The organism is Pseudomonas sp. H3_A02, from assembly GCF_054671965.1.
Map to the genome: position 1 here is coordinate 918,418 of NZ_CP162807.1, position 461,373 is coordinate 1,379,790.

The 461,373-nt window shown below is 60.8% G+C and carries 367 protein-coding genes, 3 tRNA genes, 4 rRNA genes and 4 pseudogenes (1 of these 378 only partly in view); 190 read left to right on the top strand and 188 right to left on the bottom strand.

Annotated elements, in window-relative coordinates:
- A protein-coding gene (rpiA, locus tag AB4N80_RS03920) for a ribose-5-phosphate isomerase RpiA (protein WP_122565160.1) crosses the window boundary here: on the bottom strand, positions 1–325 show its start. Its footprint begins 350 nt before the window's first position; 325 of the gene's 675 nt are visible here — the first part of the coding sequence; the start codon lies at positions 323–325; its stop codon lies off the left edge, out of view.
- Between the two features lie 302 nt (positions 326–627).
- Here rpiA and ilvA point away from each other — a divergent pair, with 302 nt between their 5' ends.
- Both ilvA and AB4N80_RS03930 read left to right on the top strand, forming a co-directional pair.
- Positions 628–2,142, top strand: coding sequence for a threonine ammonia-lyase, biosynthetic (gene ilvA, locus AB4N80_RS03925; RefSeq protein ID WP_122565159.1), 1,515 nt, complete (start codon positions 628–630; stop codon positions 2,140–2,142).
- A 163-nt stretch (positions 2,143–2,305) separates the two neighbouring features.
- Positions 2,306–2,734, top strand: a complete 429-nt coding sequence (locus AB4N80_RS03930; RefSeq protein WP_122565158.1) for a DUF2269 family protein — start codon at positions 2,306–2,308, stop codon at positions 2,732–2,734.
- Between the two features lie 92 nt (positions 2,735–2,826).
- Here AB4N80_RS03930 and AB4N80_RS03935 read toward each other — a convergent pair whose 3' ends face one another.
- Complete coding sequence (locus AB4N80_RS03935; RefSeq protein WP_460080779.1) at positions 2,827–3,483, bottom strand: histidinol-phosphatase; 657 nt, start codon at positions 3,481–3,483, stop codon at positions 2,827–2,829.
- A 143-nt stretch (positions 3,484–3,626) separates the two neighbouring features.
- Between AB4N80_RS03935 and AB4N80_RS03940 the strand changes: the two genes are divergently transcribed.
- Entirely contained in the window at positions 3,627–4,106 is a 480-nt protein-coding gene (locus AB4N80_RS03940) for an RNA pyrophosphohydrolase (RefSeq protein WP_003186867.1), read from the top strand.
- Positions 4,107–4,128: 22 nt separating this feature from the next.
- Positions 4,129–6,408, top strand: a complete 2,280-nt coding sequence (ptsP, locus tag AB4N80_RS03945) for a phosphoenolpyruvate--protein phosphotransferase (RefSeq protein ID WP_122565156.1) — start codon at positions 4,129–4,131, stop codon at positions 6,406–6,408.
- Between the two features lie 133 nt (positions 6,409–6,541).
- Here the strand turns inward: ptsP and AB4N80_RS03950 are convergent, their stop codons facing one another.
- Positions 6,542–7,288 (bottom strand): NRDE family protein, encoded by a 747-nt coding sequence (locus AB4N80_RS03950; protein ID WP_460080781.1) that lies wholly within the window; start codon positions 7,286–7,288, stop codon positions 6,542–6,544.
- A gap of 321 nt (positions 7,289–7,609) precedes the next feature.
- Between AB4N80_RS03950 and AB4N80_RS03955 the strand changes: the two genes are divergently transcribed.
- The 3 genes from AB4N80_RS03955 to AB4N80_RS03965 all read left to right on the top strand — a co-directional run bounded on the left by AB4N80_RS03955 (position 7,610) and on the right by AB4N80_RS03965 (position 10,291).
- A complete protein-coding gene (locus AB4N80_RS03955) occupies positions 7,610–8,392 on the top strand; it encodes a sulfite exporter TauE/SafE family protein (protein ID WP_122565154.1) in 783 nt (260 codons plus the stop codon).
- 68 nt (positions 8,393–8,460) lie between these two features.
- Positions 8,461–9,270 carry a prolipoprotein diacylglyceryl transferase gene (gene lgt / locus AB4N80_RS03960; protein ID WP_046065244.1) on the top strand — a complete coding sequence of 270 codons (810 nt, stop codon included), beginning with the start codon at positions 8,461–8,463 and terminating at the stop codon, positions 9,268–9,270.
- A gap of 49 nt (positions 9,271–9,319) precedes the next feature.
- Positions 9,320–10,291, top strand: a complete 972-nt coding sequence (locus AB4N80_RS03965) for a thymidylate synthase (RefSeq protein ID WP_460080785.1) — start codon at positions 9,320–9,322, stop codon at positions 10,289–10,291.
- A 135-nt stretch (positions 10,292–10,426) separates the two neighbouring features.
- Here AB4N80_RS03965 and cadR read toward each other — a convergent pair whose 3' ends face one another.
- The gene (gene cadR / locus AB4N80_RS03970; RefSeq protein ID WP_122565152.1) at positions 10,427–10,873 is read right to left on the bottom strand and encodes a Cd(II)/Pb(II)-responsive transcriptional regulator; all 447 of its coding nucleotides are present in this window, start codon (positions 10,871–10,873) and stop codon (positions 10,427–10,429) included.
- An 86-nt stretch (positions 10,874–10,959) separates the two neighbouring features.
- On the opposite strand from cadR, the gene AB4N80_RS03975 reads away from it, so the two are divergent.
- Positions 10,960–13,179 carry a heavy metal translocating P-type ATPase gene (locus AB4N80_RS03975; RefSeq protein WP_460080789.1) on the top strand — a complete coding sequence of 740 codons (2,220 nt, stop codon included), beginning with the start codon at positions 10,960–10,962 and terminating at the stop codon, positions 13,177–13,179.
- A gap of 192 nt (positions 13,180–13,371) precedes the next feature.
- Here the strand turns inward: AB4N80_RS03975 and AB4N80_RS03980 are convergent, their stop codons facing one another.
- Genes AB4N80_RS03980 through AB4N80_RS03990 form a run of 3 tightly spaced genes read right to left on the bottom strand, consistent with a single transcriptional unit; the run spans position 13,372 to position 18,580 of the window.
- On the bottom strand, positions 13,372–16,419 hold the full coding sequence (locus AB4N80_RS03980) for an efflux RND transporter permease subunit (RefSeq protein ID WP_354337961.1): 3,048 nt from the start codon (positions 16,417–16,419) through the stop codon (positions 13,372–13,374).
- On the bottom strand, positions 16,416–17,480 hold the full coding sequence (locus AB4N80_RS03985; RefSeq protein WP_122565149.1) for an efflux RND transporter periplasmic adaptor subunit: 1,065 nt from the start codon (positions 17,478–17,480) through the stop codon (positions 16,416–16,418). The genes AB4N80_RS03980 and AB4N80_RS03985 overlap by 4 nt, the downstream gene beginning before the upstream one ends.
- Positions 17,477–18,580, bottom strand: coding sequence for an efflux RND transporter periplasmic adaptor subunit (locus AB4N80_RS03990; RefSeq protein WP_122565148.1), 1,104 nt, complete (start codon positions 18,578–18,580; stop codon positions 17,477–17,479). The genes AB4N80_RS03985 and AB4N80_RS03990 overlap by 4 nt, the downstream gene beginning before the upstream one ends.
- A 123-nt stretch (positions 18,581–18,703) precedes the next feature.
- Between AB4N80_RS03990 and AB4N80_RS03995 the strand changes: the two genes are divergently transcribed.
- Entirely contained in the window at positions 18,704–19,864 is a 1,161-nt protein-coding gene (locus AB4N80_RS03995) for an AAA family ATPase (protein WP_122565147.1), read from the top strand.
- A 419-nt stretch (positions 19,865–20,283) separates the two neighbouring features.
- Here AB4N80_RS03995 and AB4N80_RS04000 read toward each other — a convergent pair whose 3' ends face one another.
- From AB4N80_RS04000 to AB4N80_RS04040, 9 genes are all read right to left on the bottom strand, one after another.
- Positions 20,284–21,066 carry a MetQ/NlpA family ABC transporter substrate-binding protein gene (locus AB4N80_RS04000; protein WP_122565146.1) on the bottom strand — a complete coding sequence of 261 codons (783 nt, stop codon included), beginning with the start codon at positions 21,064–21,066 and terminating at the stop codon, positions 20,284–20,286.
- 190 nt (positions 21,067–21,256) lie between these two features.
- The gene (locus AB4N80_RS04005) at positions 21,257–22,192 is read right to left on the bottom strand and encodes a sigma 54-interacting transcriptional regulator (RefSeq protein ID WP_460080794.1); all 936 of its coding nucleotides are present in this window, start codon (positions 22,190–22,192) and stop codon (positions 21,257–21,259) included.
- A gap of 46 nt (positions 22,193–22,238) precedes the next feature.
- The gene (locus AB4N80_RS04010; protein WP_122565144.1) at positions 22,239–22,820 is read right to left on the bottom strand and encodes an alpha/beta hydrolase; all 582 of its coding nucleotides are present in this window, start codon (positions 22,818–22,820) and stop codon (positions 22,239–22,241) included.
- A gap of 209 nt (positions 22,821–23,029) precedes the next feature.
- On the bottom strand, positions 23,030–23,275 hold the full coding sequence (locus tag AB4N80_RS04015) for a DUF2789 domain-containing protein (protein ID WP_122565143.1): 246 nt from the start codon (positions 23,273–23,275) through the stop codon (positions 23,030–23,032).
- 182 nt (positions 23,276–23,457) lie between these two features.
- The gene (locus AB4N80_RS04020) at positions 23,458–24,399 is read right to left on the bottom strand and encodes a sulfotransferase family protein (RefSeq protein WP_460080798.1); all 942 of its coding nucleotides are present in this window, start codon (positions 24,397–24,399) and stop codon (positions 23,458–23,460) included.
- A complete protein-coding gene (locus AB4N80_RS04025; protein WP_354337278.1) occupies positions 24,387–25,172 on the bottom strand; it encodes an aspartyl/asparaginyl beta-hydroxylase domain-containing protein in 786 nt (261 codons plus the stop codon). Before AB4N80_RS04025 ends, AB4N80_RS04020 begins: the two co-directional genes overlap by 13 nt.
- A 12-nt stretch (positions 25,173–25,184) precedes the next feature.
- Positions 25,185–26,699, bottom strand: coding sequence for a TolC family protein (locus AB4N80_RS04030; protein ID WP_460080802.1), 1,515 nt, complete (start codon positions 26,697–26,699; stop codon positions 25,185–25,187).
- 39 nt (positions 26,700–26,738) lie between these two features.
- Entirely contained in the window at positions 26,739–33,977 is a 7,239-nt protein-coding gene (locus tag AB4N80_RS04035) for an Ig-like domain-containing protein (RefSeq protein ID WP_354337275.1), read from the bottom strand.
- Between the two features lie 51 nt (positions 33,978–34,028).
- The gene (locus AB4N80_RS04040) at positions 34,029–34,874 is read right to left on the bottom strand and encodes a sulfotransferase family protein (RefSeq protein ID WP_354337273.1); all 846 of its coding nucleotides are present in this window, start codon (positions 34,872–34,874) and stop codon (positions 34,029–34,031) included.
- Between the two features lie 303 nt (positions 34,875–35,177).
- On the opposite strand from AB4N80_RS04040, the gene AB4N80_RS04045 reads away from it, so the two are divergent.
- Together AB4N80_RS04045 and AB4N80_RS04050 are read left to right on the top strand one after the other, a co-directional pair.
- The gene (locus AB4N80_RS04045; RefSeq protein WP_122565137.1) at positions 35,178–35,765 is read left to right on the top strand and encodes a phage tail protein; all 588 of its coding nucleotides are present in this window, start codon (positions 35,178–35,180) and stop codon (positions 35,763–35,765) included.
- 46 nt (positions 35,766–35,811) lie between these two features.
- Positions 35,812–36,123, top strand: coding sequence for a DUF6916 family protein (locus AB4N80_RS04050; RefSeq protein ID WP_460080805.1), 312 nt, complete (start codon positions 35,812–35,814; stop codon positions 36,121–36,123).
- Between the two features lie 147 nt (positions 36,124–36,270).
- Here the strand turns inward: AB4N80_RS04050 and AB4N80_RS04055 are convergent, their stop codons facing one another.
- The 7 genes from AB4N80_RS04055 to AB4N80_RS04085 all read right to left on the bottom strand — a co-directional run bounded on the left by AB4N80_RS04055 (position 36,271) and on the right by AB4N80_RS04085 (position 45,599).
- Positions 36,271–36,762 carry a GNAT family N-acetyltransferase gene (locus tag AB4N80_RS04055; RefSeq protein WP_122565135.1) on the bottom strand — a complete coding sequence of 164 codons (492 nt, stop codon included), beginning with the start codon at positions 36,760–36,762 and terminating at the stop codon, positions 36,271–36,273.
- Positions 36,763–36,777: 15 nt separating this feature from the next.
- A complete protein-coding gene (locus AB4N80_RS04060; protein ID WP_354337269.1) occupies positions 36,778–38,874 on the bottom strand; it encodes a biotin/lipoyl-binding protein in 2,097 nt (698 codons plus the stop codon).
- Position 38,875: 1 nt separating this feature from the next.
- Positions 38,876–40,195 carry an efflux RND transporter periplasmic adaptor subunit gene (locus AB4N80_RS04065; protein WP_354337267.1) on the bottom strand — a complete coding sequence of 440 codons (1,320 nt, stop codon included), beginning with the start codon at positions 40,193–40,195 and terminating at the stop codon, positions 38,876–38,878.
- Positions 40,192–40,968, bottom strand: a complete 777-nt coding sequence (locus tag AB4N80_RS04070) for an efflux RND transporter periplasmic adaptor subunit (RefSeq protein ID WP_354337265.1) — start codon at positions 40,966–40,968, stop codon at positions 40,192–40,194. Before AB4N80_RS04070 ends, AB4N80_RS04065 begins: the two co-directional genes overlap by 4 nt.
- A gap of 262 nt (positions 40,969–41,230) precedes the next feature.
- A complete protein-coding gene (locus AB4N80_RS04075) occupies positions 41,231–43,666 on the bottom strand; it encodes an alpha/beta hydrolase (protein WP_122565131.1) in 2,436 nt (811 codons plus the stop codon).
- A gap of 9 nt (positions 43,667–43,675) precedes the next feature.
- A complete protein-coding gene (locus AB4N80_RS04080; RefSeq protein WP_122565130.1) occupies positions 43,676–45,118 on the bottom strand; it encodes a TIGR01777 family oxidoreductase in 1,443 nt (480 codons plus the stop codon).
- On the bottom strand, positions 45,111–45,599 hold the full coding sequence (locus tag AB4N80_RS04085; protein ID WP_122565129.1) for a cell division protein: 489 nt from the start codon (positions 45,597–45,599) through the stop codon (positions 45,111–45,113). The genes AB4N80_RS04080 and AB4N80_RS04085 overlap by 8 nt, the downstream gene beginning before the upstream one ends.
- 614 nt (positions 45,600–46,213) lie before the next feature.
- Here AB4N80_RS04085 and AB4N80_RS04090 point away from each other — a divergent pair.
- A pseudogene (locus tag AB4N80_RS04090) lies at positions 46,214–46,584 on the top strand (DUF6124 family protein).
- A 147-nt stretch (positions 46,585–46,731) separates the two neighbouring features.
- On the opposite strand, the gene AB4N80_RS04095 reads toward AB4N80_RS04090, so the two are convergent.
- The 7 genes from AB4N80_RS04095 to AB4N80_RS04125 all read right to left on the bottom strand — a co-directional run bounded on the left by AB4N80_RS04095 (position 46,732) and on the right by AB4N80_RS04125 (position 55,753).
- A complete protein-coding gene (locus tag AB4N80_RS04095; RefSeq protein WP_122565127.1) occupies positions 46,732–47,598 on the bottom strand; it encodes an ABC transporter permease in 867 nt (288 codons plus the stop codon).
- A 12-nt stretch (positions 47,599–47,610) separates the two neighbouring features.
- Complete coding sequence (locus AB4N80_RS04100) at positions 47,611–48,471, bottom strand: ABC transporter ATP-binding protein (protein WP_122565126.1); 861 nt, start codon at positions 48,469–48,471, stop codon at positions 47,611–47,613.
- A 5-nt stretch (positions 48,472–48,476) separates the two neighbouring features.
- Positions 48,477–49,502 (bottom strand): ABC transporter substrate-binding protein, encoded by a 1,026-nt coding sequence (locus tag AB4N80_RS04105; protein WP_460080813.1) that lies wholly within the window; start codon positions 49,500–49,502, stop codon positions 48,477–48,479.
- Between the two features lie 37 nt (positions 49,503–49,539).
- Complete coding sequence (locus tag AB4N80_RS04110) at positions 49,540–50,442, bottom strand: TauD/TfdA dioxygenase family protein (protein ID WP_122565124.1); 903 nt, start codon at positions 50,440–50,442, stop codon at positions 49,540–49,542.
- 411 nt (positions 50,443–50,853) lie between these two features.
- A complete protein-coding gene (locus AB4N80_RS04115) occupies positions 50,854–52,221 on the bottom strand; it encodes an HlyD family type I secretion periplasmic adaptor subunit (RefSeq protein WP_109751853.1) in 1,368 nt (455 codons plus the stop codon).
- A complete protein-coding gene (locus AB4N80_RS04120) occupies positions 52,211–54,367 on the bottom strand; it encodes a type I secretion system permease/ATPase (protein WP_354337259.1) in 2,157 nt (718 codons plus the stop codon). The genes AB4N80_RS04115 and AB4N80_RS04120 overlap by 11 nt, the downstream gene beginning before the upstream one ends.
- Before the next feature lie 36 nt (positions 54,368–54,403).
- Positions 54,404–55,753 carry a TolC family outer membrane protein gene (locus AB4N80_RS04125; RefSeq protein ID WP_122565123.1) on the bottom strand — a complete coding sequence of 450 codons (1,350 nt, stop codon included), beginning with the start codon at positions 55,751–55,753 and terminating at the stop codon, positions 54,404–54,406.
- 357 nt (positions 55,754–56,110) lie between these two features.
- Between AB4N80_RS04125 and AB4N80_RS04130 the strand changes: the two genes are divergently transcribed.
- On the top strand, positions 56,111–68,512 hold the full coding sequence (locus AB4N80_RS04130) for a retention module-containing protein (RefSeq protein ID WP_460090551.1): 12,402 nt from the start codon (positions 56,111–56,113) through the stop codon (positions 68,510–68,512).
- A 259-nt stretch (positions 68,513–68,771) separates the two neighbouring features.
- Positions 68,772–69,110 (top strand): tryptophan synthase subunit beta, encoded by a 339-nt coding sequence (locus AB4N80_RS04135; RefSeq protein WP_122566718.1) that lies wholly within the window; start codon positions 68,772–68,774, stop codon positions 69,108–69,110.
- Between the two features lie 321 nt (positions 69,111–69,431).
- On the opposite strand, the gene AB4N80_RS04140 is transcribed toward AB4N80_RS04135, so the two are convergent.
- Complete coding sequence (locus tag AB4N80_RS04140; protein WP_122566719.1) at positions 69,432–69,803, bottom strand: DUF6124 family protein; 372 nt, start codon at positions 69,801–69,803, stop codon at positions 69,432–69,434.
- 461 nt (positions 69,804–70,264) lie between these two features.
- Here AB4N80_RS04140 and AB4N80_RS04145 point away from each other — a divergent pair, with 461 nt between their 5' ends.
- Positions 70,265–70,429, top strand: a complete 165-nt coding sequence (locus AB4N80_RS04145; protein WP_163006769.1) for a hypothetical protein — start codon at positions 70,265–70,267, stop codon at positions 70,427–70,429.
- Positions 70,430–70,972: 543 nt separating this feature from the next.
- On the opposite strand, the gene lapD is transcribed toward AB4N80_RS04145, so the two are convergent.
- Together lapD and lapG are read right to left on the bottom strand one after the other, a co-directional pair.
- Positions 70,973–72,919, bottom strand: coding sequence for a cyclic di-GMP receptor LapD (gene lapD / locus AB4N80_RS04150; RefSeq protein WP_460080821.1), 1,947 nt, complete (start codon positions 72,917–72,919; stop codon positions 70,973–70,975).
- A gap of 14 nt (positions 72,920–72,933) precedes the next feature.
- Positions 72,934–73,557, bottom strand: a complete 624-nt coding sequence (gene lapG, locus AB4N80_RS04155) for a cysteine protease LapG (protein WP_436278757.1) — start codon at positions 73,555–73,557, stop codon at positions 72,934–72,936.
- A gap of 271 nt (positions 73,558–73,828) precedes the next feature.
- On the opposite strand from lapG, the gene AB4N80_RS04160 reads away from it, so the two are divergent.
- The 5 genes from AB4N80_RS04160 to AB4N80_RS04180 all read left to right on the top strand — a co-directional run bounded on the left by AB4N80_RS04160 (position 73,829) and on the right by AB4N80_RS04180 (position 80,949).
- On the top strand, positions 73,829–74,521 hold the full coding sequence (locus AB4N80_RS04160; protein WP_122566722.1) for a GntR family transcriptional regulator: 693 nt from the start codon (positions 73,829–73,831) through the stop codon (positions 74,519–74,521).
- 684 nt (positions 74,522–75,205) lie between these two features.
- Entirely contained in the window at positions 75,206–75,982 is a 777-nt protein-coding gene (locus AB4N80_RS04165) for a DUF3050 domain-containing protein (protein WP_122566723.1), read from the top strand.
- A complete protein-coding gene (locus tag AB4N80_RS04170; RefSeq protein ID WP_122566724.1) occupies positions 75,979–76,911 on the top strand; it encodes a diiron oxygenase in 933 nt (310 codons plus the stop codon). The genes AB4N80_RS04165 and AB4N80_RS04170 overlap by 4 nt, the downstream gene beginning before the upstream one ends.
- Positions 76,912–76,921: 10 nt before the next feature.
- Positions 76,922–80,452 (top strand): amino acid adenylation domain-containing protein, encoded by a 3,531-nt coding sequence (locus tag AB4N80_RS04175; RefSeq protein ID WP_460080824.1) that lies wholly within the window; start codon positions 76,922–76,924, stop codon positions 80,450–80,452.
- A gap of 32 nt (positions 80,453–80,484) precedes the next feature.
- Positions 80,485–80,949: an SRPBCC family protein gene (locus tag AB4N80_RS04180; protein ID WP_305482387.1), complete on the top strand. Its 465-nt coding sequence runs from the start codon at positions 80,485–80,487 to the stop codon at positions 80,947–80,949.
- Between the two features lie 392 nt (positions 80,950–81,341).
- Here AB4N80_RS04180 and AB4N80_RS04185 read toward each other — a convergent pair whose 3' ends face one another.
- A complete protein-coding gene (locus AB4N80_RS04185; RefSeq protein WP_122566727.1) occupies positions 81,342–83,222 on the bottom strand; it encodes a methyl-accepting chemotaxis protein in 1,881 nt (626 codons plus the stop codon).
- A 278-nt stretch (positions 83,223–83,500) separates the two neighbouring features.
- Between AB4N80_RS04185 and AB4N80_RS04190 the strand changes: the two genes are divergently transcribed.
- From AB4N80_RS04190 to AB4N80_RS04200, 3 genes are all read left to right on the top strand, one after another.
- Positions 83,501–84,001 (top strand): sigma-70 family RNA polymerase sigma factor, encoded by a 501-nt coding sequence (locus tag AB4N80_RS04190; RefSeq protein WP_122566728.1) that lies wholly within the window; start codon positions 83,501–83,503, stop codon positions 83,999–84,001.
- Positions 83,991–84,992 (top strand): FecR domain-containing protein, encoded by a 1,002-nt coding sequence (locus AB4N80_RS04195; RefSeq protein WP_122566729.1) that lies wholly within the window; start codon positions 83,991–83,993, stop codon positions 84,990–84,992. The genes AB4N80_RS04190 and AB4N80_RS04195 overlap by 11 nt, the downstream gene beginning before the upstream one ends.
- An 85-nt stretch (positions 84,993–85,077) precedes the next feature.
- Positions 85,078–87,582 (top strand): TonB-dependent siderophore receptor, encoded by a 2,505-nt coding sequence (locus tag AB4N80_RS04200; RefSeq protein WP_122566730.1) that lies wholly within the window; start codon positions 85,078–85,080, stop codon positions 87,580–87,582.
- 89 nt (positions 87,583–87,671) lie between these two features.
- Here the strand turns inward: AB4N80_RS04200 and AB4N80_RS04205 are convergent, their stop codons facing one another.
- Positions 87,672–88,745, bottom strand: coding sequence for a fatty acid desaturase (locus tag AB4N80_RS04205; protein ID WP_122566731.1), 1,074 nt, complete (start codon positions 88,743–88,745; stop codon positions 87,672–87,674).
- A 100-nt stretch (positions 88,746–88,845) separates the two neighbouring features.
- Here AB4N80_RS04205 and AB4N80_RS04210 point away from each other — a divergent pair, with 100 nt between their 5' ends.
- On the top strand, positions 88,846–89,850 hold the full coding sequence (locus AB4N80_RS04210) for an AraC family transcriptional regulator (RefSeq protein ID WP_122566732.1): 1,005 nt from the start codon (positions 88,846–88,848) through the stop codon (positions 89,848–89,850).
- A gap of 54 nt (positions 89,851–89,904) precedes the next feature.
- On the opposite strand, the gene AB4N80_RS04215 is transcribed toward AB4N80_RS04210, so the two are convergent.
- Positions 89,905–90,591, bottom strand: a complete 687-nt coding sequence (locus AB4N80_RS04215) for a Crp/Fnr family transcriptional regulator (protein WP_122566733.1) — start codon at positions 90,589–90,591, stop codon at positions 89,905–89,907.
- Positions 90,592–90,678: 87 nt separating this feature from the next.
- Between AB4N80_RS04215 and AB4N80_RS04220 the strand changes: the two genes are divergently transcribed.
- Positions 90,679–91,203, top strand: a complete 525-nt coding sequence (locus AB4N80_RS04220; RefSeq protein WP_122566734.1) for an Mpo1-like protein — start codon at positions 90,679–90,681, stop codon at positions 91,201–91,203.
- A 168-nt stretch (positions 91,204–91,371) separates the two neighbouring features.
- Here AB4N80_RS04220 and AB4N80_RS04225 read toward each other — a convergent pair whose 3' ends face one another.
- The 8 genes from AB4N80_RS04225 to oscA all read right to left on the bottom strand — a co-directional run bounded on the left by AB4N80_RS04225 (position 91,372) and on the right by oscA (position 100,073).
- Entirely contained in the window at positions 91,372–93,549 is a 2,178-nt protein-coding gene (locus AB4N80_RS04225) for a GMC family oxidoreductase (RefSeq protein ID WP_122566735.1), read from the bottom strand.
- Positions 93,546–94,058: a sorbitol dehydrogenase gene (locus tag AB4N80_RS04230; protein ID WP_122566736.1), complete on the bottom strand. Its 513-nt coding sequence runs from the start codon at positions 94,056–94,058 to the stop codon at positions 93,546–93,548. Before AB4N80_RS04230 ends, AB4N80_RS04225 begins: the two co-directional genes overlap by 4 nt.
- The gene (locus AB4N80_RS04235) at positions 94,055–95,419 is read right to left on the bottom strand and encodes a cytochrome C (protein ID WP_122566737.1); all 1,365 of its coding nucleotides are present in this window, start codon (positions 95,417–95,419) and stop codon (positions 94,055–94,057) included. Before AB4N80_RS04235 ends, AB4N80_RS04230 begins: the two co-directional genes overlap by 4 nt.
- A 422-nt stretch (positions 95,420–95,841) precedes the next feature.
- Positions 95,842–96,831, bottom strand: coding sequence for a sulfate/molybdate ABC transporter ATP-binding protein (locus AB4N80_RS04240; protein ID WP_092204966.1), 990 nt, complete (start codon positions 96,829–96,831; stop codon positions 95,842–95,844).
- 3 nt (positions 96,832–96,834) lie between these two features.
- Positions 96,835–97,704 carry a sulfate ABC transporter permease subunit CysW gene (gene cysW, locus AB4N80_RS04245; RefSeq protein WP_024618577.1) on the bottom strand — a complete coding sequence of 290 codons (870 nt, stop codon included), beginning with the start codon at positions 97,702–97,704 and terminating at the stop codon, positions 96,835–96,837.
- Between the two features lie 12 nt (positions 97,705–97,716).
- Positions 97,717–98,535, bottom strand: a complete 819-nt coding sequence (gene cysT / locus AB4N80_RS04250) for a sulfate ABC transporter permease subunit CysT (RefSeq protein ID WP_013692011.1) — start codon at positions 98,533–98,535, stop codon at positions 97,717–97,719.
- A gap of 204 nt (positions 98,536–98,739) precedes the next feature.
- A complete protein-coding gene (locus AB4N80_RS04255) occupies positions 98,740–99,753 on the bottom strand; it encodes a sulfate ABC transporter substrate-binding protein (RefSeq protein WP_305469113.1) in 1,014 nt (337 codons plus the stop codon).
- A gap of 137 nt (positions 99,754–99,890) precedes the next feature.
- Entirely contained in the window at positions 99,891–100,073 is a 183-nt protein-coding gene (oscA, locus tag AB4N80_RS04260) for a sulfur starvation response protein OscA (RefSeq protein ID WP_003186967.1), read from the bottom strand.
- A 481-nt stretch (positions 100,074–100,554) separates the two neighbouring features.
- Between oscA and AB4N80_RS04265 the strand changes: the two genes are divergently transcribed.
- Entirely contained in the window at positions 100,555–100,962 is a 408-nt protein-coding gene (locus tag AB4N80_RS04265) for a DUF6124 family protein (protein WP_305482384.1), read from the top strand.
- Between the two features lie 612 nt (positions 100,963–101,574).
- On the opposite strand, the gene dibA is transcribed toward AB4N80_RS04265, so the two are convergent.
- Positions 101,575–103,482, bottom strand: a complete 1,908-nt coding sequence (gene dibA, locus AB4N80_RS04270) for a phosphodiesterase DibA (RefSeq protein ID WP_122566740.1) — start codon at positions 103,480–103,482, stop codon at positions 101,575–101,577.
- Positions 103,483–103,626: 144 nt separating this feature from the next.
- On the opposite strand from dibA, the gene desA reads away from it, so the two are divergent.
- Both desA and AB4N80_RS04280 read left to right on the top strand, forming a co-directional pair.
- Positions 103,627–104,811, top strand: a complete 1,185-nt coding sequence (gene desA / locus AB4N80_RS04275) for a delta-9 fatty acid desaturase DesA (protein ID WP_122566741.1) — start codon at positions 103,627–103,629, stop codon at positions 104,809–104,811.
- Positions 104,812–105,141: 330 nt separating this feature from the next.
- A complete protein-coding gene (locus AB4N80_RS04280; protein ID WP_122566742.1) occupies positions 105,142–106,131 on the top strand; it encodes a GGDEF domain-containing protein in 990 nt (329 codons plus the stop codon).
- Positions 106,132–106,277: 146 nt separating this feature from the next.
- Here AB4N80_RS04280 and AB4N80_RS04285 read toward each other — a convergent pair whose 3' ends face one another.
- The 3 genes from AB4N80_RS04285 to gabD form a co-directional block, all read right to left on the bottom strand.
- On the bottom strand, positions 106,278–107,495 hold the full coding sequence (locus AB4N80_RS04285; RefSeq protein ID WP_122566743.1) for an HDOD domain-containing protein: 1,218 nt from the start codon (positions 107,493–107,495) through the stop codon (positions 106,278–106,280).
- A 144-nt stretch (positions 107,496–107,639) separates the two neighbouring features.
- Positions 107,640–108,917 carry a 4-aminobutyrate--2-oxoglutarate transaminase gene (gene gabT, locus AB4N80_RS04290; protein ID WP_122566744.1) on the bottom strand — a complete coding sequence of 426 codons (1,278 nt, stop codon included), beginning with the start codon at positions 108,915–108,917 and terminating at the stop codon, positions 107,640–107,642.
- 173 nt (positions 108,918–109,090) lie between these two features.
- Complete coding sequence (gene gabD, locus AB4N80_RS04295) at positions 109,091–110,533, bottom strand: NADP-dependent succinate-semialdehyde dehydrogenase (protein ID WP_122566745.1); 1,443 nt, start codon at positions 110,531–110,533, stop codon at positions 109,091–109,093.
- A gap of 349 nt (positions 110,534–110,882) precedes the next feature.
- Here gabD and AB4N80_RS04300 point away from each other — a divergent pair.
- Positions 110,883–110,959 (top strand) — tRNA-Arg (locus tag AB4N80_RS04300).
- Between the two features lie 62 nt (positions 110,960–111,021).
- Here the strand turns inward: AB4N80_RS04300 and AB4N80_RS04305 are convergent.
- From AB4N80_RS04305 to AB4N80_RS04315, 3 genes are all read right to left on the bottom strand, one after another.
- On the bottom strand, positions 111,022–111,639 hold the full coding sequence (locus AB4N80_RS04305) for a hypothetical protein (RefSeq protein WP_122566746.1): 618 nt from the start codon (positions 111,637–111,639) through the stop codon (positions 111,022–111,024).
- Positions 111,636–112,208: an RNA polymerase sigma factor gene (locus AB4N80_RS04310; protein WP_122566761.1), complete on the bottom strand. Its 573-nt coding sequence runs from the start codon at positions 112,206–112,208 to the stop codon at positions 111,636–111,638. The genes AB4N80_RS04305 and AB4N80_RS04310 overlap by 4 nt, the downstream gene beginning before the upstream one ends.
- A gap of 174 nt (positions 112,209–112,382) precedes the next feature.
- Complete coding sequence (locus AB4N80_RS04315) at positions 112,383–114,059, bottom strand: vWA domain-containing protein (protein WP_122566747.1); 1,677 nt, start codon at positions 114,057–114,059, stop codon at positions 112,383–112,385.
- A gap of 209 nt (positions 114,060–114,268) precedes the next feature.
- On the opposite strand from AB4N80_RS04315, the gene AB4N80_RS04320 reads away from it, so the two are divergent.
- Entirely contained in the window at positions 114,269–114,880 is a 612-nt protein-coding gene (locus AB4N80_RS04320; RefSeq protein WP_122566748.1) for a hypothetical protein, read from the top strand.
- Positions 114,881–114,890: 10 nt separating this feature from the next.
- Positions 114,891–115,478 carry a hypothetical protein gene (locus tag AB4N80_RS04325; protein ID WP_305469095.1) on the top strand — a complete coding sequence of 196 codons (588 nt, stop codon included), beginning with the start codon at positions 114,891–114,893 and terminating at the stop codon, positions 115,476–115,478.
- An 87-nt stretch (positions 115,479–115,565) separates the two neighbouring features.
- Here AB4N80_RS04325 and AB4N80_RS04330 read toward each other — a convergent pair whose 3' ends face one another.
- Positions 115,566–116,567, bottom strand: coding sequence for a zinc-dependent alcohol dehydrogenase family protein (locus AB4N80_RS04330; RefSeq protein ID WP_305469093.1), 1,002 nt, complete (start codon positions 116,565–116,567; stop codon positions 115,566–115,568).
- Positions 116,568–116,675: 108 nt separating this feature from the next.
- Between AB4N80_RS04330 and AB4N80_RS04335 the strand changes: the two genes are divergently transcribed.
- On the top strand, positions 116,676–117,554 hold the full coding sequence (locus AB4N80_RS04335) for a LysR family transcriptional regulator (RefSeq protein WP_122566751.1): 879 nt from the start codon (positions 116,676–116,678) through the stop codon (positions 117,552–117,554).
- 9 nt (positions 117,555–117,563) lie between these two features.
- Here AB4N80_RS04335 and AB4N80_RS04340 read toward each other — a convergent pair whose 3' ends face one another.
- The 3 genes from AB4N80_RS04340 to AB4N80_RS04350 form a co-directional block, all read right to left on the bottom strand.
- Complete coding sequence (locus AB4N80_RS04340) at positions 117,564–118,877, bottom strand: MFS transporter (protein ID WP_122566752.1); 1,314 nt, start codon at positions 118,875–118,877, stop codon at positions 117,564–117,566.
- Positions 118,878–118,915: 38 nt separating this feature from the next.
- Positions 118,916–119,089: a hypothetical protein gene (locus AB4N80_RS04345; RefSeq protein ID WP_163006770.1), complete on the bottom strand. Its 174-nt coding sequence runs from the start codon at positions 119,087–119,089 to the stop codon at positions 118,916–118,918.
- A gap of 156 nt (positions 119,090–119,245) precedes the next feature.
- The gene (locus tag AB4N80_RS04350) at positions 119,246–119,806 is read right to left on the bottom strand and encodes a YbhB/YbcL family Raf kinase inhibitor-like protein (protein WP_122566753.1); all 561 of its coding nucleotides are present in this window, start codon (positions 119,804–119,806) and stop codon (positions 119,246–119,248) included.
- 139 nt (positions 119,807–119,945) lie between these two features.
- Here AB4N80_RS04350 and AB4N80_RS04355 point away from each other — a divergent pair, with 139 nt between their 5' ends.
- Entirely contained in the window at positions 119,946–121,478 is a 1,533-nt protein-coding gene (locus tag AB4N80_RS04355; RefSeq protein ID WP_122566754.1) for an FAD-dependent oxidoreductase, read from the top strand.
- 200 nt (positions 121,479–121,678) lie between these two features.
- Here the strand turns inward: AB4N80_RS04355 and pgaD are convergent, their stop codons facing one another.
- The 14 genes from pgaD to AB4N80_RS04425 form a co-directional block, all read right to left on the bottom strand.
- On the bottom strand, positions 121,679–122,185 hold the full coding sequence (gene pgaD / locus AB4N80_RS04360) for a poly-beta-1,6-N-acetyl-D-glucosamine biosynthesis protein PgaD (RefSeq protein WP_122566755.1): 507 nt from the start codon (positions 122,183–122,185) through the stop codon (positions 121,679–121,681).
- On the bottom strand, positions 122,182–123,537 hold the full coding sequence (pgaC, locus tag AB4N80_RS04365) for a poly-beta-1,6-N-acetyl-D-glucosamine synthase (RefSeq protein ID WP_122566756.1): 1,356 nt from the start codon (positions 123,535–123,537) through the stop codon (positions 122,182–122,184). The genes pgaD and pgaC overlap by 4 nt, the downstream gene beginning before the upstream one ends.
- Before the next feature lies 1 nt (position 123,538).
- The gene (gene pgaB / locus AB4N80_RS04370) at positions 123,539–125,536 is read right to left on the bottom strand and encodes a poly-beta-1,6-N-acetyl-D-glucosamine N-deacetylase PgaB (protein WP_122566757.1); all 1,998 of its coding nucleotides are present in this window, start codon (positions 125,534–125,536) and stop codon (positions 123,539–123,541) included.
- 12 nt (positions 125,537–125,548) lie between these two features.
- Positions 125,549–128,029 (bottom strand): poly-beta-1,6 N-acetyl-D-glucosamine export porin PgaA, encoded by a 2,481-nt coding sequence (gene pgaA, locus AB4N80_RS04375; RefSeq protein WP_460080844.1) that lies wholly within the window; start codon positions 128,027–128,029, stop codon positions 125,549–125,551.
- A 245-nt stretch (positions 128,030–128,274) separates the two neighbouring features.
- Positions 128,275–129,780, bottom strand: coding sequence for a YdgA family protein (locus AB4N80_RS04380; RefSeq protein ID WP_305469079.1), 1,506 nt, complete (start codon positions 129,778–129,780; stop codon positions 128,275–128,277).
- Positions 129,781–129,937: 157 nt separating this feature from the next.
- The gene (locus AB4N80_RS04385) at positions 129,938–130,573 is read right to left on the bottom strand and encodes an NADH:ubiquinone oxidoreductase subunit N (RefSeq protein ID WP_122566760.1); all 636 of its coding nucleotides are present in this window, start codon (positions 130,571–130,573) and stop codon (positions 129,938–129,940) included.
- A 174-nt stretch (positions 130,574–130,747) separates the two neighbouring features.
- Positions 130,748–130,863 (bottom strand): 5S ribosomal RNA (gene rrf, locus AB4N80_RS04390).
- Between the two features lie 107 nt (positions 130,864–130,970).
- A 5S ribosomal RNA gene (rrf, locus tag AB4N80_RS04395) occupies positions 130,971–131,086 on the bottom strand.
- Positions 131,087–131,254: 168 nt separating this feature from the next.
- Positions 131,255–134,146 (bottom strand): 23S ribosomal RNA (locus tag AB4N80_RS04400).
- Positions 134,147–134,391: 245 nt separating this feature from the next.
- Positions 134,392–134,467: transfer RNA gene (locus tag AB4N80_RS04405), tRNA-Ala, on the bottom strand.
- Positions 134,468–134,497: 30 nt separating this feature from the next.
- A tRNA-Ile gene (locus AB4N80_RS04410) sits at positions 134,498–134,574 on the bottom strand.
- An 81-nt stretch (positions 134,575–134,655) separates the two neighbouring features.
- Positions 134,656–136,192 (bottom strand): 16S ribosomal RNA (locus tag AB4N80_RS04415).
- Together the 16S, 23S and 5S rRNA genes with 2 tRNA genes alongside form the textbook arrangement of a ribosomal RNA operon.
- 618 nt (positions 136,193–136,810) lie before the next feature.
- Positions 136,811–138,031 (bottom strand): CaiB/BaiF CoA transferase family protein, encoded by a 1,221-nt coding sequence (locus AB4N80_RS04420; RefSeq protein WP_460080847.1) that lies wholly within the window; start codon positions 138,029–138,031, stop codon positions 136,811–136,813.
- 13 nt (positions 138,032–138,044) lie between these two features.
- Complete coding sequence (locus AB4N80_RS04425; RefSeq protein ID WP_014335919.1) at positions 138,045–139,226, bottom strand: acyl-CoA dehydrogenase; 1,182 nt, start codon at positions 139,224–139,226, stop codon at positions 138,045–138,047.
- 156 nt (positions 139,227–139,382) lie between these two features.
- On the opposite strand from AB4N80_RS04425, the gene AB4N80_RS04430 reads away from it, so the two are divergent.
- The 10 genes from AB4N80_RS04430 to AB4N80_RS04475 all read left to right on the top strand — a co-directional run bounded on the left by AB4N80_RS04430 (position 139,383) and on the right by AB4N80_RS04475 (position 149,220).
- Positions 139,383–140,279, top strand: a complete 897-nt coding sequence (locus tag AB4N80_RS04430; RefSeq protein WP_122567809.1) for a LysR family transcriptional regulator — start codon at positions 139,383–139,385, stop codon at positions 140,277–140,279.
- Positions 140,280–140,713: 434 nt separating this feature from the next.
- Complete coding sequence (locus AB4N80_RS04435; protein ID WP_053127087.1) at positions 140,714–141,835, top strand: Re/Si-specific NAD(P)(+) transhydrogenase subunit alpha; 1,122 nt, start codon at positions 140,714–140,716, stop codon at positions 141,833–141,835.
- Positions 141,836–141,850: 15 nt separating this feature from the next.
- On the top strand, positions 141,851–142,174 hold the full coding sequence (locus tag AB4N80_RS04440) for an NAD(P) transhydrogenase subunit alpha part 2 (protein ID WP_003187010.1): 324 nt from the start codon (positions 141,851–141,853) through the stop codon (positions 142,172–142,174).
- Positions 142,174–143,610, top strand: coding sequence for an NAD(P)(+) transhydrogenase (Re/Si-specific) subunit beta (locus tag AB4N80_RS04445; protein ID WP_053127085.1), 1,437 nt, complete (start codon positions 142,174–142,176; stop codon positions 143,608–143,610). The genes AB4N80_RS04440 and AB4N80_RS04445 overlap by 1 nt, the downstream gene beginning before the upstream one ends.
- A 200-nt stretch (positions 143,611–143,810) precedes the next feature.
- On the top strand, positions 143,811–145,304 hold the full coding sequence (locus AB4N80_RS04450; RefSeq protein ID WP_460080852.1) for an acetyl-CoA hydrolase/transferase family protein: 1,494 nt from the start codon (positions 143,811–143,813) through the stop codon (positions 145,302–145,304).
- 319 nt (positions 145,305–145,623) lie between these two features.
- Entirely contained in the window at positions 145,624–145,839 is a 216-nt protein-coding gene (locus AB4N80_RS04455; RefSeq protein ID WP_003187014.1) for a DUF1127 domain-containing protein, read from the top strand.
- A gap of 342 nt (positions 145,840–146,181) precedes the next feature.
- On the top strand, positions 146,182–146,499 hold the full coding sequence (locus tag AB4N80_RS04460) for a DUF2388 domain-containing protein (RefSeq protein WP_053127081.1): 318 nt from the start codon (positions 146,182–146,184) through the stop codon (positions 146,497–146,499).
- Between the two features lie 106 nt (positions 146,500–146,605).
- On the top strand, positions 146,606–146,914 hold the full coding sequence (locus AB4N80_RS04465) for a DUF2388 domain-containing protein (protein ID WP_207967104.1): 309 nt from the start codon (positions 146,606–146,608) through the stop codon (positions 146,912–146,914).
- Between the two features lie 27 nt (positions 146,915–146,941).
- Positions 146,942–147,262, top strand: a complete 321-nt coding sequence (locus AB4N80_RS04470; protein WP_003187020.1) for a DUF2388 domain-containing protein — start codon at positions 146,942–146,944, stop codon at positions 147,260–147,262.
- On the top strand, positions 147,259–149,220 hold the full coding sequence (locus AB4N80_RS04475; protein WP_122567806.1) for a DUF7844 domain-containing protein: 1,962 nt from the start codon (positions 147,259–147,261) through the stop codon (positions 149,218–149,220). The genes AB4N80_RS04470 and AB4N80_RS04475 overlap by 4 nt, the downstream gene beginning before the upstream one ends.
- A 230-nt stretch (positions 149,221–149,450) precedes the next feature.
- On the opposite strand, the gene trpA is transcribed toward AB4N80_RS04475, so the two are convergent.
- Both trpA and trpB read right to left on the bottom strand, forming a co-directional pair.
- A complete protein-coding gene (gene trpA, locus AB4N80_RS04480) occupies positions 149,451–150,263 on the bottom strand; it encodes a tryptophan synthase subunit alpha (protein ID WP_122567805.1) in 813 nt (270 codons plus the stop codon).
- The gene (trpB, locus tag AB4N80_RS04485) at positions 150,263–151,495 is read right to left on the bottom strand and encodes a tryptophan synthase subunit beta (protein ID WP_053127073.1); all 1,233 of its coding nucleotides are present in this window, start codon (positions 151,493–151,495) and stop codon (positions 150,263–150,265) included. Before trpB ends, trpA begins: the two co-directional genes overlap by 1 nt.
- 112 nt (positions 151,496–151,607) lie before the next feature.
- Between trpB and AB4N80_RS04490 the strand changes: the two genes are divergently transcribed.
- Complete coding sequence (locus AB4N80_RS04490) at positions 151,608–152,525, top strand: LysR family transcriptional regulator (RefSeq protein WP_122567804.1); 918 nt, start codon at positions 151,608–151,610, stop codon at positions 152,523–152,525.
- Here the strand turns inward: AB4N80_RS04490 and AB4N80_RS04495 are convergent.
- Entirely contained in the window at positions 152,498–152,824 is a 327-nt protein-coding gene (locus AB4N80_RS04495; protein ID WP_003196426.1) for an ElaB/YgaM/YqjD family protein, read from the bottom strand. The genes AB4N80_RS04490 and AB4N80_RS04495 overlap by 28 nt on opposite strands.
- Before the next feature lie 156 nt (positions 152,825–152,980).
- On the opposite strand from AB4N80_RS04495, the gene AB4N80_RS04500 reads away from it, so the two are divergent.
- Positions 152,981–153,196 (top strand): dodecin, encoded by a 216-nt coding sequence (locus AB4N80_RS04500; protein WP_305469064.1) that lies wholly within the window; start codon positions 152,981–152,983, stop codon positions 153,194–153,196.
- 115 nt (positions 153,197–153,311) lie between these two features.
- Positions 153,312–153,536, top strand: a complete 225-nt coding sequence (locus AB4N80_RS04505) for a DUF1161 domain-containing protein (RefSeq protein ID WP_305482140.1) — start codon at positions 153,312–153,314, stop codon at positions 153,534–153,536.
- 54 nt (positions 153,537–153,590) lie between these two features.
- On the opposite strand, the gene AB4N80_RS04510 is transcribed toward AB4N80_RS04505, so the two are convergent.
- A complete protein-coding gene (locus AB4N80_RS04510; RefSeq protein ID WP_460080860.1) occupies positions 153,591–154,592 on the bottom strand; it encodes an LLM class flavin-dependent oxidoreductase in 1,002 nt (333 codons plus the stop codon).
- 237 nt (positions 154,593–154,829) lie between these two features.
- On the opposite strand from AB4N80_RS04510, the gene AB4N80_RS04515 reads away from it, so the two are divergent.
- Complete coding sequence (locus AB4N80_RS04515; protein ID WP_122567801.1) at positions 154,830–155,261, top strand: OsmC family protein; 432 nt, start codon at positions 154,830–154,832, stop codon at positions 155,259–155,261.
- Between the two features lie 150 nt (positions 155,262–155,411).
- Positions 155,412–155,645, top strand: a complete 234-nt coding sequence (locus AB4N80_RS04520; RefSeq protein WP_122567800.1) for a DUF1161 domain-containing protein — start codon at positions 155,412–155,414, stop codon at positions 155,643–155,645.
- 6 nt (positions 155,646–155,651) lie between these two features.
- On the opposite strand, the gene AB4N80_RS04525 is transcribed toward AB4N80_RS04520, so the two are convergent.
- Together AB4N80_RS04525 and AB4N80_RS04530 are read right to left on the bottom strand one after the other, a co-directional pair.
- Positions 155,652–156,077 carry a PA0061/PA0062 family lipoprotein gene (locus tag AB4N80_RS04525; protein WP_122567799.1) on the bottom strand — a complete coding sequence of 142 codons (426 nt, stop codon included), beginning with the start codon at positions 156,075–156,077 and terminating at the stop codon, positions 155,652–155,654.
- A 40-nt stretch (positions 156,078–156,117) separates the two neighbouring features.
- Entirely contained in the window at positions 156,118–156,531 is a 414-nt protein-coding gene (locus AB4N80_RS04530) for a PA0061/PA0062 family lipoprotein (RefSeq protein ID WP_122567798.1), read from the bottom strand.
- A 58-nt stretch (positions 156,532–156,589) separates the two neighbouring features.
- Here AB4N80_RS04530 and AB4N80_RS04535 point away from each other — a divergent pair, with 58 nt between their 5' ends.
- Positions 156,590–157,681 (top strand): aminopeptidase, encoded by a 1,092-nt coding sequence (locus tag AB4N80_RS04535; RefSeq protein ID WP_460080864.1) that lies wholly within the window; start codon positions 156,590–156,592, stop codon positions 157,679–157,681.
- A gap of 281 nt (positions 157,682–157,962) precedes the next feature.
- Here the strand turns inward: AB4N80_RS04535 and AB4N80_RS04540 are convergent, their stop codons facing one another.
- The 3 genes from AB4N80_RS04540 to AB4N80_RS04550 all read right to left on the bottom strand — a co-directional run bounded on the left by AB4N80_RS04540 (position 157,963) and on the right by AB4N80_RS04550 (position 159,770).
- Positions 157,963–158,238, bottom strand: a complete 276-nt coding sequence (locus tag AB4N80_RS04540; protein ID WP_003177201.1) for an HU family DNA-binding protein — start codon at positions 158,236–158,238, stop codon at positions 157,963–157,965.
- 191 nt (positions 158,239–158,429) lie between these two features.
- Positions 158,430–159,578 carry an NAD(P)/FAD-dependent oxidoreductase gene (locus AB4N80_RS04545; protein ID WP_354335930.1) on the bottom strand — a complete coding sequence of 383 codons (1,149 nt, stop codon included), beginning with the start codon at positions 159,576–159,578 and terminating at the stop codon, positions 158,430–158,432.
- Positions 159,579–159,602: 24 nt separating this feature from the next.
- Positions 159,603–159,770: a rubredoxin gene (locus AB4N80_RS04550; protein WP_003177199.1), complete on the bottom strand. Its 168-nt coding sequence runs from the start codon at positions 159,768–159,770 to the stop codon at positions 159,603–159,605.
- Between the two features lie 176 nt (positions 159,771–159,946).
- On the opposite strand from AB4N80_RS04550, the gene AB4N80_RS04555 reads away from it, so the two are divergent.
- The gene (locus AB4N80_RS04555) at positions 159,947–160,510 is read left to right on the top strand and encodes a chorismate--pyruvate lyase family protein (protein ID WP_163006814.1); all 564 of its coding nucleotides are present in this window, start codon (positions 159,947–159,949) and stop codon (positions 160,508–160,510) included.
- A complete protein-coding gene (gene ubiA / locus AB4N80_RS04560; protein ID WP_122567794.1) occupies positions 160,510–161,400 on the top strand; it encodes a 4-hydroxybenzoate octaprenyltransferase in 891 nt (296 codons plus the stop codon). The genes AB4N80_RS04555 and ubiA overlap by 1 nt, the downstream gene beginning before the upstream one ends.
- A gap of 194 nt (positions 161,401–161,594) precedes the next feature.
- On the opposite strand, the gene AB4N80_RS04565 is transcribed toward ubiA, so the two are convergent.
- Complete coding sequence (locus AB4N80_RS04565; RefSeq protein WP_354335932.1) at positions 161,595–161,972, bottom strand: COG4315 family predicted lipoprotein; 378 nt, start codon at positions 161,970–161,972, stop codon at positions 161,595–161,597.
- A 152-nt stretch (positions 161,973–162,124) separates the two neighbouring features.
- On the opposite strand from AB4N80_RS04565, the gene phoB reads away from it, so the two are divergent.
- The 3 genes from phoB to AB4N80_RS04580 all read left to right on the top strand — a co-directional run bounded on the left by phoB (position 162,125) and on the right by AB4N80_RS04580 (position 165,635).
- Positions 162,125–162,814 carry a phosphate regulon transcriptional regulator PhoB gene (phoB, locus tag AB4N80_RS04570; RefSeq protein ID WP_003177195.1) on the top strand — a complete coding sequence of 230 codons (690 nt, stop codon included), beginning with the start codon at positions 162,125–162,127 and terminating at the stop codon, positions 162,812–162,814.
- 80 nt (positions 162,815–162,894) lie between these two features.
- The gene (phoR, locus tag AB4N80_RS04575) at positions 162,895–164,181 is read left to right on the top strand and encodes a phosphate regulon sensor histidine kinase PhoR (RefSeq protein WP_240998500.1); all 1,287 of its coding nucleotides are present in this window, start codon (positions 162,895–162,897) and stop codon (positions 164,179–164,181) included.
- A gap of 113 nt (positions 164,182–164,294) precedes the next feature.
- Positions 164,295–165,635 carry a hemolysin family protein gene (locus AB4N80_RS04580; protein ID WP_030138217.1) on the top strand — a complete coding sequence of 447 codons (1,341 nt, stop codon included), beginning with the start codon at positions 164,295–164,297 and terminating at the stop codon, positions 165,633–165,635.
- 184 nt (positions 165,636–165,819) lie between these two features.
- On the opposite strand, the gene AB4N80_RS04585 is transcribed toward AB4N80_RS04580, so the two are convergent.
- The 8 genes from AB4N80_RS04585 to AB4N80_RS04620 form a co-directional block, all read right to left on the bottom strand.
- A complete protein-coding gene (locus AB4N80_RS04585; RefSeq protein ID WP_122567791.1) occupies positions 165,820–166,716 on the bottom strand; it encodes a peptidoglycan DD-metalloendopeptidase family protein in 897 nt (298 codons plus the stop codon).
- Between the two features lie 234 nt (positions 166,717–166,950).
- Positions 166,951–167,904, bottom strand: a complete 954-nt coding sequence (locus AB4N80_RS04590) for a response regulator (RefSeq protein ID WP_122567790.1) — start codon at positions 167,902–167,904, stop codon at positions 166,951–166,953.
- 169 nt (positions 167,905–168,073) lie between these two features.
- A complete protein-coding gene (phoU, locus tag AB4N80_RS04595; protein ID WP_030139132.1) occupies positions 168,074–168,835 on the bottom strand; it encodes a phosphate signaling complex protein PhoU in 762 nt (253 codons plus the stop codon).
- Positions 168,836–168,932: 97 nt separating this feature from the next.
- The gene (gene pstB / locus AB4N80_RS04600) at positions 168,933–169,766 is read right to left on the bottom strand and encodes a phosphate ABC transporter ATP-binding protein PstB (RefSeq protein ID WP_122567789.1); all 834 of its coding nucleotides are present in this window, start codon (positions 169,764–169,766) and stop codon (positions 168,933–168,935) included.
- 157 nt (positions 169,767–169,923) lie between these two features.
- Positions 169,924–171,594: a phosphate ABC transporter permease PstA gene (pstA, locus tag AB4N80_RS04605; RefSeq protein ID WP_122567788.1), complete on the bottom strand. Its 1,671-nt coding sequence runs from the start codon at positions 171,592–171,594 to the stop codon at positions 169,924–169,926.
- A 15-nt stretch (positions 171,595–171,609) separates the two neighbouring features.
- Positions 171,610–173,643 (bottom strand): ABC transporter permease subunit, encoded by a 2,034-nt coding sequence (locus AB4N80_RS04610; RefSeq protein WP_205929646.1) that lies wholly within the window; start codon positions 173,641–173,643, stop codon positions 171,610–171,612.
- Positions 173,644–174,113: 470 nt separating this feature from the next.
- Positions 174,114–175,112, bottom strand: coding sequence for a phosphate ABC transporter substrate-binding protein PstS (locus AB4N80_RS04615; protein ID WP_122567785.1), 999 nt, complete (start codon positions 175,110–175,112; stop codon positions 174,114–174,116).
- Positions 175,113–175,380: 268 nt separating this feature from the next.
- On the bottom strand, positions 175,381–176,679 hold the full coding sequence (locus AB4N80_RS04620) for an MFS transporter (RefSeq protein WP_122567784.1): 1,299 nt from the start codon (positions 176,677–176,679) through the stop codon (positions 175,381–175,383).
- Between the two features lie 376 nt (positions 176,680–177,055).
- Between AB4N80_RS04620 and AB4N80_RS04625 the strand changes: the two genes are divergently transcribed.
- Positions 177,056–177,460, top strand: a complete 405-nt coding sequence (locus AB4N80_RS04625; RefSeq protein ID WP_003177184.1) for an acyl-CoA thioesterase — start codon at positions 177,056–177,058, stop codon at positions 177,458–177,460.
- Between the two features lie 57 nt (positions 177,461–177,517).
- Positions 177,518–178,417, top strand: a complete 900-nt coding sequence (locus AB4N80_RS04630; RefSeq protein ID WP_305491449.1) for a D-hexose-6-phosphate mutarotase — start codon at positions 177,518–177,520, stop codon at positions 178,415–178,417.
- Between the two features lie 131 nt (positions 178,418–178,548).
- On the opposite strand, the gene AB4N80_RS04635 is transcribed toward AB4N80_RS04630, so the two are convergent.
- From AB4N80_RS04635 to AB4N80_RS04655, 5 genes are all read right to left on the bottom strand, one after another.
- Positions 178,549–179,085, bottom strand: coding sequence for a DUF3299 domain-containing protein (locus tag AB4N80_RS04635; protein WP_122567782.1), 537 nt, complete (start codon positions 179,083–179,085; stop codon positions 178,549–178,551).
- Between the two features lie 89 nt (positions 179,086–179,174).
- Entirely contained in the window at positions 179,175–179,420 is a 246-nt protein-coding gene (locus tag AB4N80_RS04640; protein WP_003187057.1) for a GlsB/YeaQ/YmgE family stress response membrane protein, read from the bottom strand.
- A gap of 102 nt (positions 179,421–179,522) precedes the next feature.
- Complete coding sequence (locus AB4N80_RS04645; protein ID WP_122567780.1) at positions 179,523–180,608, bottom strand: 5-(carboxyamino)imidazole ribonucleotide synthase; 1,086 nt, start codon at positions 180,606–180,608, stop codon at positions 179,523–179,525.
- A 12-nt stretch (positions 180,609–180,620) separates the two neighbouring features.
- Positions 180,621–181,112 carry a 5-(carboxyamino)imidazole ribonucleotide mutase gene (gene purE / locus AB4N80_RS04650; RefSeq protein WP_003196369.1) on the bottom strand — a complete coding sequence of 164 codons (492 nt, stop codon included), beginning with the start codon at positions 181,110–181,112 and terminating at the stop codon, positions 180,621–180,623.
- A gap of 371 nt (positions 181,113–181,483) precedes the next feature.
- Positions 181,484–182,401 carry a LysR substrate-binding domain-containing protein gene (locus AB4N80_RS04655; protein WP_460080878.1) on the bottom strand — a complete coding sequence of 306 codons (918 nt, stop codon included), beginning with the start codon at positions 182,399–182,401 and terminating at the stop codon, positions 181,484–181,486.
- A 180-nt stretch (positions 182,402–182,581) separates the two neighbouring features.
- Between AB4N80_RS04655 and aspA the strand changes: the two genes are divergently transcribed.
- The 4 genes from aspA to AB4N80_RS04675 all read left to right on the top strand — a co-directional run bounded on the left by aspA (position 182,582) and on the right by AB4N80_RS04675 (position 188,298).
- Positions 182,582–184,006: an aspartate ammonia-lyase gene (gene aspA / locus AB4N80_RS04660; RefSeq protein ID WP_003196363.1), complete on the top strand. Its 1,425-nt coding sequence runs from the start codon at positions 182,582–182,584 to the stop codon at positions 184,004–184,006.
- A 488-nt stretch (positions 184,007–184,494) separates the two neighbouring features.
- The gene (locus AB4N80_RS04665; RefSeq protein ID WP_122567778.1) at positions 184,495–185,946 is read left to right on the top strand and encodes an alanine/glycine:cation symporter family protein; all 1,452 of its coding nucleotides are present in this window, start codon (positions 184,495–184,497) and stop codon (positions 185,944–185,946) included.
- Between the two features lie 135 nt (positions 185,947–186,081).
- The gene (locus AB4N80_RS04670) at positions 186,082–187,086 is read left to right on the top strand and encodes an asparaginase (RefSeq protein ID WP_305482134.1); all 1,005 of its coding nucleotides are present in this window, start codon (positions 186,082–186,084) and stop codon (positions 187,084–187,086) included.
- Between the two features lie 219 nt (positions 187,087–187,305).
- Positions 187,306–188,298, top strand: coding sequence for an AraC family transcriptional regulator (locus tag AB4N80_RS04675; RefSeq protein ID WP_460080882.1), 993 nt, complete (start codon positions 187,306–187,308; stop codon positions 188,296–188,298).
- A gap of 317 nt (positions 188,299–188,615) precedes the next feature.
- Here the strand turns inward: AB4N80_RS04675 and AB4N80_RS04680 are convergent, their stop codons facing one another.
- Both AB4N80_RS04680 and AB4N80_RS04685 read right to left on the bottom strand, forming a co-directional pair.
- On the bottom strand, positions 188,616–189,266 hold the full coding sequence (locus AB4N80_RS04680) for an HAD family hydrolase (RefSeq protein WP_460080884.1): 651 nt from the start codon (positions 189,264–189,266) through the stop codon (positions 188,616–188,618).
- Positions 189,267–189,463: 197 nt separating this feature from the next.
- Positions 189,464–190,021 carry a gamma carbonic anhydrase family protein gene (locus AB4N80_RS04685; RefSeq protein ID WP_460080886.1) on the bottom strand — a complete coding sequence of 186 codons (558 nt, stop codon included), beginning with the start codon at positions 190,019–190,021 and terminating at the stop codon, positions 189,464–189,466.
- Between the two features lie 72 nt (positions 190,022–190,093).
- On the opposite strand from AB4N80_RS04685, the gene prlC reads away from it, so the two are divergent.
- The 3 genes from prlC to AB4N80_RS04700 all read left to right on the top strand — a co-directional run bounded on the left by prlC (position 190,094) and on the right by AB4N80_RS04700 (position 194,551).
- Positions 190,094–192,172: an oligopeptidase A gene (gene prlC, locus AB4N80_RS04690; RefSeq protein ID WP_163006813.1), complete on the top strand. Its 2,079-nt coding sequence runs from the start codon at positions 190,094–190,096 to the stop codon at positions 192,170–192,172.
- On the top strand, positions 192,169–192,447 hold the full coding sequence (locus tag AB4N80_RS04695; protein WP_047230061.1) for a YheV family putative zinc ribbon protein: 279 nt from the start codon (positions 192,169–192,171) through the stop codon (positions 192,445–192,447). Before prlC ends, AB4N80_RS04695 begins: the two co-directional genes overlap by 4 nt.
- Positions 192,448–192,562: 115 nt before the next feature.
- Positions 192,563–194,551 (top strand): M3 family metallopeptidase, encoded by a 1,989-nt coding sequence (locus tag AB4N80_RS04700; RefSeq protein WP_460080890.1) that lies wholly within the window; start codon positions 192,563–192,565, stop codon positions 194,549–194,551.
- Between the two features lie 4 nt (positions 194,552–194,555).
- On the opposite strand, the gene AB4N80_RS04705 is transcribed toward AB4N80_RS04700, so the two are convergent.
- On the bottom strand, positions 194,556–195,236 hold the full coding sequence (locus AB4N80_RS04705; RefSeq protein WP_122567773.1) for a dual specificity protein phosphatase family protein: 681 nt from the start codon (positions 195,234–195,236) through the stop codon (positions 194,556–194,558).
- A gap of 182 nt (positions 195,237–195,418) precedes the next feature.
- Between AB4N80_RS04705 and AB4N80_RS04710 the strand changes: the two genes are divergently transcribed.
- From AB4N80_RS04710 to AB4N80_RS04720, 3 genes are all read left to right on the top strand, one after another.
- A complete protein-coding gene (locus AB4N80_RS04710) occupies positions 195,419–196,477 on the top strand; it encodes a PA0069 family radical SAM protein (protein WP_460080893.1) in 1,059 nt (352 codons plus the stop codon).
- Between the two features lie 204 nt (positions 196,478–196,681).
- The gene (locus AB4N80_RS04715) at positions 196,682–197,413 is read left to right on the top strand and encodes a carbonic anhydrase (protein ID WP_060739823.1); all 732 of its coding nucleotides are present in this window, start codon (positions 196,682–196,684) and stop codon (positions 197,411–197,413) included.
- Positions 197,414–197,501: 88 nt separating this feature from the next.
- Positions 197,502–199,031 carry a SulP family inorganic anion transporter gene (locus AB4N80_RS04720; protein WP_122567771.1) on the top strand — a complete coding sequence of 510 codons (1,530 nt, stop codon included), beginning with the start codon at positions 197,502–197,504 and terminating at the stop codon, positions 199,029–199,031.
- A 305-nt stretch (positions 199,032–199,336) separates the two neighbouring features.
- On the opposite strand, the gene AB4N80_RS04725 is transcribed toward AB4N80_RS04720, so the two are convergent.
- Positions 199,337–199,987 (bottom strand): hypothetical protein, encoded by a 651-nt coding sequence (locus tag AB4N80_RS04725; RefSeq protein ID WP_122567770.1) that lies wholly within the window; start codon positions 199,985–199,987, stop codon positions 199,337–199,339.
- A gap of 371 nt (positions 199,988–200,358) precedes the next feature.
- Here AB4N80_RS04725 and coxB point away from each other — a divergent pair, with 371 nt between their 5' ends.
- The 4 genes from coxB (at position 200,359) to AB4N80_RS04745 (ending at position 204,746) form a co-directional block, all read left to right on the top strand.
- A complete protein-coding gene (coxB, locus tag AB4N80_RS04730; protein ID WP_122567769.1) occupies positions 200,359–201,486 on the top strand; it encodes a cytochrome c oxidase subunit II in 1,128 nt (375 codons plus the stop codon).
- Positions 201,487–201,568: 82 nt separating this feature from the next.
- On the top strand, positions 201,569–203,161 hold the full coding sequence (gene ctaD, locus AB4N80_RS04735) for a cytochrome c oxidase subunit I (protein WP_460080897.1): 1,593 nt from the start codon (positions 201,569–201,571) through the stop codon (positions 203,159–203,161).
- Between the two features lie 121 nt (positions 203,162–203,282).
- A complete protein-coding gene (locus AB4N80_RS04740) occupies positions 203,283–203,834 on the top strand; it encodes a cytochrome c oxidase assembly protein (RefSeq protein WP_460080899.1) in 552 nt (183 codons plus the stop codon).
- Between the two features lie 24 nt (positions 203,835–203,858).
- On the top strand, positions 203,859–204,746 hold the full coding sequence (locus AB4N80_RS04745; protein ID WP_030139146.1) for a cytochrome c oxidase subunit 3: 888 nt from the start codon (positions 203,859–203,861) through the stop codon (positions 204,744–204,746).
- A gap of 8 nt (positions 204,747–204,754) precedes the next feature.
- On the opposite strand, the gene AB4N80_RS04750 is transcribed toward AB4N80_RS04745, so the two are convergent.
- Complete coding sequence (locus AB4N80_RS04750; protein ID WP_460080902.1) at positions 204,755–204,958, bottom strand: twin transmembrane helix small protein; 204 nt, start codon at positions 204,956–204,958, stop codon at positions 204,755–204,757.
- A gap of 70 nt (positions 204,959–205,028) precedes the next feature.
- Between AB4N80_RS04750 and AB4N80_RS04755 the strand changes: the two genes are divergently transcribed.
- The 6 genes from AB4N80_RS04755 to AB4N80_RS04780 all read left to right on the top strand — a co-directional run bounded on the left by AB4N80_RS04755 (position 205,029) and on the right by AB4N80_RS04780 (position 209,934).
- On the top strand, positions 205,029–205,766 hold the full coding sequence (locus tag AB4N80_RS04755) for an SURF1 family protein (RefSeq protein ID WP_460080905.1): 738 nt from the start codon (positions 205,029–205,031) through the stop codon (positions 205,764–205,766).
- Positions 205,732–206,325, top strand: a complete 594-nt coding sequence (locus AB4N80_RS04760) for a hypothetical protein (RefSeq protein WP_460080908.1) — start codon at positions 205,732–205,734, stop codon at positions 206,323–206,325. The genes AB4N80_RS04755 and AB4N80_RS04760 overlap by 35 nt, the downstream gene beginning before the upstream one ends.
- Positions 206,326–206,335: 10 nt before the next feature.
- Positions 206,336–207,415, top strand: coding sequence for a COX15/CtaA family protein (locus AB4N80_RS04765; RefSeq protein WP_460080910.1), 1,080 nt, complete (start codon positions 206,336–206,338; stop codon positions 207,413–207,415).
- Positions 207,403–208,302 carry a heme o synthase gene (gene cyoE, locus AB4N80_RS04770; RefSeq protein WP_003196318.1) on the top strand — a complete coding sequence of 300 codons (900 nt, stop codon included), beginning with the start codon at positions 207,403–207,405 and terminating at the stop codon, positions 208,300–208,302. The genes AB4N80_RS04765 and cyoE overlap by 13 nt, the downstream gene beginning before the upstream one ends.
- Positions 208,299–208,934 (top strand): SCO family protein, encoded by a 636-nt coding sequence (locus AB4N80_RS04775; RefSeq protein WP_460080913.1) that lies wholly within the window; start codon positions 208,299–208,301, stop codon positions 208,932–208,934. The genes cyoE and AB4N80_RS04775 overlap by 4 nt, the downstream gene beginning before the upstream one ends.
- A gap of 571 nt (positions 208,935–209,505) precedes the next feature.
- Positions 209,506–209,934 carry a hypothetical protein gene (locus tag AB4N80_RS04780; protein ID WP_460080915.1) on the top strand — a complete coding sequence of 143 codons (429 nt, stop codon included), beginning with the start codon at positions 209,506–209,508 and terminating at the stop codon, positions 209,932–209,934.
- Between the two features lie 44 nt (positions 209,935–209,978).
- On the opposite strand, the gene AB4N80_RS04785 is transcribed toward AB4N80_RS04780, so the two are convergent.
- The 5 genes from AB4N80_RS04785 to AB4N80_RS04805 all read right to left on the bottom strand — a co-directional run bounded on the left by AB4N80_RS04785 (position 209,979) and on the right by AB4N80_RS04805 (position 217,466).
- Positions 209,979–210,623: a DUF2459 domain-containing protein gene (locus AB4N80_RS04785; protein WP_460080918.1), complete on the bottom strand. Its 645-nt coding sequence runs from the start codon at positions 210,621–210,623 to the stop codon at positions 209,979–209,981.
- 196 nt (positions 210,624–210,819) lie between these two features.
- Positions 210,820–213,012 carry a TonB-dependent receptor gene (locus AB4N80_RS04790; protein ID WP_460083009.1) on the bottom strand — a complete coding sequence of 731 codons (2,193 nt, stop codon included), beginning with the start codon at positions 213,010–213,012 and terminating at the stop codon, positions 210,820–210,822.
- A gap of 318 nt (positions 213,013–213,330) precedes the next feature.
- Entirely contained in the window at positions 213,331–214,494 is a 1,164-nt protein-coding gene (locus tag AB4N80_RS04795; protein WP_460080920.1) for an ATP-binding protein, read from the bottom strand.
- A gap of 348 nt (positions 214,495–214,842) precedes the next feature.
- Complete coding sequence (locus AB4N80_RS04800; protein ID WP_460080923.1) at positions 214,843–216,831, bottom strand: M10 family metallopeptidase C-terminal domain-containing protein; 1,989 nt, start codon at positions 216,829–216,831, stop codon at positions 214,843–214,845.
- A 221-nt stretch (positions 216,832–217,052) separates the two neighbouring features.
- Positions 217,053–217,466: a hypothetical protein gene (locus AB4N80_RS04805; protein WP_460080925.1), complete on the bottom strand. Its 414-nt coding sequence runs from the start codon at positions 217,464–217,466 to the stop codon at positions 217,053–217,055.
- Between the two features lie 134 nt (positions 217,467–217,600).
- On the opposite strand from AB4N80_RS04805, the gene AB4N80_RS04810 reads away from it, so the two are divergent.
- The 7 genes from AB4N80_RS04810 to AB4N80_RS04840 all read left to right on the top strand — a co-directional run bounded on the left by AB4N80_RS04810 (position 217,601) and on the right by AB4N80_RS04840 (position 226,727).
- Positions 217,601–218,446, top strand: coding sequence for a deaminase (locus AB4N80_RS04810; RefSeq protein WP_240998496.1), 846 nt, complete (start codon positions 217,601–217,603; stop codon positions 218,444–218,446).
- Between the two features lie 89 nt (positions 218,447–218,535).
- Positions 218,536–219,147 carry a hypothetical protein gene (locus AB4N80_RS04815; protein WP_122567751.1) on the top strand — a complete coding sequence of 204 codons (612 nt, stop codon included), beginning with the start codon at positions 218,536–218,538 and terminating at the stop codon, positions 219,145–219,147.
- A gap of 349 nt (positions 219,148–219,496) precedes the next feature.
- Positions 219,497–220,618: an AAA family ATPase gene (locus tag AB4N80_RS04820; protein WP_043042332.1), complete on the top strand. Its 1,122-nt coding sequence runs from the start codon at positions 219,497–219,499 to the stop codon at positions 220,616–220,618.
- Positions 220,615–221,061 carry a bpX5 domain-containing protein gene (locus AB4N80_RS04825; protein ID WP_460080930.1) on the top strand — a complete coding sequence of 149 codons (447 nt, stop codon included), beginning with the start codon at positions 220,615–220,617 and terminating at the stop codon, positions 221,059–221,061. The genes AB4N80_RS04820 and AB4N80_RS04825 overlap by 4 nt, the downstream gene beginning before the upstream one ends.
- A complete protein-coding gene (locus tag AB4N80_RS04830; RefSeq protein ID WP_460080932.1) occupies positions 221,061–222,890 on the top strand; it encodes a hypothetical protein in 1,830 nt (609 codons plus the stop codon). The genes AB4N80_RS04825 and AB4N80_RS04830 overlap by 1 nt, the downstream gene beginning before the upstream one ends.
- Positions 222,877–225,837 (top strand): bpX6 domain-containing protein, encoded by a 2,961-nt coding sequence (locus AB4N80_RS04835; protein WP_122567748.1) that lies wholly within the window; start codon positions 222,877–222,879, stop codon positions 225,835–225,837. The genes AB4N80_RS04830 and AB4N80_RS04835 overlap by 14 nt, the downstream gene beginning before the upstream one ends.
- Before the next feature lie 527 nt (positions 225,838–226,364).
- Positions 226,365–226,727: a DUF6124 family protein gene (locus tag AB4N80_RS04840; RefSeq protein WP_122567747.1), complete on the top strand. Its 363-nt coding sequence runs from the start codon at positions 226,365–226,367 to the stop codon at positions 226,725–226,727.
- Positions 226,728–226,778: 51 nt separating this feature from the next.
- On the opposite strand, the gene AB4N80_RS04845 is transcribed toward AB4N80_RS04840, so the two are convergent.
- The 7 genes from AB4N80_RS04845 to def form a co-directional block, all read right to left on the bottom strand.
- Positions 226,779–227,192 carry a hypothetical protein gene (locus AB4N80_RS04845; RefSeq protein WP_163006806.1) on the bottom strand — a complete coding sequence of 138 codons (414 nt, stop codon included), beginning with the start codon at positions 227,190–227,192 and terminating at the stop codon, positions 226,779–226,781.
- Positions 227,193–227,247: 55 nt separating this feature from the next.
- Positions 227,248–228,189, bottom strand: a complete 942-nt coding sequence (locus AB4N80_RS04850) for a lipid II-degrading bacteriocin (RefSeq protein ID WP_354335942.1) — start codon at positions 228,187–228,189, stop codon at positions 227,248–227,250.
- A gap of 657 nt (positions 228,190–228,846) precedes the next feature.
- Positions 228,847–229,158: a tetratricopeptide repeat protein gene (locus AB4N80_RS04855; protein WP_354335943.1), complete on the bottom strand. Its 312-nt coding sequence runs from the start codon at positions 229,156–229,158 to the stop codon at positions 228,847–228,849.
- Between the two features lie 210 nt (positions 229,159–229,368).
- On the bottom strand, positions 229,369–230,742 hold the full coding sequence (gene trkA / locus AB4N80_RS04860; RefSeq protein ID WP_460080938.1) for a Trk system potassium transporter TrkA: 1,374 nt from the start codon (positions 230,740–230,742) through the stop codon (positions 229,369–229,371).
- Positions 230,743–230,766: 24 nt separating this feature from the next.
- The gene (rsmB, locus tag AB4N80_RS04865) at positions 230,767–232,077 is read right to left on the bottom strand and encodes a 16S rRNA (cytosine(967)-C(5))-methyltransferase RsmB (RefSeq protein WP_122567742.1); all 1,311 of its coding nucleotides are present in this window, start codon (positions 232,075–232,077) and stop codon (positions 230,767–230,769) included.
- Positions 232,074–233,033, bottom strand: coding sequence for a methionyl-tRNA formyltransferase (fmt, locus tag AB4N80_RS04870; RefSeq protein ID WP_122567741.1), 960 nt, complete (start codon positions 233,031–233,033; stop codon positions 232,074–232,076). Before fmt ends, rsmB begins: the two co-directional genes overlap by 4 nt.
- A 70-nt stretch (positions 233,034–233,103) precedes the next feature.
- Positions 233,104–233,610 carry a peptide deformylase gene (gene def / locus AB4N80_RS04875; protein ID WP_003196300.1) on the bottom strand — a complete coding sequence of 169 codons (507 nt, stop codon included), beginning with the start codon at positions 233,608–233,610 and terminating at the stop codon, positions 233,104–233,106.
- A gap of 169 nt (positions 233,611–233,779) precedes the next feature.
- On the opposite strand from def, the gene AB4N80_RS04880 reads away from it, so the two are divergent.
- The 3 genes from AB4N80_RS04880 to AB4N80_RS04890 all read left to right on the top strand — a co-directional run bounded on the left by AB4N80_RS04880 (position 233,780) and on the right by AB4N80_RS04890 (position 236,599).
- A complete protein-coding gene (locus AB4N80_RS04880; protein ID WP_122567740.1) occupies positions 233,780–234,805 on the top strand; it encodes a LysM peptidoglycan-binding domain-containing protein in 1,026 nt (341 codons plus the stop codon).
- 80 nt (positions 234,806–234,885) lie between these two features.
- Positions 234,886–235,980 (top strand): DNA-processing protein DprA, encoded by a 1,095-nt coding sequence (gene dprA, locus AB4N80_RS04885; RefSeq protein WP_305491429.1) that lies wholly within the window; start codon positions 234,886–234,888, stop codon positions 235,978–235,980.
- 61 nt (positions 235,981–236,041) lie between these two features.
- Positions 236,042–236,599 (top strand): L-threonylcarbamoyladenylate synthase, encoded by a 558-nt coding sequence (locus AB4N80_RS04890; protein ID WP_460080944.1) that lies wholly within the window; start codon positions 236,042–236,044, stop codon positions 236,597–236,599.
- Between the two features lie 321 nt (positions 236,600–236,920).
- Here AB4N80_RS04890 and AB4N80_RS04895 read toward each other — a convergent pair whose 3' ends face one another.
- A complete protein-coding gene (locus AB4N80_RS04895) occupies positions 236,921–237,898 on the bottom strand; it encodes an NADPH:quinone reductase (RefSeq protein WP_122567738.1) in 978 nt (325 codons plus the stop codon).
- Between the two features lie 164 nt (positions 237,899–238,062).
- Here AB4N80_RS04895 and hemF point away from each other — a divergent pair, with 164 nt between their 5' ends.
- Both hemF and aroE read left to right on the top strand, forming a co-directional pair.
- Positions 238,063–238,977, top strand: a complete 915-nt coding sequence (gene hemF, locus AB4N80_RS04900; protein ID WP_305469006.1) for an oxygen-dependent coproporphyrinogen oxidase — start codon at positions 238,063–238,065, stop codon at positions 238,975–238,977.
- Between the two features lie 13 nt (positions 238,978–238,990).
- Positions 238,991–239,812, top strand: a complete 822-nt coding sequence (aroE, locus tag AB4N80_RS04905; RefSeq protein ID WP_305469004.1) for a shikimate dehydrogenase — start codon at positions 238,991–238,993, stop codon at positions 239,810–239,812.
- Positions 239,813–239,953: 141 nt separating this feature from the next.
- Here the strand turns inward: aroE and AB4N80_RS04910 are convergent, their stop codons facing one another.
- The 3 genes from AB4N80_RS04910 to betC all read right to left on the bottom strand — a co-directional run bounded on the left by AB4N80_RS04910 (position 239,954) and on the right by betC (position 244,163).
- Positions 239,954–241,522: a SulP family inorganic anion transporter gene (locus tag AB4N80_RS04910; RefSeq protein ID WP_305469003.1), complete on the bottom strand. Its 1,569-nt coding sequence runs from the start codon at positions 241,520–241,522 to the stop codon at positions 239,954–239,956.
- A gap of 189 nt (positions 241,523–241,711) precedes the next feature.
- Positions 241,712–242,632, bottom strand: coding sequence for a choline ABC transporter substrate-binding protein (gene choX / locus AB4N80_RS04915; RefSeq protein ID WP_014335844.1), 921 nt, complete (start codon positions 242,630–242,632; stop codon positions 241,712–241,714).
- A 16-nt stretch (positions 242,633–242,648) separates the two neighbouring features.
- Complete coding sequence (gene betC / locus AB4N80_RS04920) at positions 242,649–244,163, bottom strand: choline-sulfatase (protein WP_354335947.1); 1,515 nt, start codon at positions 244,161–244,163, stop codon at positions 242,649–242,651.
- 114 nt (positions 244,164–244,277) lie between these two features.
- Here betC and AB4N80_RS04925 point away from each other — a divergent pair, with 114 nt between their 5' ends.
- The gene (locus AB4N80_RS04925; protein WP_460080950.1) at positions 244,278–245,228 is read left to right on the top strand and encodes a choline sulfate utilization transcriptional regulator; all 951 of its coding nucleotides are present in this window, start codon (positions 244,278–244,280) and stop codon (positions 245,226–245,228) included.
- Positions 245,229–245,311: 83 nt separating this feature from the next.
- Here AB4N80_RS04925 and AB4N80_RS04930 read toward each other — a convergent pair whose 3' ends face one another.
- Complete coding sequence (locus AB4N80_RS04930) at positions 245,312–245,977, bottom strand: NAD(P)-dependent oxidoreductase (RefSeq protein ID WP_460080953.1); 666 nt, start codon at positions 245,975–245,977, stop codon at positions 245,312–245,314.
- A gap of 83 nt (positions 245,978–246,060) precedes the next feature.
- Between AB4N80_RS04930 and AB4N80_RS04935 the strand changes: the two genes are divergently transcribed.
- The 10 genes from AB4N80_RS04935 (at position 246,061) to AB4N80_RS04980 (ending at position 257,319) form a co-directional block, all read left to right on the top strand.
- A complete protein-coding gene (locus AB4N80_RS04935) occupies positions 246,061–246,387 on the top strand; it encodes a DOPA 4,5-dioxygenase family protein (protein ID WP_305491425.1) in 327 nt (108 codons plus the stop codon).
- 389 nt (positions 246,388–246,776) lie between these two features.
- Complete coding sequence (locus AB4N80_RS04940; protein WP_060739862.1) at positions 246,777–248,084, top strand: CitMHS family transporter; 1,308 nt, start codon at positions 246,777–246,779, stop codon at positions 248,082–248,084.
- Positions 248,085–248,157: 73 nt separating this feature from the next.
- Positions 248,158–248,925, top strand: coding sequence for a TerC family protein (locus AB4N80_RS04945; RefSeq protein ID WP_122567730.1), 768 nt, complete (start codon positions 248,158–248,160; stop codon positions 248,923–248,925).
- Between the two features lie 334 nt (positions 248,926–249,259).
- A complete protein-coding gene (locus tag AB4N80_RS04950; RefSeq protein ID WP_354335949.1) occupies positions 249,260–250,918 on the top strand; it encodes a Na/Pi cotransporter family protein in 1,659 nt (552 codons plus the stop codon).
- Between the two features lie 186 nt (positions 250,919–251,104).
- Positions 251,105–252,496 carry a M16 family metallopeptidase gene (locus AB4N80_RS04955; protein WP_305491423.1) on the top strand — a complete coding sequence of 464 codons (1,392 nt, stop codon included), beginning with the start codon at positions 251,105–251,107 and terminating at the stop codon, positions 252,494–252,496.
- A gap of 224 nt (positions 252,497–252,720) precedes the next feature.
- Positions 252,721–253,746, top strand: a complete 1,026-nt coding sequence (locus AB4N80_RS04960; RefSeq protein ID WP_122567727.1) for a DUF5924 family protein — start codon at positions 252,721–252,723, stop codon at positions 253,744–253,746.
- A 52-nt stretch (positions 253,747–253,798) separates the two neighbouring features.
- The gene (locus tag AB4N80_RS04965) at positions 253,799–254,947 is read left to right on the top strand and encodes an MlaE family ABC transporter permease (RefSeq protein WP_122567726.1); all 1,149 of its coding nucleotides are present in this window, start codon (positions 253,799–253,801) and stop codon (positions 254,945–254,947) included.
- Entirely contained in the window at positions 254,944–255,747 is an 804-nt protein-coding gene (locus tag AB4N80_RS04970) for an ABC transporter ATP-binding protein (protein ID WP_122567725.1), read from the top strand. Before AB4N80_RS04965 ends, AB4N80_RS04970 begins: the two co-directional genes overlap by 4 nt.
- 1 nt (position 255,748) lies before the next feature.
- A complete protein-coding gene (locus tag AB4N80_RS04975; RefSeq protein ID WP_122567724.1) occupies positions 255,749–256,687 on the top strand; it encodes an MlaD family protein in 939 nt (312 codons plus the stop codon).
- Positions 256,684–257,319, top strand: coding sequence for an ABC-type transport auxiliary lipoprotein family protein (locus tag AB4N80_RS04980; RefSeq protein ID WP_122567723.1), 636 nt, complete (start codon positions 256,684–256,686; stop codon positions 257,317–257,319). The genes AB4N80_RS04975 and AB4N80_RS04980 overlap by 4 nt, the downstream gene beginning before the upstream one ends.
- A gap of 20 nt (positions 257,320–257,339) precedes the next feature.
- On the opposite strand, the gene AB4N80_RS04985 is transcribed toward AB4N80_RS04980, so the two are convergent.
- The 5 genes from AB4N80_RS04985 to AB4N80_RS05005 all read right to left on the bottom strand — a co-directional run bounded on the left by AB4N80_RS04985 (position 257,340) and on the right by AB4N80_RS05005 (position 262,614).
- Positions 257,340–258,569, bottom strand: coding sequence for a nucleoside recognition domain-containing protein (locus AB4N80_RS04985; RefSeq protein ID WP_122567722.1), 1,230 nt, complete (start codon positions 258,567–258,569; stop codon positions 257,340–257,342).
- A gap of 1,053 nt (positions 258,570–259,622) precedes the next feature.
- Positions 259,623–260,954 (bottom strand): glutamate/aspartate:proton symporter GltP, encoded by a 1,332-nt coding sequence (gltP, locus tag AB4N80_RS04990; RefSeq protein WP_122567720.1) that lies wholly within the window; start codon positions 260,952–260,954, stop codon positions 259,623–259,625.
- A gap of 663 nt (positions 260,955–261,617) precedes the next feature.
- The gene (locus AB4N80_RS04995; protein ID WP_122567719.1) at positions 261,618–262,082 is read right to left on the bottom strand and encodes an inhibitor of vertebrate lysozyme family protein; all 465 of its coding nucleotides are present in this window, start codon (positions 262,080–262,082) and stop codon (positions 261,618–261,620) included.
- A gap of 2 nt (positions 262,083–262,084) precedes the next feature.
- On the bottom strand, positions 262,085–262,249 hold the full coding sequence (locus AB4N80_RS05000) for a DUF1328 domain-containing protein (RefSeq protein WP_003177151.1): 165 nt from the start codon (positions 262,247–262,249) through the stop codon (positions 262,085–262,087).
- Between the two features lie 80 nt (positions 262,250–262,329).
- On the bottom strand, positions 262,330–262,614 hold the full coding sequence (locus AB4N80_RS05005; protein ID WP_122567718.1) for a hypothetical protein: 285 nt from the start codon (positions 262,612–262,614) through the stop codon (positions 262,330–262,332).
- Between the two features lie 437 nt (positions 262,615–263,051).
- Here AB4N80_RS05005 and algB point away from each other — a divergent pair, with 437 nt between their 5' ends.
- Entirely contained in the window at positions 263,052–264,398 is a 1,347-nt protein-coding gene (algB, locus tag AB4N80_RS05010; RefSeq protein ID WP_460080969.1) for a sigma-54-dependent response regulator transcription factor AlgB, read from the top strand.
- A 10-nt stretch (positions 264,399–264,408) separates the two neighbouring features.
- Positions 264,409–266,199: an ATP-binding protein gene (locus AB4N80_RS05015; RefSeq protein WP_460080971.1), complete on the top strand. Its 1,791-nt coding sequence runs from the start codon at positions 264,409–264,411 to the stop codon at positions 266,197–266,199.
- A gap of 19 nt (positions 266,200–266,218) precedes the next feature.
- On the opposite strand, the gene AB4N80_RS05020 is transcribed toward AB4N80_RS05015, so the two are convergent.
- The 7 genes from AB4N80_RS05020 to AB4N80_RS05050 form a co-directional block, all read right to left on the bottom strand.
- Positions 266,219–267,832: an EAL domain-containing protein gene (locus AB4N80_RS05020; protein WP_460083011.1), complete on the bottom strand. Its 1,614-nt coding sequence runs from the start codon at positions 267,830–267,832 to the stop codon at positions 266,219–266,221.
- A gap of 75 nt (positions 267,833–267,907) precedes the next feature.
- A complete protein-coding gene (locus AB4N80_RS05025) occupies positions 267,908–268,687 on the bottom strand; it encodes an N-acetylmuramoyl-L-alanine amidase (RefSeq protein WP_122567716.1) in 780 nt (259 codons plus the stop codon).
- 103 nt (positions 268,688–268,790) lie between these two features.
- On the bottom strand, positions 268,791–270,890 hold the full coding sequence (locus tag AB4N80_RS05030) for a GGDEF domain-containing protein (RefSeq protein WP_460080975.1): 2,100 nt from the start codon (positions 270,888–270,890) through the stop codon (positions 268,791–268,793).
- Entirely contained in the window at positions 270,887–271,765 is an 879-nt protein-coding gene (locus AB4N80_RS05035) for an endonuclease/exonuclease/phosphatase family protein (RefSeq protein WP_122567714.1), read from the bottom strand. The genes AB4N80_RS05030 and AB4N80_RS05035 overlap by 4 nt, the downstream gene beginning before the upstream one ends.
- A 15-nt stretch (positions 271,766–271,780) precedes the next feature.
- Positions 271,781–272,422 (bottom strand): thiol:disulfide interchange protein DsbA/DsbL, encoded by a 642-nt coding sequence (locus tag AB4N80_RS05040; RefSeq protein ID WP_305468986.1) that lies wholly within the window; start codon positions 272,420–272,422, stop codon positions 271,781–271,783.
- A 187-nt stretch (positions 272,423–272,609) separates the two neighbouring features.
- Entirely contained in the window at positions 272,610–273,221 is a 612-nt protein-coding gene (locus AB4N80_RS05045; protein WP_305468984.1) for a c-type cytochrome, read from the bottom strand.
- 46 nt (positions 273,222–273,267) lie between these two features.
- Positions 273,268–273,558: a c-type cytochrome gene (locus AB4N80_RS05050; protein ID WP_003196231.1), complete on the bottom strand. Its 291-nt coding sequence runs from the start codon at positions 273,556–273,558 to the stop codon at positions 273,268–273,270.
- Positions 273,559–273,749: 191 nt separating this feature from the next.
- On the opposite strand from AB4N80_RS05050, the gene yihA reads away from it, so the two are divergent.
- Positions 273,750–274,391 (top strand): ribosome biogenesis GTP-binding protein YihA/YsxC, encoded by a 642-nt coding sequence (yihA, locus tag AB4N80_RS05055; protein ID WP_122567711.1) that lies wholly within the window; start codon positions 273,750–273,752, stop codon positions 274,389–274,391.
- A 396-nt stretch (positions 274,392–274,787) separates the two neighbouring features.
- Here the strand turns inward: yihA and polA are convergent, their stop codons facing one another.
- Complete coding sequence (gene polA, locus AB4N80_RS05060) at positions 274,788–277,556, bottom strand: DNA polymerase I (protein WP_122567710.1); 2,769 nt, start codon at positions 277,554–277,556, stop codon at positions 274,788–274,790.
- 74 nt (positions 277,557–277,630) lie between these two features.
- Here polA and AB4N80_RS05065 point away from each other — a divergent pair, with 74 nt between their 5' ends.
- Together AB4N80_RS05065 and AB4N80_RS05070 are read left to right on the top strand one after the other, a co-directional pair.
- Complete coding sequence (locus AB4N80_RS05065; RefSeq protein WP_122567709.1) at positions 277,631–277,918, top strand: DUF2782 domain-containing protein; 288 nt, start codon at positions 277,631–277,633, stop codon at positions 277,916–277,918.
- A 59-nt stretch (positions 277,919–277,977) separates the two neighbouring features.
- A complete protein-coding gene (locus tag AB4N80_RS05070) occupies positions 277,978–278,928 on the top strand; it encodes a homoserine kinase (RefSeq protein WP_122567708.1) in 951 nt (316 codons plus the stop codon).
- 94 nt (positions 278,929–279,022) lie between these two features.
- On the opposite strand, the gene znuA is transcribed toward AB4N80_RS05070, so the two are convergent.
- Positions 279,023–279,952, bottom strand: a complete 930-nt coding sequence (gene znuA / locus AB4N80_RS05075; RefSeq protein WP_122567707.1) for a zinc ABC transporter substrate-binding protein ZnuA — start codon at positions 279,950–279,952, stop codon at positions 279,023–279,025.
- Between the two features lie 66 nt (positions 279,953–280,018).
- Here znuA and zur point away from each other — a divergent pair, with 66 nt between their 5' ends.
- The 4 genes from zur to AB4N80_RS05095 are packed head-to-tail and all read left to right on the top strand — an operon-like array spanning position 280,019 to position 282,815.
- Positions 280,019–280,501: a zinc uptake transcriptional repressor Zur gene (zur, locus tag AB4N80_RS05080; RefSeq protein WP_122567706.1), complete on the top strand. Its 483-nt coding sequence runs from the start codon at positions 280,019–280,021 to the stop codon at positions 280,499–280,501.
- Positions 280,501–281,283, top strand: a complete 783-nt coding sequence (gene znuC, locus AB4N80_RS05085; RefSeq protein WP_122567705.1) for a zinc ABC transporter ATP-binding protein ZnuC — start codon at positions 280,501–280,503, stop codon at positions 281,281–281,283. Before zur ends, znuC begins: the two co-directional genes overlap by 1 nt.
- Positions 281,276–282,064: a zinc ABC transporter permease subunit ZnuB gene (gene znuB, locus AB4N80_RS05090; RefSeq protein ID WP_122567704.1), complete on the top strand. Its 789-nt coding sequence runs from the start codon at positions 281,276–281,278 to the stop codon at positions 282,062–282,064. The genes znuC and znuB overlap by 8 nt, the downstream gene beginning before the upstream one ends.
- 37 nt (positions 282,065–282,101) lie before the next feature.
- Positions 282,102–282,815 carry a PA5502 family lipoprotein gene (locus tag AB4N80_RS05095; RefSeq protein ID WP_122567703.1) on the top strand — a complete coding sequence of 238 codons (714 nt, stop codon included), beginning with the start codon at positions 282,102–282,104 and terminating at the stop codon, positions 282,813–282,815.
- 102 nt (positions 282,816–282,917) lie between these two features.
- Here the strand turns inward: AB4N80_RS05095 and katE are convergent, their stop codons facing one another.
- Positions 282,918–285,056 (bottom strand): catalase HPII, encoded by a 2,139-nt coding sequence (gene katE / locus AB4N80_RS05100; protein WP_240998494.1) that lies wholly within the window; start codon positions 285,054–285,056, stop codon positions 282,918–282,920.
- A 264-nt stretch (positions 285,057–285,320) separates the two neighbouring features.
- Here katE and AB4N80_RS05105 point away from each other — a divergent pair, with 264 nt between their 5' ends.
- From AB4N80_RS05105 to AB4N80_RS05115, 3 genes are all read left to right on the top strand, one after another.
- Positions 285,321–286,328, top strand: a complete 1,008-nt coding sequence (locus AB4N80_RS05105) for a methionine ABC transporter ATP-binding protein (RefSeq protein ID WP_122567701.1) — start codon at positions 285,321–285,323, stop codon at positions 286,326–286,328.
- Entirely contained in the window at positions 286,328–287,002 is a 675-nt protein-coding gene (locus AB4N80_RS05110) for a methionine ABC transporter permease (RefSeq protein ID WP_003196204.1), read from the top strand. The genes AB4N80_RS05105 and AB4N80_RS05110 overlap by 1 nt, the downstream gene beginning before the upstream one ends.
- 79 nt (positions 287,003–287,081) lie before the next feature.
- The gene (locus AB4N80_RS05115) at positions 287,082–287,855 is read left to right on the top strand and encodes a MetQ/NlpA family ABC transporter substrate-binding protein (protein ID WP_116833818.1); all 774 of its coding nucleotides are present in this window, start codon (positions 287,082–287,084) and stop codon (positions 287,853–287,855) included.
- Positions 287,856–288,055: 200 nt separating this feature from the next.
- Here AB4N80_RS05115 and AB4N80_RS05120 read toward each other — a convergent pair whose 3' ends face one another.
- A complete protein-coding gene (locus AB4N80_RS05120) occupies positions 288,056–288,415 on the bottom strand; it encodes a DUF6124 family protein (protein WP_122567700.1) in 360 nt (119 codons plus the stop codon).
- A gap of 695 nt (positions 288,416–289,110) precedes the next feature.
- Between AB4N80_RS05120 and AB4N80_RS05125 the strand changes: the two genes are divergently transcribed.
- The 4 genes from AB4N80_RS05125 (at position 289,111) to AB4N80_RS05140 (ending at position 292,349) form a co-directional block, all read left to right on the top strand.
- Complete coding sequence (locus AB4N80_RS05125; RefSeq protein WP_122567698.1) at positions 289,111–289,485, top strand: lysozyme inhibitor LprI family protein; 375 nt, start codon at positions 289,111–289,113, stop codon at positions 289,483–289,485.
- A gap of 255 nt (positions 289,486–289,740) precedes the next feature.
- Positions 289,741–290,865 (top strand): GGDEF domain-containing protein, encoded by a 1,125-nt coding sequence (locus tag AB4N80_RS05130; RefSeq protein WP_122567697.1) that lies wholly within the window; start codon positions 289,741–289,743, stop codon positions 290,863–290,865.
- A 389-nt stretch (positions 290,866–291,254) separates the two neighbouring features.
- Positions 291,255–291,674, top strand: coding sequence for an organic hydroperoxide resistance protein (locus tag AB4N80_RS05135; protein WP_030139009.1), 420 nt, complete (start codon positions 291,255–291,257; stop codon positions 291,672–291,674).
- Between the two features lie 33 nt (positions 291,675–291,707).
- Positions 291,708–292,349, top strand: a complete 642-nt coding sequence (locus AB4N80_RS05140; protein ID WP_460080988.1) for a phage infection protein — start codon at positions 291,708–291,710, stop codon at positions 292,347–292,349.
- 116 nt (positions 292,350–292,465) lie between these two features.
- On the opposite strand, the gene AB4N80_RS05145 is transcribed toward AB4N80_RS05140, so the two are convergent.
- From AB4N80_RS05145 to AB4N80_RS05170, 6 genes are all read right to left on the bottom strand, one after another.
- Positions 292,466–293,254, bottom strand: a complete 789-nt coding sequence (locus AB4N80_RS05145) for an SDR family NAD(P)-dependent oxidoreductase (RefSeq protein WP_460080990.1) — start codon at positions 293,252–293,254, stop codon at positions 292,466–292,468.
- A 164-nt stretch (positions 293,255–293,418) separates the two neighbouring features.
- Complete coding sequence (locus AB4N80_RS05150; protein ID WP_122567694.1) at positions 293,419–293,772, bottom strand: VOC family protein; 354 nt, start codon at positions 293,770–293,772, stop codon at positions 293,419–293,421.
- 51 nt (positions 293,773–293,823) lie between these two features.
- Positions 293,824–294,873, bottom strand: coding sequence for an NAD(P)/FAD-dependent oxidoreductase (locus AB4N80_RS05155; protein WP_305468967.1), 1,050 nt, complete (start codon positions 294,871–294,873; stop codon positions 293,824–293,826).
- 145 nt (positions 294,874–295,018) lie between these two features.
- The gene (locus tag AB4N80_RS05160; RefSeq protein WP_122567692.1) at positions 295,019–295,744 is read right to left on the bottom strand and encodes a hypothetical protein; all 726 of its coding nucleotides are present in this window, start codon (positions 295,742–295,744) and stop codon (positions 295,019–295,021) included.
- A 376-nt stretch (positions 295,745–296,120) separates the two neighbouring features.
- Entirely contained in the window at positions 296,121–297,008 is an 888-nt protein-coding gene (locus tag AB4N80_RS05165) for a lysophospholipid acyltransferase (protein WP_122567691.1), read from the bottom strand.
- A 43-nt stretch (positions 297,009–297,051) separates the two neighbouring features.
- The gene (locus AB4N80_RS05170; RefSeq protein WP_122567690.1) at positions 297,052–297,609 is read right to left on the bottom strand and encodes a DNA-3-methyladenine glycosylase I; all 558 of its coding nucleotides are present in this window, start codon (positions 297,607–297,609) and stop codon (positions 297,052–297,054) included.
- An 81-nt stretch (positions 297,610–297,690) separates the two neighbouring features.
- Here AB4N80_RS05170 and glyQ point away from each other — a divergent pair, with 81 nt between their 5' ends.
- The 4 genes from glyQ to AB4N80_RS05190 all read left to right on the top strand — a co-directional run bounded on the left by glyQ (position 297,691) and on the right by AB4N80_RS05190 (position 302,092).
- A complete protein-coding gene (gene glyQ, locus AB4N80_RS05175; RefSeq protein WP_003177094.1) occupies positions 297,691–298,644 on the top strand; it encodes a glycine--tRNA ligase subunit alpha in 954 nt (317 codons plus the stop codon).
- Positions 298,641–300,695: a glycine--tRNA ligase subunit beta gene (gene glyS, locus AB4N80_RS05180; RefSeq protein WP_354335951.1), complete on the top strand. Its 2,055-nt coding sequence runs from the start codon at positions 298,641–298,643 to the stop codon at positions 300,693–300,695. The genes glyQ and glyS overlap by 4 nt, the downstream gene beginning before the upstream one ends.
- Before the next feature lie 3 nt (positions 300,696–300,698).
- Complete coding sequence (gene gmhB / locus AB4N80_RS05185) at positions 300,699–301,232, top strand: D-glycero-beta-D-manno-heptose 1,7-bisphosphate 7-phosphatase (protein WP_122567688.1); 534 nt, start codon at positions 300,699–300,701, stop codon at positions 301,230–301,232.
- 80 nt (positions 301,233–301,312) lie between these two features.
- Positions 301,313–302,092 carry a lysophospholipid acyltransferase family protein gene (locus AB4N80_RS05190; protein WP_305468964.1) on the top strand — a complete coding sequence of 260 codons (780 nt, stop codon included), beginning with the start codon at positions 301,313–301,315 and terminating at the stop codon, positions 302,090–302,092.
- Between the two features lie 201 nt (positions 302,093–302,293).
- Here the strand turns inward: AB4N80_RS05190 and AB4N80_RS05195 are convergent, their stop codons facing one another.
- Positions 302,294–303,811: a sensor histidine kinase gene (locus AB4N80_RS05195; RefSeq protein ID WP_122567686.1), complete on the bottom strand. Its 1,518-nt coding sequence runs from the start codon at positions 303,809–303,811 to the stop codon at positions 302,294–302,296.
- 239 nt (positions 303,812–304,050) lie between these two features.
- On the opposite strand from AB4N80_RS05195, the gene AB4N80_RS05200 reads away from it, so the two are divergent.
- Positions 304,051–304,785 (top strand): response regulator transcription factor, encoded by a 735-nt coding sequence (locus AB4N80_RS05200; RefSeq protein ID WP_014335791.1) that lies wholly within the window; start codon positions 304,051–304,053, stop codon positions 304,783–304,785.
- A 152-nt stretch (positions 304,786–304,937) separates the two neighbouring features.
- Here AB4N80_RS05200 and gabP read toward each other — a convergent pair whose 3' ends face one another.
- The 5 genes from gabP to dnaA all read right to left on the bottom strand — a co-directional run bounded on the left by gabP (position 304,938) and on the right by dnaA (position 312,854).
- Complete coding sequence (gene gabP / locus AB4N80_RS05205) at positions 304,938–306,332, bottom strand: GABA permease (RefSeq protein ID WP_122567685.1); 1,395 nt, start codon at positions 306,330–306,332, stop codon at positions 304,938–304,940.
- 302 nt (positions 306,333–306,634) lie between these two features.
- Complete coding sequence (gene gyrB, locus AB4N80_RS05210) at positions 306,635–309,052, bottom strand: DNA topoisomerase (ATP-hydrolyzing) subunit B (protein WP_122567830.1); 2,418 nt, start codon at positions 309,050–309,052, stop codon at positions 306,635–306,637.
- 5 nt (positions 309,053–309,057) lie between these two features.
- On the bottom strand, positions 309,058–310,161 hold the full coding sequence (recF, locus tag AB4N80_RS05215) for a DNA replication/repair protein RecF (protein ID WP_003196148.1): 1,104 nt from the start codon (positions 310,159–310,161) through the stop codon (positions 309,058–309,060).
- A gap of 23 nt (positions 310,162–310,184) precedes the next feature.
- On the bottom strand, positions 310,185–311,288 hold the full coding sequence (gene dnaN, locus AB4N80_RS05220) for a DNA polymerase III subunit beta (protein ID WP_003196145.1): 1,104 nt from the start codon (positions 311,286–311,288) through the stop codon (positions 310,185–310,187).
- Between the two features lie 39 nt (positions 311,289–311,327).
- Positions 311,328–312,854 carry a chromosomal replication initiator protein DnaA gene (dnaA, locus tag AB4N80_RS05225; RefSeq protein ID WP_339479822.1) on the bottom strand — a complete coding sequence of 509 codons (1,527 nt, stop codon included), beginning with the start codon at positions 312,852–312,854 and terminating at the stop codon, positions 311,328–311,330.
- A gap of 567 nt (positions 312,855–313,421) precedes the next feature.
- Here dnaA and rpmH point away from each other — a divergent pair.
- From rpmH to AB4N80_RS05355, 26 genes are all read left to right on the top strand, one after another.
- A complete protein-coding gene (gene rpmH / locus AB4N80_RS05230; protein ID WP_003213577.1) occupies positions 313,422–313,556 on the top strand; it encodes a 50S ribosomal protein L34 in 135 nt (44 codons plus the stop codon).
- 16 nt (positions 313,557–313,572) lie between these two features.
- Complete coding sequence (gene rnpA / locus AB4N80_RS05235; protein ID WP_003207107.1) at positions 313,573–313,974, top strand: ribonuclease P protein component; 402 nt, start codon at positions 313,573–313,575, stop codon at positions 313,972–313,974.
- Positions 313,967–314,212 carry a membrane protein insertion efficiency factor YidD gene (gene yidD / locus AB4N80_RS05240; RefSeq protein WP_010465488.1) on the top strand — a complete coding sequence of 82 codons (246 nt, stop codon included), beginning with the start codon at positions 313,967–313,969 and terminating at the stop codon, positions 314,210–314,212. Before rnpA ends, yidD begins: the two co-directional genes overlap by 8 nt.
- Positions 314,213–314,214: 2 nt before the next feature.
- Positions 314,215–315,897, top strand: coding sequence for a membrane protein insertase YidC (gene yidC, locus AB4N80_RS05245; RefSeq protein WP_122567683.1), 1,683 nt, complete (start codon positions 314,215–314,217; stop codon positions 315,895–315,897).
- 79 nt (positions 315,898–315,976) lie between these two features.
- The gene (gene mnmE, locus AB4N80_RS05250; RefSeq protein ID WP_122567682.1) at positions 315,977–317,347 is read left to right on the top strand and encodes a tRNA uridine-5-carboxymethylaminomethyl(34) synthesis GTPase MnmE; all 1,371 of its coding nucleotides are present in this window, start codon (positions 315,977–315,979) and stop codon (positions 317,345–317,347) included.
- 565 nt (positions 317,348–317,912) lie between these two features.
- Positions 317,913–319,811, top strand: a complete 1,899-nt coding sequence (mnmG, locus tag AB4N80_RS05255; RefSeq protein WP_460081002.1) for a tRNA uridine-5-carboxymethylaminomethyl(34) synthesis enzyme MnmG — start codon at positions 317,913–317,915, stop codon at positions 319,809–319,811.
- Positions 319,812–319,816: 5 nt separating this feature from the next.
- Positions 319,817–320,452 carry a 16S rRNA (guanine(527)-N(7))-methyltransferase RsmG gene (gene rsmG, locus AB4N80_RS05260; RefSeq protein WP_460083015.1) on the top strand — a complete coding sequence of 212 codons (636 nt, stop codon included), beginning with the start codon at positions 319,817–319,819 and terminating at the stop codon, positions 320,450–320,452.
- An 18-nt stretch (positions 320,453–320,470) separates the two neighbouring features.
- On the top strand, positions 320,471–321,268 hold the full coding sequence (locus AB4N80_RS05265) for a ParA family protein (RefSeq protein WP_003207100.1): 798 nt from the start codon (positions 320,471–320,473) through the stop codon (positions 321,266–321,268).
- Between the two features lie 9 nt (positions 321,269–321,277).
- On the top strand, positions 321,278–322,150 hold the full coding sequence (locus AB4N80_RS05270) for a ParB/RepB/Spo0J family partition protein (protein ID WP_060739912.1): 873 nt from the start codon (positions 321,278–321,280) through the stop codon (positions 322,148–322,150).
- Between the two features lie 148 nt (positions 322,151–322,298).
- Positions 322,299–322,706, top strand: coding sequence for a F0F1 ATP synthase subunit I (locus AB4N80_RS05275; RefSeq protein WP_122567680.1), 408 nt, complete (start codon positions 322,299–322,301; stop codon positions 322,704–322,706).
- A 16-nt stretch (positions 322,707–322,722) separates the two neighbouring features.
- The gene (gene atpB, locus AB4N80_RS05280; protein ID WP_039593180.1) at positions 322,723–323,592 is read left to right on the top strand and encodes a F0F1 ATP synthase subunit A; all 870 of its coding nucleotides are present in this window, start codon (positions 322,723–322,725) and stop codon (positions 323,590–323,592) included.
- Between the two features lie 130 nt (positions 323,593–323,722).
- The gene (gene atpE, locus AB4N80_RS05285; protein ID WP_003097235.1) at positions 323,723–323,980 is read left to right on the top strand and encodes a F0F1 ATP synthase subunit C; all 258 of its coding nucleotides are present in this window, start codon (positions 323,723–323,725) and stop codon (positions 323,978–323,980) included.
- Positions 323,981–324,038: 58 nt separating this feature from the next.
- Positions 324,039–324,509 (top strand): F0F1 ATP synthase subunit B, encoded by a 471-nt coding sequence (locus AB4N80_RS05290; RefSeq protein WP_122567679.1) that lies wholly within the window; start codon positions 324,039–324,041, stop codon positions 324,507–324,509.
- Positions 324,510–324,521: 12 nt separating this feature from the next.
- Positions 324,522–325,058: a F0F1 ATP synthase subunit delta gene (locus AB4N80_RS05295; RefSeq protein ID WP_122567678.1), complete on the top strand. Its 537-nt coding sequence runs from the start codon at positions 324,522–324,524 to the stop codon at positions 325,056–325,058.
- A 21-nt stretch (positions 325,059–325,079) separates the two neighbouring features.
- Complete coding sequence (gene atpA / locus AB4N80_RS05300; protein ID WP_053126819.1) at positions 325,080–326,624, top strand: F0F1 ATP synthase subunit alpha; 1,545 nt, start codon at positions 325,080–325,082, stop codon at positions 326,622–326,624.
- A gap of 50 nt (positions 326,625–326,674) precedes the next feature.
- Positions 326,675–327,535: a F0F1 ATP synthase subunit gamma gene (gene atpG, locus AB4N80_RS05305; protein ID WP_460081008.1), complete on the top strand. Its 861-nt coding sequence runs from the start codon at positions 326,675–326,677 to the stop codon at positions 327,533–327,535.
- 27 nt (positions 327,536–327,562) lie between these two features.
- On the top strand, positions 327,563–328,939 hold the full coding sequence (gene atpD / locus AB4N80_RS05310; RefSeq protein ID WP_003187186.1) for a F0F1 ATP synthase subunit beta: 1,377 nt from the start codon (positions 327,563–327,565) through the stop codon (positions 328,937–328,939).
- Positions 328,940–328,984: 45 nt separating this feature from the next.
- Entirely contained in the window at positions 328,985–329,410 is a 426-nt protein-coding gene (locus AB4N80_RS05315) for a F0F1 ATP synthase subunit epsilon (RefSeq protein ID WP_060739915.1), read from the top strand.
- Between the two features lie 115 nt (positions 329,411–329,525).
- Positions 329,526–330,893: a bifunctional UDP-N-acetylglucosamine diphosphorylase/glucosamine-1-phosphate N-acetyltransferase GlmU gene (gene glmU, locus AB4N80_RS05320; RefSeq protein ID WP_122567677.1), complete on the top strand. Its 1,368-nt coding sequence runs from the start codon at positions 329,526–329,528 to the stop codon at positions 330,891–330,893.
- Between the two features lie 211 nt (positions 330,894–331,104).
- Positions 331,105–331,881 (top strand): DeoR/GlpR family DNA-binding transcription regulator, encoded by a 777-nt coding sequence (locus tag AB4N80_RS05325; protein WP_060739917.1) that lies wholly within the window; start codon positions 331,105–331,107, stop codon positions 331,879–331,881.
- Position 331,882: 1 nt separating this feature from the next.
- Positions 331,883–333,715 carry a glutamine--fructose-6-phosphate transaminase (isomerizing) gene (glmS, locus tag AB4N80_RS05330; protein WP_122567675.1) on the top strand — a complete coding sequence of 611 codons (1,833 nt, stop codon included), beginning with the start codon at positions 331,883–331,885 and terminating at the stop codon, positions 333,713–333,715.
- 521 nt (positions 333,716–334,236) lie between these two features.
- Positions 334,237–335,208, top strand: coding sequence for a tripartite tricarboxylate transporter substrate binding protein (locus AB4N80_RS05335; RefSeq protein ID WP_122567674.1), 972 nt, complete (start codon positions 334,237–334,239; stop codon positions 335,206–335,208).
- A 76-nt stretch (positions 335,209–335,284) separates the two neighbouring features.
- Positions 335,285–335,758 (top strand): tripartite tricarboxylate transporter TctB family protein, encoded by a 474-nt coding sequence (locus AB4N80_RS05340; RefSeq protein ID WP_122567673.1) that lies wholly within the window; start codon positions 335,285–335,287, stop codon positions 335,756–335,758.
- A 9-nt stretch (positions 335,759–335,767) separates the two neighbouring features.
- The gene (locus tag AB4N80_RS05345) at positions 335,768–337,288 is read left to right on the top strand and encodes a tripartite tricarboxylate transporter permease (protein WP_014340981.1); all 1,521 of its coding nucleotides are present in this window, start codon (positions 335,768–335,770) and stop codon (positions 337,286–337,288) included.
- Between the two features lie 70 nt (positions 337,289–337,358).
- Positions 337,359–338,516: an L-talarate/galactarate dehydratase gene (locus tag AB4N80_RS05350; protein WP_122567672.1), complete on the top strand. Its 1,158-nt coding sequence runs from the start codon at positions 337,359–337,361 to the stop codon at positions 338,514–338,516.
- Between the two features lie 9 nt (positions 338,517–338,525).
- Positions 338,526–339,962: an FAD-binding oxidoreductase gene (locus AB4N80_RS05355; protein ID WP_460081015.1), complete on the top strand. Its 1,437-nt coding sequence runs from the start codon at positions 338,526–338,528 to the stop codon at positions 339,960–339,962.
- Between the two features lie 70 nt (positions 339,963–340,032).
- Here AB4N80_RS05355 and AB4N80_RS05360 read toward each other — a convergent pair whose 3' ends face one another.
- Positions 340,033–340,740 carry an NUDIX hydrolase gene (locus tag AB4N80_RS05360; protein WP_122567670.1) on the bottom strand — a complete coding sequence of 236 codons (708 nt, stop codon included), beginning with the start codon at positions 340,738–340,740 and terminating at the stop codon, positions 340,033–340,035.
- On the bottom strand, positions 340,730–341,287 hold the full coding sequence (locus AB4N80_RS05365; RefSeq protein WP_460081018.1) for an adenylyltransferase/cytidyltransferase family protein: 558 nt from the start codon (positions 341,285–341,287) through the stop codon (positions 340,730–340,732). Before AB4N80_RS05365 ends, AB4N80_RS05360 begins: the two co-directional genes overlap by 11 nt.
- Positions 341,288–341,470: 183 nt before the next feature.
- On the opposite strand from AB4N80_RS05365, the gene AB4N80_RS05370 reads away from it, so the two are divergent.
- The 4 genes from AB4N80_RS05370 to nudK are packed head-to-tail and all read left to right on the top strand — an operon-like array spanning position 341,471 to position 344,830.
- Positions 341,471–342,118, top strand: a complete 648-nt coding sequence (locus tag AB4N80_RS05370) for a nicotinamidase (RefSeq protein ID WP_305491401.1) — start codon at positions 341,471–341,473, stop codon at positions 342,116–342,118.
- Positions 342,119–342,127: 9 nt separating this feature from the next.
- Positions 342,128–343,357: a nicotinate phosphoribosyltransferase gene (pncB, locus tag AB4N80_RS05375; protein ID WP_460081021.1), complete on the top strand. Its 1,230-nt coding sequence runs from the start codon at positions 342,128–342,130 to the stop codon at positions 343,355–343,357.
- Position 343,358: 1 nt separating this feature from the next.
- Entirely contained in the window at positions 343,359–344,186 is an 828-nt protein-coding gene (nadE, locus tag AB4N80_RS05380) for an ammonia-dependent NAD(+) synthetase (RefSeq protein ID WP_122567666.1), read from the top strand.
- Between the two features lie 47 nt (positions 344,187–344,233).
- Positions 344,234–344,830 carry a GDP-mannose pyrophosphatase NudK gene (nudK, locus tag AB4N80_RS05385; RefSeq protein WP_122567665.1) on the top strand — a complete coding sequence of 199 codons (597 nt, stop codon included), beginning with the start codon at positions 344,234–344,236 and terminating at the stop codon, positions 344,828–344,830.
- Here nudK and ftrA read toward each other — a convergent pair.
- On the bottom strand, positions 344,827–345,813 hold the full coding sequence (gene ftrA / locus AB4N80_RS05390; protein ID WP_122567664.1) for a transcriptional regulator FtrA: 987 nt from the start codon (positions 345,811–345,813) through the stop codon (positions 344,827–344,829). The genes nudK and ftrA overlap by 4 nt on opposite strands.
- A gap of 131 nt (positions 345,814–345,944) precedes the next feature.
- Here ftrA and AB4N80_RS05395 point away from each other — a divergent pair, with 131 nt between their 5' ends.
- Entirely contained in the window at positions 345,945–346,934 is a 990-nt protein-coding gene (locus AB4N80_RS05395; protein WP_122567663.1) for an aspartate-semialdehyde dehydrogenase, read from the top strand.
- Positions 346,935–346,994: 60 nt separating this feature from the next.
- Here the strand turns inward: AB4N80_RS05395 and AB4N80_RS05400 are convergent, their stop codons facing one another.
- Positions 346,995–349,208, bottom strand: a complete 2,214-nt coding sequence (locus AB4N80_RS05400; protein ID WP_305468940.1) for an LTA synthase family protein — start codon at positions 349,206–349,208, stop codon at positions 346,995–346,997.
- 333 nt (positions 349,209–349,541) lie between these two features.
- Here AB4N80_RS05400 and AB4N80_RS05405 point away from each other — a divergent pair, with 333 nt between their 5' ends.
- The 4 genes from AB4N80_RS05405 (at position 349,542) to AB4N80_RS05420 (ending at position 354,731) form a co-directional block, all read left to right on the top strand.
- Entirely contained in the window at positions 349,542–350,444 is a 903-nt protein-coding gene (locus tag AB4N80_RS05405) for a LysR family transcriptional regulator (protein ID WP_122567661.1), read from the top strand.
- 125 nt (positions 350,445–350,569) lie between these two features.
- A complete protein-coding gene (locus tag AB4N80_RS05410) occupies positions 350,570–351,196 on the top strand; it encodes a glutathione S-transferase family protein (RefSeq protein WP_122567660.1) in 627 nt (208 codons plus the stop codon).
- A 210-nt stretch (positions 351,197–351,406) separates the two neighbouring features.
- The gene (locus AB4N80_RS05415; protein ID WP_460081028.1) at positions 351,407–352,594 is read left to right on the top strand and encodes a DUF3142 domain-containing protein; all 1,188 of its coding nucleotides are present in this window, start codon (positions 351,407–351,409) and stop codon (positions 352,592–352,594) included.
- On the top strand, positions 352,581–354,731 hold the full coding sequence (locus tag AB4N80_RS05420) for a hypothetical protein (protein ID WP_122567658.1): 2,151 nt from the start codon (positions 352,581–352,583) through the stop codon (positions 354,729–354,731). Before AB4N80_RS05415 ends, AB4N80_RS05420 begins: the two co-directional genes overlap by 14 nt.
- A gap of 134 nt (positions 354,732–354,865) precedes the next feature.
- Here AB4N80_RS05420 and lpdA read toward each other — a convergent pair whose 3' ends face one another.
- Entirely contained in the window at positions 354,866–356,266 is a 1,401-nt protein-coding gene (gene lpdA, locus AB4N80_RS05425) for a dihydrolipoyl dehydrogenase (RefSeq protein ID WP_122567657.1), read from the bottom strand.
- Between the two features lie 221 nt (positions 356,267–356,487).
- Between lpdA and AB4N80_RS05430 the strand changes: the two genes are divergently transcribed.
- The 5 genes from AB4N80_RS05430 (at position 356,488) to cfaB (ending at position 363,821) form a co-directional block, all read left to right on the top strand.
- Positions 356,488–358,449, top strand: a complete 1,962-nt coding sequence (locus AB4N80_RS05430; protein WP_122567656.1) for a protease modulator HflK — start codon at positions 356,488–356,490, stop codon at positions 358,447–358,449.
- A complete protein-coding gene (gene hflC / locus AB4N80_RS05435) occupies positions 358,446–359,486 on the top strand; it encodes a protease modulator HflC (protein WP_122567655.1) in 1,041 nt (346 codons plus the stop codon). The genes AB4N80_RS05430 and hflC overlap by 4 nt, the downstream gene beginning before the upstream one ends.
- Positions 359,483–360,535 (top strand): protease modulator HflK, encoded by a 1,053-nt coding sequence (hflK, locus tag AB4N80_RS05440; protein WP_122567654.1) that lies wholly within the window; start codon positions 359,483–359,485, stop codon positions 360,533–360,535. The genes hflC and hflK overlap by 4 nt, the downstream gene beginning before the upstream one ends.
- Positions 360,532–362,451 carry a heavy metal translocating P-type ATPase gene (locus tag AB4N80_RS05445; RefSeq protein WP_122567653.1) on the top strand — a complete coding sequence of 640 codons (1,920 nt, stop codon included), beginning with the start codon at positions 360,532–360,534 and terminating at the stop codon, positions 362,449–362,451. Before hflK ends, AB4N80_RS05445 begins: the two co-directional genes overlap by 4 nt.
- Positions 362,452–362,633: 182 nt before the next feature.
- Complete coding sequence (cfaB, locus tag AB4N80_RS05450) at positions 362,634–363,821, top strand: C17 cyclopropane fatty acid synthase CfaB (protein WP_122567652.1); 1,188 nt, start codon at positions 362,634–362,636, stop codon at positions 363,819–363,821.
- On the opposite strand, the gene cls is transcribed toward cfaB, so the two are convergent.
- Positions 363,818–365,257, bottom strand: coding sequence for a cardiolipin synthase (gene cls / locus AB4N80_RS05455; protein WP_460081035.1), 1,440 nt, complete (start codon positions 365,255–365,257; stop codon positions 363,818–363,820). The two genes, cfaB and cls, sit on opposite strands and share 4 nt — an antisense overlap.
- A gap of 141 nt (positions 365,258–365,398) precedes the next feature.
- On the opposite strand from cls, the gene AB4N80_RS05460 reads away from it, so the two are divergent.
- The gene (locus AB4N80_RS05460) at positions 365,399–365,920 is read left to right on the top strand and encodes a DUF3617 domain-containing protein (RefSeq protein WP_063323704.1); all 522 of its coding nucleotides are present in this window, start codon (positions 365,399–365,401) and stop codon (positions 365,918–365,920) included.
- A gap of 126 nt (positions 365,921–366,046) precedes the next feature.
- On the opposite strand, the gene AB4N80_RS05465 is transcribed toward AB4N80_RS05460, so the two are convergent.
- The 5 genes from AB4N80_RS05465 to AB4N80_RS05485 form a co-directional block, all read right to left on the bottom strand.
- A complete protein-coding gene (locus AB4N80_RS05465; RefSeq protein WP_122567650.1) occupies positions 366,047–366,922 on the bottom strand; it encodes a metal ABC transporter substrate-binding protein in 876 nt (291 codons plus the stop codon).
- Between the two features lie 11 nt (positions 366,923–366,933).
- Complete coding sequence (locus AB4N80_RS05470; RefSeq protein WP_122567649.1) at positions 366,934–367,800, bottom strand: metal ABC transporter permease; 867 nt, start codon at positions 367,798–367,800, stop codon at positions 366,934–366,936.
- Positions 367,800–368,468, bottom strand: a complete 669-nt coding sequence (locus tag AB4N80_RS05475) for a metal ABC transporter ATP-binding protein (RefSeq protein ID WP_122567648.1) — start codon at positions 368,466–368,468, stop codon at positions 367,800–367,802. Before AB4N80_RS05475 ends, AB4N80_RS05470 begins: the two co-directional genes overlap by 1 nt.
- Positions 368,465–369,361, bottom strand: coding sequence for a GTP cyclohydrolase FolE2 (gene folE2, locus AB4N80_RS05480; protein WP_305468916.1), 897 nt, complete (start codon positions 369,359–369,361; stop codon positions 368,465–368,467). The genes AB4N80_RS05475 and folE2 overlap by 4 nt, the downstream gene beginning before the upstream one ends.
- 118 nt (positions 369,362–369,479) lie before the next feature.
- The gene (locus AB4N80_RS05485; protein WP_122567646.1) at positions 369,480–369,872 is read right to left on the bottom strand and encodes a glutamine synthetase; all 393 of its coding nucleotides are present in this window, start codon (positions 369,870–369,872) and stop codon (positions 369,480–369,482) included.
- 146 nt (positions 369,873–370,018) lie between these two features.
- On the opposite strand from AB4N80_RS05485, the gene zigA reads away from it, so the two are divergent.
- Together zigA and AB4N80_RS05495 are read left to right on the top strand one after the other, a co-directional pair.
- Complete coding sequence (gene zigA / locus AB4N80_RS05490; protein WP_122567645.1) at positions 370,019–371,227, top strand: zinc metallochaperone GTPase ZigA; 1,209 nt, start codon at positions 370,019–370,021, stop codon at positions 371,225–371,227.
- Positions 371,227–371,877, top strand: a complete 651-nt coding sequence (locus AB4N80_RS05495) for a DUF1826 domain-containing protein (RefSeq protein WP_122567644.1) — start codon at positions 371,227–371,229, stop codon at positions 371,875–371,877. The genes zigA and AB4N80_RS05495 overlap by 1 nt, the downstream gene beginning before the upstream one ends.
- Here AB4N80_RS05495 and AB4N80_RS05500 read toward each other — a convergent pair.
- The gene (locus AB4N80_RS05500; protein WP_460081042.1) at positions 371,874–372,227 is read right to left on the bottom strand and encodes an NADH:ubiquinone oxidoreductase; all 354 of its coding nucleotides are present in this window, start codon (positions 372,225–372,227) and stop codon (positions 371,874–371,876) included. The genes AB4N80_RS05495 and AB4N80_RS05500 overlap by 4 nt on opposite strands.
- Before the next feature lie 27 nt (positions 372,228–372,254).
- Here AB4N80_RS05500 and AB4N80_RS05505 point away from each other — a divergent pair, with 27 nt between their 5' ends.
- A complete protein-coding gene (locus AB4N80_RS05505) occupies positions 372,255–373,220 on the top strand; it encodes a CobW family GTP-binding protein (RefSeq protein WP_460081044.1) in 966 nt (321 codons plus the stop codon).
- Positions 373,221–373,232: 12 nt separating this feature from the next.
- Here AB4N80_RS05505 and AB4N80_RS05510 read toward each other — a convergent pair whose 3' ends face one another.
- The gene (locus AB4N80_RS05510) at positions 373,233–373,655 is read right to left on the bottom strand and encodes a DUF3301 domain-containing protein (RefSeq protein ID WP_122567641.1); all 423 of its coding nucleotides are present in this window, start codon (positions 373,653–373,655) and stop codon (positions 373,233–373,235) included.
- Between the two features lie 119 nt (positions 373,656–373,774).
- On the opposite strand from AB4N80_RS05510, the gene pdxY reads away from it, so the two are divergent.
- Positions 373,775–374,647 (top strand): pyridoxal kinase PdxY, encoded by an 873-nt coding sequence (gene pdxY, locus AB4N80_RS05515; RefSeq protein ID WP_460081048.1) that lies wholly within the window; start codon positions 373,775–373,777, stop codon positions 374,645–374,647.
- A gap of 126 nt (positions 374,648–374,773) precedes the next feature.
- On the opposite strand, the gene AB4N80_RS05520 is transcribed toward pdxY, so the two are convergent.
- On the bottom strand, positions 374,774–375,259 hold the full coding sequence (locus AB4N80_RS05520; protein WP_047226692.1) for an acyl-CoA thioesterase: 486 nt from the start codon (positions 375,257–375,259) through the stop codon (positions 374,774–374,776).
- Positions 375,260–375,538: 279 nt separating this feature from the next.
- Here AB4N80_RS05520 and AB4N80_RS05525 point away from each other — a divergent pair, with 279 nt between their 5' ends.
- Complete coding sequence (locus AB4N80_RS05525) at positions 375,539–377,302, top strand: cation:proton antiporter (protein ID WP_122567639.1); 1,764 nt, start codon at positions 375,539–375,541, stop codon at positions 377,300–377,302.
- Positions 377,303–377,315: 13 nt separating this feature from the next.
- On the opposite strand, the gene AB4N80_RS05530 is transcribed toward AB4N80_RS05525, so the two are convergent.
- The 3 genes from AB4N80_RS05530 to uvrD all read right to left on the bottom strand — a co-directional run bounded on the left by AB4N80_RS05530 (position 377,316) and on the right by uvrD (position 381,230).
- Positions 377,316–377,723 (bottom strand): SMI1/KNR4 family protein, encoded by a 408-nt coding sequence (locus AB4N80_RS05530; RefSeq protein WP_003187120.1) that lies wholly within the window; start codon positions 377,721–377,723, stop codon positions 377,316–377,318.
- A 141-nt stretch (positions 377,724–377,864) separates the two neighbouring features.
- Positions 377,865–378,743: a Tim44 domain-containing protein gene (locus AB4N80_RS05535; protein ID WP_305468909.1), complete on the bottom strand. Its 879-nt coding sequence runs from the start codon at positions 378,741–378,743 to the stop codon at positions 377,865–377,867.
- A gap of 303 nt (positions 378,744–379,046) precedes the next feature.
- Positions 379,047–381,230, bottom strand: a complete 2,184-nt coding sequence (gene uvrD / locus AB4N80_RS05540) for a DNA helicase II (RefSeq protein ID WP_122567637.1) — start codon at positions 381,228–381,230, stop codon at positions 379,047–379,049.
- 261 nt (positions 381,231–381,491) lie between these two features.
- Here uvrD and AB4N80_RS05545 point away from each other — a divergent pair, with 261 nt between their 5' ends.
- A complete protein-coding gene (locus AB4N80_RS05545; protein ID WP_460081052.1) occupies positions 381,492–384,365 on the top strand; it encodes a putative bifunctional diguanylate cyclase/phosphodiesterase in 2,874 nt (957 codons plus the stop codon).
- 68 nt (positions 384,366–384,433) lie between these two features.
- Here AB4N80_RS05545 and AB4N80_RS05550 read toward each other — a convergent pair whose 3' ends face one another.
- A complete protein-coding gene (locus tag AB4N80_RS05550) occupies positions 384,434–384,748 on the bottom strand; it encodes a hypothetical protein (RefSeq protein WP_122567635.1) in 315 nt (104 codons plus the stop codon).
- A gap of 431 nt (positions 384,749–385,179) precedes the next feature.
- Between AB4N80_RS05550 and hexR the strand changes: the two genes are divergently transcribed.
- On the top strand, positions 385,180–386,046 hold the full coding sequence (gene hexR / locus AB4N80_RS05555) for a transcriptional regulator HexR (RefSeq protein WP_003187110.1): 867 nt from the start codon (positions 385,180–385,182) through the stop codon (positions 386,044–386,046).
- A 301-nt stretch (positions 386,047–386,347) separates the two neighbouring features.
- Positions 386,348–386,557 (top strand): PA3496 family putative envelope integrity protein, encoded by a 210-nt coding sequence (locus AB4N80_RS05560; RefSeq protein WP_018613928.1) that lies wholly within the window; start codon positions 386,348–386,350, stop codon positions 386,555–386,557.
- Here AB4N80_RS05560 and AB4N80_RS05565 read toward each other — a convergent pair.
- A complete protein-coding gene (locus tag AB4N80_RS05565; RefSeq protein WP_122567634.1) occupies positions 386,499–387,461 on the bottom strand; it encodes a LysR family transcriptional regulator in 963 nt (320 codons plus the stop codon). The two genes, AB4N80_RS05560 and AB4N80_RS05565, sit on opposite strands and share 59 nt — an antisense overlap.
- Positions 387,462–387,648: 187 nt before the next feature.
- On the opposite strand from AB4N80_RS05565, the gene AB4N80_RS05570 reads away from it, so the two are divergent.
- Both AB4N80_RS05570 and oadA read left to right on the top strand, forming a co-directional pair.
- Positions 387,649–389,064, top strand: a complete 1,416-nt coding sequence (locus AB4N80_RS05570) for an acetyl-CoA carboxylase biotin carboxylase subunit (RefSeq protein ID WP_025216234.1) — start codon at positions 387,649–387,651, stop codon at positions 389,062–389,064.
- Between the two features lie 12 nt (positions 389,065–389,076).
- Positions 389,077–390,885 (top strand): sodium-extruding oxaloacetate decarboxylase subunit alpha, encoded by a 1,809-nt coding sequence (gene oadA / locus AB4N80_RS05575; protein WP_122567633.1) that lies wholly within the window; start codon positions 389,077–389,079, stop codon positions 390,883–390,885.
- A gap of 71 nt (positions 390,886–390,956) precedes the next feature.
- Here oadA and AB4N80_RS05580 read toward each other — a convergent pair whose 3' ends face one another.
- The 3 genes from AB4N80_RS05580 to AB4N80_RS05590 all read right to left on the bottom strand — a co-directional run bounded on the left by AB4N80_RS05580 (position 390,957) and on the right by AB4N80_RS05590 (position 394,955).
- Positions 390,957–392,690, bottom strand: coding sequence for an autotransporter outer membrane beta-barrel domain-containing protein (locus tag AB4N80_RS05580; protein ID WP_460081058.1), 1,734 nt, complete (start codon positions 392,688–392,690; stop codon positions 390,957–390,959).
- A 613-nt stretch (positions 392,691–393,303) separates the two neighbouring features.
- On the bottom strand, positions 393,304–394,137 hold the full coding sequence (locus tag AB4N80_RS05585; RefSeq protein WP_024619059.1) for an amino acid ABC transporter permease: 834 nt from the start codon (positions 394,135–394,137) through the stop codon (positions 393,304–393,306).
- Complete coding sequence (locus AB4N80_RS05590; protein ID WP_460081061.1) at positions 394,134–394,955, bottom strand: ABC transporter substrate-binding protein; 822 nt, start codon at positions 394,953–394,955, stop codon at positions 394,134–394,136. The genes AB4N80_RS05585 and AB4N80_RS05590 overlap by 4 nt, the downstream gene beginning before the upstream one ends.
- 113 nt (positions 394,956–395,068) lie before the next feature.
- Here AB4N80_RS05590 and AB4N80_RS05595 point away from each other — a divergent pair, with 113 nt between their 5' ends.
- Both AB4N80_RS05595 and AB4N80_RS05600 read left to right on the top strand, forming a co-directional pair.
- Complete coding sequence (locus tag AB4N80_RS05595; protein WP_122567629.1) at positions 395,069–395,968, top strand: homocysteine S-methyltransferase family protein; 900 nt, start codon at positions 395,069–395,071, stop codon at positions 395,966–395,968.
- A 127-nt stretch (positions 395,969–396,095) separates the two neighbouring features.
- Positions 396,096–401,093, top strand: a complete 4,998-nt coding sequence (locus AB4N80_RS05600; protein WP_460081065.1) for a dermonecrotic toxin domain-containing protein — start codon at positions 396,096–396,098, stop codon at positions 401,091–401,093.
- Positions 401,094–401,211: 118 nt separating this feature from the next.
- On the opposite strand, the gene AB4N80_RS05605 is transcribed toward AB4N80_RS05600, so the two are convergent.
- Genes AB4N80_RS05605 through AB4N80_RS05615 form a run of 3 tightly spaced genes read right to left on the bottom strand, consistent with a single transcriptional unit; the run spans position 401,212 to position 402,984 of the window.
- Positions 401,212–401,883: a GNAT family N-acetyltransferase gene (locus AB4N80_RS05605; RefSeq protein WP_122567628.1), complete on the bottom strand. Its 672-nt coding sequence runs from the start codon at positions 401,881–401,883 to the stop codon at positions 401,212–401,214.
- A gap of 10 nt (positions 401,884–401,893) precedes the next feature.
- Entirely contained in the window at positions 401,894–402,340 is a 447-nt protein-coding gene (locus AB4N80_RS05610; RefSeq protein ID WP_122567627.1) for a GNAT family N-acetyltransferase, read from the bottom strand.
- Positions 402,341–402,342: 2 nt separating this feature from the next.
- A complete protein-coding gene (locus AB4N80_RS05615; RefSeq protein WP_460081069.1) occupies positions 402,343–402,984 on the bottom strand; it encodes an FMN-binding negative transcriptional regulator in 642 nt (213 codons plus the stop codon).
- Positions 402,985–403,084: 100 nt separating this feature from the next.
- Between AB4N80_RS05615 and pdxR the strand changes: the two genes are divergently transcribed.
- Positions 403,085–404,632 (top strand): MocR-like pyridoxine biosynthesis transcription factor PdxR, encoded by a 1,548-nt coding sequence (pdxR, locus tag AB4N80_RS05620; protein ID WP_354335964.1) that lies wholly within the window; start codon positions 403,085–403,087, stop codon positions 404,630–404,632.
- 43 nt (positions 404,633–404,675) lie between these two features.
- Here the strand turns inward: pdxR and AB4N80_RS05625 are convergent, their stop codons facing one another.
- From AB4N80_RS05625 to AB4N80_RS05685, 13 genes and pseudogenes are all read right to left on the bottom strand, one after another.
- Positions 404,676–409,277, bottom strand: a complete 4,602-nt coding sequence (locus AB4N80_RS05625; RefSeq protein WP_460090540.1) for a dermonecrotic toxin domain-containing protein — start codon at positions 409,275–409,277, stop codon at positions 404,676–404,678.
- A 123-nt stretch (positions 409,278–409,400) separates the two neighbouring features.
- Complete coding sequence (locus AB4N80_RS05630; RefSeq protein ID WP_460081078.1) at positions 409,401–414,029, bottom strand: dermonecrotic toxin domain-containing protein; 4,629 nt, start codon at positions 414,027–414,029, stop codon at positions 409,401–409,403.
- Between the two features lie 212 nt (positions 414,030–414,241).
- Positions 414,242–415,342 carry a polyamine ABC transporter substrate-binding protein gene (locus AB4N80_RS05635; RefSeq protein WP_460081080.1) on the bottom strand — a complete coding sequence of 367 codons (1,101 nt, stop codon included), beginning with the start codon at positions 415,340–415,342 and terminating at the stop codon, positions 414,242–414,244.
- A 12-nt stretch (positions 415,343–415,354) separates the two neighbouring features.
- On the bottom strand, positions 415,355–416,386 hold the full coding sequence (locus tag AB4N80_RS05640) for a histone deacetylase family protein (RefSeq protein WP_354335967.1): 1,032 nt from the start codon (positions 416,384–416,386) through the stop codon (positions 415,355–415,357).
- Between the two features lie 167 nt (positions 416,387–416,553).
- Complete coding sequence (locus AB4N80_RS05645) at positions 416,554–417,147, bottom strand: hypothetical protein (RefSeq protein WP_122567620.1); 594 nt, start codon at positions 417,145–417,147, stop codon at positions 416,554–416,556.
- Between the two features lie 64 nt (positions 417,148–417,211).
- Positions 417,212–418,231, bottom strand: coding sequence for a hypothetical protein (locus tag AB4N80_RS05650; protein WP_354335968.1), 1,020 nt, complete (start codon positions 418,229–418,231; stop codon positions 417,212–417,214).
- Between the two features lie 73 nt (positions 418,232–418,304).
- Positions 418,305–418,865 carry a hypothetical protein gene (locus AB4N80_RS05655; protein WP_122567618.1) on the bottom strand — a complete coding sequence of 187 codons (561 nt, stop codon included), beginning with the start codon at positions 418,863–418,865 and terminating at the stop codon, positions 418,305–418,307.
- Between the two features lie 455 nt (positions 418,866–419,320).
- Positions 419,321–419,679, bottom strand: a pseudogene (locus AB4N80_RS05660) (DUF6124 family protein).
- A gap of 616 nt (positions 419,680–420,295) precedes the next feature.
- Positions 420,296–420,874, bottom strand: a complete 579-nt coding sequence (locus AB4N80_RS05665; RefSeq protein WP_122567617.1) for a plasmid pRiA4b ORF-3 family protein — start codon at positions 420,872–420,874, stop codon at positions 420,296–420,298.
- Between the two features lie 257 nt (positions 420,875–421,131).
- Positions 421,132–423,309: a lipase family protein gene (locus tag AB4N80_RS05670; protein ID WP_122567616.1), complete on the bottom strand. Its 2,178-nt coding sequence runs from the start codon at positions 423,307–423,309 to the stop codon at positions 421,132–421,134.
- Positions 423,310–423,320: 11 nt separating this feature from the next.
- Positions 423,321–424,094, bottom strand: coding sequence for a hypothetical protein (locus AB4N80_RS05675; protein WP_122567615.1), 774 nt, complete (start codon positions 424,092–424,094; stop codon positions 423,321–423,323).
- On the bottom strand, positions 424,091–424,945 hold the full coding sequence (locus AB4N80_RS05680; protein WP_122567614.1) for a DUF4123 domain-containing protein: 855 nt from the start codon (positions 424,943–424,945) through the stop codon (positions 424,091–424,093). Before AB4N80_RS05680 ends, AB4N80_RS05675 begins: the two co-directional genes overlap by 4 nt.
- Entirely contained in the window at positions 424,942–427,002 is a 2,061-nt protein-coding gene (locus tag AB4N80_RS05685) for a type VI secretion system Vgr family protein (RefSeq protein WP_122567613.1), read from the bottom strand. The genes AB4N80_RS05680 and AB4N80_RS05685 overlap by 4 nt, the downstream gene beginning before the upstream one ends.
- A 446-nt stretch (positions 427,003–427,448) precedes the next feature.
- Here AB4N80_RS05685 and tssA point away from each other — a divergent pair, with 446 nt between their 5' ends.
- From tssA to AB4N80_RS05765, 16 genes and pseudogenes are all read left to right on the top strand, one after another.
- The gene (gene tssA, locus AB4N80_RS05690; protein WP_122567612.1) at positions 427,449–429,005 is read left to right on the top strand and encodes a type VI secretion system protein TssA; all 1,557 of its coding nucleotides are present in this window, start codon (positions 427,449–427,451) and stop codon (positions 429,003–429,005) included.
- A 32-nt stretch (positions 429,006–429,037) separates the two neighbouring features.
- Positions 429,038–429,541, top strand: a complete 504-nt coding sequence (gene tssB / locus AB4N80_RS05695; protein ID WP_122567611.1) for a type VI secretion system contractile sheath small subunit — start codon at positions 429,038–429,040, stop codon at positions 429,539–429,541.
- A gap of 25 nt (positions 429,542–429,566) precedes the next feature.
- Complete coding sequence (gene tssC / locus AB4N80_RS05700; RefSeq protein ID WP_122567610.1) at positions 429,567–431,042, top strand: type VI secretion system contractile sheath large subunit; 1,476 nt, start codon at positions 429,567–429,569, stop codon at positions 431,040–431,042.
- A gap of 6 nt (positions 431,043–431,048) precedes the next feature.
- A complete protein-coding gene (tssE, locus tag AB4N80_RS05705; protein WP_122567609.1) occupies positions 431,049–431,459 on the top strand; it encodes a type VI secretion system baseplate subunit TssE in 411 nt (136 codons plus the stop codon).
- 6 nt (positions 431,460–431,465) lie between these two features.
- On the top strand, positions 431,466–433,253 hold the full coding sequence (tssF, locus tag AB4N80_RS05710; RefSeq protein WP_122567608.1) for a type VI secretion system baseplate subunit TssF: 1,788 nt from the start codon (positions 431,466–431,468) through the stop codon (positions 433,251–433,253).
- Positions 433,217–434,221: a type VI secretion system baseplate subunit TssG gene (gene tssG, locus AB4N80_RS05715; RefSeq protein ID WP_122567607.1), complete on the top strand. Its 1,005-nt coding sequence runs from the start codon at positions 433,217–433,219 to the stop codon at positions 434,219–434,221. Before tssF ends, tssG begins: the two co-directional genes overlap by 37 nt.
- 11 nt (positions 434,222–434,232) lie before the next feature.
- The gene (tssH, locus tag AB4N80_RS05720; RefSeq protein ID WP_460081092.1) at positions 434,233–436,827 is read left to right on the top strand and encodes a type VI secretion system ATPase TssH; all 2,595 of its coding nucleotides are present in this window, start codon (positions 434,233–434,235) and stop codon (positions 436,825–436,827) included.
- Between the two features lie 10 nt (positions 436,828–436,837).
- Positions 436,838–438,348 (top strand): annotated as a pseudogene (locus tag AB4N80_RS05725) (sigma-54 interaction domain-containing protein).
- A 61-nt stretch (positions 438,349–438,409) separates the two neighbouring features.
- Positions 438,410–438,550: a type VI secretion protein gene (locus AB4N80_RS05730; RefSeq protein WP_122567606.1), complete on the top strand. Its 141-nt coding sequence runs from the start codon at positions 438,410–438,412 to the stop codon at positions 438,548–438,550.
- A gap of 20 nt (positions 438,551–438,570) precedes the next feature.
- Positions 438,571–439,362, top strand: a pseudogene (gene tagH, locus AB4N80_RS05735) (type VI secretion system-associated FHA domain protein TagH); the annotation flags it as partial.
- Between the two features lie 59 nt (positions 439,363–439,421).
- Positions 439,422–439,925 carry a type VI secretion system lipoprotein TssJ gene (tssJ, locus tag AB4N80_RS05740; protein WP_122567604.1) on the top strand — a complete coding sequence of 168 codons (504 nt, stop codon included), beginning with the start codon at positions 439,422–439,424 and terminating at the stop codon, positions 439,923–439,925.
- Positions 439,922–441,253 carry a type VI secretion system baseplate subunit TssK gene (gene tssK / locus AB4N80_RS05745; RefSeq protein ID WP_354335983.1) on the top strand — a complete coding sequence of 444 codons (1,332 nt, stop codon included), beginning with the start codon at positions 439,922–439,924 and terminating at the stop codon, positions 441,251–441,253. The genes tssJ and tssK overlap by 4 nt, the downstream gene beginning before the upstream one ends.
- Positions 441,254–441,258: 5 nt before the next feature.
- Entirely contained in the window at positions 441,259–442,122 is an 864-nt protein-coding gene (gene icmH / locus AB4N80_RS05750) for a type IVB secretion system protein IcmH/DotU (RefSeq protein WP_122567602.1), read from the top strand.
- Positions 442,123–442,135: 13 nt separating this feature from the next.
- The gene (tssM, locus tag AB4N80_RS05755) at positions 442,136–445,609 is read left to right on the top strand and encodes a type VI secretion system membrane subunit TssM (protein WP_460081097.1); all 3,474 of its coding nucleotides are present in this window, start codon (positions 442,136–442,138) and stop codon (positions 445,607–445,609) included.
- Complete coding sequence (locus AB4N80_RS05760; RefSeq protein WP_122567600.1) at positions 445,606–446,331, top strand: PP2C family protein-serine/threonine phosphatase; 726 nt, start codon at positions 445,606–445,608, stop codon at positions 446,329–446,331. The genes tssM and AB4N80_RS05760 overlap by 4 nt, the downstream gene beginning before the upstream one ends.
- On the top strand, positions 446,328–447,260 hold the full coding sequence (locus AB4N80_RS05765) for a serine/threonine-protein kinase (RefSeq protein ID WP_122567599.1): 933 nt from the start codon (positions 446,328–446,330) through the stop codon (positions 447,258–447,260). The genes AB4N80_RS05760 and AB4N80_RS05765 overlap by 4 nt, the downstream gene beginning before the upstream one ends.
- 406 nt (positions 447,261–447,666) lie before the next feature.
- Here the strand turns inward: AB4N80_RS05765 and AB4N80_RS05770 are convergent, their stop codons facing one another.
- From AB4N80_RS05770 to AB4N80_RS05805, 8 genes are all read right to left on the bottom strand, one after another.
- Positions 447,667–448,137 (bottom strand): hypothetical protein, encoded by a 471-nt coding sequence (locus tag AB4N80_RS05770; RefSeq protein ID WP_122567598.1) that lies wholly within the window; start codon positions 448,135–448,137, stop codon positions 447,667–447,669.
- A gap of 201 nt (positions 448,138–448,338) precedes the next feature.
- A complete protein-coding gene (locus tag AB4N80_RS05775; protein ID WP_460081103.1) occupies positions 448,339–448,962 on the bottom strand; it encodes a hypothetical protein in 624 nt (207 codons plus the stop codon).
- Positions 448,963–449,034: 72 nt separating this feature from the next.
- Positions 449,035–449,700 (bottom strand): hypothetical protein, encoded by a 666-nt coding sequence (locus AB4N80_RS05780; RefSeq protein WP_122567597.1) that lies wholly within the window; start codon positions 449,698–449,700, stop codon positions 449,035–449,037.
- Entirely contained in the window at positions 449,697–454,028 is a 4,332-nt protein-coding gene (locus AB4N80_RS05785; RefSeq protein ID WP_460081105.1) for an RHS repeat-associated core domain-containing protein, read from the bottom strand. The genes AB4N80_RS05780 and AB4N80_RS05785 overlap by 4 nt, the downstream gene beginning before the upstream one ends.
- Positions 454,029–454,103: 75 nt before the next feature.
- On the bottom strand, positions 454,104–454,382 hold the full coding sequence (locus AB4N80_RS05790; RefSeq protein ID WP_305468844.1) for a hypothetical protein: 279 nt from the start codon (positions 454,380–454,382) through the stop codon (positions 454,104–454,106).
- Between the two features lies 1 nt (position 454,383).
- The gene (locus AB4N80_RS05795) at positions 454,384–458,835 is read right to left on the bottom strand and encodes an RHS repeat-associated core domain-containing protein (protein WP_354335991.1); all 4,452 of its coding nucleotides are present in this window, start codon (positions 458,833–458,835) and stop codon (positions 454,384–454,386) included.
- A gap of 12 nt (positions 458,836–458,847) precedes the next feature.
- A complete protein-coding gene (locus tag AB4N80_RS05800) occupies positions 458,848–459,282 on the bottom strand; it encodes a DcrB-related protein (protein ID WP_460081110.1) in 435 nt (144 codons plus the stop codon).
- An 18-nt stretch (positions 459,283–459,300) separates the two neighbouring features.
- Positions 459,301–461,232, bottom strand: coding sequence for a type VI secretion system Vgr family protein (locus AB4N80_RS05805; protein WP_305482068.1), 1,932 nt, complete (start codon positions 461,230–461,232; stop codon positions 459,301–459,303).
- Positions 461,233–461,373: the final 141 nt, after the last annotated feature.

Sequence of the window (461,373 nt, forward strand, 5' to 3'; positions counted from 1 at the left end):
TCTTCTCGCGGGTCAGGGCCGCGCCGCCGCCCTTGATCAGGTTCAGGTGCTCGTCGCTTTCGTCGGCGCCGTCGATGTAGAACTCCAGGTCGCTGACGGTGTTGAGCTCGTACACCGGGATCCCGTGGCCCTTGAGCCGCGCGGCGGTCGCTTCGGAGCTGGCGACGGCGCCGTCGAACGCGCCCTTGTGTTGCGCCAGCGCATCGATGAAGCAATTGGCCGTGGAGCCGGTGCCGACCCCGACGACGCTCTTGTCATCCAGTTTCGGAAGGATGAGGTCGACGGCGGCCTGGGCCACGGCCTGTTTGAGTTGATCCTGGGTCATGCGGGCTCCGAAGGTGCCGAGAGGGAACGAAAGGCCGGCATTATAGGCGCCGAAAGGGTCCCGGTCATTGCCTGAATAGCACCGATCCAGTGTGGCAAGGGAGCTTGCTCCCGCTCGGCTGCGAAGCAGGCGTGATTGATCTCTCCCGTATATCGATGGGGGACCGCTTCGCGATCCAGCGGGAGCAAGCTCCCTCGCCACAGGGGTTCGGTGCCCTCAAACCACTTAAATCGTGTGGTCGCCCAGCCAAAAGCCGGGTTAGACTCCTTGGCCCTGCCCAACCCGCTCAGTGATGCTTTCCGATGCTTGAACAGTACGTCAAAAAGATCCTCACCTCGCGCGTTTACGACGTTGCCGTAGAAACCCCGCTGCAGACCGCTCGCCAGCTCTCCGAGCGGCTGGGCAACAGCATTTTGCTCAAGCGTGAAGACTTGCAGCCGGTGTTCTCGTTCAAGATTCGCGGGGCCTACAACAAGCTGACCCAGCTCAGCGACGAAGAGCGCGCCCGCGGCGTGGTCACGGCTTCGGCGGGCAACCACGCCCAAGGCCTGGCCCTGGCGGCCAAGGTGTTGGGGGTCAAGGCCACCATCGTGATGCCCAAGACCACCCCGGAAATCAAGGTCGAAGGCGTGCGCTCGCGCGGCGGCAAAGTGGTGCTGCACGGCGACTCGTTCCCCGAAGCCCTGGCCTATTCGCTGAAACTGGTGGACGAAAAGGGCTACGTCTACATCCACCCCTATGACGATCCCCACACCATTGCCGGGCAGGGCACGGTGGCGATGGAGATCCTGCGCCAGCACCCCGGGCGCCTGGATGCGATTTTCGTCCCGGTGGGCGGTGGCGGGCTGATCGCCGGGATCGCGGCCTACGTGAAATACCTGCGCCCGGACATCAAGATTATCGGCGTCGAACCAGACGACTCCAATTGCCTGCAAGCGGCCATGGCTGCGGGCGAGCGCGTGGTGCTGCCGACCGTGGGGCTGTTCGCCGACGGCGTTGCCGTGGCGCAGATCGGCCAGCACACCTTTGATATCTGCAAGCACCACGTGGACGAAGTGATCACCGTCAGCACCGACGAGATCTGCGCCGCCATCAAGGATATCTACGACGATACCCGCTCGATCACCGAACCTGCCGGCGCCTTGGGCGTGGCTGGGATCAAAAAGTATGTAGAGTCGCGGGGCGTCAGCGGCCAGACCCTGGTGGCCATCGACTCTGGCGCCAACGTCAACTTCGACCGCTTGCGCCACGTGGCCGAACGCGCCGAACTGGGCGAGGGCCGCGAAGCGATCATCGCCGTGACCATCCCTGAGAAGCCAGGCAGCTTCAAGGCGTTCTGCGAAGCCGTCGGCAAGCGCCAGATCACCGAATTCAACTATCGCTACAACACCGGCAGCGAAGCGCACATTTTCGTCGGCGTGCAGACCCACCCGGAAAACGACCCGCGCAGCGCGCTGATCGCCAGCCTCACCGAACAAGGCTTCCCGGTGCTGGACCTGACCGACAACGAACTGGCCAAGTTGCACATCCGCCACATGGTCGGCGGGCATGCGGCCCATGTCATCGACGAAGTGGTGCTGCGCTTCGAATTCCCGGAACGCCCGGGCGCGCTGTTCAACTTCCTCAACAAGCTGGGTGGGCGCTGGAACATCTCGATGTTCCACTACCGCAACCATGGCGCGGCGGACGGCCGCGTGGTCGCGGGGCTGCAAGTGCCTCACGATGAACGCCACCTGGTTCCCGCCGCCCTGGAAGAAATCGGCTATCCGTACTGGGATGAGAGTGACAACCCGGCGTATCAGCTGTTCCTGGGATGAACCCCATAGTCGCGCCCCGTGGCGAGGGGATTTATCCCCGTTGGGCTGCGTAGCAGCCCCAAAAAGGCTGAATGAGGTCTGCCTGAAACACCACAGGGCCAGGCTTCAGGGCCGCCTCGCCACAGGGGCTAAGCTGTAGCGCAAGTCATAAGGAAATCGAACAATGGAAACGTTAACCACGCTGAAAATCGCTCACGTCGTCGCCACGGTGTTGCTGTTGGCAGGCGCCCTGGGGCTGGCCATCTGGGTCTGGCGCACGCGCCGCAATGGCGATGCCACGGCGGCCGCACGCACGCTGCAACGTCCGCGGCTGTTCATCTGGCTGGTGATGATCCTGGCACTGGCGAGCCTGCCCTTCACCGGCTGGTGGATGGTTCATCAAGTCGGCTGGCCGCTGGGCCAGACCTGGCTGCTGGCTTCCAGCGTGCTCTACACCTTGGCGGCGCTGGCGGGGTTCTGGCTGGTGGTGCGGCTGAACAAACTGCGCAAGGCGCCAGCGGTGGGCGCCGGGAAGTTTACGTTTGCCTTGGCGCTGTTCAGTGTTGTCTGCTTTATCGCCATTGCGGGGTTGATGGGGGCCAAGCCGGTTTAATACACAGTCTGTGGGAGCAAGGCTTGCCCGCGATTGGCTTTACGCGATGCGAAGGTACGTATGCCAATCGCGAGCAAGCTTTGCTCCCACAGTCAATTGCGCAACGAAATCACCGGCCAACCACGCCTCTGGGCCTCGGCCCGAAGGTTCGGATCCGGATCCACCGCCACCGGATGCGTCACCACCTCCAGCAACGGCAAGTCGTTCATCGAGTCGCTATAGAAATAGCTGCCGTCGAGGGAATACCCGGTTTCTTCCAGCCAACGGTTCAAGCGAGTCACCTTGCCCTCGCGAAAACACGGAATATCGATGCTGCGCCCGCTGTAGCGCCCGTCGACCATCTCGCACTCGGTGGCAATCAGGGTCTCCACACCCAGGCGCTCGGCAATCGGCGCGGTGACGAAGCGGTTGGTGGCGGTAATGATCACCAGCTTGTCACCGGCGTCACGGTGTTTTTTCAGCAGTTCGATGGCCTGGGGCAATACGATCGGCTCGATGCAGTCGCGCATGTAATCCAAGTGCCACTGGGCCAGCACGTGCATTTCGGTACGGCCGAGGATTTCCAGGCAAAAATTCAGGTACTCGGCGTTGTCGAGCTTGCCGGCCAGGTAATCCTGGTAGAACGCGTCGTTACGCGCTTTATAGGTAACAGCATCCAGGAAACCGCGCTCGCACAGGTAATCGCCCCACGCGTGGTCGCTGTCGCCGCCCAGCAATGTGTTGTCCAAGTCGAATAAAGCCAGCCGCATTGCAGTTACTCGCTGAAAAATCTGAAGAAAGGCGTCCAGAATACGGACTTTTCACAAGAGTGCACATAAGCTAGGGGCGCTCGTTGCTGCTTTCACAACCTTTGTGGAACAATGCGGCGACATGCGTTTGCGAGGTTGTTGCCGTGATCGATCCCGATGGTTTCCGTCCCAATGTGGGGATCATTCTTACGAATGATGCTGGGCAGGTGCTATGGGCTCGCCGTATCAATCAAGACGCCTGGCAGTTTCCCCAGGGTGGGATCAACCCCCAGGAGACGCCGGAAGAGGCCTTGTACCGCGAGTTGAATGAAGAAGTGGGGCTTGAGCGAGAAGATGTCGAAATACTCGCCTGCACCCGAGGCTGGTTGCGCTATCGTTTGCCGCAACGCCTGGTCAGGACGCACAGCCAACCGCTGTGCATTGGCCAGAAGCAGAAATGGTTTCTCCTGCGCCTGATCTCCAACGAGCAGCGGGTGCGGATGGATTTGACCGGTAAACCGGAGTTCGATGGCTGGCGCTGGGTCAGCTATTGGTATCCGTTGGGCCAGGTGGTGACATTCAAGCGCGAAGTGTATCGACGCGCTCTCAAAGAGCTTGCCCCGCGCCTGCTGACGCGCGACTGACGACGGAGTTCGACCCCGAGCCATGCTCAATACGCTGCGCAAGATCGTCCAGGAAGTTAACTCCGCCAAGGATCTCAAGGCGGCGTTGGGGATTATTGTATTGCGCGTCAAAGAGGCCATGGGCAGCCAGGTCTGCTCGGTCTACCTGCTGGACCCCGAGACCAACCGTTTCGTGCTGATGGCCACCGAGGGCTTGAACAAGCGCTCGATCGGCAAGGTCAGCATGGCTCCCAATGAAGGCCTGGTCGGCCTGGTCGGCACGCGCGAAGAACCCCTGAACCTCGAAAACGCCGCGGATCACCCGCGCTACCGCTACTTTGCCGAAACGGGTGAAGAACGCTACGCCTCGTTCCTTGGCGCACCGATCATCCACCACCGCCGCGTCGTCGGCGTGTTGGTCATCCAGCAAAAAGAACGCCGCCAGTTCGACGAAGGTGAAGAAGCCTTCCTCGTGACCATGAGCGCGCAACTGGCGGGGGTGATCGCCCACGCCGAGGCCACCGGCTCGATCAGTGGCCTGGGTCGCCAGGGCAAGGGCATCCAGGAAGCCAAGTTCGTCGGTGTGCCGGGTTCGCCGGGCGCGGCGGTGGGCACGGCGGTGGTCATGTTGCCGCCCGCCGACCTCGATGTGGTGCCGGACAAGACCATCACCGACATCAATGCCGAGCTGGGCTTGTTCAAGACCGCCATCGAAGGCGTGCGGGCTGACATGCGGGCCCTGTCGGCCAAGCTGGCGACGCAGCTGCGCCCCGAAGAGCGCGCGCTGTTCGACGTTTACCTGATGATGCTCGACGATGCCTCCCTGGGCAGCGAAGTGACCACTGTCATCAAGACCGGCCAGTGGGCCCAGGGCGCGCTGCGTCAGGTGGTGACCGACCACGTCAACCGCTTCGAACTGATGGACGACGCCTACCTGCGCGAGCGCGCCTCGGACGTCAAGGACCTCGGCCGCCGCTTGCTGGCGTACTTGCAGCAGGAGCGCCAGCAGACCCTGGTCTACCCCGACAACACCATCCTGGTCAGCGAAGAACTGACCCCGGCCATGCTCGGCGAAGTGCCCGAAGGCAAGCTGGCGGGGCTGGTCTCGGTATTGGGCTCGGGCAACTCTCACGTGGCGATCCTGGCCCGGGCCATGGGCATCCCGACGGTGATGGGCCTGGTGGACCTGCCGTACTCCAAGGTCGACGGCATCCAGATGATCGTCGATGGCTACCACGGCGAGGTCTACACCAACCCCAGCGACGTGCTGCGCAAGCAGTTTGCCGATGTGGTGGAGGAAGAAAAACAACTGTCCCTGGGCCTGGATGCGCTGCGGGACCTGCCGTGCATAACCCTCGACGGCCACCGCATGCCGCTGTGGGTCAACACAGGCCTGCTGGCCGACGTCGCTCGGGCGCAGAAGCGTGGTGCCGAGGGTGTGGGCCTGTACCGCACCGAAGTGCCGTTCATGATCAACCAGCGCTTCCCCAGCGAAAAGGAACAGCTGGCGATCTACCGCGAACAACTGGCCGCGTTCCACCCGCAACCGGTGACCATGCGCAGCCTGGACATCGGCGGCGACAAGTCCCTGTCCTACTTCCCGATCAAGGAAGACAACCCGTTCCTCGGCTGGCGCGGCATCCGCGTGACGCTTGACCACCCGGAAATCTTCCTGGTCCAGGCCCGCGCCATGCTCAAGGCCAGCGAGGGCCTGAACAACCTGCGCATCCTGTTGCCGATGATCTCCGGCACCCATGAACTGGAAGAAGCCCTGCACCTGATCCACCGGGCCTGGGGCGAAGTCCGCGACGAAGGCACCGACGTGCCGATGCCGCCGGTGGGGGTGATGATCGAGATTCCGGCGGCGGTGTACCAGACCAAGGAACTGGCCCGGCAGGTGGACTTCCTGTCGGTGGGTTCCAACGACCTGACCCAGTACCTGCTGGCGGTGGACCGTAACAACCCACGGGTTGCCGATCTGTACGATTACCTGCACCCAGCGGTGCTGCAAGCTTTGCAGAACGTGGTGCGTGATGCCCATGCCGAAGGCAAGCCGGTGAGCATCTGCGGCGAAATGGCCGGCGACCCGGCCGCGGCAGTGCTGTTGATGGCGATGGGATTCGACAGCCTGTCGATGAACGCCACCAACCTGCCGAAAGTGAAGTGGATGCTGCGCCAGATCAACCTCAGCAAGGCCCAGGAGTTGCTGGCCGAGGTGATGACCATCGACAACCCGCAGGTGATCCACAGCTCCCTGCAACTGGCGCTGAAGAACCTTGGGTTGGCGCGGATGATCAATCCGGCTTCGAACAAGACGCTCTGAACCTGCGGCGCCCCAATCGCGAGCAAGCTCGCTCCCACAGTGGATCTGCGGTGAACACATATTTTGTGAACAACCGAGATCCCCTGTGGGAGCGAGCTTGCTCGCGATTGGGCCAGACCTGATACCACAAAAGCTAGATCCTGATCTCCACCTCCCCCAAATGCCCCCCATGCGGCCCGAAACTGCGCTCGACCATCTGCCGCGTCCCATCGGCATGGACAATCAACGCCGTACTCGCCCGTGTTCCATAAGCCGGGCTGGCAATGAACACACTCGATAGCAGCATCTCGGTCGCCAGGCCCACCCCCGTGTCCGGCAGTTCCGCCACCGGCGCGGGTTGTGGGTCGTTCAGCAGCGCCAACAAGGCCTCAGGCTGCGGATCGTCCAGCACCTCGCCCAGGGCCGCCCGAGCCTTGAGCAATTTGGGCCATGGCATGTTCAGCCCAGCGTTCGACACACCATAGACCCCTTCGGCCAGCCGCTGGGGCTGGGTATCGCGGGCGTTGTGGTGCCACAGCTCAGTGCCATCGCCGAGCAGCAGGTTGAAGCCACCGTACTCGCCGGCGCGGGGCACGACTTCGCTGAGGTAATCGGCAATCGACAGGTTCCCGGTCAGAAACCGCGCCACCAGCTCACCGCGCGACTTGAAGGCCGGCACCTGGCCCGGGTCGCGGATGTTGGTCAACGCGGCAAAGCGGCCCTCGGCGCCAACGCCGAGCCAGGTGCCGCCGGCCTCCAGGTCACGACCGGCATGGACATGGGGCGCGTCAGGCCATTGGGCCAGGGGCAAGGTCGGCCGAGCGTAGAACTCGTCGCGGTTGGCCGCCACGATCAGTGGCTGGGCGTGGCCGGGTCGCCAGGCAAATATGATCAGGCACATCAGGTAGTCCCGTTAGTAATGCCAATCCGCTGAAAGAATAAAGCCAGACAGTTTTTGTGGGAGGCACTGTGTGGGAGCAAAGCTTGCTCGCGAAACAGGCGCCTCGATTTCTGAAAGACCGTAGCGCCGCCATCGCGGGCAAGCCTTGCTCCCACAAAGCGGGGCGACATTTCGCTAAATCCCCTCGCCACAAGGTTTCGTGCCAAATGCTGTGATCACTCTACCCACACATCGCCCCCACATCCATCGCCTTCACTAGAGCCCAAGCCCCTCGATCCGTTACCATGCCGCTCTTATTTCGGGGATGGCGGGGAGAGGCTGGTGGAATTTGTGCTCTATCTGCTACTCGGCGCCTGCGCCGGCGTGCTGGCCGGGTTGTTCGGCGTGGGTGGCGGGATGATCATCGTCCCGGTGCTGGTGTTCAGTTTCACACTGCAGGGTTTCGATCCGCAGGTGTTGACGCACCTGGCCGTCGGCACGTCCCTGGCGTCGATCATCTTCACCTCGGTCAATGCCGTGCGCGAGCATCAGCGCAAAGGCGCGGTGCGCTGGCCGATATTCGCCTGGATGACCGTCGGCATCCTGATCGGTGCCGGTTTCGGCGCCGTCACCGCCGAAGCGATCTCCGGCCCGCACCTGCAAAAGATCATTGGTGTATTCGCCATGATCGTCTCCGTGCAACTGGCCCTGGATTTCAAGCCCAAGGCCAGCCGCACCGTACCGGGCAAGGCCGGGCTGACCGTGGCCGGCACGGTGATCGGCTGGGCCTCGGCGATTTTCGGCATTGGCGGCGGCTCGCTGACCGTGCCATTCCTGACCTGGCGCAGCGTGCCGATGCAGCAAGCGGTCGCGACCTCGTCGGCCTGCGGTTTGCCGATTGCCCTGGCCAGTGCACTCAGTTTCATGATTCTGGGCTGGCACGATCCGCTGCTGCCGGCCCATAGTCTCGGTTTTGTGTATTTGCCGGCGCTGCTGGGCATCGCCTTGACCAGCATGGTCTTCGCCCGTTTCGGCGCGCGGCTGGCCCATCGCCTGTCACCGCGCTTGCTCAAGCGGTTGTTTGCCGCCCTGCTATTCTGCGTGGGCTTGAGTTTTCTGTTCTGACGCAATCCTGGCTTAATCCTGAGGTGGCAGCGTCGCCCGGGTATTTTTGACGTTTACGAGGAATATCAATGCTGCCTTACCCGCAGATCGATCCGGTAGCCCTGGCCATCGGCCCGCTGAAAATCCACTGGTACGGCCTGATGTACCTGATCGGCATCGGCGGCGCCTGGTTGCTGGCGTCGCGCCGGCTCAACCGCTTCGACCCGACCTGGAACAAGGAAAAACTTTCCGACCTGGTGTTCTGGCTGTCCATGGGCGTGATCGTCGGCGGGCGCCTGGGCTATGTGCTGTTCTACGACCTGAGCGCCTATGTGGCCAACCCGACGCTGATCTTCGAAGTCTGGAAGGGCGGCATGTCGTTCCATGGTGGGTTCATCGGCGTGATGCTGGCGGCGTTGTGGTTCGGCAAGCGCAACAACAAGTCGTTTTTCGAGCTGATGGACTTCGTCGCGCCAATGGTGCCGATCGGCCTGGGCGCAGGTCGCATCGGCAATTTCATCAATGCCGAGTTGTGGGGCAAGCCGACCGACGTGCCGTGGGCGATGATCTTCCCGCCGTTCAGCGACCCCGCGCAGTTGCCGCGCCACCCGTCGCAGCTTTATCAGTTCGCCCTCGAAGGCGTGGCACTGTTCCTGATCCTCTGGCTGTTCTCGCGCAAGCCGCGGCCAACCATGGCGGTGTCGGGCATGTTCGCGCTGTTCTATGGCATCTTCCGTTTCATCGTTGAATTCGTCCGCGTCCCGGACGCCCAGCTCGGCTATCTGGCGTGGAACTGGCTGACCATGGGCCAGGTGCTGTGCCTGCCGATGATCATCGGTGGCCTGGCGCTGATCTGGCTGGCCTATCATCGCGCGCCGGCCGCGGCGGCCAAGGTTTAAAATTCGAACCCCGGGGCGCAGGCCCCGGATTCAAGGACACAGGTAACCCATGAAGCAATATCTCGATCTGGTGGCGCACGTCATCAAGAACGGCACCAAGCAAGCCAACCGCACCGGTGTGAACACCATCAGCTTCCCCGGCGCCATGCTGCGCTATGACTTGAAGGATGGTTTCCCGGCCATCACCACCCGCAAGATGGCCTTCAAATCGGCCATCGGCGAGATGTGCGGTTTCCTGCGTGGCGTGAACAACGCCGCCGAATTCCGTGCCCTGGGCTGCAAGGTCTGGGACCAGAACGCCAACGAAAACGCCCAGTGGCTGGCCAACCCGTTCCGCCAGGGCGAAGACGACCTGGGCGAGATCTACGGCGTGCAATGGCGCAAATGGCCGGCCTACAAACAGATCCCCCTGAGCAACCCGGCGGCCATCGAGCAGACGCTGGCCCAGGGTTACCGGCAGATCGCCGAAGGCGAAGAAAACGGCCAGGCCTACGTGGTGCTGTACAAGGCCATCGACCAGGTTCGCCAGTGCATCGACACCATCATCAAGGACCCGGGCAGCCGGCGCATCCTGTTCCACGGCTGGAACTGCGCCCAGCTCGATGAGATGGCCCTGCCGCCGTGCCATCTGCTCTACCAGTTCCACCCGAATGTCGAGACCAAGGAAATTTCCCTGACCCTCTACATCCGCTCCAACGACCTGGGCCTGGGCACGCCGTTCAACCTCACCGAAGGCGCCGCGCTGCTGAGCCTGATCGGACGCCTGACCGGCTACACGCCGCGCTGGTTCACCTATTTCATCGGTGATGCCCATGTCTACGAAAACCACTTGGACATGCTCAACGAACAGCTCACCCGCGAGCCGTTCCCGATGCCCAAGCTGGTGATTTCCGAACGTGTGCCGGAGTTCACCAAGACCGGTGTGTACCAGCCCGAGTGGCTGGAGTTGGTAGAGCCGAGCGACTTTTCCCTAGAAGGCTACCAGCACCATGCGCCGATGACCGCGCCGATGGCGGTCTGAGCCACACCACCTCTCCCCTGTGGGAGCGAGCTTGCTCGCGATAGCGTCCTCACATTCAATACTTATGTGACTGACCCACCGCTATCGCGAGCAAGCTCGCTCCCACATTGGATCTGCATGTGCTCCAAGATCGGCTCAATGCCCATGACTACGCCCCACATGCGAATGCTCCACCTCCGCCGCCACCGCCCCGCTCACCTCCAACCGCTGCAAGATCCCGCATTGATCCAAATCCGGCCCTTCGCCACAGCGATGGCGCAGGTCGATCAGTTGCGTCTGCAGGGCCAGCAGGCCATCGATGCGGGCCTTGACGTGCTGGATGTGTTCGTCGATCAGCGCATTGACGCTTTCGCACTGGTCCTGGGGGCTGTCGCGCAGGGCCAGGAGGCTGCGGATTTCTTCCAGGGTCATGTCCAGGGTGCGGCAGTTGCGGATGAACGTCAGCCGCTCGGCATGGGCCTGGGTGTAGACGCGGTAGTTGCCGTCGCTGCGGGCCGGCTCCGGCAGCAGGCCTTCGCGCTCGTAATAGCGGATGGTTTCGACCTGGCAGTCGGTGATTTTCGCCAGTTCTCCGATCTTCATGATACGGCCTCCCAAATAGGTGCTTGACCCTATAGTGGCTACAGGGTCTTTACTGCGCAACAGGCACTTTTCACGGACGTCACCCGATGAGCGATTCCCTTCACATCCACAAACCCGACCACGGCCATGACCACGGGCATTCCTGCTGCGCCTCGAAAGCGGCGCCGGCGGTGGTCAACCTCGGCAAGACGCCGACGGACGGTACGCGGCTGAGCAGTTTCCGCATCGAAGCCATGGACTGCCCCACCGAACAGACGCTGATCCAGAACAAGCTCGGCAAGCTCGAAGGCGTGCAGCGACTGGAGTTCAACCTGATTAACCGCGTGCTGGGCGTGACCCACGATTTGCCCAGCGACGCGTCGATCATCCAGGCCATCGAGTCCTTAGGCATGCAAGCCGACCCGCTGACTCCGGGCCAGAAATCAGAAACCAACGACCTGCCCGCCCCGGTCAAGCCCTGGTGGCCGTTGGCGCTGTCCGGTGTGACGGCCCTGGGCGCCGAGGTGATCCATTTCACCAATGCCGCGCCAAACTGGGTGGTTGCGCTGGTGGCGTTGGTGTCGATCCTCAGCGGCGGCTTGGGCACGTACAAGAAGGGTTGGATCGCCCTGAAGAACCGCAACCTGAACATCAATGCGCTGATGAGCATCGCCGTGACCGGTGCCGTACTGATCGGCCAATGGCCCGAGGCGGCGATGGTGATGTTCCTGTTCACCGTGGCCGAGCTGATCGAAGCCAAATCCCTCGACCGCGCGCGCAACGCCATCAGCGGCCTGATGCAGATGGCCCCGGAACAGGCCACCGTGCAGCAGGCCGATGGCACCTGGCAGGTCCAAGAGGTCAAGGCCATTGCCCTCGGCGTGCGGGTGCGGCTGCGTCCGGGCGAGCGCGTCGGCCTGGACGGTGAGGTGGTCGCCGGCCGCTCGACCGTCGACCAGGCGCCAATTACCGGCGAAAGCCTGCCGGTGGAAAAAACCATCGGCGACAAGGTGTTCGCCGGCACCATCAACCAGGCCGGTGAACTGGAATATCGGGTGACGGCGGCGGCCGATAACTCAACCCTGGCGCGCATCATCCACGCCGTGGAACAGGCCCAGGGCGCCCGGGCGCCAACCCAGCGCTTCGTCGACCGCTTCTCGACGATCTATACCCCGGCGGTGTTTGCTCTGGCCCTGGCGGTAGCGGTCATTCCGCCGCTGTTCATGGGCGCGCTGTGGTTCGACTGGATCTACCGGGCGCTGGTGCTGCTGGTGGTCGCCTGCCCGTGCGCACTGGTGATTTCCACCCCCGTGACCATCGTCAGCGGCCTTGCCGCCGCAGCGCGCAAAGGTATCCTGGTCAAGGGTGGCGTGTACCTGGAGGGCGGCTACAAGCTCGACTACCTGGCCTTGGACAAGACCGGCACGATCACCCACGGCAAACCGGTGCAAACCGACTACGTGGCCCTGGACCCGACTGTGGAAAGCACCGCTCCGGCCCTGGCCGCCAGCCTCGCCGCCCGTTCCGACCATCCCGTGTCCCGGGCGATTGCCAACGCGGCTGTGGATAAGCAACTGGCCCCGCAGGTTGTGGATAACTTCGAGGCGCTTGCCGGGCGCGGCGTGCGCGGCGACATCGGCGGCCAGACCTATCACTTGGGTAACCACCGCCTGGTGGAAGACCTCGGCCTGTGCTCCCCCGAACTGGAAGAGAAACTCTTCGCCCTGGAAAAACAAGGCAAGTCGGTGGTGCTGCTGCTCGACGCTACAGGCCCCTTAGCGCTGTTTGCCGTGGCCGACACCGTGAAGGACTCCAGCCGCGAAGCCATCCGGCAACTGCATGACCTGGGCATCAAGACCCTGATGCTCACCGGCGACAACGCCTACACCGCCGACGCGATTGCCGCGCAGGTGGGCATGGATCAGGCGCGGGGCGACTTGTTGCCGGAAGACAAGCTGCAAGCCATCGAAGCCTTGTACGCCCAGGGTCACCGCGTCGGCATGGTCGGCGACGGCATCAACGACGCCCCGGCCCTGGCCCGTTCGCAAATCGGTTTCGCCATGGCGGCGGCCGGCACCGACACGGCCATCGAGACCGCCGACGTCGCGCTGATGGACGATGACCTGCGCAAGATCCCAGCGTTCATTCGCCTGTCTCGGCAGACATCCAGCATCCTCAAGCAGAATATTGCCCTGGCGTTGGTGATCAAGGCGATTTTCCTTGGGGTCACCTTCGCCGGGCTTGCCACCATGTGGATGGCGGTGTTTGCCGACATGGGGGTGAGCTTGCTGGTGGTGTTCAATGGGTTGCGGTTGTTGCGCAAGTAAAAGGCCAGGGTAAATTCACCGGCCTCATCGCGAGCAAGCTTTGCTCCCACAGTTGGAGCTTTGTGAATACAGCGTTTTGAACTCACAGCAGATCTGCTGTGGGAGCAAAGCTTGCTCGCGATGGGCTGCACAGCAGCCCCAAAAAACAGGGCGCTTCGCGCCCCTGCGGGGATAAATCCCCTCGCCACAAGGTCACTCGCGCTTGGGCTCGCGGATCTTGTACCAGGCCACATACAGCGCCGGCAGGAACAGCAGCGTCAGCAGGGTGGCGATGATGATCCCGCCGATCATCGCGTAGGCCATCGGCCCCCAGAACACTTCCCGAGCAATCGGAATCATCCCCAGGCTCGCCGCAGCCGCCGTGAGCAGGATCGGCCGGCGCCGGTGTTCGGTGGCCTCCACCACCGCATCCCAGGGCTCGTAACCGTCACGTTCGTATTCATCGATCTGGGTCACCAGGATCACCGAGTTCCGGATAATGATGCCGATCAAGGCGAGGATCCCGAGGATCGCCACAAAGCCCATGGGCGTGCCCGTCGGCACCAGCGCCAGCACCACGCCGATCAACCCAAGCGGCGCGACGCTCGCCACCAGGAACAGTTTCTGCACGCTGTGCAGTTGGATCATCAGGAAGGTCGCCATCAGAAACAGCATCAGCGGCACGACGCTGGCGATCGGCCCTTGGGCCTTGCTGCTCTCTTCCACCGTACCGCCCGTGGCGACCTTGTAGCCCACCGGCAGGCCGGCGGCGAACTTGTCGATGGCCGGTTGCAGTTGCTTGACCAGGTCGGTGGGCTGGATCTCGTCGCGCACCGCAGCCTTGATGGTGATGGTCGGCTTACGGTCACGACGCCATACCAGCGGCTGCTCCAGCTCATAACGCACCGTGGCAAACGCCAGCAGCGGAATCGAAGTGCCGCTCGGCGTGACAATCTGCAGGTTCTGCAGGGTTTCCGGCGACCCGCGCTCGGCATCTTCAGCGCGGCCGACCACGTTGATCAGGTAAATATCGTCGTTGACCTGGGTCACCGGCGAGCCACTGACGATGCTGTTCATCAGCCTGGCCACGTCATCGGAAGACAAGCCCAATTGCCGCGCCTTGTCCTGGGCGATATCGATGCGCAGGACCTTGCCCGGTTCGTTCCAGTCGTAAATGATTTCGCCGATGTGGGAGTTCTTGTCCAGCTCGGTGGCCAGCTCGATGGCGTGCTTGCGCACTTGGTCGACGTCCTTGCCGCTGACCCGGTACTGGATCGGCCGACCCACCGGCGGGCCCATTTCCAGAGCCTGCACGTAGCTGCCAATGCCGACGAAATCCTCGCGCAAACGCTTTTGCAGGCGCTCGGTCAGGGCCGTGCGCGACTCCAGACCCTTGCTGACGATCACCAGTTGCGCGTAGTACGGGTTCTGCAATTGCTGGTCCAGCGGCAGATAGAAGCGAATCGCGCCTTCACCGATGTAGGTGCTCCAGCGCGCGATGTCCGGATCGTCCTTGAGCGTCGCTTCCAGGCGATCGACGGCTTTACGGGTCTCGTCCATCGAGGCGTTTTGCGGCAGGTTGAGGTCCACCAGGATTTCCGGCCGGTCCGACGATGGAAAGAACTGGTTCTGCACGAAGCGCATGCAAAACACCGCCAGCACGAACAGCAACACGGTGATGCCGATGGCCCACCAGCGATTGCGCATCGCCCACAACAGGCCGCCGTTGAACGCCCGGCCGATCCGCCCCGGTTCGGCGCTGTGGGGTTTGATGTTGGTGCTGAGGATGTGCACGCCGATCACCGGGGCAAACAGCACGGCGACGATCCACGACACCAGCATCGCCACGGCGATGACCGCGAACAGGGTGAAGGTGTATTCGCCGGCGGAACTGGCGTTCAGGCCGATGGGCACGAAACCGGCCACGGTCACCAGGGTCCCGGTGAGCATCGGAAACGCCGTCGAGGTATAGGCGAACGTCGCGGCCTGTTCCTTGCTGTCGCCTTTTTCCAGGCGCGTGACCATCATCTCCACGGTGATCATCGCGTCGTCCACCAGCAGGCCGAGGGCGATGATCAACGCGCCGAGGGAAATCCGCTGCATGGTGATGCCGCTGTATTCCATGAACAGGAAGACCATCGCCAGCACCAGCGGAATCGAACAGGCCACCACCAGCCCGGCGCGCACGCCAAGGCTGATGAAGCTGACGACCAGTACAATGATCACCGCCTCGAACAAGGCGCTGGTAAAGCCGCCGACCGCCTCTTCCACCACCTCGGCCTGGTCCGACACCGTGTGCACGCCAACGCCCACCGGCAGGTCGGCGGTCAGTTCGGTCATGCGCGCATGCAGCGCCTTGCCGAAGTCCTGGATGTTGCCGCCCTTTTTCATCGCGATGGCGAGGCCGATGGCCGGCGTACCGTTGAAGCGGAACATCGGTGTGGCGGGGTCGACGTAGCCGCGACGGATGTCGGCGATGTCGGCCAGACGATAGAAGCGGTCATTGAGCCGCAGGTTGACGTTGGCCAGGTCTTTTTCCGACTGGAACTGCCCGGACGTGCGCACGGAAATCCGCTCCGGCCCCGCGTCGATCACCCCGGCCGGCGTCACGGCATTCTGCGATTGCAGGCTCTGCACCACCTGGCGCTGGTCGATGCCCAGCGCGGCGAGTTTGCGCGTGGAGAAGTTCAGGTACAGCACTTCATCCTGCTCGCCGAGCATCTCCACCTTGCCCAGCCCGGGCACGTCGCGAATCTCGGCGCGCACCTGCTCCACGTAGTCGCGCAGCTGGCGCATCGACAGGCCGTCGCCGGTGAAGGCGTACACCGACCCGTACACGTCACCGAACTCGTCGTTGAAGCCCGGCCCTTGCAGCCCCTGGGGGAAGTCGCCACGGATGTCGTTGATCTTCTTGCGCACCTGGTACCAGATCTCGGGGATCTCTTTGGCCCCAGTGGTATCGAGCAAGTACACGAACACCGTCGACTCTCCCGGACGGGTGTAGCTTTTGACGTAGTCGAGTGAGTCGAGCTCTTCGAGTTTTTTCTCGATGCGGTCGGTGACCTGCCTGAGGGTTTCTTCCTGGGTCGCGCCCGGCCAGCGGGTCTGGATGATCATGGTCTTGATGGTGAACGACGGGTCTTCCTCCCGACCCAGGTTCATGTACGAAAACACGCCCATCAACAGCGCCACGAACATCAGGTACCAGACGAACGACTGATGCCGCAGGGCCCATTCGGATAAGTTGAAAGGCCCTTTCATCGTGCGTCCTCGTCGAGTTTCACTTTCTGCCCCGGCTGGAGACTGTTCACGCCGGCGCTGACCACACGGTCGCCGGCCTTGATGCCGTTGGCCACTAGCACCGAGTTGGCCGAACGTTCGAGAATCCGTACCTCACGGGGTGAGACCGTCTGGCTCTGCGGGTCGATGAGCCAGATGCGCGCCTTGCCGTCGATCTCTTGCAGGGCGCTGAGCGGCAGCTCGATGCGCGGTTCGATGGTCGAGCTCAGGGTCACGCTGATGGCCGTGCCCAGGCGAAAGCCTGGCGGTGTGTCGGTCAGCGTCAGGCGCGCGCGGCGAGTGCGGGTCGCGCTCTGGGCCTGGGGTTCGATCTCGCGCACGATGGCGCTGGTGTGGGTGCTCGGGTCCAATTGCGCGGCGACTTCGAATACCACGTCCGAGGGTAGGCGCTCAACCAGCCCGGCCGGCAGGTCGATCACCGCTTCCTTGATGTCCGGGCGGGCCAGGGTCACCACTTGCTGGCCGGCGGTGACCACCTGCCCGGCTTCGGCATTCCAGGCAGTGACGATTGCGTCGTGGTCGGTGCGCAACTCGCTGTAGTTGAGCTGATCGCGAGCCTGCTCCACCGAGGCCCGGGCCTGTTCGAGGGACGCGCCAGTGGTTTTCAAATCGGTCTGGGCGATGTCCAGTTGCGCCTGGGCCCCGACGCCACGGTCGAACAATTGCTGCTGGCGACGGGCATTGGCCTGGGCATTGATGTACTGCGCCTCGATCCGCGCCAGATCGCCCTGGGCGGCGCGCAACTGGTTCTGTTGATCGGTGGGGTCGAGCGTGGCGAGCAGGTCGCCCTTCTTCACCTCTGCGCCGACATCGACATTGCGACTGGCGATGCGTCCTGGCACGCGGAAACCCACGTTGCTTTCGTAGCGTGCCTGGATATTCCCGGCGAACCGCCCGAGTGCCTGCTGGTCGAGGGCCCGGACCTCAACGGACAACACCGGGCGCACCGGTTCGGGCGGCGCTTCCTCCTTGGAGCAGGCGGCCAGCAACAGACCGGCCGAGACCATCCACAAACGCTTCATGGCTGGGCTCCCGGCGCGGATTTTCCGTAGGTGTTTTCAGCGATCTCGACGCGTACGCCAGGGTGCAGCAACTGCCCGCCTGCGGTGACGATTTTCTCACCGCCCTTGAGGCCATCGCTGATAATGACCTTGCCGGTCAGGTAACGGCCGACCGTCACCGTTTGCAACCGGGCCTTGCCCTCGCCGTCCACCAGCCACACGGCCGGTTCACTGAGGTTCTTGGTCAGGGCCGACCAAGGCAGTTCGAAAGCGGTCTTGCCGGCGGACTTGGCGGTGGCGCTGACCACCGAGCCCAGGCGCATGCCTTCGGGCAAATCATTGAGGGTGACCTTGACCTGCACGGTGCCGGTCTGGGCAGACACCGCAGGGGTGATTTCGCGCACCGTGCCGGTGGTCTTGATGGCGGGGTTGTCCAGCAGACTGATGGTGATTGCCGGGTCCGACGGTGGTTCGCTCAACAGCGATTCGTAGATGTTGAACACCGCGTCGCGCTCGCCATCCCGGGCCAGGCTGAAGATCGGCTCCGTGGCCTGCACCACCTGGCCGACTTCAGCCTGGCGCGCGGTGATGATGCCCGGTGCCTCGGCGACCAGCGCGGTGTAGCTCAGTTGCTCACGGGCGTTGGCCAATTGGGCCTGGGCGGCGGTCAGCGCACTCTGGCTGCTGCGCAGTTGGGCCTGGGCTGCGTCGTATTCGCTCTGGCTGGTGTAGCCCTTGGGCAGGAGTTTCTGCTGGCGCACGAACGCCGCCGCGCTCTGCTTGACCCGCGCCTGCTCGGCGGCCACCTGGGCCTCGGCGGAGTCGACGTTGGTCTGCAGGTCCCGGGGATCGAGCCGGGCCAGCACTTGCCGGGCCGAGACCCGGTCACCGACATCGACCTTGCGCTCGATGATCTTGCCGCCCACACGAAACGACAGGTCAGCCTGCACCCGCGCCTGGACGTCGCCGGTCAGGGTCACCGAGGCCGCGTATTCACTGGGCACGGCTTGCTGCACGAAAACCCGTGGCAGGGCTTTTTCTTCGGGCTTCTTATCACCGCACCCCGTCAACAATGCACACACGCCCAAACCAACAACCCATTTGATTCCGGGACCAGCCATGCAGACTCCTTTGCGTTGTACGGACGTACCAGTGACGATACGACTGTGAGCTTAGAACAGGGTTCACTCAAAGCACAGCAATCAGGCAGACTTGCTCCCCACGCCCATGCAAAGGAAATCTGCATGCTCAAGACACTGGCGGTGGCCAACTACCGATCGATCAATAAATTGGTCATCCCCCTGGGCCGACTGAACCTGATCACCGGCCCCAACGGCAGCGGCAAATCCAATCTGTACCGTGCCCTGCGTCTGCTGGCCGAAACGGCCCAGGGTGGGGTGGTCAATGCCCTGGCCCGTGAAGGTGGGCTGGACTCGACCTTCTGGGCCGGCCCGGAGGAAATCAGCCGCCGCATGCGTAACGGCGAGGTACCGGTCCAGGCGGTTGTGCGCCAGGGCACCAAGCGCCTGCGCCTGGGTTTTGTCGGCGAAGACTTCAGCTATTCCATCGCCTTGGGCTTGCCGGAAACCAGTAGCTCAGCGTTTTCACTGGACCCTGAAATCAAGCGCGAATGCATCTGGGCCGGCCCGGTGTTTCGGCCGGCCAGCCTGCTGGTGGACCGCAAGGGGCCGATGATCCGGGCCCGCGAAGGCCGTTCCTGGGATGTGCTGGCCCAGCACACACCGACCTTCGACAGCCTGTTCGACCAGGTCGGCAGCCTGCGCACGTCGCCGGAGGTCCTGCAGATGCGCGAGTTCATTCGTCGCTGGCGCTTCTATGATCACTTTCGCAGCGACGCCGACGCCCCGGTGCGCCAACCGCAACTGGGCACCCGCACGCCGGTGCTGCACCACGACGGACGCGACCTGGCTGCCGCCCTGCAGACCATCCTTGAAATCGGCGACGACGAAGCCCTGCATGCCGCCATCGGCGACGCATTTCCCGGTGCCCACCTGCACATCGAGAAACTGCAAGGCGGACGTTTCGCCATCGCGTTCCAACAACATGGCCTGCTACGGCCGCTGTCCGCCGCCGAACTGTCGGACGGGACCCTGCGCTATCTGTTGCTGGTGGCCGCCCTGCTCACCCCACGCCCGCCCTCGCTGATGGTGCTCAACGAACCGGAAACCAGCCTGCACCCGGACCTGTTGCCGGCCCTGGCGCGGTTGATCATCCGCGCCTCGGCCAATTGCCAGGTCTGGGTCGTGTCCCATGCCACGCGCTTGATCGCCGCCCTGGAACAGGATGAGCAATGCAATTGCATCGTGCTGGAGAAAGACCTTGGACAGACCGGGATCGTCGGGCAGCGGGCGTTGGATGAACCGGCGTGGCATTGGCCGGATTAATCAGCGCCTGATAACGCGCTTTCGCGAGCAAGCTCGCTCCCACAGTGGCGCGGTGTTGAGTTCACGCTCTCTCACCACAGAATTTGCCGCGAAGGGTAAAGACGACTATTTTTCTTGCGCCGCAGGGAGAGTTTTTTCGCCATCTCCCTCACCATTACAAGGAAGAAAACATGGCTGACGTAAAAGTGCCGCAGCGACTGGAACCGCAGGACATAGTGAAATTGTTGGTGGCGTTGCGCAGGGCGTTGAAGAACGGGGAGGCCTGACAGTGCCTTGTGGCGAGGGGATTTGTCCCCTCGCCACAAGGACAGGTTCGACCAATCCGAAAGTAAACAACCTTACTACCCACAGGCACAAAAAAACGCCGACGCTGTATCAGCCGTCGGCGTTTGAAACCGTGACAAGGTTTACCGCGCGAATCAGAACGCCGGCAGTACCGCGCCGCTGTATTTCTTCTCGATGAACGCCTTCACTTCAGGGCTGGTCAGGGCCTTGGCCAGTTTCTGGATGGCCGGGCTGTCCTTGTTGTCCGGACGGGCCACCAGGAAGTTGACGTAAGGCGAATCCGAACCTTCGATCACCAAGGCATCCTTGGCCGGGTTAAGACCCGCTTCCAGGGCATAGTTGGTGTTGATCAGGTCCAGGTCAACCTGGTCCAGCACCCGCGGCAGCATGGCCGATTCCAGTTCTTTGAACTTGAAGTTCTTCGGGTTCTTGGCGATGTCTTTCGGCGTTGCCAAAGCGTTTTTCGGGTCTTTCAACTCGATCAGGCCAGCCTTCTGCAACAGGATCAGCGCACGGCCGCTGTTACTGCCTTCATTGGGCAGCGCGATGGTCGCGCCGTCTGGCAGATCAGCCAGTTTTTTGTACTTCTTCGAGTAGCCACCGAACGGTTCGACGTGAACACCGATCACGGTCACCAGATGGGTGCCTTTGCCTTCGTTGAAGTTAGTCAGGTACGGCAGGGTCTGGAAATAGTTGGCGTCCAGACGCTTCTGGTCAACCTGTACGTTGGGTTGGACGTAGTCGGTGAAGACCTTGATTTCCAGGTCCACGCCTTCCTTGGCCAGGGCTGGCTTGATCAGCTCGAGGATTTCAGCGTGGGGCACCGGCGTGGCCGCCACGACCAATTTTTCCGCGGCCTGGGCCAGGCCCGAAGCCAGGGCTGCCGCCAATGCGGTAAACAACAGAACCTTTTTCATGCAGTGTCCTTATCGAGAATCACGGTCGTCATCGACGACGGCTAAATGTGGTGTGCCAGTGAAGTGCTATCGCTGGCGTGATGCGGACAATACCGATATTTTTTATTCCTTAACAATATCTTTTATTCAAGTTCATATTCATTTCCCTCATATAGAAAAATCCGCTTTTTGTGGCGAGGGGATATCGGGTCTATAGGGCCTGGTTCAGTCGATTGAGCAGCGTCTTGAGCGCCGTGCGCTCAGCATCCGTGCCTTGAGCAACGACCTGCGCCACCTGACGGTCGATCAATTCCAGGGCTGAAGGCTGGGACGGCAGATTCAAGTGCTCCGGCAAAATCTCATCCCCCGTGCTCACCAGCAACGCGAAATGAATGACGTTTTCCAACTCGCGGGTATTACCCGGCCAGCTGTGCTGTTCGAGGGCTTGTTGCGCCGCTTCACTGATCAATGGCACCGAGAGGCCGAGTCGCTGGCTGTAGATGCCCAGGAAGTATTCGGCCAAGGACAGGATATCGCCCACCCGCTCGCGCAGGGCCGGCAGTTCCAGTTGGCCTTCGCCCAAGTAGTGGTAGAGCCGTTCATGGAATTTCCCAGCCGCCACCGCTTGCGCCAGGTCGATGCTGGTGGCCGCGACCAGGCGGACATCCACCGGGCTGGGCTGATGGGCACCCACTCGGGTGACTTCGTGGTTTTCCAGCGCAGCCAGCAATTTGATCTGGATCGGCAGCGGCAAATCGCCGATTTCATCCAGGTAGAGGGTGCCGCCGTTGGCCGAACCGAACCAACCGGCCCGGCTGCTGGCCGAGCCGCTGTAGCCGCCGGCGGCATAACCGAACAGTTCGGCGTCGGCATAGGTCGGGCTGATCGCGCCGCAGTTGACCGACACAAACAATCCGCCGCGCTCGCTTTCGCGATGGATATGCCGGGCCAGCAATTCCTTGCCGCTACCGGTTTCGCCGCGTATCAGCACCGAAACCGCCCGGGGTGCCAGTTGCTCCAATGCCTGGCGCAATTGCCGCGAACGGGGGTCGACGAACACCAGCGCCTTGGCGCGAATGCTCAGGGGGCTTTTTTCCGCATCGGGAAAGGTCAGCAAGGGCTGACCGAGGGCTTCATGCAAACTCATGGCAGGCTCCCGCCCCAGACCGCCGGAGACGGGGGGCGCTAAACATTCAGGCGCGACGCAGGGCGTGATGCTCCATGCGGTTTTGCAGACGATAGAGATAAGCGAAACCCTGCTCCCAACGCTGGTGACCGGACTTCACGTTGATATGCCCCGCCCCCGCCAGGATCCCGGCCTCGGCGCCCCAGTTGCGCGCCAGTTCCAAGGCGCGTGGGGCGCTCACGGCGGCGTCGTTGTCGGAGCTGACCACTTGGCTTGGGAACGGCAACAGATCGCTGGGAATCGGCGCGAAGTTGCGCAGCGCCGGGACGCAGGCTGGCCGCTCGACATCCGCCGGCGCCACCAGTAACGCCCCACGCACCTGCCGCAGGAACTGCACCGGCGCGGTAGCGGCCCAATGGGCCACCGTGATGCAGCCCAGGCTATGGGCAATCAGGATCACCGGCGTGCTGTCGGCGGCCACGGCCTCGGCCAGCGCCGCGACCCAGTCTTCACGCCGGGGCGTGACCCAGTCGGCCTGTTCGACTCGGGCGCTGTTGGGCAGGCTGTTCTGCCAGTGGGTTTGCCAATGATTTTCCGGCGATCCTTGCCAGCCCGGCACAATCAGGTAGCGAATCGATTCGTTGCGCATGGGTGCTCTCCTGCGTGTCTGTTCCCGGACGAGTATAGGGAGGAGAGCTATATTATTTAAGGAATAAGAAGATATTTATTAATGCTTAAAACGAATAAGGAGTTAACTCTGTGGGAGCGAGCTTGCTCGCGATAGGGGTATGTCTGTTACATCGATGGTGACTGATCGTTCGCTATCGCGAGCAAGCTCGCTCCCACAGGTTTTGTGCATCACTCGCTACGCCCCTTGCGCATCAACACATCCAACTGGTCTATCACTTCCGCCCAGTCCGCATCCTCGAGGATTTCCTCGCGCAGCATTTGCCGCTGGCCTTCATTCCAGAAAAACGCATCGGCAAGCCGCAGATCGGGTTTGAGCGGCGAATGGCTGGCGATGAATTGATCGATGCTGAGGGCATCGTCAGGCAGGCCGAGTTGTTTGAATAACGCGGGAAGCGTATGGATCGGGTTTTCCATGCGAGACTCCTGAGCATGAACGGATGGCTGGGTTCTATTCCTGCAGTCTAGCCCCTTGGAGCCGAGCACACCGTGGCGAGGGAGCATGCTCCCGCTGGGCTGAAGCGGCCCTACGATTTTGCGGTTGCTGCGCAACCGAGCGGGAGCAAGCTCCCTCGCCACAGAAGCGGGTTGGAATCTCGCTACAGGGGCAGTGACTTCAACGCCTGGTAAGGCCCCTGCGCCCAGTGCAACACCCGCTCACGCAACAACGCCGAAGCCTCCCGGCGTTTGTCCTCGCTATCGCCAACAAACGCCTGCGCCGGTTGCTTGGCATGCTGCCCCACTGCCGCGAACACTTGCCTGCCTTGCTCCTCATCGAGCCGGAAAAACGCCGCCAGCCGGCCCGCCATCGCCTCGGGCAGTTCGGTGTAGTTGACCGCCATTGCACCCAATACCTGACAGTGTTCCAAACCCGTCGCCAACAACCGCCCCACCCGGCGCGAGATGAAATCTTCCGGGCTAATGAAGGGCAAATCATCGTCCAGGACACTCGTCCCGATCATCCCCGGCACCATGTGCATGCCGGGACGGCGCAGGTGGGAGACGGCGATTTCCAAGGGGTTGCGGTACACGAACAGCCAGGGCGTGTCGGGAAAGCACTCACGCAGCAACGGCAGTTCACCGATGTTCCAGGCGTCGAGCTTGACCACCAGGCGTCGCTCCATGCCTCGGCGGCGCTGCCCGTAGGCCGACATCAAGCCCTTGAGTGCCACACATCGTTCGGCCGGTGGCAAATCACTGCGCAGCAGCGTATCCAGGGGTGGCGGTTCCGAGATGACGATATGGTCGTCCAACTGGGCAAGCATCTGGCTGATCAAGGTCGAGCCGCAACGGGAGGCATGGAAAATCAACGCACTGGGCTCAAGGCCCGGGCTTTGTCGCTGCCATTGATCGAGTGCGTCCAAGGGCGTCTGGCGGCGGAACGCCTGGTTGAAGGGCCGGCGCAAGGCGTCTTCCACGGAGTCGCCAAAGAACGGCTGTGACAGTCGCGCGTCGCCGAACCAGCACCAGTCGACCCGCCACTGCCCGGCCTCTTGCCATAGGCGGATCGGCAGCCAACCGTGCAGGTTCAGGTCTTCCACTGGGCTCTCCACTGCTGGCGACCGTTGCGCATGGCGGCCCGCACTTCTTCCTGGGTGAAATGAAGCCCTCGTTCGGCCCCCAACGCCAGGGTGGACGCCATGAAAGCGTCGAGGTCGTGCAGGCTCTGCAAGGTGCGGGCGAGGTCAGGATCGCTTTCCACGCGCAGCTGAAAAAGAGCGAAGTCGCTTTGCCTGACGCCCGCGTCGGGTGTGGTGGGCAGCCCATCGGCAATCTGCCGGACCAGCCACGGCCCGGGGCGACAGTCGAGCACCAGGTGAACCCGCGAATGCGCACTTCGGTTAACCACTCGATGGGGCCGCGCCAGGTCGAGAAACCAGCACTCACCGGCCGTCATCGGAATGATTTGTCCATCCAGGAAGAAGTCCACGCCAGGTGGGCTGAGCAACGGAACGTGCAGGCGCAGATCGGCGTCCGGCCCGCCCAGGTCATAGTCGCGATGCTCGTGGATGCACCCGCCGGGCCCCAGCCGCAGCAGCCGGGCCGAGACGATCTCCAGGGGCCAGTCGCGCAATGCCTCATGCCAGCGACCGTCCGCTGACCAAGGTGCACGCTGCCGTGGCTGACCGCGCCCGGGCGACAGCTCGGTGACGGCATCCGCCGCCGAAATCAGCGCCACGCCGCTCCAGTCGCCGCTGTGATAGGCGCTGTTGAAATGCCCCTGCCAGCGCGCGTCTTCAATGGCCGCCAGTGCCTGCAACAGCAGCGGCAGGTTCACCGTCACCGGCAGCCGGGAGAACGCCGGGCGCGTCATGGTTGCGCCCGGTTATTGCGTCACCGTGGCAGGCTTCGGCAACGCGATATCGCCCTGGGCCCAGGCCGCTTCGCGGTTGGCCAGCGCCGTGGCAATCGACTGGACTTCGGTCGATTGCACTTCGTTTGGCAGTGGGTCGAGGCCGGCGCTGGCAAAGATCTGCCCGTAGGCGTTGCGCAGGTCGGCGTAGGCCAGGTCCCGGCGCAGATCGGCCTGCAGGGTGTTCAGTTCACCTTGGATCAGGTCCAGCTCGCCGATACCGGCAGCCTGGTGACGGCTGCGCAGTTGACCGACAATCTGCCCGTCGATGTCCGACAGTTGCTGGCTGGTCTTGAACTGGCGCAGCGCTTCGCGATAGTTCGCGTTGGCGACGTACAGCTGCGCCAGCACGGCAATCGACATCGCCTGGCGCCGCGCCGACGCCACTTCTTCCCCGGCCTTGGCCACGTCGATGGCCGCCGGGGCGGAGATCACGTTGAACAGGTTCCAGGTGACTTTCACGCCATAGTCGGCCCAGCCCTGCTCCACCAGGAACGAGTTGCTGTCGTAATGCCCGCCGGCGGAAAACTCCAGCCCCGGCAGCAGGCGCAGCATGGCTTTGCGGGTTTCGGCGGCGGTGATACGGGTCTGGTAATCCTGCTCGCGCAGTTCCGGACGGCTGGCCAAGGCTTCCTGTTCGAGACGGGCCAGGTCGACCTTGAGTTCCGGGATGGTGTATTCATCCTGCGTCGCCAGGGTCAGCTCGGTACCCAAGGGCAGGTTGATCAAGGTCGCCAGTTCGGTCTTGGCCAGGGACAGCGCCCGGCGCTGCTCTTCCAGCTGGCGGGTGGCCTGGATCAGCGAACGCTGGTAACCCAGGGCCTGCACCGGGTCACCGATGCGCTGTTCGCTCATGCTCTGACTGTTGTCTCGCGCCGCCTCGACCCGAACCATCAGGCTGTCGATCTGTTTGAGCAGGCGCTCGGCGGCCATGGCGCGCCAGTAGGCCGAACGCACGTCCTGGACGATGGTGTTGATCACCTTGCGCCGACGTTCCTGCACGATCAGGCGCTGGTCCCCGGCCTGCTTGGCGCTGATGTAGCTCACGCCGAAATCGAGCACGTTCCAGACCATGGTCAGGTCCGCCACCTCACGGTCGCGGTCCTGGGAGGTCGACGGCTCCAGGGATTGGGTACCGGTTTCCACGCTCTGGCTGCTGGAAGCACTGACGTTGTTACGGCCCACGTAGCCGGCGTCCAAGGCCATGCGCGGCAGCATGTCGAAACTGGCCAGGTCCAGCTGACGCTTGGCCAGGGCTTCCTCCATGATCTTCAAGCGGCCTTCGAGGTTGTACTTCACTGCCCGGGCCATGGCCTGGTGCAGGGTCAGCGGGCCGCTGAGCGGCTCCTGATCCTTGTACATGTTCTGCAGGTCGGCTCGAGCGCGCTGTTCGCTGACGCTACGCTCGATCGGATCGCTGGTGACCGCACATCCACTCACCACCAACGCCAGCACACTCATACCGAATAACTTCTGACTTCTATTCATTCCCTGGACTGCCCCTGACTGCCCCAATATTTTTAGAATTCAGGCCTGCACTTGGCTGATGCCGACCTGTCGTAACGCGGTTGCCAGGCTGTCGACCTGATGTTGTTCAGTGTCCTTGAGCTGTTGCAGTTGCTGACCCAGGGTGGGCGCCCCGAACATCCCGCGCAGCCCTTGGGACACATCGCCGCCCTGCATCGACTGGCTGCCGAAGGCCTCCATCGATTCGCTCTCGGAAGCGGAGTCCTGGCTGAACAAGGTTGAAAGCGTGCTGCTGCCAAACACCCCGCCATCGCCCCCACCAAAGCCCAGGAACCCCTGGCCACTGCCATCGCCCGCAGCGTCAGTGCTGAAAACCTGGGCGATATAGCTCGGCGCCAGGGCACCATGGTTGATGAAAATGTCCCCAATCGGCCGCAGGCCCCCGCCCACGTCCCGTTGTTCGAACAGCGGCGGGAAGCCCAGCGGCGAACCCAGGTTGCCGGTCGGCGGCGTAAAGACGATCGGTTGCAGCGGCACCTCGGACGGTGGGATCACCGTGACCGGGTCGGACGTCAGGAACTCCGGTGGCGGCTTCACATCGTTGGGCACCACGGTGTCGATCGCATAGTTGTTGGACACCGCCACGCTGGCCCCGGCGTTGCCCGACAGGTCGCTGACGTTGCTGGCATCCAGGGCAATGAAGTTGCTTGGATCGGTGAGGTTCACCGTTGGCGTGAACGTGGCCGTCCAGGTCTTGCCACCGTCGCTGGTGGTCAGGTTGGTCAGTTCGCCGTTGGTGACGCTGAGGTCCGACAGGTCAAAATCCGTCACTGCTTCGCTAAAGGTGAAGGTCACCTGGGTCGTCTCGCCCACCGTCAGGTTCGGGTCGGCGACCACGATGGTCGCCGTCGGCCGGCTGGCGTCGAGTGCGTAGTTGCTGGAAATCGCGATGCCCACGCCGGCGTTGCCGGCCAGGTCCTGCACAGTGCCGGCGTCGAGCAGGATCAGGTTGGTGGCATCGTTGACGCCCGCGGTCGGCGTCAGAGTCGCCGTCCAGGTCAGGCCGCCGTCACTGCTGGCGAGGTTGGACAACACGCCATTGGCGACACTGAGGTCCGACAAGTCAAAACCGGACACCGCCTCGGTGAAGCTGATGGTCACCGTGGTGCTCTGGCCGATGCCCAACGTGGTATCGCCCACGGTGATGGTGGCGCCTGGGCGAACCGTGTCGATCGCGTAGTTGTTGGAGTTCACCACGCCGACGCCGCTGTTGCCCGAGGCGTTGACCACACCGCTGGTGTCCAGGCTGATCAGGTTGCTGGTGTCGGTGATGTTGGTCGTCGGGGTGAACGTGGCCGTCCAGGTGACGCCGCCGTCGGTGGACGACACATTGCTCAGCGTGCCGCTGCTGATGGTCAGGTCGCTGTTGTCGAAACCGCTTACCGCTTCCGAGAACGTAATAGTGACCTGCGAGGTTTCCCCTATCCGCAGCGCACTGTCGGCCACCACGATCGTGGCCGTCGGTACCTGCGTCTCGACCGCGTAGTTGGCCGAATCGGTGGTGCCTGCCCCGGTGTTGCCGGCCGCATCGCTGACCCCGGTGTTGTCCAGGGTGATCTGGTTAGTGGTGTCGGTCACGCCCAGGGTCGGCGTGAAGGTCGCGGTCCAGGTCAGGCCGCCATCGCTGCTGCTGACGGCACTCAGGGTGCCGTTGGCAACGCTCAGGTCCGCGTTGCTGAAACCGGTCACTGCCTCGCTGAAGGTGATGGTCACCTGGGCGGTTTCACCCGGTTTCAACACCGAATCGCTCAGCACGATGGTGGCCGTCGGACGCTGGCTGTCGACGCTGTAGTTGTTCGAATCGGTGGTGCCGCTGCCCGCGTTGCCCGCCAGGTCGGCGACGCCGCTGTTGGCAAGGGTAATGACGTTGCTGGTGTCAGTGATGCCAGCGGCAGGCGTGAAAATCGCGGTCCAAGTGATGCCGCCGTCGCTGCTGCTCAGCCCACTGAGGGTACCGTTGGCGACGCTCAGATCGGCGTCGGTGAAGCCCGTCACGGCCTCGTTGAAGGTGATGGTCACCAGCGAAGTTTCGCCGGCGGCAATGGCGGTATCGGCAACGACGATGGTCGCTGTCGGGCGCACGGTGTCGATGGCGTAGTTGTTCGAATCGGTGGTGCCGACGCCGGCGTTGCCTGAGACGTTGATGACACCGGTATTGTCCAGGGTGATCAGGTTGCTGGTATCGGCAATGCTCGCGCTCGGCGTGAACGTGGCGGTCCAGGTGACACCGCCATCGGAGGACGACAGGTTGCTCAGCGTGCCGTTGCTGACGGTCAGGTCGCTGTTGTCGAAACCGCTCACCGCTTCGTTGAAGGTGATGGTCACCTGGCTGGTTTCACCGATGCTCAGGGACGTATCGGCCACCACGATGGTCGCCGTTGGCACCTGCGTGTCGATGGCGTAGTTGGCCGAGTTGGTCGTGCCGGTGCCGGTGTTGCCCGCCGCGTCACTCACGCCGGTGTTGTTCAGGATGATCAGGTTGGTCGCGTCTCGAACGCCGAGGGTCGGTGTGAAGGTCGCAGTCCAGGTCAGGCCACCATCGCTGCTGCTGACAGCGCTGAGTGTGCCGTTGGCAACGCTCAGGTCCGAATTGTCAAAACCGCTGACCGCCTCGGAGAAGGTAATGGTCACCAGCGAGGTCTCACCGACACTGAGGTTGGAGTCGGCCAGCACGATCGTTGCGGTGGGCCGCTCCGTGTCCACCGCGTAGTTGTTGGAGTCGGTGCCGCCGACGTTGGCGTTGCCGGCCAGGTCGACGATGCCGCCACTGTTGAGGGAGATGAGGTTGCTGGTGTCCGTGACGCCAGCGGTCGGCGTAAAGGTCGCGGTCCAGGTGATGCCGCCGTCGCTGCTGCTCAGCCCCGAAATCACGCCATTGGCGACCGTCAGATCGGCACTGGTGAACGCCGTCACCGCCTCGCTGAAGGTGATGGTCACCAGCGAAGTCTCGCCGGCGGCAATGGCGGTGTCGGCCACGACGATGCTCGCCGTTGGGCGCACCGTGTCGACCGCGTAGTTGTTGGAGTCGGTGGTGCCCACGCCGGCATTGCCCGCGCCGTTGATCAAGCCGGTGTTGTCCAGGGTGATCACGTTGCTGGTATCGGAAATGCTGACGCTCGGCGTGAAGGTGGCCGTCCAGGTGACGCCACCGTCGGTGCTGCTCATGGTGCTGAGCGTACCGTTGCTGACGGTCAAGTCCGCGTTGTCGAACCCGCTGACCGCCGAGTTGAACGTCACGGTGACCAACGACGTCTCGCCGATGCTCAATGTGGTATCGGCAATCACGACGGTCGCCGTCGGCACGTTGGTGTCGACCTGGTAGTTGTTGGAGTTGGTGGTGCCGCTGCCAGTGTTGCCCGCCCCATCGTTGACCCCGGTGTTGTTCAGGACAATGAGGTTGGACGTGTCGCTGACCCCGAGGGCCGGGGTGAAGGTGGCGGTCCAGGTGAGGCCGCCATCGCTGCTGCTGACGGCGCTCAACGTGCCATTGGCCACGCTCAGGTCGGAATTGTCGAAACCTGTGACCGCCTCGGAGAACGTGATGGTCACTAGCGAGGTTTCGCCCACGCTCAGCGCCGTGTCGGCCACTACGATGGTGGCGGTCGGACGCAGGGTATCGACGGCATAGTTGTTGGAATCGGTGGTGCCGCTGCCGGTATTGCCCGCGCCGTCCACCACGCCCGTGTTATTGAGCGTGATCAGGTTGGTGGCATCGCTGACACCCGCGCTCGGCGTGAAGGTCGCGGTGTAGGTGATGTTGTCGCTGGTGCTCAGGCCGCTCAGGCTGCCGTTGGTGACGCTCAGGTCCGCCAGGGTAAAGCCGGTCACCGCCTCGCTGAAGGTGATCGTCACCACCGACGTTTCGCCAATGGCGATGGCCGTGTCGGCGACCACGATGGTGGCGGTCGGACGCGCGGTGTCGATGGCGTAGTTGTTGGAGTCGGTGGTGCCACTGCCGGCGTTGCCCGCCGCGTCGGTCACGCCGGTGTTATCCAGGGTGATGAGGTTGCTGGTGTCGCTGGTGCTGGCGCTTGGCGTGAGCGTTCCGGTCCAGGTGATGCCGCCGTCGCCGCTGCTCAGGCCGGTGACCGTGCCGTTGGCGACCGTCAGGTCGGCGGTGGTAAAGCCTGTCACCGCCTCGTTGAAGGTGATGGTCACCAGGGAGGTTTCGCCAACGCTCAGGGAGGTGTCGGCTACAACGATGCTAGCGGTTGGCCGCTGCGTGTCGATCGCGTAGTTGTTGGAGCTGGTGGTGCCGCTGCCGGTGTTGCCCGCCGCGTCCGCCACACCGGTATTGGCCAGGATGATCAGGTTGGTGGCATCGCTGACGCTGGCGCTCGGGGTGAGCGTCGCGGTCCAGGTGATACCGCCGTCGCTGCTGCTCAGCCCGCTCAAGGAGCCGTTGGCCACGGTCATGTCCGCCAGGGTGAAACCCGTGACGGCCTCGCTGAAGGTGATCGTGACCAGGGAGGTTTCACCGATGTTCAGTGCGGTATCGGTCACCACGATGGTGGCGGTCGGGCGTTGGGTATCAACGGCGTAGTTGTTGGAGTCGGTGGTGCCGCTACCCGCGTTGCCCGCCGAGTCCGCAATGCCGGTGTTATCCAGGGTAATCAGGTTGCTGGTATCGCTGACGCTGGCACTTGGTGTGAGCGTCCCGGTCCAGGTGATACCACCGTCGCTGCTGCTCAGGCCGGTGACCGTACCGTTGGCGACCGTCAGGTCGGCGGTGGTGAAACCGCTCACGGCCTCGGTGAAGGTGATGGTCACCAGGGAGGTTTCACCCACGCGCAGCGCGGTGTCGGCCACCACAATGGTGGCGGTGGGGCGTTGCGTGTCGATGGCGTAGTTGTTGGAGTTGGTCGTCCCCACGCCAGCGTTGCCATTGAGGTCCGCCACGCCCGTATTGTTCAGGACAATGAGATTGGAGGTATCGGTGACAGTCGCATCCGGCGTCAGCGTGGCCGTCCAAGTGATACCGCCGTCACTGCTGCTCAGGCCGCTGATCGAGCCGTTGGCGACGGTCAGGTCGGCGGCAGTGAAACCGCTCACCGCTTCGCTGAAGGTGATGGTGACCGTCGAGGTCTCGCCAATCCTGAGGGCGGTGTCGCTCACCACGATGGACGCCGTCGGCGCCACCGTGTCGTTGACGATGTAATTGTTCGAGTCGGTGGTGCCCACGCCGGCATTGCCGGCCAGGTCGGCCACGCCGGTGTTGTTAAGGGTGATGATGTTGGTGGTGTCGGCGATGTTGCTGGCCGCGGTCAACGTACCGGTCCAGGTGATGCCGCCGTCGCCACTGGTCAAGGTGCCGACACTGCCGTTCTGCACCGTCAGGTCCGCCGCGGTCAGGCCGGTCACGGCTTCGGAGAAGGTGATGGTCACCGTCGACGTGCCGCCGGAGTTCAGGTTGGTATTGGCCACCACGACGGTCGCGGTGGGCGGCGTTTCGTCCGGCACATAGTTGGTGTTGATGGTGCCGCCATCGCCGTAGACGTTGGCCACCGACGCCGGCGAAACACCGGCGGTGCCCGCACTCGTCCCGCCCACGCCACTGCCGCCGACGTTGCCGGCCAGGGCGGCGAAGTTGGCGGCGGTGATCAGGATCGAGCCTTTGTTCCAGATGGCGCCGACACCGACACCGCCCGCACCGCCCGCCTGGAGATAGCTACCGCCAGCCCCGCCGCCGCCACCACCACCGCCGGCACCGACGTTGTTGGAAATGGTCGAGTTGCCGATGATCCGCAGGGTCGCGCCGGTATCGTTGTAGATACCCCCCACCGCGCCGCCGCCAGCGCCGCCGATGTTGTCATAGCCATCGCCACCACCGCCACCGCCGATGGACAAGCCTCCGCTGGTGGCCGTGCCGCCGGCCGAACCGGTGCTGTAGCCTGGATACGCCGCACCGCCCGCACCCCCCGTGGTGGAACCGCCACGCCCGCCAATGTTGAAGAAGCCGCCGCCCGCACCGCCTTGTCCGGCCGTGCCGTTGGAACCCGTAGAGTTGAGCGTGTCACCGCCCTTGCCACCGGTGCCGCCGGTGATCGCACCACCGCCACCACCGCCACCACCGGCGTACTGCGGCGTCACGCCGCCGCCGCCACCACCGCCCGAAGCGGCGTTCGCGGTTACCGTGACGTTTCGCAAGGTCAAGGTGCCGGCGTTGTAGATGCCGCCGCCCTGGGACACCAGCGCATCGTCGCCGCCGTTACCACCGTTGCCTGCCACCATGCCCCGGGTAATCACCAGGCCATCGAGGGTGGCGGTGGTGCCGGACGTCACTTGCATGATCTGGGTGCGGTACTGGCCGTCGAGGGTCACGTCGGCGACGTTGTCGTTATTGAGGTCGCCATCGATGGTGATGTTCCTGTCGACCACCAGCACCTGGGTCAGGGCGACGGTCATGCTGGTATTGAACGTGACGATGTCGCCGTTCTGCGCCGAGCCCAGGGCAGCGCGCAAAGAACCGATACCCGAATTGAGGTTGTTGGTGGCGGTCCAGGTGGCCAGGCCCCATTGGTATTCGCTCATGGCGGAGTTCGAGAGCACGTTGGCGCTTTCGATATTGCCGGTGGCGATCTCAAGGTCCCAGTCGCCCCCCAGGCCGGTGCGGTCGTTGGACGCCGCCACGTCGCGGCCGGTCAACTGCGCCAGTGAATCGACAAAGTTCAGGCCACGCTCGCCTTCGGCGGTGTAGCAGCCATAGATCAGGATATCGCCACCGGCATTCATGTCCTGGCCGATCTGTGCCAGCACTTCGCTGCGGGCCTGGACGTTATCCGCCGACAGGTAGCTGTTGCCCAACCACAAATCACCGGCGTTACCGTGGGCGATGATCTGCACCGAGCTGACGCCCTGGTGGGTGTCCAGGTAATCGGCGATCTGCTGCAAGCCGTCCTGGGTGGCATCCAGTTGCACTACCTGGGTACCAGGCGCCAAGCCTTCGAGCAGGTTGGCGGAATCCTTGACCCGGGAATCGACAAACACCACGGCCTTGCCCGGCACGGCAGCCTGGGTGGCATCGACCTGGCCCTGGGGCGCATGGGTGTCGGTCGGCTGGTCCGCGGTCGGCGTCTTGGCCGCCTCGGCCGTCGGCTGGGCGTCCGGTTGCGCGGCATCGGCCACGGTGGCCGCCACCGCGCCGTCGAACAGCATTCGCGGCTCCAGGGACATGATCATTGGCGATGCCAGGGCTTGTGCGCCCTCGGTTACCCGCGATTTGCCTTTGCTCCACCACATGACGATCACCTGGACTCGAACTTTTTGAACGCAAATGAAAAAAAACCGCAGTCAGCTGACGGCGGCGTCGGTTTTCATACGAATGACATTGGCGGCGCTGGCGGACCCATCGCGCCAGAACGACAACTCGGCATACTTTTCAAACAGATCCGGCGGCAACAAGGTCCGCCGGGCTTGCGGCGCGACCTTGGGCTTGACCTTGTGCAGGCCGGCAACGCCCAGGGCCTGGTCGAAGGCCGGTGCGTCGTAGGTCAAGTGATTAAAATCGTGTTCGAACCAGGGTTCGCCGATGAACTCGTACACCAGGCGCATCACCCGCTCCGGGGCCTGGCTCAACAAATCGTAATCAACGATCAGCAGCGACTCGGCGTTCTCACCGTAGTAGGCCTCTTTGAGCGCGGTCCAGGCGAACCCCACCAGGCGGTTGCGCTGGGCCAGGGTTTCACAGCGGCTGTAGACGGTGTTGCGCTCGTCATCGTCGTTGAACAGCTTGGTGTTCTCGAACGGGTTGGCGCGGTAGAGCCGCTCCAGGCTGTCGAGCACCCAGGCGACGTTGCGCACACAGGCGATGGTCTTGGCTTGGGGAAACAGATCCTGCAGGGCAGGCAGGCGGGCGCACCATTGGCGGTTGGTGTCGAAAATGACCGGCTTATCGGCTTTGTCGGCGTAGTAGGAATCGAAGAGACCGCGCAGCAGGCGGCGGCGCAGGTCGGTGTCGATCACCGAACCGAACTCGCTGCCAGCGCTGCATTGCTGCAGGACGCTGCTGAACAGCGTGCCGACGGGACTGGTCATGCCGGCATGAAAGCGCGGGTTCTGCAACAAAATGGCAGAAAGCAGGGTCGAGCCTGAGCGCGGTAAACCGGAGATAAAGTGAAACTGCGGCAATCCCTTCACCTTTGTTTGTAGTCCCTTTGTACCGCCAAGCGTAGCCGAGGAAACAATCTTCGCCTAGTAGTACTTTGATATCAATTTCATCCCAAGCTATAAAAAAGATGGACGGTAGAGACGCTCGGGAACCTGAATCGATTAAGCCATGTCGCGACATTTTTCCGCCCGCTTCGCTCGGCAGAATCAAATATCCCGGTCTACGCTCAGCCGTGCGTGACCAGGCCAGGGAATGAAGGAGTCGGGCTGATCGCACCCTTGTTCTTCGCGTCCGGGCATTGCAAGACCAATCACCTGAAGGATGAGGAATCTATGGAAGTATTCATCGGCACTATCCAGTCATTCGCCTTTAACTTTGCACCCAGGGATTGGGCGCTGTGCAACGGGCAGACGCTTGCCCTTTCCCAGTACCAGACCTTGTTCGCCCTGATCGGCGTGACGTACGGAGGCAACGGCCAGACCACGTTCATGCTGCCCAACCTGCAAGGTCGCCTGCCGTTGGGCCAAGGCAATGGCCTGGGCTTGACCCCGCGCGTCATCGGTGAAATCTCCGGCACCGAAAACGTCACGGCTACGATCAACAACCTGCCCAACCACACCCATGCCCTCACCGGCATCACCGCCTCGACCACTTTGCAGTTGGCCAACCCGGCCAGCAATCCGGTGAATACGCCCACGGCCACCAACTCGTTCATCGGCACCTCGGGCACCGGGCCGGGCTCGGCGGCGATCTATTCCGATCAGATAGGCGCTTCGCCAGTGCCGCTGCAAGGCGTGACCACCACCGTCAACGGCACGGTCGCCCCCACCGGCGGTAACACGCCGATGACGGTCATGAACCCGTTCCTGGCCATCAACTTCAGCATCGCCCTTCAAGGCTACTTCCCGTCCCGTAACTGATGAACCGCCGGAGGGCTGCGGTCCTCCGGCCTTTTGGAGTGTCGACATGCTGCAACAGGTTCATAGCCGCCATTTCCAACCGCTGCTGGGCCAGACCGGCAGCCTGACCCTGCCCGACGGCAGTCGCCTGCCCGTGCGCTTCGAAACCCTTGACGAAACACCTCGGGCGAAGCTGCCGAACACCGCGCGCATGCCGTTCAGCGTGGAATTCAACAGCCTGGAAGCGACCGCATTCGTGGATGGGCTCTGCGAGCTGGAAGTGCCGGAACTGGGTAAGCTCGAAGGGGTGTTCGTGTCACGGATCCCGCCCATGGGACGGGATCCGGCGCTGGGGTATTTCTACATCGCGTTTAACTGATCGCACAAAACTTGAGTTCACAACAAACCTATTGTGGGAGCGGGCTTGCTCGCGAAGGCGGTGTATCAGTTGGCAATTTATTACTGACCCACCGCCTTCGCGAGCAAGCCCGCTCCCACAGGGATTTATGGCGTCTGCAAGATTGGGTCAGTTGCCTTTCGGATACCAGACCAGCCGCTCCGCCGCCGGGTTGCTTTCCTGCACCTCGAATCCCAGCGCCAGGTAGTGCCGGCGTGCATGGGGGTTGCTGGCCCAGACCACGGTCGCCACCGGGCAACGGATCTGTTGCGCGGCTTTCTGTACCCCTTGCAACACCGCCCGGCCATAGCCCTGCCCTCGGGCCTGGGGGATGAAGGCCAGATACAGCACGCGGATTTCATTGGGCCCGAAATCCGTGCTCAACGCGCCGATCGCGGTGCCGAGTTTTTCCACGACGTAATGCATGGCGTTGGGAAAGTTCTCGCCCAGCCCTTGCTCCTGCACCTGGAACTGCTGGGCAATCACCTGCTGCACTTGCTCGTGCTCGCCGTCGATCCATTGCAGATCCGGCCGTGCCGCCTGGTAAAGGCCCTGCAAGAACGGCCCATCGCTGACCCGCGATGGACGCACCACCAATCCCTCTGCCGCCACTGAATCCATGCTCGCTCCCTAGAACTAGAACCCGCTTTCCCTGACACCCAGCGCCGCCAACCGCCGCCAGGCCGCTCCCAACACCGACTCGCCCTTGCCCTGCAACACCGCCACGCCACGCAGCGGCTGCACCGGGGCGGACATGTCGTCCACTGCACTCAGGCGCACGCCGTATTGGGCCTGCACCGGCTCGGCCCGCTGCTGCGAATCGCGGCGCACCGCAATCGGCCCGTGATGGTCGGACGTCAACGCTTGCTGTTCGACCCAGGCAACGCCGTTGGTGTCGATTTCATTCAACTGCACGGCAATCGACGTGTGCATCGGATCGTCAGCGATGAACCGTCCCGTGGCACCCGGCTCGACCCGCCAAAGCTCGGCTTCGGTGAGGTACCCGCGCAAGCGTGAATCGGTCTGCACCACCCGCGCCAACGCCTGGGTCGGTGACAGCCAGCGACCTACCGACAGTTGCGGCAACAAGTCGCGCACCTGGCCGGCATGGGGCGCACGCAACAACAGCCGTTCACGCTGGGCCATCAGGCCCCGGTACTCGGCCACCGCTTCGGCCAGTTGCTGTTCGATGATGCCGGCATCGGCGGCGGTTTCACTGCGCCCGGCCTGACGGCGCATCTGCAACTGTTGGATCTGGATTTCCCGGCGCACGATGGCCAGGCGCGAGGCCATGTCTGGCGACTCAAGCTCGATCAACACGTCGCCCTGGGCCACGGTCTGGCCGTCGCGCACATTCACCTGCTTGACCCGTGCCGCCACCGGCGCATGCAAGGCACTGGCCCGCCCGGCTTCGAGCATCGCCGGCACTTCCACCGCGCTGCGCCAGGGCAACAGCAACGCCAACAGCAACGCCATCAACACCAGGCCGCTCAGGAGCATCCGCCCACCGTGGGCTTGCTCACGGCGGCTCCACCATTGCCGCCACTCATTCACGATGGGCATAAAAATGAACCACACCAATTCCACCATCATCAGAAAAATGCCCAACACCTTGAAGAACAGGTGATAGACCGCCAGGGCAATCCCGAAAAACAACAGCGCCCGCCACAGCCAGGAGCCGTATCCCCACACCAGCAAACGGCGGCGCATCTTCGGCGACCAGGGTTCCGGTGCCGCCGCGCCATAACCGAACAAGGCTTCGCGCAGGCGCCAGCGGCACAGGGCGAACGCACGCCCCTGAAGGTTATCCACCGCCCAGAAATCGCTGAGCAGGAAATACCCGTCAAAACGCATGAAGGGGTTCAGGTTGATGATCAACGTGGTGATCCAGGTGGCGCTGGCCAGCATGAACGCCGCGGTGCGTGCCGGCCCCTCGGGCAGCAGCGACCAGGCCAGCAGCGCGATGCACGCCAGCAGCAATTCGGCCAGGACTCCACCGGCACCAATCAACAACCGTGCGCGGCGATCGTTGATACGCCAGGCGTCGCTGACGTCGGTGTAGAACATCGGCAACAGCACCATGAACGCCACGCCCATGCTTTGCACACGACAACCGGCGCGCTTGGCCATGAAGGCATGGCCGAATTCGTGGCACAACTTGGCGAAGAGCAACGCCGCCCCGAACGCCAGCGCACCGCCCAGGCTGAACAGGTGCGGAAACGTCGCGATGAAGCGCTGCCAGTCCCGCGACACCAGGAAGATGCCGAGGCCCAGGGTCAGCGGCAGGCCATAGCGCAGAATCCTGGGGCCGAACCGCGCCAACCAGGGCCAGGCCCGGTTGAGAAAAGCGTCCGGGCGCCACAGCGGAATGCGAAAAAACAGGTATTGATGCAGCAGGATCTGCCACAGGCTCTGGCGCTGTGCGGCGGTCTTGAAGAGGTAACTGTCGCGCTGTTGCGGGTCCATCGCGCTGATCAGATCATGGCCGCGCAAGAAGCCCAGCAGTTGCTCCAGCGATTCACCGTTGAGTGGCAGGCCCGGCTCACGGTTCGCGGCCTGCAGCACCTGTTCCGGATCGCCCAGGGACCAATGCCGCAACATGCGCATCGCCGCCGCGCCAAGCTTGAAATAGCGCCCGCGCACCGGGTCGGCCAAGGTCCATTGCGGTGAACCGTCCGGGTCCGGTGCCGCCGGGGACAATTGCAGGTCTGGCCGCAGGCTCGGCAGGTCCATGCTACAGGCCGACGCTCTGGCGCAGCCCGGCCAGGGGCCGACGCAACAAGTACAACGCCAGCGGCGCGCGGTCGCCGAAGACCTTCGCCGTGCCCCGCAGGCCAATGCGCGGCGCCGTGGCATCGAAACGCGCATCCAACCGATACGCCAGTTGCCCGGCGGCGGTAGGCTGCGCTTCATAGGCCGAGCGCTCGAGCCAGGCCAGGTGCCGCTGCAACGGGTCGCTGTCGAGAAACAACGCCACCTGCGCGCCAGGCTCCAAGGCAATCGCGTCGCCCACCGCCAATTCAATGCGCAACTCGGCCTGGTTCGGATCGGCGATTTCCATCAATCGTTCGCCGGTCTGCACCGGCTTGCCGAGCCAACGCTCGGCGTCGGCGAACACTGCGATGCCGTCCCGCTCGGCGCGTACTTCGCTGCGCTTGAGCAGTTCAAGCGCGTAGTTGCGCTCGGCGCGTTTCTGTTCGACGCGGGCGGCCAGCAAATCGATCTTCGAACTGGATTCAGCGTCGGCAAACGAGCGCTGGGAATTCGCCTTGAGTTCGGCCTCGGCCACGCCCAACGCCCGCTCGGCCACATCGGCCTGGGCCTTGAGGCTGGTGCTTTCGAAACGCAGCAGCAGGTCGCCGTTCTTGACGGCCTGGTTGGGCTTGACCAGGAACTCGGCGATCACCCCATCCAACGGTGCCGCCACCACCTGCCCGCCCAACGGCACCACTTCGGCCGGGGCCAATACGGACTGGCGCACAGGGATCAGCAAGCCCAGCAGCAACACCGCCACCAGGGCGACCTGGCGCTTGCGCGTCCAGCGCAAGCGCCACGGCTTGCGCGGTTGCAGCGCCAGCCAGGCGTGGCTGTAGGTGTCGCCCAATTGCGACAGCAGCACTTGTTCGGGCGGGGTCCATGGCAGGTCGCGGGCCAACCACAACCCGCCGAACACCTGGCTCTGATGATCGATCAGCGGCAGCCAGAACACCTGCCCGGCCGACAGGCTGCGCCAGTCTGCCCGGATGGATTCGCTCACAAGATCGGCGGCAATCACCCGAGCTTGATTCAACAGGCCCTGCTTGAACAGTTGCGCCACCGCCTGCTCGACAAACGCCACGAACGGCGCATTCGGCTCCACGGTACTGACGCCGGTCACGGCCTGGACCTTGCCAGCAATCAACAACGCAGCGTGGCGAAACCCGAACAAGGCCTGGCCGTCGTTGACCAGGCTATAGCTCAATTGCGCCGGGGTTCGTGCGGCCCGAGTCTGGCGTTCAAGGTCGAGGAAGCGGGCAAACACCTGCTCGGCGCTGCCCGATATCGGCGCGTTCACTTGGACTCCGCGAAGCGCGCCGTGCCGCTCATACCGGATAGCAAGCCGCTGGCATCCGGCACGCTCGCCACCAGCAGCAGGGTCTGGCTACCCTCGTCGATGCGCGCCCCCAGGCGCTTGACCGTCGCTTGCAACGGCTTGCCGGTTTCATCGGGGACGAAGGTAAAGGGCTGGCCGGGCTTGAGCCTGTCCATCCAGCGTGAGGGCACCAGCAGGTGAATCTCCAGGGTGCGGTTGTCGACCACGTCCAGCAACGGCGCGCCGGCCGCCACGCTTTCATAACGCTGGACCTTGCGCGCCACCACCTGCCCGTCGAACGGGGCGATCACGCTGCAGCGCTTGACCTGAACCTGATACACCTGGGACTGCGCCTGGGCTTCGCTGAGCCGCGCCTCGGCCCGCGACACCTCGAAACGCCCAACGGATTTCAACGCCGCCAACTGCCGGTTATGGGCCAGCTCTTCACTGGCACCACGGCTGGCCGCCTGGGCCGCATTGAGCTGGGCCTGATAGGCCGAACAATCGAAACGCGCCAGGGTGTCGCCCTTCTTGAACGACTCGCCCTCACTGAACGGCAACTCGACAATCCGCCCGGCCAACTCGCTGGCCAACACGGCCTGATCCCGCGCCCGAAGCACCCCACGCGCCTCGCTGCCCGAGGCATTGGCCGAGATGTTGCTCTCCAGCAACGGATCGTCGGAAGCCGGCGTTTGCGCCTGAACTCCGCACGTGATGAAGGCCAATCCCACAACCCAACTACTCAAACGCCGCATGACCGTTACTCCCTGACGGATGGGCGGAGTCTACGACAGCGGTGGGGGGCGTCAAGGGAGTAGCGGTGAGAGGTATGAAATCTGCTGGTCATACACGCTCTGTGGCGAGGGGATTTATCCCCGCTGGGCTGCGCAGCAGACCCAAATGGCTGAAGACCCGAAGCCCGACACACCGAGTGACTGCTTTCAGGGCTGCTTCGCAACCCAGCGGGGATAAATCCCCTCGCCACAGGTTCTGTGATCGACGGATCATCGCGCAGGCCTACTCCACCAACGTCAACTCACCATCGCAATACACCACCTCACGCCCCAACCAAGCCACATCGACCTGAGGCAATACCGCCGAGGGTTTGCGCAGTTCACGCAATAGCGTCGAGCCGTGGGACAAACGCCCACCCATGCGTGCAATCACCGCCCGGGCGCTTTGATAGTGGGCGTGGCGGCCAGGGTCCAAGGTGTCTTCCAGCAGGATGTCCTCGCCCAAAATGCCTTGGGCCTGACCCGGATAGATCAGGAACCCGCTCGCCTGCTCGGTGCCTTCACGACCGTCCTGCCAGAAACTGCCGTCACGGCTGCGAATGTCCGGGTGCGGCGCGAACCACTGTGCCCGGTCCCCCGTCGGCATGGCGTGGTGCAGGCGAAAGAAAATCCGCATCAGGTTGTCGCGATACCATTCGCGCACTTGCAGGTAGTAACCGCGCAACCCCGGCAGACCGGCGCCATGGGCCAGGCGAATCGCCAACGGCCATTGAGGGAATGCCTGCAACGGCAACTCGGTCGGCGCCGGGCGTGGCGTCGCCGGGTCGGTTTCCCACGGCAGGCGATGAGGGCTGTGTTCAAGGTCGTCATAGGCGGTTGGAGGCCGCCCCAGCAGATCGCCGCCGCTGCTGGCCAACGCGGTCGCGATGCACAGGTTGCCCTGCACCACGAACACATAGAACCGGGTGAACCAGTCAGCCAATTGCTGGCCGCCAGCGCCCTCTGCGGTCAGTTCATGCAGCTCCCTATCGAAGCGTCGCAAACCGTTTTCCAGTGTTAGCAAATGACCCCGCGCAATGCGCTGCATGCGCAGGAACAACGGCAGCGAACGCACCAGGCGCAGGGGCCGCCAAGGTAGATGCGGGGTGGCGCCACCGACCTCACCGGCGTAGCTGCTGGCGCTGATGCCCCAGTCGGCCAATCGCGCGAGAAACAGATCGTTGTTGATGTACGAAGCGCCGCCAAACACCGCCGTGAAAGGCTCGTTATCCTGCAGCACCCGTGAATCCCAACGGGCCATGATCGCCGGAATGCTTGCCGCCGCACGGCGCTGGGCGTACTCCACCAGAACACTGGGTTGCGGCGGCAGGATCTCGGCGATGTTGGCGGCGGTCAGGTGCCGGCGCCAGCCGTAGTCGCTGATCGGCCGGTATTGCAGCAGCCAGAGTTGCGTGCCGTCCCAGGCCCATTCGACGTCGCCGGGCACATAGTGAAAGACCCGCAGTACGCCTTGGAGAAACCGCCACAGCGCCTCGGCGGTCAAGCCATGGGCTGGCTTGAATGCACCGCTGTTCCATGACGCGCCGAGACGGGAAATGATCGCCCGCTCGGGGCTCACCTTGCCATCGGCCAACGACTCCAGATGCCCTTCGACCCACTCCAGTTCGACTGACAGGTGACGCACGAAGGCGATCCCGGACAGCCGTGGCGTGATGAAACGCTGCACCACCACTTCCTCGACACCCGTCGCGCTCAACTCGGCAATGCGCGCCGGTACGTTGCCGGTCGGCTCACGCAGGAACGTGGTGCTCAAGCCCGCATTGGCCGCATCGGCCTGATCCTCGCCATAACTGGAGGAACGCACGGCCCAGAGAGCGTCCGGCTGGCTCTTCAGAAAGCTCGGCAAGCGCGGATCATCGCAATCGTTGAGCGACAACGCCGCAGGCACCGGCTGCCCGGCCAGTGCCGCCAGGCGCAAGCGCCCGCCCTTGGTATGCGCGACGAAGCCACGCTCGCCGGACTCCAGCCACGCCGCGAACTCGGCCGGTGCGTCGATCCATGGATAGTGACCCCAGCCGGGTTTCAGGCTGATGGTCAAATCGGCGCGGGCGAGAATGGCCGACCAGGCCGCCGCCTGCGCGACGCCCAACACCTTGTCCTGATCGCCCCACACCAGTTCGACCGGGTCGCTGATCCACTCCAGCAACGGCAACGCGGTGTCGGCACGCACCAGGTCCCAGTGCGGCACAAAGGCGCGGCAGCGGGCATAGCCGGCGCCCATGCGCTGGTACTGCGCGGGCGTCCAGGCCTGGCTGGAAAACTTGTGGGCAAACAACGTTGGTTTGTTCGCCAGCAGCCAGTGAATGGTCTTGCGAATCGGCAGCGGTGACATCAATGCCGGCAGTCGCCGCTGCCACAAAAATGCGCCCACCGGCGCCAGCAACACACTGCGGCAAAAGTGCCCCGGCTGACGTTGCAAGGCGTGCAGCACCAGCAAGGCGTTGACCCCGACCGCCATGATCGCGCTGCCCTTGTCCGTGACCGCCAACAACGCCTGGGCATAGGCCGCCAGGTCCTCGCAAGGAGCTTGGGGGTTGTTGCCGAAGCCGGGCAGCTCCAGCGGCACCACGTCATAGTGTTGAAAGTGCGGCAAGGCGTCGTCCCACCAATCGGCGGCGCTGCCGTTGCCAGCCAGCAGGTACATCCGGGGCTTACTCATGGGCGGTCCTCAGGCCAGGTCGCGCAGGGCAGCGTCGAGCGTCGGATAACGGAACGTATAGCCGGCCTCGACCAGACGATTGGGCACCACGCGTTGGCCGTCGAAAAACAGCTGGGCCATCTCACCTGCCAAGGCACGCATCGGCGCGGCAGGAATGTGGAACCACACCGGACGCTTGAGCACCTTGCCGACGCTTTCGGCGAACAGCGCCTGACTGACGGTTTCTGGCGCCACCAGGTTGTAGGTGCCGCTCAAGCGTTCGTCATCGAAAGCGCGGGCGATCACTTGGATGACATCGTCGCGGTGCACCCAACTCATGATTTGCCGACCATCGCCCATCCGCCCGCCGAACCCCAGGCGAAACGGAATCAACAACGGCAACAATGCGCCGCCCGGCCCGAACACCACGCCCAGGCGCATCACCACCTGGCGCACGCCCAGCTCGGTGGCAGGCAACGCTGAGGCTTCCCAGCGCGCGCAGAGTTCGGCCATGAAGCCATCGCCCCGGGTGGCGCCTTCATCGAGGCTTTCGCTGGCATCGCGCACGCCGTAAAAACCGACAGCCGAGGCCTGTATCCACAACGCCGGTTTGTGCCGGGCGTTTTTCAACCACGTCATCAAGGCTTCGGTGGTATTGACCCGGCTGGCGATGAGTTGCGCCTGGCGCTTGGGGCTCCAACGCGGCCCGGCCACTGGCGCGCCCGCCAGGTTGATCAACACATCAAAGGTTTCCTCATGCCCCAGCTTGCCCAGCGAACGCAAGCAGCGAGCGCGGCCGTCAAACAGATACGCCGCTTTCAACGGGTCACGGGCCAGCACGCTGACCGTGTGCCCGGCGTCGAGCAGTTGGTTGACCAGCGTCTCGCCGATAAACCCGGTGCCCCCCGTGACCAGCACGCGTTTGTAGGCGCCACCGGCAAACGGGTTGGCGGGCTTGCCCGCTCGCTGCATGCGCAAGGCCGCCAAGCCGTCGCGAATCCCCGAGGCCGTGACGCCAATGGCGAACAAGGTCAGCAGCCAGCCGCGCCAACCCAGGTCGATCCCGCTCAGGCCAGTGGGCAGACTCGCCCACTGCGCCAGTTGCACGCCGTACAGCGCGAAGAAGGCCCCGCCGTTGACCGCCAGCACCGTGTGCATGATGCGTTCGATGGCCGGCAGTTTGCGGCTGCGGTCCTCGACCACAAAGTCCCACAGCGTCAGGCCGATCTCCAAGGCGAACAGCAGCGCGATGACAATCGCCCACGTCCCCTCAAAGGCCAAATGCGCCATGCCGAGGAACAGAATCCCGTAGAAGCACGAGCGCAAGGCGTGGATCGACAGCTCCAGCCGCGCACTGTGGCGGTAGGGCAAGGCGACGGTGAGTTCGTGGTGATAGAGGGTATCCAGCGCACCGAGGATTGCCTGGGCAATCAACAACGTGATGGCCCAGTCCAGCAGTGAAAAATCAGCCATGGTTTGAATCACTCGACGCGTTGTCAGTCAGGGAGGTACGGCGGTCATGGCGATAGAGCCAGAACAGCGGCGGTAATAAAACGAGCAGGGCGATGCTGTCGAACCACAGGTGTGACCAGACCTGGGCCTGGGCGGAAATCAGCATGTCCTGGGGCGCCCACAGCAGGATGCCGGCGATTATCCAGCCCCAAGGCATGGCGCTTTTCAATCGATTGCCGATATGGACGAGGGCGAGCATGTACAGCGCATAGCTTTGCAACGTGGCGCCGAACAAGGCCAGCCACCAGACTTGTTGCGTGCGGGCCGTAGCGGGCACGACATTGGCGCCCCAGAACGCCTGCTCGATGGTGTTCAGATAAGCGTCGAGCAAGCCGGAGTGACCGGCCCAGGTCAGCGTGAGGCCGGCGAGCAAGTGCATCAGGGCCGCCGCGTACAACCAAATGACCAGGGCGTTGCGAAGGGTGCGGTTAGGGGTTGGCATTCCATGTCCTGAAGGCTTGCTTGAGGGCGGCCAGTCTAAAGGAAATGGGAGGGGCTTTACTTGGCTAATGGGCGGGACGGAGATAAATAAAATCCGCCGCCTGGAGCGCATGAAACCGGCACCGAATACCGTTGTGGCGAGGGGATTTATCCCCGCTGGGCTGCGCAGCAGCCCTAAAACCAGCCGCCTCGGTGTGTCAGGTTGTTGGTCTTCAGCCATTTGGGGGGCTGCTGCGCAGCCCAGCGGGGATAAATCCCCTCGCCACAGGTTCTGTGTACCGCTTACCTACAGCAGAGTCCTAGGAGATTTCCTTCAAGTTGCGGCGATGTTGGTGAACTTGTCCGCCTTCGGGCCCACCGCTAGTCTGGGTTTGTCACTGAAAAAACGGTGACACGGACGTGCAAGTCCGTTAAAAACACGCCCAATAAATGCCACCAGCCATTTATAGAGCATTCGTGCTCGTATTTTATGGCGGCTGTGTGGGGGGAGACCTTCGGGTCTGCCGAGTTTTTGGGCGTTCTTTACTCGGTCTTGCACACCCTCTCATAGCTGCCACCCTTACATCGCGTGCAAGCGAGCCAGGGCGGTTCTTAATTGAATAGGAAGCCCAAACTATGTTCAAGCCCACGCCCAATCCTCCACAATCCTCACCTGAAACCTGCGCTGAAACCCCAGCCTCAAAAAACTCGACGAAACCGCCCAACGCGTCCTCGACTACTACCTCAACCCCAAACCCACCGATGAAGCCCCGGGCAAAACCCAAACCGCCCAACTCTTCATGGTCGCCCCAGACATCGACACTGAAACCCTGCTAGCCAACGCCTCCGAAGACCTGCTGTCCATCAGCGCCATCGCCGCTGACCTGGCCGATGATGTGGATGGTTCGCGCCGCAGCGTCATCCTGGCGATCAGCCGAATGGCCGATGGGGTGCATTTGTTGGTGGAGCGGGCGATGGATCGGCTGGAGGTGTCAGCGGCGGGCTGATGTGCCTGTGGTGGATTGAAGACCGCCTTCGCGAGCAAGCCCGCTCCCACACTGGATCTATGTAGAACCGAAATATCGAGATCAACACCGATCAACTGTGGGAGCGGGCTTGCTCGCGAAGGCGTCAGGCCAGACAACCGGGAATGCTCAACGCTGCATCCCCCAACGCTTCACCGTCACCCGCTCCAGGGAATCAAACACCAAATTCTCCACCAACAACCCAATCAAAATCACCACCGCCAACCCGGCAAAGACCTTGTCGGTGTACAGCTCATTACGGTTCTGGAAGATGTACCAGCCCAAGCCGCCCTTGCCGCTGGTGGCGCCGAACACCAGTTCGGCGGCGATCAGAGTGCGCCAGGCGAAGGCCCAGCCGATCTTCAACCCGGCGAGGATCGACGGCAGCGCCGCCGGGATCAGGATGAACAGCACAAAGCGCAGGCCCTTGAGCCCGTAGTTGCGCCCGGCCATGCGCAGCGTTTCCGATACACCGAGAAACCCCGCATACATGTTCAACGCCAGCGCCCACAGCACCGAATGCACCAGCACGAAAATCAGGCTGTTCTGGCCCAGGCCAAACCACAGCAGCGCCAACGGCAACAGGGCGATGGCCGGCAACGGGTTGAACATCGAGGTCAGGGTGCTGAGCAAGTCGCGACCGAACTGCGTCGACACGGCCAGCGTGGTCAGGCCGAACGCCAAAACGATGCCCAGCAGATAGCCCTTGAGCAGCACCACCAAAGAAATCCACACCTTGCCCAGCAGCTCGCCGCTGAGCAAACCGTCATACAACGCGCTGGCGGTCTGCAAGAAGCTCGGCAGCAGCAGGTCGTTGCTCTGGTAACGCGCCACGCCCTCCCACACCAGCGCCAGCAATAACAGGATCAAACTTTTGCGCAGCCAACTCTGTTGCCAGAGGCGCTGACCCAGGGGCAACTCGCGTTCCAGCGGCACTTGGGTCAGGGGTTGCAGGTCGACTTCGTATTCTTCGCGCGCAGGCGATAACTGGCTCATGAAACGCTCCCCTTAATACGCAATACGGATGTCAGCGAAATCCAGCTCACGCTCGGTCTCCGGCGACGGGCCCTCATCGAACAGCAACCGATGGATACGCCGCGCCGTGTGCTGGAACCCCACGCCACCGAGGCTTTGCAAATCGTATTGATGGCTGTGGATTTCCGCCCGGACTCGCCCTGGATGCGGCGACAGCAACAGGATGCGATTGCCCACCACCAAGGCTTCTTCGATGGAGTGGGTGACGAACAGCAAGGTGAAACGCACCTCCTCCCAGAGCAGCAGCAATTCTTCCTGCATCTTGCGTCGGGTCAGGGCATCGAGGGCGGCGAAGGGTTCGTCCATCAAGAGGATTTTCGGCTGCATCGCCAACGCCCGGGCAATCGCGACCCGGGCTTTCATGCCACCGGACAACGTGTGGGGGTAGGCATCGGCAAACGCCGCCAGGCCAACTTTGTCGAGATAGTGCAGCGCCCGCTCCTCGGCCTCGCGACGCTTGAGCGTGCCGGACGCCAGCAGCGCGAACATCACGTTCTGCTTCACGGTCTTCCAGGGCGGCAGCTGGTCGAACTCCTGGAACACCACGATCCGATCCGGGCCCGGCGCGTTGACGGTTTGGCCTTGCAAGCGAATCTCGCCTTCGCACGGCGTGATGAAGCCGCCAATCGCCTTGAGCAAGGTGGACTTTCCGCAACCGGACGGGCCGAGCAGCACAAAACGATCCGCCGGGTCGACTTCAAAACTCACTTGGTGGGTGGCCCGTACCACCCGCTGCGGGGTGCGGTATTCCAGGCTGACGTTATCCACCGACAACAATGCCGTGTCGGTGCGGGTAGCGTTGCTGGCCACGTGGCCTTGCAAAAGCGCGTTCATGGCAATCAGCTCCCCTGCAACGGTTTGGCGTCCTGGAAGAAATAATCTTCCCACGACGCCGGCTTGTTCTTGATGGCGCCGACGCGGTAGAGGAATTCGGCCAGCGGGTAGATGTTTTTCGGGGTGACGGTGAATTCGATCTGCGGGTTGTCGATGATCTTCAGCAAGGTCGCCCGGTCGATCTTGGCCTTGGTCACCCGCAGGTAGGTGTCCGCCGCCGCGCCTTTATCCTTCTGGGCGAACTCGGCCGCTTCGGTCAGCGCCTCGACGAAGGCCTTGTAGGTCTTGGGGTTTTCATCGCGGAATTTCTCGGTGGCGAACAGCACCGTGGGTGAGTTCGGCCCGAGCACGTCATAGGAGTTGAGCACCACATGGACGTTGGGGTTTTGCAGCGCCTGGTCCTGGAACGGCGGGTTGGAAAAGTGCCCGGTCAACTCGGTGCCGCCGGCAATCAACGCCGCCGTGGCGTCCGGGTGCGGAACCGCCAGGGTGTACTTGTCGAGGCGATTGAAATCCTTGTCGCCCCACTGCTTGGCGGCGGCGTATTGCAAGATGCGCGACTGCACCGAAACACCCACCGCCGGCACCGCGATGCGGTCCTGCTCGGTGAAGTCAGCGATGGTCTTGACCTTCGGGTTGTTGCTCAGCAGGTAGTAGGGAAAGTTGCCCAGGGACGCCACGGCCTTGACGTTCTGCTTGCCACGGGTGCGGTCCCAGACCGTCAGCAACGGCCCGACACCGGCCCCGGCAATGTCGATGGAGCCCGACAGCAACGCATCGTTGACCGCCGCGCCGCCGGACAGTTGAGTCCAGTCGACCTTGATGTCGATGCCCTCCTCCTTGCCGTGCTTCTCGATCAATTGCTGGTCGCGGACCACGTTCAGCAACAGGTAAACGATGCCGAACTGCTCGGCGATCCGAATCTCGCCCTCGGCGTGGGCGCTGGCCGGCGCGACCAGACTGCCGGCCAGCAAACTGAAGCCCAGGCCGATGGCGGCGGCCAGCGGTGCAAAAGCAATGCGTGTGGACATGGTGATTCTCCGGGCTCTTTGCGCGCTGCGCAGCCGATCAGAAAGGGGCGTCGCCCTGGATGGTGGTGCGATACAGTTTGCGGCGCAGATGGCTCGGGCAACCGGCGGCCAGGTGGATCAGCGAGCGGTTGTCCCAGAACACCAGGTCATGGGGCTGCCATTGATGGCGATAGATGTTCTGGGGCAACACGCTGTGGGCATACAGCTCGGCCAGGATGGCTTTGCTCTCATCCTCCGGCAGGCCAACGATGCGGGTGGTGAACCCCTCGCTGACGAACAACGCCTTGCGCCCGGTTTCCGGGTGGGTGCGCACGATCGGGTGCACCACTTCAGCCACCTGGGCCAGTTGCTCAGGCGTCAACGTCGGGCGCCAGTTGCCTTCGAATTTGGTTTCGCTGTAGCGCGCGGTGTAGGAATGCGCCGCCGAACGGCCTTCCACCGCTTTACGCAGCGTTTCGGGCAGACCGTCCCAGGCCTTGTGCATGTCGGCGAACAGCGTGTCACCGCCTTCGCTCGGCAGCTCTTGGGCGTGAAGCATCGAGCCGAGGCTGGGCAGTTCTTTATAGGACAGGTCGGAATGCCAGAACTTGCCGGCATCGCCGAGGCCGATGGATTGGCCGTTTTCGATGATGTTGGAGACGATGAGAATTTCCGGGTGCCCGGTCAGCAGGAATTGCTTGAGGACATGGATCTGCAGCACGCCAAAGCGGCGACTGAAGGCGATCTGTTGTTCAGGGGTGATGCGTTGGTCGCGGAACACCACGACGTGATAGTCCAGGTGTGCGCGATGGATGCGGGCGAAATCCTGGTCGTTGATGGGCCGGGACAGGTCCAGCCCGACGATCTCGGCGCCGACGGCATCGGGGGACGGGCGGATTTCGAACGACTGCAGCGCACTGCTTGCGACGGTTGAATCTGGAGAATAAGAGACGGCTGGCATACATCACTCCCACGCACAGCGCGCTTGAACAGGCGCGCAATCGATCAAAACTCACGGCGTTACCGTGTTGGTTTGTGTCGTGCGGCGCGCCGATTGTTCGGCAGGTACGCAGGGGGATGACTTTAAAGGTATAAGAAAGTTAATTTAAATATTAAAAATGCATAACTATATGGCAGAACCTGTGGGAGCGAGCTTGCTCGCGATGACGGTGTGTCAGTGATAGATAAAAATCTGACCTGCCGCTATCGCGAGCAAGCTCGCTCCCACAAGGACTTCGAGAATGGCACGATTGTGGCGAGGGAGCTTGCTCCCGCTTGAGTGCGAAGCGCTCACTGTTTTTTGGGGCCGCTGCGCGCCCCAGCGGGAGCAAGCTCCCTCGCCACAAAAGCGGCAAGCCACGGTCCTGTGTGCCTAGCGCTCGTGCAATGCCTCGGACCGGGCCTTGATGATGGGCTTGAGCAGGTAGCTGAGCACGGTTTTCTTGCCGGTGATGATGTCCACCGACGCCACCATCCCCGGGATGATCAGCAAGGGCTTTTCAGGCGTGCCCAGGTGGCTGCGTTCGGTGCGCAGCTTGATGATGTAGTAGGTGGTTTTCTTGTCTTCATCGGTGATGGTGTCGGCACCGATTTGTTCCAGCTTGGCTTTCATCCCGCCGTAGATGGTGTAGTCGTAGGCGGTGAATTTCACCGTGGCGTCCTGGCCGGGGTGCAGGAAGGCGATGTCCTGGGGCCGGATTTTCGCTTCCACCAGGATGGTGTCGTCCAGCGGCACGATTTCCACCAGGTCGCTGCCGGGCTGAATCACCCCGCCGATGGTGTTCACCAGCAATTTGTTGACGATGCCACGCACCGGCGACGTCACCAGGGTCCGGCTCACCCTATCTTCCAGGGCTTTGCCGGTGGCCTGGGCCTTGTTCAGGTCGGTGCGTGCTTCGTTGAGTTGGGTCAGGGCTTCGCTGCGGAACTTGCCGCGGGTCTCGTCGATCTTGCGCTGCACTTCCTTGATCGCCGATTCGGCGCGAGGGATCGCCAGCGTCGTGGCGTCCAGTTGCCCACGGGTCTCGACCTCGGCGCGCTTGAGCCGCAGCACTTCCACGGGCGATACCGCGCCCTGAGCCACCAACGGCTCGGACATATTGATTTCCTGGCGTTGCAGCGCCAGGCCGGAGCGATACTGCGCCTGCTTGGAGACGAACTCGCGCAGTTCCTGCTGACGCTGGATCAACTGCTCCTGCAAGCCACCGATTTCATCGTGCAACTGCTGGCGGCGGCTGATGTACAGCGACTCTTCGCTGGCGGCCTGGCCCGGCACAGCCTTGAGTACATCGGCCGGGAAGTTCAGCGGGCGGTCATCGACCTCGGCACTCAGGCGCTCGACCCGTAACAACATGGACAGCCGATCAGCCTCGGTCTCGCCGACGTTGGAGACAAACCGCGTGTCATCCAGGCGAATCAGCGACGCGCCGGCGTCGACAATCTGCCCTTCCTTGACGAACAGCTCAGCGACGATGCCGCCTTCCAGGTTCTGGATCTTCTGGATCTTGGACGATGGGATCGCCTTGCCGTCGCCCTTGGTCACTTCGTCGATCTCGGCGAAGTTGGCCCACAGCACCAGGAACACAAAGAAGCCGATGATGCCCCAGATCGTCAACCGCACCACCCGCGGAGCGTCCTCGATCAGGGCTTTGTTGACCTCGGGCAGCGGTTGGCCGTGCAGCGAGTCGGAACCTTTGAAATAGCGGCCCACCGCGCCCTTTAAACCTGACTTAAGCAACACTGATCTGCCCCTTCTTCAACGCTTCCATGACAGCGGCTTTCGGGCCATCGGCGAGGATCTGTCCACGGTCGATCACCAGCAGGCGGTCCACCAGCGACAGCAAGGAGGCCCGGTGCGTCACCAACAGCACGGTCTTGTTTTCCACCACGGCGGCCAGGCGCTGTTTCAGGCGTTCTTCACCGGTGTTGTCCATGGCGCTGGTGGGTTCGTCCAGCAGCAGGATGGGCGGGTTGAGCAACAGCGCGCGGGCCAGGGCGACGTTCTGGCGCTGGCCACCGGACAGGTTCTGCCCGCGCTCGCCGACTTGCAGTTCATAGCCTTGCGGATGCAGGCGGGCGAATTCATGCACACCCGCCAGTTCCGCGGCCTGGAGCACCAGTTCGTCTTCGACGTAACGGGCGCCGGAGGTCAGGTTGTCCCGCAGGGTGCCGGCCAGCAACTGGATGTCCTGGGGCACGTAGCCAATGTTGTAGCGCAGCTCGCTGACGTCGATCTGGCGGATGTCCACGCCGTCCACCAGCAAGGCGCCGTCATCCGGCTGATACAGGCCCACCAGCAATTTGGCCAACGAGCTCTTGCCCGAGCCGCTGCGGCCGATGATGCCGATTTTCTCGCCCGGCTTGATCACCAGGTTGATGTTCTTCAGGGCAGCGTTCTGCTGGTTCGGGTAGGTGAAGTTCAACTGACGGCATTCAACGGCGCCCTGCAATACCTTGCGGCTCAGCGGACGCTCGTCGAAATTGCGCTCCTGAGGCAGTTCCATCATCTGGTCGACCGAGGTCATGGTCACCCGCGCCTGCTGATAACGGGTCAGCAGGCCCGACAGCGAGGCCAACGGGCTGAGGGCGCGGCCGCTGAGCATGTAGCAGGCCACCAGCCCACCCATGCTCAGGTTGCCGGCGATGATCAGGTAAACGCCGAAGACGATCATGATCACCCCGGCCAATTGCTGGATCAGCAAGGTGATGTTCATCGCCAGCCCGGACAGCATCTTCACCCGCAGTTCGAGGCGGCTGAGGGTGCCGATGGTCTGTTCCCACTGGTATTGACGCTCGCTCTCGGCGTTGTTGACCTTCACCGCGTCCAGGCCGGCCAGGGTCTCGATCAGGCTGGACTGGCGCTCGGCGCCCAGGGCCATGGTGCGCTCCATGGTTGCCACCAGGGGCTTCTGCAAGGCATAGCCGATCAGCAGGGCAATCGGGAACGCCAGCACCGGAATCCACACCAGGTGCCCGCCGATAATCGCGATGACCATGAAGATCAGCAGGGTGAACGGCAAGTCGATCAGGCTGGTGAGGGTCAGCGAGGCGAGGAAGTCCCGCAGGCTCTGGAACTCATGGATGTTCTGGGCAAAGCTGCCGACCCGCGCCGGGCGATACTTCATGGACATGCCGACGATGCGCTCGAACAGCGTCGCCGAAATGATCAGGTCGGTTTTCTTGCCCGCCAGGTCCAGGCACAGGCTGCGCAGCATCTTGAGGATCAGGTCGAACACATAGGCGCCAGTGATACCGACGGCCAGCACCCACAGGGTCGATTCGGCCTGGTTCGGCACCACGCGGTCGTAGACGTTCATCACGAACAGGGGCGCGGCCATGGCGATGATGTTGATCAGCAGGCTCGCGGCGATGGCATCGGCGTACAGCCAGCGGGACCGTTTGAGGGTGTCGCGAAACCACGAACGCGCCCGGGGAATGAGCGTGCCGTGGTTAACGTCAAATTTATGCTGCGGTTGGGCGAAGAACACCTTGCCGCTGTAATCATCGGCCAGCAGTTCACGGCTGATGGTCACCTCACCGCCGTCGCTTTCGCTGAGCAGCAGTCGCGCCTGGTCGTCACCGACCCAGCCCAGCAGCACGGCGCTGCGGCCGTCCTTGAGCAACAACAGCGCCGGCATGGCGATGGTCGGAATCTGCTCGAGCTTGCGTTGCAGCACCCGACCTTGCAGACCGGCACGGGCCGCCGCGCGCGACAATAATTCGACGCTCAGCCGTTGCTTGGACAGCGGCAGGCCGGTGGTGAGCATCGCCGCGCTGGCCGGCTTCTGATGCAGCATGCAAAGCGCCAGCAAACCGTCCAGCAACGGGTCGTCGTGCAGCGTGCGCGGGTCATGAACTAGTTCGACTGGACTGACTTCTGATTCCACGCTCGGCACTCTGACTGATTAAAACAGGTTGAAGACTCAATTCATCCCAGGCAACTGGACCTTGGGTTTCACGTCGTTCTGCACAACCGATGCCAACGGCGCGACCACACCCTGGCTTTTCAACAGCTGGCCCATGGTTGCCTTGATCCGGTACTGGGTGAACAGCTGCACATTCTTGATTTCCGCCAGGCGACGGGAGGCGCTGAACAGCTCGTTTTCGCTGTCGAGCAAGTCGAGCAGGGTTCGCTCGCCGAGGCTGAACTGCTTCTGGTAGGCGGTGCGCACGTTGGCGCTGCGATCCACGTATTGCTGGGCTACCGGCACCTGGGCGTTGGCGTTGTTCAAGGCGTTCCAGGCCAGGCCCAGTTCTTCGTTCAACTGGCGCAGCGCGTTGTTACGGATGTCCAGGGCCTGGTTGGACAGGTACGACTTGGATTCCAGGTCGGCCTTGTTGCTGCCACCGGCATACAGGTTGAAACGCATGCGCAGCATGGCCTGCCATTCATTGTTGTGGCCGTTCTGGCCGTCCAGGTCGTTGTCGGCGGTGCGACCCAACTCGGCGTCGAAGCGTGGGTAGAAGCTCGACTTGGCGGCTTCGTACTGTTGCTCGGCGGCGGCGATGTCGGCTTCGGCCGAACGCAGCACCGGGCTGTTTTCCAGCATCTGGGCGCGGGCTTCGGTCAGGTTGGCTGGCAGCAGTGCCAGAAAATCGGCTGGACGCTCCAGTTGATCAGGCAGTTGGCCGACGGCACTGAGGTAGTTGGTCTCGGCATCGGCAAGGTTGGTTTGCTCGGTGATCAGGTTGTTGCGGGCCTGGGCCATGCGCGCTTCGGCCTGGTCCAGGTCGGCGCCGCTGCCCACGCCACGGGAGGTGCGCAGCTTGATCTGGTCGAAGATGCGCTCGTGGCTCTTGAGGTTTTCCTCGGCCAGGCGCACGAACTCGCGACGGGTCAACACGTCCAGGTAGACCTGGGCCACCGTCAACCCGGTGCGCTCGGAAGCGTCCAGCAACGAGTAGGCACGGGCATTGACGGTGGCTTGTTGACGCCCGACTTCGCTGGACGTCGCAAAACCGTCAAACACCATTTGCGACAGGCGCAGGCTCGACTCGCTGCGGTTCAGAGTTTCCCAATGGTTATTGCCGCCCGACCGGGTGGTGACGCTGTCGGTGCCTTCACGGCCATACCCGGCTGCAAGGTCCACTCTAGGCAGGTAGCCGCCCTTGGCCGCCTTGAGTTGGTAATCCGCCGCGAGACGGCTGTTCACACCGGCCTGGATTTCAGGGTGGACATCCAAAGCCTGCTGCATGGCCTGCGGCAAGGTTTGTGCTTGTACGAAGCTAGCGGCGAGGGCGAAGGGTAAAGCCTTGAGCAGGTGCGAACGCATGGTTGGATTATTCCCAGAACTCTTGTCTTGAATCACAGCGAAACGTGGCGCTGCATCGGATGATGGCAACCGGAATGACCGTATGTCGGAAAGTTCAAAACAGGAGCTGGAACACGCACTGAAAGAACAGGTCGCCGCTTAAATATCAATGTGACATTACGGCGGCGATTGTTTAGGATGGCCGGCAGAAGGTCAATAGTTTGGCACAAACAAAATATTCGGAAAACGCAGCCAAAATATTGACATCAAAAAGCGTCAAATAACCTTACTTTGTGAACATAAACGTCCAGACCGCTGCTGCCTACAAGCCGCCGGGTCCATGGAAGTCTACTGAGCGTGGCACCCGGAGAGTCTTCAATGAGCAGTGTTATTGCCGTTGTCAAAAGCATTGTTGGTCAGGTTTTCGTCGTATCCCCAGAGGGCATCCGGCGCGTACTCATTGAAGGTGATCGCCTGAACGTAGGCGACCAGTTGGACACCGGCCCTGCCGGCGCCGTCACATTGGAACTGGCCGATGGCCGCACCCTGGACCTGGGTCGCGACACCCAGTGGAGCGCCAATGCCCCGGACTCGTCCACCGACCTGGCCCAAGCCACTGCCCAGGCCGCGCCGTCGGTAGAAGAGCTGCAACAAGCCATCGCCGCTGGCGTCGACCCGACGACCGCCCTGGAAGCCACCGCCGCCGGCGCCACTGCCGCGGGTACGGGTGGTGCCGCCGGTGGCGGTCACAGCTTTGTGGTGCTGGATGCCACCGCCGGCAGCGTCGACCCTACCGTCGGTTTCCCAACCGAAGGCCTCGCGGCGGCGGCCGCCACTGATGACAACATCCTGGGTGGCGATACCACGGATACGACCGCCAACGCCGTGCTCAATGCGACGATGACCCTGAGCGCCACGCCGACCCTGACCGAGGCCGGTGGCGTGCTGGTGTACACCGCGACGGTCACCCAGGCTCCGCAGACCAACCTGACCGTAACCTTGTCCAACGGCGCGGTCATCGTGATCCCGGCGGGTCAGCTGACCGGCAGCGTCAACGTTCCACTCGCACCGAATGACACGGTCTACAACGACCCAAGCCAGATCAGTGTGACCGTCACTGGCACCACCGGCGGTACCGGCATCGCCGTGACCGTACCCACCACGCCGGCCGTGACCCAGATCACCGACACCGTCGACACCACCACCGTCACCCTGAGCGCGGGCAATACCGTCACCGAAGGCGGCCAGATTACCTACACCGCGACACTGACCAACCCGGCTCAGACTCCGGTGACCGTGACCTTGAGCAATGGCTCGGTCATTACCATTGCTGCTGGCCAGACCACGGGCACCGTCAACGTCGATACCCCGGCCAATGACGTCTACAACAACGGCAGCACGGTCAGCACCACGATTACCGGCGCAACCGGCGGCAACTTCGAGAACCTGGTACCGAGCACTGCGCCTGCGGTCACCACGATTACCGATTCGGCGGATACCACTGGCCTGACACTGACGGCCAGCAATACCATCACCGAAGGCGGCCAGATTACCTACACCGCCACTCTGACCAACCCGGCCCAGACTCCGGTGACGGTGACCTTGAGCAACGGCTCGGTCATTACCATCGCTGCTGGCCAGACCACTGGCATCGTCAACGTCGATACTCCGGCCAATGACGTCTACAACAATGGCAGCACTGTCAGCACCACCATTACCGGTGCGACGGGTGGCAACTTTGAAAACCTGGTGCCGAGCACTACGCCTGCGGTCACCACGATTACTGATTCGGCGGATACCACTGGCCTGACTTTGACTGCCAGCAACACCATCACCGAAGGCGGCCAGATTACCTACACCGCCACTCTGACCAACCCGGCTCAGACTCCGGTGACCGTGACCTTGAGCAACGGCTCGGTCATCACCATTGCTGCTGGCCAGACGACCGGCACTGTTAACGTCGAGACGCCGGCGAATGACGTCTATAACAACGGCAGTACGGTCAGCACCACCATTACCGGTGCAACAAGTGGCAACTTTGAGAACCTGGTGCCGAGCACTGCACCTGCCGTTACTACGATTACCGATTCGGCCGACACCACCGGCCTGACACTGAGCGCCAGCGAAACCATCACCGAAGGCGGCCAGATCACCTACACCGCGACACTGACCAACCCGGCTCAGACTCCGGTGACCGTGACCTTGAGCAACGGCTCGGTCATCACCATTGCTGCTGGCCAGACGACCGGCACCGTTAACGTCGATACCCCGGCTAATGACGTCTACAACAACGGCAGCACGGTCAGCACCACGATTACCGGTGCAACCGGCGGCAACTTCGAGAACCTGGTGCCGAGCACTGCGCCTGCGGTCACTACGATTACTGATTCGGTAGACACCACTACCGTGACATTGACTGCTACGCCGACCGTGAATGAAAACGGTACGATCACTTACACTGCCACGCTGACCGATGCCGACGGCAAGCCTGTCACCGCGCAGAATGGTCCTGTAACGGTCACGCTCGATAGCGGCAAAACCATCACCATCGCTGCCGGCGCAAGCTCGGGTGTGCTCGATGTCGCTGTGGGTAACGACGTGTACCAAGGCCCAACCACCGTTACCGAGTCGATTGCCTCGGCATCGGGCGGTAACCTGGAAGCTATCGCCCCAAATACCGCTCCAGTCAGCACCGTGGTCAGCGACGTCAACGACACCACCACCGTGACGTTGACCGCTACGCCGACCGTGAACGAAAACGGCACGATCACCTACACCGCCACCCTGACCGGTGCCGACGGCAAGCCTGTCACCGCACAAAACGGTCCGGTGACCGTGACGTTGGAAAGCGGTAAAACCATTACTATCGCAGCGGGCGCAAGTTCGGGCGTGTTGGACGTGGCTGTTGGCAACGATGTGTACCAAGGTCCAACGACGGTTACTGAGTCGATCAAAGATGCATCCGGCGGCAATCTGGAAGCCATTGCTCCAAACACCGCTCCAGTCAGCACCGTGGTCAGCGACGTCAACGACACCACCACGGTGACATTGACCGCCAATCCGACCGTGAATGAAAACGGCACCATCACCTACACCGCGACCTTGACCGGTGCCGATGGCAAACCCGTCACCGCGCAAAACGGCCCGGTGACCGTGACGTTGGAAAGCGGCAAGACCATCACCATCGCCGCGGGTGCAAGCTCGGGCGTGTTGGATGTAGCCGTCGGCAACGACGTGTACCAAGGTCCCACCACCGTCACCGAATCGATCAAAGATGCATCCGGTGGCAACCTCGAAGCCATCGCGCCGAACACCGCTCCGGTCAGCACCATCGTCAGTGATGTCAACGACACCACCACCGTGACGTTGACCGCTACGCCGACCGTGAACGAAAACGGCACCATCACCTACACCGCCACCCTGACCGGTGCCGATGGCAAGCCTGTCACTGCGCAGAACGGTCCGGTGACCGTCACGTTGGACAGCGGCAAAACCATCACTATCGCAGCGGGCGCAAGTTCGGGCGTACTGGATGTGGCTGTCGGCAACGACGTGTATCAAGGTCCGACCACCGTCACCGAGTCGATCAAAGATGCATCCGGCGGCAACTTGGAAGCCATTGCTCCAAATACTGCCCCAGTCAGCACCGTGGTTAGCGACGTCAACGACACCACCACGGTGACATTGACCGCCAATCCGACCGTGAATGAAAACGGCACCATCACCTACACCGCGACCTTGACCGGTGCCGATGGCAAACCCGTCACCGCGCAAAACGGCCCGGTGACCGTGACGTTGGAAAGCGGCAAGACCATCACCATCGCCGCAGGTGCAAGCTCGGGCGTGCTCGATGTCGCTGTTGGTAACGATGTTTACCAAGGTCCAACGACGGTAACTGAGTCGATCAAAGATGCATCCGGTGGCAACCTCGAAGCCATCGCGCCGAACACCGCTCCGGTCAGCACAATCGTCAGTGATGTCAACGACACAACCACCGTGACGTTGACCGCTACGCCGACCGTGAATGAAAACGGCACCATCACTTACACCGCCACCCTGACCGGTGCCGACGGCAAGCCTGTCACTGCGCAGAACGGTCCGGTCACCGTCACGTTGGAAAGCGGCAAAACGATCACCATCGCCGCCGGCGCAAGTTCGGGCGTGTTGGACGTGGCTGTTGGCAACGATGTGTACAAAGGCCCGACCACCGTTACCGAATCGATTAAAGAAGCGACTGGCGGCAATCTCGAAGCCATCGCGCCGAACACCGCTCCGGTCAGCACCATCGTTAGCGATGTCAACGACACCATCACGGTGACATTGACCGCGACACCAACCGTGAATGAAAACAGCACCATCACCTACACCGCCACCCTGACCGATGCCGACGGCAAGCCTGTCACTGCGCAGAACGGTCCGGTGACCGTCACGTTGGAAAGCGGCAAGACCATCACCATCGCCGCGGGTGCAAGCTCGGGCGTGCTCGACGTAGCCGTCGGCAACGATGTGTACCAAGGTCCAACGACGGTTACTGAGTCGATCAAAGATGCATCCGGCGGCAACTTGGAAGCCATTGCTCCAAACACAGCGCCAGTCAGCACCGTCGTCAGCGATGTCAACGACACAACCACCGTGACGTTGACCGCGACACCGACCGTGAATGAAAACGGCACCATCACCTACACCGCCACCCTGACCGATGCTGATGGCAAACCCGTCACCGCGCAGAACGGTCCGGTCACTGTCACCCTCGACAGCGGCAAAACGATTACCATCGCCGCCGGCGCGAGCTCGGGCATGCTCGACGTAGCCGTCGGCAACGACGTGTATCAAGGTCCGACCACCGTCACCGAGTCGATCAAAGATGCATCCGGCGGCAACTTGGAAGCCATTGCTCCAAACACAGCGCCAGTAAGCACCGTGGTTAGCGATGTCAACGACACCACCACCGTGACGTTGACCGCCACGCCGACCGTGAACGAAAACGGCACCATCACCTACACCGCGACCCTGACCGGTCCCGACGGCAAACCCGTCACCGCACAAAACGGTCCAGTCACCGTCACCCTCGACAGCGGCAAAACAATCACCATCGCTGCCGGCACAAGCTCGGGCGTGCTCGATGTCGCTGTTGGTAACGATGTTTACCAAGGTCCAACGACGGTAACTGAGTCGATCAAAGGTGCATCCGGCGGCAACCTTGAAGCCATTGCTCCAAACACCGCGCCAGTCAGCACCATCGTCAGCGACGTCAACGACACCACCACCGTGACGTTGACCGCTACACCGACCGTGAATGAAAACGGCACGATCACCTACACTGCCACGCTGACCGATGCCGACGGCAAGCCTGTCACCGCGCAGAACGGTCCGGTCACCGTCACGTTGGAAAGCGGCAAAACGATCACCATCGCCGCCGGCGCAAGTTCGGGCGTGTTGGACGTGGCTGTTGGCAACGATGTGTACAAAGGCCCGACCACCGTTACCGAATCGATTAAAGAAGCGACTGGCGGCAATCTCGAAGCCATCGCGCCGAACACCGCTCCGGTCAGCACCATCGTTAGCGATGTCAACGACACCACCACGGTGACATTGACCGCGACACCAACCGTGAATGAAAACGGCACCATCACCTACACCGCCACCCTGACCGATGCCGACGGCAAGCCTGTCACTGCGCAGAACGGTCCGGTGACCGTCACGTTGGAAAGCGGCAAGACCATCACCATCGCCGCGGGTGCAAGCTCGGGCGTGCTCGACGTAGCCGTCGGCAACGATGTGTACCAAGGTCCAACGACGGTTACTGAGTCGATCAAAGATGCATCCGGTGGCAACCTCGAAGCCATCGCGCCGAACACCGCTCCGGTCAGCACAATCGTCAGTGATGTCAACGACACCACCACCGTGACGTTGACCGCTACGCCGACCGTGAATGAAAACGGCACCATCACTTACACCGCCACCCTGACCGGTGCCGACGGCAAGCCTGTCACTGCGCAGAACGGTCCGGTCACCGTCACGTTGGAAAGCGGCAAAACGATCACCATCGCCGCCGGCGCAAGTTCGGGCGTGTTGGACGTGGCTGTTGGCAACGATGTGTACCAAGGTCCAACGACGGTTACTGAGTCGATCAAAGATGCATCCGGCGGCAATCTGGAAGCCATTGCTCCAAACACAGCGCCAGTAAGCACCGTGGTTAGCGATGTCAACGACACCACCACCGTGACGTTGACCGCCACGCCGACCGTGAACGAAAACGGCACCATCACCTACACCGCGACCCTGACCGGTCCCGACGGCAAACCCGTCACCGCGCAGAACGGTCCGGTGACCGTGACGCTGGAAAGCGGCAAGACCATTACCATCGCAGCGGGCGCAAGCTCGGGCGTGCTCGATGTCGCTGTTGGTAACGATGTTTACCAAGGTCCGACCACCGTCACCGAGTCGATCAAAGATGCATCCGGCGGCAACCTTGAAGCCATTGCTCCAAATACTGCGCCAGTCAGCACCGTGGTTAGCGACATCAACGACACCACCACGGTGACATTGACCGCTAATCCGACCGTAAATGAAAACGGCACTATCACCTACACCGCCACCCTGACCGGTCCCGACGGCAAACCCGTCACCGCGCAAAACGGTCCGGTGACCGTCACGTTGGAAAGCGGCAAGACCATCACTATCGCAGCAGGTGCCAGCTCGGGCGTGCTCGATGTCGCGGTTGGCAACGACGTGTACCAAGGCCCAACCACCGTTACCGAGTCGATTGCCTCGGCATCGGGCGGTAACCTGGAGGCCATCGCGCCAAACACCGCGCCAGTCAGCACCATCGTCAGCGACGTCAACGACACCACCACGGTGACATTGACCGCTAATCCGACCGTAAATGAAAACGGCACTATCACCTACACCGCCACCCTGACCGGTGCCGACGGCAAGCCTGTCACCGCGCAAAACGGTCCGGTGACCGTCACCCTCGACAGCGGCAAAACAATCACCATCGCTGCCGGCGCAAGCTCGGGCGTGCTCGATGTCGCTGTTGGTAACGATGTTTACCAAGGTCCAACGACGGTAACTGAGTCGATCAAAGATGCATCCGGCGGCAATCTGGAAGCCATTGCTCCAAACACAGCGCCAGTAAGCACCGTGGTTAGCGACGTCAACGACACCACCACGGTGACATTGACCGCTAATCCGACGGTGAACGAAAACGGCACGATCACCTACACCGCGACCCTGACCGATGCCGACGGCAAACCCGTCACCGCACAAAATGGTCCGGTGACCGTCACCCTCGACAGCGGCAAAACAATCACCATCGCTGCCGGCGCAAGCTCGGGCGTGCTCGATGTCGCTGTTGGTAACGATGTTTACCAAGGTCCAACGACGGTAACTGAGTCGATCAAAGATGCATCCGGCGGCAATCTGGAAGCCATTGCTCCAAACACAGCGCCAGTAAGCACCGTGGTTAGCGACGTCAACGACACCACCACCGTGACGTTGACCGCTACACCGACCGTGAACGAAAACGGCACCATCACCTACACCGCCACCCTGACCGGTGCCGACGGCAAACCCGTCATTGCGCAAAACGGTCCGGTGACCGTGACGTTGGACAGCGGCAAGACCATCACCATCGCTGCGGGTGCAAGCTCGGGCGTGTTGGATGTAGCCGTCGGCAACGACGTTTACCAAGGTCCAACTACCGTCACCGAGTCGATCAAAGATGCATCCGGCGGCAACCTCGAAGCTATCGCTCCTAACACCGCTCCGGTCAGCACCGTCGTCAGCGATGTCAACGACACCACCACGGTGACATTGACCGCTACGCCGACCGTAAATGAAAACGGCACCATTACTTACACCGCCACCCTGACCGGTGCCGACGGCAAACCCGTCATTGCGCAAAATGGTCCAGTCACGGTTACCCTGGAAAGCGGCAAAACCATCACCATCGCCGCCGGCGCAAGCTCGGGCGTGTTGGACGTAGCCGTCGGCAACGACGTTTACCAAGGCCCAACGACGGTTACTGAGTCGATAAAAGATGCATCCGGCGGCAACCTGGAAGCCATTGCGCCAAACACCGCGCCAGTCAGCACCATCGTCAGCGACGTCAACGACACCACCACGGTGACATTGACCGCCAATCCGACCGTGAACGAAAACGGCACCATCACTTACACCGCCACCCTGACCGGTGCCGACGGCAAGCCTGTCACCGCGCAGAACGGTCCGGTGACCGTCACGCTGGAAAGCGGCAAGACCATTACCATCGCAGCGGGTGCAAGCTCGGGCGTGCTGGACGTAGCGGTTGGTAATGACGTCTATCAAGGTCCGACCACCGTCACCGAGTCGATCAAAGGTGCATCCGGCGGCAACCTTGAAGCCATTGCTCCAAACACCGCGCCAGTCAGCACCATCGTCAGCGACGTCAACGACACCACCACCGTGACGTTGACCGCTACACCGACCGTGAACGAAAACGGCACCATCACCTACACCGCCACCCTGACCGGTCCCGACGGCAAACCCGTCACCGCGCAAAACGGTCCTGTGACCGTGACGTTGGAAAGCGGTAAAACCATCACCATCGCTGCGGGCGCAAGTTCGGGCGTGTTGGACGTGGCTGTTGGCAACGATGTGTATCAAGGTCCGACCACCGTCACCGAGTCGATCAAAGGTGCATCCGGCGGCAACCTTGAAGCCATTGCGCCAAACACCGCGCCAGTCAGCACCATCGTCAGCGACGTCAACGACACCACCACCGTGACATTGACCGCGACACCGACGGTGAACGAAAACGGCACGATCACCTACACCGCGACCCTGACAGGTCCCGACGGCAAACCCGTCACCGCACAAAACGGTCCAGTCACCGTCACCCTCGACAGCGGCAAAACCATCACCATCGCCGCCGGGGCAAGCTCAGGCGTGTTGGACGTAGCCGTCGGCAACGATGTCTACACCGGTGCACCGTCCATCACCGAGACGATCAAATCGGCCTCCGGCGGCAACCTCGAAGCCATCGGTATCGATAAGACCGGCGCGTCGACGATCGTGGGCGACACTGTCGACAACACCACCGTCAGCATCACCGGCAGCACATCGGTCACCGAAGGCCAGGCGGCTACGTACACCGTCAGCCTGACGAACCCGGCACAAACCGAGGTGACGCTCAAGATCGTCTACAGCGGCACCGCCGCCGACGGCACGGACTTCACCGGTGTCTACACCGTGAAGATCCCGGCTAACGCCACCAGCGCGACCTTCAACGTGGCGACGCTGGACGACAAGATCACCGAAGGCACCGAAAACTTCGTGGTCAAGATCGATTCGGCCACCGGTGGCAACTTCGAGCACCTGGCCGTCAGCGGCACCAACGGCAGCGTCAGCACCTCGATCATCGACAACGATGCGCCGCCGGTCCTCGACCTGGACGCCAACAACTCCAGCGGCAAAGCTGGTGCCGACTACCAGGTGACCTTCACCGAAGGCACCGCCGGCCCCGGCGTGTCCATCGGCGACACCGACCTGAAAATCACCGACCCGGACAGCACGATGCTGACCGGCGCCACCATCGTGCTGACCAATCGTCAGCCTGGCGATGCCCTGAACCTGGGCAACAGCGTCAATGGCATCAGCATCAACGCCAACAGCACCGACGGCAAGGTCGTCCTGACGCTGACGGGCAATGCGACGCTGGCCGACTACATGCAGCAGATCAAGAACATCAGCTTCATCAACAACAGCGAAGACCCGAGCACCGTGCCGCGCATCATCACCGTGACGGTGACCGACGGCAGCAACTACTCGAACACAGCGACCACCACCGTGAACGTGGTTGGGGTCAACGATGCGCCGGTAGCCGTCGGTGGCGCGGTGACCGGTACCGAAGACACTTCGCTGGTCCTCGGCTGGTCGACGTTCGGCATCAGCGACGTGGACAGCGCCGCCGCCAGCCAGGGTGTGAAAATCACCGGGCTGCCGGGTGACGGCAAGTTGCAGTACCTGGACGGCGCAACCTGGAAGGACGTGGCCAACAACCAGACCTTCAGCAAGGCTGACATCGACGCCGGCAAGCTGCGCTTTACCCCCGATGCCAACGAGTCCGGCGCCAACGGCAACCCGGCCGGCGTGGGCAATCAAAAGGCCGATTACGCGCAAATCAGCTTCCAGCCAACCGACGGCCAGGCGCTGGGCAATACCGGCACCGTGAAGATCGACATCACCCCGGTCGCCGACGCACCGAGCCTCAACGTGGCCGGCAACAACGTGACCTCCACCGGTTTGATCAAGGAAGTCTGGACCGGCCTGTCCGGCCTGGGCACCGACGGCAGCGGCGCGCCGTCCGGCACACTCAAGTCGGTGATCGATGCCGCCGGCACGCCGAACAGCAGCACCAACGTGACCAACGTTCAGAACGACGGCAACGTCAATCCGGGCACCGCGTCGAAGACCTCAGGCCTGATCTTCCTCGAAGCCGGCAAGACCTATACCTTCAGCGGCGTAGGCGATGACAGTCTGCTGGTCACCATCGGTGGCAAGACCGCCGCGGCAACCACGTGGGGTGCGGGCGGTCAGTTGAACGGTTCGTTCACGCCGACCACCAGCGGCTACTACACCCTGGACATCTACCACCACAACCAGACCGGCCCGGGCAGCTACGACGTGAACCTGTCGGTCAACGGCAGCACGCCCGTGGACCTGAGCAGTGCCGGCGTGCCGCTCTACACCGGCGTGAACGACCTGGCGAACGCGGGCGTGACCGTCTCCGACCTGCACGGCACCAACGGCGAAGGCTACTACGACGGCTTCAAGCTCAACGAAGGCGCCGAAGGCACCAGCGTGCACCTGTCGAAGATCACCACCGCCCTGACCGACACCGACGGTTCCGAAAGCCTGAGCGTGAAGATCGGCGGCATACCCGAAGGCAGTGTGCTGACTGACGGCGCCGGCCATACCGCGACCGTGGGCAGCAACGGCGAAGCCTCGGTCACCGGCTGGAACCTGGGCAGCCTGACCCTGACCCCACCGACCTACTACAACGGCCAGTTCAACCTGACCGTGACCTCGACGTCCACCGAAGCCCTCGGCGGCTCGGCCGTCAGCACGGCGCACATCCCGGTCACGGTGTATCCCGCCACCTACAACGCCATCACCGCCACGTCGGGCAGCGACAACGTCACCGGCACCGACGGCAACGACATCGTCGTCGCCGACATCGGCGGGCTGACCGTGGTGCCAGGGGTCAACTACAACATCGCCTTCATGGTCGACAGCTCCGGCAGCATGAGCGACTCGTCCGTCACCGCCGCGAAGAACTCGTTGACCCAAGTGTTCAACACCCTCAAGCAGAGCCTGGGCAGCAACTCAGGGACTGTGAACATTTTCCTGGCGGACTTCGATAACCAGGTAAACAAGAACGTTGCGGTCAACCTCAACGATCCGAACGCGCTGACACGGCTCAAGAGCGTGCTCGACTCGATGGTGTCCGGCGGCAATACCAACTATGAAGACGTGTTCAAGACCACCGCAAACTTCTTCAACAGCACCCAGGCCCTGAGCAATACCGGCGCGAAGAACCTGACGTATTTCATCACCGACGGTGAGCCAACGCGCTACCAGTCCGGCGAAGAGACGAACCCAGTGTTGTACGGCACCGTCAAGCTCGACGACGTCCTGAGCGCGGCCAACTACACCGTTGGCAAGTACTACACCCAGACGATCGACAGCACACACAAATTCATCATCGAAGAAAATGGGGACATGTTCCTGTCGATCAAGAACGGCAAGAATTGGAATGAAAACTACGTCGGCACGGTGCATGCCGAGGGCAATGGCACGTTCGAGTTCTCCTACCAGGCCGGCGGCTGGTGGGGCGACTCCTCGGCAGCAGACGGCTCAACGGCCAGCTTCACCCTGCTCAAAGGTCTGAGCAACGTTGAAGCCATCGGCCTGAACAACGGCGTCACCCTGTCCGATCTCGCCCCCTACGACTCCGATGGCAAGCCACAAACCAACATCGACCCGAGCAACCTGGCCAACTCCATCATCGGCCACACCGAAGCGACTCTGCCGGGTGCCGATACGGTCAACGGCGGTGCAGGCAACGACATCCTGTTCGGCGACCTGGTGAGCTTCAACGGCGTTGCCGGCGAGGGCTACCAGGCCATCCAGGCCTTCGTCGCCCAACAGAGCGGCGTGGACGTCAGCAAGGTCACCACCAGCAACGTGCACCAGTACATCACCGAGCACTACACTGCGTTCGATGTGTCCGGTGCCCACGATGGCAACGACACCCTGCTGGGCGGCGCCGGCAACGACATCATTTTCGGCCAGGGCGGCAACGACACGCTCAACGGTGGCAAGGGCAATGACATCCTGCTGGGTGGCACGGGTAACGACACACTGATCGGCGGCCAGGGCAATGACACCCTGATCGGCGGCCTGGGGGGCGATACCTTTGTCTGGAAGTCCGGCGACACCGGCACCGACGTCATCAAGAACTTCAACGCCGGCGAAGGCGACCGGATCGACCTGCGGGACCTGTTGCAGGGTGAAACCGGCAGCACCATCGACCACTTCCTGAAAATCAGTACGGTCGATGGCGTGTCGTCGCTGCAAGTCAGCACTTCCGGCCAATTCAATGGGACCAACGGTGCCGCAGCGACACCGGACGTGACGATCAAGCTCGAAGGCAACAACTGGTCGAACGTGAACCTGAACTCGTTGATCGCCGGCAGCGACCCGACCATCAAGGTCGATCACAACAACAGCTGAACCTGACACAAAACCCGTGGCGAGGGAGCTTGCTCCCTCGCTGTAGGAGCTGCCGAAGGCTGCGATCTTTTGACCTTGGTCTCGATCTTCGCTTGAGACTCTACTGGCCTTGGAAAGATCGCAGCCTCGCTTCGCTCGGCAGCTCCTACAGCGCAGCCCAGCGGGAGCAAGCTCCCTCGCCACGGATAAGTGTTCATACTCCCCTGCAGTTGGCCTATGCTGCCCAGCATGACGCCGCTTCATACATGAGGGATGCCCGATGTTTTATGTGCAACGCGATGCACAAGGCCTGCTGGTGCGCGTAGAAGCCACCGCCTACGCCGACGCCACCGAGACCTTGCCGGCCGACAACCACGAGATCCAGGACTGGTTCGCCAACCAGGCGGTGGAAAACAGCCTCAAGCAACTCAAGCAGAGCGACCTGGAGATGATCCGGGTACTCGATGACTTGATCCAGGTGCTGACCAGCAAAGGCGTCATCCGCGTCACCGACCTGCCACCGGCGGCCCAGGCCAAGCTGATGGACCGCACCCAGGCCCGGGAAGCCCTGGGCGGGTTGAGCCGGTTGATCGATGATGATGAGAAGGGGTTGATCTAGGCTACCACTGGGCGGACACCCGCTTGAGCAGCACACCAAACCCTGTGGCGAGGGGATTTATCCCCGCTGGGCTGCGCAGCAGCCCTAAACACCAGCCACCTCGGTGTATCAGGCAGTTCACCTTTAAGCATCTGGGGCTGCTACGCAGCCCAGCGGGGATAAATCCCCTCGCCACAGGTTTTGGGTTGTCTGGGCTGACGCCTTCGCGAGCAGGCTCGCTCCCACAGTTGATTGGTGTTGATCTCGATATTCGGTTCGACACAGATCCAATGTGGGAGCGAGCCTGCTCGCGATGGCAATGGTCAATCCATCGCAGGCCTGTCAGCCCGCCGCTTGAACCTCCAGCCGATCCATCGCCCGCTCTACCAACAAATGCACCCCATCGGCCATTCGGCTGATCGCCAGGATCACGCTGCGGCGTGAGCCGTCGACGTCATCGGCCAGATCGGCGGCGATGGCGCTGATGGACAGCAGGTCTTCGGAGGCATTGGCCAGGAGGGTTTCGGTGTCGATGTCCGGGGAGACCATGAAGAGCTGGGCGGTCTGGTTTTTTCCCGAGGCTTCATCGGTGGGTTTGGGATTGAGGTAGTAGTCGAGGACGCGTTCGGCGGCTTCGTCGATTTTTTTGGATTTCGAGGATTTTTCAGAGCCGTTGCCAGGGCTTCCTGGCGGATTTGGTGTGACCTTGAACATGAGAAATACCCTAAACAGTAATTAGTTGGGAACCGTCACCGTTCGCTTGCACGCGAATTAGGGTGGCGGCCGTACGCAGGTGTGCAAGACCGGGCCTGTTTAGGACACCCAGCAGATCCAAGGATCTCCTGCGTGCAGCCGCCATAAAGCCAGTGGGCAGAAGAAAGCCCCTAAGCGATGTAGCGTCGCATCCTAAACAGTTTCTTCGGACTTGCACGTCCGTGTCACCGTTTTTTCAGTGACAAACCCAGACTAGCCACGAGGCTGACGCCGGACAAGTTCACCAAGTTCGCCACAACTCGAAGGAAATCTCCTAGGACGTTACTTTTAGAGGGGGTGTATATCCGTTTTTGCGGTAACGGCCACTTAGGGTTCCGCCCTGACGGCGGGTCACTTTCGAAAAGCGCGAAAGTAACCAAAGCGCTTCTGCCCCACCACTTGGTGCCTCGCTTAGGCTCGGCATGCCCTCACTCCGGCATTGCTCCGTGGGCCGCCGCGAAGGGCCATCCATGGCCCAGCGCGGCTACCTCGGCATCCATGCCGAGGTGCCCACTGCGCAATGCCTGCGTTCGGCCAGCGTGGTTAATGGGGCGTCCGAGATCAACGTCCTCCCCGAGGCGGCCTAATAGCCGACCTGGTTCTTTATGGGGACCGCGTTTCTTCTGTGGGAGCGGCCGATAAATCCAGCATCCATGTGACTGAACCACCGCTATCGCGAGCAAGCTCGCTCCCACAATGGGATCGGAGTACGACAGGGAGAGCCAGATCGGCTGTCAGGCCGCCTCGCGAGCAAGCTTTGCTCCCACAGGTCCTGCTCAAACATATCTGACGGGTGTACGACCGGGAGAGCCAGGTCGGCTATAAGGCCGCCTCGCTTTTGCTTTTGATCTGGAGGCCCCGTTAACCACGCTGGCCGAACGCAGGCATTGTGGAGTGGGCATCCCGGCATGGATGCCGGGATAGCCGCGCTGGGCCATGGATGGCCCTTCGCGGCGGGCCCACGGAGCAATGCCGGAGTGAGGGCATGCCGAGCCCTAGCGAGGCACCGAGTGGTGGGGCAAGCCTTTTTTGCTTACTTTTTTTGGCGTTTGAAAAAAAGTGAGCCGCCGTCAGGGCGGAACCCTAAGCAGCCGTTACCGCAGCAATGGATATGTACTCGATCAAAAGCCTCACCCCCAACGCTTAGGCTCTCCAACCAGTTGCCCCTGAACCCCAAACAACCCCATCTCCCGAATCACCGCCAACTCCCCCTCCGTCTCAACCCGCTCAGCAATCAACGGCAGGTCAATACTGTGAGCCGCCCGCTGAATCGCCTCGATGAACAGACGCTTATCGCTCTCCTGATCAATCGCACGGATATAACTGCCATCGATCTTCAGGTAAGCCAACCCCAACCGCGATAAGTTGCCAATCATGCTGAACCGCCCACCAAAACGCTGCAGGCTCAGGGAAAAACCAAGCTCACGCAGATGCCGAGTCAACTGCTCCAGTACCGCTTGCTCCGGCAGTTGCTCTTCACCAATCTCCAGGGTCAAGCGCGGCCCAAGGTTGGAATGCGCCCGCAGGATCTCAAAGACCTTATTCAGCGCCTGCGGATCGGCCAAGGTCGCCGAGGACAGGTTCAACGCCAGGGATTGTTCATGCCCGGCCATTTGCTTGAGCACCTGTTCGAGCATCAAGCGGTCCAGGCGCGCGGTCCAGCCAAAGCGTTCCAACCAAGGCAGGAAGCGCCCGGCGGGGATGGTCTGGCCCTGCTCGTCCAACAGCCGCGACAGCACTTTGTAATGCAGCACCACCTGGGTGTCCTGGGCAGCCACCACCGGCTGGAAGTACAACTCGAAGCGCTGATGACTCAAAGCCTGGTCGAGCAACGTGTGCCAGGCATGGTGATCGTCGCCGACGCTCGCCGAGGCACTGTGGTCCAGGCAGGCCCACCCCGGTTCGCCCTGGCTTTCGGCCTGGGCCAGGGCCTGGTCGCCGAGCTGGAGCACCGCTTGCGGCGAGTCGCCATGGACGAACGGCGCCAGCCCGATGGAGGCTACCGACGCCACGTCCGTCGCGCCGGTGGCGTGCAGGCTCGCCAACGCGGCTTCAAGGTTCTGCGCCAGTTGCAATGCTTCCTCACGCACCAGCCCGGGTGCCAACACCGCGAACTCGCCGCCGCGAATACGCGTGACCAGGTTGAGGGTTTCCGGATACCGCGCACATTCACGCTGCAATTGCTCGCCCACGGCCTTAAGCAACTGGTCGGTGCGCTGCCCACCCAGCCGCTGGTTCAACCCGGCCAGGTCCTTGACCCGCAACAACAGCAGATAACCGGAGCTGGCCTGCTCCGGGTTGCTCACCCGGGCATTGAGCTGCATTTCGAAATAACGCCGGTTGGCCAGGCCCGTGAGGTTGTCCTGGTAGGACTCGACCCGCAGTTTCTCGCTGCGTTCGGCCTGCTCCTGGAACAGCGCCTTGAGCTTCTCGACCATCTGGTTCATCGCCTGCACCACGCGACGCAATTCAGGGGTACGCGGCAATTCCGGCAGGCTCAAGAACTCACGACGGGCAATAGCATGGGATTGGTGCACCATGTAATCCAGCGGCTTGAGCTGGCGACGCAGCAGCAAGGCCCCCAGCACCGCGCTCACGGCGCCACACAGCAACAGCCAGCCCAGGCTGCCCAAGGCGCTCTGCCACAGCTTGGCGAGGGCGAACATCGGGTGGCTGATCACCTCGACCCGCGCCGCCTGCTCCCAGCCGCGGCTGACGATGGCATCGCCACCGGCCGGTTCCAGGCCGATCAGCTTGACGAACCATTGCGGCACGCTGCCGGCGTCCGGCGTGCCGGTGCGCTCGACCAGGGTCTTGTCGGTGGCCACGTCGACCACGCGGATGGTCGCGTAGTAGCCGCTGTCGAAGATCGAGCTGACCATCAACTCCACCATCGCCGGGTCGTCGATGTTCGGTGTCAACGACAGCGCCAGCGCCGTGGCCGCGTCCTGGGCGTGGGAGCGCAACTGGTTGACGTACTGGGCCCGCGAGCTCTCCAGGCTGACCATGAAGCTGCCGCTGAAGGCAACCACCAGGAACAGACAGATAGCGATCAACAGCTGTTTGAACAAGGACATCTGAGCGCGCGCTCCTAGTTAGTCGTCTCGACCGGGAAACCTTCGGCCTGCATTTTTTTCAACACATCCTGCCACCGGGACAGGCGCTTGGTGTCACCCACTTTCTTGTTGCCCTTGGCGCCCGGCAGCCACAGCCCTTCGGCATTGAAAGAGTAGACCGGGAGCAAGTCGGTTCGCTGGCTGGCCGGCTGGATACCGTCGATCAGGCTGTCGAGTACCAGTGGCATCGCCTCGGGCGTGGCGTAATAGGTGAGCACCATGTGCGCACGGTTCTGCCGCAAGGCCTTGACGTAGGTGATGCGCAGCTTGTCACTGGACACCCCGAGATGGCGCAGGCTGAAATACTTGGCGATGGCGTAGTCTTCGCAATCGCCGGCGCCCTTCCATAAAGCCTGGATCGGCGTTTCCCAATAATCGACTTCACGCCACAGGTCGATATCTTCCACGTAGCGCACCTGTTTGTTGAAAAACAGGTTCACCACCTTGAGCTGTTCCAGTTCCGGGATCTGTTTCTGGGTCGCCAGCAATTGCTGCCACGCGTCGATCCGTTGCTGCCCTTCGCCCAAGGGGCCATATAACGCTTGCGCCCGCCGGCTGATCTGCGCAAAGTCCCAGTCGGCCCGCAGACCGCCCAGCATCAGGCCGGCCAGCAACAATGCCGAACACAGCCAGCGCAAGGACCTGAGGACAGGGAACGGTGCAGCCAAGGGAAATACGTCCGATAAGGGTCGTTGGAAATTCGTTGGATGGTGACGCCTGGCCCACTAAAAGACAATGGCAAGGTGCAATCACCGCAGGCAGACTAAACTTTAGTTCAGGAACCTCCGGTCGAGAGACTTTGACGGTTCACCAACCTGTAACTACCGTGTGCCTGGATCCAATTTTTACTACCAATCAGGGTGCGTTGTCGTGACACAGAAGCCCAAACCGCTCAGCACTATCCAGATCAACGGTCCCATTCCCGCTGACCAGGCACGCTCGATCATTGAAGAATCTCTGCGCGAGGCCATCCTCGATGGACGCCTGCCGTGCGGGACCGCCCTGCGCCAGCAGGAACTGGCCGACCTGTTCGGCGTGAGCCGCATGCCGGTACGCGAGGCGTTGCGCCAGCTCGAAGCGCAGTCGCTGCTCAATGTGGTTCAGCACAAGGGCGCCGTCGTGGCGCCATTGATCACCAACAATGCGGTAGAAACCTACGCCCTGCGTTCGGTCCTGGAGTCTTTCGCCTTGCGCCTGTCCATCCCGCTGCTCGATGACAGCGACCTGGCACTGGCCGCCCAGTACATCGAACAGCTGGAAACGGAAACCAATCACGCCGAGATCGGCAAGCTCAACCGGCTGTTCCACATGTCGCTGTATCACAAGGCGCCCAACGGCAAGCTGCTGGACCTGATCGAGCGCGAGCTCAATGAAGAAGAGCGCTTCCTGCGCTTTCATCTGTCGTCCATGGGACTGGGCAAGTTGAGCCAGGACGATCATCGCGCGCTGCTCGACGCCGCGCGGGCCAAAGACATCGATAAAGCGATCGTATTGCTGGAACTGCACCTGGAAAAAGCCTCTGTCACCATGCGCAGGTACCTGGAACAGCCGTCGAAGCCTTGATCTCACGTCGGCGCTCGGTCCGGCGTAAAAATTTCTTACATATCCTTCCGATTCACTTGCCGCCAGCGCGGCACGGCCTCGCCGTGGCCGCGACTCGTCGCCCCATCAGTTCAATGGCACTGCCATCGATTTGGGCTCACTCTTGCGCTTGTCGATTCAAAACAGACCTGAAGAAGTCAACGCCTGGCTAAGGCCAGACGAATCGAAGCCAATACGCAAGGAGCGTCGTCCAACCGGCGGGATGATCGGAAGTCCGACCGACGTCCTGCCCATAACATAAAACCTCTTAACTCCCCGATCCCTGAAGTGCTCCGAGTGAGGCATTCACTCGAACTATTCGATTCTGATCTCGCTAAATCGGAAGGAGCCTCTTCGCGCCAATAAAACTTATATAAAAAGTTTTAAAGAGCCTCTTCACGCCCAATAAAAAGCCAACTTTAAATAATTAAAAAAACACTTGCCGCCTACTTGTTACCTGTATTAATTTTTTATTCGCCGCGTTACTGGCGGCCCTTTCGACTTGCACCAAGCTCAGCAAATACAGGCATAAGAAGCCGACATAACGATTAAAAGAGAATACTTAAGCCACTTTGGCAATTCATGGATTCCGGTTCAGGCACCCGCTCGCCCTAATTAAATAACGAGCCGCCTTCCGGACAAAACATCATTGATGAGGACGTTCCAATGCAGCCATCCAAAGAACAACTATCTCTGAAAAAGCAGGAACTTGGTCAACACCCGGTTTTTTCCGAGATTACATCAATCGATCTGTTACGCCGTTTTATGGAAAGCCATGTCTTTGCCGTCTGGGACTTCATGTCGCTGACCAAGCGACTGCAACGCGAACTCACCTGTGTCCAGTTGCCTTGGCTGCCGCCAGCCGATCCCCACGCGGCCCGCTTGATCAATGAGATCGTGCTGGGGGAGGAGTCGGATGACCGCCCTGGCGCCGGCTATTGCAGCCATTTCGAACTGTACCTGGACGCCATGCGGGAAATCGGCGCCGATACCCGCGCAATCGAGCAGTTCATCACCCTGCAGCAGGAAGGCGTCAGCCCAGAGACCGCGCTGGACAGTGTCGAAGTCGAGCCGGCGGCGGCGCGGTTCGTCCGCCAGACCCTGCACACCGCCCTGCACGCCCCGGCCCACAGCGTGGCCGCCGCGTTTGTACATGGTCGCGAGAGTGTCATCCCGCAGATGTTCCAGCGCATGCTCGACGCCTGGGGCATTGGCCTGGACCAGGCACCGACCTTTCGTTACTACCTGCAACGGCACATCGAAGTCGATTCCGAAGACCACGGGCCGGCGGCAGAAAAACTCTTGGCGCGGCTGATCGATGGCGACCCGCAGCGCGAAACCGAGGTCCTGGCCGCCGCGCTCGCCGCCGTCCACAGCCGCGCGGCCTTGTGGGACGGCCTGCGCCAGAGCATGGCCCAACCGGTTGCACAGGTGACGCCATGAACGCCGTCGAATACCAATCCTTCGCCGACGCCTGGGAAAGCCGCGCCACCATCCGTACCCGGCCACGGCGCCGGGTCGAAGACGACGACAAACTGATCTTCCCCATGAGCCGCCAGCCGCTGGTGCACAGCCAGACCTTCCTCAGCCACTGCCCGCAGTTGCGCGACTTTGTGCTGGTGCAAAGCCTCTACAAGTTCATCAACGACGTGGTGATTTTCGAGACCGAACTGGTGGACCACACCGCCCGGCGCATCGCCAAGAACCGCTTCGGCATCGAATTCCCGTTCGCCTGCCGCTACGACGCGATGACCGTGGTGGTGGACGAGGATTACCACGCACTGGTGGCGATGGACTTCATGCAACAGACCATCGACATGACCGGCATCGATCCCATCCCGTTGCCTGGGCAGATCGAACTCAGCCGCGCCATACCGGCGACCCTGGCCCAGGCGCCGGAGCATTTGCTCAGCGCCGTGGAGCTGATCTGCATCGCCATTGCCGAGAACACCGTGACCAACGAAGTGGCCGCCTTCGCCCGGGACGATTCGGTCAAGGCCTCGATCAAGGGACTGATGGCCGATCACTTGCTCGACGAGGGCCGGCACTCCGGTTTCTGGACGCGACTGGTGCAGATCTACTGGCGCACCGCCCCCGAAGAGGACCGCTCGGCGATCGCGTGCCTGATGCCCGGTTTCATCGCCCAGTACCTGGCGAGCGACCTGCAGCAAGCGTTCGATTTCGAGCTGATCGCGCACCTGCCCGTCGACGAATCGGTACGCCAATCACTGCGTGAAGACGCCAGTGCGCTGGCGTATCCGATCAATCGTTTTCACCCGTTGGTGGGCAATATCACGCGTTTTTTCCGCGGCAGCTCGATGCTCGCGTCCCCCTGCGTACGCGACGCCCTCGCTGATTACCTGACCCCATGAGGACCTTTCGATGAGACGCCTCGACATTGCAGTGCCTGGCACCAGCCAGGCCATGACCGAACTGGCCCGGGAACTGGAACTGCACGGCCACGGTGTAGTGGACCTCCAATCGCCGGTCGACCTGTTGATCGACGACGGGACGACACCGCGAGCCATTGAAGCCCGTTCATACCTCCAGATCCGCGTGGCGCTACGCACGCTGCCCGGCGAGGCATTGCCGCAACCGGTGCTGGTCTTTCGCGACGGCGCGCAGCGGCTGTTGTGCCAGGACGTGATCGCGCCGCAACGCGATGGCAATGGTCAGTCCTTGCGCCTGCGTACGTTGGCAACAGTGGTCGAAACCGGCGCACGGCTGGTCAGCCAGTTCTCCCGGGACGAAAACTGCTTCGATCACTGGCCGACACTACACGCTGACGCTATCGACCAGCCCCAGCTCGGGCTCGATGCGCTGGAGCCACTGGCTTTCGAGCACGGCCTCAATCGGCCGCCGGTGCCCTGGCTGCTGGCCGCCGCCGACGTACCGGTGATGCACAGCATCGAACAGCGTCTGCTCGATGACGCGACGCAACCCGCCCTGTGGGTCGATGGGCAATTGATCGACTACAAATCCTTGCGCCGCCTGGCGCTGAGGTTGCAGCAACCGATGCTGGAAATACTGCACCGAGCAGAACATGGGAAAGGAGCTGTTGGAGAACCTGTGGGAGCAAGGCTTGCCCGCGATGAAGACACCGATGCTCTCAAACAAACCGCGTCATCGTTCATCGGGGGCAAGCCTTCCTCCCACAGGCCTTCCTCCCACAAGGTGATCGGTGTGTGCCTGCCCAAGTCCGCACACCTGTACGCGGCGATCCTGGCGGTGCTGGGTTGCGGGGCGGTGTACCTGCCGCTGGACCCGCAGCACCCGGCGCAACGTCGGCGCTTTATCCTGGAAAATGCCCAGGCGGACCTGTTGCTGCACGACGGCGACAGCGACCTCGGCGACCTCTCGGTGCCAACGCTGAATGTCCACCAACTGCCAGCGCCCAAGCCCGGCATCCCGGCTTCGCTGATCCGTCGTACGCTGGACGGCGACGAACCGGCCGTGGCGATCTACACCTCCGGCACCACCGGCCAGCCCAAAGGCGTGTTGCTCAGCCATCGCAACCTCAGCCATTTCTGTGCCTGGTACGGCGACTACGTCGGGCTGCGGCGCGACAGCCGGGCGTTGCAGTTTTCCACCATCAACTTTGACGCGTCACTCCTGGATATCCTGCCGACCTTCATCCACGGCGCCTTGCTGGTGGTGCCCAGCGAAGACCAACGCCGTGATCCGCAGCAATTGGTCGCGTTGATTCACCAGCAGCACGTCAGCCACGCCTTTCTGCCGCCTGCGCTGCTGAGCGTCATGCCCCTGGATGCACCGCTGGGCCTGGCGCACCTGATCACCGGGGGCGATGTCTGCGAGCCGTTCGTGATCGAACAGCTCGCGCCGCAATGCCGGTTCCACAACATCTACGGCCCGACTGAAACTACGGTGCTGGCGACTACGCGGCAATTCGGCGTCGGCGACAACAACCGCAACCTCGGCGTGCCCATCGCCAATGGCCGGGTGCTGATCCTGGACGAACAGTTGCAACCGGTGCCCCAAGGTGTCCCCGGCGAGTTATACATCGCCGGGCCGGGCGTCGGCCTGGGCTATCTGAACGATCCGACGCTGACCGCGACGCGTTACCTCGACCTGACGCTGCCCACCGGGCAAACGCTGCGGGCCTATCGCACCGGCGACATCGGCCAGTGGACCGACAGCGGCATCGAACTGTGTGGCCGCCGCGATAACCAGGTGAAGATCCGCGGTTTTCGGGTCGAACCCGAGGAGATCGAGCACTGCCTGCGCGATAGCCAGTTGTTTCGCCAGGTAGCGGTGGGAGTCGATGAACGGCGGCGGATCCTGGCGTTCCTGGTTCACCCCGAACAAACGCACCCCGGCGCCGCCCTCCAGGCGTTGCGCGAGCATGTGCAAAACAGCTTGCCCAGCTACATGCACCCGGCGGCCTATGTCGAATTGCCCAGCCTGCCCTACACCAGCAACGGCAAGGTCGATCGCCGGGCATTGCTCGCCATGGCGGTGCAGGTGCACGTGGACGACCAACGCCGGCAGCCGCAAAATGCCCTGGAGACACAGCTGCAGCAACTGTGGGCCGAGCTGCTTGAACTGCCGGTCAACGATATCGCCACCGACGAAAGCTTCTTCAACCTCGGCGGGCACTCGATCCTGCTGTCGCGACTGTTGCTGAGCATCCGCCAGGCGTTCGGCCGCAGCCTGTCGATCAACCGCTTCATCGAGGCGCCGACGCTGATGACCTTGGCGAAGTTGCTCGACGACCCGGAGCACAGCGGCGCATCGGTCCTCAGCCCCCAGGCGTTCATCGATGCCGAGGCGGAGCTCAACCTCGATCCGCTGCCCATCAGCCAATGCGGCGATGTGCACAAGGTGCTGGTGACCGGCGCCAACAGCTTTCTCGGCGTGCACATCGTCGAGGCGCTGCTGGCCTGGGGCGCCACCGAAGTCGCGTGCCTGGTGCGCGCCAGCGCTGAGCACAGCGCGGCCGAGCGTTTCTCCCAGGCCCTGCGGGACAATCACCTGACCCACCTGGACCTGGACCGCGTCAGCGTCTATGCCGCCGACATCACCCAACCGCAATTGGGTTTGCCCGACGACGTCTACGCCCGCATCGACCGCACCTTCGGCGCGCTGGTGCACAACGCGGCCCACGTCAACCATGTGCTCGACTACGAGTCCCTGGCGCGGGACAACGTGGAGCCGATTTTCGAGTGCCTGCGCCTGTGTGAAGGACGTAGCAAGAAAATCTTCAACTTCGTCTCCACGTTGTCCGCCTCCAGTGCCCTGGATGCCGATGGCCAGGTGCTGGAACAGCCTGCCGCCGAGACGCCGCCGATCTACATCAAGAACGGCTACAACCTGTCCAAATGGGTCGGCGAACGGATCCTGCAACGGGCCCGTGATCGCGGGGTTTGGGTCAATCTGTTCCGCCCCGGCAACATCAGCTTCAACAGCCTGACCGGGGTCTGCCAGCCCCATAAAAATCGGCTGATGCTGATGCTCAAGGGCTCGATCCAGCTCGGCCAGGTGCCGGACCTGTCCCTCAATTTCGACCTGATGCCGGTGGATTTCCTGGCCCGCTTTATCGCCTTCCACGCCAGCCGCTACCAGCCCACCCAAGCGGTGTTCAACCTGCACAACCCGCAGCCGTTGAGCTGGGACGCTTATGTGGCGTCGTTCCGCGACAGCGGCCGGGAGTTTTCCCTGGTGAGCGTCGCCGAGTGGCAACGGCAACTGGCTCGGGTCGATGCCGACAATGCGTTGTTTGGCGTGCTGGGTTTCTACCTCAACGGCTTCGAGGAAGACATCGGCGACATCTCGCTGATCAGCCACGACAACGCCCGCGCCGGCGTGCGGCAGATGGGCGCCAGCTACCCGGAAAAATCCCCGGCCCTGCTGCGGCGCGGCGCCGATTACCTCAAGGCCATCGACTTCATCTGAAACACCCTCAACCCAAAGCAAGGAGCAAGACCATGAGTGCATTTCAACCCGACACCCTGATCAAGAACCCCCACGCCTGCCAGGTCGAAACCTCGGTGGAGGTCGCGGCTGATGCGGCACGCGTCTGGAACATCGTGGGTAATTTTGGCGGCTTCGATCAATTCATCCCGGCACTGGAGCACATCGAAATGACCGGCAAGGGCGTGAGGTCCCTGCGCAAGAAATTCTTCCGCGATGGGCAGAACCTGGTGGTGGAACAGCTCAACAGCCGTGACGACCAGGCCATGCACATGACCTGGACGCTGATCTACAACACCCTGGGCATCGACAACCTGTGGGCGGCCATGCGCGTCGAACCCCTGGCGGACAACCGCTGCCGCGCCACCTGGACCATCATCGCCGACCACACCGACGCCCATACGCCATTGGGCTTCAGGGATTTCCTCCAGGGCTTCGCCGATGAGGCGATGGGGAATGTGCAGGGGATGTTCAAGTAAGCGGCAATGCCCTGTGGGAGCGGGCTTGCTCGCGAAAGCGGTGGGTCAGTTTGCAGTAATTTGACTGGACTGCCGCCATCGCGAGCAAGCTCGCTCCCACACTGAGCTGGAGTGAACCCAAGATTCAGGCTCACCAACCATCCCCTGTGGAAGCAGAGGTGGATGCGAACCCCAGGTCCACCGCCAGTCCCCTGTGGGAGCAAGCTTGCTCGCGATGGCGGTGGACCATTCAACCCAGCATCCGTGGCGAGGGAACTTGCTCCCGCTGGCCTGCGCAGCAGGCCCCAGCATGCTTGCAGGCGGACCGCGTTGGTTGGCTTTACGACTGCTGCGCAGCCGAGCGGGAGCAAGCTCCCTCGCCACAGGGGAATGGGTCGGCTTGCGACTGGGGGTCAGATCTTGAAGCTGTCCACCAGTTGTTTCAGTCGATTGGCCTGCTGGGACAAGGCATCGCAATCCTTCAGGGTTTCATTGAGGTTGGCCACGCTTTGCTGGTTCAGCAGGTTGATGTGGCTGACGTCCATGTTGAGGGTTTCGACCACGGCGGTCTGTTCTTCGGTCGCCGCGGCCACCGACTGGTTCATGCCGTCGATCTCACCGATGCGCTGCGTCACGCTGACCAGGCGCAGGCCGGCCTGGTTGGCCACTTCCACGCTTTCTTCGCTGGAGGTCTGGCTGGCGTTCATCGTGGTCACCGCTTCACGGGAGCCGACTTGCAGCGAGGTGATCATCTTGTGGATTTCTTCCGCCGACTCCTGGGTGCGGTGCGCCAGGTTGCGCACTTCATCGGCCACCACCGCAAACCCGCGGCCGGCTTCACCGGCACGGGCCGCTTCGATGGCCGCGTTCAGGGCCAGCAAGTTGGTTTGCTGGGAGATGCCTTTGATCACGTCCAGGATATGGCCGATGTTGTCGGTGCTGGCGTTCAGGGTTTCGATCTGGGTGCACGAGAGGCTGATCTTCTGCGACAACTCGGTCATGGCCTGGATGGTTTTTTCCACCACCTGGCGACCGTCATCGGCCTGTTCGCTGGCACCGCTGGCCTGTTGCGAGGCATCGGCGGCATTACGAGCGATTTCCTGGGTCGCGGCGCCCAACTGATTGATGGCCGCGGCCACACTGTTGGTGCGGGCGCTTTGTTCATCTGAGCCGACGAGCGAAGCGTTGGACGAGGTCATCACCCGCTGCGACAGGTCATGCACTTGGCGGGTGGCGGAAGACACTTCCGAGATCGACGCGTGAATCCGCTCTACGAACTGGTTGAACGAACCGCCCAACACGGCGAATTCGTCCTTGCCCTGTACGACCAGGCGCCGGGTCAGGTCACCTTCGCCCTGGGCGATGTCCTGCATGGCGCGGCCCATGGTGGTCAATGGACGCATCAACACCTGGATCAGCATGCTCAGCAGCAAGGCAATGGCCGCCACCGCGACGAACATCGCAATCAGCGCAGACGTACGGAACTGGCTCAGCGGCGCGTAGGCTTTTGCCTTGTCGATCGACAGACCGATGTACCACTCGGCGTTCGGCAGGCCGGTAACCGGGGTGAACGAAAGAATACGATCCTGCCCGTTCAGCTCAACCTCCTGGATCCCCTTGCCAATGCGCACCGGGGTGCCGGGGTAGATGTCCTTGAGGTTCTTCATCACGTGGTCTTTATCCGGGCTGACGATCACCTGACCGTCGCCGCTGACCAGAAACGCATGGCCGATACCACCGAAGTCCACGGAGTTGATGATTTTCACCAGGGTTTCCAGGCTCAGGTCGCCGCCCACCACGCCGAGCAGTTCGCCGTTGTGCTTCACCGGCAGGGCAACGGTCACCACCAGGCCACCCACCGCCGCGAGGTAAGGCGGAGTCAGCATGGTTTTATCGGCGGTCACCGCCTGTTTGTACCAGGGGCGCTGACGCGGGTCGTAGCCGTCAGGCATTTTGGCGTCAGGGCGTTGGGTGAAGACACCGTTGGCCTGGCCCACATAAGTGAACTGGAAGTTCGACGTCAGCGCCGGCTGATCGACCAGCCCCGGCAGATCGGCAGCTGCACCCTGATGCGCGATGTTTTGCGCCAGGTTTTCCAACACCAGTATCCGCCCACTCATCCAGTTCTGGATGCTGCTGGCCGTCAGGTCGCCGGATTGCTCGATGGACGACTCAAGGCTGCTGCCAATGGTGTTGCGCTGTAAATAATCGTTGTAGAGCGTGAACAGGGCAAAAGCCAGGACCACTACACCAGAGGCGGCCAGAAGGATTTTGTGGCTGAACTTTAGATTCATCGATGGGCTTCTTATGCAAAGAGTGGGGTTGCATTCCAGTTGCAATATTTTCATGTAAAAACAGGAGCAGGCTTTTTGCCATGCTCCAGTTTGGTGCACGCTTATCACTCTGTCGGCAAGGGCTTGGAAAAAATGAGGGGTTACAGGGAATTGGCCGACAGGGGGTAGAAGTACGGGCGCGGGAACCTTCAGTGGGCGGTGAACGGTGGTTGCAAATTCCCCGGGTGATGATGACAATGCGACCTATTATCATTTGTAACATCCAGGCCGTCGCGTCCATGTCATCTCCCGAGTTTGCAGTACAGGCGCTCTACAGCCAGCATCACGGCTGGCTCAATACGTGGCTGCGCACCCGGCTGGGCAATGCCGCTGATGCGGCGGACCTGGCCCAGGACACCTTCATGCGCCTGTTGCAGCGTAGCGAACGCCTGGAGCTTCGGGCCCCACGCGCCTTTTTGCGCACCATTGCCCAAGGCCTGGTGATCGACCATTGGCGGCGAGCGGAAATCGAACACGCCTACCTCCAAACCATAGCTCACCTGCCAGAAGCCGAAACCCCGGGGGCCGAAGCCCAGGCGTTGATCCTCGAACTGCTCGAAGCCATTGCCAGAATGCTCGAAGGCCTCAAGCCGAAAGTGCGCCGGGCCTTTCTGTTAGCCCAGTGCGAAGGCCTGACGTACAAGCAGATTGCCGAGCAGATGGGCATCTCGTTGCGCTCGGTGGAGCGCTACGTCGCCGATGCGTTGTATCACTGCTATGTATTGCGCTATGAAAGTTGAGTCGGTGGAACACTTGCAGAGCCGCCGCAACGGCCCGTCGCAACAGGTGGTCAGGCAGGCGATCAACTGGCTGCTGCGCCTGCGCAACCACACCACCCACCCCACACTGCGCCAACAGTGCGACACCTGGCGCGCCGCCCACCCTGAACACGAACTGGCCTGGCAACGGGTGCAATCGCTGCACAGCGAATTGACCTCGAACCTGCGGGCCGTGCCCGGTGCCCACATCGCCCTGGACACCCTGGAAAACAGTGCCCAGCGCCTCAGTCGTCGCCAGGCCCTGAAGTTGCTCTCGGGCGTTGCCGTGGTGGGCGGCGCGGCATGGCTGGGCAAGGACCTGGGCTGGCAGGCGTGGAATGCCGATTTCGCCACCGCCACCGGTGAACGTCGGGGGTTCCAGTTGCCGGACGGCACGCGGCTCGAGCTCAATACCCACAGCGCGGCCGACTTGGACTTCAGTCCCCGGCAGCGCCTGATTACCCTGGCCCGCGGCGAAATCATGGTCACCTGTGGCCGCGACCCGGGGCGGCCGCTGCTGGTGAAAAGCAGGCATGGTCTGTTCGAGGGGCTGGAGGGGCGCTTCGTCGTGCGCCAGCACAGCGACTGCACGCGCTTGAGCGTCACCAGCGGCCGAGTCGTCATCCGTTCGCACCCCAACAGCGATGGCTCGCCCATCCAGGTCGAGGCCGGGCAAAGCTACCTGGTCAGCTCATCGACAGCGACCCTGGCGCCGCCCCTGGACATGGACGCAGGCGCCTGGGCCGACGGCTTGATCGTCACCCGCAACATGCGCCTGGAAGATTTCCTCAATGAAGTAGGCCGCTACCGCCCGGGCTATCTGCACTGCGCGGCGTCGATTGCCGACCTGCGCTTGTCGGGGGTGTTCCGCTTGGAGGACACCGACAAATTGCTCGCCGTCCTGCCCCGCACGCTCCCGGTCCAGCTGCGCTATCGAACCCGTTGGTGGATCACGGTGGAACGCCTGGCTTGATTTTTTTTGGCGGGTTTCAGGCCGGCGTCCGGCTAGGACAGTAAGCAACCCTTATCTGCCTTCAGCGACTCCAACGGAACCTACAATGACTGAGCGCGTACTTCTCAAGAACCCCTTCGGCTTCTCTTCGCAACCAGGCCTGTTACGCCAGGCGATTCATGCCGCGCTGTTCTCCACGGCGCTGGGGGTCAGCGTCGCGCCGATGCTCGCGGTGGCCGCGCAAAACGTCGTGACCGCCAGCCGGCAGAGCTACAACATCCCCCCCGGTCCATTGAGCGATGTGCTGAACCAGTTCGCCCGCCAGGCCGGGATCACCCTGGCCAGCACGCCGGCGCAAACCGGCGGCGTCCAGTCCCCGGGGCTCAAGGGTGAGTATTCGCCCGACCAGGCCCTGAACCAGTTGCTCAGCGGGTCGGGAATGGTCGCCGTCAGCCAGGATGGCAGCAGCTACGTGCTGCACACCGAGACCGCTGGCAGCACGCTGGAATTACCGACCACCGACATCAAGGGCTTCGCCCTGGGTAACGCCTTGGGCAGCATGGAAGGCTACAACGCCACCCACAGCCAGGTCGCCACCAAGACCAGTACCGCCCTGCGCGAAACCTCCCAGAGCGTGTCGGTGGTGACCCGCGAACAAATGGACGACCAGGGCGCGCAGACCGTGTCCCAGGCCATGCGCTACACCCCCGGCGTGCTGACCAACCCCTACGGCGCCACCCACCGCTACGACTACGTGGCGATGCGCGGTTTCAACGACGGCTCGGTGGATAACATCTACCTCGACGGCCTCAAGTCCATGGGCGACAGCGGCACCTACAGCTCCATGCAGGTCGATCCGTATTTCCTGGAGCGGGTCGATATCCTCAAGGGCCCGTCCTCGGTGCTCTACGGTCGCAGCTCGCCCGGCGGCCTGGTGGCGCTAACCAGCAAGAAGCCGCTGTACGAGGCCTATCATCAGATCCAGGCCACGGTCGGTACCCAAGGCCAACGCGGCATGGGCTTCGACTTCAGCGGCCCGGTGGATGACGACAAACGCATCACCTATCGCCTGATCGGCCTGGCGGACAGCTCCGACACCCAGTTCGACCACAACAAGGAAAAGCGCTTCGCCCTCGCGCCCACGGTGAACATCGACCTCAGCGAAGACACCTCGCTGACGCTCCAGGCCTACCTGCAGCATGACCCCGACGGCGGCTACCACGGCGGCATGCCGGCCGCCGGCACCTTGCACCAGCGCAACGGCCGACGAATTTCCGAGCACTTTTTCGAAGGCGAGCCTGGCGTCGACGGTTATGAACGCGACCAGCAGTCGTTCGGCTACCAGTTCGAACACCGTTTCAACGACGTCTTCACCGCCCGGCAGAACTTCCGTTACCTGGACTCCAAGGTCAGCAACGATCAGGTCTATGCCTATGACTGGACCACACCCACCAGCAACGAGCTGAACCGCTACTACACCGGCGCCGAGGAAAAGCTCCATTCCTTCATCGTCGACAACATGCTGCAAGCCGAATTCTTCACCGGCGCGACCAAGCACACCGTCCTGATGGGCGCCGACTACCAGCGGCGCAAAACCGTGGTCGACTGGACCAGCGGCAGCCTGGCGCCGATCAACGCCTTCGACCCGGTCTATGGCAACTCGGCTATCACTGGTCGCTATGACACAAGCTACCTGCGACGCCTGGAGCAGACCGGCGTCTACCTGCAAGACCTGATCGAAATGGACAAGTGGCGTTTCTCCCTCGGCCTGCGCCAGGACTGGGTGCAAACCTCGGATGAAAACCGCATCGCCGAATTCGGTCGCCCGCAAGGCACCGAGATCAACGACAAACGCACCAAGCTCACCGGCCGTGCCGGCGCGCTGTACCTGTTCGATAACGGGCTGGCGCCGTACATCAGCTACTCCGAGTCGTTCAACCCGAACTCCTATGCCGACAGCGCCGGCAACCCGCTGCCGCCTACCGATGGCAAGCAATGGGAGCTGGGCCTGAAGTACCAGCCACCGGGCACGGATGATTTGTACACCGCCTCGCTGTTCCGCATCGACCAGGAAAACCTGGCGACCAAGCTGCCCCAGGAAAACTTCTACCGCGCCGTCGGTGCCGTGCGCTCCCAAGGCTTGGAACTGGAAGCCCACCTGCAGTTGACCGAACAATTCAAAGTGCTGGGCAGCTACACCTTCACCGACATCGAATATTCGAAATCGATGGTCAGCACTCTCAGCACGCCCACCGACATCATCGAAAACAAGGGCAACTCACCGACCCAGGCCCCACGCCACATGGCCTCGGTCTGGGCTGACTACAAGTTCGACAGCGGCGCCCTCGACGGCCTGCGCCTGGGCGGCGGCGTGCGTTATGTCGGCTACAGTTGGGCCGATGCGGAGAACTCCATGAAAGTGCCCTCCTACACGTTGTTCGATGCTTCGGTGGGGTATGACCTGGGCAAGGTCGGCTTGAAGGGCGTGGACGTGCGCCTGAACGCGAACAACCTGACGAACGAAACCTACGTCGCCTCGTGCGCCAGCCTGAGCTATTGCTACATGGGTGAAGAGCGCAATGTGGCGGCGACGGTGAGTTACCAGTTCTGACCTGTCCCTGTCATTGACTCATTCTCTGTGGCGAGGGAGCTTGCTCCCTCGCCACAAGTTTCGCGTTTCACTGCTAGAACCTGTATCGATCAAACCCGCAGTGCATCCCCTTCCTCCCGCACCACACTCTCTTCCCGCACAAACCGATTCGCCCGCCTGAACGTGCCAAAATCATTGAACCGCACGCCCATTTCCCGCATCACCTCATGGGCCACCGGCACCGTCAGTTGGCGAATGTAGAACGGCTCCTTCACCACGAAATGATGAATGCCGTGGCTGCTGCCGAAGTTGAAGCAGAACGCCTGCAACGGCCACAACCACCACGGGTTAAGCACCTGGGTTTGCTGGATGACGTTGCCCGGCTCGATGTCGCCGTAGTAATGCATGTTCGAGCTGACGAAATGCAGGCAAAAGGTGCGCAACACGTTCGGCCCGATGATCACCACCGCCGCGATGTCGATCACCTGCATCGTCGCCAGCGTGGTGGCCGACCAGTCAATTGAAGTCCCCAGCAGACTGGCAACACCATTGGCCCCGTGGAAACCTAGGAACACATACCAGGCGCCCCAGTGCAACAACGCCAGGGGGAAATAAACCTTCAGCGTACGCTTGAGAATGCTGCGCTTGTGCGCCCAGGTCTTGGCCCGTAGCAGGCGGATGAAGGCCGACATCACGTTATCACCGACCATCAGCAAGCGCGCCAGCCCCCAGGGTTCGCCGTTGGTGATGGCCCGCTCCTCCATGTCGGCCTCGCTGCCAGACACCTTGTGATGGTTGAGGTGCAGGTGACGGCGGATCCACGGGTTGATTGTGCTCGGCCGCGCCAGCCAGACCAAACCCATCATCAGGTTGTGGGGCAAGCGTTGCTTACGGAAGTACATGCTGTGGATCAGGTCGTGCTCCAGCTCATGGGTCAGCGACGCGAAAAACGCGTTGAGCAACAGGCACGCCCACCCGGCCAGGTCACCGTTGATGTAGAGCAGCGCCGAACCGATCATCCCGGCCAGGGCAAACGCCAGGATGCCCGCGCCTAACGCATCCTGGTGGCGCAGGATCGGATAACGCTGGCGCAACTCCTCGCCCCGGGCCAAGACCACCTGGCGAATATGGGCCGCTCGTTGCTGTGCATTCAATCGCTCGGGGCTTGCGCAAGTGCCGTGCATGGCTTACATCCTCTGTTAGAGATGTGCTCATCCTGCCGGGCGTTGCCCCATAGGGTGGTAGCCGTATACGCCAACCTGTTGACCACAAGCGCCAATCGTCATGACGGAACCGACTTCCCTCGCCAGCTGGACCCGCGCCCTGCGCAAACAGCTCGATGCGCTGGGCCTGGACAGCCATGCCCTGTGCGTCGAGGCCGGCCTCGACCCGCAATGGATGGACGACCCGAACGCCCGCTACCCGCTCTCGGCCACCACACGCCTGTGGGCATTGGCCGTGCAGGCCAGCGGCGACCCGGCCATCGGCCTGCGGGTGTCGCGCTTTGTCAGCCCCACCACGTTTCACGCACTGGGTTATGCGCTGGTGGCCAGCGGCAGCCTGCGGGAAGTGTTCGAGCGGATCGTGCGTTATCACCCGGTGGTCAGCGATGCACTGACCCTGCAATTGAGCCGTGGCGAAGACCGCTACCGCTTCAGCCTCGATGTACCGGCAGGACGCCCAGCCCCGGCCTTCGAAGCGATTGATGCCTTCGCGGCGATTTACGTGCGCACCTGCCGCAACCGCCTTGGCCGTGATTACGCCCCCCTCGCGGTGTACCTACGCCGCCCGGAGCCGGCGGACCCCAGCCCCTGGCACAAGGTGTTCCGCTCGCCGATGCATTTCGGCGCCGCCCAGGATTGCCTGGAGTTCAATCTCGCCGATTTCGACAGCCACCTGGACGACGCCAACCCGGAACTGGCCGAACACAACGAAACCGTGCTCGAACGCACCCTCGCCCAGCTCAAGCCGCTGACCTGGGAGCGCAAGGTCCGCGCCGCCATCGAGGCCCAACTGCCCGAAGGCGAGCCCAGCGCCGAACGCATCGCCCAGGCCATGCACCTGAGCCTGCGCAGCCTGCAACGGCACCTGGCCGACGAAGGCTGCCGCTTCGACGCACTGCTCAACGAATGTCGGGAAAACCTCGCGCTGCTGCACCTGCGCGATCCCCAATGTTCGCTCAGCGAAGTCAGCTACCTGCTGGGCTTCGCCGATGCCAGCAGCTTCAGCCGCGCCTTCAAGCGCTGGACCGGGATGACGCCGGGGCAGTTTCGGGATGGGTTGCGCTAGGGATTTGCGGTGCCTGGGCTGGCCCTATCGCGAGCAAGCTCGCTCCCACAGATTTCAGGTCGTGGTCAGGGCCCGCAACCGCTCGATGTCGAGGATTTCGATCTCGCCATAACTGAGATGAAGGATGCCCTGGGCCTGCAGGTCCTTGAGGATCTGGTTGGTGGTCTGGCGTGACAGCGAGAGCATCAGCGCCAGTTGTTCCTGGGGCAGTTGCAAGACCCGTCGGGTCGGTTCGATCTCGCCGTAGCCTTCGGCGATCATCAGCAGGCGGTGGGCCAGGCGGGCCGGGGCGGGCATCAGGCTCAGGTGTTCGAGGTTAATGAACGTCAGGCGCAGCTTGTGGCTCATCAACAAGGCAAGATGCCGCCAGTAGATCGGTTGCGCTTGCAGGAAGGCCAGCAACGGCGCCTGGGGCACGTGTAGCAGCGCACATTGACCCACCACGACCGCATCATGGGTCCGCGGCTGGCCATCGAACAGGCAGATTTCACCGAACCAGTGGGGCGCTTCCACCACGCTCAGCAACGCCTCCTTGCCCTGTTCGTTCACCGCACCGACGCGCACAGCGCCTTCCAGTACGGCATACAACCCGCAGGGTGGATCGCCGCGCTGGAACAGCCGATGGCCCGGCGGCAGACGGCGCACCCGTGACATGTCCAGCAGACTATTCTGTAACTCATCAGGCAGATGGCTGTACCAGTGGCCGGCCATCAGATGTGAGTGCCAGGGATGCGAATTCATGGAAACTCCGGGACAAGTGTCGGCTAACTGACAGAACGCCGTGGGGTACCCGGGCATCATGCAGGTATCACCTCAGGAGGAACAACAATGAAAAACCTCGTCGATCACCTCAGTCAATACGCTGCCTATCACCGCGACCCGCGCAACATCGCCAGTCATTTCATCGGGATTCCGCTGATCTTCGTCGCCGTCGCCGTGCTGCTGTCACGGCCCGGCTGGCCCGTGGGCGCGGTGCTGGTGTCGCCGGCGCTGCTGGTGGCGGTGGCCAGTGCCTGGTTCTACCTGCGCCTGGAGTTGCGCCTGGGCGTGCTGATGACGGTGCTGCTGGGCCTGGCGGTATGGCTGGGCCAGGTGCTCGCCGCACAAAGCACCTGGGTGTGGCTGGGCAGTGGTCTGGGGATGTTCGTGGTGGGCTGGGTGATTCAGTTCGTCGGCCACTATTACGAAGGCCGCAAGCCGGCGTTCGTCGACGACCTCACCGGGCTGATTGTCGGGCCGTTGTTTGTGGTGGTGGAAGCGGGCTTCCTGCTGGGGCTTCGCGGCGAATTGAAGCGGGCCATCGAAGAGCGCGCCGGGCCGGTGGCGTTGCGCAACCAGCGTTCGGCGGCCTGAAACAACGCAATGCCCCCGCCTGCCCCCTTATAGGAGCGAACCTGTGGGAGCAAGGCTTGCCCGCGATGGCATCGCCTCGGTCGATCCGCTACACCGAGGTGTTTGCATCGCGGGCAAGCCTTGCTCCCACAAGCTCGCCCCCACAAGAGTTAGGCCTTGCCGCTCAAGTTACAGCGCACCGAACTCGACCCGGATGGTCAACGCGCCGGTGTTATCTTTCAAGCCAGACCCGTATTGCCCGGTCAGGTCATCGTTGATGCACAGTTGCAGCTCCCCTTGCTGGTCGCCCGGAACCTGCGCCAGATCACCCACCAGGAACGGCTTGCCACCATTGCCCACGCGACCGATCAAGGCGCCTTCGGCAGCACCGGGCAAGGCATAGCTGCTGTAGTCGATGTGCCGCGAACCACCCTTTCCATCGACATTGCCGCCCTGCGGACTGGCACACCATCGCCCACTGACGTAGCGAACCAGGCGTGGTACCAACCCGTTGACCTGCACGCCAGTGCCCTGCCAGGCGATGGTGGATTGGACCTGCATCGTCACGGCCCGAAGGTCATTGGCCAGTGTATCCCCGGCCTGGAATGACAACGCGGCGATTGTCAGGCTCGGGTTCGAGGTGCCGGTGCTGGGGAACACGCCGTCACCCACCAGGAACAGATTCTTGTGGTCCCAGCTGCGCTGGTACTTGTCCACCACAGACTTGGTGGGGTCATCGCCCATGCGATAAGTCCCCATCAGGTGGCCAGCTCCTTGGAAGCTGTAGGGCACCTTGTCGTACGTAAAACATCCAGGTCCGATGATGTCCGTCAACTCCTGGGCGCCGAGCAGGTCCTTGATGATGTGCGTGGCCAATATTTTCGCCTGCTGGAAACCCTTCTTGGTGTACTCGGACAGGTTGTAGTGGATTTCTGGCCGGGGGATGCCGAGCCGGTCCGTGTATTCGCGCGAGGGCACGATGTAGCAATCCGCGTGGTCGGGATCGTCCTCGACCTGCTCAACCAGGAAACCGATCCGGAACTGGCGGGTGAAGACGTCGTTGAGCTTTTGCACCAACGCCGTTCCGGATAGCAATTTATTGCTCGGGTTGGCGCCGCCAATGTTCTTACCGTCGATGAAGTCGGCCACCGTGGTGTAGGGGTCACCGGCCGGCCAGTTCCAACCTTCGTTGCCAATCTCGATACGCCACGCCGCACGATCGCTGCGAAAGGCGCCATCGCGCAGACTTTCGATGCCGGCCGTCGACAGTGGTCCCCGGTAGGGAAAAATCGCCTTGCCCTCGGGCATTAACCCCCAGGCCAGGTAAATGGGATGGTCAGCCAGGCTACGCCCCACTTGCCCGCTGCTGTTGGCGACGCCGGAGTGCAGCAGCAGTTTCGGTGTTTCGATGGCATGGGCCGCGATCACATAACGTTGCCCTATTGCCACACCGGTTCCAGTGACAGGCCCGTCTTCCAATTGATATTGCTTGAACTCGATGCCATTGATGTTGCTGTCAGTGCCAACGGTTACTTTGCTGGCCACGGTTCGATAAAGCACTCGGACCTTGCCAGTGCCCAACGCTTTGTTCATGGTCACGGTGGCGTCGTACTTGGCCTGGATCGGGCAGATCGGCGTGCAGTTGGTATTGCCGGCGCATACCCGGCGACCGGCATAAGGTTGGGAGTTACGCCCGGCCGGCGTCGGGCTGACCACCAGCGGCAAGCTATCGAACGTCTGCCCCGTGACAGCCGTGACAAAGCTGCCATCGACCAGCGACAAGGGAATGCTGCGCATCGGGAACGCATACCCCTCGGGAAAGGTCATGCCCAGATAGGCCTGGTCGGCGACGTTGGCCGACACGCCGATTTCCGCTTCCGCCCGGCAGTAGGCGCTTTGCAGATCGTCATAATCAATTGGCCAGTCAACCCCGACGCCATACTTGGACCTCAGGCGAAAATCGTTCGGGACCATGCGCAGGCAGGTTCCGACCCAATGCCATGTCGTGCCGCCACCCACCCGTTCGTAAGTGCTCGTAAAGGGCAGCGGGCCTTTTTGGACCAAGTAGCTGACCGCCGGGTTGTTCCAGTTGCCATTGAGCAGATCGGCGATGGTCGCGCGCGGAGCGTTCAGCTCTGCCGGCCCCTTGAGGTGCGGGTCTAGCGTCGTGCTTGGGGGATAAGGGGACTCAGGGGTTTTCAGCGTCGCGGTATAGAAACGCTCCAGGTACTGGGCACGATTGACCGGTATCTCCGGCCCCGATTCGAGTACCAGCACATCGATCCCGGCCATGCCCAACTGATAGGCAATGATGCTACCGGCCAAACCCGCGCCAACGATCACCACTTCGGCTTGTTCGGTACTCATGACAACGCTCCTTGCTGTCCGTTGGCGGATACGCCGGTCAAATCTTCAAGACTGGGAGGCGTGCTGTTCCAATAACCAAAAAACGATTCGCTGTAGCCCATCGGGTGGGCCTGGGCGATCTTCCAGGCCCAGCTGTAGATGTAGGCCTGATCGGAGACCACCGCCGAATCGCCCTTCTTGAAAGGCGCCATATCCAACGGTTGATACCAGACACCCAGCAACCACAGTTTCATGATCGAGCGCGCAGCCAGCACGGTGTCCGGAATCGTCGGTTGCATGTTGAACTTCAGTATCTGCTGGGCGATCTGGTCGGGCGGTACCTGGTCAGCCACCAGCGTGGCGTATTGAGTCAACAGCGTGTTGAGCACCGCGGAAGGGATTCGCGCAGTGACGTAATCGAGAAAAATCGGCGGCAAACCGACCGGGTCGATCTGCGGTGCCAAACGATCCGCCGAAATACCAATCAGGGCCGACGACAGGCCCACGAAATTATCCAGATTGCTGCTCATTGCTTGGCTCCTTGTCCACTGGTGGACTGTGCGCGTTCGAGCAAATAGGTGAAATCCGCGAAGCTGGTGCGCGGTGATTCGGTGACATGGGTCGCCGCATTGCCGTGACACGCCATGCAACTGGAGGACGCCTGGGGCACGGTGCCCTGGATGTAGGTTTCCAGCGTGGCGTTGGCGAGGAACGAGGGGGCGGGACTGCCCAACGGGTTAGCGGCCGATACCTGACAGTTCTTGGGCGGATCTGACGGCCACTGGGTACTGATCAGTTGATAGTTCGCCCAGACACTCTTCGGGTTCACCGTACGCAACAGCGCTTGATAGGTGGTATTGAGGTTTTTGGTGGCGTCGGTCAGCGGCACTTCCCGCACGATCTGTGAAGGTGTCGCCTTGACTGCCGGGTTCCATGGCCGAGGCGGCGGCTGGTTTATGTCGCTTTTGCTCGCCGCGTTGTAGAACAGATAAGGCCCCGTGCGCTGGGCCACAGGCGTGGTTTTTTCCGGCACGTTTTTCACATGCTCGAAGGTTGACCAGACCCATTGCGCCGCGCTGGCGGTCTTATGGACCATGTGCAAGCCCACCAACCCGACGGGCTCGGACACGCATGACTCCGCAACGATTGGCCCATGGCTCGGGTCGTTGTTGCCCGGGGTGTAGACCAGCGCATCGACAGTATGGAAATCCTGGCGGTTGTCGTTGGGGCCCAGGACTTTCCACGACGCCTTCACCATCACCGCGCCGACCTGTTGGGTCTTGGTGGAACCACAACTGAACGCCACGGTGTTGTTCGGATTGGCGGCGAAGAATTTCTGCTGGCCTTCGATGCTGTACAGGCCGTTGTCGACGATCCCGTTGAACATCGATTGGTTGACCACGATTTCATTGCGCGTGTAGATACCGTTCTGGTCCACCAGCGGGCCGCTCTCGAAGGGTTGGATAAACTCATCCAGCACATCGGGCACCTTGCCCATTTGCTGCAAGAGGCGACCGGGCTTGAGCGACTTGCACGCTTCAGGAAGAGTCGCCGGTGCGTTCCAGGGCAACGGCGTCTGGCCCTTGGCCCGGAAAATCTGGTAGCTCTCTTTCCAGCTTTCCCACACGGTGGCGCCGTCCTGCTTACCGATGGGGGTGCCGGTATTTGGATCACCGTTATCCAGCGCCGGCCAGCTCAGGGCAATGAACGTCTGCCATGACAGTTCATCGAAATCGCGCTGAAGGCTGACCAGAGTGGGATGTTCGCCGGTAACCGTGACATCGAAAGGTATCTGTGGCGACAACGAGGGGGTGGCGCTGACGGATGGGCTCAATAAAACGCTTATCAAGGCACAGCCAAACGGGCCGTGCCGACTGACTTCCATTCTCATGCTTTATCTCCTTGGCATCAGGGCGCCAGGAGATAACACCGGTCCGTCATTGGACTCTTACTGCCTCCTGGCAAGTCAGAGTCTAGGTAGGGTTTGAGACGGGAAAAGGTGTTGAAGTAGAACCAATCGAAGCAAGGTCGGGCGGTGTTATTCGGATTCGGGTCGGGGTGTCAGTGAGGGCGCCATCGCGAGCAAGCTCGCTCCCACAGTGGATTGGGGTTGAACCGCAGAGGTTGTGGCAGACACAGATCCACTTGTGGGAGCGGGCTTGCTCGCGAAAGCAGTGGACCAGATTGCATCGATGGTGAACGTATCTACGCCTTCGCGAGCAAGCCCGCTCCCACAGTTTTGGGGGTTGCCGACAGACTTGTGATCAACCCATTTCCCCTGTGGGAGCGAGCTTGCTCGCGATGCTTTTGATCTTAAAGGTTTGAGACTTTCTGCCAGACCTTCGGCTTGAAGAACAGCGTCTCGCCCTTCGCCAGGCCCACCAGGCTGTCATGGTCCTTCACCACTTCCGCCTCGATCAGCTCGCTCTGGCCTTCCACCTTCAGGGTCACCCGAGTGGTGGCGCCGAGCGGGCGAATGTCGCGTACTTCGGCGGCGTGGTGGTCTTCCAGCTCCGAGCGCGATAGCGACACTTCGTGAGGGCGGAACAGCACATGCCGGTCCTCACCCAAGTGCAGGCGGTTCGAGTCACCGAGGAAGTGGTACACAAAATCGCTGGCCGGGTTTTCGTAGACATCTCCCGGCGAGCCGATCTGCTCGATCACGCCCTTGTTCATCACCACGATCCGGTCGGCGACTTCCATGGCCTCCTCCTGGTCGTGGGTCACGAACACCGAGGTCAGGTTGATGTCCTCGTGCAGCCGCGCCAGCCAGCGGCGCAGTTCCTTGCGGACCTTGGCGTCGAGGGCACCGAAGGGTTCATCCAGCAGCAGTACCTTGGGCTCCACCGCCAAGGCGCGGGCCAGGGCGATACGCTGGCGCTGGCCGCCGGACAGTTGCTCCGGGTAGCGGTCGGCGAGCCAATCCAGTTGCACCATGTTCAGCAGTTCGTGGACCTTGGTCGCGATCTGGCTTTCGTTCGGACGCTGATTCTTCGGCTTCATGCGCAAGCCAAAGGCGACGTTGTCGAACACCGTCATGTGGCGGAACAAGGCATAGTGCTGGAACACGAAACCGACGTTGCGATCCCGCACGTCGTGGCCGGACACATCCTCGCCGTGGAACACGATGCTGCCCTGGTCCGGGGTTTCGAGGCCGGCGATGATCCGCAGCAAGGTGGTCTTGCCACAACCCGACGGGCCGAGCAGCGCCACCAGCTCGCCGCTCTGGATGTCCAGGCTGATCTCGTCCAGGGCCCTGAAGGCGTTGAAATTCTTGCTGACGTTACGAACTTCGATCGACATGACTTATTCCTCCGCGGCGCTGGCGCGCAGGCGGTTGATTCGGTTTTCGCTCCACTGCTTGAGCAGCAGGATGAAGAGCGCCAGGATCAGCAACAGGCTCGCCACAGCGAACGCGGCCACGTGGTTGTATTCGTTGTAGAGGATCTCGACGTGCAGCGGCAGGGTGTTGGTCACCCCGCGAATGTGCCCGGACACCACCGACACCGCGCCAAACTCGCCCATGGCCCGGGCGGTACACAGCACCACGCCATAGATCAGGCCCCACTTGATGTTCGGCACGGTGACATGCCAGAACATCTGCCAGCCATTGGCGCCCAGCAGGCGCGCGGCCTCTTCTTCCTGGGTGCCTTGTTCCTGCATCAGCGGGATCAGCTCACGGGCCACGAACGGCACGGTGACGAAGATCGTCGCCAGGACGATACCCGGCAGCGCGAACACGATCTGGATGTCGTGATCCGACAGCCACGGCCCGAACAGGCCCTGGGCGCCAAACATCAGCACGTAGACCAGGCCCGCGATCACCGGCGACACCGAGAACGGCAGGTCGATCAGCGTCACCAGCATGCTCTTGCCACGGAATGAATATTTGCTCACGCACCACGCGGCACTGACACCGAATACCAGGTTCAGCGGTACCGAGATCAGCACTGCAATCACCGTGAGCTTCAACGCCGACAGCGCATCGGGTTCGAAGATCGCGGTGAAGAACGCCCCCAGCCCAAGCTTCAGGCCCTGGGACACCACGATGAACAGCGGCAACAGCAAAAACAGCGCAAAAATCAGCCAGCCGAGGCCGATCAACACGCGCCGCGACGTCGCACTGCCGCGACGGGCGGCGTTGGTGGAGGCTGCGGAAATAGACGATTGGGACATGTTCGCGCCTCCTTATGGGGTTTCGATGCGCCGCTGCAGCAGGTTGATCAGCAGCAACAGGACGAAGGAAACCACCAGCATCAGCACGCCGATGGAGGTGGCGCCGGTGTAATCGTATTGGTCGAGCTTGACCATGATCAGCAGCGGCAGGATCTCGGTTTTCATCGGCATGTTGCCGGCGATGAAAATCACCGAACCGTACTCGCCCACGCCACGGGCAAAGGCCAGGGCGAAGCCGGTCAACCAGGCCGGCAACAACGCCGGCACGAGGATGTGGCGGAATACCTGCCACGGCTTGGCACCGAGGCAGGCGGCCGCCTCTTCGACTTCACGGGGAATATCGGCCAGCACCGGCTGCACCGTGCGCACCACGAACGGCAGCGTCACGAAGGTCAGCGCCAGGGTGATGCCCAACGGCGTGTAGGCGATCTTGAAACCCAGGTCAGTGGCGAACTGGCCAACCAGACCGGTCGGCGCGTACAACGCTGTCAGGGCAATACCGGCCACGGCGGTGGGCAGGGCGAACGGCAGGTCGATCATCGCGTCGATGATCTTGCGGCCGGGGAAGGTGTAGCGCACCAGCACCCAGGCCAGCAGCGTACCGATCACGCCGTTGATGATCGCGGCGTACAGCGCGGTGCCGAAACTGAGCTTCAAGGCCGCCAGCACCCGCGGCGCCGAGATGATCGCCCAGAACTGTTCCCAGGTGAGTTGGGCGGCATGCACGAACATCGCCGCCAGGGGTATGAGCACAATCAGGCTGAGGTACACCAGGGTGTAGCCCAGCGTCAGCCCGAAGCCGGGTATGACGGGGGATATGCGACGCGACATAAAGGTCCTTGGTTAAAAACACTAAACATGGAAGCAAGACTGTGTGGGAGCAAGGCTTGCCCGCGATAGAGGCGACTCGGTTTCTGAACGACCGCATCGCATCCATCGCGGGCAAGCCTTGCTCCCACAAAATCCCCTCACCACAAATTCGGTGTCCGGCTTTAGCTTTGCAACTGTAATCAGCTTATTCAGGCGTGTTTCAGCTTACTGTGCCTGATAGATCTGGTCGAACACGCCGCCATCATTAAAGAACTTCGGTTGCGCGTTTTTCCAGCCACCGAAGTCCTTGTCAATGGTCACCAGCTCCACCTTCGGAAATTGCCGGGCGTACTTGGCGGCCACGTCCTTGTCACGCGGGCGATAGTAGTTTTTCGCGGCGATTTCCTGGCCGGCCGGACTGTACAGGTGCTTGAGGTATGCCTCGGCGATCTCGGCATTGCCCTTTTTCTCGGCGTTCTTGTCCACCACCGCCACCGGCGGCTCGGCGAGGATCGACAGCGACGGCACGACGATGTCGAACTTATCGGCGCCACCGTCTTCTTTGAGCGCCAGGAAGGCTTCGTTTTCCCAGGCCAGCAATACGTCGCCCTGACCGTTGTTGACGAAGGTAATGGTCGAGCCACGGGCACCGGTGTCGAGGATCGGCACGTGCTTGAACAACGCCTGCACGTATTCCTTGGCCTTGGCCTCGTCCCCCCCGTTGGCCTTCAGGCCGTAGGCCCAGGCAGCGAGGAAGTTCCAGCGCGCACCGCCGGAGGTCTTCGGGTTCGGGGTGATGACCGACACGTCATTCTTGATCAGATCGCCCCAGTCCTTGATGCCCTTGGGATTGCCCTTGCGCACCAGGAACACGATGGTGGACGTGTAAGGCGTGCTCGCGTCCGGCAGGCGTGTTTGCCAGTCCGCTGGCAGCGACTTGCCCAGCTTGGCGATTTCATCGATGTCGCCGGCCAGGGCCAAGGTCACCACGTCGGCCCGCAGACCATCGATCACCGCACGGCCTTGCTTGCCCGAACCACCGTGGGACTGCTGGATCTTCACGCTGTCGTCCGGGTGCGCTTTCTTCCAGAAGCTGACGAATTCGGCGTTGTAATCCTGGTAAAGCTCGCGCGTCGGGTCGTAGGACACGTTGAGCAGCTCGTAATCCTTGGCGACGGCGGAACCTGCAAAAACAGCACTGGCCAGCGCGGCCAGGGCATAACGACGAATGGACGACATGGTGAAAGCTCCTGGAATTCTGGTTTTCTTATGGCTTCTGAAAATTCGTTTGGCTTGTTGAAAAAGATCGCAGCCTTCGACAGCACCTACATCAAGCCCCCCTGTAGGAGCTGCCGAAGGCTGCGATCTCCTGTTTTTCAAGACGGCTTATGACTGGGTTGTTGCAGCCGGAATTTTTCCTTGCGCTCGATCTGGACCACCTGGGCGTTGTGCACGGTGATTTCCACTGCCCCAAAGCGCAGATCGCGCAACGCGCTCTGGATCTCGCGCAAGATGGTTGCTTCGTCCTGGCCGTCAACGCTACGTAGAGATGCGCTCATGCTGCTGCTCCTTTGAATGAATGCCTGGCAGTGGGCGGCACTGCTTGCGGCGTGGGAGCAATACTAGATAAGCGCAGATATTCTTAAAAAGACTATTTAAGAATTTTTATATAACCAAAATCACGGAACGTAGCCGACGTCCTACGGCAGAGGTAATTGGGGGGCTTTTTCCCTGCCAAACCCTCGGATATTTCCTTCAAGACGCAGGGCTGTTCATGAACTAGGCAGCGTTCCCGAGCGCCGCTAACCTCTGTGCGTCATCGCAAAAAACGGTGACACGGACGTGCAAGTCCGGACTGGTACGTAATTGCTTATGGCTATTGACCGAGCATTTTTTTATGCTCGCGTCCGTTATGGCAATTGTGCGTGGGAGACCTTCGGGTCTGCCGGCGGTACCGGACCGGTCTTGCACACCTACGTACAGTTGCCACCTCTTCGAATGCAAGCGAAAGGATGGCGACTCCAACTCTGGTACATAAATATGGTCAAGCATTCACCGAATCCGCCGCAAAGCGGCCACAAATCCCGCGTCCAAGCGCAGGAAGAAAAAAAGCTCGATGACGCCGCCACCCGCGCCCTCGACTACTACCTCAACCCCAAGCCCGCCTCACCGCCCGAACCTGACAAAAACCAACTCTTCATCGTGTCCCCCCACATAGACACCGAAACCCTGCTCGCCAACGCCTCCGAAGACCTGCTCTCCATCAGCACCATCGCCGCCGACCTGGCTGACGACGTGGACGACTCACGCCGCTGCATCGCCCTGGCGATCAGCCGCATGGCCGATGGGGTGCAGTTGCTGGTTGAGCGGGCGTTGGATCATTTGGAAACAAAGGAGGCGGCGGCGCCTGGCACCAAGGGTGTAAAGCATTGCATTGATGCAGGCTGAGCCGGCGCCATCGCGAGCAAGCTCGCTCCCACAGGGGAAGTGGGTTGTCGCGGATATAGCAGTCGACACAAAACAACTGTGGGAGCGAGCTTGCTCGCGATGACGGTGTATCAGGCACTATCGATGCAAGCTGATACGGCCCCATCGCGAGCAAGCTCGCTCCCACAGTTGGATCGGGGTACAGCCGGGAGAGATAGGCCGGCTGTAAGGCCGCCTTCGCGAGCAAGCCCGCTCCCACAGGAGGAACGCGGTCTCACCAAGAACCAGGTCGGCTCTCAGGCCGCCTCGTGGTGGGGTGGACGTTGATCTCAGCGCCCCGTCAACCACGATGGCCGAACGCAGGCATTGTGGAGTGGGCATCCCGGCATGGATGCCGGGATAGCCGCGCTGGGCCATGGATGGCCCTTCGCGGCGGGCCCACGGAGCAATGCCGGAGTGAGGGCACACCGAGCCTAGGCGAGGTGCCGAGTGGTGGGGCAGGAGCGTTTTGGTTACTTTTGACTGGGCCGGCTTCCGGGCTCTTCAAAAGTGACCCGCCGTAAGGGCGGAACCCTAAGCCGCCGTTACCGCAGCAACGGATATGTACTCGACCAACACCAATACCACGGACGATCAAGCAATAACCGGCGCCCGATCCCAATCCAACTGCGCCGCCACCATCGGCCGGCCAAACCAGTAACCCTGCCCCAACTCACACGCCAGTCCAAGCAAAAACACCGCCTGCTCACGCTGCTCGATGCCCTCGGCGTGCACCTGCATACCCATGCTGTGGGCCAAGGCAATGATCACCCGAACGATCGCCGCATCATCCTCATCCCACGGCAACCCCGCGACAAAACCCTGATCGATCTTCAGCTTCTGCACCGGCAAACGCTTAAGCCGCAGCAACGACGAATAACCCGTGCCGAAATCGTCGATGGCCAGGCGCACGCCCAACTCCCGCAGGCGATGCATCTGCTCCAGCGCCACCTCCGGGTCTTCCATCACCGCGCTTTCCGTCACTTCCAATTCCAGGCAGGCCGGATCCAGGCCCGTGTCGTGCAACACCTGCGCGACCTGCTCATACAACTCACGATGGGCAAACAGCCGACTCGAGACGTTGACCGCGACGAACGCCAACGCCACGCCCGCCTGCTGCCACCGACACATCTGCCGGCAGGCCTGGTCCATAACCCAGGCATCGATCTGGGCAATCAGACCGGTTCGCTCGGCGATGGGAATGAACTCGGCCGGCGACACCAGCCCCCGCGTGGGATGCTCCCAGCGCACCAGCGCCTCGACACCGACCAGACGGCTACTCGCCAAGTCGTGTACCGGTTGGTAATGAACGCGCAACTCCTGCTGCTGCAGTGCGCGACGCAGCTCGAAGGCAATCTCGACCCGTTGCTGCGCGTGGGCAGTGAGCTCTTCGGTGTACAAGGCGTAGCCATCGCGTCCGGCGCTCTTGGCCTTGAACAGCGCCGAGTCGGCATTGCGCAACAGTTGCCCGGCGTTCAGGGCATCGCCGGGAAACAGGCTGATGCCGATGCTGGCGTTGATGAACAACGCGTGCTCATCGAACCGCAGCGGTTCTTTCAAGGCGTCGAGGATGCGCCGGGCCAACGCCGCGGCCTGATCGGGCTGGGAGCAGTTTTCCACCAGCAGCGCAAATTCGTCGCCCCCCAGCCGCGCCAGGGTCACGCCCGGCGCAAACAGCCCGCGAAATCGCTCGGCCACGCCTTTGAGCAACTCATCGCCCACATTGTGGCCCAGGCTGTCATTGATGTTCTTGAAGTGATCCAGGTCCACCAGCAACAGCGCACAGCCACGCTTGTGCAACTGCGACGACGTCAGGGCCTGCTCGGTACGGTCGGAAAACAGCAGGCGGTTGGGCAAGCCTGTCAGCGGATCGTGGTGGGCCAGGTACGCCAGCTCATGCTCGGAATCCTTGAGGGCGCTGATGTCAGAAAACACCGCCACATAATGGCTGACCCGGCCGTTTTCGTCGCGAATGACGCGGATCGTCTGCCATTGTGGGTAGATCTCACCACTTTTACGCCGATTCCAGATTTCACCACTCCACTCGCCCAGGTTGTCCAGCGCGGCAAACATGTCGCGATAGAAATCCGGCCCATGGCGACCAGACTTGAACAGGTTGGGGCGCTGGCCCAGTACTTCGTCCCGGGCATAACCGGTGATCGCCATGAAAGCCCGATTCACATGCACGATCAGGCCGTTGTGGTCCGTCACCAACACCCCTTCGCGGGTGCAATCGAAGACGGCGGCGGCCTGGCGCAGGCGCTCGCGATCGGCGCCGTGCTCGCCCTTGGCGAAAAACCGCGAGATCCGTGCCCGGGCCAGGAAGATCAGCCCGGCGCTGAGCAGGATCCAGGCATAACCATTGATCAGGAGCCAGCGCTGCCTGTCGGCGAATTGATCGAAGAAACTGCTCAATAAATAACCAATCAGCTGCAGCCAGACGACTGACAACACGAGGTAAAGCAGCGCTACGCGCATGGCACTGCGTTGATAGGCAGGCATTCGGCCATCCATGTCCTTACAAAGAGGTGGATTATAGAGGAAGAAACATTCAGCCACTCTTATCTGAAAGGCCGACTGGTTTTATCTGTGGGGCTGGTGATAATGCAACGGCGGTTTCTATCTTTATCGAGGGCCCTACAGCCTATGTGGTACGAAGGTTTTCTTGGCTTGTCGGCCTGGTCACTGGTGGCAGTCACCCTGCTGATGACCCACGTCACGATCATCGCCGTCACGGTCTATCTGCACCGTTATTCGGCGCATCGCTCCCTGGAGCTCAACGCCGGTCTCAAACATTTCTTCCGTTTCTGGCTGTGGCTGACCACGGCGCAGAACACCCGCGAGTGGACCGCCATCCACCGCAAGCACCACGCCAAATGCGAAACCGAGGATGACCCCCACAGCCCGGTCATCAAGGGCTTGTCCACCGTGCTGCGCAAAGGCGCCGAGCTGTATCGCGCCGAAGCGGAAAACCCGGAAACCCTGCGCATCTATGGCAAGAACTGCCCCGACGACTGGATCGAGCGCAACCTCTACAGCCGCTTCCCGCTGCTGGGCGTGGCGATCATGGGCGTCATCGACCTGCTGCTGTTCGGAACCATCGGCATCACCATCTGGGCCATCCAGATGATGTGGATTCCCGTCTGGGCCGCCGGTGTGGTCAATGGCCTGGGCCATGCCGTGGGCTACCGCAACTTCGAATGCCGCGACGCGGCGACCAACCTGGTGCCCTGGGGCATCCTGATCGGCGGCGAAGAACTTCACAACAACCACCACACCTACCCCAACTCGGCCAAGCTGTCGGTGCGCAAGTGGGAATTCGACCTGGGCTGGGCCTGGATCCGGGTGTTCAGTTTCCTGCGCCTGGCCAAGGTCCAGCGGGTTGCACCGATCGCCCACCGGGTCGAAGGCAAGGGCCACCTGGACATGGACACGGCCATGGCGATCCTCAACAACCGCTTCCAGATCATGGCGCAGTACCGCCGGCTGGTCATCGCGCCGCTGGTCAAGCAGGAACTGGAGAAGGTCGATCACTCGGTACGTCACCAGTTCCACCGGGCCAAACGCCTGCTGTCGCGGGAAACCAGCCTGCTGGACGATCGTCACCACGTGCGTATCCAGAACATGCTCGAACACAGCCACGCACTGAAGGTGATCTACGAGAAACGCCTGGCCTTGCAGCAGATCTGGGTCAAGACCAGCAGCAACGGCCACGACATGCTCGCCGCCATCAAGGAATGGGTCAGCGAAGCCGAGGCCAGCGGCATCCAGTCCCTGCGGGACTTCGCCGACCAGCTCAAGACCTACTCGCTAAGGCCTGCCACGGCCTGACGATGCAACTCCCCCTGTGAAGAAGGGCTTTTGTGATGAGGGGATTTATCCCCGCTGGGCTGCGCAGCAGCCCTGAAACCTGATGACTCGGTGTATCAAAATCACTTGAATTGACTGTCTTGGAGCTGCTTCGCAGCCCAGCGGGGATAAATCCCCTCGCCACAGGTTCAGCTCCCATAATTCGACTCGCTAAATCCCCCGCCCTTCGTCGCCTGAAAAGGAACTTCGCCCCGAATCCCCTATCTCAAAGAGCACTTCGCCATCCTGGCGGGCTTTGGAGAAAAGTGCGTGCAAAACAACAGCAGTGCACGCTCTTTGAGATTTGTGCCGATGGTCGACAAGAACCTACAGGATTACTCCCTACCTCATTGGCCCGAGGCGGCCCAGACGCTCATGGCGCTGATGCATGCCCAGGGCGAAGTGGCGCGCCTGAGCGAACGTGAGCAACTGTTCAGCTCGCTGCTGGTCAGCGTCAATGCCGTGCTATGGGCGTTCAACTGGGAAACCCGGCAAGTGCTGTATGTCAGCCCCGCCTACGAGCGGATCTTCGGCCGCCCCGCCGGCCTGGTCCTGGCTGACTACAACGAATGGCGCGATGCAATCTACCCCGACGACCTGGAGTACGCCGAACGCAGCCTGGCCGAAGTCCTGGTCAAGGGCGCCGTCGAAGATCGTGAATACCGCATCATCGCTGGTGACGGCCAGGTCCGCTGGCTGAGCGACAAGTGCTTCATCAACCGTAAGGCTGAACCTGGGCAACCGGTGATCGTCGTCGGTATCGCCGAGGACATCACCGAAAAGAAGCTGCTGGAAAGTGAGCTGCAGCGGTTGGCGACCACCGATGTGCTGACCCAGAGCAGCAATCGCCGGCATTTTTTCGAATGCGCCCACCGCGAGTTCGAGCAAGCGCGGCTACAAGGGACGCCCATGGCATTCCTGTTGCTGGACATCGATGACTTCAAGGTGATCAACGACACCTACGGCCATCAGGAAGGCGATACCGTGTTGCAGAAGATCGCCGAAAGTGGCCGCTCCGTGCTCCGGCGCGGCGACCTGTTCGGGCGGATCGGCGGCGAAGAGTTCGCGGCGGTGTTCCCCGGTTGCGCCCCCGACATGGCATTGCAGGTGGCCGAGCGGCTGCAACGGGAAATCCAGCGCCTGATGTTCCGTTGTGGCGAGCAGACCTTCGGCATTACCGTCAGCCAGGGCCTGACCAGCATCACGGCCGACGATCAGAGCCTCGACAGCCTGTTCTCCCGGGCCGACGCGGCCATGTACGAGGCCAAGCGCAAGGGCAAGAACCGCATCATCGCGGCTTGAGTGAGTTGTCCCGCCACTGACCCCCTGTGGGAGCAAGGCTTGCCCGCGATAGCAGCGCCTCGGTGTCCACTTGAACCCGAGTTGCCTGCATCGCGAGCAAGCTTTGCTCCCACAAAGCCCGCTCCCACAGGGGTCAGGTGGTGGGGCTACTTGCGGCGCAAGCGCATCAGTTCCGGCAATCCGATCTTCAATAAGCGCGCCGTACGCCCCTGGGCCAGTTCTTCAAGCCCTTCATGCTCGGTCAGGTGGGCCATCTGCGCCGCCATGTTCATCACCAGCGCCTCGCGGGAATAAACCCCACCCCCCAGGCTATAGGCGGCCGCGATCAACTCACGCAACTCCAGCGGCAGACGCCAGCGAGTGCGCAGCGCCGAGCCGAAGCCGGCGCCGTATTGATCGAGGGAATTACCCACTTCCTCCAACTCATCCAGCTCGCCACCCGCCTGCGTCCATTCTTCCAGGCAACGCAGCAGCGCCAGGTCGCCCAGGCGATGCAGCAGCCCCGCGCAGTAACAGCGTTCCGGTTCCAGATCCAGCAGCCGCGCCAGGGTCCGGGCGTACTCGGCGGTGTGCAGCGACAATTCCCAGTAGCGCTTGGCATAGTCCGCCAGATACGGAACGCTGAGGCGGGCGCAGCGCTTGAGGGTCAGGACGAGGATCAGGTTCATGCTCTGCCCCGTGCCGAGCTGGTGCAGCGCCTGGGCCACGGTCTGCACCGGGCCGCCACCCTGATGCTGGGCAGCGCTGTTGGCCGCCGCAATCAGCACGCCAGTAATTTGCGGGTCGGTGCGGATCTCTTCTTCCAGCAGTTTCAGATCCAGGCCAGTGGGGTTGAGGCAACGCTTGACCGCCACCTGCACATCGGTCATCAGCGGCGCGCCTTCGGACAGATCCCGTCGCCGTTCCAGAAAGGCTACCAAGGTCTGCCCCGGCCCCGGAACCGGCACATCGCCGGAGGTGTCTTCAGCGCCACTCAACAGCAACCCTTGCAAACGCTGGGTCAGGCTTTCCCGGTTCAAAGGCTTGGTCAAATACGCCGTCGGCGCCAGGGGCACGACCTCACGCACACTGGCGCTGTCATTACGCCGGCTCATCAGAATGAACGGTAACGGCGCAGCTCGATGCTGTTGGCGAAGGCCACGCAGGATAGTCAGGCCATCAACACCCGGCAGCTCCCAATCGGCGATGACCAGGTCGTACGAATTATGTGCCAGCAAATCCTGGGCCTGCTGCCCGTCGCCGCAGGTGTCCACTCGGGCATCGCAGCGCACGCCCGACAGCACTTGCTCAAGCAGCTCCCGGGACGCCGGGTCAGCCTCGGCGATCAACACACGCGGTACGGCGGGTAAAACCACAGCAGTCATGCAACATCGCTCCCTTGCTATACATGCACCTTAGACAATGAAGGCCGTTCCAGACAGCTCAAACCTGCGGGATATGCCCGCGGCCATGAAAAAACCCGCCGAAGCGGGTTTTTTGTGAATCAGTGCACAATCAGAGTTCGTAAATCAGAGCTCGGAGAAGCACTCTTCGATGATCGCCAGGCCTTTGTCCAGTTGCTCGTCTGGCGAGGTCAGCGGCACCAGTACCCGCAGAACGTTGCCATAAGTACCGCAGGACAGCAGGATCAGGCCCTTGTCCCGCGCCTTGGCCACCACCTGGGCCACTGCCGCGGCGTTCGGCTTGTGGGTGTCGCCGTTTTCGAACAGTTCCACGGCGATCATCGCGCCCAAGGCACGTACTTCACCAATGACCGGGTACTTTCTCTGGATCGCCTTGAGGCCAGTCACCAGACGCTCGCCCACAGCCTTGCAGCGGTCCAGCAGGTGCTCTTCTTCGAACACGTCCATCACCGCCAGCGCCGCCGCACAGGCGATCGGGCTACCGGCATAAGTGCCGCCCAGGCCACCTGGGGCGATGGCATCCATGTACTCGGCCTTGCCGCACACACCGGCCAACGGGAAGCCGCCAGCGATGGATTTGGCGAAGGTGGTCAGGTCGGCGGCAACACCCATCTGTTCCATGGCGAAGAAGGTGCCGGTACGGCCGGCACCGGTCTGCACTTCGTCAGCGATCAGCAGGATGCCGTGCTGGTCGCACAGGGCGCGCAGGCGCTCCATGAAGGCCTTGGGTGCTACGTAGAAACCACCCTCGCCCTGTACCGGCTCGATGATAATTGCGGCGATGTCACGGGGTTCGGCGTCGTTCTTGAAGATGCGCTCGATGCTGGCGATGGAATCATCGATGCTCACACCGTGCAGCTCGTTCGGGTACAGCGCGCGGAAGATGCCACCAGGCATCAGGCCCATGCCGGCCGAGTACGGCACGACTTTACCGGTCAGGCCCAGGGTCATCATGGTGCGACCGTGGTAAGCGCCGGTGAAGGCGATCACACCGGCACGGCCCGTGGCGGCGCGGGCGATCTTCACGGCGTTTTCCACCGCTTCCGAACCGGTGGTGACCAGCAGGGTTTTCTTGGCGAAATCACCCGGGACCTTGGCGTTGATTTTTTCGCACAGTTCCACATACGGCTCGTAGGCCAGGACCTGGAAGCAGGTGTGGGTCAGCTTGTTCAGCTGTGCGGTCACGGCAGCGATGATTTTCGGGTGCACGTGGCCGGTGTTCAGCACGGCGATACCGCCGGCGAAGTCGATGAACTCACGACCTTCGACGTCGGTTACCGTGGCGTTCTTCGCCGACTCGGCAAAGATCGGGTGAATCTGGCCGACGCCACGGGGAACAGCGGCGGTACGGCGGGCCATCAAGTCAGCGTTAGTCTTGCTCATTACAGTCCTCATTCGCCGCTCATCGGTCGGCGTGGTTCAAGGATTACACGGCGAGAAGTCAGCGGCGGCAGCATGCGATGATCGACTGCCACGGCGTTCCCGGCCGCAAAGAAAATACAATTTGAAACCACGCAAAGGGACAGCGCTCTCGTGCCCTTTGCGCTTGAAGCGGATCAGATACCCAGGCAGAGGTATTTGATTTCCAGGTAGTCCTCGATGCCGTACTTGGAGCCTTCACGGCCCAGGCCCGAGGCCTTGATGCCGCCGAACGGCGCGACTTCGTTGGAGATCAAACCGGTGTTGACGCCGACCATGCCGTATTCCAGGGCTTCGGCCACACGGAACACACGGCCCAGGTCGCGGGCATAGAAGTACGAAGCCAGGCCGAACTCGGTGTCGTTGGACATCGCGATCACTTCGGCTTCGTCTTTGAAGCGGAACAGCGGCGCCAGCGGGCCGAAGGTTTCTTCCTTCGCCACGGCGGCGTTTTTCGGTACGTTGGTCAGGATGGTCGGCTCGAAGAAGTTGCCTTCCATCGCCTTGCCGCCCGACAGCACGGTCGCGCCTTTGCTGACCGCATCGGCGATGTGTTCCTGGACCTTGGCGACCGCCTTGCCGTCGATCAACGGACCGGTGGTGGTGCCATCGTCCAGACCGTTGCCGATCTTGAGCTTGGCCACCGCCACTTTCAGTTTCTCGGCGAACGCGTCGTACACCGAGTCCTGGATGTACAGGCGGTTGGCACAGACGCAGGTCTGGCCGTTGTTGCGGTATTTGGAGATGATCGCGCCTTCGACGGCCTTATCCAGGTCCGCGTCGTCGAACACGATGAACGGCGCGTTGCCGCCCAGTTCCAGGGAGACTTTCTTGATGTCCTTGGCACATTCGGCCATCAACTGACGGCCAATTTCGGTCGAGCCGGTGAAGGACAACTTGCGCACGATCGGGTTGCTGGTCAGCTCGCCACCAATGTCGCCAGCGCTACCGGTGACCACGCTCAGCACGCCTTGCGGGATGCCGGCACGGTGCGCCAGTTCCACCAGGGCCAGGGCCGAGAACGGGGTTTGCGAAGCCGGCTTGATAACCATGGTGCAACCGGCAGCCAGCGCCGGGCCGGCCTTGCGGGTGATCATCGCGGCCGGGAAGTTCCACGGAGTAATGGCCGCGGTCACGCCGATCGGCTGCTTGATCACGATCAGGCGCTTGTCGGGCTGGTGGCCGGGAATCACATCGCCGTAGATGCGCTTGGCTTCCTCGGCGAACCATTCGATGAACGAGGCGGCGTAGACGATTTCGCCCTTGGCTTCGGCCAGCGGCTTGCCTTGTTCCATCGTCATCAGGCGACCGAGGTCGTCCTGGTTTTCGATCAGCAATTCGTACCAGCGGCGCAGCTTGTTGGCGCGCTCCTTGGCGGTCAGCGCACGCCAGGCCGGCAGCGCCTTGTCGGCGGCTTCGATCGCACGACGGGTTTCGGCAGCGCCCATCTTCGGCACAGTGCCCAACACTTCGCCCGTCGCCGGGTTGGTGACCTTGATCGTCTGACCATTGTCCGCATCGACCCAAGCGCCATCGATAAAGGCTTGCTGGCGGAACAACTGGGTGTCTTTAAGCTGCATGTCGGCTTTCCTTAACAGCACCGCGCGCACGCGGAGCGAATTAGATTTGTAGAAAGGCGCCTCGGGGGCTGCCGTCAGGGAAATCATTCACCGGGCTGAAGCACAGAAATAACGCACATAAGCACAGACGTGCGGTTCAGCACCCAGACAAGAGCGTTTGAAATCTCAAACGAATCCTAGGGCCGATGGGGGTGAAGGACAATAGGCTGTTCGAAAAAAAGAACGAAAAAACCGAATTTGCCCGCTTTTTCTGATCAGCGTAGCCAACACCCGGCGAGCTGCCCAAAAACGCAGGCGATTCAGCAGCATGGACGCCCGCCACGCATATGAGTATCATGGCGCCCGCGTCGCACCAGTAGCTCAGCTGGATAGAGTACTGCCCTCCGAAGGCAGGGGTCGTGGGTTCGAATCCCGCCTGGTGCACCATCCTCAGAATCAAAAAGCCCCTGGTCGCAAGACCTGGGGCTTTTTTGTGGGCGCTGTCTCACTCAACGCTTGCGCAACGCCTCCAACCGCGCCGGCAAGTCTTCCTTGGGGAAGCGCTTGTGCAGCGCCAGCAGCTTCTCATCAGCGGCCTCGCTCTCACCCGCCTCGCGCAAGCGCAGGATTTCCATCAGGCCCTGCTCCAGCGATGGCAGTGCAGCTGGCGCGGATTTGCTCATCTTTGCCGCTGGCTTTTCCGCCATGGATTGCATCGGGCTGGCCGGGGCCCGAGCCAGTTCGCCCTGGGGCGCCATGCGGGTGATCGGCGCGGGGGCGGGCATGGCCGGTGGGGGTGCAGCGGCTACGGCGGGTTCTTGCTGGTCGGCGGAAAATTCCATCGAAGCGGGTGAGGCCAGTTCGTCGTGGGGCACAGGGGAACGCAGTACCAGGCCAATCATCAGCGCCACGCCGGCGACCGTGGCGAATGCCATTTGCCAGCGCGGCCGTTGGCAGGCTTGCAGCCAGCGTTGCCACAGGCTTGGCGTCGGCGTCGGGGCTTCGCGACGGGCGGTGGCCAGGATGAAGGCGTCCAGGGAGGCCGGCGGCTCGCCGCTGGCGTGTTGGCGAAAATGCTCGATGAGCCTTTCGTCATCGGGATCCGGGGTGTGTTTGGGGTCGATCATGCGGGTACCTCCTCGGCCAGCAGTCGCTGCAATTTCTGCTGGGCGTAACGCAAGCGGCTTTTGACCGTTTCCAGCGGGACGCCGGTCAGGGCGGCAATCTGTGGCAGCTCCAAGTCACCGTGCAGGCGCAGCAGGAAGACTTCTCGCTGATCCTCGGGCAAGGCCTGCAACGCGGCGTCGAGACGCGCCTGGTCGCGGCTCAGACTCAGCTGTTGCTCGGGGCTGCTGGTGTCGTCGGGCTGGACGTGGAGCTGCTCGTCGTAACTGTCGTGCAACGGGTTGTGGCCGCCATGTTTGCGCCAGTGGTCGATCAAGCGGTTGCGGGCAATCTGGAACAACCAGGTACGAAAACTCGCCCGGCCTTGTGGCTGGGTGGTGCTGCGAATCAGGCTGAGCCAGGTGTCCTGGAAGACTTCCTCGGCCAGTTCGGCCTTGTTGCTCAAGGACATCAGGAAACGGTAAAGCCCTTGCCGATGGCGGGCGTACAAGGCTTCGAAAGCAGCCCCGTCGCCGTTGCGGTAGCGGGCCAGCAGCGATTCGTCGCTGGGAGAATCAAGCGCAGCGGGCATGTCAGTGAGGAACTCCTTTCCGATCATTGCAACACAGTCCTGGCAGACAACAAGGGAAACCTGTGGGAGCGAGCTTGCTCGCGATGGCGGTGCATAAGTCAACATCAATGCCAACTGATCCGAAGCCATCGCGAGCAAGCTCGCTCCCACATTTGCCCCTCGTTGTGCTCGGGATCAGCGCTTGGCCGCGGGCTCAAGGCTCTGGGCCAGCTCCACCAACTGCACAAACTCGCCACGCAGCCCAAACGGATCATCGCCGCGGGCCGAGCGCGCCAATTGTGCGGTGTCCTTCAAAGTCATCGTCCCAGTGTAGCGTCCATCGCCCTTGAGCTGTTGGGCGAAGGCGGCAACAGCGGCCGAGAAGCGCAGGTCATCGCTGGGCTTGCGGTCGTTCTGCACGCCAGCAATGGGATGCTCGATCAATCGACTGCTACCGCCCTCAGCCGGCTTGTAGCGTACGCGCAACATCGCCAATTCCCCTGACGTGCTCTCCGACTTGGGCGTACTTCCATAGCGCAGTGGCTCCAGCCAGCCCGGCGCGCCCTTCGGAACAATTTCATACAACGCCGTCACCGTATGCCCGGCGCCGATCTCGCCCGCGTCGACCTTGTCGTTGTTGAAGTCCTCACGTTTCAACGCACGGTTCTCATAGCCCAGCAGGCGATACTCACTGACCTGGGCGGGGTTGAACTCCACCTGCAACTTCACATCCCGCGCCACCACCGCCAGGGTGGAGCTGAGCTGGTCCACCAGGACCTTGCGCGCTTCGAGCAGGTTGTCGATGTAGGCGTAGTTGCCGTCACCGGCATCGGCGAGTTGCTCCATCAGGTGTTCGTTGTAGTTATCCACACCGAAGCCCAGCGTCGTCAGGGAGACGCCGCTTTTACGCTGGTCCACCGCCATCTGCTTGAGGCTGTCGAAATCACTGATGCCGACGTTGAAGTCGCCGTCGGTGGCCAGCAGGATGCGGTTGATGCCTTTGTCGATGAAGCTCTCCCGCGCCATCTGATAGGCCAGTTCGATACCCGAAGCGCCCGCAGTGGAACCACCGGCGTCGAGTTGATCGATGGCGTTGCGGATGGTCACCTTGTCGCGACCCGAGGTGGGCTTGAGCACCACCCGGGATTCGCCGGCATAGACCACCAGGGACACCCGGTCCTGATCGCGCAATTGGTCCACCAGCAGTTTCAGGGTGCTCTTGACCAGCGGCAGGCCTTCGCGACGATCCATGGAGCCGGAAACGTCCACCAGGAAGACCAGGTTGGCCGGCGCCAGATCCGCCACGGCGCGGTCGCTGGCCTTGATGCCGATGCGCAGCAAGCGGGTGTGGGGATTCCACGGTGACGGGGCCACTTCGGTGGTCACACCAAAGGGTGAGCCGTCGGTGGGCAGGGCGTAGCTATACGGGAAGTAATTGACCATTTCCTCCAGCCGCACAGCACCTTCGGGCGGCAGGCTGCCTTGATTGAGCAGACGTCGCACATTGGCATAGCTGCCGGTATCGACATCCACGCTGAAGGTCGACACCGGCGTTTCGGCCACGCTGTGAATCGGGTTGTCCGGCAGTTTTTCGTATTGTTCACGCGACTCGGCGCGGTAACCCGCAGTGACAGCATCGTTCGCCACGCTGGGGGCGGGCATCGATGCCGGTTTCATGAGCGTGCGCTTGACCGTCGACTGGCGCACTTCGGCGATCTCGCCTTGCGGTACGACGCTGGGCGCCACGGCCACCGGTTCGGACGGATTGGCCGCCTCCCGGGAGGAAGACAACCCACAACCGGCCAACGCCACCAGCAAAGTCACGGCGAAGCCTTGGGCAGCAGGACGCATAAAGGGAAGTGGACGGGACATGGGCTGAACCTCGTGAATGAATGATTCGTACACACGCTCAGACGCAAGGCACACACGGTTCGGGTTAACCGGTGGAAATTATTTTTTCCGGCGGCTGACAACCTTCGTCATTTTCCTCTCCAGCCCCTTGATACCTTTCGGATTTTTCCTCAAGTTACCGCCCCCCGAGTCGAGATACTAAAGTGCCATCAACCCTATAAGGACATTCCGTGTTCAAAACACTCCTCAAGGCCACCGCCCTCATCGCCACCCTGTCGATGACCGGCTGCGTGTCCTACACCGTCACCGGCCCAGTAGGCAACCCGCAGCACCCTGCTCCCGTCAGCAGCCCGCGTATCGCACAAATCGCCGATGTCGCCGTGACTGCACCTGATGTCAACGATGCCACCCGCACGGCCATCAGCCGCTCGCTCACGGCCCAGCTCAATCAGTACGTACAGACCGGCGGCTACTTCAAGCAGGTCACCGAATACCCGACGCGCCTGGGCGAGAATGACGTACTGCTCAAGTTCGACATGACCTCCCTAAAAGGCCATCGCGCCCCGCACCCGGGCTACTTCCCCGGCGCGCTGCTGACCCTCACGGTCTGGATCTGGGTGAACGGCCCTATCTACGTCGACAGCTTCGATGTCGCCGGCAACCTGGTGATCGTCGACCGCGACGGCAAGGAACTGGCAACGGCCAAGGAAGAGATCAAGCTCGAGCGCAATGTTGGTTTGTATGGCCGCGAATACTGGGCGCCGACCATGGGTGCCCAACAGCTGAATCAGTTGGTCGCACAGCTGCTGGACACCGCCACCGCACGCCTGGCCAAACAATAAGGAGCAACACATGATGGGTTTCATCAAACACAGCCTGGTACTGGCCGCCGTTCTGCTGACCGGTTGCGTGTCCTACTCGCAACACCAATTGCCCGACGTGAAGACCTGGCCGCCAGCCGCCGCCACGCCAGCCGCCAAACCCAGCGCCTTCGTGCGCACCACCGCGCAGAACCAGGTCAATAGTGGCCCGGCCGTTGCCGCTTCGGGCGCCCAGGCCACCGCGTGGGAAACCTCCGTGGCCGAGACCTTCCGCGATTCCGGACGCTTCGCACGGGTCAGTACCGACAAGGTCGAGTCGGACATCTACGCAGAAGCCACCCTGCGCAACAACGAACAGTTCAGCATGGCCTCGGCCATCATCACCGGCGCGACCTTCTTCGTGATCCCGTCCACGGCCGAGAACACCTTCACCCTTGAAACCGTGTTCAAGGACAAGGACGGCAAGGAACTGGGGCGCGTGCAGAAGAGTGAATCGGTGCGCACCTGGATGCACCTGGTGCTGATTTTTGGCATTCCGTTCCAGCAGGACACCCGCGACGTGGTACAGGCGCTGACACGTAGCACGTTGGAAGAGGCGGTGCAGCGGCGGTTGCTGTAAGCGACCGCCCGACTCAACGCTTGCTGGAATCCTGTGGCGAGGGAGCTTGCTCCCTCGCCACGGAATCATTCCAACCCTGGCCCAACTTCACTCAGCCCCGATTTCCACCACGGTTTTTCCTTTCCCACGCCCCTCGGCTACCTGCGCAAAGGCCTCATTGACCTCCCCCAGGCCAAACCGGGTTTGATCGATCTTGATCCGCAACGCGCCGGCCTCAATCAGTGCTGCTGCCTCCCGCAAGATCTGGCCATGATGTTCGCGTCCCTTTCCGGTCAGCAGCGGCATCAACGTAAACACCCCGGAATAGCTCGCTCCTCGGAACGACAACGGCGCGAGACTGTGCTGGCCCCAGCCGAGACAGCTGAGCACATGGCCGGTGTAGGTCTTTGCCGCATTGAACGACGCATCCAGGGTCGGGCCGCCAACGGTGTCGTAGACGATGTCGAAGCCTTCGCCATCGGTGTACTGGCGCACGTAGCTGTCGGTGTCCTGAGTCCGGTAGTCGATGGCTGAGGCGCCCAGTTCGCGGATGAAATCCAGGCTGCTGGCCGAGCCCGTGGCGTAGACCTCGGCGCCCCGGGCCTTGGCGATCTGCACGGCCATCTGACCGACGCCGCCCGCGCCGCCATGAATCAGCACCTGTTGCCCGGCCCGGACGTTGGCACGGTCGACCAAACCTTCCCAGGCCGTGATGAATGCCAGCGGCAAGGCCGCCGCTTCGCGCATGCTCAGTGAGCGGGGCTTGGGCGCAATCAGGCGGGCATCGACCGCGATGTATTCGGCCAGCGCGCCTTGAGCCCCGCCGATCCCGCCGGCCATGCCGAATACCTCGTCGCCAGGCGCGAAGTCATCCACGCCTTCGCCCCGCTCAACCACCGTCCCGGCCAGATCAATTCCTAATACAGCGGGCAACGGCTGCCGTGCATGGGCACCGCCTCCCGCCGCGATCTTGGTATCCAGCGGGTTGATTGCGGCGGCATGCACCTTGATCAAGACCTGGCCTTTGCCGGGAACCGGCCGGGCGATGGAACGGACAATCAGCGGCGCCTGAGCGGTTTCGGCAACGGCGGCGAACATGGTGTTGTTCATGACGGTAAACCTCCAAATAAGTGGGCAGGTTCATCATGGGAGCGAAGACGCATTCCGATAAGTGAGCAACAATGGATAGGACTTATTCCAGGCAGAGGCTAAATCCTGATGGATCTGATCGATGCAATGCAGGTGTTCGTGCGGGTGGTGGAGCGCGGCTCGTTCTCGGCGGTCGCCAGGGAGCTGAACCTGGGCCAACCGGCGGTGAGCAAGCAGATCCGCGCATTGGAGCAACATCTGGGTGGGGCGCTGTTTGCCCGCAGCACCCGCCATCTCGCACTGACCGACCAGGGCCAGCGCTTCTACGCCGAGAGCAAGGACATACTCGCCAGTGTGGACGCGGCACGGCTCAGTTTCGCCAGTGGCCAGGAACAGATCGCCGGCCTTCTGCGCGTGGCGGCGCCCGTCAGTTTCGGCCGGTTGTGTATTGCGCCCCTGGTGGGCGAGTTCCTGGCCCGTCACCCACAGGTTCGGATCGACTTGAGGTTGAGCGACCAGAACGAAGATGTGTTGAAGGAAAACATCGACCTGGCCATTCGCATCGGCGTGGTGAAAAACGAAGGGCTGGTGGCGATTTCCCTCGGCGATAGCCCGCGCCGGGTGTACGCCGCCCCTGCTTATCTGCAACAGCACGGCACGCCCCTCGAACCGGCCGACCTGGCCCGCCATAACTGTTTGGCGTTCACCCTGCTGGAACATTACGACGTCTGGCGATTCGCGCAGGATGGCCAGCAGCATAACGTGACGATCAAGGGTAATGTCACCTGCAACAGCAGCGAAGCGATCCGGGAAATGGTGCTGTCGGGCCTGGGCGTTTCGCTTTCACCGCAGTGGTTGTTCGCGGCCGATGTTCGCCAGGGTACCGTCTGCTCCCTGCTTGCCGACTACCAGCCGCTGGCGCTGCCCATCAGCGCCGTGTTCAGTCACGACCGACGCCGCTCGGCGCGGACTCGGGCCTTTGTGGATTTTTTGCGCGAGCGTCTTTGAACAGCCGGGCTAGGATTCACAGGCCAATGACGGCTGCGCAGCCTTGCCATACCGTCCCGGGAAATACGCCGCCGCAGCCACCCCCACCGCCCCCATCACCACGCAATACCCCACGCACACCCACGGGCTCCACGGCACCAGGGCGATCAGCATCAGTGGGGTCATGCTGGCCCACAATGCATAGGCGATGTTGTAGGTGAGCGAGATGCCGGACACGCGGATCTTCGGTGGGAACAGGCTGACCATCACCGACGGCACCGCGCCGACCACGCCGCAACCCAGGCCGGCTACGGCGTAGGCCAGGCCCAGCCAGGCGCTGCCGCTGATCAGGCTGGCGTAGAGCACGGCGATGCCCAGGGGCAGCAGCAGGCTGTAGAGCATGACGGTGCGCCAGGCGCCGATGCGGTCGACGATGAGGCCGGCCAGGACGCAGCCGATGTTCAGGAAGACGATGCCCAGGCTGCTCAGGGCGAAGGTGTAACTGGGGGTCATGCCGAAGCTTTTCTGCATCACGGTCGGGGTGATAACCACGAACACCACCACGGCCGAGGTCAGCACGCAGGTCAGGATGGCGGCGGGCAGCAAGGCCTGGCGATGGTCGCGCAGGACCGTGCGCAACGGCAGTTCCGTAGCGCCTTCGCGATTGGCTTGCAGGGCCATGAAGATCGGCGTTTCGCTCAGCCAGCGGCGCAGCCAGACGCCGATCACACCGAAGACGCCCCCCAGCAGGAACGGCAGGCGCCAGGCGTAGTCGAGAATCTCCGCCGGCGTGTAGATCCGCGCCAGCGCCGTTGCGGTCAGGGCCCCCAGCAAGTAGCCGAAGGTCAGGCCCGCCTGGAGGAACCCCAGGGCATAGCCGCGATGATGCAGCGGCGCATGTTCGGCCACGAACACCCAGGCGCTTGGCACCTCGCCGCCCACCGCCGCGCCCTGCAGGATACGCAGCGCCAGCAGCAACAACGGTGCGAAATAGCCGATTTGCGCATAGGTGGGCATCACCCCGATGAGTAGGCACGGCAAGGCCATCATCAGGATGCTCAGGCTGAACACGCGCTTGCGCCCCAGGCGATCGGCGAAGTGCGCCATGAGAATGCCGCCCAGGGGCCGGGCCAGGTAGCCGGTGGCGAAAATCCCGAAGCTTTGCAGCAAGCGCAGCCAATCGGGCATTTCCGGCGGGAAGAACAGTTGGCTGAGGGTCAGGGCGAAGAACACGAAAATGATGAAATCGTAGATCTCCAGCGCGCCGCCCAAGGCGGCCAGGCCCAGGGTCTTGTAATCGGAGCGGCTGAATCGGTCACCGGGTGAAACAGGGGTGGCAGTCATAGGCAGATTGGAACGATAAGTTGAAAGAGGGCGACGGCTCAGTCGTCGCGATCAGTGTCCACCGGTTGAACCGGTGGTTGGCCTGGCTCGGCGTCTTCGGCCTCGTCGGCAGGCAGGAAATCCTTGCGGCTCTGGGCGATGGCCCGGCGTATTTCGTCGCCCTTGGTGGGGCAGTTCAGGAGGCGGGCGATGCCGTCGGGTTTCTGCGTCATCGCCATCCTCCGGCATGAGTGAACAGGGGCTCGATAGTGCTCGCTTTTGGCGCGTGATGCCAATGTTGTGTCGGGCGTCACCGCCATTGCGGGGGGCTGCTTCGCAGCCCAGCGGGGATAAATCCCCTCGCCACAAGGTTTTTTTTGCTGTTCGGGTCAGCGGTGGTAGCGGCGCACGACGCTGCTGTTGCGCAGGACGTGGCCTTTGATTTTTTCCATCAGCTGGGCCCGTGTGAGGCCAGCGGGGAAGGCTTCCGGCGGCAGGTCCAGGGCGAAGAGCTGGATCAGGTAGTGGTGAGCGCTGTCGCCGATGGGCGGGCAAGGGCCGATGTAGCCGTGGGTGTTCTTGCTGTTGATGCCACTCATGCCTTCCAGCGAGGATTTGGTACCGGCGCCCGCTGGAATCTGCCGGGTGGTGGCCTTGATGCCGTAGTGGATCCAGTGGTCGACGCCCTGGCCCCTCTGGCCGTCCGGGTCCAACATGACGATGGCGTAGCTGAGGGTGCCAGGCGGGCCAGCGTTCCAGCTCAAGGCCGGGGAAATGTTCTTGCCACCACAGGTGTTGGCGTCACTGGCCGCCGCCGCGGTGAAGAGGCGGTCGTCCGACACGCCGGGAATACTGAGGGTAAAACGCTCCTCGGCCTGGGCAGCCCCTTGTGCGCACAGCACCAGGGCGACGGCCGCCAGCCAAGGGGTGAAAATGTTCAATCGGGTCATACCGGGGCACCTTGTGCGTGTCAGGCCATGGACGGCTTGCGAACTATAGCCGCAGCTTCGCCAAGGTTGCAGTGACAATTATGCTGAACCTCGTTCCGGCCCTGCGACTCCAAGGGGAAACGCCTGCCGGAGAACGACCATGCCTATGCATCAAGTCGCCCGTTTCGCCGATGTGCGCGAAGATCGCGGCCTCGAAGTCAACATCAACGACACGTCCATCCTGTTGCTGCGTTCAGGCGATCAGGTGCGCGCCTTCCAGGGCAAGTGCCCCCATGCAGGCGCACCACTGGCCAAGGGCGCGGTGTGCCATGGACGGCTGATTTGCCCGTGGCACAAGGCGGCGTTCCGGACTGAAGACGGCGCCCTGTGCGAGCCGCCGGCCCTCGACAGCCTGGCGCGCTATCACGTCGAGGTGCGGGACGGTGACGTCTGGGTCGATGACCAACCGCTGCCGGCCGATAAAATCCCGCCGGCCGATGACGCGCGCACGTTTGTCATCATCGGCGCCGGTGCGGCCGGCACGGCTTGCGCAGCGGCGTTGCGGGAGAAGGGGTTTGGCGGCCGAATCCTGTTGATCGACCGCGAAGCCGAGGCCGGCTATGACCGTACGGTGCTGAGCAAGTATGTATTGGCCGGCGACATGCCGGTCAACGAGACGGCGCCGCTGCGCGATGATACTTACTTCACCCAGCAACGCATCGAAAGGCTCCACGGCGAGGTCACCCATTTGGACCCCAGTGCTCGGCAAATCCAGCTCGCCGATGGCCGACGCCTGGACTACGACGCCGCGCTCATTGCCACAGGCGGGGAGCCGAAGACGCCAGCCCTACCCGGCATCGATTTGCCGCAAGTCTTCGTGCTGCGTTCCATCGCCCACACCCGGCAGATTCTCGACACTGTCCGGCCAGGGCAACGGGCGGTGATCATCGGCGACAGTTTCATTGCCATGGAAGTCGCTTCGTCCCTGCGCAAGCGCGAGCTGAGCGTCACCGTGTTGGCCCGGCACCCGGTGCCATTCGCCGCGCAATTGGGCGAGAGCGTCGGCCAGGCCATCCTGGCCCGGCACCGGGCCAACGGCGTGGTGTACCACAGCGACGGCGAAGCGGCGCGGATCGAGGGTGCGCACAAGGTCGAAGCCGTGGTGCTGGATAACGGCCAGCGTTTGGCTGCGGACGTGGTGATCGTCGGCATCGGCGTGCGCCCGGCCACCGAGCCGTTTGCCGAGTTGCCCCGGGAACAGGACCAGTCACTGTCCGTTGACGCGAGCATGCGAGTGACGGATGGCTTATGGGCCGTCGGTGATATCGCGACCTTCCCCCTGAACGGCGCGCCTGTGCGCATCGAGCATTGGCGCCTGGCCCAGCAACAGGCGCGCATCGCCGCCGCGAACATGCTCGGCGGCGACGAGCACTATCTGGACGTGCCGTTTTTCTGGACGTATCACTTCGGCAAACGCTACGACTACCTCGGTCACGCCGAGCACTGGGATGAGGTGGAGTTCAAGGGCACGCCCGAGCATCCACCCTTTATCGCCCTGTTGGGCAAGGACGGCCTCGTTGCCGCCGCAGTGGCCTGCGATGAAGGCCGGGCCATGGCGGCGTTGGCCCAGCGCATGAAACAACCATTGCCGGTGGACGAGGCGTGGCGGCTGATCCGGGATTTCTCATCGTAGATCTGCCACAGCCCAAAATCCCCTGTGGGAGCGAGCTTGCTCGCGATAGCGATGGGTCAGTCGACTTCAAGATGGCTGACCCGACGCCATCGCGAGCAAGCTCGCTCCCACAGTTTTTGTTCTGTGTGACCGAAAGATCTGCCACACCCCAATCCCCTGTGGGAGCGAGCTTGCTCGCGAAAGCGATGGATCGGCTTGCATCAATGTACGGACTGATCCGCCGGCAAATGGATAACCCGGGGCCGCTCCAATGGCGCCAGAGGCGCTGGCTGCAACTCCGGACTGAGCAAATGGAAATGCGGTACGACGTGGCTGATGTCGCCGTCCTGGTTGTTGTGGATGGTCTTCGAACCGGGCTGGCGCAACGTATCCAGACGCTCACCGGTCAACTTGAAACTGGCGCTCAAGCCCTGGTCATCCACCACCGGCGCCGGCAGCCGACGCTGGGCGAAGCTGCGACTTTTGCGTTGTTGATAACGCGCCCAGGTAATCAGCAGCACCGCGTTGACCAACGCGATCCAACCATAAACCTGCAAAGTCCCCAGGGTGTCGAACAGCGACCCTCCCAGGCGCGGGCCGGCCTGGCTATCGAGCAGCGACCACAGCCCATTGACCAGCAAATACAACAGCCCCACCCACGCCAGCACGGTGAAAAGCGCATCGATGACCACCAGAAAAGGCCGTTGCCGGGTCCTGATAATTTTCATCGGATCACTTCCTCTTCCTGATCATCGAATGGTTTGATACCGCGATCCGGGCTGATCCAGCGCGCACGCTTCTGATGCTGCCCGAACAGCACTTTGGGAAAGCTCACCAGGGTAGTGAACAGACTGATCAGCCAGAACACCAACGGGTACCAGACCACCCAGAACATGATGTGCCACAGGCCTTTTTCGTAGCGCCGGTCGATCAGGATGCTCACCGCGAACTGCAGCAGGCACACCACCGCCAGCAACAGGCCGGTGAAGGCCGGCGGCATCAGGTGATCCACGGCGATGGCCGCTGGCATCTCGACGAATTTACCGGCGCCCCAGAAGATCACCGACAGCAGGAAGGTGAACGCCCAGCCGGTGGACAGGCAGTATTCGAACAGCAGCGGCCACAGGTAGCGGTGGCGGTATTGCCAGATGCCACGGATGTTCTTGAACAGCACCTCGGCGCCCCCCTGGGCCCAGCGCAGGCGTTGCCGCCACAGGCCGCGCAGGGTTTCGGGCATGAGAATCCAGCACAGCGCGCGTGGCTCGTAGAAGATGCTCCAGTGATCCAGCTGCAGCTTCCAACTGATGTCGATGTCTTCGGTAATCATGTCCGGGCTCCAGTAGCCGACCCGGTGCAGGGCCGTGCGTCGGAACGCGACGATTACGCCGGACACGGTGAAGATCCGCCCGAAGACCCGCTGGGTACGCTTGATCAGGCCGATGATCGAGGAGAACTCGCCGACCTGGACCCGACCTATCAAGGTCGAGCGGGTGCGGATGCGCGGGTTGCCGGTCACCGCGCCGAGGCGGGCGTTGTCCAGCATCGGCGCCACCAGGTAAGCACAGGTGTTCGGCGCCAGCAGCGCGTCACCGTCGATGCACACCAGGTATTCGCTGCGCGCCGCGATGGCGCCCATGCGCAGGGCCACGGCCTTGCCCTGGTTTTCCGCCAGGTGCAAGACACGTAGGCGCGGGTCTTCCGCCGCCAGTTGATCGAGCATCTGGGCGGTGTTGTCCTTGGAGCCGTCGTTGATGGCGATGACTTCGATGTTCGGATAATGCTGGCCCAGCGCCGCGTGAATGGTGTCGGCGACGTTGTCGCCTTCGTTGAAGCACGGGATCAGGATGCTGATCAGCGGCTCGCCCGCCAGGGCCGGTGGCAAGGTGTCGTCCTTCCACGGCCAGTGGCGCTCCCAGTGCAGCCAGAAATACAGGCCGCCGGCAATCCACAGCCCGGACATGAACAGCGGGTAAAAGAACACGAAGTCCATCAGGAATTGCCCGGTGACCAGGAAGATCAGGCCCAGGGGTACCCCAAGGACGATCGCCAGCACCAGCAGGGCGAGCAGTCTGTCGAGCATGTCAAGGATTCCACTTGTTGGAGAGCGCCGGCCGCACGGTTTTCACGGCGGGCTGGTCTTCGATGAAGTTGTCCGGGTAGTAGCCGAAGCTGGTCACGCCTTTGCGCTTGAGGCGCCCCATCCAGTCAGCCAGTTGTTCGCCGTCGATGTCGCTGACCGGCTTGCTGTGCCAGTCGCGGGCCTGCAGTTCGAATACCGTGCGCTTGAGCGCGCCGGGGCGAGCCTTGACGGTGTCTACCAGGCGCTCGAGCCAGGGGCCGGATTGTGCGCGGGTCTGCTTTTCCATCAGCGGCATGGCCATCGGTGCCGTCCAGTCGTAAGCGCCAAGGAAATCGTCGAGGTTCTGGGCGAACCAGGCTTCGCTTTCCGGATTGAGCATCGGTTCGGCAAAGATATTGCGCGCTGTCCGAACCTGAGGGCCGCGAATCGCCCGAACCTTGGTGGTCAGCTCATGGGTGAAGTCGATCAGGTAGCGGCTCTTGAAGCGGGTCCAGCGCTGCATCGCCGCGGGGTCATCCCGCAGGGCGGCGATGGACGTCGGCAAGCCGTGGGCGGCATAGACTTTCAGGGCCGCGGGGCTGGCATCCTCGAAGTCGGAGAACACCGCGTCGTCATGGTACAGAACGCCATCCAACGAGCTCATTCGCGCCAGGTCCTGGTAGATCTCGCCGATGACCTTGCGCACGTTCGGGTCGAACGGCGACAGGCGCACGTATTGATCCGGGGCGACGCCAGTCTTGCCGGTTTCCGGATCCCAGCGCTGGACCCGTGGCAGCTTCGCGTCCAAGGCGAAACTGAGCACCGGCATCCAGGCATAGACCTTGGCATTGGCCCGGGTGCGCAGTTGCCATGCGACCCGGTCGAACAGGTCGGCGCGCACCGGCAAGTGACGGTTGGGGAAGTACAACGAATGCACGAGGCCGTCGCCTTTCGGGTCGGCGAAGGCTTGCAGGAACACCGTATTGGCACCCAGGTCGGAAATGCGCTGGACCAACTTGCCGACGTTGGCTTCCTGCTGCACCGGGTCCGGGTCGTAGACATAATCCAGGTCGACATGCACCACGCGCATCGGGTCAATCGTCTGCACCGACACGATGCTTTCGGCAAAATGGGCACCATCCGGATCGGATGCCACCAGGAAGCGTGGGCCGCTCATCAGGTTATCCAGGCTGTCGAGGCCGTCTTCCAGGGTCAGGGCCATTTGATAGCCCTCACTGCCAATCACCTGCAACGCAGTACCGTCGGCTTCACCGTAAGGCCAGACCCAAACGCGTGGGCTATAACCGGCGACCTTGCGGATTTTCTCGGAAATGGCCGCCACGTCCTTGCGCAAGCGAGCCTGGAAATCGGCCTCGGTCTCGTAACGACCGGTGGCAGGGTCGTAGCGCCGGGTGGTTGCGGCGGGTTGCTGGTTGCCTTGCGGGTTGGCGAGCACGCCTTTGTGATTGGCGTCTGTGTGGGCGGCGATTTCCACCAGGCCCGATTTGGACACCTCGCGAATCTGCTCCCAGGTCAGGAACTCGGAACGCTTGCGCGGCACTCCGGCGAAATCCACCGTTTGGTTCAGTGGCGTATCCACCCAACTGCCGACCGGGGCGAGGATCGCCGGCCAGTTATAGGCGCGCAGGATGGGCATGACGCGGGTATAAAAGCTCGAGTAGCCGTCGTCGAAACTCAGCAGCACCGCACGCGGCGGCAGTTCCGGACCGCCATTGCGGGCCGTGATGATCTGGTCCACCGTGACCGGCTGGTAGTTGTTTTCCCGCAGCCACGCCAACTGTTCGATCAACCGTTCGGTGCGCACGGCCACCAGCGCCTGGTCCGGGTCTCGGTCGTCGACATCGTGGTAGGCGATGCCGAGCACATGGTTCTTTGGCCACGGCGCGTCGTTGGCCGCCAGCGGACGCTGCGAGGGCGGCGTGAACGCCGGGGCTTGCTGGGCACAAGCGCTGATCAGCAAGGCCCCCAGCAGAAGGATGAATCGCGAAATGACAGGCATCTTCAAACTCTTCTAGAAGCGATAGGTGAGGTCGACAAGCAGGCGCAGATCGCTTTCGCGATCGCCGTCGTAAGGGCGGTTGAGCCAGCTCAGCGCGGCACCTGCCTCTAGCACGTCGTTCCAGATGAAACGCTGGCCGTAGCTGAGCAATCCCATGGCCCCGGTGTTGTAGTCGCGCTGGCTGTAAGTACCGGCACCGACCTGGAACTGCTGGCTCCACGTGGTTTCGTAGCGGCGATACAACACGTGGTTGGCGCTCACGGTCGGCATGACGCTGAAATCCGCTTTCGGGTTGAAATAGGGCACTTCGTTGGAGCCGCTGTTGCGGCTGGCGCCCACTTCCAGGCCCAGTTCCACTTGCAGGCGCGGCGCGCTGTAGATGCCCTCGCGGCCAGTCAGCAGGGTTTCGAGACGGTTGTTGCCATCGCTGAAATGGGACGGGCTGACCGCCAGTCGCCACTCGCGGCTTTCATTGGCCCGCCAACGGACGAAACCACTCCCGCCGTTAGCGCGGATGCCGCTGTTGAGCGCCCGCAGCGGGGTATTGGCCGAGAGGTAATCCAGGCTACCGCCGTATTGCCAGTGGTCGTCGATGTCCCGCGCCACGGCCACGCGTGCGCCTTGCTTGTCGCCGGAACCGTAGGAGTGATTGGAGACCTCGGCCTCCAGCGTCATGTCCCGGGTGCGACGCTCCACGCCCAGACGCTGCCAACGATGATGGCCGGTGCCTTCCTCGAAATCACCGGTGGCGTAGCCGGCACCGCCGAACAGCCGCCAGTCTTCATCGATGGGCGGGCTGTAGAGCAGCGTTTCGAAGCCAAAATCCCGGCTGCCAGTCACTGCACCGGCGTCACCGCTGCCACCGCCATAACTCTTGCCGGTGTAGGCCTCGATGCGCAGCTCGGCCATGTCGTGTACCTCACGCTGGCGTTGCAGACGTTTGACATGGGCGTTTTCCGGGTAGCGGGCGACCACGTCGTCGGTCAACGCATCCATCTGCCGCCATTCCTGCAAATCCATGGCGGCGCGGGCCTGGGCGACTTCCAGATCCCGGTTGCGCGGGATCGTGGCCTCGACTTCCTTGAGCAGGTTTTCCGAACGGCGCGGCCAGTCACGGGCCTGGTACAGATCGGCCTGGGCCAGGCGCATACCGGTGTTACCGGGGCCTTGGTTGACCAAGGTGTCCAGGCGCGCCTCGGCAGAGGGCAAATCGGCGCCGTACGTGCCGGCCTGGGCGGCGAGTTGCTGGGCGTCCATCCATTCATCGTTGGGGTTGCCGATCGGCAGGCCCTTGAGTTCGATGCGCGGACGCTGGGCTTTCGCCATGTCTTCGGCCAGTGCACGGGCCTCTTCGGATTTTTCACTTTCCAGCAACGCGTAGTAGAGCGCGGTGCTGTCTTCAAAACGCTCCGCAGGATCGGCATCCGGCGCGATCAGGACCCGGCGGTACAGATCGACGGCGATTTCCGGCTCACGCTGTTCCAGATAGGAAGAGGCCGCCCAGCGCAGGGCATAAGTGGGAATGCTCACACCCTCGGCGAGCAACGTCTGGTATTCGGCAATCACTTCAGCCCGACGGGCGCGGGCGTTGAGGGCGCCCATGCGATCGATGCGCCAACGGAGTACGTCGTCATGGGCCTCGGCTACCGGGGTCCAGGTGGCGAGCAACTTGTCGTAGTCGGCCAGGGCGCGGTCGGCAATGACGAAGCGCTCCTGTTCGCTGCGGCTGGCCATGTCCGCCAGGCGCACCCGCTCGGCGGCGACGTCACCTTCCAGGCGTCTCTGCACGCCACGGTCGATCAGCCCCGGTTGCAGACGCGCCAGGCGCAGCGCAGGCTCCGGCAGCCGTGCGCGTTGCAGGGCGTAGATGTATTCGCGCGCAACCTCTGGACTGTTACCAGCGCGAGTGAAGGCTTGATCGTATTCGAACAGCGCTTCGTGGGGGCTGTTGGCACGGGTCAAGGCATAGCCCAGTGCCAGTCGACGCATCGGATCTGTCGGCTTGGCAGCGACCAGGGCCTTGGCGCGAGTGACAGCTTCGTCGGGCTGGCCTGCATCGGCCTGGGTCAAAGCCAGACCAAGTTGCAAATCGGGATTCTGAGGATCGATCACCAAGGCCTGGCGGTACAGCTCGGCCGCCGAATCCCAGCGCTTGAGGTTGCGATAGGCACGAGCCGTTGCAGTCAGCGCCTGGACCGGCAACGCTCGATTGCGGCCCTGGGTTTCATAGACCGTCACCACCTCGGTATCGAGACCGGCCCAACTGGCGATCTGCAGGTGGTCACTGATTTGCGCGGCGCTGGCCTGGCCGGCCGGCACCTGGCGCAACGCAGTCAGCGCAGGCGTGTAATGACCTGCACGGGCATCGAGCACCATTTGGTCATAGGCGCTATCGGCAAACGCCAGCATCGGCCAGCACAGTTGGCTGCACAGTGCGACGCGAAACAACGGGCGCAAACCACGTTGAATAAAAGGACCCACAGTACGCGGCATTCGTCAGCATCCTTACATGGCCAGCCGGGTCGCAGTGCCCCCTTGCCCATCAAACAGGAAGCCGGATCAAAGGAATCCAGCCAAGCTCTAATGGGCCTAGTCTTGCACTCTCGGGCGGGTCATCTTCAGGAACGCCACAATTCTTCAGAATCGATACAGATTTCGGCGCTGGGCTGATCGGTGGGCATAAAAAAACCCGGCCATGCGTCATGCACGGGCCGGGTTCTGGGTGTGACTTGAACGGCTTACTGGATAGCGACGCCGCCGCCCAGCTTGTTCATCACAAATGCCGTGAATTGCTCAACGGTCATTTTCTGGCCATTGAAATCGACCTGGTTGTTGGCATAGTGCAACTTGGTGACAACGTCGTTGCCTTCAAGGGTCGCCAATTGAGTACCAACGGCCATGGCGCTGAACATATCGCTGGTAGCCGTGGCTTGATCGGCGATCAGCTTGGCATCCGTCTGGCCTTCCATCTGTGCCTGCACAGTCATGAGGTCCACCAGCATCGGCTTGGAAACCTTGAGATTGAAATCCAGCAGGGCGAGTAACTGACGTCCCAGTTCATCCGGCGGCAGGTCCATGGACTGCGGCTTGGTCAGATCAACGATCAGGCTGGCACGGCTTTCACCGTTGGCGGTGTTGAACGACAGATTTTCCAAGGCCACCTGCGGGGCACCGGCCAAGAGTTTTTCCAGATCGGCTTTGACCTGTGCTTCTTCAGCTTCGGTCAGGCTCAACTCCGGCGCCGGTTCACCGGCTGCAGCTGCTTCGGCGGCCGCTTTTTCGTAGGGTTGCAGCTTGGTCTGGTAGATCTGCATCAGCGACATGGTGGCCGGGATGTCCAGGTTCTTCAGGCTGACCGCCATCTGCGCCGAACCGATGGTCTTGTCGTTGAACGACAGCTCACCGATCTTGTAATCGGCACGCCCCGAAGCGCTGGTGCCGTTCTCGCTGCTGCTGTTCTTCATTTCGAAGTTCTTCAGACCCAGCACCGACTTAGGCTCACCAAAGGTGGCCTTGGTGTTGCTCATCAGCAGGGTGTTGTCGCCCATGTAGTAACCGTATGAGCTTTTGCTCAGGTTGCTGGCCAATGTCAGGCCGTTCAGCTCGACCTGCACGGGTGTCTGGTCTTCGGCAACGGTGGTCAACTTGAAGCTGTCCATGTAGCCGTCAGCCTTGACCTTCTGGCCTTGGGCGCTGGCGGCCAAGTCGATTTTCAGGCCGGAGAAGGTGAGCTGGGATTGCTCATCCAACTTGGTTTCCAATGGCAGCAGCTCGTAGGTGCCGTTGATGGACTCGTCGTAGCCCAGGTTGACCACACCTTTGAGTGGGGACTGGTCCTTGGTCGCGGCGAACCATTTGTCAGTCAGTGGATTGCGCTCCAGCGCGGTGTGACTGGTGGCCATGACCGGCAGCCACTTGAGCGTGATCAAGCGAGAGAATGGCAGTGGGCCGTGCTCGATCCGGTCGACGAAGAGCAGCTCGACCGACTCACCACCGAACATCTCGCCTTCGCCTTTGAGACGGTAATGGGCGGTGCTGCTAAATGTGCCACGGTCCATGGAAACCAGCTCCAGGGCGGCAGTGCTGTTGGACCCGGCCAAGGCGGTCTGCATCTGCTTATTGCTATCGGCAATAGCATTTTTCAACACGCCTTCGAGTTTGGTCCCGGTGTACCAGGCGCCGCCCGCGCTGATAGCACCGACAGCCACAACGATTCCCAGAAGTACGCTTGCTGATTTATTCATGAGTGACCCGATCGATATCCATGGTTGAAGAAAGCCGTCGTCTTCCCTGACCCGCAAAGGGGGTGGCTCGACGCCGCAAAGAGGAGGGGAGATTACCATCAGGCACCCCTGCGGGCCCAATGTTTATAGGGGTAAAAACGTTTTCTTGAGAGGTGGTCTACGAATATTGGACTTCGATCTCGTCGAGCTGATGATCGAACGTCTTGAGCCGGGCTGTCCAGGTGTACACCAGCACTTCGAAATCGCGATTGATCACAGCGGCACCCGATGAATCTGCGCGTGAATCGCAAAAATCCAGTTGATAGCGCTCCCGAGCCATGGCGTTAGCCACGTCACACAACTCGCGGGCGTTGTTGAGCCAGTGCCAGCCGTCCTGGGTGACCTGCTTGTCCAAGGCCGCGCACTGGGTTTTCAGGGCTTCGAGGCTTTTTTCCAGCGGGGTGCCGGTGAGCTCGCCCATGACTTCCTGGAACGTGCGGCCAGGCTGCCAATAACTGCCCCAGAAATAACGGTCAAACACTGTTTCGACACGTCGCAGCGCCACCTTGGTGTCCCAAATCAGCACCAGGGTCTTGCCTTGCTCAAGGTGTTTTTTCTTGATTCGTTGGCCCTGAAGCGAAGCCCAGGCCACGACTGCAATGGATATCACGCCGATCAACGCCGCCGCGCTGTCGAGGAACAGCAGCGCCTTGTCGATTTGGTGAGTGAGCATGACGCCATAAAAATAAGTTGCCGAAAGCAGCAGCAATGCCGCAGTAGCGCACCAAAAGCCGGGAGCATAAGGGTTTTTCATTATTGGAATCCCCATGACCAGTGACGTCGCGGGCCCTTTGTCGCCAGGGCCCGCCTTTCACAGCATAGCAACGGCATTGGGGGTTTGCCGGGGCATCAGGGGCTCGATCCGATTACCGGCCCAAAACGACAAAACCCCTGTCTGCTGAGGCAGACAGGGGTTCTGGGAATTCAATCTTGACGATGACCTACTCTCACATGGGGAAACCCCACACTACCATCGGCGATGCATCGTTTCACTGCTGAGTTCGGGATGGGATCAGGTGGTTCCAATGCTCTATGGTCGTCAAGAAATTCTGTGTCCGACCCGTTCAAGAACAACGTGTCGGTAAAATCGATGACTTCTACTAAAAACAAAACCCCTACCTGCGTCAGCAGATAGGGGTTTCGGAATTTAATCTTGACGATGACCTACTCTCACATGGGGAAACCCCACACTACCATCGGCGATGCATCGTTTCACTGCTGAGTTCGGGATGGGATCAGGTGGTTCCAATGCTCTATGGTCGTCAAGAAATTCGGTAGCCGGTTCGTGCCTTGCGGTCACGTGCCAGCGAATGGGTATGCGATAGTTTGTGTGCTGCTTGTGAGTATCTCGAACTTTCGGTTCGTTTCGTCTTCACACACCGCAATCTGGTCTCTTTGCCTTTGGGCTTGGAGTTACAAATTGCTTGGGTGTTATATGGTCAAGCCTCACGGGCAATTAGTACAGGTTAGCTCAACGCCTCACAGCGCTTACACACCCTGCCTATCAACGTCGTAGTCTTCGACGGCCCTTCAGGGGACTCAAGGTCCCAGTGAGATCTCATCTTGAGGCAAGTTTCCCGCTTAGATGCTTTCAGCGGTTATCTTTCCCGAACATAGCTACCCGGCAATGCCACTGGCGTGACAACCGGAACACCAGAGGTTCGTCCACTCCGGTCCTCTCGTACTAGGAGCAGCCCCTCTCAAATCTCAAACGTCCACGGCAGATAGGGACCGAACTGTCTCACGACGTTCTAAACCCAGCTCGCGTACCACTTTAAATGGCGAACAGCCATACCCTTGGGACCGGCTTCAGCCCCAGGATGTGATGAGCCGACATCGAGGTGCCAAACACCGCCGTCGATATGAACTCTTGGGCGGTATCAGCCTGTTATCCCCGGAGTACCTTTTATCCGTTGAGCGATGGCCCTTCCATACAGAACCACCGGATCACTAAGACCTACTTTCGTACCTGCTCGACGTGTCTGTCTCGCAGTCAAGCGCGCTTTTGCCTTTATACTCTACGACCGATTTCCGACCGGTCTGAGCGCACCTTCGTACTCCTCCGTTACTCTTTAGGAGGAGACCGCCCCAGTCAAACTACCCACCATACACTGTCCTCGATCCGGATAACGGACCTGAGTTAGAACCTCAAAGTTGCCAGGGTGGTATTTCAAGGATGGCTCCACGCGAACTGGCGTCCACGCTTCAAAGCCTCCCACCTATCCTACACAAGCAAATTCAAAGTCCAGTGCAAAGCTATAGTAAAGGTTCACGGGGTCTTTCCGTCTAGCCGCGGATACACTGCATCTTCACAGCGATTTCAATTTCACTGAGTCTCGGGTGGAGACAGCGCCGCCATCGTTACGCCATTCGTGCAGGTCGGAACTTACCCGACAAGGAATTTCGCTACCTTAGGACCGTTATAGTTACGGCCGCCGTTTACCGGGGCTTCGATCAAGAGCTTCGCGTTAGCTAACCCCATCAATTAACCTTCCGGCACCGGGCAGGCGTCACACCCTATACGTCCACTTTCGTGTTTGCAGAGTGCTGTGTTTTTAATAAACAGTCGCAGCGGCCTGGTATCTTCGACCGGCGTGGGCTTACGCAGCAAGTGCTTCACCCTCACCGGCGCACCTTCTCCCGAAGTTACGGTGCCATTTTGCCTAGTTCCTTCACCCGAGTTCTCTCAAGCGCCTTGGTATTCTCTACCCAACCACCTGTGTCGGTTTGGGGTACGGTTCCTGGTTACCTGAAGCTTAGAAGCTTTTCTTGGAAGCATGGCATCAACCACTTCGTCACCCAAAGGGTAACTCGTCATCAGCTCTCGGCCTTAGAATCCCGGATTTACCTAAGATTCCAGCCTACCACCTTAAACTTGGACAACCAACGCCAAGCTGGCCTAGCCTTCTCCGTCCCTCCATCGCAATAACCAGAAGTACAGGAATATTAACCTGTTTTCCATCGACTACGCTTTTCAGCCTCGCCTTAGGGACCGACTAACCCTGCGTCGATTAACGTTGCGCAGGAAACCTTGGTCTTTCGGCGTGGGTGTTTTTCACACCCATTGTCGTTACTCATGTCAGCATTCGCACTTCTGATACCTCCAGCAAGCTTCTCAACTCACCTTCACAGGCTTACAGAACGCTCCTCTACCGCATCACTTGCGTGATACCCGTAGCTTCGGTGTATGGTTTGAGCCCCGTTACATCTTCCGCGCAGGCCGACTCGACTAGTGAGCTATTACGCTTTCTTTAAAGGGTGGCTGCTTCTAAGCCAACCTCCTAGCTGTCTAAGCCTTCCCACATCGTTTCCCACTTAACCATAACTTTGGGACCTTAGCTGACGGTCTGGGTTGTTTCCCTTTTCACGACGGACGTTAGCACCCGCCGTGTGTCTCCCATGCTCGGCACTTGTAGGTATTCGGAGTTTGCATCGGTTTGGTAAGTCGGGATGACCCCCTAGCCGAAACAGTGCTCTACCCCCTACAGTGATACATGAGGCGCTACCTAAATAGCTTTCGAGGAGAACCAGCTATCTCCGAGCTTGATTAGCCTTTCACTCCGATCCACAGGTCATCCGCTAACTTTTCAACGGTAGTCGGTTCGGTCCTCCAGTTAGTGTTACCCAACCTTCAACCTGCCCATGGATAGATCGCCCGGTTTCGGGTCTATTCCCAGCGACTAGACGCCCTATTAAGACTCGCTTTCGCTACGCCTCCCCTATTCGGTTAAGCTCGCCACTGAAAATAAGTCGCTGACCCATTATACAAAAGGTACGCAGTCACCCAACAAAGTGGGCTCCCACTGCTTGTACGCATACGGTTTCAGGATCTATTTCACTCCCCTCTCCGGGGTTCTTTTCGCCTTTCCCTCACGGTACTAGTTCACTATCGGTCAGTCAGTAGTATTTAGCCTTGGAGGATGGTCCCCCCATATTCAGACAAAGTTTCTCGTGCTCCGTCCTACTCGATTTCACTTCTAAGATCCTTTCGCGTACAGGGCTATCACCCACTATGGCCGCACTTTCCAGAGCGTTCCGCTAAAATCAAAGAAGCTTAAGGGCTAGTCCCCGTTCGCTCGCCACTACTAAGGGAATCTCGGTTGATTTCTTTTCCTCAGGGTACTTAGATGTTTCAGTTCCCCTGGTTCGCCTCTTGCACCTATGTATTCAGTACAAGATAACCATCTTATGATGGCTGGGTTCCCCCATTCAGACATCTCCGGATCAAAGTCTGTTTGCCGACTCCCCGAAGCTTTTCGCAGGCTACCACGTCTTTCATCGCCTCTGACTGCCAAGGCATCCACCGTATGCGCTTCTTCACTTGACCATATAACCCCAAGCAATCTGGTTATACTGTGAAGACGACATTCGCCGAAAATTCGATCTTGCTCTAAGAGCAACTCACAAATTTTACCTTAGCCTGATCCGTTACCAGTGAAAGTAACGTTCAGTCTATCTTTCTATCACATACCCAAATTTTTAAAGAACGAACTAGTCAAAGACTAGAAATCAACATTCACCATCGAACCGATGGAATGCTCATTTCTAAGCTTTATACAATCGAAGCAGTAGTGGTGGAGCCAAGCGGGATCGAACCGCTGACCTCCTGCGTGCAAGGCAGGCGCTCTCCCAGCTGAGCTATGGCCCCGTATTTCTACAGGCGTTTCCCACACAAAATTGGTGGGTCTGGGCAGATTCGAACTGCCGACCTCACCCTTATCAGGGGTGCGCTCTAACCAACTGAGCTACAGACCCAATTTCGGGCTGCTTCTTTCGTCTTCTTCAATGAATCAAGCAATTCGTGTGGGAGCTCATGAAGCAGCTGCGGTCGTCGATTAAGGAGGTGATCCAGCCGCAGGTTCCCCTACGGCTACCTTGTTACGACTTCACCCCAGTCATGAATCACACCGTGGTAACCGTCCCCCCGAAGGTTAGACTAGCTACTTCTGGTGCAACCCACTCCCATGGTGTGACGGGCGGTGTGTACAAGGCCCGGGAACGTATTCACCGCGACATTCTGATTCGCGATTACTAGCGATTCCGACTTCACGCAGTCGAGTTGCAGACTGCGATCCGGACTACGATCGGTTTTGTGGGATTAGCTCCACCTCGCGGCTTGGCAACCCTCTGTACCGACCATTGTAGCACGTGTGTAGCCCAGGCCGTAAGGGCCATGATGACTTGACGTCATCCCCACCTTCCTCCGGTTTGTCACCGGCAGTCTCCTTAGAGTGCCCACCATTACGTGCTGGTAACTAAGGACAAGGGTTGCGCTCGTTACGGGACTTAACCCAACATCTCACGACACGAGCTGACGACAGCCATGCAGCACCTGTCTCAATGTTCCCGAAGGCACCAATCCATCTCTGGAAAGTTCATTGGATGTCAAGGCCTGGTAAGGTTCTTCGCGTTGCTTCGAATTAAACCACATGCTCCACCGCTTGTGCGGGCCCCCGTCAATTCATTTGAGTTTTAACCTTGCGGCCGTACTCCCCAGGCGGTCAACTTAATGCGTTAGCTGCGCCACTAAGAGCTCAAGGCTCCCAACGGCTAGTTGACATCGTTTACGGCGTGGACTACCAGGGTATCTAATCCTGTTTGCTCCCCACGCTTTCGCACCTCAGTGTCAGTATCAGTCCAGGTGGTCGCCTTCGCCACTGGTGTTCCTTCCTATATCTACGCATTTCACCGCTACACAGGAAATTCCACCACCCTCTACCATACTCTAGCTCGACAGTTTTGAATGCAGTTCCCAGGTTGAGCCCGGGGCTTTCACATCCAACTTAACGAACCACCTACGCGCGCTTTACGCCCAGTAATTCCGATTAACGCTTGCACCCTCTGTATTACCGCGGCTGCTGGCACAGAGTTAGCCGGTGCTTATTCTGTCGGTAACGTCAAAACACTAACGTATTAGGTTAATGCCCTTCCTCCCAACTTAAAGTGCTTTACAATCCGAAGACCTTCTTCACACACGCGGCATGGCTGGATCAGGCTTTCGCCCATTGTCCAATATTCCCCACTGCTGCCTCCCGTAGGAGTCTGGACCGTGTCTCAGTTCCAGTGTGACTGATCATCCTCTCAGACCAGTTACGGATCGTCGCCTTGGTGAGCCATTACCCCACCAACTAGCTAATCCGACCTAGGCTCATCTGATAGCGCAAGGCCCGAAGGTCCCCTGCTTTCTCCCGTAGGACGTATGCGGTATTAGCGTCCGTTTCCGAGCGTTATCCCCCACTACCAGGCAGATTCCTAGGCATTACTCACCCGTCCGCCGCTCTCAAGAGGTGCAAGCACCTCTCTACCGCTCGACTTGCATGTGTTAGGCCTGCCGCCAGCGTTCAATCTGAGCCATGATCAAACTCTTCAGTTCAAACATCTTTGGGTTTTGAGAAAACCCTAAACTTGGCTCAGCAATCGTTGGTTACATCTTTGATTTCTCGCGGAGTAACTTGTGATGCTGATAATCTGTTGACTAGCAGTCTGACTCCACAAGCACCCACACGAATTGCTTGATTCAGTTGTTAAAGAGCGGTTGGCTGAGTCTTTCGTCTCAACCGAGGCGCGCATTCTACAGCGCCCCGTGTATCTGTCAAGCGGTTATTTTTATAAGTTTTCAAAGTTTCCTTATCAACTTCAACCACTTGCGCTTCCGATCTCTCGTTAGCGGGAGGCGAATTCTACAGCGTTACTCGCTGCTGTCAACACCTCTTTTTCACCGCTTTCGACCGAGAAGATCGAACCGCTGATAGAGCCAAACAACACTGCTCTATCTGCTCCTTCCAGGCTTCGATGAACTGAAGCAAAACCCCTTCGAAACCTACTTAACTCATTGAATCTCAAGGAGTTTTCCGTTTCGACTGCGCCGGAAGTGGGGCGAATTATAGACGTCCAGAATCTGCCGTCAACCCTTAATTTCGCTTTTCTATCAATAACTTGCACAGTACCGCTTTTATCCTTTCAAAATGCGCCTCTATATAGAGGAGAAGACTCACAGCACCCCAGCCTCCCTGAACGTCGCAACCGCAGCTTCGTCCAACCCCAACACTCGCTGCAGCACCTCCAGCGTATGCTCCCCTAATAAAGGCGGTGCATTGCGATACTCCACTGGCGTCTCGGACAGTCGAATCGGACTGGCCACCTGCGGCACTTTACCGGCCAGCAGGTGAGGCAATTCCATCGCCAACCCACGAGCCTGCACCTGAGGATCGGCAAACACCTGGGCCAGGTCGTTGATAGGCCCGCACGGCACACCCGCCTGCTCCAATTGGGTCACCCATTCAGCGGTGGTCTTGAACACCGTTGCCTGGCGAATCAACGGAATCAACACCGCCCGGTTCGCCACCCGGACCTTGTTAGTAGCAAAACGCGGATCATCAGCCCACTGCGGTTGACCAGCAACCTCAGCGAACTTTCGGAACTGACTGTCATTACCCACGGTAAGGATGAAGTCGCCATCAGCCGTAGGAAAATCCTGATAGGGCACGATATTCGGATGAGCATTACCCAGCCGCTTCGGCGCATTGCCCGTGGTCAGGTAATTCATCGCCTGGTTGGCCAGGCAAGCCACTTGAACATCCAGCAAGGCCATGTCGATGTGCTGCCCGCCGCCGGCATGATCACGATGAGCCAGCGCCGCCAAAATGGCAGCCGTCGAATACAACCCCGTGAGGATATCCGTCAGCGCAACCCCCACCTTAACCGGTCCCGCCCCCTCATCCCCCTCAGGGCGGCCGGTCAGGCTCATCAAGCCCCCCAGCCCCTGAATCATGAAGTCATACCCGGCGCGCTTGGCATAAGGACCCGTTTGACCAAAGCCAGTTATCGAGCAATAGATCAATTGCGGGTTGATCGCCTTTAGCGAGTCATAGTCCAGGCCATACGCCGCCAGGCCGCCCACCTTGAAGTTCTCGATCAGAATGTCGGACTTGGCTGCCAGCTCTCGTACCAGCCGCTGGCCCTCTGGGCGCGTGAAATCGATGGTCACCGACTGTTTATTGCGATTGGCCGACAGATAATAAGCGGCTTCGGTCGTGTTCTCGCCTCGGGCATCCTTCAGGAAGGGTGGCCCCCAGGCGCGTGTATCGTCACCATTGCCGGGACGCTCGACCTTAATGACATCAGCCCCCAGGTCCGCCAGGATCTGTCCGGCCCACGGCCCGGCCAAGACCCTCGATAAATCCAATACCCGCAGATGCGAAAGCGCGCCCATGACCGTTCTCCTATTAATAGAACGCCTGGATACCGGTTTGCGCACGCCCCAAAATCAGCGCATGAACGTCGTGCGTGCCTTCATAAGTGTTCACGACTTCCAGGTTCACCAGATGACGCGCGATGCCGAACTCATCGGAAATACCATTGCCGCCCAGCATGTCCCGCGCCATGCGAGCAATATCCAGGGACTTGCCGCAGGAGTTGCGCTTCATGATCGAGGTGATCTCGACTGCCGCCGTGCCTTCATCTTTCATACGTCCCAGACGCAGGCATCCCTGCAGGGCCAGCGTGATTTCAGTCTGCATATCGGCCAGTTTCTTCTGGATCAACTGATTCGCAGCGAGCGGACGACCAAACTGCTGGCGGTCCAGCGTGTACTGGCGAGCGGTGTGCCAGCAGAATTCAGCAGCCCCCAAGGCGCCCCAGGAGATGCCGTAGCGCGCCGAGTTCAGACAAGTAAACGGGCCCTTCAAGCCACGGACATCGGGGAAAATGTTCTCTTCCGGAACGAATACATTGTCCATGACGATTTCGCCGGTGATCGAGGCGCGCAGCCCGACCTTGCCATGAATAGCCGGCGCACTCAGACCTTTCCAGCCTTTCTCGAGAACGAAGCCGCGGATATCGCCAGCGTCATCCTTGCCCCAGACCACAAATACGTCAGCGATCGGACTGTTGGTGATCCACATCTTGCTGCCCGTCAGGCTGTAACCACCTTCCACTTTGCGCGCACGAGTAATCATCGCGCCCGGGTCGGAACCATGGTTCGGCTCGGTCAGACCAAAGCAGCCGATCCATTCACCCGACGCCAGCTTCGGCAAATACTTCTGCTTTTGCGCCTCAGTTCCGAATTCATTGATCGGCACCATGACCAGCGACGACTGCACGCTCATCATCGAGCGATAGCCGGAATCAACGCGTTCCACTTCACGAGCGATCAAACCATAGCTGACGTAGTTCAACCCACTGCCGCCGTACTGCTCAGGAATGGTTGCCCCCAGCAGGCCCACTTCTCCCATCTCGCGGAAAATCGCCGGGTCGGTTTTCTCATGGCGGAACGCTTCCAGCACTCGCGGTGCGAGCTTCTGCTGGGCGAACTGCTCGGCAGTATCGCGGATCATGCGTTCTTCTTCGGTGAGCTGTTGATCCAGCAATAATGGATCGATCCAGTTGAAGCTCGCTTTACCGGCCATGAAAGAGTCCTCGCCAATTAAATGAAAATCGTGGATTGATCCTAGGCTTGGTTTCCTACAAGGGCAAACGAGGATTACGCACTATCTTGTGCTAATTTCTCACTCCGGAAACGCCGAAAACCCCGTTTATCCGGCTATCGAGTGAGGCTTACGTACATGCGCCGCAAAATCCCCAGCACCGCCGCCCTGGTCAGTTTCGAGGCTGCCGCGCGCCATGAAAGCTTCACCAAGGCGGCGCAGGAGCTTTCTCTCACGCAAGGCGCTATCTGCCGACAGATCGCCAGCCTGGAGGACTTCCTCAGCGTGGAGCTTTTCCGACGCTCGCGCCGCGGGGTCAAACTGACCGAAGCAGGTCTTTCCTACAGCCGACGAGTTGCCACCCAACTGGACGCCGTCGAGCGCGACACGCTTTCAGTGATGGGCCACACCGGTGCGAACGTGATCGAACTGGCGGTGGTTCCAACTTTCGGCACCCAATGGCTGCTGCCACGCCTCAAGGACTTCCAGCAGCAGCATCCGGAAGTCACCGTCAACCTGACCAACCGCACGCGCCCCTTTCTCTTTGCAGACACGGAGTTTGACGCCGCTATCTATTTTGGCGATGCGGACTGGTCCGGTACCGAATCCCACAAGCTGATGGGCGAAAATCCGATGCCGGTATGCAGCCCTACCTTGCTAGACGGTCGCAAGAGCCTGACGCCGGAGGCCATCGCCGAGTTGCCCTTGCTCCAGCAGACCACTCGCCCGTATGCGTGGCGCCAGTGGTTCAACGCTCAGAACCTGAACATTGCACGAGACCTGACAGGCCCGCGTTATGAACTATTCTCCATGCTCGCCCAAGCAGCTATGCATGACATGGGCATTGCGCTGATTCCGCCCTTTTTGATTCAGCGCGAGCTGGCAGAGAAACGACTGATCGTGGCCAACCGTAACGCGCTGTCGAGCATCAAGGCCTACTACCTGATGATTCCAGAGCGAAAGGTCGAATCTGCCTCCCTTCGAGCTTTTCGTGATTGGCTCGTGAAACAAGCAAGCACCTATCTTCTTGATTAAAAAGGAAAAAGCAAAAACACACCTAGGTAGTCAACTAACAAAAGTCGCTACAGATATAAGTTTATGTCGCATTCAGTCAATCTGTTATCAAGCCCGTGCAGTAGTCTCCAAAGCGTCTAAATACATGGCTTTGAGCCATATCGCGCAACGCATCAGCGCTTATTCATCTGGCCGATGGGAAAAATAGTCAATTTGAACCTGAATCCTTGGAAAGCACGGCCCACAAGGGCTGTCGATCGATAATTGCGACATTCGGTCACAGGGTGACTTGTAGTTAATTTTCCGTCACCCGTCATAATCCCTTGAAGGGCTGAATTTTCGCCTGCAAAATGCCGCGCCCCGCCTGGTTTGGCGGGATCGTGCTGATCGGCCGCCCCAGCCGCACCATCCGAAGTGCCTGGGTTTACTCAATAAGATCACGCAGGAGATTTGACGTGCACATTGGTGTTCCCCTCGAAACCCAAACGGGTGAAACACGGGTTGCTGCTACCCCGGAAACCATCAAGAAGTTGATCGGCCAAGGCCATAAAGTCACTGTTCAAAGCGGCGCCGGTATCAAGGCCAGCGTTATCGACAGTGCCTATGAGGCAGCGGGCGCAACCATTGGCAGCGCCAGTGATGCATTCGGGGCCGAGCTAATCCTCAAGGTGGTGGCCCCCAGCGACAGCGAACTGACGCTGATCAAGAGCGGCACCGTTCTGGTGGGCATGCTCAATCCGTTCAACAACGAAACCATCGCCAAGCTGGCCGAACGCGGCATTACCGCTTTCGCCCTCGAGGCCGCGCCACGTACTTCCCGAGCCCAGAGCCTGGATGTGCTGTCGTCTCAAGCGAACATCGCCGGTTACAAAGCCGTGCTGCTGGCCGCCCATCACTATCCGCGCTTCATGCCGATGCTGATGACCGCGGCGGGTACCGTGAAAGCAGCGCGGGTGCTGATTCTCGGTGCGGGTGTGGCCGGGTTGCAGGCGATTGCCACTGCCAAGCGCCTGGGTGCGGTGATCGAGGCTTCGGATGTGCGTCCGGCGGTCAAGGAGCAAATCGAATCCCTCGGCGCCAAGTTCGTCGACGTGCCCTACGAGACCGACGAAGAGCGTGAATGCGCCGTCGGTGTCGGTGGATACGCCCGGCCCATGCCGGCCAGCTGGATGCAGCGCCAGGCTCAAGCCGTGCACGAGCGCGCCAAGCAGGCCGACATCGTCATCACCACTGCATTGATTCCGGGCCGCAAGGCACCGACTTTGCTGAGTGCCGAAACCGTCGCGCAAATGAAACCTGGCTCGGTGGTCATCGACCTCGCGGCAGCCCAGGGCGGTAACTGCCCGTTGACCGTGGCCGATCAGGTGGTTGTCGAGAATGGTGTGACCATTTGCGGTCCGACCAACCTGGCCGGTGAAGTCGCGGCTGACGCTTCGGCGCTGTACGCCCGTAACCTGCTGGACTTCCTGAAGCTGGTCTTCACCAAGGAAGGTCAGTTCGACGTGAACCTGGAAGACGACATCGTCGCCGCGTGCCTGATGTGCCGCGACGGCCAAGTCATCCGCAAAAACGCCTAAGCAGGGATTCAGACAATGGAAGAGCTTATCTCCCCCGGTATCTACAACCTGATCATCTTCGTGCTGGCGATTTATGTCGGTTACCACGTGGTCTGGAACGTAACGCCCGCGCTGCACACGCCGTTGATGGCGGTGACCAACGCCATTTCGGCGATCGTGATCGTTGGCGCCATGCTCGCCGCCGCGCTGACCGTGACCCCTTTGGGCAAGACCATGGGCACCCTCGCCGTGGCCCTCGCCGCGGTGAACGTGTTCGGTGGCTTCCTGGTGACGCGCCGCATGCTTGAGATGTTCAAGAAAAAAGCCCCGAAAGCCGTAAAAGAAGAGGCGCCCAAGTAATGAGCATGAACCTGGTAACGACGCTCTACCTGATCGCGTCGATCTGCTTCATCCAGGCCCTCAAAGGCCTGTCGCACCCCACCACCTCTCGCCGTGGCAACCTGTTCGGCATGCTCGGCATGGCGCTGGCGGTGCTCACCACCGTGGGCCTCATCTATAAGCTCGGTGCTGAGCTTGCGACTGCCGGCATCGGCTACGTCATCGTCGGCCTGCTGATCGGCGGCACCGCCGGCTCGATCATGGCCAAACGCGTCGAAATGACCAAGATGCCGGAGCTGGTGGCGTTCATGCACAGCATGATCGGCCTGGCGGCGGTGTTCATTGCCATCGCGGCGGTCGTCGAGCCGCAATCCTTGGGCATCGTCAAGCAATTGGGCGATTCGATTCCGGCGGGCAACCGCCTGGAGCTGTTCCTCGGTGCCGCCATTGGTGCAATCACCTTCTCCGGTTCGGTGATCGCGTTCGGCAAGCTGTCGGGCAAGTACAAGTTCCGCCTGTTCCAGGGCGCACCGGTACAGTTTGGCGGCCAGCACAAGCTCAACCTGATCCTGGGCCTCGCCACACTGGGCCTGGGCCTGGCCTTCATGTTCACCGGCAACCTCGGCGCGTTCGCCCTGATGCTGGCCCTGGCGTTCGTGCTGGGTGTACTGATCATCATCCCGATCGGCGGCGCGGACATGCCGGTGGTGGTCTCGATGCTCAACAGTTATTCCGGTTGGGCCGCAGCGGGTATCGGCTTCTCGCTGAACAACTCGATGCTGATCATTGCCGGTTCGTTGGTGGGTTCGAGCGGTGCGATCCTCTCCTACATCATGTGCAAGGCGATGAACCGTTCGTTCTTCAACGTGCTGCTCGGTGGCTTCGGCAATACCGCAGATGCTGCTGGCCCGGCAGGCTCCAAAGAAGCCCGTCCGGTGAAATCCGGCTCGGCTGACGACGCAACCTTCCTGCTGACCAACGCCGACACCGTGATCATCGTGCCGGGCTACGGCCTGGCGGTGGCACGGGCGCAGCATGCGCTCAAAGAGCTGACCGAGAAGCTGACCCACCACGGCGTGACCGTTAAATACGCGATCCATCCGGTGGCCGGTCGCATGCCCGGGCACATGAACGTATTGCTGGCCGAGGCCGAAGTGCCCTACGACCAGGTGTTCGAGATGGAAGACATCAACTCCGAGTTCGGCCAGGCCGACGTGGTGCTGGTGTTGGGCGCCAACGACGTGGTCAACCCGGCCGCGAAGAACGATCCGAAGTCGCCGATTGCCGGCATGCCGATCCTCGAAGCGTTCAAGGCCAAGACCATCATCGTCAACAAGCGCTCGATGGCCAGCGGCTATGCGGGCCTGGATAACGAGCTGTTCTATCTCGACAAGACCATGATGGTGTTCGGTGACGCCAAGAAGGTCATCGAAGACATGGTCAAAGCGGTGGAATAACCCCTCACTGCTTCACCCAAAACGCCCCGACTTGTCGGGGCGTTTTGATTTGCATCAAAGCAAAATATTACCGATCCGGTAATGATGTTTTGCCTGAAACGCCCGTAATAGACGCCTGAAATGCGACCTTTGTAGCGGGTCGGGCACAGCGCTAATTCACTAGACTGCGCATCTTGCTTTCCAGCCCGAGATAACCACTTATGTACCGTGATCGCATCCGCTTGCCTTCGTTATTGAATAAAGTGATGAGCGCTGCCGAAGCAGCCTTGTTGATTCAGGACGGCATGACCGTCGGCATGAGCGGCTTTACCCGCGCCGGAGAAGCGAAAGCAGTGCCCCACGCCCTGGCTGAACGGGCCAAGGTCACTCCGCTGAAAATCAGCCTGATGACCGGTGCGAGCCTGGGCAACGACCTCGACAAGGAGCTCACCGAAGCCGGTGTACTGGCGCGACGCATGCCGTTCCAGGTCGACAGCACGCTGCGCAAGGCGATCAACGCAGGCGAGGTGATGTTCATCGACCAGCATCTCTCGGAAACCGTCGAACAACTGCGCAACGGCCAGCTCAAACTGCCCGATATTGCCGTGATCGAAGCGGTGGCCATTACCGAGCAAGGGCATATCGTACCGACCACATCGGTGGGTAATTCAGCCAGCTTCGCCATCTTCGCCCGGCAAGTGATCATTGAGATCAACCTGGCTCACAACCCTAATCTGGAAGGGCTGCACGACATCTATATCCCGACCTATCGCCCCACCCGCACACCCATCCCCTTGGTGAAAGTCGACGACCGTATTGGCAGTCCCGCTATTCCGATCCCGCCGGAAAAAATCGCCGCCATTGTCATTACCAACCAAGGGGACTCGCCTTCGACCGTCGCGCCACCGGACAGCGACACCCAAGCTATTGCGGATCACCTGATCGACTTCTTCAAGCAGGAGGTTTCGGCCGGACGCATGACCAACAAGCTCGGACCGTTGCAGGCCGGGATTGGCAACATCGCCAATGCCGTGATGTGCGGGCTGATCGATTCCCCGTTCGAAGACCTGAGCATGTATTCCGAGGTTCTGCAGGACTCGACCTTTGACTTGATTGACGCCGGCAAGCTGAGTTTCGCCTCCGGCAGCTCGATCACCCTGTCGGGTCGACGTAACGCCGATGTGTTCGGAAACCTGGAAAGGTACAAGGACAAATTGGTCCTGCGCCCACAGGAAATCTCCAACCATCCCGAGGTGGTGCGCCGTCTCGGCATCATTGGTATCAACACCGCGCTGGAGTTCGACCTATACGGCAACGTCAATTCCACCCATGTCTGCGGCACGCGGATGATGAATGGCATCGGCGGCTCGGGGGATTTCGCCCGCAATGCTCACCTGGCGATTTTCGTTACCAAATCGATTGCCAAGGGTGGTGCCATTTCCAGTGTCGTGCCGATGGTCAGCCATGTGGACCATACCGAACATGACGTCGACATCCTGGTGACCGAGATCGGCCTGGCCGACCTGCGGGGCCTGGCACCCAGGGAGCGCGCACGAGTGATCATCGACAACTGCGTGCACCCCACCTACCGCCAAGCCTTGAACGAGTATTTCGACGCTGCGTGCGCCTTGGGCGGACATACCCCACATGTCCTGCGCGATGCACTGAGTTGGCACCTGAACCTGGAAGAAACCGGGCGCATGTTGGCCGTCTGATACAGCTGGATCACCGCTACCGCAAATACAGTTTTGGTTGCAGGCTGTCATTCGAGCCAGGATCTACAAAAACTGTACTTCTGTACCGGTGTTTTCTTACAGTCTTTTCCCACAAAACAACCATCTAACTGTAAATTTGCACCAATAATGTGCAGACAGGTACAGTTGCCTCAATATCGACCAGTACACCACCCTTTAACAGTTAACTGGTCTCTCACAATACAGGTGAACTGTATCTAGAGAGACTGGCCAAACGAGAGGATCATGGGCACCAGTCAAACCACTACCTAATCCCGCCACAAGCGGAAGGATGTCAACCATGGAACGTACACTCAGTTCCGAGCTGTTTTTCGAAGACAAAGCTGAAAAAAACCAGGCTTCCCTGCCTCTTCGCGTTATCGCCAACCTGATGTTGTGGCAGCGCCGCATCGCCAGCCGTCACCAACTGGCACGTCTGGATTCGCGCCTGCTGGCTGATGCCGGTATCAGCGAAGCACAACGCTACGAAGAGCTGAGCAAGCCGTTCTGGCGCTAACTCAGCGTCGCTGGCCCTGACCCACCGGGTCCACCGCCAGCACCGAATTGAACAAACAAGACCCGTCGCGGGTAACCGCGACGGGTCTTGTCGTTTCCGGGCCTGTTTTTTGGGAAACCGGAGAGAAATAACAGTTTCCTCACAGACAAAAAAATACCAGTACAGTTATTCTTGAGCCGTAACGGACAATGCGAGCCTCCGCAGCCAATGGCTCTCGCAAAGGCTGTCAGCCAACGCGTTCCTGTCCTAATATCGGAGCGAACGTGGCGAAGCGAGTCGAGCATGCGTCTCCTCTTCCAGCTACACGCACCGGCATCACCTCATCATTCAAGGAGTTTCATCATGATCCGTCTTCGCCTGCTCAGCGCGGTTGCCCTGCTGGCCGTAGCCGCCCACTCCAACGCCAGCAGCTTCATCGTCACCACCGACTCCCTCGTCGGAGCACTCAAGGCCACCTCCGACGTGACCTCCGATGCAACCTCATCCCTGCGGGACAACAAGATCGTTCAAGCCGCCCGTGATGACGCCGCCAGCTTCGTGGCCAGCGAAGGCGCCATCCGTGGTGTGAAACTGGAAAGTGCCCTGGATTACATCCGCCAGCAGGCACCACAGCTCAACGCCACCGATGCACAGCTGGCCCAGGCCATCCTGGTGATCTGAAGCAACATGAAACATCGGACGCCAAAGGGTGTTCCGATGTTTCAGCACTGGCTCTGGCCCGCAGGTTTGCGCTAGCCTTCAGGCTCGCCATCAACCGTCGAGTCCCATGCGTTTTTACTCAGATCTGTTCATCGCATCTTTCTTCGTCGTTTTTTGCTGGTCCGTGCCGGCCCATGCTTTCGATGTATCCACCCAGCAAGTGGTGGTCAGCGGCTATGCCACGAGCATGGTGACCTCCGCGCCCTTCGACCATAAACTGATCGTCGCCGCTCACGATGATGCTGCGGCCTTCATTGCCAGCGACGGGCAGTTGCGTGGTGCACAACTGGAATCGGCCCTGGATTACCTGCGCCGGACCCAGCCAAAACTTCATGCCAGCGACCTTGAACTGGCACAGGCAATTCTCGTCCAATAGTTATCCTTATTTTTCCGGAGTCGTTCCATGCGTAGCCCGCTGATTGCTGCCGCCCTAGGCCTGCTGGTGTTGGCCGATGTGGCCCAGGCACATACCCTGGTAGCCACCAGTAACATCATCGTTCGCGCCTCCCAGCGCACGATTGATTTCACTTCCGACACCACCACGTCCATCCGTGATTCGAAAATCGTCCGCGAAGCCCATGACGATGCGGCCAGTTTTGTCGCCAGCAATGGTGAAATTCGTGGCGCGCACCTCGAGGCTGCCTTCGACACCTTGCGCACCCGCGTGCCGGAAGCCCGCGACGCCAGTGACCAGGTTCTCGCCGAAGCCATCCTCGCATTGTGAGGCGGTTCGCCGCCTGGCTGGCGGCTGGGGTCTTGCTGCTCACGGGCAGCATGGCCCACGCCGGCCTGCAATTGCACCTCAACGCCGAAGGCCTGAGCCCGGCGCAACAGCAGGCCAGCCAGGCGCTGCTCGATGAAGCCATGCAGGCCCTGCCGCCGCGCTTCATCGAGCGGCTGGACCGACGCATCGATGTCGGCTGGACCGACCAGATGCCCGTCAACGCCTACGGCCAGGCCTCGCTGGTGTCGCAACTGGACCTCAATAGCAACCTGCTCGACAGCCTTGTCGACGGCAGCGCCGCGACGCAAAAGACCCATCGTCCCCACGGCACCGTACGCCGGGAAATGCTCGCCACGGTCCTGCACGAACTGACCCACATCTATGACCGCTCGCGTCTATGGCCAGATGTCGAACGCGCACTGATCCAGCGTTGCACCCGACGCAACAGCAGCGCCGGGTTGATCGGTCTTCCCGATGAATGCCGGGGCCAGAACGACCGCCGCTTCACCCTCAGCGATGATCCCCGCTTGCTGGACCTCGCCGGCTGGCCGCAATACGTCGGTCGTCGCGGAGAACGGGAACAGCACAACCGCCAGGTCGCCCGCAGCCCGGATCTCTATGAAACGAGCAGCCCCAAGGAGTTCGTCGCGGTCAATATGGAGTACTTTCTCCTGGACTCCAGCTATGCCTGCCGACGCCCCGCCCTGTATCGCTATTACCAGGAACACTTCGGTTGGGCACCCGCCGCCAAGGACACCTGCGCCCAATCGTTCGCCTTCCTCAACGCCGGCAACGACTTCGCCAAGACACCACTGGGCAAGGTCGATCCAGAACGGGTCTATGCCATTGATTACCTGCTGGCCGAAGCCAATCAGAACTGGGTGAGCCGCTGGGGTCACAGCATGCTCCGGCTGGTGATCTGCGCACCGGGCCGGCCACGTGGCCCGGACTGTCGACTGGATCTGGACCAACACCTGGTGCTGTCGTACCGCGCCTTCGTGGGCGATGTGCAGTTGTCGAGTTGGGACGGGCTGGTCGGTAAATACCCGTCGCGCCTGTTCGTATTGCCATTGGCCCAGGTGATCGATGAATACACCAAAACCGAACTGCGCAGCCTGGCATCGGTGCCACTGAACCTGTCGCGCACCGAGATCGAGGAAACGGTCGAGCACGCCGCCGAAATGCATTGGAGCTACGACGGCAACTATTACTTCCTGTCCAATAACTGCGCCGTGGAAAGCTTGAAGCTGCTGCGCAGCGGCAGCAATAACGAGCAGCTCAAAGGCCTGGACAGCATCATGCCCAACGGCCTGCTGGAGGTACTCAAGGGCCGGGGCCTGGCGGATACCAGTGTGCTGGACGATCCCAAGGAAGCCTTGCGGCTGGGCTACCGCTTCGACTCCTTCCGCGAGCGGTATCAGGCGATGTTCAACGTGCTGAAGAAGTATCTGCCGATCAAGCAACAGACGGTGGAAGACTGGCTGGCCCTGGACGCCGCCGAACGCCGCGTCTGGTTCGAGCAAGCCGACCTGCGCACCAGCGCGGCGTTGTTGCTGCTGGAACAGGCCAGTTATCGTCGGCAACTGTTGTTGGCGCAGGATGAGGTCAAACAGCGTTACCTCGGCGCCCGTGAGTTGCAGAACGGCGGTATGGAAAGGGCTAACGCGACACTGCAGCAGATCCTCGCCAACAGTGGTTTCCTGAGCCGTCCGGCCGAACTGTTGGGCAGCAGCGGCTACGGCTTGCCGCAACCCAGCGAGTGGCAACGCTTGGAGTCGGAAAGCAGTTTGCGGCAGAAACAACTGCAAACGCTGACAGGCGATCTGGACAAGGAAGTCCGGGCGTTGCTCGAGCCGAGCCGCGCGGCTGAAATTGCCGCGAGCGAGGCGAATGTGAAAGCGATCGGCGAACATTTGCGCAAGCTGCACAAGGCCGGAGGCGGATTGGAGTTGCCCTGACGAACAATGCCGCCGTTGTGGCGAGGGAGCTTGCTCCCGCTGGGTCACAAAGCGCCCCAAACAGGCTTCATGCAATTTTTCAGACAGGCCGCATTGGCTGGTTTACGACTGCTTCGCAGCCGAGCGGGAGCAAGCTCCCTCGCCACAAGAGCAGTCGTGACGTAATAGAAAAAAAGGGGTTCAGAACTTGGTTCTGAACCCCTTTTTCGTGGCTGCGAGTCGAATCAAAATCAGCCAAGACGCGCCTTGCGCACACCATCAGCCAGAGCGGCACACAAGCTCAACACGCCATCAATCGCCTGTTCCGACGTATCGGCACTGGCGATATGGTCGATCAGCGCCGAGCCCACCACCACACCATCGGCCAATCGTGCAATGGCGGCAGCCTGCTCTGGCGTGCGGATGCCAAAACCAATGCTGATGGGCAGATCGGTATGACGACGCAGGCGCGCTACAGCTTCTTCCACATGCTCCAGGGTCGCGGCACCAGCACCGGTCACACCCGCCACCGACACGTAGTACACAAAACCCGAACTGCCGTTAAGCACCGTCGGCAAACGCACATCGTCAGTGGTCGGCGTGGTCAGTCGGATGAAGTCCAGGCCAGCTGCCTGGGCCGGTTCACACAGTTCGCTGTTGTGCTCGGGCGGCATGTCCACAACGATCAGGCCATCCACGCCAGATTCCAGCGCCTCGCCAATGAAACGCTGCACGCCATAACGGTGGATCGGGTTGAAGTAGCCCATCAGCACCAGCGGTGTCTCAGTATTGTCTTTGCGGAACTCGCGAACCATCTGCAGGGTTTTCGCCAGGTTCTGCTGGGCGCCCAAGGCACGAATATTCGCCAACTGGATCGCCGGGCCGTCGGCCATCGGGTCGGTGAACGGCATGCCCAGCTCGATCACGTCGGCACCGGCCGCTGGCAGGCCCTTGAGGATTGCCAGCGAGGTGTCGTAGTCCGGGTCGCCAGCCGTGACAAAAGTCACCAGGGCGGCGCGGTTCTGTTCCTTGAGTTGGGCAAAACGGGTTTGCAGGCGGCTCATCAGTGTTTCTCCTGCTGGGACTGTTCCATGTGGTGCATCACGGTTTGCATGTCTTTGTCGCCACGGCCGGACAGGTTGACCACCATCAGGTGATCTTTCGGCAGGTTGGGTGCGCGTTTGAACACTTCCGCCAGGGCATGGGCGCTTTCCAGTGCAGGAATGATCCCTTCCAGGCGGCAGCATTTGTGAAAGGCTTCCAGCGCTTCGGCGTCGGTCACCGAGGTGTACTGGACACGACCAATGTCGTGCAACCAGGCATGTTCCGGGCCGATGCCGGGGTAGTCGAGCCCCGCGGAAATCGAGTGGGCGTCGATGATCTGGCCATCGTCATCCTGCAACAGGAAGGTGCGGTTGCCGTGCAGTACACCCGGGACGCCGCCGTTCAGGCTCGCCGCGTGCTTACCGGTCTCGATGCCATAACCGGCGGCTTCGACGCCGATGATTTCGACGCTCTTGTCGTCCAGGAACGGGTGGAACAGGCCCATGGCGTTGGAGCCACCGCCGATGCACGCCACCAGACTGTCCGGCAGACGACCTTCCTGGGCTTGCAGTTGATCGCGGGTTTCCTTGCCAATCACGGCCTGGAAGTCGCGCACCATAGCAGGGTACGGATGCGGGCCAGCCACGGTGCCGATCAGGTAGAACGTGCTGTCGACGTTGGTGACCCAGTCACGCAGGGCCTCGTTCATTGCGTCCTTCAGCGTGCCGGTGCCGGCGACCACCGGGATCACTTCAGCGCCCAGCAGCTTCATGCGGAACACGTTGGCCTGCTGGCGCTCGATGTCGGTGGTACCCATGTAGATCACGCAATCCAGACCGAAACGCGCGGCCACGGTGGCGGTGGCCACGCCGTGCATGCCGGCGCCGGTCTCGGCGATGATGCGTTTTTTGCCCATGCGCCGCGCCAGCAGGATCTGGCCGATGCAGTTGTTGATCTTGTGCGCGCCGGTGTGGTTCAGCTCTTCACGCTTGAGATAGATCTTGGCGCCACCGCAGTATTCGGTCAGGCGCTCGGCGAAGTAGAGCGGGCTCGGACGACCAACGTAGTCGCGCTGGAAGTAGGCCAATTCCTCGATGAATGCAGGGTCTTCTTTCGCCACTTCGTATTCACGGGCCAGATCGAGGATCAGTGGCATCAGTGTCTCGGCCACATAGCGGCCGCCGAATGCACCGAACAGGCCGTTGGCGTCGGGGCCGCTGCGCAGGTTGAAAGGGGTCGTAGGCTGGGTCATCGGGCGCTCCAGGCAAATGCGTTGAAAGACAATGAGGCTCACTCTACCCCTGACATCCCGCGCTGAAAACCGATAAGATCGCCACAACCTGTCAGGAAAACTCACATATTCCATGAGCCACGACCTGCCTCCCCTCAACGCCTTGCGCGCCTTCGAAGCCACCGCCCGCCTGAACAGCGTAAGCCAGGCGGCCGAACAGTTGCACGTCACTCACGGTGCCGTCAGTCGACAGTTGAAGGTGCTGGAAGAGCATTTGGGTGTCAGCCTGTTTGTCAAGGATGGACGCGGCTTGAAACTCACAGATGCCGGCATGCGTCTGCGCGATGCCAGCACTGACGCGTTCGAGCGGTTACGCAGCGTTTGCGCGGAGCTGACACAAAGTACGGCAAATGCCCCGTTTGTCCTGGGCTGCTCGGGAAGCCTGCTGGCGCGCTGGTTCATTCCCCGCCTGGGCAGACTCAACGCCGACTTGCCGGATTTGCGCCTGCATTTATCCGCCGGCGAAGGCGACTTGGACCCCAGGCGGCCGGGGCTGGACGCGTTGCTGGTATTCGCCGAGCCGCCCTGGCCGGCCGATATGCAGGTGTACGAACTGGTGAGCGAGCGGATCGGCCCGGTGATGAGCCCGCACTATGCCGGATTCACCCGCTTGCAGGGTGCACCGGCCAGCGCGCTGCTGGATGAACCGTTGCTGCACACCACGTCCCGCCCCCAGGCTTGGCCGACCTGGGCACGACAAAACGACCTTGAACCCCAGGCACTGAAGTTCGGGCAGGGATTCGAGCATTTGTATTATTTGCTGGAGGCCGCCGTAGCGGGGTTAGGCGTGGCGATCGCGCCCGAGCCACTGGTGACTGAGGACGTGCGCGCCGGTCGCCTGGTCGCGCCGTGGGGCTTTGATGAAACCACGGCGCGACTGGCGTTGTGGCTGCCCAAGCGCGCCGCAGACGGACGCGCTCGGCAACTGGCCCAGTGGCTCAGGCATGAGCTGAGCCAACCGACTCAGTCGCCGCGCTTGCACAGCAGGTAAGCAGCCAGCAGACCCAACGCACCGACCGCGACACCGGCCGTGGTCCATGGGTGTTCCTGAGCGTAGTCCCGTGTGGCGATCCCGGTTTCACGGGTTTTCACCTTGACCTCTTCATAGGCATCGCTGAGCAGATGGCGAGAATGTTTCAGCGCGTTCTCGGCATTGGCCTTGAGCGACTTGAGGGTCTTACGCGACTCGTCCGAAGCATCGTCCTTCAGGCTTTCCAACGACTTGAGCAGACTCTCGATCTCCGCTTCCATGCTTTGCAACGAGGCTTTACGTAACGAATTGCTGGCCATGGTGGCTCTCTCCTGCAGTGGTTGAGTGGCGTGTGTGAATTGGGACTCCAGTCGTTTCTGAAAGTGCAGTAAATCTGAACTTCAGCGCGCGAACGACGACACACGTAAGGCGAAAAATCGCTGCTAGGCTGTTAAACACAACCAAGGAGAATCCCCATGAGTGATCATCACACTTACAAAAAGGTCGAGCTGGTCGGCTCGTCTCCCTCCAGCATTGAAGACGCCATCAACAACGCCCTGGCCGAGGCCAGCAAAAGCCTCAAGCATCTGGAATGGTTCGAAGTCACGGAAACCCGCGGCCACATCGAAAATGGCCGGGCCGCGCACTTTCAGGTGACCATCAAAGTCGGGTTCCGGATCGCCAATAGCTGAGGTTCTTTTGAACTTGCACGCTGGCGGAGTGCCATAGGGAGTGGCGATGCGCTATGGTCTGCGCATTACGTTTTTCCAAAACCTGCCCTATTGATCCGACCAAGGAGTGCGAGCGATGAAAAAGTTGATGGTGGCCCTGGGTTTGCTGAGCCTTGCCGGTGGTGCGTTTGCGGCCGCTAAGCCCTGCGAAGAGCTGAAAAGCGAAATCGCAGCGAAGCTGGACGCCAAGGGCGTGTCAGGTTATTCGCTGGAAATCGTCGATAAAGGCGCAGCGGCTGAAGGACAACGAGTCGTCGGCACCTGTGAGGGCGGTACGAAAGAAATCGTCTATAAAAAGTGATTCTTTTCGAACATCAAAGCCGACGCACAGCGTCGGCTTTTTACTGGCCGCGATTCAACCTTTCATGACCTGCGCCAGCAACTCGTAGGAGTGCAAGCGATCGGCGTGCTCATACAGGTCACTGGTGAAAATCAGCTCATCGGCCTGGGTTTGCTCGATCAGCACTTGCAGCTTGGCGCGAATCTTCTGCGGACCGCCAACCATGGCCAGGCCCAGGAAATCGCCGACCGCCTCTTTCTCATGGGGCAACCAGAGACCGTTCATGGTTTCCACCGGCGGACGCTGCACCAGGCTCTGGCCACGCATCAGCGCCAGGATCCGCTGGTACACCGATGTCGCCAGGTAATCGGCCTGTTCATCGGTATCCGCCGCCACCAGCGGCACACCGAGCATCATATAAGGCTTGTCGAGCACCGCCGACGGTTTGAAGTGGTTGCGGTAGATGCGAATTGCCTCGTGCATGAAGCGCGGAGCGAAATGGGAGGCGAATGCGTAGGGCAAACCGCGTTCACCGGCCAATTGCGCACTGAACAGGCTCGAACCCAGCAGCCATACCGGCACGTTGGTCCCGGTGCCGGGCATGGCGATGATGCGTTGATCCGGGGTACGCGGGCCCAGGTAGCGCATCAGTTCGGCCACGTCTTCGGGGAAATCGTCCGCACTGCCGGAGCGCTCGCGACGCAGCGCCCGGGCGGTCATCTGGTCGGAACCTGGCGCACGACCCAGCCCCAAATCGATTCGACCGGGGTAGAGGCTCTCCAGCGTGCCGAACTGTTCGGCGATGATCAACGGCGCGTGATTGGGCAGCATGACGCCGCCGGAGCCGACGCGAATGGTCGAAGTACCTCCCGCCAGATAGCCCAGCAACACCGCCGTCGCCGAACTGGCAATACCGTCCATGTTGTGGTGTTCGGCCACCCAGAAGCGGGTGTAGCCGTATTTTTCCACGTGCTGCGCCAGATCCAAGGAGTTGCGCAGGGATTGGGCGGCATTGCCATCGGCGCGCACAGGCACCAGGTCGAGGGTTGAGAATTTCACGTCGGACAGCTGTTTCATGTGCCGGGATCTCCAACGGCGTTCCGGGCTTTTTCCTACGGGCAAAAGCCTGCCGTTTCTATAGGTGTGTTCCATGCAATGTGGGCATATACCCGAGTTTCAATAGCAGCAACGAATTTTCCTACTAAATCGGTCGGCTAATCGACAGGATGAACTTTATCGGGCGGTCTATCCTCACAACCCTGACAACGAAAAACACCAGGCGCGAACCTCGCGCCGGATATTGAGGAGGCAGACATGGCTATCATCAAGAAAGCATCGGCTCATTGGGAAGGTGACCTGAAAACCGGCATCGGCTCCATCTCCACGGAAACCGGTGTGTTGCGCGAAGCACCCTACGGCTTCAAGGCCCGATTCGAAGGCGGCAAGGGCACCAACCCGGAAGAATTGATCGGCGCGGCCCATGCCGGCTGCTTTTCCATGGCCTTTTCGATGATCCTCGGCGACGCCGGGTTCAAGGCCGACAGCATCGACACCAATGCTGAAGTGACCCTGGACCAGGTCGAGGGCGGTTTTGCGATCACCGCGGTCAAGCTGGTGCTCAAGGCGAAGATTCCCGGGGCCACCCAGGCGCAATTCGAGGAACTGAGCAACAAGGCCAAGGAAGGTTGCCCGGTTTCCAAAGTGCTGAATGCCAAGATCACCCTGGATGCGACGCTGGTGAGCTGACGCATGAAAGGATCGCAGCCTTTGCAGGCGCTGCCGAAGGCTGCGATTTTATTGAATGCGGTCGAGCTGTTTACCCTGGCGCAATTATGATCGAATGTAGCCCGCAGTTTCAGCGCACAGGCAGTGCGCGCTGCCATGAGGAATTCGAACATGAAACGATCAGCCCTGGTGGTCATCGGCTGCGCATTCGCTGCATCGGCCCTTGCAGCCCCCAAATCCTGTGAAGAGCTGAAAATGGAAATCGAAGCGAAGATCCAGGCCAATAACGTGTCGTCCTACACCCTGGAAATCGTCACGAATGACGAAGTCCACGACCAGAACATGGTGGTGGGCAGTTGCGAAAACGGCACGAAGAAGATCATCTACCAAAAGAACGATCGCTAGGGCGTCCTACGGAACGCAATTGACTTGTCGCTCCTCGGCCACGATTTGACGCTTGGCGTCATAGAGCCGGGCGCTCGGCGTGAATGCCAGGTTGCGAGCCTCCAGCCGATAGCGTTGGCCGGCCTCGAAATGGTCGTAACGCACGAGCATGTAGCACAGTCGCTCTTGCGGTTCGGCTTGCATACCCAACCCGCCACCGCTGAACACCTCGAAGTCGAAGCGTACTTTCAGTTCGTGGCTGCCCGGCGACACCTGAAAGAACCGCCCGTCGCGCAATCGCTGGCCGTCCAGGCTTTCAGCCATCAGTACTTTACCGCCAGGCATGGGGGTGGCGAAATCAATCCAAGCCATGTTCGGGTCGACCTGGGGCAGCGGGCTCGTTGCACAACCGCTCATGGAGACCAGGACCAGCAACAGCAGGGATAAACGCATGGTGAGTTTCCTGAGGATCAGGCGCTGAGCATAGCGCCAATCACGTTTGTTGGCAGCCCGCCGGTGTACCTTGCCCCACTACCTTGCGCTGCTGATCGTAAAGCTTGGCCCACGGCCGGAAACCAATGTTGCCGGCTTGCAGTTGGTAACGTTGTCCGGCGTTGAAATCCTTGAATTTCACGTTCAACCGGCAATCACGCCACAGTGGCTCGGCATCCGGACCGATGTTGCCGGGTTCGACGGCAAACTGGTAGCGCACCGTCAGCTCATGGCTGCCGGGTTGCACTTCGAAATAACGCCGGTCAATGGACATCTTGTCATCGACTTCCAGCGCTTGTAGCGCGGTGTCCTGCTGGTTTCCCAGGTCGATCCACGCTTGAGAGGGATCGGGGTCAGGCAAGCCGGCACAACCGGTGAGCAACAACAGGCCACTCGTCAGCATCAACACGCGCATAGCGAAGCTCCAGGCAAGCGAGATAGTCTTGTGGGCAGACTTCCCAGGGTGATTCCAATTGATCAGGCCGCGTTCAAGCCATCGGTTACTCGACCGTGTTTTCCAGATTTTGTTTCCAGGCCTCCTGCTTTTGTTACTGAACGGTTGCACCAGCGACGGTTATTACAGCCAGCTCGTCGGCGGGCAACTGCGGTTGTTGCAGGCCCGAGAGCCTATCGACCAGGTCATTGCCGACCCCGCTCGCGATCCCCAACTGAAGGCGCACTTGGCCCAGGCGCGCGAGGCGCGGGCGTTCGCCAGTGATCACCTGCATTTACCGGACAATCAAAGCTATCGCCTGTACGCGGACATTGGCCGGCCGTTCGTAGTCTGGAATGTCTTTGCCACGCCAGAGTTTTCCCTGACGCCGCACAATCATTGTTTTCCCATTGCCGGTTGCGTGGCTTATCGCGGTTATTACAGCCAGGGCGCCGCCCGTGGCGAGGCCGCGTTGCAGCGCTTGCAGGGCATGGACGTGGCGATTGGCGGTGTAGAGGCCTATTCGACGCTGGGCTGGTTCAACGATCCGATCCTGAGCTCGATGATGCATTGGGGCGATGAACGCCTGGCGACGCTGATCTTTCATGAACTGGCGCACCAACGGTTTTATGTAAAGGACGACACCGAATTCAACGAGTCCTTCGCCACCTTCGTCGAACAGGAAGGCACCCGGCAATGGCGCGCCAGCCGTGGGCTGGGGCCGGATAACAGCAAACGGGGGCGCCAGCGCGACCAATTCATTCAACTGATCCTCGACACCCGTCAGCGCCTGGAACAGCTCTATACCCAACCCCTGCCGACCGAACAGATGCGCCAACGCAAGGCAGCAGAATTCGAGCGCCTGCGTGCCGACTATGTGCGAATGCGCGACACCCAGTGGGCAGGCGACAAATACTACGATTCCTGGGTCTACGCGCCACTGAACAATGCGCGATTATTACCGTTCGGGCTGTATAGCCAGTGGGTGCCGGCGTTTGCGACGTTGTTCAAGCGCGAGGGCGGTGATTGGGTTGGGTTTTATGCAGCGGTGGAAAAGCTGGGCAAATTACCGGTCGGCGAGCGCAAGGCGGCCTTGAAGGCATTGGCGGAGCCGAAGAATTCTGCTGACTAAGCCGACGTCATCGCGAGCAAGCTCGCTCCCACATTGGGCATCTCCAAATCCTGTGGCGAGGGAGCTTGCTCCCGCTCGGCTGCGCAGCAGTCGGCGCTTTTTTAGGGCCGCTTCGCGACCCAGCGGGAGCAAGCTCCCTCGCCACAGGTGATGTCCGCCATTAGATCAGTGCCGTCTCGCCAAACCACTTCAGCAACCCCACACAAAAAAGGGCATACCGATTCATCGATATGCCCTTTTGATTGCCGCTTTCTTCCCCCTGGCCGAGGTACTCGTAGCAATTATGGGTTAACGCTGTCTTTCAAGAACTTGCCTGGTTTGAAGGCAACGGTGTTGCTGGCCTTGATCTTCACCGGCTCACCGGTCTGTGGGTTCTTGCCCGTGCGGGCGCCGCGGTGGCGTTGCAGGAAAGTGCCGAAGCCCACCAGGGTAACGCTGTCCTTGCGGTGCAGGGCGCCGGTGATTTCTTCGAGGACGGCGTTGAGGACGCGGTTGGCTTGTTCTTTGGTGAGGTCTGCTTTTTCCGCGATAGCGGCGGCGAGTTCTGGTTTACGCATGAATGAAGCCCCTTTGACGGTTTTTTTGTTGTTATGTCCGTGCTGTCCTCTTTGGAACAGCCCCTAAGGCGCCGCAGGCTCTACTCTGCGGCAGACGGAAGTGAGGATGGCACGGTGCCGAAAACCGCGCCAGTGGCCGGGCGACCTTTGTGGGACCAAAAGTAGGGTTTTTGCGACAGAACGACCAGTATTTACGCCAGCAGGGCTGGAAGCTCCTTGTTCAGCGCCAGTTTTTCCATCACCGCCGTGCCTGTCAGGGCGTAGCCCAACAGGTTGCCTTGAGCATCGCGGCACAGCGCCTTGATGTCCGCGCCCTGCCCTTCGACGCTCCACACACCCTCGCTGCCTCGCGGTGGCGGCGACACCACCAGGGGGCACACCGGGGTTTTTACGGTAATCGGCATGGGGCCGTAGCTGACGGCTGTCGGGTTGCCGGCCAGGGTTTGAGCCAGGGCACGAGCGCAGCTCATCAGCGGCATGACATAGAGCAGGTTCAAGCCGTCGACCTCCGCGCAGTCGCCCAGGGCGTAGATGTTGGCGTGGGAGGTCTTCAGGTGACGGTCGACCACGACGCCGCGGTTGACCACCAGACCGGCGGCGGCTGCCAGGTCGATGCGCGGACGCAGGCCGATGGCCGAGACCACCAGGTCGCAAGCGATCACCTGGCCATCGGACAGGTGCGCCTCCAGCCCGTCGGCGACCTTCTGCAAGCGGTTGAGCACGGGGCCCAGGTGGAAGCGCGCACCGAGGCTTTCCAGCCCGGCCTGGACCGCTGCCGCAGCGGCCGGGTGCAACAGCGTCGGCATGACTTGCTCGCACGGCGCCACCAGTTGCACTTCGTAGCCGCCCAGGCTCAGGTCATTGGCGAACTCGCAGCCAATCAGGCCGGCGCCCAGCAGCAACACCCGGTGCTTGCCAGCCGCCGCGGCCCTGAAGCGTGCGTAGTCTTCCAGGTCGTTGATGGGAAAGATCAGGTCCGCCGCATCGCCCTGTACCGGCACACGCACGGTTTCGGCGCCCCAGGCCAGGACCAGGTCGCGGTAGCTCACCGCCTCTTCGCCGATCCACAGCCGTTTGTGGCCCGGATCGATGCCGCTGATGCGGGTGTGGGTGCGCACTTCGGCCTTGAGTTGCTCGGCCATGGTCCCCGGCTCGGCCATGCTCAGGCCGTCGGCGTCTTTGTTCTTGCCAAAGCCGGTGGAGAGCATCGGCTTGGAATACGAGCGACCGTCGTCCGCGGTGATCAGCAGCAACGGGGTTTCGCTGTCGAGCTTGCGAAACTCCCGGGCCAGGTTATAACCGGCCAGCCCAGTACCGACGATGACGACAGGTGCGCTCATGTTGCTCTCCATTTGATGAAACGATCAGTTGATTTCGATCATTTCGAAATCCATTTTGCCAACACCACAGTCCGGGCACAGCCAATCTGCCGGTACGTCTTCCCAGCGAGTACCGGGTGCGATGCCATCATCCGGCCAACCGTCAGCTTCGTTGTAGATCAGGCCGCAGACGATACATTGCCACTTCTTCATTCCAATACTTCCTCGTGATATCAGGCCTTGGCCGGTATTTTCCGGCTCAGGGCCGTTTTGTACTGATCGGCTGCAACAGATGCAAGCACGATCAGCAAGGCAGCCGGCCGGGCCAATCAAAACCAGTGACCGGCATGGTAAGCTCGCGACCTCCTTTGCTGCCATTCAAGACCTCTGTGCCGCATACAAATTCGATATTTCCTACACTCCAATGGCTGCCCCAGCACCTGCTGTCGCCCCGCCCCGATGCGGCTGTACTCGACTGGCTGTTCGACGAAGGCTCCCTGACCCGGCGTCTCACGCGCCTGTCGGACGGGCATTTCAGCGTGACGCCATTGTTCGAAGGTTGGCAGCCCTTGCGCGCCGACGAATGTGCCGCCCTGGACCTGGCCGAGGGCAGCGAGGGCTGGGTACGCGAGGTGTATCTGCGCGGCCGCGACCAGCCTTGGGTGTTCGCCCGCAGCGTGGCGGCGCGCAGCGCCTTGCAGGGTGACGGCTTGCAGATGGACGAGCTGGGCAGCCGCTCCCTGGGCGAATTGCTGTTTTGCGACCAGGCTTTCCAGCGCCGGGCCATCGAGGTTTGCCATTACCCCGAGGCCGGGTTGCCGGAAGACGTCCGCGCCAGCGGGCTATGGGGTCGCCGTTCACGTTTCGATCGCGGTGCGTTGAGCGTGCTGGTGGCGGAAATCTTCCTGCCCCGCTTGTGGACCGTCGCCCGCGCCTATTCGGAGAATTTTTGATGTACGTGCAACTGCTCAAATCCTTGAATCGCCTGAATCCACGGGCGTGGGACTTCGTGCAATTGACCCGCATGGACAAGCCCATCGGCATTTACCTGCTGCTGTGGCCGACGTTGTGGGCGTTGTGGATTGCCGGTGAAGGCTCGCCGTCCGTCGCCAACGTGGTGATTTTCGTCCTCGGCGTGGTGCTGACCCGCGCCGGCGGCTGTGTAATCAATGACTGGGCCGACCGCAAGGTGGACGGCCACGTCAAACGCACCGAACAGCGCCCACTGGTGAGCGGCAAGATCAGTTCGAAAGAAGCGCTGGTGTTCTTCGCCGTGCTGATGAGCGTGAGCTTCTTGCTGGTGCTGTGCACCAACGCCCCGACCATCCTGTTGTCCCTCGGTGGTCTGGCGCTGGCGTTCAGCTACCCGTTCATGAAGCGCTATACCTATTACCCGCAAGTGGTATTGGGCGCGGCGTTCTCCTGGGGCATGCCGATGGCGTTCACCGCCGAAACCGGTCATCTGCCGGCGGCCGCGTGGCTGCTGTACATCGCCAACCTGCTGTGGACGGTGGGCTACGACACCTATTACGCGATGACCGACCGGGACGATGACCTACGTATCGGCGTGAAATCCACGGCGATCCTGTTTGGCGATGCCGACCGGACGATCATCCTGACGCTGCAAGGCTTGGCCTTGGGCTGCCTGCTGTTGGCCGGGTCGAAGTTCCAGCTGGGCGGCTGGTTCCACCTGGGGCTGGTGGCCGCTGCCGCGTGCTTCGCCTGGGAGTTCTGGTACACCCGTGGCAGGGACCGGATGCGCTGCTTCCAGGCATTCCTGCACAACCACTGGGCTGGCTTGGCGATTTTCGTGGGGATTGTGCTGGATTACGCGTTGCGCTGAGGCCACCGGTCTCCAAGCCGTTAACTTGTGGCGAGGGGATTTATCCCCGTTTGCTGTGGGAGCAAAGCTTGCTCGCGAACCAGGCGCCTCGATTTCTGAAAGACCGCAGCGCCTTCATCGCGGGCAAGCCTTGCTCCCACATCAATCCCCTCGCCACAAATGATCTGCGTTCACCTTGGTGAAGTCTGTCAATTCTACTTGGCGACGTGCCAGACGCCTCCTTTGCCGTCACCATTCTTATCGCCCGCCTTCTTGTCTTCAATGTAGGTATACAGCGGTTTGCCCTTGTAGGCCCACTGCTGCTTCGCATCGTCTTTACGTTCGATCACGGTCCAGTCGCCCGTAGGCTTGGCTGCGCCTTCAACCTTGAGCGGTGGCCAGTTCTTCGCGCATTGGTCATAACACTTCGACTCGGTGGCATTGTCCTTGTCAAACGTATACAACGTCATGCCTTTGTGATCGGTCCACACGCCGCCTTCTTTCATCGCCGGTTCAGCCGCGAACGCCAATGCCGGCAGCGCCAGGGCAGCCGTTACCGCCAGTGCCTGGATGGATTGGGTGAAGTAATTCATGGAAACCTTCTTTTGTGGTTGTCAGGATTCGGACTGAAAAGCGTAGCCCAGGATCCCCTTCGCTGCCGGATTACGAAATATCTGTCACACGACTGCAATAATTCCGTTATCTAATGCGGCGCAAGACAGTTAAATGACAAGAGGATTACCCCATGGTTGGCAGGAGCATTCTGATCGTCGACGACGAGGCGCCCATCCGCGAGATGATCGCCGTTGCGTTGGAGATGGCCGGCTATGACTGCATGGAAGCAGAAAACTCTCAACAGGCCCATGCCATCATCGTCGACCGCAAGCCCGACCTGATTCTGCTGGACTGGATGCTGCCCGGCACGTCAGGCATCGAATTGGCGCGACGCCTAAAGCGCGACGAGCTGACCGGTGATATCCCGATCATCATGCTCACCGCCAAGGGCGAAGAGGACAACAAGATCCAGGGCCTGGAAGTCGGCGCCGACGACTACATCACCAAGCCATTCTCCCCACGGGAACTGGTGGCGCGCCTGAAGGCCGTGCTGCGACGCGCCGGGCCGACCGATGGCGAAGCGCCGATTGAAGTCGGTGGCCTGCTGCTCGACCCGATCAGCCACCGCGTGACCATCGACGGCAAGCCCGCCGAGATGGGCCCGACCGAATACCGCCTGCTGCAATTCTTCATGACCCACCAGGAACGTGCCTACACCCGCGGACAACTGCTGGACCAGGTCTGGGGCGGCAATGTCTACGTCGAAGAGCGCACGGTGGATGTGCACATCCGGCGCCTGCGCAAGGCCCTCGGCGATGCTTATGAAAATCTGGTACAAACCGTGCGCGGCACCGGTTATCGTTTTTCGACCAAGGCCTGATCCGAGCCCTTACCGCCCGACAAGCTGACAAGGACGCGCGTCACGTGAATCAAAACTGGCATGGCACCCTGATTCGCCACATGTTGTTGCTGGTGACCGGTTGTTTGCTGATCGGCCTGATCAGCGGTTATTACGGCTGGAGCCTGGCGGCGGGGCTGGGGCTTTACCTGGCCTGGACACTCAAGCAACTGCTGCGCCTGCATGAATGGCTGCGCCTGCACCAACCCGACGAAGCCCCGCCCGACGGCTATGGCCTGTGGGGTGAGGTGTTCGACAGCATCTACCACCTGCAACGGCGCGACCAGCGCGTTCGCGGACGCCTGCAGGCGGTGATCGACCGGGTCCAGGAATCCACCGCCGCGCTGAAAGACGCGGTGATCATGCTCGACAGCGACGGCAACCTGGAGTGGTGGAACCGCGCCGCCGAGACCCTGCTGGGCCTCAAGACGCCCCAGGACAGCGGCCAGCCGGTGACCAACCTGGTGCGTCATCCGCGCTTCAAGGAATATTTCGAGCAAGCCAATTATGCCGAGCCGCTGGAGATTCCTTCGCCCACCAATGATCGGCTGCGCATCCAGTTGTACATCACCCGCTACGGCAACAACGAGCACTTGATGCTGGTGCGCGATGTCACGCGTATCCATCAACTGGAACAGATGCGCAAGGATTTCATCGCCAACGTTTCCCACGAACTGCGCACGCCGTTGACGGTGATCTGCGGTTACCTGGAAACCTTGCTCGACAACGTCGAGGAGGTGAACCCGCGCTGGAGCCGGGCCTTGCAACAGATGCACCAGCAAAGCGGGCGCATGCAGACCCTGCTCAACGACTTGTTGCTGCTGGCGAAGCTGGAAGCCACCGACTACCCGTCGGACAACCAACCGGTGCACATCGAGGACCTGCTGCAGACCATTGCCGAAGATGCCCAGGAACTGTCCGGCTCCAAGCAGCAGACCATCACCCTGGAAGCCGACCCGGCCGTGCAGCTCAAAGGCAGCGAGGCGGAACTGCGCAGTGCGTTTTCCAACCTGGTGTTCAACGCGGTCAAGTACACGCCGGAGCAAGGTCGGATCCATGTGCGCTGGTGGGGCGATGAACAAGGCGCGCACCTGAGCGTGCGCGATTCAGGCATCGGTATCGACAGCAAGCACCTGCCGCGCCTGACCGAACGCTTCTACCGCGTCGACTCCAGCCGCAACTCCAACACCGGGGGCACCGGGCTGGGTCTGGCCATCGTTAAACACGTCCTGCTGCGCCATCGTGCCCGCATGGAAATCAGCAGCGTACCCGGCCATGGCAGCACCTTTACCTGCCATTTCGCCCCGGCCCAGGTGGTTCGAGCACGCCTCGCCCGCCCCGCTGATTGAGCACACCCCCTAGGCAATCGCCGAGTCAGCCGCTACATTGACTGACTTGCGCCTGCCTCTTCGGGCGCCCATTTCCAACTCCCACGACTATTCGGAACCCGCAAAACCCCATCATGGACCCTTCCCCTGGCTTGTCCCTCGTTACACTCTTCGCCGAATTTGGCATGATTCTTTTTGCTCTGATCCTGGTTTTGCTCAACGGCTTTTTCGTTGCGGCCGAATTCGCCATGGTCAAGCTGCGCTCGACCCGGGTCGAGGCCATTGCCGAGCAGAACGGCTGGCGCGGGCATATCCTGCGCACCGTCCACAGCCAGCTCGACGCCTACCTGTCGGCGTGCCAGTTGGGCATCACCCTGGCGTCCCTGGGCCTGGGCTGGGTCGGTGAGCCAGCGTTCGCCCACATCCTCGAGCCGTTGCTGGGCGCGGTCGGCGTGCAGTCGCCGGAAGTAATCAAGGGCGTGTCGTTCTTCACCGCGTTCTTCATCATTTCGTATCTGCACATCGTGGTCGGTGAACTGGCGCCCAAATCCTGGGCCATTCGCAAACCCGAGCTGCTGTCGCTGTGGACCGCCGTGCCGCTGTACCTGTTCTACTGGGCCATGTACCCGGCGATCTACCTGCTCAACGCCAGCGCCAACGCCATCTTGCGCATCGCCGGCCAAGGCGAGCCCGGCCCCCATCACGAACACCATTACAGCCGTGAAGAACTGAAGCTGATCCTGCACTCCAGCCGTGGCCAGGACCCGAGCGACCAGGGCATGCGCGTGCTGGCCTCGGCCGTGGAAATGGGTGAGCTGGAAGTGGTGGACTGGGCCAACTCCCGGGAAGATCTGGTGACGTTGGAGTTCAACGCGCCGCTCAAGGAAATCCTGGCGATGTTCCGTCGCCACAAGTTTAGCCGTTATCCGGTGTACGACAGCGAGCGCCAAGAGTTCGTCGGCCTGCTGCACATCAAGGACCTGCTGCTGGAACTGGCGGCCCTGGACCACATTCCCGAGTCGTTCAACCTGGCCGAACTGACCCGGCCGCTGGAACGGGTGTCGCGGCACATGCCGCTGTCGCAGTTGCTGGAGCAGTTCCGCAAGGGCGGCTCGCACTTCGCCGTGGTCGAGGAAGCCGACGGCAACATCATCGGCTATCTGACCATGGAAGACGTGCTGGAAGTGCTGGTGGGCGACATCCAGGACGAACACCGCAAGGCCGAGCGCGGGATCCTGGCCTACCAGCCGGGCAAGCTGCTGGTACGCGGCGACACGCCACTGTTCAAGGTCGAGCGCCTGCTGGGGATCGACCTGGACCACATCGAAGCCGAAACCCTGGCCGGCCTGGTCTATGAAACCCTCAAGCGCGTGCCGGAAGAGGAAGAAGTGCTGGAAGTCGAAGGCCTGCGGATCATCATCAAGAAGATGAAAGGGCCGAAGATCATCCTGGCGAAGGTGTTGATGCTCGATTGAGCGTCAACCCTGATATTGAAGGTCCACCTGTGGCGAGGGGATTTATCCCCGCTGGGCTGCGAAGCAGCCCCAAAACCTGACATTCCAGGTTGACTGGCAAATTGAGTTAGCAGTGCTGGGGGTCGCTTCGCGACCCAGCGGGGATAAATCCCCTCGCCACAAAAAGCCCCTCGAATCTCCAGAGTTACTGCTTGCCCAACGCAAAGTTGGGCAAGTCGCCCACTGGCTGATTGAACTGGTAGGGAATCGACACCAGCCCCAACCCGGTATTGCGCTGCACCACGAAATGCAGGTGCGGGCCTGAGCTGTTGCCGGTATTGCCCGACAACGCCAACGGCGTGCCCACACCGACCCGCTGCCCTTCCCGTACGCTCACCGAGCCTTTCTGCAGGTGCAGGTAGACGCCCATGGTGCCGTCGTCGTGCAGCACCCGCACGAAATTGCCCGCAGGGTCGTCCCCGCGGCCGGTCTGCGCATTTTCGGTCTTGATGACCACGCCACCCCGCGCGGCGATGATCGGCGTGCCGACGGGCATGGCGATGTCCATGGCGTAGCGGTTCTTCGGGCCGTAATGGCTGTATTGGCCGTTGGCTCCCTGGCTCAGCCGGAACGGCCCGCCACGCCAAGGCAACGGGTAGCGATAGGCCTGCGCCGCACCGGCCGGGTCGCCCAGGGAATATTCGAACCTTGGGGTATACACCAACGGCCTGCCAGGTCGGGTGGCGGTGAGCAGCGCCAGGCGCAGGTTGCTGCGCGCCGGCAGCACCCGACGAATCGGTCGGCTCGGCGCACCGCTGACGTTGCGCAGCCCGGCGAAACTCAACTCGATCTCCACCGGCGCGTATAGGTCATTGCGCACGAACACCGCATCAGCGCCGTTCTGTTTCTTGATATCGAGAAACACCTGCCGCTCCAGGCGTTCAACCATGCGGTCACGGAACACGAACACTTGGGCGCCCCTACTGGGACGGTCACTGTAGGACACCACGCCATTGGCGTCGGTGGATTTATAGATCGTCATGGCCACGGCCGAGGTGGAGACCAGGACAAGAGCGCAGGCGTACAACAGGGGCGCGAGCATGGGCAAAAGTTCTGTCGAAAAAGGAAGGCCTGAACAGCAGCCTAGCAGCTGGGATGGACCAGCGTAGTCGACGGATGTTTCAAAATGGGTTGGCGAGATGCCGAAGCTGATGGCCCCATCGCGAGCAAGCTCGCTCCCACATTGGATCTGCGGTGAACGCAGATTCAATGACCACTGAAGATCAACTGTGGGAGCGAGCTTGCTCGCGATAGCGGACTCAAAGGCACCGCCGTATCAGGCGCCTGGCACGAAGTGTTTCTGCGCGGTGCCGCGGGCGATCAGGCGGGAGATGTAGTCGAGTTTCTGCGGGTCTTTGTCAACGAAGCGGAACGTCAGTTGCAGCCATTCGCTGTCAGGCGTCTGCTCATGGGCGACGATGGCGTGCAGGTAGCCGTTCAGACGTGCGGTTTCGGCGTTGTCGCCCTGTTCCATGTCCAGCACCGCGCTTTCGAGCACTTGTGGCAGGGCGTCGCTGCGCTTGACCACCAGCAGCGCTTCCTTGAGGCTCAGGGCCTTGATCACGCATTGCTGGGTGCCGCTGGACAGGCGCAACTGGCCTTGGCCACGGTTGGTCGCCGAAGCCGCGGCTACAGGCGCCTTGACCGGTGGGCTGTTGAGCAAGCCACGGGCCGGGGCAGCAGCGGCTGCAGGAGCGGGAGCGGCGGCCGGCTTGGTAAAAGGATTCGCCGCGGGCGCCGAAGCAACAGCCGCCACCGGAGTCTTGCCGCCCGTCAGGGCGCTGAGGGAATCATTGCCGAACGCCGAGTTCATCTTGGTCGGGGCACTGTTCATCAGCGTGTCGAGCTTGCCGACCTTGTGCAGGGCCTGCTTGACCTTGGTCAGCAACTGTTCGTTGGTGAACGGCTTGCTGACGTAGCCGGAAACGCCGGCCTGGATCGCCTGGACCACGTTTTCCTTGTCGCCACGGCTGGTGACCATCACGAACGGCATACCCTTGAGGTTGTCCTGCTGGCGGCACCAGGTCAGCAGTTCCAGGCCGGACATCTCCGGCATTTCCCAATCGCACAACACCAGATCGAACGCCTCGCGAGCCAGTAGGGCCTGGGCTTTCTTGCCGTTCACCGCGTCTTCGATACGCACGCCCGGGAAGTAGTTGCGCAGGCACTTCTTCACCAGGTCACGAATGAACGAAGCATCGTCCACGACCAACACACTGACCTTACTCATCCAGATACACCTCTAAAAAATCCCGGCAAGCATACCGCTTTTACTGATGGCACATTGCCAAAAAACCTTCAGTCACGCCGGGACTTTTCGTTCGCGGGGTGCTGCTTTCGATTAAAAAAAACCCAAAAAAAAAGCCCGGCCAGAAGGCCGGGCGCTTTTCTTGGCAATCTTACTTATCGTCAGTTTCACCCGGAACATTAGCAGTTTCGGACGGGGTACCCTCAACTTCTTCCTTCATCCGCTTGAGGCCCATATGGCGCACATCGGTACCGCGCACCAGGTAGATGACAAGTTCCGAGATGTTGCGCGCATGATCGCCGATACGCTCCAGAGAACGCAGCACCCAGATAATGCTCAACACCCGGGAGATGGAGCGCGGGTCTTCCATCATGTAGGTCGCCAGCTCGCGCAGGGCGGTCTTGTATTCGCGGTCAATGATCTTGTCGTACTGGGCCACCGACAACGCCAGGTCGGCGTCGAAGCGGGCGAAGGCATCCAGTGCGTCGCGGACCATGTTGCGCACCTGGTCGCCAATGTGGCGAACCTCGACGTAACCGCGCGGCGCCTCGCCCTCTTCGCACAACTGAATGGCACGACGGGCGATCTTGGTGGCTTCGTCGCCGATCCGCTCAAGATCGATCACCGACTTGGAAATGCTGATGATCAACCGCAGGTCGGACGCGGCCGGCTGACGACGGGCCAGGATACGCAGGCACTCCTCGTCGATATTGCGTTCCATCTGGTTGATCTGGTCATCGATTTCGCGCACCTGCTGGGCCAGGCCGGAGTCGGCCTCGATCAGCGCGGTCACCGCGTCGTTGACCTGCTTTTCCACCAGCCCGCCCATGGCCAGCAAGTGACTGCGCACTTCCTCCAGCTCGGCATTGAACTGTGCGGAAATATGGTGAGTAAGGCCTTCCTTCGAAATCATCTTGTTCGCTCCGCGAAAGTTGCAAGCTTCAAGCTGCAAGCTTCAAGCAGTTAAATGTTGATCCTGATAGCGCAGTGCGGCTATGCAGTTGCCTCGACTAGCCGTAACGACCGGTGATGTAGTCTTCGGTCTGTTTCTTCGCCGGATTGGTGAACAGCGTATCGGTATCGCCGAATTCCACCAGTTTGCCCATGTACATGAACGCGGTGTAGTCGGAAACCCGCGCCGCCTGTTGCATGTTGTGGGTCACGATGACGATGGTGAACTTGGACTTGAGCTCGTAGATCAGCTCTTCGACTTTCAGCGTCGAGATCGGGTCCAGGGCCGAGCAGGGTTCGTCGAGCAACAGCACTTCTGGCTCCACGGCGATGGTGCGCGCGATGACCAGACGTTGTTGCTGGCCGCCGGACAGACCGAGGGCAGACTCATGCAGGCGGTCCTTGACCTCGTCCCACAGCGCCGCGCCCTTGAGGGCCCATTCCACGGCTTCGTCGAGGATGCGCTTCTTGTTGATGCCCTGGATGCGCAGGCCGTAGACCACGTTCTCGTAGATGGTTTTCGGGAACGGGTTGGGCTTCTGGAACACCATGCCCACGCGACGGCGCAGCTCGGCCACGTCTTCGCCCTTGCGGTAGATGTTGTTGCCGTAGAGGTTGATTTCACCTTCGACGCGGCAGCCGTCCACCAGGTCGTTCATGCGGTTGAAGGTGCGCAGCAAGGTTGACTTCCCGCAGCCCGACGGGCCGATGAACGCGGTGACGCGCTGTTTCGGGATGTTCAGGCTGACGTCATACAGCGCCTGCTTTTCGCCGTAGAACAGATTCAGGCCGGGCACTTCGATGGCAACGGTTTCCTGGGCCAGGTCCAGGCTTTGCTTGTCGCGGCCCAGGGCCGACATGTTGATGCCGTGTGTCTGTGTTTCGTGTTGCATGGGAGGCTCCCTGTGCTAACAAATTCGGTTCGGAACGCCTGTGTGGCGGCCCCATAAAATTCCAGTGAACGCCGATCAGTGTGGGAGCGAGCTTGCTCGCGAAGGGGCCCTCAAGGCCGCCAGAAGCTTCGCGAGCAAGCTCGCTCCCACATGAAAATCAGCTATCCAGTGCTTTGTACTTCTCGCGCAGGTGGTTACGGATCCACACCGCCGACAGGTTGAGCGTGGCGATCACCAGCACCAGCAGCAGCGCCGTGGCGTACACCAGCGGTCGCGCCGCTTCGACGTTCGGGCTCTGGAAGCCGACGTCATAGATATGGAAGCCCAGGTGCATGATTTTCTGGTCCAGGTGCAGGTACGGGTAATTACCGTCCAGTGGCAGCGATGGGGCCAGTTTCACCACGCCCACCAGCATCAACGGCGCCACTTCACCGGCGGCACGGGCCACGGCGAGGATCATCCCGGTCATCATCGCCGGGCTCGCCATGGGCAGGACGATTTTCCACAGGGTCTCGGCTTTGGTCGCGCCGAGGGCCAGGGAGCCTTCACGCACGGTCCGCGGGATCCGCGCCAGGCCTTCTTCGGTGGCCACGATCACTACCGGCACCGCCAGCAGCGCCAGGGTCAGGGACGCCCAGAGCAGACCCGGGGTGCCAAAGGTCGGTGCCGGCAAGGCTTCGGGGAAGAACAAACGGTCGACCGAACCACCCAGCACGTAGACGAAGAAGCCCAGGCCGAACACACCGTAGACGATGGCCGGAACACCCGCCAAGTTGTTCACCGCGATGCGGATCAGGCGGGTCATCGGGCCCTGGCGGGCGTATTCACGCAGGTAGACCGCCGCAAGCACGCCGAACGGCGTCACGATCATTGCCATGATCAGGGTCATCATCACGGTGCCGAAAATCGCCGGGAAGATGCCGCCTTCGGTGTTGGCTTCACGGGGGTCGTCGCTGAGGAATTCCCAGACCTTGCTGAAGTAGAAACCCATCTTGGTGAACGTGCCCATGCCGTTTGGCTGGTAGGCGTGCACCACTTTGCCGATTTCGATCTCCACTTCCTTGCCGTTGGCATCGCGGGCCGTCAGGCTGTCGCGGTTGAACTGCGCATGCAGGTCGGCCAGGCGTACTTCGATGTCTTTGTAGCGGGCGTTGAGTTCGGCGCGCTCGCTTTCCAGGTCGGCCTGGGCCGAAGCGTCGAGTTTGCCATCCAGTTCCAGTTTTCGACCGTGCAGGCGGACACGCTCCAGGCCGGCGTTGATTGCACCGATTTCGACTTTTTCCAGGGTCTTGAGCTCGGCGGCCAACTGATTGACGCGCTGTACGCGGGCCTGCAGTTGCGGCCAGGCGGCCTCGCCTTCGGCGATGACCTTGCCGCCTTCCTTGACGTTGACCAGGTAGCCGTAGAAGTTGCCCCACTCACGACGCTCGATGGCCATCAGTTCCGGCGGCGTGGTCTGGTTGGTCAGCCAATCGCCGACGATCCAGGTGAAGTCGGTGCCGTTCAGGTCCCGGTTGCCGACCTTGATCAGTTCACGGGTCATGAACTCGGGGCCTTCGTCCGGCACCGGCAGGCCGGCGCTTTTCAGGCGCTCGCGAGGCACTTCTTCTTTCTGCACGACTTCGCCGACCACCAGGTGCGCAGGCATGCCTGGCACGTTGTAGCTAGCGTGGATCAGGTCCGCCGGCCAGAAGTGGCCCAGGCCGCGCACGGCGATCACCGCCAGCAGGCCAATGGTCATGATGACCGCGATGGACACCGCGCCACCGCTGATCCAGACGCCGGGGGCGCCGCTCTTGAACCATCCTTTCAGGGAGTTCTGTTTCACAGACTTCTACCTTTCTTAAAGCGACGAATATTTCTTGCGCAGACGCTGACGGATCAGCTCGGCGAGGGTGTTCATGACGAAGGTGAACAACAGCAACACCAAGGCCGACAGGAACAGCACGCGGTAATGGCTGCCGCCGACTTCCGACTCAGGCATCTCCACCGCCACGTTGGCCGCCAGGGTGCGCAGGCCTTCGAACAGGTTCATTTCCATGACCGGTGTGTTACCGGTGGCCATCAGCACGATCATGGTCTCGCCCACCGCACGGCCCATGCCGATCATCAGCGCCGAGAAGATGCCGGGGCTGGCGGTGAGGATCACCACGCGGGTCATGGTCTGCCACGGCGTGGCACCGAGGGCCAGGGAGCCCAGGGTCAGGCCACGCGGCACGCTGAACACGGCATCTTCGGCGATGGAATAGATGTTCGGGATCACCGCGAATCCCATCGCCAGGCCGACCACCAAGGCGTTGCGCTGGTCGTAGGTGATGCCCAGGTCATGGGAGATCCACATGCGCATGTCGCCGCCAAAGAACCAGGCTTCCATGTACGGGCTCATGTACAGCGAGAGCCAGCCCACGAACAGGATCACCGGGATCAACAGGGCGCTTTCCCAGCCGTCCGGCACTCTCAGGCGAATGGATTCCGGCAGGCGGCTGAAGGCGAAACCGGCGACCAGGATGCCGATCGGCAACAACATCAGCAGGCTGAAGATGCCCGGCAGGTGCCCTTCGACGTACGGCGCCAGGAACAGGCCGGCGAAGAAGCCAAGGATCACCGTCGGCATCGCTTCCATCAGCTCGATCACCGGCTTGACCTTGCGACGCATGCCCGGAGCCATGAAGTAGGCGGTGTAGATCGCCGCAGCCACCGCCAGCGGCGCGGCCAGCAGCATCGCGTAGAACGCCGCCTTCAAGGTACCGAAGGTCAGCGGCGAGAGGCTCAGCTTGGGTTCGAAGTCGGTGTTGGCGGCGGTCGACTGCCAGACATATTTAGGTTCGTCGTAGTTTTCGTACCAGACCTTGCTCCACAACGCGCTCCACGACACTTCCGGGTGCGGGTTGTCCAGCGTCAACGGTTGCAACTTGCCGCCCTGTTCAACGATCAGGCGGTTGGCCCGCGGCGACATGCCGAACAGGCCCTGGCCGTCGACCACCTGGTCCACCAACAGGGTGCGGTGGGCGGTGCTGTGGAACACCCCCAGCTTGCCGGCGGCGTCGAGCGCCACGAAACCTTTGCGACGTTCTTCGGCGCTGATCTCGACGATAGGCGCGCTGCCCATCTGGAAGGTACGAATCTGTTTGAAGCGCAATTCGCCGTCTGGATCGCGGGCCATGAACCACTGGGCCAAGCCGCCCGTGGAATCGCCGACGATCAGCGAGATCCCGCCCACCAACTGGGCGGCAGCGGTGACTTGGGCGTCGCCGTTCTCCAGCAATTTGTAACGACCGTTGAGGCTCTTGTCCCGCAGGCTGAATACATCGGCCTGGGCACGTCCGTTGACCACATACAGCCATTGCTGGCGCGGGTCGACGAAGATGTTCTTCACCGGCTCGGTCATCTGCGGCAGGTCGATACGCGTCTGCTCGCTGGTGATTTCACCGGTCATCATGTTTTCTTCGCTGGTAAGCGACAACACTTGCAGCTGGGCGCCGCTGGAACCGGCCAGCAGCAGCGTCGAATCCGTGGCGTTGAGGCTGACATGCTCCAGGGCCACGCCCTGTTCGTTCAACGCGATCGGCGCCTCGCCGTAAGGATATTCGATGGCGGGCGAGATGGTTTTCTTGCCGTCCGGGTAGGAGACCTTATACGTGTGACGGAACACCAAGGCCTGACCGTTGGACAGACCAATGGCCACCAACGGGCTACCGGGCTGGTCCTCGCCAATGGCGGTCACGCTGGCACCGGCTGGGATCGGCAGGTCGACGCGGCGCAGTTCGGCACCGCTGTCGAGGTCGTAGAACAGCGCCTGGCCCTTGTCGGAAACCCGCATGGCCACTTGGTTCTGTTCTTCGATAGAGATCATCAGCGGTTTGCCGGCATCTTGCATCCAGGCCGGAGTAATCGAATCCTTGGCGCTCAGGTCCGCGCCCTGGAACAGGGGCATCACCACGTAGGCCAGGAAGAAGAAAATCAGGGTAATGGCCGCCAGGACGGCGAGACCGCCGACCAGCACATACCAGCGTGTCAGGCGATCCTTGAGCGCACGGATGCGGCGCTTGCGTTGCAGCTCAGGCGTATTGAAGTCAATGCGCTTGGGAGGGGAAGTCGTAGTCATTGTGGAGTTGGCCAGATCATTCATGCGCACACCCTAGCGATCCTGTATGACAGAAAGATGACAGTGAAGTGACGCAACAAATCCGCCGCTGGTGGAAACCGGCAGCGGACAGGAATTTGGTCTGTGGGAGCGAGCTTGCTCGCGATGAAGTCATCCCATCCAACATCAACGGTGACAGACCTACCGCTATCGCGAGCAAGCTCGCTCCCACAGTAGCCCGGGCGTTGGCCCGGGCTTAGGTGTTACTGCTTGGCGACGTTGCCGCCTTCTTGCAGACCCAGGTCAGCCAGTGCCTTGGCGGCCACCTTGGCTGGCAGTGGGATGTAGCCGTCCTTGACCACAACTTCCTGGCCTTGCTTGGACAGGATCAGCTTCACGAACTCGGCTTCCAGCGGGGCCAGAGGCTTGTTCGGCGCTTTGTTGACGTAGACGTAGAGGAAACGCGACAGCGGATACTTGCCGTTCAGGGCGTTTTCTTCGGTGTCCTCGATGAACTCGCCGCCTTCTTTCTTGGCCAGGGCAACGGTTTTCACGCTGGCGGTCTTGTAGCCGATACCCGAATAGCCAACGCCGTTAAGCGAGCTGCTGATCGACTGCACAACCGAAGCCGAACCGGGTTGTTCGTTGACGTTTGGCTTGTAGTCGCCTTTGCACAGGGCTTCTTCCTTGAAGTAGCCGTAGGTGCCAGACACCGAGTTACGACCGAACAGTTGGACCGGCTTGTTGGCCAGGTCGCCGGTCACGCCCAGGTCGCCCCAGGTCTTGACGTCAGCCTTGGCGCCGCACAGGCGAGTCGAAGAGAAAATGGCATCGACCTGAGCCATGGTCAGGTGCTTGATGGGGTTGTCCTTGTGCACGAATACGGCCAGGGCGTCCACGGCTACCGGGATAGCGGTTGGCTTGTAGCCGTATTTGGTTTCGAAGGCCTGCAGTTCGTTGTCCTTCATCTTGCGGCTCATCGGGCCCAGGTTGGCGGTGCCTTCGGTGAGTGCGGGCGGCGCGGTGGAGGAACCGGCGGCTTGAATCTGGATGTTTACGTTCGGGTATTCTTTCTTGTAGTTCTCGGCCCACAAGGTCATCAGGTTGGCCAGGGTATCGGAGCCGACGCTGGAGAGGTTGCCCGACACACCAGTGGTCTTGGTGTAGCTCGGGATCGCAGGGTCAACAGCGGCAACCGCGTTGGCAGTCGCAACGCCAGCAGCGACAAACGTCATTGCCGCCATCAAACGCTTCAGTTTCATGCCTTACTCCTAGCAGATAGGTGTGTTAAGTCGGCCAAGTATTGGTAAGCCGTGTGAACACTCTATGGCTGAAATATGACAATTGGATGAAAGGCCAGCATTGAGTTTTGCAGGATGTTGTGGCGAGGGGATTTATCTCCGTTGGGCTGCGAAGCAGCCCTCAAGCCAGCGCCTCGGTGTATCAGGCTGGTCCCAATCCAGCCATTGGGGGCTGCTTAGCAGCCCAGCGGGGATAAATCCCCTCGCCACAAAGGCTGTTCGGCGCCGCCTAGCGACCCTTCTTCCAGAGATACCCGCCCACCACAATCCCGATCCCACAGATGGCCGCCACGTAATACGCCGGCCCCATCGAGCTCTCCTTCAACAGCAAGGTCACGATCATCGGCGTCAACCCGCCGAAGATCGCGTAAGCCAGGTTGTAGGAAAACGACAGGCCGCTGAAGCGCACCACGGCCGGGAAGGCATTGACCATGACATACGGCACCGCGCCGATGGTGCCCACCAGCAAGCCACTCAAGGCATACAGCGGGAACAGCCACTCGGGGTGGTCGAACAGGCAGTGGTAAAAGGTCCAGAACGTGATCATCAGCAAACCGCTGCCGAAGACAAACACCCGGCCGGCACCGAAACGGTCGGCCAACACACCCGCACCGATGCAACCGAAACTCAGGAACACGATCGCCAGGCTGTTGGCCTGCAATGCAACGGTCGGGCTGAAGTGGTACACCGTCTGCAGCACGGTCGGTGTCATCAGGATGACCACAATGACGCCGGCCGACAGCAGCCAGGTCAGCAGCATGGAAATGGCGATGGCACCGCGATGATCACGCAGCACGGCCCGCAGCGGCACTTCCTCGGCCAGGGCCTTGCGCAGTTGCAGTTCGGCGAATACCGGGGTTTCGTGCAGCCAGCGCCGCAGGTACACCGAAAACAGGCCAAACACACCGCCCATCAGGAACGGAATCCGCCAGGCGTAATCCGCCACTTCCACCGGCGTATAAATACTGTTGATGGCCGTGGCGACCAGCGAACCCAACAGAATCCCCGCCGTCAGGCCGCAGGTCAGGGTGCCGCAGGCATAGCCGATGTGGCGTGCCGGAACGTGTTCGGAAACGAATACCCAAGCGCCCGGCACTTCCCCGCCGATGGCCGCGCCCTGGATCACGCGCATCAACAGCAGCAGGATGGGCGCCCACATGCCGATCTGCGCATAGGTAGGCAGCAGGCCCATGATCAGGGTCGGCACAGCCATCATGAAAATGCTCAGGGTGAACATTTTCTTGCGCCCCAGCAGGTCGCCGAAGTGGGCCATGATGATCCCGCCCAGGGGCCGAGCCAGGTAGCCGGCGGCAAAAATGCCGAAGGTCTGCATCAGGCGCAGCCATTCAGGCATTTCGGCAGGAAAGAACAATTTGCCGACCACGGTGGCAAAGAACACGAAAATGATGAAATCGTAGAACTCCAGCGCACCGCCCAGGGCTGAAAGCGACAGGGTCTTGTAATCGTTGCGAGTCAATGGACGTGCCGGCTGTGCGGGTGTCGCCGTGCTCGAAGGCGCAGTGGTCATGGCAAGGGCTTCTCTTATAGTCGGTTCTGCAACCCTGGCAACACGGGTTGGGGCCTGGACAGGTTCGGCACGATAGCAAATTGTTCGAAAAAGCACATAGAGGCGCGTATTTGACAGTCGAAATCAGAACCGAGTGGTCGTCTCGACGTCTATCGCCCGATATACTCGCAACCTTGCAGTACTCTGTAAGGGGTTGCTGTGCGAAAACGTCGTTGGTGACGTAGTACCAGAACCAGCCGGTTTCGCAGAGTTTCCCTTTGGCACGCCTTTACGAAAAACGTGACGAACGCAGTATGTTCGGGCTGAATCGTTTTTTAAAAAGACGGCTATTCACCTGAAGTACCAGACAGCGTTACGGGTCAGAGGCACCCCCGGCATGATAGAGCTCGAACAAGAAGATCCAATCCCGCAAGGCGACCTGGCCCTGCAAATCACCGCGCTCCCTCGCGAGACCAACGGCTTCGGCGATATTTTCGGCGGCTGGCTGGTGTCCCAGATGGACCTGGCCGGCACCGCCATGGCCAGCAAAGTGGCTGGCGGACGCGTAGCCACTGTGGCGATCGATCGCATGGCGTTCCTGGTGCCGGTGGCGGTGGGTGCGCAGTTGTCGTTCTATACCCAGGCGCTGGAAATCGGCCGCAGCTCGATCCAGATGATGGTCGAGGTCTGGAGCGACGATCCGCTGTCCAGTGAATGGCGCAAGGTGACCGAGGCGGTCTTTGTCTTCGTCGCCATCGACGGCAGCGGGCGTACCCGCTCGGTTCCGCCGCGCGCCCGTTAAACACGGCGGCCGTTTTGCGGTCCATTGCAGTCCCTGATACCGAGCGAGATTTGCAACATGCCTACGCCCAACGTCGAAGCGGTCAAACTGGATGAACTGAACGCCTGGCGCATCCGTCACGGTCAGGCCGAGTTGCTGGTGGCCCAGCAAGGCGCGCACATCCTCAGTTATCAAGTGGACGGCCAGCCGCCACTGATCTGGCTCAACGACCAGGCCACGTTCAAGGCCGGCAAAAGCATCCGCGCGGGCGTGCCGGTGTGCTGGCCGTGGTTCGGCAACCTGACGCGCAACCCCGACAGCGTGCAGGCCATGCGCGTGAGCAACGACCCGGCCACCGCCCACGGTCTGGTGCGGGCCATGGATTGGGAATTGAAGGGCATCGAAGCCGAAGGCGAAAGCCTCAAGGTGGAGTTCGTGCTGCCCTATCCTGAAAACGGCCTCTCGGGCTGGCCTCATCAGGTGGACCTGACGCTGGCCATCGTGATGGACGAGCAACTGCACATCCGCCTCACCAGCCATAACCGTGGCAGCGAAACCGTCAGCCTCAGCCAGGCGCTGCACAGCTATTTTGCCGTGAGCGACGTGCGCAATGTGCACGTCGAAGGGGTGGATGGCTTGAGCTATATCGAAACCCTGGACGACTGGAAAACCGTCACCCAGGCCGGCGACCTGCACTTTGCCGGCGAGACCGACCGTATCTACCTCAATACCCCGCCGAAGCTGAGCATCCTTGATCCGCAGTGGGAACGTCGGATCGAACTGACCAGCAGCGGTTCGCGCTCGGCAGTGATCTGGAACCCCTGGACCGAACGCGCCAAGGCGTTCAGCGACATGGCCGACGATGGCTGGCAGCGCATGCTGTGCATCGAGACGGCGAATGTGATGGACGATGTGGTGACGTTGTTGCCGCAGGCCAGTCATACCTTGGGTGTGAGCATTGGCAGCAAGCCGCTCTGACACCGCAAGACCACTGTGGGAGCGAGCTTGCTCGCGATAGCGGACTGACAGTCAACATCGCGTCGACTGATACACCGCCATCGCGAGCAAGCTCGCTCCCACAATTGGATCTGTGTTGGGCCAATAGCCTGTTACAAATCCGCCTCCTGCACCACCCTAACCTTCTCCGCCTCCAGCGCATACGCCGCACTCGCCAGGTCGTTGTCGACCTTTTCGATCTTCAGCGTGCCCGTCACCCAGAGCGGCGTGTAGATGTCGTCCAGCTTCAGGCCCTTGGGATAGCGCACCAGTACCAATTGGTTAGGCGGCGGTGGCGGGACGTGGATGCAAGCGCCGGGGTAGGGCACCAGAAAGAACAGCGTGCTGCGGCCCTTGGCGTCGGTTTCCAGCGGCACCGGATAACCGCCAATGCGGATGTGCCTGTCGTTCATCGCCGCCACGGTCTTGGTCGAATACATCACCGCCGGCAAGCCCTTGCTTTGCTTCAGGCCGCCTTTTTCAGTGAAGGTGCCGTTGGCTTCCGGGGAGTTGTGGTCGATCTCGGGCATGGCCTCGAGGGCTTTCTGGTCCGACTTGGGCATCAGTTCGAGCCAGTCGGTTTCCGGCAGCTCGGCAGCATGGGCCAGGCCACTGCCCAGCAGAAGAAGGGTCAATACTAGACGGCGCATGAAAGGGCTCGGCAATGAATGAAAAGTGAAACGCCGAGCATTCTAGCCCCCTCTGCTCGCCACGCAGAGGGGGCCTTGATGCATTTGGATCAGTTTCTTTTGATCAGGCCGTAGATCACCAGCAACACGATCGCGCCCACCAGGGCACCGATAAAGCCAGCGCCTTGGCCGGCCTGGTAGATGCCCAGGGCCTGGCCGCCATAAGTGGCTGCCAACGAACCGCCGATACCGAGCAGGATTGTCATGATCCAGCCCATGCTGTCATCGCCCGGTTTCAGGAAGCGCGCCAGCAGGCCAACGATCAAGCCGATAAAAATGGTTCCGATGATTCCCATGGCATTCCCCTCTGGTTAAGTCAGTAAGCCAAAGCCCGGTCAGGCTTTGGCACTTAGCCATGAGAGAGATTAGCCGACGAATGGTTCCACCGCCGTCCCAGATTATTGTTCGGCGATCAGCGTCTCGACCTTGATGATCTGCTGGGCCAGTGTGGCCCGGTCTGCGCAGCGCAGGTTGGCGTGGCCGACCTTGCGCCCGACCTTGAACGCCTTGCCATAGTGATGCAAATGACAGTCGGCAATCGCCAGGACCTTGTCGCTGTCCGGGACCTTGCCGATGAAATTGAGCATCGCGCTCTCACCGACCTTGGCGGTCGACCCCAGCGGCAGCCCGGCCACCGCCCGCAGGTGGTTTTCGAACTGGCTGCACTCGGCGCCTTCGGTGGTCCAGTGCCCGGAGTTGTGGACCCGAGGTGCGATTTCGTTGGCCTTGAGGCCGCCGTCCACTTCAAAGAACTCGAACGCCATCACGCCGACATAGTCGAGTTGCTTGAGCACCCGGCTGGAGTAATCCTCGGCCAGGGCCTGCAACGGATGATCGGTGCTGGCGACGGACAGCTTGAGGATGCCGTCCTTGTGGGTGTTGTGCACCAGCGGGTAGAAGCGGATCTCACCGTCGCGGGCACGCACGGCGATCAGCGAGACTTCCCCGGTGAACGGCACGAAACCTTCCAGCAGGCAGGCCACGCTGCCGAGTTCGGCGAACGTACCGACCACGTCTTCAGGCGTGCGCAGGACTTTCTGGCCCTTGCCGTCGTAACCCAGGGTGCGGGTCTTGAGCACGGCCGGCAGGCCGATGGCGGCGACGGCGGCGTCCAGGTCGGCCTGGGACTGAATGTCGGCGAAGGCCGGCGTGGGGATGCCCAAGTCCTTGAACATGTTCTTTTCGAACCAGCGGTCACGGGCGATCCGCAAGGCTTCGGCGCTCGGGTAGACCGGGACGAACTGGGACAGGAAGGCCACGGTTTCGGCCGGGACGCTTTCGAATTCGAAGGTCACCAAGTCGACTTCATCGGCCAATTGGCGCAGGTGATCCTGGTCGCCATAGTCAGCCCGCAGGTGTTCACCCAGCGCCGCGGCACAGGCGTCCGGCGCCGGGTCCAGGAAAGCGAAGTTCATCCCCAGCGGCGTACCTGCCAGGGCCAACATGCGACCCAACTGGCCGCCACCGATTACACCGATCTTCATTCGTCAACAACCTCAGGCAATGCGTGGGTCTGGATTGTCCAGGACGCTGTCTGTCTGCTCAGCGCGGAATTTTTTCAGCACGGTATGAAATTGTGGATGCTTGGCGCCCAGGATGCTCGCCGATAGCAGGGCCGCGTTGATCGCGCCGGCCTTGCCGATGGCCAGGGTGGCGACCGGGATGCCGGCTGGCATCTGCACGATCGACAGCAACGAATCGACGCCCGAGAGCATCGACGACTGGACCGGCACGCCCAGCACCGGCAGGTGGGTCTTGGCCGCGCACATGCCCGGCAAGTGGGCCGCGCCACCGGCACCGGCGATGATCACCTCAATGCCACGCGCCTCGGCCTCTTCGGCGTACTGGAACAGCAGGTCCGGGGTACGGTGGGCGGAGACCACTTTCACCTCGTAAGGGATGCCGAGCTTTTCCAGCATATCGGCGGTGTGGCTAAGGGTGGACCAATCGGACTTGGAGCCCATGATCACGCCAACCAGTGCACTCATCGTCGTGCCTCTTCTCTCTGGGCGCCCGCAGGCGCGTCAAAAAACAACAAGCCACGCAGGAAACCGGCGTGGCTTGTTGTACGAATTATGGCCGGGCGAACCGACCGAAGGCCGGGCAGTATACCGAAAATGGTGCGTTAAACGCACTTTCGCCGACCATCTGTCGTTTGCGGTGAAGCGGCGGTTTTATTGACCTGCAGGTCAGCGAGGGAATAGCGCTGATCCATTGTGGGAGCGAGCTTGCTCGCGATAGCGACAGGTCAGTCAATGCAACTTTGAATGTCAGTCCGTCATCGCGAGCAAGCTCGCTCCCACAGGGGCTCTGTGATGCCTGATATCCGTGACATTCCCACAAAGGGTCTGCGTTGTTTTCAGGATCCGATGGCACCCTGCGCCGCGCCGCCCTCGAGCTTGCGCCACAGCAGTCGCACATTGGCCTTGCGCACCAGGGCGCAGCGATACAGGCGGATCTCCAGGGGCACGTGCCATTGCGGGCCGCCGCAGATCACCAGTTCGCCCCGGGCCAGTTCGGCGCGTACGCTCAGGTGCGGCACCCAGGCGATGCCCAGGCCTTCCAGGGCCATGCTTTTCAGGCTGTCGGCCATGGCCGTTTCGTAGATCGTGGTGAACCGCAGCGCCCGCTGGCGCAACAACTGGTTGACCGAACGCCCGAGGAACGCCCCGGCGCTGTAGGCCAGCAACGGCACGCTGGCCTCGCCTTCAAGGTCGAACAGCGGGTTGCCGCTGGCATCGGCGGCGCACACCGGGAGCATTTCGGTCTGGCCCAGGTGCAGCGACGGGAAAATCTCCGGGTCCATCTGCATGGCCGAATCCGGATCGTAGAAGGCCAGCATCAGGTCGCAGCCGCCTTCACGCAGGGCGTGGACGGCGTCGCCGACGTTGGTCGCCACCAGCCGCGTGGCGATGTTCATCCCTTCGTTGCGCAATTGCGCGATCCAACGCGGGAAGAAGCCCAGCGCCAGGGAGTGGGCGGCGGCCACTTGGATGACTTCGCCCTGGCCGCCTTCCAGGTGATGCAAATGGCGCAGCACTTCGCCCAGTTGCTCCACCACCGTACGCGCCGTCACCAGGAACAACTGCCCCGCTGCCGTCAGCTCGACGGGCGTACGTGAACGATTGACCAGGGTCAGCCCCAGCGCCGCCTCAAGGCTGCGGATCCGTCGGCTGAACGCCGGCTGCGTCACGAAACGCCGCTCGGCCGCCTGGGAAAAACTGCGGGTAGCGGCCAGGGCACTGAAGTCCTCAAGCCATTTGCTTTCAAGATTCATCACGTCCTCCCCTACACGCACCAAAACAGGTCACACGTTCGCCGCACCGTCGGCGTCACACCGGCATTATGCCGAATATGCATAGGCCAGTGTTTAACAGCATTGGCCCTATTTTCTCCCAGAGCCTAGGATCCACAGCGTTCCGGCTCAGACCGGGTCCTTATCGAGATGATTTCCGTCATGTCCTCCGCTGCATCATTCCGCACAGAAAAAGACCTGCTTGGCGTACTCGAAGTACCAGCGCAAGCGTATTACGGCATCCAGACCCTACGAGCGGTGAACAACTTCCGTCTCTCCGGCGTCCCGATCTCGCATTACCCTAAACTGGTGGTCGGTCTGGCAATGGTCAAACAGGCTGCCGCTGACGCCAACCGCGAACTGGGCCAGCTCAGCGAAGCCAAGCACGCCGCCATCAGCGAAGCCTGTGCACGATTGATCCGTGGCGACTTCCACGAAGAATTCGTGGTGGACATGATTCAGGGCGGCGCCGGCACGTCGACCAACATGAATGCCAACGAAGTCATCGCCAACATCGCGCTGGAGGCCATGGGCCACCAGAAAGGCGAGTACCAGTACCTGCACCCCAACAACGACGTGAACATGGCGCAGTCCACCAACGACGCCTACCCGACCGCGATCCGCCTGGGTCTGCTGCTGGGTCACGACGCCTTGCTGGCCAGCCTCGACAGCCTGATCCAGGCGTTCGCGGCCAAGGGTGAAGAATTCAGCCACGTCCTGAAAATGGGCCGCACCCAGCTGCAAGACGCCGTGCCGATGACCCTAGGCCAGGAATTCCGCGCCTTCGCCACCACCCTGAGCGAAGACCTGGCGCGCCTGAAAACCCTGGCGCCTGAACTGCTCACCGAAGTGAACCTGGGCGGTACCGCCATCGGCACCGGCATCAACGCCGACCCGCGCTACCAGGCCCTGGCCGTGCAGCGCCTGGCGACCATCAGCGGCCAGCCGCTGGTCCCGGCCGCCGACCTGATCGAAGCCACCTCCGACATGGGTGCCTTCGTGCTGTTCTCCGGCATGCTCAAACGCACCGCGGTCAAGCTGTCGAAGATCTGCAACGACCTGCGCCTGCTGTCCAGCGGCCCACGCACCGGCATCAACGAAATCAACCTGCCGGCCCGCCAGCCAGGCAGCTCGATCATGCCCGGCAAGGTCAACCCGGTAATCCCGGAAGCGGTCAACCAGGTGGCATTCCAGATCATCGGCAACGACCTGGCCCTGACCATCGCAGCCGAAGGCGGCCAACTGCAACTGAACGTGATGGAACCGCTGATCGCCTTCAAGATCTTCGACTCGATCCGCCTGCTGCAACGGGCCATGGACATGCTGCGCGAGCACTGCATCGTCGGCATCACCGCCAACGAAGCGCGCTGCCGTGAACTGGTCGAGCACTCGATTGGCCTGGTCACCGCCCTGAACCCGTACATCGGCTATGAAAACGCCACCCGCATCGCCCGTGTTGCCCTGGAAAGTGGCCGCGGCGTGCTGGAACTGGTGCGCGAAGAAGGCTTGCTCGACGACGCCATGCTCGACGACATCCTGCGCCCGGAAAACATGATTGCTCCGCGTCTGGTCCCGCTCAAAGCGTGATCGACACGGCCACCGCTCACCAGGTCGAGGGACTAGACACCTCTCACCTTTTGAGGGCTTGGGGATCTTCCCCAAGCCCTTTTTTTAATTGATAGCCGCAAAGGATGACCGAACCTGTGGGAAGGAACCTGCTCGCGATAAACGACGACGCGCTGCCCGTTGTAAACCGCGTCGCCAGCCAACGCGAGCAGGCTTTCCCCCACAAGAACCTGACCGTAAGGCCAGGTGTTTCAAAGGGTCCGCTTCGTCGGACGCACCACAACTGTGCAGACGGGCACCGCACTGATAGGTATAGTGCCGCCCCTCTTCGCATGAGCGGTCGTCCGCAACGAGACCCTTAAACATGCGAAAACCGAACTAATAACAAACCCGCGAAAATGGACCGGGACGAAACTTCGCCTCACCTGTCGGGCCGCGCGCCGACCGATGTAACGCGATGTTTCCAAATGGCCAGCATTTGCTTAAACAAAAAACAGCGAGGAATACTCATGCTCGAAGTCATCAACGACTTCCTCTCAGGGAAAGTGCTGATCGTGCTCATTGTCGGGCTCGGAAGCTACTTCACGATCCGCTCGCGTTTCGTCCAGTTCCGTCACTTCTTCCACATGTTCACGGTGTTCCGTGACAGCCTGAAAAGCAGCACTGACCAGCTCAGTTCCTTCCAGGCCCTGATGCTCAGCCTGGCCGGCCGTGTCGGCGCGGGCAACATCGCCGGTGTCGGCATCGCCGTGACCCTCGGCGGTCCTGGTGCGGTGTTCTGGATGTGGGTAACCGCTCTGGTCGGTATGTCCAGCAGCTTCTTCGAGTGCTCCCTCGGCCAGCTCTACAAGCGCTGCGACTCCGAAGGCCAGTATCGTGGCGGCCCGTCCTATTACATCCAGCACGGCCTGCAGAAACGCTGGTTGGGCATGATCATGGCGTTCCTGCTGCTGGTCACCTTCGGCTTCGCCTTCAACGGCCTGCAAGCCCACGCGGTTACCCATTCCCTGAACAACGCCTTCGGCTTTGACACCACCTACACCGGCCTCGGCCTGGCGGTGCTGCTGGGCCTGGTGTTCATCGGCGGAATCAAGCGCATCGCCAAGGTTGCCGACCTGCTGGTACCGGTCAAGACCCTGGCGTATATCGCCGTGACCCTCTACGTGATCGTGCTGCAGTTCGAACACGTACCGGGCATGCTGGCGACCATCGTCAAGAGCGCCTTCGGTCTGGACCAAGCCTTCGGCGGCCTGATCGGCAGCGCCATCGTCATGGGCGTCAAGCGTGGCGTGTTCGCCAACGAAGCCGGCCTGGGCAGTGCGCCTAACGTCGCCGCCGTCGCGTCGGTCGAACACCCGGTCGCCCAAGGCGTAGTCCAGGCGTTCAGCGTGTTCCTGGACACCTTCGTGATCTGCACCTGCACCGCGCTGCTGATCCTGCTGTCGGGCTTCTACACCCCGGGCTTCGAAGGCGACGGCATTGCCCTGACCCAGAACTCCCTGGCGGCCGTCGTGGGTGACTGGGGCCGGATATTCATCTCCGTGGCCCTGTCGTTGTTCGTGTTCACCTCGATCCTCTACAACTACTACCTGGGCGAGAACAACCTGCGCTTCATGATGGGTGACAATCGCAAGGTCCTGATGGGCTACCGTGCGCTGGTCCTGGTCCTGATTTTCTGGGGCGCCATCGAAAACCTCGGCACCGTGTTCGCGTTCGCCGACATCACCATGACCCTGCTGGCGTTCGTGAACCTGATCGCGCTGTTCCTGCTGTTCAAGGTCGGCATGCGCATCCTGCGTGACTACGATGACCAGCGTTCGGCCGGCATCAAGGTACCTGTGTTCGACTCCAGCAAGTTCCCGGACCTGGACCTGGACCGCAACGCATGGCCAGCTACCCCGTCGGCACCGGTTACCAAGCCTGACGCCGCGACTGCTGGCGTGGCCGCAGCGCAACGCTGATCGGTAATAAGCTGTTTGGAAAAAACCGGGCGCATCCCCTGCGCCCGGCGTGACACAACCTAAGGTCGGCGTCATGCTCGGCCTTATGTTGTGGCGGCTGACCCAAGCTGCCGTTTTCGTCCTCGGAGAACAACCATGAATTCCTTGACCTACCCTGCCGCCCAGCACGTCATGGTGCTCTACACCGGCGGCACCATCGGCATGCAGGCCAGCGCCCACGGCCTGGCCCCGGCATCCGGTTTCGAAGCGCGGATGCGCGACTACCTGCACAGCCAACCCGAACTCGTCGTGCCGCAATGGCGCTTCCGGGAAATGTCGCCGCTGATCGACAGCGCCAACATGACCCCGGCCTATTGGCAGCAACTGCGCGAAGCGGTGGTCGATGCCGTGGACGTGCAGGGCTGCGACAGCGTGTTGATCCTGCACGGCACCGACACCCTGGCCTACAGCGCGGCGGCGATGAGCTTCCAACTGCTGGGCCTGCATGCGCGGGTCTGCTTCACCGGCTCGATGCTGCCCGCCGGCGTGACCGACAGCGACGCCTGGGAAAACCTCAGCGGCGCGCTGGTCGCCCTCGGCCAGGGCCTGGCGCCGGGCGTACACCTGTACTTCCATGGTGAGCTGCTGGCGCCGACCCGTTGCGCGAAGGTGCGCAGCTTCGGTCGTCACCCGTTCAAGCGCCTGGAACGCCAGGGCGGTGGCGTCAAAGCCTCCTCGTTGCCGGCGCAGTTGAACTACAACCAGCCCAAGCAACTGGCGAACATCGCGGCGCTGCCGCTGTTTCCCGGCATCAGTGCACAGATCCTCGATGGCCTGCTCGGCAGCGGTATCCAGGGCCTGGTGCTGGAGTGCTACGGCAGCGGCACCGGGCCGAGCGACAACCCGGCCTTCCTCGCCAGCCTCGAGCGGGCGCGGGACAGCGGCGTAGTGGTCGTGGCGGTAACCCAATGCCATGAAGGGGGCGTCGAGCTGGACGTGTATGAAGCCGGTAGCCGCTTGCGCGGTGTCGGCGTGCTGTCCGGCGGCGGCATGACCCGCGAGGCCGCGTTCGGCAAGTTGCAGGCGTTGATTGGCGCCGGCCTGCCGGTGGAAGAGGTTCGGCGGCTGGTAGAACTGGACCTGTGCGGCGAGCTGAGCTGAGCTTAGACACTGCAAAAACCTGTGGGAGGGGCTCTTGTGGGAGCAAAGCTTGCTCGCGATGCAGGCGACACGGATCAACTGTAAGGTCGCGTCATCATTCTTCGCGAGCAAGCTTTGCTCCCACAGGTTCACTCCCACATTAGAGGTTGTGTTGAACTTCCGATTTTTACCCGGCATATAACTTGCTCCGTTTCCAGCTCCCCCAGGCTGGAAACGGACATGCTTCATTCCCACCTCACCACCCTCAACGCCGTCTCACTGGTGCTGAGCACCTTTAAAAGCGCAGGGTTGCCCAGCGATGCCTTGTTGGCTGGCAGCGGCATCAGCGCGGCGGACCTGAGCCGGGCCGATACGCGCATCACCACCAACCAGGAGATGCAGGTCTGCGCCAACGCCGTGGCCCTCAAGCGCGACATCGGCCTGGAACTGGGCCTGCGCATGCACGTTTCGTCCTACGGCATGCTCGGCTATGCCCTGCTCACCAGTGCCACCTTAGGTGACGCTTTGCGCCTGGCACTGCGTTATCCGGCGCTGTTGGGAACACTCTTCGAACTGAGTCTGGACGACGATGGCAAGCACATCTGGTTCAGCGCCAGCGATTATCGGGAGAACCCGGCCCTGGCGGTGTTCAATGCCGAGTTCTGCATGGTTTCGCTGAAGGTGATCTGCAATGACCTCCTCGGCCATGCGTTGCCCTTGCACGCTGCGCGCTTCGAACACCCGGCGCCCGATTACCAGGCGCACTACACCGCGCTCTTCGACTGCCCGGTGCGCTTCGACAGCGTCGATAACGCGTTCGCCTTCGACCGCCACTGGCTCGACCAACCCTTGCCCCTGGCCGACCCCATCACCCATCACGCCATGGCCGAACGCTGTCGCCGACAGAACACCGAGTTCACCGGACGCCAAGCCTGGCTGGGACGGATCCGCCAGTTGCTCGACGCCCAACTGGACGCCGCCCCCGGCCTGGAAGGCCTGGCCGAACAGATGAACTGCTCGGCGCGCACCTTGCGCCGCCACCTCAAGGACCTGGGCTGCAGTTACCAGGAACTGCTGGACGAACTGCGCTTCGAGCGGGCCAAGCAGATGCTCTGCGAGGACCAATTGCCAATCTATCGAATCGCCGAACGCCTGGGCTTCAGCGAAACCGCCAGCTTCCGCCATGCCTTCGTGCGCTGGAGCGGCGTGGCGCCCAGCCAGTTCAGGGCCTGAAGCGTCGCTTTCATCTACCCTTGTCGGGCCAGGCATGGCTACCCTCGTGGCGAGGGAGCTTGCTCCCGCTGGGTGGCGAAGCCTCCCCAAAAAGGCTGGCGCATGCGTCCAATCAAACCGCATCAGCCTGGTTACGACGGCTGCGCCGCCCAGCGGGAGCAAGCTCCCTCGCCACAAGTGGACGCCTTGAGGCTGGGGGGGTATGGGCTGCCGCCATCGCGAGCAAGCTCGCCCCCACAGGGGGGTGGTGTAGGCAACCGATTTTGTGGGCGCCTCGTAATACTGTGGGAGCGAGCTTGCTCGCGATGGCGATCCAGTCAGCGTCGCAAAAACGCCTGATGCAACTCACCCACCGTCTGGAAGTGATACGCCGGGCGCTCGATGCGGAGCTCTTCGTGGCTGCCAAACCCATACCCGACCGCTGCCGCATCCAGGCCATTGCTGTGGGCGCCGATCAGGTCGTGTTTGCGGTCGCCGATCATCAGGGTGCTGGCCGGGTCGAGGCCTTCTTCGGCCAGCAGGTGGGCGATCAGCTCGACTTTGTTAGTACGGGTGCCGTCCAATTCGCTGCCGTAGATCACCTTGAAGTGCCGGGCGAAGTCGAAGTGGCGGGCGATTTCCCGGGCGAAGACCCAGGGTTTGGAAGTGGCGATGTACAACTGGCGCCCTTGGCCGCCCAAGGTTTCCAGCAGCGGCATCACGCCGTCGAAAACACGGTTCTCATAAAGACCGGTGACCTTGAATCGCTCACGATAGAAATTCACCGCCTCCCAGGCCTTCGCTTCGTCGAAGTCATAGAACTGCATGAAGGCCTGCAACAGCGGCGGGCCGATGAAGTGCTCGAGGCGGGTCAGGTCGGGTTCGTCGATGCCCAACTTGCTCAAGGCAAACTGGATCGAACGGGTGATGCCCTCGCGGGGGTCGGTGAGGGTGCCGTCGAGGTCGAAGAGTACGGTTTGGTAGTGCATGGCTGTTCCTGGGTGGTCATGCAGTTCACTCAACAGGCTGAATGAAACTGTGGCGAGGGGATTTATCCCCGCTGGGCTGCGCAGCAGCCCCCAAAAGACTGAATGTAACAACCTGGCACACTGCGGTGGTCGGCTTCGGGGCTGCTGCGCAGCCCAGCGGGGATAAATCCCCTCGCCACAACGGTTCATTCGACATCTTAGGTGGGCGATTCAGGCCGGTCGTAACCTTCAGCCAGATGCAGGTCCTTGAGCTTCACGTAGTTCGCCGCGCTGTAGGTGAAAAACGCACGTTCCTTGTCCGTCAGCGGTCGGACCTGTTTCACCGGGCTGCCCACATACAAAAAGCCGCTTTCCAGGCGTTTGCCCGGCGGCACCAGGCTGCCGGCACCGATGATCACATCATCTTCGACCACCGCGCCGTCCATGACGATGCTGCCCATGCCGATCAGGATCCGGCTGCCCACCGAGCAACCATGGAGCATGACCTTGTGGGCGATGGTCACGTCGTCGCCGATCAGCAACGGGAAACCCTCCGGATTGAAGGGCCCGGCATGGGTGATGTGCAGCACGCAACCATCCTGGACGCTGGTACGCGCACCGATACGGATGCGGTGCATGTCGCCGCGAATGACCGTCAGCGGCCAGACGGAGCTGTCTTCGCCGATTTCGACGTCGCCGATCGCCACCGCGGTGCTGTCGACAAAAGCACCACGGGCAAGCCGTGGGCTGTGGTTCTGGTACGTGCGAAGGGTCACGATAGGCTCTCTCTTATCCGGTGATAGGCGCTGCTAGCTGCGGTGAGCGCCGATTGTAATTAAGATGGGCCGATGTTTCTTCCAGCCAAGGTGTCGACCGTGAGCGTGAACAACCCTCTTTTGCAGCCCTATGACCTGCCGCCATTCTCGGCGATCCGTGCCGAGCACGTGCAACCGGCCATCGAGCAGATCCTGGCTGATAACCGTGCGGCCATTGCCGAACTCCTCAAGACCCAAGTCCAGCAGCCTACCTGGGCCGGCCTGGTATTGGCGATGGACGAACTCAATGATCGCCTGGGCGCGGCCTGGAGCCCGGTCAGTCACCTCAACGCCGTGCGCAACAGCCCGGAACTGCGCGAGGCCTACGAGGCCTGCCTGCCGGCGCTGAGTGCCTACTCCACCGAACTGGGCCAGAACCGCGAGCTGTTCCAGGCCTTCGAAGCCTTGGCAAACAGCCCGGAAGCCGCCGGCTTCGACGTGGCGCAGAAAACCATCCTGGAACACTCCCTGCGCGATTTCCGCCTGTCGGGCATCGACTTGCCGCCCGAGCAGCAGAAGCGCTACGCCGAGGTGCAGAGCAAACTGTCCGAGCTGGGCAGCCGTTTCTCCAATCAACTGCTGGACGCGACCCAGGCCTGGACCAAGCACGTCACCGACGAGGCCGCCCTCGCCGGCCTGACCGACTCGGCCAAGGCGCAAATGGCTGCGGCCGCCCAGGCCAAAGAACTCGACGGCTGGCTGATCAACCTGGAATTCCCCAGCTATTACGCGGTGATGACCTACGCCGAAGACCGCGCCCTGCGTGAAGAAGTCTACGCCGCCTACTGCACCCGCGCCTCGGACCAAGGCCCAAATGCCGGGCAGAACGACAACGGCCCGGTGATGGAGCAGATCCTCGACCTGCGCCAGGAACTGGCCCAACTGCTCGGTTTCGCCAACTTCGCCGAGTTGAGCCTGGCGACCAAGATGGCCGAATCCAGCGATCAGGTCCTCAGTTTCCTGCGGGACCTGGCCAAGCGCAGCAAGCCGTTCGCCGCCCTGGACCTGGAGCAGCTCAAAGCCTTCGCCGCCGAACAGGGCTGCCCCGACCTGCAAAGCTGGGACAGCGGTTTCTACGGTGAAAAACTGCGCCAGCAGCGTTACAGCGTGGCCCAGGAAGCCCTGCGCGCCTACTTCCCGATCGACAAGGTACTGAGCGGCCTGTTCGCCATCGTGCAGCGCCTCTACGGCATCGAGATCGCCGAACTGAAAGGCTTCGACAGCTGGCACCCGGACGTGCGCCTGTTCGAAATCAAGGAGAACGGCCAGCACGTCGGCCGCTTCTTCTTCGACCTCTATGCCCGCGCCAACAAGCGTGGCGGTGCCTGGATGGACGGCGCCCGCGACCGTCGGCGCACCTTCGACGGCGTGCTGCAAAGCCCGGTCGCCAACCTGGTGTGCAACTTCACCCCGGCCGACAGCGGCAAGCCGGCGCTGCTGACCCACGATGAAGTCACCACCCTGTTCCACGAGTTCGGCCATGGCCTGCACCACCTGCTGACCCGTGTCGAACACGCCGGCGTGTCCGGCATCAACGGCGTGGCCTGGGATGCCGTGGAGCTGCCGAGCCAGTTCATGGAGAACTGGTGCTGGGAACCCGAAGGCCTGGCGCTGATTTCCGGCCACTACGAAACCGGTGAACCACTGCCCCAGGACCTGCTGGAAAAAATGCTCGCGGCGAAAAACTTCCAGTCCGGCCTGATGATGGTCCGTCAGCTGGAGTTCTCGCTGTTCGACTTCGAGCTGCACGCCACCCACGGCGATGGCCGCAGCGTGCTGCAAGTACTCGAAGGCGTGCGCGACGAGGTGTCGGTCATGCGTCCACCGGCCTACAACCGCTTCCCCAACAGCTTCGCCCACATCTTCGCCGGCGGGTATGCGGCGGGCTACTACAGCTACAAATGGGCGGAAGTATTGTCGGCCGATGCCTTCTCCAAATTCGAGGAAGACGGCGTGCTCAATGCCGACACCGGTCGCGCCTTCCGCGAGGCGATCCTGGCCCGTGGCGGCTCCCAGGAACCGATGGTGCTGTTCGTCGACTTCCGTGGCCGTGAGCCGTCGATTGACGCACTCTTGCGCCATAGCGGCCTGACCGAGGACGCGGCAGCATGAGCGAGGGGCCTGTGATTACCAAACGACGCTTTATCGCCGGGGCGGTCTGCCCGGCCTGCAGCGAGCCGGACAAATTGATGATGTGGAACGAAGACGGCGTACCGCACCGCGAGTGCGTGGCCTGCGGTTATTCCGACACGCTCAACGAGCAAGGCCTGTCGGTGCCCAAGGAATTGGGCACCCGGGTCAACACCTCGGCGCTCAAGGTGCCGGACGCCAAGGTCCAGGCGGTGCAGTTTTTCCCCAATCCCAAGTTGAAGAAAAAAACCGACTGAATGATCCGGTATCACCTTCCGGGCCCCACGGCCCGGAAGCGATACATATATATCGCCCTGCCGCACACCGGCCTGCCCAGACTGTTCATCCCGTTCAGTCCATGGAAGGCTTCCGATGCCCACCGATGACAATCCGCTGTTGCAGGCCCATGACCTGCCGCCTTTTTCCCAGATCCAAGCCCGGCATTTTTCGCCGGCCCTCGACCAGATCATTGCCGAGAGTCGCGCTCAAGTGGCCGAGATCATCAGGACCCAGACACCGTTTCCCACCTGGGACGACCTCGTGTTGGCAATGGACGAGATTCACGCCCGGTTGAAGGGCTTCGGTTATGTGCTGGAGCGTCTGGCCTGGAACAGGATCGGTGACGACTGGGTGCAGGCTTCGCTGGACTGCAGCGAACGACTACAGGATTTCCAGCGATCGCTCAAACACAACCCCGAACTGTTTCAGCTTTATCAGCGGTTGGCGAACAGCCCGATAGCCCGGCATTTCACCCTGGCGAGAAAAAGAACGCTGGAAAAAATCCTCCGACAGTTTCGTCGCAACGGATTGGCCGACACCACGCAGACAGGCCTGAAAGACCTGAAGCTGCGCATCCAAAGCGCTCAGATGCTGTTCCTGGAACATGTGTACGAGGCCAATAAAGCCTGGCGCACAGCGTTTGACGATGAAACCCGATTGAGCGGCCTGCCGTCGTCGTTCAAACAACGCATGGCCGACCAGGCGCGCGATGCTGGACACACGGGGTGGTTGCTGACGCTCAATGAAGAGTCGTTTCGCATCGTCACCTGTTACGCCGACAATCACCTTTTGCGTAAGCAAATGTACGTGGCCTACAGCACTCGCGCATCGGATCAAGGACCGCACGCCGGCATATTCGACAACGGTGAAGTGCTCCGGCAATTGCTCAGGGACCGTCATCACTACGCTACCTTGCTGGGCTATTCGAGTTATGCCCAAATGGCGATCGAACCAGAGCAAGCCGAGTCGCCCGAACAGGTCCTGATGTTCTTGCAGGAACAACTCAAACAACAGCAAAGCGTGTTTATCCGGGACGCTCAACAACTGGAGGCATTTGCCACAACACAAGGTTTCAGCGAGCTACAGCCCTGGGATTATCCATACCTGGCAGAAAAGCTTCGTCGGCAGGCGGCTGGTGTTTCAGAACAAAGCGTCAGAGCCTGGTTTGCGCTGGATGCCACGTTTTTGCAGCTGACGCTGATCGCAAGGGACCTGTTCGGCGTGGACATCATCGAGCGTAAGGACGTGGCTACTTGGCATCCCGACGTAAGCCTTTTTGAAATTCGCGAGCGGGACGAGACCCTAGGCTATCTCTATTTCGACCCGTTCGAGGATGAGAACGAACAAGGCTTCCCCAATACCACCACCTTGCGAAATCGTCGCGTCACCGCCGAGGGCCGCCCGCGGCATCCCATTGCCGTTCTACATGGCTGGTTACCACGCGCCTCAGATGCCAATCCTGTCCTGTTGGATCATCGGCAACTACGCATCCTCTTTCATGAATTCGGCCATTGCTTGCACCACTTGCTGACCCGGGCTGAGTATCGTGATGTTTCGGGCATTACCGAACTGTCCAGGGATACGGCGGAATTTACCGGAGTCCTGTTCGAGCGATGGTGCTTTTCCAAGCCATGTCTGATTCGTATATCCAAACACCACCAAACCGGGAAGCCACTGCCGGACAGGATTGCCGATCAGTTGCTGGTCTACCTCAATACCCAGACCAGTTGGGGGTTTGCCGCGTTCTTGCGCGATGCGTTGTTTGACATGCAGGTGCACCATCACCACGGCGACGGACGTACGGCTCAAGACGTGTTCGATCAAGTCAGCGCACACGTCGGCCACCTGCCCGTGTCCGCCACCGAACGCTGGCCCAATGGCCTGGACTATCTGGTGACCGGCTATGGCGCCGGGATCTACGCCTACGCCTGGTCGAAAGAACTGGCGAATAGCGTCTTCCAAAAATTCCAGCGCGACGGGCTGTTCAATCCGCAAACCGGGCGGGCGTTGCGCGAGACGATTTTCGAGCCGGGCGATACGCGACCGTTGTTCGAATCGATCCAGGCGTTTTTAGCCACATGACCGATCAGCGCTCTGGAAGCACAGCCTGAGGATCAAGGTGATGGGCCGTGGTGGTCGAGTTGACCCAACTCTCCAGAGAGCAAAGGGCAAAGACGCTGGTGCTGCAATCGCCGTTCGCCAGCGCCGTGCGGAGTTTGTCGACATCGGCCTGCATCATGTAGCGCACGCCGTCCTTGAAGTGATGACTGTCACCGAAGCCACCTTCGGTCATCTCGTTCAACGCGTCCTCCTTGCTCCAACCCTGGACCACCACCCGGTACATGGCGGCCACCAGCCCGGTGCGGTCCGAGCCGTGCTTGCAGTGCATCAGCACCGGCCCCTTGGCTTCGGCCGTCTGGACAGCGCGCAAGGCCCTGAGTATGTCGCTGTCGTCGACATGGTTGGTGCGATAGGGCAACTGCACTTGCTCGATGCCGGGGGTGGACAGCCAGCGTTGGTCCGACTCCGGCAGAAAGTTGATGACCGTGCCGATCCTGAGCTTCGTCAGCCAGGGCAACGTCCCGCCGTCCGGCAGGGAGCTGCGGTAAAGCGTCGGAGACATCTGATAGAGGTTGTAGTCCTTTGCCACCGGCTGCGCCCATTCAGCGGGCCTCGCATCAATGGAATCGGCCGCTTGGGCGGGTGCCTCGGCCAGCCCGGTGAGCAAGGCCAGGCACAACAACGAATGGGAACAGAGCTTGAGCATGCACGGACGACCGAGTACGAAGAAACACGAGAGGCTCAGTGTCGGCTCGCTCCGGTTAAAAGCCTGTGAGCAGAACGTCAAAGCGTTGTGAACGCCTATCCGGTATTTGGGCTGCTCAATGGCACTGGTCTTAATCGAACACAGCGAATACTGTATGCACATACAGCTATCGGAGTATTCCCATGCCAGCCTCCCTTCCACCGCGCGGCCGCGGCACCGCGACCAACCCGCACAACCGCTTCGCCCCGAGTCGCTCGGTGGCCGAAGATGACGGCTGGTACCAGGAAGTCCCGCCGACCCAAGGCACCGAGGTGCGCATCGAAACGGCGAAGACCATCATTACCCGCAACACCTCGTCCGATATTCCGTTCGACCGCTCGATCAACCCGTACCGAGGCTGTGAACACGGTTGCATCTACTGCTACGCACGGCCCAGCCATGCCTATTGGGACCTGTCGCCGGGGCTGGATTTCGAAACGAAGCTGATCGCCAAGACCAATGCCGCCGATGTGCTGGAAGAGCAATTGTCCCGGCGCGGTTATCAGTGCGCGCCGATCGCACTGGGTTCCAACACCGATCCCTATCAGCCTATCGAACGCGAACAGCGGATAACCCGCCGGATTCTCGAGGTGCTGCTGCGTTATCGGCATCCGGTGACCATCGTCACCAAGGGTTCGCTGATCCTGCGCGACCTGGACCTGCTGACCGAGCTGGCGCAACAGCGCCTGGTGCACGTGATGATCAGCCTCACCACCCTGGACGATGAACTCAAGCGCATTCTCGAACCCCGTGCGGCGGCGCCCAAGGCGCGGCTGCGGGCGATCAAGGTCATGCGCGAGGCGGGCATTGCCGTGGGGGTACTGTGTGCACCGATGATCCCGATGATCAACGACAGCGAGATCGAGAGCCTGCTGGCCGAAGCCCACGCCGCCGGCGCGCAGAATGCCGCCTACGTCATGCTGCGCTTGCCGCTGGAAGTCGCGCCGCTGTTCGAGGAATGGTTGCAGGTGCACTACCCACAACGCGCCGCCCATGTGCTGAGCCTGGTGCGCCAGAGCCGCGGTGGCGAACTGTATGACAGCCGCTTCGGTGCGCGGATGCGCGGCGAAGGCCCGTTCGCCGACCTGCTGGCCCAGCGATTTGCCAAGGCACTCAAGCGCCTGGGGCTGGAGCGCCGTGACGGATACAATCTTGACTGCGATGCCTTCTGTCCGCCGGGCCGACAGATGTCGTTGATTTGATTAAAGTTGACCCTGTAAAGGCCACTGGACATGATCTGCGCCAGTGTTTCGCCACCCCTGGAATCGTTGTCCTAGAGCCTTCGATTTCAGTTTGAGTTAAGTTTCGGCCGCTACCTTGTTCAGCGAGTGACTGACGGGTCGAACATCTCGACCTGGATGTTTTTTAACCAGCCACTGGCGTCATACCGTCAAAGAGGATGAATCATGAGTGACAAGGATAAACAGCCGTTGGCTGCGTCGGCTTCAGCCCAACCCGAGGCGGAAACCGCCGATGCAGCGCTGCAGCATATTGTTGACGGCTTTTTGCATTTCCATCACGAGATCTTTCCGCAACAGGAAGAACTCTTCAAGAAACTCGCCACCGCCCAAGCGCCCCGGGCGATGTTCATCACCTGCGCCGATTCGCGCATCGTGCCCGAGTTGATCACCCATAGCTCCCCCGGCGACCTGTTCGTGACCCGCAACGTCGGCAACGTCGTGCCGCCTTATGGGCAAATGAACGGCGGCGTCTCCACCGCCATCGAATACGCCGTGCTGGCCCTCGGCGTGCAGCACATCATTGTCTGCGGCCATTCCGATTGCGGCGCCATGCGTGCGGTGCTCAACCCCGACACCCTGGAAAAAATGCCCACGGTAAAAGCCTGGCTGCGCCACGCCGAAGTGGCCAAGACCATGGTCCACGACAACTGTCCGTGCGGCGATGAAAAACAGACCATGCCCATCCTCACCGAAGAGAACGTGATCGCGCAATTGCAGCATTTGCGAACGCATCCCTCGGTCGCGTCGCGCATGGCCAGCGGTCAGTTGTTCATCCATGGCTGGGTGTACAACATCGAGACCAGCGAGATCAAAGCCTTTGACGCGGACCAGGGACGTTTCCTGCCGCTCGATGGCAGCCATCCGATACCGGTGGCGACGCCCAAAGCGCGCTTCTAACCACTCTTAAACTTGTGTGGTTCAAGCCTTGCCGCCATTTGCGCGGTAGGGCTTCGCCATGCCTGAAGAAAACTTCGGGAGAGTCGCCATGCGTGCTGCTCAATTAAAAGCTGTTCTGCCACGGGAGCTACTGGCTTCGGTGGTTGTGTTCCTGGTGGCGCTGCCCTTGTGCATGGGCATTGCCATCGCCTCCGGCCTGCCACCGGCCAAAGGCCTGATCACCGGCATCATCGGCGGTCTGGTAGTCGGTTTTCTGGCCGGCTCCAAGCTGCAAGTCAGCGGCCCGGCCGCCGGGTTGGCGGTGTTGGTCTTCGAACTGGTACGCCAGCATGGCGTGGCAATGCTCGGGCCGATCCTGTTGCTGGCCGGTCTTCTGCAATTGTTGGCCGGGCGTTTTCGCCTCGGTTGCTGGTTCCGGGTCACGGCGCCTGCGGTGGTGTACGGCATGCTGGCGGGTATCGGCGTGCTGATCGTGTTGTCCCAGGTCCATGTGATGCTCGACGCCGCGCCCAAGCCCTCAGGGCTGGATAACCTCGCGGCGTTCCCGGCGGCGGTGGCCCAGGCCTTGCCGTCCTTCGGCTGGCAGGCCGGCCTGCTCGGCCTGTCGACGATTGCGGTGATGTGGCTGTGGGAAAAATTTCGTCCCCACAGCCTGCGCTTCGTCCCTGGCGCCTTGCTGGGTGTCGGCTTGGCGACCGTCGCCAGCCTGCTGCTGGCCTTGCAGGTCAAGCGCGTGGAAGTGCCGGAGAACCTGGCCGAAGCTATTGATTGGCTGCGCCCGGCAGACCTGTTGAACCTGGCCGACCCGACGCTGCTGGTCGCCGCATTCGCGGTCGCCTTCATCGCCAGCGCCGAAACCCTGCTGTCGGCGGCCGCCGTCGATCGCATGCACAGTGGTGAGCGTGCGGACTTCGATCGGGAGCTGTCGGCGCAAGGGATCGGCAACATGCTCTGCGGCCTGCTCGGCGCCTTGCCGATGACCGGGGTGATCGTGCGCAGCTCGGCCAACGTCCAGGCCGGGGCCACCACGCGGATGTCGACGATTTTCCACGGCCTGTGGTTGTTGCTGTTCGTGCTGTTGCTGTCCAGCGTGCTGCAAAGCATTCCGGTGGCAAGCCTGGCGGGTGTGTTGGTCTACACCGGTTTCAAACTGGTGGACCTCAAGGCGTTTCGCAGCCTGGGTCGTTATGGCCGGATGCCGATGTTCACCTACGCCGCAACGGCGCTGGCGATCATCTTCACCGACCTGCTGACCGGTGTGCTGATCGGCTTCGGCCTGACCCTGGTGAAACTGGCCTGGAAAGCCTCGCGCCTGAAAATCAGCCTGATCGACCTGCCCCAGGAAGGCGAGATGGAACTGCGACTGGTCGGGGCGGCCACCTTCCTCAAGGTACCGGCGCTGACCCAGGTGCTGGGCACCATACCGACAGGCGCGACCGTGCATGTGCCGCTCAATAACCTGAGCTACATCGATCACTCCTGCCTGGAGTTGCTGGAAGAATGGGGCCGGGCGAACGCCAGCAAGGGTTCGAAGCTGCTGATCGAATCCCGTGGGCTCAAGCGCCGGCTGGAAGGGCGGCTGCGTACCACCGTGGGGGTTGGCGCAGCCTCTGCCTGACACCTCGCTCCCATAGGAGTTGGGTGTAGGGCACATGATTCATGAACACCACAGACCCAATGTGGGAGCGAGCTTGCTCGCGATAGCGATGTATCAGCCAACTGCGATGTTGCTGGTCCAATGCAATCGCGAGCAAGCTCGCTCCCACAGGGGTTGTGGTGTCGCGCATATGATTGATGAACACCACAGATTCAATGTGGGAGCGGGCTTGCTCGCGAAAGCGGTGGATCAGTTAGCTAAATGCTGCCTGACACTCCGCCTTCGCGAGCAAGTCCGCTCCCACAAGGGGTTTGCATTTCAACTCATCAAGCCGCCGGCTGATCCAGCTCCAGCCCAACGCCCAGCTGGCGTGACAGGCAAGGCCAGCGCTTCCAGGCTGCACCCGTGTCCGGGCTGCCGATTTTCTCGCGGTAAGACTCCACCGATTCCAGCGCAAAGCTGTCTTCGTCGAGCATTTCATCCACGGCGTGATGCACGGCTTCGTCCAACTGGTTGGCGAACGGCTCGCCGATCAGATGGTGAGCGATCAGGTTGGCGACGGTCATGTCCAACGGAATCAGCGGCTGGCTGAAGTGCTTGATGTACAGATCGTTGACCTCCTCCACCAGCCGGTGGGCCAGGTAGGCCTCGTCCAGCAGGCTGTCCAGGCCAACGTGGCCTTCCATCAACTTCGGTGGCTGAAGAAAAAACTGTTCGGCGATCTTCAGCACCGGCTTGATCTGCGATTCGATCCCGGCTTCGCGAGCCACCTCGTTGGCGGCGTCCAGCAGGTCCGGTACTTGCTCGATGTAAGCGGTGACAAAACGGGTCATGACGCCCTTCGCGTCGATGTCTGGCAATTGGATCGCGGCATGCAGGTGCGGCAGCTGGGCCTCCAGCTGGCGGGTCAATTGGCCGGTCTCGGCTTCGTGTTGTTGGGCTTTTTGGATCTGCTCGCGCAATGCGGCGGTGTTCATGACAACTCCAGGAAACAAGGCAATGAAATAGGGAAGACATAACTTAGCTGGCGCAAAAACACTCCTAAGACCTATTTTTCATAACCGCCTCATCCTTGCTGCGCCACAGTTATATCGGTTTGCCATCACTCAGTTCGCATCCTTCTCCATTCGTGGGCTCTAGCGCAAGCCCCGGCTGTTTCAAACGATTTACGCCATCGCGTTGCGAGGTTGCAGGTGCTGTCTATACTCGGTTTGGAATGGAGTTAGCTGATGACACCCGATTGCATGTGCAGCAAGGCGCGGCGAGTCAATTAAGCAGTCTGAATAGCCGATCCCTTGCCGCAGGCTTTACGCCTACGGGATAACAAGAACGATAAGGGGAACCCGCAATGACGCGACATCCACACGTATGGATGGGCCTCCTGTTGTGGTCGATTTTCAGCCAGGCACAAGCGGCCTGGACTGTGAATATGGCGCCTGGAGCGACACAGATCAGCAACGCAGTATTCGACCTGCACATGACCATCTTCTGGATTTGTGTGGTCATCGGCATCATCGTCTTCGGCGCCATGTTCTGGTCGATGATGATGCACCGCCGTTCAACCGGCCAGAATGCTGCGCATTTCCACGAAAACACCCGCGTCGAAATTCTCTGGACCATCGTGCCCTTCCTGATCCTGGTGCTAATGGCGATTCCCGCCACCGCCACCCTGATCAAGATGTACGACTCCAGCGAGTCGGACATCGATATCCAGATCACCGGCTATCAATGGAAGTGGCACTACAAGTACCTGGGCCAGGACGTCGAGTTCTTCAGCAACCTGGCGACCCCCGCCGAACAGATCCATAACCAGAGCGCCAAGGGCGAGCATTACCTGCTGGAGGTCGACAAGCCGCTGGTGCTGCCGGTCGATGCCAAGGTGCGCTTTCTGGTGACCTCCGCCGACGTGATCCACTCCTGGTGGGTGCCGGCCTTCGCGGTCAAGCGCGATGCGATCCCCGGGTTCGTCAACGAAGCCTGGACCCGTGTCGACAAGCCCGGCCTGTACCGCGGCCAATGCGCCGAGCTGTGCGGCAAGGACCACGGCTTCATGCCGATCGTGGTGGAGGTCAAGAGCAAGCCCGACTACGAAAAATGGCTGGGCGAACGCAAGGCCGAGGCCGCGCAGCTTAAGGAATTGACCAGCAAGGAATGGACGCGCGAAGAACTCGTTGAGCGTGGTGACAAGGTCTACCACACCACCTGCGTGGCCTGTCACCAGGCCGAAGGCCAGGGCTTGCCGCCGATGTTCCCGGCGCTCAAGGGCTCGAAAATCGCCACCGGGCCGATCAAGGATCACCTGAACATTGTCTTCCACGGCAAACCCGGCACCTCCATGGCCGCGTTCGGCAAGCAGCTGTCGGAAGTCGATATCGCCGCGGTCGTGACCTATGAACGCAACGCCTGGGGCAACAACAAGGGCGACATGGTGACGCCTAAAGAAGTGCTGGAACTCAAACAGGCGGACAGCCAATGAGCCGGCCTGACGTTTGTTCCCGTAACCGGTCGGGGCTCACCGCCCCGCACCGTCCAGCCCACTCGTTCGAAGGAGACAGGACATGAGTGCTGTGATCGATGACCACGGTCATGCCGGTGCCGACCACGCCCATGGCCCCGCCAAGGGCCTGATGCGCTGGGTACTGACCACCAACCACAAGGATATCGGCACGCTGTACCTGTGGTTCGCCTTCTCCATGTTCCTGCTGGGCGGCTCGTTCGCCATGGTGATCCGCGCCGAGCTGTTCCAGCCCGGCCTGCAGATCGTCCAGCCGGAATTCTTCAACCAGATGACCACCATGCATGGCCTGGTGATGGTCTTTGGCGCGGTGATGCCGGCCTTCGTCGGCCTTGCCAACTGGATGATCCCGTTGATGATCGGCGCGCCGGACATGGCCCTGCCGCGCATGAACAACTTCAGCTTCTGGCTGTTGCCGGCGGCATTCCTGATGTTGGTCTCGACGCTGTTCACCCCGGGTGGCGGGCCGAACTTCGGCTGGACCTTTTATGCGCCACTGTCCACCACCTATGCGCCGGAAAGCGTGACGTTCTTCATCTTTGCCATCCACCTGATGGGCATCAGCTCGATCATGGGCGCGATCAACGTGATCGCCACCATCCTCAACCTGCGCGCCCCCGGCATGACCCTGATGAAAATGCCGCTGTTCGTCTGGACCTGGCTGATCACCGCGTTCCTGCTGATCGCAGTGATGCCGGTGCTGGCCGGCTGCGTGACGATGATGCTGATGGACATCCACTTCGGCACCAGCTTCTTCAGTGCCGCCGGTGGCGGTGACCCGGTGCTGTTCCAGCACGTGTTCTGGTTCTTCGGCCACCCCGAGGTGTACATCATGATCCTGCCGGCCTTCGGTGCCGTCAGCTCGATCATCCCGGCGTTCTCGCGCAAGCCGTTGTTCGGCTACACCTCGATGGTCTATGCCACGGCCGCCATTGCGTTCCTGTCGTTCATCGTCTGGGCGCACCACATGTTCGTGGTCGGCATTCCGCTGGTGGGCGAACTGTTCTTCATGTACGCGACCCTGCTGATCGCCGTGCCCACCGGGGTGAAGGTGTTCAACTGGGCCAGCACCATGTGGCAAGGCTCGCTGACCTTCGAGACACCGATGCTGTTCGCCGTGGCGTTCGTGATCCTGTTTTCCATCGGTGGTTTCTCCGGGCTGATGCTGGCCATCGCCCCGGCGGACTTCCAGTACCAGGACACCTACTTCGTGGTCGCGCACTTCCACTATGTGCTGGTGCCCGGCGCGATCTTCGGGATCTTCGCCTCGGCCTACTACTGGCTGCCGAAATGGACCGGCCACATGTACGACGAAACCCTCGGCAAGCTGCACTTCTGGCTGTCCTTCATCGGCATGAACCTGGCGTTCTTCCCGATGCACTTCGTCGGCCTGGCGGGCATGCCCCGGCGGATCCCCGACTACAACCTGCAGTTCGCCGACTTCAACATGGTCTCGTCCATCGGGGCGTTCATGTTCGGCACCACGCAGATCTTCTTCCTCTTCATCGTGATCAAGACCATCCGTGGCGGCGCGCCGGCACCGGCCAAGCCGTGGGATGGGGCCGAAGGGCTGGAGTGGAGCGTGCCATCGCCGGCGCCGTATCACACGTTTACTACGCCGCCGGAAGTGAAATAGATGACACATGGGGCCTGTGTGGGAGCGAGCTTGCTCGCGATGGCGGTGTGTCTGACACACCGAGTCGCCGCTATCGCGAGCAAGCTCGCTCCCACAGGGTTCTGGGTAGGGACTGGAAATCATGGCTGATTCGATTTCGCTGAAGAAACTGGTCACCCGCCTGCTGCTGGTGGTGGTGGCCATGTTCATCTTCGGGTTTGCCCTGGTGCCGATCTACGACGTGATGTGCAAGGCGTTCGGCATCAACGGCAAGACCGGCGGGCAATACGAAGGCGAGCAGACCGTCGATGAATCCCGCCAGGTGCGGGTGCAGTTCTTGTCGACCAACGCCGTGGACATGGTCTGGGATTTCTACCCCAAGGGCGACCAGTTGGTGGTCAAGCCCGGGGCGGTCAACGAGATGGTGTTCGTCGCCCACAACCCCACCAACCGGCCGATGAGCGCCCAGGCGGTGCCGAGCATTTCGCCGAGCACCGCGGCGGCGTATTTCCACAAGACCGAATGTTTTTGTTTTACCCAGCAAGTGCTGCAACCCGGCGAACGCATCGAAATGCCCATGCGCTTCATCGTTGACCGGGACATGCCCAAGGAAGTGAAGCATCTGACGCTGTCCTACACGCTGTTCGACATCACCGCTCGTCATCCACCGGTGGCTCTAAACACTGAACGATAGCGTGCCCGATAAGGAGAACAATAAATGGCAACTCACGAACACTATTACGTTCCGGCCCAGAGCAAATGGCCGATCATCGCCACGGTCGGGATGTTCGTCACGGTGTATGGCCTGGCGACCTGGTTCAACGACCTGAAGGCGGCGCGCCCGGAATCCCATGGCCCGCTGATCTTTTTCGTCGGCGGCCTGCTGGTGGCCTACATGCTGTTCGGCTGGTTCGGCGCGGTGATCAAGGAAAGCCGCGCCGGGCTGTACAGCGCCCAGCTCGACCGCTCGTTCCGCTGGGGCATGAGCTGGTTCATCTTTTCCGAAGTGATGTTCTTCATCGCGTTCTTCGGTGCGCTGTTCTATGTGCGCACGATCTCCGCGCCGGGGTTGGCCGGTGAAGGCAGCAAGGGCTTGTCGGAGATGCTCTGGCCGAACTTCGAATACGTCTGGCCGTTGCTGAACAACCCCGACCCCAAGCTCTTCCCACCGCCCAAGGATGTGATCAGCCCTTGGGGCTTGCCGCTGCTCAACACCATCCTGCTGGTCAGCTCCAGCGTCACCGTGACCATCGCCCACCATGCCCTGAAAAAAGGCCATCGCGGCGCGCTGAAAATCTGGCTGGCGATCACCGTGCTGCTGGGTTGCGCCTTCCTGGGCTTCCAGGCCGAGGAATACATCCACGCCTATAAAGAGCTGGGCCTGACGTTGGGCTCGGGGATCTACGGCGCGACGTTCTTCATGCTCACCGGGTTCCACGGCGCCCACGTCACCATCGGCACGATCATTTTGTTCGTGATGCTGATGCGCATCATGCGCGGGCATTTCGACAACGAGCACCAGTTCGGCTTCGAGGCCGCGAGCTGGTACTGGCACTTCGTTGATGTGGTGTGGATCGGCTTGTTCTTCTTCGTCTACATCCTCTGAGGCAGCCGCTACCAGGGCGCGTGGGAGACCAACTGGCCGCTGAAAAAGCCCCAGGCGATCAAGCCGACGGTGACAGCGGCCAAGGCGACACGAATCGCCAGGGCAATGGCCAGTCGATTGGAACTGCTGTCGTCCTTGACCAGAAAAAACAGGCCGCTGAACAGGCTGGCAACTGTGGCGATCAGCATCAGGGCGATGGCTGCTTTGAGCATTAGGGACACTCCGGGGGGACGCGATGCACGTGAGTATAGCTATCCCGTTCGATGGCTTTCGGACGGCGCCATGAAAGGTTTCCGGCCAGGCATCGTGCCGTCTTTGGTGGTGGCCGTGCTGGTGCCGGTGATGGTGTGCCTGGGGTTCTGGCAATTGAGCCGCGGCGAACAGAAGCGTGTGCTCATGGACACTTACGCCGAGCGTCGCGTGGCGCCGCCGATGGACAGCACCGAGCTTACGCACACTGCCGACCCGGCCTTTCGACCGGTCACGCTGCAGGGCCAGTTCGACGCCGAGCACAGCATCCTGCTGGATAACCGCCAACACGACGGCAAAGTCGGCGTCGAGTTGCTGCAACCGTTCCTCGACCACCGGACCGGGCTCTGGTTGCTGGTCAATCGCGGCTGGCTGCCCTGGCCGGACCGACGCACGCCGCCGGTCTTCAACACACCGGAACAACCCGTCAGCCTCCAGGCCTGGGTCTATGTTGCCCCGGGCGCGACGTTCCAGCTCCACGCCGACCCGGCGGGCGCGCCGTGGCCGCGACTGGTCACCGCCATCGAGCCGGACAAGCTCTGGGCCGACCTGGGCCGCAACGGTTTCGCCTATGAATTGCGCCAACAAAGCGGCCCCGGCGCCTACCGGACCGATTGGCCGGTGGTGGCCATGGGCCCGGAAAAACACCTCGGTTATGCCGTGCAGTGGTTCGCCATGGCGGCGGCCCTGTTCGGCCTTTTTCTTTATCTCGGATGGCACAACGCAGGGAGACACCATGGGAAGCACCATGAATCCAACCAACACGTCTGAGGCGCCCGTGACACACAACCGTCGCAAGGGCCGCGTGCAATTGCTGCTGATCGTGCTCGGCGTGATCGGCCCGATGATCCTCGCCACCGGCATGTACAAATTCCAGTTCTGGGTGCCCGACAGCCGCAGCTACCACGGCGAACTGATCGGCAACGGCCAGACCCGCGCCGAGATTGGCGTGCAGGCCGATGAACAACGCTGGCAGATCCTCGTCACCGCGCCACAGGAGTGCTCGGTGGATTGCCGGCAACTGGTGTACCTGGCCCGGCAAATCCAGATCGGCCTGGGCCGCGAAGCCGGCCGCGCCAGCCATGCCCTGGCGGTGGCTCAACCGTTGGACGCCGAGTACGACGCCCAACTGCAACGCGAATACCCACAACTGCAACGTTATCCACTGGACCTGCCGGCGTATCAGAAAGGCGCCCAGGGTTCCGGCGGCGCCCAACTATGGATCATCGACCCCCACAGCAACCTGGTGCTGCGCTACGACGCCCGGGTCAAGGGCAAGGACTTGCTCAACGACCTGCGCCACCTGCTGAAACTGTCGAACATCGGATGAGGGCATCGACATGGCCAAACCTGGATTTCGCCTCGCGCTGTTTGCCACGCTGCTGGCATTGATCGTCGTCCTGCTGGGCGCCTACACCCGGCTCACCCACGCCGGCCTCGGTTGCCCGGACTGGCCCGGTTGCTACGGGTTCATCAGCGTGCCCAAGAGCGAAGCCCAACTGGCCCATGCCGAGCTGCATTTCCCCGACACACCGGTGGAAGCCCACAAAGGCTGGAACGAGATGGTCCATCGCTACTTTGCCGGGACCCTGGGGCTGTTGATTACCGTACTGGCCGCCCGGGCCTGGATGAACCGTCGCCACCCCGGCCTGCCATTGAAACTGCCGCTGTTCCTGCTCGCCGTGGTCTTTGCCCAGGCAGCGTTCGGCATGTGGACCGTAACCCTGAAGCTGTGGCCGCAGGTGGTCACCGGGCATTTGCTGGGCGGGTTTGCGACGTTGAGCCTGTTGTTCCTGCTCACCTTGCGCTTGTCCGGAGTGCTGCCGGCGCTGACCGTGCCCAAGCGCCTGCAACACTGGGCCACGGCCGGGCTGTTGCTGGTGATCGGCCAGATCGCCCTCGGCGGCTGGGTCAGCTCCAACTACGCCGCCGTGGCCTGCATCGATTTCCCCACCTGCCACGGCCAATGGCTGCCACCGGCCGACTTTGCCAACGGCTTCCACCTGACCCAGCACATCGGCCCCAACTACCTGGGCGGGCAACTGGACAGCGACGCCCGCACCGCCATCCACCTGACCCACCGCATCGGCGCCTTGCTGGTGACCGTGGTGCTGCTGGGCCTGGCCTGGCAATTGAAGACCGTCGGCATGACCCGGCTGGCCGGGCTGGTGCTGGCCGCGCTGGCCGCGCAGATCACCCTGGGCATCAGCAACGTGCTGTTCCATCTGCCGTTGCCGGTGGCCGTCGCCCACAACGCCGGGGGCGCCGCGTTGCTGCTGACCCTGGTATTGGTCAACTATCACGCCCGTACCAGCCTGGTCCGGGTCAAGCATCAGGTCCCGCTGCGCTGGCGGTTCAACCCGCATAAACACAGCGTCAGCCCCATAACAATAAAAGGAGAGATGCCATGGCAACCTTGACCGGTGAACGCCACAGCCAAGCGATCTGGCGCGATTACCTGGAGCTGACCAAGCCGAAGGTGGTGGTGCTGATGCTGATCACCTCGCTGGTGGGCATGTTCCTCGCCACCCGTGCCGGCGTGCCGTGGACGGTCCTGGTGTTCGGCAACCTGGGCATCGCCCTGTGCGCCGGCGGCGCGGCGGCGGTCAACCATGTGGTCGACCGGCGCATCGACGCGGTGATGGCCCGCACCCACAAGCGGCCACTGGCCGAGGGTCGGGTCTCGCCGGCCGCCGCCCTGACCTTCGCCCTGGCCCTGGCGGTGGCTGGCCAAGCGTTACTGCTGGCATTCACCAACCCACTGACGGCCTGGCTGACCCTGGCCTCGTTGCTCGGCTATGCCGTGGTGTATACCGGTTTCCTGAAACGGGCGACGCCGCAGAACATCGTCATCGGCGGCCTCGCCGGCGCCGCGCCGCCACTGCTGGGCTGGGTCGCGGCCACCGGTCATGTCAGCGCCGAACCGCTGTTGCTGGTGCTGATCATCTTCGCCTGGACCCCGCCACACTTCTGGGCCCTGGCGATTCACCGCAAGGAGGAATACGCCAAGGCCGACATCCCGATGCTGCCGGTGACCCACGGCGAGCACTACACCAAGATCCACATCCTGCTGTACACCCTGGTACTGCTGGCGGTGAGCCTGATGCCGTTCGTGATCCACATGAGCGGGATGCTCTATCTTGTCTGCGCTCTCGTCTTGGGCGCCAGGTTCCTGCAATGGGCCGTGGTGTTGTACCGTGGCAGTCGGCCGCACGCGGCGATCAACACGTTCAAGTACTCTATCTGGTACTTGTTCCTGCTGTTCATCGCCCTGCTTGTAGATCATTACTTACTGTTGAGCCTATGACTCGAACCCAGAAAACCGTTTTCATCCTCGTGGCCATGATCGCGCTGATCCTCGGCCTGACCATCAACAAGGTGCTGTCCGGCAAAGGCCAGGGCGACCCGACCGCGCTGATCGATGCCGGCATCATCCTGCTGCCCCAGAGCCGCAACCTGCCGGACGTGAAAATGACCGACCAGGACGGCCAGCCCGTGGCGATGGACGGGTTGAAAGACAAATGGAGCCTGCTGTTCTTCGGCTACACCTTCTGCCCGGACATCTGCCCGACCACCCTCGCCCAACTGCGCCAGATCAAAAGCGAACTGCCGCCCGAGGCTGTGGATAAGTTGCAGATCGTACTGGTGAGCGTCGACCCGAACCGCGATACACCCAAGCAGCTCAAGCAGTACTTGGGTTACTTTGACCCGCAGTTCAAAGGCCTGACTGCTTCATCGGTGGAAGACCTGCAGAAACTGGCGAATGCAGTGAGTATTCCGTTCATCCCGGCGGACACCAGCAAGCCCAACTACACGGTTGATCACAGCGGCAACCTCGCCGTGATTGGCCCGGATGGCACCCAGCGTGGGTTTATCCGCGCACCGCTGAACAACCAGAAACTGGTGGCGCAGTTGCCGGAGATGCTCAAGCGTAAATAAGGCCAAGGCGAGACCCCTGCGGAATACAGTATCTGCAACACCCCGATCCCCTGTGGGAGCGAGCTTGCTCGCGATGACGCCCGCCCAGACACCCCCATGGCGAGGGAGCTTGCTCCCGCTCGGCTGCGCAGCAGTCGCAAAACCGGACGATGCGGTTTGCCTGAAGAAATGCAGGGGCCTGCTGCGCAGGCCAGCGGGAGCAAGCTCCCTCGCCACAGGGGTTTGTGTCGAACCGAATATCCAGCCCAACGCAGCCCCCTGTGGGAGCGGGCTTGCTCGCGAAGGCGGCGGGTCAGCTTGCATCAATGTTGAATGTGCCGCCGCCTTCGCGAATCCACTCCCACACCGGCAGAAACGGGGGAAACGGGGGAAAGGCAGAAACGGGGGACAGACCACGATTATGAGACGGTCCGATTACAGGTGAACGCAAAATCGTGGTCTGTCCCCAGTTTCCCGCAGTTTCCCGCCATCCCGGCAGTCGAACAGCACATTGAGCGTTAGCCCAGTGACTGCGACTTAAGAGTGGGAAGAACAACTTCAGATGCGAGTTACCGACGACAGGTCTGCGAACATGAATAAACTAACCCGGCTCCCAACATTAGCCCTCATTGCACTCGTGTTCTGCGCGGGGCTATGGGCCGTTTCACAATGGTGGGAAAAGGCTCTGGCGAAACCCGTCGGCGCCGCCAGGATCAGCCCCAACGGCTGCTTCCGGGTTCAGGAGTTCAAGCCTTTTTGGATACTGCCCGGCCTCTTTCACCCCCAGTCGCCCCCGGATGAGCCAGAGCAGCGGCAGTGGTTTGTTCGCTGGGAAATCCCGGCCTTTTTTCGCTTGTACGATAATCGCAACGGCCAGCTGATGGGCGAAAGCGAGATCTACGATCTGGTGAATTATGGGGGACCGGTGTCTTGGGGCTTCGGCAACCACCCCACAGTTTCCGTCGAAATGATCACGATTGGCACCGGCCTGCCTGACTGCATAGGTGATCAGCCCGGCTAGCGGGAAGGAGAAAAGGAGATTTATTTCCAGCAAATGACTCCTTTTCAGTCAACGCAGGATGCACCGACCGCTGTCGCCCGGCGTAACTGCCACACGACATTCCCCGCCGTAATCACCGCTGCAGGCGACATTGGACAGTTGCTCGCGGCCAGCGCCTCTGCGACCCAGGTATTGCAGGTATAAAACAGCGAATAGCGACCCTCAGCCTGGTAGAACCGGCTCTCTCCATACAGGCCTGGCCCGAGCACCACCAAGGTGCCCGTCGCTGAGCGGGTGAAGGTCCCGGCCACGAACGCGAGCAGTCGTTGGTAGCTGTCCTCCGTCACCCGCACTTCGATGACCTCGCTTGTGGCGAAACGCCGCCTGGGGTCCCCGTCAATCTTGACCGCATGCAGCACGGTTGCCGTCGACCCGAACAAGGCTCGCAAGGCGAGGCTCAAGGTGGCCTGTGGGGCTCGGTAAAAATCCTCGTCGCCCCAACCGAACTCAACGAAGTCGCCGTCGCTGAACGCTTCGGCCAATGCGGGAAGCACCTGAAGTAGATCGGGGCGCGCAATGACCAACCCGGTATGCAGGCCATGATTCACTACATAGAAGGACCGCCAATCGCCACCCTCACTCCTCGGCGGGTCCGACGCGGTAGCGCAGCCGAACAGCATGAGGACCAGGACCAGCACTACAATGCGCATACACAAGGGCTTGGAGGCTCGCTAACGAAACGTGGGAAAACCCGGCGGGGGTTGACGCTATATCTCGGCCAGAAGCAACCATGGCGCTTAGACACCCAAAGCAGCCATACGCCACAAGATATCTCAGAGACCAAGCCTAGCATTCAAAGCTTGGGGCACTCGCCAACGCTCTCCCCTTTTCAAATCCCCTTTTTACTCAAAAATCGATAGTCCCCGAGAACTTCACCAAGCGCGGGTCACCCTGCGAGAGGTAGCCGCCGTTTGCCGACGCCCAGTAGTTCTTATCGGTAATGTTTTCCACGTTGACGCGCAACGTCAGGTCTTTCTCCACGAATTTCATCTTGTAACGTGCGCCCGCGTCGAAACGGTTCCAGGTAGGCAAGCTCAGGTTGTTAGCCTGATCAGCGTACTGCCCGCCAGTGCGCAACATCCTTGCGCTGAGCGCGGCCCCTTCGATACCCGGAACATCCCAATCTACGCTGGCATTGAGCTGAAACGTTGGCACGCCAATGGCGTGATTGCCATCGTTGAGACCGCCAGCGGTTTTTTTCAGCTCAGACGTCATGCGGGTACCGCCGGCCATCAACCGGAGGCCTTCGATGGGCTCGCCGAAAACGCTGAGCTCCAGCCCCTTGTTGACCTGCTCGCCATCACGCACATAGAGCCTCTGCGCGTTGTCGACGTACCCATCGGAAGGTTTCTCGATACGGAAAACACCCAGGTTGGCACCGAAGGTTTGCAGGTCCAACTTGATACCCGCTTCCAACTGCTTTGTGCGGCCAGGGGGAAAGGCTTCACCCAGGTTCGTGATACCGGAACCGGACGCCACCGGCCCTTTTGCAAGGCCTTCGATTCGGTTGGCGTAGAGCGACACGCTCTCCACAGGCTTGTAGACGATGCCATAAACAGGCGTGGTAATGGCTTCATCGTAGAGCGCGCTACGACTGCCATCGTTTGCTGGATTGGCTCCACCGTTTGAAGTAGTGCCATCGTACTTATAGTTTTCGACACGCAACTGCTGACGACGGACACCATAAGTGACCAGCAATTTGTCATCGAACAAGCCCAGCGTGTCGGAAATCGCCAGACTACGGTTGCGGGTTTTGCCGGTCACCCCGGGATCGCCCATTTTGCCGCCAGTGCTGGACACCGTAGTCGGTTTAGGAAGCTTGGGGGTGTCGTAGATATTGCTGTTCCCGGTCACGGAACGATAGAACGTGTAGGCGTTTTCCTGCTCGGTCCAGATCGTTGAGCCGCCGATCGCAACCTGGTGAGAAACAGGGCCCGTGTTGAAGCGCCCGTTCAACCCGCCACTGAACGATGTGTTGTCTTCATTGTGAGGAATTTCCGAACCACCGATCGTAGCCACGCCGTTATTGCCGACCAGTGTCGGTGTGGCGTACACCCCAGTTTCTCGGGTGTGCTTTACACCACCAGCCAGGTAGGCGGTCCAGTTTTCGTTCAGATCCCAATCGCCACGAACCATGCCGAAAGTGTCTTCAGTTTCGGCGTAAGTCCAGTCCTGTCCATAATTGTGGCTGGCGTGCGGAGCAGTGGGAATGCGGGTGGCGCTGCCGATGTTCACAGAATTACGCAGTCCATTGATACGCTGTTTCTGATACCCGAAATCGGTGGAAACGCGGAAGTTGTCACCTTGATAGTCCAAGCCCGCCACGAACAACTTTGTGCGCTGATCCTGGTTGTCGATCGCTGTTTCACCTTCCCGCTGGCTGAGATTCAACCTGGCGCCAAACCGGTTGTCCTCGCCGAATCGCTGCCCGATATCCAAATGCTCGCCAATGCGGCCGTCCGTGCTGATGTCCTGGGTATAACGACGAGTCGGGACATCTTCTGCGCGTTTGGGCTGCAAGTTGACGCCGCCCCCAAGCCCCGAGCCCGTCGGACTGACACCGTTGATAAACGCGTTGGGGCCTTTGAACACCTCGACACGCTCGATAGCATCCGTTGATAAAATTTGACGCGGTAAAACGCCATACAGTCCGTTATAGGAAATGTCGTCGCTGTTAAGGGGCAGGCCTCGAATCACGAACACTTGGGATTGGTTACCAAACCCATAGGATTGACGCACCGACGGATCATTGAGCAGCACATCACCCACGTCTTCAGCTTGTTGATCTTCAATCAATTGCGAGGTGTAACTCGTCATCACGAACGGGACATCCATGTTGTCCTGATTGCCCAGCACACCCATCTGGCCTCCGCTCGCCACCTGACCTCCCGCATAGGGCGTTGGTAGCGTGTTGGAGTTGGGTTTGATCGCACTGGCAGTAACGTCAGTCGCGCCCAATTCAATAGGTTCTGCCGCCTGGGCAAGAAAACTGACCGAGCAGCACGCAGCAAGCAACGTAAGGCGAGATGGAAATAGCATGGAGTGAGTACCTGCGGGAAACGGGAAATCAATGCAGGTAATGCTAATGATTCGCAGATAGATTATCCATAACCAATGGCACGTTGCCACAAAAGATTTGGAAAGCGGTTTAGTCAGCCAGACAGCCCCCGTGGCGAGGGAGCTTGCTCCCGCTCGGCTGCGCAGCAGTCGAGGCGTCATGTGGCGCAGGGTATCCAGCAGTTGATTGAGCTGAGTTCGTTGCTGGCGAATCGGGTGTTGGATGACGTGGAGCCACGTTAACCGCAACACCATCAAGCTGTGTGGCGAAGAGATATTCCCCTCGCCAAACATTGGCCTTCATTCCTGGCGACGCATGAATTCCGCGAAAAGAGGAACTGTAAAATTCAGATATCCGTGATCTGTGCTGTAGATCATTCCCTTGGAAATGATGTTGGCCCGAGTCGGACCAAGCGATGATTGAGGTCGCCCCATGACCTTGGCAACATCAGCGATGGCATAGGGGCCATCGCCGAGGGTGGACATGGCTTTTACAAACTGAACCTCCGAGGGTGTAAGTCGATCGATACGGACCCTGAAGAAGCCCGCATCGAGAGAGGCCAATGTTTCCGAATAAGAATGCTCGACATCGTCAACCGTAATTTCAGGCCCCTCGGCGTTGTTCCATGCCGTGGATGCCCACTCTTGAAGAAAGAACGGATAGCCCTGCGTCCGATCAACGATGCTGTCCAGCGCCGCAGTGTCGATAGAGGCTTGCTCCTCCAAGATCGGTTTTTGAACGGCTTGAGTCGCAGACGGTTGATCGAGCGCCCCCACCTCCGGGTAAAGGAAAAGCCGCTCGGCGTATGACTTCGCCTCACCCGCCAGCCGGGCAACTTGCGGAAGGCCTGCACCAACCAGCAGCACTGGAAGCCCTTCTTGCGACATGCGATGGATAGAGACAATCAGTGCCGATAGATCTGCTTCGGTGAGGTATTGGACTTCATCAATGAGAAGAATCCAGCCTTTGCCGGCGGCCTGTGCCGCTTCACCTATTACAGTAAAAAGATCGGGAAGATCGTATTGAAGATTTCCGCTGTCCGCGAGTCCAGGCTCAGGCTCAACACCAATTTCAATACCGCCAATATCAATCTTGAAGATTGATGCAAAGCTGCGAAGTCCTTTTAGCCCACGATTAGCAATTTGCTTGGCGGACTCAACGCCGGAAAGCGCGCGCATGACCTTTCGCATTTCAGGATAAAGAAGACGTGCAAGGCTTTCACGCTCTGGCGCCTCTACTTTGGAGACGAGAAGACATTCCTCCTTCGCAATTCTTCCTATCTCATTCAACAGGACCGTCTTACCCGTGCCTCTTAAGCCAAGGAGCATGATGGAGCGAGCACTTCGTCCATTGACGGCTCGGCCACAGGCAATTCTTGCCGCCTCGAGAATTGAGTCGCGCCCCGCCAATTCAGGGGGCCTGCTGCCCGCTCCGGGCGCAAACGGATTACGGTAGGGATCCATGTCGACCTCAAAAAATATCAAAACTTAACGAAAGATAGCTAAAGCTAGCTGAATCTATTATCTTTTGCTATACACAGATAGCATTCAATATGAGTCGGAATTTTTCCTAATGTTAGATCCGCCCCTTTCCACTGGAAAGGAGGGTTGGCTCGTATGGATAAGAGATCCACAGGGCCGTGTGAAGCTAGCGGTGGGTGCGTTTGAGATCGTTCCCACGCTCTGCGTGGGAACGCCGCCACGGACGCTCTGCGTTCGGCTCTGGGAGACGCAGAGCGTCCCGAGCTGCATTCCCACGCGGAGCGTGGGAACGATCAATGGCTAAGAGCAAGAAATAACCAGGTTTGCGTTTTACACCCAGACGTCGTTAGCCACTCCGACCAATTGAATAGCCTCCTCTTCCAAGGGCTCGGCGAAGATGATGTTCAAGTTACCGTAACCGGAGTGGTCCCCTACCAAGCTCAACTCAAATCGAGCCCCAGAGGCATCAGCTTCATAGCTCTTCAAGTAAGTCAGGTCCTTGGCGTCATTGAAAATCACGTCCAACGTGCCGTTGTAACCATTGCCCAACCGGGTAAAGCCCAAGGCGGACAAGTCGATCGTGTCTTCACCGACGGTATAGTCAATCAGGCGATCAGTGTGGTTTTCGGTGGCGGTACGGTAGCTGTCGCTCAGTCCGTCGAAACGGAACACATCGTTGTTACCGCCACCCGCCAATAGGTCCCGGCCCTCTCCGCCAATCAACACATCATTGCCTAGCGCCCCATAAAGGCGATCATCGCCCGCCAACCCTTCGATGATTTCGCCGCGAGCGTTGCCTTGTAAACGATCGTCCCCTTCGGTGCCCGTCAACCTGGCCTGCTGAAACAGGAGGTTGGTTTCATTCAGCGTTTGGCCCAGGTTACCGTCGAAGACCACTTCGAAGCGTTCCCCATCCGCGTTAGCCTCGAAGCTTTTGAGGTAGGTCCGCGTCCCGCTTTCGTTGACGCGTATCGCCAGCGTTCCGTCATGTCCATTGCCCAGCCCGAGGAAGCCCAGGGAGGCGAGGTCGAGCGTATCGGTGCTGGGGTCGAAGTCGGTGATGCGGTCGCTATGGGCCGCGGTGGCGGTTCGATAGCTGTCTGTGACTGACTGGTAACGGAACGTATCGGCCCCCGCGTCGCCCGTCAGCAGGTCACGACCTTGCTGGCCATCGAGCAGATCGTCACCGGCCCCGCCAAGGATCGCATCGTCGAACGAGGCGGTACCGAGCAAGAAGTCAGCATCGCCGCCACCGTCAAGGTGGTAATAGCCGTCGTCGGGATTGCCAAAGCTGTGGTCCAGGCGACCGTCTGGGTTCAACTGAACCAAGGCGGCCAGATAGCCGTCCGCGCGCGTGCCTTGGCTTCCACCAATCAATAGCTTGCCGTCGGCCAGCACGATCATGTCGGCGACTGCGAAAGGCGCGCTTTCCGAGCCCCAACTGACCCGACCCTGATCGCCGAAAGCGGTGTCGAGCGAGCCGTCGGCATTGAGTCGGATGACGCTCGCCACACCGCCCGAGGCGCCTGCCAGCAGGATTTTGCCGTCATCCTGGATGACGAGGGCGTCTGCGTGAACATCCAGGGCCAGGCTGCCGCCGTTCGCAAAGCTGCTATCCAGCGTACCGTCCGGGTTAAGGCGGGTCAGGGTATCTTGCCCGGTGACCAATACCTTCCCGTCTCCCTGCAGCGAAACGTCGAACGTGCTGCTGGGGTGAATGCCGACGGACGCGGGTAGGTGCAGGACCCCAGCCTCTCCAAAAGACGAGACCAAGGTTCCCGTTGCGTCGAAGCGGGCGATATAGATCTCCCCGGACGGATACCCAGCGCTTGCGAAGAAGCTGCCGTCGCGTTGCACAGAGAACGACGCTTGCTGGCCTAGATCTTCATTCCAATAGAAAGGCACTGTCACGGTGCCGCCGTTCCCGAAACTCGTATCGAGGCTGCCGTCGGCCAAGTTACGACTGATGCCCGACACCCAGGCGTTGTCTACGTTCACGTAGCGCGTCACCAGGTAGCCCCCTTCCGGCTGCACGGCGGCATTACCGCCGTCCTCGATATCGAGCGACACAGGGAGCAGGGACTTACCATCGCCACTGAAGGTGCGGTCCAGGCTGCCGTTGGCATTGAACCGGACCAGGCTGCCGGTGAAGCTTGAATCCTCTTCGCCTCCTCGTCCCAGGCGACTATAAGCGCCAAGCCAGATAGCACCGTCCGGATCGACCGCGATACCTGCGATTTTGTCCGAGCCCCATAAGGTCGTGGCGACCATGCCTGTTTTTTGCGCGGTTGAAGCGGCGGGTGAAATGCTCTGGCTCATGTCCATGCCTCCGATAGATTTGGCGCCAAAAACTATAGACAGGGGTCAGTCAGGTTGCCATTTACGGCAGCAGCACCACTTGCGTTCGAATCTCGTCCTCAACGAATCGTTTCATGGTCGTCCCCAATACGATCTAGATGATCAGAAGCTAGATCATCCTCGGCGTATTCCGGCTAAGCTCGCTTTTCACTGGATTGAGGACATTACCGGAGGGGGTTGGGTCAGATATTGGCAAGTTGGGGAACAATAGATTTACCCATGCAATTGACCGCTGTAAAGTATTTACGGCCGCTTGAGTGGAGCAACTTTGCATGGCATTCGCAACAATATTCGCCGCTGTATTGGCCATCAGGTTTGAAGAATAGTTTGGCCTCGTTAAGGTCGGATATTAAAAATCCTTCAGATTTCAAAATCTGCTCAAAACGATCACGTAATGAAGAGAGGGCGGTGGGAAGATGGGGATGACTGCGAAGCTCCTTCGGGTATGGGGTCGCACTCAGTAGATCCACCATCGCGATCGGCTCCCCGGTTGCTTTAAGTGCTTGCAACAGATGTGGGTGTACGTACGACAAACTGCTCGCGGCATGGTGCGCAATACTTTGACAGACACTACTGAGGCGGCGATGAGAAGGCATTCATTCTTCCTGATTTGGTTTGCGAGCTGCGTCGAGTTGCTGGATTCCTAGAAACCTATGGTGCCTCAGGCCCCTGCATCATAGGGCTCAGCGCTGTATCCTGACCGGGTTTTGTCGCTACCAAGGATCCAGGTATGTCGCTTCCCGGCAAGAACAATGCTTTCTCCGATACAGATCGCTTTTTCATGAGCCAAGCTATTGATCAAGGCAGACGCGCAATGCCTGATTGCCTGCCGAATCCACCTGTAGGGTGTGTCATCGTGCGTCACGGTTCCATTGTCGCCAACGGCTATACGCAATCGCCGGGACAACATCACGCAGAAGCAATGGCGCTTTCGCAACTGGCGCAAGGCCTCGACGATATGACGGCCTACGTCACCCTGGAACCTTGCTCATTTGCCGGTCGGACGCCTTCATGCGCCCTGGCGTTGATCAGCGCGGGGGTTACACGCGTGCATGTCTCGATACTGGATCCAGATCCACGCAATGCCGGAGCAGGTATCGCCATTCTTCGACAAGCGGGGATAGAGGTCACCGTGGGCTTGCTCGGAGGCCAGGCTCGCCGGGATATGGGGCCTTATTTGCACCGCAGGCAGCCGGAACACCAGCAAAAGACCATGAAAGCCTTATCAATTGTTCGGCCTAATGGAAGCAAGATCGCTTCCGGAGAGAAAATGCTAGAAGTCCGCCGCTGGCATCCCCACCTGAATCCTTACGAAGATCTTTTGGTTGTTGAAAATGGGCGATTTCTTCACACCGATGGTGATGAAGACGAAGGTATTGCTGTTGCAATCGTGCGTGTAAAAACAGTTCGCCCATTCGAAGTCGCAGATGTGCAAGCCGCATGCGCAAGCCGTTTTTCGGAGGGCTGGCTCGCATGGGAGTTAAGCGATGTGCGGCCCATCACACAGCCGTTCGCGGTGCGAGCGGCACGAGGTATCTACGAGGCAGATTTCCCATTCGTTTATAGCCCTCATTAACGGGAATAAGGGAACGAATTATTCTGATCAATGCCTTTCGCTCAGACCTTGTATCTTGATTCATGAAATTTTGATTTGAGAACCGACAGATGTTATCCGCACAACAGGCCAGTGCAATCGTCCTCGACCTCCATAAAGAGTCGGTCAGAGACGGCGGTCCGGAACGATTTGTTATCCAGTCTTGCGAGCTTTCTCCGAATGGCGACTACTGGATAATTCGCTGCAACACCGAGGACTGTGTGGTGCATGGTAAGACCGAGTATTGCTATGTAGGCGTCAATGCCCACTTGGTAGAGGTCAGATCCGGTGCGCTTGAGACGGTAGCTAGTTGCTTCAGCATTGAGGAGTATCTGCGAGACAAAGACGACCTTCGTGCAGCAGCAGGTGAAAGTTATGTACTGATGCCGGCATTTTCTAGAGAGAGCAAAGCGGCACTGATCAACCTTCGGCAGAAACTGGAGTGTTCCTACCCGGACAGCTTTTCGCTTCTTTCGGTGGCCGGCCGACGGTGGTTTACAGGCAAACGCAGGCACCTTGAGGATGTGCAGCGACTGCTCAACATCGAAGGCATCGCGACAGACATCAAGCTACAAGCAGACCCGCAAGGTGCCATTACTATCGGACCGGAAACCTGGCACATTGATGCGGTACTAAAGGCGCTTCACAAAAAGCGACGCCAGCTCGGCGATTCAGATCAATAGCGGTAAGGGTTGCCTATTTTTCTGACTCAGGCACCTCGGGATGAGCCCTCTCGCCCCAGAGTTTTGTGTGTGCTGGCTGCTTGGCGGACTGGTATTGAAAACGAGGTGGGCTTTTTTATGAGTGCTTCGCACTCAAGCGGGAGCAAGCTCCCTCGCCACGGGGCGAATCTGCCCGTTTTTCCCTTCCGCCAACCTCCTCAATCCGCCGCCTCCTCATAAATACCCCATAAAATCCCCAGCAAAGGCTGACGCATACAACCTCAAGCTTGCGCATCGCATGCCGATGAACTTGCCAGTTCGCCCTCTCCTTCAGGCAAGATATGCCCTCCAGACTCAAGGAAGATGCCCCATGTCCGCTTCGCTCGATCTCGCCGCCAGTCAGATCCGTCACGCCGTTCGCGCAGCCACCGAGGGCTTGGTCGGTCGCGAGCAGTTGGCCGAGCTGATCGTACTGGCGGCTGTCGCCCAGGAACACATTCTGGTGGTGGGCCCGCCCGGCACGGCGAAAAGTGCCGTGGTACGTCGGGTGGCGCAATCCATGGGCGGTCGCTACTTCGAGTACCTGCTGGGCCGCTTCACCGAGCCTTCGGAATTGTTTGGCACGGTCGATCTGAAGAAGCTGCGTGAAGGCACGGTTGAAACCGATATCAGCGGCATGCTGCCTGAAGCCGACATTGTGTTTCTGGATGAAGTGTTCCTGGGCTCGACGGCCATCCTCAATACTCTGCTTGGCGTGCTCAACGAACGACGTTTCCGCCGTGGCCACACCCAGGTCCAGTGCCCCTTGCGCGTCTGTGTCGCAGCGGCGAACGGCCTGCCCGACGACGAATCGCTGGCGGCCTTTGGCGACCGCTTTTTGCTGCACCTGTTCGTGGACGCAGTACCCGACAACCAGCTCGAAGCGATGCTGGCTGGCGGCTGGCAGTCGGAGCAGCGCCCGGTTCCGCAACTGCTGGGGCTGACCCAGCTCGACACGCTGGGCCACGCGCTCAAGGACGTCGATTTGTCACAGGTGCGGCCAGCGCTGGCCCAGGCCATCCGCCGGTTGCGGGAGGCCGGTATACAGCTCTCCGACCGACGTATCGTCAAATCCCAGCGCCTGATCGCAGCGGCGGCTTTGCTGCGCGGGCATCTGGAAGCCAGCGAAGCCGACCTCTGGCCGCTGCTTTACGTGCTGCCGACCCGGGAAATCCAGCAACACGGCCGTGAGGTGTTGCAGGATCTTTTTGCCCAGTGCAGCAACAGCCATCTGTTCAGTGCCGTCGAGGAAGCGACGCTGCAACCGATGGCTCGCCTGCATCGTCTGCTTGAAACGGCAGAGGATTACCTGGGGCGCAGCGAACCGCCTGCCAGCCCGTTGCTGGAAGCACTGTTGCGCGAAATCGATGCCAACTTCAACAGCCAGACCATTCCCCAGCGTCTGCATGAGGCCCGCGGACAAGTGGCCCATCTGCTGACAACCCAGGCATGACGAACATGGTCGCCGCCACTGTCATCGACTGGAACTGGCGAGTGCGGCGCGAACCCGGTCAACCACAGGCTGCCGTGGCCTGGGGCGAAGTCGCGGCGCGCCTGCACGCACGGCTGCTGCGCATGCCCGAAGACCAGACCGCGCACCTGCAAGCCACTGCCAACCGTGACGTGCTGATCGTCACGGGCAATGCCGATAACCTGCCGTGGGTCGAGGGCGTCGATTACGCCTGCACCGAGCCCGCCGCACCCGGCCTCTGGCTGCCCACCAGTTGGGAACCCGACGTACCGCTGGACCTGATGGGGCAAGCGCTGCTCGGCAGATTCACGCGCGCGCCACTGCTGCTGTGGCATGCCCCCAGGGTAGTGGTGCCGCTCGACCGATGCCTGCCCGTCACGACTCGGCATCTACAACGCATTCAGGATGAGTGGGCAGGTCGCTGATGCAATTACCGCAATCCCTGCAACCCTGGCGAGATTGGCTGCAATGGTTTCCCCCCGAACAGCTGCCATTGCTGGCGGATCTGTTCGCACGCCTCAATCCGCTGCTAGGCCCCTTGCGTGGCATGCAGCAGGGCGGCGTACCCGAACCCGACGGCCTTGGCGATCTGCAACGCCGTGGTCCGTATGAACGACTATTGGCCAGCGAGTGGTTGCTGGCCGATGAGCTACCCGACGAATTTCTGCGCAGGGCGGCAGTGGGCGAACATCTGTTCCTGGCACCGCAATATCGCACTCATCAGGCCAACCGCATGATCGTTGTGCTGTTCGACGCCGGCCCGCTGCAACTGGGCGGGCCGCGACTGGTGCACCTGGCGCTGCTGATCCTGCTCGCCCGCCGTGCCAGCGAAGCCGGGGCCGAGCTGCGCTGGGGTATCCTGCAAAACGCGCCACAGTTGCAGGCGTTCAAGAGCGCAGCGCATTTGAAGCAACTGCTCGACGCCCGCACGTACCAGACCGTCGGCGATGAGCACTGGCACACCTGGCGCGCCTGGCTGTCGGAGCAGGATTACGACAGCGGCGAACGCTGGATCGTCGGCCAACGGCTGCCCGCCACCGACGCCCGCTCCTGCACTCATCGGGTCCAGATACAGCGCAGCCTCGATGGCCGCAGCCTGATGGTCGCGCTGCAAGACCGGGCCACCCGACAAGTTGCCCTGCCCAACCCCGACCAGCGCCCTGCCTTGCAATTGATCAAGGGCGAGTTCGACATCGCGCGACAGATGGCTCTCACCGCGGTCAAGTCCCTCATTCCAAGGGTTGCGCTGACGCTGGCCCCGATCATTGCCAGCAGCGGCTTCCATGTCGCCCTGAAACTGCTCGACGAGCCTGGGCTTGTGGTGATCAAGCTTCCGGCTCCCCGGCAGAAAAAGCCGCTCGATGTTCGCCGCACGCTCTGGAATAACCGCAGCACGCCGCTGGCGATCACGTTCCCGGGCCGCATGCCCGGTGCGATCCTGAGCCTCGACAAGCAACTGATCTTTTGGAACATGCCTGGCCTCAATCCCGTTGCCCGGCCCGGGCGTGAGCAACTGCAGATGCCCCCGGGCACTGCCACCCTGCTGCCCATGGTGTGGTTGCACAACGGCACCTACGGCAGGGTTTTCCTGCTCGACAATAAAGGTCATCTGGCCTTCTGGGTGGTCGACAACGGCAAGCTGCCCACCCCGCACCAGCCCGGTGTCACCCACTCGATAGCCGATAAGGTGCTGGGCATGGCGCAGGTCGATCGCAATACGCTGGCCTATCTGCGCCATGATGCAGGTCGATTGTACGTCCACCGGCTCAATTCCTGGATCAGCCAGTCCACAGGCCATGTGGTCGGCACGACGAAGGACATCGATCAGGTTCTGTTCCCGGCAAGTCCATGCTGGGAGCGCGCCTTCCACGGTTGCGCGTGGATGCGCCTGGTCGACGGGCAGCAGCAGTGGCAGATGGTGGCTCCGGACCTTCAGACCAGACAGATCGATCTGGCACCCGGCTGGAAAGGCCTGGGGTTGTTGATTGGGGAGGACGAGGCGCTGTCCATGGTCCTGCTCGGCCCCGACCAGCAGACCGTCGCCCTGTACTGCGGGGGTGAGCAACGTGTGCTGTTCACCACCAACGAGACCATTGCCAGGATCAACTTTTGCCCGATGAGCCGGCTGGTCGCCGCCCTGACCAAGGCTCGGGAACTGGTGGTGTATGCGGTCCGGGACGAGCGCATGGTGTTGCAGGTCATGTGCAATCAGGCACAAACGCAATCGGAGGACAACACCCATGTCCGGACCTGATGCCGTCATTATTCGCCGTCCGGCACTCAGCGGTTATCAACCGATCGAGGCGCTGTGGTTCCCCGTCGAGCGCTTCAGCGAGCAGGAACGGGCGCGGCTGATACTCACCCACTGGCAAACCGACGCCAGGGCCGAACGCTTTGCCGACGGCGACCTGCTGCGCATTCCCAAGGCACGCGCCATGCTTTGTGAAGGGCTCGCGGGTTGGCCACTGATTCGCCAAGGCCGAACGCTTTGCTCAGCCCGGTTGAGTCCTGAAGAAATGCAGCGCCTGGCCCACGCCGATGTCTGGCTGGTACGCGGCACGCAGGTCAATGCCCTGCACCTGCGCGACGCCACTGCGCTGGCCCCCGGTCAATGGATCGACGTCAGCCAGTACGCGCTACTCGACACTTACGACTGCCAAGACGTATTGCCGGAACCACAAGCCGACCCTCTGGCAGTACAGACCGACATACGGGAAATCCTGGGTGACTCGCTTGCGCCGGTCAGCCCCGAGCGGGAGGCGGTGATGCAAGCTCTGCTGGAGCGCCAGCGTCAGGCCGCCACGCCTGGCGTAACTGCGGCGCGTCACACGCCAGGCACGGCGAACAACCGGCATAGTACCGGCGAGTTGAAAAACGGCCTGCTAGGTTTAATTGCGCTGGCCGTGGGTATTGGCCTTTACCAATTTCTATCCCTTAACGGTCCGCAGTTGCCGACCGCTACCCCTGCTGCAGAGAGAGCCAAGCCGCCGCGCCCTGTGGATCCCTCCACATTCGATCTGGGCAGTGTCTTGGTTTGGACGGTCATCGGCGCGGCGCTCTTCACCCTGATACTGATGGCCGTGCGTGCCTGGACGCGGCGCAATGGCACACACTCGGCAGCAAGCAACACGCCTCCTTCCGCTACCGCCAATGCTGCCCGACCATCAAAGCCGTCCGTGCCGCCACGGGCGTCGGGCCAGCCACGTGGCCCGGCCAGGTGGCGGCGCTGGCTGACGCGCCTGACTCAGAATTCACGCTTGTCAGCGCTTTACGGAAAGCGACAGGCCGCTTACATGCAACGCATGCTGGAAATGTTCGAAAACGGCGATCTGGAAGAAGCACTGCGCCACGCCATTCCGCTGGGCGGCGGCCAGGGCAACGCAGGTCAAGCCTTCGGCACACCCAGCAGGCGCCAGGATCTGGCGCTCACCCAGCATTCAGGGCCTCGCACCAGCATGCTGTTTGAGGCAGATCTTGAAACCCACCTCAAGCAAGTCTACCGGCAGTCTTTTGAGCGACTGGATCGCGAGGGACGTATCGAGGAAGCCGTGTTTGTCCTGGCCGAACTGTTGAGGGCACGACAGGAAGCGCTCGACTATCTGGAAAAGCACCAGCGCTATCAACAGGCGGCTGACCTTGCGCTGGCCTGGGACATGCCCACCTCGACCATCGTGCGTATGCTGTGCCTGGCAGGGGATTGGCAGCGAGCGTTGCAAGTCGCGCGGCGCGACAACGCGTTCGCCGATGCCGTCATCCTGCTCGAAAAGAAATGGCCGGAAGCCGCCACGCGCCTGCGTCTGGAATGGGCGCTGGCCCTGACCGAAAAAGGGTTGTGGTTGCAGGCGGTGGATGTGATCTGGAGTCTGCCCGCAGAGCACGAACGCGCCACGCAATGGCTGCTGGCCGCCGAGGCCGCAGGAGGTAGCCTGGCGATCGGCGCGCTGGTGAAACGGGCTATCCTGCTTCCCGACACCCTCTCGACATACGAAACCTGGGTCGAAAAACTGCGCGACGACCCCGAGCGGGTCATGGAACGCGCCACACTGGCCCAGGCGCTGCTGACGCACAAGGCCCATAGTCCCGCGCTGGCCTGGCTGGCTGCCGCGACCGTGCGGGCGATGATCTGTGATCAGGCCGGGCCACACGCTCATCTCACCCAGAATCAGCTTCAAGCGCTGGTAAAAATGAGCAAGGACAAACTGCTACAAGCGGACCTGCCTGGCAGCGCCCTGCCCAAGAACAAACTTCTTAATCAGGGCCTTGAGCGGGCAAGCACCCCCTTGTCGTTCACGGCGCCAGAAAGGGGCAACCGGACGCTGTGCGATGCCGTGCCCCTGACTGACGGACGCTACCTCCTGGCACTGGGCGAAGCTGGCGCATCGGTGGTCGAAGCTAGCGGCAAGACGGCCTTTCACTTTCCGGTGCCCGCTCAGACCCTCGTGCTGGGCCACAGCCGACAGGTCGCGCTGGCGCTGGCGCGTCGCGGCGACGTCTGGCGCATCTGCAAACTGGATCTGGTCAATCGCAGCGCCAGCGATCTGGGCGTGCTGATGCTGGACGCCTTCGCCAAGCATTTCGACGGCACCGCCTGGACCGTCGGCCGAGGCTCGCAATTGCGCGTCGTGGATGTGGATCGCCGGTTCGAGACACTCTGGCACGTCGGAGATCTGCCCGGGCAGATTGGCTTCCTTCGGGACGACGAGCGCAACGAATCCTTATTGCTGGACACTCCACACAATTTCCAGCTCTGGCATTACCGCCTGCCCGACCGCCGATTGCTCAGCCGCGAATCCATGCCCGCGCGGCGTCAGGAGCACAGTTGGCAGGTGTATAACGCAGCAGGCCGGACCACTGAGTTCTGGATCGAGCACCCCGCCGACAGCGACCCCATGCTGATGGCATACGAGAGCGGCACGAGCAAGCGCTATCCCTTGCCCGGTCTGATTCAAGCGCTTACCGATCCATTGCACATCTACTCGTTCGAGCAGTGGCTGGTGGTCTGCTATGCAGCCGGCGACGATGACGCACGCTGGCACTTCATCCACCGCCACAGTGACCGGCTATGCGTCGTCCTGCATTGGCCGCTGCATGAAGCGCAGCTGCGTTGCGTGGGCAATGAATGGGTAATTTTCGACAATCAGGGCCGGCTGTTGCATATCGACACAACCAGCTCTATGACTCGAACTCTGTCGGTGCAGTGAGGAGATCCACTTAACTGATCCGACATTTTTTTCGCCAGATAGCTATCGCGAGTTCCAGCTCGCTCCCACACCGGGCGGTGGCGAACAAAACATCCGCAACACCCCCAATCCCCTGTGAGAGCCGAGCTTGCTCGCGATGAAATCACCCCAGTTCCAGCGCAGAACACCCCACCCGCATCGCCAAAAAACCTCTCTCCTACAGCCCTCACCTACACCCCACTATCAAGCTACGCATCCTTGCGCCTTTGCCTACAACTACGCCAGAATCCGCCCGCTTGTGCGCCTTGTCCCTGGGTTTTATTGTCTTCCTGCCACTGCCCATCAGTGGTCGGGTTTAGTAGCCCGGATGACATCCGGTTGCATGAGTCTCATCAGTTAGGCATTCGCCTGCACTCGATGGTGGCTGTGCGCATGGCGCCCTCGGGCGCGCCGGTTTTAGGTATGTCACCGGTCTACTAACCTGCGCACAGCCGCCACCCCATCGTTTAGTAGCGAAATGGTTGCGGCCTAACTGAGAAGACATACCTATGTTCAAAATTACCCCGAATCCGCCAGAGGCAGATTCCACTTCAAAATCCGCAAAATCCAAAGCCAAGCAGCAAGACGAAACCACCAAACGGGTGCTCGATCATTACTTGCTACCGAAACCGGATAAATCCAAAGACGAGCCCAAACCGGGGCAGCTATACGCCGTCGTGAAAGGCCTCGATAACGAATGTTTGCTTGCCAACCTCACTGAGACGTTGGCATCGGCTGATGCGATGGTGAGTGACTTGGCGTTTGATCTGGAGGGATCGAGGCGCCATGTGGCGCAGGGGATTCAGCAGTTGATTGAGCTGAGTTCGTTGCTGGCGAATCGGGTGTTGGATAACGTGGAGCCGCGGCAGTAGGATTTATTCCTCAACGAAAAACCCGACGTTTTGCGTCGGGTTTTGGTTCTTCTATCCGCAGAAATCGGCTTTTTTAATGCCATAAAGCTGCAGCTGATAATAAACATAACAATAGGAAGCCGTTAAAAATATTAGAAACGTGGGCAAATGATTTGGGTGTAACCAGTAGATCAGATTATTAAGCAATAAGACTGCCGTTACGATGGTGGCGAGAATGCTTGCAGTTTTTGTAAGGAGGGTGCTGGGCATGTTGCTTGATTTTCTTAACCGATAAGGTCGCTGCAGCACTAGAACCAGCAAAGACATGAGAAGCGTACCAATAACTGCTGTAAAAGGGATAGCAATAGTGTCATGTTCGGCCGCATACAAATTATTTTCGAAATTAGTGTATAAATTGTAGCCACCAATTATTGGGGTAGCGGAGAGACTTACCAAATAAAAACACAATGAATGTTTTATCTTCATGCTTTTTGTCCTTGCGCCATAGCATCAGTGCTACCCAATGCCATGGCAATACCGTTTAGAAGTTGGGAGTTTGAAAGCCCTTTCCTATCAAGTGAATTTTATGCTCGCCCGAAATGTTTATTTCATATCCCCTTCCCGGCAGGGCTCTGCCAGCGGTAGTAAGTTGCTCAAGCGCGAGCGGTCTATCGCTTTTATTGAAGTCATAAAAGTCATGGTAGGCTTTGACTGTTCCCATAAACTGCCAGGATGTATCTTGGTTGCGAGTGAAATCACCCTCAACACGGAGCGTGATTCGCCCAAGGTAGGCACCACTGATAAGACTGTCTTTGCCGGTATCGTAAGCCACCTTTGGGTCCACCAGATGATACGTGCCCGGTGACTTGGTGCTTTCGATAGTCTGCTTCAATAATGAAAGCTTGTGCTCTCTTATTTGTAAACCAATAGTATTTATATCGACTTCAAGTTTCTCTCCCTTCCCCCATAAATAGTGCGCTAATGCTTTAACCGGGCTGAATGTGCCTCCAGATAATTTTGGTGTTTCCAATTTGAATGTTGTACTGCGGGCGTATTTTGAGTGGGCGATGGCTATAATAGCTTCCCTCGACGTAAAACCGCTTCTCTCAAGCGCATCAGCCAAACTAAAGCAAATAGCTTTATTTTTGAAGAGTACGTCATTTATACGCCAGTACGGAGCTACCCAGCCGCGTTCCCGCTCGACAATTTGCCATATGTCTTTTATTGCACCATAAGCGTTTTTTTGATTTATAGCTTTGTCGAGAATTTTAAGGTTGAAAGTGAAGTCGTCCAGCCCGGTTTGAGTTTTTATAAGATCAGTTATGTAAAAGTCATCATCTTCTGTTAGTACGTCTGGCTGAGGCGGCGGAAATATATAAGTACCATCAATGATGATACCGTCCGTGGACCAATATCCTCCTGAAGAGCCACGCCACGTACCATTGACCTGAGTCGGGGGTAAGTCAATTCCGTTCTGCTTCATGAGTTCAACTCCTTTTGATCGTAAAGTTAAATGTCCTGCGACCAGAACTCCTTGTCTGGATTTCTAATTAAGCACGGAGATGTAGGAGGCTCAATACCTCAATGACAGCTTAGGAGATGGACTACAGGACTTTGGGAATAAGGGGACGAATTGTTTCTAATATTAAATACGTTCCCTTCCCCGTTCAGCTAATCTGCTCAAACCGCCGCCGTTTCAGGAACAACCCGCCTCCAAAGAGCAATGATCATTTGGGTAATTTCGGACATGTGTGTTTCCAGTCAGGTCTTGATGATCAATGTCGAGAGGGTGCGTTGCGGGCCGATACCGCCGTTGACCTGCGCCTCAATGCTGACCAGTACGTCACTACAACAAGCGGATTGGGTTCAAATCATTTCATTTTTACTGGACTGGGAGAGCGGGGAGTGCCGATCAGTTCAGCCACAAACCTGTGGGAGCAAAGCTTGCTCGCGATTGGGGCAGGTCAGTCGACAACTGGTTTGGCTGGTCTACCGCTATCGCGAGCAAGCTTTGCTCCCACAGATTTTGCGCCGGCTGAGCTTTTAGCGGATCGGCAGTGGATTGGGTGGGCTTTTTTGTGAGTGCTGCGCACTCAAGCGGGAGCAAGCTCCCTCGCCACAAAAGCAGTTTTGTGTGAAGTCAGGGGTGGCGATCCAGCTTCTTGAGGAACACGGTCATTTCTTTTTCGGCCTGTTTGTCGCCGTGGGCTCGGGCGGCTTCCAGGCCTTGTTGCCAGGCTTGGCGGGCTGCAGCGGCGTCGCCTTGGCCTTGGTGGGCCTTGCCCAGGAGTTTCCAGGCTGCTGAATACTTGGGGTCGAATTCGACGCAGCGTTGGAGGTGTTCGGCTGCTCGGGGGAATTCGCCTAGGTCTAGGTAGCCTTTGCCCAGGCCGAAGCGCAGTAGGGAGTTATCCACGCCCTTGGCGAGCATTTTTTCCAGGGAGTCGAGCATGGGGGGCGTCCTTATCGGTTGTGTCAGGGGTTGATTGGTTGGGCGGTCGATAGGAATCGCGGGCAAGCCTTGCTCCCACAGATCTCCCCACAGATCTCCCCACAGATATCCCACAGATCTCCAACAGACTGCGTTCGGCGCTTGGGGGGACGCGGAGCGTCCCGGGCTGCATTCCCACGCGGAGCGTGGGAATGATCAGTACGGTGGGGGTTAGAAGAAGCTCAACCCTACATGGAACAACTTCTCGACATCGCGAATGTGCTTTTTGTCCACCAGGAACAGGATCACATGGTCGCCGGTCTGGATGGCGGTGTCGTCGTGGGCGATCAGGACTTGTTCGTCGCGGATGATCGCGCCGATGGTGGTGCCTGGCGGCAGGCCGATGTCGCGGATGGCTTTGCCGATCACTTTGCTGGATTTGGCGTCGCCGTGGGCGATCGCTTCAATGGCTTCGGCCGCGCCGCGGCGCAGGGAGTGGACGCTGACGATGTCGCCGCGGCGCACGTGGGCCAGCAAGGTGCCGATGGTTGCCAGCTGCGGGCTGATGGCGATGTCGATGTCGCCGCCCTGGATCAGGTCGACGTAGGCCGGGTTGTTGATGATGGTCATGACCTTCTTCGCCCCCAGGCGCTTGGCCAATAGCGACGACATGATGTTGGCTTCGTCGTCGTTGGTCAGGGCCAGGAAGATGTCGGCGTCGGCGATGTTTTCTTCCAGCAACAGGTCGCGGTCCGAGGCACTGCCTTGCAGCACCACGGTGCTGTCGAGGGTGTCGGAGAGGTAGCGGCAGCGCGCCGGGCTCATCTCGATGATCTTGACCTGGTAGCGGCTTTCGATGGCTTCGGCCAGGCGCTCGCCGATTTGACCGCCGCCGGCGATGACGATGCGTTTGTAGTTCTCATCGAGGCGGCGCATTTCACTCATGACCGCGCGAATATTCGCTTTGGCGGCGATGAAGAAGACTTCGTCGTCGGCTTCGATCACCGTGTCGCCCTGGGGCAGGATCGGCCGGTCACGGCGGAAGATCGCCGCGACCCGGGTTTCCACATTCGGCATGTGCTCGCGCAACTGGCGCAGTTGCTGGCCCACCAGCGGCCCGCCGTAGTAGGCCTTGACCGCCACCAGTTGCGCCTTGCCTTCGGCAAAGTCGATCACTTGCAAGGCGCCGGGATGTTCGATCAGGCGCTTGATGTAGTTGGTCACCACCTGCTCGGGGCTGATCAGCACGTCCACCGGGATCGCTTCGTTGTCGAACAGGTCGGCGCGGGTCAGGTAGGCCGCTTCACGCACCCGGGCGATCTTGGTCGGGGTGTGGAACAACGTGTGGGCGACCTGGCAGGCGACCATGTTGGTTTCATCGCTGTTGGTCACGGCCACGAGCATGTCGGCGTCGTCGGCACCGGCCTGGCGCAGCACCGTCGGCAACGACCCGCGACCTTGCACGGTGCGGATGTCGAGACGGTCGCCGAGGTCGCGCAGGCGTTCGCCGTCGGTGTCGACCACGGTGATGTCGTTGGCCTCGCTGGCCAGATGTTCCGCCAGCGAACCGCCGACCTGTCCTGCGCCGAGGATGATGATTTTCATCCAGTCACTCCTATCGAATCGGTCTTAACCGCGTGCGGCGGCAATTTTGATCAACTTGGCGTAATAGAACCCATCGTGCCCGCCTTCTTGGGCCAGCAACTGACGGCCGTGGGGCTGCTTGAGGCCGGCCTGGGTTGCGATGTCCAGCTCCCGGGCGCCCGGGGTGCGAGCGAGGAATGCCTCGATCACCTCGGTGTTCTCGGTCGGCAAGGTCGAACAGGTGGCGTAGAGCAGCATGCCGCCCACGTCCAGGGTCGGCCACAGAGCATCGAGCAGTTCGCCTTGCAACACGGCCAACGCGGCAATGTCGTCCGGCTGGCGGGTGAGTTTGATGTCCGGATGGCGGCGGATCACGCCGGTGGCCGAGCAGGGCGCGTCGAGGAGGATGCGCTGGAACGGCTGGCCGTCCCACCAGGTCGCGGTGTCGCGGCCATCGGCGGCGATCAGCTCGGCCTCCAGGCCCAGGCGCTCGAGGTTTTCCTTCACGCGCACCAGGCGCTTGGCTTCCAGGTCCACCGCCACCACGCCGGCCAGTTTCGGCTCGGCTTCAAGAATGTGGCAGGTCTTGCCGCCCGGGGCGCAGCAGGCGTCCAGCACCCGTTGCCCGGGCGCCAGCTCCAGCAGGTCGGCGGCCAGTTGCGCGGCTTCGTCCTGGACGCTGATCCAGCCCTCGGCAAAACCCGGCAGGGCGCGCACATCGCCCGGGGTTTCCAGGACGATGCCGTCGCGGCTGTACTGGCACGGGATGGCCGGGATGCCCGCCTCGCCCAACAAGGCCAGGTAGGCATCGCGGGGATGGTGGCGACGGTTGACCCGCAGGATCATCGGCGGATGGGCATTGTTGGCGGCGCAGATGGCTTCCCATTGCTCGGGCCAGAAGGCCTTGAGGGATTTCTGCAGCCAGCGCGGGTGCGCCGTGCGTACTACCGGGTCGTGCTCCAGCTCGGCCAACAGGGTTTCGCTTTCCCGCTGGGCGCGGCGCAACACGGCATTGAGCAGGGCCTTGGCCCAGGGCTTCTTCAGCTTGTCGGCGCAGCCCACGGTTTCGCCGATGGCGGCGTGGGCGGGGACGCGGGTGTAGAGCAGTTGATAGAGCCCCACCAGCAGCAGCGCCTCGACGTCGGCATCGGCGGCCTTGAACGGCTTCTGCAACAGCTTGGCCGCCAGGGCCGACAGCCGTGGCTGCCAACGGGCGGTGCCGAACGCCAGGTCCTGGGTGAAACCGCGATCACGGTCTTCCACCTTGTCCAGTTGGGTCGGCAGGGAACTGTTCAGCGAGGCTTTCCCGCTGAGTACCGCGGCAAGTGCCTTGGCGGCGGCCAGACGTGGGTTCATGAGGCGTCCGTCGCTTGGCCGAGATGGGTGCCGACGGCAAATTTCTCACGGCGGCTGTTGAACAGGTCGCTGAAGTTCAGCGCCTTGCCACCCGGCAGTTGCAGGCGCGTCAGGCACAAGGCCTGCTCGCCACAGGCGACGACGAGGCCGTCCTTGCTGGCGCTGAGGATTTCTCCCGGTGCGCCCTTCCCTTCGGCGTAATTGGCCGCCAGCACTTTCAGGGCTTCGCCGTTCAGGGTGCTGTGGCAGATCGGCCAAGGGTTGAAGGCCCGCACCAGACGCTCCAGCTCAACGGCCGGGCGGCTCCAGTCGATGCGGGCTTCGTCCTTGTTCAGTTTGTGCGCGTAGGTGGCGAGGCTGTCGTCCTGCACGTCGCCCTCCAGCGTGCCTGCGGCCAGGCCAGCGATGGCCTGGACCACGGCGGGCGGGCCGATCAGGGCGAGGCGGTCGTGCAGGCTGCCACCGGTGTCTTCGGCGCTGATGGGGGTGCTGACCTTGAGCAACATCGGCCCGGTGTCCAGGCCGGCCTCCATGCGCATCACCGTGACGCCGCTCTCGGCATCGCCGGCTTCCACGGCGCGCTGGATCGGCGCGGCACCGCGCCAGCGCGGCAGCAGCGAGGCGTGACTGTTGATGCAACCCAGGCGTGGGATGTCCAGCACCACTTGGGGCAGGATCAGGCCGTAGGCGACCACCACCATCAAGTCCGGCTTCAGTGCCGCCAGTTCGGCCTGGGCTTGTGCGTCGCGCAGGGTCGGTGGCTGCAACACCTCGATGCCATGCTCCTGGGCCAGTTGCTTGACTGGGCTGGGCATCAGTTTTTGCCCGCGACCGGCCGGCCGGTCCGGCTGGGTGTAGACCGCGACGATATCGTGGGGGCTGGCCAGCAGGGCCTTGAGGTGTTCGGCGGCAAATTCGGGAGTGCCGGCAAAGACGATGCGCAGGGGCTCAGTCATGGGTAGCTCTCAATTACAAAGCAGTCGCAAAAGAAAAAGGCTTGCCGCGGCAAGCCTTTGAAGGGGGGCATCAAGCATTCTGGCGATGAAGTTTTTCCAGTTTTTTCTTGATCCGGTCACGCTTGAGGGTGGACAGGTAATCCACGAACAGCTTGCCGTTGAGGTGGTCGCACTCGTGCTGGATGCACACCGCCAGCAAGCCTTCGGCGATCAGTTCATAAGGCTGGCCGTCACGGTCCAGGGCCTTGATCTTGACCTTCTGCGGACGGTCGACGTTTTCATAGAAGCCCGGCACCGAAAGGCAGCCTTCCTGGTACTGGTCCATCTCGTCGGTCAGGGTTTCGAACTCGGGGTTGATGAACACCCGGGGCTCGCTGCGGTCTTCGGATAGGTCCATCACGACGATACGCTTGTGCACGTTGACCTGGGTCGCGGCGAGGCCGATGCCTGGCGCTTCATACATTGTTTCAAACATGTCGTCGACCAACTGACGCACTTCGTCGTCCACTACGGCCACCGGTTTGGCGATAGTGCGCAGGCGCGGGTCCGGAAATTCGAGAATGTTCAAAATGGCCATAAGCTTGATAAATGCACGTGTGAGGTAAAGTCGGGTGGCTGGCCTGGCGTGTCTTGGGATGCAGGCTACCGTTGTAAAACGATGCGCTTGTGGAGAATAGCTCCTTAAGCAGCGAGCCACGGGGGCTCTGGCGTTTTACGCGAACGCACATAATAAAGGGATTCACCGCATGAGGAAATCACTACTCGCCCTGCTGCTCCTGGCCTCGGCCGGTATCGCGCACGGGCAAGTGCAACTTCGGGAAGGTTTTCCCCAGCAATACACGGTGATGACGGGGGACACATTGTGGGACATTTCCGGCAAATACCTGCGCGAGCCGTGGAAATGGCCCGAGCTCTGGCAGGCCAACCCGCAGATCGAAAACCCCCACCTGATCTATCCGGGCGACACCCTGTCGCTGGTCTACGTCAACGGCCAACCGCGCCTGACCCTCAATCGCGGCGCCTCGCGCGGCACCATCAAGCTGTCGCCGCGCATTCGCAGTTCGCCGGTGGCCGATGCCATCCCGAGCATTCCGCTGCAAGCCATCAACAGTTTCCTGCTGAGCAACCGCATCGTCGACACGCCTGAGGATTTCGACAAAGCGCCCTACGTCGTCGCCGGCAATGCCGAGCGGGTGCTCAGCGGCATGGGGGATCGGGTCTTTGCCCGTGGCGCATTCGACTCGAATCAGTCGGCCTATGGCATCTTCCGTCAAGGCAAGGTCTACACCGACCCCGAAACCAAGGAATTTTTGGGCATCAACGCCGACGACATTGGTGGCGGTGAAGTGGTCGCCACCGAGGGCGATGTCACCACCCTGGTCCTGCAACGCACCACTCAGGAAGTGCGCCTGGGTGATCGCCTGTTCAGCGGCGAAGAGCGTTCGATCAACTCGACCTTCATGCCCAGCGCGCCGAAATCGGACATCAACGGCTTGATCCTCGACGTGCCCCGGGGCGTGACCCAGATCGGCGCGCTGGACGTGGTCACCCTGAACAAGGGCCGCCGTGATGGCCTGATCGAAGGCAACGTGCTGGCGGTGATGAAGACCGGTGAAACCGTACGCGACCGCATCACCGGCGCGCCGGTGAAAATCCCCGATGAACGGGCCGGCCTGCTGATGGTATTCCGCACTTACGACAAACTCAGCTACGGCCTGGTGCTGTACGCCTCACGCTCGCTGTCGGTGCTCGATAAGGTCCGTAATCCATAACGGGTCTCACAAGTTACCAACAGAGTTATCCACAGCTTGTTCCCGTTTTTACGGGGCTCATAACGGTCAAGGATGATCGCATGTCATTACCTGAATCTGCTCCGGTTTCCCCTGCGGAACTGGAGGCCCGGCTACGCCTTCACCGCTTGCCGGAACTCGGTCCCAAGCGTTTCATGACCCTGATGGAGGCCTTCGGCTCGGCCTCCAAAGCCATCAGTGCACCGGCCAGTGCCTGGCGAGCGCTGGGCTTGCCCGTGGCCTGCGCCGAGGCGCGACGCAACCCGGATGTGCGTGACGGTGCCGCCCATGCATTGGCCTGGCTTGAGCGTGCGGGCCAGCATTTATTGATGTGGGACCAACCCGACTACCCGGCGCTGCTGGCGCAGATCAGCGACCCACCACCGCTGCTGTTCGTCGCCGGCGACACTACCATTCTGGAAAAACCCCAGCTGGCGATGGTCGGCAGTCGACGGGCATCGCGTCCGGGCATGGACACCGCGGCGGCGTTTTCCCGCAGCCTGGCCGGGGCCGGTTTTGTCATCACCAGCGGCCTGGCCTTGGGCATCGATGCGGCGGCCCATCAGGCCGCGCTGGATGTGGGCGGACGTACCGTCGGTGTGTTGGGCACTGGCCTGGAAAATTTTTATCCACAGCGCAATCGGCGGCTGGCGGACGCGATGATTGCCCAAGGCAGCGCGGTGCTGTCGGAGTTTCCGTTGGACGCGCCGCCCCACGCCAGCAACTTTCCGCGCCGCAACCGGATCATCAGCGGCTTGTCCTTGGGGGTGCTGGTGGTAGAAGCCAGTGTCGCCAGCGGCTCGCTGATCACCGCTCGCCTGGCGGCGGAGCAGGGCCGCGAGGTCTATGCGATTCCTGGATCGATCCATCACCCCGGGGCCCGAGGCTGCCATCAGTTGATCCGCGACGGTGCGGCGCTGGTGGAAACCGTCGAGCACATCCTCGAAGCGCTGCGCGGTTGGCAGCAGTTGCCGCTGGCCGCGATGCCTGAGCCGGTGACCCATCCGCTGCTGCGCCTGCTGCATGCCGCGCCGTTGAGCAGCGAGGCGTTGGCCGACGCCAGCGGCTGGGGCTTGCCCAAAGTGCTGGCGGCGTTGACCGAGCTGGAGATGGAAGGACGCGCCAGCTGTGACAACGGACGTTGGTTTGCACGCTAGGTTTTATGGGGAAGATCGGTAAACTGCCCACAGCCTTATTTGCGTTGCGGGAGAATCGTTCATGGTCAACAGTTGGCGTGTGCAACAAGCCGCGCGAGAAATTCGCGCCGGGGCGGTGATTGCCTATCCAACCGAAGCGGTCTGGGGCCTGGGTTGTGACCCGTGGAACGAGGAGGCGGTGGAACGCCTGCTGGCGATCAAGTCGCGGCTGCCCGACAAAGGCCTGATCCTGGTGGCTGACAACATCCACCAGTTCGACTTTCTGTTCGAAGACTTCCCCGAAACCTGGATGGACCGCATGGCCAGCACCTGGCCGGGGCCTAATACCTGGCTGGTGCCGCACCAGAACCTGCTGCCGGAATGGATCACCGGGGTGCACGACACCGTCGCGCTGCGGGTAAGCGATCACCCTACCGTGCGGGACTTGTGTTCATTGGTCGGGCCGCTGGTGTCTACCTCGGCCAACCCCCAGGGCCGCCCGGCGGCACGCACGCGGATTCGCGTCGAGCAGTATTTTCGTGGGCAGATCGACCTGGTGCTCGGCGGTAACCTGGGCGGGCGCAGGAACCCCAGTGTGATTCGCGACCTGGCGAGCGGGAAAGTGGTTCGACCGGACTGAGCCCGAACACACATCCTGCATCTTGCACAAACCCCCTGTGGGAGCGAGCTTGCTCGCGATAGCGTCAGATCAGCCCAGGATTGATGTTGACTGACACACCGCTATCGCGAGCAAGCTCGCTCCCACAGGGGATTTGCGGTGGCCAGGGAAATCGAACTCACCACTGATCCGAGTGTGGGAGCGGGCTTGCTCGCGAAGGCGTCGGCACATTCAACATTGATGCAAGCTGACCCACCGTTTTCGCGAGCAAGCCCGCTCCCACAAGGTTTTGTGTTGCACACAGTATTTATGAACACGACAGGTTCTTCAGCGAGCTCTAAATCAAGGCAGAAGAATGGTCGAACCGGTCGTGCGCCGCGCCGACAGTTCGGCCTGGGCCTTGGCCGCTTCCGCCAGTGGATAACGCTGGTTGATGTCCACCGTGATCTTGCCGCTGGCGATCATCCCGAACAGTTCATCGGCCATGCGCTGCAGGTTTTCCGCATTGTTGGCGTAAGTCGCCAGGGTCGGGCGGGTGACGTACAGCGAGCCCTTGGCCGAGAGAATCCCCAGGTTCACACCGTCCACCGCACCCGAGGCATTGCCGAAGCTCACCACCAGACCCCGGGGGGCGACGCTGTCCAGGGAGGTCAACCAGGTGTCCTTGCCAACCCCGTCGTACACCACGGGCACCTTCTTGCCGTCAGTCAATTCCAGCACGCGCTGTGCGACGTTTTCCTTGCTGTAGTCGATGGTTTCCCAGGCGCCGTGGGATTTGGCGATGGCGGCTTTTTCCGGCGAACTGACGGTGCCGATCAGCTTCACGCCCAAGGCCTTGGCCCACTGGCAGGCCAATGAGCCCACGCCACCGGCGGCGGCGTGGAACAGAATGGTTTCTCCGCCCTTGAGTTCATAGGTCTGGCGTAACAGGTATTGCACGGTCAGGCCCTTGAGCATCACGCCGGCGGCCTGTTCGAAACTGATGGATTCGGGCAGGTGCACCAGATTGGCTTCGGGCAACACATGCACATCGCTGTAGGCCCCCAGCGGGCCGCTGCCGTACGCCACCCGGTCGCCGACCTTGAACCGCGTAACGCCTGAACCGATGGCCTCGACCACACCCGCGCCCTCGGCGCCCAGGCCCGAAGGCAGCGTCGGTGGCGGATACAGACCGCTGCGGTAGTAGGTGTCGATGAAGTTCAGGCCGATCGCCTTGTTGCTGACGCGCACCTGCTGCGGGCCCGGCTCGGCAGGCTGATAACCCACATACTCAAGCACTTCGGGACCACCGTGGGAACTGAACTGGATACGTTTGGCCATCTTCACTTTCTCCTTGTCGCAGGACTTTTTACCAAGCCTGCTATCGGACTCCTAAGCTTGACCGTCGTCAACTGTGGCGTGGGCAAGTGCGGTGGTATCCTGTGCGCCCATTTGCCACCGGCCCGCTATACGCCGCTTAGCGTAGCCCTGATCAAGGTGATGTCATGTCCACTCGCACCGAGGCCGTGAAAGCCTACCTGCTCGACCTGCAAGACCGTATCTGCGCCGTCCTGGAAACCGAGGACGGTGGCACGCGCTTCGTCGAAGATGCCTGGACCCGGCCGGCCGGTGGTGGCGGTCGCACGCGGGTGATCGAAAACGGCACGGTGATCGAAAAGGGCGGCGTCAACTTTTCCCACGTCTTCGGCAGCGGTCTCCCACCCTCGGCCAGCGCCCATCGGCCAGAACTGGCCGGTCGTGGCTTCGAAGCCTTGGGCGTGTCGCTGGTGATCCACCCGCACAACCCCCACGTACCGACCTCCCACGCCAACGTGCGTTTCTTCATCGCCGAGAAGGAAGGTGAAGAGCCGGTCTGGTGGTTCGGTGGTGGCTTCGACCTGACGCCTTACTACGGCGTGGAGGAAGATTGCGTGCATTGGCACCGCGTCGCCGAGCAAGCCTGCGCGCCGTTCGGCCCCGAGGTGTATCCGCGCTACAAGGCTTGGTGCGACAGCTACTTCCACCTCAAGCATCGCAACGAGCCCCGGGGTATCGGCGGCCTGTTTTTCGACGACCTGAATGAGTGGGATTTCGACACCTGCTTCGCCTTCATCCGCGCCATTGGCGACGCCTATATCGAGGCGTACCTGCCGATCGTGCGCCGCCGCAAGCACGACGCGTTCACCGCCAAACAGCGGGAGTTCCAGGAGTTCCGCCGTGGGCGCTACGTGGAGTTCAACCTGGTCTACGACCGTGGCACGCTGTTCGGCCTGCAATCGGGCGGACGGACTGAATCGATCCTGATGTCCCTGCCACCGCAAGTGCGCTGGGGCTACGACTGGAAAGCCGAACCGGGCAGCGAAGAGGCGCGGCTGACCGAGTATTTCCTGCAGGATCGCGATTGGCTGGCGACGGCCTGAACGGGGATTATCCATGGACCGCTACGTTGTAATGGGTAACCCGATCGGCCACAGCAAGTCGCCGTTGATCCATCGCCTGTTTGCCGAGCAGACCGGGCAAACCCTGGACTACAGCACGCTGCTGGCGCCCCTGGAGGATTTCGCGGGTTGCGCCCGAGAATTTTTCCGCGAGGGTCGTGGGGCAAATGTCACGGTGCCGTTCAAGGAAGACGCCTTCCGGCTGGCCGACAGCCTGACCGAGCGGGCCCAGCGGGCCGGGGCGGTCAATACATTGAGCAAACTGGCCGACGGGCGCCTGTTGGGTGACAACACCGACGGCGCCGGACTGGTCCGGGACCTGACCGTCAACGCCGGCTTCAGCCTCCAGGGCAAGCGCATCCTGTTGCTCGGGGCCGGCGGCGCGGTGCGCGGTGCCCTGGAACCGCTGCTGGCCGAAGCGCCGGCCTCGGTGATCATCGCCAACCGCACGGTGGAAAAAGCCGAATTGCTGGCCGAGTTGTTCGCCGACCTGGGCCCGGTCTCGGCCAGCGGGTTCGACTGGCTGCAAGAGCCGGTGGACCTGATTATCAACGCGACCTCCGCAAGCCTGTCGGGGGATGTACCGCCGATTGCCGCCAGCTTGATCGAGCACGGCAAGACGGTCTGCTACGACATGATGTATGGCAAGGAACCGACGTCATTCTGCCGTTGGGCCAAGGAACATGGCGCGGCAGTAGCGATGGATGGCCTGGGCATGCTCGCCGAACAGGCGGGGGAAGCGTTCTACCTGTGGCGCGGGGTACGCCCGGACACCGCGCCGGTGCTGGCCGAGTTGCGCCGCCAACTGGCGCTCTAGGCTTCAAGCTGTTGTGGCGAGGGGATTTATCCCCGCTGGACTGCGAAGCAGTCCCAAAAGACGGGGCCGCTGCGCGCCCCAGCGGGGATAAATCCCCTCGCCACAGGTGTATGTGTGAGCCTTAAGCTCTCTGCGATTTCTTCAGTCCTCGAAATGAATCGGGCACTTCTGCGCCCCCTCCAGCTTCAACAACTCCTCCACCACCTGGGGCCGGGCCATGCGCAAGGTCAGGCTACGTCCCTGGCTGCGCAGGCGCCGGGCTTCCTGGTGGAGCATTTCCACCCCGGAATAATCGATGAAGTTGATCTGCTGGGCATCGATGACCACCCGCTGCGCCTGCAACCGCTGCAGGCGTACTTGCAGGTAATGGCTGGCGCCGAAAAAGATCGAACCGCCCACCCGCAGGATCTCCGCCTCCCCTTCGCGAAAATGCTGCACCCGCGGCTGCGAGGTGCGCTTGAGGTAGAAGAACAGCGAAGCCAGCACGCCGGCGTAGATGGCGGTTTGCAGCTCCAGCAGCAACGTAGCCAGGCAGGTCAGGCTCATCACCATGAATTCGGCGCGACTCACGCGGAACAACGCCCGGATACCGCGGTGGTCCACCAGCCCCCAGGCGATCAGCAGGATGCTGCCTGCCATGGCCGGAATCGGGATGTGTGCGATCAGTTTCGCCCCGGCGACCGCAAACAACGCCACCCACAAGGCCGAGAACACCCCGGCCAGGGGCGAGCAGGCCCCGGCTTCATAGCTGAGGCCGGAACGGGTAAAGGAACCGGCCGACAATGACCCGGCGAAAAATCCGCCCACGATGTTGGAAAGCCCCTGCGCCCTCACCTCCTGATTCGCATCGAGCAGTTGCCCGGACCGTACCGACAACGAACGGGCGATGGACAGGCTGGTGACCAGCCCGAGCATGCCCACCGCGACGGCCCCGGGCAGCAGGCGCAGGATCAGCTCCAGGTCCAGCGGCAGCGGCGTGAGCGGCGGCAGGCGCCCGGCAAAGGCGCTGACCAGCGCCACATGCCCGAACATCGCCGGCCACAACCAGACCACCAGGCTGCTGATGACTAAAGTTATCAACAGGCTCGGCCAGCGCGGCAGCAAGCGCTTGAGCACAATGCCCAGGAGCAGAGTGCCCACCCCCAGCAACAGCGAGGGCTTATCCACAGCCCCGATGTGATCGACCAGCATCAGCAGGCCCCTCAGCGCCGTGGCTTCGTTCGCCAGGTCGAGGCCCAGCAGGTTCGGCAACTGCCCCAGGGCAATGACCACCGCCGCGCCCAGGGTGAACCCCAGCACCACCGAGTGGGAAACGAAATTCACCAGCGCACCGAAACGCAGCAACCCCAGCAGCCATTGGAAAATACCCGCCAGCACCGTCAGCAGCAGGATCAAGGTGATGTAGTCCTGGCTGGCAGGCACGGCCAGCGGACTGACGGTGGCGTACAGGACGATGGAAATCGCCGCCGTGGGGCCGCAGATCAGGTGCCACGACGACCCCCACAAGCAGGCGATCAGCACTGGCACGATCGCCGCGTACAAGCCGTATTCGGGGGGTAAACCGGCAATCAAGGCGTAGGCAATGGACTGCGGCAACGCGAGAATCGCGCCGCTCAGGCCGACGATCAGGTCGCGGCCGACACTGGCGCGGGTCTGCCGGGGCAGCCAGCTCAGGAAGGGGAAGAGTGAATGGCGAGTGGGGATTGCCATGGGGCCTCAAGGATGGGGTTTGCGAGCAAGGGTATCAGGACAAGGCACCATTCTCCCTGTGGCGAGGGGATATATGTGGGAGCAAAGCTTGCTCGCGAAACAGGCACCTCGGTCTCTGAAAGACCGAGTCGTCTTCATCGCGGGCAAGCCTTGCTCCCACAATAATCCCCTTGCGACAGTGCTCCGCCGTCAGAGCTTGGCCTTCACCGCCGCCAACGCATCCTTGCCATCCAGGGTTTTCACACCGTCCAACCACTTATCCAGCACCGCCGGGTTGGCCTTGATCCAGGCCTTGGCCGCATCGGCGTTGCTGACTTTGTTGTTCACCACCTCAGCCATGATGCTGTTTTCCATCTCCTGGGTGAAACTCAGGTTGGTCAGCAGCTTGCCGACGTTCGGGCAGGCCTGTGCATAACCTTTGCGGGTCAGGGTGTAGACGCTGCCGGTGTCGCCGAAGTATTTCTCGCCGCCCTTGAGGTAGTGCATTTTCAACTGCACGTTCATCGGATGCGGGGTCCAGCCGAGGAAGGTCACGAATTTCTGTTTTTTCACCGCCCGGGAGACTTCCGCCAGCATCGCCTGCTCGCTGGACTCCACCAGTTTCCACTCGCCCATGCCGAAGTCGTTGGTCTTGATGATTTCTTTCAAGGAAAGGTTGGCCGGGGCGCCGGAGCCGATGCCGTAGATCTTCTTGTCGAACTTGTCGGCGAATTTGTTCAGGTCGGCAAAGTTATGCACACCGGCGTCCCAGACGTAGTCCGGAACCGCCAGGGTGAACTCGGTGCCGTCCAGGTTCTTGGCCAGTTGCGTGACGTCGCCATTGGCCACGAACTTGTCATAGAAGCCCTGCTGCGCCGGCATCCAGTTACCCAGGAACACATCCACCTGGCCGTCCTTGAGGCCACCGAAGGTGATCGGCACCGCGAGGGTGTCGACCTTGGCTTTGTAGCCCATCCCGTCCAGCAGGAAACCGGTGATGGCGTTGGTCGCGGCGATATCGCTCCAGCCCGGATCGGCCATCTTCACGGTCTCGCAGCTTTGCTCGGCCCAGGCCGAAACACTGCTCAACGCCAACAGTCCAGCGGTCAGTACTGTGGATAACTTTTGCATGTGCGTGCCCCTTACGTTATTGGTTTTGGCAGGGTTGTGGATAACGGGCCTTGCGCTCCAGATCGTCGAGGTCGATGTGGTTACGCATGTACTGCTGGCTGGCGTCCACCAGCGGCTGGTGGTCCCAGCTCTTGAGTTTGCCCAGGGTCAGCGCCTGGGCGACGAAACGACGGCGACGCTGGCTGGCGAGCACCTGTTGGTGAATCGCCGGAATATCCCACTTGGCGCGAGCTTCGGCGAGAAAATCGGCGAACAGGGTTTGATGCTCAGGGGATTGGCTGAGATCTTCCACTTCCTTGGGGTCGTTGCGTACGTCGAACAGCAGGCACGGGTCATCTTCGCTGTAGATGAATTTCCACGGGCCACGACGGATCATCATCAACGGGCTGATGGTGCCTTCGGCCATGTATTCACCGAAGACCTCGTCATGTCCGCCCTGCCCTTGCAGATGCGGCACCAGCGAGCGGCCATCCAGCGGCAAGCCCGGTTCCAGCGTGCCACCGGCCAGTTCCACCAGGGTCGGCAGCAAGTCTGCGGTGGACACGGCTGCGCCCACCCGGCCGCTGGCGAACTGCCCCGGCGCACTGATCAGCAACGGTACGCGGGCGGCCATTTCGAACCAGTGCATTTTGTACCAGAGGCCCTTTTCGCCGAGCATGTCCCCGTGATCGCCGGAGAACACGATGATCGTGTCGTCCAGCAGACCGGTGTCTTCCAGGGTTTGCAGTAGCTTACCGACGTTGCTGTCAATGTAGCTGCACGCGCCAAAATAGGCGCGGCGAGCATCCCGAATCTTATCCACAGGCAGTGGCTTGTCCCACAGGTCATAAACCTTCAGCAGCCGCTGGGAATGGGGATCGAGGTCCGTTTGCGCCGGGGTCTGTGGCAACGGGATGTCGTTGTCGTCATACAAATCCCAAAACGCCTTGGGAATCGTGTACGGGTCGTGTGGGTGAGTCATCGATACGGTGAGGCAAAACGGCTGGTCACCCTCCTCGCGGATGTGATCGAACAAGTACTGCTGGGCCTTGAACACCACTTCTTCATCGAAATCCAACTGGTTGGTGCGCACGCAAGGGCCGGCCTGCAACACCGACGACATGTTGTGGTACCAGCTCGGCCGCACGTCCGGCTCATCCCAATTCACCGCCCAGCCGTAGTCGGCAGGATAGATGTCGCTGGTCAGGCGCTCCTCGTAGCCGTGCAGTTGGTCGGGGCCGCAAAAGTGCATCTTTCCGGACAACGCCGTGCGGTAGCCGAGGCGGCGCAGGTAATGGGCATAGGTCGGCACGTCTGCGGGAAAGTCCGCCGCGTTGTCGTACGCACCGATCTTGCTCGGTAACTGGCCGCTTACCAGAGTGAACCGCGACGGCGCGCACAGCGGGCTGTTGCAATAGGCGGCGTCGAACACCACGCCCTCAGCCGCCAGGCGCGACAGGTTCGGCAGCTTGATCGGCGAAGGACCGTAGATCGGCAACATTGGCGCGGCCATTTGATCGGCCATGATGAAAAGAATGTTCTTGCGCTTCATGTATTCGCGGCATTCCATAGTAGGCAGTTATGCGACATTGCTGCGATTGAGCATGTAGCCCCCGGGTTTTGGGGTAAAGCCCATGCAGGACAATGACTAGGATAAGCACAGCTTATGTATGACGCCCTGGGTAACCTGTCCCTGGACCTGTTCCGTGCCTTTGAAGCCGCAGCCCGCCAACAGAGCTTTACGGCGGCGGCGATTGAACTGGGCACCACACAACCGGCCATCAGCCAGCAGATCAAGCGCCTGGAAGAACAACTGGGTACGCGGTTGTTTGACCGGATCTACCGTGGCATCGAACTGACCGAGGCCGGGACGATCCTGTTCGAACAGGTACAGGCCGGCTTGCAGAGCATCGATGCCGGGCTCAGCGCGATCACCGCCCAGCACCAGCACGAGGTGCTGCAGGTCGCCACGGACTTCGCCTTCGCCGCCTACTGGCTGATGCCGCGCCTGCATCGCTTTCACGCCGCCAACCCGCAGGTGGACGTGAGCCTGGTGACCAGCGAACGTAACCACAACATGCTGCGCACCGATATCGACGTTGCCGTACTGTTCGGCGATGGTCGCTTCAAACAAGGCGAAAGTCGCTGGCTGTTCAGCGAAGAAGTCTTTCCGGTGTGCAGCCCACTGCTACTCAAGGAACGTCCCCTGCCCTTGCCCGCCCTGGACTTGGCGGAATTTCCGTTGCTGCACCTGCGCGCGGGTAACAGCAACAGCTGGTTCGACTGGAGCGGCGTATTCCGCGAGCTGGGCATCACCTCGCCGCCAGCCCCCGGGCAATTGCGCTTCGACAACTACACGTTGCTCATCCAAGCAGCGATTGGCGGCCAAGGCGTCGCCATCGGCTGGCGACACCTTGTGGATAACTTATTGGCCCAGGGGCTGCTGTGCCGTCCGATCGCTGAAACGGTGCTGTCGCGGCTGGGGTATTACGTGGTCTTGCCCCAGCGTAAACGGCGCGGTGTGTTGATCAGGCAATTCGTCGATTGGCTGATGGAAGAACAGGCCAACAGTGCCGAATCGCTCACGGGGCTGCCGTTGCCGTCGATTGCTGTTTGAGTACAGGGCGAGGCTTGAGTGGGTCATCGTCTTTTTGGGGCTGCTGCGCAGCCCAGCGGGAGCAAGCTCCCTCGCCACGGTTATCACCGCTCTGTGGCGGCCACGAAGCTGACGTGTTCGCCCACATGCAGGTTCAGGCGCAGCTCATCGGCGATGCCGACCGCCACGCGGTTAAGCCGTTCCAGGGATTCGGCCATGCCGGGTTCGAGGCTGGTACTGACCTGGCTGAAATGTTCGATGCCCAGGCCAGGCGACGCATAGGGTGCGTTGATCAAGGTCCATTGCAACGTGCTGTTTTTCAGGGCATCGAGCACTTCTTCGGCGGCATGGCGCTGCAAATCGTCGTCGGCCGGTTCTTCGTCGAGCACCGCAAAGTCACCCACCAGGAATAGCCGGGCAATGTTCACCGCCTGCATGCCGGCGATTAGCGCATCCACCGCCAGGACTTGCTCCACCGGGCCGGGAATCAAGGTGCGCTCCACGTGTTCGCTGTTCATCGGCAACCCCGACGCGTTCAACAGACACACCACGGCGTTGGCGCCGGCGACGCTTTGCTTGACCCGCTCCGGGTCGAACAGATCGCCGGTCTTGGTCCGCAGGCCCGGGCGTGGAGCCAGGGCGGTAAGATCGTCGAGAATGGCGATGACCTCATGCTGGCGCCTTAGCATTTCAGCCATCAACGCACTGCCGAGGCTGCTCATGGCACCATAGAGCACCACTTTGATGACCGGGGTTTCGGCGTTTTTCATGGCTGCTTTCCTCTTTGTCCGGCATGTAAAGGCTCTGACCCGCGGCAAACGGCGAGGGTTCGGCCTCTTTTCAAGGAGTACAGATGCAGCGGATCAAGGGCTACCACGCCCACGTGTATTTCGACGCCAACACCCTCGACCAGGCGCGGGCCCTGTGCGAGGAAGCGGCGCAACTGTTTCCACTGAAAATGGGCCGCGTCCATCAGCGCCCAGTCGGCCCGCACCCGGATTGGAGTTGTCAGCTGGCGTTCGATCCGCAGTACATCGGCGTGGTCCTGCCGTGGCTGGCGCTCAATCGCAAGGGCTTGGTGATTTTCCTGCACCCGGAGACCGGCGATGACCTGGTGGACCACACCGACCATGCGATCTGGATGGGCGCGGTGCGGCCGTTGAATCTTTCGGCATTTTGATTGACCGGTGGCGCACCGACTTTCTGTGGGAGCAAAGCTTGCTCGCGATAAAAACGCCGCAGCTCTCAAGCGGGAATGCGTCAACTTCATCGCGAGCAAGCTTTGCTCCCACAGGTAAACCTCGCCCCCACAGAAAACTCCATTGTCTGCAACGAAAGCTTGCTGAAAGCTAGCGCGATTAGGATCACCTCACTTCCGGCAACAGACCGGTCGGCCAAAAGCGAGTTTCAAAGCTCGTTCGGCCCTTTTAACAACAACAATGGTGATTTCTGATGTCCGCTGCTACCCGTCCCGCAGTACCCACTCCATCCGCTCCCCTCGTGCTTAGCATTTCGCGCTGACCTGTCCGGTTCGCATTTCATAGCCGCGCTACGCCTGGAGTATTTCCCATGCTGACTTTCCTTGGCTTCGCCATGGTCATCACGTTCATGTTCCTGATCATGACCAAGCGCCTGTCCGCGCTGATCGCCCTCATCATCATCCCGATCCTGTTCGCCCTGTTCGGTGGCTTCGCGCCGAAAATCGGCCCGATGATGCTTGAAGGCATCACCAAGCTCGCCCCGACCGGGGTGATGCTGATGTTTGCGATTCTGTATTTTGCCCTGATGATCGACTCCGGCCTGTTCGACCCGGCCGTGCGCAAGATCCTCAAGCTGGTCAAGGGCGACCCGTTGAAAGTTTCGGTCGGTACCGCCGTTCTGGCGCTCGTCGTTTCCCTCGATGGTGACGGCGCGACCACTTACATGATCTGCGTGGCCGCGATGCTGCCGCTCTACAGCCGCATCGGCATGAGCCCACGCATCATGGCGGGCCTGATCATCCTCGCCGGCGGCGTGATGAACATGACCCCATGGGGCGGTCCGACGGCCCGAGCGGCCAGTGCGCTGCATGTGGATCCGTCCGACATCTTCGTGCCGATGATTCCGGCGATGCTGGCCGGTGTCGTGGCGATCCTGGCAATCTCCTACATGTATGGCAAACGCGAGCGCGCACGCTTGGGTGAATTGCACCTGGCAGGTGATGAAATCGACCACAGCGAAATCAGCGTTTCCCAGTTCCCGGATGCCCGTCGTCCGAAGCTGATCTGGTTCAACGGCGCCCTGACCCTGGCCCTGATGTGCACCCTGATCGCCGGCCTGTTGCCGTTGCCGGTGCTGTTCATGGTGGCCTTCAGTATCGCGATGATCGTCAACTACCCGTGCCTGCAACAGCAGAAAGACCGCGTCGCGGCGCACGCCGGCAGTGTGTTGGCGGTGGTCGGGCTGATTTTCGCCGCGGGTATCTTCACCGGCATCCTGTCCGGCACCGGCATGGTCGACGCCATGTCCAAGAGCCTGTTGGCGGTCATTCCAGAGTTCCTCGGCCCCTACCTGGCGGTCATCACCGCACTGGTGAGCATGCCGTTCACCTTCTTCATGTCTAACGATGCATTTTATTACGGGGTGTTACCGGTTCTCGCCGAAGCAGCCAGCCATTACGGCATCACCGCCGTTGAAATGGCCCGTGCCTCCATCGTCGGCCAGCCTGTCCACCTGTTGAGCCCACTGGTTCCGTCGACCTACCTGCTGGTAGCCTTGGCCGGGATCGAGTTCGGCGATCACCAGCGCTTCACCCTGAAGTGGGCAGTACTGGTTTGCCTGTGCATAATGTTCGCCGCCTTGCTGATGGGGATTTTTCCGCTGTTCAGCACTCTATAAAAGCAACGCTCGCTGCGCCGTGCCCGTCTGACAAAGGCGCGGCACGGCCTAACACTCGCTCAAAGGAACTCACATGGAATGGCTGACCAACCCGGAAATCTGGGTTGCCTTCTTTACCCTGACCGCCCTGGAAATCGTCCTGGGCATCGACAACATCATCATGATCTCGATCCTGGTCAGCCGCATGCCCAAGCACATGCAGGCGCGTACCCGGATCTTCGGCCTGGCGTTGGCCATGGTCACGCGGATCCTGTTGCTGCTGTCCATCACCTGGGTCATGCGCCTGACGGCCGATTTGTTCGAAGTGTTCGGCCAAGGCATCTCCGGTCGTGACCTGATCCTGTTCTTCGGTGGCCTGTTCCTGCTGTGGAAAAGCTCCCAGGAGATGTACCACGCGCTGGAAGGCGAAGACGAAACCGGCGAGACGCCTACGGGCAAGGGCGGCAGCTTTATCTACACCATCGTCCAGATCGCGATCATCGACATCGTGTTCTCCCTGGACTCGGTCATCACCGCCGTGGGCATGGTTTCCCATGTACCGGTAATGGTCGCAGCGATTATCGTGGCGGTGCTGGTGATGATGCTGGCGGCGGGTACCATCAGTGCATTCATCGACAAGCACCCGTCGCTGAAGATGCTGGCGCTGTCGTTCCTGCTGGTGGTCGGTACCGTGCTGATCGCCGAGTCTCTGGACGTGCACGTGCCAAAAGGCTACGTGTACTTCGCCATGGCGTTCTCCCTGGCGGTCGAAGCGTTCAACATCAAGATGCGCACAGCCATGGCGCGCAAGCGCAAGCAGCAGGATCCGGTGAAACTGCGCAAGGACATGCCGGGTCAGTGACGGTATAGGCGATGAATGAAGGGGCTCATGGAGCCCCTTTTTCATGCCCTCCGGAAAGCAACCAGATGCAAAACCTGTGGGAGCGAGCTTGCTCGCGATGAGGCCATGACATCCAACATCTTCCTTGACTGTCAGGCCGCTATCGCGAGCAAGCTCGCTCCCACAGGGTTTTGGGGTTTTCGATGAAACGGTTTTTATGACGGTTTTGTTTCAAACGATTCTTTAGCTGTGCAATGCTGGCGCCCGAACCGTTCGCCAACTACAGCTTAAGTACAAGAACGAAGAATGTGGCATCGTCAATTTGTTCCTTTGGGACGCTAACAGGGGGCCTTTCATGCTGACCCTGCTGAATTTGCTCTCCGCCGTGGCCCTGCTGATCTGGGGCACGCATATCGTGCGTACCGGCATCTTGCGGGTCTATGGCTCGAACCTGCGCCATGTCATTGGCCAGAACATGTCCCGGCGCTGGCTGGCGTTTATCGCAGGGATCATGGTCACGGCCATGGTCCAGAGCAGCAATGCCACGGCCATGCTCGTCACCTCGTTCGTCGGCCAGGGCCTGATGGCGCTGACCCCGGCCCTGGCGACCATGCTCGGCGCCGATGTCGGCACCGCGCTGATGGCCCGGGTGCTGACCCTCGACCTGTCGTGGCTGTCGCCGCTGCTGATTTTCCTCGGGGTGATTTTTTTCCTCTCGCGTAAACAGACCCGCGTCGGGCAAATGGGCCGGGTCGGCATCGGCCTGGGCCTGATCATCCTGGCCCTGCAATTGATCGTCGAGGCCGCCGCGCCCATCACCCATGCCCAAGGCGTGAAAGTGATCTTCGCCTCGCTGACCGGCGACATCCTGCTCGATGCATTGGTTGGCGCGCTGTTCGCGATGATCTCCTATTCCAGCCTGGCCGCCGTGCTGCTGACCGCGACCCTCGCCGGCGCCGCGGTGATCAGCCTGCCGGTGGCCATCGGCCTGGTGATCGGCGCCAACATCGGCAGCGGCGTATTGGCGTTCCTCAGCACCAGCATGCAGAACAGCGCCGGGCGCCAGGTGGCGCTGGGCAGCCTGTTGTACAAGCTGATCGGCCTGGTGTTGATCATTCCGGTGCTCGATCCACTGGTGGGCTGGCTGGACGGCCTGGATTTCAGCCCCCAGGAAACGGTGATCGGTTTTCATCTGCTCTACAACACCGTGCGGTGCCTGGTGCTGCTGCCCAGCGTCGGCCCGATGGCCAGGCTCTGTGCCTGGCTGCTGCCGGAACGGCCCGAGACCAACGGCACGGCCAAGCCCCGCCATCTGGACCCCACGGCCCTCGCTACCCCGAGCCTGGCGTTGGCGAACGCGGCCCGGGAAACCTTGCGCATTGGCGACCTGATCGAAAACATGCTCGAAGCCATGCTGGACGTGCTGCGCGGTGCGCAAACGGCGGTGACCCAGGACGTACGGCGCATGAGTGATGACGTCGAAGCCCTGTGCAGTGCCATCAAGTTGCACATGGCGCAAATGCCCCGGGAAGACCTCAGCGAACAGGACAGCCGCCGCTGGGCGGAGATCATCGAACTGGCGATCAACCTCAAGCTGGCCAGCGACCTTATCGAGCGCATGTTGCGCAAGGTCCAGCAGCAGAAGACTTCGCAACGCCGTTCCTTTTCCGATGTGGGCCTGGAGGAATTGGCGGGGCTGCACAGCCACTTGATCGCCAACCTGCGGCTGGGGTTGTCGGTATTCCTCAGCGCCGACCGGGAAAGCGCCCGCCAGTTGCTGCGTGAGAAACGGCGCTTTCGGGCGCAGGAACGGCGTATGGCCCACGCCCATGTCAGCCGTTTGCAACGCAAAGTCGTACAAAGCCTGGAGACCAGTTCCCTGCACCTGGAGCTGATCGCCGACATGAGACGCCTCAATTCGCTGTTTTGCGGCAGCGCCTATGTGGTGCTGGAGACGGCCGAGATCGGTGCGCTGGCGGTCGATGAAATTTCCGACATAACCCATTCGCCGTGAACGACTGGCGCATTGGTCAGTCATTAACAAAGGCTCGGGCCTGAAACCGTTCACCGGCCCGCCTGCTCCCGTTGTCATGAACACCGCATAGATTCGATAGGGGGAGCGAGCCGACTCCGGGCGATGCTCCGCCGATGACGGCCTGCCCGGCACCATGGACCGCCACTCAGCCGCCAGGAAGCCCTTATGCGTTGTCTGTTGCTCGCCTTTCTTTTGCTCGGTTCACTGCCCGTGGTTGCCCTGGACCGGTTCCAGGTCGAAGGCTATACGCTGCCCAACGGCCTGCAGCTGATGCTCAAACCCGGCACCGAGCGCGGGCATGTGGCGATCCGGCTGGTGGTCGGTGTGGGCCTGGACGACTTCAGTTGCGCCGACAAGGAACTGCCGCACCTGCTCGAACACCTGCTGTTCAGCGGCGTCGACGAGAGTGGTGAAGGTGGGCTGGAAGAGCGCATGCAGGCCTTGGGTGGCGAGTGGAATGCCTTCACCAGCAACGCGGACACCACGTTCGTCATTGAGGCGCCGGCGCGCAATCAGCGCAAGGTGCTGGACCTGCTGCTGGCGCTGTTGACCCGCACCCGCATCGATGAAAAAGCCCTGGAGGCGGCCAAACGGGTGGTGGAACGCGAGGACGGCGGCCACTACACCCACTTGCAACGCTGGCTCGATCACCAAGACCTGGGCCACAAGGCCAGCAACCAGTTGGCGGTTGAGTTGGGCCTGCGCTGCGCGGAACGGGCCGAGGTCCAGCGCCATACCCTCGCCCGCCTCGAACAAGTGCGCAAAGCCTGGTATGCGCCGAACAACATGACGCTGATCGTGGTCGGCGACCTCGACCGACTGCTGCCTGCCTACCTGGAACGCGCCTTTGGCGAACTCGAGCCGGTGGAGCCCAGCGCTCACGAGGCGCTGCCGCAGATCCGCTACAAGGCGGTCACCAAGCGTAACTTGATCCGTGGCTTGGCTGGCGACAGCGCCAAGCTTCACTGGTTGTTCCCGGAACCGGTGTTGGACGAGCAGCATGACGAAACCTTCGACCTGCTCAAGGATTACCTGGATTGGGCGCTTTATCGCCAGCTGCGCCTGGCCCGCGGCCTGTCCTACGGGCCGTGGACCGAGCGCGAAGTGTTCGGCGGCGTCGGCTTCTTCAGCCTGAACGCCGACCTGTCCCGCGAAGACTTGCCCGAAGCCGAACAGGCGCTCGAAGAACTGCGCAAGACCTTGCTCAAGGATGGCCTGGACCCCGCCAGTTTCGTGCGCATCAAACGCGCGGCCATCGCCCACCAGTCCTGGGCGGTTCAAGGTAACAGCGCACTGGCCGATTACTACTGGGGAGCCTTGGGCGACTATGAAGACGGGCGCTTCGCCAACCCGGCCGTGCGCCTGCAGGAGGTGAGCCTGGAACAGGCCAACATGGCCCTGCGTGAACTGCTCAAGGATCCGGGTTACCTGCGCATCGAAAAGCCGTTGCTCAGTGACGATGAGCTGGTTTGGGGACTGGGTGCTGTGCTGGGGTTGCTGTTGCTCGGGTTGGTGGTGTGGCAAGTGCGCCGGCGGGCCCGAACGAACGAAGAATGATCTCGTGGCGGCCCACATTTGTGGCGAGGGCATCTGTCTGCTGTGTGGGAGCAAGGCTTGCCCGCGATGGAAGCGACGCGGTCTTTCCGAAACCAAGGCGTCTGTTTCGCGAGCAAGCTTTGCTCCCACAGCAAATCCCACTTGCCACAAGAGCACTCGTCACATCGATGCCCTGGCGATACTCTGTCAGGGATATTTCCTACGACTTACTGTGAAACCACCGAATGCAAAACCTGACGGTCTATATCCAGCGCATCCTTGAATTGATGAAGCGCTATCCAGGGGTCATAGCGCTCGGCGGTTTCATCTCCGGGGTCGGCAGTTTCATGCTGGTGGACCGCCAGCAGGGCCTGGCGACGTGGATCGCCATCATGATGCTGGTGAGCTGGCTCTGGCTGATGGTCGAGAACAGCATGACCCGGCTGTTCACGCGGATTTTCAAACGGGAAATCCCCCAGCCGCTGTTGCGCTACGCCACGCAGATGATTCACCAGGAAAGCCTGTTTTTCGTCCTGCCGTTTTTCTTCATCACCACCACTTGGAACAGCAGCCAGCTGCTTTTCACCGGTTTGCTGACTATCGCGGCGCTGATCTCGATCATCGACCCGCTGTACTACAAATGGCTGGCGCCCCGGCGCTGGGCGTTTCTGGCGTTGCACACGCTGACGCTGTTCGCCGCCCTGCTCACCGCGTTGCCGGTGATCCTGCACCTGACCACCGACCAGAGCTTCAAGTTGGCGCTGGGCATCGCCATGCTGCTGTCGTTTCCCAGCCTGGCCTCGATCTTCCCGATCCGCACCGTGCGCAACGCCGTGGCGATCCTCTGCATCACCGTGGGGATTGGCGCCGCCGGCTGGGTGCTGCGCTCCTGGGTGCCGCCGGCCACGCTGTGGATGACCGAAGTGGCGATCAGCACCCAAGTGGAGGACCGCACGCCGGGTGCCAGTCTCAAGCAGGTCAGCGCGGCGCAGATCCGCGGCAATGGCCTGTATGCCTACACGGCCATCAACGCGCCGCGAGGGCTCGACGAGCGGATTTATCACGTCTGGCAGTTCAACGGCAAAGAAGTCGACCGCATCGCCCTGGACATCCACGGCGGGCGCAAGGAAGGCTATCGCGCCTGGACCCACAAGCAGAACTTCCCGGACGACCCGACAGGCAAATGGCAGGTGCGGGTGCTCACGGAAAACGGCCAGTTGATCGGCGTGCTGCGTTTCGAGGTGAACGCTGCCGTACCCGAGGCAAAATAACGGTGGTCGTGCTATTAGGTAGCGCTGTTCAAGTCGAACGAGCATGGAGCATATGACCCCCGGATCCCACACTGGCACTGCCCGGCTGGACACGTCGGGCTCTGCGGCGAAGCTCTGGGTCGGCGGCGACTGGACGCTGGCCCATTACGCGCAGCTCAAGCGCGTGAGCGAATCCTTGCGCGGCCAATACGACGAAAACACCCTGATCGACCTCAACAGCCTCGGCGCCCTCGACACCGCCGGGGCTTCGTTGCTGGTGGAACTGCTGGGGTCGGAACGGCTGGGCAAGACCGCCGAGCACCCCGATTGCAGCTTGCCGGCCGCCGAGCGAGCGCTGTTGCAGACGGTCTACTGCTCGCTGACGGACTTCTGTGTGCCGGTGAAAGAGCCGCAGGTCAGCGTGATGACCCAGTTGCTGACGCGTATCGGCCGCGCCGTGGACAAAGTCTGGCAAGACACCCTGCAACTGCTGGGTTTTGTCGGCCTGATCCTGGAAACCCTGGCCCGCAACCTGTTTCGCCCCAAGCGCTGGCGCATGACAGCGATGGTCGTTCATATCGAACAGACCGGCCTGGACGCGGCCCCCATCGTCGCCCTGCTGACGTTCCTGGTAGGCGCGGTGGTGGCGTTCCTCGGCGCGACGGTGCTGGCCGATTTTGGCGCCAGCATCTTTACCGTGGACCTGGTGGCGTTCTCGTTCCTGCGCGAATTCGGCGTTTTGCTCACGGCCATCCTCATGGCGGGCCGCACCGCCAGCGCGTTCACCGCGCAGATCGGCTCGATGAAGGCCAATGAAGAAATCGACGCGATCCGCACCCTTGGCCTCGATCCGGTCGAGTTGCTGGTGATTCCACGGGTGCTGGCGCTGTTGGTGGCGCTGCCGATGCTGACCTTCCTGGCCATGCTCTCCGGGATTATTGGTGGGGGTGTGGTCTGCGCTTTGTCGCTGGGTATTTCACCGGCCATGTTCCTGACGCTGTTGCAGTCAGACATCGGCGTGCAGCATTTCGTGGTGGGGATGGTCAAGGCGCCGATCTTTGCCTTCCTGATCGCTGCCGTGGGCTGCCTGGAAGGTTTCAAGGTCAGTGGCAGTGCCGAATCGGTCGGAGCTCACACCACCTCCAGCGTGGTGCAGTCGATTTTCGTGGTGATTGTGCTCGATGCCGTGGCCGCGCTGTTTTTCATGGAGATGAACTGGTGAGCCAACCCTTACGGCCGCCCACCGAGGCGGTGATTCAGGTGCGGGGCCTGTGCAATCGCTTTGGCCGCCAGAGCGTGCATGAAAACCTCGATCTGGATGTGTACAAGGGCGAGATTCTCGCCGTGGTCGGCGGCTCCGGCAGCGGCAAATCGGTGCTGCTGCGCAGCATCGTCGGCCTGAATCGGCCCAGCGAGGGTGCTGTGCGGGTGTTCGGCGAGGACTTGCCGAGCCTGCCCCCGGAACAACGTTCGCGGGTGGAACGGCGCTTTGGCGTGTTGTTCCAGAAAGGCGCGCTGTTTTCGTCACTGACCGTGACAGAAAACGTCGCCCTGCCACTGATCGAACACGCCGGGCTCAGCCGGGCCGACGCCGAGCACTTGGCGGCGGTGAAACTGGCGCTGGCCGGGCTGCCACTCTCGGCCGCCGACAAATACCCCGCCTCACTGTCCGGCGGCATGATCAAGCGCGCCGCCCTGGCCCGTGCGCTGGCCCTGGACCCGGACATCCTGTTTCTCGACGAACCCACCGCCGGCCTCGATCCCATCGGTGCGGCGGCGTTCGACCAGCTGATCCTGACACTGCGCGATGCCTTGGGCTTGAGCGTGTTCCTGGTCACCCACGACCTGGACACCCTCTACACCATCACCGATCGGGTGGCGGTACTGGCGCAGAAAAAAGTACTGGTGGCCGATGTCATCGACAAGGTGTCGGAAACCGACGATGCCTGGATTCACGAATACTTCCATGGCCCTCGCGGCCGCGCGGCGTTATCGACCGCTACATCATCCAACGAGGTTTGACATGGAAACCCGAGCCCATCATGTGTTGATCGGCCTGTTCACCGTCATTGTGGTGGCCGGCGCCCTGCTGTTTGGCCTGTGGCTGGCCAAGTCCAACGTGGACAGTGAATTCAAGTATTACGAAGTGGTGTTCAACGAGGCGGTCAGCGGGCTGTCCCGGGGCAGCTCGGTGGAGTACAGCGGGATCAAGGTCGGCGACGTCGTCAATCTGCGCCTGGACCCGAACGACCCGCGCCGGGTGTTGGCACAGGTGCGCTTGAGCGGGGAAACACCGGTCAAGCAAGACACCCAGGCCAAGCTGGCATTGACCGGCATCACCGGCACCTCGATTATCCAGCTCAGTGGCGGCACGCCCCAGAGCCCGGCGCTGACAGGGCACGACGGTGAACCGCCGGTGATCATCGCCGCACCCTCGCCCATCGCCCGCCTGCTCAACAACAGCGATGACTTGATGACCAGCATCAACCTGTTGCTGCACAACGCCAATGAGGTGTTTTCCTCGGACAACGTCCAAAGCCTGGGCAAGACGCTTGAGCATCTGGAGCAAACCACTGGGGTCATTGCCGAGCAGCGCGGCGATATTCGCCAGGCCATGCAGCAACTGGCGTCCATCGGCAAACAGGCCAGCGCCGCGCTGGAACAGACCACGGCGTTGATGCGCAACGCCAATGGTTTGCTCAACGACCAGGGCAAACAGGCGTTCGGCAACGCCGGCCAGGCCATGCAGTCCCTGGCTCGCAGCACCGCGACCCTCGACAAACTGTTGAGCGACAACCGCGATTCGTTGAATAACGGCATGCAAGGCCTCAATGCCCTGGCGCCAGCCGTGCGTGAGCTGCGCGAAACCCTGAGTGCCTTGCGGGGGATCTCCCGGCGCCTGGATGCCAACCCCAGCGGCTATTTGCTGGGCAATGACAAGGACAAGGAGTTCACGCCATGAAGCCGTCCAACCGGTTTATCCGCCCTCTTCTCTTGCTGGCAGGATTTGCCCTGGCAGGTGGTTGCTCGATTTTGCCCAAGGCCGAACCTTCGGATGTGTATCGCTTGCCGGCCACCCAGGCCCCGATATCTGCGGGCACGCCGGTGAGCTGGTCGCTGCGACTGGCCAGCCCCCAGACCAGCGAGGTGCTCAACAGCCCGAAAATAGCGGTGATTCCCCAGGGCAATCTGTTCAGCAGTTACGCCGCCTCGCGCTGGAGCGACCCAGCCCCGGTGCTGTTGCGCAACCGCCTGCTCGATGGTTTTGCCCAGGACGGGCGCGTCAGGCTGTTGAGCGTCGCCGACAGCAACCTGCAAGCGGACCTGGAACTGGGCGGACAACTGCAGGCGTTCCAGACCGAATACCAGGGCACAGCGGCCAGCGTGGTGATTCGCCTGGACGCACTGTTGGTGCGCGGGTTCGACCAACGCATCCTGGCCAGTCGCCGTTTTGAAGTGCGCCAGCCGTTGAGCGATGTGAAAGTGCCGGCGGTTGTGGACGGTTTTGGCCGGGCCGGTGACCGGCTGACGGCCGAAGTGGTGGCCTGGACATTGGAGCAAGGCCAGCGTTTCGCAACGCCGACCCAACCCTAGGGGCCGCGGGGAGAATCAGGTCAGCCAAAGAACCAGTAGCAAACACCAATCGCCGCCACGACCCCCGCCAACTCCGCCAGCAACGCGCAGCCCACGGCATGGCGCGCCCGCTGGATACCCACGGCACCGAAATAGACCGCCAGCACGTAGAACGTGGTCTCGGTGCTGCCCTGAATGGTCGCCGCCACCAGGGCCGGGAAGCTGTCCACGCCGGAAGTCTTCATGGTCTCGATCAGCATGGCCCGGGCGGCGCTGCCGGAGAATGGCTTGACCATGGCGGTCGGCAAGGCATCGACGAAACGGGTGTCCAGGCCGGCCCACTGCACCAGATGACGGATACCGTCCAGGCCGAAATCCAGCGCCCCCGAAGCCCGCAGCACGCCGACGGCGCAGAGCATCGCTACCAGGTACGGCAACAGGCTCTTGGCCACGTCGAACCCTTCTTTCGCGCCTTCGACAAAGGCTTCATACACCTTGACCTTGCGCAGTGCCCCCACCACCAGGAACAGCATGATCAGGCCAAACAGCGTCAGGTTGCCGAGGACCGATGAAAGCCCCGCCAGCGCCGTGGCCGAGAGCGTCGCCAACAGTGCCATGAAACCGCCCAGCACCAGCGCGCCCGGAATCAGGTAAGCCAGCACCACCGGGTCCCACAGCCGCAGACGCTGCATGAACGCCACGGACAGCAGCCCCATCAGGGTCGAGGCGCTGGTGGCGAGCAGGATCGGCAGGAACACCAGGGTTGGGTCCGGCGCGCCTTGCTGGGCGCGGTACATGAAGATGGTCACCGGCAGCAGCGTCAGCGACGAGGCGTTGAGTACCAGAAACAGGATCTGCGCATTACTGGCAATGGTCGGGCTGGGGTTGAGGTCTTGCAGGGCGCGCATGGCCTTGAGCCCGATGGGGGTGGCCGCGTTGTCCAGGCCCAGGCCGTTGGCAGCGAAGTTGAGGGTGATCAGGCCAATGGCCGGGTGGCCGGCGGGCACTTCCGGCATCAAGCGCAGGAACAGCGGGCCGAGGGCCTTGGCCAGCCAGTCGACGATGCCGGCCTTTTCGGCGATGCGCAGAAAGCCCAGCCACAGGGTCAAGGTGCCGAACAGCAGGACCATCACCTCCACTGACAGCTTGGCCATGGCGAAGATGCTTTCCACCATGGCCGCGAAAATCCCGGCGTTGCCGCCGATCAGCCACTGTGCCAGCGCCGACACGGCTGCCACGATAAAGAAGCCAAGCCACAGGCCATTGAGCATCGGTTAAATCCCCCGGAAGATGCCGCGAATGATAGCGGGGCTGGCAGAAACGACAAACCCCGGATTTCCCGGGGTTTGCTTGGCACTGCGCAGATGATCGACGAACACCCTGTGGGAGCCGAGCTTGCTCGCGATGACGGTGGGTCAGCCAACATCAATGCTGACGGATCTGGCGCTATCGCGAGCAAGCTCGCTCCCACAATGACCGGGTCGTTCAGAGGCTTTGCGCCTGGCAAAAATTCCTGTGGGAGCCGAGCTTGCTCGCGATAGCGGTGGGTCAGCCAACATCAATGCTGACGGATCTGGCGCTATCGCGAGCAAGCTCGCTCCCACAATGACCGGGTCGTTCAGAGGCTTTGCGCCTGGCAAAAATTCCTGTGGGAGCCGAGCTTGCTCGCGATAGCGGTGGGTCAGCCAACATCAATGCTGACGGATCTGGCGCTATCGCGAGCAAGCTCGCTCCCACAATGACCGGGGCGTTCAGAGGCTTTGCGCCTGGCAAAAATTCCTGTGGGAGCCGAGCTTGCTCGCGATAGCGGTGGGTCAGCCAACATCAATGCTGACGGATCTGGCGCTATCGCGAGCAAGCTCGCTCCCACAATGACCGGGTCGTTCAGAGGCTTTGCGCCTGGCAAAAATTCCTGTGGGAGCCGAGCTTGCTCGCGATAGCGGTGGGTCAGCCAACATCAATGCTGACGGATCTGGCGCTATCGCGAGCAAGCTCGCTCCCACAATGACCGGGGCGTTCAGAGGCTTTGCGCCTGGCAAAAATTCCTGTGGGAGCCGAGCTTGCTCGCGATAGCGGTGGGTCAGCCAACATCAATGCTGACGGATCTGGCGCTATCGCGAGCAAGCTCGCTCCCACAATGACCGGGGCGTTCAGAGGCTTCGCGCCTGGCAAAAATTCCTGTGGGAGCCGAGCTTGCTCGCGATAGCGGTGGGTCAGCCAACATCAATGCTGACGGATCTGGCGCTATCGCGAGCAAGCTCAGCTCCCACAATGACCGGGGTTGTTCAGGCACTTTGTTGCTGGCCCGAACTCCCCCCAATGGATCAACGGCTGGAAGTTTCCCCCGCCGGCAGCGGCTCCTTGCTGCGCCAGTGCGGCAGAGAGTTCCAGTAGCGCTGGCCCTTGGCATCGTCGTACATGCCTTCCCAACGGGCGATGACCAACACGGCCAGGGCGTTGCCGATGACATTCAGCGCGGTACGGGCCATGTCCATGATGCGGTCGACACCGGCGATGAAGGCCAGGCCTTCCAGCGGAATGCCCACGCTGCCCAAGGTGGCCAGCAGCACCACGAACGACACGCCCGGTACGCCAGCGATGCCTTTGGAGGTGACCATCAGGGTCAGCACCAGTAGCAACTGCTGGCTGATGGACAAGTCGATGCCATACAGCTGGGCGATGAAAATCGCCGCGATGCTCTGGTACAGGGTCGAACCGTCGAGGTTGAACGAGTAGCCGGTGGGCACCACGAAGCTGCAGATGGCTTTCGGCGCGCCGTAGGCTTCCATCTTCTCGATCACCCGCGGCAGCACGGTTTCGGAACTGGCGGTGGAGTAGGCCAGCACCAACTCATCCTTGAAGATGCGCATCAGCTTGAGCACCGAGAAGCCGAACAGGCGGGCGATCAGGCCCAGCACCACGAAAGCGAAGAAGGCGATGGCGACGTAAACCAGGATCACCAGTTTCGCCAGAGGCAGAAGGGAGGCGAAGCCGAAGTTGGCGACCGTCACCGCGATCAGGGCGAACACACCGATCGGCGCGTATTGCATGATCATGTGGGTGACTTTGAACATGCTTTCCGACACGCCCTGGAACATTTTCACCAGCGGTTCGCGCAGGTCCGATTGCAGGCTGGACAGGCCCAGGCCGAACAAGACGGAGAAGAAAATGATCGGCAGCATCTCGCCACGGGCGACGGCGGCGAAGATGTTCGACGGGATCAAGTTGAGGATGGTCTGGATGAACGCATGTTCATGCTGGACTTCCGCGGCCGTGGCCTGGTACTTGGAAATGTCCACCGTGCCCAGGGTGCTCATGTCGATGCCGCTGCCCGGCTGGAAGAAGTTGGCCAGCAGCAGGCCGACGACGATGGCGATGGTGGTGACGATTTCGAAGTAAAGGATGGTCTTGAGGCCGATACGCCCGAGTTTCTTGGCGTCACCGACCCCGGCAATGCCGACGATCAGCGAGGAAATCACGATCGGGATCACGATCATCTTGATCAGGCGGATAAAGATGTCGCCCGCCGGTTGCAGTACGTTGCTGATCCACCAGGCCTTCTCGGCACTGAAATGGTTGAGCAGCGCGCCCAATGCAATCCCCAGCACCAGACCGATGAGGATCTGCCAGGCGAGGCTTAGTCGTGCCTTCTTCATATCGTTACCCTTACTTCAGTTGGACTCGGGCAGTGGCGTGAACGGTCCGTCGATGACGACGAACTCTGCATTGCCTCTGCCCCCGTATAAGGTCACCCCGAGCGCGCTAGCGGCTGACTGGCAGGCGAAAAAAGGCGCAACTATTGCGATGCCAGGGGGGCTCGTCTAATGCCGTAAACGCCTACCCCATGCCGAATCGGCATGAGATTTTCCAAACAAAACCCACCTCACAGGCGGTTCGAAGGCGACATTTTTGCAGGCATAAGTGCCGTGAACCGGCCATTTCAGCGTCTCTGGGCTTTCTCAGCCGAGGTTGGGGAGCCGTTGAAACGGCGACGCATCGAGACGCGATTCACGAGAGAAATCGTCTCGGTATTCTCCGATATACGGTCAGAGAAAGGGTAAAAAATTGGCGGGAGGAGACAAAATGCCGCATCGCGGGGTCGCTTGCGACACGAAGCTCTACGCAAGTTCGCAAGCCGTGAGGGCTTTGCGAACTTGCGTCACAGCTTTTACCTGACCCGGCCCTTTCGCAGGCACCCCTTGTGCCCGTAGGTCACTCCGACGCATATCCGTCAGAACGTCCCGGCCCCCTGGTCATGCACCGGCCCTCCTCGGGCTGTGCAGCAGAGAAAAGCAGGGCTGCTTTTCCCATTTTCAGAATCAATACCAGTTCGGATCTTTCTTGAGTTGTTCCATTAACAGTTTCTGCATACCTTCATCGGGATTACCGAGGAAACGGTAGTCGGCATGACGGGTCGGCGATTTGTCGGCCGGCAGTCCGGCAGGGACCTCCACCAACATGGCATAGGCCTCGTCCTTGTCGAAACTGAAGGCGACGATCAGACGCTTGCTGCGACACGTGGCCTGGGTTTCACACAGCGGTCCCACCAGGTACTTGTCGCCGTCTTCCTCGACAGCATTCATTTGTTCCGAATCGCCTGACAGGTTCATCACCCATTCGGGCAGGCGCTCTTCTTTTTTGACGACGTGCTGCCAAGTCTCGCGGTATTGCGGGTCCGCCTCCAGCAACTGGTTGACGCGCATCTGTCCGTCATTGGCAGCCATTGCCATGGCACTGCCGCCCAGCAACAGGGCGGCGGCCAGTCCTTTTAAGGAAACGCTCATGGTCAGCCTCGGCCACGGCGGCCAAAGAAGAAGGAAGCAATGAACATCACCAGGAACACGACAAAGAGAATCTTGGCGATGCCCGTGGCGGTGCCTGCGATACCACCGAAGCCCAGTACGGCGGCGATGATGGCAATGATCAGGAAGGTAATTGCCCAGCTCAACATGGTGATTCTCCTTACGCTTTTCTATTTAGTGAGGGTCTTGCAGTGATGGTTCCGGCGCAGTGGACGACCGGTACATCGGGTTAAAACACCCAACGTTCTTCACGCGGCATGTCGGTCACTGGCTGAGCCTGATCGACCTCCATCATGCGCATGGAAGCGGAAGCCTCGGCGACGCTGACGGCGCTGAAATGGGTTTGTGGGGCACGGTGAATCGTCACCTGGGGCGCTTCTGGCTGTTGACGTTCGTGCCAGAGCAACCATTGCTGGCCAATCACGAGCGTGACCAACAATGCCAGGGCAGCCCACAAGCCCTGCTGGATGTTCAAGGAAGAGAGTCGAAACTGGGCGGCACATTGACGATTCATCCTGAAATTCCTCCCCACCCGGGTGTGGTGATCTGGTTGAGGCGCTCTTACGCCACGTTGTCCAGAGCATTGCAGCCGGCGTGCCAGGATTTTTTAAGCGATAAACTCTTTTAAAATCAAACAGTTAATAAATAGATAAGAGACATGGAGAACGCATCCTGCACGATGGTCCGCACGCACGTCGTGCGTATTGCACGAATGGAAGGAAAAAGGCGTAAGGTTGTTTTGGCGTTTCCTGTCAGAAGCAGCCGTCGGAATCAGCGATACGAACCGTCCGACCCGTCCAAATCACAAAAAAAGGAACTCAAATCAGTCTTTTAGGAGTCAGACGTCCACAGGGGCAAGTTCGGTGGGTAATATCCCCTCAGAATCGACCATGCAACTTGCCCGATTTTTCTGACACTAACCAACATCATTCATTAAGGAGCGTAGGAAAAATGGAATCCGCCACTGAGCACCAAGGCCGCATTCTGCTGGTAGACGATGAGTCCGCCATCCTGCGTACGTTCCGTTACTGCCTGGAAGACGAAGGCTATACCGTCGCCACCGCCAACAGCGCCGCCCAGGCCGACACACTGCTGCAACGCCAGGTGTTCGACCTGTGTTTTCTCGACCTGCGCCTGGGGGAAGACAACGGCTTGGATGTGCTGGCACAAATGCGCATCCAGGCGCCCTGGATGCGGGTGGTGATCGTCACCGCCCACTCGGCCGTCGACACCGCGGTCGATGCAATCCAGGCCGGCGCCGCCGATTACCTGGTCAAGCCTTGCAGCCCGGATCAACTGCGCCTGGCCACCGCCAAGCAATTGGAAGTGCGCCAGCTGTCGGCCAGGCTCGAAGCCCTGGAAGGGGAAGTGCGCAAACCCAAGGACGGTCTGGACTCCCACAGCCCGGCGATGAAAGTCGTGCTGGAGACCGCGCGCCAGGTTGCCAGCACCGACGCCAACATCCTGATCCTCGGCGAGTCCGGTACCGGTAAAGGCGAGTTGGCCCGGGCGATCCATGGCTGGAGCAAGCGCGCGAAAAAATCCTGCGTCACCATCAATTGCCCGTCGCTGACCGCCGAATTGATGGAAAGCGAATTGTTCGGCCACAGCCGTGGGGCCTTCACGGGCGCCAGCGAAAGCACCCTGGGACGGGTCAACCAGGCCGACGGCGGCACGCTGTTTCTCGACGAGATAGGCGATTTTCCCTTGACGTTGCAACCCAAGTTACTGCGATTTATCCAGGACAAGGAATATGAGCGGGTAGGGGACCCGGTCACCCGCCGCGCCGACGTGCGGATTCTCGCCGCGACCAACCTCAACCTTGAAGACATGGTGCGCGACGGGCGTTTTCGCGAAGACCTGCTGTATCGCCTGAATGTCATCACCCTGCACCTGCCGCCGTTGCGTGAGCGCGTCGAAGACATCCTGACCCTGGCGGACCGCTTCCTGGCCCGCTTCGTCAAGGAATACGCACGCCCGGCCCGAGGCTTCAGCGACGAGGCGCGCGAAGCGCTGCTTGGCTACCGATGGCCCGGCAACATCCGCGAACTGCGCAACGTGGTCGAGCGCGCCAGCATCATTTGCCCACAGGAAAAAGTCGAAATCAGCCACCTGGGCATGGCCGAGCAGCCAGTCAACAATGCACCGCGCATCGGTGCCGCGTTAAGCCTCGACGAATTGGAAAAAGCCCACATCGGCGCGGTGCTGGCCACGGCCGACACCCTCGACCAGGCGGCCAAGACCCTGGGTATCGATGCTTCCACGCTGTATCGCAAACGCAAGCAGTACAACCTGTGAGCGACACCTTATGAAACTGGCGATGAAGCTGCGCACACGACTGTTTCTCAGCATTTCGGCCCTGATCACCGTGGCCTTGCTGGGGCTGGTACTTGGCTTGGTCAGCGTCATGCAAATGGCCAGTACCCAGGAACAATCGGTACGCGACAACTTCATCCTGCTGGACCTGGGCCTCAAGCTGCGCCAGACCCTCGGCGATCAGTTGATGATCATGCTTGACGACAAGCCCGACCTGGCTGCGCTGGAGGCCTCCAAGCAGCAATACCTGGCGTTGATCGACGAGGGGATTGCCCACGAAAGGAAGCTGGGCGATGCGGCCGTCAGCTTCAGCCGGGCCAAGGCCGACTACGTTGAATTTCTCGAGGCCTTCACCGCGTCTCGCCAACAGCCGAGCCAGATCACGGGCATCAAGGAACTCACGGAAAAATTCAACGTGCTGCGCAATGGGCTGATCAAGGGTTATCGCGAGGCCCTGACCAACATCAGTGAAACCCAGGACCGCGCCCGTGAACGCGCGGTGTGGATTTCCGGGCTGCTGGGTCTGGTGGGGTTGGCGGTGCTGATCATCGGCTTTGTCACGGCCCACGGCCTTGCCCGGCGTTTCGGCGCGCCGATCGAGGCGCTGGCGGCAGCGGCGGATGACATTGGCCAGGGCAATTTCGAGGTCACGCTGCCCATTTCTTCCGCCGCCGAGCTGAATCTGCTGACCCGTCGTTTCGGGGTCATGGCCCAGGCTCTGCGCGAACACCAGGCCACCAATGTCGATGAGTTGCTCGCCGGCCAGCAGCGCTTGCAAGCGGTGCTCGACAGCATCGACGACGGCTTGCTGATGATCGATCGCCAAGGCCAGCTGGAGCACCTCAACCCAGTGGCCCAGCGCCAATTGGGCTGGGATGAGGCGCGGCTGGGCCAAGGGCTGGGCGAGGCGCTGGGACGCCTGGAACTGGATGAAGAATTGCACCTGGTACTGCGGGGTGGAACCCTGGAGCGTGCGCCGGAAGACCTGAGCATCGAGGTCGATGGCGAGTCACGAGTGCTGACCTACAGCCTCACGCCGGTCAGCCATACCCAGGGCCACATCCTCGGCGCGGTCATGGTGCTGCATGACGTGACCGAACAGCGCGCCTTCGAACGGGTTCGCAGCGAGTTCGTCCTGCGTGCTTCCCATGAGCTGCGCACGCCGGTGACGGGCATGCACATGGCGTTCGGCCTGTTGCAGGAGCGCCTGCACTTCCCACCGGAGTCGCGCGAGGCGGACCTGCTCAACACCGTCACCGAAGAAATGCAGCGGCTGATGCAACTGATCAATGACCTGCTGAATTTTTCTCGCTATCAGAACGGCCTGCAAAAGCTGACCCTGGCGCCTTGTTCCATCGACGACCTGTTGGAAGAGGCCCGGCTGCGGTTCGCCGAGCAGGCCCAAGCCCAGGGTATCGAGCTGCTCGTGGCAATCCAGGGCCCGCTGCCGCGGCTGCATGCCGACGCGGCGCAACTGGATCGCGTGCTCGATAACCTGATCGACAACGCCATGCGTCACACCGGCGAGAACGGCCAGATTCGCCTGCAGGCCCGGCGCCATGGCGAGCGGGTGATCATCAGCGTCGAAGACAACGGTGAAGGCATTGCCTACGGCCAGCAGGGACGGATCTTCGAGCCTTTCGTCCAGGTCGGACGCAAGAAAGGGGGCGCCGGCCTCGGCTTGGCGCTGTGCAAGGAGATCGTCCAGCTCCACGGTGGACGCATGGGCGTTTATTCAAGGCCGGGGCAGGGCACGCAGTTCTATATGGCACTGACGGTCTGAGCGCATCCTTTGAGCAAACTCAGGCTTCATCATCGAGACGACGTCCGCGCAGGCGTCGGCCACGGGTAATCAGTTCGATGAGCTGCACCGCACTGAGGGCGTGGGCGAACAACCAGCCCTGGCCAAACTTCACCCCTTCGCTGCTCAAATAAGAGGCCTGCGTCTCATGCTCGATACCCTCGGCGATGACTTTGAGTTGCAGGGCGTGGGCCATGCGAATGATATGCGGCGCCACGCCGCTGCTGGCGGCATCATGGCCCAGGGCATCAATGAAGGCCTTGTCGATTTTCAGGCAGTCCACTGGCAAGGTTTGCAGGTAGGCCAGGCTGCAATAACCGGTGCCAAAATCGTCGATCAGCACCTGATGCCCAACGTCGCGCAACGATTGCAGATTATCCCGGGCGACCAACACATCGATCAGCCCACGCTCGGTCACTTCGAAGGCGATCTGGTGCGCCGAGACCCGATGCAACGCCAGCAGGCGCGCGATCACTTCACCAATACGCGGCACCATCACATCGCAGGCCGCCAGGTTCACCGAGATATACAGCTGCGGATTGGCCCGTAACACCTGACCCAATTGATCAAACAGCCGCTGCAGCACGAAATCGGTGATCTGACGGATCTGACCGGTGTTCTCGGCCATCGGGATAAACAAGTCCGGGCTGGTCAGGGTGCCGTCCGGTCGTCGCCAGCGCAGCAAGGCTTCGGCGCCGACGCAGTTGCGGCTGTCCAAGTCGAAAATCGGCTGGTAAAGCACCTGCAATTCGCCACGCCTGATGGCCCCGTGCAGTTCAGCATCCATGGACTGGCGGTGGCGGGCGAGCAGAAACACCTGGAAACCAATGCCCAGGCCCAGCACCAAGCTGATGGGCAGCATCCACCAGGCACTGTTCGGGACCTTGAAACCTTTGCGTTGGGCGATCAGCACCAGCTGGTATTCCGGGCTGTCGGTGGGCATCCGGTAGATCAGCCGGGTCTGCGTCACCTGCAAAGCATTCCGGCTTTTCGGTGGCCAAGGCTCTGCGGGCGGCCAGTGTTGTTGAGTGCCCAACACGGGAATGGCGCGCTTGCCGTGATCCAGGACCACCAGCAAGCTGCTACCCGGGGGCAGGTCGACCACGTCGGCCAAATGCCCACGGGAGGTGGCCACTCGGAAGTTGCCACGGCCCAGCATTAACGCCGCGCGGTCTTCGTTGGGTTCAGTGGTGGTATTGAGCCAATAGCTGTAGGTCGGACCCCGCAGATCGGGCGGGCGGGTCACCGATAACCTGCTCTGGCGCGGACGATTGGAACAGACGCCACCGCCATCGATATACACCGCTTCATAAACGAAACGGTAATTGAAGCTGACCTCTCGCAAGGTCGCGATCATGTCATCGTCGCAGCCGCGCAACGGCTGGTTTTGCAGGTCGTCGAGACTTTCACGCAATTGCCCGAAGAGCTGCTCCAGCCGCAGCAGAAAGCGCTCGCCCTGGGCATTCATCTGATCGCTTTCACGTTGCTGGATCTGCTGCACGACCACGAACAGACTGCCCGCCAGCAGCAGGACGGTACTCAGGGCAGCCGCCATCATCGCCAGGAACAGGGGGCGATGTAGCCAGCTCTGTAGGGTTTCGCGGGCAGCCGTCATCATCGGTAATCCGAAAGTTACCAATGAGTTATAGCTTCTGATTTGGGTTTGGTCCGATTCGTCGGACGGGCGTCATTATTTTGTCTGGTTGAGCACCTGCAAAATCGCCGCGCTTTGCGCGTCCGGTGTGCCATCGAAGCGGGTCGGCCGGTAGTGCATCTGGAAGGCGGCCAGCACATGGTGTGTGGCCACGTCCCACTCGCCGGTCTGGGGCGTCGGGTAGCCCAGACGGGCCAGCTCGGCCTGGAACCAACTGGCAGGCGGTAGCTGTGTTGCGAAGAAAACCTGCTGGCGTGCGACGGCCTGTTCATCCGGCCACACCCCCAAGCCCGCTTGCGCCAGGCGCTTCCAAGGGAACAGCGGCCCCGGATCGAGCTTGCGCAGGGGCGCGATGTCGCTGTGGCCGATGATGCTGCGTGGGTTGATCCCGTTGCGCTGGATGATGTCCTTGAGCAAAACGGTCAAGGCCTGGACCTGGGCTTCGCTGTAGGGATACCAGAGGCGCCCGGTGGGCGTGTCGACGAAACCCGGATTGACGATTTCGATGCCGATGGAACTGGAATTGAGCCAGGTCCGGCCTTCCCATTCACTTTCCCCGGCGTGCCAGGCGCGGCGACCTTCGTCCACCAATTTGTAGATGGTCGCGTCTTTATCGTCGCCAATCAGGTAATGGGCACTGACTTCGCCATGGGTCAGCAGGGCCAGTGAACGCTCCAGGGACGCAGAGGTGTAATGCACCACCACGAATTGGATGCGGTTGTCGTGGTTGACGGAAGGGTGACTGGTGTCGAGCCGCGGGCCGCTGGTACAGCCGGCCAGGATAAATAGGGCAGTGATGAGCGAAAAGAATTTCATGGCGGAAGGCATTACGCGCTGGAAGTAATGCAACAGTGTAACGTATCGCCCCGCGATGATCCGTTGCACAGGACGATATTAAACAAATTGGAACAATTAGCCCTCAGCCCAGCTCCACGCGGTTGCGCCCGGCATTTTTTGCCCGGTAGAGCGCCTGATCGGCTCTTTTCAGCACCGAATCGCTGTGTTCGCCCGGCTTGAAGGCCGTCATGCCCACCGATACCGTCACCGTGACCGGCTCGCCCTTGAAGTGAAACGGGCAGGCTTCGATGGCCACACGCAGCGCCTCGGCCAGCTTGGCGCCAGCCGCCAGGGGGGTATCCGGCACCAGCAAGACAAACTCCTCGCCACCAAAGCGCGCAATGAAATCGCCGCCACGCAGGCGTTTGCGCAGGACCGAAGCGATCAGTTTCAACACCCGATCACCGGCCAGATGGCCGTAGTTGTCATTGATACGCTTGAAATGATCAAGATCGAGCATGGCCAACAGCAAGCTGTTGCCGTGCTGCTGCCACTGGACGATTTCATGCTCCAGGCGCTCGGACCAGGCGGCGCGGTTGGGCAACCCGGTGAGCGGATCGACCAGCGCTTTTTGCCGCTGCTCCTCGAGATTTTCCCGCACGACCTGGGCGTCCTGCTCCATCAGCGCGACACGATCGGCCAGGCTTTTCAGGCGCATCGAGACTTCCTGTTCGCGTTGATCCCGTTGCTGGCGGTGTTGGTCCATCGTCCCGAGCAAGCCTTCGAGGTGGTTCTCCAGCACCTGCTTGAGGCCTTCCAGGTCATCGGCTTGTTGCACGCTGCTTTGCAGGCCGTCCACCTGTTCGCGAATCTGGGTGTCCATTTCCCGAGAGGCCGACAAGTTGTCGGCGTGGTCTTCACTGGCGGCCTGCAGGCTGCTCTGGAAGGACTCGAGACGATCATTGAGGCGTTGCAGGTACGCTTCGAATTCATGCTGGCCGGTGTCGGTGATGGCCAGCATCAGCACCGCCAGATCATCGAGGATCGGTAGCAATTCGTACCAGTTCAAGCCATTTCGCAGCCGTTCACGCATGGCTTCGGCTTGTGGCCGATGACGCTCGGGCAAGGTCAGGTCGCCCAACAGGCCCAGCAAAGTGTCTTCGATGTGCTTGGCGACCGAGCTGTAGGACGGTTCCGGCGAGTCGGGCAGGGCGTATTGGGCGTCGGCCACATCGGCGGCGGCCAGGGGCTCGCCTGGCTCGGCTTCTGCTGGAGGCGGCGAGGGGTCGGGGAGGGCCTGTGGCACCTCATCGGACCTCAGCTCGTCGGGATTTTCCAGGACGGGTGCCGCTACCGGGAGGTCGTCGGCGGCCACCGCCTGCAATGGGGCAGGCTCGGCGGCTTCGTCCGGCTCGCTGATCGGCGGAGCCACTTCGGCTACAGGTACCGAGACGGGCGTCGGTGCGGGTTCGGTCTGCGGCGTAACCAAATCGACCGGTTCGGGCGTTGCCTCCAACGTGGATGCTTGCTCCGCTACCGACGGTGCTGGTGCTGGTGCTGGTGCTGGTGCTGGTGCTGGTGCTGGTGCTGGTGCTGGTGCGACGGATGCTACGTCAGTTGCCGGCTCAACGGCTACGACAACTGGCAGGGCCGTGTCTGCCGGAGGTGCCACGCTGGCCTGGGCAGGCGCGTGGGGCTGGGGCGTCGCGTCCTCATGGCCTTGGCCACCAAACAACCGTTGCAGCAATCCGGGGCGACTCGGTTCGACAGGGGTGTCCAGGGCACTCAGTGCCTTGCCTTGCAAGCCGCTCAATTCGCTGAGCAGCAGTGGAATCTCCCGGGCCTGGCCAACCCGCTCTTCCAACTGCTTGGAAAATTTCTTCAGGGGCCGGCTGACTTCCTTCGGCAGTGGCAGGCTCTGCAACTGGGCAACCAGGGCCGTCAAAGCGGTGCTCATCTGCTCGATCCGGGTTTCGCGGCGCTGCTCGGAATCGAGTACGGCTTTCTCCAGGCGCGGCAGCAGGGCGGCGAGACCGGCGTCCATGTCATCGGTGCGCACCACTTCGCGCATCTCTTTCATGCATTGGTCGACTGCCCGGTCAGTGCCCTCGGCGGCCAGGGTGCTGCGCACCAGGCCACGACGCAGCAAGTCCAGCCGAGCATCCCAGCGGCGCTCAAGCTTTTCCTGCTGTTCGATACTCTTGAGGTACTTCTCTCTCCAGCGTTCGGCGTCGTCGCTCATTCATCGGATCCGCGAGGGGCAGTACTCAGCACGGGGAATGCATCGGCCGTGAGCGAACCCGGCAAACGAATTTCTACCGCGACCGGCAGGTGATCGGAAATGGGTTGGGCCAACACCTCGACGCGCTCGAGGGTCAGGGTCGGGCTCAACAGGATATGGTCCAGGCAGCGCTGGGGGCGCCAGCTGGGGAATGTCGCTTCCAGTTGTGGTGCGAGCAAGCCGAGATCGCGCAGGGGCGAGGTCTGCAGCAGGTCGGTGGCGTGGGTGTTCATGTCGCCCATCAGTATCTGATGCTTGTAGCCACCGATCAGCTCGCGAATGTACGCCAGTTGCATCGTCCGGGTACGCGCCCCGAGCGCCAGGTGCATCATGACCACAACCAACGCCTCCGGACCTTCGCCGAAACGCGCAAGGATCGCCCCGCGCCCTTTGGGGCCCGGCAGCGGATGATCTTCGATCGCCCACGGGCGCAAGCGACTCAACACACCATTGCTGTGCTGGCCGAGACGGCCGAGGTTGCGATTGAGTTGCTGGTACCAGTAGGGGAAGGCGCCCAATTGGGCCAGGTGTTCCACCTGATTGACGTAGCCTGACCGCAAGCTCCCGCCGTCGGCCTCTTGCAGGGCTACCAGGTCGAAGTCCTTGAGCAGGTCGCCGATCTTCTGCAAGTTACCGGCACGCCCGGTGTGCGGCAGCAAATGTTGCCAGCCGCGGGTGAGGTAATGCCGGTAGCGTTCGGTGCTGATGCCCACCTGGATATTGAAGCTGAGCAGCCGCAAGCGGCTGTCGCCAGGCAGGCCCGTGGACGCGACATGATGCTCGTTGACCCGTGGTTCATGCAGGCCAACGATGCGTTCGGTACTCCAGCGGGCCATGGGCGTGGGCCGCGCTTAGTTGGCGGCAGCCTTGGTGGCCGCTCGCTCTTTGGCGATCAATTGGTCGGCCAGTTGCAGCGCTTGTTCGGCACCACCGGCAGAACCGATGTCAAAGCGGTATTTGCCGTTGACGATCATGGTCGGTACGCCGGTGATTTCGTATTTCTTCGCCAGCTCACGGGCTTTCTTGATCTGGCCCTGGATGGCAAAGGAGTCGAAGGTAGCGAGGAACTTGTCCTTATCAACGCCCTGGGTCGCGAGGAATTCCGCCATGTCTTCTTTCTTGACTAGCTTCTTGCCTTCTTTCTGGATCGCGTTGAAAACCGCCGCGTGAACCTTGTGCTCGACGCCCATGGCTTCGAGGGTCAGGAACATTTGGCCGTGGGCGTCCCATGGGCCGCCGAACATGGCAGGGATGCGGACGAAGTTAACGTCCGACGGCAGCTTCTCGACCCATGGATTGATGACCGGTTCAAAAGCGTAGCAGTGCGGGCAACCGTACCAGAACAGTTCCACGACTTCGATCTTGCCAGGCGCCGCTACAGGAACGGGGTTGGTCAATTCGACATAGGGTGCGGCGGGCTTTTCAGCCGCTTGGGCAGTCATGCCGAACAGGCTGGCGGCGACGAGCGCGGCGCTGATGATCAGATTACGCATGCTTTACTCCTGGACAATGAGGGGGCCTCGCAAGACCTGCTTCTAAGACAGACCGTGGCGGGTGCAAGTTCTCTAGTGTAACGGCAGCGGCCACAAAAAAGGGCGGCCAAAGCCACCCTTTTGATGCTCGCATCGACAGATTAATCGAGCGTTAACGTTGCAAGAGGTGTATCCCCTTGCAACGGCCTTAGTGCAGACCCTGGATGTAGCTGGAGACTGCCGCGATGTCTTCGTCGCTCAGCTTGCGAGCGATGGTGCGCATGGTCATCGCATCGCCGTCATTGGCACGACCGCCTTCTTCCTTGCGGAAATCGGTCAGTTGCTTGGTGATGTACTGGGCATGCTGACCGCCCAGGTGAGGGAAACCGGCAGCCGCGTTGCCTTTGCCATCCGGGGAGTGGCAACCGGTGCAGGCTGGCAGGCCCTTGGCCAGGTCGCCGCCACGGAACAGCGCTTCACCGCGTGCCACGAGCTTCGGATCAGCGGCGCCGACGCTGCCCTTCTGGCTGGCGAAATAGGCCGCGATGTCCGCCAGGTCTTGATCGTTCAGGTTATTCAGCAGGCCGGTCATTTCCAGCACGACACGCTTGCCGTCCTTGATTTCCTTCAACTGCTTGACCAGGTAACGCTCGCCCTGACCCGCCAGTTTCGGAAAGTTGGGCGCCATGCTATTGCCATCCGGGCCGTGGCAGGCCCCGCATACGGCAGCTTTCGCCTGACCGGCAGTAGCATCGCCAGCGGCGTGGGCTACGCCGGATATCCCCAAGGTCAACAGCAGACTCACGATCAGTTTGTTCATCAGCTAATCCAACTACGGCTAAGGGTTAAAGAGTTATGGACCGGGTTTACTCGCTCATCCACTGGATGATGGCTCGGTAATCCTCGGCACTGCAGTCCATGCACAAACCACGCGGCGGCATCGCCTTGAAACCCTGGGTCACGTGTTGCACCAGCGTCTCCATACCTTTCGCCAACCTCGGCGTCCAAGCTTCCTGATCGCCCTTGCGGGGCGCCATGGGGAGTTGGCCGGAATGACAGGCACCACAAACACGGTTGTACACAGCTTCCGGATCCTGTGTAGCCTGAGCGCTGTAAAGCGGCATCAAGACACCGGCAGCTAGCAGCCATTTCGTCATAAAACGACCTTTTCAGGGTTGGGAACGAGCTGCGTTCTAATGCGCAATTTCGGTCGGTCGCTCCCGTGAACTTCATCCTACGCTGGGACAAAGCGCACACAAAATCTGCGGCATTATATACTGGCGTCACTGAAACGGAAACGACACAGCTTGCCGCGTCCATTCCCGACGCCGCCCACATCGGAAATCCCATGCAACTGAAGAACCCCATCCTTGGCCTGTGCCAACAGTCCACCTTCATGCTCAGCGCCGCCAAAGTCGATCAATGCCCAGACGACGAAGGCTTCGAAGTGGCGTTTGCCGGGCGTTCCAACGCCGGCAAATCCAGCGCGCTGAACACCTTGACCCATGCGAGCCTGGCACGCACCTCGAAAACCCCGGGTCGCACGCAGCTCTTGAACTTCTTCAAGCTAGACGATGAACGGCGTTTGGTCGACCTGCCCGGCTACGGTTATGCCAAGGTCCCGATCCCGCTCAAGCAACACTGGCAGCGCCACCTGGAAGCGTACCTGGGCAGCCGCGAGAGTTTGAAAGGCCTGATCCTGATGATGGACATTCGCCATCCGATGACCGACTTCGACCTGTTGATGCTCGATTGGGCGGTCGCCAGCGGCATGCCGATGCACATCCTGTTGACCAAGGCCGACAAGCTCACCTACGGCGCGGCGAAAAATACCTTGCTCAAAGTGCAGTCGGACATTCGCAAGGGCTGGGGCGACGCGATCACTATCCAGCTGTTCTCGGCGCCCAAGCGCATGGGCCTGGAAGAAGCCTACACAGTGCTGGCCGACTGGATGGAATTGGCGGACAAGGGCAGCGACGAGGCCGAATAAGCCAAATCGCAGGCAAAAAAAACCCCGGACTTCTTATGGGGAGGGGGAAGTTCGGGGTCCAAGTTCCGGACCGCTAGGGCGGGGTCCAGATATCTGCCAACACTTAACACAACATAGGAGCATTGAAGGGCTTCACCAGCCATTCAGAATCTCTGAGTGGCGATTCACGGGTTTAGTTCAGATTATTTTTGGAAATAACCTTAGGAATTTTCCGAACTAAATCGGGTGATTCGATGTGGCGAGGGGGATTTATCCCCGCTGGGCTGCGCAGCAGCCCCTCAAAAAAGCTGAATGCAATCAGCTGACACACTGAAGTGAAAGGTCTTAGGGCTGCTGCGCAGCCCAGCGGGGATAAATCCCCTCGCCACAGAGTCCGTTCAATTTCTCTGTTACAACTCAGTGCGCCTCGTCCCAGTTATTGCCCACGCCCACTTCCACCAACAGCGGCACGTCCAGCGTGGCGGCGGTGCTCATGTGCTGGCGGATTTCCTCGCGCACCTGGTCGACCAGGTCTTCACGCACTTCCAGCACCAGTTCGTCGTGGACCTGCAGGATGACCTTCGCATCCAGCCCGGACGTCGTCAGCCAACGGTCCACGGCGACCATGGCTTTCTTGATGATGTCGGCCGCCGTGCCCTGCATCGGCGCGTTGATGGCGGTGCGCTCGGCGCCTTTGCGCAGGGCCGGGTTTTTCGCGTTGATGTCCGGCAGGTACAACCGGCGACCGAAAATGGTTTCGACAAACCCTTGCTCGGCCGCCTGGGCGCGGGTGCGTTCCATGTACGCCAGCACACCCGGGTAGCGAGTGAAGTAGCGGTCGATGTAAGCCTGGGACTGCTTGCGATCAACGCCGATCTGCTTGGCCAGGCCGAACGCGCTCATGCCATAGATCAAGCCGAAGTTGATCGCCTTGGCGCTGCGGCGCTGGTCATGGGTGACGGCTTCCAGCTCGACGCCGAACACCTCGGCGGCCGTGGCCCGGTGCACGTCCAGGTCGTTGCGAAATGCGTGGAGCAGCCCTTCATCCTTGGCCAGGTGCGCCATGATCCGCAGCTCGATCTGCGAATAATCCGCCGCCAGCAGCTTGTAGCCTTTCGGCGCGACGAACGCCTGGCGGATGCGTCGGCCTTCGGCCGTGCGAATCGGGATGTTCTGCAGGTTCGGGTCGATGGACGATAGGCGCCCGGTCGCGGCGACGGCCTGCTGGTAATTGGTGTGGACGCGGCCGGTACGGCTGTTGATCTGTTCCGGCAGGCGATCGGTGTAAGTGCTCTTGAGCTTGCTCAGGGAGCGGTACTGCATCAGCACCTTGGGCAGCGGGTAATCCTGCTCCGCCAGCTCGGCGAGCACCGCTTCGGCAGTGGACGCCTGGCCCTTGGCGGTTTTGCTGAGCACCGGCAAACCGAGCTTTTCGTACAGGATCACGCCCAATTGCTTCGGCGAACCCAGGTTGAATTCCTCACCGGCGATGGCAAACGCCTCACGCTCCAACGCCACCAGTTTTTCGCCCAACTCGACGCTCTGTACGCCCAGCAGGTTGGCATCCACCAACGCACCCTGGCGCTCGATGCGCGCCAGGACCGGCATCAGCGGCATTTCGATGTCGTTGAGCACCGGGCCGAGGCTTGGCGTGGCGGCCAGTTTTTCCTGCAAGGCCTGGTGCAGGCGGAAGGTCACGTCGGCGTCTTCGGCGGCGTAAGGGCCGGCCAGTTCCAGGGAGATCTGGTCGAAGGTCAGTTGCTTGACCCCTTTGCCCGCGATGTCCTGGAAATCGGTCTTACTCTGGCCCAGGTACTTGAGCGCCAGGCTGTCCATGTCATGGCGGGTCGCGGTGGAGTCCAGCACATAGGATTCGAGCATGGTGTCGAAAGCGATGCCCTGGACCAGAATGCCATTGTCCTGGTCGCCACCAATGGCGCAGTTGGCCAGAATGTTGGTTTCGAACTTGGCGTGCTGGCCGACCTTGAGCTTGTTCGGGTTTTCCAGCAGTGGCTTGAGCGCCTTGAGCACCGTGTCGCGGTCCAGTTGTTCCGGCACGCCCATGTAGGAATGGGTCAGCGGAATGTAGGCCGCTTCGAAAGGGGCCACGGCGAACGACAAGCCCACCAGTTGCGAATGCTGGGCATCGCCGCCGTTGGTTTCGGTGACAAAGGCAAACAGCGGCGCTTTGTCCAGTTTCGCCAGCCACGCCTCGAAGCGCGCCTGATCGAGAATGACCTCGTACTTGGCTTCGGCGCCGCCGGGCTGTTCTTCGGCAACTTCGACGATCTCCTGGCCGGCACGCTTGGCGTCGCGCTGGTTTTCTTCGAACCAGCTCTTGAATTCCAGCAGGGTATACAGCTCGGCGAGCTTCTCGTGATCCGGTTGGCCCATTTGCAGATCATCGAGGCCGACGTCCAACGGCACGTCGACCTTGATCGTCGCCAGCTCATAGGAAAGGAACGCCATTTCCTTGTGCTCTTCAAGCTTGGCGGCCAGGGTCTTGGCGCCACGAATGGGCAGGGTGGCGACGATGTCCAGTTGCGCATACAGCTCGGTCAGGCCGCCATTGACGCCTACCAACAGGCCAGATGCGGTCTTCGGCCCGATACCCGGAACGCCCGGGATGTTGTCGGACGAATCGCCCATCAACGCCAGGTAATCGATGATCTGCTCTGGAGCGACGCCAAACTTCTCCTTCACGCCAGCCACGTCCAGGGCGCTACCGGTCATGGTATTGACCAAGGTAATGTGCCCGTCGACCAACTGCGCCATGTCCTTGTCGCCGGTGGAGATCACCACCGGACGGTCGGCCGCCGCGCTGCTGCGGGCCAGGGTACCGATCACGTCATCGGCTTCGACGTTGTCCACGCACAGCAGCGGGAAGCCCAGGGCCTTGACGCTGGCATGCAGCGGCTCGATCTGCACGCGCATATCGTCGGGCATGCTTGGGCGGTTGGCCTTGTATTCGGCGTACAGCGCATCGCGAAATGTCCCACCCTTGGCGTCGAACACCACGGCGAACGGACTGTCCGGATACTGCTTGCGCAGGCTCTTGAGCATGTTCAACACGCCCTTGACCGCACCGGTCGGCAGGCCTTTGGACGTGGTCAGCGGTGGCAGCGCGTGAAAGGCGCGGTACAGATAAGAAGAACCGTCCACCAGGACGAGGGGGGCTTGGCTCATGAGCAGGATCAACCTTTTCGGCGGGTCCGGGGCTAGAATAGCGGGACCGTTGACGACAAAGGGACAAGGTTATCATGCGTACACTAAATCGCCTGTTACTGGCTGGCTTGTTTGCATTCACCCCGTTGGCCGTCATGGCGGCGGACGACGCACCCTCGGCGGACCCGGACGTCACCATCCGCACCGAAGGGGATAGAACCATTCAGGAGTATCGGCAAAACGGCTTTTTGTACGCGATCAAGGTCACGCCCAAGAACGGCAAGCCTTATTTCCTGGTACGCGCCGATGGCACTGATGCAAACTTCATCCGCTCGGACCAGCCGGATATGCTGATCCCTTCGTGGAAAATCTTTGAGTGGTAGTACCGCTCTGCACTTCAACCGGCGCCCGCTGAAGGGCGCCCGTACTGGCAGTTTTAACCATGTCTGTGTTCACGCCCCTGGCTCGGCCCGAGCTGGAAACCTTTCTCGCCCCTTACGGGCTTGGCCGTCTGCTTGATTTCCAGGGGATCGCCGCTGGCAGCGAAAACACCAATTTCTTTATCAGCCTGGAGCAGGGCGAATTCGTCCTGACCCTGGTCGAGCGCGGCCCGGTGCAGGAAATGCCGTTCTTCATCGAACTGCTGGACGTGCTGCACGACGCCGACCTGCCGGTGCCTTACGCCTTGCGCACCACCGACGGCGTCGCGCTGCGGGAACTGGCGGGCAAACCGGCGCTGTTGCAACCGCGCCTGGCCGGCAAGCACATCAAACAGGCCAACGCCCAGCATTGCGCCCAGGTCGGGGAATTGCTGGCGCATCTGCACTTGGCGACCCGCGACAACATGATCAAGCGCAAGACCGATCGCGGCCTGGACTGGATGCAGGAGGAGGGCGCCAAGCTGCTCTCGCACCTCGACGCAGAGGCGCGCCAGTTGCTCGAGGCGGCGCTGGATGAAATCGCCCGGCAGAAGGTTGGCATCCTGGCGCTGCCACGCGCCAACATCCACGCCGATCTGTTCCGCGACAATGCGATGTTCGAAGGCACGCACCTGACCGGCTTGATCGACTTCTACAACGCCTGCTCCGGGCCGATGCTGTATGACGTCGCCATCGCCTTGAATGACTGGTGCTCGGATGACGACGGCGTGCTCGATGGTGCCAGGGCGCGAGCGTTGCTGGGTGCCTATGCGGCGTTGCGGCCGTTCACCGCCGCCGAGGCCGAGCTATGGCCGACCATGCTGCGCGTGGCGTGCGTGCGGTTCTGGCTGTCGCGGTTGATCGCCGCCGAGTCGTTTGCCGGGCAGGATGTGTTGATTCACGATCCGATGGAGTTCCAGCAGCGATTGGCGCAGCGGCAGACGGTTCATGCGTTGTTGCCTTTCGCCCTTTAAACAGCATCGCGGGCAAGCCTTGCTCCCACAGGCGTAAGTGATTTTTCTGTGGGAGCATGGCTTGCCCGCGATGGGAGCGCCGCCAATCCAAGCGTTACAGCGACTCCAGGCACCCCGCCAAATCATTCCCCAACTTCTCCAACAACTGCTCATACCCCTGCGCCGTCGCCGGGGTGTAGCCGCCCAGTGCATCCAGCTCCGCCAACTTCACCGGCAACCCGGCCACCAGGGTTTCGGCCAGGCGCGGGCGCAGGGGCGGTTCGCTGAACACGCAGGTCTTGCCCACCGCTTGCAAGCGCGTGCGCATCGCCGCCACATGCTGGGCGCCGGGCTGGACTTCGGCGGCCACGGCGAATACCCCGGCGTGCTTGAGGCCGTAGTTGTCTTCAAAATAGTCGAACGCTTCGTGGAACACGAAATACGGTTTGCCCGCGACCCCGGCCAGGCGCGTCTTGAGGCGCGTGTCCAAGGCGTCGAGACGCTGGTTGAAGGCCGTGAGGTTGCTTTGATAGCGGGCCGCGTTCGCTGGATCCGCCGCGCTCAGGTCCGTCGCCATTTTGGCAGCGATCACCCGCGCATTGTGCGGCGATAGCCACAGGTGGGCATCCACGGTGCCGGGGCGATGGTCGTGATCGTGTTCATCGTCGCCATGGTCATGATCCTCGTGGGAGGCGCTGTCCTGGGCGAAGTGACGCAACTTGAGCCCCGGCAGATCCTGCACCGCAACGGAGGGCAGGGTACGACCGTTCAACACCCGCGGTAGGAAACCTTCCATGTCAGGCCCAATCCAGTACAGCAGGTCCACCGACTGCACCTTGCGAACATCCGAGGGCCGCAACGCATAGTGATGCGGCGAAGCCCCTGGCGGCAGCAACACCTCTGGAACGGCTACGCCGTCCTGCACGGCGGCGGCAATCAACTGCAACGGCTTGATGCTGGTGAGGACCTTGACGTCGGCCTGAGCCGGGCCGATCAGTAGAAAACTTGCGACAAAAGCGACAAAGAGCGAAAAAAATCGGGACACGATGACCACTCGTAGAGGCGAGAACGGGTAACATAATAACGTCTCTCACTGAACTCGTCGCTGCCCATGCCTATTACACCCCTTGCCAGTCGCCCCCACGACCACTCCCACTGCGTGCACAGCGCGCTGTCCGAGGCCGACGCCATCTGCGCGCGCCAAGGGTTGCGCCTGACCGCCCTGCGTCGGCGCGTGCTGGAATTGGTCTGGCAGAGCCACAAGCCGCTGGGCGCCTACGACATCCTCGCCGTACTCAGCGAGCAGGACGGCCGCCGCGCCGCGCCGCCAACGGTCTATCGGGCGCTGGATTTCCTCTTGGAAAACGGCCTGGTGCATCGTATTTCTTCGCTGAACGCCTTCGTCGGTTGCAACCATCCCGAGCACGCCCACCAGGGCCAGTTCCTGATCTGCCGCGAATGCCACGCCGCCATCGAGCTGGAACAGAAGTCCATCAGCGATGCGATCATCACCAGCGCCAAGGAGGTCGGCTTCGTGGTCGACACCCAGACCGTCGAAGTGGTGGGTCTGTGCTCCGGCTGCCAGGGGGCCTGATGAGCAACGCGCTGATCCGCCTCGAGCAGGTGGCCGTGACGTTCGCCGGACAGAACGTGCTGGACAACATTCACCTGAGCGTCGAGCCGGGGCAGATCGTGACCTTGATCGGCCCCAACGGCGCCGGCAAGACCACTCTGGTGCGCGCCGTACTGGGTTTGCTCAAGCCCGACAGCGGCAGCGTCTGGCGCAAGCCCAAGTTGCGCGTCGGCTACATGCCGCAAAAACTTCACGTCGATCCGACGCTGCCGCTGTCGGTGCTGCGCTTCCTGCGCCTGGTGCCGGGGGTGGACCGCGCACGGGCCTTGGCCGCGCTCAACGAAGTCGGCGCCGAGCAAGTGATCGACAGCCCGGTGCAAAGCGTGTCCGGGGGCGAGATGCAGCGTGTGCTGCTGGCCCGCGCCCTGTTGCGCGAGCCGGAATTGTTGGTGCTCGACGAGCCGGTGCAAGGGGTCGATGTGGCGGGTCAGGCCGAGTTGTACAGCCTGATCACGCGCCTGCGCGACCGCCATGGCTGCGGCGTGCTGATGGTGTCCCACGATTTGCACCTGGTGATGAGCACCACCGACCAGGTGGTCTGCCTCAACCGCCACGTCTGCTGTTCCGGGCATCCCGAACAGGTCAGCGGCGATCCGGCTTTCGTCGAGCTATTCGGAAAAAACGCACAAAGCCTGGCGATTTATCACCACCACCATGACCACGCCCATGACCTGCATGGCTCGGTGGTCAGCGCCCCTTCCGCTTCCAATCATGTTCATGGAGATGGCTGCAAGCATGGCTGATTTTCTGTTTTACGCCCTGCTCGCAGGCCTGGCACTCGCCCTGGTCGCCGGCCCCTTGGGTTCGTTCGTGGTCTGGCGGCGCATGGCCTATTTCGGCGACACCTTGTCCCACGCGGCGTTGCTCGGCGTGGCCCTGGGGTTTCTGCTGGATGTCAGCCCGGCGGTGGCAGTGACCGTCGGTTGCCTGTTGTTGGCGGTGGTGCTGGTGACCTTGCAACACCGCCAGCCGCTGGCGTCCGACACGCTGCTGGGTATTTTGGCCCCGAGCACCCTGTCCCTCGGGCTGGTGGTACTAAGCTTCATGCATGACGTGCGGATCGACCTGATGGCCTATCTGTTCGGCGACCTGCTGGCGATCAGCCCGACGGACCTGTCTTGGATCCTGGGCGGTAGCGCGGCGGTGCTGCTGTTGCTGGTGGCGCTCTGGCGGCCATTGCTGGCCGTTACCGTGCACGAAGAGCTGGCCCGGGTCGAAGGCTTGCCCGTGCTGGGTTTACGGTTGGCGCTGATGCTGCTGATTGCGGTGGTCATCGCCGTGGCGATGAAAATCGTCGGTGTGTTACTGATTACGTCATTGCTGATCATTCCAGCGGCTGCGGCACAGCGTCACGCCCGCTCACCCGAGCAGATGGCCCTGGGCGCGAGCCTGCTGGGCATGCTTGCAGTGTGTGGTGGGCTGGCACTTTCCTGGTTCAAGGACACCCCGGCCGGCCCGTCGATCGTGGTCAGCGCCGCTGCGTTGTTTCTGCTGAGTTTTGTCCTGCCTCGTCGAGGGGTGTAGACTTGCTCGCTTTTTGCGCAAATAGAGAGTCGCAGGAATGAAGCCGTTCGCCTCCCGTTATCTGCTCCTTGTCGCATTTTCCCTGCTGCTGGGCGCGTGCCAGAGTACACCGCCGGTCACCCAGGCTCCCGATACGCGGGGCCCGGCCATCGCACAGCTCGAGCAAAGCCTGGCCAGCAATGAGCTGGCCACCGCCGAAGGCCAGTTGGCCGCCGTGCAAGCCCAGTCGCCGGAAGACCGGTCGCTGGAACCTTACCAGCGGCAACTGGCCGAGGCGTATTTGCGCCGCAGCCAGATCGACTTGCAAAAAGGCGACGTCAATGCCGCCGCCACTGCCCTGAGCCGCGCCCGAGCACTGATGCCCAAGGCCCCGGCCCTCACCGGCGAGGTCAACAGCGCCATTGCCGAGGCCCGCAAGGCCGAGCTGGAAAAAGCCGAGGCCGACCTCAAGGCGGCCGAAGCCAAACCGGTCGCCAAAGTGATCGACCCAAGCGCCCCCAGCACCACGGTTGCCCTCAACCTCGCCGATATACAGCAAATGCGCCGACAACTGGATGCCATCGCCGCTGATGTGGTGAATTATCAGTGTGACGTCAGCATCCAGGCGCCGCGCACCGATGACTATCCATGGTTGGCGACGTTGCTGACCAAGCGGGTCAAGAAGCTGGACCCTGGGTTTGATCTGAAGCTGCAGAAGCAGATTTTGCGCAGTGTGCCGGCCCAGGTCGTGCTGACTCCTCGCAAGCCCTAAAAGCATCGCGGGCAAGCTCCCACAGGTTAATTCGATCTCCTGTGGGAGCAAGGCTTGCCCGCGATAGCGTCCTATCAGCAACAAAGCGCTTTCAGACAACCCTCAAGCCGGAATAGCCTTCGCCTTCGGCTCCCGCGCCCAAACCCGATGCTGAGCAATCGCCGCAAAAAACCGCGAAAAACCGCTCGCATCCGCGTCTTCGATCAACCCCGCATCCACCTCCAGCTTCAACTCCACCAACAACTGCCGGGCCTCACCATGAAGCCCAATGGCTTTCAGATGCTTGTAGGCCTCCAGCACGTAATGCAACGCCACGCCGTCGCGACTCAAGGCCTTGATCGACTCCGCGCCACCCGGTACGAATACCGCGTCAAAGGCAATCGACGGCAAGCCTTCCATGGACGCATCTACCGCCAACGTCTGCCCATCGGCGGTGGTCACCGGCGCCGAAGTCGGCCCCAGCACTTTGGCGTGAGCGCCTTCTGCCTTCAGGGCCTGCTTGAGGGCATCGATGATCGCCCCGTCGACACCATTGGCCACCAACACCGCCACTTTGCGCGTCTTGATGTCGCCGGACAGCAGGTTCGCCTGGCTCAAGGCCGGGGATTGCTCCAGCGAAGGCGTCGGAACATCGACGGTACCTGCGGTCGGTGCCGGCAAGCCGAGGTTTTTCGCTACCCGCCCAGCCAGGTCCAAGTCGATGTTGGCGAGGATCTCATTCACCTGCCGCTTCCGGATGAACTCCCGCTCCACCTTGCCCAGCTCGAAGCTGTAGGCGGCGATGATGTGCTCTTTTTCGTGGGGGCTCATGCTGTTGTAGAACAGCCGCGCCTGGGAGAAATGGTCACCGAACGAATCGCTGCGTTGGCGGATCTTGTAGGCGTCGATACGCTCTGGATAACTTTCGAAGCCGCCGTCCTCCGGGCCGGGCGGGGTTTCCTTCGGCCAACCACCGTCGATGGAGTTCGGCTCGTAGGACGTGCGCCCCTTGTCGATGGTGCTGCGGTGCATGCCGTCACGCTGGCCGTTGTGCACCGGGGTGATCGCCCGGTTGATTGGCAGCTCATGAAAATTCGGCCCACCGAGTCGGCTGATTTGCGTATCGGTGTAGGAAAACAGCCGACCTTGCAGCAGCGGATCGTTGGAAAAATCGATGCCCGGCACGATATGCCCGGGGCAGAACGCAACTTGCTCGACTTCGGCGAAAAAATTGTCCGGGTTACGGTTCAGCACCATCTTGCCCAGGGGCGTGATGGGCACCAGCTCCTCGGGAATGATCTTGGTCGGGTCGAGCAGGTCGAAGTCGAAGTTGTGCTCGTCTTCCTCGGCAACGATCTGCACGCCGAACTCCCATTCCGGGTAGTCGCCCATCTCGATCGACTCCCAAAGATCGCGACGGTGATAGTCCGTATCTTTACCCGCCAGCTTCTGGGCTTCGTCCCACACCAATGAACAGGTGCCGACGGTAGGGCGCCAGTGGAATTTGACGAAACTGCTTTTGCCTTCGGCGTTGATCATGCGGAAGGTGTGCACCCCAAACCCCTGCATGGCGCGCAGGCTTTTGGGAATGGCCCGGTCGGACATCGCCCAGATCACCATGTGGGCCGATTCCGGCACCAGCGAGACGAAATCCCAGAACGTGTCGTGGGCCGAACCGCCTGTAGGAATTTCGTTATGGGGCTCGGGTTTTACGGCGTGGACGAAGTCAGGAAATTTGATCGCATCCTGGATGAAAAACACCGGCATGTTATTGCCCACCAGGTCGAAGTTGCCTTCGTCGGTGAAGAACTTCACTGCAAAACCACGCACATCCCGCACCGTGTCGCCGGAACCCCGTGGGCCTTGCACAGTGGAAAAACGCACGAACACCGGGGTTTTCTTGCTCGGGTCTTGTAGGAAACCGGCCTTGGTCAATGCTGAATGCGCTTCATAGCTCTGGAAGTAGCCATGGGCGCCGGTCCCGCGGGCGTGGACGATGCGTTCCGGGATGCGCTCATGGTCAAAGTGCGTGATTTTTTCACGCATGATGAAGTCTTCCAGCAGCGAGGGACCGCGAGCGCCGACACGAAGGGTATTCTGGTTATCGGCGATTTTCACGCCTTGGTTAGTGCGCAACGCCTGCTCGGTGGCGTCGGAGCGAAACTGTTCCAGGCTTTCGAGCTTGGCGTTGGTGTTGCCGCGATCCAGGGTGTCGGTCCCGGCCAGTTGGCTCTTGTTGACCGTGGGCTTTTCGGTACTCATCAGGCATAACTCCTCTTTGCGATCCCCGCCGTGGCCAGGACTCTTGAGTTCGATACCGCAGGTTGGTACCTGGGCATTTTCGAGTTGCTTAATGAGTGACCGATGCCGTTTGGCTGTGTTCCTTTTTTATGCCCATTGATCGCGTTATTGCCAAATGACTGGTCCGATCGCAAATAAATGCTAAGAACCTCTATACGGACAGGCTAAAATGCGCGCCCGGCTAACCGCTGATCCTTTTCCAACGCGCCCCACAAGGTTCGCTACGTGATCGAGTTTCAAGACGTCCATAAAACCTACCGAGTCGCCGGTAGGGATATCCCCGCCCTGCATCCGACCAGTCTGACGATTGAGAACGGTCAGGTCTTCGGCCTGATTGGCCATTCCGGTGCGGGAAAAAGTACCCTGCTGCGCCTGATCAATCGCCTGGAAGACTCCAGCGGCGGCAAGATCATCGTCGACGGCGAGGAAGTCACCGCCCTGGACGCCAGCGGCCTGCGGCGCTTCCGCCAGCAAGTCGGGATGATCTTCCAGCACTTCAACCTGCTGGCATCCAAGACCGTGGCCGACAACGTGGCGCTGCCGCTGACGTTGGCGGGCGAATTGTCCCGCAGCGACATCGACCGCCGCGTCGCCGAGTTGCTGGCACGGGTAGGGCTGTCCGACCACGCCCGTAAATACCCAGCGCAATTGTCCGGCGGCCAGAAGCAGCGCGTCGGCATCGCCCGCGCCCTGGCGACCAAGCCCAAGATCCTGCTGTGCGACGAGGCCACCAGCGCCCTCGACCCGCAGACCACCGCCTCGGTGCTGCAACTGCTGGCGGAGATCAACCGCGAGCTGAAGCTGACCATCGTGCTGATCACCCATGAAATGGACGTGATCCGCCGCGTTTGCGATCAAGTAGCGGTAATGGACGCCGGTGTGATCGTCGAACAAGGCCCGGTGGCCGAAGTGTTCCTACATCCGAAGCACCCGACCACCAAGCGTTTCGTCCAGGAAGACGAGCAGATCGACGAAAGCGAACAGCGCGACGACTTCGCCCACGTGCCAGGGCGTATCGTGCGTCTGACGTTCCAGGGCGAAGCGACATACGCGCCATTGCTCGGCACCGTCGCCCGGGAAACCGGTGTGGACTACAGCATCCTGGCCGGTCGTATCGACCGCATCAAAGACACCCCCTACGGGCAACTGACCCTCGCCATCACCGGCGGTGACATGGAGGCGGCGTTCGCCCGCTTCACCGCGGCCGATGTCCACATGGAGGTGCTGCGCTAATGGAACTGTTGAGTTCGTTCTTCTCCAACATCGACTGGCTGGAAATCTGGCTGGCAACGGGCGATACCTTCCTGATGCTGTTCGGTTCGCTGCTGTTCACCGTGCTGCTCGGCTTGCCCCTGGGCGTGTTGCTGTTTCTCTGCAGCCCGCGCCAGTTGCTCGAAGCCCGCGGCGTGTATGCGCTGCTGTCGCTGATCGTGAACATCCTGCGTTCGCTGCCGTTCATCATCCTGTTGATCGTGATGATCCCGTTCACGGTATTGATCACCGGCACCTCCCTGGGCGTGGCCGGCGCGATCCCTCCGCTGGTGGTCGGCGCGACACCGTTCTTCGCCCGCCTGGTGGAAACCGCCCTGCGCGAAGTCGACCGCGGCATCATCGAAGCGACCCAGGCCATGGGCGCAACGACGCGGCAGATCATCGTCAACGCCTTGCTGCCGGAAGCCCGCCCGGGCATTTTTGCCGCGATTACGGTGACAGCGATTACGCTGGTGTCCTACACGGCCATGGCCGGTGTGGTCGGCGCCGGTGGTTTGGGCGACCTGGCCATCCGGTTCGGTTACCAGCGTTTCCAGACCGATGTCATGGTGGTCACAGTGGTGTTGCTGCTGGTGCTGGTTCAGGTCCTGCAAACCGTGGGCGACAAGTTGGTTGTGCATTTTTCTAGAAAATAAGGCCTCGCGGCCGATAAACCATGAGCCGGCCATTCGCTGGCAGGCGCCGAGAGCAGGCGCTTCAAAAGGAGTTAGCTGAATGAAGAAACTACTGGTTGCCTTCGCTGCCGCCGCAGCGTTTTCCGCCCACGCCGCCGACACCCTGACCGTCGCGGCCACCCCGGTGCCGCACGCGGAAATCCTCGAATTCGTCAAACCGGCATTGGAAAAGCAAGGCGTAGACCTCAAGGTCAAAGTCTTCACCGACTACATCCAGCCCAACGTGCAGGTTGCGGAAAAGCGCCTGGACGCCAACTTCTTCCAGCACCAGCCGTACCTGGATGAGTTCAACAAGGCCAAGGGCACGCACCTGGTGAGCGTGGCCGGTGTGCACCTGGAACCCCTGGGCGCTTATTCCAGCAAGTACAAGGCACTTACCGAACTGCCGGGCGGTGCCAACGTGGTGATCCCGAACGACGCTACCAACGGTGGTCGTGCGCTGTTGCTGCTGGCGAAGGCTGGGGTGATCAAGTTGAAGGATTCGAACAACATCCTGTCGACGACCAAGGACATCACCGAGAATCCAAAAGATTTGAAGTTCCGCGAGCTGGAAGCGGCGACCATTCCGCGGGTGCTGACTCAGGTGGATCTGGCGTTGATCAATACCAACTATGCGTTGGAGGCCAAGCTTGATCCTTCCAAGGACGCGCTGGTGATCGAAGGTAGCGACTCGCCTTATGTGAACATTCTGGTTGCCCGTGAGGATGATAAGGACAGTGAGGCGATGAAGAAGCTGGTTGCGGCTTTGCATACGCCGGAGGTGAAGGCTTTTATTCTTGAGAAGTACAAAGGGGCGGTTTTGCCGGCGTTTTGAGCTGATCAGGTGGTGAAAAAAACGGGGCTGCGTGGGAATGCAGGCCCGTTTTTTTTGCTCGGAAATATGCGTGACGGGCAAAAATCCGCAAGATCACGGGCATTCATAGAAATATCTGCGGGCTTTCGTGTTTCTGGAGCGTTAAAAAAGCGAACCCGACGCAAGATGTCGGGTTTGCTTTTGGGAAGGATGTTTATTTGCTATCGCGGATCAACGTTATCCAACACCCGGTTAGCCAGCAATGAACTCAGCTCAATCAATTGCTGGATGCCGAGAAGGATGTGGCGGCGCTGACCTTCCAGATCGAAGGCCAGGTTGCTGACCGTCGCGTCGGCTGCCGCCAGGGTTTCGCTGAGGTTGGCGAGGAGGGATTCGTTGTCGGCGTTTTTTGCGACGCTGAAGAGCTGACCCGGTTGGGACGCATCTTCGGACTTTTCCGGTTTTGGGAGCAGGTAGTGATCCAGGACGCGTTTGGTGGCTTCGTCGTGCTTTTTGGCCTTGGATTTGGTGCGCGGGGGAGCTTGGTCCGCCTCTGGCGGATTCGGTGTAGGTTTGAACATGTACTAAGTCCTATAGTTGAAGCCGCAACCCTCTAGCTACTAAACAAGGGGTGGCAGCTGTACGCAGGTTAGTAGACCGGGGACTTAGCAAGCCGGCGCGCCCGAGGGCGCCCTGCGCACAACCGCCATCAAATACAGGCATGGAAATACCTGATTGATAGAGCTTTGCACCTTACTAAATACCTCGGGCTACTAAACCCGACCACTGATGGGCAGTGGCAGGAAAACGATAGAACCCGAGGGCAAGGCGCACAAGCGGGCGGATTCTGGCGTAGTTGTAGGTAAAGGCGCAAGGTTGGGTAGCCTGGTGGACGGGTTGGGGTGGGAGGATAAACATGTGGTGTTTATGACCTGTAGTTCAGGCTAGAGGGATACTTGAGAAGGGACGGGGTAGCTGGCACGGGTTGGTCTGTAGGAATGTGTTTGGATGGTTTGGGGCTGCTGCGCAGCCTAGCGGGAGCAAGCTCCCTCGCCACAGACTTTTGGTTGCATGGAGATTTTTGGGGTTGCTGCGCAACCCAGCGGGGATAAATCCCCTCGCCACAAGGGACTGCGTTATGGATCGATGGTGTGGATAAGCGCCGCTGCAATCGAGGAGCTGAAGGCCATCGGATCCGCTTCATTGTTCTACAACCCTCATGATAAATTCACGCCGCGACCTCTAATCAATAGAGGGCATTCAGGGAGTGAAGTGAGTGATCAAGTCTTTGTTGGTTGGGGCATTGCTGGCAATGGCATCCGCATCGGCATCTGCGATGAGTTGCGATAACCCTAGAAACGCCTATGACAGAACCTATTGCGCGTCGCTGAAAATGGTTCAGTCGGATCAGGACATCAACGATCAATACAAGAAGACGATGAGTGCTCTGAACCCGGAGCAAAAGAAAAAGGTGAAAGCCGCTCAAATCCAGTGGATCAAAAATCGTGACAGCGCCTGTTCCAACGATGGCCTGCTCTACCTGGACTGTGCCAATGAGAAGACCGAGGCGCGTATCGTCATACTCAAGGCTGTCGAGCGCGAGTGCCGTGCTGCCGGTTGCGACGATGCCAAGCTGTCGCAAGTCGAGTAACCCGTAACAACTTGCCTTCGCTGAAAAACCCGACCTAAAGCGTCGGGTTTTTCTTTGGCGGGTTCACTCGTTATTGCGGATTGATTCCAGCCTGCTCCTGTAAAGAAGATGATGCACAGTTTGGTTGTAGGAAGGGTTGGGGCTGCTTCGCAGCCCAGCGGGGATAAATCCCCTCGCCACAGTAATTCAGTTGTTTGCGTTGGTGGCAGGGTGCCACAATCGCCGCTTTAGTTGCGTCACGATCAGGTGGATCAAATGGGTGGCCCAAGATCTCGCAATGGCCAGGATTTTTGCATAGCCGAGCAGGTGCGGACTGATCGATTGCAGCAACTGTTTCGCCAATCCGTTTCTGCGGTGTTCGGCAGTTACATGGCTGCCATCATGTTGAGTTGGCTGTGCTGGGATCGGTTTGAGCACAGCATCATTCTTTGGTGGCTGGGCATCCTGACCGCATCGACGCTGTTGCGTATCGCGATGTTCGTTGCCTATTTTCGCAGCGACGAAAGTGAGCGTACGCCTCAACGCTGGGAGCGCAGGTACTGGGTCACGTTAGTGCTATCCGCCAGCATCTGGGGCGGCGGGGCGTTTGTGGTCATGCCGGCGGACGATCTGTTGTCCCAGGCACTGGTCATGCTCTTTACCGTCGGAATGTCTGTCAGCGCGGTGTCCTGTTATTCGGCCTACCGCGATATGACGCTAGCCTCCATTGGCCTGGTGTTGTTTCCGTGTACCGTCTGGCTGCTGTTTCAACCGTCGCCGATTCAAGTCGGCATGGCCCTTTCGATCCTGGTGTTCGCCGCATTTGCTGCCCGCGCCACACACAAAATGTCCCAGGCCCTGGAAGTCGCCTTTCGTCTTACCCGTGAAATGGAACAGGCGAACAGCATTTCTACCCGCGCCGCACAAACCGATGAACTGACCGGCCTGAAGAGTCGGCGGGCTTTTTTCGAGCATGCCCAGCAGCTCTACGACGAATGCAAGACCAACCGGTTAGGGTTGTGCGCGGTCATGTTGGACATGGATCACTTCAAGCACATCAACGACACCTACGGCCATCAGGTCGGGGATCAGGTTTTGCGCGAGATGGGGATGGTCATCAGTTCGTCATTTCGGGCGACGGATATTCACGGCCGGCTAGGTGGGGAAGAGTTCGCCATTCTGCTTCCGAACACTTCCATCGAAGTCGCCACCCAGATTGCAGAACGGCTCATTGATACGATTGCGGGTTTGATGATCGAGCCTGTCCACTGCATAACCGCCAGCCTTGGCGTCGCGTCGACGGAGGCCTGTAACAAGGACCTTCACAGCTTGATGAACGATGCGGACAAGGCCCTGTATCGGGCGAAGGCGCTGGGGCGCAATCGAGTGGCTGTTGCTTAGTCGGGTTGGCTTTGCATCATCCGTCGGAATTTGATCGTGTCCATGCTCTGCGTCACCTTCCAGAAGCGGGACGCGGAGCGTCCCTGACGGCATTCATCATTCTGCTTGAACTCCATCTCTTTGAAGATCTGCAATTGCGTTGGACCTGCTGATCCCCACTAGCACCTCCTTTCCCTTCGCTCACCTCGCGGCCCACGCGGGCTGGCGACGCCGCTTTGCCTGAAAATAAATCTCTTTTTAGATCAAATAGTTAAATCAAAATCGATAAATTTTTAAAAATTTATCTTGCGCGCTAATTATTCATCCGTTAACTTTATCTCAACTGGTTAGCGCGCAAATATTTAGCGCAAGCCAAAACGATCAAATCAATCAGCAAAAGAGGAAACACCATGAACGTTCTCTATACCGCAGTCGCAACCTCTACCGGTGGCCGTGATGGCCGTGCTGTTTCCAGCGACAAGATTCTCGACGTGAAACTGGCCACTCCAAAAGCCTTGGGCGGCGCCGGTGGTGAAGCCACCAACCCTGAGCAGTTGTTCGCCGCCGGCTACTCGGCTTGCTTCATCGGCGCATTGAAGTTTGTCGCCAGCCAAAGCAAACGCAGCATTCCTGCTGACGCTTCGATCACGGCACACGTTGGCATCGGCCAGATCCCTGGCGGTTTCGGTCTGGACATCGACCTGCACATCAGCCTGCCAGGTCTGGATCAAGCCGATGCTCAAGCGCTGGTCGACGCGGCTCACCAGGTTTGCCCGTACTCCAACGCGACACGCGGCAACGTCGATGTCCGTTTGCACGTCACCGTCTAACTCACTTCATCTACGAATAAAAAGGATCAGGACATGAACACTTTCAGCAAAACTCTCGTTGGCTCGCTTCTGGCTCTGTCGCTCGGCAATGCGTTCGCGACTTCTTTTGTTCAACCTACGTTCGCTGAGGGTGGTTCGGATCGCCTGATCGAAAGCCGCGTAGCCGAAGGCGGCTCGGATCGACTCATCGAAAACCGCGTAGCCGAAGGTGGCTCGGATCGACTCATCGAAAAACGTGTCGCCGAAGGTGGCTCGGATCGACTCATCGAAAAACGTGTCGCCGAAGGCGGCTCGGATCGACTCATCGAAAAACATGTCGCCGAAGGCGGCTCGGATCGACTCATCGAAAACCGCGTAGCCGAAGGTGGCTCGGATCGACTCATCGAAAAACGTGTCGCCGAAGGTGGCTCGGATCGACTGATCGAAAACCGCGTAGCCGAAGGCGGCTCGGATCGACTCATCGAAAAACGTGTAGCCGAAGGTGGCTCGGATCGACTCATCGAAAACCGCGTAGCCGAAGGCGGCTCGGATCGACTCATCGAAAAACGTGTAGCTGAAGGTGGCTCGGACCGACTGATCGAAAACCGCGTAGCCGAAGGTGGCTCGGACCGACTGATCGAAAACCGCGTAGCCGAAGGTGGCTCGGATCGCTTGATCGAAAACCGGGTAGGCTGAACAAACCCTTCACCGCTCCGAAAACCGGTCATATCAACCCATGTCGCTTCCAAAAGAAAAAACGCCGCTTATCTCTCATGAGGAAGCGGCGTTTTTTTGCAACGTGTCATAGGACCCTAAACGATGCTATCCACCACACCACCATCCACGCGCAGCGCCGCACCGGTGGTGGCCGAGGCCTGTTCCGAGCTGGCATAGATGATCATGTTGGCGACTTCCTCGACCCGTGCCGCACGCTGGATAATCGATGTGCTGCGGTGCTCGTTGACGAAATCCGCCGCGACTTTTTCCAGGCTTTCCCCGCTGCGCTCGACGTCTGCCTGGAGCATCTGGGCAACACCTTCGGAAAGGGTCGGCCCAGGCAACACCGAGTTCACCGTCACGCCCGTGCCGGCGAGGCGCTTGGCCAGGCCGCGAGCGATGGAAAGTTGGGCGGTTTTGGTGAAGCCGTAGTGGATCATGTCGGCGGGAATGTTCACGCCCGATTCCGACGAAACAAACACAATCCGCCCCCAACCACGCTCGACCATACCCTGGGCGTAGGCCCTGGAAACACGCACGCCGGACATTACGTTGGTTTCGAAGAAGCGCTGCCATTCGCTGTCCGGCGTTTCGAAAAAGTCTTCCTGTTTAAAAATGCCCAGGTTGTTGATGACGATATCGAAGCTTGGGTGCTTGGCGACAAGTGCCTGACAGCCAGGCGCGTTGCTGAGATCGCCCACAAAGCCAGTCGCCCTTGAGGAAAGCTCGCCCAAGCGCTGCAGCGCGTCTTCCACGCTGCTCTCGCTGCGACCATTGATGACCACGTGGGCGCCGGCTTCCAGGAAGCCTTTGGCGGTCGCAAAACCGATACCGCTGGTGGATCCGGTGACCAGGACGTGACGTCCGGTGAAGTCGATTTTCATGAGGGGACTCCTTGATTAATGAACCAGAGGAAGTGAGATATTTCTGGCTGGACGGTAGTCCGACGAATTTAGAGATGGTTTTGCCATTCCAACGTCGACGCTATCGCAGGCCCTTAATCATGGACACGATTGAGGCTTTGCGCCTCTTTGTGATCAATCAGCCGTCAGGAAGCCGACCACACTGCCAGTTCATAGCCATCCGGATCGATAAAGTGGAAACGCCGGCCACCCGGGAAAGCGAACACAGCACGGCTGATGGTCGCCCCTGCGGCTTCGAGCCTGAGCTGGGTGCCTTCAAGGTCATCCGCGTACAGGATGATCAACGGGCCACCCGGGCGCACGGGTTCACCGGTCGTGAAGCCACCGGTCAGTCGGCCGTCACTGAATTCGGTGTAGGTCGGGCCGTAATCGACGAAGTTCCAGCCGAATACGCTTCCATAGAAGGCTTTGCTTCGGGCGATATCGTTGACATTGAGCTCGATGTTATCGATCTGACGGTCTTTTGCGCGAATGCCCATTGATGCTTCCTTGGCTGATCGGGGAGTAGGCGAGCTTAGGCCATTCAGCCCTCACTGAGCTTGAAAAAATCGATCCGGACGGCAGGGGTTGAGAGCAGGGGATGGCTTGTCGCCGATGATTTCCTCACAGGCAAGACGGCCCACAATCGCCGCCAGGGTAACGCCGGGGTGCATGACGCATACGTAGACGCCGCCGACCTGCGGAAGATAGCCAATGATGGGGATGCCATCGGCGGGCATGGGCCTGAACCCGACAAGAGCCGATTGCAGATCCAGGGAGACAACGCCGTGGAGTTCGTTCTTGATGGCGTTGGCCGTTCGCATTGCTATCGCCGCTGGTTGGTTTTCCAGGGCGCCGTCCAGATAGTCTTCGGCCGCTAGCAGCGTACCCTCCGGGGTTTGCCGCACTTCCATTTCAGGGCTGGAGATGAGGGTGTGTACCAGATTGGGTTGCGACGTGTAACGAATGAAAATCGCCGGGGAAGCCTCTATGGGCAGGGAGACTTCAAGCAGGTCAGTCAGCTTCGTGGTGCCTGTGCCGGCTGCCAATACGACGACATCGGCTTCGATGGCGCCCGCGGCGGTTTCAACGCCCAGCACGGTGGAACCCTGGGTTTTAAAGCCGAGCACTGGCGTTTGGGTGAAAACGTTCGCGCCATTCACCTGGGCGCCAGCGATCAACGCATGGGTTGCTGCTACGGCGTCCAACGCGCCTTCTTCTGCCACATACGAAGCGAATTGAGGCGGGTTCTTGAGGTTTGGCTCAAGCTCGAGAATCTGCGATTGGGGTATCCGGTTTGCCAAAGCGGTTGAACTCGCGCCGTAAGATAGGGCGCCAGTCCATTGAATCTTCAGGCCGGGCAGTTGTGCTTCGAGTCGGCGGTATTCCTGAATGGCAGCACCACGTAATGGCGCAATGGGGTCGGGGTCGGCGTGTGAGGTATTGATCCAGGCGAATGAGCTGCCGGTCACGCCTGACGCGATGCCTCCGGCCTCGACCACGGTGACATTCGCGCCTTTGGCCGCCAGGTGGTAGGCCAGGGATGCGCCTACGATACCCGCGCCAATGACGATGACGCGTTTGCCTGGACCGTTATCCATTCGGCCTCCGTTGGGTTTGCCTGGGGGAATACGTTAGCCCGGTTGGGGCTGCTTCGCAGCCCAGCGGCAGCAAGTGCCCTCGCCACAGGGGTTGGATCAGGCACATCGCAGTTGTGGCGGGGGGATTGAGCGAAACACCCAGCCTTCAGGCCTGCGCGCTGAATCGCTGCGCAGCGCGCCGCTCAAGCATTGCCGCTTCCGTCTCTCGCGTCGCGAGTTCGCCTTTGTAGGCCAACTGATTGAAAAACAACCCGTCCGAAAACTCCTGGGGCGGTACCGAGCCGGGGCGCTTGAGCATCGGCGCCAGATCGATGGTGTTGGCGAAGTTTTCCTGGGTCAGGTTGTAGCGACCCAGGTAGCTGCCGGACCACGGCGAGTCGGCGTCGACCATGTCGATCGAGGCGTCGCGGAACGCAACGGCTGCGGCTTTCAGATCCGTGGATTCGTTGAGCAGATCCGTCAGCCGCCGGGTTTCCGAGCTGCTGAGCTGGCCGGCCGTGTTGAGCACCTTGAGCCTGCCATCGGCCTCGACGGTGAAGCCGTATTTCTTGCCGGCCAAGTCTGGATGGGTTGCCGAAAGCGTTGACTGGAATGTCTCGAAAGAGCTTTTCAGGGTGTTTTTCGCGCTCTCGGTGATGGCGGCATATCGAGGGAAATCTGGCGATTGGGATCGACCGATCCAGGTTTCGATGACCACCGGCGATTCCACCATGAGCTGGGTTTCTTCGCTGGGGTGGTAGATAGCCGCTGGGCCGGCGTCTGCCAGCTGCTTTACGGCGTCCGCTGGAGGATTGCTCACCAACTTCTGGTCGGAGCGGGTGAGGTTAGTGTTGGCGGGCGGGATATTGGCAGCGTTCAGGGAGAGGTCCATTTCATCGGTCCATGATTGGCGGATACCTCGGGTTATCGACAGCGGGGGACCAAGCTTTAGGCGAGGGGGGGCTGCTGCGCAGCCCAGCGGGAGCAAGCTCCCTCGCCACAGGAGGTTGGGGGTCAGTTAGTTATGTGGCGGCTGTGAAGGCGCTATCGCGAGCAGGCTCGCTCCCACAGGGATTTGTGATGGATGCGGTGTTTGTGAACAGCCCGGAAAAACTGTGGGAGCTGAGCTTGCTCGCGATGGCGGTGGGTCTGCTTGCATCAATGTTGAGTGTGCCGCCGTCATCGCGAGCAAGCTCGGCTCCCACATGGGTTCTTGGGTGTTCACAAATCCTGCATTCACCACAACTAGCTCATGAAGCAACGGGCCTTCAGTACCACCGCGCCTCGCCCGGCGGGCGTTTCTTGAAGCGTTTCATGCTCCACATGTACTGGCTCGGGTAGGCCCGCACGTAGCGCTCCACCACTTGGCTCATGGCCGCGCATGAGGTTTCGGTGTCAGTGCTGTACATCGCGTCCGGGGCGGCTTCGAGGATGACTTTGTAGCCGGAGCCGTCCGGCAGGCGCAGGGCGTGGAGGAATACGCCGACCGCTTTGCCGCCAGCGAGCATGTTCGGCACGAACTTGCTGGTCAGGGCCTGGGTGGCGAAGAAGGGCACGAAGATGCCGGCGGATTCGGCCGGTTCCGGGTCGGCGGGGATGCCCACCTGGCCACCTTTGCGCACTTCCTTGATGACGCTGAGGATGCCTTCCTTGGTGGAGGCCGCGACTTTGTTGCCCAGTTGCACGCGTTGCTTTTGCAACAATTCATCCACCGCCTTGAGCTTGGGCGGGCGGTAGAAAATGATCGGTTTGCACTGGCTGCAATAGAAGTGGTTGAGCACTTCCCAGTTGCCCAGGTGGCTGGTGATGCCGACCACGCCTTTGCCGGAGGCCAGGGCTTCTTTCAGCACCTCCAGGCCTTCGACTTCGCGTACCAGCTCGATGGAGCGCTGGGCCGGCCAGATCCAGGCACAGGCGCTTTCGGTCAGGGATTTGCCGATGTCCTTGAGGCTCTGACCCACCAGACGTTCGCGCTCGGCCGGGTCCATCTCGGGAAAGCACTTGGCGAGGTTGATCCGCACCACGTCGCGGGAACGGTTGGGAAATTTCCACATGAGCCAGCCAATGGCCGAGCCCACCGCCTGCACTGCGCGCCAGGGCAGCAGCGCAAACAACCGCAGAGCGCCGACCAGCAAGGCGCCTTTCAACTTATCCACAGGTCACTCCTGAATGTATGGGCCGTGTTGCGAGCCGGCTATTCTAACCGCCGTTTACCAACTCGGCGTAGCGGTCGCAGTCCTGGGTGTGGTCCATGACCATGCCCGAGGCCTGCATCAGCGCATAACAGATGGTCGGCCCGACGAAGGTGAACCCGGCTTTTTTCAGGCCTTTGCTCATCGCCAGCGCCTCGGGCGTGATGGCCGGCACTTCGCTGCGGTCTTTGAAATGGTTGATGATGGGCTTGCCGCCCACGAACGACCAGAGGAACGCCACCGGGTCTTCCAGCGCGAGCCAGGCCTGGGCATTGCGACGGGCGGCCTTGAGCTTGAGGCGGTTGCGGATGATGCCGGTGTCGAGCATCAAGTCTTCGATTTCGGCGTCGCTCATCTGCGCCACGCGCTGCACATCAAAGCCGTACAGCACTTTGCGGTAGTGCTCGCGTTTGCGCAAAACGGTGATCCAGGACAACCCGGCCTGGAACCCTTCGAGCAAAAGCAACTCGAACAAACCCTGCGCATCGCGCAGCGGCGTGCCCCACTCCTGATCGTGATAAGCCATGTACAACGGATCGTCAGAACACCAAAAGCAGCGTGGCATAAGGCTCCAGGGGGCGTGCGCACGAACGAATCGGGTATACTCCCGCTCTTTAAATCGCAGCCCAAGAAACAGGTGAATTTCGTGAGCCAGCCTACGCCAGCCGTGCGTACCTTCCAAGACTTGATCCTCGCCCTCCAGCAATACTGGGCCGAGCAAGGTTGCGTGGTACTTCAGCCCTACGATATGGAAGTAGGCGCCGGCACTTTCCACACTGCCACGTTTCTGCGTGCCATCGGCCCGGAAACCTGGAACGCCGCTTATGTGCAGCCCAGCCGCCGCCCGACTGACGGCCGCTACGGCGAAAACCCGAACCGCCTGCAGCACTACTACCAGTTCCAGGTGGTGCTGAAGCCGAACCCGGAAAACTTCCAGGAGCTGTACCTGGGCTCCCTCAAGCATGTGGGCCTCGACCCGCTGGTGCACGACATTCGTTTCGTCGAAGACAACTGGGAATCGCCAACCCTGGGCGCCTGGGGCCTGGGCTGGGAAGTCTGGCTCAACGGCATGGAAGTGACCCAGTTCACCTACTTCCAGCAGGCGGGCGGCATCGAGTGCTACCCGGTCACCGGCGAGATCACCTATGGCCTGGAACGCCTGGCCATGTACCTGCAGGGCGTGGATTCGGTCTACGACCTGGTATGGGCCGACGGCCCATTCGGCAAAGTGACCTATGGCGACGTGTTCCACCAGAACGAAGTGGAGCAGTCGACCTACAACTTCGAACACGCCAACGTCGAGAAGCTGTTCGAACTGTTCGACTTCTATGAAAGCGAAGCCAAGCGCCTGATCGAGCTCGACCAGCCGCTGCCGTTGCCGAGCTATGAAATGGTGTTGAAGGCGTCCCATACCTTCAACCTGCTGGACGCACGCCGGGCGATTTCCGTGACTGCGCGTCAGCAATACATCCTGCGTGTACGCACCCTGGCGCGCTCCGTTGCGCAAGCCTACCTGCTGGCCCGTGCCAAGCTGGGCTTCCCGATGGCGACCCCGGACCTGCGTGATGAAGTGTTGGCTAAGCTGGAGGCTGCACAATGAGTGCTCACGATTTTCTGGTTGAACTGGGCACCGAAGAACTGCCACCCAAAGCCCTGAACACCCTGGCCGATGCGTTCCTGGCCGGTATCGACAAAGGCCTGCAAGCCGCTGGCCTGAGCTACGAAGCCAAACAGGTGTACGCCGCGCCGCGCCGCCTGGCCGTGCTGATCACCGCCCTGGCGACCCAACAGCCGGACCGCAGCATCAACCTCGATGGCCCGCCACGCCAGGCCGCGTTCGATGCCGACGGCAACCCGACCCAGGCCGCCCTGGGCTTCGCCAAGAAGTGCGGCGTGGACCTGAGCGAAATCGACCAGAGCGGCCCGAAGCTGCGCTACAGCCAGAGCATCAAGGGCAAGCCGACCGCCAGCCTGTTGCCGACCATCGTCGAAGACTCCCTCAATGACTTGCCGATCCCCAAGCGCATGCGCTGGGCCGCGCGCAAGGAAGAGTTCGTGCGTCCGACCCAATGGCTGGTGATGTTGCTCGGTGACCAGGTTATCGATTGCACGATCCTGGCCCAGAAGGCCGGTCGCGATTCCCGCGGTCACCGCTTCCATCATCCGCAGAGCGTGCGCATCACCTCGCCGGCCAACTACCTGGCCGACCTGCGTGCCGCCTACGTGCTGGCCGACGCCAACGAGCGCCGCGAGCTGATCAGCAAGCGCACCGAAGAGCTGGCCACCCTGCAGGAAGGCACCGCCATCGTGCCGGCCAACCTGCTGGACGAAGTGACCGCGCTGGTGGAATGGCCGGTGCCGCTGGTGTGCTCGTTCGAGGAACGTTTCCTCGAAGTGCCGCAGGAAGCACTGATCACCACCATGCAGGACAATCAGAAGTACTTCTGCCTGCTGGACGCCGAAGGCAAGTTGCTGCCGCGCTTCATCACGGTCGCCAACATCGAAAGCAAGGACCCGCAACAGATCATCGCCGGTAACGAAAAAGTCGTTCGTCCGCGCCTGACCGATGCCGAGTTCTTCTTCAAGCAAGACAAGAAACAGCCCCTGGAAAGCTTCAACGAGCGCCTGCGCAACGTGGTGTTCCAGGAAAAACTCGGCAGTGTCTACGACAAGGCCGAGCGCGTTTCGAAACTGGCCGCGTTCATCGCCCCACGCATCGGTGGTGACGCCCAGCGCGCGGCCCGAGCCGGCCTCCTGTCCAAGTGCGACCTGTCGACCGAAATGGTCGGTGAGTTCCCGGAGATGCAAGGCGTCGCCGGTTACTACTACGCCCTCAACGATGGCGAGCCGCAGGACGTAGCCCTGGCCCTGAACGAGCAGTACATGCCCCGCGGTGCCGGCGCTGAGCTGCCGACCACCCTGACCGGTGCGGCCGTGGCGATCGCCGACAAGCTCGACACCCTGGTGGGCATTTTCGGCATCGGCATGCTGCCTACCGGCAGCAAAGACCCGTATGCCTTGCGTCGCGCGGCGCTGGGCGTGTTGCGGATCCTGATCGACAAGCAGTTGGACCTGGACCTGAACGACGCCGTGGCATTCGCCGTCAATGCGTTCGGCAGCAAGGTCAAGGCTGCCGGCCTGGCCGATGCGGTGCTGGAATTCATCTTCGACCGCCTGCGTGCGCGTTATGAAGATGAAGGTGTCGAGGTCGCGACCTACCTGTCGGTACGTGCCCTGAAGCCGGGTTCGGCCCTGGACTTCGACCAGCGCGTACAAGCGGTGCAGGCGTTCCGCCAACTGCCGCAAGCAGCGGCCCTGGCCGCGGTGAACAAGCGTGTTTCGAACCTGCTGAGCAAGGCCGAAGGCAACATCGCGGCGACCGTCGAAGCCAAGTACTTCGACAACGCCAACGAGTTTTCCCTGTACTCGGCGATCCAGCAGGCAGACCAGGCGGTCCAGCCAATGGCGGCGGCGCGTCAGTACAGCGAAACCCTGGCTCGCCTGGCGGCACTGCGTGAACCAGTGGATGCGTTTTTTGAGGCGGTGATGGTCAATGCCGAAGACGCCAACGTACGGGCCAACCGTTACGCACTGCTGGCGCGTCTGCGTGGGCTGTTCCTCGGCGTCGCCGATATTTCGTTGCTGGGGTAACGCTTGAAACTGCTGATTCTCGATCGGGACGGGGTGATCAATCACGACTCCGACGCTTACATCAAATCGGTGGATGAGTGGTTGCCACTGCCTGGTTCGATCGAAGCCATCGCGCAGTTGAGCAAGGCCGGCTGGACGGTGGCGGTGGCCACCAACCAGTCGGGCATTGCCCGCGGTTATTATGACCTCGCCGTCCTGGACGCCATGCATGAGCGCCTGCGCGCCCTGGTGGCGGAGCAGGGCGGGGAAGTCGGCTTGATCGTCTACTGCCCGCATGGGCCGGACGATGGCTGCGATTGCCGCAAGCCCAAGCCGGGCATGTTGAAAACCATTGCCGCGCATTACGATGTGGCCTTGGCGGGTGTGTGGTTCGTCGGTGACAGTCTCGGTGACCTGGAGGCGGCAAAGGCCGTCGATTGTCAGCCAGTTTTGGTAAAGACCGGGAAAGGCGAGAAGACTCTGGGCAAGACCCTGCCGGTGGGCACCTTGATTTTTGACGACCTGGCGGCGATTGCCGCTGAACTTATCCACAATTAGAGCTCCCAATACATCCTGATCAAGGATTGTTCGGGAAGCGCTTGAACAGGCGGGCATTGCCCGCAACGGTAAACGCCGCTATGTCGATATTGCAGGCCATCAGAAGCTTTCTCTTTTACCTGCTGCTGGGCACCAGTTCCTTGTTGTGGTGTACCTTGAGTTTTTTTATCGCGCCCTTCCTGCCGTTCAGGGCGCGCTATCGTTTCATCAATGTGTACTGGTGCCGATGCGCGCTGTGGCTGAGCAAGGTGTTCCTGGGCATCCGCTATGAAGTGAAGGGTGCCGAGAACGTGCCGGACCGGCCCTGCGTGATCCAGTCCAACCACCAGAGCACCTGGGAAACGTTCTTCCTCTCGGCCTATTTCGAGCCGTTGAGCCAGGTCCTCAAGCGTGAACTGCTGTTCGTACCGTTCTTTGGCTGGGCCATGGCGATGCTGCGCCCGATTGCCATCGATCGCGACAATCCCAAGTTAGCGCTCAAGCAAGTGGCGAAGAAGGGTGACGAGCTGCTGAGGGACAACACCTGGGTGCTGATTTTCCCCGAGGGCACCCGTGTTCCTTACGGGACGGTTGGCAAATTCTCCCGCAGCGGTTCCGCATTGGCGGTGAACGCGAACCTGCCGGTGCTGCCGATTGCACACAATGCCGGCAAATTCTGGCCCAAGGCGGGCTGGATCAGAAAACCGGGCGTCATCACCGTAGTGATCGGCGCGCCGATGTATGCCGAAGGCACCGGGCCCCGCGCCATCGCCGAGCTCAATGACCGCGTACAGGCTTGGAATGAACAGACACAACGGGAAATGGGTTCGCTTCCTCCCGGCCCTGTCGCGGAAGTCCCCACGGAACAAGCCGCTGTTTGAGATCTGTGGATAACCTGTGTACCGTTTTTTCGAAATCCGTTGATTTTATGTTGTAGGTATATGTTTTTAATACATATTTCCTAAACACATAAAACCCGTCTGCAGGTGCATAAGTTTTTATAGCACCAGAAAATCGCAGCCTTCGGCAGCTCCTATAGAGATTCGATACGCCCTGTAGGAGCTGCCGAAGGCTGCGATCTTTCAATCTTCCAGCAACGGGAAGCGCAGGCTGAACGTTGTGCCTTTACCTACCACGCTGTGGCACTCGATTTTCCCCTCGTGATGATCAACCACTGCCTTGACCATCGATAACCCAAGGCCAATTCCATCGACCCCCTGGGCCGACGAAAACCGTCGGTACTGACTGAACAAGTCCGGCAGTTCTTCGGCGCTGATGCCCTTGCCTTGGTCGGCGACATTGCAGATCAACCAGCCCGACACGCAATGCACCTGCAGGGAAATGCAGGCATCGGGTGGGCTGTACTTGATGGCATTTTCCAGCAGATTGAACAGGGCACGGGTCAGCAACGATTGATCCGCTCTCACCATCGCCTCTTCATCCTCAATTTCATGAATCAACTGGATGCGTTTTGCCTGGGCGATGGGCAGCGCCTGGTCGAGCACATCCAGCACCAGCATGGCGAACAGCGTCGGCTGGAATTGATAGGCCTCGGATTCGGCCTTGGCCAATTGCACGAAGCCCTCGGTCAGGTCCAAAGCGCGACGCACCTGGCGCTCGATCTGGTCGAACAGCGGATGATCACCGCCCACCTGGTGCCGCTGCACATCGAGCAGTGCAAGGATCGCCGAGTGCGGGGCACGCAGGTCATGGGAAAGGAACCGCAGCATGACGCTGCGCTGTTCTTCCGCCTCACGTTCGGCGCTCAGGTCCGTGAGGCTCAGCAACCAGCCAATCGGCGCATCGCCATCAACCGGAAATAACGCGGCCCGCTCCAGGCGCAAGCTGCGCTCACGAATGTCGCGAAACTCCACCAAGGGCAATGTGGATAACCGGTGATGCACCCCATGCTCCAGCCCCGGATAACCCAATTGCCCAAGGTGCTCCAACACGTCACCGCCCGCCAGGCCATGGCCGAACAGCTCACGTGCCTTGCGATTACCCAACAGCAGCTTGCCTTGGGGATCGCTGATCATGGTCGCGACCGGCAGGTATTCCAGGCCATCGGCAATGAAGCGCCGGGTGTCGCGGGTGCGGCTCATGGCTTGTTCCAGGGCCATGATCTGGCCCTGCAAACGGTCGCTGCCGGTGTAGGAGGCACGGCGACGCTCCGGGAAGACCTTGGGCTCGGCGTCCAGGCGTGCCAATTCCCAGCCGAAATAGGCCAGCACCACGCTCAGCCGTCGCCAGTTCCAGATCAGGTAGCCGAACATGATCCCCAGCACACTGGCCATGGGTGACCACCACCAGCCCCGTGCGCCCAGCATGGCGCTGATCAACAGGGCCAGGCTCATGCCACCCACCGTTGTCCACAGGGCCAGGCGGGGGCGCAACAGTAACAAGCCCAATACACAGGCCACCAGGCACACCGACAACAACGCAGCGCCTGAACGGCTGCCCGGGGATTGACTGCTCAATGACAGCAAGGCTGTCAGCGGCAACAGCAGCAGACTTATCCACAACCACTCCCGTACCAACTGTCGAAACAACCGCTGGACCTGGGTGGGTTCACGACTTTCACGGCGACGCTGGTTACTCATAGGCCTCCTGGCCGAACTCAAGGACTGTGGATATCTTCACTGGCCCGCATCAGTCGACAGGCTGAAACGCCCACGACTATAACGGACTCGATGGGTGGCGCGCTGCTGCCTTTCCCTCTGTGCCGCGAGCCGGTATTGTCGCAGCCAGCGACAGGTCAATGACAACGAATCAGCCACTGGCTGCATTTCATTGCCACCTGAAGATGTCCGTTACTCTCGAGATCAAGGAATCGCATTCCATGCGTGTCGCCATACTGGACGATGAACCGGCCGAGCTGCGCCGGGTAGAACAGACACTGCAACAAATCCCCGGCAGAGGCGAGCAAGCCTGGACCCTGCACAGCTTTGAACGAGGCGAAGACCTGTTGCGGCAACTGCGTCGGGAAACCTTCGACCTGTTGATCCTGGACTGGCAACTGCCGGACATCAGCGGGCTTTCGCTGCTGCGCTGGACCCGCGAGCACATGGATTCACCACCGGCCGCCATCATGCTGACCAGCCGCGACGGCGAACACGACATCGTCCAGGCCCTCAACGCCGGCGCAGACGACTATGTGAGCAAACCCTTCAGGCCCAACGAACTCAAGGCCCGGGTCACCGCCGTGCTGCGCCGCCACAACCTGCAGCGTGCGCCCGCCAGCGACGTGCTGGTGTTCAACGACCTGGCGTTCGACGACGCCGAGCTGACCATCACCCGCGCCGGCATTCCCATCAGCCTGACCGAACGGGAATACCGCCTCGCCCGGTGCCTGTTCGCCAACCTGGGCCGACCGCTGTCTCGGGAGTACTTCTACGAGCGCTTCTGGACTCATGAGGAAATGACCTCATCCCGCCCGCTCGACACCCATATCTATCGCCTGCGCAACAAACTCGGGCTGACAGCGGATCGGGGTTGGCAGTTGCTGACGATTTACGGGTATGGGTATCGGTTGGAGAGTGTGGCGGCGGGGAGTGAGGCGTCTGTCGCGAGTTAGGTATTGGATGCATCCGTGGCGAGGGGATTTATCCCCGCTGGGCTGCGTAGCAGCCCCCAAACAGGCAACTCGGTGTACCAGGAAGATTGAACTCACTGCTTTAGGGCTGCTGCGCAGCCCAGCGGGGATAAATCCCCTCGCCACAATGGATATCACCCTATGGTCTGTACCACGCTTCCTGGTTTTGCGATCCGGCGACGCTGTATCAGTACGCCGGACAGCACCACCAACACACTCAGCAGCCCCGTCGCCAGGATCTCCACCCGATGGGCTTCCTGGAACAGCATGATGGTCAAGGCCCCGACGATGAAGACAATCACCGCATAGGTCAGGCCGGGAAACAGCCACATGCTGAAAGCGATTTTTTCACCACGCGCCATGCGTTGTTTGCGCATGCGCAGCTGCGAAACCGCGATGACCAGGTACACCAGCAACGCAATGGCGCCAGAGCTGGCCAGCAGGAATTCGAAAACCGCCGCCGGTGCCACGTAGTTGGCGAATACCGCCAAAAAGGCTGCACCAGTCGACAGCATCACCGCCCAGTGAGGCGTACCGCTCTTGTTGGTACGCTGGGAAACGGCCGGTGCATCACCGCGCTTGCCCAACGAGAACATCATCCGCGACGCCGTATACAGCGCCGAATTCAGGCAGCTCGTGACCGCCACCAGGACCACGATATCGACGATCAGCTTGGCATTGGGGATGCCCATGCGCTCCAGCACCGTCTGGTAGGAACCGACGCTGGCCAGGAGTGGGTCGTTCCAGGGCACCAGGGCAACAACGATGAAGATGGACACGAGGTAGAACAAGCCAATCCGCCAGATCACCGAGTTGGTCGCCTTGGAGATCTGCTGGCCAGGGTTCTTCGATTCAGCCGCCGCGATGGTCACGATCTCGGTGCCCATGAACGAAAACATGGTGGTCAGGATTGCCCCTAGCACCGCGCCCATTCCGTTGGGCAGGAAGCCCTGGGTGTCGAACAGGTGCGAAACACCGCTGACCTGACTGGTGGGGAGAAAACCGAATATCGCCATCACCCCCAGCCCGATGAAGCCAATGATCGCCACCACCTTGACCAGGGCGAACCAGAATTCGAACTCCCCGTAATTCTTCACGCTGAACAGGTTGGTGACCGTCAGTAGCAGGGTGATGACCAATGTAAACACCCAGATAGCCACGTTCGGGAACCAGGCGTGCAGGATCGTCGCAGCGGCGTTGGCCTCCAGCGGAATCACCAGGACCCAGAACCACCAGTAGAGCCAGCCGATGGTGAAACCGGCCCAGTGCCCAATCGCGCGGTCCGCATACGTCGAGAAGGAGCCGGTGTCCGGCGACGCCACCGCCATTTCGCCCAGCATCCGCATCACCAGCACCACCAAGGCACCCGCGGCTGCGTAGGCCAGCAGCACGGCCGGACCGGCCGCGGCGATCGCATGGCCGGAGCCGACGAACAGACCGGCACCAATCACACCGGCAATGGAAAGCATCGTCACATGACGGGGCTTGAGCCCTTGCGCCAGATTATCGGAAGTATGCGTACCGCTCATTGAGACTACCCTTGGCATTTGAATTTATTCGTATCACCTCAACCCATCGCTCTCTGTAAATTTAAAAAAACGATGTGTAAGTTATTAAACACGCAAGTTCTGCGCCAGAAAATCTGAGGCTCCCGTTATCCGGGACTCTCCTCGGATTCCTAACCCATTGAGAATGAAGGCTTTGTGCCAGGATGTTACCGAGCTACCCCGTTTATGACCGACGGGTCCGAAGGAGCGTGGAGATTTTAAAATGTAAAAAAAAGCCAACGCATAAGCGTTGGCTTTTTGTTGGAACGAGGCACCGCAGAAGATCAGAAATCCAGGTTGGACACCGCCAACGCATTGCTTTCGATGAAGTCACGACGAGGCTCGACCGCATCACCCATCAGGGTGTTGAAGATCTGGTCCGCGCCAATGGCGTCTTCGATGGTGACTTTCAGCATGCGACGCGAGCCCGGGTCCATGGTGGTTTCCCACAGCTGATCCGGGTTCATCTCACCCAGACCTTTGTATCGCTGGATGGTGTGGCGCTTGGTGCTTTCCGCCATCAGCCATTCAAGGGCTTCCTTGAACTCGGTCACGGCTTTCTTGCGTTCACCACGTTGGATGTACGCGCCTTCGTCCAGCAGCGTGCTCAGTTGCGCGCCCAAGGATACGACGGTCTTGTAGTCGTTGCTGCCGAAGAAGTCGCGGTTGAAGGTGACGTAGTTCGACAGGCCGTGGGAGATCAGTTCGACTTCCGGTAGCCAGACGTTACGCTCACGGTCTTCGCGCAGGCTGGCTTTGTAGACCAGGCCGGATTTTTCCACGGTGCGCAGGCGTACTTCGTACTGGGCCAGCCAATCTTGCATCGCTGCGTGATCGGACAGTTGCTCCAGGCTCACGGCTGGCAGGTAGATGAAGTGCTCGGTCAGTTCCTGTGGGTACAGGCGCGACAGGCGCTTGAGGGTCTTCATCACCAGACGGAAGTCATTCACCAGACGCTCGAGGGCTTCACCGGAAATGCCCGGGGCATCTTCGTTCAGGTGCAGGCTTGCGTCTTCCAGGGCCGACTGCGTCATGTACTCTTCCATGGCGTCGTCGTCTTTGATGTATTGCTCTTGCTTGCCTTTCTTGACCTTGTACAGCGGCGGCTGGGCGATGTAGATGTAGCCGCGCTCGATCAGCTCCGGCAACTGACGGAAGAAGAAGGTCAGCAGCAGGGTGCGGATGTGCGAACCGTCGACGTCAGCATCGGTCATGATGATGATGTTGTGATAGCGCAACTTGTCGATGTTGTACTCTTCGCGGCCAATGCCGCAGCCCAGCGCGGTGATCAAGGTGCCGACTTCCTGGGAGGAAATCATCTTGTCAAAGCGCGCCTTCTCGACGTTGAGGATCTTGCCCTTGAGCGGCAGGATGGCCTGGGTGCGACGGTTGCGGCCCTGCTTGGCGGAACCGCCAGCAGAGTCACCTTCCACCAGGTACAGCTCGGACAGGGCAGGGTCCTTTTCCTGGCAGTCAGCCAGTTTGCCCGGCAGGCCGGCGATGTCCAGCGCGCCTTTGCGGCGGGTCATCTCACGGGCCTTGCGCGCGGCCTCACGGGCACGGGCGGCGTCGATCATCTTGCCGACAACCAGCTTGGCTTCGTTCGGGTTCTCCAGCAGGAAGTCGGAGAAGTACTTGCCCATCTCCTGTTCGACCGCAGTCTTCACTTCGGAAGACACCAACTTGTCCTTGGTCTGGGAACTGAACTTCGGATCCGGCACCTTCACCGAAATGATCGCTGTCAGGCCTTCACGGGCATCGTCACCGGTGGTGGCGACTTTATGCTTCTTCGCCAGGCCTTCCTGTTCAATGTAGTTGTTCAGGTTACGGGTCAGCGCCGAACGGAAGCCCACCAGGTGAGTACCGCCGTCGCGCTGCGGAATGTTGTTGGTGAAGCACAACAGGTTCTCGTTGAAGCTGTCGTTCCACTGCAGGGCGATTTCCACGCCGATGCCGTCTTCACGCTGGACGTTGAAGTGGAACACCTGGTTGACCGGGGTCTTGTTGGTGTTCAGGTACTCAACGAACGCACGCAGGCCACCTTCGTACTTGAACAGCTCTTCCTTGCCGCTGCGCTCGTCCTTGAGGACGATGCCGACACCGGAGTTGAGGAAGGACAGTTCACGAATCCGCTTGGCCAGGATGTCCCAGCTGAAGTGGATGTTCTTGAATGTTTCGCTCGACGCCTTGAAATGGATCTGGGTGCCCGTGGACTCGCTGTCGCCAACGATCGCCATCGGTGCCTGAGGTACACCGTGGACGTAGGTCTGTTCCCAGATCTTGCCACTGCGGCGAACGGTCAGGACCAGTTCTTCGGACAGTGCGTTCACCACCGAGACACCTACACCGTGCAGACCGCCGGAGACCTTGTAGGAGTTATCGTCGAACTTACCGCCTGCGTGGAGGACGGTCATGATGACTTCGGCGGCGGAAACGCCTTCCTCTTTGTGCACGTCTACCGGGATGCCGCGGCCGTTGTCGCGAACGGTGATGGACTCATCCGGGTGGATAATGATGCTGATGTCGTCGCAGTGGCCGGCGAGGGCTTCGTCGATGGAGTTGTCGACCACCTCGAACACCATGTGGTGCAGACCGCTGCCATCATCGGTGTCACCAATGTACATACCGGGACGTTTGCGTACGGCATCCAGGCCTTTCAGCACTTTAATGCTCGTTGAGTCGTACGTATTTTCTTCGCTCAATGCCTTCACTCCCGATGGTCGTGGGTCTGGGTGATACGGCCCTGTTCCACGTGGAACAAGGCGACTGGCGTTTCCGTCTGCCAGCCTTCCCTCAATAATTCGTGGTCTACACAGGTGATGAACACCTGGCAGCGTAAGTCTTCCAGCAAGCGGCACAGCGCGCGGCGGTGGGCTTCGTCCAGCTCGGACGGCAAATCATCCACCAGATAAATACACTGACCGCGACGGGCCTGGCTGACCAGATGCCCCTGGGCGATACGCAAGGCACACACCACCAACTTCTGCTGACCCCGGGACAAAATGTCCGCGGCGTTGTGTGCACCCAATCTAAGGCGCAAGTCAGCGCGTTGTGGTCCAGCCTGGGTATGGCCCATCTGCTGGTCCCGCTGCAGCGAGCCAGCCAGTACGGTGCTCAGTTCCCGGTCCTTGTCCCAGCCTCGGTAATAGCTGAGCGTCAGGCCCTCAAGCTCAACCAGTTCGCTCAAGGTCTGCTCGAAGACCGGTTTCAAGGCTTTGATGTAAGCGCGGCGGTATTCATCGATTTCAGCGCTGGCCTGGCACAGTTCCCTGTCCCAAACCGCTTGCGAAACGGCGTCAAGTGTACCATGTCGCAGCCAAGAGTTTCGCTGGCGCAACGCCTTCTGCAGGCGTTGCCAAGTCGTCATGAAACGCGGTTCCACATGAAACACGCCCCAGTCGAGGAATTGCCGGCGAATCTTTGGTGCGCCTTCCAGTAGACGGAAGCTGTCCGGGTTGATCAACTGCAGCGGCAGGATCTCGGCCAGCTGTGCAGCGCTGCGAGCGTTCTGCCCATCGATGCGGATTTGGAATTCGCCTTGCCGGTCCCGCGAGATCCCCAGGGCGCTGTGGCCGCCTTCCGCCAACTCCACCTGCCCAAACACCGTGCACGCCAGTTGATCGTACTGGATGACCGGTAACAGGCGCGTGCTGCGAAATGAACGGGCAAGCCCGAGCAGGTGCACGGCTTCCAGCACGCTGGTTTTGCCGCTGCCGTTGGCGCCGTAAAGGATATTGATGCGGGGGGAGGGGGAGAAGGTCACCGGGTGCAGATTGCGCACCGCGGTGACCGAGACGCGACTTAAGGACATCTAGCTTCTGCTGGGCATGATGATTACAGACGCATCGGCATGACAACGTAAGCCGAATCGTCGTTATCGGACTCCTGCACCAGCGCACTGCTGTTGGAGTCGGACAGGATCAGACGCACTTGCTCAGTGGTCATCACGCCCAGCACGTCCAGCAGGTAGCTGACGTTGAAGCCGATTTCCAGGGAGCCGCCGTTGTACTCAACGCCTACTTCTTCTTCCGCTTCTTCCTGTTCCGGGTTGTTCGCCTGGATCTTCAGCTGACCGTTGGCCAGTTGCAGGCGAATGCCACGGTACTTCTCGTTGGAGAGGATCGCGGTACGGCTGAAGGCTTCGCGCAGCGCCTGGCGATCGCCCAGTACCAGCTTGTCGCCACCTTTTGGCAGCACGCGCTCGTAGTCAGGGAATTTGCCGTCCACCAGCTTCGAGGTGAAGGTGAACTCGCCGGTGGTGGCGCGGATGTGGTGCTGACCCAGCACGATGCTGACGTTGCCGTCCGGCTCGGTCAGCAGACGGGCCAGCTCCAGAATGCCTTTACGCGGCACGATCACCTGGTGGCGATCCGGCTGGCCGATATCGGCCTGCATGGAGCACATGGCCAGGCGGTGACCGTCGGTGGCGACGGCGCGGATAACGCCGGCGGACACTTCCAGGAGCATGCCGTTGAGGTAATAACGCACGTCCTGCTGGGCCATGGCGAAACTGGTGCGTTCGATCAGGCGACGCAATTTGCTCTGGTCCAGGCTGCAGGTCAGCGAACCCGGGCCTTCTTCAACAGTCGGGAAATCGTTGGCGGGCAGTGTGGACAAGGTGAAGCGGCTGCGACCGGCCTTGACCACGAGCTTCTGCTCATCGACCTTGATGTCGATCAGCGCGTCGTTGGGCAGGCTCTTGCAGATGTCCATCAGCTTGCGCGCCGGCACGGTGATGGAACCCGGATCAGCCGGTTCTTCAAGTTGCACCCGACCGACCAGCTCGACTTCCAGGTCGGTACCGGTCAGCGACAATTGCTGGCCTTCGACAACCAGCAGCACGTTGGAAAGTACCGGCAAGGTCTGGCGGCGTTCGACGACGCCTGCGACCAGTTGCAGGGGTTTCAACAGGGCTTCGCGTTGAATGGTGAAATGCATGGTCTAGTCCCTTGCCTTAATAAGCTGCGCTGGTGGTCATCAAGTGGTCAGTGTACGCAGCAGGTTCTTGTAGTCCTCGCGGATGTCCGCGTCGGATTCCTTAAGTTCGTTGATCTTGCGGCAGGCGTGCAGCACGGTGGTGTGGTCGCGTCCGCCAAACACATCGCCGATTTCCGGCAGGCTGTGGTTGGTCAGTTCCTTGGAAAGGGCCATGGCCACCTGACGCGGACGTGCCACCGAACGCGAACGGCGTTTGGACAGCAGGTCGGATATCTTGATTTTGTAGTATTCGGCAACCGTTCGCTGAATGTTATCCACAGAAACCAATTTGTCCTGGAGCGCCAACAAGTCCTTCAAGGATTCGCGAATCAACTCGATGGTGATATCGCGGCCCATGAAGTGCGAATGGGCGATCACCCGCTTGAGGGCACCTTCGAGCTCACGTACGTTCGAGCGGATACGCTGGGCGATGAAGAAGGCTGCGTCGTGAGGCAGCTCGACCTTGGCCTGGTCGGCTTTCTTCATCAGGATCGCGACCCGGGTTTCCAGCTCCGGCGGCTCGACGGCCACCGTCAGGCCCCAGCCGAAACGCGACTTGAGGCGTTCTTCGAGACCTTCGATCTCTTTCGGGTAGCGGTCACTGGTGAGAATGACCTGCTGCCCACCTTCAAGCAATGCGTTGAAGGTGTGGAAAAACTCTTCCTGGGAACGTTCCTTGCGGGCGAAGAACTGAATGTCGTCGATCAGCAAGGCGTCCACCGAACGGTAGAAGCGCTTGAACTCGTTGATGGCGTTCAGTTGCAGCGCCTTGACCATGTCGGCCACGAAACGCTCGGAATGCAGGTACACGACCTTGGCATTCGGGTTCTTCTTTAATAGGTGGTTGCCCACCGCGTGCATCAAGTGGGTCTTACCCAAGCCGACGCCGCCATACAGGAAGAGCGGGTTGTAACCGTGCTTGGGGTTGTCCGCGACCTGCCAGGCTGCCGCGCGGGCCAGTTGGTTGGATTTACCTTCGACGAAATTCTCAAAGGTAAAGGTCCGGTTCAGGTAGCTGGTGTGCTTGAGCGCGCCTTCGACCTGGACGGTGCGCTGTTCGGCCCGCACCGGAGCCTGCTGGGAGCTGGCACCGGCCATGGGGTCGAAGCTGTCCCGGGAAGGTTCTTCGCTGACCTCGGCAACTTTTTGCGCGTTGCGTTTGCTCGGGGCGGGGGCAGGTGCCGGGGCGGCATGGTTGTTCACCGGTGCCGGGGCAGCCTGCTGGGCCTGTGATGCGGCGGCGGCCAGCGGCGCATTGGGTGCAGCGCGGGGTGCCGAGCTGCGTTTGCTGCCTATTAATAAGGACAACGCAGGTGCCATGCCATTGCCATGCTCGTCGAGCAGTTCCATGACCCGGCCCAGGTACTTTTCGTTGACCCAGTCGAGAACGAAACGGTTCGGTGCATAGACACGCAACTCGTCGCCTTCGGCTTCGACCTGTAGTGGACGGATCCAAGTGTTGAATTGTTGGGCAGGCAGCTCATCGCGCAAAAGCTCCACGCACTGCTGCCAAAGTTCCACTGACACGGATATCCCCTAAGTTGAAAGCCGGTGAGGCAAAAACAAGCGGCCATTGTAGCGAGCAGACGTGCACTTATCCACACGCAGGTTGCTCATCGCTCATGATTTATCAATGCGTTAACCGAGAGAAAGGCGACCGGCGGTCAGTGGATAAGCTCTGTGGATAACCGTGCCTGAGGTCGTTGCACAAGTGGGGGCGAAACTCGGTGGATAACCGCCCTGTGGATAACCATGCATTCCACCCACAGCTTATCCGACAGCGCAGCACAGGCTGGACACCGCTTTCCCCTGTAGTTGTCATTCTCTGTACATGGCGGATTACAAGGTCTGAGCCTGGTTATCCACAGAAAGGTGGCGCCCTTGCTTTTATAAGCTTTACAGAAAAGCTTTAAATAATTCCCTTCTTTATTTCTATATCTAGCGCTGTGTGATGAATCCGCCGAAAGCGGCTGGATATCTATTTAAAGGAAACGCTGGTTGGAAATTGACCTAGAGGCTTGCTTTCTCTAGAATCCCCGGTCTCTTAAAACGGGGGCCATTCCGGCCCGTTGTGGACGAACCAGGTAACACGACATGAAACGTACTTTCCAACCAAGCACTATCAAACGCGCTCGTACCCACGGTTTCCGTGCTCGCATGGCTACCAAGAACGGTCGTGCCGTCCTGTCGCGTCGTCGCGCCAAAGGTCGTGCGCGTCTGGCAGTTTGATAATCCGGCACTGGAGGTGAGTCAGGACTTCAGTCGGGAAAAGCGTCTGCTTACACCCCGGCATTTCAAGGCAGTCTTTGACTCCCCTACCGGCAAGGTTCCGGGGAAAAATCTCCTGCTCCTTGCGCGCAGTAACGATCTCGATCACCCCCGACTAGGGCTGGTTATCGGGAAAAAGAGCGTCAAGCTCTCCGTTCAGCGCAATCGCCTCAAACGTCTGATGCGCGAATCGTTTCGCCTGAACCAGGATTCACTGGTTGGATGGGACATCGTTATCGTCGCGCGCAAAGGTTTGGGTGACGTAGAAAACCCCGAATTGATTCAGCATTTCGGCAAGCTCTGGAAGCGTCTGGCGCGCAACAAGCCAGTACCAGCAGTCAACACTGAAACTGTAGGGGTAGACAGTCCTGATGCGTAAACTGGCACTCGTTCCGATCCAGTTTTATCGCTATGCCATTAGTCCTTTGATGGCCAGTCACTGTCGTTTCTACCCCAGTTGTTCCTGCTACGCGTACGAAGCCATAGAAAATCATGGCCTCCTGCGCGGTGGCTGGCTGACCTTTCGTCGTTTAGGTCGCTGTCATCCGTGGAATCCCGGCGGTTATGACCCGGTTCCGCCTATCCCTACCTCCCGTTCTTCTTCGATGGCCGAGTAATCATGGATATCAAACGCACGATCCTGATCGTCGCCCTGGCAATCGTGTCCTACGTCATGGTCCTTAAATGGAACCAGGACTATGGCCAGGCTGCCCTGCCGACTCAGAATGTTGCAGCCAGCAATACCGCACCGAGCCTGCCGGATGCTCCAGTTGGCAACAACGCTGCCAGCAATGACGACATCCCCCGCGCGGCAAGCGATACCAGCGCTCCTGCCGAAGCCCCTGTGGCCGTAAGCAAAGATCTCATCCAGATCAAAACGGACGTGCTCGAGCTGGCAATCGATCCACAGGGTGGTGACATCGCCCAGCTGAAACTGCCGCTGTACCCACGTCGCCAGGATCATCCGGAAATCCCGTTCCAGTTGTTCGACAACGGTAACGAGCGCACCTATCTGGCCCAAAGTGGCCTGATCGGTACCAACGGCCCGGATTCGAACCCGGCCGGCCGCCCGGTCTACTCTGCCGAGAAGAAGACTTATCAACTGGCTGACGGTCAGGACCAACTGGTCGTGGACCTGAAGTTCAGCAAGGATGGCGTCAACTACATCAAGCGTTTCACCGTGAAACGTGGCATGTACGACGTAACCGTTTCTTATCTGATCGACAACCAGAGTGCCCAGCCTTGGTCCGGCGCGATGTTCGCGCAGCTCAAGCGTGACGCCAGCGACGATCCTTCCTCCAGCACGGCCACCGGCACTGCGACTTACCTGGGCGCCGCCCTGTGGACAAGTTCGGAGCCGTACAAAAAAGTATCCATGAAGGACATGGACAAGGCCCAGCTCAAGGAAACCGTCCAAGGTGGTTGGGTTGCCTGGCTGCAGCACTATTTTGTAACAGCCTGGATTCCGCAGAAAGGCGACAGCAACGTCGTCCAGACGCGTAAAGACAGCAAGGGCAACTTCATCATCGGTTACACCGGCCCGACATTGACTGCCGCGCCAGGTGCAAAAGCCGAAACCAGCGCCATTCTGTATGCCGGTCCAAAAAGCCAGGCGGTGCTGAAAGAGTTGTCCCCAGGCCTGGAACTGACCGTGGACTACGGCTTCCTGTGGTTCATTGCCCAGCCGATCTTCTGGCTGCTGCAACATATCCACAGCATCGTCGGTAACTGGGGCTGGTCGATCATTTTCCTGACCATGCTGATCAAGGGGATTTTCTTCCCGTTGTCGGCCGCCAGCTACAAATCCATGGCGCGCATGCGTGCAGTGGCACCGAAACTGGCCGCCCTGAAAGAACAACATGGCGATGACCGGCAGAAAATGTCCCAGGCCATGATGGAGCTGTACAAGAAAGAGAAGATCAACCCGCTGGGTGGATGCTTGCCGATTCTTGTGCAAATGCCCGTGTTCCTCGCGCTTTACTGGGTTCTGCTGGAAAGCGTGGAGATGCGTCAGGCACCGTTCATGCTGTGGATTACCGACCTGTCGATCAAGGATCCGTTCTTCATCCTGCCGATCATCATGGGCGCGACCATGTTCATCCAGCAGCAACTGAACCCAACGCCTCCGGACCCGATGCAGGCGAAGGTCATGAAAATGATGCCAATCATCTTCACCTTCTTCTTCCTGTGGTTCCCGGCGGGTCTTGTGCTGTACTGGGTTGTGAACAACGTGTTGTCCATCACTCAGCAGTGGTACATCACGCGTAAGATCGAAGCGGCGACGAAAAAAGCCGAGGCGTAACTTGCTCTGTGGATAACCACACAAAACGCCCCCTAGTGGGGCGTTTTGCTATCTGCCATTTTTGTCTGGATACCGGTTTATGAGCGCACCGCGTGAAACCATCGCCGCCGTTGCCACCGCCCAAGGTCGCGGCGGTGTCGGCATCGTCCGTATTTCGGGGCCCTTGGCCAGTGCCGCAGCCAAGGCAATCAGCGGTCGTGAACTCAAGCCGCGGTTCGCGCATTACGGCCCGTTTTTCAGTGACGACCAGCAGGTGCTGGACGAAGGGCTGGCCTTGTATTTCCCAGGACCAAACTCGTTCACCGGCGAAGACGTGCTGGAACTGCAAGGGCACGGTGGTCCTATCGTGCTGGACATGCTGCTCAAGCGTTGCCTTGAACTGGGCTGCCGCCTGGCCCGTCCGGGTGAGTTCAGCGAACGGGCTTTCCTCAACGACAAGCTCGACCTGGCCCAGGCCGAGGCGATTGCCGATTTGATCGAAGCCAGTTCTGCCCAGGCCGCCCGCAACGCATTGCGTTCCTTGCAAGGAGCGTTTTCCCAGCGTGTGCATAACCTCACCGAACAATTGATCGGCCTGCGGATCTACGTCGAGGCGGCGATCGACTTTCCGGAAGAAGAAATCGACTTCCTCGCCGATGGCCATGTGCTGAGCATGCTCGATAAGGTGCGCGATGAGTTATCCACAGTACTGCGCGAAGCCGGGCAGGGTGCCTTGTTGCGCGACGGGATGACTGTGGTGATCGCTGGACGACCGAATGCCGGCAAGTCCAGCCTGTTGAATGCCCTGGCCGGCCGCGAGGCGGCGATTGTCACCGAGATCGCCGGCACCACCCGGGACATCCTTCGTGAACATATCCACATCGACGGCATGCCGCTGCACGTGGTGGACACGGCCGGTTTGCGCGACACCGAGGACCAGGTGGAAAAAATCGGCGTCGAACGGGCGCTCAAGGCCATCGGTGAAGCCGACCGGGTATTGCTGGTGGTGGATGCCACCGCGCCGGAAGCGGACGATCCTTTTGCTTTATGGCCTGAATTCCTCGAGGTCCGTCCAGATCCGGCGAAAGTCACCCTGATTCGCAACAAGGCCGATTTGACTGGGGAAGCGATCGCCCTGGACGTCAGCGATGACGGGCACGTAACCATCAGCCTGAGCGCGAAGTCGGCGGGTGAAGGCCTGGAGCTGCTGCGCGAGCACCTCAAGGCCTGTATGGGCTACGAGCAGACCTCTGAAAGCAGCTTCAGCGCTCGCCGACGGCATCTGGAAGCGTTGCGCCATGCCAGTGCAGCCCTGGAACACGGTCGGGCGCAGCTGACCTTGGCGGGGGCTGGTGAGTTGTTGGCCGAAGACCTGCGCCAGGCGCAACAGTCCCTGGGGGAAATTACCGGTGCCTTCAGCTCCGATGACTTGCTGGGCCGGATCTTTTCCAGCTTCTGCATCGGTAAATAGCCCCACCTCTGCAACCGGGTTTGTCCTCGAAAGCCAATCGAGTGCAACGCAAACCCGGTTCCTCCTCTCTTTTTTAAACCGATTGCCCTTGATGGCGGCTTATCTATGGATGCTGCTGCGACCTCGTAGCGGCTGTTTTTGTGGATTAAGCCCTGTGAATAACTGCCATTGAGGTCGGTTGATAAGCGGCCTCCAAAACTGAAGATAACCGCCTCTGTGGATAACCACCTCATTCATCCACAGGCTTACACCGGTTATCCAAGCCCCTCACTGGCACATGACCACAGGGTTTTGAATCTCTGTACATATTGAAAAATAAGGCCTACAGCGCTTTATCCACAGATAGTGGGGTCAGTAAGAATAAACATAAAAACAAAGATTTTATAAATTTCTTTCTTTTTTATTTTTTTAACCGCGAGTTCTCCACAGCTGGTTAAATTTTGTGCAAAGGGTTCTTTAGAAAGGGCGAAGTCCCTATACTTGCCGACCTGGCTCGAAAAACGCCCAGGGCCAGACTCAAAACCTATTTCCGAATTACCTGAATAAAGCAGGCACGAGGTGCGTGGTGGATTTCCCTTCCCGTTTTGAAGTGATCGTCATCGGCGGCGGTCATGCCGGTACCGAGGCAGCACTTGCATCAGCACGCATGGGGGCAAAAACCCTGTTGCTGACGCATAACGTGGAAACCCTCGGTGCCATGAGCTGCAACCCTGCCATTGGTGGCATCGGCAAAAGCCACCTGGTCAAGGAAATCGATGCCCTTGGCGGTGCGATGGCCATGGCCACCGATAAGGGTGGTATCCAGTTTCGCGTATTGAACAGCCGCAAAGGCCCGGCCGTGCGCGCTACTCGCGCCCAGGCTGACCGAGTCCTGTACAAAGCCGCTGTCCGTGAAATCCTGGAAAACCAGCCGAACCTGTGGATATTTCAACAAGCGGCCGATGACCTGATCGTCGAGCAGGACCAGGTCCGCGGTGTGGTCACGCAAATAGGCCTGCGTTTCTTCGCCGATTCCGTGGTGTTGACCACGGGTACCTTCCTCGGCGGACTTATCCACATCGGTTTGCAGAATTTTTCTGGCGGTCGCGCCGGTGATCCGCCGTCGATTGCTCTGGCTCACCGTCTGCGTGAGTTGCCATTGCGTGTCGGGCGTCTGAAAACCGGTACGCCACCTCGCATCGACGGCAAGTCCGTGGATTTCTCGGTGATGACCGAGCAGCCTGGCGATACGCCGATCCCGGTGATGTCGTTCATGGGCAACAAGGAACAGCATCCACGGCAAGTCAGTTGCTGGATCACCCACACCAACGCCCGCACCCACGAAATCATCGCGGCGAACCTCGATCGTTCGCCGATGTATTCCGCTGCCGGTGAAATCGAAGGTGTCGGCCCGCGCTATTGCCCGTCGATCGAAGATAAGATCCATCGCTTTGCCGACAAGGAAAGCCACCAGGTGTTCATCGAACCGGAAGGTTTGACCACCCATGAGCTATATCCGAACGGGATATCCACAAGTCTGCCGTTCGACGTGCAATTGCAGATCGTGCAATCGATCCGTGGCATGGAGAACGCGCACATCGTGCGTCCGGGTTATGCGATCGAGTACGACTACTTCGATCCGCGCGATTTGAAGTACAGCCTAGAAACCAAAGCTATCGGCGGTCTGTTCTTCGCCGGGCAGATCAACGGCACCACCGGTTACGAAGAAGCGGGTGCCCAGGGTTTGCTCGCCGGAGCCAACGCCGCACTGCTCGCCAAGGGCAAAGAAGCCTGGTGCCCGCGCCGCGATGAGGCGTACATCGGTGTGCTGGTGGACGACTTGATTACCCTGGGTACCCAGGAACCGTATCGGATGTTCACATCCCGCGCTGAATATCGCCTGATCCTGCGTGAAGACAACGCCGACCTGCGCCTGACCGAGAAAGGTCGCGAGCTGGGTCTGGTGGATGACGTGCGCTGGGCCGCGTTCTGCAAGAAACGCGAGAGTATCGAACTGGAAGAGCAGCGCCTGAAAAGCACCTGGGTTCGTCCCGGTACCGAGCAGGGCGATGCCATTGCGGCGAAATTCGGCACTCCGCTGACCCATGAATACAACCTGCTCAACCTCTTGAGCCGTCCGGAAATCGATTACGCCGGGCTGGTGGAAGTCACCGGCCAGGGAGCGGAAGATCCGCAAGTGGCCGAACAGGTCGAGATCAAGACCAAGTACGCCGGTTACATCGACCGCCAGCAAGATGAAATCGCCCGCCTGCGCGCCAGCGAAGACACCAAGCTGCCTGTGGATATCGATTACACCGGCATTTCCGGGTTGTCGAAAGAAATCCAGAGCAAGCTCGGCGCGACCCGTCCAGAGACCCTGGGCCAGGCCTCGCGCATTCCCGGCGTCACGCCAGCGGCGATTTCCCTGTTGATGATTCATTTGAAAAAACGCGGCGCGGGCCGCCAGTTGGAGCAAAGCGCTTGAGTTCGATGGTCACCTCGCAACACGCTGAAGAGTTATCCACAGGTGCCCGTCAGCTCGGCGTCAGCCTGACCGAAGCCCAGCACGCGCAATTGCTGGGTTATCTGGCGCTGTTGATCAAATGGAACAAGGCCTACAACCTGACCGCCGTGCGCGATCCGGATGAAATGGTCTCGCGGCATTTGCTCGACAGCCTCAGCGTGATGTCCTTCATCGAAAACGGTCGTTGGCTGGACGTCGGCAGTGGCGGTGGCATGCCGGGCATCCCGCTGGCGATCCTGTTTCCCGACTCGCAAGTGACCTGCCTGGACAGCAACGGCAAGAAGACCCGCTTCCTGACCCAGGTCAAACTCGAACTCAAACTGGATAACCTGCAAGTTATCCACAGCCGCGTCGAAGCGTTCCAGCCTGCCGAGCTGTTCAACGGGATCATCTCCCGGGCGTTCAGCAGCATGGAAAACTTCAGCAACTGGACTCGCCACCTGGGTGACGCCGATACGCGCTGGCTGGCAATGAAGGGCGTTCATCCGGCCGATGAGCTGGTAGCATTGCCGGCAGACTTCCACCTCGATAGCGAACACGCCTTGGCCGTACCCGGTTGCCAAGGCCAACGCCATCTGCTGATACTGCGCCGCACGGCATGATTGGGAACACAAGCAAGAATGGCTAAGGTATTCGCGATAGCGAACCAGAAAGGTGGTGTGGGCAAGACCACCACCTGCATCAACCTCGCAGCATCCCTGGTCGCGACCAAGCGCCGGGTGCTGTTGATCGACCTCGATCCACAGGGCAACGCCACCATGGGCAGCGGTGTGGATAAACATGGCTTGGAAAACTCCATCTACGACGTCCTGATCGGCGAATGCGATCTGGGCCAGGCCATGCACTTCTCCGAACATGGCGGTTATCAACTGCTGCCGGCCAACCGTGACCTGACGGCGGCCGAAGTGGTGCTGCTGGAAATGCAGATGAAGGAAAGCCGCCTGCGCAGCGCCTTGGCGCCGATCCGGGAAAACTACGATTACATCCTGATCGACTGCCCGCCATCGCTGTCGATGCTGACCCTCAACGCCCTGGTGGCCGCCGATGGGGTCATTATCCCCATGCAGTGCGAGTACTTCGCCCTGGAAGGGTTGAGCGACCTTGTGGATAACATCAAGCGCATCGCCGAACTGCTGAACCCGGACCTGAAGGTCGAAGGCCTGTTGCGGACCATGTACGACCCGCGCCTGAGCCTGATGAACGATGTCTCGGCCCAGCTCAAGGAACACTTCGGCGAGCAGCTCTACGACACCGTCATCCCGCGTAACATCCGCCTGGCCGAAGCGCCGAGCTACGGCATGCCGGCTCTGGCCTACGACAAACAATCCCGTGGTGCGCTGGCTTACCTGGCCCTGGCGGGCGAGATGGTTCGCCGTCAGCGCCGCAACCCACGCACCGCTGCAGCCCAGCCAACTTAAGGAAACCCCATGGCCGTCAAGAAACGAGGTCTCGGACGTGGACTGGATGCACTGCTCAGCGGTCCGACTGTCAGCTCGCTGGAAGAACAGGCCGTACAGGCCGACCAGCGCGAGCTGCAGCACCTGCCCCTGGACCTGATCCAGCGCGGCAAATACCAGCCGCGCCGAGACATGGACCCGCAGGCGTTGGAAGAATTGGCCCAGTCGATCAAGAGCCAGGGTGTGATGCAGCCGATCGTGGTCCGGCCGATCGCCAATGGGCGCTTCGAGATCATCGCCGGCGAACGTCGCTGGCGCGCCAGCCAGCAGGCTGGCCAGGAAACCATCCCGGCGATGGTCCGCGATGTGCCGGATGAAACGGCCATCGCCATGGCGTTGATCGAGAACATCCAGCGTGAAGACCTCAACCCGATCGAGGAAGCCGTGGCCCTGCAGCGCTTGCAGCAGGAATTCCAGCTGACCCAGCAACAGGTCGCCGAGGCGGTGGGCAAGTCCCGCGTGACCGTGGCCAACCTGCTGCGCCTGATTGCGTTGCCGGAAGTCATCAAGACCATGCTGTCCCATGGCGACCTGGAAATGGGTCATGCCCGGGCATTGCTCGGTTTGCCGGAAAATCAACAGGTTGAAGGGGCGCGACACGTTGTCGCACGCGGCCTCACCGTGCGCCAGACCGAGGCACTGGTTCGCCAGTGGCTCAGTGGCAAACCGGCACCTGTCGAGGCCCCCAAGATCGATCCGGATATCGCCCGCCTCGAACAACGCCTGGCCGAGCGCCTGGGCTCTGCGGTGCAGATTCGCCACGGGAAGAAGGGCAAGGGCCAATTGGTGATCGGTTATAACTCCCTCGATGAGTTGCAAGGCGTCCTTGCGCACATTCGCTGAAACAATTGCTCTTGTAGCGCGCAGTCGGAAATCACTACCTGGCAGTTGAATAGGGGCAGAACCGCCCCTATACTCTGCGCGCATTTTGTCGGCACAAATTATGCCAAGTTATTGAATTATGGCGGCCGACTATTGGAGAGCAAAAGCGATGGAAACCCGCACGCCAAACCGCTTGCCGTTCCATCGTCTGGCAGTTTTCCCGGTTCTGATGGCTCAATTCACCGTCGTACTGATCGCCGCATTGGCGCTCTGGCAATGGAAAGGAGTCGTCGCCGGATACTCAGGACTTTGCGGAGGCCTGATAGCCTTGCTTCCCAATATTTACTTTGCTCACAGGGCCTTTCGGTTTTCCGGCGCCCGAGCAGCCCAGGCTATCGTCCGGTCTTTTTATGCCGGCGAGGCGGGGAAACTGATTTTGACGGCAGTGCTGTTTGCACTGACGTTTGCAGGTGTGAAGCCATTGGCGCCGCTGGCTGTATTCGGCGTCTTCGTGCTGACCCAACTGGTCAGCTGGTTCGCTCCCCTGCTAATGAGAACAAGACTTTCGAGACCTTAGGGCGTTTGAGGCAACCATGGCAGAGACAACCGCTTCGGGCTATATCCAGCACCACTTGCAGAACCTGACCTTCGGTCAGCTACCCAACGGCGGCTGGGGCTTTGCCCACACCGCAGCAGAAGCCAAGGAAATGGGCTTCTGGGCTTTCCACGTCGATACCCTCGGCTGGTCGGTCGCACTGGGCCTGATTTTCGTTCTTCTTTTCCGCATGGCGGCCAAGAAGGCGACCTCTGGTCAGCCAGGTGCACTGCAGAACTTCGTTGAAGTACTGGTCGAATTCGTCGATGGCAGCGTGAAAGACAGCTTCCATGGCCGCAGCCCGGTGATTGCACCGCTGGCACTGACCATCTTCGTCTGGGTGTTCCTGATGAACGCCATCGACCTGGTACCGGTCGACTGGATTCCTCAGCTGGCCATCCTGATCTCCGGTGATGCACACATCCCATTCCGCGCCGTGTCGACCACCGACCCGAACGCGACCCTGGGCATGGCGTTCTCGGTTTTCGCACTGATCATTTTCTATAGCATCAAGGTCAAGGGCATCGGCGGCTTCATCGGCGAACTGACCCTGCACCCGTTCGGCAGCAAGAACATCCTGGTTCAAGCCCTGCTGATCCCGGTGAACTTCCTGCTGGAATTCGTGACCCTGATCGCCAAACCGATTTCTCTGGCACTGCGTCTGTTCGGCAACATGTATGCCGGCGAGCTGGTGTTCATCCTGATTGCTGTGATGTTCGGCAGCGGCCTGCTGTGGCTCAGCGGCCTGGGTGTAGTTCTGCAGTGGGCGTGGGCTGTGTTCCACATCCTGATCATCACCCTGCAGGCGTTCATCTTCATGATGCTGACCATCGTCTACCTGTCGATGGCGCACGAAGAAAACCATTAAGGCCAGTCTCGACTAGTCTGATGTCCTTCCCGGTCAAACGGGAAGGGGCCCGACCAGGGCATGAAACGATTTGTTTTACCGCTTTAATCTAAAAAACCTAAACCATACGACGTAAAAGTCGGGAGGAAAGATGGAAACTGTAGTTGGTCTAACCGCTATCGCTGTTGCACTGTTGATCGGCCTGGGCGCACTGGGTACCGCAATTGGTTTCGGCCTGTTGGGCGGCAAGTTCCTGGAAGGCGCAGCGCGTCAGCCAGAAATGGTTCCAATGCTGCAAGTCAAAATGTTCATCGTGGCCGGTCTGCTCGACGCCGTGACCATGATCGGTGTTGGTATCGCGCTGTTCTTCACCTTTGCGAACCCGTTCGTTGGTCAAATCGCTGGCTAATTACTCGGATGTCTCGAGTAGATTGGTGTGATGGACAACGTAACTGCGAGGTGTTGGCGTGAACATTAATGCGACCCTGATTGGCCAGTCCGTTGCGTTCCTGATTTTTGTACTGTTCTGCATGAAGTTCGTATGGCCTCCGGTCATTGCGGCATTGCACGAACGTCAAAAGAAGATCGCTGATGGTCTGGACGCTGCCAGCCGTGCAGCTCGCGACCTGGAGTTGGCCCATGAGAAAGTGGGTCAGCAACTGCGCGAAGCGAAGGCTCAGGCAGCTGAAATCATCGAGCAAGCCAAGAAACGCGGTACCCAGATTGTCGACGAAGCCCGTGAACAGGCTCGCGTCGAAGCTGACCGTGTGAAGGCTCAGGCTCAAGCCGAGATCGAACAGGAACTCAACAGTGTCAAAGACGCGCTGCGTGCCCAAGTGGGTAGCCTGGCCGTTGGCGGTGCTTCGAAGATCCTGGGTGCCACAATCGATCAAAACGCGCACGCAGAGCTGGTTAACCGACTGGCTGCTGAAATCTAAGCGAGGGCGATCATGGCAGAACTGACCACGTTGGCCCGACCTTACGCTAAGGCGGCCTTCGAGCACGCTCAGGCCCACCAGCAACTGGCCAATTGGTCAGCCATGCTCGGCCTGGCAGCAGCGGTGTCGAAAGATGACACCATGCAGCGCGTGCTCAAGGCCCCGCGACTGACGAGCGCAGAAAAGGCCGCCACGTTCATTGACGTGTGCGGCGACAAGTTCGATGCCAAGGCACAGAATTTCATTCATGTCGTTGCCGAAAACGACCGTCTCCCGCTTCTGCCGGAGATCGCCGCTCTTTTCGACCTGTACAAGGCCGAGCAAGAGAAATCGGTAGACGTGGAAGTCACCAGTGCTTTTGCATTGAACCAAGAACAGCAAGACAAACTCGCCAAGGTTCTCAGTGCACGACTCAACCGGGAAGTGCGCCTGCAAGTCGAGGAAGACAAGTCCCTGATTGGGGGCGTTGTCATCCGCGCCGGCGACCTGGTTATCGATGGCTCGATTCGCGGCAAAATCGCGAAACTTGCCGAAGCATTGAAATCTTGAGTTTGAAGGGGCAGCAGAGCAATGCAGCAACTCAATCCTTCCGAAATAAGTGAAATTATCAAGGGCCGCATCGACAAACTCGATGTGACCTCCCAAGCCCGTAACGAAGGCACTGTCGTCAGCGTATCTGACGGCATCGTGCGGATTCACGGTCTGGCCGACGTCATGTACGGCGAGATGATCGAGTTTCCGGGCGGCGTCTACGGTATGGCCCTCAACCTGGAGCAAGACTCTGTAGGTGCCGTGGTATTGGGCGCGTACACGACGTTGGCTGAAGGCATGAGCGCCAAGTGCACCGGCCGCATCCTCGAAGTTCCGGTTGGTAAGGAACTGCTGGGTCGCGTTGTCGACGCACTGGGTAACCCTGTTGACGGCAAAGGTCCGCTGAACAACACCGAGACCGACGCGGTCGAGAAAGTTGCTCCAGGCGTGATCTGGCGTAAGTCGGTAGACCAGCCTGTACAGACTGGCTACAAGGCTGTCGATGCCATGATCCCTGTCGGCCGTGGCCAGCGTGAGCTGATCATCGGTGACCGTCAGATCGGTAAGACCGCTCTGGCGATCGACGCGATCATCAACCAGAAAAACAGCGGCATCTTCTGCGTCTACGTGGCAATCGGTCAGAAGCAATCGACCATCGCCAACGTGGTTCGCAAGCTGGAAGAGAACGGTGCACTGGCTAACACCATCATCGTTGCCGCCAGTGCTTCCGAATCGGCCGCACTGCAGTTCCTGGCACCGTACTCCGGTTGCACCATGGGCGAATACTTCCGCGACCGCGGTGAAGACGCGCTGATCGTTTATGACGATCTGTCCAAGCAAGCAGTGGCCTACCGCCAGATTTCCCTGCTGCTGCGCCGTCCACCAGGCCGTGAAGCCTACCCAGGCGACGTGTTCTATCTCCACTCCCGTCTGCTGGAGCGCGCATCCCGCGTTTCGGAAGAGTACGTAGAGAAGTTCACCAACGGCGCCGTGACTGGCAAGACCGGTTCCCTGACCGCTCTGCCGATCATCGAAACCCAGGCTGGCGACGTTTCCGCGTTCGTTCCGACCAACGTGATTTCCATCACCGACGGTCAGATCTTCCTGGAATCGGCCATGTTCAACTCGGGCATCCGTCCTGCGGTGAACGCCGGTGTTTCGGTATCCCGTGTGGGTGGTGCCGCTCAGACCAAGATCATCAAGAAGCTGTCCGGTGGTATCCGTACCGCCCTGGCCCAGTACCGTGAACTGGCGGCATTCGCCCAGTTCGCTTCTGACCTGGACGAAGCGACCCGTAAGCAACTTGAGCATGGTCAGCGCGTTACCGAGCTGATGAAGCAGAAGCAATACGCACCGATGTCGATCGCTGACATGGCGCTGTCGCTGTATGCCGCTGAGCGTGGGTTCCTGACTGACATTGAAATCGCCAAGATCGGCAGCTTCGAACAAGCGCTGATCGCTTTCTTCAACCGCGATCACGCCGATTTGATGGCCAAGATCAACGTTAAAGGTGACTTCAATGACGAAATCGACGCTGGCCTCAAGGCCGGTATCGAGAAGTTCAAGGCCACCCAAACCTGGTAAGCCGCAGCGGGAGCCGCAAGGCTCCCGCTTGCTAACCTGATAGGTGTTACATGGCAGGCGCAAAAGAGATTCGCAGTAAGATTGCGAGCATCAAAAGCACGCAAAAGATTACCAGCGCCATGGAAAAAGTGGCGGTCAGCAAAATGCGCAAGGCACAAATGCGCATGGCTGCTAGCCGTCCTTATGCGGAGCGCATCCGCCAGGTGATTGGTCATCTGGCCAACGCCAACCCGGAATACCGCCACCCGTTCATGATCGACCGCGCCGTCAAGCGCGTCGGTTACGTTGTGGTGAGCAGTGACCGTGGTCTGTGCGGTGGCTTGAACACCAACCTGTTCAAGGCCCTGGTCAAGGACATGGCGGTAAACCGCGAACAAGGCGTCGAGATCGATCTGTGCGTGGTCGGTAGCAAGGGTGCGGCTTTCTTCCGCAACTTCGGCGGTAACGTCGTCGCTGCTATCAGCCACCTGGGTGAAGAACCGTCGATCAATGACCTGATCGGCAGCGTCAAGGTGATGCTGGATGCTTACCTGGAAGGCCGGATCAACCGCCTGTCCGTGGTATCCAACAAGTTCATCAACACCATGACGCAACAGCCGACCGTGGAGCAGTTGATTCCACTGGTGGCGACCCCGGAACAGGAACTCAAGCACCACTGGGACTATCTCTACGAACCGGATGCCAAGGAGCTGCTTGACGGCTTGATGGTCCGCTACGTGGAGTCGCAGGTCTACCAGGCGGTGGTCGAGAACAACGCAGCTGAACAAGCGGCGCGGATGATCGCGATGAAGAACGCTACCGACAACGCCGGTGATTTGATCAGCGATTTGCAGCTGATCTACAACAAGGCGCGTCAGGCTGCGATCACCCAAGAGATCTCGGAAATCGTCGGCGGCGCTGCCGCGGTTTAACGGTTCAAATATTCAGAGGATCCAGCTATGAGTAGCGGACGTATCGTTCAAATCATCGGCGCCGTTATCGACGTGGAATTCCCACGCGACAGCGTACCGAGCATCTACGACGCCTTGAAGGTTCAAGGCGCCGAAACCACCCTGGAAGTTCAGCAGCAGCTGGGCGACGGCGTGGTTCGTACCATTGCGATGGGCTCCACCGAGGGCTTGAAGCGCGGTCTGGACGTCAACAACACTGGCGCAGCCATCTCCGTACCGGTCGGTAAAGCGACCCTGGGCCGGATCATGGACGTACTGGGCAACCCGATCGACGAAGCTGGCCCGATCGACACCGAAGAGCGCTGGGGCATTCACCGTCCTGCGCCAACCTTCGCTGAACAGGCCGGTGGCAACGAACTGCTGGAAACCGGCATCAAGGTTATCGACCTGGTTTGCCCGTTCGCCAAGGGCGGTAAAGTGGGTCTGTTCGGTGGTGCCGGTGTAGGCAAGACCGTAAACATGATGGAACTGATCCGTAACATCGCCATCGAGCACAGCGGTTATTCCGTGTTCGCCGGTGTGGGTGAGCGTACTCGTGAGGGTAACGACTTCTACCACGAGATGAAGGATTCCAACGTTCTGGACAAAGTGGCACTGGTCTACGGCCAGATGAACGAGCCGCCGGGAAACCGTCTGCGCGTAGCCCTGACCGGCCTGACCATGGCCGAGAAGTTCCGTGACGAAGGTAACGACGTTCTGCTGTTCGTCGACAACATCTACCGTTACACCCTGGCCGGTACCGAAGTATCCGCATTGCTGGGCCGTATGCCTTCGGCAGTAGGTTACCAGCCGACCCTGGCTGAAGAGATGGGCGTGCTGCAAGAGCGCATCACTTCGACCAAGCAAGGCTCGATCACCTCGATCCAAGCGGTATACGTACCTGCGGACGACTTGACCGACCCATCGCCAGCGACCACCTTCGCCCACTTGGACGCCACCGTCGTTCTGTCCCGTGACATCGCTTCCCTGGGTATCTACCCAGCGGTAGACCCACTGGACTCGACTTCGCGCCAACTGGACCCGAACGTGATCGGCCAGGAGCACTACGACACCGCTCGCGGCGTTCAGTACGTGCTGCAGCGTTACAAGGAACTGAAGGACATCATCGCGATCCTGGGTATGGACGAGCTGTCGGAAGCCGACAAGCAGTTGGTAAACCGTGCTCGTAAGATCCAGCGCTTCTTGTCGCAGCCGTTCTTCGTGGCTGAAGTCTTCACCGGTGCCTCGGGTAAATACGTTTCCCTGAAAGACACCATTGCTGGCTTCAAAGGCATCCTCAACGGTGACTACGACCACCTGCCAGAACAAGCGTTCTACATGGTCGGCGGCATCGAAGAAGCGATCGAGAAAGCCAAGAAACTGTAATCCCGGCGCCCGGCAACGGGCGCTAATTTAGGTTGAGGCAATCAGATGGCTATGACAGTCCATTGCGATATCGTCAGTGCGGAAGGGGAAATCTTCTCCGGTCTGGTCGAGTTTGTGGTTGCGCACGGTGAGCTGGGTGATCTTGGTATCGCCCTGGGTCACGCACCGCTGATCACCAGCTTGAAACCAGGTCCGATTACTCTGACCAAGCAGGGCGGGGAACGGGAGGTGTTCTACATCTCCGGTGGTTTCCTCGAGGTTCAGCCGAACATGGTCAAGGTCCTTGCCGACACCGTGCAACGTGCTGCCGACCTGGACGAAGCCTCCGCTCAGGAGGCCGTCAAGGCCGCTGAGAAGGCCCTGCACGAGCGCGGCGCGGAATTCGACTACGGTTCTGCTGCCGCACGTCTGGCCGAGGCCGCAGCCCAGCTGCGCACCGTCCAGCAGATCCGCAAGAAGTTCGGCGGCTAAGCCGTCCGCTTTCTGTGCGATTGATTAAAAAGGGTAGCCTCGGCTACCCTTTTTTCTTTTCCCCACATTCATTACCTGGTCGCAGCCGCTGACCACCCAGGATTGGTAGCCAGTCATGTCTCTTGAAATCGTTATCCTCGCGGCCGGCCAAGGCACCCGCATGCGTTCGGCGTTGCCCAAGGTCTTGCACCCGGTCGCCGGCAATTCCATGCTCGGCCATGTTATCCACAGCGCGCGGCAACTTGATCCACAGCGCATTCACGTGGTGATCGGCCATGGGGCCGATGCGGTACGCGAACGCCTGGCGGCGGATGACCTGAATTTCGTCCTGCAGGACAAACAACTGGGTACCGGCCATGCGGTGGCCCAGGCCGTCCCGTTCATTACCGCCGATACGGTGCTGATTCTCTACGGCGATGTGCCGCTGATCGAAGTCGAGACCTTGCAGCGCCTGCTCAAGCACGTCGCCCCCCAGCAGTTGGGCCTGCTGACCGTCGAGCTGGATGACCCTACCGGTTACGGTCGCATTGTGCGTAGCGCCGACGGCCAGGTGACGGCGATTGTTGAGCAAAAGGACGCCAACGAAGCCCAGCGCGCGATCACCGAGGGCAACACCGGAATTCTCGCCGTGCCGGCCGAGCGCCTGGGCGACTGGATGAGTCGTCTGTCGAATAACAACGCCCAGGGCGAGTACTACCTGACCGATGTGATTGCCATGGCCGTTGCTGATGGGCTGGTCGTTGCCACTGAGCAGCCGTTGGACGCCATGGAAGTGCAGGGCGCCAACGATCGCCGGCAACTGGCCGAGCTGGAGCGCCACTATCAATTGCGCGCCGCCCGCCGCCTGATGGCCCAAGGCGTGACCCTGCGCGATCCGTCCCGTTTCGATGTTCGCGGTGAAGTCAGCGTGGGGCGCGACGTGGTAATCGATATCAACGTCATCCTCGAAGGCAAAGTTGTCATCGAAGACGACGTGGTCATCGGCCCGAACTGCGTGATCAAGGACAGCACCCTGCGTAAAGGCGTGGTGATCAAGGCCAACAGCCACCTCGATGGCGCCGTCATGGGCGAAGGCAGCGATGCCGGCCCGTTTGCGCGGTTGCGTCCCGGCTCCGTACTGGAAGCCCGGGCCCATGTGGGTAACTTCGTCGAGCTCAAGAACGCTCACCTGGGTGAAGACGCCAAGGCCGGCCACTTGACCTACCTGGGTGACGCTGAAGTCGGCGCCCGCACCAACATTGGCGCCGGCACTATCACCTGCAATTACGATGGCGCCAATAAGTGGAAAACCGTCATGGGTGAGGATGTCTTCATCGGCTCCAACAACTCTTTGGTGGCGCCTGTGGATATCTCTAGCGGTGCAACCACGGCGGCCGGTTCGACCCTCACCCAGAATGTGGATAACGGCCAATTGGCGGTGGCACGCGCTCGCCAACGCAATATCGACGGTTGGAAGCGGCCGGAAAAAATCAAGAAGCCCTAAAGTTATCCACAACCCCTCTGTGGGAGCGAGCTTGCTCGCGAATGCGGTGGCTCAGCCGATTAGTTCGTTGCTGTCCCAGCGCATTCGCGAGCAAGCCCGCTCCCACATTCGATTTGCGTAATTTCTGAATTTTTCTTCTCCCGCCTTGACGATATCCCTTCAGTAGGTTTTGATTGCTTACGTTATCTTTCGAATCGAAACTTATCCCGTCATGTCGAAGCGCAATACACCACAACGCCGCCACAACATCCTTGCTTTGCTCCAAGAGCAGGGCGAGGTCAGTGTGGATGAGCTGGCCAAGCGCTTCGAAACCTCGGAGGTTACGATTCGCAAGGATCTAGCTGCCCTGGAAACCAATGGCCTGCTGCTGCGTCGCTACGGTGGCGCGGTGCCGATGCCGCAGGAGTTGGTGGCCGATAACGGGCAAACCGTCTCCAAGTACAAACTCGCCATTGCCCGGGCCGCCGTGAAGCGGATCCGCGAACACGCGCGGATCATCATCGACAGCGGCAGCACCACCGCCGCCATGATCCCTCAACTCGGCCAACAGCCGGGCCTGGTGGTGATGACCAATTCCCTGCACGTCGCCAATGCCTTGAGCGAACTGGAGCACGAGCCGGTGCTGTTGATGACTGGCGGCACGTGGGACCCTCACTCCGAGTCGTTCCAGGGGCAGGTGGCCGAGCAGGTTCTGCGTTCCTACGATTTCGACCAGTTGTTCATCGGCGCCGACGGCATCGATCTGGTTCGAGGTACCACCACTTTCAACGAACTGCTGGGCCTGAGCCGCGTGATGGCTGAGGTTGCCCGGGAAGTCATCGTGATGGTGGAGGCCGACAAGATCGGCCGCAAGATCCCCAACCTGGAGCTGCCGTGGAGCAGCGTCCATACCCTCATTACCGATGATCGCCTGCCCGTAGAGGCCCGCGATCAGATTCAGGCCCGCGGCATCACCGTGATCTGCGCGCCTGTCAGCCAGGAGAAATAGCATGTGTGGAATTGTCGGCGCCGTTGCTGAACGCAACATCACAGCAATCTTGCTCGAAGGCCTCAAGCGCCTGGAATACCGCGGCTACGACAGCGCCGGTGTGGCGGTGTACACCAACGACGAGAAGCTCGAGCGCATGCGTCGCCCGGGCAAGGTCAGCGAGCTGGAGCAGGCGCTGGACGCCGAACCGCTGCTCGGTCGTCTGGGCATCGCCCACACCCGTTGGGCCACCCATGGCGCGCCGTGCGAGCGTAACGCTCACCCGCATTTCTCTGGCGACCTGGCGGTGGTGCACAACGGCATCATCGAAAACCATGAAGCCCTGCGTGAACAGCTCAAGGCGCTCGGTTATGTGTTCACTTCGGACACCGACACTGAAGTCATCGTCCACCTGCTCAACCACAAGCTCAAGGACCTGGTGGACCTGACCGTCGCCCTCAAGGCCACCGTCAAGGAGCTGCACGGTGCCTATGGCCTGGCGGTCATCAGCGCGAAACAACCCGATCGCCTGGTCGCAGCCCGCAGTGGCAGCCCATTGGTGATCGGCCTGGGTCTGGGGGAAAACTTCCTGGCTTCCGATCAGTTGGCGCTGCGTCAGGTCACCGACCGTTTCATGTACCTGGAAGAAGGCGACATCGCCGAGATCCGCCGCGACAGCGTGCAGATCTGGGATCTCGATGGCAAAAGCGTAGAGCGTGAGACCGTCCAGTACCGCGACGGTGCCGAAGCCGCCGACAAAGGCGAGTTCCGCCACTTCATGCTCAAGGAAATCCACGAACAACCGGCCGTGGTGCAACGTACCCTGGAAGGCCGCATGAGCCAGAGCCAGGTCTTGGTCCAGGCGTTCGGTCCACAGGCGGCCGAGTTGTTCGCCAAGGTCCGCAACGTGCAGATCGTGGCCTGCGGCACCAGTTATCACGCTGGCATGGTCGCCCGTTACTGGCTGGAAGAGCTGGCCGGTATCCCGTGCCAGGTCGAAGTGGCCAGCGAGTTCCGCTATCGCAAAGTGGTCGTGCAACCCGACTCGTTGTTCGTGACCATTTCCCAGTCCGGCGAAACCGCCGATACCCTGGCCGCCCTGCGCAACGCCAAGGAACTGGGCTTCCTCGCCAGCTTGGCGATCTGCAACGTCGGCATTAGCTCGCTGGTGCGTGAGTCCGACCTGACCCTGCTGACCCAGGCCGGCCGTGAAATCGGCGTGGCGTCGACCAAGGCGTTCACCACCCAGTTGGTGGGCCTGTTGTTGCTGACCTTGTCCCTGGGCCAAGTTCGCGGCACCCTGGGTGAAGGCGTCGAGGCCAAGCTGGTGGAAGAACTGCGTCGCCTGCCGGCCCGCCTGGGTGAAGCCTTGGCCATGGACAGCACTGTGGAAAAGATCGCCGAGCTATTCGCCGAGAAGAATCACACCCTGTTCCTGGGCCGTGGCGCGCAATTCCCGGTGGCGATGGAAGGGGCCTTGAAACTCAAGGAAATTTCCTACATCCACGCCGAGGCCTACCCGGCCGGTGAACTCAAGCACGGCCCGCTGGCGCTGGTGGATAACGACATGCCGGTGGTCACCGTCGCGCCAAACAACGAGCTGCTGGAAAAGCTCAAGTCCAACCTGCAGGAAGTCCGCGCCCGGGGCGGTCAGTTGATTGTCTTTGCCGACGAAAAGGCCGGCATGACCAATGGCGAAGGTACCCACGTGGTGCACATGCCGCACATCCACGACATCCTGTCGCCGATCCTCTACACCATTCCGTTGCAACTGCTGTCGTACTACGTCGCGGTGCTCAAGGGGACTGATGTGGACCAGCCGCGTAATTTGGCTAAATCGGTAACGGTTGAGTAAGGCTGTAGCGCAGGCAAGGGAGCCAGCCTGTCGGCGTGGACCCGAAAACCCTCACAGAAAACCAACCCCCTGAATTCAGGGGGTTTTTTATGGCTGACAGTAAAGTTTTGTGCCGGCTCAGGCCAGGAACAACGATTCAATTGCGTCTTGGCCGCCAGCCCTGTTCGTCGTATTCACAGCGAGCCGCTGAACAACCGCGTTGACAACATGGGGCATAGGTGATGAGATCAAGTCATACGACAACGTATGACCAAGAAAATAATAAAAACGAAAGGCGCAGTCATGTCTTCTACATTTACCGCCCAGCGAGTTTGTAGGTTACCGTCCCCACGCGTTATCGCGGGACGCCAGCTATCTTTCCCTCTTTCCCGAAAGCCCCGTGCGGGCTCGCAAGTGCAATCCAATTTCCCGATCCCAGCGTTCAGGCCTGCGCGCCTGCCTCACCAGGCGTTAGCGCTGGGCGTGCTCGTTTTTTGCTCAATTTCAACCCCACAATGAATGGCAGCACCTGGAGAACAATAATGAAGAAAACACTCTGCGCCTCTTTGATCGCCTCCTTCCTGAGCTTGACCGCTGGCACGGCGATGGCCGCCGACGCCAGCGATTGGCCAAGCCGTCCGGTGCAGGTGGTGGTGATTGCCAACGCCGGCGGTGACACGGATTTCAACGCACGAATGATGGCCAAGTACTTCACCAAGCTCACCGGCAAATCCATGGTGGTGACCAATATGGCCGGTGGGGGCGGGACGATTGCCGCCGATGCGGTCAAGAGCGCGGCGCCGGATGGCAATACCATCCTGTTCACTCACACCGGCCAGTTGATCGTCAACGAAGTCGCGGGACTGTCGGAGGACCGCTTTGATGCGTTTGATATCTCCTGCATCGCCGGCGTCGACAAAGGCGCGGTGTTCGTCTCGGCGAAAAGCTCGGGCATCGACAGCCTCGACCAACTGATTGAAAAAGCCAAGGCCAAGCCCGGCACCATCACCTACGGCACCGAGATGGGCAACTTCTCTCATCTGCAGGGCCTGATGTTCGAGAAGCTCGCTGGCGTGAAACTGAAAATGGTCGACAGCGGCACGGTGTCCGAAAAAATCGTTGCCTTGCTGGGCAAGCGCATCGACCTCGGCGCCATCAGCTATGGCTCGGTCCAGGATTACATTTCCAGCGGCAAGATGACCGCCCTGGGCCAGCCCAACGCTGAGCGCAACGCGCTGCTGGGCGACGTCAAGACCTTCAAGGAACAAGGCGTGGACCTGATCCTGGACAAGCCTTACGTCGTTGCCTTCCCGAAAGGTACGGACCCGGCCATCGTCAAGAAAATGGCCGACACCATGAAGAAAATCACCGAAGAGCCGGAATATGCCGAGGAACTGAAGAAGTCCTTCAAGCAGCCGGTCAGCTTCCAGGGCCCCGAAGAAGCCATCGCTACATTGAATAAAACCCGCGACAGCTTCATGGAGTTCAAGGACGAGATGCGTAAAGCGAAATAATTTTGCGTAACGGTTCGGGGGCGCGCCACGCTGGCCAGCGCCCGACAACCAGTCCTTCCCAGCAAGAGGAGCCTGTATGGATTCCTATAAAAGAAAAGAGCTGATTGCCGGCCTGGCCATGCTCGGAGCCGGTGTAGCTTATCTGGTGTTGACCATGAACCTGCCGCGTCGCGGTTTCGTCGATGCCGCGTTTGTACCCTGGCTGCTCGCCATCGCGTTGTGCCTGTTGGGCGCGTTGCAATTATGGGCGTGGCGAAAGCTGCCGGACAAAAGCCCTGAACCGGCGGAAAAGCCCGAGTCGATCGATTATCCAACGGTCTTCAAATCCCTGGCATTGGTGCTGCTTTTTACAGCGCTGCTGGAGACCGTGGGTTTCGTGATCATGACGGTGCTGTATCTCTATGCCCAGTTCATCGTACTGACCCCCGCGGAACAAAAGGTCAAGCATCTTCAATACGCGTTGATAGCGGTCGTTTCGGCAGTTCTGATTTTTTACATTTTTCGCCATGGCTTCGACTTGCTCCTGCCTGTCGGTTTATTGGATTTCTAGGGGACGGCCATGATTGAACTCATGCAAACAGGCTTCGCGGCCGTACTTACACCCTACGTTTTTCTCCTTATCACCCTCGGCGTTGCGGTGGGGATCGTTTTTGGTGCGGTGCCCGGGCTCTCGGCTACCATGGCGATCGCATTGTGCTTGCCGCTGACCTACTCGATGGGGCCAGGTCCTGGCCTGGCGTTGCTGGTGGCACTGTTCGTCGGCGCCACCTCGGGAGGGCTGATATCGGCGATATTGCTCAACATACCGGGAACGCCGGCCTCCATCGCGACGACGTTCGATGGTTGGCCGCTGATGAAACAAGGCCATGGCGTCAAGGCCCTTGGGATTGGCGTGGTGTTCTCGTTTCTCGGCACGATTTTCAGTATCGCGGCGTTGATGTTCATCGCCCCGATCCTGGCGGAACTGGCCCTGAGCTTTGGCCCGCACGAATACTTTTCCATCGCGATTTTTTCGCTGACATTGATCGCTACGCTGTCCACCGGCTCGCTGGTCAAAGGCTTGTTTGCCGGTGCCCTGGGCTTTGCCTTCTCCACGGTGGGGATCGCACCGGTCGAGGCCATTCGGCGCTTTACCTTTGACCTGCCGAGCCTCAATGGCGGCTTCGCCATGCTGACGGTCATGATCGGTATGTTCGCCGTCGCCGAAGTGCTGAAGTTTGCTGAGAGTGCGCGCCTGAGCCACCGGGCCAAACCACAGCACGTCAGCATGAAAGGCGTGAAAGGTTTCGGCTTTTCGATGAAGGAATTTGTCGGCCAACTGCCCAACGCCACTCGTTCATCCCTGATTGGCCTTGGTATCGGCATCTTGCCCGGCATCGGTGCCGGTACGTCGAATATCGTCTCTTACATCGTGGCCAAGAAACGCTCGAAAACCCCTGAGGAATTCGGCAAAGGCAAGATCGACGGCGTGGTCGCCAGCGAGACCGCTAACAATGCCGGCATCGGTGGCGCGATGATTCCGCTGCTGACGCTGGGCATTCCCGGCGATACCACCACGGCGGTGATGCTGGGCGGTTTCATGATCCACGGCATCCAGCCCGGGCCCCTGCTGTTCATCAGCCAGGCACCGCTGGTCTACACGATTTTCGCCGCGCTGATCCTCGCTTCCGTGCTGATGCTGGTGCTCGAGTTCTACGGCCTGCGCATGTTCATCAAACTGCTGGCGGTGCCCAAGCACATTCTGTTGCCGATTATCCTGGTGCTCTGTGTGGTCGGCGCCTTTGGCCTGAACAGCCGAATCTTCGACGTCTGGGCGGTGTTGCTGTTTGGCTTGCTGGGGTACGGGTTCGTCAAAGCCGGTTTGCCGATTGCACCGTTCATCATCGGCTTCATCCTCGGTCCGATGGCTGAAACCAACTTGCGTCGTGGCTTGATGCTGTCCGATGGCAACTTCGGCGGATTCCTGACCAATCCCATCTCTGCGGGCTTTCTCATCTTGGCCGCCGCCTCCATCTCCTGGCACCTGGTGACGGTCATTCGCAACAGGAAAAGCGCTGCTATCGAATTGATGCGCAGCTAGCCCATTGCAATTGCTGCTGTAACACGAACCCGTGTTGCAGCAGCCGAACCCAAACGTTCGGAGCATAGCCATGCAAGACACGCCTCAACTGTCTTCTGCCGATGACGATCGCATTGCCTGGGTGCGCGTGGCCTCGGTTTTTCTGCCATTGGCCAACCCCATCAGCGATGCCAAGGTGCTGACCGGTCGGCAAAAGCCAATGACCGAAATCGCTATTCTGTTTGTGGAAATCGAAACCAGGGACGGCCACCGTGGCCTGGGGTTCAGCTATTCCAAGCGCGCCGGTGGCCCGGGGCAATTTGCCCACGCCCAGGAAGTCGCCCCCAGCCTCATTGGCGAAAACCCCAGCGACATTTCCAAATTGTGGGACAAGCTCTGCTGGGCGGGTGCCTCGGTGGGGCGCAGCGGCCTGGCCACCCAGGCGATCGGTGCGTTTGATGTCGCCCTGTGGGATTTGAAAGCCAAGCGGGCCAATCTTTCCCTGGCTCGCTTGCTTGGCGCCCATCGCGATTCTGTCCAGTGCTACAACACGTCGGGTGGCTTCCTGCACACCCCTCTTGAACAATTAATGATCAATACCGACCTCTCCCGGGAAAAGGGTATCGGGGGGATCAAGCTCAAAGTCGGCCAGCCTGACCAGGCGCTGGATCTGCACCGGGTCAGCACCATCCGCAAACACTTGGGGGATGACTTCCCCTTGATGGTCGACGCCAACCAGCAATGGGACCGACCCACTGCACAGCGCATGTGCCGACGCCTTGAGCCGCTCAACCTGGTCTGGATCGAGGAACCGCTGGATTGCTACGACGCCGAAGGTCATGCCGCGCTGGCCCAGCAATTCGATACGCCGATCGCGACCGGTGAAATGCTCACCAGCGTTGCCGAGCACTGGGAATTCATCAAGCTGCGCGCGGCCGATTACCTGATGCCCGACGCGCCCCGTGTCGGTGGCATCAGCCCTTATCTCAAGGTCCAGGCATTGGCCGAGCAGGCGGGGCTGATGATCGCGCCGCACTTTGCCATGGAACTGCACATCCATTTAGCCGCCACCTATAGCCGCGAGCCCTGGGTGGAACATTTCGAATGGCTGGAGCCGCTGTTCAACGAGCGCATGCAAACCCGCGATGGACGCATGCTCGTGCCGACCCGGCCAGGGCTTGGCCTGTCGCTCAGCGAACAAGTCGCCGGTTGGACTGCGCAACAGGTCGAGATCGGCCAGCGCCCTTGAGGAGGTACGATGCCGTCGCTGTTGAGTCAGGAGTTGATCGAAAACATCGAGCGTTTGGTCGGTCCCGCCGGGCTGGTGCGCGATCCCGAACTCATGCAGGGCTACCTGACCGATTGGCGCAACGCTTATCAAGGCTTGGCCGCGTTGGTGGTGCGCCCTGGCAGCACCGAGGAAGTGGCGGCGGTGGTGCGGCTTTGCCATGACGCTGGGGTGGCGCTGGTACCTCAAGGAGGCAACACTGGGTTGTGCGGAGGTTCGATCCCGGACGCTTCCGGTCGACAGGTGGTGCTGTCCTTGACCCGGATGAAGCGCATCCGTGAGATCGACCTGGCCAATGAAACCATCACGGTCGAGGCCGGGGTGATATTGCAGCAGCTACAGGACGCCGCCAGCCAGGCCGGTCGCCTGTTTCCGCTGTCGCTGGGGGCTCAGGGCAGCTGCACGGTGGGCGGTAACCTGGCGACCAATGCCGGCGGCACGGCGGTGCTGCGCTACGGCAACATGCGTGAGCTGACCCTCGGCCTGGAAGTGGTGCTGCCTGACGGTCGCGTCTGGAATGGCTTGCGGGGCTTGCGTAAAGACAACACCGGCTATGACCTCAAGCAGTTATTCATTGGTTCGGAGGGCACGCTGGGCATCATCACGGCGGCGGTGCTGAAACTGTTTCCGGCGACCCACAGCACGGCGACAGCCTGGGTGGCGCTGCCTTCGCCGCAAGCGGCGGTGGACTTGATCGGCCATGTTCGCAGCCTGTGCGCCGACCGCCTGACGGGCTTCGAGATGATGTCGCGCCAGAGCTTGGACTTTGTCCTGGACCATGTGGCGGGTTGCAGTGATCCACTGGAAACCAAACATCCCTGGTACGCGTTGATCGAGCTACGTGACACGGTGCCCGATGCGCCATTGACGCTGTTGCTTGAAAACGGCCTGGCTCATGCTTTTGAGCAGGGTTGGGTTACCGATGCGGTACTTGCCAGCAACCAGGCACAGGCGGCGGCGCTGTGGGCACTGCGCGAAGGTATTTCCGAGGCGCAGAATCATGAGGGTCCGAGCCTCAAGCACGACATCAGCGTGCCCGTGAGCCGGATACCGGAATTCATTGATCGCACCGACAAAGCCCTGCAACAGGACTTCCCGGGCGTGCGCATCGTTTCCTATGGCCACATGGGCGACGGCAATCTGCACTACAACATCAGCAAGCCGGTCGGCGATGCGGACGCTTCGTTCAAGGCCCGCGAACACGCGATCATGCAAGTCATCTACCGTATGACCCGTGCTTTCAACGGCAGCATCAGTGCTGAACATGGGCTGGGACAAGCCAAACCCGACGCGGCGGTCCGCTTCAAGGATCCTCTGGAGATGGAGCTGATGCGTGCCATCAAACGTACGCTGGACCCGACCGGGCTAATGAACCCCGGTAAGGTCTTCACTGCCGGACTGGAGTGATCGAGTAGGTCGCGGCTGGCCTTCCTCGCTCGAATATCAGACGGCTCTGATTGCGCTTTCCCGCTAAGCGCTACTCCAGAAAACACCGATCAAACAGATAAACGCTACCCGGTTTGAGATTTTCCACCGTGCGTTGCGGGCGGCCGCCGTCGCCGCTTTTTTTGCGACCGGTTTCCTGCAAATAACCGGCCTCGGTCATCTTCAGCAAACGCTGGCGCATGCTGGTCTTGAGCACCGGGCGATCGAGCACCACGGAGAAAATGCTCACCGCTTCCGGCGCGCTGAATTCCGGGCCCAGGAACATCAGCGGCAGGCTGCTGTAGAGGGCTTTGGACAACAACCGCTCCTGGACCGCCGCCACCAGGCTGTTGTGGTCGAAAGGAAGTTTGATCGAGGCGTCTGCGACGTCCTTGAGGGGAAAAAATCCCTGGTGTTCGGCGAGCTGGACCGCCTCGCTGACAATCGCCAGGTAGAACGTCGAGGATGACCAGCAGCGCGGATCGCGGAACGCGTCGCCGACGGTGCCGACCTGTTCGATCCACGCCAGCGGCATGCCGACCTTGTTTGAATTGCGCAGGCGCTCCACGGCGTCGTTCAGCGTCAGATCTTCTACGCCACCATTGACCACGATCCCGGGCAGCGCCCAATGACCGGCGAATGGCTCGGCTTCCCGTCGGTTCAGGAGGATTTCCAGCGCCTGGGTCTCCCGGCAGAAGCGCAGCACACAGAGGTCGATGGTGTGCAGATAACCGCGCGCGGGGGCTGTGCTAGTGGGCATGTCGATTTCCGTGGGTAGCGTAAAGGTCATAGTTTAACGGGTTCATGCCGGGTGCCATCCAGTCGCTGGGAAGCGGCTTGCCCAGGGCCAGTCGTTCGCGAACCACCGTGCTGCGTACGTGGATCTTTTCCTCCACGCAAAGGATGGAGAAACGCGCCAGCAATTCCTGGCCGCGATAGAAGGTCGGCAGCCGATCCGCGACATCCCGACCCACCACCAACGCGATCCGCTTGCCGTCCAGGGCCAGGCTGTCGGCGAGGTGGGCGAGCAGGGTGTAGCTGTAGAGGGCGCCTTCAACGCCACGGGCCACGACCTGCTCCACCCGGCTTGCCCGCACTTCGGCGCAGCACAGCGGCTGAACCTTCTCGACGATCGATTCCAGCCAGTTCAGGCGCACCTCATAGTCGACCATTTGCTTGCCATCGGGATGCCTGAAGCTGGGCACCACCAACACGCGTCTGGCCTGGCGCGAGGCCTCGATCATCACTTGGGCGTGTCCTGCGTGAGGCGGATTGAAGGCACCGCCATAAAGGGCTATCTCGAACATGGCTTATCCTCTTTTGGTACATGACATGTACTCTATCAGCAAAATCTTTTTGATGAAAACCTGCTCTGCTCTTAACCATATCCATTGAATAAAAGAACAATCATCAAAAATATTTTCTGCAAGTAGGTTGTCATGAAAGTACATCTTGTGTACTCTCGTTGCCATGAATAGGAGAAACCCAACATGAACAGCTTGACCCGGAAAACAGCTTCCTTCGATGTCGATGCGCAAAAAAGCTTCACGCCGCTGTGCCCCGATGAGCTTCCTGTGCCGGGCGGTGACCAGATTGCCGGTGAGCTGAATTTCATCGCGTCCCTGGCCAGCCTCCGTATCGGCAGCAAGGACGCCCATACGCCCCTGGCCCCGTGGGTGGTCGCCGATCACGCACAGATGTTCGTGCCCACCGGGCTCGAGCACGCCGACATCACCTGGGTCAGCCACTGCGTTCCTGGTACCGAAGGTTTCGCCTTGCTGGATCAACTGCCGACCCCTTATGACTACGACTATTTCGTCTGGAAGGGTGTCGAGCCGGATTTGCACCCGTATGGCGCCTGCTACCACGACCTGCACGGCAAGCTGTCCACCGGGGTGATCGAGTACCTCAAAGGCCTGGGTGTGGAGCAGGTCATTGTTGGCGGGCTGGCGCTGGATTTCTGCGTCAAGACCACCGCGCTGCAACTGGCCGCCGCTGGCTTCAAGGTGATCATTCACCTCCCGGCCTGCCGGGCCATCAGTGAGCAAGGGGCCGTTCAAGCCATTCACGACATGCAGCAAGCCGGCGTCTCGGTTGCCGCGACTCGCGAAGAAACCATCTGCCTGGCAAACGCATAAGGACGAACCATGGACAGTGCATACGATTCAAGCAACGGCGTCATCCAGAGCCTTCTGGATACCGACTACTACACCTTCACCATGATGCAGGCGGTCTTGCACCAGCACCCGAATGTCGAGGTGGAATACCAGTTCATCGTGCGTTCCAAGGAGCGGCTCGGTCACCTGATCCCGGACATTCGTGTGGAGTTGGAGAAGCTCGCTGGGTTGCAGTTGCGCGAGGGAGAGCAGCGGTTTTTGTTCAACAAGCGTTTCCGTGAGTACCTGACAGCGGACTTCGAACAGTTTCTCGGCCTGTTTCGCTTCAATTTGCGCTACATACACGTTGCGGAAGTCGACGGCCAACTGCACATCCGCGTCCGTGGGCCGATGCTGCACTGCATCATGTTCGAGCAACCGGTGTTGGCGATGGTCAGCGAATTGCGCAACCGCGAGAAATACCCCGAAGTCGAGTTGGCCGACGTCACCCGTAAGCTGTACCAGAAGTTCGAATGGCTGGAGAAAAACGCCAGTCGTGAAGAGCTCGCCGAGTTTCGCGTTTCAGACTTCTCCACCCGGCGGCGGCTGTCGTTCAGGGCCCAGCGGGAGGTGGTGAATGTGATGCGCAGCGATTTTCCTGGGGTCTTTGTCGGCACCAGCAACGCGCACTTGGCTTACGAATTCGATCTCCCGTTGATCGGCACAATGGCTCACCAGTGGCTGATGGTGCACCAGCAACTCGGGCGCTTGCGCGAGAGCCAGAACGCGGCGTTGGAAAACTGGGTGCGCGAGTATCGCGGCCGCCTCGGTATTGCCCTGACGGACTGCATCAGCACCGACTTTTTCCTCAAGGATTTCGACCTGTACTTTGCCAAGCTCTACGACGGCTTGCGCCAGGACTCCGGTGACCCGATCGTCTGGGCCGACAAGGTGCTGGGGCGCTACCAGGAGCTGGGCATCGACCCGCGGACCAAGGACCTGATGTTCTCCGATGGCCTCAATTTCGAAAAGTGTCTGCCGATCCTGCGTCATGTTCGCGGCAAGGCCAGATTCGGCTTTGGCATGGGCACCAGCCTGGCCTGCGATGTCGACGGCGTCGAACCGCTGAGCATCGTCATGAAACTGGTGCGGGTCCACGGCGAGCCGGTCGTGAAGTTCTCCGACGACCCGATCAAGAACGTCTGCGAGGATGCCTCGTTTCTGCGGTATGCCGCCCAAGTGTTCAACGTCGCCCTGATCAATCCACAGTTGGGAGCCTGATATGACTACGCTTCAACAAGAGCGCATTGCCCGGGAACTGGGCATCGACCGCCAACTCACCCAGGGTGGCGTAGCCACCGAGATTGCCCGCCGCATCGAATTCATCAAGCAGACTTTGCGCGAGTCGGGTTGCCAGTCCCTGGTCTTGGGGATCAGTGGCGGCGTCGACTCGCTCACCGCAGGGCGTCTATGCCAATTGGCGGTTGAGCAACTGCGGGGTGAAGACTACGCCGCGCGGTTTATCGCCGTCCGGCTGCCGTACAAGGCCCAGGCCGATGAGCAGGACGCCCAGGCTTCCCTGGACTTCATCCGGCCGGACGCGATCACCACCAGCAACATCGCCGCGTGTGTCGACGGGCTGATGGGCAGTATCGCCATCGATGGCTTGCAGCCTTCGGCCGAGCTCACCGACTTTGCCAAAGGCAACGCCAAGGCTCGGGCGCGGATGCTGGCGCAATACGCCATTGCCAATCTGAGTAATGGATTGGTGGTGGGCACCGACCATGGGGCAGAGGCGGTGATGGGGTTTTTCACCAAGTTCGGCGACGGCGCGTGCGACCTGGCACCGCTGTCCGGGCTGACCAAGACCCAGGTGCGGTGGTTGGCCGACGCAATGGGCGCTCCCGCGTACCTGGTGCGCAAGGCACCGACCGCGGATCTGGAAGACCTGGCGCCCGGCAAGTTGGATGAAGTGGCGTATGGCTGCAGCTACGAGGAAATCGATGCGTACCTGATGGGCGAAGAGGTGTTGCCCCAGGCGCGACAGCTCATCGAACGCGCCTACCTCAAGACGGCCCACAAACGAGCATTGCCACGCGTCCCTGCATAGTTGTAATAGGGTTTTAATGGGACCTTTGGCCTCGAACGGAGTGGCAAATGACACAGGCAATTGACATCAAGGATCGCGTACGCATCAAGCACGTCGAAGTGCTCTCGGACGATTGGTACGTGCTGCGCAAGACCACCTATGACTACCTCGGCCGCAATGGCCAATGGCGCGAACTGACGCGCGAGACCTATGACCGGGGCAACGGTGCCACCATCCTGCTGTACAGCAAGGCCAAGCAAACGGTGGTGTTGACCCGGCAATTCCGCTTCCCGGCCTTCGTCAACGGCCACGATGACCTGTTGATAGAAACCTGCGCCGGCCTGTTGGACAACGACGACCCGCACACCTGCATCCGCAAGGAAACCCAGGAGGAAACCGGCTATATCATCCAGGACGTGCGCAAGGTGTTCGAAGCCTTCATGAGCCCGGGCTCGGTGACTGAGCGGGTGCATTTTTTCGTCGGCGAGTATTTCGACGAAGACAGACAGCACGAAGGCGGTGGCCTTGAAGCCGAGGGCGAAGAGATCGAAGTGCTGGAGCTGTCCCTCGACCACGCCTTGGGCATGATCGAGACCGGGGAGATTTGTGACGGCAAGACCATCATGCTGTTGCAGTACGCCAAGCTGCATCGGTTGCTGGATTAACCCCAGGCCTGCTGCGGGCGGAGCGCGCCGCCGCCGAATCTTTCGCGATAGGCGGTGGGCGGCAAGCCGATAGCGTTCCGGAACGCGGCCCGGAAACTCTCCACCGACCGATAGCCGCAGGCCTGGGCGATGTCGGCCGTGCTCTGGTCGGTGCTTTCCAGCAGCGCCCGCGCCCGATTCAGGCGTTCCTGTTGCAGCCAGGTCTTGGGCGGCAGGCCGGTGGTCTCGACGAAGCGCCGCAGGAAGGTGCGCTCGCTCATGGCGACGCGGGCGGCCATGTCGCCGACGCTCAAGGGCTGATCCAGATGCTCGCGCAGCCACTGCAGGATGCGGGTCAGTTCGTTGCGTGGCGACTTGCTCACAGGCGCGACGATGAATTGTGCCTGGCCACCGGTCCGTTGCGGGGCCATGACCAGGCGCCGGGCCACTGAGTTGGCGATGTGTGTGCCGAAGTCCCGGGCAATCAGGTGCAGGCAGGCGTCGATGCCCGCCGCGCTGCCGGCTGAGGTGATCAATGGCCCGGAGTCGACATACAGCACATTCGGGTCAACCTTGATCAGCGGGAATCGCTCGGCCAGCTCCGCGCAGAATTGCCAATGGGTGGTCGCGGTCTTGCCGTCGAGCAGCCCGGTGGCTGCCAGGGCAAACACCCCCGAGCAGATCGACAGCAGGCGTGCGCCGCGTGCGTGGGCGCGGCGCAGTGCTTGTAACAGCGCTTCGGGAGGCGGTTCGTGGTGGCTGCGCCAGCCGGGGATGATGATGGTGCGCGCGCTGTCCAGGGCTTCGAGCCCCGCGTCGACGGCTATTCGAAGGCCTCCCAGGGCATGCATCGGTCCTGGATCGACGGCGACGATTTGATGGCCGTACCACGGTACATCCAGTTCCGGACGCGGCAGGCCGAAGATCTCCAGGGCGATGCCAAACTCGAATACGCACAGGCCTTCATAAACGAGGATCGCCACGGTTCCGGGGTGAGCGTGCATTTGGCGTGATTCCACCGTTTATTGTCTTGCGCTGCACTGTAGCGGACGGGCCCGTCACCCTACAATCGATCGCAGGCAATCAGGAAAACCAAGACGGTTGAGCCTTTGCACAGGTGGATAAGGGACGGGAAATGAAGAAAGTCGCCGTGGTGGGCTGCACCGGTGCAGTGGGCATGACCATGCTGCAATTGCTTGAAGATACCGATTATGAAGTGGTCTGCATGGCCTCGGGGCGTTCGGCGGGCAAGCGCTTGAAGGTGGGTGATGTCGAATACCTGATCGAAGCCTTTTCGGTCGAGGGCTGCGCCTCGTGCGATATCGTCTTCCTGTGTGTTTCCGGGGCCTTTGCCCTGGAGTACGGCGAGCGTCTGGCTGAGAACGCCTACGTCATCGATAACTCTTCGGCCTTCCGTTATCACCCGACCATTCCACTGCTGGTGCCGCCCATCAACGGCCACCGTTACAGGGGTGAAAAACTGATCGCCAATCCCAATTGCTCATCGGCTATTGCGTTGATGGTGCTGGGTCCTCTGCATGACGCGTTCGGGCTGCAGAGCGCGATCATCTCTACGTATCAGGCCGCCAGCGGTGCGGGGCAGCCGGCGATGCTGGAGCTGCGGGAGAAGGCCGGGTCCTTTAGCGACTATGGCGACCGCGATGACAGCGAGTACTTCGCCCATAACCTGGCCTTCAACGTGATTCCCCAAGTCGATTCGTTCGAAGCCAATGGTTACACCCGTGAAGAAATGAAAGTGGTCTGGGAGCTGCGCAAGGTGCTCGACGAACCGGCGCTGGCGATCAGTACCACCGCAGTGCGGGTGCCGACCTTGCGCTCCCATGCCGAGAGCCTCAGCCTGCGGTTCAACACACCCATCCAGTCGCTGGAGCAGGTGCGCGAGCTGTTACGCAGCGCGCCGGGGGTTGAGGTGGTGGATGAGCCGGAGTTTGGCGCTTATCCGATGCCCATGACCTCAACCTACAAGCACGCGGTGGAAGTCGGGCGGATTCGCTACAACCTGATCTACGGCGAGCATGGGTTGGACTTGTTCATCAGCGGCGACCAGTTACTACGGGGGGCGGCATTGAACGCATTTGAAATCATGCAGTTGATCAAGCATTGACCAAATCCGGCCTTGAACATAAAAACGCGCAGCCAGTTTCAATGGCTGCGCGTTTTTTGTTCAGCTGGATTGGGCCTCGCTGTCTTCCTGCATGTCGTCCAGGTATTGCGGCTGGTCCGTCTGTTCCGGCAGTTCGGTCACGACGCTGAAGTCGCTGATCTCGATGGCGCCGACCCCATGCCCGAGCAAATGGAAGGAAAACGCCTTGCGCTGCTGCGGGTTGTCGAAACTGATGTTCATCACCAGGGGCTGGTCGGGTGTCACCGCCACCTCGGTCGGCAGGTCCATCGACACATCCTGCTCGAACTCCTTGGCCTTGAGGGAAATGTAGGCGGCATGGTCAGCCTCTACGGTGCGGATGGTCAGGCTGACACGGGTCTGTGAGCCCTTGGGCATTTCCAGGTATTGGGCACCGATCAGGTTGTCGGTCCAGTCGTTGGTGACCTGGGCCGGCAGTGGGATTTTATCCGCGCTCCCGAACTGATAATGCTGGTTCAGGGGCGTGCGTAACAGGGTCTGGTCCAGGGCCGTGGCCCGGGCGCTGATCAATCGGGCGCGCTGGCCGCTGTATTGCCCGCCGTAGGTGGCGCGGTCGGCGATGAAGCCTGCACTGCTGTAGTAACGGCAATGCTGAAGGAAATCGCACTCGGTGAACGTGCCCTTGCCGTCGTGGTAGCGCAGCTTGCCGTTGGTGAACGACATGATTTCCCGGCCCTTCGGGTAATCCCTGAACAGCGAGCGACCGGACAACGATGTGGGCACCGTAAAGCCGAAGTAATCGAGGATCGAGGCGGTCAGGTCCACGTGGCCGTAGGTGCCTGACTTGATCCGGGGCAACGGTTCCGGCGCCAACGTCAGGTTGAACCCCCAGGATGAGGCCAGCCGCACATCGTCGATGCCATGGGATTCGTCCGAGGTGATGACCACCAGGGTGTTGTCCAGGATGCCCTGGCGTTCCAGGCCTGCCAGGAAGTTCGCCAGTGCGTCGTCCAGGTAACCCACGGCGGCTTGCTTGGCGGTGTCGTAGCGTTGGAGGTAGTCATCCGGTGCCGAGTAGGGCTGGTGCGTGCCCACGGTCAGCAGGGTCAGCATCCAGGGCTTGTCCGCTTGTTGCAGTTGCCCGACGTAGTCCAGCGCGCCTTCGAAGAAGGTCTTGTCGTCCTTGCCCCAAGGGAATTCCAGGTAGGCGGGGCGAGTGAACCACTCCATGCCCAGGGTCGTGTCGAAGCCGATGTGCGGCATGATCCGATCCTTGGCCATGAACCGCAGGCCCGCGCCCTGGAGGAAATGCGTGGAAAAGCCGTTCTGGCGCAACTGGGCCGGCAGGCAGGCTTGGTTGCGCTGGGTCTGGTTGAGCATTTCGACGCCTTTGGGCGTGCCGTCGTCAAGCTTGTCGTAGTCGCCACACAGCATCGCGTACAGGCCACGAATGGTCTGGTGGCTGTGCAGGACGTAATCGGGGGTGTTCATGCCGCGCTCGGCCCAGGCGCTGAGGTGCGGCATCAGGTTTTCCTGGTAGCTGCTTTTCAAGGCTTGGCGGTTGGCGCTCACATAGGCGCCGGGAATGCCCTCCAGGGCGATGACCAGGACGTTGCGCGCCCGTCCCGGTTCGGCCAGCAGTTTGGTGCCATCGAGGTCCAGGCGGGTCAGCCCCGCCATGGCTGGGGCGGGGTCCACGGCATCGCCATCGAGCCATTGCCGGGCTTGGTCCTGCCCGGCGGCGATACCTGCGGTGACGAGTTGGTGAGGCAGGTTGAATACGTTCCATTGGTCCGCTTCGCTGGGACGCCAGGCCTGCAGCGCACCATGGCTCAGCAGGAGCAACACGGGCACGGCCCAGGCGTGGCGAGGCAAGCGTGGCGCCTGGTGTGGGCGGCGGGTCCATTGGGTCACGAGCCAGAACGCCAGCGCGGCCAACTGGATCGCCGCCAGCCAGGGGTGGGCGAAGCCGCCGCTGGTAGAGTTTTCAACGAACTGCGGGTCGGTCAGGTAATGGATGTCCGAAGGATTGGGCATCCGCCCGACCGCACTGACCAACTCGATGCTGGCCAGCGTCAACGCGCTCCAGGCCAGCAATACCGGCAGTGTCAGCCACCAGGGACGACGGTAAAGCAACGCGATCAGTAACCCACCGATACCCAGGTCCGATAGATAGCCCAGTGGGTCGGACCAGCCCAAGGCGAGACGCAGGCCCATGGGAACGAGTAATACGCAGCCAATCAGGGTGATGAGGGCGGCGCGGGGGTGGGTTGAAGCGCGATAGATAATATTCACAAGCAACAGGCCTTTCAGTTGAAGCCAATCCATTGAACAACACACTCACCCTGTGGGAGCGAGCTTGCTCGCGATAGCGCTGTGTCAGTCCATATGGATTGCCGCTGACCCGACGCTATCGCGAGCAAGCTCGCCCTCAGTGGGTTCTTCCTTCGGTCATGAAACTGTCATGAGAAGGGATGGTACCAAGGGCTGCCGTCGCTGGTCGGGCCAATGTCCCGGTGTCCGGCTGCGTTACGCTGTGGTTCACTGGCGCAGGCCTCTACAATGGCCGCGTTGCGCCGCTTTGAGGCGTGTAGAAAACTTGTATCAGGATTTCTCATCGGGGGATGGATGGACAGGTTCCAGGAAATGCAGGTTTTTCTCGCCGTGGCCCAGGCGTCGGGTTTTTCGGCGGCCGCGCGACGCCTGGGGCTATCAGCGGCCAGTGTCACGCGGGCGGTGGCGGGGTTGGAGCAACGTATCGGCACGCCATTGCTGGTGCGCACTACTCGCAATGTGTACTTGAGCGAAGCCGGCCAGCGCTTTCTCGAGGACTGTCGGCGGATCCTGAGCGATTTGCAGGAAGCCGAGGATTCGGCGGCCGGCAGTCACGTTCAGCCCCGCGGGCAATTGACGATTACCGCGCCGGTGCTGTTTGGCCAGTCGTTTGTCACGCCGCTGCTGGTGGATTACCTGCACCGGTTCCCCGAGGTCAGCATTAACGCCTTGTTGTTGGATCGTACGGTCAGCCTGGTGGAGGAGGGCATCGACGTTGCCCTGCGCATTGGCGAGCTGCCGGACAGCAACCTGCACGCCGTGCGGGTCGGTGAAGTGCGGCGAGTGGTGTGCGGATCCCCGGATTTCTTCGCGCGGCACGGGCGGCCCCGGCATCCGGATGATCTGGAGCAAATGCCGGTGGTGGCGTCGTCGGCCACTGGCCAGGTCAAAAGCTGGAGCTTCATCGATTCAGGCCAACCGTTGGCCGTCCGGCCCGTGCCTCGGCTGGTGGTGACGGCCAACCAGGCGGCGATCACCGCCGCCTGCCAGGGGCTGGGAATGACGCGAGTCCTGTCTTACCAAGTGGCGGGCAACGTGGCCGCCGGTGAACTGGAAATCGTCCTCGCCGATTTCGAATTGCCGCCGCTGCCGATCCATGTGGTGTACCAGGGCGGACGCAATGCGCCGGTGCGGGTCCGCAGTTTTGTCGATTTTGTCGTCAGTGCGTTGCGCGAACATCCGGCCTTGAGCGGCTGACGTATTATTTCTCTGGCTGAAACAATGGATTGCATTTGCGGGTTATTCTCTTGTTTTGGCTCGGAGCGGAAGATGACCCCATCGACGCCGTTGTGCTGATGGCGTCACTTCCAACGGAGTCGACCATGAACCCTATCAAGCACTATCACTTCCCGCTTTCCGGCCATTCCCATCGCGTTCAACTGATGCTTTCGTTGCTCGGGTTACCGGTCGAGGAGGTCTTCGTCGACTTGGCCAAAGGCGCGCACAAACAGGCGGATTTCCTCGCACTCAATGCGTTTGGCCAGGTACCGGTCATTGACGATGACGGCGTGGTGCTGGCGGATTCCAACGCGATCCTGGTGTACCTGGCGCATAAATATGGCAAGGGCCGCTGGCTGCCCACCGATCCGGTCGGCGCCGCGCAGGTGCAGCGCTGGTTGTCGGCGGCGGCCGGGCCGATCCATGCGGGGCCGGCCACGGCGCGACTGATCACGGTGTTCGGCGCGGCCTACAACGCCGAGGACGTGATTGCCCGGTCCCACAACGTGTTGAAAGTCATCGATCAGGAATTGAGCAGCCGTGAGTTTCTGACGGGTGATACGGCGACTGTCGCGGATATCGCCGGCTACAGCTACATCGCCCACGCACCGGAAGGCAATGTGTCGTTGGAAGACTATGCCAACGTGCGGGCCTGGCTGGCACGGATCGAAGCCTTGCCCGGGTTCGTGGGCATGCCGCGTACGGTTGTCGGGTTGCAAAAGCACCCATGAGCATTTGAATGGGTCGCCCTGTGGCGAGGGAGCTTGCTCCCGCTGGTTGCGAAGCAACCCCCTGAAAATGGCGCGCGGTGTGCCTGGCATGGCTGCGGTGTCGGCTTTGGGGCTGCTGCGCAGCCCAGCGGGAGCAAGCTCCCTCGCCACAGAGTTTCTCTTCGACGCGGGGGGCGGTAATCTGCCGGTCTTTGTGGGTGGTGAGGCTCCATGACGTTTCTTTCCCGGCTCTCCCTGGCCCTCGCCGTGTTGCTTTTAGGGGGCTGCGAACAACCCCCGGCCCTTGATCAACAACTCTATATCTGGCAACGCCAATGGACCCCGGCCCATGGGCTGGCGCTGCGCCAAAGCCACAGCGACTTTTCCACGCTGCGGGTGCTGGCGTTGCAGGCTTTTCCCGGGGCGGGCTGGCGCCGTGCACGGATCGATCCGGCCCTGCTCAAGGCGGACGGCCGTCCACTGATCGTCGTGATTCGCCTGGACGGCCAGCTCAAGGCCCTGAACAAGGACGAGGTCATCGCGCAAATCCAGCAAGTGCTGGGGGATTGGCAAGCCCAAGGCCTGACCCCGGTGGGTGTGGAGATCGACCACGATGCCGGCAATGCACGGCTGCCGGCCTATGGAAACTTCCTCGGCCAACTGCGGCACATCCTGCCGGCCAACCTGCGGCTCAGCATCACGGCGCTACCGGCCTGGCTCGACAGCCCCGCCTTGCCGGGGTTGCTGGAAACGGTGGACAGCAGTGTGCTGCAGGTCCACGCGGTGAGTGATCCACGGCAAGGGCTATTCGATCCGAAACAGGCCCGGCACTGGGCGCAACGCTGGAGCAAGATCACCCCGCGGCCGTTTTATCTGGCACTGCCAGCCTACGGTGTGGCGCTGCTGACCCAGGAGAGCGGCGTGCCGGTGGTGGAAAGCGAGGTGCCGATCGATCGCGCTGGCGAGCGTCGAGAGTTGCTGGCCGATCCGCAACAAGTGGCCGGGCTGGCGGCGGATTTGCGGGCTGATCCGCCGCACCATCTCGTCGGGCTGATCTGGTTTCGCCTGCCCCTGGCCGGCGACCGACGAGCCTGGAGCTTGACCACGCTCGGCGCCGTCGCCCGGGGCGATCACCTGGACAGTCGCCTGGCGTTGAAGTGGGCGGAGCAGGGCGGTTTGTACGATATCCGCCTGGTCAACCAGGGCAATCTCGACAGCCCCTGGCCCCAGCGTCTGACACTGGCTGTTGGCGCGTGTGACGGCGTCGATGCCTTGGCCGGTTATACGTTGCAACAAGCCCCCGGACTGCTTACCTTCACCCGCATTCAGGAAGGTCGCTTGGCTGCCGGCGCCCAACGGGCAATCGGCTGGGCGCGCTGTACGAAAATTGACCAAGGAGGTTTCAATGTTTACCCGTAAGTGGCCTCGCCACCTGCTGTGTCTGAGCCTGTGCCTGCCACTGGGGCCGGCGCTGGCCTGCGGGCCGGATTTCCCGATGCGCCTGCTGGATAACCGTGCCCAGACGCTGGCGCAATTGCCCGAAGGCAGCTTTCGCTTCGAAGTCAGCCGCCTCGGCCAGGCGCTTGCCGGGCTCAAGCCGGCCACCGAGGCGACGCGCAACCCGGACTACAGCTATGACGACCTGCCTTCCTACGTAGAGCAACGCAACCAGGCCGAGCGGATTGGCTTGACCCCGCCGCAACAAGCGGTGGTGGAGCGCTTGCGGGCGCTGACCGATATCGACCAGGTGGCGGCTGAAGCGGCCAAACTGCCTGATGAGCTGCGCCTGTATGCCCTCGGCGCGGCGGCTTTTAACCTTGGTGAGCATCAGCGTGCCGTGGAAGCCTTCCAGCAACTGCTGACGTTACCGGCTGACCAGCGTCGGTTGCGCAGCACCTGGGCCGCGTACTCTCTTGGACGGGCCTTGTTCGCCGAGAGTACCGGGGCGGGCAGCGGCGACCCTGTGGCCTTGCGGGATCAGGCGCGAGCAGCGTTTCGCCAGGCCCGGGAAATGACTATTGCTGGCTTCAGCGACCCGCTGGAACTGGGCATCGCCAGCCTTGGCGAAGAAGCCCGGGTGGCCTACACCGCTGACGACTGGGACAGCGCCATCGCCCTGTATGCGATCCAGAACCTGCAAGGATCCCCGGTCGGCTACAGCTCGTTGCTGCAATTGGCCGGTGATTTGAGCGTCCAGCCGGATGAGCGCTTGAATGAACTGCTCAAGACCAAAGCGGTGCAGCGACTGGTCACCGCCTACCTGCTCAGCCGGATCGGCTGGTGGGACGGTGAAGAACCCTCGGGCGAGAAAAGGCTGGTCAAACTGCTGCAGGCCAACGCCCGGGACAATCTGGAGGATGCCGACCGTTTGGCGGCAGTGAGTTACCAGCACGGCGATTACGCCAGCGCCCAGGCGTTTGTGCAAAAGGCTCCCGACACAGGCCTGGCCTGGTGGGTGCGCGCCAAGTTGGCCTTGCGCGACGGCGACAAGGTGGCCGCGGCGGCGGCTTATGCCAAGGCGGCCCAGGCGTTTCCGAACGATGAGTCCTGGGGCAGTCGGCGCACACCGGATTGGAATTACGAATCGGTGCAACCCAAGTGCCGGGTCGAAGGTGAAAGCGCGATCCTGGCCTTGCAGCGCGGTGATTACCTGCAAGCCTTCGATCAGCTCTATCGCGGCCAGAGCAACTATTGGTACGACGCTGCCGCCGTTGCCGAGCGTGTGCTCACGGTGGATGAGCTCAAGCAGTACGTCGACGCCCAAGTCCCGGCGCCACCGGCGTTGAGCCAGGAGGATCGGGATAACTACGTGCCGCTGCCGGTGGCCGCGAGCCTGCGCAATTTGCTGGGCCGTCGTTTGCTGAGGGAAGGGCGCTTTGAGGAGGCGCCGGCTTATTTCGATAACCCGGACCTGCAGAACAAGGCCCGGGCCTATGGGCAACTGCGCCAGGACGCGGAGTCCAAATGGTGGCCAACCCGGCGAGCCGAGGCGTATTTCCATGCGTCCTGGATGGCGCGCAACTGGGGCATGGAGCTGCTCGGCTATGAGATGGCGCCGGATTACGCCAGCCTTGGCGGCAATTACAGCCTGGAACCGGTCGAGCTGAACGTCGGGCCGCTGGTGGCCGAAGGTGAAGTGCAACGCCAGCAGGCCAGCGCCGCGCAGCCGGACATGCGTTATCACTATCGATTTGTCGCCACGGCGCTGGCGAGCCAGGCGGCGGATAATCTGCCCCATACCAGCCAGGCGTTTGCGGCGGTGCTGTGCAAAGCGGTGGGGTACAACTCCAGCCTTGAGGAGCAAAGCGCGTTGTATCAGCGCTATGTGAAGGAAGGCCCGTACGTGGATTGGGCCGGGGATTTTGGTCATCAATGCCAGCAACCGGATTTCAGCACGGCGAACAAACGCTACGTGACCCAGGCCCTGGACCCGATTCGCTCGGCGCTGCGCCCTTACAAGGTTTGGCTGGAAGTGGGCGGGGTCGTGTTGGTGGTGGCGGTGGGGTTGGGGCTGATCAGCCGGCGCCAGCGCAAGGCGCGGATGTCGGCCTCCTGAGATAAGGAACCCTTGTGGGAGCGAGCTTGCTCGCGATGAGGACATCACATACGCCCTTGTAGCGTCTGCAATGCCGCCATCGCGAGCAAGCTCGCTCCCACAGGGGCGGGTGTTATCGCCAGTGGGGCGTGTTCCTACATCTGCGTCGCCATCCCCTCCACATTCATGGCCGCCTGGCGCAACGCTTCCGAGCGGGTAGGGTGCGGGTGGCAGGTCAGGGCGATGTCCTCGGCCGAGGCGCTGAACTCCATGGCCACGCAGTACTCACCGATCATCTCACTGACGCTGGGGCCCACCAGATGCACGCCAAGGATTTCATCGGTGCGTTCATCGGCCAGGACCTTGGCGAACCCTTCGGTCTCGTGGTTGATCTTGGCCCGGCTGTTGGCCGTGAACGGAAACTTGCCGACCTTGTAGGCGCGGCCTTCGGCCTTGAGTTGTTCCTCGGTCTTGCCGACGCTGGCCAGTTCCGGACGGGTGTAGATGACGCTGGGGATCAGTGCATAGTTGACCTCGGCGGCCTTGCCGGCGATCTGTTCGATGCAGGCCATGGCTTCGTCTTCGGCCTTGTGGGCCAGCATCGGTCCGGACGTCACGTCGCCGATCACCCAGACGCCGGGGGCTTCAGTGCGGTGACGCTGGTTGGCGAGCATGCCGCGTTTATCGGTGCTCAACCCGACGTTTTCCAGCCCCAGCCCTTGCGTGTAGGGTCGACGGCCGATGGCGACCAGCACGTAATCAACATCCAGGGTCTGTGCCTCTCCGCCCGCCGCCGGTTCGATCTGCAATTGCACGCCGCTGGCCGAGGTCGTGGCGCCGGTGACCTTCGAACTCAACTTGAATTGAATGCCTTGTTTAGCCAAGGCCCTTTGCAAGGTCTTGCCGGCCTCGCCGTCCACGCCCGGGCAGATGCGATCGAGGTATTCCACCACCGTCACCTGGGCGCCCAGGCGCCGCCAGACCGAACCCAGTTCCAAGCCGATCACGCCTGCGCCGATCACCACCAGATGCCGAGGCACTTCACCCAAGGCCAAGGCACCGGTGGAGTCGAGGATGCGCTGGTTATCGATGGTCACGCCTGGCAGCGGCATGGGTTCCGAGCCGGTGGCGATGACGATGTCCTTGGCGTTCAGTTCGGTCTTGCCGCCATCGTCCGCGGTGACGGTTACTTTGCCTGGCCCGTCGATGTGGCCCCAGCCTTTGATCCAGTCGACCTTGTTCTTGCGAAACAGAAACTCGATGCCCTTGGTCAGGCCCGTCACGCTTTCGTCTTTCTGCTTCATCATTTGCGCAAGATTGAGGGTGGGACTGACTTCAATGCCTAGGTTGGCGAACTCTGCTCCCGTGGCCGCTTCGTACAGTTCCGAGGCGTGCAGCAATGCCTTGGAAGGCATGCAACCGACGTTCAGGCAGGTGCCGCCCAGGGTGGCCCGGCCCTCGACACAGGCGGCCTTCAACCCTAACTGACCGGCCCTAATCGCCGCGTTATACCCGCCGGGCCCGCCGCCCAGAATGACCACGTCGTAGTTGCTCATCGCTATTCTCCCGCTTGGCCTGAGAAAAAATTATGAACGTAATATGAGCGTTTCCACAGATCTCGGTCAAGGCTTAAGTCAAGAGGTCGGTGTGGGCCTTGTCATGAAGAATTCAAAACGGAAATTTCACAGCAATCGTTATAAGGTAACGGCATATAACAGAGCGTCGGTGGCGTCTGTCCACGGGCCCTGATTCTGATCGCCACGAAAGCTGGGGTGGTATGCAAGTCGATCTAGATATCGAGGGGACACAAGTGGCCGAATGGCCGCGTTTCCAGCGAGCGTCGTTTCAAGGGTGCCGCTTGAAGCGGATCGCCTACGCCTTGGGAAGCGTGGCGGGCATGGGCGTGGTCCTGGCATTTTTTATTGGGGTGTTTTCGCCGCAATCGCTGTGGCCGGCCTTGCTGGTCAGCCAAGGTGCGGGACTGTTGGTGCTGGTGGCGGGCTTGCAATCGGCCTGGTGGGTGGCGCAATGGCGCAGCAAGGCGTTGTTGCCGGCTGTGGATAACCTGCCGACGGAAAACGAGCCTGTTGATAACCCGGGTTGGTATGAGCGGCTGCTGGATAGCATCGGTGCCCGTTCAGTCGGTCTGCTCAAGCAAATCGGTGCGCCTGCGTTGTGGCTGGCCGGTTGGGCCGTGCTGGTATTACTCAGCCTGGAGCAAGCCTGGAACTTGCAGTTGCCGGCTGCCGCCCTTGGCGTCTCGGCCAGTGTAGGGGCGGTGCTGTCGTTATTGTTGGCGTTCGGGTTATTGGTGTTCGAGCGGCAATTGGCCCAGCAGTCCCCGGTGGAATGGCCGGAAGCGCCAGCGCTGGGGCAACTGACGCGATTGGCGATCATCGTGTTGGTGCTCGGCGCCCTGTGCTTGCTGTTCGCCGCAGAAACGTCCATCTGGCCGGTGCGCCTGGCGGTGCTGATGGGGCTATTGCCAGGGCTGGTGGCGGCGGAGTTGTTGTTGCGCGCGGTGCTGTCGTTGTTCATCCCGCGCCGGGACGCCCTGGAGCCGACGCCGCTGGGCCGCAGTGTCATCGCCGATCTGCTGCGCTGGCCGCCGCAACCTTGGCTGGCCTTGCAACATGAACTGCACAACCGTTTCGGCATCGATCTGCGCCAGATCTGGGCCTTCAGCTACATGCGCCGGGCTTTTTTGCCGGTGTTGGCGTTGGTGGCGCTGGTGGGCTGGTTGTTGACAGGCGTGCACGAAGTGCCGCTGCAGGGGCGGGGCATCTATGAGCGCTTTGGTAAACCGGTAGAGGTATTCGGGCCCGGCCTGCACGTCGCCTTACCTTGGCCGTGGGGCAGGGTGCTCAACGTCGAGAATGGCGTGGTGCATGAACTGGCGACCAGCGTTGCGGATAGTCGAGCGGTTGTCGAGGCTGAACCGGCGGAGGGGCCGGCACCGGCCATTGCCAATCGGTTGTGGGACGCCAGTCACGTGAACGACAAGTCCCAAGTCATTGCCAGTCGTCGTGCTAACCAACAGAGCTTCCAGATCGTCAACATGGACGTGCGTTTTGTCTATCGCATCGGCCTGACGGATGCCGCGGCGTTGGCGGCGACTTACAACAGCGCCGATGTGCCGACGCTGATCCGCAGCACCGCCAGCCGCATCCTGGTGCATGAGTTTGCTTCGCGTACGTTGGATGGTTTGTTGGGCGCCGACCGTGTGAGCCTGGCCGACGAAATCGGTCGCGCCGTACAGGCGGATTTGCAGACCCTCGACAGCGGTGTGGAAATCCTGGCGACGGTGGTGGAGGCGACTCATCCGCCGGCCGGTGCGGCCAATGCCTACCACGGCGTACAGGCGGCACAGATCGGCGCCCAGGCATTGATCGCCCGGGAGCGTGGTGCGGCGGCGGAACAGACCAACCAGGCGCAATTGCAAGCCAGCATCGCCCATGACCAGGCCAGCGCCACTGCGCGGGAAATCAACGCGACCGCCCAGGCGGCCGATTTGCGTTTCAACGCCGACCGCAAAGCCTACGCCACGGCAGGGCACGCTTTTGTGCTGGAACATTACTTGAGCCAACTGAGCCAGGGCCTCGGCAATGCCCAGTTGCTGATTCTCGATCATCGCCTGGGCGGTAGCAACAACGCGCCGACCATCGACTTGCGTACCTTCACGCTGCCGGCCGACCCCGCGTCGCCGCGTAACCCTGTCCCGTCAGGAGCTGCCCATTGAGCCAGTCCTCTTCACACGGTCACCACGACCACGCCGGTCACGATCACGGTCATGGCGGTCATCACCACGGCCATCATCACCACCATCACGGCGACCCGCAGCAGGCCGGGCCATTTCCTTGGCGGCGGATGGGCTGGGCGGTGCTGCTGGTGGCATTTGCCGTTGCGGCCGCGAGCTTGGTGCAAGTACGGTCGGGGGAGGCCACGGTCATTACCCGTTTCGGCAATCCGGCCCGGGTGCTGCTGCAACCTGGCCTGGGATGGCGCTGGCCAGCGCCGTTCGAGGCGGCGATCCCGGTGGACCTGCGATTGCGCACCACGTCCAGCGGCCTGCAGGATGTCGGGACCCGCGATGGACTGCGGATCATTGTCCAGGCCTACGTGGCCTGGCAGGTGCAGGGTGACCCGGACAACGTGCAGCGTTTCATGCGTGCGGTGCAGAACCAGCCGGACGAAGCCGCACGGCAGATCCGCACGTTTGTCGGCTCGGCGCTGGAAACCACAGCCGCCAGTTTTGACCTGGCGAATCTGGTCAACACCGATGCCAGCCAAGTGCGCATCGCCGATTTCGAAGCGCAGTTGCGTCAGCAAATCGATCAGCAGTTGCTCACCACTTACGGCGTGCGGGTGTTGCAAGTCGGTATCGAGCGCTTGACCTTGCCCTCGGTAACGCTGACCGCAACGGTGGACCGCATGCGGGCCGAGCGCGAGACCATCGCCACTGAGCGCACCGCCATCGGCAAACGCGAAGCGGCGCAGATTCGCTCCGCCGCGGAACGTGATGCCCGTGTCGTGCAAGCCGATGCCGCGGTAAAGGCTGCGGATATCGAAGCACAATCCCGGGTAGAAGCGGCCGAGATTTATGGCCGGGCGTACGCCGGCTCTCCCCAGCTTTACAACCTGCTCCGTTCGCTGGACACCTTGGGCACCATCGTCAGCCCGAGTACAAAGTTGATTTTGCGCACCGACGCCGCGCCGTTCCGTGTCCTGGTAGACGGGCCTGTTTCCGTGGAAGGCAAAGGTGGAACACAACCATGAGTTTGGTTCCACGTGGAACAAACGAGTTATCCAGTCCGTGGATTCAGGCCGGTCGCTTGGCGTTTCTGGCGCTTTACGCCGTCACGGTGTTGGCGGCGTTGGCCTGGGTCTTTTCCAACGTGCGGCAGATCGACCCGCAGAATCGTGCAGTGGTGCTGCATTTTGGCGCCTTGGATCGAATCCAGAATGCCGGCCTCTTGTTGGCCTGGCCGCGCCCTGTGGAGCAAGTGGTCCTGCTGCCAGCAGCGGATCGGGTGCTTGAGCGGCGGGTGGAGAATCTGCAGCGCTCGGACGCGGCCTTGCAGGCTGATCGTGTGGCCAGTTTCGCCACGCCGGTCAGCGATGCATTAGCCGGTTCTGGTTATTTATTGACCGGTGATGCCGGCGTGGTGCAACTGGATGTGCGGGTGTTCTACAAGGTCACCGACCCTTACGCTTTCGTCTTGCAAGGCGAACATGTCCTGCCGGCGCTGGACCGACTGGCGACCCGCAGTGCCGTGGCCCTGACTGCGGCCCGGGACCTGGACACCATTCTGGTGGCTCGGCCCGAACTGATGGGCAGTGACAACCAGGCTGCCGAGCGCCGCGAACGCTTGCGAGGCGATCTGGTGCAGGGACTTAACCGACGCCTGGCTGACTTGGCGGCGACAGGGCAGGGGCTGGGCATCGAAGTGGTGCGGGTCGACGTGCAATCGAGTCTGCCCGGGCCGGCGGTGAGTGCTTTCAACGCGGTACTGACCGCCAGCCAGCAGGCCGATAAAGCTGTGGCCAACGCCCGGACTGAAGCGGAAAAACTCACCCAGGCCGCCCGTCAAGACGCCGACCGTGCCGTGCAAGTCGCCCATGCCCAGGCCAGCGAACGGCTCGCCAAGGCGTCGGCCGACACGGCCACGGTGCTCGGGCTGGCGAAGACCCAAGGAAGCGATCCGCAAATGCTGCTGCGCCTGTATCGCGAACGCATGCCCGCCATCCTTCGTCAGGCCGGTTCAGTGACCACGGTCGACCCGAAAGACGATTCTCGTCTGATCATCCAGGGAGCCGGCCAATGACCGCTCAAACACCTGCTGTACCGATGTTGTCCTCGGCTGAGCAACGCATCGCCGCTCGGCAATTGACCTTGGCGATGCTCGCTCTCGGCTTGCTCGCGCTGGGTCTGGCCTGGCGCGCCTGGTCGCCGGAGCAGAGTGGTGTCAGCCAGTTGCTGTTGGGTTTCGCCTCGCTGCTGGTGGCGGTGCCGGTGATGCGTTCGGCCTGGTACAGCTTGCGCTATCCAAGCCTGCACGGGATCACCGACCAACTGATCGCCCTGGCGATGCTCGGCGCCTGGGCCACTGGCGATCTGCTGACGGCGGCGTTGCTGCCGATCATCATGATCTTCGGCCATGTGCTGGAAGAGCGCAGTGTCATCGGTTCCCAGGAGGCGATCCATGCCCTTGGCCAACTGACCCGCAGCCAAGGTCGCAAGGTACAGGCCGACGGCTCGATCATCGATGTCGACAACGCGACGCTCCAGGCCGGTGATGTGGTGGAGGTGCGCGCCGGTGACCGGGTGCCGGCCGATGGTCGGGTGCTGTCCGGCCAGGCCAGCCTCGACACCGCGCCCATCACCGGTGAGTCGGTGCCGCTGGAGGCGGTGGTCGGCACGGAAGTCTTTGGTGGCGCGATCAACCTCGATGGCCTGCTGCGGCTGGAAGTGACCCGCACCGGCGAAGAATCCACTCTGGGCAAAGTCATCGCCTTGATGCAAAACGCCGAACGCTCCAAACCACCCATCACCCGCTTGCTGGAACGCTACGCCGGTAGTTACCTGGTATTGGTGTTGTTGCTGGCGGCAGTGACCTGGTTCGTGACCAACGATGCCCAGGCGATGCTGGCGGTTCTAGTGGCCGCGTGTCCTTGCGCGTTGGTGCTATCGGCACCGGCCACTGCCATTGCCGGGATCGCCGTGGCGGCGCGCCACGGGATCCTGATTCGCAGCTCGGCCTTTCTGGAAGAACTGGCGGACTTGACCTCATTGGTGGTCGACAAGACCGGCACCTTGACCTATGGCGTGCTGCGCCTGCAATCCATCGACCATGCCCGGGATGCTCACGCATCGTTGTTGCTGCCGTTGGCCGCCAGCCTCGGTTCGGCCAGCAGCCATCCGGTCAGTCGTGCGTTGGCGGGGTTGGTGGAACAGGACAACTGCCTGGCGCTGACGGACATTCGCGAGCGCCAAGGGTTGGGTGTGGTCGCAATGACGGCCCAGGGCGAAGCGGCGCTCGGTCGGCCGGAATTGTTTGCACAGCTGGGCATTCAAACCTCAGCGGTTCCTGAGCACGACGGCCCGATTGCCGGCTTGGCCCTGGACGGGCAGTTCCTCGCCTGGCTGCTGTTGGCCGACAGCGTCAAGCCGGAGGCACAGGTGGCCATGGCCGAGCTGCGGGAGTTGGGCTTGGGCCGTCAGTTGTTGTTGACCGGCGACCGCCAGAGCGTGGCCACGAACCTGGCCCGGGATGTCGGCATCGGCGATGTGCAAGCCCAGGCTTTGCCGGAAGACAAACTCAAGCGGGTCATGGCTGAAATCGACCATGGGTTTCGTCCCATGGTGGTGGGCGATGGCATCAACGACTCCCTGGCGCTCAAGGCCGGGGTGGTGGGCGTCGCCATGGGCGCGGGCGGTGCGGACATCGCCCTGGCATCGGCAGATATTGTGCTGATTGGCAGCGACCTGCGGCGCCTCGGCACCTGCGTGCGACTGAGTCGCCAGTGTCGGCGCACGTTGCAGGTCAATGTGATCATTGGCTTGGGCTGGACGCTGGCCATCGTTGCCTTTGCCGCCTTCGGCTGGCTGGGCGCGGCGGGGGCAATGATCGCTGCGCTGCTGCACAATCTCAGTACCCTGCTAGTGTTAGGTAATGCCGGGCGCTTGCTGCGGTTCCAGGAGCCACTGCTCAAGATCCAAGCGAAGGGCACCGTTGGGTAGGGTCAGCGAACTGTGCGCTGTACTTGCAGTCTGCTATTGGAGAGGGCGTGCCACCGCAGAAGTTACCCGCCACAGGGAGTGATTTGGGACAGCGATAGAAAAAGGCTATAAATTCGATAGCCTGCTATTTTTCTAGCATGGTCTACCCTCATTTCAGACGTCTGAAACAAGGGGGATTTTCCATGCTCGCGCAACTTCCACCGGCCTTACAGAATCTGCATCTACCGCTTCGGTTGCGGCTCTGGGATGGCCATGAATTTTCACTGGGGGACGACCCCAGCGTCACGATTGTGGTCAAGGACCCACAAATGGTCGCGCAATTCACCCACCCCAGCCTGGACGCATTGGGGGCGGCGTTTGTCGAAGGCAAACTGGAACTCGAAGGTTCGATCCACGAAGTCATTCGGGTCTGCGATGAGTTGAGCCAGGCATTGGTCGAGGACGATCCCGACAACCAGCCGGTGCGCTCGGTCCACGACAAGGAAACCGACGCCAAGGCGATCTCCTACCACTACGATCTTTCCAACGCGTTTTATCAGCTATGGCTCGACAGCGACATGGCCTATTCCTGTGCCTATTTCGAGACGGGCAGCGAAACCCTCGAACAGGCCCAGCAAGCCAAATTCCGCCATTTGTGCCGCAAGCTTCGATTGCAGCCGGGCGACTACCTGTTGGATGTCGGGTGCGGCTGGGGCGGCCTGGCGCGTTATGCCGCACGGGAGTTCGGTGCCAAGGTCTTCGGCATCACCCTGAGCAAGGCGCAACTGACGCTGGCTCGGGAGCGGGTCAAGGCCGAAGGCCTGGAGGATCAGGTCGAGTTGCAACTGCTGGATTACCGTGACCTGCCCCAGGACGGCCGCTTCGACAAGGTGGTCAGCGTGGGTATGTTCGAGCATGTCGGCCACGCCAACCTGGAGCAGTACTGCAAGACGCTGTTCGGCGCCGTGCGCGAGGGTGGGTTGGTGATGAACCATGGCATCACCGCCAAGCACACCGACGGGCGTCCGGTTGGTCGTGGTGCGGGCGAATTCATTGAGAAGTACGTATTTCCCAACGGCGAGCTGCCGCACCTGTCGATGATTTCCGCCCACATCAGCGAAGCGGGACTGGAGATCGTCGATGTGGAAAGCTTGCGCATGCACTACGCACGTACGCTCGATCACTGGAGTGAGCGCCTGGAGGACAACCTCGAGGCGGCGTCGAAGGAAGTGCCGGAGCAGGCATTGCGGATCTGGCGTCTGTACCTGGCCGGCTGCGCCTACGCGTTCGCCAAGGGCTGGATCAATCTGCACCAGATCCTGGCGGTGAAGGCTCATGCCGACGGTAGCCATGAGTTGCCGTGGACCCGCGACGACATCTACACGCCTTAGAGAATCGGCGAAATAAGCCGGGCGATCCGCATGCCGACCTTCTGTAGGCGGTGGGTCTCCCGGCTTTCCTGTTTGTCGATTTCCTGGGCCTGGGCGAAATCAGCTTCGAGCATCTGCTCGACTTCGGTGGCGAACGGGATATCGACGGTGAGCAGCATGACCTCGAAGTTCAAGCGGAACGAGCGGTTGTCCAGATTCGCACTGCCAATGGCGCTGATTTCCCGGTCGATCAAGACCACTTTCTGATGCAGGAAGCCCGGCCCATAACGGAACATCCGCACACCGGCTCGTACCGCTTCAAACGCATACAGGCTGGAAGCTGCGTAGACGATCTTGTGGTCGGGCCGCGAGGGCAGGAGGATGCGCACATCCACGCCGCGTAGCACCGCCAGGCGCAAGGCTGCGAACACGGCTTCGTCGGGGATGAAGTAGGGCGTGGTGATCCACACGCGTTCGCTGGCGGCGTGAATGGCCTCGACGAAAAACAACGAGCAGGTTTCATAGGCGTCGGCCGGGCCGCTGGCCAGCAACTGGCAAAGCACGCCGTCGTCCGGGTAGCTGTCCGGCAGGATCAGCGGGGGCAGGGAGCGGGCCGCCCAGAACCAGTCTTCGGCGAACGACTCTTGCATACTCGCCACTACCGGCCCGCTCACTTGCACATGGGTGTCGCGCCACGGTGCCAAGGGTGGTTTGTCGCCCATGTATTCGTCACCCACGTTGTGCCCGCCGACAAACCCTTGCACACCGTCCACCACCACGATCTTGCGATGGTTGCGAAAGTTGACCTGGAACCGATTGAGCCAGCCGCTGCGGGTGGCGAACGCTTTGACGTGGACACCCCCTTCGCGCAAGGCTTGCACGTAGCGGTGGGGCAGGGAATGGCTGCCAATGCGGTCATAAAGCAAATACACCGCCACGCCTTCGGCGGCTTTCTTCAAGAGCAGTGTGTGCAGGCGTTGACCGAGGCGGTCGTCGTGAATAATGAAAAACTGAATCAGCACAGCTTCTCGTGCCTGTTCGATGGCCTGGAAAATCGCCTCGAACGTGGCGTGGCCGTTGACCAGCAAACGCACCTGGTTATTCGCCAGGCACGGTGTGCGCCCCAGTTTCGGCATGGCCCGCAACGAGGCGTAGGCCTGGGAGGCGCGAGCGGTCAGGGCTTCTTCGACCCACGGGCGCCAGTTCAGCTCGGAGATCGCCTTGCGCATTTCTTCGTTGGCTTGCCGACGCGCCTTGATGTAGCCATCGAACGTGCTGCGGCCGAACACCAGATAAGGAATCAACGTCAGGTAGGGAATGAAGGTCAGCGACAGGGCCCAGGCAATCGAGCCTTGGGCTGTGCGCACCGTCAGTACGGCGTGGACGGCGGCGATGGAACCCAGGGTATGGATCAGCGCGATCAGGTAACCGAAAACATGCGGGCCGAAATAATCCATGGGGCAGCCTTGCTCCTGAAGTTTCAATGCTTAACAGACCATGTTCCAGGGCGAATGTCGCTAATTAATTCACTGGTTTGAGCCCTGAACCGAAGCCCGTGGGCGGCGTCTAACGGCCACTTGTCCTCTGGAGTTCGTGTAATGAATGTTCGTCTGCTGGGTGTGGCCTTGGCGATGGGTTTGTCGGTTCCGATGGCGGCTCAGGCGCAGATGCTCCAGCCGGGTTTGTGGGAATTGACCACCAGCAACATGAAGGTCGATAACCAGAACCTGCCGGACCTGCAACTGATCCTCGGCCAGTTGCAAACCCAGATGACCCCGGAGCAACGGGCGATGCTGGAAAAGCAGGGGATTACCATGGGCGGTAAAGGTATTCGCGTATGCCTGACCCCGGCGCAGGTGCAAACCAATGACATCCCGCTGCAAGACCCGCAATCGGGTTGCAAGCAGCAGATCACCGAGCGCACTGGCAATCAATGGAAGTTTCGTTTCAGTTGCCCAAAGGCCCAGGGTACTGGGGTCGCGACGTTCCAAAGCGATCGTGAATTCACCACCAAGGTCAACGGCACGTTTAACGCCACCGGCATCCAGCAGAACGGCAGCCTCGACACGCGCGCGGTATGGCTGGGGCAGGATTGCGGCACGGTCAAGCCGAGGGCTTGAATCGGGTATGAGGTAATCCCTTGGTGAACTTGTGGGAGCAAAGCTTGCTAGCGATGCAGACAACTCGGTGAATCGCCAAGCGCATCACCGCTCATCGCGGGCAAGCCTTGCTCCCACAGTGCTCGATCAAGGCCGGCTCAGTGCCTCATACAACGTATTGAGGTTGTATTCGAACAGGCCGGTGAATGTGCTGGCCGGTCCGCTGGCAGCGAGTGCATCGGAGTACAACGTGCCGCCGATGTGTGCGCCGCTCTCGTCGGCGATCTGCTTGAGCAGGCGTGCATCCTTGATGTTTTCCATGAACACCGCTTTGACTTTCGCCTGACGGATCTGGGTAATCAGCGCCGCGACTTCCGCCGCCGACGGCTCACGTTCGGTGGATAAACCCTGGGGCGCCATGAACTCGATGCCATAGGCTTGGCCCAGGTAACCGAATGCATCGTGGGAGGTCACGATCTTGCGATTACCGGCAGGCAATGTACCGAGCTTGGTCTTGGCTTCGGCGAGCAGGGCGTAGATCTTCTTCAAGTACGCTTGGCTGTTGCGTTCGTAATCAGCTTTGTTGGCCGGGTCGGCCGCCTCCAGTGCCTTGGTGATGTTGCTGACGTACAGCTCGGCGTTCGCCAGGTTGTGCCATGCGTGCGGGTCGGGAATGGTCTCGCCATCCTCATCCAGTGACCGTGGGATGACGCCGCGGCTGGCGCTGATCACCGGGGCGCTGGCTTCGGTGCTGGTCACCAGGCGATCCAGCCATGGCTCGAAGCCCAAGCCATTCTTGATGATCAGTTTTGCCCTGAGCAACGCCTTGGCGTCGTCTGGCGTTGGTTCGTAGGTGTGCGCATCGGCGTCCGGCCCGACCATGTTGGTGATTTGAATATGCTCACCGCCGACCTGACGAGTCATGTCGGCGAGGATGCTGAAGCTGGTCACGACCTGGAGTTTTTCGGCGGCGGACACGGACATGGACAGCATCAGACTGAGTAGCACGAGCAGAACGCGCATCGAGAGACACCTCATTGGGATGTGAGCAAAGGCGGGCGGCGCAGCAAACCGTGCACCGGACCGAATACCACCGACAACAGATACAACACGCCTGCCACCAGAACGATGGACGGCCCGCTGGGCAGTGAGTAATAGAAAGACAGCAGCAGGCCAAGCCAAACCGAGAGGCAACCGAGCAGCCCGGCGATCAGCATCAGTAGCGGCAGGCGACGGCTCCAGAATCGCGACGCGGCGGCCGGCAGCATCATCAGGCCGACCACCATCAGCGCGCCGATGGCCTGGAAGCCGATCACCAGGTTCAGCACCACCAGGGTCAAGAACACGCCATGGGCCAACGGACCGAGGCGACTGACGGTTTGCAGGAACAATGGGTCCAGGGTGTCGAGCAGCAGTGGTCGATAAATCAACGCCATCGCCACCAGGCTGGCGCCGGAAACCCACAGCATGCCTGTAAGTGTCGGACCGTCTACCGCCAAGGCCGAACCAAACAGCAGGTGTAGTAAGTCCAGGCGTTTGCCGGCCATGCCGAGGATCAGCACGCCGGCCGCCAGGGAAATGGGATAAATCGCCGCGAGGCTGGCGTCCTCCCGTAGGCCAGTGCGCCGGGTAATCCAGGCGGCGAGCCCGGCCATGCTCAGGCCCGCGCCCAGGCCGCCCAGAGTCAAGGCCGGCAGGCTCAGCCCGGCGAACCAGAACCCGAGGGCGGCGCCGGGCAGAATGCCGTGAGCCACGGCGTCACCAATCAAGCTCATGCGCCGAAGAATCAGGAATACGCCCAACGGCGCCGTGCTGCACGCCAACACCAGACCACCTAGCAAAGCCCGGCGCATGAAGACAAACTCTTGGAACGGTTGCCAGAGATGAGTGGCCGCAAGCATCAGGCCACCCACGTATGGGGTTGTTGGGCAATCAAGTCGACACTGCGGCCCAGCACGCAGCCGGTGTTTTTTATGAGCAGCGTATGGGGGACATGTTGGCGGACCGCTGCCAGATCATGACACACCACCACGAGGGTCCTGCCTGCGGCGTGCCAGCGATGAATGTGCTTCCACAGCAGTGCTTGGCCTTGTTCGTCGAGGGCGGCGTGGGGTTCGTCGAGCAACAGCAAGGGCGCTTCGGCCAAGCCCAAGCGCGCGAGCAGGGCACGTTGCAACTCGCCTCCCGACAGCGCCATCAGTGGACGATGCTCAAGGCCGTTCAGTGCCCAGTCCTCCAGTACGGTTTGCAGCAACTGTCTACGCATGGCTGGTGTGTGGCGATTGCCCCAAGAGCCGGCCGCCACCAGGTCTTGCAAGCTGATGGGGAATTGCCGATCCAAATGTTGCTGCTGGGGCAGGAATGAAATCCCGCCACGCCGTGGAACATTCAACGCGACTTTTCCGGCTAGCGGCTTTTGTAGCCCCGCGAGCACTTTCAACAGGCTGCTTTTGCCCGAGCCGTTGGCACCGATGATGGCGGTGAGGCTGCCTGCCGGTCGCTCCATGGCGAGGGGCGGTGTAAGGGGTTGTCCGGGCGCACCCCAGCGCAGTGCTTGGCAGTTGATCATGATGGCTCCCGGGTCCAGCGGCTTTGCGCCACGGCGTCATGGGCATGAAGGCTTTCGGCGTGCACGACGCGGACATCCAGGGCGGTGATCGCCGATGAGCGGGTCAGGGCCGTGCTCAATCGCCGCGCGGCGTCTTCGCAGAACATCAGGTTTTGGCCGTTGGCCAGGGCGAATGCTTGTTCATCGGCGCGTTTGACGGCGGTCTGTACGGCGGTACCGAGAGCTGCTTCGGCCTCGTTGATGAAGGACTGCAGGGGCAATTCCTCGACATCGGCGTTAAGGCGCAAAGTCAGGGTCGCGGTACTGCGCTGGCTATGAGGAGTGGCGACAATGCCGTTCGATGAACCCAACCAGGCGAGAATTTCGGCGTGCTCAAGTTTCTTGTTGGCAAAGTCGTCGACGAATTGCTGTTGGATCAACTGTCGGGCAAGGGCTGCCGAACAAGGGCAAGTCGAAGAATAGGGGATCTGAATTTTCAGTTCCACGTGGAACATTTTGTTTTTCAGGTGAGCTTCGATGCTCACCGGATAACTTTTCCAGCCCGACAGCGGGCTGACTAGCGCCGGACGTTTGAGCAGCAGATCGGTATGCACGCTGAGCGAAGCCGCCTGGGACAAGCCTTCATGGCTATCGAGAAATTGCTCGAGGATTCGGCGCAATAGCGCTGGCGACAGTGGTGTCTCTTCAAGTAGCCCCAGCGCCAGGTATAAGCGCGACATATGAATGCCCCGCGCCTCGCCGTCATCGAGACTGACACCGGCATCGGCCGTTGCTCTGAGACGCTGGCCGTCAATCAACACTGGCGTTGCGATGCCACACATGCCTACCCAATCAAGGGGCAGGGTTTGACGTGAAACCTGCGCAGCCACGTCGGGCAGCGTTAACGCATTCATGGTCAAGGCCCATCGAAGGTTCAAAACTAGATGTTATAGTATAACGGTAAATTTTAAGAAACCTTTTCCATGAAAGGAGTTTCATCTCCCCAACAACCGCCACGTTCCACGTGAAACATCAGCGCGATGAGTCCTGGCAACCGTTCATGCGGCCGCATGTAAATGCGCCGGTGCTACCGCCCGAGCTTGAAAAGCGATTGAGGGTTGTCCAGCCCACACGCCGACTGTACCCCACCCAACTTTCTCCATCGGACGCCAAGCCGGTAAAGAACGTGAGCTGACCGTAACGGCTGTTCGTTTGCGCCCAGTACCGGCGACTGGCGGCTTCAAAGCCGCGCAAATAGATCGTGTTTCCAGCCGTCGCGACGCTATAGGCATTGCCCTGTATATCCACGCAGGCCAGCAAATTCGCGCTGCGGGTGCAGTTGGCCAAGAGCGGAGTTTGGGCCGCAGCGCCTAGCGCCCACAGCAACAGCGGGACGGCAAAAACGATTTTCAGATGATTGTGCATGGATTGATCTCAGACCAATGAGAGGACTGGCGGGGCTGGCTGAATCGTATCGTTATACTATAACATAAAAACTATCCAGGCCCTGAACCTAGCCAAACCCTGGAAATGAGCCGTCGTCGAAGCGGCCGCCCGATGAGGATATACCGATGCCCAATCGCCTTCCCGTAACCGTGCTGTCCGGATTCCTCGGTGCCGGTAAAAGCACGCTGCTCAACCACGTCCTGCGCAATCGCGACAATCTGCGAGTTGCCGTGATCGTCAACGATATGAGCGAGATCAACATCGATGGCAGCGAAGTCCAGCGAGATGTCACCCTGAGTCGTTCCGAAGAGAAATTGGTGGAAATGAGCAACGGCTGCATCTGCTGCACGTTGCGTGAGGATCTGCTCGAAGAAGTCGGGCAACTCGCCAGGGAAGGGCGTTTTGATTACCTGCTGATCGAATCCACGGGTATTTCCGAGCCGTTGCCAGTGGCGGAAACCTTCACCTTTCGTGATGAAGAGGGCCGAAGCCTGGCCGATGTGGCGCGACTCGACACCATGGTGACCGTGGTCGATGGGGTGAATTTCCTGCTGGATTACCAAGCCGCCGAAAGCCTGGCGTCACGGGGCGAAACCCTGGGAGAGGAGGATGAGCGCTCGATCACCGACCTGCTGATCGAACAGATCGAGTTCGCCGACGTGATTCTGATCAGCAAGATCGACCTGATCAGCCAGCACGAGCGGGAAGAACTGACCGCGATTCTGCGGCGTCTCAACGCCCAGGCGCAGATCATTCCCATGGTCATGGGGCAGGTGCCACTGGGCAGAATCCTCGACACAGGCCTTTTCGACTTCGAACGCGCCGCCCAGGCACCTGGTTGGCTGCAGGAACTGCGCGGTGAGCACGTACCGGAAACCGAGGAATATGGCATCGCCTCGACCGCTTATCGGGCACGCCGGCCGTTCCATCCCCAGCGGTTCTTCAACTTCATCGACCGGCCGTGGCCCAATGGCAAACTCCTGCGCTCCAAGGGGTTCTTCTGGCTGGCCAGCAAACCTGAGGAGGCGGGCAGTTGGTCCCAGGCCGGCGGTTTGATGCGGCATGGCTTCGCCGGGCGCTGGTGGCGGTTCGTGCCAAAAAACCAATGGCCGCAGGATGAAGAGAGCACAGCGGCGATCATGAAGAACTGGCTGGCTGCCACAGGCGATTGCCGTCAGGAGCTGGTCTTCATTGGTCAGGACATTGATTTTGGCCAACTCGCCGCTGAACTGGACGCTTGCCTGCTCACCGATGCGGAAATGGCCCAGGGCGTCGAAAGTTGGCGTTTGTTGCCGGATCCGTTCGGTCCATGGCGTGAAGAGGTTGCAGCGTGATGCTGGCGCCCAGTCTGAAAAGAGCGGTGCGGGTGCGGCAGGTCCAAGGTGATACGCCGGGGATATTCACGCAGATCCTGGAGGATGGCACCAACCTGGCGGTCTGGCAGCGACAGCTTCCCGCACACATCAGCGACTTTGCGGCCATGGTGCTGGCGATGGACCAGCCGTTGGCTGAGTCACGGGTGCTCGACTTGCCAGAAGAAGACACCCAGCCAGCGCTGCACGGCCTGGCCGCAGGTTTCAGCGACCTGCAAGGCTATGAAGGCTTCATCGCCGATGTGTCCTGGCTGGTCAGTGCGTTTGCCTGCCTACTGGGCGCCCAACGGGTCGGTCTGCGCCTGCGCACGCTGGACAAGGCCATGTGCCCGCGCTTCCACGTTGATCACGTGCCGGTGCGGCTGCTGACCACCTATGCGGGCGTCGGCAGCCAGTGGCTCAAGGAAGAGGCCATGGATCGCCGGCGCCTGGCACAGCCTGAGGCAGAGCCGGCGGATCCGCGGGTGATCCAGCAGTTTGGTTGCGGTGATGTCGGCTTGCTTAAAGGCGAAAAATGGCACGGTAATGAGGGGTTTGGCTTGATCCATCGCTCGCCGGAGCCCGCGCCGGGGGAGCGCCGATTGATTCTCACGCTGGATTGGCTCGCTTAAGGCTTGAGCCAGGTGCCCTGGCTTTGCCCTTCGCAAAATGGCTGCAGGTAAGCGGCATCGGTCGCCACGCCGTAATAGTGAATATCCTGGCGGTAAGGCATATTGGCGACCTGGGCGTTGCTGCAGACGCCGAATGCGCCGCCAGGGCATTGATCGACGTATTGCACTTTGACCTTCTGGCCGGCAAGGTTCGGCTGGCAGAAGCCGTCGGCAAACAGCTTCTGCGGAATGCTGCGGTTCTGTTGGCAGACTTTCACATCGAGTCGCTCCGCCTGGCTGTGAACCACGCAGGCCTGGGCCAGCGCCTGGTTCGACGTCAGTGCCAGTAACAACCAACCGATCATTCGCATCTTCACCTCCACCGAAAGCCGTCGATTATGTTGCAGCACATTCCCACCCATGTCATCGCCGGTCCCTTGGGCGCCGGCAAGACCAGCCTGATCAGGCATCTGCTGGCCCAGCGTCCGGCCAACGAGCGCTGGGCGGTGCTGATCAACGAGTTCGGGCAGATCGGCCTGGATGCCGCGCTCCTGACCCAGGCTGGCGATGGTATCGCACTGGGGGAAGTGGCCGGCGGCTGCTTGTGCTGCGTCAACGGCGCGCCGTTTCAGATCGGACTTGGGCGTTTGCTGCGCAAGTCCCGGCCGGATCGGCTGTTCATCGAACCCTCGGGCCTGGGTCATCCTGCGCAGTTGATGCAGCAACTGAGTGAGGCGCCATGGCTCGGTGTGCTCGCGGTACAACCCTGTGTAGTGGTGTTGGATGCCCGGGCGATGGCGGACGGCAAGCCCTTGCCGGACGCGCAACGACCAGCCTTGGCGGATGCCGGACTGCTGGTGCTGAACAAGTCCGAGAGCCTCACGCACGCCGATCGCGAACGGGTGACGGCGCAACTGTCAGGGTCTGTGTTGTACTGGACGCAACAGGCTGCATTACCGATCGATCGATTGCCAGGCCTTACGGCTCGGGGCAGCGCGGCTGTGGATAACTTGAACCTGCCCAAGCGTCTGGGCCAGATCCCGGCCATCTGGACCGACCCGACGCAGCCAATCTGCCTGCACCAGCAGCAGGACGGTGGCTGGAGTATCGGCTGGCGCTGGCATCCAAGCCAACGCTTCGACGCAGCGGTGCTGACGCGATGGCTACAAGGCCAGGACTGGAAACGGGCGAAGATGGTTATCCACAGCCACGACGGTTGGGTTTCAGCCAATGCGTTGGAGGGGGCGTTGCTGGGCTGGCAAGCCAGTGAGTGGCGCCAGGATTCCCGGATCGAGCTTATTTTCGATCAGCCGCAAGACGTCGATCGCCTGCAAGCCGGTCTGGTGAATTGTCGGTGTTCTTGAGTCAGCCTTGTTTCAAGGCTTCCACTTGTTGTGTTCCTGGCGCCACTGGCTCAACTCGATGACTTCGGCCCTGGGCCTGGTCTGGGCCGGTTCAATGGGCGCTGGCGGGGTTTCTTCGAAAGGCATCGGGTAGGGCGCTAGTTCTATTTGCGCGCTGTGGGCACCGAACTGGGTGATGGTGCCCGAATGGCGGCTTTCGCCGGTGACGGTGAACTCGAAGGTGTAGACGCGAGCCAGTCGTCGTCGACCCTTGGCGTCCTTCACGAAGCCGATTTTTTTCAGCGCCACGTTGCCGTCCAGTAGCTCGATCTTGAGGTTGGCGCAATGCTGCATGACCCTCGCCAACGCCCGCTCGCGCAAGCCATGGTTGTGCCACAGCCAGGCACCGCCGGTAGCCAGCAGCATCAGCACGAAGATGTTTCCAAGGGTCAGCATGAACGAAGTGCTCCAACAAGTTGCTGTCAGCTTAACTGTCTCGCCGGTCTGTCGTACAGGCTGCGTTTAGTCGCATACTGCGCGGCTTGAATTTCAATCGTTTTACGGAAACTTCCCGCATGAAACGTACGCCTCATCTGCTTGCCATTCAGTCCCATGTGGTGTTCGGTCACGCTGGCAATAGCGCTGCGGTGTTTCCGATGCAGCGGGTCGGCGTGAATGTCTGGCCGCTCAATACCGTGCAGTTTTCCAATCACACCCAGTACGGCCAATGGACCGGTGAGGTGCTGGCGCCAGAGCGGATACCAGCGTTGGTAGAAGGCATTGCAGCCATCGGTGAGCTGGGTCATTGCGATGCGGTGTTGTCCGGTTACCTGGGGAGTGCGGCTCAGGGGCGGGCGATCCTGACGGGGGTGGCGCGGATCAAGGCTGCCAATCCCAAGGCGCTGTACCTGTGTGACCCGGTCATGGGACATCCAGAGAAGGGCTGCATCGTGGCGCCCGAAGTGAGCGAATTTCTCCTGGAAGAAGCCGCTGCCGTGGCGGACCTCATGTGCCCGAACCAACTGGAACTGGACAGTTTTTCGGGGCGCAAGGCACAGTCGTTGTTCGATTGCCTGGCCATGGCCCGCGCGTTGCTGGCCCGCGGCCCGAAGGCGGTGCTGGTCAAGCACCTGGCCTATCCCGGCAAACCCGATGACAGTTTCGAAATGCTGCTGGTGACCGCCGATGGCAGCTGGCACCTGCGCCGTCCACTGCTGGCTTTCCCGCGCCAGCCGGTGGGCGTGGGTGACCTGACGTCGGGGTTGTTCCTGGCGCGGATACTGCTGGGAGACAGCCTGGTGGCGGCGTTCGAATTCACCGCCGCGGCGGTGCACGAAGTGCTGCTGGAGACCCAGGCATGCACCAGCTATGAGCTGGAACTGGTCCGCGCCCAGGACCGGATCGCCCATCCACGGGTGCGGTTCGAGGCTGTGCCAATCAACCTCTGATTGCAGTTGCAAATCCTTGTGGGAGCGAGCTTGCTCGCGATGGCGGTCTAACAGTCGACATTGATGTTGAATGTAATGGCCTCATCGCGAGCAAGCTCGCTCCCACAGTTGTTTTTCAGTGGTTGGTTAAGGCCCGTCCGCCTTGATCTCCTGGTAGCGCCTCTCCAGTTCCTGGCGGATTTGCCGGCGTTGCTGGGCTTGTTCGTAGCGGCGTTTTTCTTCGCTGTTTTGCGGCTGCAAGGGCGGCACGGCAGCGGGTTTACGCTGGTCATCCACCGCAACCATGGTGAAGAAGCAACTGTTGGTGTGGCGCACCGAGCGTTCGCGAATATTTTCGGTCACGACTTTGATGCCCACTTCCATTGACGTGTTGCCGGTGTAGTTCACCGAGGCCAGGAAGGTCACCAGCTCGCCGACATGGATCGGCTCACGGAAGATGACCTGGTCAACCGACAGGGTCACCACGTAGCGTCCGGCGTAGCGGCTGGCGCAGGCGTAGGCGACTTCGTCGAGGTATTTGAGCAAGGTGCCGCCATGGACATTGCCAGAGAAGTTGGCCATATCAGGGGTCATCAACACCGTCATCGACAGCTGGGCGTTTCCGGGTTCCATAACGTACTCACGGTTCAAGGCAGTCATTCGGGAGTGCACCTCTACGGGTGCTGGGGAGTGGCCTGCGAACAGGGCACCAGGTTTTAAAAGCCACCGATATCGGGACGCTGCGCCTGTGGTTGCCGTCACGCGCCGATGGATCTGTTTCCATATATTGCACCGTCTTTTTGTCAGAAGTCGCGGTGTTACCCTTCAAAAGCCCGTTGCGAGGGCAATTCCTACAGAGGAAACGGATTTCTCCAGCTCTGCAGTGAGTCATTTTGAACAGGGAGCCTCGACATGCATGCCATCAGCTTCATTCAGGATTTGGCGATCATCATGATGGCTGCGGGGCTGGTAACCGTACTCTTTCATCGTTTCAAACAACCGGTGGTACTGGGCTACATCGTGGCCGGCTTCATCATTGGCCCGCATACGCCACCGTTCGGTTTTATCCACGACGAAGACACGATCAAGACCCTGGCAGAGCTTGGGGTGATCTTCCTGATGTTTTGCCTGGGCCTGGAATTCAGCCTGCGCAAACTGTTCAAGGTCGGCGCCACGGCCTTCATCGCGGCGTTTCTCGAAATTGTGCTGATGATCTGGATCGGCTATGAAATCGGCCGTTGGTTTGAGTGGAGCACCATGGATTCGCTCTTCCTGGGGGCGATCCTGGCCATTTCCTCCACCACCATCATCGTCAAGGCCCTCAACGACCTGAAGATGAAGAACGAACGCTTCGCGCAGCTGATTTTCGGGGTGTTGATCGTCGAGGACATCCTGGGCATCGGCATCATCGCCTTGCTGTCGAGCATTGCCGTCAGCGGCACCGTGAGCTCCGGCGAGGTGTTTTCCACTGTCGGCAAGTTGTCGCTGTTCATGATCGTCGCGTTGGTCATCGGCATTCTGCTGGTGCCGAGGGTGCTGGCCTACGTGGCGAAGTTCGACAGCAACGAAATGCTGTTGATTACCGTACTGGGCCTGTGTTTTGGCTTCTGCCTGCTGGTGGTGAAGCTGGAGTACAGCATGGTGCTCGGGGCGTTCCTGATCGGTGCGATCATGGCCGAGTCCCGGCAACTGCTGAAGATCGAGCGGCTGGTGGAGCCGGTGCGTGATCTGTTCAGCGCGATCTTTTTCGTCGCCATCGGGCTGATGCTCGATCCGGCGATATTGCTGCAGTACGCCTGGCCGATTGCAGTGATCACGGCCGCTGTGGTGCTCGGCAAGATGCTGTCCTGCGGCCTTGGTGCCTTTATCGCCGGCAACGACGGACGCACCTCGCTGCGCGTTGGGATGGGGCTTTCGCAGATTGGCGAATTTTCCTTCATCATCGCGTCGTTGGGGATGACCCTGCAGGTCACCAGCGATTTTCTCTATCCGGTTGCGGTCGCCGTCTCGGTGTTGACCACACTGCTGACGCCGTACCTGATTCGAGCTGCCGACCCGTTGTCCGTCAAGTTGGCGGCGGTCATGCCACAACGGCTGACGCGAGTGCTGGGGATGTATGGCGAATGGCTGCGTAGCATCCAGCCCCACGGTGAAGGGGCGATGGTGGCGTCGATGATCCGGCGAATTTTGCTGCAGGTCGGTGTCAACTTGGCGCTTGTGATTGCGATTTTTGTCTCGGGTGGTTTTTTCGCCGAGCGGATGTCGGCTTACCTGCAAGCATGGATCAGCGACCCAAGCTGGCAGAAAGCACTGATCTGGGGCGGGGCGTTGCTGCTGTCGCTGCCGTTCCTGATCGCGGCGTATCGCAAGCTCAAGGCGCTGTCGATGCTGCTGGCGGAGATGGGCGTGAAGCCGGAGATGGCTGGCCGCCACACCCAGCGCGTGCGTCGAGTGATCGCCGAAGTGATCCCGATTCTCTCGCTGTTGGTGATTTTCCTGCTATTGGCAGCCTTGTCGGCCAGCATTCTGCCGACCAACAAGTTGCTCGTACTGATCGCCGTGGTGGCGACTGCCGTTGCGGCACTGCTCTGGCGCTGGTTCATCCGCCTGCATACGCGGATGCAGGTGGCCTTGCTTGAAACCCTGGACAATCACAAGGAATCGTCCGGGCATTGACTGGCGGCGGGGCTCAGCTTTCCAGCCAGACGTCCCGCGCCCAGTGCCAGACCGATTCCCAGGTTTCCTCGGCGATCAGTTCTTCTTCGGCCTGCCACAGCACCACCGTGCCGTCCTCTTCAACGCAGTAATAATCGTCGCCGTCCTGGCAGATCGGGATCAGGCTGCGGTCGACACCGGCGTCCCAGGCATTGGCGGCCACGTCCGGCAGGTAGGTGTGGGACTGTGGATCGGTGACGGTCACCGGTTCCAGGCTGCCGTAGACGACATCGCTGACGGTCAGCAAAAATTCCCTAAAGACGAATGGGATATCGATGAACAGCTGCTCTTCGATCTCTACCAGTAAGTCTTCGTCGGGCAATTCCAGCGGGACCGGTACGGGCTCGTTGGCTTCACGCAATTGTTCGATGATTTCTTCCACGTCCGGGGATCCTCTTTCTCGATGGCGCGGTTTTATATGGAGCGGTTTATACAGTAGCTCGCTATAGATGCAACCGCGAAATAGAAAACCCCGGCCTGAGCCGGGGTTCTTTGTATTTCAACATGCAAAACGGGCAAAGGTTCAACCGTTCTGGCGGATACCTGCCACCAGCCAAGGCTGGTCATCGCCCTGGGCACGTTCCATGTTCCAGCTTTCGCTGAACGCTTCGCCCTTGTCGAAGCGAGAATCCTTCGACACACCGCTGAAGGTCAGGGTGGCGATGGTCTTGTCGGCGCGATCGTCGACGCCATCCAGTTGCACCTGCAGGTTGTCGATGTAGGTGGACTGGAAGCCATCACCCAGCTCAGCCCGCTCGCGCTTGAGGAATTCCAGCAGTTGCGGGGTCACGAACTCGGAGATCTTGTCCATTTCGTTCGCGTCCCAATGTTGCTGCAGGGACATGAAGTGGCTGCGCGCGGCTTCGATGAAGCGTTGCTCGTTGAACCAGGCCGGCGCATTGATGACCGGACGGGCGGCCACAGGCGCTGCCGAACCCCCGAAGATCGAACCACTGGCAGGCGGCTGCTGGTTGAACACTTCACGCTGCATCGGCGCGTGGCCGGCCGGAGCGAGTTGCTCCTGCTGCTTGCGACGACGAGCGGCAATGAAACGGAAGACCAGGAAGGCAATGACCGCCATGATCAGGATGTCGAAGATCTGCATGCCCTGGAAGCCGTCGCCCATGAACATGGAGGCGAGCAGGCCACCGGCGGCGATGCCGGCCAGGGGGCCGAGCCAGCGCGAAGCGCCGCTGGCCTTGGTAGCGGCGCCTGCGGCACCGGCCGCGCCTGCGGTGGCAGCGGTAGAACCGGCGGCAGAAGACGGCGCCATCTGGCTGGTCTGGTGAGTCGGGGCTGCTCCCGAACTTTTACCACCGCCAAAGCGCTTGGCGGCATTGGCGTCGATGGCCATCGTCAGGCCGATGCACAACGCCATGGCGATGCTAAGAAAACGTTTCATATAAAGGCATTCCCATTTGTGGATAGCACGCGCGCCATGTTGCACAGCTGAACTGTTGCTGGCTAGCAGCAGAGTGTTTCGGGCTTTTGCGTGACAGGTGAGGTTCAGCTTCAGCTATGCAAGAGGGCCTGTTCGCTTTGGGCTGTAGGAAAGGGGAACAAGTTCTATCGGAAAACTAGTATGGGTAGGGGAAGGTATCTGTGGGAGCAAGGCTTGCCCGCGATAGCGATCTATCTGACGCATCTATGTTGGATGCGCCACCGCCTCGCGGGCAAGCCTTGCTCCACAGGGTTTAGCAAATCCTTAGATCGCCTCGAGCTTGGCATACCCCAGCATCAGCCACTTGCTGCCTTCGCTGAAGTTCACCTGCACCCGGGCCTGGGCGCCGGCGCCTTCGAAGTTGAGGATCACGCCGTCACCGAACACCGAATGCCGCACGGTCTGGCCGAGGCTGAAGCCGGTTTCCGGGATATCGCTGCCGCCGAACAGGCTGCTGGTGCTTTGTTGCTGGCCGCCACCGAATGGTCGGCTGACACTGTTGGACAGCCGCACTTCCTGGATCAGGCCCTTTGGTACTTCACGTACGAAGCGCGACACCTTGTTGTAGGTCTCGCTGCCATACAAACGTCGGGTTTCGGCGTAGGTCATGACCAGATTCTGCATGGCGCGGGTGATACCGACGTAGGCCAGGCGCCGTTCCTCTTCCAGGCGCCCCGGTTCTTCCAGGCTCATCTTGTGGGGAAACAGGCCTTCTTCCATGCCCACGAGGAACACGTAGGGGAATTCCAGGCCCTTGGCGCTGTGCAGGGTCATCAGCTGGATGCTGTCTTCATGTTCGTCGGCCTGGGTGTCGCCGGCCTCCAGGGAGGCATGGCCCAGGAAGGCCGAGAGAGGCGACAGGTCCGCGTCTTCTTCGGTGTTCTCGAAATTGCGCGCGGCGCTGACCAGTTCCTCAAGGTTTTCCACCCGGGCTTGGCCTTTCTCGCCTTTTTCCGCTTCGTGGTAGGCGATCAGGCCGGACTGCTCGATGACGGTCTGGGTCATCAAGTGCAGGGGCATTTCCCCACACTTGGCGGCCAGGTCTTCGATCAGGTCCATGAAGGCCTTCAGGGCGCCGGCGGCGCGACCGGTCACACCCTTGTTGGTCACCAACTGGCGTATGGCTTCCCACATGGATACGTGACTGTGGCGCGCGTGATCGCGAATCGCCTCGACGGTTTTCTCGCCGATGCCCCGCGTCGGCACGTTGATCACCCGCTCCAGGGCCGCATCGTTGCCGCGACCTTCGATCAGGCGCAGGTAGGCCATGGCGTTCTTGATTTCAGCACGTTCGAAGAAGCGCTGGCCGCCGTAGATGCGGTAGGGGATTCGTTCGCGCAGCAATGCCTCTTCCAGCACCCGCGACTGGGCGTTGGACCGGTACAGAATGGCGATGTCGCTGCGGGCCAGGCCGGTTTTCAGCGCGCTCTCGATGGTTTCCACCACGTAGCGGGCTTCATCGTGTTCGTTGAAGGCGGCGTAGAGGTTGATCGCCTCGCCTTCGCCGCCATCGGTCCACAATTCTTTGCCCAGGCGCCCGGTGTTGTTGGCGATCAGGGCGTTGGCAGCCTTGAGAATGCCGGCGGTGGAGCGGTAGTTCTGTTCCAGGCGGATGACTTCGGCGTCGGGAAAGTCCGCCGAATACTGGTGGATGTTCTCGATCTTGGCGCCACGCCAGCCATAGATCGACTGATCGTCGTCACCCACCACCATCAGGCTGTCGCCGCCCTTGGCGAGCAGCCGCAACCAGGCGTATTGCACGGCGTTGGTGTCTTGGAATTCGTCCACCAGCACATGCCGGAAACGCTTTTGGTAGTGGGCCAGCAGCCCTGGGTGGTCGCGCCACAGGTCCAGCGCCCGTAGCAGCAATTCGGAAAAGTCGATCACCCCTGCACGCTGGCACGCCGCCTCGTAGGCTTCGTAGATGCTGCGCATGGTCGCCAGGAACAGGTCGCCGCTGGCCTGGATGTGCTGCGGGCGCAGGCCTTCGTCTTTCTGGCCGTTGATGAACCATTGGGCCTGGCGGGCCGGCCAGCGTTGTTCGTCCAGGCCCAGCTCGCGGATCACCCGCTTGACCAGGCGTTGCTGGTCGTCGCTGTCCAGGATCTGGAAGGTCTGGCTCAGCCCGGCCTCCTGCCAATGCGCCCGCAACAAGCGGTGCGCCAGGCCGTGGAAGGTGCCGACCCACATGCCGGCGGGATTGATGCCCATCAGTTGTTCGATGCGATGGCGCATCTCGGCCGCGGCCTTGTTGGTGAACGTCACCGACAGGATCGAATGGGGCGAGGCGTTCTCGACCTGGATCAACCAGGCGATACGGTGCACCAGCACTCGGGTTTTACCGGAGCCGGCACCGGCCAGGACCAACTGACGACCCACGGAGGCGGCTACGGCCTGACGTTGGGCATCGTTGAGGGAGTTCAGCAGAAGGGAGAGATCATCGCGCATCAGGGCATTCTAGGGTGCAGCGTCACCCCGGGCAAACCGAGCTTTGCATCAACCGATAAAAGACCGCTTGGTGATGACCGGCGGGTCACAGGCTACAGGCGTTGATGGGACTCGCCCGGGAGGGTCGCCACCCAATGAAATAGCGACTTTTTTCAGTGTTTTTGTGAGCTGGGGCAGTGTGGGATGGCCCATGGCTTGTGTATGCTCGGTGCTCGTTTCGGGTTCTCCACGCTCCACTGAATAAGAACAAGAACAGTGCCAATGACCCTCAATTCCGATCCGGCGGGGCCCAGTGTGGAACCACGGGTCATCTGCAAGCAGTACGCCACGGAGATGGCGGTCGAGCGCACACGTCTGCTGTATCAAGGCTCGCTGCTGCCTACGCTGTTCATGCTGCTCAACGGTCTGGTCTGCGCTGCGCTGTTATGGGAGCCGCGACGCTATTTTTTGGTCAGTGTCTGGCTCGTCTGGTTGTTGTCACTGGTGGCGTTGCGAGTGATCCAGGTGGCGGCTTTCGATTCGGCGATGCCAAGCCGCCAGGCGCACCCGATCTGGTTGCGGATGTTTTTGCTGGGCTCAGCGATGACCGGCCTGACGCTGGCCGGGGCCGGTATCGCGCTGGTCCCGGCCGACAGCTTCCAGCAGCAGGCCTGGGTGTTCGGCCTGATTGGCGCGGCCGCGCTGTCGGCCAGCGTGGCCTATGCCGTGAGTCTTCCGGCGTTCCTGTCCTTCGCTTTGCCTTGCCTGTTACCGGCCATCGGCTATCTCTTCTGGGGCGGCGATGAGCAGCAACGTGGCTGGGGCTGGCTCGGGCTGATTGTGCTGGTTTCCTTGAGCGTGGTGGCCTGGCAAGTCAACCGCTTGATCCAGAGTGGCATGCTGCGACGCTTCCAGAACCAGGCCCTGATCGAGCATCTGCAGCAAACCCAAACCCGCAGTGCGTTGCTCAACGAGGCGCTGGGCCGGGAGGTCGAGCAACGTCGCTCGGCCGAGGAGAAGCTGAGGGCGGCCCAGGTTGGCCTGGAGGCGCGAGTCGCGCAGCGCAGCCTTGAACTGGAGGCCGCCAGCCAGGCCCTGAGCAAGAGCGAGGCGCGCCTGGCCTTGGCCCTCAAAGCCAGTGAGCTGGGGTTGTGGGATTGGAACCTGCAGACTGACGAAGTCCATCACACCCAGCTCAAGGAGCTGTTCGGGCTGGAGCCCGAATACGTCACGGCGATGCTCAGCCACCTGACCCCGCGCCTGCACCCCCAGGATGTGCCGGCACTCAAGCGGGCCCTGGTCGAACATCTCAAGGGCCGTAGCGAGGATTACCAGATCGAATACCGTGTGCGTCACGGCGATGGTCACTGGGTCTGGATCGAAGACCGCGGCCGGGCCGTGGAGCGCAGCGCGAGCGGGCGGGTGCTGCGCATGGTTGGCACCCGGCGCGACATCAGCGCCAGCAAGGAACTCGAGCAGCAACGGCAGCTGGCGGCCACGGTATTCGAGGCCGCCAGCGAAGGCATTGTTATTTTCGACCCCAACTACCTGCTGCTTGCCGCCAATCAGGCGTTCACGCGGGTCACCGGTTTCAATATCGAGGACATGCTCGGGCGCAGCGTGGTCGACCTGCCGTGCAGTCGCGATGCGCGCCGGCACTACCCGATCATTCGCCAAGCGCTCAAGCAGCACGGCACCTGGCAGGGCGAGCTGGTGGAGGCGCGGGCCAACGGCGAGCTGTATCCGCAATGGCTGCAATTGAACGTGGTGCGCAATGCTCGGGGAAATGTCAGCCATATCGTGGGCTTCTTCGCCGATCTTTCGGCCCGACGCGAATCCGAAGAGCGGATGCGCTACCTGACCCATTACGACGAGCTGACCGGGCTGGCGAATCGTTCGCTGTTTCGCGAGCGCCTGAACGAAGCTCATCAACGTGTGCGCCAGGGCGGACGGCGCAGCCTGGCGTTGCTGCATATCAACCTGGACCGTTTCAAGTTGCTCAACGACAGCCTTGGTCATGACATCGCCGACCAGTTGTTGCAGAAAATGGCGCGGCGCCTGATCAATGCACTGCCCGAGGCGGACACCATCGCCCGGTTATCCGGCGATGAGTTTGCGGTGTTGTTCGATGCCTACGGCAACCTTTCAAGTTTGGCCCGGGTGGCGACCCGGTTGGCCGCCAAGCTGCGTGTGCCGCTGACCATCGAAGGCCATGAACTGGTGCTCAGCGCCTCCATCGGCATCAGCTTGTTGCCTGACAACACGCGGGAAATTGCCACGCTGATCAGCCAGGCGAATATGGCCATGCAGCATGCCAAGCATTTGGGCGGCAACAATTTCCAGTTCTACACCGACAGCCTCCAAGCCAGCACGCTGGAGCGCCTGCAACTGGAAAACCAGTTGCGCAAAGCCTTGGAAGAGCAACAACTGAAGGTCTTTTATCAGCCAAAATTGTGTCTGGCGACCGGTCGCCTGAATGCCGCCGAGGCGCTGGTGCGTTGGGATCATCCGGCCATGGGGCGGGTGCCGCCGGGGGATTTCATTGGCCTGGCCGAAGAGACCGGCTTGATCGGGCCGATTGGCGAGTTCGTGTTGCGCCAGGCCTGTTGGCAGGCGTGCGAATGGCAGCGTCAAGGGCTCGAGCCGATCAGGGTGTCGGTCAATCTGTCGGTGCATCAACTGCGCCAGGGCAAGCTGGTCAGCCTGGTGCGACAAGTGCTGGAAGAAACCGGCCTGGCGCCCCAGTACCTGGAACTGGAGTTGACCGAGAGCCAACTGCTCGACAGCGTTGAACACATCATTGCCACGTTTCAGCAATTGCGTGACCTTGGGGTCAAGCTGGCGATCGACGATTTTGGCACCGGTTACTCATCCCTGAGCTACCTCAAACGCATCCCGGTGGACTACGTGAAGATCGATCAGGCATTCATTCGCGGGCTCGGCGAGGGCAGCGTGGACACCGCCATTACCCGGGCAATCATTGCAATGGCTCATGGACTGTCGCTCAAGGTAGTGGCCGAAGGTGTAGAGCGGCAGGAGCAGCTCGATTTCCTCAGGAGCGAGTGTTGTGACGAGGTGCAGGGGTATCTGATCAGCCGGCCGGTGGAAGCTGAGGGGCTGGCCGGTTTGTTGCGAATGCAACACTTGATTGAATGAATATGATCCCTGGTTGGAACTTCCCGCCAGACGATTTTATTGTCTGACGGGAAGTGATGAACATGCGCTTAGTTGGTCACTAGTACTTCATCGATGTGGTGCAGCAGCTGATCTTCGAAAAAAATGCTCACGCCGGTGACATGAGATTCGCCCAGCACTTTGTACTCGACGACTTTGTCGGTGATGACCGGCAGCGAAATTTCGTTGGAATGTTCGAGTTTCAATTCCAGTCGCAGATCGAAGGACTTGTCCTGCATTTGGCTTCGTACCAGCTTTGGCGTAATGCCCGTGTGGGGTACGGTTACAGTGCCAAAGGTACGGAAAGAAGCGGTACCTGGCATGCGATCGATTTGTGCGGTCCAATCTTTAGTTGTGATGGTCATGATAGTAACTCCTGTAGTTAAGTTGATTGCGTCCTGCGGGAGCCAATATATAGATTTCGACTGGATAGTGTCTGGGGGAATTGAGATTGGTATTGTAAGTAGAAGTTAGTCGCTGATGAGTTCGCAGGTTCTTCGTTGAGGTCTATTGTCTATTACGGCTGGGATAGGTTGTTGGGGGATAGTCAGTAGTCAGTGATTGATTAAACGATTTTTCGCCAGTCAGAGGTTCAGGTCGCGCTTGGAAATCAGCGGATCGGCGGCACAGAGGGTCTGCGCCACGATACAGGCTGCTACATCTGGCGATCCTCGGCCAAAACAAAGGGGCCGCGAGGCAATCCAGTTACGTTTTGGACGGGCAAAGCGCCAATTCTTGTAGTATAACTACAAGCTTGCTACATCCCGGCATCTGCCCATAACAAGAGTCCAGCCCCTTGAACCTGTTGCAACACATCGCCCAGTCACGCCACTTGCTGCGCAAGTCGGAGCTGAAAGTCGCCGATCATGTACTGCTTGATCCTGCGGCCGTGATGCATAGCTCCATGGCCGATCTTGCCCACAGCGTCGGCATCAGCGAACCGACCATCGTGCGCTTCTGCCGGGCCATCGGTTGCTCGGGTTTCCAGGACCTGAAACTCAAACTGGCGCAAAGCCTGGCCGCCGGTGCGAGCTTCGGTCAGTTTGCGATCCATGAAGATGACTCAGTGGCGGACTACAGCCTGAAAATCTTCGACACCACCCTGCATACGCTGATGGAGGTTCGCGAGAAGCTCGACCCGGTGGCATTGCAAAAAGCTGTCACGGCCATGTCCCAGGCCCAGCGTGTCGAGTTCTATGGCTTCGGCGCTTCGGGCGCGGTGGCGGCCGATGCCCAGCACAAGTTCTTCCGGTTGCTGCTGACGGCAGCGGCCTATTCCGATCCGCACATGCAGGCCATGTCGGCGGTGACCTTGAAGCCCACCGATGTGGCGATCTGCATTTCCCAATCGGGCCGTTCCAAGGATCTGCTGATCACCGCGAACCTGGTGCGCGAAAGCGGGGCCTCGCTGATCACCTTGTGCCCGAGCCAGACGCCACTGGCTGAGCTTTCCACAGTGAACCTGGCCATCGACGTGCATGAAGACACCGAGATCTATACGCCACTGACCTCACGCATCGCCCACTTGGTGGTGATCGACGTATTGGCAATGGGCGTCGCCATGGCCCGTGGCCCGAGCCTGGTCAACCACCTCAAGAGCGTGAAGCGCAGCCTTCGCAGCTTGCGGCTGTCGCCCAAGTCGGTGAAGGCGCTGGACGACTGACCGCTGGTCTTGAAGTTGGGGACTTCTGTGGCGAGGGGATTTATCCCCGCTGGGCTGCGAAGCAGCCCCTCGAGCAGCCATTAAAAATCACCTGGCACACAAGAAAAGCTGAGGTCTGCTGCGCAGCCCAACGGGGATAAATCCCCTCGCCACAATGAATCGGGCGCGCCTTAAGTGAGTAGCATTGTTCGGCACAGAAGGTGCGTTTGCCCGAATTCATCGTTCTGTAACCCTCGCGCCGCCAAACCGTCATCCCGCGCCGTCATCGTAAAGCTCCCGTATACGTCTTGGGAGTCTCGACATGACCCAGTCCTACGAAGAACGCAGCGCCGTCAAAACCCGTCGTCAGCAGGAAGACCAGCGCCGCATGGCGTTCCGTCGTGCCATCGAAGACCGCTATGAACAGCGCCAGCTCTTGGCCGAGATCAGCGAATTTCCTGACGCGGCAGAGTTCAATTACTGGCAGGCAACACCGGCGGCTTCCCGTCGAAACGCTCAACCAGGCCGATGATCTGAGCGCGCTCGCCGCGTACGAACGCCAGGAAGGCGTGGGCCACCGGTGACAGGCGCTTGGCCCTGGCCTGTACCAGGCACCAACTGCGGTACAGCGGCAATTCCTCCACCGGCAACTCGATGAGTGCGCCGGACGACAGTTCCCGGCTCACGGCGTGGCGCGTCAACAACGCCACGCCCAGCCCGGCCACCACGCACTCGCGCTGGGCCTCCGCCGACGCCACTTCCAGCGTCTGGGTGAAGTGCACCCGTTTCTCCTTGAAGTATTCCTCGCAGGCCAGCCGCGTGCCGGACCCCGGTTCGCGCACCAGCAGCGTGTAGGGCTCCAGGTCCTGCAAGCGCAGCGGACCCAGGTGGCACAGCGGATGATCGGGCGGCGCCACGGCGACGATCGGATTGTTGAGAAAGGGCAGGAACTCCAGGCCCATGTCCTGGGGCACCATGGACATGATCACCAGGTCGTCACGGTTGTCCGAGAGGCGTCGGATGACCTGGCCGCGATTGACCACCGTGAGGTTCAGGTTGACCTCCGGATGCTGGCGCTTGAACGCAGCGAACAGGTGCGGGACGAAATACTTGGCGCTGGACTCCACCGCCAGCTTCAATTGGCCTTGCAGCGAACCCTGCATGTCCGAGAGCTGCATATCGAGGTTTTCCAGGCGCCCGAAGATGTCTCGGCTGGCACGTTGCAGGGCTTCGGCGGCTTCGGTCATGTAGAGTTTTTTGCCGACATACTCGAACAAGGGCTGGCCAATCAGCTCTTCCAGGGATCGAATCTGTAGGCTAACGGCCGGTTGTGTGAGAGACATTTCGTCGGCTGCACGGCTGTAAGACCTCAGGTCGCACACCTCGTTGAAAATCTGCAATTGACGCAATGTCATACGCATCAATGACTTACGCATTTCCTAAGCACTCTGGAGTGAGACGAATAGCGCAACTATAAGTCTTTGCTTATGCATGACCCAATAATTATTCATTTTTGTTAATCCCCAGCCAGGACTAGTGTGGAGCTGCGACCAATTGTTACATCTGGTCACGCGTCGGCCTGGAACCCAGGCCGTGGTATCACCGGCTCAAGGGAACCTCCAATTGATAACAAAGATCCTGATCGCCAACCGTGGTGAGATTGCCGTCCGCATCGTGCGCGCTTGCGCCGAGATGGGCATTCGCTCGGTCGCGGTCTACTCCGACGCGGACCGCCATGCGTTGCATGTCAAGCGTGCGGACGAGGCCCACAGCATCGGTGCCGATCCGCTGGCCGGCTACCTCAACCCGCGCAAACTGGTGAACCTGGCGGTGGAAACTGGCTGCGATGCCTTGCACCCAGGCTACGGTTTCCTTTCGGAAAACGCCGAGCTGGCGGACATCTGCGCTGAACGCGGCATCAAATTCATAGGCCCCTCGGCGGAAGTCATTCGTCGCATGGGCGACAAGACCGAAGCGCGCCGCAGCATGATCAAGGCCGGTGTGCCGGTCACGCCGGGCACCGAAGGCAACGTATCGGGCATTGAAGAGGCGCTGACCGAAGGTGATCGGATAGGTTACCCGGTGATGCTCAAGGCCACGTCTGGCGGCGGCGGTCGCGGTATCCGTCGTTGCAACAGCCGCGAAGAACTCGAACAGGCCTTCCCGCGAGTCATTTCCGAAGCCACCAAGGCATTCGGTTCGGCGGAAGTGTTCCTGGAAAAATGTATCGTCAATCCCAAGCACATCGAAGCGCAGATCCTGGGTGACAGTTTCGGCAACGTGGTGCACCTGTTCGAACGCGACTGCTCGATCCAGCGCCGCAACCAGAAGCTGATCGAAATCGCCCCGAGCCCGCAACTGACCCCCGAGCAGCGCGCCTACATCGGCGATCTGTCGGTGCGCGCCGCCAAGGCAGTGGGCTACGAGAACGCCGGCACCGTGGAGTTCCTGCTCGCCGAAGGCGAGGTGTATTTCATGGAGATGAACACCCGGGTGCAGGTGGAACACACCATCACCGAAGAAATCACCGGTATCGACATCGTTCGCGAACAGATCCGCATCGCCTCCGGGTTGCCGCTGTCGGTCAAGCAGGAAGACATCTTGCACCGGGGTTTTGCGTTGCAGTTCCGTATCAACGCCGAGGACCCGAAAAACAACTTCCTGCCCAGCTTCGGCAAGATCACCCGCTACTACGCCCCTGGCGGCCCGGGTGTGCGCACCGACACAGCGATCTACACCGGCTACACCATTCCGCCGTTCTACGATTCGATGTGCCTGAAGCTGGTGGTCTGGGCGTTGACCTGGGAAGAAGCGATGGACCGTGGCCTGCGAGCCCTGGATGACATGCGCCTGCAGGGGGTCAAGACCACCGCCGCGTATTACCAGGAGATTCTGCGCAATCCGGAATTCCGCAGCGGTCAGTTCAATACCAGCTTCGTTGAAAGCCACCCTGAGCTGACCAACTACTCGATCAAGCGCAAACCCGAAGAGCTGGCCCTGGCCATCGCCGCCGCCATTGCCGCCCACGCAGGCCTGTAAGGAAGTATGACCATGTCCAAGAAGATCTTTGTTACCGACACAATCCTGCGCGACGCCCACCAATCGCTGCTTGCCACCCGCATGCGCACCGAAGACATGCTGCCGATCTGCGACAAGCTCGACAAAGTTGGCTATTGGTCGCTGGAAGTCTGGGGCGGCGCGACATTCGACGCCTGCGTGCGCTTTCTGAAGGAAGACCCGTGGGAGCGCCTGCGCCAACTGCGCGCGGCGCTGCCCAACACTCGCTTGCAAATGCTGCTGCGCGGCCAGAACCTGCTGGGCTATCGCCATTACAGCGATGACGTGGTCAAGGCGTTCGTGGCCAAGGCTGCGGTCAACGGCATCGACGTGTTCCGTATTTTCGATGCGATGAACGACGTGCGTAACCTGCGGGTCGCCATCGAGGCGGTGAAGGCCGCCGGCAAGCACGCCCAGGGCACCATCGCCTACACCACCAGCCCGGTGCACACCATCGACGCGTTCGTGGCCCAGGCCAAGCAGATGGAAGCCATGGGTTGCGACTCGGTGGCGATCAAGGACATGGCCGGCCTGCTGACCCCGTATGCCACCGGCGAACTGGTGAAAGCGCTGAAGGCCGAGCAATCGTTGCCGGTGTTCATCCACTCCCACGACACCGCCGGCCTGGCCGCGATGTGCCAGCTCAAGGCTATCGAAAACGGTGCCGATCACATTGACACCGCGATCTCCAGCTTCGCCTGGGGCACCAGCCATCCGGGCACCGAGTCGATGGTCGCGGCCCTTAAAGGCAGTGAGTTCGACACGGGGCTGGACCTGGAGCTGTTGCAGGAAATTGGCCTGTACTTCTACGCCGTACGCAAGAAGTACCACCAGTTCGAAAGCGAGTTCACCGCCGTAGACACCCGCGTCCAGGTCAACCAGGTACCGGGCGGGATGATTTCCAACCTCGCCAACCAGTTGAAAGAGCAGGGCGCACTGAACCGAATGAACGAAGTGCTGGCGGAGATCCCGCGCGTGCGCGAAGACCTCGGCTTCCCGCCGCTGGTGACCCCGACCTCGCAGATCGTCGGCACCCAGGCGTTCTTCAACGTGTTGGCCGGTGAGCGCTACAAGACCATCACCAACGAAGTGAAGCTCTACCTGCAGGGCGGCTACGGCAAGGCGCCGGGTTCGGTGAGTGAAAAGCTGCGTCGCCAGGCCATCGGCAGCGAAGAGGTGATCGACGTGCGTCCGGCCGATTTGCTCAAGCCGGAAATGACCAAGCTGCGTGGCGAAATCGGTGCGCTGGCCAAGTCCGAAGAGGACGTGCTGACCTATGCCATGTTCCCGGACATCGGTCGCAAGTTCCTCGAAGAACGCGACGCCGGCACCCTGACTCCGGAAGTGCTGCTGCCGATCCCCGAGGCGGGCAGCGTCAGCTCCGCGGGCGGCGAAGGCGTGCCGACCGAGTTCGTCATCGACGTTCACGGCGAAACCTACCGCGTCGACATCACCGGTGTGGGAGTCAAGGCCGAAGGCAAGCGTCACTTCTACCTGTCCATCGATGGCATGCCGGAAGAGGTCGTGTTCGAACCGCTCAATGAGTTTGTCAGCGGCGGCAGCAGCAAGCGCAAGCAAGCCACTGCGCCGGGCCATGTCAGCACCACCATGCCGGGCAACATCGTCGACGTCCTGGTCAAGGAGGGCGACGTGGTGAAGGCTGGCCAAGCGGTGCTGATCACTGAAGCCATGAAGATGGAAACCGAAGTGCAGGCGGCCATCGCCGGCAAGGTCACCGCCATTCATGTGGCCAAGGGCGACCGGGTCAACCCGGGCGAGATCCTGATCGAGATCGAAGGCTGACTGAACAGCCTCGATACAACGTTTTAACCTCGGGGGGGCATGTGCTCCCCTTTTTTTTGCCCGCGAGAAGGTCAGAACATCATTCGCCACTGCCCCATCAGCGCACCGTTGCGGTTGTCCTGCCCTGTTTCGCCGCTGTAGTTCAGTCCCAGGGTATGACGTGGCGATACGGCCAGGTCCAGTCCTGCTTGCAAGAGAAGGCTGTCGCGGTCCAGCTCGACTCCTTTGATGAGGTAGACATTGCCGCCGTTAGCCAGGCGTTGATGGGAGCTGCCCCTGATGTCGCCGTATAGGTGTTTCCAGCCGACATCGACGCGCGGCGTCAATCGCATGCCTTGGTCGAAGACAAAAGGACGGGCGAGGCGCAGGCCCAATTCGCTGTTGTAGTGTTCCTGGGTTTGGCCGTTGTACTGCAACGCGGCGTCGCCACCTTTTTCCGAGTAGGCGTCGCGTTGATAGCGTTGGTAGCCCACTTGGACGTAGGGCTCTATATCGAATTGTCCGACGTCCAGGTTGTAGCCGACCTGTCCAAAGACCTGTTGCGTTGTGGCGTTGTAACGACCCTTGAGGCGGTCCCTGAATCCATTGAACACGACATGGCGCTTGGTGCTGCCGTCATGATTGCCATAAACAGCGCCCAGGCGCAGCGCCAGCGGACCGTCCTGACGCAAGGCATAGGCACCTACGAGCCAACTGTCGAGTGCTCCGTCGAATTGATAGCTGTCCAGTCGTGTCTGGGTCTTGCTGCCGATGATGCCCAGTCGCCAATTGGGGCTGATGGCCCAGTCGGTTCCCAGCATCAGGCCCTTTGTCGAATGTTTAAGGGCATAGCTGCCCAATTGCTTGGCGAGGCGGCCGTTGTTACCGATGGCCTGGACCCAGACCTGACCGTCGCCCCGTGTGTTTCCTGCTTGTGTCGAGTCCATGGCCGAGAGCACGCCGGTGCTGGTCGGTGCGACGCTGCTCAAGATGGCGTTGCCCAGTTCAGCGGTGTGGTAGCCACTCAGTTGATCAATGGCGTTGGCCGCCGTAATCATATTGGTGCCGAGCAGGGCATTGATGGCGGTATTGGGTTGTGCTGCGGTATTGATGGTTCTTGGTGGTTCGGTGGGAATGTGTGTCGCGCCATGGTTGTCTGGCTTAACCGCAGACACCTGAGCGATGGCCGGGGCGACAATGGGACTTGGCTCTGGCGGTGCCACCTGTTGCGGCTCCTCGATACTGGCCACGAATTTTCGTGCGTTGTCCGTGGTTGCTGCATCTTCAAACGGAACTTCATTCCGTGTGTAGGTCAGGCCCACCTGTTTTGCGGTGTAGTCCACCGTCGCTGTCATGAACGCAAGTTCATTGACGATCGCCCCGAACTCTCCATCCACCTTCTTTGCATCGATCACGACGTGATTGCTGGTGCCGATGTATTCACCGGGCACGTTGACGATTTTCAGCGATGCATTGCCCAGTTTCGCGGTGCCGCCGACTTTGATCGTGGCGCTGCCGCCGTTTGGATGGATGCCGTAGAGCAATGTTGCGCCTGGCGCCAATTCAAGATTCCTTTTGATCGTAGGCGCCCCTCTCTCGGGGTCGACCGCCAACTGGCCTTGCACCTTCAGCGCGTTGACGGTGCCAGGACCGCTAAACGTGCCAGTCTGGTCCACGAAAACAGACTTGCTCACGCTTCCCTCGTTCTGAAAGTCGCCGGCAACCTCTATTTCGGCACCAATTTGGCCGAGGTTGCGAAATTGGGTGTCCGCCGCAACCCGGCCTTTATGGCTGAAACTGATGTCGCGCGACCATTCGCCTTCCATAGTCGTGAACTTGGGCGGTCTGCTGGACGCCTTGGTCGAATTTTCGGGTTGGGTTTGCGGCTGGGGGGCTGTTTCAGAGGGGGGAGCAACAGCATCATGGGTCGATTGCCGGGCCATCGAAACATCGGCGCAACCGAGCGCCAAGGCAATCGCCAGGGCGAGGTGTCGGAGTGGGTACACAGGTGGGGTAGGCATCGTGCGGTCTCTCATAAAGGGAACCCGCACTTTAAAAATTCACCCCGGAACGCGATGCCAGCCATCTCCTTGCGGTGGGCAAGATACAGCGGATGAAATCTGTAGGCTGCCTTTGCTGCGACCAAGGCATCGTTGCGGTGGCTTCCATGGACTGAGGCATTGCCCTACAGCATGTGTAGATCTTTCTGTTTGATTGAAGTCTGAGGGGCGTCTACAGGTCATGCAGATCAAATTTGATCGGACGCGGCAGCATTAGGGTTATGACCTGGAGTATTTCGCCAACGCCGCGCATCTGTTGTTGCAGGATGGTTGCGATGCGCTGGAAGTGTTGGGGGGGAGCATCGGTGGGTGTGATCTCCAAGCTTCACTTGCTAGCGATTCGGCTGCACGTCCGGCGACCTTAAAATCCCACCTCAGCTCAACGATTATTCAGATAAGCCTTCCCATAATGCCGCTCCATCCGCGCCTGAATCAGCTCCAACGCAATGGACATCAACCAGTAAATAATCGCCGCCGTCGTCAGCATCTCGATATACCGATAGCTGGAGCGACCATAAGACTGCGCCAAGAACATCACCTCCCAAACCCCCATCACCGAGATCAACGAAGAGTCCTTGAGCATGGAGATGAATTGGTTGGTGGTCGGCGGGATGATGGTGCGCATGGCCTGGGGCAGGGTGACGCGCCAGAAGATCACGGTTTCGCTCAGGCCCAGGGCGAGTGAGGCTTCGCGTTGGCCATTGGGGACGCCGAGAATGCCGGCGCGGAAGATTTCGCTCAGGTAGGCGCCGTAGTTCAGCGACAAGGCGATGATCCCGGCAGCGATGGCGCCTGGGACCACGCCCAGTTGGGGCAGGCCCAGGTAGATCAACAGGATCTGGATCAGCAGGGGCGTGCCGCGAAAGAACGACGCGTAGAAACTGGCGATGCCGAACGCCACCGCGCTGCTGGACAGCCGCGCCAGGGCGGTGATGAAGCCCAGCAATGACGACGCAACGATCGAGCACAGGCACAGGAACAACGTCAGCACCGCACCCTGCAAAAAGCCATTGGGCGCCAGGTGCACACCCAGCAGGTTCGGCAGTTTGTCGAGGATGATGGAGAACTTCAGGTCGAAGCTCAGGAAGAAACTCGCGAACAGCACCAGCATGGCCGCCCAGGTCAGGTACAGCCGGGTACGAAAACCGAAGATTTTTTGCAGGCGTGATTCAGCCACCGGTGGCGGTGGCTGAGGGGGTGGAAAAGAAGTCATTGGGTGATGTCGGCGCCGATCCATTTCTGCGAGAGTTTGCTCAAGGTGCCGTCCTGTTTCAACTGGGCAAAGACTTCACGCACCTTGCTGTCCCACTGCGCATCGCCCTTTTCGATGGCCACCGAGTTCGGTTCGAAGTAGAGCGACTTGCCGGCCAGTTTGAAGCGCTTGTCTTCGGTCAGGCGCGGCTGTGCGGTCACCAGGTTGGTCAGCACCGCATCCAGGCGCACGCCGGCGCCCAGGCCCAGGTCCTGGAACGCCACGTTGTCGGTGTCGTACGGAGCGATCTGCACGTCCTCGAACGGGTAGCTCAGTTGGGTATCCTCGGCGCCTTCGATCACCAGGTTCTTGTTCAGGTAACTCTCGTAGCTGGAGGCGCTGGTGAGGCCGACCTTCTTGCCGCTCAAGTCCTTGGCGCCGTGGATACGGTCATCCTTGGCGTTAACCACGATCACCGCGGGCGAGGCGTAGTACTGCACCGGGAAATCGAACACTTCGGCGCGGGCCTTGCTCGGCGTCATGGAGCAGATGCAGATGTCATAGCGCCCGCTCCAGTGACCGGCCGCGATCACGTCCCAGGACGGCGTCTCCAGGCGCAGCTTCACCCCCAGTTTCTGCGCCACGGCCTTGGCGACGTCCACGTCAAAACCGTCGAGCTGGTTCTGGTCATTGAGGAACGAGAAGGGTGGATAGCTTTCCATCAGCACGCCGACCAGCTCTTTTTTCTGTTCGATGCGATCCAGCGTGGCACCGGCGAATGCTTGCGAAGCGGCGGTCAGCAGCGTCAGGCCCAGGGCCAGCAATGGTGGTAATTTCATGGGAAGGCCCTGTTAGAAAAATAAGTTGTAGTTCTCTGAATGGTGCGTATTAAATAGTTATAAGAACAACTCCGGTAGTGAGTATTTTTCATAAGCTTATGAGTGAATCGCATATGGGCGCAGGAACGACAGTTATTCTCGATGGCGGCATGGGCCGCGAACTGCAACGCCGGGGCGCGCCGTTCCGGCAGCCTGAGTGGTCGGCCCTGGCCTTGAGCGAAGCGCCCCAGGCGGTTGAAGCCGTGCACGCGGCCTACATTGCCAGCGGCGCCCAGGTGATCACCAGCAACAGCTATGCGGTGGTGCCGTTCCATATTGGCGAAACGCGTTTCGCCGCCGAAGGCCAGGCCTTGGCTGCGCTGGCTGGCGAGTTGGCGCAACGGGCGGTACAGGCTTCAGGCAAAGCGGTGCGGGTGGCCGGGTCATTGCCGCCGCTGTTCGGTTCCTATCGGCCGGACCTGTTCGACGCTTCCCGCGCCAGTGAACTGCTGGCGCCCCTGGTGAACGGCCTGGCGTCCCATGTCGACCTGTGGCTCGCCGAGACCCAAAGCTCCACGGTCGAAGCGCGGGCGATTCACGCCGGCCTGCCGAAAGACGGCAAGCCGTTCTGGCTGTCGTTCACCCTGAAAGACGAAGACACCGATGAAGTGCCACGCCTGCGTTCCGGCGAGCCGGTGGCGGACGCTGCGGCGGTGGCGGCCGAACTGGGCGTCGAAGTGCTGCTGTTCAACTGCAGCCAACCGGAAGTGATCGGCGCGGCCATCGATGCGGCGCGGGACACCTTCGAGCGCTTGGGGGTGAAGATCGACATCGGTGCCTACGCCAACGCCTTCCCGCCGCAACCGAAGGAAGCGACGGCCAACGACGGATTGGACCCGTTGCGCGAAGACCTCGACCCACCGGGTTATCTGCAATGGGCGGCGGACTGGCGCAAGCGCGGGGCCAATCACCTGGGCGGCTGCTGCGGGATCGGGCCGGAGCATATTGCCGTGTTGGCGCAACAGCTGGACTGAGCTGCCGACAGGACATCCAAGCTTACGATTCTCGTCGCTTGCTCGGCGATGCCTATACATATGTATGTCATTCGCGCTTCGACGACGGGATAGGGTCCGGTTTTCTCAATCAAAACCGGACCTTTGAATGTCTATTTTTCCCGAACATGAGCTAGGCGCGCCATCGAATACCCCTGTTGTCTCCCTTAAACCCACCGACGTGTTACCCAGCGGCCTCGACAGCGCGGCTCAAGGCGACCTGCTCAGCCCCAAGGGAAAAGAGCAGGCCAGGTTATTGGGCTTGCTGGACACCAACCAGGCAAAACTGGCACGTCTGTTCGCCGGCCTTCCCACGTTCGACACCGTGCTCAAGCGTTTGCTGGTCGACACGCTGCAAACCAAGATCCCCTCGCACAAGTTACGGGCCTCACGACCTGCGGAGATCGATCCGGACTTCTGCTATGTGGGCCACTTCAAGGCTGACTCGAACGGTGGGCGTGCACTGACGGCCTCGGAGAGTTTTACCGACGTCCTGTGGCGATGCTTGCAGGCGGACACGCCCGCGACCTACACGGACGGCGGCGTGGGTTTCTTCACCCGCCCAGACTCGGTGAAGGAAGCCGACAGTCTGTTTGTCGGCCCGCTGGATTTACAGGATCTACGGGCCATGGAGGCGGTGCTCTATCTCGCCAACCCCACCACGAATGAACGCGTGAAGCGCCAGTTTCGCGACGACTTGACCCAGTTTCGCAATCGTCACTACCGCGAAGACACCCTTGAGCTACCCACCACGGCTGCGGCTTTCGCGCATTGGCTTTCCCTGCGATTCCTGCATTTTTTCAATCTGTACAAAGTCGATCGGGGGCCGGCCAGCGGACTCACACCGAGTGAGCGCATTCAGCAGAAAGATGAAGATCGCTTGCTGGACATCATCACCACCCATCCCGCCAAGGCGGACCGAGACCGGTTGCTGCTGGCCCCCATCCCCCATGTCTACAGCGTGATGCTGGACATGGGCACGGCCGCCCCGCAGAAATGGCCCGCGGCGATGGTGATCAAGTTTACCGATCGGCTGACATTGTTCCTGTACTCCCTGGAAGGCGGCATACAGCGCTTCCGCTCGGTCCAGGACCTGATCAGCAATGTGCAGCCGACCCACGACGGGCAGGAGCGCACGATCCTCGACATTTCCTCCGAGCTGTCCGGGCATGTATTCGAAGTCGCGGCCGATGACCTGCTGCAGTTGCAAAGCGCTGCCCTGGAAACGGTCCTGAATGCGCCAGGCAACGAGACGGTCCCGTTGAACACCTTCGCGCAGCGTGCGGAAAGTGCGCTGGGCCTGCCCATGTTGGCACTGGCCGGGCCCCTGGCGGTGCGCCAGCAAACCCTGGTGGAAAACAATCGCCCAGGTTTCTACCGGGCCGCGACCCGTTCCGAGCAGGCCCACTATCGTCGCCTGGAGGGGCAGGTATTCAAGGCGGTCTACGCCTTGGGCGGCGGTGTCCAGACGCTGCTGCAGTTTGCGCGCCAGCAGATCAGGCAGTACCTTGAGCGCACCGTGAACCCGGGCATTGAGCCGGACCCGGACAACACCATGGTCACGCTGTTCCAGGGCGGCAGCGCCCGTCCGAGCCAGTTCCGCACCAGCAGCCTGACCCAATTGATGCTCGATAACCTGCGCCCGCATCAATACCCGAATGCGATGAGGGAAGTCCTGCCGGTTTATCTGCTCGATCGACATGGCCAACGTGTCAAACACCCGGCCAATGGCTTTTTTGTCACGCTGACGGGCAAGCAACTGGCCGAGATGGCGAACCAACTTGATATCGGGGGCCGTTATGAAACCCTGCTGCGCAAGGAGATGAATAGACCTCGCTACAAGGCCGCTTGGCAGGCGGCGTATCTGGCTAATTTGCAATTCAAGGGCTACGAGGCTTCGCTCAGGGGCGACGAAGTGTTCAAGACCACCGTGCTCGATAAGGCTTTCGACCCACCGAGGTCACGCAAGCGGGTGGCTTTCTGGCTGGACACGGTGCTGCGTTCGCCGACAGCGGCGGGGCGGGCCTTGGTCGATGGGCGCAAGGTCTGTGTCCATGGCTTGGTGCTGGGCGGCAGCGTGGGGGCGGGTGGGCAGCAAGATGCGCTCAACAATGCAGTCAGTATCGATGGTGTGTTGATTTTTTCCGATCAGGACGGCCCGGATATCCAGGGCACCGTGGGCGTTTATTTCCCGGACAGCCCCGGTGGCGATGATTTTCGTGAGTTCGCCGACCTGAGCGACGGTATTGTCGAGCTGTTGCCGAAAAAGGAATGGCAGGCATATTTCCGTTCGCGTATTTCCACGCTGGACCCCACGCAGATAAAGCGTTCATTGGGGCAGCAGGGCGGTCGTCCGCTGGTTCGTGGGGTGTTGCTCAATGGCGATCTTTTTGAAGAGCTCCACCGAGCCTACGTCGACTTCCAAAGCGCCTACGCGGATCACCGCTCCAACAGCAACCGGGACATCAGTCATCAAACCGCGGCGAAGCTGGCGATGATGGCGGTCGAGATCATTTTTGACTTGGCCGGGCTGCTGCTGGTGCCCGGTTTCCAGATGCTCAAGCGCGCCATCAACACAGGTCTGCTGGTGCTCAGGACCGGTGCCGTGCCCACGAACCTGCCCACCCTGGCGTTCGTCGATCGCGTGGCAAACCATGTGCAGAAAGGGCTGGCCGGTGGGGTGAACGTGCCGGTACGCGGCCGGTCCACTTTCCTGGCGATGACGGCTCGCCCAAACCAGGCCGAAGCGCTGGGCGGGCTGCCGCTGGAGGAGGCGCTCTATCGCCGTTATGCGGTGACGGATACCTCGCTGCTGCAAGGCGTCACCCCGGATCCCCAGGGGTTTTATCGCCCCACGATCACTCAGAACGCCACGGGGAGCGTGACCCGTCCGGTGTATGTGCGGCAACCCGACGGGACGGTGTTCCGGGTGCACGACCATACGCGGTTGAGGGCCACCGAGGCCAACATCGTCGACCCTGTCACGGGGTTGAGCATCCGCTCCAGTGGCGTGAGCAGAAGTACCGTGGCGCGGATGCCCGATGGGGAGTGGCGCTCGGTAGGCCATGGTTGGGGCGGTGGCAAGCGTTCGCGGGCGACGTCCCCTCAGCCAGGCCCCTCGAATCCCAAGAGGTCTGCCACATCGTCTCGCACCGCTGCCGATCTGGTGCGCACGTCTGGCGAGTGGGACGTCGAGATCATGGATCTGGTCCCGGCCCTCATTACCCGGCTGCCGAATTGGCCACGCAACCGCAGCTTGTTGATCATCGAGCAAAGACCGGACCGTCAAGACTGGTCAGTGCGTTTTACGCCGGGACAGAGTGAACGGGCTTATCCGGAGATTAATCATCCGCTTCGATCAGACACCGATGTCGTTTTGAGCCGAATCGGTGAGAACCATTACAACCTGATGTTGGGGGAAGAGGTCGTCGAGTTCGATGCCAACGGAGACTGCTTCTTCAATGCCACCGCCCGGGGACTGAACGAGGGGCTGGCGTCGGAGAGGTTTTCGATGCAGGGATTGCGCAACGACCTGGCCGATTACATCGATCTGCACCCGGAGGTGGGCGACTACCTGGTGGCGCAACCCTCCGGGCTTCAGCAAGCGCTCTCTGATAATGCACGGACGCTGGCAGATATCATGGACCAGTCGGCCGTGCTCGATCTCACCCGAATCATCTATGGCGGTGACAATCCAAATGGCTTGTTCCAGCCGCTGCGCAATTACTTGGACCTGTATGCAAGAGAAATGGAGCGCAGGGTATTGAACCAGGCCCAAGTGGCTGACTTGCCGCCGGAGATCCTGCAATACATTGGGAAATTTTTATCACCCCGCCCGCCGGGAATCTTGGCGCTGAGCAGCATTCCGTATTACGCGCAAAAGGATCAGGCCTTGCAGGCGTTCTTCGAGGATGTGCTGCTGCAGCCCATCAACAGTCGGGAAATCGCCGAGCTGCTCAATAATGAATACCTCATGCTCACTCAGGACGTGGTGCACATCATGCTTGAGTACGGTATCAGGGCCCGTGACCTGACAGACCATCATCCTCGCAATGACATGGCCTTCGTCAAATACGATGAAGCCGTGCATGGTCGGCTCAATCCCGATCAGCTCGAAGAACTACTCGATGGTAAGTATCTGGTAGATCACGATGATCTCGAAAAAGTGAGTAGTCGATACGAGCATGAAACGGGCAAGGTCATCGACGACGATGATCTGATGGACCAGTTCAAATACTACGACAGGGTCGAGGACCTCACGGACCTGCTCACTGTGACCCTCGGGCGTCACCCCGCCTTGTTGAGGCGGGCCCAGATCCTGCTGCGCAGTCCCGTGATCGGTTCCAATTTGGGCGGCCTGTTTCCGGTGAAGAATCTTGCGGCATGGATACGTAATCCGGCATTGAATAACACGCGACTTCAAATCATTGCCGAATATGCCAGCAGCCGTTATCAAGAGTTGGTGAGATGGGGCCGCATTGACATTGATTGGATGGGGCCGTTCAGTGATAGCAATCTACGCAACCTTGTTTACCGTCAGAATGAATTAGTGGAATTTTGGGATTTTCTCCAAGGCGTGCGTTATCTCGATAAGAGCAATATGTCGAATGCCACGGGTTTGTTCACCATGACAGGGCAGAGGGTTCCCAACAGCCGGATCGCGGTTTTGTTCGAGGTCCCGTACCTCTGGCAATCCATTCAAACCATGCCCGGTATCTCTGCGCGTAGCGCCCGGAGAATCTGGGAAGACTTGGTGGGGCCGCAGTTCAGCGATGAGAATATCCGGCAAACACTGGCGCGGCCTGATTCGCTGAGTTCCGAGTCGGCGTTCACCAGCGCGTTGATCGACGGCCTTGCCGCCGATGAAGCCCGCGCCCATCAGGTTATTCTCGGCACTTATAACGTAACCCCGAGACAGGTCCTGGCACTTCTGCACAACTTTGACTTTCCAGGAACGTTTGCCGAACACAGCCGCCTGACGCTCGCGCTTTACCTGAGTCGTCATGGAACGATACCGGACTGGGCCTGGCAATACGTCGGACCGGGGGTGACCCCCGAATCGCTTCGATCATTCCTGGCTACACGCAAAACGCCGATACCCGAGTGATGTACCGTAACAAGGGCCCTCGCCACAGGGGTGGTGGTGTGGCGGGTATTGGGTTTCCAGCCAATAACCGTGGCGAGGGGATTACAGTCCGCCATAGGGTAGGTGGTCGGTAGCTGACTTAGGATCGACACTCCACCAAACCACGCACTTGCCCGTCCTCACGCTGGTTCTCGTCGCTCAACCAGCGCTCGAACCCGGCGCCGATGGTGGGCCATTCCGAGTCCAGCATCGAGTACCAGGCGGTGTCGCGGTTCTGGCCCTTGACCACCATGTGTTGGCGGAACACGCCCTCGAACGTGAACCCCAGCCGCTCGGCAGCGTATTTGGAGCGAGCGTTGGCGTTGTTGCACTTCCACTCCAGGCGACGATAACCCAGGGCGAACGACTCCTTGGCCAGCAGATAAACCGCCTCGGTGCTTTTCGGCGAGCGCTGCATCGGCGCGCCGAAGGTCACGTGGCCAATCTCGATGCGACCCTGGGCCGGGACGATGGACATGAGGCTGAGAATGCCCTGCACCTCGCCGCTGGCGCGGTCGATCACGCTGAAGAAATACGGGTCGGTGTTGGCGGCGTGGTTGTTCAGCCATGCATCGAACGCGCCGCGATCCTTGAACGGGCCATAGGGCAAGTAATCCCAGAGTTTCGGGTCGGCGCCGGGGCCTTCGAGGGCTTGCCACAGGCCATCGGCATGCCGCGCCGGGTCGAGTTTTTCCAGGCGGATGAAACGCCCTTCGAGCAATTGCGCAGACGGCGCCGGGACACCTTTCCAATCAGCGAGTGAAGTCGACATAAGGCGCTCCTTAAAGGGCTTTGCGAAATTGAATGAAGCCTGGGCGTTCGGCGATGCGCTCGTACAGCTGGATCGCCGTGGCGTTGGTTTCGTGGGTCAACCAGTGCACCTTGCAGCAGCCATCGGCCTTGGCGGTGGCGTAGACGAACTCGATGAGCTGGCGACCTACGCCGGTGCCACGGCGCTGTTCCGTCACCAGCAAATCTTGCAGGTAGCAGGAATTCTCAATGCTCCAGTTCGAGCGGTGATAGATAAAGTGCACCAGGCCCACCGCCGTGTCGCCATTCCAGGCCAGGGCAGCATGGGTCGGTTCACGCTCATCGAGCAAGCGCTGCCAGGTGTTTTGGCTGACCGCCTCCGGCAGTTCGGTGTTGTAGAAGCGCAGGTAGGCGTGCCACAACGGCAGCCAGGCGGCGTGATCGTCGGCGCTGACGCGGCGGATGTCGAGTTGGCTCATGTTCACTCCTTGGTCGATTGTTCAGGCATCAGGTGGGCGAGCGCCCGGTCCTGTGGATCGGGGCTGGTGGCGAGGCCATTGCGTACCCCAGCGACATCCTCGGGGCTGCGGTTCTGGCTGAGCTTGCGCTTGCCTTCCAGGCGCTGGATGGGCAGGGCGAAGCCGACGATGGCCTTGAGCATGCTGTCGATGTATTCGGCCGGTGCGTCATCGAGTTTCCAGGGCTGGGCGCGAGCGCTTTCGTGGCGGTCGGTGAGGGCGCTGACCAGGTTGCGCAGGCGATGGGCGTCGCTGAACACCTCGGCGCTGCCATAGGCGTGTACGGCCACGTAATTCCAGGTCGGCACGACCTTGCCGTGTTCAGCCTTGCTCGGGTAGAAGCCCGGGCTGACGTAGGCCTCGGCACCGGCGAATATCACCAGGGCCTCGGCGCCGGCTTCCAGGTCGCGCCATTGTGGATTGGCCCGGGCCATGTGCCCGTAGAGGCTGCCGTTCGGCCCCTGTTGCGTGTCCAGCAACAGCGGCAAATGGCTGGCCTGCAAACCGTGTTCACCGTGGGTGACCAACACGGCCAGGCGGCAATCACTCATCATCTGGTGCAACTGGGGCAGGTCGTCGACGGCAAAGGCTTTGGGGTTGTACATGACGATTTTCCTTGGCGAATGCGAGCATCCTAGGCAGGCTATTGGTCTGTTGTAAGAGCCACTTCTGGCCAATTCGATAGGTCCATTGCTGAGGGCTGTCATGCACAACGCCGTGCCGCCACTGTCATTCAACCCCGCTGGCATCGAGTTGGATCGCCGCCAGGGGCTCAGCCGTCAGCTGTACCAGGCATTGCGTGCCCGAGTGCTGGACGGACGCCTGGCTAGCGGCACGCGCCTGCCGGCCAGCCGCGATCTGGCGGCGGCCTTGTCGATCTCGCGCAACAGTGTGGTGCGCGCCTACGACCAGCTCTACGCCGAGGGTTTCATCGAGGGGCGGGTCGGTGACGGTACTTACGTGGCGAAACTGTCCTCGACAACATTGCCGCTGAAAAACATATCCACAAAAGTATCCACAGGGTTTTCAACAGGCTTACCCACAGCCTTATCCACAGACTGGCTCGATTTGCCTGTGATTCCATCCAGTAAAGTTATCCACAGCGGTGCGTTGAATCGTGTCGAAAACCACCATTTGCCCCAGCCGCCCAGTGGCCCGCCGCGAGCATTCAGGGTCGGTGTGCCGGCTTTCGATCTGTTCCCTTTCGACGTCTGGGCCAAGCTGAATGCGGCTTTCTGGCGCAAGCCGGACCTGCAACAGCTGTGTTATGGCGATTCCCAAGGGGATGCGCGCTTGCGCGGGCTGATCGCCGCTTATTTACGCAGCTCCCGGGGGCTGCACTGCACGGCTGAACAAATTGTGATCACCAGTGGCGCACAGCAGGGCATCAGCCTTTGTGCACAGCTGCTGGTGGACCCGGGCGACGTCGTGGCGGTGGAAAATCCCGGCTATCGCGCGGCCGGACATGCGTTCGCCGTTGCCGGTGCCGATGTCCGGGGCGTGCCGGTGGATGGCGATGGTTTGGATTGCACGGCGCTCGATGGGTTGAGCCACTGTCGGCTGGCCTACGTCACCCCGTCCCACCAGTATCCGACCGGGGTCGTCATGAGCCTGCCACGGCGCTTGGAACTGCTGGCCTGGGCCGAACGCAACGACGGCTGGATCGTCGAGGACGACTACGACGGCGAGTACCGCTACAGCGGCGCGCCCCTGGCGCCCTTGGCGGCACTGGATCGCCAGGGGCGGGTGCTCTACGTCGGCACGTTCGGCAAAGTGGCGTTCCCGGCCTTGCGCCTGGGCTACCTGGTGCTGCCGCCAGGCCTGGTCAACGCCTTCGCCCGGCGCCGCGCCGTGGACGTGCGCCACTCCGAAGTCAGCACCCAGGCGGTGATGGCCGAGTTCATGGCCGCCGGGCATTTCCAGCGGCATATCCGGCGGATGCGCAGGGCAGCCCTGGCCCGGCGGGACGCGTTGCTGGCGGGCTGGCCGAAGGCCGTTGCGGGTGTCGGCGCCATGCCCACGGTGGTGGCCGGGCTCCATGTCACGGTGCCGGTGGACAGCATTGAACGTGAGCACGAGCTGATCGCCCAAGCGGTCAGCGCAGGCGTGGAAGTCAATGGCTTGAGTAGCTACTGGTTGCCGGCGACAACGTCGTCCCAGGTACGCGCCGGCTTGGTGCTGGGGTTCGCAGCGGTCCCGCCAGCGGCGATAGCCGTCGCGCTGGCGAACCTGGCAACTGCCTGGAAAATCTGAAGACGCGGAACCAGGACATCTGTGGATGCCCTGGTTTTTACCGTCATGATTGTTTTGAAAAAAACACTTCCTTGGCCTGATCCACGGCAATTTCGCTGCGGTAATGCTCCATCAGTTGCCGCTGATTAAGTGCCTGGGTGGACTCGACGCTTATCCCTTGACTGACCTGCTCAGGTGTTCTCAAACGCGCGGAAAGGAACGCATGAGGCGGCACCCAGTTCCTCGAGTAATGGAAATCGGCAAACCAGAGAGTCTTATTGGTGGTCAGGTCCTTGATCTCATATCGGTCGAGATAGCCATGCACAGGGACTTTGATGCGTTGTCGATTTTTTTGCTTGGTGATGGAAATCTGGTTTCGGCTCTTAAGCCAGATGATGTCGCTCATGGTCGGCGGGCGTTGCTTGATGACGTTCAGTACGGTTTCGAAGCTTTCGTCGTGAAGGGTTTTCGATGCCTTCTTGAGTGCCGTGCGCGTGGATTGCGCCACACGTTGTTGATCTGCCGAAATGCCCACCGTTTCGTTCGACGCATTGTCCAGGCCCTTGGTGATCGCGATGGCGACTTTCTCCATTCGGTTGGCGTGTGCGTTCAGAAGCAGGCCGATACCGGTGGGCGACCGCTCTGGTTTCTTCGTGTATTGCTCGACCTGCGCCTTGAACGCCATCAATCCGTCGAGCAGCGCCTTGCCCTTGGTGATGCTGGTGCCCAGCGCCGGGACGGCCAACGGCGTATCGGTATTCACATGGGGCAGCCACTCGCCGGTTTCCTTGCGATGGAAGGTGGCGATGATGCGATCCGTGAGAGGGTGTTTGACATCGACCCAATCGGTTTCTTCCAGGGTCTTGGTCAAACGGGGTTCCCCGCTGACCAGGCCCCAAAAACGCGCCCGGATGAATTTCTTCCTGGGCCTTGGGCGTTCCCGATAAGGGCCGGCTTCGCTTCGCCGGTTGCTTCTTTCATCGAGGGCGCGGGCCAACTGATTCAACGCCCGTTTTTTAAGATTGCCGACCTGCCTGCCCAGTCGATTGAGTTCGGTTGAACGGACGCTGTCCTTGTATTCCTCGCCCAGGTATTGGAGATGCTCTTGGATGGCGGTGAACTGCTCCGTCAGGCTGCCGAATGTATCGATCTGCTCGTCCAGGCGGATCACGCTGCGTTCATCGATGGCGTCGTGCAGGCTTTGAAATGCGATCGTGGTGTTATCGACAAGCTGGTTCATGTCGGCCCAGCCTTCGGGAATGTCGGGGATGCTTTCCAGTGACAAGCAGAGGTGGCGATACATGTCCAACTGGATGAGCCGGATCGCATCGCTCGTGTAGGACGGCATCCTCCCCCGGTGTTGTCGGAGCAGTTCAACGCCTTCGCGCCCGACCTTCCTCAGCCTGGAGAAGCGCGTCTCCATGTAATCCAGGCGCTCGATCATGTCGTCACCGATCCTGATCATGCTGTCGGCGGCATCAACGTGTTCTTGCTCCACGTGCTCGATGTTCGAGGTGGTCATGTCCACGGCGGTTTTCAGGGCCGGGGCGAATCGCTCCTGTAAGGTGTCTATCTCTTCGAACGTGAAGTTGATTTGCGCGTTCAGGTAACCGAGCCTGGCTTGAGGTGCGTCGGGCCTCGATTGGAAGACGGGCCACTGAATCAGGATCTCCAACGCTTCTTCATAGCTTTCCCGCTGGGTTTTCAATGTACTCAAATAAACGTTGCGCCGGGCTTCCCTGGAAGCGCCCGATGCCTGGCTCATCTCCTTGGCGTTCATGGTCAGCAGCTTCTGGTTCTGGGTTTTCCTTTCCTCAAACCGGTTCAGTTCGGCAAGCAGTCGGTTACTGAGGCGTTTCGCATCCGCGATGACTTTCTGCCTGACACCTTTTGACCCGCTGCCGCGCAAACGCAGGCGAGTGTCGACACGCCATTCGCCTGCCGCATCATTGATCAGTGGAGGGCCGGTGCGCGTGGGCTCGTTTGCATCGACGATGGACACATGCTCGCCCTCCACCGTTACGTCGAACCACTGGCTGGCGATTTTTGCGTACCAGTTCCCGCCCTGCTGGTAGAGCCCTTTGAGCGCGCCTTCGATCATGGGCTGTTCGGCGTTTTCAGGTTCGCTCACGCTGAAGGATTCAAGCAGCTTGGCGCGTTTTGCGGGTTGGTCTGTCAAGGCACCGCTAGCGCGGATGGCGTCATAGTGCTCAGGTGACGGTTTCTTTTGCGTTAACGGGGCGAGCCGCTCGATCACGAGTTCAGGTTTTGTCGGGCTTTGCGATTCATGAACGACCGCTGGCGCCGCCGGTCGACGGCTGTCCGCGTTTTCCCTGGCGCGGTCGATGGCGTGAGTCGTGATCGCCATGGCCATGTTCAGCAGCAGGTCGATGAAGGCTTCCCAAGTGGCTTGGCGGTTGGAGGCTTCGTCGCTCTGGGTCAACGTTTCAAGGTCGTCCAGGATTTGCCAGAGCCAGGCCGCGGTACCCACGGAGCTGCCCAGGTAAGGCAGCGCCAGATTGAAAATCAACCAGCCGGCCTGTTTGAAGGTGGCCCACCGATTTTCGCTGTTGGACACCGATTGCCGATCGGCCAGCTCGACCAAGGCATCGGCGTTGGCTTTGAACAACTGCGGCAGGAAATCAGCCCCCAGGGTTTTCTCGCTCAAACCGATGGGGGCGCTATTGAGCCACGACGACACAGGGTCGGCCGCAAACTCCGCAATGGCCCAAGGCGAAGGCAGGGCGCCGGGGAAAACGAACCGGCTGTAAGTGGCACGTACCCCATCGGGCAGCCACGCCAGTACCGATTGGCGCAAGGAGGCGGTTTGCCGGATGGCGTAGATCAGGTTGCTGAACGCCGGGTACTGACACAGCTGCGGCTCAAGCAATGGTCGATAAAGCAGGCAGGGGCCGGCATCCGGCTCTTTCGGGCCGATCACGAACATGTTGGTGACGACGTCTGCCGAGGTGCTCAGTGCATGCTTGGATTCGAACGCCAATTGGCGCAGGACGATGGTTTGCCCATCGACCTGGCGCTCGGATGCCTTGGGCTCCATCAGCGCGGCGACATAACGGTAACCCCGTTCATCGATGTCCCCCAGGCCCCGGATTTTGCTCTCCAGCGCCAGCAGCGGTAACTGGATGCGTAACTGAGCGGTGTAGAGGCTTTCGCGGCGGGTGGATTCGGCCGGATCGTCGAGGAGTTGGGTTTTGATCAGGTTGGGATAAACGCGACCGATGTCGATTTGGGTGACGAGGCTTTCGACGTAATCGGCGGTCATCCATTCGGGCAATGCATGGCCGTGGAGTGACCTGACTATTTTGTCCCCCAGGGGCAGCGCAATCAGGTTTTGCAAGGCCAGCTCAACGAGGCTGAACCGCGTGGTCTGGATTTTGCCGGGGACCACGAACGTCCCCCAGACCACCGGGCTGCGTATCTGGACCTCGATGCTTTCCAGGTCGAGGGTCGAGGCGTCGGCATGGTCCGATAACATCTGCTGCTTGAGCCTGTTCAACGTGTACTGCTTGATGGAGGGAATACCCTCCAGGTAGGTCTTGCCGGCATGGGCACTGCCCAGCGCCGACAGGTTTTTCAGGTGTTGGGCGAACAGGAACTGGTCGGATGTCGGCGCGGCTTGCAACCAACCGGGAATCTGCTTCTGAAACCAGTCCTCGGCAGGTTCGTTAGCCCGGTCCGGTCCGTCGTTGTCCGCCTGTTCGCGCTCGTCGGTGATCAGGCCTTCCAGGAACCCGGGATCCCCGATGACTTTGACCTGCATGGCGATCAGCCCACAGGCCTTGTGATCGAACACATTGCCGTCGGGCTCATACAGCCGCCACTGGATTTGTGTGCGCTTGGCGCTGTTCAGATGAGTCGGCAGCGATTGACCCAACGCGTCTTGTGAAGCGAACTTCTCATAACCGTTGCGCAGCGAGTACGTAAGAATGACTTCTTTGCGGTCGATCTTTCCGATCAAGACCACGATCGAGTTTTCGTTCACGCGTCTGACCGTATCGCCGTCCATTTCATCGATATCGATCAAATAGGCATGGCTGTCATAGCGGTCGTGGCGCTTGCGGTCCTGCAGGTCCGGGTAAAGGAACAACTGCCTGGCCATGTCGCATTCAGTTGCCGTCCAGCCCCGGACCTGGCTGACGTTCCAGATCTTGCGCAGGTTGCTGGAAAGCTCATGCCAGCGTGGGCCGGCCGTGCCGAGTGGGGTGTTCCAGTACACCAGTTGTTGTTCCTGGAAAGCGGACGCCATGGCGGGGACCAGTTCGTTGATCAGCAGTCCGATCAGGGTGATACGCACCGGCAGATGCACCGGCGGAGAAGTGAGGGGCAGCTTTGTCAAAAAATGCAGTCCTTCGATCAGCAAGGTCGACTCGCTCTCACTCACGCGCTCGGCCAACAGATCGCTGAGGGATTTATAGCGGGTGGGAAGCTCCACGATGTTGCCGTCGACGACGTCCCAATTCGGTTCGCCGACCACCGTATTGTGTGGATCGAGGTCCAGCGTCGAGTACATTCTCTTGAGGGCTTTGCTCAGCAGCAGGCTGGCAACCTCCGGGGAGGTGGGCCCTGCAAGCATTTGATTGAGCACCGCCTCCCTGAGGGTGACTTCGGAGGTAAAACTCATGGTGGTTGTGACGGTTTCTGTCATCTGGCTTTCCCTGTCTGGTGATACGTGGAACCCCCGAAACCGAGTGCTTCGGGGGTTCCATGCTAGGGAGGGGCATGACAGCGAAGGTGGTAACTATGTATACGCAGCGGTACAGCGCTCAGGTCACCCGTGTTTTTTCTGGAAGAACACCTCCCTGGCTTGGTCCGCGGCAATTTCACTGCGGTAATGGTCGATCAATTGCCGCTGGTTGAACGCCTTGGTGGGGATGAGGGGGGAGGCCTTCTGGTCGATTTGCTCAAGGGTTTTCAAGCGCCCGGACAGAAACGCATAGGCCGGCACCCAGTTGGTCGAGTAGCGGAAATCGGCGAACCACAGCGTTTTATTGGTTTTCAGGTCCTTGATCTCATACCGGTCGAGGTAGCCGTAGGGCGGGGTCTTGATGCGTTGCCGGGTCTTTTGTTTGGTGATGGAAATCTGGTTGCGGCTTTTCAGCCAGATAACGCCACTCATGGTCGGTGGGCGGCGCTTGATGACGTTCAGTACGGTTTCAAACCCCAGCACATACAGAGTGCTCGCCTCCTTCTCCAATTGCAGGCGCAAGGCCTCGGCCGAGCGCCGTTGTACGGCGGGAAGCTCCGCGGTCTCGTTTGACTCGACGCCTTGCGCCTGGTCGAGGGCCTTCTGAATGGCGGCGCTGACTTTTTCCATCCTGCCGGCATGGGCATTGAGGATCATCCCGATACCGGCGGGTGTTTGGTGCGTCTGCTCTACGGTTTGCTCGATCTGTGCCTTGAACGCCGCCAGGCCGTTGATCAGGTCGGTGCCCTTATTGATGCTGGTGGCCAATGCCGGGACGGCGGCCGGCGTGGCGTCGGGCTTGACGTGAGGAATCCATTCGCCGGTTTCCTTGCGGTGGAACGTGACGATGATCTCTCCCGAAAACGGGTTCTTCACGTCGACCCAATCGGTTTCCTCCAGGGTTTTGGACAAACGCGGTTCGCCACTGACGAGCCCCCAGAAGCGTGCCCGGATGAATTTTTTCCGCGGTCTGGGGCGCAGGTCATAAGGCGAGCTTGCGACGCGCCGGTTGCTTCGTTCATCGAGGGCCGCCGCCAAATGACGCAAGGTGCGTTTCTTGGCGAGGCCGATCCCGGTCCGCAATCGAGTGAGTTGTATCGGGCGGATGCTGGTCTTGTATTCATTGGCCAGGTATTGGAGATGTTCGTCGATGGCCGTGAACTGTTCGATCAGGCTGCCGAAGGCGTCGATCTGCTCGTCCAGGCGGATCACGCTGCGCTCATTGATCGCGTCGCGCAGGCTTTGGTACGCCACGGTGGCGTTATCGACGATCTGGTTGATAGCCTCCCAGCCTTCGGGCATCGACTCGACGCTTTCAAGGGACAGGCAGAGGTGGCGAAACATGTCGATCTTGATCAGTTGCAGGTCGTCACTCGTGTACAGCGGCATCTTCCGGCGGTGTCGCCGGACAAACTCGAAGCCTTCGTGGCCCACCTCCTTGAGCTCGGTGAAGCGGGTCTCCATGTAGTCCAGGCGCTCGATCATGTCGTCACCGACGCGGACCATGCTCTCGGCGGTGTCGATATGCGCTTGCTCCAGCACCTTGACCCCGGAGGTGATCATGGCCTTGGCCTTGCCCATGACTGGGGTGAAACGTTCGTTCAGCGCATCCATCTCCACGAAGGTGAAATTGACCTGCGCGTTCAAGTAGCCGAGCCGGGTGCGAGGGTAGTCGGGCCGTGACTGGAACACCGGCCACTCCAAGAGGATCTTCAAGGCTTGTTCGTAGTTTTCCCGCTGCGCTTTCAAGGTGCTGACGTAGGTGTCGCGCTTGGTCTCCTTGGCGGCACCCGTCGCCTCGTTCATTTCCTGGGCCTGCATGGTCAGCAGCTTCTGGTGCTGCGGCTTCTTGGCTTCGAACAGGTTCAGCTCGAGCAACAGCTCGATTCGGCGACGTGTCGCCTGGGCGATAACTTTCTGCCTGACGCCTTGCGACCCGCTGCCGCGCAGGCGCAGACGCGTATCCACGTGCCACTCGCCCTGTGCATCAGCCATCAGGGGAGGGCCCGCGCGCGCTGGGTTTTTCTCATCGATGATCGACACCTGTTCGCCCTCCACCAACACCTTGAACCATTTGCCGGCCAGGTTGGCGTACCAGTCGCCGGCCTGCTCATAGAGCCCTTTGAGCGCACCCTCGGTCTGGCGTTCTGGGCCTTGCGGCGCGTCGAGGCTGAAGCTGTCGAGCAGCTTGGCGCTCTGCCTCGACCGGCCCATCAAGGCGCCGCTGGAACGAATGGTCTCGTAGTGCTCGGTCGCCAACGCCTTGCTGGCAAGCGGTGCCCGTTGCTCTATCACGAACTCAGGTTTGGGTTTGGGCAGGTTTTCCAGTTCGTGCACCACCCCCGGCACCACCTCCGGCGCCTCTGGCCGGCGCGGACGTCGGGCGGCCCTGGCGCGGTCGAGGGTGTGGGTAATGATAGCCAAGGCGATGTTCAACAGCAGGTCGGTGAACGTCTCCCACTTGGCCTGGCTGTCGGCCCCTTCGCGGTTCTGTGTCAGCTGCTCCATATCGTCGAGGATCTGCCAGAGCCACGCAGCGGTGCCGACCGCCGTTCCCAGGTAAGGCAAGGCCAGGTTCAGGATCAGCCAGCCGGCACGCTTAAAGGTTTGCCAGCGATTCTCGTGATTGGAGATCGATTCACGGTCGGCCAATTCGACCAAGGCATCGGCGTTGGCTTTGAACAACCGCGGCAGGAAATCTGCCCCCAGGGTCTTGTCGGTCAAGCCGATGGGGCCGCTATTGGCCAGGGACGTCAACGGCGCGGCCACGAACGCCACGATACTCCAGGGGGAGGGCAGCAGGTCCGGGAACACGTACCGGCCGTAATCGTCACGCACCCCATCGGGCAACCAGGCCAGCACCGATTGGCGCAAGGTAGGCGTTTGCCTGATCGCATACAGCAGGTTGCTGAACGACGGGTATTGGCACAACTGCGGTTCGAGCATCGGTCGATACAACAGGCAGGGCCCGGCGTTCGAATCCTGGGGGCCGATGACGAACATATTGGTGACCACGTCCTCCGAGCTGCCCAGTTGCAACTCAGGGACGAAGGCCAATTGGCGCAGGACGATGAGGTTGCCGTCCACCTTGCGATCGGTTTCGTCAGGCTCCATCAGGGCGGCGACGTAACGGTAGCCCTTTTCGTCCAGGTCACCCTGGCCACGGATCTTGCTTTCCAGGGCCAGCATCGGCAACTGAATGCGTAACTGGTCGGTGTAGAGTTTTTCGCGGCGGGCCGACTCCGTCGGGTCGTCGAGCAACTTGCTCCTGATCAGTTCAGGATAAACGCGACCGATATCGACTTGGGTGATGAGGTTTTCGAGGTAGGCCACGGTCATCCATTCGGGCAGCTCACTGTCGTCCTGCGACCTGACGGTTTTGTTGCCCAAGGGCAGCGCGATCAGGTTTTGCAAGGCCAGCTCCACCAGGCTGAACCGGGCCGTGTCGACCCTGCCGGGCACCACAAAGCTGCCCCAGATGACCGGGCTGCGCACCTCGATCTCGATGGTTTCCAGATCGAGTTTCGCGGCATCGGCATGGTCGGCGGTCATCTGGGTTTTCAGCGTGTTCAACGCAAAGGCCTTGATGGCGGGAATATCGTCCAGGTAGGTTTTGCCGGCGTGGGCGTGGCTCAAGATCGACAGGTTCTTCATGTGCTGGGCAAACAGCACCTGGTCGGACGGCGACGCCGCCTGCAACCAATGGGGCATCTGTTTTTGAAACCAGACCTCCACCAGGTCGTCGGTCGTATCCACGCTGGAGGCCTGGCTGTTTTCGCGGAACGTCAACATGTCCGGAGCGTTGGAGGTGCCGATGATCTTGACCTGCTCGGCGATCATCCCGCAGGCCTTGTAATCGAAAATATTGCCGTCGGGCTCATACAGCCGCCATTGGATTTTCCGGTAGCTGTCCGGGGCCAAATGGGCGGGGAGCGATTGCCCCAAGGCCTGCTGGGTCTCGAACCTCTCATAGCCGTTGACGATCGAGTACTTGAGGATGACTTCCTTGTTGTCGATCTTGCCGATCAGCACCACGATGGTGTTGTCATCCATGCGTTGCACTTGATCGCCATCGATGCCGTCGATGTCGATCAGATAGGCATGGGCGTCATAAAGGTTATTGTCTTGGCGGCCTTGCCGGTCGGGATAACGGAACAAATGCCTGGCCATGGCACATTCAGCCTCGCTCCAACCCTTGACCCGCCGAACGTCCCAAGCCGTGCGCAACGCACTGGAAAGTTCATGCCAGCGCGGGCCGGCATCGCCGACGGAGGCATTCCAATAGGCCAATTGCTGCTCCTGGCAGGCCGTCAGCATGGCCGGCTGCAGCTCGTTGATCAGCCGCCCGATCTGGTCGATACGCACCGGCAAATGCACATCAGGCGTGGTGAGGGGCAGCTGGGTCAGAAAGTGCAACCCTTCGATCAGCAGCGTCGGGCCGCTGTCGTTCAACAACCCGGCGAGCATGTCGCTGAGGGTTTCATAACGCGTCTGGCGCTCGACGATTTCGTCGTCGACGATGTCCCAGTGCGGCTCGCCGACCACGGTGGTGTGGGGGTCGAGGTTGAGCGTGGGGTAGAGCTTCTTGAGGCCGTCCCGCAGGAGGATGGCGGCCACCTCGGGGTAGGTGGGGCCGGCGAGCAACCGGTTGAGCACGGCGTCCTTGGGGTCGGTTGCGGGGGTGAGGCGTGTGCTTGTAGAGCTTGGTGTCATCGGAGTCTCCCTGACTTGTGCGACGTGGAGTCCCGGAGCGAAACGCTGGGGGACTCCATGCTAGGGCGGCACAAGCCAGGGAAGGTGGTAACTATGTATAGCGCGCTTGGTTCATGCAAAACCCGTGGCGAGGGAGCTTGCTCGCGCTTGAGCGCGAAGCGCTCACAAAAAGGGCTACTCCGCAGCCCAGCGCAAGCAATCTCCAGTACGCCTCACTGACCCGATTTAATCCGCGTCCAGGCCCGCGTACGCGCACGCTCGGCATCCCTGGGCAACGGTTGCAACGTGTAGAGCGTGGTCATCGCCGCCGCGGTCGGGTACAGGTTGGGGTTGCCGCGGATCGCCGGGTCGACCATCTCGGTGGCGTCTTTGTTCGGGTTCGGATAACCGACAAAATCGCTGACCGGCGCGATCACCTGTGGTTGCAGCAAATAGTTGATGAAGGTGTAGGCGTCGTCCGGGTTTTTCGCGCCTTTGGGGATGGCGAGCATGTCGAACCAGATCGGCGCGCCTTCCTTGGGCAGACGCATGTCCACCGTCACGCCGTTCTTGGCATCCTTGGCGCGGTTGGCCGCCTGGGAGAAGCTGCCGGAGTAGCCCACCGCCACGCAGATATCACCGTTGGCGATGTCAGCCATGTACTTGGATGAGTGGAAGTAGGTGATGTGCGGACGGATTTTCATCATCAGCGCTTCGGCCTTGGCGTAGTCCGCCGGCTTCTTGCTGTTGGGGTCCAGGCCCAGGTGCTGCAAGGCCAGGGGCAGGATCTCCGACGGCGAATCGAGCAGCGCCACGCCGCACTGCTTGAGCTTGCTGATGTTCTCTTCCTTGAAGATCAGGTCCCAACTGTCCACTGGCGCGTTGTCGCCCAGGGCGGCTTTGACCTTGTCCGGGTTGAAGCCGATCAGGATGGTGCCGTACATGTAGGGCACGGCGAACTTGTTGCCCGGGTCGTTGGCTTCGATCAGCTTCATCAGCTTGGGGTCGAGGTGGTTCCAGTTCGGCAGCTTGCTGCGGTCCAGGGGCTGGAACACCCCGGCTTCGATCTGCTTGGCCAGGAACACGTTGGACGGCACCACCACGTCATAGCCGGAATTACCCGTCAGCAGCTTGGCCTCCAGGGCCTCGTTGGTGTCGAAGATGTCGTAGACCAGCTTGACCTGGCTGTTCTGCGCCTTGAAATCCTCCAAGGCCTTGGGCGTGATGTAGTCGAACCAGTTGTAGACGCGCAAGGTGCGCTCCTCGGCCTGGACAGCGCCGCAAAGCAGCGCGGCGCACACGGCTGGAGCCATTAAACGCTTGAGTCTGTTCATGCTGTTATTTCCTCATGGGGCGCTTTGGAAACCTTCAAGAACGTTCACGGCATTGATGCCGATTTCTGCCACCGCGTAACCGCCTTCCATCACGAACAGCGTCGGCTTGCCGAGCGCCGCGATGCGTTTGCCCATCGCCAGGTAGTCCGGGCTGTCGAGCTTGAATTGCGAGATCGGGTCGTCCTTGAAGGTGTCCACGCCCAGGGACACGACGATGACGTCGGCGTCGTAACCGCGGATTTGCCCGCAGGCCTGCTCCAGCGCCGCGCTCCAGGTGTCCCAGCCTGAGCCCGCCGGCAAAGGATAGTTGAAGTTGAAACCCTCACCTTCGCCCTCGCCATGCTCGTCGGCATAGCCCAGGAAAAACGGAAACTCCGCCTCCGGATGGCCGTGGATCGACGCGAACAACACGTCGCTGCGCTCATAGAAAATCGATTGGGTGCCGTTGCCGTGGTGGTAATCCACATCGAGGATCGCGACCTTCTTATGGCCCTGGTCGAGGAAGGCCTGGGCGGCGATGGCCGCGTTGTTGAGGTAGCAATAACCGCCCATCAAATCACCGGCAGCGTGGTGCCCCGGTGGACGGCACAAGGCAAAGGCACTGCGCGCACCACGCTGGATGTCCGCCTGGGCGGTGAGGGCCACTTGCGCGGCGCTGTAAGCCGCCTGCCACGTGCCAGCGGTGATCGGCGCGCCGGCGTCGAAACTGTAGTAACCCAATTGGCCGTGCAGGCTGGTGGGGATGACCGTGCGAAAGGTCCGCGCTGGCCAGGTGAAGGGCAGCAAGTCGCCCTCGCGGTTGTACTTGGCCCAACGGTCCCAAGCGCCTTTGAAGAATTCCAGGTACGCCGCGCTGTGGATGCGCTGGATCGGCCCCAGGCCAAAATCCTGCGGCGCCTCCACCGGCCCCAGCCCCTGCGCCTTGACCCGCTCCAACACATGATCGGCCCGGGACGGCATCTCGAAACAGGGCATCAGTTGCCCGTCCATCAACTCACAGCGGCCGTGGTGCAGGTGGTGATCGTCTGAGTAGATCGTCAGCATTTTTTTGTTCTCCGCAAGGCTGGTCGGTTTAGACACAGTCTTGCGGTGTGCGGGGTTTTGGAGAACGGCAGGAGAGGCCAAAAGGGGATCGAAATGGCCAAAAGGTTTGACCGTAAATCGCCCCTTGTTGGCGCGGGTGTGCGCGGGGTTGGGGCATGGGGGCGGTGTTAATCAGGCAAGAGATTATGAGTATAGCCGCATTTCTTTTTTGATTTTGAGCAATAAGCCAGGTCGATTTTAAAAAGAGCGCGGACATGGGCTAGCTGTTCTTTAAGATGAGCTTGAGCCATGCCTTTAGTATCTTCAGAAAACATAAGATGGTAAATGGCGGGCCAAGTCACCGCTGCGTCAGAAAAGTATAATGCCTTGCGAGGTCCCACAATTGAGATGCATTCGGTAGTAGAGAAAAGTGCAGATAAAAATTTTTCATGGATCATGGAACAAGCGGATAAGAAGAGGCGACGTTTCTTCAGGTGAGGTGCCAGGATTTTTGCAAGATCTATATAACTCACCTTGTCCTGATTGGTGGTAAATAATCCATGTTTGTTCCCGTGAGCTGAGATGTGTAGGTACCGATATCTCGACTTTCCGAACTCTGTAACAGCTTCGATGAACTGATCCCGCGTCCTGACATAGCAGTATATTGGTTTTTTTTCGTGTAGCCTCAAGACTGAAGAAATAACGCTGCCTTCGAAGCGACCATTGCCTTCATCGTCAGGGTTTAATGTTTCAATAATGAAAACGTCAGGAACAGTGGCCATTTACAGGTACTCAAGTGGTCTTGCTTGTCATTGATAATGTCTTGATCACGTAAGGGCGCGTGACTCAGCTCTGTCGAAAATAAAAAACACTGTTGGCCTTGAATTTGTCGGCGTACCAAGCAACGCCAAGGAAGCTCTTCGTCGCTTTTTTTTCTCCAGAAGGAACATCTTCCTGGTTCTTCAGGTAGTCTTCGAATTTTATGTTGTGGTTGGGAAATATTTTATTTAGTTCACTTAGCTTTTCTCGTCCGCTTTCAACGGATATAGACTTGCTTTTTTTTGAAAATCTGTTTGGGTACAGTAAATTAAAAGAGGAAGAGAGGCTCCAGTGATTGGATACCCTCGGATCATTGAAATATTGGAAGTGTCTGTTATAAGTGTTGGTGAATAGAACGAAATCTACGTGATCGAATCGTTCGTGTCCGATTGGGCTGCTTTCAGTAAAGAATCCACCCTCCCCAAATAGGTACCCACGCCACAGCTGCATGTCAATTTCGTTGTGACAGCATACAATTAATATATTGGTGTCGTCTGTTCTGCATTGTTTGACTTTTTCTTGGGTGGACTCAAGAAAATCTTTCATTACGTTATCTAGATTTTTCCCTTCTTTGACAATTTTGCCTTTCGACATCAGGCGCTCACCCACCTCTCCAAGCGCCTGTTCGCGGATTGGCATTCTATTTGAAAACGTAAGCGTCACTTCGTCAGGGAGGCGTGTCTCATCTTTGTAAGAGGCACATTTTACTTCCAGATTATATTTTTTTCCTTTGACCGTTACGCTGAAGTCTACGTCTTTAGGAGGAGTGATTTTATCTTCGTAGACGAATGCCGCATCTGGATAGTCGATGAACTCGCTCATGGCTGTCAGCTCGCAGGCAGCCTGTATATATTGACTCTCGTTAAAAGCTCCGGCGCGAACTTGTAATTTGTCTCGGATGAGACGATTGATTTTCTTCTCGCCTATTTTAGCCTGAAGAGCGTTGAGGATTTTATTTAGCGAGTGCAGGTATTCGTCGTAGTGAATACTTGTTTTTACAAGGTAGTGTTGGTTGTCGGTAATTTCACTAAGGTGGTCGAGTAGCATGCGTCATAGTTCCTTGTTCATCTATTAGGTGAACGAAATCAGCAGGGTGAATGAGGTGTAGCTCTGGCATTGGCTATTCAGGCTTGATAGCGGGAAGCGAAAGGGCTTTACGAATGTCGTTCACGTATTCGTAGAAGTTCTCACTGATTCCGAACAGTCCTTTGTGAATCTTGCGAACAAGCACCTCATCTTGCTTGGCGATTTCGATGAACAAGGCGAACGTCAAGGAGATGCCCCGTGGCAGTTTCAGGTAACCCTTGTCTACCAACTGCTTGGCACGCAACTCAAGCAACGGGAGGTTCCCCTTGAACACAGCATCCACCTTATCGATGCTGTCCAATTTAAGTTCGGTACTGAGGTAGCGGTCATATTGGATGGTGTGGACGCTTTCATACCACTCCGGAAGAATCTCGATTCCGAATTTTTTCGCCAGCTCGGCATCCATCGCCGAAACCAGCAAATTCGACCGGGCGTAGGTGGTGATGCAGTTGTAAAACTCCCGCTCCAAGGTCTCAAGGATCAAGGTGTTTTTCGATTTGCCAAGCGTACTGGCCACAGCGGCGATGGTCTTGTCCAAGCTGCTGCTCAGGTTGCGCAGGGTGTAGGAGACCGTTTCGGCCTTTTCATCGCTCATAGGGAACAACTCCAGTAGCGTTCCTCCGAAGCAGAGGAGATGGAATCATCCTGCGCCTTAAAAACCAAATTATCAAGATTGGTTCATAAATAATAATATGGTTCTTTTTTATTGAGTGAATCTCGACTGATTTGCGACGCGCTTTATTCCAAGGCGCGTAGGGCTTTGCGAAACCACTCAGTGCAAAGGCCGGGTCGCTAAGCATCCCGAGGTGGTCGCAGAGTGGGTACCCAGCCCCAATCCCCTGTGGGAGCGAGCTTGCTCGCGATGGCGGTAGCACGTTATATGCCCGGACTAAGGGTGTACACGGTCCGTGGCCAGAGATTGCTCCCGCTCGGCGGCGCAGCCGTCGTAAACCGGCCGACGCGGTATTTCCGAAGAAATGCGCCAGCCTGTTTTGGGGCGGCTTCGCCACCCAGCGGGGATAAATCCCCTCGCCACGGGTGGTGTAGCGGTTAGCGAGGGTCGACGTTATCCAGCGCTCGGTTCGCCAGCAATGAACTCATCTCGATCAATTGCTGGATGCCGAGGGCGATGTGGCGGCGGGGGCCTTCCAGGTCGAAGGCCAGGTTGCTGATCATCGCGTCGGCGGATGCCAGGTTTTCGCTGAGGTTGGCGAGCAGGCATTCGTTGTCGGCGTTTTTTGCCACGGTGAAGAGCTGGCCCGGTTTGGATGCATCTTCGGGTTTTCCGGTTTCGGTTGCAGGTAATAATCCAAGGCGCGCCTTTCTGCTTCGTCTTGTTTCTTAGTTTTGGATTTGGTGGACGCAGAGCTGCGATCTGCTTCGGGGGGATTCGGTGTTGGCTTGAACATGTGCTGATACTCCATGGTTAAGCCGCAACCTCTTCCCTACTAAAAGAAGGGTGGAGGCTGTACGCAGGTTAGTAGACCGGGGAGATCAGCATTGCCGGCGCGCCGAAGCGCCCTGCGCACAGCCACCATCAAGGACAGGTTAGGAACCTGTTTGGATGGAGAGCTCGTGCATCTTACTGACACAACCTCGGGCTACTAAACCCGACCACTGATGGGCAGTGGCAGGGAAACGATAGAACCCATGGGCAAGGCGCACAAGCGGGCGGATTCTGGCGTAGTTGTAGGCAATGGCGCAAGGATTCGTAGCTTGGTGGAAGGGGGGCGGAGGGAGAATAAACAAGCCTTCGTAATGCCCAGGATTCGGGGCGAGGAAGCGTGCTCTCACCCGGTGGGGCAGCGGTTTTTCTGTAGGAATGCGCCGGCCGTTTTGGGGCTGCTACGCAGCCCAGCGGGAGCAAGCTCCCTCGCCACAGGTTGAGCGTCGTTGACCGTCCCGAGCTGATCACAGAATGAGCGCACACCGCCAACCCTCTGTGGGAGCGAGCTTGCTCGCGATGGCGGCAGCACATTACCTACCTAATCTGAGGTAAGCATCCGCACTACACCCGCCTGCCACTCAGACCTTGATCCGTTTAAACCACTGGTTCACGCGTTCGCAATCAAAGAACGTCGGGTCGAAGATCTCCCCGTACCATTCCACCGTAGCGTCGTGCTCGGGATGTTCGGGGTTGGTCATGGCCTCTAAAAACACTTCGTAACCCGGCCCACCACCCACGTCTTCCGGTGGGCAGGCATTGGCGCCCTCGAGGCAGTACGGCACTTGAGGGCAGGCAGTAGCGGGTAATGTTTTTTCGACCTTGATACGGTGATGCCACTCATCACCGAAGTCATAGAGATAATTGAATGTCCGCTTTCCGTTCAGTGCCTTGATCAGTGTTTTACGAGCTTCCGGATGCACCGGCGGTCCCCAGCCATCAGGATCGGGCACGCCGTAGTTCTCACCGGCGATTTCAAATTCATGCAGATGGTAGTCGCTCCAACCCATCACGATCTGGATCACCTGATGCAACCTGCCCAACGTAATGTTTTCAGGCACTGCGAACTGACGCCAAATCGTGGGAGTCATCCACTTCAGCTCGATGTGCAGTAGCAACAAGTCACGCTCGGGCTTAGGCAAAGGAACAGTTTTAGCCATGGGTCAGGCAGCCTCGCAGTGTTTTGTGAGTGTAAAGGCTCGTTCCAGTACGTAGGTCACGGTGATGAACAATCTGAGTCAATCAATGCTGCTCCGGAGGTCATGCCGGAGTTCCAAGGTAATTGAATAACCTGAGTCAGGCCATTTGAGTTTCGATTTCTGCCAGCAAGCCGCAGCCCGTGGCGAGAGAGCTGGCTCCCCCGCCCGGCCGGTCCGACGCCTCGGGCGCAGCCGCCGTAGGTTGGCAGCCGCGCCGGTCAAATGATGGAATCAAGATCCAGCGTATACGGTTCACCAATGGCATACCCGTGACCACCACGGATCAATTCACTGCCGTCATCCATGGCCGGTGCCATCGCCAGTTGCTCCGCCACCCTGTTCTCCGGATGCGCCTGCCAGCGAGCCAGGTTGTGGGCCAGTTGCTCAGGTTGTTCCGACAAGCTCCCATAGACGTCTTTTTCCCTCACCGACGCGGTACGCAGTGTCGCCAGGCGCGCGCGGGTGCTGTGCAGCTTGTCGACCTCCCGGATGAGCGCAATGTTGATGGCATGTTCGCTACGTCCATTGGGCGCCCCTCGTCCCGCCAGGCGACGCTCTTCATCGCGCAACTGTTGGGTAATCCGCGCCAGTGCATTGTCGATCCATTCATATTCGCGTCTTGTCACCAGCGTACTTCCGCTGATCTGCGCTTGCTGCCAGCGTCGCAAGGTCGCCCAGCAGGCGGGGATGTAGCCGGGAACCATGAAGTGATTGTCGGTCTGGACGAGTTGGGTCAGCAATGCCGGACGGTCCGGCAGGCCATGTTTATGCTTGAGGGCCACCTCGCACGCGGCGTGTTGGGTGATGGTGTCGCAACGGGGCATCCATAGGATCGAAGAGCGTTCCTTGCGATCGAATTCCACCGGCAGGAAATGTCGCAAGATGCCGTGGTGTTCATACGGTTCGCCCGTCCAGCGGGTGATGCCCGCGACGAACACGGAGAGCCCGACCGGTACGTTGGCGAATGCAAGGGCCAACCCCGTGCCATAAACGCCTCCTTTGGTATTCATCCAACTGCCCGGCACGCTGGGTATCGGGTCGTTGTGGTTGACCATTCGGTAATGCACCAGAGGTTCGGCGTTTTTTGTGAAGGTGGCATCGGCGGCGCGAGGTGCGCCATAGGTGTAGAGCTGGAGGGTGTAGCCTTCCGGTCTGCGCCGCAGCATTTCCGCGAGCAGTAGTGCCACCGCGCCGCCCAGGCTGTGGCCGCAGATCAGTAGTTTTTGCCCGGAATAGAACCGGTTCAGGTAGCTCGTCACGAAAGCCGCTGCTTTCTTGGCTGCGCCATAGAACCCTCGGTGTACCTGCCCGACACCTTCTTCAAACGGCACTTGGCGTGCATCGGCGTCGCGCAGGAAATCGGCGAGTTGCTGGGTGCCACGCACGGCTATCAGGATCAGCTCGTCGTTGTGGGTGATGTAGGCCTGGGTGTTCGTGCCGTCTTGCTCGCCGGTGTCGTCGAGAAAATGGACTTTGGCGGGATGCTCCTGATGTATCCCCAATTCAGGGTCGTTGACCGCGTAGAGGGCCGGGTCGAATGGCACGATCTCCAAGCGTCTGGAGTAGGGCACGTCTTCATACAGCGGGTAGTAGGGTTTTGTTTGTCCTGGATAGAACTCCCCGAGTTCCTCGGACTTGGCCAATGCGTCGGCGAACCAGTTGCTCACGCTCGGCCGTCGAGTAAAGTCCACCGCCGTTGTTATCGGGGCCTCGTCGGGTTTCTGGCCGAATGGGCAATAGGTCAGGGTCGACATGAGCGCCAACTGGTACAAGTTGAGCGCACAGAATTCGGGGGCTGTGGACAGCATGGGTTGCAAGGCACGCAACGGGCGAACTTCCAGCACTGTGTGTTTTTTCGGCATCAGCGCTACGCCGAGCTTGCCATGTTCGCCCATCAGTCGTGCCGGCCCTGCCGGGTGCGGGTAATGGCGGTACACCTCGGGGGGCAAATGGGCGACGTGCTTGACCAGATGCCGTACTTCCACCTGGAAAAAATCGTCTGCGCAGGCTTGTGCCGGGTTTTCCCGGGTGCGGGTGGCGTTTGGGTTCAGGTAGCGGGTTTGCTCGGCACGAACTTGCAGCTCGGTGATCTTGAGAGGGTAGTGAGCTCTGCGCTGAAGCTCGATATAGCATTTTCCCTGCTCTTGATACGGTTGCTCAAAGGTAAGGGCAATTGGCCCGGCGTAGTGGTTGGTGACCTTGCCAATCCCCATGGCATCCAGGTTGCCTGGATATTTTTGTCCCTCCGAGTCGATAGCAACATAGGCCAGCCCCGCATAAGGCTCCCCAGAGCCCAATTCATCGACGAGTTGAAAACGGGTCCATCTACCCCTTGCAGGGCAAGTCAAAATGCGACTGCTTAGCCTTGATTCCAATTCCTTTTGAAACGACGTCATACGTGATCTCCTTATTCCGTACAGCCGGGATAAATAGTGCATTTGCGTCCGTCAGGCATCTGAAAACCGCTGAAGTCTTTGTAATTACCAAAACAAAATGCGTATGGATCTTCGAAGTTATCGCCCATGCAGCGTTTCCAGCCGTTAGGCACCTTCACCCAGGTATCCCCCATGTAAGGGCTCTCATCGCGGGCCAACTTGATCTTCATCCTCACGGTCTTGCCCGGTAGCTGATCGAGGGTGTACGCCGAGAAAGGACGCCCGCGCCCAAGCACGCCCTGAGGGTCGGTTTTTTTGCAGTCGAGGATTTTCCTGAGGATGCGAGGTTTGCCTGAGGTGCGGAACAACCATTGGCATTGGCCGTAGAAAGTGCTTTCGCCCGCTTCGCTGAAAGCGCCTTTGTATTGTTCTTCCAGTGCATCGCGAATCACGATATTGGCCGAGTCCTGACTGATATCGCTCCAATCCTTACCGTAGGCGGAGTTGATCTCGAGTTCGATGCGATCGATCACCAACGGGCAACCCATGCGGGTTCGGCGAATAACGATTTCGGAATCAGGTGTGTAGGCCTTGCGCCACTCCCTGTTGAATACTGGCGCCTTGTTATACCGGGTCTCGACGGTGCAGGTTTCGCCTGGAGCGGGTACGTAGTACACCGCGGCACGGTAGGCAAAGTCAGGCGGCAAGTCTGCCGTAAAAATGAACGTGTTCGGTTGTTTGGCGGCACAACCCATCGTCAGCGCCAGGCAGCCGCTCAAACACGAAATTCGCAGGGCATATTTCATAGCGGCGCATCCCCTTGCCAGAATGCCGTCATCAGGCGTACCCGTTGAAAATGCTCGTCGGGGCTTTCGGCCGGGCGTACTTGCCAGTACGACGCCGGACTATGGGTGGGTGCATGCAGGCACTGAGTCAGCAAGAACTCCAACTGTTCAGAGGCCTGCCAGTGCCATGCCTTGGCCTGATCGAGCGTGGCACGCAACCACGTCTCTGGATCCCGTTGCTCGGCAAGTGTGGCGAAGGCCCGGACATGTTCGGCCAACAGGAAGCGGCGGGCATTGAGGAGTCGAGTTTGTGTCGCTTGCTGCGCGGTAGCAGGCACCTGCAACCAAAGCGGCGAAGCAGGCACTGGGTATGTCCCCGGCGCCGGGTTATGCATGCTTGCCCAGCCAGTGTCCTGCCAGTAGCAGACGCTTAGCGCTGGCCCGAGGTAGGCCGGATAGGCTTCAACGGGCAGATGTTTGAGCGCCCGGGCCAGGACGCGGTTGTCATGGAAGCGGTACAGCGCTTGATGAGGGCGCTCTCCGATAATCAACCGCTCACGCCAGTGCTCCACCAACGTTGGCAGGCCCCCTTTGGGAAGGCTGGCAAGCCAGCCCCAATGGCTGTCAGGCCGGTCGAGCAGTTCATTGACAGGTTCGTCGCCGGGCCGCTCGACGATGAAGATAAAGGGCCCGGTGTCACCGAGTTCAGCAACCAGGGTTTGTCCGTACACACTCAGGTATTGGTCGGGACGACTGCTTTTCAGCAATGTTTGGCGCATGTGATGCTCATTTTCTGAGTCCAGCACAACGCACAAGGCATGACCAAGACGTTGCTGTTCGATCAGCCATCGATGCGGGAGTGAGCGTTTCATGCGGCGGCCTCCGTTGGGCATAAACCCTCACGGCAAGCCTCGCAGAGGGGGCAGAAATCCAGTCCCGCTGCTTTGCTGGCCGCTATCAGGGCTCGTTGGGTGGTGGCGAGCACTGGCGGGGGGGCCGTCAGGGGAGCCGTCGAACCAGGCGTGAACGACGATGCGGTGATACCGGCCATAGGTGCGCCGCCGATCTGGATTGCACTGCTGCTGTAGATGCCGCTGTGGTCGATCACGATGTGCTGGCCGCCGGCTTTCAAACTGAGGGTCGCCCCAGCTTCAAGAACCACATGGGCACCCGCCTTGATATGCACGTGTTGCCCGGCCTCGACGGCCAGTACCTGATCAACGCGGATGTGGCGGTTGGCGACGCGCAGGTAGTCATTGCCTTCGACCTGGACCGTGCGGTTGGCGGCCGTGGTTCGATGCTCCTCGGCGTGCAGGACGGTGATGCTGTTGCCCTTGATGGTTTCCCGCCGCTCGTTGCCAATCTCCAGTCGGCTGTCGTTTTCAATCTTCTGTTCCATGTCACGCTGGGCCCGCAGATAGATCAGCTCCTGACCTGCGCGATCTTCCAGATGCAGCTCGTTGAAGCCATTGCCGTCCGGCGAGCTGCAAGAACGAAACACGGTACGGGTCTTGTGCGCAGGCAACGGGTAGGGCGAGGCATTGGCGCTGTTGGTCAGGCACCCGCTGATCAAAGGCTTGTCGGGATCGCCTTCCATGAACGTCACCAACACTTCCATGCCCACCCTCGGGATCGTGACGCCGCCGTAGCGGTTGCCTGCCCAGTTCGAGGCGACTCGCAACCAACAACTGCTGCCGTCGTCGAAGCGTTTCGCGCGATCCCAGAAGAACCTGACCTTGACCCGGCCATACAGGTCGCAGTGGATATCTTCGCCTTGGGGGCCGGTGACGATTGCTGTCTGGCTGCCCGATATACGTGGTTTCTTATAGACCCGCGGCGAACGAAAGACGGCGTCCCAAGGCGTGGCAACGAAGCGATTGCGATAGCCCTGATTGAGGTGGTCTCCATGCCTGCCCGTATCGCAGGGGGGCATTTCTTCCAGCACCTGCGGCTGTTTGCCTTGGTGATGCACTTCGGTCAGGAGCCATAGGTCATTCCATTCCTGGCGAGGGTGCTCACTCAACGTCAGGAAGTGTCCCGTCGTCAGTGCCGGCTGATTACTCTTTCCTTCAGCTTGGCGGTAGTCGGCGCGATGGCGTTCAAAGGTCCGCAGGCTCAATAACTTGCCGCGTTTTTCCTGGGTAAAGTCGCCTGGATAATCATAGGTTTCCAAGTCCGGCCGGACTTTTCCGAGGTTAGGCTGGCAACTGCTCTCCAATAGGAACGTCGACTTCTTGAAATCGTAGTCACGACACGTGACGCGGCTGGTTCGGGTCTCCAGTCGCAGGCCAAAACGATGGATAACCGGTTCGTCGTAAACCATGCCGCTGTCGTGTTTATAAGCAGTGCAGTGTTTAAGCCGGGGGAATACGGTCTGGTCATCACCCAGTACCAGCAGATGGCCCGAATCATTGTGCTGAAAATGGTAATGCAGGCCTTCTTCGTGACACAGCCGTTGGATGAAGTGCAAGTCCGATTCGTGGTATTGCACGCAGTACTCGCGAGGCGGATAACGTGCATTCAACTGGAAGCGATGAGCGTCGCTAAGAATGCCGTGTTCCTTGAAAATCAATGTGATGATTTGCGGCACACTGGTCTGTTGAAAAACTCGCTGATTGGTGCGGTGCTCCAAGTAAGCCAGTCGTGGCACTAATCTTATTTTGTAATGCGTTAAACGTTTGCCCGAGTCACCTTGTGCAAGACGATAAATCAGTCCGTGAACACCGCTGCCCTGTTTATCGAATGTTAGAAAGGCCTGCCTGTTTAATAAATTTTCCAAATTCATATTTCTTTGTTCGCTGACGAGTTCAATGTCGAACGAATAAGGGGCGCTGATGGCTTCGTGACCCTCGAAGGCCACGACTTGGAGGTCATGTTCGAGATCGGCAATCGTGAGGCGGAAGTTGGGCAAATCAAGGGTATGGAACATGCGAACGTCCTTGGGCTGTGGCTTTGGCTCCTGGTCTCATTGAAGCAGCCTTGATCAGGGGGCGCGCACGCACCGGTAAAAAAAGAAAAGGATGTAGGAATTTTCTTTGAGAGAAGAAATGGCCGCGAACGAAATAATTTGAAGTGATTTTTCGTTGACTAGCTTGGAGTTCTCAAGTTTGTTAAAGGCTGCTTCGACGTCGGAAGTTTCAGGTGGTCTCAATATGGATGTGTCTCTTTGGAAAAGAGGAAAGTTCCTACTTTTTTATGTGGAAAACCTTGGCATTCTTGGCGGCGTTCGGTAGCTAAGAAAATAACGTGATTGCGGGAAAGATGTCTGGATGTGTTTAACGAAACTTCCTACAAGCGAGGCTGAATATTCATCTTGAATAGCTATGCCGTCCAAATTGCCCATGCCACAAACCAATTGTCTTAGCAGGGTCGTGAATGTCGTATTCCGAAAAACTGTTCGCCCATTATCTGGCTCTCGCCAAAACGCCCGTTTCCAAGGAGAGTTTTGCGGGTGCGGACGTGCGCTTTTCAAATGAATACGAAGCCTTGGAACGTGAGGTGGGCAAAGCTCAGTCGATGCACGAAAGTGGCCAGGTCGACTGGCTGAAGATCCTGGAGGGAGGTGAAGCGCTGTTGCGCACCCAGTCGAAGGATTTGCGGGTGGCGGCTTGGCTGGTTTGGGCGCTGTATCAGCGTGAATCATTCCAGGGCCTGCTGGCCGGGCTCGGTCTCTTGCAGCACCTATGTGAACACCATTGGCTTGAAGTTCATCCGTTCAAGAATCGAACCCGTGCCGCTAGCATCAATTGGCTGATGCCTCGCCTGGAGCAAGCGTTCGGCGATGATATTGCGATCAAGGAGCAGTTGCCGATGTTCCGTCATCTGGCGGAACAGCTGGAAGGCCTCGACGCTGCTTGCGCCGTCCACTTGGGGGATGACGCACCTCTACTGTTGCCGCTGTGCCGGCGCCTCAACACCATGATCCAGCGGGCCATCGAAAACCGACCGCAGCCTGGTGCCATTGGGACGGTTGTGGCTCAGGTAAAACAAGTTGCCACCCAACTGCTTACCCCCGGCGCTCCGATCGAAAACGAAAAGGAAGCTCACAAGGCCCTGCGCGCCCAGCAGGATGGGGCGCGTCCGTTATGCATCTGGTGGCTCAAACAAAAAGCGACGGACGCTCGTGCCCTGCGCCTCAATCGCACCCTGCTCTGGCTGGCCATCGATGTATTGCCCGAGCGCAACGCTGAGCAGGTCACCCAGTTGCGTGGCCTGCCGGTGGACAAACTCAAGGCTTATCAGGACCGTCTCCAGCAGGGTGATTACGCAGACCTGCTTGTGGAGATCGAGGCGAGCCTGGCGACGGCACCGTTCTGGTTCGATGGCCAGAGGCTTGCCTGGGAATGCCTGCAAGGGCTGAACGCCGAGTTGGCCATGCGTGAAGTGGAAGTCCACTTCGCATTATTCATCCAGCGCCTGCCGGGCATTATCGAATTGCGTTGGCATGACGGTACGCCGTTCGCCGATTCGGCCACACGGGGTTGGATCGCTGCCCAGGTCATGCCTCACCTGCAAAGGCCCGGCGGGGCACCCACAGCCGATGTCGCCGACAACCAGGCGCCTTGGGAGCTGGCGCTGGAGGAGGCCGAGGCGATCCTGCGCAAGGACGGTCTCAAACCTGCCGTTAAGTTGCTCAGGCAAGCCATGCAAAGCGCCAATGGGGCACGCGAGCGATTCCTCTGGCAGTTCGCGCTGGCTCGCCTGTGCTTCTCCGCCAGGAAATACGAACTCACCAAGGTTCAGCTGGAGGCCCTCGATCAGACGCTACGAAACGCAGGCCTGAGCACCTGGGAGCCTGCCCTGGAGCTGCAGGTGCTGCACTTGTTGCACAGCTGCTGCGAGTTGTTGCCACAAAACCACTCTGTACGTGAGTGCAAGGAAGAGACCCATCGCAGGTTGTGTCACCTCGACCTGGAACGGGTTATTGAATAGACCTCCGGGTCCAAAATTGTAAGGAGAAAGTCATGGCCAAAGAAGGCTCGGTCGCCCCCAAGGAACGCATCAACGTCACCTTCAAACCTGCTACCGGCGGTGCTCAGGAAGACATTGAACTGCCGTTGAAACTGTTGGCGATCGGTGACTACACCCACCGCAGGGATGAACGCAAGGTCGAGGATCGCAAGCCGATTGGCATCGACAAAATGACCTTCGACGAAGTGTTGGCCAAGCAAGCGCTGAGCCTGACCCTGAGCGTACCGAATCGTCTCCAGGCAGAGAGCGGCGCTGAGGAACTGCCTGTACAGCTGCGCTTGAACTCAATGAAAGACTTCAACCCGGCGAGCCTGGTCGAGCAAGTGCCGGAACTCAGCAAACTGATGGCGCTGCGCGACGCGTTGGTGGCGCTCAAGGGGCCGTTGGGCAATGCGCCGGCGTTTCGTAAAGCCATCGAAGGCGTACTCGCCGATGACGATTCCCGCCGCCGCGTACTGGATGAGCTGGGTCTGGATACCACCGCGAAGAGCGCTTGATTCTTTCAGCCAAGGAAGCCGAAACATGAATACCCATGCAGTACAGCAGCAGAGCCAGGACAACGCGGACTACAGCATTCTTGAAAGCATCATCGCCCAGACCCGCCTGACCCCGGACGATGAAGCCTACGACATTGCCAGGCGCGGTGTGTCTGCGTTCATCGAAGAGCTGCTCAAGCCGCAAAACAGCGGCGAGCCGGTCAAGAAAGCCATGGTTGACCGCATGATCGCCGAAATTGATGCCAAGCTCAGCCGCCAGATGGACGAAATCCTCCATCACCCGCAATTCCAGGCGTTGGAGTCGGCGTGGCGCGGCTTGCAGTTGCTGGTGGACCGCACTGACTTCCGCGAAAACATCAAGATAGAAATGCTCAACGTGTCCAAGGACGATTTGCTGGACGACTTCGAAGACTCGCCGGAAGTCATGCAGTCGGGCCTGTACAAGCACATCTACACGGCTGAGTACGGCCAGTTCGGTGGGCAGCCGGTGGGCGCGGTCATCGCCAACTACTTCATGTCCCCAAGCTCGCCGGACGTGAAATTGATGCAGTACGTGTCCAGTGTCGCCTGCATGTCCCATGCGCCATTCATCGCCGCAGCCGGTCCGAAATTCTTCGGCTTGGAGAGCTTCTGCGGACTGCCGGACCTCAAGGACCTGAAAGACCATTTCGAAGGCCCGCAATTCGCCAAGTGGCAGAGCTTCCGTCAATCGGAAGACGCCCGCTATTTCGGCCTGACCGTACCGCGCTTCCTGTTGCGCACCCCCTACGATCCCCAAGAGAACCCAGTCAAATCGTTCGTCTACAAGGAAACCGTTGCCAACAGCCACGAGCACTACCTGTGGGGCAACACGGCGTACGCGTTCGGCACGAGGCTGACCGACAGCTTCGCCAAATTCCGCTGGTGCCCGAACATCGTCGGTCCCCAAAGCGGTGGGGCGGTCGAAGACCTGCCGTTGCACCACTTCGAAAGCATGGGCGAAATCGAAACCAAGATCCCGACCGAAGTCCTGGTGTCCGATCGTCGCGAATACGAACTGGCCGAGGAGGGCTTCATCTCCCTGACCATGCGCAAAGGCAGTGACAACGCCGCCTTCTTCTCCGCCAGCTCCGTGCAGAAATCGAAGTTCTTCGGTAACAGCGCCGAGGACAAGCATGCAGAGCTGAACTACAAGCTCGGCACACAGTTGCCTTACATGATGATCGTCAATCGCCTGGCTCACTACTTAAAGGTGCTGCAGCGCGAGCAACTGGGCTCCTGGAAAGAGCGTACGGACCTGGAGCGTGAGCTCAACAACTGGATTCGCCAATACGTGGCTGACCAGGAGAACCCGAGTGCCGAAGTCCGTGGCCGTCGTCCGCTACGTGCCGCGAAGATCATCGTCAGCGACGTGGAAGGTGAACCGGGCTGGTACCGCGTTAGCCTCAACGTTCGGCCTCATTTCAAGTACATGGGCGCCGATTTCACGTTGTCGTTGGTTGGCAAGCTGGACAAGGCGTAAGCACCCATGACTTACGGCAGCCTTTTCGAGCGACTGGCTGGTAATTCTGAAAAGCGCAGGGGGTTGAGCCGCGAGGTTTGCACCGTCACATCCGTTGCTGCGCATCTGGCCAAGATGCTCAGCACTCGGGCAGGTAGCGTGCAGACACTCGCGGATTATGGGCTGCCGGACCTCAATGACATGCGCTTGAGCCTGCACGACGCGGGGAGCCAAGCCCGCAAGGCGATCGAGACCTTCATCAAGGCCTACGAACCACGCTTGCGCAATGTCTGTGTCTTTTTAGTGCCGAGTAACGCCGATCAGCTTCGCCTTTCCTTGCGCATCGATGCGTTGTTGGATGTGGAAGGGATCAAGCGGCAGGTCAGTTTTTCCGCGTGCCTGGACGGCAGCGGTCAGGTCAAGGTCAGACAAGGATAGCCATTGATGTCGTTCAACCATTACTACCAGAGCGAGCTTACGGCGCTTCGCCAGTTGGGTCGACGTTTCGCCGAGCGTAACCCGGCTTTGGCTCCCTTCCTGGGACAGGCCGGACGGGATCCGGATGTAGAGCGGCTACTGGAGGGGTTTGCATTTCTGACCGGGCGACTGCGCCAGAAGCTCGATGACCAGTTGCCGGAGCTGAGCCATTCGCTGATGCAGCTGTTGTGGCCGAACTACATGCGGCCATTGCCAGCCTTCGGCATTTTGCAGTTCGATCCGCTGCAGCGATCCGGCCCTGCGCTGCGGGTTGAGCGCGATACGCCAGTCGAAAGCAAGCCTGTCCAACAGGTGCGTTGTCGTTTCCTGACGTGTTACCCCACCGACGTCCTGGCGCTTGATCTGACCCGGTTGAGTTACTCAGTGAAAGGGGAAGGATCGCTGTTGAGCCTGCATCTGGAAATGCGTTGCGACGGTCATGTGGGCGAGCTGCAACTGAGCCGTTTGCGTCTGCACTTGACCGGCGAGCGCTACATCAGCCAGATGCTCTATCTCAGCCTGTTACGTAACCTCGAGGGTATCGAGCTGATCCCGCTGGACGGCACCGGCGAGGCCCTGCGGGCGGCAGATGGCAGCCCAACGACGTTCAGGCTCCCCGCCGACCGTGTCCAGCCGGTAGGGTTTGCCGAAGAGGAAGCGCTGGTTCCGTATCCGCTGAATACCTTTCGCGGCTATCGCTACCTGCAAGAATATTTCGCTTTCCAGGACAAGTTCCTGTTCGTCGACATCGATGGCCTGGACGTGATCAACGCCCTGCCGCACGGCAGCATCGAACAGACGCGTGGCCTGGAGCTGCGCTTCGATATTGGTAAAAGTGGAATCCAGCGGATGCGCCCGACGCTGGATAACATCAAGCTGTACTGCACGCCGATCGTCAATCTGTTCAAGCATGACGCCCAGCCGATCCGCCTGGACGGCAAACAGGATGAGTACCTGCTGTTGCCGGCCGATTACGACCAGGCGCACTGCGGCGTGTTTTCGGTCGAAAGCGTCACCGGCTGGAGTCCCGGAGGCCTGGGTTATCAGGCCTATGTGCCGTTCGAGTCTTTCGAGCACGATTCAAGCTTCGATGTACCCCACAGCCGCCCCTACTACAGCGTTCGCCAGCGGCCTTCGTTGTTGCACGACGGTCTGGACACTTGCCTGGGCTTTGGCGTCCGGCACACTCACCCGCATGAAACCCTGTCCATTGAGTTGATGTGCACCAACCGGAACCTGCCTCGCGAGCTCAAGCCGGGTGACATCGACCAACCCGGCGAAAAAAGTCCCGAGGCACTGAGTTTCCGCAACATCGGTCCGGTCACGCCAAGCTTCGCGCCGCCACTCAACCGCGACTTCCTCTGGAAGCTGATCAGCAACATGTCGCTCAACTACTTGTCGCTGGCAGACGTCAATGCGCTCAAGGTGATTCTCGAAAGCTACGATTTTCCGCGTTACCACGACGAGCAGGCAGAGAAAGTCAGCAAGCGTTTGCTGGAGGGGCTCAAGTCCATCCGGCACCAGCACGTCGACCGCCTGCACCGAGGCTTGCCGGTGCGTGGCTTGCGCACCGAGCTGACTATCGACCCGCAAGGTTATATCGGCGAGGGCGATCTGTTCGTCTTCGCCTCGGTCCTCAACGAGTTCTTCGCGTTGTATGCCAGCCTCAATTCGTACCACGAGCTGCGGGTGAACAGCACACAGGGAGAGGTGTACCAATGGACACCCCGCATGGGCCAACAGCCGCTTCTCTAAGCGTGCTGACACGAGAAATACGCGAGTACTCGTTATTCCAGGCTGTGTTGCTGATCATCGATCGGCTGCGCGAGGCTCACCCTGGCCTGGATGATGAAGCGTTGTACGACCGGTTGGAGTTCCAGGCCAACCCAAGTCTGGGGTTTGCGGCCAGCGACATTGATCGTGTGGAGTTTTTCGAAGAACACGGCCAGGCGCGGGCGCGTCTGTGCTTGAACCTGATCGGGCTGGTGGGGGCAGGGTCGCCGCTGCCAGCGTTCTATGGTGAGCAGGCCCTAGGGGAGGAAAAGGACAACCCGACACGCGACTTCCTCGACATCTTTCACCATCGTCTCCAACGGCTGATGTTGCCGATCTGGCGCAAGTACCGTTACTGCGCAAGTTTTCAGAGTGGTGCCCGAGATCCATTTTCCGAGCAGTTGTACGCGTTGATCGGTTTGGGGGGCGAAGAGATTCGCAAGGCCAGCCAACTGAACTGGAAACGTCTGCTGCCATACCTGGGCTTGCTGAGCTTGCGTGCCCATTCGGCGGCGCTGATCGAGGCGGTACTGCGTTATTACTTCAAACACGCTGAACTGAACCTCGAACAGTGCATCGAGCGGCATGTGGACATCCTTGACGAACAGCGCAATCGCCTGGGGAGCGCCAACAACCTGCTCAGCCAAGACCTGGTGCTCGGCGAACGGGTGCGCGACCGCAGCGGCAAGTTCCGGATCCATATCTGCGAGCTGGACTGGCAGCGTTTCCACGAATTCCTGCCCATCGGTAACGGTTACCAGCCGTTGTGCTCGCTGGTGCGATTCACCCTGCGTGATCCCCTTGAATATGACATTCGCCTGGTCCTGCGCCAGCAGGAGATTCGTGAGCTGTGCATCGGTGAACAGAATACCTGCCGCCTGGGATGGACCAGTTGGCTGGGACACGAGCGCGCCGATGGCGTGGTGACCCTTGGCAGCAAAATTCATTAGGAATGGATGACATGATCAACGTAGACCTTCAGCAACTGATCCAGGCGTTGGACGCCGAAACCAGCCGCGATCTGGAGCGCTCTGCCGAGCAATGCGTGGCCCGTGGTGCAGACAAGGTCCTGGTGGAAGACTTGATGTTGGGCTTGTTGGAACGTCCCCAAGGTCTGCTGGTGCGTGCCTTGCACGATGCCCAGGTCAGTGCGGGCGAGCTGAGCGCGGCCCTGCAACCACGGATGGGGCACAGCGCTTCGCGCAACCCGGTATTCGCCCCGGAACTGGTGCAGTGGTTACAGGATGCGCTGCTGGTGGCCAATCTCGAACTCGGCCGTAGCCAGGTCGGACAAGCCGCGTTGCTCCTGGCGTTGCTGCGCAACCCCCTTCGCTACGCCGGGAGTGCTTATCTGACGCTGCTTAACCGGCTGAGCATCGATCGGCTGAAAGCGTTCGCCTTGTCGCAACAGGCTCAACAGGCTCAACCGGTTGCCGGCCTGCCCACCCCGCCGGACGGCTCCCTGCTGGCGCGCTTTACCCATGACCTGACCCGACAGGCCCGCGAAGGCCAACTCGACCCGGTGCTTTGTCGCGACGGCGAAATCAGGCAGATGATCGATATCCTCGTTCGGCGTCGCAAAAACAATCCAATCGTGGTCGGTGAAGCGGGGGTGGGCAAGACCGCCATCGTTGAAGGGTTGGCGTTGCGTATCGTCGCCGGGGACGTACCCCCGGCGCTTGAGGGCGTTGAACTGCTGTCGCTGGATATGGGGCTGCTGCAGGCCGGTGCCAGCATCAAAGGTGAATTCGAGCGTCGTCTCAAGGGGGTGATCGACGAGGTCAAGGCTTCGCCAACATCCATCATCCTGTTCATCGACGAGGCCCATACCTTGATCGGCGCAGGCAACAGCGCCGGGGGCGCCGATGCGGCGAACCTGCTCAAGCCGGCCTTGGCCCGGGGCGAGCTGCGAACGATCGCGGCCACCACCTGGACCGAGTACAAAAAATATTTTGAAAAAGACCCAGCCCTGGCCCGTCGTTTCCAACCGGTGCAATTGCACGAGCCGACCGTCAGCGAGGCGGTGACCATCCTGCGTGGCCTGGCCCGGGTCTACGAAAACAGTCATGGCATTTACCTGCGCGATGACGCGGTGGTCGCGGCAGCGCAATTGTCGGCCCGCTATCTGGCCGGTCGTCAGTTGCCGGACAAGGCCGTCGATGTGCTCGATACCGCCTGCGCTCGCGTGCGCATCAGCCTGGCCGTTGCCCCGCAAAGTCTGGAGCGATTGCGCGGCGAATGGGCCGAAGGCGAGCGCCAACGCCGGGCGCTGCGGCGCGATGCAGAGGCGGGCCTATCAATTGATCTTCAAGCGTTGGAGGCGCTGGAGGTGCGTCTGGCGGCCATTGAAGACGAGCGCCAAACGTTGGAAATCCAATGGACCGAGCAACGTATCCTCGCGGAACGTTTGCTGTCGCTGCGGCAGCAATTGGCCGGGGCACGGGAAAGCGCAGTGGACCAAGCCCTCAGTATCGAAGCCCTGGCGGCGGCGGTGGATGAAACACACGGCACGCTGGTGGCCGCGCAAACCCATGAACGCCTGGTCAGCTTTGAAGTTTGCCCGCGACTGGTCGCCGAAGTGATCAACGCCTGGACCGGTGTACCGCTGGCGCAACTGGCGCGCGAGCACAACTTGAAAATCGCCAGTTTTGCCACAGACCTGCGTGCTCGCATTCGCGGCCAGGAACCGGCCGTGCAGGCGCTTGATCGCGCGTTACGCGCTGGCGCCGCAGGCCTGAACAAACCCGATGCTCCGGTGGGCGTATTTCTGTTGGTGGGCCCCAGTGGTGTCGGCAAGACCGAAACGGCACATGCCCTGGCCGACCTGCTTTATGGCGGTGAGCGGTTCATCACCACGATCAACATGGCCGAGTTCCAGGAGAAACATACCGTTTCCCGACTGATCGGAGCGCCGCCGGGTTACGTCGGTTTTGGCGAAGGCGGCATGCTCACCGAAGCCGTGCGGCAAAAGCCCTATAGCGTGGTGTTGCTCGATGAGGTCGAAAAAGCCGACCCGGATGTGTTGAACCTGTTCTACCAGATCTTCGACAAAGGCCTGGCCAATGATGGGGAAGGGCGGGAGATCGATTTTCGCAACACCCTGATTCTGCTGACATCGAACCTGGGCAGTGAGCGTATTGACGAGCTGTGCGAAAACGGCGCACAACCGAGTGCCGAACGCCTTGAGGAATCCATTCGCCCGATCCTTATCGACCATTTCAAGTCAGCGCTGCTGGCCCGCATGTGTGTGGTGCCGTATTACCCGGTCAGCGGGCCCGTGCTGCGTGAACTGGTGGAAATCAAACTCAAGCGCCTGGGCGAGCGGCTGCACCGTCGTCAATTGGGCTTCAGTTACTGCGAGCATTTGGTGAGCCACCTGGTCGAGCGCTGCAGTCGCAATGACCGTGGCGCGCGGCTGATTGACCAACTGCTCGACCGGCATGTCACGCCGCTGGTTGCCGACCGGTTGCTCGCGGCCATGGCCGGTGGCGAACCGCTGCGGCATGTACACGCGGTGCTCAACGGCGATGCCAGCGTGTCGTGTGAGTTCTCCTGAGATGAGCGCCATGTTCAATAAGCTCTCGCAGCCGCTGGACTATGCCGAAGCGCTCTTGGCGCAGTTCTCCAGCCTTTCACGTTTGGCGGACGGTGCGGAGTTGGTAGGGCATTTCATTCAGGGAGTGGCACGGCTCAGCGGCTGTGAACTGGTGCAGTTGTATTTGCTCGATGCCACCGGTACCCGCCTGGAACTGAACACCGAATGCCTGGACGGCCAGTTGCAGTTTCGTGACCCGCAAAGCCTGTCCTCCGATTACCACACTGAGCAATTGCTGCAGTTTTCCCTGTGCCAGAACCGTGTGGTGTGCCTTGGCGCGTTGAGCGACAGCGTGCACGAAACCCGCTTCCTGCCTGCCCGGGCCACGCCCTGGCAATCGCTACTTTGTGTACCTTTGATCGACCCGGGAGGGAGCGTCGCAGGCCTGTTGTTGTGTGCCAGTGTTCAGCATCTCGACTTGCATGGAGCCGCTGAATCCTTGGGGTATCTCGGGGCCTTCGTGCTTGGCCAGCTGCATCAGCTGCAGCGTCTGCGCCGTCCGGCCGAGGCCTCTGTTACCTCAAGCCTGCCGAGCGGCATCAGCTACGGCCTGATCGGCAAGAGCATGGCCATGCGCAAGACCTGCTCATTGATCAGTAAGGTACTGCACAGCCCCTATACCGTCTTGCTGCGGGGCGAGACCGGTACCGGCAAGGAGGTGGTGGCCCGGGCTCTCCATGACAACGGCCCGCGTCGATCCAAGGCATTTATCGTGCAGAACTGTGCCGCGGTTCCCGAGAATTTGCTGGAGAGTGAGCTGTTCGGCTATCGCAGGGGCGCGTTCACCGGTGCCGACCGAGACCGTGCCGGACTATTCGACGCGGCCAACGGCGGCACGCTGTTGCTCGATGAAATTGGCGACATGCCGATGTCCCTGCAAGCCAAGTTGCTGCGAGTGTTGCAGGAGGGCGAAATTCGTCCGTTGGGCTCCAACGACACTCACCACGTCGACGTACGCATCGTTGCCGCCACTCATCGCGACCTTAAACAGTTGATGGAGGAGGGCAAGTTCCGCGAAGACCTTTATTACCGCCTCGCACAGTTCCCGATCCAGTTACCGGCGCTGCGTCAGCGCGAAGGCGACATCATTGAGCTGGCGCGGCATTTTGCCGACAAGGCTTGCACGCTTCTGCAGCGTGATCCGGTGCGCTGGTCAGACGCGGCGCTCGATCACCTGTCTGCCTACGGCTTCCCGGGAAACGTCCGTGAACTCAAGAGCGTCGTGGAAAGGGCTGTGCTCCTGTGCGAGAGCGGCGAACTGCTCATCGAGCATTTTTCGCTGCACATCGACCCCCCTCCGAGCGCGGTCGTATCAACCTGCGTGAGCGGATGGAGCAGATCGAGCGTGGTCTGTTGATCGATTGCCTGCGCGAGCACTCGGGTAACAAAACCCGCGCCGCCCGCGAACTCGGTCTGCCGCTGCGCACATTGATCTATCGCCTCGCGCGCCTGAACGTCCAGCGCGGTGATTTCAATGGTTGATCCTTCCCTCGCGCTATTCGTACACGTTCCAGCCCGTCCCTTTCATCCTGGAGACTTATTGATGCCTGTCTTTCCCTGGCGAGCCGTCCTGTTGGCGCTTCTCGTGTCATTCGCCCTCGGCGGTTGCAACGCCAATTATAAATTCAACGACAGTGGTTATCGCCCTCTGGGTGATCCACAGGCGGTCAATCGCGGCAAGTGACGCCAAGGAGCCTTTGATAGATGGAACTTGTTTTCGAAATGCTCAACGCCAGTCAGTTCGTCCCGTCACGGCTGTGCCAAAAGACCTTCGGTCCGGCCGGTGGCGTGATCGGGCGGGGCGAGGGCTGCCACTGGCTCATCCCTGACCGAGAGCGCCTGCTGTCCAAGCGTCACGCGCACGTCAGTTTTCGTGACGGCGCATTTTTCCTGACCGACACCAGTGGTAATGGCACGACCCATCGTGAAAGCGGCGTGCGCCTGCCCAAGGGCGAGCCGGTACCGATACTGGATGGGAATGCCTACATCATGGGCGATTTCGAGATCCTCGCACGGCTGGTCTCCGGGCCAGCGGGCAATCTTGCCGAAGCGAGCCGTCCGAGGCCGGTCGACAGTCTCATCCCGGATGACGCCTTTCTGGAGCTCGATCCGCTGCAGGCGCTGGATCAGCAGGAGCGGGCCTTGCTGGACATCGATGAGCTGATAAACCCTGCTCCCGTGCCTACGGACGCCCTTGAACGGCCGGACTATGCGCGTATCGACATGGAAAGCCTGCTCTTGCCGGAGCTGGTCGCAGCGCCAGTCGAACCAGGACCTGCCCCCATCCCACCCAACGAAATTATTGGCCACCTGCGCGACGGCTTTTGGCAGCGCTTCGGTACGGCCTTGGGCATGGATCTCGAAAGCCTGGATGGCAAGGCGCGCGAGGCCCTGGCGATCAACGCCGCGCTACTGCTCAAGCAAAGCATTCAGGGCTTGCAACAGAGCCTGCGCACTCGCTCGGAATTGAAAAGCGAACTGCGCCTGGCCCAGACCTATGAAGAACAGGTTCGCTTGATTGCCAGCCTGCAAATCGACCATCACGGATGACGTCCATGCCGCACTGCACGATGCACTTATCCAAGATACTGACGACGCTCACCACGACCCTGCTGCTGGCCGGTTGCACCACGCTGTCGCCTTTTTCGACGATGACCAAGCTCAACCTCACCCTGGCGGCCAGTGATCGACTCAACCCCGATCTCAATGGACGACCATCGCCCGTGGTGGTGCGGTTGTTCGAACTCAAGCACCCGGTGGCTTTTGAAAACGCAGATTTCTTCAGCCTTTATGAGCGTGCGAGGGAAACACTGGCCCCTGATCTGGTTTCCAGTGAAGAGCTGGAACTGCGCCCAGGTGAAACCGTCGAGCTCAGGCTCGGTATCACTGGGAACGGCCGTTACGTCGGCCTGCTCGCGGCGTACCGTGACCTGCCACACGCCCGCTGGCGCTACACACTGCCGGTGGCTGCGACGCAGGTGACCGAAGCGCGCCTGACCCTCGACGAGGATGGAATCGCCAATACGCTTGAGCGACTGGCCAAGGTGGCTGACCGATGAATCACGATAAGGTCATCTGGCAAGAAGGCATGCTGTTGCGCCCGCAACATCTGCAACACAACGATCGCTATTTCGACCACCAGTTGAAGGTTCGAACTCGGTTGCTGGCCAGTTACGCCTGGGGATTCCTGGCACTGGAGATCGATCTGCAATTCCTCAACATGGGGCAACTGGTGGTCAGCCAGGCCAGCGGGGTCCTGCCGGACGGCAGCCTGTTCGAACTGGGTGGCAACGCCGAGCCGCTGGCCCTGGAAGTGCCGTCCAATACCCGCAATACGCCGATCTACCTCGCGCTGCCATTGGTGACCGGCAATCACATCGAGTCCCGTCGTCCGGAGCAGTCTGATGTGCTGGCGCGCTATACCCTCTACGACGCGCAGGTGACCGACTCCAACGCCGGAGAGGCCGGCGGGAGTCAGATCAGTTGCGGCCGTCCGGACCTGCGCCTGCTATTAGGCGAGCAGCAGAGTGATCATGCGTTCGTGAAACTCAAGCTTTGCGAGGTGCTCGATACCACGGCCGATGGGGTGATCAGGCTCGATCCGAACTTTGTGCCGACCTTCATCCAGGCTCGCTCTTCCCACTACTTGCTGTCGTGTCTCAAGGAGATCATCGGCATGCTTGCCCATCGAGGCGACACCCTGGCTGAGCGGATCCGTTCCAGTGGCAAGGCCGGTGGTGCGCAAGTCGGCGATTTCATGATGCTGCAACTGATCAACCGCAGCGAACTGTTGCTGCGTCATGACCTGGATCTGGAGCAGGTGCACCCAGAAACGCTGTACCGAACGCTGCTGGCGCTGCTGGGTGACTTGGCAACGTTCTCCAGTGACAGCAAGCGCCCACCACTCAACAACCGCTATCAGCACAGCGACCAAGGCGCGTGTTTTCGAGGCCTGCTGCAAGCGATCCGCCAGGTCTTGTCGATGGTGCTTGAGCAACACGCTATCGAGCTGCCACTGCAGCCGCGCCAATACGGAATCATCGTCTCGCCGGTGCCGGATCTGTCGCTGCTGGACACCGCTTCGTTCGTACTGGCGGCAAGTGCCCACTGCGACGGCGAAGAGCTGCGTCATCGATTGCCGGCGCACCTCAAGGTCGGTTCGGTGGAACGCATCCGCCAGTTGGTCAACCTGCATCTGCCCGGCATCAAGATCAGGCCTTTGCCCGTGGCCCCGCGGCAGATTGCGTTCCATGCCAACAAAACCTATTTCATTCTCGAGCCCAACGCCGAAGACCTTGCGCAACTGAAGCGCTCCGCAGGTTTTGCATTCCATGTCAGTGGCGATTTCGCCGAGCTTGAACTGAATTTTTGGGCCATCAGGAACTGAACCAAATGGATCAGGAACATCTTCAGGACGAAACAACGGTCCTGCTCGACCACCACGGGCAACGTCCCACTTCAGGGCCCTTGACCGACGCTGGCGCACCGCCGCGCTTCGAACAGTTGCAAGAACGCATGATCTACGCCGCGCACCTGCCGCAGTCCCAAGCATTCACGGTCAGCCTCAATCCGCTGGTCGCGGCGGCGTCCGGGTTGCTGTCGCACATGGTTCAGCTCAAGCACGGTCGTGAACGCGAGGACCTGCACGCTCTTAAAGGAGAACTGAAGCGCGGCTTGGAGCAGTTCGAAGCCTGTGCCTTGCAGGGCGGTGTAGAAAACAGTCAGTTGATCGCCGCACGTTACGTGCTGTGCACGGTGATCGATGAGGCGATTGTCACCACGCCGTGGGGCCACGGGGGCGGTTGGTCACAGATAAGTCTGCTCAGTACCTTCCACAACGAAACCTTCGGCGGCGAGAAAGTCTTTCAATTGCTTGAGCGCCTGTCGAAGAACCCCATCAAGCACCTGCCCATGCTGGAGTTGTTGTACCTGTGCCTGTCCCTGGGCTTCGAGGGTAAATACCGGATTCAGACCCGCGGGATGCTCGAACTCGAAAACCTGCGCGACGCCCTGTATCGGCAGATTCTCCAGACCCGTGGCGACACCCCGCGTGAACTGTCGCCTCACTGGGAGGGCTTCGACGGTGCGCGCCGCCGTCCGGTGCGCATTGTCCCGGCCTGGACGGTGGCGGTGTTCACGCTGGTCTGCCTGGGGGTGATGTATTCGAGTTTCGCCTGGGTATTGGACGAGCAACGCAAAAGCGTATTGCAACCTTATCAACTGTCAGAACCGGTCGCTGCTCAGCCGCTGCCGTAAACAGGGACGTGTCATGAAATTGCTTTTCAGGAAAGCCGGCGCCTGGGTGCGCCAAACCTGGGTTTGGACGCTGCTGCTGGTGCTGTGTGTCACGCTGTTGGTGTGGTTCGCCGGGCCACTCCTGGCCGTCAATGACTACAAGTTCTGGGCGAGCCCGACGGCGCGATTGCTGACCGCCAGCGTGCTGGCGCTGGGCTGGGGTCTGGGCATGGTTTTCGTCAATGGGCGTGCCGCTTCAAACGCGAGTCCCCAACAGAATGTCCCCGACCAGGCTCGGGCCCTGCTCCAAGCCAGGATTGACGATGAGCGGCGCGAAGTGCGCTCGCGCTTCAAGCAGTCCTTAACCACGTTAAGGTCCTCGAACCTTTATGCCGGCCGCAGCGATTTGCCCTGGTACCTGCTGCTAGGCCCGCCTGCCAGCGGCAAGACCCGTCTACTGGATTGCTCGGGCCTGGAGTTCCCTCTCAATAGACCAGAGCGCAGCGCTGTCAGCGACGCATCCGGCACTCGGTATTGCGATGGGTATTTTTCCGAGCACGCCGTGCTGATCGACACCGCTGGGCGTTATCTGACCCAAACGGACAGTGAGGTCGACGGCAGCGGCTGGGCCGTATTGCTCAAACTGTTGCGCAAGCGCCGCCGCAGTCGTCCGTTGAACGGCGTACTGGTGACGGTGCCATGCGAAGTCCTGTTGCTTGGCGGCGAGGATGAAGTCACTACACTGGCCCGCCAAGTTCGTGGTCGCCTGCAGGAGCTGCAACGGCGACTGCACATCGATGTCCCGATTTACCTGGTGCTGAGCAAAGCGGACAGCGTGCCCGGCTTCAATGAGTTCTTTGATTCGCTGACTCGCGAGGAAAACCACCAGGTGCTGGGCGCGAGTTTCAGCCGGGCCCCGCACGGCAGCGACATCACCCTGTTACGTACCGAGTTCGAAGCGTTGCTGCATCGGCTCAACAGCCAAATGATCATGCGCATGCATCAGGAGCGCGACACATTGCGCCGTAGCCGCATGCTGGATTTTCCTCATCAACTGGGACAACTCGGCAACAGCTTGTGCCTGCTGGTCGAGCAGGCGTTCAGTGGCAACGTTGGTACGTTGCGTGGTTTCTATTTGACCTGCGCATCGTCGCCGGACCGCACGGCGATCTCGACCGCCGAGCCTGGTAACGCAGGCTTGGGTGCCAGCCATACCGCCCCTGGCCGGCGCTCGCGGTTCATTCATCACCTGCTCAGCCGGGTGATTTTTCCGGAAGCCGATCTGAGCGATCTCGTTCAACGCGAACGCCGTCGTATCCATTGGGGCCAGCGGGCGTTGTACTTGGGGGCGCTGACGGTCGTTGGCTTGTGCGGGCTGTTGTGGGCGAACGGTTTTTCAACCAATCACGAGGGCCTGGACAGCTTGCGTACGCTGGCGCAGCGCTGGGATCGGCAGCAATCGACCCAAATGAGCACCGATGATTGGACCGCGATGCTCGAATCATTGGATATCCGCTTCGAGGCCACTCAGGTTTTTCCACCCTCCAGTGCGGTGCCGGTGTATGAGCGTGTCGGTCTGTATCAGGGTGAAGCGACCAAGGCTGCGGTGACCGATGCATACGAGCGCGAATTGCAGGTGCAACTGTTACCAAGGATCGCGCAGAGGCTGGAGGAACATGTCCGCAACAACCGGGATGATCGCGGGCAACTGCTCAATAGCCTGCGCGCGTACTTGATGCTGGGCTTGAAAGAGCATCGCGATATCGCCTGGCTCAAGGATCGGGTGGCCAAAGACGGATCGCTTCGTTACCCCGGCAACTCGGCGCTGCAAGAGCGCTTGAATGCTCACTTTGCGCGCCTGTTGGAGCTGCCCTTCATCCATGTGCTCAACGAGCCGCTGGTGGCCCAGGCTCGGGAGGCCCTTCGGCGTGAGTCCTTGGCCGCCGTCGTGTACAGGATGCTGCACGAACAGGCCAGTCCTCTGCCGCCTTACCGACTCAGCCAACACCTGGGTTCACAAGGTGCGCTGCTGGTGGGCACCGACCGTGCGATTCCCGGTTTCTACACCCGCCAGGGCTACGAACGCTACTTTTCGGTTCAGGGCGCGGCCTTTGTCACCGAACTGCTGCGGGACAACTGGGTACTGGGTGAGGGCGAAGGCCTCAGCGGCATGGACATGCGTCGTCTGATGGTCGAATTGGAACAGCTGTATTTTCGTGATTATGCCGACCACTGGAGTGAAGCCGTCGGCCAGGTCGCCCTGCAAACCATCAGTCATGTGGGTGAGGGCGCCGAGCAACTCGCGGGCCTGACCTCGGCTCATTCGCCGATCCTGCGGCTGCTGGTGCAAGTGCGCGAAAACACCCGTTTCCAGACTGTTGCCGAGCCACTCGGAGACCTGACGCCAGCGGCAGGAAAGGGAGGAAGGGCCGTTAAAAAGTTTGCCACCGTGGCGGGGAAAGCCGCTGCGTCCCTCACCGAACATCTGCCGGACACCGCGCAAAAATCCTTGCGACGGCGTTTCGAACCGCTGCATCGCCTGTTGGACGGGGAGGGAGCGCCCACGGCTGACCTGGTCCAGGCTTTGCGGGCCCTTGATGACGTGCAATTGCAACTGGCGAACCTGGCGCGGGCCAGCGCACCGGAACAAGCGGCCTTCGAACTGGCCAGGCTGCGCATGGGTGGCCAGCGCGACGCGTTGAGCAACCTTCGTAATGCCTCTGCTCGTCTGCCGCGGCCGGTCAATGCGTGGTTCAACGTGCTCGCTGAGGACAGTTGGCGCTTGGTGCTCAACGACGCGTACCGCTACCTGAACCAGCGTTATCAGAGCGAGCTGTACAGTTTTTACGGCAAGGCGATCAACAAGCGGTATCCGTTCAGCGCCCACAGCGCCAGCGACGTCGCGCTCAACGACTTCCGCGAGTTCTTCAAGGACCAGGGCATCGTCGATCGATTCTTCGACCATTACATGCAGCCCTTCGTCAGCGGCCCCGCGGGGCGCTATCGCCTGCGCAGCATCGACGGCCAGAGCTTGCCGATGTCCCGGGCCTATCTGGAGCAGATGGCGACCGTGCATACCATTCGCCGGAGCTTTTTCGCCGAGAACCCGACCGAACCGCAAGTGCAGTTCAAGCTTGAACCGTACACCCTGGATCCGGTGGTGAGCCGTGCTGAATTCCGCTTTGGCGACCTGACGCTTGAGTACCGCCACGGTCCGATCCTGCCGATGGCGTTTACTTGGCCAAGCGACGCGCAGAATGGTCGAACCGCCCTGGTGCTGGACAAAATGGTCGGACGCGGCGTCGGCATCGAGAAGAATAGCGGGCCGTGGTCGCTGTTTCGGCTGTTCGATCTGATGCAGAGCGAATACCTGGTCGGGCGTGATGTCCGCGTATTGAAGGCGGATTTGGGTGGCCTGCGCGCCAATTATTTACTGACGAGCCAGCGCACGCCGAACCCTTTTGATATGAGTGTGCTGCGCACCTTTCGCCTACCGGTGCAGCTTTGAAGCAGCCCGGCCCCTGGCGCAGCGCCGCGCGCACCGATCCTGGCAAGACCCGAACACGTAACGAGGACGCCTTTCTTGACTGCCCACAACAGGGCGTGTGGGCGGTCGCCGACGGCATGGGCGGCCACTCGGGCGGCGACATCGCCAGCCAATTGATCGTTGCCAACCTGACGGAGCTGCCCTTGTATCAGGACTTGGATGAACGTTCGAAAGCGGTGCGCCAATGCCTGCGCCGGACCAACCGCCGGTTGAGCCAGGAGCTTACCGTCACTGAAGATCATCCCGGCATTACCGGCAGCACGGTGGTGGCGTTGTTGCTGGAAGGGAACCGCGGAGTCTGCGTCTGGGCGGGCGATAGCCGTTGTTACCTGTGGCGCGGTCGACGGTTGTACCAACTGACCAAAGATCACTCGCTGCAACAACAACTGATGGACACGCAACACATCAGCCGCGATGAAGCCGGTGCCCATCCTGCGGCCAAGGCATTGACCCGCGCGGTGGGTGCCGCGCCAGAACTGACGTTGGAGGTGCTGGAGCTGGATGTTCACCCGGGCGATACATTCTTGCTGTGCAGTGACGGCGTGTACCAGGACCTTGGCGCGCAAGCCCTTGGCAATGCCTTGGGCCTGGCTTCGCCATGTAGGGTGCTGGAGCAACTTTTCGCTGACGTCTTGCGTGGCCCAGCGCGGGATAACCTGACGGCCGTCGTGATCCGACCGTGAATGAAGAGGGTGGTCATCCCACGTATTTCGCCTTCGCCAACGCGGTGCCCGCTGTGACATCCGGCCAGCGTTGCGTCAGCGAAGTACCGGACATACTCGCAGGACGCTATCGCCTCGAACGCTTGCTTGGGGCTGGCGGCATGGGCGTCGTTTACCGCGCGCGGGATCTGTTGCACGAACAATACGCCGATCCCGATCCGTACCTTGCGCTGAAGATGCTCAGTGAGGCATTCAATGGGGCAGTCGATGCGAGTGCGCTGCTCTACAGCGAGTTCGCCCTGATGCGGCGATTGCACCACCCGAATATCTTGCGCCCCTACACCTTCGAAGTGGATGCCGCCCAACGGCGAGCGTTCATTACCATGGAACTGATGCGCGGCATGACCCTGGACCAGCTGCTTTGCGAACGGCCCCTCGGGTTACCTTGGCCGGAACTGAAGGCGATCGCCGTGCCGCTGCTCGATGCCCTGGCGTACGCCCACAGCCGTGGCGTGCTGCATGGCGACATGAAGCCAAGCAACGTCATGTTGAGCGAAGAAGGGCTGCGTTTGTTCGATTTCGGTTTGGGCCTGGCCGAGGGAGGGGCCTCGCAGCACCTGCCAAACCTGAACCGTGAACGCCTCAACGCCTGGACGCCGGGTTACGCGGCGCCTGAACTGCTTGACGGTGCGCCCTTGTCAGCGGGTGCCGATGTCTATGGTGTGGCTTGCGTGCTGTATGAGCTGGCGAGCGGCAAACACCCGTTCCAACGCTTACCCGCCATCCAGGCCCGCGATGCCCGGTTGGAACGCGCGCTCAAGGCACCGCGCAACCTGCCCAGGCGTTGCTGGCCGGCGCTGCGGATGGCGTTGGCGTTTGATCCGGGGCAGCGGCGTATTAGTGCGGCTCAGTTACGTGATGCCTTGGGTGATGTTTCGTCTTGGTGGTGACATCCCCTGTGGGAGCAAGCTTGCTCGCGATAACGGTCCGTCTGACCCGGTGGTGTTGAATGTGTCGCCATCATCGCGAGCAAGCTCGCTCCCACAGGGGGGCGGACAAGAATGCTGTGAACGAGCTTGCTCGCGAAGGCGGCGGTACATGACACACCGGGCTTCAAGATGTACGCGGTCCTGTGGCGAGGGAGCTTGCTCCCGCTCGGCGGCGCAGCCGTCGTGACCAGGCTGACGCGGTTTGTCTGGAGGAATGCGTCAGCCTGTTTTGGGGCGGCTTCGCCGCCCAGCGGGAGCAAGCTCCCTCGCCACGGGATCTGCGTTTCGCCTCAAATCGTGTGCTCAGCCAGCGTTCCGCTCTGCCTCTTTCTAGCTGGCATTCAGACGGATAATTTGATGGTTTATGTTATTGCGGTTTATGAAGCCAGGAAGAAAAGTCGGATATGTAAATTTCATCCAGCGTTAGCGTCGGCGGTATATTTTCGATACTGTCAGCTATCTCGTCATAAGGCGCTGGCAAGACATAGCAGAGGCCGAAGTCCTCGTTGAGGATTATGACGCCATTGAATATGCGCTGGCGTTTGGTCAGTTTTTTTATTTGGTCAAAAGGCATACCTGTAGAAAGCGTGTTCTGGTAAAGCCCTTTGTATCGCGCGTTGCAACCGATTGAAAAAATTGTTCCGTCAGGAAGGATCGAGAGGGTGAGCGTACTATCGATTACGTACGCTGTTCTAGTTTCACCGTCAGGTAGCGTGTAGCTCTTTATCTCGACTTTATGACGCTCATAAAGCTCATTCATGTAGGTCGAGATATTGTCTTGCAATAAAATGTTCGCAATTGAATGTTTGGATTTTATGTCGGCTGCAAAATCAATCATTTAAATTCCACCGTACATTAACGTGCCGTTTAAGAGGGCGGCAGCACATACATACCTGACTTCAAGATGTATTCAGACCGTGACGAGGTAGCTTGCTCCCGTTCGATGGCGCAGCAGTTTTCTGTAGGAATGCGCCAGCCTTTTTTTGGGGCGGCTTCGCCACCCAGCGGGAGCAAGCTCCCTCGCCACGAGGATTTGTGTTTAACCTGCGCCTAGTAATTTGTTTGCAAGCGCCAAGTCGAACTGCTTGTTCCCAAATATTGATTTAGTTGCCAGGGCTTTCTTGAGCACATCCGAATCCAGGCTCAGATTATTTTTGTGCGCTGCAAAAACAATCGTCAGGAATGGAAACGCATAGTTATCCGGCTCAGCCAACACGTCATCGATTAATGCGGGCGAGCCAAGAACGCTGTGCTCTGCCTTGGGCAGGTAAAGTTTCTCGAGCCGTTCGGTTATTTTTTTGACGGTTGCGCTGATGGCTTGAGGGGACGGGGTTCTGATGATGCCGCCCAGCTCGTCACCGAATTGTTTTGCATCTTCCGACAAGGAACTCTTCGACAAAAACGACGCGTTCAGCAGCCGGCTCTGGTAGGGCGGGGATTGCTCTTTGCAGAAGCTGAAGGCCTCGCAGGTATGGATCTCCAACCCGGCGTAATAACCATCGGCCTTGGTCAGGTGTTGAACGTAGATTTCCCCCAGCTTTTCCTTGGCCGCAAGCAGGCCAAGTTTGTTTTTGCTGGCCTTCAGGTCCAAGTGGACTGCCGTTGTTTGCTTCAGCGCCGCCAGTAGCTCCACTTCCAGGTGCTTGCGAATTTCCATACTCATGGCGTAGACCCGAGCGAGCCTCGTGGGGCAATCACTTCATGCTCATCTGTTGGCTCGATTGGCATACAAATGTCAAAGCTTGTCCAGGCTAGCAACCGTGGTGGTGTAGAAGGCCACACCCGACTTGTCGATGACTTTTATTCTGCCGCCTTCTTCCTTGAGGTCTTTGAGGTACGGACCGAACGCTATTTCGTCGGGCGCGGTCCGCAGAATTTCTTTGTCGAGTACCGGTGTGTCTTTCCTCAAGACTTTAAGGTTCATGAGAAAGCAGTCGATGGTTAACTGGCATTCCAGGGCGCAGACATAGTCCGACCCTTTTATTTTTTTCTGCTTAAAGGTCCACTCGTTTTTATAGTGGTTGCGGCGGAACTCATCCATGGCGTTTTTCAGCAGATCAAGGGGCAAGGCCATGTGTGGGCGGCATTGTTCCAGGCCCTCCAGCAACCGTTGTATAAAGAACTCATTGAGCTCGTTGACCGATGTGCATTTTTTATACAGTTCGGTATCCAGGCCAACATTGACGATGAGCGCACCGCTGGAGTTTACATAGGGCTCATTGACGGCATGGCGGGTGCCGACAAAGCAGATTTTCTTGAAGTTGGGCGTTTCGAACTTTTCTGCACTCAGGCTGCGCTCAAGAAAATTGCAAAGCGATCGGCTTTGGTCACGAAACGGATGAATAATTTCGTCGCTGAATTCGCCCAAGTCTGGGTACAGGTAGATTTCTTTTAAGATCATGGTCTTGAATGCCTCGCTGGGTCTAGTTCCTGCCTGCGTCGATTTGCGTTTCTTCGCTCCCAGTGCTCGATTTTCCAACGAGCACCTGGGCCGGCCGGCACTTTTTTGATGACTCTGGATTCGTAACGTCCCGTGTTACCCGGTTCGTTGTTCCATTTCCTCACCTGGGTCTCGGCGCGAACAGATTTTCCGTTTGTTTTTATCTTGCCGCCACTCACGCCGGTTTTGGCGACTTTACCCGTGCGCGTGTCCACGATCTCGTAACCATGTTGCGGTTTGCGACTGGTTTTCGAGTTGCCGTGGCAGGACCAGCCCCAGGGGTCTATCCAGCCGAGCGGGTTGGGGGCGTATTGATAGAGGTTGATTCCGCCCAGCAGTTCGATGGGGTCGGGTGTGGTGAACCGTCCGATATCCGGGTCGTAAAAGCGAAACGTGTTGTAGTGCAGGCCTGTCTCTCGGTCCAGGTACTGGCCTTGGAAGCGCAGGTTCTGTTCTTCGATGTAGTGAGGCTCACGCACTTCCTCAACGGTATTGCCCCACACGCGGTAGCGCGCTTGCCAGACGATGTCACCCTTGGCGTCCGAGAGCTGTTCGGGTAGCCCGTTCTGATCATTGTGGTAGTAGTGAATGTTCTGTTGAGCACCGATGCCATCCACTCGGGCGATGGGCTCGTGGCTGTCGGTGTCATAGAGGTAAACGCTGCACTGGCTGTTTTTTTGTTCTTGAAGCAGCCGCAAACCGTCCCAGATGAAGCGTGTTTCACCCAGTGGATAACCACGACTGTCATGTTCGGTTTTTGCCGTCCGACGACCCAGTGGGTCATAGGTCATCCTGACGACCGTATCTTGGGAGCCGCTGCGGTTATGCACCTCGATCAAACGGTGTTCGGCATCGTAGACAAAGCGTTGCACCCGATGGCCGCCGCTGCGTTTTTCGATCATCCGGCCAAAGGCATCGTAACGATAACGCTTGTCTTGGTAGGTCAGTAATTTGTTATGCACCACCAGCCCGGCGCCGGGTTGTGGGCCATCCAGCAAGTTGGCGGCAGCATCGTAGGCGAAGGTTTCGCTCGGGCCTTGGACGTTGTCTTGGCTGGCGAGAATGCGCCCCGTCGCATCGTAGTGCAGCAGCCGTTGGCGATCACCGCTGGGCGTCTGGTCGAAGCGACTGATCAGATTGTCATTGGGGTCGTAGTTGAATTGTTTCTGCGCCACAGGCGGCAATAGTGTCGACTGGTCCGCATGACGTCGCAGGCGCGAACGCACACGTCCGCCCCGGTCATATTCGCTACGGGTGATGAGTCGTCCCTGAGTGCGAAGGACTTCACGGTGCAATCGATCGCGCTCGAAATCACTGATCAGCTGTCCGTCAATATTGAGTTGGTGCAGATGGCCGCTGCCGTAATACAACCGATTGAGTCGACGGCCATCAGGTAACTGCGTTTGTATCAGGCTGCCCAGCTCATCGTAATGATGCTGTAAGCGGCCAGCCGAGCTTTGCTCTTCCAGCAGTTGGCCGATGGCGTCGTAGGCAAAGTTCAGGTTTTGTTGGTTGCCCTGATTGTCCGTAAAGGTGACGGCAATGAGTTGGTCCACTGCGTCGTAGGTGTACTCGGTTCGGCCGTCTGCCGTCATTTTGCCAATCAGCCGCCCGGCAGCATCTCGCTCAAGGTGATGAATGATGGGCTCTATGGGACTGTTGGATACCAGCGCCATACCCTGGCCAAAAGGGGCAGGGAAATGGGCCTCGCGAATGGCGTTATTCAGCCCGTCGTAGGCATAACGTCGGGCGCTGCCATCCAGGTCCTGTTGCTCGATCATCCTGTCGCCGGCGTCCCAGGCGAATCGATAGCTTTCCCCGTTTTCGTTGGTTAGCGCCTGGAGGCGTCCATAGGCGTCGTAGCTGAATTGAACCGACCTTCCATGGGCGTCGATGCGCTGGCGAACTTGTCCGCGACCATCGTGCTGATAGACGGTGGTGTGACCGGCCGCATCGATGTACCGGGTGAGTTGACCGCTGGCGTCGCGCAAGTATTGTTCGACACGGCCATCGGGCAACTGATAACGCAGCAGGCGGCCACGGGCGTCATGTTCATAGGCAGTGCGCTCGCCGAGCGCATCCGTGATGACCTGTAGATAACCGCGATGGTCATATCTGAATTTTGTCGAATACCCGGAGCAGTCAATATGTTCAGCCAACTGCCCCATATTGTTCCACCGCAAGGTGTTGCTTTTGCCGGTGGGGTCGACAATTTCTGTGATCTGTCCGTGAGCGTTGTAGCGATATCGGGTGACGAGGCCCAGAGGGTCTGTTTCGCGAATGCAATTGCCGCGGCGATTGTATTCATATCGCCAGTTGTTGCCGGCGGCGTCGGTTTCTACTAACGGTAACGACCAATGATCGAGCCATAAAACGGACTCAATGCGCCCGAGCGGATCACTGGATTGGCTCAGGTTGCCGGCCTCGTCATAGCCATAGGTGTAGGTCCCACCCTGTGGATCGGTGGCGTTGAGCAACTGGCGCTCATCGCTCCACTCGAACAACCACGTCTGGCCGAGGTTGTCGCTGAACTGGATGATCTGGTGCTGGCTGTTCCAGTGCCGCGTGCTGACCCGTTGCAGGCTGTCGCTGATGCGGGTGATGCCAGCCTTGAGGTCATAGTCGAATTGGTAGGCGTCGCCTTCGTCGGTCCAGTGGCGGACCACGCGCCATTCCTGGTCGTCGATCAGGGCCCATTCGTAAAAGCAGTGCAGGCCGGTGGGCAACTGGTGCTCGACCATTCGTTGCCCGGCGTCGTAGCGAAAGCGCCGTTGCACCTGGCCAGTGGCGTCGCGCACTTCGGCGAGGGTGTTCGCTGTGTCGTAGGCGTAGCTGACCAGCACCTCCCGGGATTGGTCGGGGTAGAGGCGTTCGATCTGGGTGACGCGCTCGTGTTCGCGGATCAGCTCGACCTGCACCAGGTCGAAGGTGTCGCGCAGCCGTACCAGGCGTCCGGTGTCGTCGTAGTCGAGGTGGATGCGGTTGTCGTTGCGGTCACCCAGTTGGCTCAGGCGCAGGTGCGAAGGGTTGGCTGGCGAGGGTTCGAACAAACGGTACAGGCCGTCTTCGCTCTCGATCAGCAATTGCCCGTTCACATGGCGGCGCACGGCCAGGCCCTCGCCGGCGCTGAACACCGCGCCGCCCAACGGGATGGAACCCATGTCGATGGGGCGGCCCTGTTCGTCGGTGTAGACCAGGGTTTCGCCGCCGTCGGGGTGGGGCTGGATTTGCACTTGGACTTCGTAGGCGACGCTCCAGCCGGTGCCGAACAAACTGTCGCGGCGTTCGTCGCGGCTGTTGTACACGCGCTGCCAGTCAATCGGCAGGATGCCGGGCAAGACGAAATCCAGCTCTTCGTCACCGCCCAGTACCTTGGCGCCCGTGGCGGCATGCACCGGGTTCGACGAGCCCATGGCGGCGTTGGCGGCCGCGTTCGCCGCGCTGCTGGCGGCCATGGACACCGCGCCGCCCACCAGCATGCACGGCAGTTTGCTGAAGAACTTGCCTTTGCCGCCCTTGAGCATCAGCAGCGCGGTGACCGCCAGGCCCACGCCCGGGGTCTTGCCGCTGCGGATCTCGCGCACCACCACCGAACCGCCGCCAATGGTCACGTTGGGCGAAATCAGCCCGGCCGACACCACCGTCGCATCGCAGGTGCTGCGGTCGCCACTGCGCACGGCGGGTTGGCCGTTGATGGTGACCTTGTCCGAGCCTTCGGCCATGAACTGCGGTGGCATGGGTGGGTGCTTGGTGCAGATCACCAGGTCTTCCGGCCGGGTCTCCGTACCAGGGGCGGGCGAGGCGACCGTGGGGCGCCACATCTGCGAGAAGAAATTCCCGGCCATGTCCAGGTAGCTAGGCTCTTCTTCCGGCTCGGGCATGTCCAGCTCGGTGCCGGCCGGCGCGACATGGGAAACAACCGCACCGGCGGCGCGGGCCGAGGGGATGTTGTTGGTGAAGGTGTCCTTGGAACCGGTGAGGATGTTGGCCTGCACCGTGGGCGGAAAGAGGGCGTTGCCGATGCCCTCGCATAAATTGCTCAGGCCCTTGTCGGCCCCGGTCTTGCTCATGGCCAGGCCAACGACGGTGCCCACCACCAGGCCCAGGACGAAGCAGCCCAGGCCGCCGGTGGCCACGGTGATACCCGTGGCCGCGACCACGGCGGCGGTTGCCAGGGCGGTGATCGCGATGTTCGCCGCCACCTCCAGGACGCCGCCGAGGATGTCGGCCATCATCGAGGTGTGGTTGAGTGCATCGCCCAGGCGGGCGGCCCAGAGCGCGTCAGACATGCAGGTCGCTCAGGTGGCTGATGACAGTGTGTTCAAGCAATTGGATGCCTTCCATTGCACCGGTGTCCTTGTGGGTTACGGCATGCTCATCAAGGCCATTCTCAGGCGCTTGATCAGTTTCGGGGTCTTGAGGCAATCGGCCGGCCGTTTGTTGCCCAAGGCGGGCACGGTCTGTTCCAGCCACCATAAGCCTTCCTTGAGCCCCCTTTTGCCATACAGCACCACGGCCATGTCGAGGTGCTCGTCCATGGCCTTGGCCAGCGTACGGGCGTTGTCGTCGAGGTAGTCCTCTTCGTACAGCCGCACGAATGTCTGCCAATCGGCGTCGCCGACGTATTCGTCTTCCAGTCCCATTCTAAAAACCCGCAAAGGAAATCAAGTTGCTGCCGGTCGGGTTTCGCGCCGACGGCGCCAGGATCCCATCATAGCCATTAGCCTTGGCCCAGGCGCCGATTTGATGGGTCTGGGTGTATTTGTCGCCGGTGATGCTCTTGAGGGAAACACCCAATTGCTTGCGCACATCGGCCCGGGTCAGATCCAGGACATTGTTGAGCTGTACTTTCTTGCTCACCAGCACCCGGGTGGAGAGGTCCACACCCCAGTGATTGACTTCGCCCATGGCGGTCTTGCGTGAGTTGGCGCCATAGACACCGCCCAGGCCCGGGGCGGTGTAGCGGTGCCGGGCTGCGACGTTCCATTTGTGCGCCGTCCACGTGGTGCTGATGCGCCCTGGTTCTTCAAAGCGATAGACCGTCCGGTTGACCTTGCGACCCTTGGGTGGCGTCGAGCATTTCATCAGCCCTGACGGGTCGATCCAACTCACCGGGTTCGGCGCGTACTGGTAGAGGTTCAGCCCACCCGCCAGGCCGATGGGGTCCGGTGTGGTGAAGCGGCCGATGTCCGGGTCGTAGAAGCGCAGGGTGTTGTAGTGCAGCCCGGTTTCACGGTCCAGGTATTGGCCCTGGAAACGCAGGTTCTGCTCTTCGATGTAATAGGGCTCGCGCAATTCTTCGGCCGTGCCGCCCCATACCTGGTGACGGGCGCGCCAGAGTGTGTGGCCATCGGCTTCCGAAAGCTGTTCGGGCAGGCCGTTGAAATCGTTGTGGTAATAACGGACCTTTTGCTGGTCGCCCAGGCCATCGACCCGTGCCAGGGGTTCGTGGCTGTCGTCGACATAGATGTAGAGGCTGGTCTGGCTGTCGCGGTGTTCTTGCAACAGTTGCAGCGCATCCCAGGTGAAACGGGTGCAGCCGAGCACAGTGCCGTGGCGGTCGTATTCGGTTTTCTCGATGCGTCGACCCAGCGGGTCGTAGGTCATTTTTACGACCGAGCCATTATCGTTGTGAACCTCCACCAGGCGCTGTTCGGCGTCGTAGCGAAAACGTTGGACGCCACGCCGGGCGCTGCGTTTTTCTACCATGCGACCGAAACCGTCATAGCGGTAGCGCTTGTCCTGGTAGGTCAACAGGCGGTTATGCGCGACCCGCCCTGCACCGGTCGTGAGCCCGTCGAGCAGGTTGGCGGCGGGGTCATAGGCAAAGCCTTCACGCTGGCCCTGGAGGTTGTCCTGGCTGGCGAGGATGCGGCCGGTGGCGTCGTAGTGCAGCAACTGGCGATGGCCGGCATCGGGCTGGCTGTCGAAGCGTTCCACCAACTGGTCGCTGGCGTCATAGCCAAACAGCGATTGCGCCGCTGGGGGCAGCAGCGTGGATTGGCCTTGCTGTCGACGCTGGCGGGCGCGCAGGCGGCCGCTGCGGTCGTATTCGCTACGGGTGCTCAGGTGTCCTTGGGTGCGCAGCACTTCGCGGTGCAGACGGTCGCGTTCGAAATCGCTGATGACCTGGCCATCAAGGTTGATCTGGTGCAGGTGGCCGCTGCCGTAGTGCAAGCGGTTCAGCCAACGGCCATCGGGAAGCTGCGTCTGGGTCAGGTTGCCCAGTTCGTCGTAGCGATGTTCGAGGCACCCGGCCCAACTCTGTTCGGTTACCAGTTGTCCCAACGCGTCGTAACCGAAACCCACGGTTTGCACTTCGCCGGTCTGGTGGGTGAAGGTGATGGCGTTGACTTGGTCGAGCGCGTCATAGCTGTACTCGGTACGCCCGTCTTCGGTGACTTTTGCCACCAGCCGTCCCACCGCATCGCGCTCCAGCTCATGGATGATGGGGGCTTGTGGCGAGAGGTCCAGGTCGGTGCTGCCGGGCACCGCGAGGGCCTCTACGCGGGTGACGTTGTCCAGCGGGTCGTAGGCGTAGCGCTTGAGACTGCCATCCAGGCTGTGTTGAGCGCTCAAGCGGTCGGCGGCGTCCCAGGTAAATCGGTAGCACTCGCCATTTTCGTTGGTCAGCGCCAATAGACGCCCGTAGTTGTCGTAGCTCAGTTCCACCCGGCGGCCATGGGCGTCGGTGCGCACCTGCAGTTGACCACTTGGGGTGTGCTGGAAATTCGTCGTATGCCCGGCTGGGTCGCTATAGCCGATCAACTGTCCGCTCGCATCGCGCTGGTAGTGCTCGGTGCGCCCGTCCGGCAGTTGCTTGCTAAGCAAGCGGCCTTGATCGTCGTAGCTGAAAAGCGTCCGTTCCCCCAGCGCATCGGTGCTGCTGAGCAACAGCCCGCGCTCGCAGTAGCTCAAGCGTGTGGTGTAACCGGAACAGTCGGTGTGTTCGCTCAGTTGCCCAAGGGCCGTCCAGCGCATGGTTTTGCTTTTGCCGGTGGCGTCGATGACCTCCACCACCTGGCCGTGGGCGTCGTGGCGATAGCGGGTGATGTTGCCCAGCGGGTCGGTTTCCCGAATGCGATTGCCCCGTGAGTCATAGCGATACTGCCAGGTGTTACCCGCGGCATCGGTTTCAGCCAGGGGCAGGGCCCAGTGCTCGAGCCACAGTGTGGATTCGCTACGCCCCAGCGGGTCGCGGGTTTCGCAGAGGTTGCCCGCTTCGTCATAGCTGAACTGATGCTGCCCGCCGTTGGGGGCGGTCGCCTTCAGTAACTGGCTTTCTTCGTTCCACTGGAAGGTCCAGGTGCGGCCCAGCGCGTCGGTGGCTTCGGTGATCTGATAGCGGGCATCCCAGCGACGGGTGCTGATGCGATTCAATCCGTCGGTGATGCGCGTGGTGCCGGCGACCAGGTCGTAGTCGAAGGTGTAGGCGTCGCCGGCGTCGGTCCAGTGACGAACAACCCGCCATTCCAGGTTTTCAACCAGCGCCCATTCATAGAAACAGCGAAGCCCGGTGGGCAGCTGGTGTTCCACCATTCGCCGCCCGGCATCGTAGGCATAGCGACGCTTCACCTGGCCGTTGGACTGACGGACCTGTTCCAGATTGCCCTGGCCGTCGTAGCCATAGTGCATCAGCACTTCCCGGCGTTGATCGGCATAGAGGCGGTCGATCCGGCTGACCCGTTGCGGCCAGCGCTCGTCATACGCCAGCGCGATGCGGGTCAGGTCGAAGGTGTCGCGCAATTGCACCAGGCGTCCGGTGTCGTCGTAGTCCAGGTAGATTCGATTGTCGTTGCGATCACCCAGTTGGTTCAGGCGCAGCAGCGCTGCATTGGCGGGCGAGGGTTCGAATAGCCGGTACAAGCCGTCGGCGCTTTCGATCAGCAGTTCGCCGTTGGCATGGCGCCGCACGCTGAGGCCTTCACCGGCACTGAACACGGCGCCGCCCAGGGCAATCGAGCCCATGTCGATGCGCCGGCCCTGTTCATCGGTGTAGACCAGCGTTTCGCCGCCTTCGGGGTGAGGCAGGATTTCGACGCGCACCTCATAGGGCACGCTCCAACCTGCCCCGAACATCCCGTCATGGCGTGCGTCGCGGCTGTTATAGAAGCGCTGCCAGTCGATCGGCAAGATGCCGGGCAGGACGAAATCCATCTCTTCGACATCGCCCAGTACCTTGGCCCCGGTGGCGGCATGCACGGGGTTCGAGGAGCCCATGGCGGCATTGGCCGCGGCGCCCATCGCGCTGCTGACGGCCATGGAGGCCGCGCCGCCCACCAGCATGCACGGCAGGTTACTGAGGAATTTGCCTTTGCCGCCCTTGAGCATCAGCAAGGCAGTGACGGCCAACCCTACGCCTGGGGTCTTGCCGCTGCGGATCTCGCGCACCACCACTGAGCCGCCGCCAATGGTCACGTCAGGGGAAATCAACCCGGACGACACCACGGTCGCATCGCAGGTGCTGCGGTCGCCGCTGCGCACGGCGGGCTGGCCGTTAATGGTGACTTTGTCCGAGCCTTCGGCCAGGAACTGCGGCGGCATCGGCGGATGCTTCATGCACGCGATCATGTCCAGCGGCTTGGGCACGGCACCGGGCGCGGGCGTGGCGACGGTGGGTCGCCACATCTGCGAAAAGAAATTCTCGGCCATGTCCAGGTAACTGGGTTCGGCTTCTGGCTCGGGAGCCTCAAGCTCGGTACCGGCTGGCGCGACATGGGATTGAATCGCCCCGGCGGCCCGGGCGGCCGGGATATTATTGGTCAGGGTGTTGGTGGAGCCGGTGAGGATGTTGGCTTGCACCGTGGGGGGAAACAGAGCGTTGCCGATGCCCTCGCATATATTGCTCAACCCCTTGTCGGCTCCGGTCTTGCTCATGGCTAGGCCCACGACGGCGCCCACCACGGCGCCGAGCAGGAAACAACCCAACCCGCCCGTGGCAACGGTGATGCCCGTAGCGGCCACCACGGCCGCCGTCGCCACTGCGGTGATCGCAATGTTCGCCGCCACTTCCAGAACGCCGCCGAGGATATCGGCCATCATCGAGGTGTGGTTCAGTGCGTCGCCCAGCCGGGCGGCCCAGAGTGCATCAGACATGCAAGGTGCTCATCAAACCGGAACGTCGAACAACAGCGAACCCTTGATCGTCGCCCAATGCGCGGCTTCGGCGTCGCCGAGTTTTTCCGCTTTCACATAGCTCAAGGCAAGCATCTTGCGGGTGCCCGGCAATATCAGCGCCAATTGGTACTGGAAGACCTTTTCGTTGCCTTTGTTGAACTGGCTACGCAGTTCGATGGCTTCGACTTCCTGGTTGGCGCCCACGCGCAGGGTGGCGCCCGGTTGGCAGCGCAAGTCCTGGACCTGTTTTTCCAGGCGCTTGAGCTGGTCGTCGAGGTTGCTTTGCAGGGTTTCGCCCTCAGCCAGCAAGCTGCGGCTGACGATCAAGGAGGTGCCCAGTTCAGGGAACTTGAGGATATTGATCGTCGCGTCCAGCAATTCGCTGGGCGGCAATTGGAGCTGGAATTCATTGAGGCGGTAAGTCATGGCGCATAAATCTCGAAGTTAGCCCTTGGGGAACGCGGCGCTGATGTTGGCGTCGATGCTGCCCTTGACGCCCTGGCCGTCCGGCGTGGCGCCCGGGCCGCCGCCGTTGTTCAGGTGCAGCACGCCGCCGGTGTTGAACTCGGCATCGCCGCTGGCGTAGAAGCTGATCTGCACGCCGGTCAGGTTGATCTGGCCGCTGGCGTTGAGCTCCAGGATGCTTTCACCGCACACCAGGCGCAGGTTCTCGCCCACTTCGATGACGTAGCTCTGGCTGATGCTGTCGGTCTTGCGCTGACCCACCGAGAGGATGTCTTCCTGCTTGACGATGCGCAGGCGGTTGTTGCCGATGGTCACCGTTTCGTTGTGGCCGATGCTTTTGTTACGGTCGTGGCCCACCGAATGGCTCTCGTCCACCTCGACTACGATGTCCTGGTTGCGCTCGGCATGGATGTACAACTGCTCGGCGCCCTTCTTGTCTTCCATGCGGATTTCGTTGAAGTTCGCCGGCGTGCCACCCTTGCTCGAACGGCTTTTCATGCCGCTCTGGGTGGCGTTTGCTGGCAAGTCATAGGGCACGGTCTGTTCGGCGTTGTAGACGCGGCCGGTGATGATCGGTCGGTCCGGGTCGCCCTCGAGGAAGCTGACAATCACTTCCTGGCCAATGCGCGGGATCTGCATCGAGCCCCAGTTTTTTCCGGCCCAAGCCTGAGACACCCGAATCCAGCAGGAGCTGTTTTCGTTGGATTGGTCGTGCCGGTCCCAATAAAAATGCACCTTCACCCGGCCGAACTGATCGGTCCAGATTTCCTCGCCCTTGGGGCCGACTACCAACGCGGTTTGCGGGCCTTTGACGATGGGGCGATGGGTGGTCGCCATCGGGCGATAACTTTGCTGGGCGTCGATGCAGGTCAGGCTGCTTTCGAACTGCGCAGTCGGCGCACCGCCACCGGTTTCGCCGCTTTCCTGGGAGAGGTAGTAGCGGGCACCGACGATCAGGTATTCGCGGTTCTGGTCCTGGCGGCTGAAGCCGGTGAGGCTGAACAGATGCCCCGAACCCAGGCCCCGGGCATTGCCGGCCAGCTCGACTTGCTCGTGCAGGGTCTGCAAGGCTTCGATGCGGGTGCGGGCGTAGTGTTCGCCGTCGGCGCTTTGCACATAGGTGCCAGGGTAGTCGTACAGCGGATAGTCGCCGGCGGTGTGCGGGCGAGGCATGGCCGAGCGCACGTCGATGCGCGCGCTGGGGCGCTGGAAGTCGTAGTCGTTGAGTTCCAGTGAACCGGGTTGGACTTCCTGGGCCAGGTGCCAATCGTGGATGTGGTCGCGCTCGCGCTGTTGCTCGTTCTTCGGGTAGTACGGCACCGAACCGTAGCCGGGGGCCGTGGTGTGGGCGCCATAGGCGTCGGCCAGTACCAGTACATGACGGCCCTGTTCATGGCGGAAGAAGTAGTAAATCCCTTCTTGTTCCATCAGGCGGCTGACGAAATCGAAGCTGGTCTCGCGATACTGCACGCAGTATTCCCACTCGCGGTAGGACTGGCTCAAGGCGTCTTCGAAATCGGAAAACCCAAGGTCGCGGAACACCTGCTTGATGATCTGCGGAATGGTCAGGTTCTGGAAAATCCGGCAATCGGAGGTGCGGGTCAGCAACCACAGCCACGGGCGCAAGGTGGCCTGGTAACTGGCGAACTGGCCCTGGTCGACGTTCTGGCTGCAACGGGCGACGATGCCATGGAAATAGCGTTCGCCACCGCCATCCAATTGCAGACTCACGCACATGGGCTTGCCGAGCAGTTGGTTGAGGTCGATGGCGTTGTCCAGCGAATGCAGCTGCAACTCATAGTTGAACAGCCGCCCCAGCTCTTCACCGCCGCCCATGTCCTTGAGCAACAGGACCTCGGGCCCGAGGGGGCTGGTGATCTTGGCCAGGCGTGAGGCTTGGTTGAATAACATCGAGTGTCTCGTGCAAGTTGTAATGGCTGAAGGAACGCAACACCACTGCGGAAGATGCCACTGTGGGAGCGAGCTTGCTCGCGATGGCGGCGTATCAGTCAACATTGATGTTGAATGTACTTGCGCTATCGCGAGCAAGCC

Bases quoted from the DNA above. Each gene is read 5' to 3' on its own strand.
- ilvA (WP_122565159.1), top strand. From the start codon at position 628: ATGCTTGAACAGTACGTCAAAAAGATCCTCACCTCGCGCGTTTACGAC.
- AB4N80_RS03930 (WP_122565158.1), top strand. From the start codon at position 2,306: ATGGAAACGTTAACCACGCTGAAAATCGCTCACGTCGTCGCCACGGTG.
- AB4N80_RS03935 (WP_460080779.1), bottom strand. From the start codon at position 3,483: ATGCGGCTGGCTTTATTCGACTTGGACAACACATTGCTGGGCGGCGAC.
- ptsP (WP_122565156.1), top strand. From the start codon at position 4,129: ATGCTCAATACGCTGCGCAAGATCGTCCAGGAAGTTAACTCCGCCAAG.
- AB4N80_RS03950 (WP_460080781.1), bottom strand. From the start codon at position 7,288: ATGTGCCTGATCATATTTGCCTGGCGACCCGGCCACGCCCAGCCACTG.
- lgt (WP_046065244.1), top strand. From the start codon at position 8,461: ATGCTGCCTTACCCGCAGATCGATCCGGTAGCCCTGGCCATCGGCCCG.
- AB4N80_RS03965 (WP_460080785.1), top strand. From the start codon at position 9,320: ATGAAGCAATATCTCGATCTGGTGGCGCACGTCATCAAGAACGGCACC.
- cadR (WP_122565152.1), bottom strand. From the start codon at position 10,873: ATGAAGATCGGAGAACTGGCGAAAATCACCGACTGCCAGGTCGAAACC.
- AB4N80_RS03975 (WP_460080789.1), top strand. From the start codon at position 10,960: ATGAGCGATTCCCTTCACATCCACAAACCCGACCACGGCCATGACCAC.
- AB4N80_RS03980 (WP_354337961.1), bottom strand. From the start codon at position 16,419: ATGAAAGGGCCTTTCAACTTATCCGAATGGGCCCTGCGGCATCAGTCG.
- AB4N80_RS03985 (WP_122565149.1), bottom strand. From the start codon at position 17,480: ATGAAGCGTTTGTGGATGGTCTCGGCCGGTCTGTTGCTGGCCGCCTGC.
- AB4N80_RS03990 (WP_122565148.1), bottom strand. From the start codon at position 18,580: ATGGCTGGTCCCGGAATCAAATGGGTTGTTGGTTTGGGCGTGTGTGCA.
- AB4N80_RS03995 (WP_122565147.1), top strand. From the start codon at position 18,704: ATGCTCAAGACACTGGCGGTGGCCAACTACCGATCGATCAATAAATTG.
- AB4N80_RS04000 (WP_122565146.1), bottom strand. From the start codon at position 21,066: ATGAAAAAGGTTCTGTTGTTTACCGCATTGGCGGCAGCCCTGGCTTCG.
- AB4N80_RS04005 (WP_460080794.1), bottom strand. From the start codon at position 22,192: ATGAGTTTGCATGAAGCCCTCGGTCAGCCCTTGCTGACCTTTCCCGAT.
- AB4N80_RS04010 (WP_122565144.1), bottom strand. From the start codon at position 22,820: ATGCGCAACGAATCGATTCGCTACCTGATTGTGCCGGGCTGGCAAGGA.
- AB4N80_RS04015 (WP_122565143.1), bottom strand. From the start codon at position 23,275: ATGGAAAACCCGATCCATACGCTTCCCGCGTTATTCAAACAACTCGGC.
- AB4N80_RS04025 (WP_354337278.1), bottom strand. From the start codon at position 25,172: ATGACGCGCCCGGCGTTCTCCCGGCTGCCGGTGACGGTGAACCTGCCG.
- AB4N80_RS04030 (WP_460080802.1), bottom strand. From the start codon at position 26,699: ATGAATAGAAGTCAGAAGTTATTCGGTATGAGTGTGCTGGCGTTGGTG.
- AB4N80_RS04035 (WP_354337275.1), bottom strand. From the start codon at position 33,977: ATGTGGTGGAGCAAAGGCAAATCGCGGGTAACCGAGGGCGCACAAGCC.
- AB4N80_RS04045 (WP_122565137.1), top strand. From the start codon at position 35,178: ATGGAAGTATTCATCGGCACTATCCAGTCATTCGCCTTTAACTTTGCA.
- AB4N80_RS04050 (WP_460080805.1), top strand. From the start codon at position 35,812: ATGCTGCAACAGGTTCATAGCCGCCATTTCCAACCGCTGCTGGGCCAG.
- AB4N80_RS04055 (WP_122565135.1), bottom strand. From the start codon at position 36,762: ATGGATTCAGTGGCGGCAGAGGGATTGGTGGTGCGTCCATCGCGGGTC.
- AB4N80_RS04060 (WP_354337269.1), bottom strand. From the start codon at position 38,874: ATGGACCTGCCGAGCCTGCGGCCAGACCTGCAATTGTCCCCGGCGGCA.
- AB4N80_RS04070 (WP_354337265.1), bottom strand. From the start codon at position 40,968: ATGCGGCGTTTGAGTAGTTGGGTTGTGGGATTGGCCTTCATCACGTGC.
- AB4N80_RS04075 (WP_122565131.1), bottom strand. From the start codon at position 43,666: ATGAGTAAGCCCCGGATGTACCTGCTGGCTGGCAACGGCAGCGCCGCC.
- AB4N80_RS04080 (WP_122565130.1), bottom strand. From the start codon at position 45,118: ATGGCTGATTTTTCACTGCTGGACTGGGCCATCACGTTGTTGATTGCC.
- AB4N80_RS04085 (WP_122565129.1), bottom strand. From the start codon at position 45,599: ATGCCAACCCCTAACCGCACCCTTCGCAACGCCCTGGTCATTTGGTTG.
- AB4N80_RS04095 (WP_122565127.1), bottom strand. From the start codon at position 47,598: ATGAGCCAGTTATCGCCTGCGCGCGAAGAATACGAAGTCGACCTGCAA.
- AB4N80_RS04100 (WP_122565126.1), bottom strand. From the start codon at position 48,471: ATGAACGCGCTTTTGCAAGGCCACGTGGCCAGCAACGCTACCCGCACC.
- AB4N80_RS04105 (WP_460080813.1), bottom strand. From the start codon at position 49,502: ATGTCCACACGCATTGCTTTTGCACCGCTGGCCGCCGCCATCGGCCTG.
- AB4N80_RS04110 (WP_122565124.1), bottom strand. From the start codon at position 50,442: ATGCCAGCCGTCTCTTATTCTCCAGATTCAACCGTCGCAAGCAGTGCG.
- AB4N80_RS04125 (WP_122565123.1), bottom strand. From the start codon at position 55,753: ATGCGTTCGCACCTGCTCAAGGCTTTACCCTTCGCCCTCGCCGCTAGC.
- AB4N80_RS04130 (WP_460090551.1), top strand. From the start codon at position 56,111: ATGAGCAGTGTTATTGCCGTTGTCAAAAGCATTGTTGGTCAGGTTTTC.
- AB4N80_RS04135 (WP_122566718.1), top strand. From the start codon at position 68,772: ATGTTTTATGTGCAACGCGATGCACAAGGCCTGCTGGTGCGCGTAGAA.
- AB4N80_RS04140 (WP_122566719.1), bottom strand. From the start codon at position 69,803: ATGTTCAAGGTCACACCAAATCCGCCAGGAAGCCCTGGCAACGGCTCT.
- AB4N80_RS04145 (WP_163006769.1), top strand. From the start codon at position 70,265: ATGCCCTCACTCCGGCATTGCTCCGTGGGCCGCCGCGAAGGGCCATCC.
- lapD (WP_460080821.1), bottom strand. From the start codon at position 72,919: ATGTCCTTGTTCAAACAGCTGTTGATCGCTATCTGTCTGTTCCTGGTG.
- lapG (WP_436278757.1), bottom strand. From the start codon at position 73,557: ATGCTGGGCGGTCTGCGGGCCGACTGGGACTTTGCGCAGATCAGCCGG.
- AB4N80_RS04165 (WP_122566723.1), top strand. From the start codon at position 75,206: ATGCAGCCATCCAAAGAACAACTATCTCTGAAAAAGCAGGAACTTGGT.
- AB4N80_RS04170 (WP_122566724.1), top strand. From the start codon at position 75,979: ATGAACGCCGTCGAATACCAATCCTTCGCCGACGCCTGGGAAAGCCGC.
- AB4N80_RS04175 (WP_460080824.1), top strand. From the start codon at position 76,922: ATGAGACGCCTCGACATTGCAGTGCCTGGCACCAGCCAGGCCATGACC.
- AB4N80_RS04180 (WP_305482387.1), top strand. From the start codon at position 80,485: ATGAGTGCATTTCAACCCGACACCCTGATCAAGAACCCCCACGCCTGC.
- AB4N80_RS04185 (WP_122566727.1), bottom strand. From the start codon at position 83,222: ATGAATCTAAAGTTCAGCCACAAAATCCTTCTGGCCGCCTCTGGTGTA.
- AB4N80_RS04190 (WP_122566728.1), top strand. From the start codon at position 83,501: ATGTCATCTCCCGAGTTTGCAGTACAGGCGCTCTACAGCCAGCATCAC.
- AB4N80_RS04195 (WP_122566729.1), top strand. From the start codon at position 83,991: ATGAAAGTTGAGTCGGTGGAACACTTGCAGAGCCGCCGCAACGGCCCG.
- AB4N80_RS04200 (WP_122566730.1), top strand. From the start codon at position 85,078: ATGACTGAGCGCGTACTTCTCAAGAACCCCTTCGGCTTCTCTTCGCAA.
- AB4N80_RS04205 (WP_122566731.1), bottom strand. From the start codon at position 88,745: ATGCACGGCACTTGCGCAAGCCCCGAGCGATTGAATGCACAGCAACGA.
- AB4N80_RS04210 (WP_122566732.1), top strand. From the start codon at position 88,846: ATGACGGAACCGACTTCCCTCGCCAGCTGGACCCGCGCCCTGCGCAAA.
- AB4N80_RS04215 (WP_122566733.1), bottom strand. From the start codon at position 90,591: ATGAATTCGCATCCCTGGCACTCACATCTGATGGCCGGCCACTGGTAC.
- AB4N80_RS04220 (WP_122566734.1), top strand. From the start codon at position 90,679: ATGAAAAACCTCGTCGATCACCTCAGTCAATACGCTGCCTATCACCGC.
- AB4N80_RS04225 (WP_122566735.1), bottom strand. From the start codon at position 93,549: ATGAGTACCGAACAAGCCGAAGTGGTGATCGTTGGCGCGGGTTTGGCC.
- AB4N80_RS04230 (WP_122566736.1), bottom strand. From the start codon at position 94,058: ATGAGCAGCAATCTGGATAATTTCGTGGGCCTGTCGTCGGCCCTGATT.
- AB4N80_RS04235 (WP_122566737.1), bottom strand. From the start codon at position 95,419: ATGAGAATGGAAGTCAGTCGGCACGGCCCGTTTGGCTGTGCCTTGATA.
- AB4N80_RS04240 (WP_092204966.1), bottom strand. From the start codon at position 96,831: ATGTCGATCGAAGTTCGTAACGTCAGCAAGAATTTCAACGCCTTCAGG.
- cysW (WP_024618577.1), bottom strand. From the start codon at position 97,704: ATGTCCCAATCGTCTATTTCCGCAGCCTCCACCAACGCCGCCCGTCGC.
- cysT (WP_013692011.1), bottom strand. From the start codon at position 98,535: ATGTCGCGTCGCATATCCCCCGTCATACCCGGCTTCGGGCTGACGCTG.
- AB4N80_RS04255 (WP_305469113.1), bottom strand. From the start codon at position 99,753: ATGTCGTCCATTCGTCGTTATGCCCTGGCCGCGCTGGCCAGTGCTGTT.
- oscA (WP_003186967.1), bottom strand. From the start codon at position 100,073: ATGAGCGCATCTCTACGTAGCGTTGACGGCCAGGACGAAGCAACCATC.
- AB4N80_RS04265 (WP_305482384.1), top strand. From the start codon at position 100,555: ATGGTCAAGCATTCACCGAATCCGCCGCAAAGCGGCCACAAATCCCGC.
- dibA (WP_122566740.1), bottom strand. From the start codon at position 103,482: ATGCCTGCCTATCAACGCAGTGCCATGCGCGTAGCGCTGCTTTACCTC.
- desA (WP_122566741.1), top strand. From the start codon at position 103,627: ATGTGGTACGAAGGTTTTCTTGGCTTGTCGGCCTGGTCACTGGTGGCA.
- AB4N80_RS04280 (WP_122566742.1), top strand. From the start codon at position 105,142: ATGGTCGACAAGAACCTACAGGATTACTCCCTACCTCATTGGCCCGAG.
- AB4N80_RS04285 (WP_122566743.1), bottom strand. From the start codon at position 107,495: ATGACTGCTGTGGTTTTACCCGCCGTACCGCGTGTGTTGATCGCCGAG.
- gabT (WP_122566744.1), bottom strand. From the start codon at position 108,917: ATGAGCAAGACTAACGCTGACTTGATGGCCCGCCGTACCGCCGCTGTT.
- gabD (WP_122566745.1), bottom strand. From the start codon at position 110,533: ATGCAGCTTAAAGACACCCAGTTGTTCCGCCAGCAAGCCTTTATCGAT.
- AB4N80_RS04305 (WP_122566746.1), bottom strand. From the start codon at position 111,639: ATGATCGACCCCAAACACACCCCGGATCCCGATGACGAAAGGCTCATC.
- AB4N80_RS04310 (WP_122566761.1), bottom strand. From the start codon at position 112,208: ATGCCCGCTGCGCTTGATTCTCCCAGCGACGAATCGCTGCTGGCCCGC.
- AB4N80_RS04315 (WP_122566747.1), bottom strand. From the start codon at position 114,059: ATGTCCCGTCCACTTCCCTTTATGCGTCCTGCTGCCCAAGGCTTCGCC.
- AB4N80_RS04325 (WP_305469095.1), top strand. From the start codon at position 114,891: ATGATGGGTTTCATCAAACACAGCCTGGTACTGGCCGCCGTTCTGCTG.
- AB4N80_RS04330 (WP_305469093.1), bottom strand. From the start codon at position 116,567: ATGAACAACACCATGTTCGCCGCCGTTGCCGAAACCGCTCAGGCGCCG.
- AB4N80_RS04335 (WP_122566751.1), top strand. From the start codon at position 116,676: ATGGATCTGATCGATGCAATGCAGGTGTTCGTGCGGGTGGTGGAGCGC.
- AB4N80_RS04340 (WP_122566752.1), bottom strand. From the start codon at position 118,877: ATGACTGCCACCCCTGTTTCACCCGGTGACCGATTCAGCCGCTCCGAT.
- AB4N80_RS04345 (WP_163006770.1), bottom strand. From the start codon at position 119,089: ATGACGCAGAAACCCGACGGCATCGCCCGCCTCCTGAACTGCCCCACC.
- AB4N80_RS04350 (WP_122566753.1), bottom strand. From the start codon at position 119,806: ATGACCCGATTGAACATTTTCACCCCTTGGCTGGCGGCCGTCGCCCTG.
- AB4N80_RS04355 (WP_122566754.1), top strand. From the start codon at position 119,946: ATGCCTATGCATCAAGTCGCCCGTTTCGCCGATGTGCGCGAAGATCGC.
- pgaD (WP_122566755.1), bottom strand. From the start codon at position 122,185: ATGAAAATTATCAGGACCCGGCAACGGCCTTTTCTGGTGGTCATCGAT.
- pgaC (WP_122566756.1), bottom strand. From the start codon at position 123,537: ATGCTCGACAGACTGCTCGCCCTGCTGGTGCTGGCGATCGTCCTTGGG.
- pgaB (WP_122566757.1), bottom strand. From the start codon at position 125,536: ATGCCTGTCATTTCGCGATTCATCCTTCTGCTGGGGGCCTTGCTGATC.
- pgaA (WP_460080844.1), bottom strand. From the start codon at position 128,029: ATGCCGCGTACTGTGGGTCCTTTTATTCAACGTGGTTTGCGCCCGTTG.
- AB4N80_RS04380 (WP_305469079.1), bottom strand. From the start codon at position 129,780: ATGAATAAATCAGCAAGCGTACTTCTGGGAATCGTTGTGGCTGTCGGT.
- AB4N80_RS04385 (WP_122566760.1), bottom strand. From the start codon at position 130,573: ATGAAAAACCCTTATGCTCCCGGCTTTTGGTGCGCTACTGCGGCATTG.
- AB4N80_RS04420 (WP_460080847.1), bottom strand. From the start codon at position 138,031: ATGGGCGCGCTTTCGCATCTGCGGGTATTGGATTTATCGAGGGTCTTG.
- AB4N80_RS04425 (WP_014335919.1), bottom strand. From the start codon at position 139,226: ATGGCCGGTAAAGCGAGCTTCAACTGGATCGATCCATTATTGCTGGAT.
- AB4N80_RS04430 (WP_122567809.1), top strand. From the start codon at position 139,383: ATGCGCCGCAAAATCCCCAGCACCGCCGCCCTGGTCAGTTTCGAGGCT.
- AB4N80_RS04440 (WP_003187010.1), top strand. From the start codon at position 141,851: ATGGAAGAGCTTATCTCCCCCGGTATCTACAACCTGATCATCTTCGTG.
- AB4N80_RS04445 (WP_053127085.1), top strand. From the start codon at position 142,174: ATGAGCATGAACCTGGTAACGACGCTCTACCTGATCGCGTCGATCTGC.
- AB4N80_RS04450 (WP_460080852.1), top strand. From the start codon at position 143,811: ATGTACCGTGATCGCATCCGCTTGCCTTCGTTATTGAATAAAGTGATG.
- AB4N80_RS04455 (WP_003187014.1), top strand. From the start codon at position 145,624: ATGGAACGTACACTCAGTTCCGAGCTGTTTTTCGAAGACAAAGCTGAA.
- AB4N80_RS04460 (WP_053127081.1), top strand. From the start codon at position 146,182: ATGATCCGTCTTCGCCTGCTCAGCGCGGTTGCCCTGCTGGCCGTAGCC.
- AB4N80_RS04465 (WP_207967104.1), top strand. From the start codon at position 146,606: ATGCGTTTTTACTCAGATCTGTTCATCGCATCTTTCTTCGTCGTTTTT.
- AB4N80_RS04470 (WP_003187020.1), top strand. From the start codon at position 146,942: ATGCGTAGCCCGCTGATTGCTGCCGCCCTAGGCCTGCTGGTGTTGGCC.
- trpA (WP_122567805.1), bottom strand. From the start codon at position 150,263: ATGAGCCGCCTGCAAACCCGTTTTGCCCAACTCAAGGAACAGAACCGC.
- trpB (WP_053127073.1), bottom strand. From the start codon at position 151,495: ATGACCCAGCCTACGACCCCTTTCAACCTGCGCAGCGGCCCCGACGCC.
- AB4N80_RS04490 (WP_122567804.1), top strand. From the start codon at position 151,608: ATGAGCCACGACCTGCCTCCCCTCAACGCCTTGCGCGCCTTCGAAGCC.
- AB4N80_RS04495 (WP_003196426.1), bottom strand. From the start codon at position 152,824: ATGGCCAGCAATTCGTTACGTAAAGCCTCGTTGCAAAGCATGGAAGCG.
- AB4N80_RS04500 (WP_305469064.1), top strand. From the start codon at position 152,981: ATGAGTGATCATCACACTTACAAAAAGGTCGAGCTGGTCGGCTCGTCT.
- AB4N80_RS04505 (WP_305482140.1), top strand. From the start codon at position 153,312: ATGAAAAAGTTGATGGTGGCCCTGGGTTTGCTGAGCCTTGCCGGTGGT.
- AB4N80_RS04510 (WP_460080860.1), bottom strand. From the start codon at position 154,592: ATGAAACAGCTGTCCGACGTGAAATTCTCAACCCTCGACCTGGTGCCT.
- AB4N80_RS04515 (WP_122567801.1), top strand. From the start codon at position 154,830: ATGGCTATCATCAAGAAAGCATCGGCTCATTGGGAAGGTGACCTGAAA.
- AB4N80_RS04520 (WP_122567800.1), top strand. From the start codon at position 155,412: ATGAAACGATCAGCCCTGGTGGTCATCGGCTGCGCATTCGCTGCATCG.
- AB4N80_RS04525 (WP_122567799.1), bottom strand. From the start codon at position 156,077: ATGCGTTTATCCCTGCTGTTGCTGGTCCTGGTCTCCATGAGCGGTTGT.
- AB4N80_RS04530 (WP_122567798.1), bottom strand. From the start codon at position 156,531: ATGCGCGTGTTGATGCTGACGAGTGGCCTGTTGTTGCTCACCGGTTGT.
- AB4N80_RS04540 (WP_003177201.1), bottom strand. From the start codon at position 158,238: ATGCGTAAACCAGAACTCGCCGCCGCTATCGCGGAAAAAGCAGACCTC.
- AB4N80_RS04545 (WP_354335930.1), bottom strand. From the start codon at position 159,578: ATGAGCGCACCTGTCGTCATCGTCGGTACTGGGCTGGCCGGTTATAAC.
- AB4N80_RS04550 (WP_003177199.1), bottom strand. From the start codon at position 159,770: ATGAAGAAGTGGCAATGTATCGTCTGCGGCCTGATCTACAACGAAGCT.
- ubiA (WP_122567794.1), top strand. From the start codon at position 160,510: ATGTACGTGCAACTGCTCAAATCCTTGAATCGCCTGAATCCACGGGCG.
- AB4N80_RS04565 (WP_354335932.1), bottom strand. From the start codon at position 161,972: ATGAATTACTTCACCCAATCCATCCAGGCACTGGCGGTAACGGCTGCC.
- phoB (WP_003177195.1), top strand. From the start codon at position 162,125: ATGGTTGGCAGGAGCATTCTGATCGTCGACGACGAGGCGCCCATCCGC.
- phoR (WP_240998500.1), top strand. From the start codon at position 162,895: ATGTTGTTGCTGGTGACCGGTTGTTTGCTGATCGGCCTGATCAGCGGT.
- AB4N80_RS04580 (WP_030138217.1), top strand. From the start codon at position 164,295: ATGGACCCTTCCCCTGGCTTGTCCCTCGTTACACTCTTCGCCGAATTT.
- AB4N80_RS04585 (WP_122567791.1), bottom strand. From the start codon at position 166,716: ATGCTCGCGCCCCTGTTGTACGCCTGCGCTCTTGTCCTGGTCTCCACC.
- AB4N80_RS04590 (WP_122567790.1), bottom strand. From the start codon at position 167,904: ATGAGTAAGGTCAGTGTGTTGGTCGTGGACGATGCTTCGTTCATTCGT.
- phoU (WP_030139132.1), bottom strand. From the start codon at position 168,835: ATGATTTCGAAGGAAGGCCTTACTCACCATATTTCCGCACAGTTCAAT.
- pstB (WP_122567789.1), bottom strand. From the start codon at position 169,766: ATGCAACACGAAACACAGACACACGGCATCAACATGTCGGCCCTGGGC.
- AB4N80_RS04610 (WP_205929646.1), bottom strand. From the start codon at position 173,643: ATGCAAGATGCCGGCAAACCGCTGATGATCTCTATCGAAGAACAGAAC.
- AB4N80_RS04615 (WP_122567785.1), bottom strand. From the start codon at position 175,112: ATGAAACTGAAGCGTTTGATGGCGGCAATGACGTTTGTCGCTGCTGGC.
- AB4N80_RS04620 (WP_122567784.1), bottom strand. From the start codon at position 176,679: ATGACCACTGCGCCTTCGAGCACGGCGACACCCGCACAGCCGGCACGT.
- AB4N80_RS04625 (WP_003177184.1), top strand. From the start codon at position 177,056: ATGATAGAGCTCGAACAAGAAGATCCAATCCCGCAAGGCGACCTGGCC.
- AB4N80_RS04630 (WP_305491449.1), top strand. From the start codon at position 177,518: ATGCCTACGCCCAACGTCGAAGCGGTCAAACTGGATGAACTGAACGCC.
- AB4N80_RS04635 (WP_122567782.1), bottom strand. From the start codon at position 179,085: ATGCGCCGTCTAGTATTGACCCTTCTTCTGCTGGGCAGTGGCCTGGCC.
- AB4N80_RS04640 (WP_003187057.1), bottom strand. From the start codon at position 179,420: ATGGGAATCATCGGAACCATTTTTATCGGCTTGATCGTTGGCCTGCTG.
- AB4N80_RS04645 (WP_122567780.1), bottom strand. From the start codon at position 180,608: ATGAAGATCGGTGTAATCGGTGGCGGCCAGTTGGGTCGCATGTTGGCC.
- purE (WP_003196369.1), bottom strand. From the start codon at position 181,112: ATGAGTGCACTGGTTGGCGTGATCATGGGCTCCAAGTCCGATTGGTCC.
- AB4N80_RS04655 (WP_460080878.1), bottom strand. From the start codon at position 182,401: ATGAATCTTGAAAGCAAATGGCTTGAGGACTTCAGTGCCCTGGCCGCT.
- aspA (WP_003196363.1), top strand. From the start codon at position 182,582: ATGTCCTCCGCTGCATCATTCCGCACAGAAAAAGACCTGCTTGGCGTA.
- AB4N80_RS04665 (WP_122567778.1), top strand. From the start codon at position 184,495: ATGCTCGAAGTCATCAACGACTTCCTCTCAGGGAAAGTGCTGATCGTG.
- AB4N80_RS04670 (WP_305482134.1), top strand. From the start codon at position 186,082: ATGAATTCCTTGACCTACCCTGCCGCCCAGCACGTCATGGTGCTCTAC.
- AB4N80_RS04675 (WP_460080882.1), top strand. From the start codon at position 187,306: ATGCTTCATTCCCACCTCACCACCCTCAACGCCGTCTCACTGGTGCTG.
- AB4N80_RS04680 (WP_460080884.1), bottom strand. From the start codon at position 189,266: ATGCACTACCAAACCGTACTCTTCGACCTCGACGGCACCCTCACCGAC.
- prlC (WP_163006813.1), top strand. From the start codon at position 190,094: ATGTTTCTTCCAGCCAAGGTGTCGACCGTGAGCGTGAACAACCCTCTT.
- AB4N80_RS04695 (WP_047230061.1), top strand. From the start codon at position 192,169: ATGAGCGAGGGGCCTGTGATTACCAAACGACGCTTTATCGCCGGGGCG.
- AB4N80_RS04700 (WP_460080890.1), top strand. From the start codon at position 192,563: ATGCCCACCGATGACAATCCGCTGTTGCAGGCCCATGACCTGCCGCCT.
- AB4N80_RS04705 (WP_122567773.1), bottom strand. From the start codon at position 195,236: ATGCTCAAGCTCTGTTCCCATTCGTTGTTGTGCCTGGCCTTGCTCACC.
- AB4N80_RS04710 (WP_460080893.1), top strand. From the start codon at position 195,419: ATGCCAGCCTCCCTTCCACCGCGCGGCCGCGGCACCGCGACCAACCCG.
- AB4N80_RS04715 (WP_060739823.1), top strand. From the start codon at position 196,682: ATGAGTGACAAGGATAAACAGCCGTTGGCTGCGTCGGCTTCAGCCCAA.
- AB4N80_RS04720 (WP_122567771.1), top strand. From the start codon at position 197,502: ATGCGTGCTGCTCAATTAAAAGCTGTTCTGCCACGGGAGCTACTGGCT.
- AB4N80_RS04725 (WP_122567770.1), bottom strand. From the start codon at position 199,987: ATGAACACCGCCGCATTGCGCGAGCAGATCCAAAAAGCCCAACAACAC.
- coxB (WP_122567769.1), top strand. From the start codon at position 200,359: ATGACGCGACATCCACACGTATGGATGGGCCTCCTGTTGTGGTCGATT.
- ctaD (WP_460080897.1), top strand. From the start codon at position 201,569: ATGAGTGCTGTGATCGATGACCACGGTCATGCCGGTGCCGACCACGCC.
- AB4N80_RS04740 (WP_460080899.1), top strand. From the start codon at position 203,283: ATGGCTGATTCGATTTCGCTGAAGAAACTGGTCACCCGCCTGCTGCTG.
- AB4N80_RS04745 (WP_030139146.1), top strand. From the start codon at position 203,859: ATGGCAACTCACGAACACTATTACGTTCCGGCCCAGAGCAAATGGCCG.
- AB4N80_RS04750 (WP_460080902.1), bottom strand. From the start codon at position 204,958: ATGCTCAAAGCAGCCATCGCCCTGATGCTGATCGCCACAGTTGCCAGC.
- AB4N80_RS04755 (WP_460080905.1), top strand. From the start codon at position 205,029: ATGAAAGGTTTCCGGCCAGGCATCGTGCCGTCTTTGGTGGTGGCCGTG.
- AB4N80_RS04760 (WP_460080908.1), top strand. From the start codon at position 205,732: ATGGGAAGCACCATGAATCCAACCAACACGTCTGAGGCGCCCGTGACA.
- AB4N80_RS04765 (WP_460080910.1), top strand. From the start codon at position 206,336: ATGGCCAAACCTGGATTTCGCCTCGCGCTGTTTGCCACGCTGCTGGCA.
- cyoE (WP_003196318.1), top strand. From the start codon at position 207,403: ATGGCAACCTTGACCGGTGAACGCCACAGCCAAGCGATCTGGCGCGAT.
- AB4N80_RS04775 (WP_460080913.1), top strand. From the start codon at position 208,299: ATGACTCGAACCCAGAAAACCGTTTTCATCCTCGTGGCCATGATCGCG.
- AB4N80_RS04780 (WP_460080915.1), top strand. From the start codon at position 209,506: ATGAATAAACTAACCCGGCTCCCAACATTAGCCCTCATTGCACTCGTG.
- AB4N80_RS04785 (WP_460080918.1), bottom strand. From the start codon at position 210,623: ATGCGCATTGTAGTGCTGGTCCTGGTCCTCATGCTGTTCGGCTGCGCT.
- AB4N80_RS04790 (WP_460083009.1), bottom strand. From the start codon at position 213,012: ATGCTATTTCCATCTCGCCTTACGTTGCTTGCTGCGTGCTGCTCGGTC.
- AB4N80_RS04795 (WP_460080920.1), bottom strand. From the start codon at position 214,494: ATGGATCCCTACCGTAATCCGTTTGCGCCCGGAGCGGGCAGCAGGCCC.
- AB4N80_RS04800 (WP_460080923.1), bottom strand. From the start codon at position 216,831: ATGAGCCAGAGCATTTCACCCGCCGCTTCAACCGCGCAAAAAACAGGC.
- AB4N80_RS04805 (WP_460080925.1), bottom strand. From the start codon at position 217,466: ATGCCTTCTCATCGCCGCCTCAGTAGTGTCTGTCAAAGTATTGCGCAC.
- AB4N80_RS04810 (WP_240998496.1), top strand. From the start codon at position 217,601: ATGTCGCTTCCCGGCAAGAACAATGCTTTCTCCGATACAGATCGCTTT.
- AB4N80_RS04815 (WP_122567751.1), top strand. From the start codon at position 218,536: ATGTTATCCGCACAACAGGCCAGTGCAATCGTCCTCGACCTCCATAAA.
- AB4N80_RS04820 (WP_043042332.1), top strand. From the start codon at position 219,497: ATGTCCGCTTCGCTCGATCTCGCCGCCAGTCAGATCCGTCACGCCGTT.
- AB4N80_RS04825 (WP_460080930.1), top strand. From the start codon at position 220,615: ATGACGAACATGGTCGCCGCCACTGTCATCGACTGGAACTGGCGAGTG.
- AB4N80_RS04830 (WP_460080932.1), top strand. From the start codon at position 221,061: ATGCAATTACCGCAATCCCTGCAACCCTGGCGAGATTGGCTGCAATGG.
- AB4N80_RS04835 (WP_122567748.1), top strand. From the start codon at position 222,877: ATGTCCGGACCTGATGCCGTCATTATTCGCCGTCCGGCACTCAGCGGT.
- AB4N80_RS04840 (WP_122567747.1), top strand. From the start codon at position 226,365: ATGTTCAAAATTACCCCGAATCCGCCAGAGGCAGATTCCACTTCAAAA.
- AB4N80_RS04845 (WP_163006806.1), bottom strand. From the start codon at position 227,192: ATGAAGATAAAACATTCATTGTGTTTTTATTTGGTAAGTCTCTCCGCT.
- AB4N80_RS04850 (WP_354335942.1), bottom strand. From the start codon at position 228,189: ATGAAGCAGAACGGAATTGACTTACCCCCGACTCAGGTCAATGGTACG.
- AB4N80_RS04855 (WP_354335943.1), bottom strand. From the start codon at position 229,158: ATGCTCGACTCCCTGGAAAAAATGCTCGCCAAGGGCGTGGATAACTCC.
- trkA (WP_460080938.1), bottom strand. From the start codon at position 230,742: ATGAAAATCATCATCCTCGGCGCAGGACAGGTCGGCGGTTCGCTGGCG.
- rsmB (WP_122567742.1), bottom strand. From the start codon at position 232,077: ATGAACCCACGTCTGGCCGCCGCCAAGGCACTTGCCGCGGTACTCAGC.
- fmt (WP_122567741.1), bottom strand. From the start codon at position 233,033: ATGACTGAGCCCCTGCGCATCGTCTTTGCCGGCACTCCCGAATTTGCC.
- def (WP_003196300.1), bottom strand. From the start codon at position 233,610: ATGGCCATTTTGAACATTCTCGAATTTCCGGACCCGCGCCTGCGCACT.
- AB4N80_RS04880 (WP_122567740.1), top strand. From the start codon at position 233,780: ATGAGGAAATCACTACTCGCCCTGCTGCTCCTGGCCTCGGCCGGTATC.
- dprA (WP_305491429.1), top strand. From the start codon at position 234,886: ATGTCATTACCTGAATCTGCTCCGGTTTCCCCTGCGGAACTGGAGGCC.
- AB4N80_RS04890 (WP_460080944.1), top strand. From the start codon at position 236,042: ATGGTCAACAGTTGGCGTGTGCAACAAGCCGCGCGAGAAATTCGCGCC.
- AB4N80_RS04895 (WP_122567738.1), bottom strand. From the start codon at position 237,898: ATGGCCAAACGTATCCAGTTCAGTTCCCACGGTGGTCCCGAAGTGCTT.
- hemF (WP_305469006.1), top strand. From the start codon at position 238,063: ATGTCCACTCGCACCGAGGCCGTGAAAGCCTACCTGCTCGACCTGCAA.
- aroE (WP_305469004.1), top strand. From the start codon at position 238,991: ATGGACCGCTACGTTGTAATGGGTAACCCGATCGGCCACAGCAAGTCG.
- AB4N80_RS04910 (WP_305469003.1), bottom strand. From the start codon at position 241,522: ATGGCAATCCCCACTCGCCATTCACTCTTCCCCTTCCTGAGCTGGCTG.
- choX (WP_014335844.1), bottom strand. From the start codon at position 242,632: ATGCAAAAGTTATCCACAGTACTGACCGCTGGACTGTTGGCGTTGAGC.
- betC (WP_354335947.1), bottom strand. From the start codon at position 244,163: ATGAAGCGCAAGAACATTCTTTTCATCATGGCCGATCAAATGGCCGCG.
- AB4N80_RS04925 (WP_460080950.1), top strand. From the start codon at position 244,278: ATGTATGACGCCCTGGGTAACCTGTCCCTGGACCTGTTCCGTGCCTTT.
- AB4N80_RS04930 (WP_460080953.1), bottom strand. From the start codon at position 245,977: ATGAAAAACGCCGAAACCCCGGTCATCAAAGTGGTGCTCTATGGTGCC.
- AB4N80_RS04935 (WP_305491425.1), top strand. From the start codon at position 246,061: ATGCAGCGGATCAAGGGCTACCACGCCCACGTGTATTTCGACGCCAAC.
- AB4N80_RS04940 (WP_060739862.1), top strand. From the start codon at position 246,777: ATGCTGACTTTCCTTGGCTTCGCCATGGTCATCACGTTCATGTTCCTG.
- AB4N80_RS04945 (WP_122567730.1), top strand. From the start codon at position 248,158: ATGGAATGGCTGACCAACCCGGAAATCTGGGTTGCCTTCTTTACCCTG.
- AB4N80_RS04950 (WP_354335949.1), top strand. From the start codon at position 249,260: ATGCTGACCCTGCTGAATTTGCTCTCCGCCGTGGCCCTGCTGATCTGG.
- AB4N80_RS04955 (WP_305491423.1), top strand. From the start codon at position 251,105: ATGCGTTGTCTGTTGCTCGCCTTTCTTTTGCTCGGTTCACTGCCCGTG.
- AB4N80_RS04960 (WP_122567727.1), top strand. From the start codon at position 252,721: ATGCAAAACCTGACGGTCTATATCCAGCGCATCCTTGAATTGATGAAG.
- AB4N80_RS04965 (WP_122567726.1), top strand. From the start codon at position 253,799: ATGACCCCCGGATCCCACACTGGCACTGCCCGGCTGGACACGTCGGGC.
- AB4N80_RS04975 (WP_122567724.1), top strand. From the start codon at position 255,749: ATGGAAACCCGAGCCCATCATGTGTTGATCGGCCTGTTCACCGTCATT.
- AB4N80_RS04980 (WP_122567723.1), top strand. From the start codon at position 256,684: ATGAAGCCGTCCAACCGGTTTATCCGCCCTCTTCTCTTGCTGGCAGGA.
- AB4N80_RS04985 (WP_122567722.1), bottom strand. From the start codon at position 258,569: ATGCTCAATGGCCTGTGGCTTGGCTTCTTTATCGTGGCAGCCGTGTCG.
- gltP (WP_122567720.1), bottom strand. From the start codon at position 260,954: ATGAAGAAGGCACGACTAAGCCTCGCCTGGCAGATCCTCATCGGTCTG.
- AB4N80_RS04995 (WP_122567719.1), bottom strand. From the start codon at position 262,082: ATGAGCGTTTCCTTAAAAGGACTGGCCGCCGCCCTGTTGCTGGGCGGC.
- AB4N80_RS05000 (WP_003177151.1), bottom strand. From the start codon at position 262,249: ATGTTGAGCTGGGCAATTACCTTCCTGATCATTGCCATCATCGCCGCC.
- AB4N80_RS05005 (WP_122567718.1), bottom strand. From the start codon at position 262,614: ATGAATCGTCAATGTGCCGCCCAGTTTCGACTCTCTTCCTTGAACATC.
- algB (WP_460080969.1), top strand. From the start codon at position 263,052: ATGGAATCCGCCACTGAGCACCAAGGCCGCATTCTGCTGGTAGACGAT.
- AB4N80_RS05015 (WP_460080971.1), top strand. From the start codon at position 264,409: ATGAAACTGGCGATGAAGCTGCGCACACGACTGTTTCTCAGCATTTCG.
- AB4N80_RS05020 (WP_460083011.1), bottom strand. From the start codon at position 267,832: ATGACGGCTGCCCGCGAAACCCTACAGAGCTGGCTACATCGCCCCCTG.
- AB4N80_RS05025 (WP_122567716.1), bottom strand. From the start codon at position 268,687: ATGAAATTCTTTTCGCTCATCACTGCCCTATTTATCCTGGCCGGCTGT.
- AB4N80_RS05030 (WP_460080975.1), bottom strand. From the start codon at position 270,890: ATGAGCGACGACGCCGAACGCTGGAGAGAGAAGTACCTCAAGAGTATC.
- AB4N80_RS05035 (WP_122567714.1), bottom strand. From the start codon at position 271,765: ATGGCCCGCTGGAGTACCGAACGCATCGTTGGCCTGCATGAACCACGG.
- AB4N80_RS05040 (WP_305468986.1), bottom strand. From the start codon at position 272,422: ATGCGTAATCTGATCATCAGCGCCGCGCTCGTCGCCGCCAGCCTGTTC.
- AB4N80_RS05045 (WP_305468984.1), bottom strand. From the start codon at position 273,221: ATGAACAAACTGATCGTGAGTCTGCTGTTGACCTTGGGGATATCCGGC.
- AB4N80_RS05050 (WP_003196231.1), bottom strand. From the start codon at position 273,558: ATGACGAAATGGCTGCTAGCTGCCGGTGTCTTGATGCCGCTTTACAGC.
- yihA (WP_122567711.1), top strand. From the start codon at position 273,750: ATGCAACTGAAGAACCCCATCCTTGGCCTGTGCCAACAGTCCACCTTC.
- polA (WP_122567710.1), bottom strand. From the start codon at position 277,556: ATGAGCCAAGCCCCCCTCGTCCTGGTGGACGGTTCTTCTTATCTGTAC.
- AB4N80_RS05065 (WP_122567709.1), top strand. From the start codon at position 277,631: ATGCGTACACTAAATCGCCTGTTACTGGCTGGCTTGTTTGCATTCACC.
- AB4N80_RS05070 (WP_122567708.1), top strand. From the start codon at position 277,978: ATGTCTGTGTTCACGCCCCTGGCTCGGCCCGAGCTGGAAACCTTTCTC.
- zur (WP_122567706.1), top strand. From the start codon at position 280,019: ATGCCTATTACACCCCTTGCCAGTCGCCCCCACGACCACTCCCACTGC.
- znuC (WP_122567705.1), top strand. From the start codon at position 280,501: ATGAGCAACGCGCTGATCCGCCTCGAGCAGGTGGCCGTGACGTTCGCC.
- znuB (WP_122567704.1), top strand. From the start codon at position 281,276: ATGGCTGATTTTCTGTTTTACGCCCTGCTCGCAGGCCTGGCACTCGCC.
- AB4N80_RS05095 (WP_122567703.1), top strand. From the start codon at position 282,102: ATGAAGCCGTTCGCCTCCCGTTATCTGCTCCTTGTCGCATTTTCCCTG.
- katE (WP_240998494.1), bottom strand. From the start codon at position 285,056: ATGAGTACCGAAAAGCCCACGGTCAACAAGAGCCAACTGGCCGGGACC.
- AB4N80_RS05110 (WP_003196204.1), top strand. From the start codon at position 286,328: ATGGAACTGTTGAGTTCGTTCTTCTCCAACATCGACTGGCTGGAAATC.
- AB4N80_RS05115 (WP_116833818.1), top strand. From the start codon at position 287,082: ATGAAGAAACTACTGGTTGCCTTCGCTGCCGCCGCAGCGTTTTCCGCC.
- AB4N80_RS05120 (WP_122567700.1), bottom strand. From the start codon at position 288,415: ATGTTCAAACCTACACCGAATCCGCCAGAGGCGGACCAAGCTCCCCCG.
- AB4N80_RS05130 (WP_122567697.1), top strand. From the start codon at position 289,741: ATGGGTGGCCCAAGATCTCGCAATGGCCAGGATTTTTGCATAGCCGAG.
- AB4N80_RS05135 (WP_030139009.1), top strand. From the start codon at position 291,255: ATGAACGTTCTCTATACCGCAGTCGCAACCTCTACCGGTGGCCGTGAT.
- AB4N80_RS05140 (WP_460080988.1), top strand. From the start codon at position 291,708: ATGAACACTTTCAGCAAAACTCTCGTTGGCTCGCTTCTGGCTCTGTCG.
- AB4N80_RS05145 (WP_460080990.1), bottom strand. From the start codon at position 293,254: ATGAAAATCGACTTCACCGGACGTCACGTCCTGGTCACCGGATCCACC.
- AB4N80_RS05150 (WP_122567694.1), bottom strand. From the start codon at position 293,772: ATGGGCATTCGCGCAAAAGACCGTCAGATCGATAACATCGAGCTCAAT.
- AB4N80_RS05155 (WP_305468967.1), bottom strand. From the start codon at position 294,873: ATGGATAACGGTCCAGGCAAACGCGTCATCGTCATTGGCGCGGGTATC.
- AB4N80_RS05160 (WP_122567692.1), bottom strand. From the start codon at position 295,744: ATGGACCTCTCCCTGAACGCTGCCAATATCCCGCCCGCCAACACTAAC.
- AB4N80_RS05170 (WP_122567690.1), bottom strand. From the start codon at position 297,609: ATGCCACGCTGCTTTTGGTGTTCTGACGATCCGTTGTACATGGCTTAT.
- glyS (WP_354335951.1), top strand. From the start codon at position 298,641: ATGAGTGCTCACGATTTTCTGGTTGAACTGGGCACCGAAGAACTGCCA.
- AB4N80_RS05190 (WP_305468964.1), top strand. From the start codon at position 301,313: ATGTCGATATTGCAGGCCATCAGAAGCTTTCTCTTTTACCTGCTGCTG.
- AB4N80_RS05195 (WP_122567686.1), bottom strand. From the start codon at position 303,811: ATGAGTAACCAGCGTCGCCGTGAAAGTCGTGAACCCACCCAGGTCCAG.
- AB4N80_RS05200 (WP_014335791.1), top strand. From the start codon at position 304,051: ATGCGTGTCGCCATACTGGACGATGAACCGGCCGAGCTGCGCCGGGTA.
- gabP (WP_122567685.1), bottom strand. From the start codon at position 306,332: ATGAGCGGTACGCATACTTCCGATAATCTGGCGCAAGGGCTCAAGCCC.
- recF (WP_003196148.1), bottom strand. From the start codon at position 310,161: ATGTCCTTAAGTCGCGTCTCGGTCACCGCGGTGCGCAATCTGCACCCG.
- dnaN (WP_003196145.1), bottom strand. From the start codon at position 311,288: ATGCATTTCACCATTCAACGCGAAGCCCTGTTGAAACCCCTGCAACTG.
- rpmH (WP_003213577.1), top strand. From the start codon at position 313,422: ATGAAACGTACTTTCCAACCAAGCACTATCAAACGCGCTCGTACCCAC.
- yidD (WP_010465488.1), top strand. From the start codon at position 313,967: ATGCGTAAACTGGCACTCGTTCCGATCCAGTTTTATCGCTATGCCATT.
- yidC (WP_122567683.1), top strand. From the start codon at position 314,215: ATGGATATCAAACGCACGATCCTGATCGTCGCCCTGGCAATCGTGTCC.
- mnmE (WP_122567682.1), top strand. From the start codon at position 315,977: ATGAGCGCACCGCGTGAAACCATCGCCGCCGTTGCCACCGCCCAAGGT.
- rsmG (WP_460083015.1), top strand. From the start codon at position 319,817: ATGGTCACCTCGCAACACGCTGAAGAGTTATCCACAGGTGCCCGTCAG.
- AB4N80_RS05265 (WP_003207100.1), top strand. From the start codon at position 320,471: ATGGCTAAGGTATTCGCGATAGCGAACCAGAAAGGTGGTGTGGGCAAG.
- AB4N80_RS05270 (WP_060739912.1), top strand. From the start codon at position 321,278: ATGGCCGTCAAGAAACGAGGTCTCGGACGTGGACTGGATGCACTGCTC.
- AB4N80_RS05275 (WP_122567680.1), top strand. From the start codon at position 322,299: ATGGAAACCCGCACGCCAAACCGCTTGCCGTTCCATCGTCTGGCAGTT.
- atpB (WP_039593180.1), top strand. From the start codon at position 322,723: ATGGCAGAGACAACCGCTTCGGGCTATATCCAGCACCACTTGCAGAAC.
- atpE (WP_003097235.1), top strand. From the start codon at position 323,723: ATGGAAACTGTAGTTGGTCTAACCGCTATCGCTGTTGCACTGTTGATC.
- AB4N80_RS05295 (WP_122567678.1), top strand. From the start codon at position 324,522: ATGGCAGAACTGACCACGTTGGCCCGACCTTACGCTAAGGCGGCCTTC.
- atpA (WP_053126819.1), top strand. From the start codon at position 325,080: ATGCAGCAACTCAATCCTTCCGAAATAAGTGAAATTATCAAGGGCCGC.
- atpG (WP_460081008.1), top strand. From the start codon at position 326,675: ATGGCAGGCGCAAAAGAGATTCGCAGTAAGATTGCGAGCATCAAAAGC.
- atpD (WP_003187186.1), top strand. From the start codon at position 327,563: ATGAGTAGCGGACGTATCGTTCAAATCATCGGCGCCGTTATCGACGTG.
- AB4N80_RS05315 (WP_060739915.1), top strand. From the start codon at position 328,985: ATGGCTATGACAGTCCATTGCGATATCGTCAGTGCGGAAGGGGAAATC.
- glmU (WP_122567677.1), top strand. From the start codon at position 329,526: ATGTCTCTTGAAATCGTTATCCTCGCGGCCGGCCAAGGCACCCGCATG.
- AB4N80_RS05325 (WP_060739917.1), top strand. From the start codon at position 331,105: ATGTCGAAGCGCAATACACCACAACGCCGCCACAACATCCTTGCTTTG.
- glmS (WP_122567675.1), top strand. From the start codon at position 331,883: ATGTGTGGAATTGTCGGCGCCGTTGCTGAACGCAACATCACAGCAATC.
- AB4N80_RS05335 (WP_122567674.1), top strand. From the start codon at position 334,237: ATGAAGAAAACACTCTGCGCCTCTTTGATCGCCTCCTTCCTGAGCTTG.
- AB4N80_RS05340 (WP_122567673.1), top strand. From the start codon at position 335,285: ATGGATTCCTATAAAAGAAAAGAGCTGATTGCCGGCCTGGCCATGCTC.
- AB4N80_RS05345 (WP_014340981.1), top strand. From the start codon at position 335,768: ATGATTGAACTCATGCAAACAGGCTTCGCGGCCGTACTTACACCCTAC.
- AB4N80_RS05350 (WP_122567672.1), top strand. From the start codon at position 337,359: ATGCAAGACACGCCTCAACTGTCTTCTGCCGATGACGATCGCATTGCC.
- AB4N80_RS05355 (WP_460081015.1), top strand. From the start codon at position 338,526: ATGCCGTCGCTGTTGAGTCAGGAGTTGATCGAAAACATCGAGCGTTTG.
- AB4N80_RS05360 (WP_122567670.1), bottom strand. From the start codon at position 340,740: ATGCCCACTAGCACAGCCCCCGCGCGCGGTTATCTGCACACCATCGAC.
- AB4N80_RS05365 (WP_460081018.1), bottom strand. From the start codon at position 341,287: ATGTTCGAGATAGCCCTTTATGGCGGTGCCTTCAATCCGCCTCACGCA.
- AB4N80_RS05370 (WP_305491401.1), top strand. From the start codon at position 341,471: ATGAACAGCTTGACCCGGAAAACAGCTTCCTTCGATGTCGATGCGCAA.
- pncB (WP_460081021.1), top strand. From the start codon at position 342,128: ATGGACAGTGCATACGATTCAAGCAACGGCGTCATCCAGAGCCTTCTG.
- nadE (WP_122567666.1), top strand. From the start codon at position 343,359: ATGACTACGCTTCAACAAGAGCGCATTGCCCGGGAACTGGGCATCGAC.
- nudK (WP_122567665.1), top strand. From the start codon at position 344,234: ATGACACAGGCAATTGACATCAAGGATCGCGTACGCATCAAGCACGTC.
- ftrA (WP_122567664.1), bottom strand. From the start codon at position 345,813: ATGCACGCTCACCCCGGAACCGTGGCGATCCTCGTTTATGAAGGCCTG.
- AB4N80_RS05395 (WP_122567663.1), top strand. From the start codon at position 345,945: ATGAAGAAAGTCGCCGTGGTGGGCTGCACCGGTGCAGTGGGCATGACC.
- AB4N80_RS05405 (WP_122567661.1), top strand. From the start codon at position 349,542: ATGGACAGGTTCCAGGAAATGCAGGTTTTTCTCGCCGTGGCCCAGGCG.
- AB4N80_RS05410 (WP_122567660.1), top strand. From the start codon at position 350,570: ATGAACCCTATCAAGCACTATCACTTCCCGCTTTCCGGCCATTCCCAT.
- AB4N80_RS05415 (WP_460081028.1), top strand. From the start codon at position 351,407: ATGACGTTTCTTTCCCGGCTCTCCCTGGCCCTCGCCGTGTTGCTTTTA.
- AB4N80_RS05420 (WP_122567658.1), top strand. From the start codon at position 352,581: ATGTTTACCCGTAAGTGGCCTCGCCACCTGCTGTGTCTGAGCCTGTGC.
- lpdA (WP_122567657.1), bottom strand. From the start codon at position 356,266: ATGAGCAACTACGACGTGGTCATTCTGGGCGGCGGGCCCGGCGGGTAT.
- AB4N80_RS05430 (WP_122567656.1), top strand. From the start codon at position 356,488: ATGCAAGTCGATCTAGATATCGAGGGGACACAAGTGGCCGAATGGCCG.
- hflK (WP_122567654.1), top strand. From the start codon at position 359,483: ATGAGTTTGGTTCCACGTGGAACAAACGAGTTATCCAGTCCGTGGATT.
- AB4N80_RS05445 (WP_122567653.1), top strand. From the start codon at position 360,532: ATGACCGCTCAAACACCTGCTGTACCGATGTTGTCCTCGGCTGAGCAA.
- cfaB (WP_122567652.1), top strand. From the start codon at position 362,634: ATGCTCGCGCAACTTCCACCGGCCTTACAGAATCTGCATCTACCGCTT.
- cls (WP_460081035.1), bottom strand. From the start codon at position 365,257: ATGGATTATTTCGGCCCGCATGTTTTCGGTTACCTGATCGCGCTGATC.
- AB4N80_RS05460 (WP_063323704.1), top strand. From the start codon at position 365,399: ATGAATGTTCGTCTGCTGGGTGTGGCCTTGGCGATGGGTTTGTCGGTT.
- AB4N80_RS05465 (WP_122567650.1), bottom strand. From the start codon at position 366,922: ATGCGCGTTCTGCTCGTGCTACTCAGTCTGATGCTGTCCATGTCCGTG.
- AB4N80_RS05470 (WP_122567649.1), bottom strand. From the start codon at position 367,800: ATGCTTGCGGCCACTCATCTCTGGCAACCGTTCCAAGAGTTTGTCTTC.
- AB4N80_RS05475 (WP_122567648.1), bottom strand. From the start codon at position 368,468: ATGATCAACTGCCAAGCACTGCGCTGGGGTGCGCCCGGACAACCCCTT.
- folE2 (WP_305468916.1), bottom strand. From the start codon at position 369,361: ATGAATGCGTTAACGCTGCCCGACGTGGCTGCGCAGGTTTCACGTCAA.
- AB4N80_RS05485 (WP_122567646.1), bottom strand. From the start codon at position 369,872: ATGCACAATCATCTGAAAATCGTTTTTGCCGTCCCGCTGTTGCTGTGG.
- zigA (WP_122567645.1), top strand. From the start codon at position 370,019: ATGCCCAATCGCCTTCCCGTAACCGTGCTGTCCGGATTCCTCGGTGCC.
- AB4N80_RS05495 (WP_122567644.1), top strand. From the start codon at position 371,227: ATGCTGGCGCCCAGTCTGAAAAGAGCGGTGCGGGTGCGGCAGGTCCAA.
- AB4N80_RS05500 (WP_460081042.1), bottom strand. From the start codon at position 372,227: ATGCGAATGATCGGTTGGTTGTTACTGGCACTGACGTCGAACCAGGCG.
- AB4N80_RS05505 (WP_460081044.1), top strand. From the start codon at position 372,255: ATGTTGCAGCACATTCCCACCCATGTCATCGCCGGTCCCTTGGGCGCC.
- AB4N80_RS05510 (WP_122567641.1), bottom strand. From the start codon at position 373,655: ATGCTGACCCTTGGAAACATCTTCGTGCTGATGCTGCTGGCTACCGGC.
- pdxY (WP_460081048.1), top strand. From the start codon at position 373,775: ATGAAACGTACGCCTCATCTGCTTGCCATTCAGTCCCATGTGGTGTTC.
- AB4N80_RS05520 (WP_047226692.1), bottom strand. From the start codon at position 375,259: ATGGAACCCGGAAACGCCCAGCTGTCGATGACGGTGTTGATGACCCCT.
- AB4N80_RS05525 (WP_122567639.1), top strand. From the start codon at position 375,539: ATGCATGCCATCAGCTTCATTCAGGATTTGGCGATCATCATGATGGCT.
- AB4N80_RS05535 (WP_305468909.1), bottom strand. From the start codon at position 378,743: ATGAAACGTTTTCTTAGCATCGCCATGGCGTTGTGCATCGGCCTGACG.
- uvrD (WP_122567637.1), bottom strand. From the start codon at position 381,230: ATGCGCGATGATCTCTCCCTTCTGCTGAACTCCCTCAACGATGCCCAA.
- AB4N80_RS05545 (WP_460081052.1), top strand. From the start codon at position 381,492: ATGACCCTCAATTCCGATCCGGCGGGGCCCAGTGTGGAACCACGGGTC.
- AB4N80_RS05550 (WP_122567635.1), bottom strand. From the start codon at position 384,748: ATGACCATCACAACTAAAGATTGGACCGCACAAATCGATCGCATGCCA.
- AB4N80_RS05560 (WP_018613928.1), top strand. From the start codon at position 386,348: ATGACCCAGTCCTACGAAGAACGCAGCGCCGTCAAAACCCGTCGTCAG.
- AB4N80_RS05565 (WP_122567634.1), bottom strand. From the start codon at position 387,461: ATGCGTAAGTCATTGATGCGTATGACATTGCGTCAATTGCAGATTTTC.
- oadA (WP_122567633.1), top strand. From the start codon at position 389,077: ATGTCCAAGAAGATCTTTGTTACCGACACAATCCTGCGCGACGCCCAC.
- AB4N80_RS05580 (WP_460081058.1), bottom strand. From the start codon at position 392,690: ATGGAAGGCGAATGGTCGCGCGACATCAGTTTCAGCCATAAAGGCCGG.
- AB4N80_RS05585 (WP_024619059.1), bottom strand. From the start codon at position 394,137: ATGACTTCTTTTCCACCCCCTCAGCCACCGCCACCGGTGGCTGAATCA.
- AB4N80_RS05590 (WP_460081061.1), bottom strand. From the start codon at position 394,955: ATGAAATTACCACCATTGCTGGCCCTGGGCCTGACGCTGCTGACCGCC.
- AB4N80_RS05595 (WP_122567629.1), top strand. From the start codon at position 395,069: ATGGGCGCAGGAACGACAGTTATTCTCGATGGCGGCATGGGCCGCGAA.
- AB4N80_RS05600 (WP_460081065.1), top strand. From the start codon at position 396,096: ATGTCTATTTTTCCCGAACATGAGCTAGGCGCGCCATCGAATACCCCT.
- AB4N80_RS05605 (WP_122567628.1), bottom strand. From the start codon at position 401,883: ATGTCGACTTCACTCGCTGATTGGAAAGGTGTCCCGGCGCCGTCTGCG.
- AB4N80_RS05610 (WP_122567627.1), bottom strand. From the start codon at position 402,340: ATGAGCCAACTCGACATCCGCCGCGTCAGCGCCGACGATCACGCCGCC.
- AB4N80_RS05615 (WP_460081069.1), bottom strand. From the start codon at position 402,984: ATGTACAACCCCAAAGCCTTTGCCGTCGACGACCTGCCCCAGTTGCAC.
- pdxR (WP_354335964.1), top strand. From the start codon at position 403,085: ATGCACAACGCCGTGCCGCCACTGTCATTCAACCCCGCTGGCATCGAG.
- AB4N80_RS05625 (WP_460090540.1), bottom strand. From the start codon at position 409,277: ATGACAGAAACCGTCACAACCACCATGAGTTTTACCTCCGAAGTCACC.
- AB4N80_RS05630 (WP_460081078.1), bottom strand. From the start codon at position 414,029: ATGACACCAAGCTCTACAAGCACACGCCTCACCCCCGCAACCGACCCC.
- AB4N80_RS05635 (WP_460081080.1), bottom strand. From the start codon at position 415,342: ATGAACAGACTCAAGCGTTTAATGGCTCCAGCCGTGTGCGCCGCGCTG.
- AB4N80_RS05640 (WP_354335967.1), bottom strand. From the start codon at position 416,386: ATGCTGACGATCTACTCAGACGATCACCACCTGCACCACGGCCGCTGT.
- AB4N80_RS05645 (WP_122567620.1), bottom strand. From the start codon at position 417,147: ATGGCCACTGTTCCTGACGTTTTCATTATTGAAACATTAAACCCTGAC.
- AB4N80_RS05650 (WP_354335968.1), bottom strand. From the start codon at position 418,231: ATGCTACTCGACCACCTTAGTGAAATTACCGACAACCAACACTACCTT.
- AB4N80_RS05655 (WP_122567618.1), bottom strand. From the start codon at position 418,865: ATGAGCGATGAAAAGGCCGAAACGGTCTCCTACACCCTGCGCAACCTG.
- AB4N80_RS05665 (WP_122567617.1), bottom strand. From the start codon at position 420,874: ATGGCTAAAACTGTTCCTTTGCCTAAGCCCGAGCGTGACTTGTTGCTA.
- AB4N80_RS05670 (WP_122567616.1), bottom strand. From the start codon at position 423,309: ATGACGTCGTTTCAAAAGGAATTGGAATCAAGGCTAAGCAGTCGCATT.
- AB4N80_RS05675 (WP_122567615.1), bottom strand. From the start codon at position 424,094: ATGAAATATGCCCTGCGAATTTCGTGTTTGAGCGGCTGCCTGGCGCTG.
- AB4N80_RS05680 (WP_122567614.1), bottom strand. From the start codon at position 424,945: ATGAAACGCTCACTCCCGCATCGATGGCTGATCGAACAGCAACGTCTT.
- AB4N80_RS05685 (WP_122567613.1), bottom strand. From the start codon at position 427,002: ATGTTCCATACCCTTGATTTGCCCAACTTCCGCCTCACGATTGCCGAT.
- tssA (WP_122567612.1), top strand. From the start codon at position 427,449: ATGTCGTATTCCGAAAAACTGTTCGCCCATTATCTGGCTCTCGCCAAA.
- tssB (WP_122567611.1), top strand. From the start codon at position 429,038: ATGGCCAAAGAAGGCTCGGTCGCCCCCAAGGAACGCATCAACGTCACC.
- tssC (WP_122567610.1), top strand. From the start codon at position 429,567: ATGAATACCCATGCAGTACAGCAGCAGAGCCAGGACAACGCGGACTAC.
- tssE (WP_122567609.1), top strand. From the start codon at position 431,049: ATGACTTACGGCAGCCTTTTCGAGCGACTGGCTGGTAATTCTGAAAAG.
- tssF (WP_122567608.1), top strand. From the start codon at position 431,466: ATGTCGTTCAACCATTACTACCAGAGCGAGCTTACGGCGCTTCGCCAG.
- tssG (WP_122567607.1), top strand. From the start codon at position 433,217: ATGGACACCCCGCATGGGCCAACAGCCGCTTCTCTAAGCGTGCTGACA.
- tssH (WP_460081092.1), top strand. From the start codon at position 434,233: ATGATCAACGTAGACCTTCAGCAACTGATCCAGGCGTTGGACGCCGAA.
- AB4N80_RS05730 (WP_122567606.1), top strand. From the start codon at position 438,410: ATGCCTGTCTTTCCCTGGCGAGCCGTCCTGTTGGCGCTTCTCGTGTCA.
- tssJ (WP_122567604.1), top strand. From the start codon at position 439,422: ATGCCGCACTGCACGATGCACTTATCCAAGATACTGACGACGCTCACC.
- tssK (WP_354335983.1), top strand. From the start codon at position 439,922: ATGAATCACGATAAGGTCATCTGGCAAGAAGGCATGCTGTTGCGCCCG.
- icmH (WP_122567602.1), top strand. From the start codon at position 441,259: ATGGATCAGGAACATCTTCAGGACGAAACAACGGTCCTGCTCGACCAC.
- tssM (WP_460081097.1), top strand. From the start codon at position 442,136: ATGAAATTGCTTTTCAGGAAAGCCGGCGCCTGGGTGCGCCAAACCTGG.
- AB4N80_RS05770 (WP_122567598.1), bottom strand. From the start codon at position 448,137: ATGATTGATTTTGCAGCCGACATAAAATCCAAACATTCAATTGCGAAC.
- AB4N80_RS05775 (WP_460081103.1), bottom strand. From the start codon at position 448,962: ATGAGTATGGAAATTCGCAAGCACCTGGAAGTGGAGCTACTGGCGGCG.
- AB4N80_RS05780 (WP_122567597.1), bottom strand. From the start codon at position 449,700: ATGATCTTAAAAGAAATCTACCTGTACCCAGACTTGGGCGAATTCAGC.
- AB4N80_RS05785 (WP_460081105.1), bottom strand. From the start codon at position 454,028: ATGTCTGACGCGCTCTGGGCCGCCCGCCTGGGCGATGCACTCAACCAC.
- AB4N80_RS05790 (WP_305468844.1), bottom strand. From the start codon at position 454,382: ATGGGACTGGAAGACGAATACGTCGGCGACGCCGATTGGCAGACATTC.
- AB4N80_RS05795 (WP_354335991.1), bottom strand. From the start codon at position 458,835: ATGTCTGATGCACTCTGGGCCGCCCGGCTGGGCGACGCACTGAACCAC.
- AB4N80_RS05800 (WP_460081110.1), bottom strand. From the start codon at position 459,282: ATGACTTACCGCCTCAATGAATTCCAGCTCCAATTGCCGCCCAGCGAA.
- AB4N80_RS05805 (WP_305482068.1), bottom strand. From the start codon at position 461,232: ATGTTATTCAACCAAGCCTCACGCCTGGCCAAGATCACCAGCCCCCTC.